Origin of the sequence: Paraburkholderia sp. MM5482-R2 (assembly GCF_050436125.1) — a bacterium.
In the GTDB taxonomy this organism is placed as follows: domain Bacteria; phylum Pseudomonadota; class Gammaproteobacteria; order Burkholderiales; family Burkholderiaceae; genus Paraburkholderia; species Paraburkholderia tuberum.
In genome coordinates this window covers 344,785-806,157 of the sequence record NZ_JBNDLP010000002.1, presented here as the reverse complement: position 1 = coordinate 806,157, position 461,373 = coordinate 344,785, and the positions used below count along the sequence as shown (strand labels likewise).

Here is a 461,373-nt window from a genome sequence, read left to right as displayed (position 1 = left end):
AAGCCGTGCATCTGCCGGTAGTTCTTCGGAATGCCGCGATCGCTCATCAGAATCGTCACCTGATGCAGCGACTCCGGATGACTCGACCAGAAATCCCACGCGGCGACGTTGCTGCGCAGATTCGTGTACGGATCACGCTTCTGCGTATGAATGAAGTCCGGAAACTTGAGCGGATCGCGAATGAAGAACACTGGCGTGTTGTTGCCGACCACGTCCCAGTTGCCTTCCTCGGTGTAGAACTTGATCGAGAAGCCGCGCACGTCGCGCTCGGCGTCGGCCGCGCCACGCTCGCCGGCCACCGTCGAAAAGCGCATGAAAAGCGGCGTTTCCTGGCCGACCTGCGCGAATACCTTCGCCTTCGTGTAGCGCGAAATGTCGTGCGTCACCGTCAGCGTGCCAAACGCGCCCGAACCCTTCGCGTGAACGCGCCGCTCGGGAATCACTTCGCGATCGAAGTGCGCGAGCTTTTCGAGCAGCCAGACGTCCTGCAGCACCACGGGGCCACGCGGGCCGGCGGTCATCGAGTTCTGGTTATCGGCGACGGGCGCGCCGGCGGCATTGGTGAGCTTACGTTCGGACATGGGCACTCCTGCGTGGTTTCTATCGAATCGGGGGAAAAGCATGCGGCATCCGTGCGCGACGGACGCCGTCACGGGTAGGCACGTCAGGCGGCCAGCACCCGGTCGGCCAGCAACGACACGGCGACCGTACGGATACTCGGCGCGGCGGCCGTCGTGGCCGGTTGCGCGGGAAAAGCGTGGATGGACTGTGAAAGCGCGTGCATGGTGTTTTCCTCCTGGCTTGTCTCGCGCCCCGACTCGGAGTCCGGGCGCTGAGCCTTATCGAATAAAGGGATCGGGCGATCCGTGGAGGAAACTATAGCAACATCTATCGAATAGTCGTATTTGATTAATTTAATCTATTCGATAGGGCTTGCGCCCTTTTTGCGGCTGGCCACACCGGTGTCCGGCGCGGCTGCGGATGATGGCGAGTCAGTTGACGGCGGCGGGCAGATCGAGCTTTTTGACGCCCGGCAGGTCGCACGCGGCGATTGCGTCGCAGATCGCGTCGATCGCGGGCATGCGCGTGAAGCTCTTGCGCCATGCCAGCACGACGCGGCGATCGGGCACCGGCTCGTCGAACGCGACATAGCTGAGCAGGCCCGCGTCGATACCGCCCGCATGTGGCTTGACCTCGTGCACCGACATGCGCGGCAGCACGGTAATGCCGACGCCGCTTGCGACCATATGACGAATCGTTTCGAGCGACGAGCCCTCGAAGGTCTTCTGGATGCCGTCGGCGTTCTGCGAAAAGCGCATCAGCTCGGGACACACGCCGAGCACGTGATCGCGGAAGCAGTGCCCGCTGCCGAGCAGCAGCATGGTTTCCTGCTTCAGGTCGTCGGGGTCGATCTTCGGGCGGCTTTCCCATGCGTGGCCGGACGGCAGCGCGACGACGAACGGCTCGTCGTACAGCGGACGCAGCATCAGCCCGGTTTCGGGAAACGGCAGCGCCATGATCGCCACGTCGATTTCGCCCTGCTTGAGCAGCTCGATCAGCTTCAGCGTGTAGTTTTCCTGCAGCATCAGCGGCATTTGCGGCACGCGCCGGATCATCTGCTTGACGAGCGTCGGCAGCAGGTACGGCCCGATCGTATAGATCACGCCGAGGCGCAGCGGACCCAGCAGCGGGTCCTTGCCCTGCTTGGCGATTTCCTTGATCGCGAGCGTCTGCTCGAGCACGCGTTGCGCCTGCGTAACGATCTGTTCGCCGATCGGCGTCACGCTGACCTCGCTGGTTCCGCGCTCGAAAATCTGCACGTTCAGCTCGTCTTCGAGCTTCTTGATGGCGACGGACAGCGTGGGCTGGCTGACGAAACACGCTTCGGCGGCACGGCCGAAGTGCCGCTCGCGGGCCACCGCCACGATGTATTTCAATTCGGTGAGCGTCATTCGGGGATCAATCAGTCCGATGGATTCGATAGGTTCTAGTTATACACCTATAGGGTCGGTTCGCCAACCTTTTAGCCGTTGTGCTTGCGGCGGGGACGGCGCTCAGGCCTTCAGATACTGCTCGCGCGCGCCGAGCCAGCGCGCCAGATGCTGAATGACCACGTCCGGATATTGGTCGAGCAGCGTCGCGGCGGCTTCGCGCGCCGGCTCGATGAGGTGCTGATCGTTCTGCAGGTCGGCGAAACGCAGCATCGCGGCGCCTGACTGCCGCGCGCCGAGGAACTCGCCTGGCCCGCGGATTTCGAGGTCGCGGCGGGCGATCTCGAAGCCGTCGGTGGTTTCGCGCATCGTTTGCAGGCGCGCGCGGGCGGTCATCGACAGCGGTCCGGTGTAGAGCAGCACGCAGACCGACGCGGCGCTGCCGCGCCCCACGCGTCCGCGCAACTGATGCAGCTGCGCGAGACCGAAGCGCTCCGCATGCTCGATCACCATCAACGATGCGTTCGGCACGTCGACGCCGACTTCGATCACCGTGGTCGCGACCAGCAGCTGGATCTCGTTGCGCGAGAACGCGTCCATCACCGTGGCCTTTTCGGCGGGCGCGAGGCGCCCGTGCACCAGCCCGACCTTCAGCTCGGGCAGCGCGGCCACCAGCGTCTCGTAGGTCTCGACCGCGGTTTGCAACTGCAGGGTCTCGCTTTCCTCGATCAGCGGACACACCCAGTACACCTGGCGCCCCGTCAACGCCGCCTCGCGCACGCGGCCGATCACCTCTTCGCGGCGCGCGTCGGACACGAGCTTCGTGAGGATCGGGGTGCGGCCGGGCGGCAGTTCGTCGATCGTGGAGACGTCGAGGTCCGCGTAGTAGGTCATGGCGAGCGTGCGCGGAATCGGCGTCGCCGACATCATGAGTTGATGCGGCTGGAAGTCGGCCGCGCCGTCGGCGGCGCCCTGCGCCTTCGCGCGCAACGCGAGCCGTTGCGCGACGCCGAAGCGATGCTGCTCGTCGACGATCACGAGTCCGAGGCGCGCGAACTCGACCGCGTCCTGAATGATCGCGTGCGTGCCGATCACGAGCTGCGCGGTGCCGAGCGCGGCCGCTTCGATCGCGGCGCGCTTCTCCTTCGTCTTCAGACTGCCCGCGAGCCACGCGACATTCACGCCGAGCGGCTCGAGCCAGCCGCGCAATTTGCGCGCGTGCTGCTCGGTGAGAATTTCGGTCGGCGCCATCAGCGCGGCCTGGTAGCCGGCGTCGATCGCCTGCGCGGCGGCGAGCGCCGCGACGATCGTCTTGCCGCTGCCGACGTCGCCCTGCAACAGCCGCTGCATCGGATGCGGCTGCGTCAGATCGAGCGCGATCTCGCCGCCGACGCGCTGCTGCGCGGCCGTCAGCGAAAACGGCAGCGCCTTCAGCAGCCGCGCGACCAGCGCCGATTCGTCGCCGAGCTTGCGGCGCGGCATGGCCGGCGCGGCGCGCGTGCGCCGCTCGTCGTGCGCGCGCTTCAGCGACATCTGCTGCGCGAGCAGCTCCTCGAACTTGATGCGCACCCAGGCCGGATGCGTGCCGTCGATCAGCGCCGTTTCGTCCGACTGCGGGCCCGGATGATGCAGCGTGCGCACCGCGTCCATCAGCGCCGGCACGCCGAGCGGTTCGAGAAACGCGCGCGCAACCGGCGCGGGCAGCAACTCCGGCAGCGACGTGCGCGCGAGCGCGTTGTCGATCGCCTTGCGCAGATACGCCTGCGATACGCCCGCGGTGCTCGGATAGACCGGCGTCAGCGCCTGCGGCAGCGGCGTGTCTTCATCGACGACGCGCACGGTCGGATGCACCATCTCCATGCCGAAGAAGCCGCCCCGGACGTCGCCGCGCACGCGCAGGCGCGCGCCGGGCGCCATCTGCTTGACCTGCGAGCCGTAGAAATTCAGAAAGCGCAGCACGAGTTCGTCGCCGTCGGCGTCGCGCAGCTTCACGAGCAGCTGCCGGCGCGGGCGATAGGCGATCTCATTGTCGAACACGACGCCTTCGGTTTGCGCGATGCCGCCGGGCAGCAAGTGACCGATCGGCGTCAGCGTGGTTTCGTCTTCGTAGCGCATCGGCAGATGCAGCACGAGGTCGATGTCGCGTGTGAGGCCGAGTTTGGCGAGCTTGTCGGCGGTTTTGACCGGGGCTTTGGCGGCGGCTTTTGCCGCGCCTTTGGTTTTGGCGGCGGGTTTGTCGTCGCTCGCGTGGTCGGCGGCGAATTGATCCGGCGGGTCGCCCGCGTGGCCGCCGGGCTTGTCGCCGTCGCGCCCGAGATCGTGGCCAGCGGCCATCATGCCGCCTTGTGCGCCCGCTTGCGCCACATCCCGCTCCCCCGCCTCCGCCCGCGCACCGCGGCGCCGCGGTTCGGCGCCCGCTTCGAGGGTGGCAACGGACGATCGGCGGTCGGACAAAGGCATAGGCTGCTTCGCAAGTACAATATCGGGTGCTGTCGAAAAGAAGTCGTGCCGCCCTTCGCGCGTCCAGCGTAGGCAGGATGCGGCACAAAGCGCGCGGGCCGCTTCGGCGTCCCGCCATCATAGCCGCCCGGCTCCGGCTTCGGCTCAATTCAGTCCCAAATCAGTCCCAACCCGCTTCCAGTCGTTCGCATGTTTACGCTTTCCGATTTCGATTTCGATCTGCCGCCCGAGCTGATCGCGCAAGTCGCGCTGCCCGAGCGCAGCGCAAGCCGTCTGCTCGACGTGGACGCCGCAGGCGCCGCCGACGGCGCCGCGCGCCTGATCGACCGCCGCTTCACCGAACTGCCCGAGTGCCTCGCGCCGGGCGATCTGCTCGTCTTCAACGATACCAAAGTGCTGAAGGCGCGCTTCTTCGGCCAGAAGTCGAGCGGCGGCAAGATCGAAGTGCTGGTCGAGCGCCTGACTGGCGAGCGCGGCGCGCTCGCGCAGATCCGGGCGAGCAAGAGCCCGCAGGCGGGCACGACGATCCGTCTCGCGGATGCGTTCGACGTCACCGTCGGCGAGCGCGTCGATCAGTTCTACACGCTGCATTTCCCCGACGACTGCCTGACGCTGATCGAGCAGTACGGCCGTCTGCCGCTGCCGCCGTACATCGAGCACGACCCCGACGCGACCGACGAAACCCGCTATCAGACCGTCTTCGCGCAGAACCCGGGCGCGGTCGCCGCGCCGACCGCCGGCCTGCACTTCGACGACACGCTGCTCGCCCGCCTCGACGCCCTCGGCATCGACCGCGCGACGCTGACGCTGCACGTCGGCGCGGGCACGTTTCAGCCGGTGCGCGTCGAAAACATCGCCGAGCACAAGATGCACAGCGAGTGGTATCACCTGCCGCAAGCGCTCGCGGACAAGATCGCCGCGACCAAAGCGCGCGGCAACCGCGTGATCGCGGTCGGCACGACCTCGCTGCGCGCGCTCGAAGCCGCCGCGCGCGACGCCGAAGCCGCCGGCCATCCGCTCGGCGCGGCGAGCGCGGAAACCGACATCTTCATCACGCCGGGCTACCGGTTCCGCGTGGTCGACCGGCTGGTCACGAACTTCCATTTGCCGAAATCTACGCTGCTGATGCTGGTGTCGGCGTTCGCGGGCGTCGAGACGATTCGCGCCGTGTACCGTCATGCGATCGACGAGCGCTATCGTTTTTTCAGCTACGGTGACGCGATGCTGCTCACGCGGCGCGATGCATGAGCCGGTTCGAGCACTGCTTCAGCGTATTGGCAGTCTTCCTAGCCGCCGCGATCCCTCGTGGCGGTTTTCATTGATTGCGCCGGACTGTTTTCCGGTAGCCCAGGAGTGATCCCCATGACCCTTGGTCATCTCTCGCAACATCCTGCCCACGAGCGCCCGGAGAATGGCCTCAAATTCGAACTGCTCGGCACCGACGGCCTTGCGCGCCGCGGCCGCGTCACGCTCAATCACGGCGTGGTGGAGACACCGATCTTCATGCCGGTCGGCACCTACGGCACCGTGAAGGCGGTCCAGCCGCGCGAGCTCGACGAAATGCACGCGCAGATCATCCTCGGCAATACGTTTCACCTGTGGCTGCGACCCGGCCTCGAAACCATCGAGGCGCACGGCGGCCTGCACGGCTTCATGGGCTGGAAGAAGCCGATCCTGACCGACTCGGGCGGCTTCCAGGTGTTTTCGCTCGGCGATCTGCGCAAGATCACCGAGGACGGCGTCACGTTCGCGTCGCCGATCAACGGCGACCGGCTGTTCCTGTCGCCGGAAGTGTCGATGCAGATCCAGAAGGTGCTGAACTCGGACATCGTGATGCAGTTCGACGAATGCACGCCGTACGCCACCAACAACATCCCGACCTCGCACAAGGAAGCCGCCGAATCGATGCGCATGTCGATGCGCTGGGCGCAACGCTCGATCGACGAATTCGAGCGCCTCGGCAATCCGAATGCGCTGTTCGGCATCGTGCAGGGCGGCATGTTCGAGGATCTGCGCGACGAGTCGCTCGCCGGCCTCGCGCAGAAGAACTTCCACGGCCTCGCGATCGGCGGTCTGTCGGTCGGCGAGCCGAAGGAAGACATGATGCGGATCCTGAACCACATCGGCCCCAAGCTGCCGGCCGACAAGCCGCACTACCTGATGGGCGTCGGCACGCCGGAAGACCTGGTGGCCGGCGTCGCGGCCGGCGTCGACATGTTCGACTGCGTGATGCCCACGCGCAACGCGCGCAACGGCTGGCTCTTCACGCGTTTCGGCGACATCAAGATCCGCAACGCGACGCACAGGAACTCGCTGCGCCCGCTCGACGAGCAATGCGGCTGCTACACCTGCCGCAACTTCACGCGCGGCTATCTGCACCACCTGCATCGCGTCGGCGAAATTCTCGGCGCGCAGCTGAACACGATCCACAACCTGCATTACTACCTGGAACTGATGCAGGAAATGCGCGATGCGATCGAGGCGAAACTGTTCGACACTTTCCGCAAGCGTTTCCACGAAGACCGCGCGCGCGGCGTCGAACCGTCGTCCTGACGGCCCGCCACATGGATTGCGCATGCCGCACGCGGACAACTTACAATTTACTTTCGCCGGCCGCCGAATTTGCCCCGAATCGGACCTTTAAACGGTTGATCGCAAAGCCGATTCGCCGCGCCGGCGCGCGTGTGGCCGGTGGTAGAATAATCGGCTGATTTTTTTGATCGTTTGACTGATAACGGAGAGACCAACGTGTCGTTCATTTCCAATGCCTTCGCGCAAGGCGCAGCAGCAGGTGGTATCGAATCGAACCTGATGAGCTTCCTGCCGCTGATCCTGATGTTCGGCGTACTGTACTTCATCATGATTCGCCCGCAAATGAAGCGTCAGAAGGAACATCGCAACATGCTCGCAGCGATGGCCAGGGGCGATGAAGTCGTGACGAACGGCGGCATCGTCGGCAAGGTGACGAAGGTGGGCGAAGCCTACGTCGGCATCGAAATCTCGGAAGGCACGGAAGTCACCGTGCAAAAGGCGTCGGTCACGACAATTCTCCCGAAGGGCACGATCAAGTCGCTGTAAGGCCTGCACTCCCCGCGTCCGGTGCGGCCTCGCCGGCGGTTCAGGCAGTTCGCTGAACGGCCCGCGCTCATCGCCGGACGCATCGCATCCAAGCCAACCTTCCCGTTGGACCACTCATGAATCGCTACCCCCTCTGGAAATACGCCGTGATGCTGGTGGCTCTGGTCATCGGCCTCGTGTACACGCTGCCCAATCTGTACGGCGAAGCGCCGGCGGTGCAGGTGTCGAGCGGCAAGGCCACGGTCAGACTCGACGCCGCCACGCTAGCGTCGATCGAAGCCGCGCTCGCGGCCAATCACATCAAGCCGACCGCAATCACGTTCGACAACTCGCAGAACAACGCGAACATCCGCGTGCGCCTGACGAACACGGACACGCAGTTGCGCGTGAAAGACCTGCTGCAGAAGTCGCTCAATAGCGACCCGAACGATCCGCAGTACGTCGTCGCACTGAACCTGCAAAGCGCGTCGCCGACCTGGATGACCGCGCTGCGCGCGCTGCCGATGTACCTCGGTCTCGACCTGCGCGGCGGTGTGCACTTCCTGCTGCAGGTCGACATGGCCGGCGCGCTGAACAAGAAGCTCGACTCGGACGCCTCGGACGTGCGCACGCTGCTGCGCGACAACAACGTGCGCGACGGCGGCGTGAATCGCGTGAACCAGTCGGTGGTGGTGAATCTGGCCGACCAGGCCACGGCGGACGCGGCACTCAAGCTGCTCGGCCGCAGCGTCAGCGAACTGCAGTGGGCGTCGCAGCCGAACACCGGCCCGGACGGCGGCGTGCAGCTCGTCGGCACCTTTACGCCGGCCGTGCAGCGCGAGGTGCAGGACGCCGCGCTCAAGCAGAACATCACGACGCTGCATAACCGCGTGAACGAACTCGGCGTGGCCGAGCCGGTGATCCAGCAACAGGGCACGGACCGCATCGTCGTCGAGCTGCCGGGCGTGCAGGACACCGCGAAGGCGAAGGACATCATCGGCCGTACGGCGACGCTCGAAGCGCGCCTCGCCGATCCGGTCAACACGCATCCGAACCCGAACGACCCGGTGCCGCCGGGCGATGAACTCTTCACGCAAGGCAACCAGACGCCGGTGCTGCTGCGCAAGCAGGTGATCTTCACCGGCGACCGCATCATCGACGCGTCGGCGGGCTTCGACGAGCATCAGCGTCCGTCGGTCAATATCCGTCTCGACTCGGCCGGCGGCCGCGCGGTGCGCGCGGTATCGCGTGACAACATCGGCAAGCCAATGGCGATGGTGCTGTTCGAGCACGGCAAGGGCGAAGTGCTGACCGTCGCGACGATTCAGTCGGAACTGGGCGACCGCTTCCAGATCACCGGCCAGCCGACCCCGCAAGCGGCCGCCGACCTCGCGCTGCTGCTGCGCGCCGGTTCGCTCGCCGCGCCGATGGAAATCATCGAGGAACGCACGATCGGCCCGAGCCTCGGCGCCGACAATATCAAGAAGGGCTTCCACTCGGTCGTGTGGGGCTTCGCGGCGATCGCCGTGTTCATGAGCGCGTACTACATGCTGTTCGGCGTGATCTCGATGGTCGGCCTGTCCGTGAACCTGCTGCTGCTGGTCGCGGTGCTGTCGATGCTGCAGGCCACGCTCACGCTGCCGGGTATCGCCGCTATCGCGCTCGCGCTCGGTATGGCGATCGACGCGAACGTGCTGATCAACGAGCGCGTGCGCGAGGAACTGCGCCACGGCGCGCCGCCGCAACTGGCCATCCAGAACGGCTACGCGCATGCATGGGCGACGATTCTCGACTCGAACGTGACCACGCTGATCGCCGGCCTCGCGCTGCTCGCGTTCGGCTCCGGTCCGGTGCGCGGCTTCGCGATCGTCCACTGTATCGGCATTCTGACGTCGATGTTCTCGGCGGTGTTCTTCTCGCGCGGCCTGGTCAACTTCTGGTACGGCGGCAAGAAGAAGCTGAAGTCGCTGTCGATCGGCCAGGTGTGGCGTCCGCAAGCGGCGGCGGCAGGCTCGGCCGCGTATGCCGGCAACACCCTCGGCGGCAGCGACGCCGCGACCGACACCGCGCAGGCCATCGCCACGGCGAAGGCGAAAGCGAAGGCAAGCTCGAAGGCACCGGCCGCGGCCGGCGCGCAGGGTCGCTCGAAGCCGACCGTGCGTCGCCGCAATGCGTCGGGCACGCCGACGTCGAATGACTCGACGCGGCAAAAAACCGGGTTCGTCCCGCTGAGTCCCGGAGAACAAGACCATGGAATTTTTCCGTTTCCGTAAAGACATTCCGTTCATGCAGCGCGCGTTGATCTTCAACGCGATCTCGCTGATCACCTTCCTCGCCGCCGTGTTCTTCCTCGTGCATCGCGGGCTGCATCTGTCGGTGGAATTCACCGGCGGTACCGTGATCGAGGTGCAGTATCCGGGCGCGGTGCCGCTCGACCCGGTGCGTAACACGCTCGGCAAGCTCGGCTATGCCGACGCGCAGGTGCAGAACTTCGGCACCTCGCGCGACGTACTGATCCGTCTGCCGCTGAAGACGGGCTACACGTCCGCGCAGCAGAGCGACCAGGTGATGGGCGCGCTGAAGGCCGACACGCCGGAAGTGCAGTTGCAGCGCGTCGAGTTCGTCGGTCCGCAGGTCGGCAAGGAGCTCGCCACCGACGGTCTGCTCGCGCTCGCCTGCGTGGTGGCCGGCATCGTGATCTACCTGTCGTTCCGCTTCGAATGGAAGTACGCGATCGCCGGCGTGATCGCCAACCTGCACGACGTCGTCATCATTCTCGGCTTCTTCGCGTTCTTCCAGTGGGAGTTCTCGCTGTCGGTGCTGGCCGCGGTGCTCGCGGTGCTCGGCTATTCGGTCAACGAGTCGGTCGTTATCTTCGACCGGATTCGCGAAACCTTCCGCCGCGAACGCAAGATGACCGTGATCGAAGTGATCAACCACGCAATCACCAGCACGATGTCGCGAACCGTCATCACGCACGGCTGTACGCAGATGATGGTGCTGTCGATGTTCCTGTTCGGCGGCCCGACGCTGCACTACTTCGCGCTCGCGCTGACGGTCGGTATTCTGTTCGGTATCTACTCGTCGGTGTTCGTCGCCGCGGCTCTTGCCATGTGGTTCGGCGTCAAGCGCGAAGACCTGATCAAGGACAAGAAGGAACGCGTCGATCCGGACGATCCGAACGCGGGCGCCCAGGTGTGATGCGCGCGTAACCGCTGAGGATGCGCACAATAAAAAAGGCCGGTTCTGTCGAACCGGCCTTTTGCGTTTACGTACGCCGTCGTTACCGCCTCGTTCCTAGCGGAACCCCAGCTTGCGCCGTGCGCCGATCAGCGCCGCGATGCTCAGCAGCGCGGCAAACATCACGTAGTAGCTCGGCGCTGCCTTCGAACCGGTCGCGCTGATCAGCCACGCGATGATGAACGGCCCGAAGCCGCCGAAGATCGTCACCGCGATGTTATACGCGAGCGACATGCCGGTCGTGCGCGTCTGCACCGGGAATATCTCCGACAGCAGTCCCGGCGTCGCGCCGAAGTAGCCGCTGACGAGAAAACCGAACACGATCTGCCACACGATCAGCGTGCCGAAGCTCGGATGCGCGATCAGGAACGCGAACGCCGGATAGACGAGCACGAACAGCAGCACGGCCGCGCCCAGCATGATGCGTGTGCGTCCATGCAGGTCCGACCAATGCCCGGCCACCGGCGAGAACACCATCTGGATCAGACCCGTCACCGCGATCGCCGAGAACGCGACCGACGGCGCGAGCCCCAGTTGCCGCACGCCATAGGTCGGCATGAACAGCATCAGATACGCGGACACGGTCCCGAGGATCACCACGCCCATCGCGATTACGAGCCGCAGCTTCTGCGTCGCGAACGTATCGCGCAGCGGCGTCTGCGTCGTTTCGGCGGCGAGGAATTCGGGCGTCTCGTCGAGCCTGGTGCGGATGTAGAACGCGACGGGCCCGATCAGCAGACCGAAGAAGAACGGCACGCGCCAGCCCCACGATGCCATCTGTTCCGGCGACAACTGGCCGGTCAGCAACGCGCCGAAACCGGCCGCGAGCAGCGTCGTCAGACCCTGGCTCGCCATCTGCCAGCTCGCGTAGAAGCCGCGCCGGCCCGGCACGTGCTCGGCGAGAAACGCAGTCGCGCTGCCGAATTCGCCGCCGGCCGAGAAGCCTTGCATCAGCCGCGCGAGCACGAGGATCAGCGGCGCGGCGAGACCGATGCTCTGGTAGGTCGGCAAAATCGCGATGATCAGCGTGCCGCTCATCATCAGCAGGATGGAAAGCGTGAGCGCCCCCTTGCGCCCGGCGCGGTCCGAGTACGCGCCGATCACGATGGCGCCGAGCGGCCGCATGAAGAACGACACGCCGAACGTGCCGAGCGTGAGCAGCAGCGATACGGTCTCGTTGCCGGCCGGAAAAAACAGCTTGGAGATGGTCACGGCGAAAAAGCCGTACACCACGAGGTCGAACCATTCGAGCGCGTTGCCGATCGAGGCGGCCACCACCGCGCGCCACGAATTCCGCCGGCTTCCCGCGACGCTTGCTGCTGTCGTTGCATTCATCCAGATCTCCTGTACTGCGCGAAATATTTATCGACACGAACGCATGACGTCCGCCCAGGCCATCCCGGCAACGCGCAGCACCGGCATGACTGCTTGCGCTCTATTTAACTGAAAAAATAAAAGCGATGCGAGCGACAAATGGCCGAGGCGCGCCACCCTGGCCGAGGCGTTCGCAACGGGCGACAAAAAACCGCTTCGTCGGTGAACGACCGAAGCGGTTTTCGTATTGCGGCGCAGCGCGGATCGAATCGCAACAGCCCGCGCGCGGCGCCGGCCGCGAAGCTGCCGGCGCGCCTACTGCTGCTTGATACCTTCCGACTGGATATGCAGTCGCGTCTGCATGCTGAAGCCGTACTTCGCGCCGAACTCCATGCCGTAATCGGCGCGATTGAATTCGGTGCTCGCCTCGACGCCGCAGACTTCGCGCTTGAGGACCGGGTGCTGCATGCACTTGAACGAATCGATCTTCAGATTCACCGGCTTCGTGATGCCGCGAATCGTCAGCGTGCCGATCACCTCGACGGGCTTGTCGCCGTCGAACTTGATCTCGGTGCCCTTGTAGGTCACGGTCGGATACTTCTCGACGTCGAAGAACTCGGCGGCCCTCAGGTGATCGTCGAGCTTCGGGTTGCCGGTCTGCACCGAAGCGGGATCGACGGTGACGTCGACGGTGCCGGTTTTGGCCGCGCGATCGAGCGTCACCGTTCCCGTGGTCTTCGTGAATTTGCCGCGCCAGATCGACAGACCGCCAAAGTGGTCGGCCTCGAAGCTAGGAAACGTATGCATCGGATCAAGCAGATAGGTATCGGCGGCGAAGGCGCCGAGCGACAGCGACGAAGCCAGCGCGCCAACAGCGATCAAGATGGACGTTTTCAATTCGTGCTCCTGTTTTGCGTTGAAAATCGCGGTGCAACCTGCGGTGGGAAAGCGGCCGCGCCCCACGTGGCGCGGCGGACCTCGCGAGCGCCGTGCGCGTTACTTGCGCGCGGCGACGATATGAAACTTGATCACGACCTCGTCGGCGACGACCGATGTGTCCTTCCATTCGCCGGTGCCGATGTCGAACTGCGAGCGCTTGATCGGCAGCGCGCCGTCGAAGGTCTGCATCGCGCCCTGCTGGCCGACCGTGACCGGCACCACGACCGTCTCCGACTTGCCCTTGATGGTCAGCTTACCGGTCACCTTGAACTGGTTGCCGCCGGCCGGCGCGATCGCGCTCGACACGAACGTCGCGCTCGGAAAGGTCTTCGCGTCGAACCATTCCTTGCCGCGCACCTGCTCGTTGTAGCTCTCGTCGCCGAGATCGTAGCTGGCGACGTCGATGTTGAGCTGCGCGCTGCCGGCCGTCGGTTTGGCCGGATCGAAGCTGACCTGCGCCGTGAACTTGTTGAACTTGCCTTCGACCGGCACGTTCATCTGCTTCGAGGTAGCCGTCACCGAACTCTTCGCGACGTCGACCTGCGCGAGCGCCGCGCCCGCGGCGCTCAGCGACGCCGCTGCGAACGCGGCCAGCATGTAGCGATAAAACGAACCCTTCATGGTTGTCCTTATTTGAGGAAGGGGATCATGCGCGACAGCAGGCCGTCGCGATCGAGCCATTGATGCTTGAGCGCCGCCGCGGTGTGTAGAGCGACCAGCACGAGCAACGTGTAATTCAACGCGATGTGCAGGTTCTTCAGCACTTCCTTCAGGTGCGGATCGGGCGCGATGATTCGTGGCAGCGGAATCAGCCCGAGGTAGACGACCGGCACGTTCGCCGCCGAGCTATACAGATAGCCGGACACGGGAATCACGATCATCAGCACGTACAGCAACAGATGTGTGAGATGCGCGGCGCCACGCTGCCAGGTGGGCATGCGGCGCGGCATCGGCGGCGAGGCGTGGGTCGCGCGCCACAGGATGCGCACGATCGCGAGCGCGAACACGGTCACGCCGATCCATTTGTGCCACGAGAAATAGCGCAGCTTGGTGGGCGTGAAGCCCGGGATGTCGGTCATCACCCAGCCGAGCGCAAAGCCGCAGACGATCAGCAGTGCGATCAGCCAGTGAAACGCGATGGCGGTCCGCGTGTACGACTCCCGGGTACCGAACGATGGATTGAGTGTCATGACAGATCAACGCAGACAGTTAGAAGTTAACGGCGCGCCGCGGCCAGCTATTCCGCGATCGCCGCCGCCGCATCGGCGCGGCGTGCGCGGCCGATGCGGCGGACATCATCGCCACAAAAGGCCGCCGGGCATGCCACGGGCGCCATGCTACCCCAAGCGCGAAAAGCTGGCTGGAGCGCGTCGGCGGAACGGGCCCGAATTTTGCGCTGCAATGGCCCCAGGGCGCCGCATCACCGCCCTTGCGTTGAACGATTCGGGGACCGAAAGCCCCGAAGCGACGCCATCTCAGGCCCGGACCAGCGCGCGGCGGGGACGGCGCCATGCCCCGCGCCGCGCGCGGCTCGCCTCGGTCGCGAGGCCGCGTTTGGTACTATTGCTGCTCACCGCCGCCCGACCCCTCGTAACGAGCAGGCCTTGCACGCCGCTACTACGTCGTTAGCCCATCTGCCGCATGGAACATGACAACCTGATCGCGTGCCATGAATGCGATACGCTGTTCCGCAAGCCACGGCTTGTCGGGCGCGTCGCCGCGCGTTGTCCGCGCTGCGGCGCGACGCTCTATCGCGGCGTCTCGCGCAAGCTCGACGCGATCTGCGCACTGACGCTCGCCGCGCTGATCACGTTCGTGATCGCGCAGGGCTTTCCGATCGTCGAACTCGAAACCAACGGCATCACGTCACAGACTACGCTGTTCGGCGCGCTCGTCGCGCTGTGGGGCGAGAACATGCAGATCGTCGCCGTGATGGTGTTCTGCTCGACGATCCTCTTTCCGTTCACCGAACTCGTCGCGCTGCTGTACGTGCTGGTGCCGCTACGCGCCGGCTACGTGCCCGCGCACTTCAATCGCGTGCTGCGCGCGATCCAGTTCGTGCGACCGTGGGGCATGATCGAAGTGTTCATGCTCGGCGTGCTGATCACGATCGTGAAGATGGTGAGCCTCGCGCGCGTGATTCCCGAGGCGGCGCTGTTCGCGTTCGGCGCGCTGACGCTGATGTTCGCGGTCGTCGTCACATTCGATCCGCGCGTGCTGTGGGATGTCGCCGACGAGATCGACGCGAGCGGCGATCGGCCGTTGCCGCGCACGTCGGCCGACAGCGCGGCGGTCGCGGTCGGCTCGCTCGCCGGTCCGCCGGCGCCGTCCGCGCGCGTCGCGGGCTCGGCCAGCGGCAGCGCTGGTGGCACAACCAACAGCACGGCGGATGGCACCCCGCCCGGCTTGCCGCCCACGCCGCGCGAAGGATGAGCCCGCGATGAAATACGTCACCGCGAAACGCGCGGGCCTGCTGTCCTGCCATTCGTGCGGGCGTGTCGAACCGCGCATCCGCTCGGTCACGCCGCAGCACTGCGGCCGCTGCGGCGCGCATCTGCACTCGCGCAACCCCGACAGCCTGATGCGCACATGGGCACTGCTGATCGCCGCGGCGCTGCTGTATATCCCGGCGAACCTGCTGCCGGTGATGCACACGTCGTCGCTGCTCGGCTCCGAGGACGACACCATCATGAGCGGCGTCGTCTATTTCTGGACTTCCGGCGACTGGCCGCTCGCGATGATCGTGTTCATCGCCAGCATCCTGGTGCCGATGCTGAAGCTCTCGGTGCTCGTGCTGCTCACCGTCACCGCGCAGCGCCGCTCGCGCTGGCGTCCGCAACAGCGCACGACGCTGTACCGGATGGTCGAGCGGATCGGCCGCTGGTCGATGCTCGACGTGTTCGTCGTCACGCTCACTGTGGCGCTCGTGCGTTTCAAATCGTTGGCCGAGATCACGGCCGGGCCGGGCGCGATCGCGTTCGGCTCGGTCGTGATCCTGACGATGCTGGCCTCCATGCAATTCGATCCACGCCTCATCTGGGACCCCGTGGAAAGCCGTACCCCAACACCTCAGGATCTCGACCATGACTAGCCCGCAAGGACCGACGCCCGCCTCCGATGATGCGCCGCGCAACGATTCGAACGGACCCAGACTGCCGCCCCAACTGCCCGACCCCGAGATCGAGCCACGCAGCCGCTGGCTGCCGTCGCTCGTCTGGGTGATTCCGCTGATTGCCGCGCTGATCGGCATCGCGCTCGTGATCAGGTCGGTGACCGAGCGCGGGCCCGTGATCACGATCAGCTTCGTCAGCGCGGAAGGGCTCGAGCCGGGCAAGACCAAGGTCAAGTACAAGGACGTCGACGTGGGCGCGGTGAAGACGATCACGCTGTCGCCGGATCTGTCGCACGTGCTCGTGCAGGTGCAGCTCACCAAGGAAGGCGGAAAGTTCGCGGTCAAGGACTCGCGCTTCTGGGTGGTGCGTCCGCGCGTCGGCGCGAGCGGCGTATCGGGTCTGACCACGCTGCTATCGGGCTCGTACATCGGCGCCGACGCGGGCCGCTCGACCGAAAGCGAGAGCAACTTCGTCGGCCTCGAAACGCCGCCGCCCATCACCGGCGACCAGAAAGGCCACCAGTACACGCTGCACGGCGATTCGCTCGGCTCGATCGACATCGGCTCGCCGATCTTCTACCGGCGCGTGCAGGTCGGTCAGGTGGTCGGCTTCTCGCTCGACAGGGACGGCACCGGCGTGACGATGCGGGTGTTCGTGTCGGCGCCGTTCGACCAGTACGTCGGCACCAACACGCGCTGGTGGCATGCGAGCGGCGTCGATCTGCGACTCGATTCGAGCGGCTTCAAGCTGAATACGCAGTCGCTCGCGACGGTGATAGTCGGCGGTCTGTCGTTCCAGTCGCCGCCCGGTCAGAACATGGGCCCGCAGGCGCCGAACAACCAGACCTTCCGCCTCGGCTCGGACGAAGCGGACGCGATGCGCGAACCGGACGGCGTGCCCTTGCGCGTCGTGATGAACTTCAACCAGTCGCTGCGCGGGCTGTCGATCGGCGCGCCGGTCGATTTCCGCGGCATCGTGCTCGGTCAGGTGACCAATATCGGCATCGACTACGATCCGAAGACGCAGAGCTTCACGATGCCGGTCACGATGAACGTGTACCCGGACCGCCTCGGCAAGCGCTTCCGCGAGAGCTCGCCGCAGCCGGGCACGCTCGCCGGCGAGAACCTGATGCAGGAACTCGTCAGGCACGGCCTGCGCGGCCAGTTGCGCACCGGGAACCTGATCACGAGCCAGCTGTACGTGGCGCTCGATATCTTCCCGAAAGCGCCGCCGGCCAAGGTCGACGTGACGACCGATCCGCTCGAGCTGCCGACCATTCCGAACACGCTCGACGAATTGCAGCTGCAGGTCGCCGACATCGCGAAGAAGCTCGACAAGGTGCCGTTCGACCAGATCGGCGCGAATCTGAACACCGCGCTGAAGAACGCCGACCAGCTGTTCTCGCGTCTCGACAACGAAGTCGTGCCGCAGGCGCGCGACACGCTGACGGCCGCGAAGCAGACCTTCAGTTCGGCCCAGGCAACCTTGCAGCAGGATTCGCCGATGCAGTCCGACGTTCATCAGGCGTTGCAGGAACTGACGCGCACGTTGCAGTCGCTGAACGCGCTGTCGGACTACCTCGAGCGTCATCCCGAATCGCTGTTGCGCGGTAAATCAGGAGATAAACCATGATGTTTGCCCGGCTCCCCCGTCCGCCGCGCGCGCTCGTGCGCGGTGCCGTACGCGGCGTCGCGTACGGCACCGCACTGGCTGCGGCTCTCGCCATCGCGGCGTGCTCGTCGCCGTCGAGCCGTTTCTATACGCTGGGTGGCGCGGATAGCGCAAGCACCGCCGCGAATGCCACCGCGCCGGCCGTCGCGCGCACGAGCGCCGCGCCTGCCTGGCTGATCGAAGTCGCGCCGGTCAACGTGCCGCCGCAGGTGGCGAGAAATCAGCTGGTCGTGCAGACCGGGCCGACTCAGGTGCAGTTGCTCGAACAGGAGCGTTGGGCGTCGCTGCCCGGCGATGAAATCCGCCGCGCGCTGTCGACGAATCTGACGCAGCAGCTCGGCACCATCGATACGTTCGGCACCGCGCACCCCGACGACGCGGCCGTCTACCGGATCGCCATGAACGTGCAGCGCTTCGAGTCGTGGCCCGGCTCGCATGCGTTGATCGATGCGGTGTGGAGCGTGCGGGCCGTGCGCAGCAATGCGGTGATGACGTGTCGCAGCGTGGTCAGCGAGACGGTTGGCGGCGGGTACGACGCGCTCGTCGATGGACATCGGCGCGCGCTGGCCGAAGTGTCGACGCAGATCGCGGCGGGGGTGCGGGCGATGGCCGCGACGGCCGTCGCTACTACGGCCACGACGGGCAAGACGTCGTCTTCGGCCCGATCGGCTGCCGCGGCAGTCGTGCCGCCCTGTCCTTCCGCGGAAACGGCCGCGGGAGCCGGCGCCTGACAGGCCCGGCTGGCGCGAGCCCGGTGCGCACGCGCGTGTCTATCCGGGCCGCGCCGACTTCAACGCACAGCTTCAGCAGACGCGCTTCCGCAATGCCTAGCAGTCCATTCGACGCCACGCGCCTCTGCAGGACAAACCCATGTTCGACTCCATCAGACGGTTGATAAAAAAATGGCGCGCGTCGCGCGACGGCGGCCATCAACTCGATGCGCTGCTCGCGATCGCGGATAAGACCGCGCCTTATGCGGAGCGCAGCGAGTGGCTGATCGAAGTCGCGCACTGGATTCGCCGCGGCCGCATCGTGCGACCCGGTGCAACTGACGCCGACGACACCGTCGCCCGCCAGTCCAACCCCGCCCACACGCGCATCCGCTACCTGCTGCACGTGCTCGATCGCAACCCCGCGTGGAAGGCGAACGTCGCCGGCATCCTGCGCGCGCTGCTGCGCGAAAGCGATGGCCTCTCGCTGCTGTGCGACGCCGGCATGCCGGTGCATTCGGGCTTCTTCGGCGCGGTGTTCGAACGCCTCGAGGCGTCGCTGATTCCGCCCGCGCCGAACCGCCGCGACCTCACCGCGATCGTCACGCTGATGTTCGGCTCCGAGCGCGACGCCGAATGGATCGACACGCTGCCCACCGATCTGCTGGTGCGTATCCACGCGCTATTCGACTACGCGCCCGACGACGAAGAAGACGGACGCGACAGCACGCCCTTCTCGCTCGACCTGCTGGCCGCGCTGCACAACCTGACCTGCCAGATCAGCTCGACCGGACTGTCGCAAACGGTGCGCAGCCGGCTGGGCGGTGTGGCGCCACCTGGCGATCGCATCGACGACCGCGTCGACCGCGTAATCGACGCACGAACCACCGACGTCAACGGCGTGCGCGTCGCAATGGAAAGCCAACCGTTCTACCGCCTCACCCGCGCGATGCTCGCGGTCGAAGCCGCTCACGACGCGTACGCGGCGGGCGGCCCGCAGGAGCCGCTGCTACGCGAGGTCAACTATCTGCGGCTGCTGCTCGACGAATGCCGCGGCGCAACCGACAACGTGTTCGCGCATCTGTACCGCAACGGCGTGAGTGTCGACATCGTGTTCCAGGTCGAGCGGATGCGCATGCGCATCGAGCGCGCCGAGCATCTGCTCGATGCCTGGATGGCGCAGGACGATCTGCACGCGGCCGCGCGCCTGACCGCCGAACTCGTGCGCGCCAATCACGCGAGCCAGAGCGTCGCGCATCTCGCGCGCAGCAATTCATCGCTGCTCGCGCGCAAGATCGTCGAGTACAGCGCGGATACCGGCGAACACTACATCGCGCGCGATCGCGCCGAGTATCTGAAGATGATGCGCATGGCGGCCGGCGGCGGACTCGTGACCGTCGTCACCGTGTGCGTGAAGTTCGCGATCACCGGCGCGCATCTGCACGCGATGCTCGAAGGCGTGCTCGCCGGCATCAACTACGCGGCGAGCTTTCTGCTGATGCACTTCCTGCACTTCTCGCTCGCGACCAAACAGCCCGCGATGACCGCGCCGACGCTCGCGCGCGAACTCGACGGCGTCGGCACGCCGGCCGGCGTCGACAGTTTCGTGAGTTCGGTGACCGCGCTGATGCGCACGCAGGCCGCGGCGGTGCTCGGCAACGTGCTGCTGGTGTTTCCCGTCAGTCTGTGCGTGGATCTGCTGTACCACGCGCTGTTCAACACCGACCTCATTTCGGCCGACAAGGCGATCGCGACGCTGCAGTCGTTCTCGCTGATCGGGCCGACGCCGTTCTATGCGGCGTTGACGGGCGTGCTGCTGTGGTCGTCCAGCCTGCTCGCGGGCTGGGCGGACAACTGGTTCATCCTGCATCGCGTCGCCGACGCGCTCGCCTACAACCGGCGCCTGCGCATGACGCTCGGCGTGGCCGGCGCCGACCGTCTCGCGCGCTTGTGCCGCGCGAACGTCGCGGGCGTGGTCGGCAATATCACGCTCGGCCTGATGCTCGGGCTCGTGCCGGCGATCCTCACCGCCTTCGCGTTCAAGTTCGACGTGCGTCACGTGACGCTGTCTGCCGGCTCGATCGGCGTGGCGCTCGGCGCGCTCGGCGAAAGCGCGCTGAAGCTGCCGGCTCTGTGGTGGGCGGTGGCGGGCGTCGGCAGCATGGCGATTCTCAATGTCGCGGTGAGTTTTGCGCTGGCGTTCTACATGGCGGTGAAATCGCGCGATTTGCGGCGCAATGCGGTGCGCTCGCTGCGCGGGGCGATCTGGCAGCGGGTCAGGCGGCATCCGCTGGAACTCGTGTGGCCGGCCCAAGCGGGACGCGAGGCGAGATGACGCAACGACAGACGGCGGGCCGGCGCGCCGATCGCGCCGGCCCGCCGATCTCGACCGCGTACAATAGCGCCTTATCCAACGCCTTGCGGCAACCTCAATGTCCTTCGATTTCTTCCTTCCTTGCCCGCGCGGGCTCGAAGCTCCGCTCGCGGCCGAACTCGCCGAAATTGCCGCCAAACATCTGAACGGCACCGCCTTCACGGCCGGCGCCCAGGTACCGGGCGGCGTGCATTTTCGCGGCGGCTGGGCCGCCGGCATGGCCGCCAATCTGCACTCGCGTCTCGCGAGCCGCGTGCTGCTGAAAATCGCGGAGCGGCCCTACCGCGGCGAGCAGGACATCTACGCGCTCGCGCTCGAGCAGCGCTGGGAGCAGTGGTTCTCCGCGCACGAGACGCTGCGCGTCGACGTCACCGCGATCAAGTCGCCGCTGCGCAGTCTCGAGTTCACGACGCTGCGCGTGAAGGACGCGATCTGCGATCGTCTGCGCGAAAAAAGCGGCGCGCGGCCGAGCGTCGACACCGCGATGCCCGACGTGCGCGTGTTCGCGTTCCTGAGCGCGACCGACTGCACGCTGTACCTCGACACTTCCGGCGATCCGCTATTCAAGCGCGGCTGGCGTCTCGACAAGGGCGCGGCGCCGCTGCGCGAAAACCTCGCGGCTGGCATTTTGCGTCTGACTGGCTGGCAGGCCGGCACGCCGCTCTACGATCCGATGTGTGGCAGCGGCACGTTCCTCGCGGAAGCGGCGCAGGTCGCGTTGAACATCGCGCCGGGCGTCGAGCGGCGCTTCGGCTTCGAGAAGCTCAAACAGTTCGACGCGCGGAGCTGGCAAGCGCTGAAGGGCGCCGCGCTCGAGGCGAAAAATGCGGCGCGCTGCTCGCGCGGCGCGGATCTGGAGATTTTCGGCAGCGACATCTCCGGCGACATGCTCGAAAAAGCGCGCGCGAACTTCGAGCGCGCCGGCTTGCCGCCCATTTCGCTCAAGCAGCTCGATGCGCGCGACATGACGCCGCCTGGCTCGGCGCCGGGCATCCTCGTCGCGAATCCGCCGTATGGCGAGCGGATCGAAGTGCGCGGCCGCAATGCGCGCGGCGAGCTTCGCGAAGGCCGCGGCAATCGCGACGACGACGGCTTCCGCCGCATTCAGGAAGAAGCGCCGGACAGCGAGTTTTTCCAGTTGCTCGGCAATGCGTTGAAGCAGCGCTTTGCCGGATGGCATGCGTTCATCCTGACGTCGGATCGCAAGCTTCCGGGGCAACTGCGGCTGCGCGAATCGACGAAGACGCCGCTGTTCAACGGTGCGCTCGAATGCCGGCTGTTCCGCTTCGATCTGATCGCGGGCAGCGTGCGGCAGCGTCCGCAGGGCGATCCGCCGGCGGCTTGAGGCTGTTTCTAGCGGGGCGGCGCGCTGTCGTCGCCCTGTCGTCATCGCATCGCTCGAAAAGCAGGCCGCGCGCATGAGCGATGTGGTCGGCGTGTTTCAGTTGCTGGTGGGGTGAAGCGGTCGCGTCTTCGCACCCTACTGCCACCACGCTGTCAGCAGCACCCCCGCACACTCCTTCTCACGCCATCCGGCGCTTGAACGGCCTACTGCCAACCGAAGGAGAGTGTCATGTCCGCATTGCCCAAACTCGTTGCCTGGTTCGAAATCCCGTCGGTCGATTTCGATCGCGCGGTGCGCTTTTACGAAGCCGCGCTCGACGCCCCGTTGAATCGACAGGAGATCGGCGGCCAGCCGATCGCCGTGTTCAGCTACGAGGAGCCCGCGACTGGCGGCGCGATCGTCCACAATCCGTCGATGACACCCGGCGTCGACGGCATCACCGTCTACCTGAACGCGCTGCCCACCGTCGACGCGGCGCTTGCGCGCATCGAACGGGCGGGCGGCAAGACCGACGGCCCGGTGATCAAGCTGCCGCAGGACATCGGCTATATCGCGTTCTTCACCGATACCGAAGGCAACCGCCTCGGCCTGCATTCGCGCACCAACGGCTAAGCGCGCACCGGAAGCCGCCGCGCCCCGACCGAAGGCCGCCATGCGGCGCTATCATCGCGGGACCGTCCCCTTCCTCCTCTACCCGACGCCCACGATGACGCGCCGCGCCGACCGCCTGTTCCAGATCGCCGAGCTGCTGCGCGGCCGGCGCCTGACCACCGCGCAGCAACTAGCCGACTGGCTGAACATCTCGCCGCGCACGGTCTATCGCGACGTGCGCGATCTGCAATTGTCAGGGGTGCCGATCGAAGGCGAAGCGGGCATCGGTTATCGGCTGTCGCGCTCGGCAAGTCTGCCGCCGCTGACCTTCACCGCCGACGAACTCGCCGCGCTCGCCGCCGGCGCGCGCATGCTCGAATCATGGGGTGGCGCGGGCTTCGCGAGCGGCGCGCGGGGCGCGCTGGCCAAAATCGCATCGGCGATGCCCGCCGACAAGCGCGCGACGCTCGAACGGCTCGCGATCTTCGCGCCGTCGTTTCACATCAAGGGGGATTTTTCGACGCAGCTCGACTCGCTGCATCGCGCGATCGATGCGCGCCAGGTGGTGCGCTTCGCGTACACCGACGCCAACGGCGCGGACACCGAGCGCCGCGTCTGGCCGCTCGCGCTCGCGTACTGGGGCGCGCGCTGGACGCTCGGCGCATGGTGCGAGCTGCGTGCTGATTTCCGCAATTTCGGACTGGAGAAAATACGCGATCTCGAAGTGCTCGAGACGTATCCGGATCAGGAAGGCAGGCGGCTCGCGGATCTGCTGCGGCACGTAAACGCGAGGCCGAAAATATGAAAAGGATCGCGGCGCGACGCACCGCGATCTCAGGGTCTGTTTACCGCTAACGATCTAGTCGACCGCCTTCACCATATCCTCGATCACCTTCTTCGCGTCGCCGAACACCATCATCGTCTTGTCCATGTAGATGCGTTGATGGTCATTGGGTCAAGCTCCTTATGAAAGCATAAGGCTTACGGCCGGGGTGCCTGGCGATCCAGGCGGTTATCGCAGGTGAAACGCATGCCGGTAAGTCCAGTTACCGGCATTGACCCGACGCGAAATTTTTCGCGTCCGCGAAAAATCACGCGGCCTGCCAAGGGTTCACAAGGCAGACGCCCGTTGCTACGAAATCAGCGACATTTCGCGTCACCACGGTCATACCATGAACGATCGCCGTAGTGGCGATAAGCGCATCACGCTCCGAGCGCCGATCCGGTACATGCAAGCGCGCGCAGCGTAAGGCAACGCCCGTATCGACAGGCAGCACGCGATCCGCAAATTCAGTTAAGACGTGCTCCTCGAGCCATGCGCGCAGCAACGCGCCTTGGCTCGGGTCGCTGCGCTCCTTCAGCAAAACGCCCGTTGCCAGCTCCATGATCGTGATTGCAGAAACAAAGAGCGCCGAAGCATCGACGCTCTTTGCCCAGGCGACGAGGTTGGCATCCGCCCTGCGCCCCTTACGGAGTTCGGAAACGACATTCGTATCGATAACAAACATCAGAGTTCAGCCGGCCGGATAGATATATCCACGCGCGGCGGATCGAATTCAATGTCAGCAACCTCGGGCATGGCCAGGGCGTCCACGATGTTGCGACGCTGTCTGGCGAGAAGCCAGTATTCCTCGATGCTCAGCAAAACATGGGCGGGCCTGCCGCGATCGGTGATGAATACAGGGCCGTCCTTGGTCGCCTTTTTCGCCCGGGTCACGTCCTGATTGAGTTCCCTGCTGGATAAGGTCGTAATCGTCATATTCCCTCCCGCCACCTAATGTAGTAACGTTACTACATATCAGGAATGTCGGCAAGTCACTACGTTGTGAGTTCCGAAAGAGAAATTTTCGCATCCGCGAAAAATCCGCCGACGGGCGGCTCACTTATGCTCGCTCTCCTTATCGAGAGCGAGCAACGCAAGGTGGTCCTCCAGCTCGCGTCGCAAGAGCTGGAGCGTATCCAATTTCTTCACTTGCTCAGTGAAAAGCGTGTAAAGCGTCGTTCACCGCTAGCGATCTAGTCGACCGCCTTCACCATATCCTCGATCACCTTCTTCGCGTCGCCGAACACCATCATCGTCTTGTCCATGTAGAACAGGTCGTTGTCGAGCCCGGCGTAGCCCGCCGCCATCGAGCGCTTGTTGACGATCACGGTGCGCGCCTTGTACGCCTCGATGATCGGCATGCCCGCGATCGGCGACTTCGGATCGTTCTTCGCGGCCGGATTCACCACGTCGTTCGCGCCGAGCACGAGCACCACGTCGACCTGGCCGAACTCGCCGTTGATGTCCTCCATCTCGTACACCATGTCGTACGGCACTTCGGCCTCGGCGAGCAGCACGTTCATGTGACCCGGCATACGGCCGGCCACCGGGTGAATGGCGTACTTCACCTCGATGCCCTTCTCGACCAGCTTGTCGGTCAGCTCCTTCAACGCATGCTGCGCGCGCGCGACGGCCAGCCCGTAGCCCGGCACGATCACGACCGTTTCCGCGTTGCCCATCATGAACGACGCGTCATCGGCCGAACCCGATTTCACCGGACGCTGCTCCGCTGAGCCGCCCGCGGCCGCCGCGCCCGGCTCGTTGCCGAAACCGCCGAGGATCACGTTGAAGAACGAGCGGTTCATCGCGCGGCACATGATGTACGACAGGATCGCACCCGACGACCCCACCAGCGAGCCGGCGATGATCAGCATCGGATTGTTCAGCGAAAAGCCGATGCCCGCCGCCGCCCAGCCCGAGTACGAGTTCAGCATCGACACGACGACCGGCATGTCCGCGCCGCCGATCGGAATGATGATCAGCACGCCGAGCACGAACGCGATGATCGTCATGATGATGAACGGCAGCCACGACTGCGTGAGGAAGAAGAGGACGCCGAAGCCGAGCATCGCGAGCGCGAGCATCAGGTTGATCAGATGCTGGCCGCCGTAGACGACCGGCGCACCCTGAAACAAGCGGAACTTGTACTTGCCCGACAGCTTGCCGAACGCGATCACCGAGCCGCTAAAAGTAATCGCGCCGACGAACGTGCCGATGAACAGTTCGATGCGGTTGCCGTAAGGCAGGAAGCCCTCGATCGGCACGTCGGGATCGACGAGGCCGAACGCGGCCGGCTCCGACACCACCCCATACGCGATGCACACGGCCGCGAGACCGATCAGCGAGTGCATCGCCGCGACCAGTTCAGGCATCTTGGTCATTTCGACGCGCGCGGCGACGAACGCGCCGATCGCGCCGCCGATCACGAGCCCGAACAGCAGCAGGCCGAGACCGAGACCGAGATTGGAGCCAAGTACTTCGGCCTGCCGCGAGATCAGCGCGATGGTCGTCAGAATCGCGATCGCCATGCCGACCATGCCGAAGGTATTGCCGACGCGCGCGGTCTTCGGATTCGACAGCCCCTTGAGCGCCTGGATGAAGCAGACCGACGCGACCAGATACAGCAGCGTGACGACGTTCAGGCTCATTTACGTACCCTCCTTGCCGCCAGCCGGTAGTTTTCTGGGTTCTTTCTTCTTGAACATCTCGAGCATTCGCCGCGTGACGAGGAATCCGCCGAACACGTTGACGGCCGCGAGCGCCACCGCGATCGTGCCGAAGAACTTCCCGGCGCTGCCGACGGTGAGACCCGCCGCGAGCATCGCGCCGACGATCACGATCGCCGAGATCGCATTGGTCACCGCCATCAGCGGTGTATGCAGCGCGGGCGTGACGTTCCAGACCACGTGATAGCCGACGTAGATCGCCAGCACGAAGATGATCAGGTTGATCACCGTGTGATTGATGACTTCCATCTTCGGCTTCCCCCTATGCGTTGCGCGTGACCTGGCCGTCGCGAGCCAGCAGCGTGGCCGCGACGATGTCGTCCGCGAGATCGATGTTCAGCGTGCCTTCCTTGGCGATAATCAGCTTCAGGAAGTCGAGCACGTTGCGCGCGTACAGCGACGACGCGTCGGCGGGCACCATCGCGGCGAGATTCGTATAGCCGACGATCTGCACGCCATAGCGCACCACCACCTGGTCCGCCTCGGTCAGCGGACAATTGCCGCCGCGCCGGCCGTCGACTTCGGGGCCGCGGCCGGCCGCGAGGTCGACGAGCACGGAGCCTGGTTTCATCGCCTGCACAGTATCGACCGACAGCAGCGTCGGCGCCGGGCGGCCCGGAATCAGCGCGGTCGAGATGACGATGTCGGCCTGCTTTGCGCGCTCGTGCACGAGCGCCGACTGGCGCGCGAGCCACGACGGCGGCATCGGCCGTGCATAGCCGCCCACACCTTGCGCGGCCTCGCGCTCCTCGTCGGTCTCGTAGGGCACGTCGAGAAACTTCGCGCCGAGCGATTCGATCTGCTCCTTGACGGCCGGGCGCACGTCGGACGCCTCCAGCACGGCGCCGAGGCGCTTCGCGGTGGCGATCGCCTGCAGGCCAGCCACGCCCGCGCCGAGAATCAGCACGCGCGCGGCCTTCACGGTGCCGGCCGCGGTCATCAGCATCGGCATGAAGCGCGGATAGAGCGTCGCCGCGAGCAGCACCGCCTTGTAGCCGGCGATGTTCGCCTGCGACGACAGCACGTCGAGGCTTTGCGCGCGCGTGGTGCGAGGCGCGGCTTCGAGCGCGAACGCGGTGACGCCGGCCGCGGCGAGCTTGCCCGCGTTGTCGGCGTTGAACGGATCGAGCATGCCGACCAGCGTCGCGCCGCGCTTGAGCAGCGGCAGTTCGGAATCGGTGGGGGATTGGACTTTGAGGACGAGATCTGCGCCGAATGCAGTGGCGGCATCGACGATTTCCGCGCCCACGGCCGTATAGGCGTCATCGGGAAAGCTCGCGCCGGCGCCGGCGCCGCTCTGGAGCGTGACCCGGTGGCCTTGCGCCACGTACTTCTTGACCGTCTCGGGCGTCGCGGCAACGCGGGTTTCATGCGCGCGCGTCTCGGCTGGCACTCCGATGTGCATCGTTGTTCCTCCTCGACTTCCTGTTTGACGACAGACCTGCCGACGAGGCTCGCCGGCTTGCACATGCAACGGCTAACGCAGGCCCCACTTTAACCGGAAACCGCCACATCACAAATATCGGGGTCGATGCGAATGCGCGGCAGACCGCCAAACTGTTACGAATCGGTCGCGATCCCACCTCGAACACGCTGCGAACCGGCTGCCAGCGGTCACCAGGCAGCCGGCGCGCATAACCGGTAAAATGCGCACCCATGAAACCGGAAACCTGGCGGCCGCACGTGACCGTCGCGGCGATCGTCGAGCGTGACGGGCGCTTCCTGCTTGTCGAGGAACACACTGCCGCCGGCCTGCGCCTGAACCAGCCCGCCGGCCACCTCGAGGCGGGCGAAACGCTGCTGGAAGCGGTGATCCGCGAAACGTTCGAGGAAACCGCGCATCCGTTCGCGCCCGAGGCGCTCGTCGGCATGTACATGACCCACTTCGAGCGGCCGGACCGCGCGGGCACCACGTACCTGCGCTTCACCTATTGCGGCGCGGGCGGCGAACCGGACCCGGCGAGTTCGCTCGATCCCGACATCGTCCGCACGCTGTGGATGAGCGCCGATGAGTTGCGCGCGTGCCCCGAGCGGCATCGCACGCCGCTCGTGATGCAGTGCATCGACGATTACCTGGCCGGCCGGCGTTTCCCGCTCGACGTCGTCCATACGCATTCGGTTGCGCCGAAGCAATAGGGCCGTCACGAGCGGCCCCATAGATCCATGCAGTCATGCAGCACCCAGTGAGTACCTTATGAGCAAGCGCAAAGTCGTAGTGGGCATGTCGGGCGGCGTCGATTCGTCGGTCACCGCGTGGCTGCTAAAGGAACAGGGCTACGACGTGGTCGGCCTGTTCATGAAGAACTGGGAAGACGACGACGACAGCGAATACTGCTCGACGCGCCAGGACTGGATCGACGTGGTGTCGGTGGCGGACCTGATCGGCATCGACGTCGAGGCGGTCAACTTCGCGGCCGAGTACAAGGACCGCGTGTTCGCCGAATTCCTGCGCGAATATTCGGCCGGCCGCACGCCGAACCCGGACGTGCTGTGCAACGCCGAGATCAAGTTCAAGGCCTTCCTCGATCACGCGATGTCGCTCGGCGCGGAAACGATCGCGACCGGCCACTACGCGCGCGTGCGCGAGAACGATGGCCGCTTCGAGCTGCTGAAGGCGCTCGACCATACCAAGGACCAGTCGTACTTCCTGCATCGGCTGAACCAGGCGCAGCTGTCGAAAACACTGTTCCCGCTCGGCGAAATTCCCAAGACGAAGGTCCGCGAGATCGCCGCGCAGATCGGCCTGCCGAACGCGAAGAAGAAGGATTCGACCGGCATCTGCTTCATCGGCGAGCGGCCTTTCCGCGACTTCCTGAACCGCTATCTGCCGACCAGGCCGGGCCCGATGAAGACCACCGACGGCAAGATCGTCGGCGAGCACATCGGCCTCGCGTTCTACACGTTCGGCCAGCGCAAGGGCATCGGTCTCGGCGGCAGCAAGGACGGCAGCGGCGAGCCCTGGTTCGCCGCCGGCAAGGATATTCCGACGAATACGCTGTACGTCGCGCAGGGACACGACCATCCGTGGCTGCTGTGCCATACGCTGTCGGCGGGCAACACGAGCTGGGTCGCGGGCGAGCCGCCGACCGACGGCTTCGCGTGCGGCGCGAAGACGCGCTACCGGCAGGCCGACGCGGCGTGCACGTTCAACGCCCCGGCGGGAGGCGGTTCGGGCGAAGGCCTCTTCGAACTGACCTTCGACGCCGCGCAATGGGCCGTCACGCCGGGCCAATCGGCGGTGCTGTATGACGGCGACGTGTGCCTCGGCGGCGGCATCATCGAACGCGCGATGACCGGGCAACCGGCCGAGCTGCCGCAGGATCAGGCGCCGAAGCAAACCCGCGCGCAGCGTCGCAAGCAGGCGCACAAGCCAAAGCAGCCGCAAGGCCAGGCGCAGGACGAGCCGCAAACCCCGAGGCAAAAAGCGGCTCTGCTCGGCGCGCGTTGAGCGATGCATAACGGCGGGCGCGGCGGGTCGTACCATTCCGGCAGGTTCGCGCCGTTCACCATGTTTCGCCCGCCTGGCGCATTCACACACACTTCACCTTCGCGTGCGACGCTTGGCTTCCATTCGCAGGCCTTATCTTCGGACTTCGCCGGTCCGCGTCGCACCGTGACCCGCAACCGCCGGTTTTCCTTCGCGACCGATACCGCCCGCGCTCACGTGCGGACGATGCCGCCGCAATGATCTTCACTGCACTGGAGTCCCCATGTTTTCTCGACGCTATCTGGCCATGTGGTGCGCAATCGCCCTCACCGCGGTATGTGCCGCGCTCGCCGCGACGCATCACCTGTCATGGTTCTGGATCCTCGTGCCGGCCGCGCTCGTCGCGCTCGGCGTGTTCGACCTGAGCCAACAGCGCCATGCGATCCTGCGCAATTACCCGCTGTGGGGCCACCTGCGTTTCATTTTCGAATCCATCCGCCCGGAGATCCGTCAGTATTTCGTCGAAGACGATACCGACGAGAAGCCGTTCTCGCGCGCGCAACGCAGCATCGTCTATCAGCGCTCGAAGAACGATGTCGACAGCCGCCCATACGGCACGCGGATCGACGTGAAGGCGGTCGCGCACGAATGGATCAGCCACTCGCTCGCGCCGACCACGCTCGACGGTCACGACTTTCGCATCGTCGTCGGCCCCGATCGCGGGCAGCCGTATTCGATGTCGATCTTCAACGTGTCGGCGATGAGCTTCGGCTCGCTATCGGCCAATGCGATCATGGCGCTGAACCTCGGCGCGAAGAAAGGTAACTTCGCGCACGACACCGGCGAAGGTTCGATGTCGAAATATCATCGCGAACATGGCGGCGACATCATCTGGGAAATCGCGTCCGGCTATTTTGGATGCCGTAACGACGACGGCACCTTCAACGCCGGGAAGTTCGCGAAGCAGGCCGCCGAACCGCAGGTGAAGATGATCGAGGTGAAGCTGTCGCAAGGCGCGAAGCCCGGTCACGGCGGCGTGCTGCCGGGCGCGAAGATCACGCCCGAAATCGCCGAGACGCGCGGCGTGCCGATGGGCCGCGACTGCATCTCGCCGGCGACGCACTCCGAGTTCTCGACGCCGCGCGAGCTGCTCGAATTCGTCGAGCGGCTGCGCACGCTGTCGGGCGGCAAGCCGACCGGCTTCAAGCTGTGCATCGGGCATCCGTGGGAATTCTTCGGTATCGCGAAGGCGATGCTGGAAACGGGCATTCTGCCGGACTTCATCGTCGTGGACGGCGCGGAAGGCGGCACCGGCGCGGCACCGCTCGAATTCACCGATCACGTCGGCGTGCCGTTGCAGGAGGGGCTGCTGCTCGTGCACAACACGCTGGTCGGCATCGGTCTGCGGCAACGCATCCGCATCGGCGCGAGCGGCAAGATGATCACCGCGTTCGATATCGCGAAGACGCTCGCGATCGGCGCGGACTGGGTCAACGCGGCGCGCGGCTTCATGTTCGCGGTCGGCTGCATCCAGGCGCAGACCTGCCATACCGGCCGCTGCCCGACCGGCGTCGCGACCCAGGATCCGGTGCGCCAGCGCGCGCTGGTGGTGCCGGACAAGGCCGATCGCGTGTTCAACTTCCACCACAACACGCTGCACGCGTTGCAGGAAATCATCCAGGCCGCCGGGCTCCGGCATCCGGCTGAGTTGCGCGCGCATCACATCGTGCGGCGCGTGTCCTCGCATGAGGTGCGGCTGATGTCGGATCTGCTCAAATATCTCGAACCGAACGACCTGCTCAACGGCAACTATCGCTATACCCTGTTCGAGACGTACTGGCCGATCGCGCAAAGCGATTCGTTCTCGCCGAAGGCGGAGCTGGCGGCGAGCTGAACGTGCGCGCGGCCCTTGCCGCGTCGCCTGTCGCCCAAAAACCGCATCGCGGCCCGTCCGACCCCGCAAAACGGGCCGCCCCCCTTCCTTTCCGTTAAAATCTCGGGTTTAGCACTTCGCTCCACGACCCCCTCGCGCGCTTCGGCGCGCGCGGCATGGCCCCATGCCCGAAAGGCACTTCATGCTCACGTTTCAGCAAATCATCCTGACCTTGCAGTCCTACTGGGACAAGCAGGGCTGCGCGTTGCTCCAGCCGATCGACATGGAAGTCGGCGCGGGCACGTCCCACGTCCATACGTTCCTGCGCGCGATCGGCCCCGAGCCGTGGCGCGCCGCCTACGTGCAGCCGTCGCGCCGCCCGAAAGATGGCCGCTACGGCGAGAACCCGAACCGTCTGCAGCACTACTACCAGTATCAGGTGGTGCTCAAGCCCGCGCCGGAAAACATTCTCGACCTGTACCTCGGCTCGCTCGAAGCGCTCGGCTTCGACCTGAAGCAGAACGACGTGCGTTTCGTCGAGGACGACTGGGAAAACCCGACGCTCGGCGCATGGGGGCTGGGCTGGGAAGTGTGGCTGAACGGCATGGAAGTGACGCAGTTCACGTACTTCCAGCAGGTCGGCGGTCTCGACTGCAAGCCGGTGCTCGGCGAAATCACCTACGGACTCGAGCGCCTCGCGATGTATCTGCAGAAGGTCGAGAACGTCTACGACCTCGTCTGGACCGAGTGGGAAGAACAAGGCCCGAACGGCCCCGAACTGCGCCGCCTGACCTACGGCGACGTGTATCACCAGAACGAGGTCGAGCAGTCCACCTACAACTTCGAGCACGCGAACGTCGATCTGCTGTTCACTTTCTTCAACAGCTACGAAGCGGAAGCGAAGCGCATGATCGATGCACAGATCGCGCTGCCCGCCTATGAGCTCGTGCTGAAGGCCGGCCACACGTTCAACCTGCTCGACGCGCGCGGCGCAATTTCGGTCACGGAACGCGCGGCGTACATCGGCCGGATTCGCGCGCTGTCGCGTCTGGTCGCGCAGGCCTACTACGACTCGCGCGAAAAGCTCGGCTTCCCGATGCTCGGCAATCCGGTGCACGGCGTGCCCGGCCTCACCACCGACGAGCAGGAAGCCGCGATGCCCGCGTGGGCGCCGCCGCTGAAAGTCGAACGCAAGATCGACCAGGACTGACGAGAACTTCAACCAATGACTCAATCTCAACACGCTACCCTGCTCGTCGAGCTGCTGACCGAAGAACTGCCGCCGAAGGCGCTCGCCCGTCTCGGCGACGCCTTCGCCGAAGGCATTGCGCAGCGCCTCGCGGCGCGCGACCTGATCGAAGGCGAGCCGTCGTTCGAACGCTTTGCTACGCCGCGTCGTCTCGCGGTGACGATTCACAACGTGCGCGCGCTCGCGCCGGAAAAACACGTGCGCGAAAAAGTGCTGCCGGTTTCCGTCGCGCTCGATAAAGACGGCCAGCCCACCGCGCCGCTCGCGAAGAAACTCGCCGCGCTCGGCTTCCCCGACTTCACGGTGAACGACCTCGAACGCGCCCAGGACGGTAAAGCCGAAGCGTTCTTCCTGCGCTACGCGGCGCCGGGCGCGACGCTCGCCGACGGCCTGCAAGGCGCGCTCGACGAAACGCTCGCGAAGCTGCCGATTCCGAATCCGATGACGTATCAGCGCCCCGACGGTTCGAGCGTGAAGTTCGTGCGCCCCGTGCATCGTCTGACCGCGCTGCACGGCGAGGAAATCGTGCCGGTCAGCGTGCTCGGCATCGACGCCGACGACACCACGCTCGGCCACCGCTTCCTGTCCGAAGGCTTCGTGCAGATCCAGCATGCGCAGTCGTATGCCGAAACGCTCGAACACAGAGGCCGCGTGATCGCGAGCTTCGCGAAGCGCAAGGAAGCGATCCGCTCGCAACTGCTCGCGCAAGCCGGTGACGACAAGGTCGTGATGCCCGAAGCGCTGCTCGACGAAGTGACGTCGCTGGTCGAATGGCCGGTTGTCTATGAGTGCCGCTTCGAGGACGAATTCCTGCAAGTGCCGCAGGAATGCCTGATCCTGACGATGCAGACGAACCAGAAGTACTTCGCGCTGACCGATGCGAACGGCAAGCTGCGCTCGCGCTTCCTGATCGTGTCGAACATCGAGACGGCGACGCCGGTCGAGATCGTCGAAGGCAATGAGCGCGTGGTGCGTCCGCGTCTCGCCGATGCGAAGTTCTTCTTCACGCAAGACAAGAAGAAGCCGCTCGCGGATCGCGTGCCACTGCTCGCGAACGTCGTTTATCACAACAAGCTCGGCTCGGCGCTGCAACGCGTGGAGCGGCTCGAAGGGCTGGCCGGCGCGATCGCCGCACTGACCGGCGCCAACGTCGCGCTCGCGACGCGCGCCGCGCGCCTCGCGAAAGCCGACCTGATCACCGACATGGTCGGCGAATTCCCCGAGCTGCAAGGCACGATGGGCACGTACTACGCGCGCCACGACGGCGAGCCGGAAGAAGTCGCGCTCGCATGCTCGGAACACTACCAGCCGCGCTTCTCGGGCGACGCCTTGCCCACCACTGCGACCGGCACCGTCGTCGCGCTCGCCGACAAGCTCGAAACGCTGGTCGGCATCTGGGGCATCGGCCTGCAGCCCACCGGCGAGAAAGACCCGTTCGCGCTGCGCCGTCATGCGCTCGGCGTGTTGCGCATTCTGGTCGAGAAGCAGCTGAACGTCGACTTCGTCGAGCTGCTGCGCATCGCTTATGCGCAATTCGCCGGTGTGCCGAGCGTTGCCGATTCGACCGACGCGATCTACGAATTCAGCATGGACCGCCTGCGCGGCCTGCTGCGCGAACGCGGCTACGCGGCCAGCGAAATCGACGCGGTGCTCGCGCTGAACCCGACGCGGCTCGACGACCTCGTCGCGCGCCTCGACGCGGTGCGCGAGTTCGCGTCGCTCGCCGAAGCGGCGTCGCTCGCGGCGGCCAACAAGCGTATCTCGAACATCCTGAAGAAGTCGGAAGGCGTGACGAACGGCAGCGTGCAGCCCGGCTTGCTCACCGAGGCAGCGGAGAAGGCGCTCAACGCGCAGCTCGAACAGGTCACGCCGCGCGTGCAATCGCAACTGGCCGTGCGCGACTACACCGGCGCGCTGACGGCGCTGGCCGCGCTGCGCGAACCGGTGGACACGTTCTTCAACGACGTGATGGTCAACGCCGAAGACCCCGCGTTGCGCGCGAACCGTCTGGCTCTGCTCGGCGCGCTGCATCAGCAGATGAACTGCGTCGCCGATATTTCCCGACTCGCCGCCTGAGCACCGCGCCATGCCGATCAAGAAAGTGGTGATCCTCGACCGCGACGGTGTGATCAACGTCGACTCCGACGCATTCATCAAGTCGCCGGACGAATGGGTCGCGCTGCCCGGCTCGCTGGAAGCGATCGCACGCCTGAACCACGCCGGCTATCGCGTCGCAGTCGCGACGAACCAGTCGGGCATCGGCCGCGGTCTGTTCGACATGGATGCGTTGAACGCGATGCATCTGAAGATGCACCGGATGGCGGCAGCGGTCGGCGCGCGCATCGAAGCGGTGTTCTTCTGCCCACACACGGCGGAAGATCACTGCGAATGCCGCAAGCCGAAGCCCGGCATGCTGAAGATGATCACCGAGCGATTCGAGGTCGATCCGGCGCATACGCCGACGGTCGGCGATTCTCTGCGCGATCTGCAGGCGGGCGCTGCGCTCGGTCACCCGGTGCATCTGGTGCTGACCGGCAAGGGCCGCAAGACCCTCGCCGCCGGCGGCTTGCCCGAAGGCACGATCGTGCACGACGACCTGCGCGCGTTCGCGCTCGACTTTCTCGCCGACGCTCAGGAATAAACGCGCGCACCGCGCTCCCACCCCCCACCGACCACGCCGATGCGCTTTATCCGTTCCCTGCTGCTGCTGATTTATTTCGTTGTGTTCACGGTGCCGTACGCGACCGCGTGCTTCATCGCGTTTCCGTTCCTGCGCGCGGAAAACCGCTACTGGATGGCGGCCGGCTGGTGTCGTCTGACGCTGTGGACGGTGCGCTACCTGAACGGCATCCGCTACCGCATCGAAGGTTTCGAGAATCTGCCCAACGGCCCGGCCGTGCTGCTGTCGAAGCATCAGTCGGCGTGGGAAACGCTCGCGTTTCCGGCGATCATGCCGCGCCCGCTGTGCTACGTGTTCAAGCGCGAGCTCTTGTATGTGCCGTTCTTCGGCTGGGCGCTCGGCATGCTGAAGATGGTTCACATCAACCGCAAGGAAGGCAAATACGCGTTCGTATCGGTCACGAACCAGGGCAAGGCCCGCATGGCCGAAGGCGCATGGGTCATCATGTTTCCGGAAGGCACGCGCACGCCGACCGGCAAGCAGGGCAAGTACAAGACCGGCGGCGCGCGCTTCGCGATCGCGAGCGGTGCCCCCGTCGTGCCGATCGCGCACAACGCGGGCCGCGTGTGGCCGCGCAACTCGTTTCTTAAATATCCGGGTATAGTCACGGTGTCGATTGGCAAGCCGATCGACACGACGGGGCTCACGCCCGACGAAGTGAACACGCGCGTCGAGCAGTGGATCGAAGCAGAGATGCGCCGCATCGATCCGACTGCCTACAGCGCGGCGGCTAACGATTCCGCCGCCGCGCCCATCTGACGCGCCACGCCCTCGAACTCCGAAGGCGTATTGCGCGAAGCGAAGCCGATGCAGAAGTCTCCTACGCCGCAGCCCGCCGCGGCGCTCGAAAACCGGCAGCTCGATCTCCCGCTCTTCGCCGAGCCGGGGTCGACGTCGTCGTCTCCCTCACCTTCCGCGCCGGGTTCATTGGGCTCAGCACCGGCCCGGCCGCCCGTCGCGCCGCTCGCGCCGGACGGCAGCAAGCTGCGCAGTCTCGCCATCGGTTCACGCACGCTGCATTACGCGCTCAAGCGTTCGGCGCGCCGCTCGATCGGCTTTGCGATCGACAGCACCGGCCTCACGATCACCGCGCCGCGCTGGGTCACGCTCGCCGATATCGAAACCGCGATCACCGAAAAACAGCGTTGGATTTTTACGAAGCTGATCGAATGGCAAACGCGCGTCGAGCAGCGTGCATTGCCGAAGATCGACTGGCAAGACGGCGCCGAAGTGCCCTACCTCGGTCAGCCGGTGCGCGTGACGCTCGGCGCGCCGCAAGGCATGCTCGCGTTCAGCGCCGAGCACGGCGCGCTGCAATTGCCGCTGCCGTTGCAAGCCGACCCGCAGCAGATCAAGGATCGCGTGCAGGGCTGGCTGCAAGGAGAAGCGAAGCGGCTGTTCGGCGAGCGTCTGGCGATCTACGCGCAGAAGCTGGGCGTCAACTATCGCGCGTATGCCTTGTCTTCGGCGGCGACGCGCTGGGGCAGTTGTTCGAGCGACGGCAAAATCCGCCTGAACTGGCGGCTCATCCACTTTCCGCTGTCGATCATCGACTACGTCGTCGCGCACGAGCTGTCGCATCTGCGCGAGATGAATCACAGTCCGCGCTTCTGGCAGACGGTCGAATCGATTTTTCCGGAGTTCCGCGAGGCGCGGCAGACACTGAAGTCGCATCCGCCGGAGCTGTTGCCGACGCTTTGAGGCCGGGCGCTATCTATGCGAGAGCGCTTTCGCGGACTGCAACAGATCGTCGAGCATCACGCCGCGCCTGTCCGGGCTCGTGTCGCGGCCGGTCATGAAACACAGCGCCGCAATCGGCAGTCCCGCACGGTCGCGAATCGGCGCTGCCATACAAAGCCTGAACGCATTCGAGAGTCCTTCGGTGCAGCAGTAGCCTCGTTCTTTTGCGGCCTGCACGTCGTTCAGGAATTCGTCGAATTCGATATTCACCCCGTTGTCGAGGATGAAATCTTCGGCCGGAATGAGCGCGCGAATCTCGTCGGCATTCAGGTGACCTAGCAGCAGACGTCCCGTGGCGGTCCACGGAATCGGCACTCTCACGCCGATGTCCGAACTGATGTTGAATGGCCGGGCACTGTTCTCGGATAACACGACCGTGTACTTGTTGCCTTCCAGCATGCACAGCTGCGTGGTCTCGTCGTACTTCCGTACCAATGCCAGAATGGATTGATGCGCGCGGCTAATCAGATCGTTGTGCGTTGCATAGTCGGACCCGTAGTAGTGCATCTCGCGCCCGAAGAACACGCTCCCATCCGCGGCCGTCTCGAGCCAGCCCACTTCCGCGAGAATCGCGACCAGCTCGTAAATGCTCGAACGCGGCGCGCCGGTCGCCTCGATTAATTCGCGCATGGTCAGCGGGCGTTGGGCGACGTGCAATTGCCGGAACATCGCGATGACGCGATCCACGCCTCTCGCCCGAGACGATTCGGTTACAGCCATGCGTTCACTCCGTAAAGCGTTCATCCGACCGGTTGTCTTTCAAGCGACGTGAGTTTATCGCGCGGCAGACCCGCGAAAGCGACTTACAGGCCGTGACAAATCAATGGTCGAGAACTCTGTGCAGAAATTGCCGCGTGCGTTCGTTCGCGGGATTGACGAAGATCTGTTCCGGATCGCCCTGCTCGGCGATGACGCCCTTGTCCATGAAGACCACGCGGTCGGCGGTCTTGCGGGCAAAGCCCATTTCATGCGTGACGACGACCATCGTCATGCCGTCGCGCGCGAGCCCACGCATCACCTCGGTGACCTCGCCGACCAGCTCCGGATCCAGCGCGGACGTCGCCTCGTCGAAGAACATGATGCCGGGCTCGACCGCGAGCGCTCGCGCAATCGCCACGCGTTGCTGCTGACCGCCCGACAACTGGCTTGGATAGTGTGCCGCGCGGTCCGCGAGCCCGACACGGTCGAGTGTGTCCATGGCGCGCTTGCGCGCGTCGTCCGGACTCATGCGGCGTGCCTTGATAAGCGCGAGCGTGACATTGCCGAGCGCGGTCTTGTGAGGAAACAGATTGAACTGCTGGAAGACCATGCCGACATGGCCACGAATCTCTCGCGCTCGGCGCGGATCATGCATGGGCACATCGTTGACCCAGACCTCGCCGGAATCGGTGGTCTCCAATCCCGCCATGATTCGCAAGACCGTGCTCTTACCCGAGCCGGACGCGCCAATGAGCACCAGCACTTCGCCCGAGCGAACCTCGAGATTGATTTCGTTCAACACCCGAGTCGAACCGAATGCTTTGCTGACGCCCGTCAGTGAAATGATGGGTCTGGTTTGGCTTTGGTTACTCACGACAATCTCCTGCTGTCATGGTGGCGCACCCATTGCGAGAGCGGGAAGCACACGGCGAAGTAAATGAGGGCGACGAGTCCGTAGATTTCCACGGGCTTTCCGACCCGGTCGACGATGGCCTGGCCACCATGCATCAACTCGGACATTCCGATCATGCTGACGATCGACGTGTCCTTGATGAGCGACAGATACTGACCGACGAGAGGCGGCAACACGATCTTTCCCGTCTGAGGCAGCACGACGAACGAGAACGACTGAGCCCGCGTGAGGCCGAGGATCTGAGATACCTCCCATTGACCTTTGGGTACCGCCTCGATCCCTGAGCGGAAGATTTCGGCGATGTAGGCGCCCTGATAGATGCTCAAGCCGATGACGCCCGCTGCGAAGACGTCGATCGCGTAACCGAAGTACGACACGCCGAAATAGATGAACATCAGCGTGATGAGTACCGGCGTGCCGCGAAACAGCTCCGTATAGAGTCTGGCAAGGCGGGCTGTGCCCCACGGTCCGAACGACCGCAAGACCGCGGCGAAAAGGCCGATCAGCGTGCTGCCCACGATGGACGCAATGGAAAGCAACAGCGTCGTCACCAGACCCTGCAGCAGGATGGAGAAACTGGTTTTCAGCAATTCGACTGACATGATCCAACTCCAATCCGGGAATCAGGCCCGTTTCGTCCGGCGCATAAAGCCGGTCCCGAAACCGGTGCGCGCCGGCATGACGAGGGGAGGATGAAAGATCCGCGCTCCGAGCTGGCCCGCAAGCCAGGACAGTACGTTACTGAGCACGAGATACGCGACGAGCGTCACGCTGAACGTCTGAAGATAGAGAAGCGTCCGCGAGTTGATCACGGTCGCAGTGCCGGTCAACTCCGGCAACGCAATGGCGGACAGCAGCGACGTACCGAGCAGCAACTGGATCAGGTAGTTGACGATGGCCGGATAGACCGCGCGCGTCGCCTGCGGTAGCACGACCTCGACGAAGATCTGCGCGCGTTCGAGACCGAGAATGCCGGCGGCCTCGAGTTGGCCGCGCGGCACCGACTGTATGCCGGCGCGGAACACTTCCGATAGATAAGCACCGACGTTGACGCCAAGCGCAATGACGCCCGCCCAGTATGCGTCGAGCGAAATACCCGCCGACGGCAGACCGAAGAAAACGATGAAAATCTGCAGGAGAACAGGCGTGTTGCGGATGATTTCAACGTAGCCGCGAGCAATCAACCGAAACGGCGCGAGCGCAGAAACGCTCGCAAGCGCGTTCAACAAGCCGAGGACTAGCGCCAGTACGAATGCCAGCACGGTCACTTGCAACGTCAGCCAGCTCGCGCTCAAAAACTCGGGCACGTAGCCCCACAGAGTGAGCCACTCGTAACTCATCTCACCCTCCGCATCGTTCGGGTTTCATTAGATATCGGCATCTCCCGCTCCTCAAAACTGCGGATTGAGCGGGTAGCGCGGATCGGTGCCGAACCACTTGTTGTAGAGCTGCGCGTTGAGCTTCGACGCATTGACGTTGAAGAGGAACAGATTCAGGTAGTTGAGCCATTCCTGATCGCCGGCCTTGACACCGAACGCGTTGTATTCGAGAGGGACCAGCGCTTCGTTCGTGACGGCAAGTTCAGGATCGAGCTTGGCCTGATACGCGAGAAAGTTGTTGTCCTCGATCATCGCGTCGGCCTGCCCCTGCTTGACGGCAAGAATCGCGGCCTGCGAGCTGTCGTATTCCTGGATCTTGATCGGGATATTCAGCGAGCGCACTTCGTCGCCATTGGTCGAGCCCTTGACCGTCGCAATCGTGCGACCGCCCATGTCCTTGATCGACTGAACGCCACTATTTTTTCTGACCAGCAGTGCTTCGCTGGCAACCACGTAGGGGGTCGTGAATTCGATTACCTTCGCGCGCTCCAGATTACGCGTGAAGTTGCAGAACACGACATCCACTTTGCTGGTCTGCAGATTCGGAATCCGGTTCGCGCTCGTCGTATTCACGACCTCGAGCTTCACGCCCATCTGCTTCGCGAGTTCCTTCGCGAGGTCCACGTCATAGCCGTCTGGTTGGCCGTCCTTGTTATAGAACCCGAACGGCGCGAACGTCAGGCAGTCGCCGACGCGCAGCGTGCCTCGCTGCAGCACGGCCTGAAGCGTCGAGGGGGATGCCGCTGCGCTCTGCCCTGGCGTGGCAACCTTGGTGCAGCCGGTGATGGCGAGCAATCCAGCAACAGCGAACAGAAAGGCGGCTTGGGCGCCTCGTTTGGCAAGCTTCATGGCAGGGTCCTAAGCGGAGAAGAGTGGTCCGGAGCGGACGAATCGGCTTCAGCGCCTGTCTGCACGCTCAACAAATCGCCGGGTCACGCATCGATTGTCCGATATATCAGACTACTATCTGACGAACCGGATTGATGCTGAGTGTTGGACACTAATATCAAACCGGCAACCGCACACAAACCCTTATTGCCCATACTTTTTTGTTCAAATAGATCCGATCGAATTCCACGATGCGCATCGAGTCCGCAGTGCGCCGGGCGGGCGGCGCGGCTTCGGGCTCAAGCTATACGGCAATCATTTACAATTGCCGCAGGTCGACGCATTTATCCACAAACTATCAAAGGAGTCCTCATGCGAATCTTGCATACCATGCTTCGAGTCGGTGATCTGGACGCATCGATCCGGTTCTACACCGAAGTTCTAGGAATGCGCCTGCTTCGAAAGCACGACTACCCGGACGGGAAGTTCACCCTCGCATTCGTCGGTTACGAGGACGAATCCGAAGGCGCGGCGATCGAACTGACGTACAACTGGGACACGAGCAAGTACGACCTCGGAACCGGCTACGGTCACATCGCCCTCGAAGTCGACGACGCCTATGCGGCATGCGAAGAAGTGAAGAAACGCGGCGGTGTCGTTACACGCGAAGCTGGGCCCATGAAACACGGCACGACTGTCATCGCCTTCGTCGCCGATCCGGACGGGTACAAGATCGAGCTGATACAGAAGAAGGGGCGAGTCGACTGAACGTCCGGTGGCGAGCACGAGTCGCGCTGTCAGCCAGAACGATGAAAACACAGCCCGGCTTCACGTTGCACCCGGCGAATTGACGCCGGGCGAATTCGCCCGGCAATCTTGCCTCGTGCCGACACCATCGAAAAACGCCGACTACTGACGCTCGGCGTTTTCGCCGCGCACCGGACCGACCGGCTCGCCGTGCACTCCCCACCTCTTCACCACACCGCCATGAGCACGACCACCGCCTTGCCCGCGCGTCGCACCCCGGATAGCTTCGCGATCCTGTTGATGATCGGCCTGTGCGCAATCTGGGGGCTGCAGCAAGTCGCGATCAAGACCACCAATGCGGCGGTGCCGCCGATCTTTCAGGCGGGGCTGCGCTCGACGATCGCGGCGCTGCTCGTGTGGGCATGGGCACGCTCGCGCGGCACGCCGCTCTTTCGCGATGACGGCACGCTCGGCGCGGGCCTGCTCGCGGGCGTGCTGTTCGCGGCCGAGTTCGTCTGCATCTTTCTCGGCCTGACGCTGACGAGCGCCTCGCGCATGGCGGTCTTTCTGTACACGGCGCCGTGTTTCACGGCACTCGGCCTGCACTGGTTCGTCGATGGCGAACGCATGCGGCGCATCCAGTGGCTCGGCATTGTCGTCGCGTTCGCGGGGATGGCGCTCGCGTTCGCGGACGGCTTCCTGCACACAGACGCGGGCACGGCTGCAAGCGCGGTCCACGGCTCGACGCTCGCGGGCGCGGCCGGCGATGCGCTCGGCGTGCTCGGCGGCATCGCGTGGGCCGCGACCACGGTGATCGTGCGCGGCTCGCGGCTCGCGCGGACGAGCGCGAGCAAGACGCTGTTCTATCAGCTGACTGTGTCGGCGGTGGTGCTGCTCGCGCTGGCGCTGGGGCTCGGCGAGGTGCGCGTGGAAAGCGTGACGCCGCTCGCGCTCGCGAGCCTCGCGTATCAAGCCGTGATCGTCGCGTTCGTCAGCTATCTGTTGTGGTTCTGGCTGTTGACGCGTTACATCGCGTCGAGGCTGTCGGTGTTTTCGTTTCTGACGCCGCTGTTCGGCGTCACCTTCGGCGTGCTGCTGCTCGGCGAGTCGTTCAGCGCGCGCTTTCTGATCGCCGCGCTGCTGGTGCTGACCGGCATCGCGCTCGTCAACGCGCCGGCGAAACGGTAAGCGGGCTCGACGGCGGCGCCCTGCCGCCGTCGAGCGTCGAGTCTATTCCGGCGCAGCGGCCGAGCGCGCCGCCACCGCCTGCGCCACACTCACGTATTCGGCGACCGGCACGTCCTCCGCGCGGCGTTGCAGATCGAAGCCGAGCGCGTCGAAATCGACGGTGTCGCGCAGCGCGGCAAGCGTGTTGCGCAACATCTTGCGACGCTGCGAGAACGCCGCCGTCACCACCCCGCCGAGCACGCTTTCGTCGACCACCGGCAGTTCGTGCCGCTCGTACGGAATCATCCGCACGATCGCCGAATCGACCTTCGGCGGCGGCTGGAACGACTCGGGCGGCACATCGAGTTGCTTGTCGATCACGTAGCGGTACTGCAGCATCACCGACAGGCGACTGAACGCCTTCGTGCCCGGCTCCGCCACCATCCGCTCGACCACCTCGTTCTGCAGCATGAAGTGCTGATCGATCACGCGCTCCGCGAACGTCGCCAGATGAAACAGCAGCGGGCTCGAAATGTTGTACGGCAGATTGCCGACGATGCGCAGCGACGCCTTGTCGCCCGGTGCCGCGAGCGAGCCGAAGTCGAATTCGAGCGCGTCGCCCGCGTGCAGTTCGAGCAGGTTGCCGAACTTCGTCTTCAGACGGCCGATCAGATCGCGGTCGAGTTCGACCGCGTGCAGCGGCGTCTCGGGCGTCGCGAGCCGCTCGATCAGCGGCTCGGTCAGGGCGCCGAGGCCCGGCCCGATCTCGACCATGCGCTCGCCGCGCTGCGGCCGGATCACGTCGACGATCGAATCGATCACGCCCATGTCGACCAGGAAGTTCTGACCGAAACGCTTGCGCGCGAGATGGCCTTGGTGCCGGCCTTGCTGTCTGCTGGTGGACATCGGAGAAACGCTAGAAAGAAAACTGCTTGAGAATGAAAGACGTCACGGTGGAAACACGACGCCACGCGGCGCGTCACGAGCACCGCGACCGCCCACGCTACCCGCGCCTCAGCCCGCGCGACGATGCTGCGCCATCGACACCGCCGTGTCGACGGCGGCCATCAGGCTACCCGCGTCGGCGCGGCCGGTGCCGGCCAGATCGAGCGCGGTGCCGTGATCGACCGACGTGCGGATGATCGGCAGGCCGAGCGTCACGTTGATCCCTTCGCCGAACGTCGCGAATTTCAGCACCGGCAGGCCCTGGTCGTGGAACATCGCGAGCACGCAGTCGGCTTCGTCGAGATAACGCGGCTGGAACAGCGTGTCGGCCGGATACGGACCGCGCGCGTCGACGCCCTCGCCGTTCACCTGCCGCAACGCCGGCGTGATCACGTCGATTTCCTCGCGGCCCAGATAGCCGTTTTCGCCCGCGTGCGGATTGAGCCCCGTCACGAGGATACGCGGCGCGGGCAAGCCGAAGTGGTGACGCAGGTCGTGATCGATGATGCGCAGCGTTGCAACGAGGCTTTCGATCGTCAAAGCCGCCGACACGTCCTTCAACGGCAGATGCGTGGTCGCAAGCGCGACGCGCAGCGGCCGCTTGCCGGTGCCCGCGAGCATCATCACGACGCGCGGCGTATGGGTGCGCTCGGCCAGATATTCGGTGTGGCCGGTAAACGGCACACCGGCGTCGTTGATCGTGCTTTTTTGCAGCGGCGCGGTGACGATCGCGTCGAACCTGCCGGCCACCGCGCCGTCGATCGCCGCATCGAGCAGATCGAGCACATAGCGGCCGTTCGCGGCGTCGAGCTTGCCTGCCTGCGCTGGTGCGCCAAGCGAGTGATGTTCGAGCCGCACGCGCGGGCCTGGCGCGAGCAGCGCCGCCCAATCGACGCCGACCGCGCGCGCGCGCTCAGCGAGCAATTGCGCGTCACCGAGCACGGTGAACTGCGCCTGAGGCCAGTGCGCCGCCGCGCCGGCCAGCGCCTGCGCGGTCAGCTCGGGACCGACGCCGGCGGGCTCGCCGGTCGTGATCGCGATCTGCAGCGGGCGGTGGGTGGGCTGGGCAGCGCTCGTCATCGCATTGGCTCTGTTATTGCACGTTCGCCGTGGCCGGCTTCACTTCGACGTACGCGGTATCGCGCAGCTCGCGCAGCCAGTCGGCATACGCCTGTTCCGCCTTGCGCTGGCCGATGGCCTGACGCGCGAGATCCATCTGCTGCGCAATCGAGCCTTGCGCATCGCGGCGGCCGAGCACCTGAATCAGGTGGTAGCCGTATTCGCTGCGCACCGGTTCGCTGATCTGACCGTCCTGCAGCGAGTTCATTGCGCGCTCGAACTCGGGCACCGTCTCGCCCGGGCTGACCCAGCCGAGGTCACCGCCTTGCGACGCCGAGCCGTCCTGCGAGTAGGTGCGCGCGAACTTCGCGAAGTCGCCGCCGGCGGCGATCTGGTTGCGGATGTCGAGCAGTTTCTGGCGTGCCTGCGGTTCGGACTGACCGTCGCCGACGCGCAGCAGAATATGGCGCACGTGCGTCTGCACGAGCTTCGGCGCGTCCGCGCTGGTGCCCTGGCCGGCACGGCGCTCGACCAGACGCACGATCTCGAAGCCGTCGTTGGTGCGGATCAGATCCGGATTGATCTCACCCGGACGCAGTGCCGACGCGGCCTTCACGAACTCGGGCGGCAGCTTCGACGGCGCGAGGAAGCCGAGATCGCCGCCGTTCTTCGACGCGTCCGGCGCCTGCGAATTGGCTTTCGCAAGCTTTTCGAAATCCGCGCCGCCCTTCGCTTCGGCGAGCAGAGCCGCGGCCTTCTTCTGCGCCGCCTCGATGTCGGTCTCCGAGGCGTTGAGCGGCGCCTTCACGAAAATGTGCTGGACGTGCAGGTCGTTCGTCTGGCCGGCGCCCGGGCCGCGCTGGCTGGCGATATAGTTCGCGACCTCGGCGTCCGTCACCGTGATCTTGCTATCCACTTCCTTCTCGCGCAGACGCGACAGCGTCAGCTCCGTGCGCGCGTCGCTCGTGAAAGTGGTCCAGGGCACGCCTTGCGCCTCGATGCGCGCGCGGTACATGGCGAGCGACATGTTGTTCGCCTGCGCGAGACGCTCGAGCGTGCGCTGCACGGCCGCGTCGTCGATGGTGATGCCGTCTTCCTTGGCCTTCTGCAGCTGGATGCGCTCGAGCACCATCTGCGTGAGCACCTGCTGGCGCAACTGGTCCGTCGGCGGCACCGGAGCGTTCTGCTGGTTCAGCCGGTGCGCGATCAGACCGACCCGCTCGTCGAGCTCGCGCTGCGTGATGACACCGTTGTTGACCACTGCGGCGATGGTGTCCACCGTCTGGCCGCTATTGCCGGCCAATGCCTGCGCCTGTACCGACGCGACTGGAAGGAAGGACGCCGCGGCGACGAGACCCGCCGCGAGTATTGCCAAGCGAAGCTGTTTCATGATTGCCACAGATACTCCAATGATGTCGGGCGCTTCGCCCGTCTTTTCGCAAGTCGTGAATGACCGGGCGACCGTCATTCGTAGTTGGTGAACCGCGACTCCGGCGGTGGCGGTGGCGGCAACGGCATGTAGCCGGCCACACTGCTGCGGAACGCGGTCATCAGCCCGTTGTCGACGCTCGACAAGCCCTTGAACGTCAACTGCGCCAGAAACCGAGTGCTCGACTGATTCTGTCCCGACGAGTTCAGGCCGTTCGCGTAGCGCTGGATGCCGGCGCCGAGCGTCCAGCAGTCCGCGTCGTATTGCAGGCCGACCAGGCCGTCGACGATACGGTGGCCACCCAGGTCGTAGTTGAACCGGCCGACACCGTACATCCGGTGCGTCAGCGGCCATTGGCCCGAAATCAACACCTGATTGATCGGCTGGTTGTCGAGCGTGGTGTTGGCGCGCGTGTAGCGGTACGCGACGTTGATGACCTTGCCGCTCGCCGGACTGAACCCGAAGCCGACACTCGTCTTCGTGAGCTGGTTATTGTCCGCATTATATTGGAACGCCGTTTCCGAAGCGAAACCGGCGCCCAGCTTGATCGACGCGCCCGCGATCAGGTCCGAGTGCGTGGCCTGGGTACTGGTCTGGGTCGGCGTCAGCGTAACGCGCTGATCCCGGAAGTAATACTGCTGCGCGATCACGAAGCGCGCGCGCTCGTCGCCGGTGGACGGGTTGATGAAGCGCGTGGTGAGACCGGCGGTCAGGCGGTTCGCGTCGGCGATCCGGTCGTTACCGACGAACGTATTCGGCGTGAAGATTTCCGCGAGACCGAAGTCGGATTCGGCGGTATCGAACAGCGGCGCGTTGTTCTGGTTGCGGTACGGCGTGTACACGTAGTACAGGCGCGGCTCCAGCGTCTGGATATAGTCCGCGCCGAAAATGCGCACCGAGCGCTCGAACGTCAGTCCCGTGTCGAACGTGAAGGTCGGAATCGACTCGGTGAAATTCTTCTGCGCCCCCGGCACGTTCGCCAGATCGGTGCCGATGTTGTTCAGGTTGTACGACGCAAAGTGCCACTGCACCTTCGGCGTGACGAAGTAGCCCGGCCCCACCACCGAATACGACAGGTACGGGTTGAACAGCACCCGCTGGCCTTCGCTCAGATCCGCGGTGGTGATGCGGAAGTTCGAGTAGTCGGCTTCAGCGCCGAAATCGAAGCCGCCGATGTTGTACTTCGCGTACTTGACGTTCAACTGCGGCTGGCGGCCGTACGGCGCGACCGACGGCTCCAGCGTCTGCCAGTGCTGCTCGCGCGCGAGCACGGACCACGGTCCGTTGTTGTAGGTCAACCCGGCTTCCTGCTGATACAGGAGCTGGGTGCCGTTCATGAACTGGTTGACCGACGACGACAGGTCTTCCGGATAGGTGTTGTCCGAAACCTTGTTGTAATAGATGTAGCCGCCGAAGCCGTTACCGAAATTCTGGTTGTGCTGGATGTACAGCGCGTAGCGGTTGGTCTTCGTCAGGCGATCGTCGGGCAGAAATTCACCGGTGATCGACCCGGAATACGTCGGCGACAGATAGCGGAACGTGCTCTGCAACTGCACACCGCGCTTCGAGATCAGACGCGGCGTGACCGTCAGATCGCGATTCGGCGCGATGTTGAAGTAATACGGCACCGACAGCTCGAAACCGTTCGTCGAGCTCAGCGAGAACGTGGGCGGCAACAGGCCGCTGCGCCGATCGCCCGACAGCGGGAACGACAGCCACGGCGACGCGAACACCGGCACGCCCTGGAAGAACAGCACGCTGTTGTAGGCGACGCCTTCGTCGGCGCCGGTGTCGAAATCGAATTCGCTGCCCTTGATGTACCAGGCCGGATTGTCCGTGCACGCGCATGCCGTGTAGGTGCCCTGCGTGAACACGGAGCGCTCGGCGTCGAGCAGGTCGACGCGCTGCGCGCTACCCGAGCCGCCCGTCAGCGTGAAGTGGTACTTCGGCGCGGTCATGAAGCCTTCGGTCGAATCGACGCGCAGATGCGCTTCGGGTCCGATGAAGGTATTGCCGGTATTGATCACGTGGACATTGCCGTACGCATCGGCCATGTCCGTGTCCTGATCGTAGTGCAGAGCGTCGGCCTTGATCACGGACGTGTTGTGCCGCACTTCCGCCGAGCCCTTGGCGGCCAGATCCTGGTCGATCGTGCCGCTCGCGTGGTCGCCGAGCACGAAGGTGGCCGGCCGCTGGCCCGTTTGCAACGGATGATCCTCGAGCTGCGGCGCAAGCTGCATGCCCCACGGCGGGTAGACCGCCTGCGGTTGCGCAGCTTCCCCCACCAGTTGGGCGTGCGCAAGCGCGGGCATCAGGCCCGGAACGGCGATCAGCGCCGCGACGAGCCGCCTTTTGCGCGGCACTACTGCACAGGAAGGAGTGGTATCGGAAAGCTGTCTGGGCGGCATGTATCGTTTGGCGAGTCGACCCGTGCGCAAGCTTTCGTCGTCACGATCCACCGCCTGCACACCGCGACCGTTAGAGTCGGCTGCACGTCTGGATTCCCAATTTGCCGAGTGATAAGGCGGGCGGTGAAACGGAGCACGCGAAAGCTGGCGTGTGAGTCGCGTCAAAAAAGTCGTGGGGTATTATATGGCAAGACGTTGTCCCCAAGAATTTGCCGCCGCTTTTCATGACGCTGCCTTCCACCCAAGATTTCACCGACACCCGTCTCTCCCTGCTCAAGGCCTGGCTGCAAGGCCACGCGGCGCGCCATGCGCTCGAGCCCGACACCCTCGTTCCGGCCTCGTCCGACGCCAGTTTCCGCCGTTATTTCCGGCTCGCCGGTAAGGCGGCGCAAGGCAACGGCGCGGCCACGCTGATCGCCGTCGACGCGCCGCCGCCCGAAAAATGCCGCGAATTCGCACAGATCGCGCAATTGCTCGCCGCCGCCGGCGTGCACGTGCCGCGCGTGCTCGAGGTCGACTTTGACGCGGGCTTCATGCTCGTCACCGATCTCGGCACCGCGTCGTATCTGGGCGCGCTGACCGACGCGCAGGCCGCGGGCGACACGCGCGCGGCTCGCGCGCTGATGCGCGACGCGCTCGACGCCCTGATCCGCTGGCAGCTCAGCTCGCGCGAAGACGTGCTGCCGCCGTTCGACGAAGCGTTCCTGCACCGCGAGATGGAGCTGATGCCCGAGTGGTTCATCGGCCGGCACCTTGGCCGCGAGGTCGATGCCGCTACGCGCGCGCTGCTCGATCGCACGTTCGCGCTGCTGATCGCGAGCGCGCGCGCGCAGCCGCAAAGCTTCATGCTGCGCGATTTCATGGCGCGCAATCTGATGATCGCCGAGCCGAACCCAGGCGTGCTCGACTTCCAGGACGCGGTGTACGGGCCGATCACGTACGACGTCGTGTCGCTGCTGCGCGACGCGTTCCTCAGTTGGGACGAGGAGTTCGAGCTCGACTGCTTCGCGTACTACTGGGAGCGCGCCAAAAAAGCCGGCCTGCCGGTCGATGCCGATTTCGGCGAGTTCTACCGCCAGCTCGAATGGATGGGGCTGCAGCGGCACATCAAGGTGCTCGGCCTGTTCTGCCGCATCAACTACCGCGACGGCAAGGCGCATTACATGAACGACCTGCCGCGCTTCATCGGCTATGCACGCAAGGTGGCGGAGCGTTACGCGCCGCTGCGCGGGTTCGCGAAACTGCTCGACGACCTCGACGGCCGCGCGCAGGAAATCGGCTACACCTTCTGACCGATGACGATGTCCGTAAAGAAAGCGATGATTTTCGCCGCGGGCCGCGGCGAGCGCATGCGTCCGTTGACCGACGCGTGCCCGAAGCCCCTGCTCGAAGTGGGCGGCAAGCCGCTGATCGTATGGCAGATCGAACGGCTCGCGCGGGCCGGCATCCGTAGCATCGTGATCAATCATGCGTGGCTCGGCGCGCAGCTCGAAGCCGCGCTCGGCGACGGTTCGCGCTGGCAGGTCGAGCTGCGTTATTCGCCCGAGCACGAGGCGCTGGAGACCGCGGGCGGCATCGCGCAGGCGCTGTCGCTACTGACCGACGAGGGCGCGGATCAGGTGTTCGTCGCGGTGGCCGGAGACGTGTACAGCGATTACGACTACGCCGCGCTGCACGCGCACGCCGGCCGGCTGAAGGCGCTGCCCGAGCCCGGCATGCATCTGGTGATGGTGCCGAACCCGGCGTTTCACCCGAACGGCGACTTTGGTCTCGTCGACGGCGTGCTGTCGCTCGACGCGCAGCCGCGCCTCACGTTCGGCAGTTTCGGTCTGTACGACACGCGCATGTTCAGCGATCTGCCGCGCGGCACGCGGCGCGCGCTGAGCCCGTATTACCGCGCGACCATCGCGCGTGGGCTCGCGAGCGGCGAGCTGTACGAAGGCTTGTGGGAGAACATCGGCACCCAGGCGCAGCTGGAAGCGCTCGATCGGCTGCTGCGCGCGCGCTGAGCTTTACTTCGCCGGGCTCTCACCTGCCCCGACTGCTTCCGCTCTTTCCACCGCATCCGTGGTGTGCGCGGCGCGCTGCTGCAGCGCCCACATCTGCGCGAACAAACCGTTCGCGCGCAACAGCTCCGCGTGCGTGCCGCGCTCGACGATGCGCCCTTTGTCCATCACGATGATCTGCTGCGCGTGCACGACCGTCGACAGCCGGTGCGCGATGATCAGCGTCGTGCGTTCGCGCGCGATCAGGTCGAGCTCATGCTGGATCGCGCGCTCGGAGCGTGAATCGAGCGCGGACGTCGCTTCGTCGAACAACAGGATCGGCGGATTCTTGAGTATGGTCCGCGCGATCGCGACGCGCTGCTTTTCGCCGCCGGACAGCTTGAGCCCGCGCTCGCCGACCGGCGTGTCGTAGCCCTTCGGCAGACTCTCGATGAACTCGTGGATATGCGCGGCGCGCGCCGCCGCGATCACTTCGTCGCGCGTCGCCGACGGCCGACCGTACGCGATGTTGTAGTAGATCGAGTCGTTGAACAGCACCGTGTCCTGCGGCACGATGCCGATCGACGCGCGCAGCGAATCCTGCGTGACGTCGCGAATATCCTGCCCGTCGATGCGGATCGCGCCGCCCGTCGCGCGGTCGAGATCGTAGAAGCGGAACAGCAGCCGCGCGAGCGTCGACTTGCCCGAGCCGCTGTGGCCGACCACCGCCGTCGTCGTGCCGGCCGCGATCGTGAAGCTCACGCCGTGCAGAATCTGCCGCGAAGGCTCGTACGCGAAGCTCACGTCGTCGAAGCGCACCTGCGCGCCGCTCACTTGCAAAGCCACCGCATTGGGCGCGTCGGGTACTTCCCGCGGTGCGCCGAGCAGCGAGAACATGCGGTCCATGTCGGTCAGGCTCTGCTTCAGCTCGCGATAGACCACGCCGAGAAAATTCAACGGAATATACAGCTGCAGCATGAACGTGTTGATCAGCACCAGGTCGCCGAGCGTCAGACGCCCGGCCATCACGCCCTGGGTCGCGCGCCACAGGATGAACACGAGCCCCGTGCCGATGATCGCCTGCTGCCCGAAGTTCAGCGCCGACAGCGAACGCTGCGACTTGATCGCCGCCGTGCGATAGCGCTTCAGGTTCTCGTCGTAGCGGCTCGCTTCCCACTCCTCGTTGCCGAAGTACTTGACGGTCTCGTAGTTGAGCAGCGAGTCGATCGCGCGCGAATTCGCCTTCGAATCGAGCTCGTTCATGGTGCGGCGAAAGTGCGTGCGCCACTCGGTGACCTTCACCGTGAACGCGATGTACACCGCGAGCGCGACGAACGTGACGATCGCGTAATAGGCCTCGTATTTGACGACGAAAAAGCCGAGCACGAGACCGACTTCGACGAGCGTCGGCAGGATGCTGTACAACGAATAGGAAATCAGCTGCGTGATGCCGCGCGTGCCGCGTTCGATATCGCGCGACATGCCGCCCGTCTGCCGCTCCAGATGAAAGCGCAGCGACAGTCCGTGCAGGTGGCGGAATACTTTCAGCGCGAGTTGGCGCACCGCGCTTTCGGTCACTTTCGAAAACAGCATTTCGCGCAACTCGGTGAAGAGCGACGTCGATAGCCGCACCACCGCATACGCGACCACCAGCAAGCCGACGCCGCCGAGCAGCACGATGCCGGGCGCGTCCTGCGCGCGGCCGAGCGCGGTCAGATGCCGGACCGACGCGAGACTGTCGACGATGCGCTTCATCACGATCGGCACGCCGAGGTTCGCGACCTTCGCGCCGATCAGGCAGCTGAGCGCGAAGCCGACTCGCCATTTGTAGGTGGCAAGGTATGGCAGCAGCGACAGGATCGTTTGCCAGTCGTTGCGGGGTGCGGTGGAAATCGGCGAGGGTTCGGACGAAGGAGCGCGGCGCATAAATCGTGGGGAGAGTGTGGAGCTGCCGGAGTTCGCAGCGGCGCGCGGCTCGCGCGCTTCGCTGGGTGCTTTCCCGTACAATTCCTGATCTTTCTATTGTCGCAGAAGCCGACTGGCGGCGCTTTGCATGGCCTACTGTCGAACTGGCCCAGCCATTGCGTCAATGCGCGTCAATACACTCGAACACGTTTCCCAAGGATGTCCCGATGACCGATCTTCTTCAACTTCCGTCCAAGCCGTGCGCGCTGCGCGTCATGCCGCAGCCATCGGACGCGAACATTCATGGCGACGTGTTCGGCGGCTGGATCATGGCGCAGGTCGACATCGCCGGCTCGATTCCGGCAAGCCGTCGCGCGAATGGGCGGGTCGCGACGATCGCGGTTAATTCTTTCCTGTTCAAGCAACCGGTGTTCGTCGGCGATCTGCTGAGCTTTTACGCGGATATCGTGAAGACCGGCAATACGTCGGTGACAGTGTCGGTCGAGGTCTACGCGCAGCGGTTGAGGCTCTCGCAGGAAGTCGTCAAGGTCACGGAAGCGATCCTCACCTACGTCGCCACCGACAGCGACCGCCGTCCGCGCGCGCTGCCCGCGCTGGACTGAGCCGGCGAGGATGCTTAAGCTAGCGATTCCACGCGTCACGCGCCGCGCCACCCGCTAGCCGTTCCAGCCGATCAGCGCACGAGGCCCGGGACGCCCCATAGTCGCTCTTCTCATGGAAACGAGATGAAACTGATCGGTATGCTCGACTCGCCCTACGTGCGGCGCGTCGCCATCTGCATGAAGCTGCTCGCGCTCGACTTCGAACACGAGTCGATTTCGGTTTTCCGCACCTACGACCAGTTCGCGAAGATCAACCCGGTCGTCAAGGCGCCGACGCTCGTCGCCGACAACGGCGCGATCCTGATGGACTCGACGGTGATCCTGCAGTATCTGGCAACGCTCGCCGGCCCCACCCCGCTGTTCCCGACGCAAGCCGACGCGGCGTTGCGCGCCGCGCGTCTGACGGGTCTCGCGCTCGCCGCGTGCGAAAAGAGCGTGCAGATCGTCTACGAGCGCAATCTGCGGCCTCAGGAGAAGCAGCATGAACCGTGGGTCGAGCGCGTGCGCGCGCAACTGCTCGCCGCCTATGCCGAACTCGAACGCGAGTTGGGCGAAGGGCCGCTGCCCGACACGCAGCAGCAGTTCAGCGCGGCGGAGGTGGCCGTCGCCGTAGCCTGGCAGTTCACGCACATGATGCTGCCGGAGGCGGTCAGCAAGGCCGATCATCCGCGGCTCGAGAAGTTTTCCGCGTTCGCGGAAAGCCTGCCGGTATTCAAGGACACGCCGGCTCAGTGACCGGCGTTGGACGCGGCACGCGGCGACCCGCGGCGACACCCGTCGCCGCGTCACGCTCCCCTCACGCCGGCTCCAGCTCCGGCACCAGCCCGCCGTGCAGCAGTTCGGCAATCGCTTCCGTCGATAACGGCTTCGCGAAATAGAAGCCCTGCATTTCGTCGCACGCGCGTTCCTTCAGGAAGTCGAGTTGCGCCGACGTTTCCACGCCCTCGGCGATCACCTGCAACTTCAGCGAATGGGCGAGCGCGATGATCGCCGACGTGATCGTCTCATCGTCGCCCGATACGCCGATATCCGACACGAACGAGCGGTCGATCTTCAAGCGGTCCACCGGGAAGCGCTTCAGATAGCTGAGGCTCGAATAGCCGGTGCCGAAGTCGTCGATCGCGAGACCGATGCCGAGCGCGTGCAGTTCGTTGAGCATCGACACCGCTTCTTCCGCGTTGCGCATGATCGTGCTTTCGGTCAGCTCGAGTTCGAGGTACTTCGGTTCGAGTCCGGTCTCGTCGAGCACCTGCATCACGAGCTTCGCGATGTCACGCTGCTGGAACACCCGCGCCGACAGATTCACCGACACGCGCGCCGGCGGCAAGCCCTGATCCTGCCACGCCTTATTCTGCCGACACGCCTCGCGCAGCACCCACTCCGACAGCGGCCCGATCAGCCCGCTTTCCTCGGCGAGCGGAATGAACGACGACGGCGGCACGAGCCCGACCTCGGGATCGTGCCAGCGCACCAGCGCCTCGATGCCGACGATCTGTCCGCTGCCGATATCGACCTGCGGCTGATAGTGCAGCAGGAACTCGTTGTCGCGCAGCGCGCGGCGCAGGCGTCGTTCGAGATTCAGGCGCGCGCCCGCGCTCGCGTTCATCTCCGGCTGATAGAACTGGAACGTGTTGCGCCCCATGTCCTTCGCCCGATACATCGCGACGTCGGCCTTCTTCATCAGCGTTTCGGCATCCTCGCCGTCCTGCGGGAACAGGCTCGCGCCCATGCTGCAGCCGACGTACAGCTCGGTGCCGTCGAGCCACACCGGCTCGGCGATCGACGCGCGCACGCGCTCCATCCACGTGATCAGCGATTGCTCGTCGACGGTGTCGGTCATCACGATCACGAACTCGTCGCCGCCGTGACGCGCAACCGTGTCGCTGGTGCGCGAGCAGCGCGCGAGTCGTTCGGCGACCACCCCGAGCAGCCGGTCGCCGACGCTATGGCCGAGGCTGTCGTTGACGTTCTTGAAGCCGTCGAGATCGAGGAACACGACCGCGACGCCCGAATGATGCCGCTGCGCGACGACGAGCGCATGTTCGAGCCGGTCGCGCAGCAGGTTGCGGTTCGGCAGCCGCGTAAGGCCGTCGTAGTTGGCCTGATATTCGAGCTGCTCCTGATAGCGGATCAGCTCGGTCACGTCGTTGATGACGCCGATATGATGGGTGATCACGCCTTCCGCGTTCGGCACCGGCGCAATGAACAGCTGATTCCAGAACAGCGCGCCGTCCTTGCGATAGTTGCGCACCACCGCGCTGACCTCGCGATTCGCCGCGAGCGCCTCGCGGATCAACGCGACGCCTTCCTGGTCACGGTCGTCGCGTTGCAGCACGCGGCAGTCGTGGCCGATCACCTCGGCGGGATCGTAGCCGGTGATGCGCATGAACGCCGGATTCACGTATTCGATCAGATTGCCCGACGGCGACGGCGCGGTGATCAGGATCGCGTTGACGCTCGCGTCGAGCGCCCGGCTTTGCAGACGCAGCGCGAGATCGGCGCGCTTGCGCTCGGTGATGTCGGTGTACGAGCCGAGCACGCCGATCACCTGACCGCCGCCGTCGGTGAACGGCAGCTTGCTCGTGACTGTCGTGCGGTGCAAGCCGTCGATCACGAAGTCGACCTCGAAGTTCATCTTGGGCACGCCGGTGCTCACGACTTCGCGATCGTGCTCGGTCAACAGGTCGGCGAACGCGCGCCACGCCAGGTCGGCGTCGCTCTTGCCGACCACCTGTTCGGGATACGCGAGCCCCGCGTCGCGCGCGAATGCCATGTTGCAGCCGAGATAGCGTGAGTTCAGGTCCTTCCAGAAGATGCGCTGCGGAATGTTGTCGATCACCGCTTCGAGCATCTGATTCGAGCGCTGCGCTTCGGCTTCGGCGTTGATCTGGTCGGTCACGTCGTCCGCCAGCACGAACAAGGCGTCGCGGCCCATGAAGTTCAGTGCGTGATAGGACACGTTGACGCTGAGGATCGAGCCGTCCTTACGCCGATGCCGCCAGATGCCCGCCATCGTGTGGCTCTGGCGGAGGTCGGCGCTACGCTGCAGGTGCGTCTCCAGTCGGCCGATTTCCGAGTTCGGGCGGATCGCGCGGATCGTCATGCCGAGAAACTCGTCTTCCGTGTAGCCGTATTGCTGGATCGCGGCCTTGTTGACGGCGAGAAAGCACAGCGTGTCGCGATCGAAGATGTACATCGGCACGGTGTGATCGTCGAACAGGCTGCGAAAACGCTCGTCGTTGCGCACCAGCGCGCGGGCGCTGCGCAGTTTTTCGCGCGCGCTGTTCTCGCGCACGCCGAACGTGAGGAACAGCAGCACGCTGCCGGTGAGCATCGTCACGAGCAGCACGAACATCGCGCGCTCGCTGTCGCTCGCCGATGCCGCGAGCGAGATCTGCAACGAGCGGTTTTCCTCGCTGCGCAACGTGGCGAGCGCGGCTTCGACACGCTCTAGCGCGGGGGCAAGATGCGAGTTCGACGGCGCAGGGTCGAGGGATGCCTCGAATGGCGCGTCGAGGGGGGCCGCCCCTGGTGCTTCGGTCGATGCCGCGTGCGCCACGCCCGACGCCGCGCTTGCCGCTCCGGGCAGGTCACTCGCATGGTTGCGCAGCGTGTCCTCCAGATCGTGCTGCAACGCGTGCCGCGCCGCGCTCAGGTTGGCGAGCGCCCCCGACATGTACGGCTCGCTCGCGAGTTCGTCGCGCAGTGATTGCTCGCGGCTCGCGAGTGTGTTCGTCATCGAAGCGGCCGCGTCGGGCGGCACCGGCTTGCCCGATTCTTTCAGGCGGTGCAGAGCGGCGAGCGCGTTATCGAGCGCGGCGTGATACGCATCGAGGTTCTGGCGCACGCTGGTCGAGCGCGCGAGGCGCGCATCGGCGTCGCGCTGCCCGCGAATCTGCGTGTACGCGACGAACGCGTTTGCACCGACCGCGACGACAACGACCACAATATTGATCAGCAGTCGCTTCGATAGAAAAGGATTCATGGATTCCGAACGTCAATCGTTCCGAGGGCGGGAGAGCGCGCTCGCTGCCGGTGCGTCGGGCCGCATCGATGCAAGTCTTTTACGCGCCATCCTTTGGATAACGGCCGCGATCGGAAGCGGGTTGAGGGTCGGCGTGAAAAAAATCTGATGATTTGGGGGAAGGCTGCGAGTTGGTGGGGGCGCCTGGCTGGGAGCGGCTGGCCGGCCGCACCTAGCCGGCCGCACCTAGCCGGCGGCTCCAAATTCCTTCATCGCCGGGACGAAATCGTGGCTCGCCTCGGGCTTGCGCGACAGCTTCGCGAGCACATAGCGCTTGAAAGGATCGAGCTCGGCCCAGCGCGCGACGCTCGGCGCGGCGAGACCGGCCAGCCCCGCCTGATGCGCGACACCGTCGGGCACGCTGTCGGTTTGACGCCAGGCCGGCGACTCCTCCGGCGTAAACCACTCCGGTTCGACGTTCGCGTGCGTGCGCAGCATCTCGAACAGCGCGTGATCGAAATTCGGTTCGATCTGCGTGTCGTCTTCGACCGGGAAACGCGCGAGCAGCTTACGATCTTCGAGCGGCAGTTGCTGCCACTGCGCGAGCGTGATGCGCAGCCCGAAACGGTCGAGATTGAAGCGCACCGACATCGGGATATAAGTGAAATTCTCCGAAGACGCGACCTCGAAGTCGAACAGAAGCGGTGCTTCGTTGAGTCCCATGTCAGTGCTCCTTGTCGGTGGCGGACAGCGTGCGGGCGTCGCTTGAGGTATTTTAGAACCTTATTCGCGCGACGGCGCCCCGCGCGGCGGCCGCCGCGAAGCACACGGCGAGGCCGGCGCACCCTTTGACGCGCGGCATGGTACAGGAGTGAAGCAGCTTGAACGGACAGGAAAACGGGCGCGCAACCGAGCGGGCGGACGGCCAGCCCCACGCCCTCGACAGCGACGAACAACCCGGCGCGGTGCAACTCGAAGTGCGCCGCCATCGCGGCGCGGCGGTTGAAACCGCCACCGATCACGTCGGCCAGGAGTGGCCGGTCGCGCTCGTGTTCAACGGCATCTCGCACGCGGTGATGATGTGCACGCCGCGCGATCTCGAAGCGTTCGCGGTCGGCTTCGCGATTTCGGAGGGGATCGTCGAGCGCGGCAGCGACATTCAGGACATCGAGGTCGAATTGCACGGGCACGGCGAGCTGCCGCATGCCGAGGTGCAATTGCAGGTCGTGCAGCAGGCGTTCGCCGGTTTGAAGGAAAAGCGCCGCGCGCTCGCCGGGCGCACCGGCTGCGGCGTGTGCGGCATCGAAAGCATCGATCTGCTGGATCTGAAACCGCAGCGTGTACCCGACACTGGCTTCTTGCAGCGGCTCGCGCCCGATGCGATCGCACGCGCCGCGCGCGCGCTGCCCGAGCACCAGGCGCTCACTCGTTTGACGGGCGGCCTCCACGCGGCCGCGTGGTGTGATGCGCAAGGCGCGATCCACTCTGCGTTCGAGGACGTCGGCCGCCACAACGCGCTCGACAAGCTGATCGGCCAGCTCGTGCTCGACCGCGCCGATACGCGCGACGGTTTCGTGTTTCTGTCGAGCCGCGCGAGCTACGAGCTGGTGCGCAAGGCCGCGCGCGTCGACGTGCCGATGGTCGCGACGATCTCGGCGCCGTCGTCGCTCGCGATTGCGATCGCGCGTGAGGCGGGCGTGCGGCTCGTGAGCTTCTGCCGCGAAGGCAGCTACGTCGATTACGACACGTGGCAGCAGCAAGCTTGAGCGATTGAAGCGGCGCAGCGACGATTCACGGCTAACCCACCCGAAGCCCGCCTGCGTCGCCCCCCTCAGTCGAACCGCCGGAAATCCGGCTTGCGCTTCTCGAAGAACGCCTTGAACGCCTCGCGCGCTTCGGGCGCAAGCAGCATCTTGCCGAAATGCACGGCTTCCTCGGTCATCTGCGTCTGCAGTTCCTGCTGGCTCGCGCGCTTCATCAGGCTCTTCGTCACGCGCAACGACGACGCCGGCAGCGCCGCCAGCTTCGCGGCCTGCGACGCCGCGAACGCGTCGACTTCGCCCGCCGGCAGCACGCGATTCACAAAGCCCATGCGGTGCGCTTCGGCCGCGTCGAACGCCTCGCCGAGCAGCAGTTTTTCCGCCGCCGCCTGGTAACCGGCCACGCGCTGCAGCAACAGGCTCGACGCTGCTTCCGGGCACAGCCCGAGCTGCGTGAACGGCAGCGAAAAGCTCGCGGTGTCGGCCGCGTAGACCAGATCGCAATGCAGCAGCAGCGTCGTGCCGACGCCGACGGCCGGCCCCGCGACCGCCGCCACCACCGGTTTTTCCGCCGAACCTAGCGCGCGCAGGAACTGGAACACCGGCGGGGTTTCGCCAACCGGCGGCGACTTCATGAAGTCCTCGAGATCGTTGCCCGCGCTGAATATGCCCGCGCTGCCGCGAATCAGGATCGCGCGCACCGACGCGTCGCCCTGCGCTTCCACGAGCGCGTCGGCCATCGTCTGATACATCGCGGCCGTGAACGCGTTTTTCCTGCCGGGCCGGTTGAAGCTGATGGTCAGCACCGCGTCGGCGCGCTCGACCAGAATATCCGTCGTCATCCCGTTCATCTCCTTGTGCTCCTGCTGAATGTAGAAACGGTTCGCAAGCCGCGCGGCCTGCGAACCGTTGCGCGGTCCCTGGTGGATCACAGAAGGATCCCCCGTTCGATCAGCGGCTCACAGACGCTCGATGATGCCCGCCGCGCCCATGCCGGTACCGACGCACATCGTCACCATGCCGTACTTGTAGTTGCGGCGGCGCAGGCCGTGCACCACGGTCGCCGCACGAATCGCGCCGGTCGCGCCGAGCGGATGGCCCAGTGCGATCGCGCCGCCGAGCGGGTTGATCTTCGACGTATCGAGGCCGAGGTCCTGGATCACCGCGAGCGACTGCGCGGCAAACGCCTCGTTCAGCTCGATCCAGTCGAGGTCGTCCTGCTTCAGGCCCGCGGCTTTCAGCGCGGCCGGAATCGCTTCCTTCGGGCCGATGCCCATGATTTCCGGCGGCACGCCGCGCACCGCGAAGCTGACGAAGCGCGCGAGCGGCGTCAGGTTGAACTGCTTGAGGATTTTTTCCGACACGACGATCAACGCGCCCGCGCCGTCCGACGTCTGCGAGCTGTTGCCGGCCGTGACCGAGCCTTTGTTCGCGAACACCGCGCGCAGCTTCGCGAGGCCTTCCATCGACGTTTCCGCGCGCGGACCTTCGTCGAGCGACACCTCGCGCGTTTTCACGTTGATCTCGCCGGTCGCGAGATCGGGCACGCGATCGACGATCGTGTACGCGGCGATTTCGTCGTTGAATTCGCCGGCTTGCTGCGCGGCCATCGCGCGGCGGTGCGATTCGACCGAGAACGCGTCCTGCGCTTCGCGGCTGATCTTCCAGCGCTCGGCGACTTTCTCCGCGGTCAGGCCCATGCCGTACGCGATGCCGACGTCTTCGTTGCGATCGAATATATGCGGCGACAGCGACGGCTTATTGCCCATCATCGGCACCATGCTCATCGATTCGCAGCCGCCCGCGATCATCGCATCCGCCTCGCCGACGCGGATGCGGTCCGCGGCCATCGCGAGCGCGGTCAGACCCGACGCGCAGAAGCGGTTCACCGTGACGCCGCCGACCGTGTTCGGCAGACCTGCCAGCAGCGCGCCGATCCGTGCGACGTTCAGGCCCTGCTCCGCTTCCGGAATCGCGCAACCGACGATCGCGTCTTCGATCACGCCGGTGTCGAAGCCCGGCACCTGAGCGACGGCCGACCTGATCGCGTGAACCAGCAGCTCATCCGGACGTGTGTTCCTGAACATGCCGCGCGGCGCCTTGCCGATCGGCGTACGGCTCGCGGCGACGATGTATGCGTCTTGCAATTGCTTTGCCATTTGGGAATCTCCTTTGTCGACCAGAGTTGGCCAAAGCTCTTACTCTGGTCCCATGCACGTTGTGCGGTCGCCGCTTAGTTGCGCACCGGCTTGCCGGTCTGCAGCATGCCCATGATCCGTTCCTGCGTCTTCTGCGTGCCGAGCAGCTCGATGAACGCGCGACGCTCGAGTTGCAGCAGCCATTCTTCGTCGACGAGGCTGCCCGCTTCGACGTCGCCGCCGCACACCGCTTCCGCGATGCGGCTCGCGATCAGGAAATCATGCTCGCTGATGAAGCGGCCGTCGCGCATGTTGACGAGCGACGCCTTGATCGTCGAGATCGCCGAGCGGCCCGCGACCGGCACCTGGGTCGCGCGCAGCGGCGCACGGTAGCCCGCCGCGGCGAGCGCGCGCGCTTCCTTCTTCGCGACGTCGAGCAGTTCGAACACATTGAAGACGATCGTGTCGGAAGGCTTCAGGTAGCCCATCGCGCGGGCGTCGAGCGCGGAAGCCGACACCTTCGCCATCGCCGCGTTCTCGAACGACTTCTGCAGGAATTTCAGCAGATCGCTCGTCGCGCCGACCTGGCTTGCCGCTTCGGCCGCGCGCAGCGCCGCTTCCTTCAGGCCGCCGCCGGCCGGCACGAGACCCACGCCGACTTCGACGAGACCCAGATAGCTCTCGATGTGCGCGACGCGCTTCGCGCTGTGCAGTGCGAGCTCGCAGCCGCCGCCGAGCGCGATGCCCGAGATCGCCGAAATCACCGGCACGTTCGCGTACTTGACGCGCAGCATGCCCTGCTGGAAATTCCTCACGAACGGCTCGATGCCCTTCGCGCCGCCCATCATGAACGCGGGCATCGCTTCTTCGAGGTTCGCGCCCGCCGAGAACGGACCGCCCGGCGTGCCGAGCTTCAGCGATGTGGGCTGCCACACGACGAGGCCCTTGTAGTCCTCCTCGGCCAGTTCGATCGCCTGCGTGAGCCCTTCGATCACCGCCGGTCCGATCGTGTTCATCTTGCTCTTGAACGACACGATCAGCACGTCGTCCTCGCCCGCGCGATCGTCGACCCATGCGCGCACCGCATCGGTCTCGAACAGCGTCTTGCCGTAGGTCTTCGGATCGGCGCCGGTTTCGCCGACGAGCGGCGCGCGGAACACCTGCTTGCCGTACACGTCGAGCGACGAGCGCGGCACGAAGGTCTGCGTGGCCGGCGACCACGAGCCTTCGGCCGTGTGCACGCCGCCCTTCTCGTCAACCGCGCCTTCGAGCACCCACGACGGCAGCGGCACGTTGGCGAGCGCCTTGCCCGCCGCGATGTCTTCCTGCACCCATTCGGCGACCTGCTTCCAGCCGGCCGTCTGCCAGCCTTCGAACGGACCTTCGTTCCAGCCGAAGCCCCAGCGGATCGCGAGATCGACGTCGCGCGCATTGTCGGCGATCGATTCCAGATGCACGGCGATGTAGTGATAGACGTCGCGGAAGATCGACCACAGGAACTGCGCCTGCGGGTGCTGCGTTTCGCGCAGCAGCTTCAGACGCTCGGCAGCCGGACGCTTCAGAATGCGGCCGACGAGTTCGTCTGCCTTCCCGCCGCCGTCGATATATGCACCCGTGTTCGGATCGAGCACCTTGATCGCCTTGCCTTCCTTCCTGTAGAAGCCGGCGCCGGTCTTCTGGCCGAGCGCGCCCTTCTGCACCAGTTCGGCGAGCACGGCCGGCGTTTCGTAGACCGGCAGAAACGGATCGTCCGGCAGCGTGTCCTGCATCGTCTTGATCACGTGCGCCATCGTGTCGAGACCGACCACGTCGGCGGTGCGGAACGTCGCCGACTTCGCGCGGCCGAGGCGCGCGCCGGTCAGGTCGTCCACTTCATCGAAACGCAGGCCGAACTTCGCGGCTTCGGCAATGACCGCAAGGATCGAGAACACGCCGACGCGGTTCGCAATGAAGTTCGGCGTATCTTTCGCGCGCACGACGCCCTTGCCGACCACGCTGGTCAGGAAGGTCTCGAGCTGATCGAGAATTTCCGGACGCGTCGTCGCGGTCGGGATCAGTTCGACCAGATGCATGTAGCGCGGCGGATTGAAGAAGTGCACGCCGCAAAAGCGCGCCTTCAGCTCGTCCGCGAAACCTTCTGACAGTGCGGTGATCGACAGCCCCGACGTGTTGGTCGCGAAAATCGCGTTCGGGCCGATGTGCGGCGCGACCTTTTTGTACAGGTCGTGCTTCCAGTCCATACGTTCGGCGATCGCTTCGATCACGACGTCGCACTCGGCGAGCTTGTCGATGTCGTCGTCGTAGTTCGCGGGCTGGATGTATTGCGCGTCGTCCTTCACGCCGAACGGCGCCGGCGACAGCTTCTTCAGATTTTCGATCGCCTTCAGCGCGATCCCGTTCTTCGGGCCTTCCCTGGCTGGCAGGTCGAACAGCAGCACGGGCACCTTGGCGTTGATCAGGTGCGCGGCGATCTGCGCGCCCATCACGCCGGCGCCGAGCACGGCTACCTTGCGAATGATCAGATTGCTCACGTCGTTTCTCCGGAGAGTTGTGCGATGGCGCGAAGCGTCAGCCATGCTTCGCGCGATGTGTGTGGCCTCGCTCGATGTGCGAGCGTCAGAACAACGCTTCTTCGACGTCCATCATCGGCTTCGAACCGGCGCGCGCCTGGCGGATCGTCATCGCCGTTTCGGGCAGCAGCTTCGCGAAGTAGAAGCGCGCGGTCGCGAGCTTCGCCTTGTAGAACGGATCGCCCGACGCCTGTTTGTCGAGCGCGATACGAGCCATGCGCGCCCAGAAGTACGAGAACACCAGATGGCCGACCGTGCGCAGATACGGCACGGCCGCGGCGCCGACTTCGTCCGGGTTCTGCATCGCCTTCATGCCGATTTCCATCGTCAGTTTCTGCACCTTTTCGCCGATCTCGGCGAGCGGGTTCACGAACTCCTGCATCTCCGGCTTGATGCCTTCGGCTTCGACGAATTCGGCGACGAGCTTGCCGAACTTCTTCATCTTCGCGCCCATGTCGCCGAGCACCTTGCGGCCGAGCAGGTCGAGCGACTGGATGCCGTTGGTGCCTTCGTAGATCATGTTGATGCGCGCGTCGCGCACGTACTGCTCCATGCCCCATTCGGCGATGAAGCCGTGGCCGCCGTAGATCTGCATCGCGTGATTGGTGCCTTCGAACGCGTTGTCCGACAGGAACGCCTTCAGGATCGGCGTGAGCAGCGCGACGAGGTCGGCGGCTTCCTTGCGCTCGGCTTCGTCGGCGTGCGACAGCTCCTTGTCGATCTGCAGCGCCGACCAGTACGAGAACGCGCGGCCGGCTTCGGCGTAGGCCTTCTGCGTGAGCAGCATGCGGCGCACGTCCGGATGCACGATGATCGGATCGGCGGCCTTTTCCGGCGCCTTCGGGCCGGTCAGCGAACGCATCTGCAGCCGCTCTTTCGCGTACGTGAGCGAGTTCTGATATGCGACTTCCGTGAGACCGAGGCTCTGCATGCCGACGCCGAGACGCGCGGCGTTCATCATCACGAACATCGCGTTCAGACCTTTGTTCGGCTCGCCGACCATCCAGCCCTTCGCGTTGTCGAGATTGATCACACAGGTCGCGTTGCCGTGGATGCCCATCTTGTGCTCGATCGAACCGCACTTCACGCCGTTGCGCTCACCGGGCTCACCCGCTTCGTTCGGCACGAACTTCGGCACGATGAACAGCGAAATCCCCTTGGTGCCCTTCGGCGCATCCGGCAGACGCGCGAGCACGAGGTGAACGATGTTCTCCGCCATGTCATGCTCGCCGCTCGAAATAAAAATCTTCGTGCCGCTGATCGAGTACGAGCCGTCGCCGTTCGGCTCGGCCTTCGTGCGCAGAATGCCGAGGTCGGTGCCGCAATGCGGCTCGGTCAGACACATCGTGCCGGTCCAGACGCCTGCGACGAGCTTCGGCAGATAGCGCTGCTGCAGTTCCGGCGTGCCGTGCGCGTGCAGGCATTCGTACGCGCCGTGCGACAGGCCCGGATACATCGTCCACGCCTGATTCGCCGAGTTCAGCATTTCATAGAGCGCGTTGTTGACGAACGCGGGCAGTCCCTGGCCGCCGAATTCCGGGTCGCAACCGAGCGCCGGCCAGCCGGCTTCGACGTATTGCCGATAGGCTTCCTTGAAGCCCTTCGGCGTGGTCACGACGCCGTCGCCGGCATACGTGCAGCCTTCCTGGTCGCCGCTGTGGTTGAGCGGGAACAGCACTTCGGAGCAGAACTTGCCGGCTTCCTCGAGCACCGCGTTGATCGTGTCGGCGTCGAGTTCGGCGTGCTTCGGCATTTGCCGAAGTTCGACCTCGACGTTGAGCAGTTCGTGTAACACGAATTGCATGTCGCGCAGCGGCGCGGCGTACTGTCCCATTACTCTCTCTCCCTGGTTTGACAAAAAGCCAGGCCGTTGGCCGGGCCCGTGGTCGGACCTTCTGGGCCGCGCGTTTCCGGTAGATTCCGGCGACGCCGCTAACGGCTTTCGCTTTGATACGAATTAATCAGTTTTTCCAGCGCGGCCCACGTGAGACGCACCGCATCCGGCAGATGCAGAAAGCGCGCGTCGTGATGCAGGCCGAGCGTGACGCTATACAGTTCGAACAGCATCAGCTGCGGGTCGGTATCGGCGCGCAGATGCCCTTCTTCCATCGCTTGTGAGATCGCGCGCGTGAGCGCCGCACGCCACGTCGTCACGCTTGACACCAACTGCTCCCGCACCTGGCTGTCCGCGCGGTCGTCGTATTCGACGGCGCCGCTGATGTAGATGCAGCCGGTCGTGACTTCCTGAATGCGTTTCTCGATCCAGCGGGAAATCATCGCGCGCAAGCGCGGCAGACCACGCGGCTCGCGCAGGCTCGGGAAAAACACCTCGTCTTCGAAACGGCGGTGGTATTCGCGCACGACCTCGATCTGCAGATCCTCGCGCGACCCGAAATGCGCGAACACACCGCTCTTGCTCATCTGCATGCGCTCGGCCAGCAGACCAATCGTCAGACCTTCCAGTCCGTCTCGGCCTGCCAGATCGAGTGCTGCGTCGAGAATCGCGGCTCGGGTTTGTTCGCCTTTTCGCATAGCTGTTTTACCGTTCTAATGTGATCGAATTGAAAATCGAACGGCCGTACTATTATTGAGTGCTTGCCGTCCGCGAAACAAGGACTTTATTAGAAACCGGTTTCTAATCGGCTTCTAATTTTGCGGCTTTCGACCATCAGATCAATCAGATTTTTAGAGGCGTTTGCCTTGACTCGATGGTTGCCGATCGGCGCGCGCGTGTTCTCGCGCGTGTTCTATTTCTTTGCCCCGGCTCGCTGGCGCCGATTGATGGCCGACATGATGCGGCAAGCGCGGGCTCTCGTGCGAGCGGTATTAGTCGTAGCCGCCGACCGTCAGCAGCTTCATCGCGACGCGGTAGCTCGTGTACGCGATCCAGCTCAGCGCGCGCACGCGCGCCGGTCGCGATTCGTAGTGCGCTTCATCGATTGGGCGCGCGTCCGTGAACGCGTCGAGAATCGCGTCGCGCAGTTTGGGGATCGACGGATCGTTCACGAGCACGACGTTCGCTTCGTTGTTCAGCATCAGGCTGAGCGCATCGAGATTCGACGAACCGACCGTGCCCCAGTTCGAATCGACCACCGCGACCTTGCCGTGCAGCAGCGTCTTCTCGTATTCGGCGATCTGCACGCCTGCGCGCAACAGCGCGTGGTACAGGAACGGCACGGCGTAATCGAGCGCCTTGAACTCCTTGCGCCCGATGATCAGCTTCACGACCACGCCGCGCCGCGCCGCGAACACCAGCGCGCGACGCAGCTTGCGTCCCGGCATGAAGTACGGATTCGCGAGCAGGATTTCATGGCGCGCCTGGCCGATCGCGGCCAGATAAGCTTTTTCGATCGCGCGGCGGTTGATCAGGTTATCGCGCGCGACGAATGCGACGCACGGCTCGCCGCCGGCCCACAGTGCCTCGTTGCGGCGTCGCCGGCGTCTGCGCAGACTGCCAAGCGAGTTGGCGTCCTGCGACGACAGGTCGGGCTTCATCGAATCGAGCGGCCGATGGCCGACGCGAATCCGCCGCCACTGCACGTCGATCGCATCGCGCACGTCGGCGACCACCGGCCCGCGCAGCTCGACCGCGACGTCCCAGCGCCGGTACGGCAGCTTCTCGCCGTTGTTCTCGTAATCGTCGACGATATTGATGCCGCCGCAATACGCGATCTGATCGTCGATCACCGCGAGCTTGCGGTGCGTGCGCGAAAAGCCGAAGCGGCCGAACAGATGCGGGTTGTAGATGCAATGCTCGATGCCGCCGGCCGGCCATTGCTCGAACATCTTCAGGCGCGCGGTGCCGACGCCATCGGTGATCACGCGCACTCTGACGCCGCGCGCGGCAGCGCGAAGCAGCGCCTCGCTGACCGCGTGGCCGGCTTCGTCGTCGCAGAAGATATAGGTTTCGAGCGCGACGTTGTGCTCGGCCGCGTCGATGCGCTCGATCAGCGCGTCGAAGAAATCGTCGCCGGAGCGCAGCAGCTCGACCTCGTTGTTACTGGTGAAGCGGTAGCGCTGCCAGTAACGACGGCCGAGCAACGTGTGCCGCAGACGCGCCAAACGGCCCGAGCCGCCTGCGCTCACTGGCCACGCTCCCCGGCCAGCGGGCCGGATTGCGGGTCGACCGGGCGTGCGGCGAGCCGGCGCGGCAACTGCAGGATCGCATCGGCATTCGACGACGAAAAGCAGCGCGATGCGGCCTCTTCATATGGCAGCCACATATACGCGGTGTGTTCGCGCGGCGCGAGCGTCACGTCGATGCACTCGGGGACCTGCAGGCTGAACCAGTGCTCGGTGTTGTAGAGCACGCCCGCTTCGTAGCGGTAACGAAATTCCGGGTAGATCTCGTAGTCGATCGAGTAGTGCCAGTCGAACAACCCGCTGCGCGGCACCAGTGCGCCGCCGATCATGATGCCGGTTTCCTCGCCGACTTCGCGCACCGCCGTGTCGGCGAGCGGTTCGTCGAGCCGGTCTTTCGAACCCGTCACCGACTGCCAGAACGCCGCATGATCGGCGCGCTCGAGCAGCAGCACGTCGAGCGCAGGCGTATGAATGATGACGAGGACGGACTGCGGAATTTTCGGCGGTTTCGGCATGGCTCAAACTGGGCGCGACGATACGCGCGATACATGTCGGATGACGGTCGAAAGGGTCTGGAAAGCGGTGGCTTCACTGTAACGCAAAAATTGAAAAAGGCGCTGAGGTGGAGATCACCTCAGCGCCTTTTCGTTTCGCTCGTGTGGTTTTTTTGCGGCCGCCGGCCCGCTGGCCGGCACACGCAAGACCGCTTGCCGGCCGCGTGCAGCGGCCGCGGTTTTATGCCTTCGGTTCCGGCGTGCGCAGACGGATGTGCAGCTCGCGCAGCTGACGCTCGTCGACTTCGCTGGGCGCCTGCGTGAGCAGATCCTGCGCGCGTTGCGTCTTCGGGAACGCGATCACGTCGCGGATCGAGTCGGCGCCGGCCATCATCGTGACGATGCGGTCCAGACCGAACGCGATACCGCCGTGCGGCGGCGCGCCGTATTGCAGCGCGTCGAGCAGGAAGCCGAACTTCGCCTGCGCTTCTTCCGCGTTGATCTTCAGCGCGCGGAACACCTTGCTCTGCACTTCCTCACGGTAGATACGCACCGAGCCACCGCCGATTTCCCAGCCGTTCAGCACCATGTCGTAGGCCTTCGCGAGGCAGCGCGCGGGGTCCGTTTCGAGGTACTCGAGGTGCTCGTCCTTCGGGCTCGTGAACGGGTGATGCGCGGCGACGTAGCGGTTGTCTTCCTCGTCGTATTCGAACATCGGAAAGTCGACGACCCACAGCGGCTTCCAGCCGGACTCGACGAGACCGTTGGCCTTGCCGAATTCCGAATGACCGATCTTCAGACGCAGCGCGCCGAGGCTGTCGTTGACGACCTTCGCGCGATCCGACGCGAAGAAGATGATGTCGCCGTCTTGTGCGCCGGTGCGCTCGATGATCGCCTTCAGCGCTTCGTCGTGCAGGTTCTTCACGATCGGGCTTTGCAGACCGTCGCGGCCCTTCGCCGCTTCATTGACCTTGATCCACGCGAGACCCTTCGCCCCGTAGATGCGCACGAATTCCGTGTAGCTGTCGATGTCGCCACGCGACAGCTCGCCGCCCTTCGGCACGCGCAGCGCCGCGACACGGCCGTCCTTCGTGTTGGCCGGGGTGCTGAACACCTTGAAGTCGACGTCGCGCATCGCATCGGTTAACTCGGTGAACTCGAGCTTCACGCGCAGGTCGGGCTTGTCCGAACCGAAGCGGCGCATCGCTTCCGCGTATTCCATGACCGGGAATTTCTGGTCGAGCTCGACGCCGATCGTCGTCCTGAACACGTGACGGATCATCGCCTCGAACAGATCGCGGATTTCCTGTTCCGACAGAAACGAGGTTTCGCAGTCGATCTGCGTGAATTCCGGCTGACGGTCGGCGCGCAGGTCTTCGTCGCGGAAGCACTTGGTGATCTGGTAGTAACGGTCGAAGTTCGCGACCATCAGCAGCTGCTTGAACAGCTGCGGCGACTGCGGCAGCGCGAAGAACTGGCCCGGGTTCGTGCGCGACGGCACGAGGTAGTCGCGCGCGCCTTCCGGCGTGCTCTTCGTGAGCATCGGCGTTTCGATGTCGATGAAGCCCTGCTCGTCGAGGTACTTGCGCACTTCGATCGCGACGCGGTAGCGCAGACGCAGGTTGTGCTGCATCTGCGGACGGCGCAGGTCGAGGACGCGATGCGTGAGGCGCGTGGTTTCCGACAGGTTGTCATCGTCGAGCTGGAACGGCGGCGTGACCGACGCGTTCAGCACGATCAGCTCGTGGCACAGCACTTCGATCTTGCCGCTCTTCAGCGATGCATTGGTCGTGCCTTCCGGACGGCCGCGCACGATGCCCTTGACCTGCACGCAGAACTCGTTGCGCACGCCTTCGGCGACCTTGAACATGTCAGCGCGATCCGGATCGCAGACGACCTGAACGAGCCCTTCGCGATCGCGCAGGTCGATGAAGATGACGCCGCCATGGTCGCGGCGGCGGCTTACCCAGCCGCACAGCGAGACGGATTGGCCCAGCAGTTCCTCGGTCACCAGACCGCAGTATTCAGATCTCATCGACATGATGTTTGTCTTTCGTTTTGCATTGGTTGAACGGCGCGCCGCAGACGATCCTGCATGAAGCGTTGCGCGCCGGCATTAGAGCGGGGGCTCGACGGTGGCGCGGCGCACCGGCGCCGGCGGTGGCGCGGACGGCGCCACGACGCCCATCGAGACAATGTACTTGAGCGCAGCGTCGACCGTCATGTCGAGCTCGATCACTTCGCTTTTCGGCACCATCAGGAAGAAGCCGGACGTCGGGTTCGGCGTGGTCGGCACGTATACGCTGACGTAATCTTCCTTCAGATGGTTGGCCACGTCGCCGCCCGGGATGCCGGTCAGAAACGCGATCGTATAGGACCCGCGGCGCGGGTACTCGATCAGCAGCGCCTTACGGAATGCATTGCCACTGCTCGACAGCAGCGTGTCGGACACTTGCTTCACGCTGGTGTAGAGCGGGCCGACCACCGGAATGTGCGCGACCAGCAGTTCCCACCACTTCACGAGCTTCTGCCCAATGAAGTTCTGCGTCAACAGCCCGACGACGAAGATGAACGCGAGTGTGAGCACCGCGCCGAGGCCCGGCAAGCGATAGCCGATCGTGCGTTCCGGCTGCCACGAGGTAGGCAGCAGCAACAGCGTCTGGTCCATCGTGCCGATGATCAGACCGAGCACCCACAGTGTGATGGCCAGAGGCACCAGCACCAGCAGGCCGGTCAGAAACACCGATTTGAGCGTGAATTTCTTCGTCGTCATGTGTACCGCCAGAAAGCTGCGCGGGCCGAAGCCCATGCGCGGTAGATACGCCGCCCGCGCGGGGCGGCAGTCCCACTAGGCGCTGCTGGAACCGCTCGGGCTCGTGGCGGCGGGCGCCGCGGGCACGGCAGCCGATGCAGCCGGGGCAGCGGCTGCGGCCGGCTCGGACTTCGCTTCCGACGCGGCCGGCGCGCTCGTGCCGCTGCGGAAATCGGTCACGTACCAGCCGGAGCCCTTCAACTGGAAGCCGGCGGCGGTGAGTTGTTTGCTAAAGGTGTCTTTTCCGCACTCGGGACACTGCGTCAACTGGGGGTCGCTCATCTTCTGGAGCACGTCCTTCCCGAAACCGCATGACCCGCAACGATAAGCGTAGATCGGCATGATCCTCTCTTACTCCAAATGCCTACTGAAATCTTGTAAACGCTTGCAAAGCCTTGAATTATAGCCGCAAACGATGTCCGTTCCCCGGATTTCGGGAAGCGGACGCACGACGCGCCCGCCACCGCGCCAGATGGGGACGACCCCCGGACCTCTCAAGAGCGGCGCGCGTGGCGTTAGCCGCGACGCCGCCAGGTGAGCCAGCGCTCGCGTCCGGCGAATACGGCGATCGAGTCGTCGACCGCTTCGTCTTCGACCAGCTCGAAGTGTGGCGTGAGCAGCGCATCGAGCTCGCCGCGTTCGACGCCGAACGGCGGCCCTTTCGGCGTCGCGCCGATGAAAAAGATGCCCGCCAGCAACCCGCCGGCCGGCAGCAGTTCGGCCATGCGCTGCGCGTAGTCGGCGCGGCGCGCCGGCGGCAGCGCGCAGAAGAATGCGCGCTCATAGATCCATGCCGGTGCGAACGGTGGCGCATAGGTGAAGAAATCCGCCTGTTCGACCAGCGATGCATGCGCGCCGAGCTGCTCGCGTGCCGCCGCCACGGCGGCCGGCGAGAAGTCGATCGCGCGTACCGGGTTGCCCTGGCGCGCGAGCCATACCGCTTCGTGCGCGCTGCCGCAGCCTGGAATCAGCACGGCCACGTCGCGGTGCCGTTCGGCGAACGCGCGAAACGCGGACGGCACGCCCGCCTGATCCCACGGCGTGAAATGGCGCTCGAAGCGTTCGTCCCAGAACTCGGGCGAGTCGGGATCGCGGGTTGCGAAATCGGGCGCGGCGGGTTGGGTCGGATCGCTCATCGGAATCTAACCTCCATAAGCCAGTACCAGGAACGCACGCGCCAGCATCGCGCCGACGCCGACCGCCACGCCGAACAGCAGCAGGCCTTGCAGCAGACGGTTGGTGCGCTTTTGCTCGAGCAGGATCTGGCGGATCACGTCGTCGTTCGCGCCGCCCACCGGATGATGGCGCTCGGCCAGCATGTTATGGACGAGGCGCGGCAACTGCGGCAGCGTCTTGCTCCACTGCGGCGCCTCGATCTTCAGACGCTCGTACCAGCCGCGCAAGCCGATCTGCTCGTTCATCCAGCGCTCGAGATAGGGCTTCGCGGTCTTCCACAGATCCAGTTCGGGATCGAGCGAACGGCCTAAGCCTTCCACGTTCAGCATCGTCTTTTGCAGCAACACGAGCTGCGGCTGGATCTCGACGTTGAAGCGCCGCGACGTCGAGAACAGACGCATCAGCACCTGGCCGAGAGAAATGTCCTTCAGCGCGCGATCGAAATACGGTTCGCAGACCGCGCGGATCGCGCTTTCGAGCTCCTCGACGCGCGTGCTCGGCGGCACCCAGCCCGACTCCAGATGCAGCGTCGCGACGCGATGGTAGTCGCGCTTGAAGAACGCGAGGAAGTTCTGCGCGAGGTAGTTTTTGTCGAAGTCCGACAGCGCGCCGATGATGCCGAAGTCGAGCGCGATATAGCGGCCGAAGTGCGCGGGATCGAGGCTCACCTGGATGTTGCCGGGGTGCATGTCGGCGTGGAAAAAGCCGTCGCGGAACACCTGCGTGAAGAAAATTTCGACGCCCTCGCGCGCGAGCTTCGGGATGTCGACACCCGCCGCGCGCAACGTATCGACCTGGCTGATCGGCACGCCGACCATGCGCTCCATCACGAGCACCGTGGGCGTGCAGAACTCCCAGTACATCTCGGGCACGAGCAGCAGGTCGAGCCCCAGGAAGTTGCGCCGCAACTGGCTGCCGTTGGCGGCCTCGCGCATCAGGTCGAGTTCGTCGTGCAGGTATTTGTCGAATTCGGCGACCACCTCGCGCGGCTTCAGGCGCTTGCCGTCGGCCCACAGACGCTCGGCCCACACGGCGATGTCGCGCAACAGCGCGAGGTCGGAATCGATCACCGGCAGCATCTTGGGGCGCAGCACCTTCACCGCGACCGCCTTGCCCGCATGCTGGCCGGCCTTCACCTTCGCGAAGTGGACCTGTGCGATCGACGCGCTCGCGACCGGCACCCGCTCGAAATCGTCGAACAGCACGTCGACCGGCGCGCCGAGCGACTTCTCGACGAGCGCGATCGCGACCGCCGAATCGAACGGCGGCACCTGGTCCTGCAGCTTGGCAAGTTCGTTGGCGATATCGACCGGCAGCAGATCGCGACGGGTCGACAGCACCTGGCCGAACTTGACGAAGATCGGCCCGAGGCTTTCGAGAGCGAGCCGCAGACGCACGCCCGGCGGCGCATCGAACTTGCGACCGAGCGTCGTGATGCGCAGCAGCAGACGCACGCGCCGGTCGTTGATGCGGCTCAACATCATTTCGTCGAGGCCGAAGCGGATGACCGTGAAAAATATCTTGAGAAAACGCAGAAAACGCATGGCTGGGCCCGGTGACTAGCGCGTGCCGCGCGACGTGGCGGCGCCGCCCGGCGTTTGCGCGCCGCGGGCTTCGACCTTCTGTTCGATGCGCTCGATGCGCTTTTCGACGCGCGCGAGCGAATCGCGCGCGCGCGCCAGCTCGACGTTGAAGTCAGCGAGCGCGGTGCGGCGCACCAGTTGCGGATTTTCGTCGAGCAGGTACTCGGCGGCGGTGTCGAGCAGATTGCGACCGGTGCGCTGCACATGCTCGCCGACTGAGCGGACTAGCGACGCGATGCGCCACGCGGGTCCATCACCGATCAGCTTCGCGAGATCTTCCTCCGGCTCCCAGCGCAGATGCTCGGCGAGCTTCGCGATCACGGTCGCGAACTCGGCGTCGCCCTCGATCTTCACGTGCTTCATCACCGCCGCCTGGCCACCTTGCAGGAAGGCCGGCAGTGCGTCGGACGGCACCGAGATCGTCACGTCGAACTGATGCGCATCGGCTTCGTCGAGCGTAGCGAGATAGCCGTCGGGCTGCACGAGCAGCGCGAGCACAACCGGCGGACATGACAGGCGAGCGGTCTTGCCCGCGTACGGGGCGAGGCGCTCGCGGGCCCACGATTCGCGGGCGAGCAGATGATTGACAGCAGCAGCGAAGGGCTTGGCGGCGAGGGTCATCGAAGGTGGCAAGAAAAAACCCGCGCGAGCGAGGTGCTTGCGCGGGCTCCCATTGTAACGTCCGTTCGCTTCGCGGCCTGCTATGCCGAACGGCCTAAGCCATGCGCGAGGTGAGGCATCGCTATGCCCTGGCCGGCTCTTTTCGAGGCAAACGCGACTCGATGCGTCGGCATGTCAGTGTTGCTCGACCTGCTGGATGCCGGCAAGCAGCCAGCCTTCGCCAGTGCGGTTCGCCTTCGTCAGATTCCAGACTTCGACGAACGGCTCGGCCGCCGCGCCAGGCTCCTCGCGGATCAAACCGGAGAAGCGCACGCTCGCGAAGGATTCGTTCGCGCGCTCCTCGACGCCGAGCAGCTCGGCGTTCAACTGCACGACGTCGGTCTGGCTCGGCTGCGTGCCGCGCGACGCGAGATCGACGCGCACTTCGGCGAACATTTCCGGCGTCGTGAATTCGCGGATGTCCTCGACGTTGCCGACGTCCCACGCGGCCTGCAGGCGCACGAAGTACACCTTCGCGTTACGCAGAAACGCTTCCGAATCGAAACCGGCCGGCACCGACGGCGTCGCGCCGAGCGATGGCGTGGTCAACGGGTTGCCCTGCGGTTCGAGATACGAGCCGGTGGGCGGCGCCGTGTAACGCGGCTCCTGAATATAGTCGGTGCCTTTCGTGTTCAGCGACGGCGCCGTGCCCGCGTAAGCAGGCTGCGCCGCATCGCGCTTACGGCCGGTGAAGCGGCGGATGAGCCAGATCACCACAATCGCGATCAACGCGATCACGATCACGTTCGCGAACATGCCGGCGAACGCCTCGCCGAGCCCGAAATGCGACAGCAATGCGGCGATGCCGAGACCGGCCGCGAGACCGGCGATCGGCCCGAGCCAGCGATTGCGGTTCGGCGCGGCGGGCGGCGTGGGCTTAGTCGCAGGCGCCGCCTGCGCGCTCTGCTGCGGGGCCTGATTGTTCTGCGCCGGCTGGGACGGCGGCGTCGTCTGGCGCTGCTGCAGACTATTCGATTGACGGCCGAAGCTGCGGCCTCCGCCCATGCGGCGCGCTTCGGCTTCGAGAGAGGCAAGCGTGCCGGCCATCAGCAGACCGACCATCGCGATCAGTCCGATTCTTCTCGCCAGCGACCCCTTAACCTTACGAGTAGATAACAAATTCGAATCGGACATTTCGCACTTTCCTTTAAAAATCGATGGGTTAGGGACTCTAGTATTTGATCCCCACATGCAAAGCTACCACGCCAGCTGACAAATTGTAATATTTGACGCCATCGAGACCAGCTTGTTCCATCATAGTTTTCAAAGTTTCCTGGTCCGGATGCATGCGGATCGATTCCGCCAGGTACTGGTAGCTTTCCGCGTCCTTGGCGAAGCGCTCGCCGAGCCATGGCAACACCTTGAACGAATACAGATCGTAGACCTTCTTCAGCGGATCCCATACTTTCGAGAACTCGAGCACGAGCAGCCGCCCGGCCGGTTTCAGCACACGACGCATCTCGGCAAGCGCGATGTCCTTATGTGTCATGTTGCGCAAGCCGAACGCGACCGTCACGACGTCGAAGTAGTTGTCCGGAAACGGGATTTTCTCGGCATCGCACAGCAGCGCCGGCGTGATGATGCCCTTGTCGAGCAGCCGGTCGCGGCCCACGCGTAGCATCGATTCATTGATGTCGGTATGCCAGACCTCGCCCGTTTCGCCCGCCTGTTTCGCGAATGCTTTCGACAGGTCGCCCGTGCCGCCCGCAATGTCGAGCACCTTGTAGCCCGGCCGCACGTTCGCCTGGGCGATCGTGAACACCTTCCACGCCCGGTGCAATCCGCCCGACATCAGGTCGTTCATCAGGTCGTAGTTGGCGGCCACCGAGTGGAACACCCCCGCCACCTTCTGCGCCTTGTCCTGTTCGTCGACCGATTGAAAGCCGAAGTGGGTTTTGCTCATCGCGCTCGTCCTTTCGCGTGTTCTTGAATGTTGCGCCGCTCGAGCGGCGTTCGGGGGCGAATCGTATCAGTGACAGTGCCCGTGCGCAGCCGCGGCGGGCACCATCGGCGTGTCGCGGTCGATGCCGGCCGCTGCCAGTTTGGCGAGATACGCGCGCCAGAGTTCATCCTGACGCACGGCCATGTCGTACAGCAGGTCCCACGAGTAGATACCGGTGGCGTGTCCATCGGAGAAGGTCGGTTGCAGCGCGTAGTTGCCGACGCCTTCGATCATCGTGATCGTCACGTCGCGCTTGCCGGTCTGCAGGGTTTCCTGACCGGGCCCGTGGCCCATCACTTCCGCCGACGGCGAATACACGCGCAGCAGTTCGAACGGTAGCCGATACGCTTCGCCGTTCGCGTACTGCAGTTCGAGCACGCGCGACTTCGAATGCAAGATCACGCCTGTCGGCACCGGCGTCTCGGGAGTCAATCCGCTCATGTTGGCCTCATCAGATAACGGCGGGTGATAACGTCGGATCGGCCGCCTCGCACGCCGACGGCAGTCCGGCGATGCGCGGCGACGGGTTCAGCGACGCTCAGCCCAGCGCCTGTTCAATTTCCTGCCGCACGGCTTCGCGCAGCAGCGTGGCGTGCGCGCGGCGCGACGACAACATCGCTTCGGACACCGTGCGCTGGCGCGGCGCCCAGATCGGCAGGGGGAAATGCGCGTCGTTCGAGAAACGCGGAATCACGTGCCAGTGCACGTGCGGCACCTGGTTGCCGAGGCTCGCGAGATTGACCTTCGCGGGCTGCATCACGCGCCGCTGCGCACGCTCGACCGCGTACACGGCCTTCATCACGTGATCGCGCTCGTCGGCAGAAAGATCCGAAAACTCGGCGACGTGAGCGTTCCAGATGACCCGGCAAAAACCCGGGTAGTCTTGTTCGTCGGCGAGGACGACTCGCAGCGAGTCGTCCTGCCACAGCACATGGCCGCCGTCTTCACGGCAAAAAACGCAGTCCATCGTCGTCCTCGGCAAAAATCGTTGGTCGTGCCATTAAACCAGCACGCGCTCGATTCCGCCATTGTTCGCCCGTTGAACGTAGTCCGCCATCCAGTTTTCGCCGAGCACGTGACGTGCCATCTCGACCACGATGTAGTCCGCCTCGGTACCCGCGTCTTCGTTGTAGCGCGACAGCCCTTGCAGGCACGACGGGCAACTCGTGAGGATCTTGACGTCGGTCGAACCCGCGTTTCCGTGATTGGGCTGCGGACCGTCGCCGGCCTTCAGCACCGAACCGTTCGGCGCGCCCGCGGCGCCGGCCGATGCATTGGCCGGATTGATCGCGTTCGCGCCCGCTTCGGCGACGAGAGGGATGCCGCGCAGCTTCGCCGCGCCCTTGCGGATTTCTTCTTCCTTGCGGAAGCGCACCTGGGTCGAGATGTCGGGACGCGTGACCGCGAGCGTGCCCGATTCGCCGCAGCAGCGGTCGTTCTTCTCGATCTTGTAGCCGTCCTGCTCCGAACCCATCAGCTGATTGACGAGCTTGACCGGGTCCATCGTCTTGATCGGCGAATGGCACGGGTCGTGGTACATGTAGCGCACGCCGTTCACGCCATCGAGCTTGATGCCTTTTTCCAGCAGATACTCGTGGATGTCGATGATCCGGCAGCCCGGGAAGATCTTTTCGAATTCGTAACCGGCGAGCTGGTCGTAGCACGTGCCGCACGACACCACCACCGTCTTGATGTCGAGGTAGTTCAGCGTATTGGCGACGCGGTGGAACAGCACGCGGTTGTCGGTGACGATCTGCTCGGCTTTGTCGTACTGGCCCGAACCGCGCTGCGGATAGCCACAGCACAGGTAGCCCGGCGGCAGCACGGTCTGCACGCCCGCCTCCCACAGCATTGCCTGGGTCGCGAGACCAACCTGCGAGAACAGCCGCTCGGAGCCGCAGCCCGGGAAGTAGAACACCGCTTCGGTGTCGGCGGTGGTCGTCTTCGGATTGCGGATGATCGGGACGATCTTGTTGTCCTCGATATCGAGCAAGGCGCGCGCGGTCTTCTTCGGCAGGTTGCCCGGCATCTTCTTGTTCATGAAGTGGATCACCTGCTGCGTGATCACCGGCTTGCCGACCGTGGCGGGCGGATGCGCGGTCTGCTTCTTCGCGAACTTCTTCAGCACTTCATTGCCGAGGCGCTGCGCCTTGTAGCCGATGCCCATCATCGCGGTGCGCGCGAGGTTGATGGTCTGCGGGTTGGTCGCGTTCAGGAAAAACATGCCCGCGGCGTTGCCCGGGTTGAACTTCTTCTTGCCCATCTTGCGCAACAGGTTGCGCATGTTCATCGTCACGTCGCCGAAGTCGATCTTCACCGGGCACGGCGTCACGCACTTGTGGCAGACAGTGCAGTGATCGGCGACGTCGTTGAACTCGTCCCAGTGCTTGATCGACACGCCGCGGCGCGTCTGCTCTTCGTACAGGAATGCCTCGACCAGCAAGGACGTGGCGAGAATCTTGTTGCGCGGGCTGTACAGCAGGTTCGCGCGCGGCACGTGGGTCGCGCAGACGGGCTTGCACTTGCCGCAGCGCAGGCAGTCCTTGATCGACTCGGAAATCGCGCCGATATCGGACTGCTGCATGATCAGCGATTCGTAGCCCATCAGGCCGAAGCTCGGCGTGTACGCGTTGCGCAGGTCCGCGCCTTCGAGCAGCTTGCCCGCGTTGAAGCGGCCATGCGGATCGACGCGCTGCTTGTACTTGCGGAATTCGCCGATCTCGTCGTCGGTCAGGAATTCGAGCTTCGTGATGCCGATGCCGTGCTCGCCGGAGATCACACCGTCGAGCGAACGCGCGAGCTTCATGATGCGCGCGACCGCCGTGTGCGCGTCCTGCAGCATCTCGTAGTTATCGGAGTTGACCGGCAGGTTCGTGTGGACGTTGCCGTCGCCCGCGTGCATGTGCAGCGCGACGAACACGCGCCCGCGCAGCACCTGCTTGTGGATCGCCTGGGCTTCGTCGAGGATCGGCTTGAACTCGCCGCCGTTGAAAATCTGCCGCAATTCGGCGCGGATTTCCTGCTTCCACGACACGCGAATCGTGCGGTCCTGCGCGAGGTGGAATACGTTTGCGTCGGGTTGCGCGTCGACGCGGTCGGCGAACTTTTCGGCGAGCGACTCGTAGCCGAGGCCGACCAGGTAGTGCTGCGCCTCGCGCAGCGACAGGTCGAGCTTGCCGCGCACGAATTCCCAGCGCGTGCGCACACGCGCGAGTAGATCGAGCGCCTGCTGCACGCGGTCTTCGAGCAGCTCGGCGCTGGGGATTTCGTTCGCGTCGTCGCTCTTGCCGAGCGGCAGCTTGCCGCCCTTGAAGAACGCTTCGAGCGCGTCGACCAGTTGCAGCTTGTTCTTCAGCGACAGCTCGATGTTGATGCGCTCGATGCCGTCCGTGTATTCGCCCATGCGGTCGAGCGGAATCACGACGTCTTCGTTGATCTTGAACGCGTTGGTGTGCTTTGCGATCGCGGCCGTACGGCTGCGGTCGAGCCAGAAGCGCTTGCGGGCCTCGGCGCTGACGGCGACGAAGCCTTCGCCGCTCTTGCCGTTGGCCATGCGCACGACTTCCGAGGTGGCCTGCGCGACCGCGTCCGCGTCGTTACCGACGATATCGCCGATCAGCACCATCTTCGGAAACGCGTTGCGTTTGCTCTTGGTCGCATAGCCGACCGCGCGCAGATAGCGCTCGTCAAGATGCTCGAGACCCGCGAGAATCGCGCCGCCCTGGCGCGACGTCTCGAACAGGTAGTCCTTGATTTCGACGATGCTCGGAATCGCCTCGCGCGCCTGGCCGAAGAACTCGAGACAGACGGTGCGCGTATGCGCAGGCATCTTGTGCAGCACCCAGCGCGCGGACGTGATGAGGCCGTCGCAGCCTTCCTTCTGCACGCCCGGCAGACCGGCGAGGAATTTGTCGGTGACGTCCTTGCCGAGGCCTTCCTTGCGGAACACGCGGCCCTTGATGTCCAGCGCTTCGGTGCGCAGCAGCTTCTCGCCCGGCGCGCAGTCGCCGTCGAACCATTTGAGCTCGAAACGCGCGACTTCGATGTCGTGGATCTTGCCCATGTTGTGCTCGAGACGCGTGACTTCGAGCCAGTTCCCTTCCGGGTCGACCATGCGCCACCACGCGAGGTTGTCGAGCGCCGTGCCCCACAGCACCGCCTTCTTGCCGCCCGCGTTCATCGCGACGTTGCCGCCGACGCAGGACGCGTCGAGCGAGGTCGGGTCGACCGCGAACACGAAGCCGGCCTGCTCGGCCGCTTCGGTCACGCGGCGCGTGACGACGCCCGCGCCCGAGAAAATCGTCGCGACCTTGCGATCGACGCCCGGCAGCTGGGTCATTTCGACCGGGCCGAGCTGTTCGAGCTTTTCGGTGTTGATGACGGCCGAGAACGGCGTGAGCGGCACCGCGCCGCCCGTGTAGCCGGTGCCGCCGCCGCGCGGAATCACCGTCAGGCCGAGTTCGAAGCAGGCCTTGATCATGCCGGCGATTTCGGCCTCGGAGTCCGGCGTCAGCACGACGAACGGGTATTCGACGCGCCAGTCGGTCGCGTCGGTCACGTGCGAGACGCGCGACAGGCCATCGAACTTGATGTTGTCTTTCTGCGTGACCTTGCCGAGCACGCGCGTAGAACGGCGGCGCAGGTCGTAGGTCTGCTGGAATTCGCTGGCGAACTCGTCGATCGCGCGGCGCGCGGCCTGCACCAGCTTTTCGACGCGTGCGGCGCGCTCGACGCCGGCTTCGTCGCCGTGTTCGCGCAGATCGGCGCGGCGGCGCTTTTCGATTTCGGCGAGACGGTGATTGAGCGCCTCGATCAACAGCGCGCGGCGCTTCGGATTGTCGAGCAGGTCGTCCTGCAGATACGGATTGCGGCGCACGACCCAGATATCGCCGAGCACTTCGTACAGCATGCGCGCCGAGCGGCCGGTGCGGCGTTCGGCGCGCAGTTCGGCGAGCGCGTCCCAGGCGTCGTTGCCGAGCAGGCGGATGACGATTTCGCGGTCGGAGAACGACGTGTAGTTGTAGGGAATTTCGCGCAGACGCGCTTCGGGATCGGCGGCCACCGCGCCGGCGGCGCCGTGCGGATCGAAAACTTGAGGTGCGTTCATGGTTGGACGACTCGGTAGGTCAGCCTGGCGCACTCGTCACGAGGCGTCGGCGGACAATGCGCGTGGGGCGCAATGCTTGAAATCTTCTAGGGCTTCAAGGGGAGCGAGCACGACCGGCGGCCAACTCACGGCGGTCGCTTCGCGGCACTCAGAGACAGCTACACGATCGCGCGTGGCGGACATGCCGTTCCGCCGCGGGGCAGGATTCGCGCGGGACGGGCATTAAATGGGCGATCCGAGGCTGCCAGTGCATCTTCCGATCCTTATTCCAAAACGAAATTCTACCGCATCATTCCGCCACGCGTTGACGGTGGGAATCGGGCGGCGGCGGGGGTTCGGAGGTTTTGGCGATGAATCCGGCGGCGTTTTCGCATACCGTCCATTGACCGGCCGGACGGTTGGGTGAGCTTCGATCGCGCGATTCCGATACGGCCCGGTTCAGTGCACGGCACCCGTCCGCGGAGCACCCGGAACGGCCAGAGCGGGCACCGTTGGCGCTATCATTGACGTTTTCCCGTCTTACACAGCGCACCGCGCCACCCGCATGGCTTCCCACGACTACCTGAAAAAGACCCTGACCGCGCGCGTCTACGACGTGGCGCGCGAGACCGAACTCGAACGCGCGCCGAACCTGTCGGCGCGGCTGTGCAACCCGGTCTATCTGAAGCGCGAGGACAACCAGCCGGTGTTCTCGTTCAAGCTGCGCGGCGCATACAACAAGATGGCGCATATTCCGGCCGAGGCGCTCAGTCGCGGCGTGATCACCGCGTCGGCGGGCAATCATGCGCAGGGCGTGGCGTTATCGGCGGCACGCATGGGCGTGAAGGCGATCATCGTCGTGCCGGTGACGACGCCGCAACTCAAGGTCGACGCGATCCGCACGCATGGCGGGCCGACCGTCGAGATCGTGCAGTTCGGTGAGTCGTATAGCGACGCCTACGGTCACGCGGTCAAGCTGCAGGAAGAGCGCGGCCTGACCTTCGTGCATCCGTTCGACGATCCGTACGTGATCGCCGGCCAGGGCACCGTCGCGATGGAAATCCTCAGCCAGCACCAGGGGCCGATTCACGCGATCTTCGTGCCGATCGGCGGCGGCGGTCTCGCGGCCGGTGTCGCCGCATACGTGAAATCGGTACGCCCCGAGATCAAGGTGATCGGCGTGCAGACCGACGATTCGTGCGCGATGGCCGCGTCGTTGCAGGCGGGCGAGCGTGTGACGCTGAACGAAGTGGGCCTGTTCTCCGACGGCACCGCGGTGAAGCTCGTCGGCGAAGAAACCTTCCGTCTGTGCCGCGAATATCTCGACGAAGTGCTGCTCGTGAACACCGATGCGCTGTGCGCCGCGATCAAGGACGTGTTCCAGGACACGCGCAGCGTGCTCGAACCGGCGGGCTCGCTCGCGGTGGCCGGCGCCAAGCAGTATGCCGAACGGGAAGGCATCGAGAACCAGACGCTGATCGCGATCACGTCGGGCGCGAACATGAACTTCGACCGCATGCGCTTCGTCGCCGAACGCGCGGAAGTGGGTGAAGCGCGCGAAGCGGTCTTCGCGGTGACGATCCCCGAAGAGCGCGGCAGCTTCAGGCGCTTCTGCGAGCTGCTCGGCACGCGCAGCGTCACCGAGTTCAACTACCGGATCGCCGACGCGAACTCGGCGCATATTTTCGTTGGCGTGCAGATCCGCAATCGCAGCGAATCGGCGCAGATCGCCGGCGCCTTCGAAGCGCACGGCTTCGCCACCGTCGACCTGACCTTCGACGAACTGTCGAAGCAGCACATCCGCTACATGGTCGGCGGCCGCTCGCCGCTCGCGCGCGACGAACGACTGTTTCGCTTCGAGTTTCCCGAACGCCCGGGCGCGCTGATGAAATTCCTGTCGTCGATGGCGCCGAACTGGAACATCAGCCTGTTCCACTACCGCAACCAGGGCGCGGACTACAGCTCGATTCTGGTCGGCATTCAGGTGCCCGGGAGCGACCACGCGGCGTTCGAGCGCTTCATCGAAACGCTCGGCTATCCGTGCTGGGAAGAGACGAAGAATCCGGTCTATCGTCTCTTCCTCGCCTGATCTCTTCGAACCGGAACGCAACGATGGCGCTTTCGCTCGTCGACAAACTGGTGGTCGCAATCTCGTCGCGCGCACTGTTCGACTTCGAGGAAGAGAACCGTGTCTACGAGGCCGGCGACCTGAAGGCTTACGAAGCATTGCAGCGCGAGCGTCTGAACGTGCCCGCGAAACCGGGCGTGGCGTTTCCGCTGATCCGCAAGCTGCTTGCGCTGAACGCCGGCGGTCATCGCGTCGAAGTGGTGATCCTGTCGCGCAGCGATCCGATCAGCGGTCTGCGCGCGTTTCATTCCTGCCGCGAACACGGGCTCGCGATCGAGCGCGGCGTGTTCACGCGCGGCCGCGCGCCGTTCGGTTATCTGAAGCCGCTGAACGCTTCGCTGTTTTTGTCGGCGAATCAGCACGACGTGCGCGATGCGCTCGCCGCTGGCTTCCCAGCCGCACGCGTGTTGCCGGAATCGGCGAAAATGGCGAGCAAATACCCCGACGAAATCCGTATTGCGTTCGACGGCGACGCGGTCTTGTTTTCCGACGAAGCGGAACGCATCTTCCAGCAAGACGGCCTGCGCGCGTTCGTCGGTCACGAGATCGACAACAAGCATCTGCCACTCGCGGACGGTCCGCTCAAGCCGCTGCTCGAAGCACTCCACCGACTGCAAAAACTCGCGGACGCGGCCGCGCCGATGCGCATTCGCACGGCGCTGGTGACGGCGCGCTCGGCTCCCGCGCATGAGCGCGCGATCCGCACCCTGATGGCATGGAACATCGAAATCGACGAAGCGATGTTCCTCGGCGGCCTCGACAAAAGCGCATTTCTGCGCGAGTTCGAGCCCGACTTTTTCTTCGACGACCAGATCGGCCACTGCGAATCGGCCCGCGTCGTAACGGCGACCGGGCACGTGCTGAGTGGCATCGTGAACGCATCATGACACCCGAACAATCCCCGCTCGGCAAGTCCTCGACTTACACCGAACAATACGATCCGACGCTGCTATTTCCGATTGCGCGCAGCCATGCGCGCGAGGCGATCGGCATTACCGCGCGACTGCCGTTTTTCGGCACCGACATCTGGAACGCCTACGAGCTGTCGTGGCTGAACGCGCGCGGCAAGCCGCAGATCGCCGTCGCGACGTTCTTCGTGCCGGCCGACTCGCCGAACATCGTCGAGTCGAAATCGTTCAAGCTGTATCTCGGCTCGTTCGCGCAGACCGCGTTCGACTCGGCCGAGAGCGTGCGCGACACGATCAGGCGCGACGTGTCCGCGTCGTGCGGCGCGACCGTGTCGGTACATCTGAGCACACCGCACGAATTCGGCAAGCTGAAAATGGAAGAATTCGCCGGTCTGTCGCTCGACCGGCTCGAACTCGAGGCGAGCGTCTATCAGCCGGACGCGTCACTTTTGAGCGCGGCGCGCGACGAAGCGCCGGTCGAGGAAACGCTGTTCTCGAACCTGCTGAAGTCGAACTGCCCGGTGACCGGTCAACCGGACTGGGGCAGCGTGCAGATCCACTACACGGGCCCGCAGATCGATCACGCGGGCCTGTTGCGATACATCATCTCGTACCGCAATCACACCGGGTTTCATGAGCAATGCGTCGAGCGAATCTTCGTCGACATCATGAAGATGTGCAAACCGCTGAAGCTCGCCGTGTATGCGCGCTACACGCGCCGCGGCGGGCTCGACATCAACCCGTTCCGCACCAACTACAACCTGCCGATGCCGGACAACATGCGGCTCGCGCGGCAGTAACTCCAACACAAAAAAACAGCGGTAAACGCGACGAGGGCGCCGCAGGCCATCACGACCTGCGGCGCCCTCGTCACATGAAAGCCATCAAAGCGATCAGGCCGCCGGCTTCTTATAAGCGACGCAATCCACCTCGACCTTGCAGTCGATCACCATCGACGACACCACGCACGCGCGCGCAGGCGGATTCTCGCCAAAATACTCGCGAAACACCTTGTTGAACGACGCGAAGTCGCGCGGATCGTCGAGCCACACGCCGCAACGCACGACGTGCTCGGCGCCATAGCCCGCTTCCTTCAGGATTGCGAACACGTTCTGGATCGCCTTGTGCGATTGCTCGACGATGCCGCCGTTGATCACTTCGCCGTTTTCCATCGGCGTCTGGCCCGACACGAACAGCCAGCCGTCCGCCTCGACCGCGCGCGCGAACGGCATCACCTGACCGCCCGTTCCCTTTCCGCCTTCCACGCCATATCGCTTCATCGTCACACTCCTTAAAAAGTCGGGCACGCGCGGCGCCCTCGCCGCGCGTGCCGCCATCAATCGATAAAAAATCAGAACGCGCCCTGCGCATCGCCCTTCGACGGCGCGCCGCGCGTGACGAACCGGCCAGCCCGCTCGCCCGTCACCGCGCCATCGCGATACGACAGCACGCCGTTGACCCACACCGCATCGATGCCGGCAGCGGGCTGCTGGGGCTTGTCGAACGTCGCCACGTCATGCACTTTCGCCGGATCGAACAGCACGAGGTCGGCGTGATAGCCGATATGCACTTCGCCGCGTTGCGCGAGTCCGAAGCGGCGCGCGGACAGGCTCGTCATCTTGCGCACCGCTTCCTCGAGCGGCAGCAAAGCGGCATCGCGCGCATAGTGACCGAGCACGCGCGGAAACGCGCCCCACAGCCGCGGATGCGGCAGCGGATCGTTCGGCAGGCCGTCGGAACCGACCATCGTCGCCGGATGCGACAGGATGCGCCGCACGTCGTCTTCGGACATGTTGTGATAGACCGCGCCGGCCGGCTGCAGGCGCTTGCCCGCCTCCTGCTGCGAGACGCCCCATTCGGCCGCGACTTCCTTGATCAGCTTGCCCGCCATTTCCGGATGCGGCTCGGACCACGTGATCGTGATGTCGATGTCGCCTGTCACCTGCTTCAGATCGAGCGTCGACGAGCTGCGGTTGTACGGATAGCAGTCGCAACCGACCGGCTGCCCGCCGCGCGCGCCTTCGAGCGACTTCAGCACCTCGACGCTGCGCCCCCAGTTCGACGGCCCCGCGCACTTCAGATGCGAGATCACGACCGGCACACGCGCATGACGACCGACGCGGTAGGCCTCGTCCATCGCGTCGAGAATCGCGTCGAACTCGGTGCGCATATGGGTCGTGTACAGCGCGCCCGCGGCCGCGAGCGGCTCGGCGAGCGCCATCACTTCCTCGGTCGGCGCGGCGAACGCCGAACCGTATGCGAGCCCCGAGCTGAGACCGAGCGCGCCGTGCGCGAGCGCTTCCTCGAGCTGCGCGCACATGCGCTCGATTTCCTCGGCAGTCGCCGCGCGATCGAGCCGGTCCATCTGGTTGTTGCGCAACGCCGTGTGGCCGATCAGCGCGCCGACGTTCACCGCCGGCCGCGCGGCGTTGACCGCGTTCACATAGTCGGCGAAGGTCGGGTACTGGAACGCGTCGCGCTCGCCGAGCAGGTTCATCGGATCGGGCGGATCGCCCTTCAGCGATACCGGCGACGCGCTGATCCCGCAATTGCCGACGATCACCGTCGTCACGCCCTGGGTGATCTTCGGCAGCATCTGCGGCGAGCGGATCACATGCGTGTCGTCGTGCGTGTGCACGTCGATAAAGCCCGGCGCGAGCGCGCGCCCCTCGGCCTCGATCACCTCTTCGGCGAGCCAGTTCGACAGATTGCCGATCGCGACGATGCGCCCGTCGCGGATCGCCACGTCGCGCTCGACGGGCGGCGCGCCCGTGCCGTCGTACAGTTGCGCGCCGACGATCAGCGTGTCGGCGGCTTCGGGATGCGAATGCATGGATCAGTCTCCTAACGGTTGTCGATCGCCGCCGCCGCGGTGCGCGTCGAGCGCGTGCTTCATGCGGCGCAGCAATTCGCGGCTTTCGTCGCCCTGACTGACGGCAAGTTCGGTGACGAGCACATCGAGCGCCATCATCATCGCGTAACGGGACGACGACGGCTTGTAAATGAAATCGGTTTCGAACGCGACGATCGGGATCAGCCAGTTGGCGAGCTTCGCCAGCGGCGACGCGGGCGCCGTCAGCGCGACCACCGTCGCACCGTAGCTGCGCGCGATCTTGCAGTTCTCGACCATCTCGGGCACGCGCCCCGTGGTGGACAGCGCGATCACGACGCACTCGCGCGACACCGTGCTCGCCACCATGCGCTGCAACAGCCCGTCCTGATAGGTCGCGACCGGGCGGCCGAGGCGCACGAGCCTGAAACGCATTTCGTCAGCGAGCGCGGTCGAGCCGCCGCCCATGCCGAACACGTAGATCATGCGCGCATCGCGCAGCGCGGCCGCCGCTTCGGCGAGCGGCGCCTGGCGCAGCAGTTGATGATTGTGCGCGAGCGCCGTTTGCAACTCGTCGAAGACGCGCGTGGCGATCGGCTCGGGTGCGTCGCTTGCGGTCTCGCGCTCGAGAAACCGCTGACCGACCGCCGCCGCCTGCGCGAGCCGCAGCTTGAGTTCGCGCACGTCGCGGCAGCCGACCGCCTTAGCGAAGCGCGTGACGGTCGCGATGCTGACCTCGGCCTGCTGTGCCAGCGCGCCGATGCTCGCGCGCGACGCGCCGGTCAGATCGTCGAGGATCAGCGCGGCGACCTTGCGTTCGGCCGAGCGCAACTCCGGCGCGCACTCGGCAATGCGCGCGACGATGTCGAAAGCGAGCGGTTCGGCGCTACGGTTCATGGCAGGCGGTGGGGTTCGCGGCACGGCTTTCGCGGCCCTTTCCGGCGGCCTTCGAAACCCATGGTACTAAATAACATTCGTTCAGACATCGTACTTTCGATAACATGGTAAAGTCAAATCTGACTCAATTTACCCGGACGATGGAGCACGGAGACATGAAAGTTACAAACTATCAGGGCGCGACGATTGATCCTTATAGCAAGGGCTTGGGCATGGTTCCGGGCACGAGCGTCCAGCTGAAGGACGCCGCGCGCCTCGAGTGGAACCTGCTCGCCGAGGACGTCAGCCTGCCGGCTGCCGTACTGTACGAGGATCGCGTCGAGCACAACCTGAAGTGGATGCAGGCGTTCGTTGCCGAATACGGCGTCAAGCTCGCGCCTCACGGTAAGACCACGATGGCGCCACAACTGTTTCGCCGTCAGCTCGAAGCCGGTGCGTGGGGCATCACGCTCGCCACTGCTCATCAGGTGCGCGCGGCGTACCACGGCGGCGTCTCGCGCATCCTGATGGCGAATCAGCTGGTCGGCCGTCACAACATGATGATGATCGCCGAATTGCTCAGCGATCCGGATTTCGAATTCTTCTGCCTCGTCGATTCGGCTGAAGGCGTCGAGCAACTCGGCGAATTCTTCACCTCGGTGAAGAAGCCGCTGCAGGTGCTGCTCGAACTCGGCGTGCCGGGTGGACGCACCGGCGTGCGCGACGAAGCGCAGCGCAACGCGGTGCTCGACGCGATCGCGCGCTATCCGGACGTGCTGAAGCTCGCGGGGGTCGAACTGTACGAAGGCGTGCTGAAGGAAGAACCCGAAGTGCGCGCGTTCCTGCAAGGCGCGGTTGCGGTCACTCGCGAACTTGTCGAGCAGGGGCGTTTCGCGCGCTCGCCGGCGGTGCTATCGGGCGCGGGATCGGCGTGGTACGACGTGGTCGCCGAAGAGTTCGCGCAGGCGACGCAATCCGGCAAGGTCGAGGTCGTGCTGCGTCCCGGCTGCTACCTGACGCATGACGTCGGCATCTATCGCAAGGCGCAGACCGACATCTTCAAGCGCAATCCGGTCGCGAAGAAAATGGGCGAAGGGTTGCTGCCGGCGCTGCAATTGTGGGCGTACGTGCAGTCCATTCCCGAGCCGGATCGCGCGATCATCGGCCTCGGCAAACGCGACTCCGCGTTCGACGCAGGCATGCCGGAGCCGGCGCGCCACTATCGCCCGGGCCGGCAAGCGCCGCGCGACATCGCCGCGAGCGAGGGCTGGGAAATCTTCGGCCTGATGGATCAGCACGCGTATCTGCGGATTCCCGCCGGCGCCGATCTGAAAGTGGGCGACATGATCGCGTTCGACATCTCGCATCCGTGCCTGACGTTCGACAAGTGGAAGCAGGTGCTGGTCGTCGATCCGCAGTATCGCGTGAAGGAAGTGATCGAGACGTTCTTCTGATCGGACCACGCCGCGCTGACTCAAGCGCGATCTGTTCCGCTAAAGAAAAAGGCTGTGCGCCCCTGGGCTCACAGCCTTTTTTATCGCCACGCGCGGACTAAAAATCACATGCGCTGCGCCGCCTCGTCGCCGGCGCTCTCCTGCGGCGCGGCGGCCACGGTCGCGGCGCTGGCGTTGGCCGTCACCTCGCCGATGCGCGTCTCCAACATTTTCAGCGCGCTCGACAACGCCGCGAGCGCCTCATCCGGCAACCCGGCCATCGTGTCGTGCAAGAACGCGTTGCGACGCGGCAGGCTCGCTTCGGTCGCGGCGTGGCCCGCTTCGGTCAGGCGCACGTTGGTCACGCGGTTATCGCGCGTATCCATGCTGCGCGCGATCCAGCCCAACCCTTCGAGCGCCTTCAGCTGTCGCGTGAGCGCGCCAGGATCGACGCGCAACCGCTCGACGAGCCGCTTCTGCGACGACTCGCCGGCCTGCTCGCGCAGCGCGAGCAGAATGCGCCAGCGTGGCAACGGATGCCCCACCTGGGCCTCGAATGCCGACATGAACGCCCGATACGTGCGACCAAATTGCTGCATGACGGCGACGCGGTCCTGTTCTTCCATAATCTGCCTGTCCAACACCAAGTTCAAAAATCAGTCTGCGTGAATCACCGGCTCGAGCTTGCGCTGCAGCTTGATCGGCGGCACGCGGCGGGTTTGCCACACCGACACGACGGCGATCACCGCGGCCATCGCGAGACCCAGATGAATCGCCCCGACCAGCGCCTCGCGCGCACTTTCGAGCAACATCGCGCCGTTGTGGCCAGCGTGGGTCAACTGGTCGACGAGCGTGGTCTGCGCATCGCGGTTGATCAGGATCTGCGGATCGCCGAGATCGGCGAACCAGTGCGACGCGCCCGCGCCTTCGAGCGCATTGCGCACGCCGCTCTTGTACATGTGGGTCACGAGCGTGCCGGTCAGCGCCGTGCCGATCATGCCACCGATCATCCGCAGCGACTGCAGCAGCGCGGTCGCGATGCCGAGGTGTTCGCGGCCCGCGGTCTGCTGCGCGAAGATCGTCAGGTTCGGCATCACGAAGCCGAGCCCGAGGCCGCCGACGACCATGAACGACATCAGCACCCATTGCTGCATCGAACGGGTCGCGACGACGATGCCAAGGCATGACAGCGCGACCATCGCAAAGCCGATGTACAGCATCAGGTTCGGATTCTTCACCCGCGACACGACGCGCCCGTTCGCGATACTGCCGATCGTGATGAACACGACGAGCGGCGTGATCACGAGGCCCGCCTCTTTCGGCGACATGCCGAAGCCGCCCTGGAATAGCAGCGGTGCGTAGAACAGCAGCGAGAACATCGTGAAGCCGCCGAGCACGGCCAGCGTGAACAGCGCCGCCAGACTGCGGTTGCGGAACATGTCGACGGGCAGGATCGCGGTCGGGCAGCGCTTTTCCCATTTCCACAGCGTGACGGCCGACGCGACGGCGAGCCCGAGCAGCGCGAACGCACTCAGCGTGATGCCGTGCTTCGGCAGCAATTCGACGGACAGCTGCAGTGAGCCGAGCGCGATCGCGATCAGCAGCGCGCCGGGCCAGTCGAGCCGCATTTTACCGGTATGTTCGACGTGCCGCAGATGCGGCAGGAAACGCCAGACGAAAAACAGCGACAGCAGCCCGACCGGCAAATTCACATAGAACACCGAGCGCCAGCCGTAGTACTGCGTGAGAAAACCGCCGAGCGACGGGCCGACCGCATTGGCGATGCCGAACGCCGAACTCATCAGCACCTGCCAGCGCAGCCGCACGACGGAATCGGGGAACAGATCGGGAATGCATGCGAACGCGGTGCCGACGAGCATGCCGCCGCCAATGCCCTGCAACCCGCGCGCGAGCACGAGAAACAGCATGCTGTTGGCCGCGCCGCACAGCACCGAGGCGCCGGTAAACACGACGATCGATGCAATCACGAACGGCTTGCGCCCGTAATAATCACCAAGCCGCCCGAAAATCGGCACGGTGATCACCGAGGTCAGCAGATACGAGGTTGCGACCCATGCGTACAACTCGAAGCCTCGGAGTTCGGACACGATGGTGGGCAGCGCGGTGCCGACCACGGTCTGGTCGAGCGCGACCAGCATCGTGACGAACGAGATGCCGAGCATGGCCAGCAGGGATTCGCGGAACGGTAAGACTTGCCCACTCGAATGGTGAGCGGCGGTATGGACAGCCATTTTTGATGGAGCAAAAGTTGACGTGTCAAAAGATTGGGGATCATACCACGATGCGACGCTCCAACCGGGACCGGAACGCGTCTTGCAACGCGGTAGACTGACCTTGAAGTATCCAGGACACGACATGCCAGGGAGGCCCATGCAGCCGAGTTCGCTCGCAGCACCATCCTTATCGGAGCAGGATCTCGCCGCGCTGCGGCGCGCGAAACACCAGCTCGAAAGCCCCGCGCTCACGATGAAGCTCGCGAGCGTAGTCGGCGCGCCGATCGAGAAGCTGCTATCGCGCATCCCGGCGTTCGCCAACCAAAAAGTGTCCGATGCGACGCAGGCCGCGTTGCGCAAATGTCTGTCGATCGCGCTACGCACGCTCGGCCGGCGCGACGACGCCAGGCTTCTCGCGCCCGACAAGCCGAACAACCTGCTGCACAAGTTCGCGGTCGCGACCACCGGCGCGGCCGGCGGCGCGTTTGGATTGATCGCGCTGCCAGTCGAGCTGCCGGTCACGACTACGCTGATGTTCCGCTCGATCTGCGACATCGCGCGCAGCGAGGGCGAGGACCTGACCTCGGTCGACACGCAGCTGCAATGCCTGACCGTGCTCGGCATGGGTGGTACATCGAGCGAGGACGACGACGCCGACCTCGGCTACTTCTTCATGCGCGGCGCGCTAGCGCAGGCGGTGTCGAAGGCGTCGTCCGAGGTGGCCAGCAAGGGCTTCACGACCCACGGCTCGGCGGCGCTGCTGCGGCTGCTCAACGCGATCGCCGCGCGCTTTTCGGTGCAGGTCAGCGAACAGATCGCTGCCAAATCGATTCCCGCGATCGGCGCGGTGCTCGGCGCGATGGTCAACACCGTGTTTATCGATCACTTCCAGCAGGTCGCGCACGGGCACTTCACCGTGCGGCGGCTCGAGCGGCAATACGGCCAGCAAACGATCGAAGCCGTCTATCGGACGCTCGACGTCACGCTCGACGCCTGAGCCCTGTTCGCGGCGCGGCTCGTCGCGCGTCGCACGAACGCGGCCGCGCGATCGAGCGCGCGGTTCGCCTCCGGCATGAACGGCGCGAACATCGGCCACACGTGCGGCAGGTTTTTCCACACCTCGCATTCGCAATCGACTCCTGCCGCGTGCGCGTTGTCGGCGACGCGGCGCGCGTCGTCGAGCAGCACCTCGGTGCTGCCCGCCTGCAAGAACAACGGCGGCAGACCGCGCAGGTCCGCGTAGACCGGCGACGCGTACGGATGCGTGGCCGGCGCGTCGCCGAGATAGACCTTGGCCGCGCGCTCGATCGAGGCGCCACAGAACATCGGATCGACGCTGTCGTTGGTGCGCAGGCTCGCGCCGGTCGTCGCCAGATCGGTCCACGGCGAGAACAGCAGGCCGCCAGCGGGCATCGGTGCGCCGGCGTCGCGCAGCGCGACCAGCGTGGCGAGCGCGAGGCCCCCGCCGGCCGAGTCGCCGGCGACCACGATCGAGCTCGGTGCGATGCCCATCGCGAGCAGCTGTCGATAGGCGGCGGTGGCGTCCTCAAGCGCGGCCGGAAAGCGATGCTCGGGCGCGAGGCGGTAGTCGAGGGAGAAGAGCCGCGCGTCTGCGCGGGTAGCGAGAGCGAACGTTAGCGACCGATGCGTGCGCGGCGAGCAGAAGTAGTAGCCTCCGCCGTGGCAATACAGCACCGTCGGCTCCGCGCCGCCGGCCGTGCCACCGTCCACGCGTTCCAGCCATTCGCCGACGAGCGGCGCCTCGCCCGCGCCATACGTTTCGCGAAGATGCCAGCCGCGCGGCACGCGTGGCGACCACACCCGCTTCGAGGTCAGCGCGCGCGCCCGCTCGACGTTGATCGACGGTTTGAGGGTTTCGGGCCGGAACTGCCTGCGCAAATACCAGCAAGCGAGTGCGCTTTGCCAGCTCATCGGGACATGCTCCTTCGTTGAAGTCCCGTCATGGTACGGGCGGTGGCGGGGACGCCGTTGGTCGGCGGGTTCTAACGGTGTGAAGCTGCTTTTGGCCGCGGCACGCGCGCTCGGCCCACGCGAGGCCCACGCCTAGTTCGCCGGCAACACCTGCCCGCGAATTTCGCCCGTCGGATTCTGCGCGGTATGAACATTGAAGTACCACTGCCCCGCCATCAGATCCGTGACCTGCTGCTCGGTCAGCTTCGCCGTGCCTTTGATCGGACTCGCGAGGCCATTCTTCTCGATCGGCACCTGGACCTTCGCGTTCTGGCCAACCGGCGCGGGACCGTGGAAATTCGCGGCGGTGACCGGACTGCTCAAGCCTTCGTAAGTAGCAGTCCACTGCAGCGATTGGGTGGACGTGTCGAAGGTCGCATTCAGCATGCCGTGCCCGTGACTCACGCGCGGCGGCACTTCGCTCGACGGCTGGAGATTCGCCTTCAGCGCAACCGTATCCGCGAACGCAGCGCCCGACGCAAGCGCCCATATCACCACGGCCAGATTCAATTTTCGCAGCGAAATCATGGTCTTCTCCGGACATTGACGCGCCGCCGCGGCACCCGTGTCGGCCGTGCGGAGCTTCCACATACTAGTGCAAATCATTTGGAGCCGGTGAGGTTGGGATGGTGGCTTGCGCGGGCCGCTTTGATTCGAACCGGACTGTGATTAAAACCGAAGGCCTGATCGGCAAGGTGCGCAATGCGCACAGGCATTCGTCACGATATGCCTAAAATACCGGCAAAAACGTAGTGCGAAATCGTTTTAATCGATTTAATCGAAAAGTCAATTGCGCGATTTGTAATGAATAAATGACGCTGTTCCTGGTATGCTTCGATTTGCGAGAAGTGACTCCTTCATCGAAGGATGTCTCCAAATCTTTAACGCGGCTTCGGCCGCGTTTTTTTTCGTCCCGATTTTGGTCGCGGCCGTTTGAATCGGCCGCGTATTCGCGCGAGGTCAGCGCCCGCCGCCCGCTAGGCGAGCAATGCGGCCTGCTGTTCGATGCCATCGAGCATCGCCTCGCATTGGCGGATTAGCGCATGCCCCTCGTTACGCAACTGCTCGGGCGACTTCGCGACAATGTCGCGACGATAGGCTTCGAGCGCGTGTACGAGTGGCTGATACTGCAGCACGCTGGCCGCCCCCATCACCCGATGCAGCCACTCGGGCACCCGCCCCGTGTCCGCGCGTTCGAGTAACGTCGCAAGCACGTTGAAGTCTTCGCGCATCGACGAGATGAATGAACCGAGCAACGCCTTGACCGTCGACTCGCTTCCCCATAACTGCGTCATGTGTGCTAGTTCGATGGGCACGTACGGTTCGACACCGACGCGCTGCGTGATCTGCCGCTCGCCGGCCGGCGCAGACGATTCGCGACCGCATGTTTCTGCCGGCGCGGGGTGCCGAACGGTGTCGGTACCAAACCAGCGGCTCAGGTAGTCGCGCAACGTGGCGAGCCGAGTCGGCTTGATCAGACTGTCGTCCATGCCGGCTTCGCGGCACAGCCTCAGGTCGTCAGGCGCGGTGTTGGCCGTGATGCCGAGTATCGGCAGACGCTGCGCGCCGCCGCGCAGTGCCTCCGCTTCGCGGATACGGCGAGTCAGTTCGTAACCGGACAGGTTCGGCATGTGACAGTCCGTGATCAGGCAGCCATAGCTCGTGCGCTCGAGCGCGAGAAGCGCTTCGGCGCCGTCGTTCGCGACGTCGCACGCGAACCCCAGCAGGGCGAGTTGATGGCGGATCAACTCCTGATTGACTGGGTGATCTTCCGCGACAAGAATCAGTCGCCCGCTCGCGATCGCGCGTTCACGATCCGGCGGCGGCGCGACGCCATCGGTCGAGAACGGCACGCCTGGCGCTCGCGGTACCATCGGCGACATCGACGACAGGCCCGTCATCGCGGCCGCGCATGCGGCGCCGAGGCCGCGCCACGAAATCGGATTGATGCTCACGCGCACCTTGTCGGCGAGGATGCGGTAACCCGTCGGCATCGGCTTTTCGGTCAGCGTGACGACACGCGCATTTGCGCCGATCTGTACGGGCAACGTGACGTCCTCGCCGACGAACAGCAGATCCGCGCGGCTCAGCAGGTCGCTTTTGCCCTGCGTCGCCGCAGCGGCCGGGAGGCTGCGCAGTTCGAGCCCGAGCGCCTCGCCGAAGTGTGCGAGAGCGCGGCCGATGCGCGGATCTCGCGTGATCATGACGGCGCGTTTGCCGCGCAGACCGTTGATCGAATAACGCTGCTCGACGATCGGCATCGTCAGCCGCACGGTCATCCTCGTGCCGTGGCCCGGTTCGCTGCGCAGCGCGAGCGTCCCGTTCATCAGGTCGATCAGCTTGCGGCAGATCGTCAGTCCAAGGCCCGTGCCGCCGAAGCGCCGCGTGGTGGACGACTCAGCCTGCACGAACGGCTCGAACAGGCCCGCCTGCACATCCGGCGCGATGCCGATGCCGGTGTCCTCAACGGTCAGCTCCAACGTCTGCGAGTCCGCGCGATCCTGGACGACCGCCACGCTAACACCCACCTCGCCCTTCGGCGTGAACTTGATCGCATTGCCGAGCAGATTGAACAGAATCTGGCGCAGACGCACGCTGTCGCCGCGGAGCGTCGCGGCGGCGTCGGTCGCGATGTCGATGCGCACTTTCAGCCCTTTTTCGTGGGCGCGCCCCGCGAGCAGGCCGACCGCGTTATCGACGAGTTCGCGCAGATCGATCGGCTCGGCTTCGAGCGTGAGCCGCCCCGCCTCGATCTTCGAATAATCGAGCAGATCATCGAGAATCTGCAGCAGCGCGCCCGCCGACTCATGGATCATGCCGAGCATTTCGCTCTGATCGGTACTGAGCGGCGTGCGCTCGAGCACTTCGACGAGACCGAGCACACCGTTCATCGGGGTGCGGATTTCGTGGCTCATCATCGCGAAGAAGTCGTCCTTCGCGCGCGAGGCCGCCTCGGCCACATCGCGTGCCCGCGCGAGTTCCTCCGAACGCGCGCGCTCGACGCTCGCATCGACCCAATAGCCGCTCCAAACGACGCTGCCATCGGCTTCTCGCCGCGGCACCAGCTCGGCCCGCACCCACTTTAGTTGACCGGCGTTTTCGAGGCGAAACTCCATATGCACTGGGGAGGCGCAGCTCGCGGAACGCTCGAGCTCGGCGAGAACGCGCGGCCGATCCAGCTCCGACACTCGTTGGAAATCGACTCGTGCCCCCCCATGCCAATCACCCTCGCCGAGCAGATGCCGCGTGTCGCCGCCGATGTACGGGAAGGAATACGCGCCGGACGGCGAGCGCCGCAACTGGAACACGACGGCGGGCAACGAGCGCGTGACGTCGAACAGGCGCCGTTCGGTTTCGCTCGCGCGCATTTCAGCGCGCCGGATGTCGGTGATGTCGACCATCGTGCCAAGCACGTACGCCGGCTGCCCATCGCTGGCCTCGCAGACGCTCGTCCAGAAAATCCCATGCCGCGTCTCGCCAGCGCCGTCCTCGAACTGGAGTTCGACTTTCGCGATGCCGCCGCCGCGCAGGATCTCGCCCGTGATGTCGTCGAGCACGCGGCTGTTTGCGTCGCCCCATGTGCCGACCTCGGTCGTCGTGCGCCCGAGCACGTCCTTCCGCTCCAGCCCGCACGCTTTCTCATAGGCCTCGTTGATCGCGATGTACCGTCCGTCCAGGCCTTTCGCGATGAGCGGATACGGCACCGTCTTCATCATCGTTTCCTGGAAGTTCAATTGCAGTGCGAGTTCGCGCTCGGTCTGCTTGCGTAGCCGGACTTCGCGTTGCAGCAGCACGTACGCGCGCAACGTGACCAGCAGCACGACGCCGATGCCGATCAGCACCGGCAGCAGCCGCACCGCAGTCACGCTCCATACGGCGTTGTCCGGCGCGGCGGGACTCACCCACTTGCGCCGGATGCGCTGCTTTTCGGCTGCCGGCATCGCCTGCAACGCGCGATCGATCAGCTTGACGAGCGGGCTCAGATCCTCGCGCACAGCAAAATACAACGAGTCGGATTCGCCGAGCGAGTCGAGCACCCTGAGCGCGCCGACGTAGTGCTGTCGCAGTTGCACGTTGATCGCGGCAGCGTTGCCGACCAGCACGTCGGCCTCGCCGCTCGCGACCATGCGCAGCGCCTCGCCCAGGCTCGCCGCGACGACGATGTGATCGACCGGCACCGCTTCCAACGCGAGCGGCACCGAGCCGGCCACGTGCGGCGACATCACGACGCGGCACGACGTGATGTCGTCGAACGAGCACGGGGGCGGCGCGCCGCTGCGCCCGACGATCACCAGCGGATCGCTCTCGTACACACGGCTATGGTCGGCGCCTACCAGAAGCGCGGCGCGACTCGACGTGGAGGACAGCATCGCGAGGTCGCCACGCTGGAACGCTTCGACGGCGGCGGCCCAGTCGGCCATGCGCGCGCGGTTGAACACGACACCGAGCGTGCCGCTCAGGTACGCGAGGTAATCGGCGGTCAGACCGACGGGGCGGCCTGCGGAATCAACATAGCTGAACGGCGCCCAGTCGTTGTCGAAGCCGACCTGCAACGGCGGCAGCGAACGCAGCCAGTTCTTCTCTTCCGGCGTCAACATGAAGCGTGGTGCATGCGGCGCGGGCGCCGCGTTGAAGTTGCCGGACAGCCAGCGCGCGCGTATCGCGGCGGCCTCGGCGGGATTCATCGACACGAGCGCGCGGTTCAGCTGATCGCGCAAAGCAGGCTGGCGAGGCGATACGGCAAAGCGCAGGTCGAACGCTTTGCCGCCTTGCTCGAACGCTACGCGCAGATTGCGATACGCGTCGGTCGCCAGTTCGTATTGCACGACCGGCGTGAAGCCGAAGTAGACGTCTGCATCGCCATGCAGTAGCGCGTTCAGCGCTTCGTGCGTGCTCGCGAACGAGACGATACTCGCGCGAGGAAAACCTGCGCGCAACAAACGTTCACGCGCAAAACCGCGCTCGATCGCGATACGCGCGCCAGCGAGGTCGGCGGGGTTCACATGCCGGGCGTCGTCGCGACGCACGACGGCCGAGGCGAACGAGTGGAAGTAAGGAGCCGTAAAGCTGAGGCAGCGCTCGCGCTCCGGCGTGCGCGCTATGCTCGTCAGCAGGTCGACCTCGCCGGCGCAAGCCGCGGCGACCAGCCTGGCCATGTCGGGAAAGCTCTTCGTCTCGATGACGACGTTCGGCCCCACGAGCGCGCGCAACAGGTCGCCGCTGACGCCGGCGAGCCGGCCGCCCAGCGGAATGTCGAACGGCGCCCAGCCTCCTTCGAGAATGCCGACCGTCAATCTGGCAGGAAATGCAATGGATGACGACGCGGAAGAACCCGCTCCCACTGCGGAAATTACGGGTGGCTGTGACGCAGCGCCGGCAGGTCCGGCCATGCAGACCGCATCCGTAACCGCCAGCAGGAAAAACGCGAGCCAATGCGTCATTGAGTGGCGCGGCGAGCGCGGCCAAAGACACCGCAACAAACGCCGCAGCCCCAATGTCAGCACCGCATCGACCGGAAGTGGTGAGTACCGCCCCTCGCTCACGAAACGTCACCCTGCCCATCCACCAACGACACCGAAGACGAATCGGCTCCGCCGTCCAGAAACGAAAACAGCACGCCAGCCGCGATTGCTCCGGCCAACGGCGCGGCCCAGAACAGCCACAACTGATCCAGCGCCCAGTTGCCGACGAACAGCGCCTGCGCGGTCGAGCGTGCGGGATTGACCGCTCCATTGGTGATCGGAATGGACACCAGGTAGACGAGCATCAGACATGCGCCGGTGATGAATGGCGCAATCGTTGCCACCTCTTTTCGAACGACGACCAGCAGGCACGCTCCGACAAACACGAACGACAGCACGCATTCCACGACGAGCGCCGCATGCAATGGATAGTCGGCGGGCGAATGAGCGCCGAAGCCGTTCGCCGCGAATTCACTCGCGGAGAGTTCGAAACCTGGCCGGCCGCTGGCGAGGTAGGCGAGAAGCGCCGCGGCGACTATTGCGCCCCAGATTTGCGCAGCGATATAGGGCAAGACATCACGCACGGGAAAGCGCTGCGCGATCGTCAGGCCGATGGTGACGGCAGGATTGAAATGCGCGCCGGAAATCTTGCCGAAGGCATAGCTGCCGGTAGCAAGCGCAAGACCGAACGCCAACGACATTTGCAACGCGCCAGTGCCCTGCAGCACGCCTGTGGTGTCCAGCACCGTACTGCCGCAGCCGACGAACACGAGCCAAGCCGTACCCACACCCTCGCTGCACAATCGCTTGCCTAGCGCAAACATCTCTATCCCGTCCATCAAGTATGAGGCACAGACGCCAAACGATCGCGCGAAGAGGTCTGCACCGGATTCCCCTGATCCATTGGTAATCGGATCACGAACCAGCCGCTTGGCAGTTGCGGCGCAAGGCGCGCAATGACAGGCGGCCAAGATTATTGGGTGCCCCCCACGTCACGGCAATCAGATAAGTCTGATAAGGGCTACCTCAAATCCATCGAGAACAAGAATTTGTGGCCGTTGCTGCGCCTCATATCAGCCCAATCTGAGTGGCGTAGTTGATCAGGTCGGCTTCTGTTTCCAGTCCGAGCTTGCGCATCGCGCTGCGTTTTTGCGTGCTGATGGTTTTGTCGCTACGTCGCAGACGTGTGGCGATCTCGTGCACCGCGAGGCCTCGCACATAGAGTTGAAACACCTCCCACTCGCGTGCGCTCATCACACCGCCGCGCCGGGGCGGCGCAGGCTCCGCGGTCCCGAGTGCGGCCCGAACCTGTTCCGATAGATGGGTGCCCCCGGCGGCAACGGCTTCGATTGCGTCGATCAATGCGTCCACGGCGTCGCGCTTGTCGACGATTCCAGTCACGCCGATATTGCGCAAGCCGGCCAACACATGCGCGCGCCCAATCATGGTCAGCACGACCACGTGGGGATGCGGCGTGCGCCGTAGCAGCCGGCGCAATAGCGGCACCGCGCTGGTGTCTCCGTCGAGTCCCGGCATGCCGATGTCCGACACGACGACGTCGCATGCGCAGGCATCGAGCAGCTTCGCGAGACCACGGGTGTCGGCAGCTTCGCCGACAATTTCGATATTTGGCTTGTCGCGCAGCAGAGATCGGACGCCCGCGCGAATGGAGTCGTGATCGTCCGCCACGACGACGTGAATCTTGTTTGGCATTCTTTTTTTCCGTGACTTTTTTATGGTGTCGATCGGGCATACCGCACGAAATGTGTCCCCCGGTTATGCCGATATATTCGCCGCGCGCCTGCGCAGTATGTTGCCGCCCGCTTAACGGCTTTGACCAAGCCCTTCTGGCACTACGCCATACTCGACTGCGAAGCGAAACAGTTCGGCGTCGCTATTCAGCGACAGCTTGCGCATGGCCATGCACTTCTGCGCGCTGATCGTCTTCACACTACGTCCCAGCCGCGTGGCGATTTCCGTGACGCCGAGTCCTGACGCGTATTGCGTAAAAACCTCGAACTCTCGGCGAGACAGGGTGGCGCGCACGAAGTCGAGACGTTTCGTCAGCGTGACATCGGCCAGCATGGCGCGCACCGCCGGACCGACAAAACATTCGCGCGCCAGCGCCATGACCACCGCCACATGGATCAGATCGATACGATCACGTTTGCTCAGCAGCCCATCCACGCCGAGCGACATCACTTTGCGCAGCGTCGCCGCCTCCGTTTCCATTGTCAGAATGACGAGCGCCACGTTGGGATAGCGCGCCTTCAACTGCCTGACGACGTCGAACCGGTTGTCGTTGTGCCCTCCTGGCATGTAAAGGTCCATCAGCACGATATCGCAAGGACTGCGATCGACTTCGATGAACAGTTCGGCGACATCCGCCGCACGGCCAACCACCTTCAGGTCCGGATAGTTGCCAATCAGATTTTCTATAGCCAGCAGAACCAGCGGATGATCATCCGCAATGATCGTTCGAACAGGCGAGCCTGATGCAGCCATGAGGTTCATCGTCTGGCGCTCCTCGATACTTTCATTTCTCGACCTTGTTATGTGTGACCGGCGCTCACGCAATGGTCGAGCATTTCTATTGCGACAAACATCAGAGCGCTCTGAAATGGTACGAACAACCGTATGCCTGATGCTTAGTCTTCCGATTCGAGGAGGACCGTGCCGCAGGCGCGCACACAGGAAAAAAGCGCGGGGTCGTCGTTGACGCCAAGCCGCGCCATCGCTTCGCGCTTGTGCCGGCTCACCGTGCGGCGATGGCAGCCGAGCGCCGCCGCGATCTGCACGATGGACTCGCCGCTCACGAGCCTGCGCAGGATGTCGGTCTGCCGCTTCGACAGCAGCAGGGCCGACACGAACCGACCGTTGTCCGGCTGCAAACGCGCGAGCGTTTCGACTACCGAGCGGCCCAGGTAGCGCGCGCCGCGCGCACTGTCGCAGACCGCTTGCGGCAGTTCCTCGAGCGAATCGGCTTTGCCGATCACACTGACCGCGGCATCGGCGACGACGACACGCAACATCGCGGCATTCGTCTGCCCGGTCACGACGACGACGCGCAATGACGGCCACTCGCCACGAATGCGCCGGATCAGGCCGAGTCCGTCGCCAATCTCGCCGGCGGGCTCCGGCATGGAAAGATCGACGACGAGCACGTCGCACGGTGTGTGTTGCAGCAATGCGATCAACGCAGTGGGCATCTGCGCCTGACCGACGACGGACAGACCCTCGTGCGCCTCCAGTGTCGATTTCAGGCCAAGCAGGACGAACGGGTGATCGTCCGCCAGAATGATTCGAAGATTTGTCACGATTAGTCTCGCTCGTTATAAGAATGGTCGAAATGCGCGCGGCAGTGGCTGTGCGGGCGGCAGGCGTCGACCTGCGTCGCGGCACTCAAGCGACGTGCCGGAAAAGCCATCTGATCACCCTCGCAAATTCACGACAATCGGAGCGTTCCTAATCCAGATCAATAATCGGGATAATTTATAGTTCGACCAGGCAATATGCGCACCGTGATTCGAATCGAATCAAAATCAATTCGGCAACGCAAAGCGCGCGCTGTTCGCCCCATGTCTCACGCCGCATCGCAAGCACGCGTCGCGCGCATCGCACGCGTCGACGCGGCGCGCGGAAACACCGGCAATGCGAGCAACGCGCAAGCGCTCGCCACCGTCCACACCAGCGGCCATGCTCCGATAGACAGCAGCGCCGGAATCGCAAGCGGCGTCACGAACAGCGTGAGGAACACGCAGGTGTTGCCCATCGCGAGCGCGGTGCCCGCGCGGCGAGTACCGGCGAGCGTCGCGAGTTCGGTGAACGCGACGCCGTGCCACGCCGACGCGCTAACTCCGCCGAGTACGATCATCAGCGCGAACGGCGCGACCGCCCCGGCGCGACGCAGCCCGATGAGCCCGGTCGCGAGCGCGAGCAGCACGAACAGCACGGCGGTCACCAGACTGCATGCCCGCATATACGCGCGGCGGTTGCCGCGCCGGTCGGTCCACGCGCCGCTCCAGACCCGCGCGATCGCGGCGCCAGTCTGCACCGCGGCCATCGTCGCGCTGATCGCGAACACGCCGGCACGCCCGAAGTCGTGCAGGAACACCGTGCCGAATGTGATCACGGCAATCTGCGGCATGCACAGCGCGCCCGCGCCGAGCGCGACGCGCCAGATCGCGATGTCGCGCAATGGGGAGATCATCGGCGGCGGTGCGCTGACGTTCGAGGAGTCCAACCTCCGACCGTTGGCCGCCGCAGCACGGGCCGTCGCAGCCGCGCGCACTCCTTTGGGCGCCGGCGTATCGTCCGTGTGTGCGGGCTCGTGCAGCCAGCGCCACGCGAACCATGCGGTGATCGCGCACGCCAACGCCAGTACCGCATAGGCGCTCGCAAAACCAAAGTGCGAGGCGAGCACCGGCAGGACCACTGCGCCGAGTCCACCGCCCGCCGGCACGGCGGTTTGGCGGATGCTCATCGCGAGGCCGCGCTCGCCTTCGCGAAACCACGCCATCACCGCCCGGCCGCTCGATCCGTTGACGCTGCCGCCCAGCAGTCCGACCAACAGCAGCCCGAGCGCGAGCGGGACGATGCCGGGCACATGCGCGCCGCCCGGCGACACGAACAGCGCGAGACCGGCGAGCGCGACCGCGGTCGACAGCAAGCCGAGCAGCAGCACCCGGCGATCGCCCCAGCGGTCGGTTAGCAGCCCCCACGGCAACTCGCTGACCGCAATGCCCAGGCCGAGCATGCCGAGCACGAGGCCGAGCCCGTGGTTGCCCAGGTGGTAGTCCGAGCGCAGGAACACCGCTGTCGTCGGAATCCCCGAAAATGCCGCCGAAAAGCTCGCATTCGCGGCAAAACCAACGCCCAGCACCTTCCAGCGATGCCGCGCGCCGCGCTCGCCGGTGCCGCCCGACGCTGTCATCGATCCGTTTTCCATCACACCCTCCGTGTCTCATTCGAGGGTATGCTACGGCTGGGCATTCCATCGGCAAAGCCGGAAATTTAGATCGCCACCATCGGAAAAACCGAATCATGAGCCAGCGTGGTTTCGACCTTGCGCAGTTGCGGACCTTCGTCGCCGTCGCCGAATCGGGCGGGGTGTCGGCAGGCGCGCAGCGCGTGTTCCTGTCGCAGTCGTCGGTAAGCGAGCAACTGAAGAAGCTCGAGGAGCGCGCCGGCCAGCCGCTCCTCGTGCGCAGCCGGCAGGGTGTGAGTCCGACGTCCGCGGGCGAGCGCCTGCTCGAGCATGCGCGCCGCATCATCGCGATGAGCGAAGCGGCCTTCGACGACCTGCAAGGCCGCTCGCTCGACGGCGAGCTGCGCATCGCGATCACCGATTACTACCGGCCGCACGACATCGCGCGCATCCTCAAGACGTTTTCGGAACAGCATCCGCGGCTGAAGCTGCACGTGACGGTGTTGCCGAGCGCGGTGATCGACAGCGGCGCGGACGATCACGCGTCGTTCGACATCGGTTTGTCGGCGCGGCTCGTCACAGGCCAGCTGCGTGCGCGCGGCGCGGGTGCCGGTGCCGCGAGCATCGTCGTGCGGCGCGAAAGGCTGCTATGGGCCAGTTGCGCCGATGCCGCCACCCGCCCCATCGCGCCGTATCAACTGGTGCTGCTGCCGTCGACGTGTCAGTTGCAGCGCTTCGTCGTCAAGCTGCTCGACCAACACAAGGTACCGTACGTGGTGTCGCATTCGGCGTCGGGCGTCGCGGGCCTGCAGCTCGCATTGAAGGCGGGGCTCGGGATTTCCTGTCTGAACGAGTCGTCGCTCGGCGGCGGCGTGGTGGCGTGTGCCGCGAACTTCGGCTTGCCACCGCTGCCCGCCATCGAGTTTCATCTGCTGCCGCGGCGTCCGGGCGAAAGCGAGTTGGTCAGCAATGCACGTGATGCGCTCGTGCGGCTCTTCGCATGAGGCGCGACGATCGCGACGCAGCACTGCTCGATGTGCCACGGCGTACTCGGCACCGTGCAGGTCACCGCGCCGGCGCTCGCCGGACAGTTCGCCGACGTGACCTACAAGGAATTGCGCGACTTCCAGAGCGGCCAGCGGCAAAGCGCGGTCATGCAGGCAATCATCGCGGGATGCAGCGACCAGGATCTGCACGATCTGGCGGTGTACTACGCGTCGCTCCCGCTCCCCGCGGCGGCCGAGAAGACCCGCGCCGGCGAAGGACCCGATGCGACCGCAACCAGGCTCGTGATGCAGGGCGACCCGCAACGCAATATCGCACCGTGCGCGGCGTGTCATGGCCAACTCGATCGCAAGGGCGCGGCGCCGTGGCTCGGCGGACAGTCGGCGGCCTATCTGGCCGCGCAGTTGCAGGCGTTCGCTTCGGGCGCGCGGCGCAACGACATCAACGAGCAGATGCGCAATGTCGCGCGGCAGATGACGCCCGAGGAAATCGATGCGGTGGCGAGGTATTACGCGGCCATGCAGTAGTGGGACGGTGAGAGGTCGCGGGTTGACGCAGCGCAACGGCTCGCGTTACGCCGCGACAAACTCGCTGTCCAGTCTCCGCTCGCCGGCAACACCGGCCAGCGTCGCGCCGGGCGCCGGAGCACGGCTGCGCGATTCGCTGCCGGTCCGGAACACCGCCACCGCCGTCGACAGGCGCCGCGCCTGATCTTCCAGCGAACTCGCCGCCGCGGCCGCCTGCTCGACGAGCGCCGCGTTCTGCTGCGTGACCTCGTCCATCTGACCGACCGCGCGATTGACCTGATCGATGCCGGTGCTCTGTTCGAGCGCCGCCGCCGCGATCTCGTTCATGATGGAACTGACGCGCGCGATCGCGCCGACGATGTCGTTCATCGTCGTGCCCGAGCGCTCGACGAGCTGCGAGCCCTGCTCCACGCGGGTGGTCGACGCGTCGATCAAGCCCTTGATCTCCTTGGCCGCCGCCGCGCTGCGCTGCGCGAGCGAGCGCACTTCGCTCGCGACGACCGCGAAGCCGCGTCCCTGCTCGCCCGCTCGCGCCGCCTCGACCGCGGCGTTCAGCGCGAGGATGTTGGTCTGGAACGCGATGCCCTCGATCACACCAACGATATCGGCAATCCGCCGCGAATCGTCGACGATGCCGTGCATCGTGCCGACCACCTGCTCGGTCAGCTCGCCGCCCTGCGCGGCCAGCGTCGAGGCGCCCTGCGCGAGCGAGCTCGCCTCTTTCGCGTTGTCGGCCGTCTGCTTGACCGTCGTGGTCAGCTCTTCGATGCTCGCGGCCGTTTCCTCGAGCGCCGCCGCCTGCTCCTCGGTGCGTTGCGACAGATCGGCGTTGCCGGCCGCGATCTCGCTGACGCCGGTATCGATCGAATCGGTACCTTGACGAACCGCGTTGACGGTCGCGATCAGCGACTCCTGCATTTTGCGCAGCGCGGCCGCGAGACGGCCCATCTCGTTGTCGCTGAGCACCTCGATGCGCCCGCTCAGGTCGCCGTTGGCGATGCGCTGGAACTGCGCGATCGTCGCATCGACCGGCGTGACGATCGCGCGCACGAGCACGAAGCGGGCGAGCAAGCCGCCGACCAGCGACAGCGCAATGCCGATCGCCACCGCCGTGCTGATCGCGTAGAACAGGTCCTGCGCATCCTTGTAGCGCTGTGCGCCGTGATCGAGCTGCAACTGCTCGAGCGCGAGCATGGCCTTCTCGTACGCGCTGTACAGCGACGGCAGTTTATGCGCCTGCAATTGCTGGAAGGCGTTGATGTCGCTCGACTTCAGCGCGGCGAGCGTCGGGTCGACGCCGTCGTGCAGGAACGCGTCGCGCTTCTGCTGCATGTCGGCGATCAGACGCTGCTCATCGGCATCCGTGCCCGCATGGCTCAAATAGTGGGCAAGCCGCTCGTCGGAGGCTTTGCGGTACTGATCGAAGCGCTTGAGCACGGCGTTCGCGCCGTCCTGATCGTTCAGCGCGACGAGCGACGCGTACGTCGCGAGCGCGAGCCGCAGGCGCAGCAGTTGGCCGGCGCTGCCTTCGAGGTCGGCGACGGCGGGCGTGTCGACCGTGTACATCTGTTGCAGCGACGCGTTCGACGAGCGCAGCGACAACAATCCCGCGGCCGCGCCGAGCAGCAGCACGATGCCGAAGAACACGATCATCAGGGTAAGGCTGGTGCGAATCGACAGCTTTTTCAACATCGGACTGGTCTCCTTGGGCTGCCCGGCCGATGATTCCGTATCGTTGACGATAGCTGCATGGCCACGCAGGCTGCGCCCACGCCGTTCGGCCCGGTCCGCAACTTATCTGAAAATTAAGCAAACAGCACATTCGGGACAACGGCGTATCGGCCGAAAACTTTATGGTTGATCGCTCGCCCGGCTTGCGTTACATCAATAAAGTCTCGAAGCCCGTTTGCTGAAGCCCTTCTGTCGAAGCCCCTTCCTGCCCGGAGCGCGCCCATGTCGGAAATCGGTTCGGCCGTACTCGTGTTCGCGCTGCTGCTGATCGCCACCGGCCTCGGCGTCGGGGTGCGGCCGCTGCTGCCGGAAGAGCACAAGGCACACGAGACCGTACAGCTCGTGCAGCTCGTGATCGGCATGCTGGTCACGTTCGCCGCGCTGGTGCTGGGTTTGATGACGGCATCGGCGAAAGCGAGCTTCGACACCGCGTCGAACGATATGCGCAGCTATGCGGCCGAACTGATCGAATTCGACTCGACGCTGCGCGAGCTCGGCAGCGCGGCCGACGAATCGCGGCGCCTGTTGCGCCAGTACACGGCGGCGGCGATCGCTTCGACATGGCCGCGCGAGCCCGCGCCGAGCGGCGACTATCCGCGCGATCTCGGGCCGCCGGGCAATCCGCAGCAACTCGAAAACGTGCATCTGGGCGACATGCTGACCACGGTGGGGCGGCAATTGCGACAGCTGCGCACGCAGGATGCGTTGCAGCAACGTGCACTCGATGACGCGTTGACGCAGTACCGGCGCGTCATCGATGCGCGCTGGAAAATCATCGAGGAAGCGCACAGCTCGATTTCGCAGCCGTTCTTCAAGACGCTGACGTTCTGGCTAGGCGTGATCTTTCTGAGCTTCGGGTTGATCGCGCCGCGTAATGCGTTGGCGCTGGTGACGATATCGCTGGGAGCGGTGTCGATTGCTTCGGCGGTTTATGTGATCGTCGATCTCGACACGCCGTTCACCGGGCCGATCGTGATTTCGAGTCTGCCGTTGCGGGATACGTTGGAGCATTTGAGTCGGTGAGTTTCTGACGGAATGCCCCGTCCGCGCGCGTGACGGAAAAAATGCCGGCAAACAGAAGGCAGAAAGGCCCGCTTTCCTGGCAGAAAGCGGGCCTCTGTTTTTGTGTCGATCAGCGGGACGCCTGGTCGGCTCGGCATCGAGCCGCAACGATCAGAACGGAATATCGTCGTCCATCTCGTCGAAGCCGCCGCCAGCCGGCGCGCTCGGACGGCTCGCACCGCCACCGCCGCTACCGCCACGCGAACCGCCGCCCGACGACATCGCGCGACCACCGCCGCCGCCGCTGCGCTCCGACGGCTCGCCACGGCTATAACCGCCTTCATCGCCGCCACCCATCGACGCGCCGCCGCGGCCGCCGAGCATCTGCATCTGCTCCGCGACGATCTCGGTCGAATAGCGATCGGTGCCGTCCTGCGCCTGCCACTTGCGCGTGCGGATGCGCCCTTCGAGGTACACCGACGAGCCCTTCTTCAGATATTCCGCCACGATTTCCGCGAGGCGGCCGAAGAACGCGACGCGGTGCCACTCGGTGGCTTCCTTCATCTCGCCCGACGCCTTGTCCTTGTAGCGGTCCGTCGTCGCAAGGCGGATGTTCGCCACTGCGTCGCCGCTCGGAAGATAGCGGACTTCCGGATCGGCGCCGAGGTTGCCGACCAGAATGACCTTGTTCACGGATGCCATGAATTTCTCCTGTTGATTCCTGTTGCAGGCGGCGCGGCACTACGCGGTTCGCGTCTCACGGCCGGCAGGCCCGAGACCAGAAGAGCGCCTCTGCCCGCCGCCGGGTGAGTTCTGGATGATTCGGGAGGTGCCCCGAGTACGCTGTGTTATGCCTTGCGCGGCGGCTGTTTCATCTTTGCGGCGATTATAAGCCAGCAAAATACCAGCCCGGAGCAGGCGAAGAAAACCGCGCTCTGGCCGTTCACCTTCAGCAGCCAGCCGCCGACCATTCCGCCCAGCGCAAGACCGATCGACTGCGTGGTGTTGTACACGCCGGCCGCGGCTCCCTTGCGGGTACCGGGCGCGAGCTTCGACACCAGCGAAGGCTGCGAGGCCTCGAGAATATTGAAGCCGAGAAAGTACACGAACAGGATCGCCGCCACACTCAGAATCGTATGCGGAGCAACGCCCAATAACAACTGGCCGATCAGGATAAGTGCGATCGCCGACAGCAGCACAATCTTCATCTTGCCGCGCTTCTCGGCGGCGATGATCGCCGGCACCATCATCACGAACGACAGCCCCATCACCGGCAGATACACCTTCCAGTGTGAAGCGACCGGCAGCCCGCCCGCTTCGAGAATGCGCGGCACGACGAGGAACAGCGCGGTTTGCGTGGCGTGCAGCACGAGCACGCCGAAATTCAAACGCAGCAACTCGACGTTGTGCAGCACTTCGGCGAACGGCGCGCGCACATGCACCGGCTTCGGCGCATCGGGCACGACCCATATCACGACGCCGATCGCGAGAATCGAGAACACGCCGACCAGCGTGAAGAGCCCGCTCATGCCGAGCCAGTGGAACACGATCGGCGCGCCGACGATCGCGACCGCGAACGACACGCCGATGCTGCCGCCGACCATCGCCATCGCCTTCGTGCGATGTTCCTCCGAGGTCAGATCGGCGATGAACGCGATCACCGCCGACGACACCGCACCCATCCCCTGAATCACCCGGCCGACGATGATCCACGTCATGTCGTGCGCGGCCGCCGCGACGAAGCTGCCGATCGCGAAGATCAGCAGGCCCGTTGCGATCACCGGCTTGCGGCCGACCTTGTCGGAGATCCAGCCATAGAAGATGTAGAGCATCGACTGCGTGACGCCGTACGCGCCGAGCGCGATGCCGACGAGCAGCACGTTTTCGCCGCCGGGAATGGTCTTCGCGTAGATCGAGAACACCGGCATGATCATGAAGAGACCCAGCATGCGCAGCGCGAAGATGGCGGCAAGCGACACGGTCGCGCGCAATTCGGGCGCGCTCATGCGTGTGGAGATGGCGGACGGATTGGACATCGAAGCGTTGTTTGAATGAACCGGGCGGCGAGCCCGTGGGGACAGCCTTGGCCGCCGGCACAGTGGAGCAGAACGAACAGGCAGGCGGCTAGCCCCGGCATATCGGCGGGACCGCGCCGACGAGACGCGCAAAGCCCGTGCCCCATCGCCCCCGCTCGCCCCTCGCGGCATCTTGTACTCACGGAAAACGGCCCCAGTTACGGCTTTTTCCCGCTGTCAGCACACCGTAACGGCGGTCTGGAAAAGTCGTTATAGTAGCAGGTTTGGCCTCTTTCCCTTTCCGCAGTTCATGGAATAAATCCGTGGAACAAATCCGTATTCGTGGGGCTCGCACCCACAACCTGAAGAACGTCAATCTCGACCTACCGCGTCACAAGCTCGTCGTTATCACGGGGCTTTCGGGCTCCGGCAAATCGTCGCTGGCGTTCGATACGCTGTATGCGGAAGGACAGCGGCGCTACGTCGAAAGTCTGTCCGCCTACGCGCGGCAGTTCCTGCAGCTGATGGAAAAGCCAGACGTCGACCTGATCGAAGGCTTGTCGCCGGCTATCTCGATCGAACAGAAGGCGACCTCGCACAATCCGCGCTCGACGGTCGGCACCGTCACCGAAATCCACGACTATCTGCGTCTGCTGTTCGCGCGCGTCGGCACGCCCTACTGCCCCGATCACGAGATTCCGCTCGAAGCGCAAAGCGTGTCGCAGATGGTCGACGCGGCGCTCGCGCTGCCCGAGGAAACGCGCGTGATGATCCTCGCGCCCGTCGTCAGCGATCGCAAGGGCGAGCACACGGATCTGTTCGAGGACATGCAGGCGCAAGGCTTCGTGCGCTTTCGCGTGCGCTCGGGCGGCGGCACCGCCAACGAAGGCACCGCGAAAATCTACGAAGTCGACTCTCTGCCGAAGCTGAAGAAAAACGACAAGCACACGATCGACGTCGTGATCGATCGTCTGCGCGTGCGCCCCGACGTGAAGCAGCGCCTTGCCGAATCGTTCGAAACGGCGCTGCGTCTCGCCGACGGCCGCGCGATCGCGCTCGAAATGGATACGGACAAGGAGCACCTGTTCAGCTCGAAGTTCGCCTGCCCGATCTGCTCCTATTCGCTGCAGGAACTCGAGCCGCGCCTGTTCTCGTTCAACAACCCGATGGGCGCGTGCCCCGAATGCGACGGCCTCGGCCAGATTACGTTCTTCGATCCGAAGCGGGTGGTCGCGCATCCGTCGCTGTCGCTCGCGGCGGGCGCGGTGAAGGGCTGGGACCGGCGCAACCAGTTCTACTTCCAGATGCTGCAGAGCCTCGCGGCGTTCTACGACTTCGACATCGACACCGCGCTCGAGGACCTGCCGGAGAAAGTCCGCAAGATCCTGCTGTACGGTTCGGGCAAGCAGGAAATTCCGTTCTCGTACATCAACGAGCGCGGCCGCACGTCGGTGCGCGAGCACGTGTTCGAAGGGATCATCCCGAATCTGGAGCGGCGCTACCGCGAAACGGATTCGTCCGCGGTGCGCGAAGAACTCGCCAAATACCAGAATAACCAGCCATGCCCGGCGTGCGCGGGCACGCGGCTGCGTCGCGAGGCGCGCTTCGTGCGCATCGGCGCGGACAGCGACGCGCGCGGCATCTTCGAGATCAGCGGCTGGCCGTTGCGCGACGCGCTCGGCTACTTCCAGACCCTGCGTCTCGAAGGCTCGAAGCGCGAGATCGCCGACAAGGTCGTCAAGGAAATCGTCGCGCGTCTGATGTTCCTCAACAACGTCGGGCTCGATTACCTGTCGCTCGAACGCAGCGCCGAAACGCTGTCGGGCGGCGAAGCGCAGCGCATTCGCCTCGCTTCCCAGATCGGCTCGGGGCTGACCGGCGTGATGTACGTGCTCGACGAACCGTCGATCGGCCTGCATCAGCGCGACAACGACCGGCTGATCTCGACGCTCAAGCATCTGCGCGATCTCGGCAACTCGGTGATCGTCGTCGAGCACGACGAGGACATGATCCGCATGGCCGACTACGTGGTCGACATGGGCCCGGGCGCCGGCGAGCACGGCGGCATGGTGATCGCCGAGGGCACGCCGAAAGAGGTGCAGAAGAACGCGGCGTCGCTGACGGGCCAATACATGTCCGGCGCGCGCACGATCGAATACCCCGACGAGCGCAAGGATCCCGACGAGCGGCGCCTGCGCATCGTCGAAGCGTACGGCAACAATCTGCACAACGTGACGCTCGATCTGCCGGTGGGTCTTTTGACCTGCGTGACCGGCGTGTCCGGCTCGGGCAAGTCGACGCTGATCAACGACACGCTGTATCACGCGGTCGCGCATCATCTGTACGGCTCGGCCACGGAGCCTGCGCCGTACGAGTCGATCGAGGGCCTCGAGCACTTCGACAAGGTGATCAACGTCGACCAGTCGCCGATCGGCCGCACGCCGCGCTCGAATCCGGCCACCTACACGGGCCTTTTCACGCCGATCCGCGAGCTGTTCGCGGGCGTGCCGGCCGCCAAGGAGCGCGGCTACGATCCGGGGCGCTTCTCGTTCAACGTGAAGGGCGGGCGCTGCGAATCGTGCCAGGGCGACGGCGTGCTGAAGGTCGAAATGCACTTCCTGCCCGACGTGTACGTGCCGTGCGACGTGTGCCACGGCAAGCGCTACAACCGCGAAACGCTCGATATCCAGTACAAAGGCAGCAACATCAGCGAAGTGCTCGACATGACGGTCGAACACGCGTACGAGTTCTTCAAGGCCGTGCCGGTCGTCGCGCGCAAGCTGAAAACCCTGCTGGACGTGGGTCTCGGCTATATTCGCCTGGGTCAGTCGGCCACCACGCTGTCGGGCGGCGAGGCGCAGCGTGTGAAACTGTCGCTGGAACTGAGCAAGCGTGATACCGGTCGCACGCTATACATCCTTGACGAACCGACTACCGGCCTGCACTTTCACGATATCGCGCAGTTGCTGGAAGTCATACACCGGTTGCGTGACCAGGGTAATACCGTCGTGATCATCGAACATAATCTCGATGTAATCAAAACTGCGGACTGGGTCATCGATCTCGGCCCCGAAGGCGGCGCCGGCGGCGGGCAGATCATCGCCCAGGGCACGCCCGAGCAGGTCTCGAAGTCGAAGGCCAGTTTTACCGGCAAATATCTGGCGCCGCTGCTCAAGCGCGCCGCCACCACAAAGTAACGCTGCACTACCGAGGTTGGAGACGGGATAAGCCATGACCAAGCGTAATCAGGCGCGCGAAGAAGATCGGGTGCAGGACCTGCGCCCGCGCCCGGTCAGGCTGACCAGCGACATGAGTCTGCCGAAGCTGTCGGCGGTCGAGATCGGCAGCTACGTGGTGATGCTGTTCGGCATGTGGGCGGTGATCGAACTGAAGCTGCTCGGCGCGCTGCTCGCCGGGCTGCTGGTGTTTCAGCTCGTGCATACGATCGCGCCGCGCATCGAGCGTCACATGTCGAGCAAGCGGGCGCGCTGGCTCGCGGTGGTGATTCTGTCGACGCTGATCGTCGGCGCGCTGACGGGACTCACGCTCGGCATCATCTCGCATTTCGAGAACGACGTGCCGAGCGTGCAGGCTCTGCTCGATCAGGCCATGCAACTGATCGACCAGGCGCGCGGCAGGATTCCCCAATTCGTCGCGAACTATCTGCCGGTCGACACCGAGCAGATGAAGACGAAGGCCGCCGAACTGATGCACACGCACGCGAACATGCTGCAGCAAAGCGGCACGACCGTGGCGCGCGCGTTCACGCACGTGCTGCTCGGCATGATCATCGGCGCGATCATCGCGGTCGGCGCGCAGAAGCATATCCAGCGGCTGCCGCTGTCCACCGCGTTCGTCACGCGCGTCACGCGTTTTGCCGACGCGTTTCGCCGCATCGTATTCGCGCAGGTGAAGATCTCCGCGCTGAACACGGTGTTCACCGCGATCTTCCTGCTCGTGATCCTGCCGGTTTTCCACGACCAGCTGCCGCTGTCGAAGACGCTGGTGCTCGTCACGTTTATCGTGGGTCTGCTTCCGGTGATCGGCAATCTGATCTCGAACACGATCATCGTCGCGGTCGCGCTGTCGGTGAGTTTTCCGGCGGCGATCATGTCACTTGTGTTCCTGATCCTGATTCACAAGCTCGAGTACTTCCTGAACGCGCGCATCGTCGGCGGGCAGATCGAGGCGCGCGCATGGGAGCTGCTGATCGCGATGCTGGTGATGGAAGCGGCGTTCGGTATCGCCGGGGTCATCGCGGCGCCGATTTTTTATGCGTACATCAAGCGGGAGCTCATTTATTTGCGGTTGGTGTGAGTTGGGCTGAGTCGAGTAGCAAAAGTCAGCACTCACTAGCGCTCTGCAGCACACGCGGCAGTCCATGCAGCCGACGAAAGCGCAAGCGGCACTTCGGTGCCGCTTTTTTTTGCTTCCCGTGACCCTGCATCGTCGCCTCTTGCTGACAGAAAACTTGCAGCCGACCGCGTCAACCCCTAAGATGCGAACAATTCCTATTTACACCCAGTCCGCATCGTGACGTTTCGCCTGATCTCCCACCCGCGTCTCCGTCTGGGTCCCTGTTGCGCGTTGCCGGCTCGCGCATGAGACGCCAGCTTGTCCGCCTGCACCGCTGGTTCGGCGTCGCGACCGCACTGTTTCTGTTGGTCGCGGGCCTTACGGGCGCGATCATCGCGTGGGACCACGAGTTCGATGCCGCGCTGAACCCGTCGTTTTACCAGGCTCGCGCGGTCGGGCCGACGCTGTCCGGCCTCGAACTGGCGAATCGCGTCGAAGCCGCCGATCCGCGTCTTCGGGTGACCTATCTGCCGCTCACGGTCGAACCGGGCCACACGCTGCAGATGATGGTGCTGCCGCGCACCGATCCGGCGACGAAGCAGCCCTATCCGCTCGATTTCAATCAGATCGCCGTCGATCCCGTCACCGGCGAGATCCAGGGACGCCGCGAGTGGGGCGCCGTGTCGCTCGCGCGACTCAACCTGATTCCGTTCATCTACAAGCTGCACTACACGCTGCAGTTGCCGTTTACCGGCGGTGTCGACCTTGGCACCTGGCTGATGGGGATCGTCGGCATCGTGTGGCTCTTTGACTGCGTGATTGCGCTGTGCCTGTCGTTTCCGAGCCTGAAGGCCTGGCGCAAGTCGTTCACGTTCCGCCTGAAACGCGGCGGCTATGCGTTGACGTTCGATCTGCACCGCTCCGGCGGCGTATGGATCTGGGGCCTGCTGGCGATCGTCGCGCTGACGTCGATTTCGATGAATCTGTCGTCCCAGGTGGTGCGGCCGATCGTGTCACGACTGTCGACGCTGACACCCGATCCGTTCAGCAACCCCGAAATCCTGCGCGTGCCGCAACCCGGCGATCAGGTGCTGAGCCGCGAGCGCATCGTCGAACTCGCCGGGCAGGCCGGCAAGGAAATGCATGTCGCCGCGCCGCCGGGCGGGCTCTACTACGCCGAATTCATGCACGCGTATGGCGTCGGCTTCTACACGTCCGGCAACGACCACGGCGACACCGGCCTCGGCAACCCGTGGATGTATTGGGACGCCGCCACCGGCAAGCGGCTCGCCGCGCGGATTCCCGGCCGAGGCACGGCCGGCGACATCTTCCTGCAGGTGCAGTTTCCGCTGCACTCGGGGCGCATCCTCGGTCTCGGGGGGCGGATTCTGATCAGCGCGGTGGGGGTGGCGGTGGCCGTGCTGAGCGTCACGGGCCCGCTGATCTGGCTGAAGAAGCTGAACGCGCGCCGTCGTTCCGCGCAAAACGCGAATCTCGCGAGAAGCACGGGCGGCGCGGCAGCGCGTTCGTAACGCGAGCAGGTAAAGGGACGCGCCGGCCTCGACCGGCGCAGTGTGACTGGCGCGGCTCCTAGCGGAACACCACCGTCTTGCTGCCGTTCAGCACGACGCGATGCTCCACGTGCCACCTCACCGCGCGCGCGAGCGTCACACACTCGACGTCGCGGCCGATCGCCGTCAGTTGTTCCGGCGTCATGCTGTGGTCCACGCGCTCGACTTCCTGCTCGATGATCGGACCTTCGTCGAGATCGGTCGTCACATAGTGGGCGGTTGCGCCGATCAGCTTCACGCCGCGGTCGAACGCCTGGTAGTACGGCTTCGCGCCCTTGAAGCTCGGCAGGAACGAGTGGTGGATGTTGATCGCGCGGCCGGCGAGCGCCTCGCACAGGTTCGGCGACAGGATCTGCATGTAGCGCGCGAGCACCACGAGGTCGGCCTGATGCTCGTTGATCACTTCGAGCACGCGCGCTTCCTGCGCGGTTTTCGCTTCGGGCGTGCCGCCGAGCAGCGGGAAATGATGGAACGGGATGTCGTAGCTCGCGGCGAGCTGGTAGAACTCCTTGTGGTTCGAGATGATCGCCGGGATGTCGATGTTCAACTGACCGGTGCGGTAGCGGAACAACAGATCGTTCAGGCAGTGGCCGATCTTCGACACCATGATCACGACGCGCGGCTTCACGTTCGCGTCGTGCAATTCCCAGCTCATGCCGAACTGCTCGGCGAGTGTCACGAACGACGCGCGCAGCGCGTCAAGCCCCGGATCGCCGCCCACCTGCTGAAAATGCACGCGCATGAAGAACTCGCCGGTGCGGCTGTCGCCGAACTGCGCGGAGTCGAGAATATTGCTGCCCCGCTCGAACAGAAAGCCCGACACGGCGTGAACGATGCCGGGCCGGTCGGCGCACGACAGTTTGAGGATAAAGCTGTGATCGGTCGACATGACCTCGGTGACTCCCTTGTTCAATGCGTGGTTTGTTTCAGTGGGTACTGGCTGCACGGGTTGAGCTCGACTGATGAGCCTGAGCTAGGCGAGCGCCGGCGGCGCGAACAGCGCGTCGATGCCCTCGCACGCGTCCTCGTCGATCCAGCGGCGGCGCAGCAGGCAATCGAGCGTCGCGAGGCTGGCATCGACGGTCAGCGCGCCTTCCTCGATCCAGCGCGCGACTTCGTCGATGCGCGCGAGCCGGTGTTCGCCCACTTCGCCGTCCTGGTTGCGCGGCGCGAAGTCGGCGGGCAGCGCGAGGTCGTAGATGAAAATCTGCTCGGCCTGCGTGCCTTCCGGCAGCGATTGCAGCACATGCGCGGTGCGGCCCGCGACCGCGCTCGCCGCGATCTGCGCCGGAATGCCCGCTTCTTCCCAGCACTCCTTGACGATCGTCTCGGCGATGCCGAAGCCCCAGCCGATCCCGCCTGCGACGACGTTGTCGAGCATGCCGGGGTCGGTCGCCTTGGTATCGCTGCGGCGCGCGATCCACAATTGCGGTGCGCCACGCGGCGCCCCGCCAAAGGGCGCTCCGCCAAAGGGCGCCCCGCCATCCGCATATTCTACGACGCCGTTCAGATGCACCGCGTAGGTCATCGTGCCGAAGAAGCGCGACGCCGCGCGCTCGATATACGCGAGCGGCGGCGCGTCGAACGCATTGCGGATCGCGTACGTCTCGTTGCGCCAGCCGGGGATGCGGCCATCGGCGGCGAGCGCGCCGATCACGGAAGCGAGCGCCGCGCTGCGCAGATCGACGGTATCGAACGTGGCGCAGAGCGTCACGCCGTCGTTCGCCATCTCGAACACGTCGGGCCAGCGCGCGAGCAGCGGCACGTCGCGCTCGCGAATCCACCCGACCGGTTCGGCGCCGATCAGAAACGGCCGATGCGCGTTCGCGTCGAAGCGGCGCGCGGCGGTGATGCAGGGCAAAGTCATCGGAAAACTCCAAACTGTCCGTCGTCGTGGCGAACCGGGGCAAAGCAGAAGCGGGCGGATTGCGTGACGACTGTCAGTCGCGCAAGGCGACGCGAATGCCGATCGCGATGAACGTCGCGCCGGCCACGCGATCGAGCCACAGGCCCACGCGCGGCCGCCGTCTGAGCCAGCCGCCGATGATCCCCGCGCACACGCCGAATAGCGAAAACACCACGACGGTCTGCAGCATGAACAGCGCGCCGAGCTCCAGCATCTGCACGGTGACGCTCTGCGCGCCGTCCGGCTGCACGAACTGCGGCAGAAACACGACGAAGAACAGCGTGACCTTCGGATTCATCAGATTGCCGAGCACGCTCTGGCGAAACACCGTCGAAAGCGGCTGCGGCGCACGCTCGTGCGCGGTCGCGAGGCCCTGGCTGCGCAGCGCCTTGATGCCGATCCACACCAGATACGCGGCGCCGGCGAGCTTGATCGCTTCGAACGCGAGCGGCGACGAGCGCAGCAGCGCGGCGACGCCGAGCGCCGCGAGTGTCGTATGAAACGTGATGCCGGCGGCAAAGCCGAGCGCGGCGACCAGGCCGGCCGCGCGGCCCTGCGAGATGCCGCGCGCGAGCACCTGCAGATTGTCCGGGCCGGGCGCCACGGTGATCGCGATCGAGGTGGCAAGAAACAGCAGGAAGTTGGGCATCGTGGTGGTCTTCTGGTTGGGCGACTGGTGAACCATGATGGGTGAGCCATATCGTTGAGCCCGGTTGGTTTTGCTCGGCCAACGGGGCTTGTGCGGCTCATGCGACTTTAGCCGCTGGTACGGCGGGAAACGCTACCGCGCGTCACGGCACGCGCCGTGACTACCTCCCCGGTTCAATGACCGTTGAAACTCGTCACGGTATAGAGCGCAAGACCGCCGTCGCCCAGCAGCTTCGAGCCGCCCAGCTCCGGCAGATCGACGATCGCCGCGCCTTCCACGACGACCGCGCCGAGCCGCTCGAGCAGCAGTTTGCCGGCCATCATCGTGCCGCCGGTCGCGATCAGATCGTCGATGATCACGACGCGGTCGCCCGGCTCGCACGCATCCTCGTGAATCTCGACGGTCGCGGTACCGTATTCCAGTTCATACGATTGCGAGATCCGCTTGTACGGCAGTTTGCCCGCCTTGCGAATCGGGATGAAGCCAACGCTCAACTCATGGGCGACGATCGGCCCGATGATGAAGCCGCGCGCATCGAGCCCGGCAATGTAGTCGAGCTTCGCGTCGATATAGCGCTGCACGAACAGGTCGATCAGCACACGCAGCGACTTCGGCTCGCGCAGCAGCGGCGTGATGTCGCGGAACTGCACGCCCGGCTGCGGCCAGTCGGGCACCGTGCGAATGTGACTTCTGATGTAGTCGGCCGCATCGAGCGGCGCGCTCGCGAGCGCCTTGGACATGATGTCTCCGGATGGACCTCGACAGGTCCGGTGAAAGGCTTGAATCAGGGTCGCCCGCCAGAACGGGCCAGGCTCACGGGTTCAGGCCGCAGCGGCGCGGCGATGCTTCGACAGCCGCTCCTCGGCTTGCGCCAGTTGTTCGGGCAGACCGCGCAGCACCACGATGTCGCTCGCGCGCAGTTTCGTCGACGGGTCCGGTTCGACGCCGCGGATGCCGTGCCGGCGGATCGCGGTCACTTCGACACCGAGTTCGTACAGGCCCACCTCGGCGAGCGTACGGCCCACCGCGTCGGCGCTCTCGTCGACCGGCACCGATTGTAGCCGCACCTGCTCGTGGCCGTCGTCGTCGTCGATGTCGTCGGCGCCGTGGAAATAGCCGCGCAGCAGCGAATAACGTTCGTCGCGCATCTCCTCGACGCGCCGCACCACGCGCCGCATCGGCACACCCATCACGACGAGCGTATGCGACGCGAGCATCAGGCTGCCCTCGACGATCTCCGGAATCACCTCCGTCGCGCCGGCGGCGAGCAGTTTCTCCAGATCGGCATCGTCGACGGTGCGCACGATGACCGGCAGCGTCGGCTCCATCTCGTGAATGTTGTGCAGCACGCGCAGTGCCGACGGCGTGTTCGCGTAGGTGATCGCGATCGCGGCCGCGCGATGCAGGCCGGCGGCCAGCAGCGACTCGCGCCGCCCCGCGTCGCCGAACACGACCGATTCGCCGGCTGCCGCGGCCGCCGCGACACGGTCGGGATCGAGATCGAGCGCGACATACGAGAGCCCTTCATGCTCGAGCATGCGTGCGAGGTTCTGCCCGGCGCGGCCGTAGCCGCAGATGATTACGTGGCCGCTCTGCTTCAGGCTTTGCGTGGCGATGCGCGTCATCTGCAACGACTGCATCATCCATTCGGTCGACGACAGCCGCAGCACGACACGGTCCGCGTTCTGGATCATGAACGGCGCGGCGAGCATCGACAGCAGCATCGCGGCGAGAATCGCCTGCAACAGCGTCGCGTCGACGAGATGTCGGTCGAGGATCAGGTTCAGCAGCACGAAGCCGAACTCGCCCGCCTGCGCGAGACCGATACCGGTACGCATCGCGACGCCCGGCGTCGCGCCGAAGAGCCGCGCAAGGCCGGTGATCATGACCAATTTCAGCAGCACCGGGCCGAGGAAAAAGGCCAGCACGACGAGCGGATGCTCCCAGATCACGCGCGGATTGAGCAGCATGCCGGTGGTCACGAAGAAGAGCCCGAGCAGCACGTCGCGAAACGGCTTGATGTCCTCTTCGACCTGATGCCGATACGGCGTCTCGGCGATCAGCATGCCGGCGATGAACGCGCCGAGCGCGAGCGACAGCCCGAATTTGTCGGTGATGAACGCGGCGCCGAGCGTCACCAGCAGCAGATTGAGGACGAACAGCTCCTGCGAGCGGCGCCGCGCGACCACGTTGAACCAGCGCGTCATGAAGCGCTGCCCGACGATCAGCAGCAGCGCGAGGGCCACGACGATCTTGATCGCCGCGACGCCGAGCGCGCTGACCAGATTCTCCGAGCGGCCGCCGAGCGCCGAAATGATGATCAACAGCGGCACCACCGCGAGATCCTGAAACAGCAGCACGCCGAAGATATTGCGGCCGTGCTCGGTTTCGATTTCGAGCCGCTCCGCGAGCATCTTGCTGACGATCGCCGTCGACGACATCGCCAGCGCGCCGCCCAGCGCGACGCTCGCCTGCCACGTGATATGCACCCAACGCTCGAGCACGAAGCCGAGCGACACGGCCACCGCGACCGTGCCGATCACCTGCAGCAAGCCGAGTCCGAACACGAGCCGGCGCATCGTGCGCAGCTTGGCGAGCGAAAACTCGAGCCCGATCGAGAACATCAGGAACACGACGCCGAATTCCGCGAGATTCTGCGCCCCCGCCGAATCGGGAATCAGCCCGAACGCATGCGGCCCGACGACGATGCCGACCGTCAGGTAGCCGAGCATCGGCGGCAGATTCAGGAAGCGAAAGATCACCACGCCCGCCACCGATGCCAGCAGCAGAAACAGCGTCATTTCGAGCGGGGAAATCATCGGCAAAAACGCATGGGTGAAGCGTCCTCGTTCGTCAGCGGAACCGCGCACGAGAACGCCGTGCGAGATGATTGATTGGGCCGGCAAAAAAGCTGCAAAAAGGCGGCAAAGCAGCTGAAAAAGGGATTGTCGACAGGCCGATGCAGACAGCGGCTCGGCACAGCAGGCCCGGCGCGGCGAACAGGCGCCTTTGCTATACTCCGCGAATGATAGCGAAAATCAATGGCGACAGGGCACTCACGCTTGCTCGCGACGTACTCGACATCGAAGCGGACGCCGTGCGCGCGCTTCGCGACCAGCTCGACGGCAGTTTCGTCGGCGCTGTCGATTTCATCCTGGGTTGCCGTGGACGCGTGGTCGTCTCCGGCATCGGTAAATCCGGCCACGTGGCCCGCAAACTCGCGGCCACGCTGGCAAGCACCGGCACACCCGCGTTCTTCGTGCATCCGGCGGAAGCAAGCCACGGCGACCTCGGCATGGTCACCGCCGACGACGTATTTCTCGCGCTGTCCAATTCGGGCGAAACCGAGGAGCTGATGGCGATCCTGCCGCTCATCAAGCGGATCGGCGCGAAGCTGATCGCGATGACGGGCCGTCCTGGCTCAAGCCTCGCGCAACTCGCGGATGTACATCTGAATTCCGGCGTCGCGAAGGAAGCCTGTCCGATGAATCTCGCGCCCACCGCCAGCACCACCGCCGCGCTCGCGCTCGGCGATGCGCTCGCGGTCGCGGTGCTCGACGCGCGCGGCTTCGGCCGCGACGACTTCGCGCGCTCGCATCCGGGCGGCGCGCTCGGCCGACGCCTGCTCACCTACGTGCGCGACGTCATGCGCACCGGCGACCAGTTGCCGCAGGTCACCCCCGAGGCAACCGTCAGCGATGCCCTCTTCCAACTGACCGCGAAGCGCATGGGCATGACCTCGGTCGTCGACCGCGAGGGCCGTGTGACGGGCATCTTCACCGACGGCGACCTGCGCCGCGTGCTCGAACGCGACGGCGATTTCCGCCACCTGCCGATCGCCTCGGTGATGACCGCGGGCCCGCGCACGATCGGGCCGGATCATCTCGCGGTCGAAGCCGTGGAACTGATGGAGCGCTATCGTATCAATCAGATGCTGGTCGTCGACGAAACGGGCAAGCTGATCGGCGCGCTCAACATGCACGACCTGTTTTCGAAGAAGGTGATCTGATGGCCGTTGCTCCCCCTACCGCTACCGAACGCGCAAGCCGCGTGAAGCTGATGATTTTCGACGTCGACGGCGTACTGACCGACGGCGGCCTGCTGTTCACGGCGGAAGGCGACACGATGAAAGGCTTCAACTCGATGGACGGCCACGGCATGAAGCTGCTGCGCCAGGCCGGCATCGAAACGGCGCTCATCACCGGGCGCAAGTCCGGCATCGTGGCCGCGCGGGCGAAAGAAATGAACATCGCGCATGTCTACCAGGGCGTGCAGGACAAGCCACAGGCGTTCGCCGACCTGCTGCGGCAAACCGGCCTCACCGCCGAGGACTGTGGCTACATGGGCGACGACTGGGTCGATCTCGCGGTGATGCTGCGCGTCGGCTTCGCGGCCGCGCCGGCCAATTCGCATCCCGAAGTGATCGCGCGCGCCCACTGGGTCAGCGAGGCGCGCGGCGGTTACGGCGCGGCGCGCGAAGTGTGCGACACGCTGCTGCGTGCCCAGCACAAATATGAAGCACTGCTCGCGGCGGCGTGCAGCGGCGAGCAACGGGGCCTCGTGGGATGAACCAGTTTCGCCTGACTTCGCTGATCCCGCTCATCGCGATGGCGGCGCTCGCCGGCATCACGTGGTGGCTGCTACAAGCCACGTTGCCGCGCAAGACCGACGACGAGGTGCGCCCGAAGGAACACACGCCGGACTACTTCGCCGACAACTTTTCGGTGTCCGAGCTCGACCAGTCAGGCGCGACGCAGTACCGGCTGACCGCGCAGTCGCTGGTCCATTACGAGGACGACGAAATGAGCGACCTCGTCAAGCCGGCGATGCGTGCGTTCCAGCCCGGCAAGCCGATCGTCACCGCGACCGGCGACACGGGCACGGTCAACGCGGATGCGTCGATCGTCAATCTGTACCAGAACGCGCGCATCCTGCGCGCGCCCGGCGGCGGCGATCCCCAGATGCAGGCCGATTCCGAGCATTTCAGGGTCCTCGTCAACGACGATGTGATCGAGACTGAAAAGCCAGTTAAACTTCAGCGCGGCATGTCCGTGATGACTGCCAGCGGCATGAAATACAACAATGTCACCCGGTTTATGCAACTGTTCGGCAATGTAAGAGGCGCAATCGCCGCGTCCGATTCCGGCCACTAAGCCAACGCATACCGGGTAATCCATTCCAGGCGTGACTGCATGAACGAATCGCACCCCCGTTTTGATACCGGCCGTTCGCGCGCGCTGTCCGCGTGCCGCGCCGCACTTGCTGCGCTCGTCGTCGCGCTGCCGCTCGTCGGCTTCGCGCCGCTTGCGCACGCGGACCGCGCCGACAAAGACAAGCCGCTGAACATCGAAGCGGACAACATGACTTACGACGACCTGCGGCAGGTCAGCATCTTCACCGGCCACGTGGTGGCCACCAAAGGGACGATCCTGATCAAGGCCGATCGCGTCGAAGTGTCGCAAGACCCGCAGGGCTACCAATTCGCGACCGGCACCTCGAGCGGCGGCAATCTGTCGTATTTCCGCCAGAAGCGCGAAGGGCTCGACGAATACATCGAGGGTACGGCGATCCGTATCGACTACGACGGCAAGCAGGATCTGACCACGCTGACCACCAACGCGACGGTGCGCCGCCTGCAGAGCATGACGACGCTGCTCGACCAGGTGCACGGTAGCGTGATCACCTACGACGGCCAGAACGACTTCTACACCGCGAAGTCAGGCAAGGACGTCGCAGGTCCGGGCAACCCGACCGGCCGCGTGCGCGCGATGCTGTCGCCGCGCAACGCCGGCGCCGCGCCGCTGACCGGCGCGTCGGCCACGCTCACGCCGTCCAACTCGATCCAGGGAGCGCCGAACCAGTGAGCACCATGAGCAGCACCATCGCGCCCCTCCCCCATCGGAAGCCGGCCGGCACCAGCAGTTCGCTGGTCGTGCGCAATCTGAAGAAGCGCTATGGCTCGCGCACGGTCGTCAAGGACGTGTCGCTCGACGTGAAGAGCGGCGAAGTGGTCGGCCTGCTCGGCCCGAACGGCGCCGGCAAGACCACGTCGTTCTACATGATCGTCGGCCTCGTGCCGCTCGATGCCGGCGAAATCGATCTGGACGGCAAGTCGATCAGCCTGCTGCCCATTCACAAACGCGCATCGCTCGGCCTGTCATATCTGCCGCAGGAAGCGTCGGTGTTCCGTAAGTTGAGCGTCGAGCAGAATATTCGCGCGGTGCTGGAATTGCAGCACGACGAAAACGGCAAGCGCCTCGGCAAAGACGTGATCACGTCACGCACCGAAGCGCTGCTCGACGAGCTTCAGATCGCGCATCTGCGTGAAAATCCGGCGCTGTCGCTGTCGGGCGGCGAGCGTCGTCGGGTTGAAATTGCGCGCGCGCTGGCAACCAATCCGAGCTTCATTCTGCTCGACGAACCGTTCGCCGGCGTCGACCCGATCGCGGTGCTGGAAATCCAGAAAATCGTCAAGTTCTTGAAGCAGCGCAATATCGGCGTCCTGATCACCGACCACAACGTGCGCGAAACGCTAGGTATCTGCGATCACGCGTACATCATCAGCGACGGCAGCGTGCTGGCCGCCGGCGCGCCTAGCGACATCATCGAAAACGAAAGCGTGCGGCGCGTCTATCTGGGCGAGCACTTCCGCATGTAAGCACGTACGGCGTCCCCGGCCAAGCGAGCGCGCGCGGCCGGCCCGCGGCGCCATTTTTTGCGGCACCCGCACATTCGTTGTCTGGCGGCGCAGGGTGGCGCCGCGCGGCGCGCCAAATCGGGCGTACCCAAAAATTGCGAGTGCCGCAAGGTATCGCGGTCGTGGCAAACTCTCTACAATGAATCTCAACTTGCCATGAAAGCCAGCCTCCAACTCCGCCTATCGCAGCATCTTGCGCTCACGCCGCAACTGCAACAGTCCATCCGGCTGCTTCAGTTGTCGACGCTCGAACTGCAGCAGGAAGTCGCCATGGCGATCTCGCAGAATCCTCTCCTCGAAAACGAAGACGAGTGGATCGCGAGCCCGTTGCGGGTGGCATCCGACGGTTCCGTGATCGCCCAGACACCGGGCTCCTCGACGCCGGCCGATCCGATGGCCGGCAACGGTTCGGCATCGTCCGAGGGCAACGGCGAGCGAGCCGAAAGCGGCGAGCCGCAGGGTGTCGACGAATACAATGGCCTTTCGGGCGACGGCGGCGGCGATACTTCGCAGTGGAACCTGGACGACTACGGCCGCTCCGGCAACGCGTCGGACGACGACGACCTGCCCCCGCTGCAAATCCACGAATCGAGCACGTCGCTGCGCGACCACCTGATGACGCAACTGCGCGTCACCCAGGCGAGCCAGCGCGACCGCGCGCTCATCACGTTCCTGATCGAATCGCTGGACGACGACGGCTATCTCGCCGCCACGCTCGAAGAAGTGCTGGCTGACCTGCCCGAAGAACTCGAAGTCGACGTCGACGAACTGAACGCCGCGCTTGCGCTGCTGCATAGCTTCGACCCATCGGGTGTCGGCGCGCGCTCCGCGTCCGAATGTCTGAAGCTGCAGTTGCTGCGGCTCGAGCCATCGCCCACGCGCACGCTTGCGCTAAACATTGTCAGCCATTACCTGGAACTGCTCGCCGCGCGCGATTTCACGCGGCTACGCAAGCACCTTAAGGCCAGCGACGACGATCTGCGCGACGCGCATGTGCTGATCCGCTCGCTCGAACCATTTCCGGGCGCGGCCTACGGCAAGGCCGAAGCGGACTACGTGGTGCCCGACATCATGGTGCGCAAAACGGCACAGGGCTGGCTGGCGGAGCTGAATCCCGAGGTAGTGCCGAAGCTGCGGATTAACCATCTATACGCGAATATTCTGCGCAATAACCGCGGCGATCCGGGCAGTGGTTCGTTGCGCCAGCAACTGCAGGAAGCACGCTGGCTGATCAAAAATATCCAGCAGCGTTTCGAGACGATCCTGCGGGTTGCGCAGGCAATTGTCGAGCGTCAAAAGAGCTTTTTTGTGCACGGCGAAATTGCCATGCGCCCCTTGGTTTTGCGGGAAATAGCTGATACGCTGGGCCTACACGAGTCGACTGTCTCGCGTGTGACAACCGGCAAATACATGCTGACCCCATTCGGGACGCTGGAATTCAAGTACTTTTTCGGCTCACACGTTTCGACGGACACCGGCGGCGCGGCCTCCTCCACGGCCATTCGCGCGCTGATCAAACAACTGATAGGAGCGGAAAACCCGAAATCGCCACTTTCAGACAGTCGCATAGCCGAACTGCTGGCGGAACAGGGCTTCGTGGTCGCACGGCGTACCGTTGCGAAATACCGTGAGGCGCTCAAAATCCCGGCAGTCAACCTGCGCAAGTCTCTGTAGCCCGCCGCGTTTTGCAGCGGGCATTTACCGGCCGCTCCGCACCTGGCGGACAGGCCGGCCGCTGCGACCTGCCAGATGTCCGTCACCGGGGGGCGACACAGGCAAGCCGTCAGATCGACCGGACCTTTGTCATTGTGCGGACCAAGCGGCCATTAGCTTGGAGAAGCACTATGAATCTCAAGATCAGTGGACACCACCTCGAAGTAACGCCTGCGTTGCGCGAATACGTGATCACCAAACTGGACAGGGTGCTAAGACATTTCGATCAGGTCATCGACGGCAGTGTGGTCCTCTCGGTCGACAACCATAAGGAAAAGGACAAGCGTCAAAAGGTGGAAATCAACCTCCATCTGAAGGGTAAGGATATCTTCGTCGAGAGTTGTGACAGCGATTTGTACGCTGCAATCGATTTGATGATCGACAAGCTCGACAGGCAGGTGATACGCCACAAGGATCGTCTGCAAGGCCATCAGCACGAAGCGATCAAGTATCAGCCGGCGCCGCAACTGGACGTGCCGCCGCAATAGGAGAAATTAGAGGAAATTCCTCAATTCCCTTGAACTCGTCGAGCCGCCCGCGACCGGGCGGTTTTTCGTTTCAGCGCCCCGGTTCCCGCTCACCGCCGGTGCGTCTCGCCGAGGCCGACCCGAACCATTCCCGCAGAGGTTTGCGCAGCGCGACACGTGCCGCGGCGCAAGCGCTGAAAAACCTGATATGCATAGATGGCGCGCCGCACCATCGGCCGTCACCCTGTTCTATAATGTTCCAGTTACCATCGGGGTCAAGCCAGCTCTGATGAAGTACGGCCGATCGAAATCTAACGCTTTCGCGATCGACTCTGAGCGTCCGTCTTCGCCAGCATCGAACGAATGGAACGTCACTCAACCGCCCCGGTGGGGAGAACTCAGGCCACGTTTTCGCCTGTCAAAATGAATCGTTTAGCCAAATTTCTTCCTCTCGAGAACGTCGTCATCGGACTATCGGTCACCAGCAAGAAACGCGTGTTCGAGCAAGCGGGCCTGATCTTCGAGAACCAGAACGGCATCGCCCGCAGTACCGTCACAGACAATCTTTTTGCGCGAGAACGACTCGGCTCGACCGGGCTCGGCGAAGGCGTCGCGATCCCGCATGGGCGGATCAAGGGCCTCAAGCAGCCGCTCGCCGCATTCGTCAGACTCGCCGAACCGATCCCCTTTGAAGCGCCGGACGGCCAGCCGGTCTCGCTGCTGATCTTCCTGCTCGTCCCCGAACAGGCCACTCAACAGCACCTCGAAATTCTCTCCGAGATCGCGCAATTGCTGTCCGATCGCGACGCCCGCGAGCGGCTGCACACTGAAGAAGAACGCGAATCGTTGCATCGCCTGCTTACTCAGTGGCAACCTTGATGCAACGGCGGCGGTAGTTCATACGCGCCCGCACACGCAGCAAAGACCCGGCAAGCGGCTCACACTGGAGTCACTGACTCATGGATACGTCCAGCATCAACGCCCAAAGCATTTTCGACGACAACGCCGCCATGCTGAAGCTCAGCTGGCTCACGGGGCATGAAGGCTGGGAGCGCGGCTTTTCTTCGGAATCGGTCGCCAATGCCACGTCGAGCGCCGACCTCGTCGGCCACCTGAACCTGATCCACCCCAACCGGATCCAGGTGCTCGGCGACGCTGAAATCGACTACTACAAACGTCAGACCGACGAAGACCGCTCGCGCCACATGGCCGAGTTGATCGCGCTGGAGCCGCCGTTTCTCGTCGTCGCGGGCGGAGTCGCGGCGCCGCCGGAGCTGGTGCTGCGCTGCACGCGCTCGTCGACGCCGCTGTTCACGACGCCGACCTCGGCGGCCGCGGTGATCGATAGTCTGCGTCTTTACATGTCGCGCATTCTCGCGCCGCGCGCGACGCTGCACGGCGTGTTTCTCGACATCCTCGGCATGGGCGTGTTGCTGACCGGCGACTCGGGCCTCGGCAAGAGCGAGCTCGGCCTCGAACTGATCAGCCGAGGCCACGGTCTCGTCGCCGACGACGCTGTCGATTTCGTGCGCCTCGGCCCGGACTTCGTCGAAGGACGCTGTCCGCCGCTGCTGCAGAACCTGCTCGAAGTTCGCGGCCTCGGTCTGCTCGACATCAAGACGATCTTCGGCGAAACGGCGGTGCGCCGCAAAATGAAACTGAAGCTGATCGTGCAACTGGTGCGCCGCCCCGACGGCGAATTCCAGCGGCTGCCGCTGGAAAGCCAGACCGTCGACGTGCTCGGCCTACCGATCAGCAAGGTGACGATCCAGGTGGCCGCCGGCCGCAACCTCGCGGTGCTGGTCGAAGCGGCCGTGCGCAACACGATTCTGCAACTGCGCGGTATCGACACGCTGCGCGATTTCATGGATCGGCAACGTCTCGCCATGCAGGATCCCGATAGCCAGTTTCCCGGAAAGCTGATCTGAAGCGCGCCACAGCGCCATGAAGCGCCCGCAGAAGGCAGGCCGCGGGCACGCGCATGGAGGGCAGATGCTATGATGAAATCTACGCTTTCGACGACTCCATGCGCATAATCCTGATCACCGGTATCTCCGGCTCCGGCAAATCGGTTGCCCTGAACGCGCTCGAAGACGCGGGTTATTACTGCGTCGATAATCTGCCGCCGCGTTTCCTGCAGCAACTCGCCACCTACCTCGCCGCGGACGGCCAGGATCGTCTCGCGGTCGCGATCGACGCGCGCTCCGGTTCGTCGCTCGACGAAATGCCCGCGATGATCCGCGACCTCAAGCGCTCGCACGACGTGCGCGTGCTGTTCCTGAGTGCGAGCACGCAGTCGCTGATTCAACGTTTTTCCGAAACGCGTCGCCGTCATCCGCTGTCCGGCTCGCCCGCGCACGACGCGGACGTTGGCCTGCTCACGTCGCTCGCCGAAGCGATCGAACGCGAGCGCGAACTGGTCGCGGGACTTGCCGAATTCGGCCATCAGATCGACACGAGCAATCTGCGCGCGAACGTGCTGCGCGCATGGGTCAAGCGCTTCATCGAACAGGAGGACGCGGGGCTCGTGCTGATGTTCGAGTCGTTCGGCTTCAAGCGCGGCGTACCGCTCGACGCGGATTTCGTATTCGACGTACGCACGCTGCCGAACCCATACTACGATCATGAATTGAGGCCGCTCACCGGCCTCGACAAACCGGTCATGGATTTTCTCGATGCGCAGCCGGTCGTCCACGAGATGATCGACGACATCGAGAAGTATCTGTCCAAGTGGCTGCCGCATTTCCGCGACGACAATCGCAGCTACCTGACCGTCGCAATCGGTTGCACGGGCGGCCAGCACCGCTCGGTATTTATCGCGGAGACGCTTGCCGCGCGTCTCGCAACATCGGCGAATGTGATTGTGCGGCACCGCGATGCGCCGGTCGACGTCGGCGAATCATCGAAGCTGGTGGCTTAACCGGCCGCATCGCGCGGCCTTAACCCGAAGCGTTGCGCCATGTCCTCTACGCCTACTGTGTACGCCGATTTGCCGCTGTTTCCGCTGCATACGGTGCTATTTCCCGATGGCTTGCTGCCGCTCAAAATCTTCGAAGCGCGCTACCTCGACATGGCGCGCGACTGTCTGCGCGAAAAAACACCGTTCGGCGTTTGCATGCTGAAAAGCGGCGCGGAAGTCGCGCGCGAGGAAGAACCTTCGGTACCCGAAACGATCGGCTGTCTCGCCGAAATCGACGAGTGCGACGTCGATGCATTCGGCATGCTGCTGATTCGCGCGCGCGGCACGACGCGCTTTCGTCTGTTATCGCATCGCGTCGAAGCGAGCGGTCTGCTGGTCGGCATGGCCGAGCCGCTCGCCGACGATCTCCCGCTCGAGGGCAATGAGCTATTGGCCAAATTCGGCGCGTGCGCGGAAGTGCTCGAGCGGATCATCGCAACGATCCGCGAACGCGATCCGGACAGCCTACCGTTCGCCGAGCCGTTCCGGCTCGACGATCCGTCGTGGGTGTCGAACCGTCTCGCCGAGGTGCTGCCAATCGCGTTACGCGCACGGCAAAAGCTGATGGAATTAACCGATGCCGGCGCGCGCATCGACGTCGTGCATCACTACATGCAACAGCATCAGTTGCTGTGAAATCCTGAAGTCGTGAAGGCTGCCGCGCCGGACCCAAGTCGCCCGCTCAGCACCTCCGATCCATTCCGCTAGAGCAACGAACCATGCAGACTGGCGAGCAGCTTGCGCACCGGCGCCGGCACGCCGAACGAATCCAGATCGCTGAGCGCAACCCATGCGGTGTCCGCATCGTTGAGCGCGGCCAGGGCGCCGACACCGCGATCGAACTCCGCAAGCCGCGGTTCGATATCGAGCTTGAAATGCGTGAATACGTGTGAGAACGACGCGAGCGCGGACACTTCGCCGTCGCCGCCGAACGCGCGCGCCCGCTCGGCCAGCGATGCTTCGTCGGCAGCTTCGGGCAGACTCCACAGACCACCCCAGATGCCCGACGGCGGACGCCGCTCGAGCATCACCGCATTGCCGTCGCGCAGCAGCAGCATCCACGTACGGCGTGTCGGCACCGCTTTCTTCGGGCGCGCGGTCGGCAATTCACGTTGACGTCCGGTGACGTTGGCAACGCAGTCCGGCGCGAACGGACAGCGCGAGCAATGGGGTTTGCCGCGCACGCACAATGTCGCGCCGAGATCCATCAAGCCCTGCGTGTACCCGCTGACCTCCGCGTTCGACGCATTCGACGGCAGCAGTGATTCCGCGAGCGTCCACATTGCGTTCTCGACTTTCTTCTCGCCCGGAAAGCCTTCGACGCCGAATACGCGCGCGAGCACGCGCTTCACGTTGCCGTCGAGAATCGTCGCGCGCGCGCCGAACGCGAACGACGCGATCGCCGCGGCCGTCGAGCGGCCAATGCCGGGCAACTCGGCGAGCTCATCGACCAACGCGGGAAACGCGCCGCCATGCTGCTCGACGACGACCTGCGCGCAGCGATGCAGATTGCGCGCGCGCGTGTAGTAGCCGAGGCCGGCCCACAGCGCCATCACGTCATCGGACGGCGCGGCGGCGAGCGCGGCGACATCCGGGAAACGCGCGAGAAATTTCGCGTAGTACGGAATCACCGTCGACACCTGGGTCTGCTGCAGCATGATCTCGGACAGCCAGATGCGATACGGATCGCGCGTGTTCTGCCACGGCAGATCGTGGCGGCCGTGCTGGCGCTGCCACGCGATCAGCCGCGCGGAAAACTCGGGCATCGGCGCAAACGCGGGCGTGGTGTCGGACGCGCTGGAGCGCGCGCCGGTCGTTGGGGTCAGGCGGGAAGGCATCGAGAATCTAGCGCTGGCAAGTGGGACAGAAGTACGTGGAGCGTTGCCCCTGCACGATCTGTTTGATTGGCGTTCCACACACGCGGCATGGCAGGCCCGCGCGATCATAGACGAAGTAGTCGAGCTGAAAATAGCCGCTTTCGCCGTCGCTGCCAACGAAATCGCGCAGCGTGCTGCCGCCCTTGTCGATCGCGGCGGCGAGCGTCACGCGCACGGCATCGGCCAGCAGTTCATAACGCACGAGCGACACGCGGCCCGCCGCGGTGGTCGGCCGGATGCCCGCGCGAAACAGACTCTCCGACGCGTAGATATTGCCCACGCCGACCACGATGTCCCCCGCCAGCAGCGCCCGCTTCACCGACACCTTGCGCCCGCGCGTCAACCGATGCATCAGCGCGCCCGAAAAAGCCGGCGAGAAAGGCTCGACGCCAAGGCTCGCGAGCAGCGGATGTTCGAGGATGTCGCCTGCTTCGCGCGGATGCCATAGCACCGCGCCGAAGCGGCGGGGATCACGATAGCGCAGGATAAAGTCGTCGAAGATCCAGTCGACATGATCGTGCTTCGCCGCGGCAGGCGGATGCGGCACATGCCGCAGAACGCGCAACGTGCCCGTCATGCCGAGGTGGACGATGAACCACCCAGCGTCGATTTCGAACAGCAAATACTTGCCGCGTCGCTCGACTTTGCGCACCACGTGGCCGCGCAAGGTTTTCGCAAGGTCGGCCGGAATTGGCCAGCGCAGCGCGGCCGTCCGCACGTCGACGCGCTCAACCTTGCGCCCGGACACATACGGTTCGATCCCCCGTCGGGTAACCTCGACTTCTGGCAACTCTGGCATGGCTGATTGGTCTGCTACTTGCGTGAGTGGTTGTGCGCGTATTGTAGCGAGCGCGTTACAATCGACTGAAACATTGAACGGATTTCCATGAACGTGTCCTTCGTGAAGCTGCTATCAAAGCGCCGCGCGCGCGTGTCCAAGGTGCCGCTCGCCGTGTCCGCTCGCCGGATGCTCGGTGCGGCCGCGCTCGGATTGTGGGCGCTGGCCGCCGTGCCCGCGCATGCGCAGGACCCGTCGCCGGATTCCGACGACACGTCGGTCACGATGCCGGACCCGCTGGGTCCGGCAACACCTGAAGACGAAAAGTCGCTTCCCGGCGTACCCCTGTCGAGCCAGATCGTCTTCCAGGTGCTGGCCGCCGAGATCGCGCTGCAGCGCGACCAGCCGGCACCGGCCTATCAGACCTACCTCGCGCTCGCGCGCGACACTCACGACCCGCGCATGGCGCAACGCGCCACCGAAATAGCGCTGGCGGCGCAGAGCCCGTCGGACGCGCTCGCCGCCGCGCAACTGTGGCAACAGTACGCGCCGAGTTCGGAACGCGCCGCCCAGCTCGACGCGTCGCTGCTCGTGCTGTCTGGCAAGCCCGACGATGCGTCGCAAATCCTGTCGCAAGAACTGGCGAAGGTACCCGAGGAAAATCGCGGCAGCGCGATCCTCGCGCTGCAACTGCTGTTGTCGCGCGGCCCGAACCGCGTCGGTGGCCTGCACGTGTTGCAGGACCTGCTGAAGAACGACATGAACCGGCCGGAGGCGCAATTGGCCCTCGCGCGTCAGCAGCTGCTGGCCGACGACGCGCCGGGCGCGCACAAGTCGCTCGAGCAGGCGCTCACGATCAAGCCCGACTATCTGCCGGCGGCGTTGATGCTGTCGCAAATGGGTCCGGAGGAGCGCAAGGAAGGCATCGCGTCGCTCGAAAAGTACGTGCAGCAGAATCCGAAATCGCATGACGCACGGCTCGCGCTGGCGCAGATGTATCTTGCCAGCGACCGTCTCGACGACGCGCAGAAGCAGTTCGAGCTCATGCGCAAGGCAAACCCCAACGACTTGACACCGTTGATGGCGCTCGCGCTGATCAAGATCCAGCAGAAGAATCTCCCCGAAGCGCAGACGTATCTGGTGCAGTATGCGCAGCAGGCCGAGAAGACGCCGGGTGCCGATGCGGGCCAGGCCTACATCTATCTCGCGCAGCTGGCACTCGAACAGAAGAATGAGGCGGCCGCGAGCGACTGGCTGAACAAGATCTCGCCAGCGAGTCAACAATACCTGGCCGCGCAGATTACCGGCGCGCAACTGCTCGCGAAACAGGGCAAGACCGAGGAGGCGCGCCAGTTGCTCTCCAACTTGCAGACCTCCGATCCGCGTGATGTGGCGCTGATCGCGCGCACCGATGCGGCGATCCTGTTCGACGCGAAGCGCTACCCGGAGGCCGAAGCGCGTCTGCAGCAAGCCACGGCGAACTTTCCCGACGACCCCGACCTCACCTACGACTACGCGATGGCCGCCGAGAAAACCGGCCATTACGACATCATGGAAGCGCAGCTGCGCAAGCTGATCCAGACGCAGCCGGACAATCCGCAGGCGTATAACGCGCTCGGCTATTCGCTCGCAGATCGCAACCAGCGCCTGCCAGAGGCGGACAAGCTGGTCGAGAAGGCCTCGGCGCTCGCACCGAACGATGCGTTCATCATGGACAGCGTCGGCTGGGTCAAGTACCGGATGGGTGACACGGCCGATGCGATCAAGCTGCTGCGCAAGGCATACAGCCTCCAGCCGAACGCGGAAATCGGCGCGCACCTCGGCGAAGTGCTGTGGAAGGCCGGCGAGCAGGAACAGGCGCGCGCCGCGTTTCGCGAGGCTCGCAAGCTCGAACCCGACAACGAGACTCTCGTCAAAACGTTGCAACGTCTTCAGGTAAACAATCTTTGATGCGTCTTTCCCGTTTGATTTCTTTTTCCAGGGCGCCGCGCGGCATGGCGGTTGGTTTCGCGGCGGCGGCGGTTGTCGCGCTGGCCGGCTGCGCGTCGGTGAAGCCGCAGGGGCCGTCCACGTCGAACGCCGCCACCGAAGTCACCGCGCAGACGAGCCGCTCGTATCAGGGCCGCTTCGCGATCCAATACAACGATCAGAACGGCCAGCAGCGCAACGCTTACGGCAATTTCTCATGGCAGGAAACGGGCGACACCGTCACGCTGCAGTTGCGCAATCCGCTTGGCCAGACGCTGGCCATCGTGACTTCGTCGCCGGCTTCGGCCACGCTCGAATTGCCGAACCGCCAGCCGCTCACCGCCGATAACGTGTCGACGCTGATGGAGAACGCGCTCGGCTTCACGCTGCCGGTCGAAGGGTTGCGCTACTGGCTGCAACCGTCGCCGGCGCCGACTTCGCGCGCGAAGACCGAGAAGGATCCGGAGCAACCGTCGCGCCTGAAGCAGATCACCCAGGACGGCTGGACGATCGACTATGTGGCCTATGCCGATCCGCCAGCCACCGGCGTGAAGCGCCTCGATCTGAGCCGCTCGGAGCCGCCACTCGACATCAAGCTCGTGCTGGATCAGTGAGTCGTTCTTGCTGGGCCTTTTGTCCCAGCATCCGCTCACGTAACCTTGCTACCCGTTTGGCGCCACCGTGGCGCATGTAGCCCTACTCATGATCGAAACAACCAATTCGCTGCGCGACTGTCTCGCGCCAGCGAAACTCAATCTCTTCCTGCACGTCACCGGCCGTCGGCCGGATGGTTATCACACGCTGCAGACGGTCTTCCAGTTGCTTGACTGGGGCGACACGCTGCACTTCACGCGACGCGACGACGGTCTCATCACGCGCCGCACCGAAATCGCCGACGTGCCACCCGAGCATGACCTGACCGTACGCGCCGCGACGTTGCTGAAGGTACATACGGGCTCCCGCGAAGGCGTCGATATCGAAATCGACAAGCGCCTGCCGATGGGCGCGGGCCTCGGCGGCGGCAGTTCCGATGCGGCGACGACGCTGCTCGCGCTCAATCGCCTGTGGAAGCTCGATCTGCCACGTCAGGAGTTGCAGGGTCTTGCGTTGAAACTCGGCGCGGACGTGCCTTTCTTCGTATTTGGAAAAAATGCGTTTGCAGAGGGTGTCGGAGAATCATTAGACGTTGTACAATTGCCGCCGCGTCACTTCCTGGTAGTGACGCCGAGGATGCAGGTTCCGACTGCGGCGATTTTTTCCGAAAAAGCGTTGACAAGAGATACAAAGCCCCTCAAAATTACGGACTTTCCTGCAGAACACAGCTGCAACACTGAATGGCCAGAAAGCTTCGGCCGGAATGACATGCAGCAAGTTGTCGTAGGAAAGTACGCGGAAGTAGCGCAAGTGTTGCGGTGGTTTGAAAGCATCGCGCCAGCGCGGATGTCCGGATCGGGTGCCAGCGTTTTTGCAGCGTTCCGTAGCAAAGCTGAAGCAGAAGCGGCGCAAGCCAAACTGCCCGGCGAGTGGAACAGTGCAGTAGCAGCGGGCTTGGATCAGCATCCACTCTTTGCTTTCGCGTCATAAATTTTGCATCGTCGAACGAAACTCCACGTTCGGCGGAGCTCAAAGTTAGTGTAGGGGAGTCGCCAAGCTGGTTAAGGCACCGGATTTTGATTCCGGCATGCAAAGGTTCGAATCCTTTCTCCCCTGCCAAAAATTCTCGTAGTTCGCTGTAGTTCGCATTTCTCCCGCCCCCAGCCTGAAGTAGGTGCACGATGAGCAGCCATGACGGCCTGATGGTTTTTACTGGCAACGCAAATCCCGCGCTTGCACAGGAAGTCGTCAAAAACCTCGGTATTCCCCTCGGCAAAGCAATGGTTAGCCGTTTCTCGGACGGTGAAATCCAAGTCGAGATTCAGGAAAACGTGCGCGGCAAGGATGTCTTTGTCCTGCAATCCACGTGCGCACCGACTAACGACAATCTGATGGAACTGATGATCATGGTCGATGCGCTCAAGCGCGCATCCGCAGGCCGGATCACCGCAGCCATCCCCTACTTCGGTTATGCCCGTCAGGATCGTCGCCCGCGTTCGGCGCGCGTCGCCATCTCGGCTAAGGTCGTGGCGAACATGCTGGAAATCGCCGGCGTCGAGCGGATCATCACGATGGATCTGCACGCCGACCAGATTCAAGGCTTCTTCGACATCCCGGTCGACAACATCTACGCAACGCCCGTGCTGCTCGGGGATCTGCGCAAGCAGAACTACGACAACCTGATGGTAGTTTCGCCGGACGTTGGCGGTGTGGTCCGCGCCCGTGCATTGGCGAAGCAACTCAATTGCGATCTCGCGATCATCGACAAGCGTCGCCCGAAGGCGAACGTCGCCGAAGTGATGAACATCATCGGTGAAGTCGAAGGCCGCACCTGCGTGATCATGGACGACATGGTCGACACGGCTGGCACGCTGTGCAAGGCCGCGCAGGTTCTGAAGGAACGCGGCGCGAAGCAGGTATTCGCGTACGCCACCCACCCGGTTCTGTCGGGCGGCGCGGGTGAGCGTATCGCCGCTTCCGCACTCGACGAACTCGTTGTCACGGACACGATTCCGCTCGGCGAAGAAGCCCGTTCGTGCGCGAAGATCCGTTCGCTGACGAGCGCCGGTTTGCTCGCCGAAACGTTCTCGCGCATCCGCCGCGGCGATTCGGTGATGTCGCTGTTCGCTGAGAGTTAAGCATTTGCGAAGACACCGGGTACCGCTTCATGCGACACGCGGCGTTTTTGCACAATCGGCTTGAACGAACGAAGGTTCTTGCCGCTATCCTGGGCCTCAGCCATTACGGCTTCGAGGCCCTGTTTTTACTGCCTGGTCGCGGGCAGTGCATTGGAGATTCAACATGAAAGTAGTCGCTTTCGAGCGTTCCCTGCAAGGTACGGGTGCGAGCCGCCGCCTGCGTAACTCGGGCAAGACCCCGGGTATCGTTTATGGCGCCGGCGCTGACACGCAACTGATCGAACTCGATCACAACGCCCTGTGGCACGCGCTGAAGAAAGAAGTTTTCCACTCGTCGATCCTCGATCTGGAAGTGGCAGGCAAGTCGCAACAGGTTCTGCTGCGCGACGTGCAATACCACCCGTTCCGTCAGCTCGTGCTGCACGTGGACTTCCAGCGCGTCGACGCGACGAAGAAACTGCACACCAAGGTGCCGCTGCACTTCTTGAACCAGGAAACCAACCCGGCAGTGAAGCTGTCGAGCGCGGTGATTTCGCACATCCTCAACGAAATCGAAATCGAGTGCTTGCCGTCGGCACTGCCGGAGTTCATCGAAGTCGACCTCGCGAAGATCGAAGCAGGTCAATCGGTTCACGCGAAGGACATCCCGTTGCCGGCAGGTGTGGCGCTCGTGGCCCACGTCGACGCGGAAAACCCGGTGGTCGCTGCTGCAACGATCCCGGCTGGCGCAATCGCTGAAGACGCTGCTGCTGCTGAAGGTGGCGAAACGCCGGCTGCTTAAGAGCCTTCCGGTTCGAAGCAAGCAATCCTCTCGATCCGTTTCCTATGAAACGGTCGATGTGACCCGCCGAGGTTCGCCCTGGCGGGTTTTTTTTCGGCTTTTCTAGTCCGGTACGTTTCACTTCCGGACTTGGTGGACTCACGCAATCATGATCAAGCTGATCGTCGGGCTCGGCAATCCGGGCGCCGAATACACCGCGACGCGTCACAACGCCGGCTGCTGGCTGGTCGATCAACTCGCGCGCGAGGCGGGCACCGCGCTGCGCGACGAGCGGCGCTTTCACGGCTTTTACGCGAAAGCGCGGTTGCATGGCGAGGAAGTGCATCTGCTCGAGCCGCAAACCTACATGAACCGCTCTGGTCAATCGGTCGTCGCGCTCGCGCAATTCTTCAAGATTCTTCCCGACGAGATCCTCGTCGCGCACGACGAGCTCGACATGCCACCCGGCAGCGTCAAGCTGAAGCTTGGCGGCGGCAGCGGCGGGCATAATGGGCTGAAGGACATCAGCGCGCATCTGTCGTCGCAGCAATACTGGCGGCTGCGGATCGGCATCGGCCATCCGCGCGATCTGATTCCCGAAAGCGCGCGCGCCGGCGCGAAGCCGGACGTCGCGAACTATGTGCTGAAGCCGCCGCGGCGAGAAGAGCAGGAGGTCATCGACGCGTCGATCGAACGCGCGCTCGCGGTGATGCCGCAGATCATCAAGGGCGAACTCGAACGCGCAATGATGCAACTGCATCGCAACAACAGCTGACGCGCGCCACACTCATCGACACCCGCAATCGGCCCCGCAAGGAGAATCGCTTGAGCCGCTACTGGAGCGACATCGTTCACCGTCTTACGCCGTACGTGCCGGGCGAGCAGCCCGCGCTCACGCATCCGGTGAAGCTGAATACCAACGAGAATCCGTATCCGCCGTCGCCGCGCGTGCTAGACGCGATCCGCCGCGAGCTCGGCGACACGGCCGACGCACTGCGCCGCTATCCCGATCCGAGCGCACGCAAGCTGCGCGAAACGGTCGCCGCGTATCACGGCATCCGCGCCGAGCAGGTGTTCGCGGGCAACGGCTCGGACGAGGTACTCGCGCTAACGTTCCAGGCCTTGCTCAAGCACGACAAGCCGCTGCTGTTTCCCGACATCACTTACAGCTTCTATCCGACCTACGCGAAGCTGTTCGAGGTCGACTACCGGACCATCCCCCTCGACGACAGCTTCGCGATCAACGTCGACGACTACACGGTGCCCAACAGCGGCATCCTGTTTCCGAATCCGAACGCGCCGACCGGCCGGCCGCTGCCGCTCGCGGAAATCGAAGGCCTCGTCGCGAGCCATCCTGATTCGGTCGTGGTGATTGACGAAGCGTATGTCGACTTCGGCGCCGAGTCGGCGATTGCGCTGATCGCGCGCTATCCGAATCTGCTCGTCGTGCAGACCGTGTCGAAGTCGCGTTCGCTCGCCGGCATGCGCGTCGGCTTTGCGTTCGGCGATCCTGCGTTGATCGATGCGCTCAATCGCGTGAAGGACAGCTTCAATTCGTACCCGCTCGACCGCCTCGCGCAAGTCGCGGCCACCGCCGCCTACGAAGACGACGCGTGGTTTCGCGAATGCTGCGCGAAGGTGATCGCGAGCCGCGAACGGCTTGCGGCGGAATTGACCGCGCTCGGCTTCGAGGTGGTGCCATCGGCGGCGAATCTGCTGTTCGCGCGGCATGAGGGGTACGACGCGGCGACGCTCGCGTCGCGGCTGCGGCAAAAGGAAATTTTCGTGCGGCATTTCAACGCGCCGCGCATCGACCAGCATTTGCGGATCTCGGTCGGCACCGACGCCGAATGCGACATACTGCTCGACGCTTTGCGCGGCATTTTCAGCGCTTACGTCGGATAGCGGAAACGCCGCCCCCAAAAGAAAACGGCGAAGGCCCGCAGGCCTTCGCCGTTTTCTTTTGCGCGTCTCCCGCGAACGTCAGGTGCCCTTGGCGGCCTGCAACGCGTGATATTTCGCCATCAAACCTTCGGGCGTTTCCAGGTGGTTCGGGTCACGCGGAATGCACTCGACCGGACACACCTGAATGCATTGCGGCTCGTCGAAATGACCGACGCACTCGGTGCACTTCTTCGGGTCGATCACATAGATTTCCGGGCCCATCGAAATCGCGTCGTTCGGGCACTCGGGCTCGCAGACGTCGCAATTGATGCACTCGTTGGTAATCATCAGGGCCATACTGCCACCAACTTTGCTAGAAAAAACAATACATTATAGCTTTTTCAGCCTATCGACGGTCGCGCATGACTGCTCAAAATCACGTTTGCGTGTTGCGGCTGAGTTGCATAGGTGTTGCAAATTGTGCAGCGCGCAAAGTCCAGATAGCATGCGCCGCCATGACCAGCAAGACGTTTCTACACAATTGCGACGTGTGCGAGCCCCGAGTGCCCGAACGACGCGATTCGATGGGCCCGAAAATCAGCGTGATCGACCTTGGAATGATCCAGCCTCACGCAACGAGCAGCGAACCTCGTTTCAGCGGAGGTTGTCGGTTGGCCGGCATATCCGACGTTGCACGCCGTACACTTTGGACGTCTGCTTACCACAGTATTGCGGCCCTCGCTTACCTAGTTGCCCGACAGGTGCTCGGCCTTCGCAGCCAATCGAAACACTCGCTGGATTAGTGACGGCTTACGCGCACCACGTGCGCGTATCCGCAAGCATCTTGGCACGCCCCCACGCCGTGATGGTTTGAATGGGTTTTTCCGCGGATTTGTCATATATTAGCGACAGACGAATGGGCCGCGAGAACGAACAGCGTTGCCGCTTCACCTATGTTAGCGACGAGCTTGTGCCCTCCCACAAATATTAAGTGCACATGACTGCAACCGGCCTACCAGAAGACTTGTATTTCCGAATACAGGCGATCTTTAGGGGAACTCCTCTACTGCTACTGGGCTCCGGTTTTTCGTGCGCCTACGACTTGCCAAATATGGGAGCGTTGGGCGAGCACCTGGCCAACGTTGTGGGCGCTCGATTAACCACCGAACATGCGAAAAGCGTTTGGGCTGCGTCACTTAGTGCAGTCCGCGCAAATCTCGAGGCCGGTCTGAATACGATTCCCAATGGGGCCCAAGGTCGCGATGAAATCGTTGCCGTTCTCAGAGAGGAGACGGCAAACCTAATTATTGAAAGGACGTTAGCAGCGGAAAAGTCGATCCTCGCTCATACGAGGCCAGAACAACTTGCCCCAGCGAGATTGTTACGCAGGCTCTACGATGGCGCGCCCCAAAACGCAGACAGCATCTCCGTGGTCACCACAAACTACGACACTCTGGTAGAGCTTTTTTGCGACTTGGCGTGTATTCCAATAGACACCGGATTTTCAGGCTTCCGTCGGCGTAAGCCACGCTCTTCTCCGCTGTTTCAAACGCAATATTACAGATCTGTTACTGTGGGGAAGAAGGGTGCCGAACTGGAACATCGACCGTTGCTGACACTTCGCTTATACAAGCCACACGGCTCTATAACATGGAATACGACCGAATCCGGTCCGATAGAGGTCACTAACGACTACTCCATGGCGACGAGGGCGATAGTCGTTCCAGGGCCATCCAAGTATCAGGATGCTTTGGTTAATACACTCTTCGACGCGATGCGTACAGAGATGAACGGCGTTTTGAATAGGTCGAGTGCACTACTTTGCATGGGCTTTGGCTTCAATGACGACCATTTGCAGGGCGTAATTAAAGCGCGACTCGATGCCCATATGCCAACGCTAATCCTCACGCGGGGCCTGACCGACAATCTTCGTGAGGTCATCCGGCGGTACCCTCATGTCATCGTCTTCTGCAAGCAAGGGACAGGCTCTGAGTGCCATTACGATGGCCAAGTGCTGACGTCCCCGGTCCCAGTCTGGCAGCTTGAGGACTTCTTAGAAGCTTTTATAGAATGAGGAAAAAATGAGCATCTTCGAGTTTAATGATGATCAGTCGCTTGGAGAAGTCCGTAGCGTTGAGACTTCGCGTATCACAATTAGAGTGACCGACGGGCAGCGTTTGCAAAAGGCGCGTGTCGGGCGATTGGTAGCCATTCAATCAATGGGAGATGAATGGCTCGTTGGAATAATCGAGCGAGTCTGGCGCCGACCGGTCGAAATCGTCAGCCTCGACGAAGGTGAACCGGCAGATGATTTGGATGCTATTCCAACTGAGGAAAATGGCGTTGCCGTAAGTCTTGTCGGCACATACAGGGAGCGTGATGGTGAACGAAAAAACACGTTCTCACGAGCCGTCTTTTCGCTGCCAGAGATCAACCGATCCGTGTATCCAATTGAGGAGAAGTCGTTAGAAGATTTCATGGGGATACTTAGCGCGTCGTCCAAAGCGGAATCGGTGTCTCCACTTAAAGTTGGAACTTACACGTTGGACGGCAAGGCGAGCGCATACATCGACGGCGATAAACTATTTCAACGCCACGCGGCGCTTCTAGGTAGCACAGGATCGGGGAAGTCCTTCACGGTCGCGTCGATCCTTGAGCAAGCGGCACAACTACCGCACGCCAACATCATTGTCTTCGATCTCCACGGCGAATACGCAAGCATGGACTTTGCGACCAAGTATCGAATCGCTGGAACAGGGGATCTTAAGACAAAGAAGGACGACGCAATCTTTTTACCCTTCTGGTTGCTGACTTACGACGAGATGCAGTCTGTTTTCGTCGACCGGTCGGGAGACAATGCGCCGAATCAGGCGCTTGCGTTGATGGACTCGGTGGTCGAAACGAAACGCTCTGTTATTACAGCGCTGGGAAAGCATGACCTGTTGGAAGGGTTTACCGTTGATACGCCGGTGCCGTATAGCATCGATGCTCTGGTCGACTCATTAAACAAAAAAAATGAAGACGAGACAGACACTGGCGAGACATACGCGAGTGGCCCGAGGAAAGGGCAGCCGAAGATGGAAAGAGGACCGCTTTATGGGAAACTTTCGCGATTCCTCATCAGGCTAAAAACGAAGATCGGCGATCGCCGCTACGCATTCATGTATCAGGCACCCGCCGATTACGACACATACGAGTCCCTGCATATTCTTGCTGCCAAACTCTTGGGTTCCGGCATTAAGATTATTGATTTTTCCGAGGTACCTTCCGACATCCTGCCGGTAGTCGTAGGGCTTGTTGCACGACTTGTTTATCAGGTGCAATTTTGGAGCGATCCCGGAAAGGACGGCGATTCGCGACACCCGGTTGTGATGGTCTGCGATGAAGCCCATCTTTATCTGCCAAGTCATTCGGCGTCAACAGGTCCTATGGAGCGCCGCGCGCTAGAAAATTTTGAGCGGATTGCAAAAGAAGGACGGAAATATGGCGTAGGCCTCATGGTGGTTAGTCAGAGGCCCTCAGATGTCAGCACCACAATCCTGAGCCAGTGCAGCAACATAATAAGCTTGCGTTTGGCAAATAAAATTGACCAGGCGGTGGTTAAACAGCTTCTCCCGGATAGCCTTGAAAGTCTAATGGACGTTCTTCCAACCTTGGACGTAGGCGAGGCGGTTGTTGTCGGCGATGCAACCTTACTTCCGACCCGGATCAAGATGAATAAGCCTAAGTTCGAACCCCGCAGTGCCACGATTCCGTTCTGGCAACGCTGGGCGGCACCGAAAGTTAAAGTTGACTTAACAGCCGCCGTTGAGAGCATGCGTAGACAATCTCGGGACTAACGCTATCGTAGCTTCACGGCGAGCGCTCCATTCGCCGATGAAGCGACCGACAGTCACAGTTGCCAGTGGCGCCGCACACATCCGTCGAAACGATCAAATCCCGTACGCCAACTCGCAAGTCCGATTATCGGACTTGTGCACACAGCCAAGGGTTCGACTTCTGCCTTGCCAGAAACGTCACGAAGCGTTTGGCAGCGCGGCTTCAACGCGGAGCATGTGTAAAGCTACAGAGCGCGCCAAATCGCCATTGCCAAGCGCCCTGCGCTTCGACGGAGACCGTATGCGCCAGTTGCAGCAAGACCCAGCCCTTACATCACCGTTGCGCGCAAATGTGCGTGTGACCGAGATTTGCCCTAAGGCTTGGCAGAAGAGCCGCCGAGCGTTTGGGCCGCTCGCGCCGAATCCCTGCCGGGAATGCATCCTTCGGCCCTAACGGAAATTTGGCCGGCAGAGGCCGGCTACACGCTCTCCTGCCCCAGCGGTCATTTCTTCTTTCACGTTGTAACGCGCCGCAATTGAATCGTTATGGACGCGACCAAACCTTCATCGCCTTTCCGAAAAGATGTTGACTTCGCTTGCGAATCTCCTCGTCATCCCACTTTGCAACAGTTTTGTGCTGGAAGTAGGCGTTGAGTAGCAGCAGGCTTTCGAGGAACTTCGTGCGTTTCCCAACGACAGTCTTCTCCCCCTCGATCTGATCCTCGAATGGGCCATTGCTAACAGAGCTATTCAACGGCTGAGTTAGCAGCGTAAGATTCCCGAACGTCTGAACGGCCACCTTTCGTGCTGCGATCATCGCTTGATCGTCGTCTGGCAACGTGTAGTAAGTGGTCTTTTGCCAAGACTGCGGCATAACATGCTCAACGGTCAACGATTCAATCTGCGGAGCCCACGTCGTCTCCTGTTTGGAGGTGCGCGACGCGAGTTCAACTGCCCGCAAGACTGCACTCACCTTCCCCGGGCGAAGTAACTCATAGACCGGGCGACTCAACCATGCCTCGCTAAACTCGGCGTCAGTCGGCCAGCATTGGCTATGACCCGATAGTCTGAGCAAGTAGCTGCGAAGGGATTCGGCAGGAGAGTCCGACGCCACAACCTCAGTGAGCAAACGCAGGAAGATTCTGTTGTAGCCCTTCGTAGTGAATCCACAGACGGCTCGGCGTGTAATGTACGATGCCAGGTCACCCAGTGCCTGTTGCAGTTCCACACTCGTCTTCGAGTAACGTTCGCGGAGAGCTAAGTACACCGGTGTCAGCGTGCTGACGTCCAGTACTCTTACTAGTCGCGCAAACTCAGCCAGATAATCATCTCCATCCGGCGAGATCAGCTCGCGGAAATGTTGGCTACTCTGCACCACTCGCGCCAGTTCCCAATCGATATCGCGCGACTCACCTTGCCACCAGTCCTTGAAGCCTTGGAACACATGGCTGACCTTGGTCTCCTGTCCGCGACGGAGAACCGTGTGTTTACGCCGACCGAAAATTCAGCCACATGTAGGGATCGCGCCGACTGAAAATTGAGCCGGGCAATCAACCTATCCTGCTAGTTTTTCTGGCAGGGTGTTTGGGGATGATCCCGATGACGATGATTGGCAAGGTGCGGCGGATGTTCCACCGCCAGAACAAGTCGGTACGCGAGATAGCACGTCTCACAAGCCTGTCGCGCAACACGATTAGTAAATATCTGAACATGGATGTTCAGGAGGAGCCGAAGTATCAGCGGCGCTCCCAGCCGACCCGGTTGACGCCGTTTCATGAGGTGCTGGTGCAGGCGCTCAGTGTCGACGCGCGGCGACTGAAGAAGGAGCGGCGCACCGCCTGGATGCTGTTCCAGGAGATCAAGGCGGGCGGCTACGACGGCTGTTACTCGCGGGTGACCGATTTCATCCGGGCCTGGCGGCAAGGCGAAGGCAAGGCGGTTTCGAAATCGGCGTTTGTGCCGTTGCGATTCGAGCTGGGCGAGGCATTCCAGTTTGACTGGTCCGAGGAAGGACTGGTTGTCGGCGGCATTTACCGCAAGCTGCAGGTGTCGCACATGAAGCTATGTGCGTCGCGGGCGTTCTGGCTGGTTGCCTATCCGAGCCAGGGGCACGAGATGCTGTTCGATGCCCATACGCGCTCGTTCGCGGCCTTCGGCGGGGTGGCCCGCCGGGGCATCTACGACAATATGAAAACGGCCGTAGACAAGGTTCACAAAGGCAAGGGTCGCACGGTCAATCCGCGTTTCGCAGTGATGTGTTCGCACTACCTGTTCGATCCGGACTTCTGCAACGTCGCCAGTGGCTGGGAGAAAGGCGTCGTCGAGAAGAACGTGCAGGACAGCCGTCTGCGCATCTGGATTGAGGCGCGTGCGCAACGCTTCGGCAGTTTCGCTGATCTGAATGCATGGCTGGCGACCCGGTGCCGGTCGTTGTGGGATCAGGTGAAGCATCCAGACTATCGTGACCTGAGCGTCGCCGACGTGTTCGAGCAGGAGCGCGCCCATCTGATGCCGATGCCGACACCGTTTGACGGTTATGTTGAGCGTGCGGCACGAGTCTCGTCGACCTGCCTGGTGGTGATTGGCCGCAATCGCTACTCGGTGCCATGCGAATTCGCAGGCCAGATGCTCAGCACGCGGCTCTATCCTGGCCGTGTTGTGGTGGTGAGCGACGACGCGGTGGTAGCCGAACACGATCGACTGGCCGACGAAGGACTGGTGCGATACGAGTGGCAGCACTATATCCCGCTGATCCAGCGCAAGCCTGGCGCCCTGCGCAACGGTGCGCCGTTCCAGGATATGCCCGAGCCGCTGCAACGCCTGCGTCGGGCGTTACTACGCGAGCCAGGTGGTGACCGGGTAATGGCGAAGGTTCTGGCGTTGGTCCCGGAAAGCGGTCTGGATGCCATAGTGGTTGCAGTCGAACTCGCATTGGAGCAGGCGCCGCCCTCCGGGCGCGTGAGCGTCGAGCATGTGGTGAACGTGCTGTCGCGCATGCGCAGCGTGCAGATGCCGCCGAAGATCGATACTGCGCTACAACTGACGACACCACCGCTGGCCGACACATCGCGCTACGACGGGCTGCGCCCGGCGCTGCAACAGCCGGAGGCCGGTCATGCGTGATCTGATCGTCGAACTCAAACACTTGCGGCTGCACGGCATGGCTGCCGGCTGGGCCGAACTGCTTGAACAGGTGAATGTCGAGGCGGCGTCTTCGCAATGGCTGCTCGAACGGCTGCTGCAGGCCGAGGTCGCGGATCGGGCCGTGCGTTCGGTCAGCCACCAGATGAACGCGGCGAAGTTCCCGGTGCATCGCGACATCGCCGGCTTCGACTTCGATGGCTCGCCGGTCGACCGCCAGCTCGTCACGCAACTGGCCGGCATGACGTTCACGGAGGGCGCGCACAACCTGGTTCTGGTCGGCGGCCCGGGCTCGGGCAAGACGCATCTGGCGACCGCCATCGGCGTGTCCGGCATCATGCACCACGGCAAGCGGGTGCGCTTCTACTCGACCGTGGATCTGGCCAACGCACTGGAGCAGGAGAAGGCGCAGGGACGCGCCGGGAGGATCGCGGCGAGCCTGCTGCGCCTCGACCTGGTCATTCTGGACGAACTCGGATATCTGCCCTTCAGCCAGGCCGGCGGGGCGTTGCTATTCCACCTGCTGAGTCGCCTGTACGAGCATACAAGCGTTGCGGTGACAACGAATCTGGACTTCGCCGAATGGTCCAGTGTGTTCGGCGACGCGAAGATGACCACAGCATTGCTGGACCGGCTGACGCACCACTGCCACATCGTGGAAACCGGCAACGAAAGCTACCGTTTCCGCCATAGCAGCGCCAGTGCAAAGAAGCGTATCCGCTCGCGTGAAGCAGCGCGCAGAGCCGACGGTGCGAGCGCGAACGAATCGGCCTGATCGTCGCTTGCCGCGCAGTGGAAGCCGCAACGGGCTACGCCCTTCGCAGCTTCCACTGCGCAATGAGGCCTCACACGAAGGAGGACAAGCACTCCCGAAACACATACACTTATCCACAACCGGTCCTTCTTCAGACCGGTCTCCACCCCGGCTCAAAACTCGATCGGCGCGGCGGCTCAAAATTCATTCGGCGCGGACAGGCAACACGCCCAAATGTGCCTGTAACAGGAGTTAAGACCACCGAACCGAGAAAATGCTTCTGAAGCGGTTTGAGTGCATACACTGGCACCTTAGTGCTTTCCTCACCCCGTTCGATCAATTTGAGAGCGCGGTCTTCGAGGTCCGCCCAGAGCGGGGCCACCTGCTTCTCGAGGGCCCATACATACCCCCGCTGAAAAACCGGAATCAAATATTGAGCTGGAGCGTTGAACAATTGCGTTATTGAGGTCTTGCCGGGCTGCACAAATATGTCCTTGGTTGTTATTCATCCTACGCCGGGTGGTGCGTACTAGCCACCAGACGAATGTTTCTTCTCCAGCCCTTTGGGTCTGCTCGGAAAAAGCTAAATGATAAGCGCAGGAAGCGTCGTGCGACCGCGACAACACCACAAGTCGATTAAATCGACAACTACCTGTCACGTAAAATCCGCGGTGGCTTGCCAGAAGAGCCACCAGGCGTCTGGCTGCACCGTTGAATAGCGGAGCGTGTCCAAGCCGGCAAACATGCCAAAACGCCATTTCCACAAGCTGCGCTTCGAGCGACCGCACGTAGATGCAGACGTGCGCCAGTCGCAGCAAAACCAGCCCGGCGTTCTCGACGTAGGCTTCGGTCCGCGGGGTATTCTGCAGTCGATACGCCCAGGCGATGCTGCCTTTGCCCACGCAAACCTCCTTCAGCAGAAAAGTTGAGAGCATTTCAAAGTGACGCGACGCTATACGGAAGATGAGTGGATCAGTCTGGCGAATGAGCGCCATGGCGATCGATATCTGTACGACGACTGTGGCTATGTTGGAATGGCGGAAAAGGTGAATATAGTTTGCCGTCGCCACGGTCCGTTCAGTCAGCGGGCTCAATCTCACATCTTGGGGCGAGGATGCAAGATGTGCGGACGCGAAGACAGCCAGGAGTCGAATGCTCGGAGCGCTGCAAAAAGGCGCTTAAGTACCGCAGAACTGATCGATCGATTTGCAAGCGTTCATGGTGCGGTATACGACTACAGCCAAGTCGAAGCACTCGGAACGAAACGGCCAGTGACGATTCGTTGCCGTGAGCACGGCCCATTCCGGCAGTCACCAAATAGCCATTTAAGCGGTTCGGGTTGCCCCGAGTGCGGTGCTCTCGTAACCGCTAGCAAGCACCGATTACACCCGGATGACTTCGAGCGCCGGGCCCGCGCCGCGCACGGCGATCGATATGACCTATCGGCCGCCGCGTACAAAACACAGTATGACAAGGTTGTCATCGGGTGCGCCGAGCATGGAAACTTCTGGATTCTCCCGTATAACCTGTGGAGCGGTAGCGGATGTCCTGCCTGCGCGCGAAGGGAAAAAGGCATTGCACACAGGGTGACGCCGGACACTTACATGAGACGGATTGCGGAAGTGCATGGCGAAAGATACGACCACAGTCTTGTTCTGTATCAGCGAATGCGAGCTCCCGTTACAGTCGTATGCCGCAATCATGGCCCCTTCACTCCGTCCGCAGCAAACTATCTGGCGGGCAGAGGTTGTCCAAAATGTGGTGGGGAAAGCGCGGCCAACGTTCGAACGCCGAAGCTCGTGCTATCGGACGAAGAAGTACTGTCAAGATTTCGTGAGACTCACGGTGATAGATACGATTATTCAACAATGAAGTACGAACATTCAAATCGCCGTGTGAAAATAGTGTGCAAAAAACACGGGGCTTTCCTACAGTCGCCACGCAATCATTGGTGTGGAAAAGGTTGTTCCGACTGCGGCCGCGAAGCCCAACTCGCGTCGGCCGCTCAACGGGTTCTTACGACGGCCGAGATCGTAAGGCGCTTCCAATTGCTTCACGGATGTCGCTACGATTACTCTCGGACAGACTATCAGCGGTACACGCAGCCTGTCGAAATCAAATGTCGGAAGCACGGCGTGTTCCGGCAGACGCCACAGGCACATCTTGAAGCAAAAGGGTGCCCCCAATGTAGTCAGTCAAGCGGAGAGGTGCGCGTAGCAGCATGGCTGAGAAGCAGGAACATTGACTTCGAAGTTGAGTTTCCCGTGCGGATCCCTGCGGCGGACGGCCAGACTCGGTGGGGCAGGTTCGATTTCTATCTGCCGGGATTGGGCATGTTCGTTGAAATCGACGGTCCCCATCACTTCGCACCTGTGCGGTATGCCGGGATGTCTGAAGAAGACGCGCGTCGGGTGCATGAGGCAACTTTGCGGCGGGACGAAATCAAAGACGGGTGGGCGGCTCGTTGCGGCTTCGCCGTAATCCGGATTCGCTGGGATAGTGACATTGAAGAAAGCCTGCAACAGTTGTCGCGATGACCTATGTCGGGTCGTTTCTCCGCCATATAGATGGACGAGGCGCGCCCGGTGTGTGCGTGAGCCAGCGACCAGCAGGGGGGCGTACCGATCCCCGGCTGTGACGGGTGTGAGTGCTGTGACGGCCGTCACGCTGCAAAGTTGTCGAGGGCAGATATACTGCGTCCCTGTCATAAGGCCGACAGGAAATAGAACAATGAAAAATCTTGGTTTCTTCGGGGCGCTTGCGCTTCTCCTTGGAGGGTGTGCCTTGGTTCCAGTCCAGGACCGGACCTTGAAGAACGCTAGCGGCGGTGCAATCACATGCAAGCAGGTCGGCGCGGGTGTGTTTTCCGCTTCGATTGGGAAGTCTAGATTTGACGACTGCGTAGCGAAGGCCCGCGCTGAGGGGTACCGGTAAGAAACATCGCTCACAGTGTCGGGGCACTAGCGTTTAATCACCGCCCCCCCCCAAACCAGCGCAGCGACGAAATTGGAAAGTCCGATTGTCGGACCAGCGCGCAACAGGGAACTCAACCTCCGGCTCGCCAGAAACGTCACCAAGCGTCTGGCTGTGTGACTTCCCAGCAGAGCATGTACAAGCCAGCGAACACGCCAAAACGCCAGTCCCCTAACCTGAGACGGATCGCGTATGCCGAACGCTTTTCGGATGACGCCGCTTATTCGATAGAATTGGCTTCCGCGATGATCCGCTTCATCGCTTCTGCATCACGTTTAATCGTCGCCTCAATGTCGTCGGTTTCTCTTTGCACTATCACCTTTGCGTCTTGATAAGCGGCTTCGGCCTCTTGTTCGCGTGAGCAATTGCTCAACGCGTCGTGACTGATATGGCACGGGCTTTTCGCAATCGCCGCGTCGAATTCCTGCAGATGCATCCGACCAAGATCCACATTCTGGCCATAAGAGATATCGAACTGGGTCAGTTGCACGCCGAGCTGATTGATTCGCGTATCGACCTGCGCCGCCGGAACGCTCCCGCGTGAATATCCGCGCTCGATCTCAAGATCATGCTGCGCCGCCGCGAGAATCTTCAAGTGCGCCGTGTGAAACGGGCTGAGGTCGTGGTGTTCTTGAACCTTGGCGGCATATCGGTTCAGAGCGTCGGCCAACGTCGCAACATATTGATCTTCATTAGTGACGCGATGTTGCAGAGCTTCCTCGCGAGCTGTCTCTTGCGCTGCCACTTGCTGCTGACGCAGGCGGTCCGCATTGCGTTGTCTGATCGCAACCGCTTGAGTCCCCAACGACTGGATGTCGTTTTGGTAAGCGCTAACATTGCCCTTGGTAAAACGCTCGATACCATCGGGCTGCATTATCGAAATGTTTTCGCCGTCGATTGTTCCAGACATGTTAGTTGGAATCGAAAACGGTTCATTGGCCTTGCCAATCAGGGTTATAGCGTGACCGTCGGTCGTGCCGTTGATGTTGAGCGTAAAACGTTCTAGGCTGCCATCCGATTTAACCGCAGTGTGGTTAAGTGTTCCAAGCAGTTGGCCGTCTGGGGACTGGGTAATCTGGAGCAGCTCGACAAATTGCTGGCCGCGCGCCACGTATGCGCCGGATATCGAGTGCGAACACCCGGCAACAAGCGCGAGCGCACCAAGCGCGCCCCATCGAATGACTGCCATGCCCCTTCCCCCGTATTGATGCTACCGTCATGCTCGATTACCAATCGGACAGTCTGCAGATTATCGGCAAATCGGATGTTTGTCTAAAGAGCATGTTATCCATAAATTCACGAATCGGCGAGCGGAGGTCAAGCCCCAGCGTCGCCGGTTGCGCCCAAACGTCGGTTGCGCCGACAATTTGCCCTACGGCGTGGCATAAGAGCCGCCATGCGTTTGGCCGCATGGCTTCGCAGCGGGGCAAGCGCAAAGCTGGAGAACGCGCCAAAACGCCATTGCCAAGCGCCCTGCGCTTCGACCGAGACTGTATGCGCCTTTACAACACATCGAAAATTGCTGTGAAGGTGGCAAGTCGATTTAAATCGACTTGCCAAGCTATTGCTTATGCAGCGCTTTGCCAGATCGCGGCAATCCCCTTCTCTGTAAGACGCCATCGCATAGCATTCGCACGCTTGTTGTAGAACAACTCGACGTTTCCAGCGGCGAGCAAAAGGGCACCATAGATCCCACTCCAATCTTTCAACTGCTCAAGGTCATTGCAGTCAAGACGGAGCGAACCATTATTAGCAAGGTTGAGATCAGCGACCAGCTTCTTCAGCAACACATGTACGCTGTACATAACGGCAGCCTCTCCCTTTTGCTCGCTGCCGTCCATTACCACAGAAATTACGTTGCCGGATTTCCAAAGCTCGGTCAGACCGCTATGAGCCATTTCTGCCATTGCAACAGCAGCGACCGCATTTGGTGTCGGCGTAGTCACGAGCACTTCCTGAATTTCCTTTTCGTCGGTGAGCTTACGCATTCTTGCCTCCCAGCGACTTGCTAACCGAATCCACTGCCTTGGCGTGAGCAACGCAAGCGACGTCAATGGCGTGCTGGTTATCGGTAAATCCCATAACGATGAAGTTGCCCTCTGCGTCACGCTCGATAATGGCAAGCGCGATTTCACGATCTGACATCATGGGCGGCAGCCCAGTTACTTTCACGTTCTCGACCTTGCCAAGATTAAACGCAGACGCTTTGATTCGTGCGCTGTTCATTTTGGCTTCGCAATCAGCTTGCTTCTGTTCGGTAGTTTTGGCGTTGGGATTCTTCAGCGCATTAACGATGCCGCCCTTGCCGCCCAACCAGACGATAAACTCATCGGGTTTAATAATGCCTTCGCTTTCCGAGATTGCAAGGCGCATAAGGCGAGCACGCTGCGATTTAGTAGCCATCGGCAATTCACCAAAGGTAAGCTGCACGATAATGTGTTCGGGCTTCGTCTTGTCGTGGACTTCAAACTCGTTTTTCGCAAGCTCCTTCAAGACGTCGAACATCTCTTTACGCGTTTCAGACCACGGCGCTTTACGGTAAAGGTAGAACGACTTGTAAGCACACGCCAAAGCTTCGTTCAAAGCGTCACGATACCCGGTACCTTTCTGTTGACCTGCAATAACAGTTTCGCGGAACTGAGCGACTTCCTTAGCTTCTTTCTTTGCTGGTGGATTAACAGTCTGCAAAAATGCAGGGCGTTGAGTTTCGCAAAGCTTCTCGATATCAGCAGCACCGGTAACCGTAACCGGAATAGCATTTTTAACGGTATTAACTTCTTGCATCTGGTAAATCTCCTTATCGGTAAAGTTGTTTTGTCGTCGGCGCCGAGACAAAACGAATTCTGCCGTTATGGAGATTCAGAAAACACCACCTACTAAGCAGGTGGTGTGTTATTTCGAGGTCTGTGTTGTGGAGCGACCCAGCCTCAACCCTTTCAACATTCTTTCCACTGAGCGTGCCGGGTCTTCCGCATCAAAGGGGATCCCTAGCTCTTTGGCCTTCGCAACAACCGGATTCACGATCCGCATGGCTGCGTGCTTCTGCGAGGTGTAGCCTCCGTCAACTGCCAGCTTGCGGGCGTACTCTATCAATGGGGTGCGTTTGTCGGCTTTCCCCTTCCCTCCCGATCCTGCTGCTGCTGTTCGTTGACGTTTGATTACGCGTTTAACACCAATCGTCAACATCGCCTTCTCTTGCGTTCGTCCAAGGTAGTAGTTCGCCCGGCACAGGAACGTCAGCGACTTCGATCCCTTATTGCTATCAAGCGCACGAACGGCTGCTATCTGGTAGGCGCAAGCTAATCGAAGAAAATCTCTGTAATCTGGCAAACGTTGGAGCTTCTTGAACTCGGACTGCATCGCTACAGGGTCGAGGCTGAAGTCCGTTAGCATCGGGTTGTAGACGGTCTCCAGAAACTCGTCGGCTGTGCCCGATGGTCGCGTACAGATTTCGTACGTTCCAACTGCCATCTGAAGGAACGAACTGCACTGCTTGTCGAATGCCTTGCGATACCCGCTCTTCTTTTCTTCCACTGTTGCCTCGTACACGAAGATATGGCCCCAAACGGGGCCATTTCGATTGATACTACAGCAAGCAACTCGATTTAATCGAGGTCAGTACATACCTGGGATGATAGTGCTCGGGTTCATCATGCCCCAGAGCCCAGCATGTAAGCTGACCTGAACCCACGACCAGCAGCACGGCAGCGCCAGCACCAACCGCAGCAGTAGTACCCGCAGTTGATGCAGCACTGGCCCACCTTCAGCAGCAAGCGCGCCTCGAAGTCGAATGCGGAAGCCAACGATCTACCTGGTGAGTACTCGCGAGTAACGAAAATGCCTTCGTCTATGGTATTTTTGTTACTCGCTATCACCCTCAATACATTGTCGTACCACCGGAAGCCCCACCAAGGGTAGGCACGGAAACCAACAACTCTCGCTGTGGCCGGAACAGGTCGGCGCGATGCGTCACATGGACTGGCGCGTCCTCTGCGTCAGTCTTTTCTTGACGATGTGCCAACTACCCCTGACTTCAATTCCCCTCAAACCGGCCAGCAGAGGCACCCAGCGCCTCGCAGAGCGACTATGAAGTTGGGCATGTCCCGGGCGGCCAACGCGCCAAAACGTCGTCTATTAAGCTGCGCGTACTTAAGCGCAGGCGCTTGCCCACACGTTAGCCGGTCGCCGTCGACAAATTGTCTTGGAAGACTACCCGGACGGACTCACGTCAGTCTTTTCTTGATGATCCAGCAACCCCTCGCTACCCTCGTTATATCAACAGCCGTAGCTCGGGATTAAATGTTCGCGATCACACGCTTTCACAATTTCATGTCGCTGTACCAAGGCCGGTACGCAACCGCTCTCGCAAAAACGCTCAATACATCCGTGTTCTCGGCGAAGGCGCTGGACATCGGGCTGTCAACCGGCGAAATCTCGCTCGACAAACTGCACCTGCTGCTCGGTTGCAGTCGTGGTCAGGCAATCGGCGCTGCGTTCGACTTGCACGAGCAAGGGCTTGCGGAAGACATCGAGTCCACCAAAACCAAGAACGGCGAATATTTCCTCGTTCCCATCGACAAGCGGTGCGAAGCTGCTCGGTTGTATCGGGCAAAACTGGAACAGCGCAGCCGAGATACGGGACTTTACGATGTCCTGGAAAGGACGCTGCCATCCTTGCAGGCGATTTTCATGGAAGCGCTGTCTGCAATGGAAGCAAGGCAGATTAAGCGTTGAAGTGCCCGCCCTTGCTTTGACGCGCAATCGACTCCGCGCGACTCGACCGCTACCGACAATTGTCGACGAACAGAATTCTCTCCGCGGCGCAGGCGCACCAGTGCTCAGAGGGATGCCAACGATTCTGAGACGCCCTCCTTTCTGTGGGTGGAGTTGCACATAGCACCGCACCGCCTCGCGTCTGCGCCTCGCTTCACGACCGCAGCTCGGGACCGAAAAAAACTTACGCCGCACCCTAAAGTTCGTCCTGCCGTAACCGCTAACCTAGTTGTAGCTGTCACCTTGCGCGACAGCACTTGCCAACCTGCAATCTTATAATTATAGTTTTTATAACAATGAACCTGAGAGAACTGCAGCAACAGAAACGCACCGCCACGGTCGATGGACTATTCGAAGAATTTCGACCGGTCGGTTGCGTTTCCCCCTCGTGGCTGGCGTGCTATCCGGCGTTTCAAGACGCGCTGCGAGGCGGTGAAACATGTTTTCGAGCGCTGCCTCATTTCGCCAAGCTTCCCGTATTAAAACGAACAGCCGCGAACACAGAGGCACAAGCAGTTGTCTCATCGGTGACTCACAACGAAGTTCGCGCTGCTTATGTTGAACTCAGCACGACTTGTGTGGCGGAAGCAGTAGAGCGCTACCTCTCGGTCGGCATGCACAGCGAAAATTTGGAGAACGTCCGGTCGACAATGCTTGACACTGTCGCTGCACAATTTCCGCCGACGAGCATGCCCTTGGTCGCAAGGCAACCTTGCTTGCTCAGTCCCGGCAAAGGCATTTTCCTTGAAGGCTGGACACGTTTCTTCGCGTATTGGTCACGCAACGATAAAACGATACCTCTGCTCGCAGTCGATTGGCCCGTTCTGTATGAGCGCCTATCCAAGTGACGGGCCGGGTTTCGTCACGCCATGGAAGAGATGTCTATCCGTGGCCGAACAACCATCGGTCATTTTGAAGATTGCACCGTAATCAATAGCATTAGATGATCAGGATAATCACCATGAAGAAAGTATTTCTGGCACTCGCATTCGCAATGCCTCTGACAGCGCACGCGCAAGTAACACCTTATGCTGTCGAGGGCGACTTTGCAGGGAGAGGCGATGGCAGCGACATGTCTTTGCGGACCATCACCGCCGATAGTGACAAAGGACTGGTCGTCGCTCATGCAGAGGTAGGTGCTCAAGGTTGCGCCGGCGATTTCGTGGGCATTGGGCAGTTGAAAGGCAACGGCCTGCGACTCAGCCCATTTGTGAAGGACTCCGACACTGCTTCCTGCGTTGTCACAGTGAGTTTTGACAAAACAGGGAAGAAGGCAAAAGTGTCAGAGGACGGCTGCATGTCTTTCCACGGTGCAGCTTGTGGCTTCGACGGTCAGGTAACCAAGAAGCGCTGATCGCACACCAGAAAATGTTGGCCTTGATTTTTGGTCGCTACGGACAAGGCCAGCCTTTCGCCCCCTTGTGTGCCTCACACCGCCCTTCTGAACATGTAAGCGATGAAACGCCCTGCCGATACATATATTCGCTTTCTGGAGTTGAGCGAAGGATCGCTCGGATTGCCCGCACTTGACGCACTCGAAGCGCGCATACTGGAATTCGTCGCACGTGCTAGCCTTGGCAAAGAGAGACTATCAGTTCGTGACCTAATGTCGCGATCCGAGTTTGGTTCGCCAGCTACCGTTCACGCCCGTATATCGTCTATGCGAAAAAAGGGATTCGTTATGCTCAGCATGACGGAGGACGCGCGCCGCAAGCAGATCGAACTTACGCCAGCTGCGCTGCATCACTTCGATAAGCTTGGCGAGGCTTTCGCCATAGCTACAAGGGAGCCCGACCATTGCTCAGTTGCCGGTCTAACTGACAATTCATAGGGCTGCCGCAAGTCCGATTAGCGGACTCGGCGCGGTCGACCACCCTCCGTGGGGGCTTAGCCGCCAGCACAGACCGCCCAAAATTTTTTGTCGTTGATCCTAAAGTAGAACGGCGGCCAGCCGATAACCCCCAGTAGGGGCCTTTCGACCATATCGATATGTTTTTTATATCGATATGCAACGTTAAGGGCGGCCCCGCACATATCGAACAACGTGAGAACACTATGAACGCAACTCTGAAGTCGTCCACTTTTGCGCTTGCATGCGCTGCGACACTTGCACTGCTCGCCGGTTGCCAAGCGACAGGGGAACAATATTCCGCGAGCACCTATACGACGGCGCAATTGAACTCCCGGCAAGAGGTCAAGACGGTCGAGATCATCGCGATTCTGCCGGCGAAGGTTCAGGTCGATAACGCGCAAGGCAAGCAGGCAGCGCAAATCGTCGGTGGCCTTCTTGGTGCCATTGCCGGTGGCGCCGCAGCCACCGCTGCTACCCACGGCGGCCACGCGATCAAGCAACAGAATGCGATCCTCGGTGTGGCCGGCGGAGCGGCAGCAGGCGCTGCCGCCGGCTCCCTTGTTTCTGACAAGGTTCTTGTGGATGGGGTGCAACTGACCTATAAGGACGCGGGGAAGGTCTTCAGCTCGACGCAGGTCGGTAAAGCCTGCGAATTCACGCAAGGCATTGCCGAAGTGGTTTCCACCGGTCCCAACGAAACGCGCGTCCAGCCTAACGCAGCGTGCCCAACCACGACGGCGGCAAAATGAAAAGAGTGACGGCAATGACGGTTCTCGCGGGAAGCGTCGCCTTCGCGCTTGTATTGCCCGCTCGCTCTCAACCGACCTTGACCTCGCAGTTAGGCGCCGTGAATGCGGCGGTCACCGAGCAGAATGCTCGTGAGGCCGCGCAGCAAGCTGCCGCACAAGCAGAACTGCAACGCGAGCAAGAGGCCCAAGCGCGCGAGCGTGACCGCGAAGAACGCGCGGCCGAGGCCGAACAACGGCGACGCGATGCAATCGCGGCAGCCGACCATTCAGCGGCGCAGGCGCGTCTGAAGGCAGCCGCTACCGCACGAGCCGCGCGGCAATCGAAAGATGAGGCGTACGCAGACCAGATGCGCGACATCGACTTGCAGCAGCGCAGTCTCCAGTTGCAGGCCCAGCAAACGCGCGTGAACCGCGAGAACGATGTCATCAACGCCGAATTGGCACGCGACAAGGCGCGGACGGACGTGATCCAGTCGAAGGCCGATTCAAACCGCAACGTTTCGGAGGGCGCCAAGTCCCTGATGCAGGATACCGGGACGGCGAAGGTGAAAGATGCGTCTCGCTGGTTCAAATAAAAAATGCTCAAGAAGCACCGCGACGCTTAACAGTTTTGCGAGCGGACGGGAGCTCGAACAGCGAGTCATTTCACTAATTCTGCCCCCTTTACGCCGGATAAAAAAATAGACCTAAAATGTTCAAAAATCTACGCAATTCTCTACTCTCGGCCTGGATGATCGCTTGTTGCGGTTCGGCTGTCGCAGCCGCTTCGATCCCGAGGCAGTTTCAAGGCGTCTGGACGCCATCAGCCGCAGAATGTAAAACCTATAAGCAGGATGGAGTCACAGACCAGGGCTTTAACGTCAGCGCAACCGGATATCAACAATACGAAACCGGTTGCGACCTTAAAAAAGTCATTCGCGCTGACCGTGTTTCTTTCATCGGAGACTTCACATGCAACGTGGAAGGCAACACATCTACCGGGACGGATACATTCGTCCTGTCAAATGGCGCGCTTCACGTCAATGATTCTGAAACGCTTCGGCGCTGCAAGTGACCAACCAAAGAAAAAATATCGGGTATTTGCTGCGCTTTGCGGATGCGCAGCATCGGCTCGTCCTACCAAAAAGCAGGCCAGGTCTCGCATTTTTAAAAATCGTGAATCAACTCAAAAAACTCGCACTTGTGACGGCCTTCTCGTCTGCAGCGCTATCTACCGCATTGTCCGTTCATGCTGAAGGCTCTCAGGTGGTTGATATCAAGAAAGCTCGCCAAGCCGTTACTCGTGAAACACGCTCAAATCGGGTTGCCGTCAACTGGAAGGGAAGCAAGGTGGCGACAGGGGAAATGGCAGGTATCGGACAAGTCACGGTAATGTCATTTGGCGTTGAACCGACCGATGGAGGCAACTGGTGGGCAGACTCCTTCGAAGTATTCTGGGCGACCGGCCACTCGAATCAAATCGGTACGAAGGGCATCCAGCAGATGTCCTTCAAGGACGGACTGCTTTACGTTAAAAGTCTCGAACTGGGCGACGACGACGCCCAATGTTGCCCGGCTACGATTGAATTGACTGCGTATCGCGCCGATAACGGCAAACTCGTTGCCGTAAGCAGCAAGGTCGTGAGACAACAACATTCCTGACGGACAGCGCAACCTGTAATGCGATCGGCTGACCATAGTCAGCCGGTATATCGTGCCCCGCCAGGCGCGCCGCTGCGAATAGTTACTTGAAATCTCGGAGTACAAGTTGCAATTTCTAGCTGGAATGTTTGGATTTTTGATTGGCCTGTACATTCTCTACTACCTGTTCAGCACCGCATTGAGCGCAGCAGGCTCACTCTGCGTCATTGCTGCCATCGCGCTTTTCATTCTAAAAAAGCGCGGTCGCATGAACTTCGCTTCCAAAGCACCAATTGTTCTGCTTATTTTCGGTGCGGTGCTGGTCCCCCTCGGTATAAAACATCGTCTCACGCTCGACGATGCAGAGGCACAGCAAGCTGCCAAGGCAGCAAAGCTCAGCCGTGAAAAGTCTGCCGCACTGGATGCGTTAATTCAGTCACGCTGCGGAGCCTATCCCTATGTTCCGAAGGAAATCCTAAATGTAGCGCACGCCACTCAGGACTATAACAACTCCGTGGGAGCCTACACAAATTCAGCGGATCACCTTGACGAGGCAATAGCCGAGCGAAAGCAGAAATATAGCGAGTGCGAAGATCGCGTGCGAAAGGAAAATGATTAAATTTCCATAAATGGCGCGATCGCTTGTTAGCTCTTAGCCAGCCAATAAAACATGCAATGTCTTACGATTGAGGAAAGATCCGGCATATCCAATAAAAAATAAGAGCAACAGATTCATTGAGTGGCCTCAGTGTCGGCAGCAACCACCGATATCGCCCCCCCAGATTCGAACCGTGGTCCGTCTGAGACATGGTGGGCAAAGCGAACATGGGACTTGTGCGCGCTTCGTGCTCACATCACGTCGATGTGTGCGGAAGGGCGGGCTGCAGCTTACCGACGTCGCGATGCATCCAGTTGATTCCGTATTCGAAACCAAAGCCCATGCATTGAGGGAAGTATGTCGTCATTTCCGGCAAGAGACCCTACCTTAAGACTACCTGGACTCGATGGCCTTCGCGCCATAGCTTTAATTGCAGTCATGCTATTTCATGCTGATATTACCTGGGCGCAAGGTGGATACCTTGGCGTCGATGTCTTCTTTGTTATTTCCGGGTTTATCATCACAAGCCTGTTAGTCAAGGATACTCAGGACGGAATTCACAGCACGTTATTTCAGTTTTACTGGCGTCGTGCAAAGCGACTGCTTCCGGCGTCGTACTTCATGGTTGCAGCAGTTGTGCTTGTAGCGGCGCTCGGTGCCGTTGATGCGCTTCCTCAACTGCGTGGCGATGCGACAGCTTCTCTCTTTTATGCGACGAACTGGGAGCTGATTTGGCACAAGACCTCCTACTTTGAGGCGATGGGGCGGCCACCGTTGCTGCAGCATTTGTGGTCGCTGGCAATCGAAGAACAATTCTATGTCTTCTGGGCACCGATCGTCCTGATCAGTGCGCGTCGCCTCAGTCGCCGTGGAATAGCTGCGCTTGCCGCCTTGATGGCAGTTGCTTCTGTCACATGCATGGCGGTGAGCGCGATGAAAATCGGCTCCCTCGGAGAGACGGTTTCGTCGCGACTTTACTTTGGTACTGACACGCACGGCTTCCCGCTTCTCATTGGCGCAACGCTTGGCCTTTTGTGGAACCCCAGGCCCTCTCCCGATTCACCGAAGCAGTTGCGAGGCCGCATCGCTTGTGTGCTCGGGCTTGGCGCACTCGTGACAATGCTCTTTCTGTTCGGCCTGCTGGGCGAGCAGACTGCATGGCTTTATCCGTGGGGCTTCCTCCTGTCTGCATTGACTAGCGCACTACTGGTCCTCGGGGCGACTTGTCCAGGCTCACCTTTCGGGCGCTGGCTCGACACCCCTGCAATGCGCTGGACAGGAGAGCGTTCCTATGGAATGTATCTCTGGCATTGGCCAATTTTCATGCTGACCCGCCCTGGGATCGACGTGCAGAATCTTGGTACAACCGTCAATTTTTTGCTACGGATCGCGCTCACCGTCAGCATATCGGCGCTATCGTACGAGTATTTGGAAAAGCCTATTCGCCACGGCGCTATTGAGCGGCTCTGGCGTGATTTCTGTGCGCATGAAGTGCGCCTTCGGACGCAATTGCGTTTCGCGTCAATTGTCGTCACTTTATCGTTGATGGCCGGCGGAACCGGCACGATTCTGTATCTTGCACCAAGCAAGGCAATGCCGGCGCAGGACGTCCGCGACGCACTTGATGTCGATGCCAGCGCCCCGAGGATTCAGCTGGTGGCACTGTCCACACCAAGTAGAGCCCCTGAAAATCCAGTGACACCAGCGCAGCCGGCGATTCAATCTTTCAGCGGAAATGATTTGACGGCTGTTGGCGACTCCGTGCTTCTGGGATCAAGCAGGCTACTCAACGTAATGCTTCCGGGAACGGATGTTCACGCAACGGTAGGCTGGCAGGCGGCGAACGTTATCGCACAGATTAAGGAGCTTATCCATAGCAACCAGCTTCGCCCCGCGGTACTAATACACTTGGGCACGAACGGCTACGTAACCGAAGATCAATTGCGGAAGATTCTTTTTCTACTTTCTGACAGGAAGAGAGTTGTCCTGGTAAATACTCACGTGCCACGGCAATGGATGAACGCGAACAACGCCCTGTTTGACCGGGTCGCGCCGGAGTTCCCAAACCTCCGGCTGGCCAATTGGCGCGATGTATCTGAGGGCCAGCCTGGCTACTTCGTCTCGGACGGCGTTCATTTGACCGTTAAAGGTCAGCGAGCCTACATTGCTGAAATCATGCGAGCGGGACATTTCGTTCCCCAAGCAGTGACAGCTTCCAGTTCTTCACCCTTGGAGACCAAGGAAGCCCAATCAACAGCGGCAAGAGATCAATCGATCGCATTGGAACCTCTGCCCCATCCGATGGCACCCGACGCGTTTTGGGAGAAAATTGCGCGCTGCGAAACCGGGTTGAACTGGCAGCATAGCGGACGCTTTGCCGGTGGACTTGGCATCTATCTTGGAACCTGGGCCCAGTGGGGTGGCCGGGAGTTCGCGCCAACTCCCGCACAGGCAACCGCGCAAGATCAGATCGAAGTTGCCAATCGCATTTCGACTCAAGGTTGGAAGAGGCCGGATGGGAAAGTGGTGAAGCCCGTCGGGTTCCAAGGTTGGGGATGTCTTTCTGTTGTCGGTCGGCCACCTGCCGAGTCATTATTCACATACACGCCACAGAGTGTGATCTCGAAGCATTTTTATATCGGTGAGCGCGATGATGCCGTCCGGAACCTCGAAATACTGTTGGGCCTTTCACCAAACGGCCTGTACGACGCCTATGTCCGCTCGAAGCATCGAGCATATCTGAAGCAAAAGGGCTTACCGGAAATCCGGGCCGGTGCAGGCTCGCAATAACAGGAGAGATTCACAAAGTGCCATCATCCTTGCAATTCCACATAAGCAACATACTGAAATCCTGCCTTTTTGCACTAATGCTAACGGGGACGTCCTACGCACAAAACACCGTGAACTTCGTCTCAGGACAAGATACAGATAACTTCGCCTGTCCTGCCGCGTTGCCTCGGCCTATAAAGACAGTGCTCAAACAGTCTCCCCGGCTAGATCGTAGTTCACGGATACCAAGCAATTCCGAATTAGGCCTGTTGAGGAACACTGTCATTCGTAGTCAGCCGCTGATTGACCCACAGCTAATTCCTGGTTTCGCCATTCATGATGCGGAGAAAACTCGTCGTATCGCCTTTTGGGGTGACAGCCACATTGCTGCAGGTCCCTTCGCATCGACCATGATGGATTCACTACGCGCGCGGGGCCTGACCGTTGGCACACGTTATTTGCCGCCGACTATGGGCCGTGCAAACACGCGTCTGTCAGCGCTTCGTGACTATTGTATCGGCGACGGGTGGTCAACGCAGCTGTCGTACACTGCGACGGCACCGTTGCAAACCGGCCCGGGTCTGGCAGATCGTGTTGCAGAAGGTGGAATTGACAGCTACCTTTGGCTCGACCTCCGAAATGCCAACCTGCAGCCGACAATTCGCCAACTGCAGATCGTCTACCGCGCGCCTGGTGGCAGCACGCTTGATCTCTCCGTCAACAATGGCCCGAAACAACAGGCAATCCTAAGCGCGACGAACGAGAGCCAGACACTGACGATCAGCGCCGACGAGCCGATCTCGACCGTCAGGCTTCGCGTGGCGCAGGGCATATTTGTGTTGCACGGATTCATCTTGGACTATGAAGAACTGCCAAAAGTGACCTTTGATGTATTTGGCATACCGTCGTCGACGGCGCGCGGCTGGAGCAATTTAGATCCCGACTATCTCGCCCAAGCGCTTAATGGGGTGAATTACGATGCCGTGATACTCGAGTACGGTACCAACGAGGGGAATGCTCCACGATTTGATCGCAACCAGTACGCGTCAGCTTTGAAAATAGCCCTGACCAATCTGCGCCGAGTTTTCCCATCAGCATCTTGCGTTTTGGTCGGCCCTCCAGATCGGGGAGTACTGACAGGGCGTAATGGCAAGGTTCCAGACCTGCTTTTGTTCAGCAGGATCCATCAGCAGATTGAGGAAGTCCAGCAGCAGGTAGGCCGGCAATTCAATTGCGGTGCGTGGAACTGGCAGGATCTGATGGGCGGACCGGGGGGAAGCTATGGATGGGCACTCGCGGCGCCTTCACTCATGGGGACCGACCTGACTCATCTAAGTCCGGATGGTTACAGAAAGACAGGGCATGCACTTGCCTCGAGTCTGGGCTGGGACGAAAGGTGACTCCAAGACGCTGGACTCATTCACCACGATCAATAAATTTGACATGATCACACTTCTATACAAATAGAACGGCCAAGGGAACACGCGAAGGGCTATCCGTCGATAACCCCTTCGCACTGCTTCATGGCATCCAGCGACCAGCGGTCTGAGCGCCTGTATAGGCCACGGACGGCAAGTCGACCGCCTTACCGACCCTTAGCACGCCGACTGATTGTTATATGCGCTGTTCAACGCGAGCTGAATGCTGAACATGCGATGGGACATGCGGGAATCGCCTGGCTGTTTCGGCAACAAGGCCAGAATGCCCTTCATCACATACAGCATGATCAACGCGCCGGTCAAATCGCCCACGAACATCATGACGAAACTTTCACCAATGTTCCGCGTATTGCCTTGCAACGCGAACCACATGTGATGCAGCAGCGGATTCGCCACCGAGTACGCAACCGCCAGTACGAGCAATCGCTTCGGCGTGAGATTTGTCAACGACGCCTTGAGATCGTAGCGCTCCAGCGCAAGCCTATAAACCAGATAGGGCGCTAGTGAACCCAGAATGGCTCCCGCGATTGCGCGAACAGGGTCGTGCGGGAACCAATAGAAAAAGTCCATCAGTAGACCGCCAACCAAGAGGCCGGCGAACCCATCGACGCCAACCAGTAACGTACTGAGAAGCCGAACACCGGACGGCAGGAAAATCCAGTTTATGCCTCGAACGAAAGACGTGTGAGTGAACACCTCCTGGTTGATCCACAGCGACACCAAAAAGGCGATCACTGTGGCCGTGATCGACCAGAAATGCAAACGTAAGCTAGACATTGCGGTAAACTACCTTTCCATGTTTATGACCGAGCGAATCATAACGCGCCCGCATGTCCTACCGCGAGCGCCTGTCTTCAACAGCCCATCCTCAACAGTTCGTAAGCAATGACACGTCCTGCTGATATCTACCTGCGATTCCTGCAACTGACAGAGGCGTTGCGTGGTTTGCCTACGCTTGCCGCGCTCGATCCGCTCGAAGAGCGGATACTTGAGTTTGTTGCTCGCGCAACACAGACCAAGAACCGGCTGTCAGTACGGGACATGATGGCGCAAGGCGAGCTGGGGTCGCCTGCCACATTACACGCCCGAATCACATCGATGCGAGAAAAGGGCTGGTTGCAGCTCACCGATACGGAAGACGCTCGTCGCAAGCAAATCGAACTCACGCCTGCCGCGCTCAAACATTTTGACAAGCTTGCCGACGCATTCGCAAAGGCTGCAAAAGGAGCCTGACTTTCCCACAACTGTTGTTGTAACCGGCCAGGTCCGACAATCGGACTTGTCTTCGTATGCATCAGCGGTCAGAAGAAATTTCGCAGGCCAATTGCGACACCTGTCTGGTTGCTGCGACCCGGCAACTCCACCGCCGCCGCTCCGCTGACCTTGTTGAAATCGACCGTGCCATACACCTCGGTGCGTTTCGACAGCAAATATTCAGCTAAAGCGACGACTGTGTAGCGATTACCACTCGCTAGCGTACCGCCGGCCGTCGTCGCATTTCGCATGTGATCGTAGTAAACCGCGCCGGTAAGCAAGATCCGAGCGCTCACCTGCCACGATACGCCAGCAAACGGACCGTCATCGATGCGATCCGTATTCTTCAACTGCCCGATGTCTGGAATCGGCTGCTCCGCCAGCAGCGTATCGACAAGGCCGGTATTGTCCTGCGAATGCATATACCCGAGATAGAGCTTCGCCTGGGCGATGACGTACCTGATATCTGCGTGATAAAGCGTCTGCTTGTTGTTCGAGTTGTCGCTGACCTGCTGTAGACCGGCACCGATGCTGAGCGGACCATGTGCATACGACGCGAGGAACCCGAACATATTGCCGGCTCCCATATGACCCGGAGCCTGCCCGGAGAAACCGTCTGCACCGCTCGACTCATAGTTATTGCCGAACGAGTAGATCGCGCCGATGTACAGGCCACCGAACTGGCCGACGTACTTGATCGAGTTATCAACGGTAAGCCCCGCACCAAGTGCGTAAGGCAACCACGAATTTTCTGGATAGTTGGCGTAAGTCAGCGGGTCGTACGTGAAGACCAGTTGATTAAACAGCGGTGTTGTCTGACGGCCCAACGTCAACGTACCGAAGTCGCCGGATAAGCCAACATCCGCCGTACTGTCGAAAAGTCGCCCGATATCGCCAAGGCTACCGTTCTGCGGATTGATATTGCTTTCCAACTGGAAGACGGCTTTCAGCCCACCTCCAAGGTCTTCCGCCCCTTGCAGCCCAACGTGACTATTGATGACAGCGCCGTTAGCCATGAACAGCCGACTGTCGTTCTGTGCATCAGCATTCGTCAGATAACGGATGCTCAAATCCGTCATGCCGTACAGCGTCACCGAACTCTGTGCCGAAACATGCTGGCAAGCCAGAGCCAATGTAAGGCCGCTAACGGCGGCAGCGATTCCCGTGCTTCTCAAGCGAATTCCCGATATTTTCGACGACAAGTCTACTGACGAACCATGTATATCGGCAATCTCGTAGCGAACTTGAGCATGTCGGCCAAACGGATAAGTCCGACTATCGAACTTGCCGTAGGCAAGCTCATATCAACCCGTGCTGCACATCTCGATTAAATCGAGATGCTTCAAACCAGATCCACCGCTGCACGCTGCATCTCGTCGTTCACGTCAATGTATCGCTGCGTCGTCGAGATGTCCCGATGCCCCGCAAGCGCCATCAGCACTCGAACACCCACGCCCTTGCTTGCCAGAGTCGTGATAAACGAGCGTCGGCCAGAGTGGCTGCTCGCCCCGTCGATGCCAACTTCTTTGTACAGCCAGTGGAAGTGCTGACACAAGGTATTAGCTGAAAAGCCGTCGCGCTTCTGCGTAGCGAACAGCGGTTTGTCGGTTGACCGACATTTCAGTGTCGCAACATACGCCATCAGTTCCTTGCGAAGCCTCTGACCGACAAACACCGTTCGCGCATGCCGACCTTTCGTCTGTTCTGCAAGCAAGCGGATTTCGGATTTAATCGAGTTGTCGGCGTTCAGTACGTCGCCGATTCGCAAGGCAGCGACCTCGCCTACACGCATACCGGCCCAATGAGTCAGCAGCAGCATTGCCCGATTGCGCGCCGCGTGCCGGTTCAATGAAATGTAGGTCAGTACCTGCTTCAGTTCCTTTTCGGTCAAAGTTTTGGCCTGCTTCATGTGCTGATCTCCGAAATCAATGAATTCCACACGCCATAGGGTGTATTCTTTGGTTACGGTAATCAACAAATAATCGACAAGGCTTGATCTTCATAAGAAACAAGAGCTTATGTAAAAACTAAAGCTTTTAGCAAAAAGCTTTGCTTTCTCAACGCGGCCCGATCTGGACGTCTTGCGTCGAGACCAGCATCTCGCAACCCAACAACTGACGCATCCCAATTCAGCGAAGCAACTCCAGGTCTACGGATCACGTGGACGAACCATCGAATATCCATCACAAGAATATTGATCCATCTGACGGTGTGCACTAGACTCGACACAGGAACATAAATACTCTTGAATTAAAAGACTAGGTTAATTCGAGTCACAGATTTCAAGCTTGGCAAACATCGGTTTGGCAATCATGGGAAGCGCAGCAACGCTCGCTAGTCTCGACGCTGTTAGCGCTCTCCCTCCTACTACATACAACTACAAACGCAGTAATACACAGCAGTTCTCGCAAGCGAACACGGTTCCCCGAAACTGCTAGGTAGGTCATAGCAAGAGATGAGACCGGAAGGACATATGGTCGGTAATAGTATTGCTTTAGTCGGAAACGACTTGAAGACTGCCGGATTCTATAGCTATCTGGAAACAACGGTCAGGACGAGGATGGGGTTAGCGACGTGAAGGTTGTTGCTAACTTGCTGGTAAAGCTATAGCGGTACAGATTAGGGTTGCGTAGTCCCTATGAGAACGAAAGAAGGGGGGTCCAGGATCAAACACTCATATTTCCGAGTGAACTCCGAAGGGGTTTTAGAAAAACTTTATCTAAATTTTCTTAACCAATGATTTCCGTTACACCGCAAACTAATGCAGCCTTGCTGCTTCACAAGTTCAGCAGCAATGCGGCATTTAGTTCTCGCACCTGGCTTGCAAGCAAGACCAGCTGCTTACGAACTAAATGTCTTTCACTAGTAAAGCACGTAGTTACACAGAAGATGGCGTAGCGCAAGCAAGCCAGATGGTGTAACGAAGTACGTCGATCGGGATGAGCGCTAGCGAAGACGTAGCGACGTACTACATTACTCAAAGAAGTTACCCGAAATAGCTTTCCTGAAGGACCGTTCGCAACTGCGGGATGAGCGGTTGGAAGGTTTTTTCAAGCCTCCGCACATGGTCCACCAGCCACTCGATGATTGCCGGCCAGTTTTCCTTTACGTGTGCGTCGAATTGCTTCGCACATCCTATGATTGAGATTTTGTTGTCATCCATTCTCCGCCAATAGAGGGGCTCACCAAATTCCGCCTCTAACACATCCTTTTTCGAGTGCAGGAAGTCGAAGGCAGCCTTGTTTTCTTCCTTCACGCGGCCGAGGATGAACTCCGCCCGCGCCTCGCCCCTGTTGAAAATCATCGTGTACGCGACGTTCCCGAGTCCCGAGCCGGCATTGAGCCAATGATCGCGGCTTGGACTGGCGGAAGAATAGAGTGAGATGTTCGCTTCGCGAAGTGCCTCCAGCGTCATATGCCAGAATTCGTTGCGCAACTCGTAGCGGTATGCCTTGCCACGTTCGGAGCTTTGTTCCTCGACTTCTTTATCAGCGATTCCGATCATCAACTCTTCGGCCTCGGGAAGTGGAATTACCTGCTCTACATTCACGAACAGCTGATCTTGATGAGTGAACAGCGTCGCCTTGAAACACTTCAGCAGAATCCGGTGCTTTAGAAGCCATAACGCAGTCGATGTGACTTCTTTCCGAAACTGCGCTGCGACCATAAAGATCCGCTGATCGTTTCCGGGGTTTAACACCACATCAGCAAAATCTTCTTCTTTGAGAAACTCGCAGATCGTCCTCCTTGCGTCCCGGGTTTCGCCGCGACCGTTAAGGTATTCTTGGAAAATATCCGCAATCTGAGTTTTTGACAGCGTAGAGCAGTAAGACGCATATTTCAGCGATTGCCATACGACATCCCGTCCCGAGTCGTCACGCTTGTTTTCAATCACGACAAGCCCACCGTTGCGGTCAATCGCAAGCAGATCCAGACGTTCACGAGTATCGTCGAATCCGTCAAACTCCTTCTGGATGATCAATAAGTCTTCGCCGAGCGCGTCCGGTTTGTTCGCGAGCCACTCCTGCAGGTGATTACGCTCCCTCAACCCCCGTTCAGAAAACTTCACTTCCTCAAGCTTCACTATGCGATTGTTTGTCTGATCCACACGGTACATCTGTTCTCCGTAATCTATTGTCAGGTGTCTACTTCCGATCCCACGTTTTGGTTAGAGTAATTGACACATCGGTCCATGGGACATCAAGTTTTAGATATATTTTTGTTCCGCGCGTGATCATACCAATGATCTTGATGGAAGCCTCCCGCTTACGCGCATCAAAATGCAGCGTGTCGCGGCACCTGAAATCTTCCTGCTGCCTAACGGCCGCTTTCGGATGATTTGAAGGTCCGCCGAGGGTCGATCACGGTCTCCGGCCGCATAAATACCGGCATACAACGATGGAGACGATACTCATGAGATACCAAGAAATTCTGGCCCAGCCTAACCTGTACGAAATCGCAGACCTTGAGAAGCAGCGAATCGACGCGCAAAAGAAAGCGGCCAAGCGCCAGACGGTCGCTGCCAAGCGCGCCGACATCCAACATAAGATGCAGAAGCTGCAACAGCAACTGGCAAAGCTCAACGCTAAGCCAATTTAAATCCGATGGTCTCGCTGTCGCCCTTTGTTTTTTAATGGAAGGTCGGGGAGCGAGGCTTACACAGACAACAACTTCTCGCTTCATTTCCGTTGTTTACGCTGTACACGAACTCGTTCCGCGAACAACAAGCAGGTCCGGTTTCATTCTCAGCCGAGCTTTTGAGCAAGCTCCCTTGCTGATACGTGATAGTAGCGCTTCAACATCTGCACATTGGAATGTCCCGTCACCGACGCGAGTTCGATCACGTTCGGCAGTTTCTTTGCAAGATTGCTCGTTGCCATGTGCCGCAGATCGTGAAAGTGAAAGTCTTCGATTCCGGCACGTTTACATGCTCGCGGCCATGCACACAAAACCACGTTCTGACTTATCGGGATGACACGCTCGTCCACGCGGTCCAAACTTTCCAGAATTGCAATCGCTGCGCTACTCAACGGAACATAGCGGTCCTTGCCGTTTTTCGTCATCGGCAGATAGGCCGTGCGCTCTTCGAAATCAACGTGCTTCCATTGCAGTGACAGCAATTCGCCCTGTCGCATCGCCGTCTCAAGCGCAAGCTTTGCGAGCGGCACAAGCCATTTGCTCCGCAACTCGTGTCGCTCTGCATTCAGTTCATGCAACAGTCGCTCAAGCTCCGCTGGTTTTAACAAACGGTTTCGACCAGGCGGCAATCGCGGCTTTTTCACAAGCTTTGCCGGATTGTTGATGTTGAGCCCCCACTCGCGCTGCGCATGCGTGATCACGGCACTGATTGTCGCCAGCTCGCGACAGACGCTTGAGTTCGACGCTTCTTTGAGCCGTTGATCGCGATACTCGGCAAGTATGCTGGTCGTGAGATTGCGCATGCTGTACTCGGCAATCCTGTGCCGCATAATTTTGCCGATGCGGTATTCCTCACTTCGCCTACTGGACTTTGTCGGTGTGACCGACATTTTGTAACGCGCCAATACATTACAAAATGTAATGTCGGTTGTGCCGGCAGGATCGACCCACGTTCCGTCGTCCATTGATGCTTCGACTGAGCGAGCCCAAACTTGGCCCTCTGCTTTTGTCGAAAACGACTTGTATTGCGCTGGAAATCCCTTTCGGCTAATTTTTACTTGCCAACGGCCATTGCGTTGGCTGAAAGTTGCCATTTTTCCCTCTGAGTTGCAGTTGAGTTGCAAGAGGGTAATTTCTGGCAATTGGCAAAGCTAGAAGCCTTTAAGTACGGTTGGCACGAAAATTGCTTAGGATGGCCAATTGATGCACTCGTCGGTAATCATCAGGGCCATGCCGCCACCAACTTTGCTAGAGAAAACAATACATTATAGCTTTTTCGCCCCCGCACGGCCGTGCAATCCCACGCCAGGATCATGGACGGCTGCGCTTCTCGGCCAGGTAGCCTTCGTCGCAAACTGGTTGGCATATGCGCTGTTCAACGCCAACTGGATGCTGAACATGCCATTCGACACGCGGGAATTGCCGGGCTGTTTCGGCAACAAGGCCAGCAGTGCCTTCATCACGTACAGAATGATTAGCGCGCCGGCCAGATCACCCACAAACATCGTGAAGAAGCTTTCGAACCAGTTCTTCGTCGTACCGGCCAGCGCGAACCACAGGTGGTGAAACAGCGTATTTGCTCCCGAATAGGCGACAGCCAGAACAAGCAGCCGCTTCGGCGTCAGGTTCGTCAGCGATGCGCGCAGATCGAAATACTCGAGCGCAAACCTGTAGACCAGATACGGTGCCAGTGACCCAAGCAAAGCGCCTGCTATTGCACGCACCGGGTCATGCGGAAACCAGTACAGAAAGTCTGTAATCAGTCCGGCAAGCAGCAGGCCGAGTGCACCATCGAACCCAACCAGCAACGTGCTGAGAAGCCGAACACCAGACGGCAGGAAAATCCAGTTGACGCCTCGCACGAAAGACGTGTGCGTAAACACCTCCTGATTGATCCACAGCGACGCCAGGAACGCGATCAGGGTCCCAGCGATCGACCAAAAATGCAAACGTAAGCTAGACATTGCGGTGAGCCATCCTCGGTTGCTTTTGCCGAATGCATCATAGCGTGCCCGTATGGCGTTCCGCGAGCACAAGCAGCAGGCTTTCGGTCACAGATATCGTGACGCTCACGGAAAAAATTTCTCGAGGCCCTCAAGTTCTGCGCGACGCGACCGAAAACCCATGTATAGCTTTATGCCCGGCTCGACAAGCATGCAGAGCCGCGTCCATATTGATATGCTTTTTATAGCGATGAATCTGAGAGAACAGGCTGGAACGGAACGCGCTATCCGGACGAACCGGTGGCTATCGGCACGCCGACCAGTAGGCCGCCCGCCTGCTGCATGGCTCGCGTGCTATCCCGTCTTTCAAGATGCGTTGCTCGGCTGCGAAACAAGGTTGGGGGCGCTTCCTGACTTCGTCAGGCGCGCTGCTTTGGAAAGGCTGGGTGGCTCCAATTATTCGTGTGTGCCCACTTCAGTACTTGATGAAGTCCGCGCCTCTTACCTGGAACTTCGCAGCACATGCGTCGCAGAAGAAGTACGTCGATACCTGTCTGATACCGAGGACAGTCTGCTGGCGTCACACGAATCGTCGGACGCCCTTGAAACCCTGGCGGCGGGAATGCCGCGGATGCTGGTTCCGCCTGTCGCTCGCCCTCCGTGTCTGCTGAGTTCTGGCAACGGAATGTTTCTCGGGGGCTGGGCGCGGTTTGTTGCGTACTGGTGTCGGAAAGACCCAACGATTCCGCTACTCGCGGTAGATTGGCCGATCCTCTACGAGCACGTAGCGCCCTACAGCCTTCGCCACTTGATCGACGATCCTGGTTTTGCATCGACCGGTTGAATCCGCCTTCGGAAAGCAGCCAATCGTCCTCCAGCGACGGCTCGAGTTGATCACCCGCACGAACCTTGGCAACGCGCGACTGTATCGTTATAGTTTTTGTAACGGCCAAACCTGAGAGAAATGGTTCGCGTGGAACTCGATGTGCGTGAAGACCTCCTGGTTGATCCCGAGCGACAGCGCGAACGCGATGGCCGTGCCCGCGACCGGGAGCACACCCAAACGTAAGCTGGACATGGAGATAAAATAGAGAAGCCCGGTTGTCGCAGGGCATCAAGGTTCGCTTTCCGCGCTCGGGTGAGCGGCGTTTTCGTTGGAGCGATGGTCATGAGCCGCCCTGCTGATATCTATCTTCGATTTCTTCAATTGACCGAAGCACTGCGAGGTCTTCCCGCACTTCCCGCGCTCGATCCGCTCGAAGAAAAGATCCTGGAGTTCGTTGCTCGCATGAGGCAAAAGAACGAACGCCTGTCGGTTCGAGACATGATGGCCCAAAGTGCGCTGGGGTCGCCGGCTACCTTGCATGCCCGTATCACGTCAATGCGCGAAAAGGGCTGGCTCCTGCTCAACGACACCGAAGACGCTCGCCGCAAACAGGTCGAGCTGACGCCCGCGGCCCTCCGGCACTTCGACAAACTTGCCGAGGCGTTCACGAAAGCTGCGAAGGGAAGCTGACATTGTTCTGCTTCGGTTAAGCCGGCACTATCCGGTTAGGAAAAACTCCTCATTCCTCTTGCAATGCCCGTCTAGTTGCTCCGCTCCAGCAATTCCACGTATGCGGCACCTGTCACCCTGTTGAAATCCATCGTACCGTACTGGTGCGCTTCGTCAGTTCATACTCGGCGAATTGGACAAAGGTATATCGATTGCCCACGCCCGTGACGTTTTCCGGATAGGGTTCCGTAGGAACCTGACAAGCCGGCGTGACTATTGATGAACGCCCCGTTTGCGATGAAGAGACAATTCTTGTTCTTCGCATCATCATTGACATCGCAGCTTGCGCGAACCATCGAATACACCGATGCCCGTGCATAACGACAGGATTGACGTTCGCCGCCAATACGGCTCGCCAACATTACTTGGAACAGCCGACCGATGCACCTGGCGCCGATCACCGAGGCCTGGCCGGTCTTGATCCGTCAAAACCGGCATTCGCGCGACTCAGGCTCAGGTCCCCTGAGCGCCGTCCTGCGGATCCAGCGAAGCGACCTTCTCCTTCAGCCATTTTTCGACGGACGGGAACACGAACTTGCTGACGTCGCCGCCCAATTGCGCGATCTCGCGCACGATCGTGCCCGAGATGAACTGATACTGATCGGACGGCGTCATGAACATCGTCTCGACGTCGGGTAGCAGATAACGGTTCATGCCCGCCATCTGGAACTCGTACTCGAAGTCCGACACCGCGCGCAGCCCCCTGACGATCACCCGCGCGTTGTTGGTCCGCACGAAGTCCTTCAGCAGTCCCTTGAAGCTCATCACCTGGACGTTCGGATAGTGGCCAAGCACCTCATGCGCAATCGCGAGGCGCTCCTGGAGAGTGAAAAACGGCTTCTTGGCACGGCTGTCGGCCACACCCACCACCAGCGTGTCGAAAATGCTCGACGCGCGCCGAACGAGGTCTTCGTGACCGCGCGTCAGCGGGTCGAACGTGCCCGGGTACACGGCGACTACCATGAGACTTCTCCTCTCTTCAGACAAAAGGGCACGTCCGGGCGACGCATTTCGCACCGGCGCGGATGACGATAAACCGCCCGGCCCTTTTTTGGAACGCGCATTATTCCTTATTTTCGCGCTGCAGCAAATGAAAGTGCACAGCGCCCGCTTTGCCCTGCCGAACGAGTTCCCAGCCTGACAGCGGCTCGTGAGCGGCCGGTTCGAGCGCTTCGCCGGCCTCGACATAAAGATAGCCGCCGGCGCGCACGAGCGGCACGGCCACCGCGAGCGCCTTGCCGAGCAGGTCGGCATCGAACGGCGGATCGAGGAACACTACGTCGAATGAGCCTGGCGCGAGACTCGCCGCAAGACGCAGGCCGTCCGCCTCGGCGATTTCGATCATGCGTGCATCGAGCCGCTGCTGGTTTGCGCGCAACTGGCCGGCAGCGCGCGCATGACGCTCCACCATCAGCACGCGAGCGGCGCCGCGCGACGCGGCCTCGAAGCCGAGCGCCCCACTACCAGCAAACAGATCGAGGCAGTGCTGGCCGTCCAGACGCTGGCCGAGCCAGTTGAACAGCGTTTCGCGGACGCGGTCGGGCGTCGGGCGCAAGCCGTCCAGATCGAGCACGGGCAGCGGCGTGCGTTTCCAGTCGCCGCCGATGATGCGAATGGCATGCGGTTTGCCACTTTTGGACGAAGCGCCAGCGGCGCGTGAAGGTGCTAAACGAGGCATGCAGTATCGTGCAGTTTCAGCTAGGTGATGAACACGCCCGCGGCGTCGATGCGCGCGGGCCGGAGCGCTCACGTTACCACAGGGGTGGCGCGCGTCCAGCCTGGCCGAGCGGCCAATACGACGCGCCGCAGCACGCCTGATAAAATGTGCGGCTGCCAGCGCCCCGCCTTTTCGCATCCCGGCGCTGCCCACCGCTTCGCCGGTCCCGTGCCGGCTGCGCGCATCGGCGCACTCTCCCATACGTCAGATCATGTTCAGCTTTTTCAAACGATTCAAGGGCTCGAAAGAGTCCGATACCGCCGCAGACGAATCGCTAGCGGCGCAAGACGGCGCGGCACCCGAGGCCGAGGCCGCACCCGTTGCGCCCGCCGAACCCATCGAGCCTAACGCGCCCCCCGTTCCGCCTGCGGCCACGACCATCATCGAGCCGCAGCCCGAGCCGCCAGACGCTATGCTCGATACCGTTGAAATCGTCCCACCGCCCGTGCAGGACGCCGGCGCGAAGCGCTCGTGGCTCACGCGCCTGAAGAGCGGCCTCGCGAAAACCAGTTCGAACCTGACCGGCATTTTCGTCGGCACGAAGATCGACGAGGACTTGTACGAGGACCTCGAAACCGCGCTGCTGATGTCGGACGCCGGCGTCGAGGCGACCGAATTCCTGCTCGAAGCGCTGCGTGAGAAAGTGCGCAGCGAACGCCTGACGGCCCCCCAGCAGGTCAAAACCGCCTTGCGCACACTGCTCGTCGAATTGCTCAAGCCGCTCGAAAAATCGCTGATGCTCGGCCGCGCGCATCCGCTCGTGATGATGATTGCCGGCGTCAACGGCGCGGGCAAAACCACGAGCATCGGCAAGCTCGCGAAGCATCTGCAGAGCTTTGACCAATCGGTGCTGCTCGCCGCCGGCGACACGTTCCGCGCCGCCGCGCGCGAGCAACTCGCCGTGTGGGGCCAGCGCAACAACGTGACCGTGGTCGCGCAGGAAAGCGGCGACCCGGCCGCGGTGATCTTCGACGCGGTCGGCGCCGCGCGCGCGCGCAAGATCGACGTGATGATGGCCGACACGGCCGGCCGCCTGCCCACGCAACTGCATCTGATGGAAGAACTGCGCAAGGTGAAGCGCGTGATTGGCAAGGCGCAGGACGGCGCGCCGCACGAAGTGCTGCTCGTGATCGACGCGAACACCGGCCAGAACGCGCTCACACAGGTCAAGGCGTTCGACGACGCGCTCGGGCTCACCGGCCTGATCGTCACCAAGCTCGACGGCACCGCGAAGGGCGGCATCCTCGCGGCGATCGCGCGGCAGCGGCCGATTCCGGTGTATTTCATCGGCGTCGGCGAAAAGGTCGAGGACCTGCAGCCGTTCAGCGCGGAGGAGTTCTCGGACGCGCTACTGGGCGGCTGATCGCGTGATCGTTGCGGCGCTCGCGGCGAACCAAAGGAAAAGGGCACTCCGCGGAGCGCCCTTTTTTCGTTTCAAGCTACCGTCGACGTGTCAGCGATCCCGGGCTCACTCCGCGTCCGGCTGCACGCCCGGCGCCGCGCGCGCGAACGCATCGAGTTGCATCGCGTGATCGTAGATGCGCTGGATCGTCGGAAACTTTGCGGTGTCGACCTTGAAGCGCTGCGCGTTGAATACCTGCGGAATCAGGCACGCGTCGGCGAGTGTCGGTGCGTCGCCGAAACACAGTTTGCCGGTGCGCGCGTCGCCGGCAAGATGCGTCTCCAGCGTCGCGAAGCCCGCGTCGATCCAGTGCCGGTACCACGCGTCCTTCGCGTCGTCGTCGACTCGCAGCGTGTGCTTCAGATAGCGCAGCACGCGCAGATTGTTCAGGGGATGAATCTCGCACGCGACCTGCAGCGCCACCGAGCGCACATACGCGCGATCGAGCGGTGCCTTCGGTAGCAGCGGCGGCTCGGGATGCGTCTCCTCGAGATACTCGATGATCGCGAGCGACTGCGGCAGCAAATGACTGCCGTCGGCGAGCGTCGGCACGATGCAGTCGGGGTTGATCTTGCGATACGCGGGCTTCAGCTGCTCGCCGCCTTCGCGCACGAGGTGCACGGGTACGTAGTCGTACGACAGGTTCTTCACGTTCAGCGCGATGCGCACGCGATACGACGCCGAGCTACGGAAATAGCTGTAGAGCTTCATGTTGTCTGCCTCCTCCACCTGCACGCAAGCCGTCTCAGACGACGCGCACGCTGAACTCGCCGAGCCCGTCCACGCCGCCCTTCATCAGGTCACCCTTGACGACCGCGCCGACGCCTTCCGGCGTGCCGGTGAAAATCAGGTCGCCAGGCCGCAGTTCGAACAGCGTCGACAGATACGCGATCGTCTCGGCCACCGACCAGATCAGCTGCGACACATCCGCGCGCTGCTTGTCCTCGCCATTCACCGACAGCCAGATCTCGCCTTTGCCGATGTGACCGACCGTCGAAGCCGGATGGATCGGGCCGAGCGGCGCCGAGTGATCGAAGCCCTTGGCGGTATCCCACGGACGACCCATTTTCTTCGCTTCGCCTTGCAGGTCGCGGCGCGTCATGTCGAGACCGAGCGCGTAGCCGTAGACGTGATCGAGCGCGCGGTCGACGGGGATGTCTTTGCCGCCCTCGCCGATCGCCGCGACCATTTCCATTTCGAAATGGACGTTCCTGGTCTGCGACGGATACGGGAATTCGCCGGTCGTGCCCGGCGCGACGTACACGATCGCATCGGCCGGCTTCGTGAAGAAGAACGGCGGCTCGCGGTCCGGGTCGTGGCCCATTTCACGCGCGTGCGCCTCGTAATTGCGCCCCACGCAGTAGATGCGGCGCACCGCGAACTGCTCGCCCGACCCCACGACCGGCACCGCGACCTGCGGTGCCGGTGCAAATACGTAACTCATCCCGTTCTCCGTTTTCCGATGTGCGCCGCCGAGGCGGCGAGAAACATCGAGTGTAACCCGCGGCACGGCGCGGAGGCGTGTCAGGCGGCCCGTCGCGCGCCACTGCGTGCCCGCTTCGTTGCTGTTCGCCCGCTCGCCATAGATGCGATACTCACACCGAACTGTTCCCCGAATGGCGTAGCGAACCGCCAGGCGCGGCACGCCACCCGCCTCTTGCGCACGATGACCGACTCCACCGATACCACTTCTTCCTTCCCCTGGGCCCGATTCATCAAGGAAATCGGCCGCGGCCCGAATGGCGCCCGCGCGCTGACCGCCGACGACACGCGCTCGCTCTACACCGCGATGCTCGACGGCCGCGTCGACGATCTCGAACTCGGCGCGGTGCTGCTCGCGTATCGCGTGAAAGGCGAAACCGCCGACGAACTCGCCGCGATGCTGGCCGCCGCGCATACGTCGTTCGAGCCGGTGCGGCTGCCGCACGGCGCGTTTCGGCCGGTGTCGATTCCGTCGTACAACGGCGCGCGCAAGCAGCCGAACCTCGTGCCGCTGCTCGCGCTGCTGCTCGCCCGCGAAGGCGTGCCGGTGCTGGTACACGGCGTCACCGAGGATCTGGGTCGGGTGACGAGCGCGGAAATCTTCACACATCTGCGCATCGCCCATGCGCAGTCGCACGCGCAGATCGAAGCTGGACTTGCGGAGCGCCGCGTCGCGTTCGCCTCGATCGACGTCCTGGCGCCCAAGCTCGCGCGCCTGCTCGCGCTGCGCCGGCGCATGGGCGTGCGCAATTCGACGCATACGCTCGTGAAGCTGCTGCAGCCGTTCGCGCCCGCGGGATTGCGGCTCGTGAACTACACGCATCCGCCGTATCGCGACAGTCTCACTCAGCTGTTCGTCACGCATCCCGATGCGGCCGTCGGCGGTGCGCTGCTCGCGCGCGGCACCGAAGGCGAGGCGGTCGCCGATACGCGCCGCCAGGTGCAGGTCGACTGGCTGCATGACGGCATCTGCGAGACGCGGCTGCCGCACGAGCGCTCGTCGCCCGATGCGCCCGAAGTCGAGCTGCCCGAAGCGCGCGACGCGGCGACCACGGCCGCCTGGATCGACGCCGTGCTGCGCGGCGAAGCGCCGGTGCCTGGCGCGCTCGAGCGGCAGGTCGAGCTGATCGTCGATATCGCGAAGACGGCGGCCTGACGGCCGCGGGTTGACAGGCCAACGCACGCCGTCATACATTTGGCCTCATGCGTTCCCTTCCGAACACCCTCCGAATTATCTCCGGCCGCCTGGCGCGGCCCCTATCGCTACACCTGGCGTAAGTCTCGCGTAGCGCCGCGCGCTGGCAGCTCCGGTTGCCGTCGGCGGTCCTGCCCGTAGTTCCCGCAGTTTCGCTTCACCCCCGTCGTAGTTCTCCACAACCTGTCGTCGTTTGCATTCGTCCGTTTACCGCGCGGACGATGCGAGAGGATCACGTGTACGTTGCATGGGCAGCATCCGCAGCGAGCATGCGTGAACAGTCGGCCAACCGCTCGACGTCCCCACCCTCCGCCGACGACACCACGAATGAGGCACCTCTCCATGTTGCGCAATCCCGCTGAAAAGTACCGCCCTTTTCCCGCCGTCCGGCTGACCGGCCGCAAATGGCCGAGTCGCACGGTCGACGCCGCACCCGTCTGGATGAGCACGGACCTGCGCGACGGCAATCAGGCGCTGATCGAACCGATGAACGCTGCGCAGAAACTCGAATACTTCGAGATGCTGGTCGCGATCGGTTTCAAGGAAATCGAAGTGGGCTTTCCGTCGGCGTCGCAGGCCGATTTCGACTTCGTGCGCAAGCTGATCGACGAGCGACGCATTCCCGACGACGTCACGATCGACGTCTTCGTGCCGTCGCGCGCGGAGCTGATCGCACGCACGTTCGACGCGCTCGAAGGCGCGCCGCGCGCGATCGTGCATCTGTACAACGCGATCTGCCCGTCGTTCCGGCGCATCGTGTTCCAGCAGTCGAAGGATGAGATCAAGGCGCTCGCCGTCGAAGGCACGGGGCCTCATCAAGGAACACGCGCAGGCGCGGCCGGGCACGCGCTGGACCTTCCAGTACTCGCCCGAGACCTTCAACACGACCGAGCTGCCATTCGCGCGCGAGGTGTGCGACGCGCTCGCGCAAACGTGGCGGCCTACGCGCGATCACAAGATGATCGTCAACCTGCCGGCAAGCGTCGAAGCGGCCACGCCGAACGTGTTCGCCGACCAGATCGAATGGATGCATCGCAACCTCGGTTACCGCGACAGCATCGTGCTGTCGGTGCATCCGCACAACGATCGCGGCACCGCCGTGGCCGCGGCGCAGCTCGCGCTGCTGGCGGGCGCGGATCGCATCGAAGGCTGTCTGTTCGGCAATGGCGAGCGCACCGGCAACGTCGATCTCGTCACAGTCGCGATGAATCTCGACGCGATGGGTATCGACAGCGGTCTGGATTTCTCGGATCTCGCGACGATCAGGCGCGTGGCGGAACGCTGCACGCGGCTTCCGGTGGCGGCGCGGCATCCGTATGCGGGACAGGTAGCGATGCGCGGCACGCGCGAGGCGCGCGACGCGGATGCCGATATGGACGAGCACGGCGCAAACAGCCGCGACAAAGCTGGCGAATGCGCGACCGCGTGAATTCGCGTTGGGCCTCGAGCCTGCTGCAGCGGAGTGCACACCCACATTCCGCTGCCGCTGGAGACGCGCTCACGAGGCGCGCCCGCCCGATGAGAATCTCACTCGAGCGCGCAACGGGTCGCCTGCCACGCGATCAGTCGCCACTGCCCGTCTTCGTGCGTGTGAATCGCGGTATAGGCAATCGGAAACAGGAGCGCGCCGTTATTCGCCTCCATCTCGATCAGCGCGCGGCCCGTGACGACGTAGGTCTCGCGCCCGGCCGGCAAGACATCCTGCGACTGCACCTCGATTTGCCGATAACGACGGCGCCCCGCGGTGATCCCGTCGATGAACTGCCGCTTCGTCTCGCGCTTGCCATTCGTATGGACGTAGCTCACGTTGTCCGCGAGCAGCGTGTCGAGCGACTGCCCATCGCCATCGACCATCGCGCGAAAACGCTCTCGCTCGAGCCCGCGAATCGCTTCGATCATCTTTGCCGCCATTGCAGAGCCCCTCGAACACCGCGAGCCGCAGGCGGCCACGGTCAGAAGTGATATTGCAAATATAGCTGGCTGAAATTTATACCAGGATTCGGCTCTTTGATACCGCCATTGGAGACATGCTGGAAGCGGTAGCCGGCGACATACTGCTCACGAGCGCCGAACTGCAACCCGACGCCCGCCATCTCGGCGAACTGGAACGAGGTGCCCAACGTGAAGTCGGAAGAAATGCGCGGGCTGGTCAGCAGCCGGACGCCGGCACCCACCTCGATGAATGGCCGCACCGAACCCGACGACCTGATGAAGCGGATTACCGGCGTCACGCCGATCTCGCCGATGTTGTCGTGAACGTTTCCTTCATTGGTGTGCCACCACGCGACATGCGCCTCGCCGAGCAGCGCGAAATGCCAGTCGCCGATCTCCCACCAGGTCAGGTTTGGATCCCAGACCACGCCGAGATCGAGCGTCCTGACGTGATGGTCGCCGACGCCGGCGGCCACCTGCACGCCGAACTGCTCAGCTTGGGATGCGCCCGCCGCACCCAGCAGAACGGCAAACGTGCTTTTTAGAGTAAGCCCACGCACCACAAGATTCTGCCTGTTCATCCGCCCCCCATACTGCCGGGTATTAAGCGAGCGCCCCCTTTATTCCAAGCACGAATTCAAGAGCAAGTATTTCCCAGATAATGCCCCACGAACAGCAATTATTCTCTTAAAACGGGACGATATCAGTCAAACATGAGCCTGCAAGCGCTCCTGGCGGTACTTTGTACAGGTCCAACGCGCAAGGCAAATAGAGCGTATGATGGCTATCAGAAGTCAAAACTCAATAGGATTTTCGGGAACTCGGATGCCCCTGCGACCTCTAAGTATTAGCACTCGGTAGATCCGAGTGCTAACATCCATCGCTGGAGTCGTTTACTGAGTACGCTATTGTCTGATTCCAAAGGAGCTTCACACGTGAGCCATGCAATGACCCTTCCGAGTACTTTGAGCCCGTCGTCGGCTAAGGCCGCTCCGGCAGGTGCACTGGCGCTCTCGCATTCCTCGCTGCTGTCTGGTCACCTCGGCAACATCGACGCCTACATCCAGGCGGTCAACCGGATTCCGATGCTGACGCCGGCGGAGGAACGCCAGTTCGCCACCGAATTGCGCGAACACGACAATCTGGAGGCTGCGCGCCGCCTGGTGCTGTCGCACCTGCGACTCGTCGTGTCCATCGCGCGTAACTATCTCGGTTACGGGTTGCCGCACGCCGATCTGATCCAGGAAGGCAACATCGGCCTGATGAAAGCAGTCAAGCGCTTCGATCCCGAGCAAAACGTGCGCCTCGTGTCGTACGCGATGCACTGGATCAAGGCCGAGATCCACGAGTACATCCTGCGCAACTGGCGCATGGTGAAGGTCGCCACCACCAAGGCGCAGCGTAAGCTGTTCTTCAACCTGCGCAGCCACAAGCAGGGGCTTGGCGCGTTCACGCCGGACGAGATCGAAGGTCTCGCGAAGGAGCTGAACGTGAAGCGCGAAGAGGTCGCGGAGATGGAGACGCGTCTGTCGGGCGGCGATATCGCGCTCGAAGGTCAGGTCGAAGACGGCGAGGAGTCGTACGCGCCAATCGCCTATCTGGCCGACTCGCATAGTGAGCCGACTGCCGTGCTGGCTTCGCGTCAGCGCGACCGGCTGCAAAGCGACGGCATCGCAAGCGCGCTCGACGCGCTCGATCCGCGCAGCCGCCGCATCATCGAAGCGCGCTGGCTGAAGGTGGCCGACGATGGCTCGGGCGGCTCCACGTTGCACGAGCTGGCCGACGAGTTCGGTGTGTCGGCCGAACGTATCCGCCAGATCGAAGCCAGCGCGATGAAGAAGATGCGCGGCGCGCTGACCGAATACGCGTAAAGCGTCGAAGCCATGCGCGCGTCAATTGTGTCCCGCCCATGACATAGGTAAAAACGACACGCGTTAATCGGTCGCGCCATTTAGCGACCATCGCGCTCAAGCCCCGCCCTCGCAAGACGGCGGGGCTTTTTTCATTCCTTTCGTCCATTCTTTCGTCCACACGGCCGCGCATTCGCGTCGGCCTATCCGCAAGCCGGCCTGTCGAGGCCGGTAAGCGTTTCTTGACGTATCGCAAGTCCGGTAGCAATACTGCACAGACGCGGCAAGTTTCGCGACGTGTTGCCGCATGGCTAAACCTGAGCGCGCGGGGTTCACCTCCTACAATCGGCATGCATTCGCCAGACTGCCTGACGGCCAGGGCGGTCTGGATCCAGCCGGACTCACCGGCGTGAAGTCGTCTTCGACCGATCATGACCATAGCCCTGAATCGCAGCAGCACTGTCCGGTCGCGCTTGCGCGGCCGGTTCACCAGGTGGGCGCGCGGTCCAACGCTGGCGCGCGATATCGCCATCATCCTCGCCATCAAGTTCGTCCTACTGATGGCGCTCAAGTACACATTCTTCAATCATCCACAGGCGCAGCACATGATGCTGCCGCCTGAGCAGGTCGCGCAGGCGCTGCTGTCGGTGCCCGCCCCGCATCCGTCTCGAGGTGATCAACATGCCCGTTAGCGAAGTCGTAGAACTGTCGCGGTTCCAGTTCGCCATCACGGCGCTTTATCACTTTCTGTTCGTGCCGCTCACGCTCGGTCTCGCCTGGCTGCTCGTCATCATGGAATCGGTCTACGTGATGACCGGCAAGCAGATCTACAAGGACATGACGCAGTTCTGGGGCAAGCTGTTTGGCATCAACTTTGCAATGGGCGTCGCGACCGGCCTCACGCTCGAGTTTCAGTTCGGCACCAACTGGGCTTATTACTCGCATTACGTCGGCGACATTTTCGGCGTCCCGCTCGCCGTCGAAGGGCTGATGGCGTTCTTCCTCGAATCGACGTTCGTCGGTCTGTTCTTTTTCGGCTGGAACAGATTGTCAAAAATCCAGCATCTGATCGTCACGTTCTGTGTCGCGCTCGGTTCGAACCTGTCGGCGCTGTGGATTCTGATTGCCAACGGCTGGATGAACAATCCGGTCGGCGCGAAGTTCAACTATCAGACGATGCGCATGGAGCTCGACAGCATCGGCTCGGTGATCTTCAACCCGGTTGCACAGGTCAAGTTCGTGCACACGGTATCAGCTGGATACGTGACCGCGGCGATGTTCGTACTCGGCGTGTCGTCGTGGTATCTGTTGAAGCGCCGCGACACCGAGTTCGCGCTGCGCTCGTTCGCGATCGCCGCCGGCTTCGGCCTCGCGTCGGCGCTGTGCGTGATCGTGCTGGGCGACGAATCCGGCTATCGCACCGGTGAAGTCCAGCAGATCAAGCTCGCCGCGATCGAATCCGAATGGGAGACCGCGCCCGCGCCGGCACCGTTCACGATATTTGGCATCCCCAATCAGAAAGAGCAACGCACCGACTATGCGATCCGTGTGCCGTACGCGCTCGGCATTATCGCGACCCGCTCGCTCGACGAACCCGTGGTCGGCCTGCGCGACCTGATCGCCCAAAACGAAGGTCGCATCAAGGACGGCATGCTCGCCTATTCGGCGTTGCAGCGGTTAAAGGGCGGCGACTCCAGCGACGAGGCGCATGCGGAGTTCGACAAGTACAAGGACGATCTCGGCTACGCCCTGCTGCTCAAGCGGTTCACGCCGAACGTCATCGACGCGACGCCAGACCAGATCGCCGCGGCGGCAAGAAGCACGGTTCCGCCGGTGTTGCCACTGTTCTTCTCGTTCCGCACGATGGTCGGCCTTGGCCTGCTGTTCCTCGCGACCTTCGTGCTCGCCTTCTGGTTCTGCGCGCAGCGCACGTTGCTGCTCGAAAAGCGTCGCTGGTTTCTGCGCTGGGCGGTCATCGCGATTCCGCTGCCGTGGCTCGCCGCCGAGCTCGGCTGGATCGTCGCGGAAATGGGCCGCCAGCCGTGGAGCATCGCGGGCATTCTGCCGACCAACCTGGCCGCGTCGACGCTGACGCCGCGCGATCTGTATCTGAGCATCGGCGGCTTCGTTCTGTTCTACACGGGGCTGTTCGTCATCGAGATCATGCTGATGTTCAAGTACGCACGGCTCGGCCCTTCGTCGCTGCATACGGGCCGCTATCACCACGAGATCGGACAGCCGGTGACGCAGCCACTGTCGAACACGGCCGCATGACGCACCGCTGCACCGCCCCGGAGGAGAAACCCATATGGACTACGCAGTTCTCAGACTGATCTGGTGGGTGTTGATAGGTGTACTGCTGATCGTCTTCGCGCTCACCGACGGCTTCGACATGGGCGCAGCGATCCTGCTGCCGTTCATCGCCAACACTGACTCCGAGCGACGCATCGTCGTGAACACGGTCGGCGCGACGTGGGAAGGCAACCAGGTCTGGCTCGTGACCGCGGCCGCCGCGATGTTCGCCGCGTGGCCGCTCGCCTACGCGGCATCCTTCTCGGGATTCTACTTCGCGATGCTGCTCGTGCTGTTCGCGCTGTTCTTCCGTCCGGTCGGCTTCGACTATCGCGGCAAGCGCGAGGATCCGCGCTGGCGCAACGCGTGGGACTGGGGCCTCTTTATCGGCGGCTTCGTGCCGGCGCTGGTGTTCGGTGTCGCGTTCGGCAATCTGCTGCAAGGCGTGCCGTTCTCGTTCGATACCGATCTGCGCGTCACCTATCACGGCAGCTTCTTCGGCCTGCTCAATCCGTTCGCGCTGCTGACGGGACTCGTCAGCGTGTCGATGCTGGCCGCGCACGGCGCCGCGTTCGTCAAGTGGAAGACCGATGGGGTGGTTCACGAGCGCGCGTCGAAGGCGCTGCGGCTCGCGGCGCTGTGCACGGTGGTGCTGTTTCTCGTCGCGGGCGCGCTCGTCGCGACGATGATCGGCGGCTATCAGATCGTCGACGCGCCGCCGCTCGACGCCGTCTCCAATCCGTTGATGAAGACCGTGATCGGCGCGCCGGGTTTGTGGCTGAACAACTACGCGCTCTACCCGTGGATGGCGATTGCGCCGCTCGCGGGTCTCCTCGGCGGGGTGCTCGCGGTGCTGCTCGCGCGTTCGCGCTTCGAGGCGACGGCGTTTCTGTCGACGTCGTTGATGATCGTCGGCTTGATCTTGACCGCGGGCTTCTCGATGTTCCCGTTCATCATGCCATCGTCACTCGACGGCCGCAGCAGCCTGACCATGTGGGATTCCACGTCGAGCCGCCTGACGCTCGAGATCATGCTGTTCGCCGTCATCGTGTTCCTGCCGATCATCCTGCTCTATACGGGCTGGGTGTATCGCGTGATGCGCGGCAAGGTGACCGCCGCGGCGATCAAGGAAAACCACCATTCGATGTATTGACCGGCACGACGCTTCAACAGCAAACAGGAGTTGGCGATGTGGTATTTCAGCTGGATTCTCGGCGTTGGCGTCGCTCTGGCGTTCGGTGTCGTCAATGTGATGTGGCTCGAATCGCGCGAGGTGGCGCGCTCGGCAAAGCGAGGGACTCGCTAGGCGCCACGCTCTGGTCGTAAACGCGAAAGCGGCACCTTGGGACCAGGTGCCGCTTTTTTATTGGCGTGCTGCGATCGCCGTGCAACTCAACAGCGCTCGACAGCCATCAACCGATCACGCCGGCACCGGCGCCGCGCCCGCGCCGCCGCCTTGCGACGACAGGCGCTCGGCCAGCTTCTGCGCATAGCGCTGCGCGGCCTCGCCGACGACGATATGGAACGTGTCGGTCGACACCCACGCGGTATCGAGCGTCGCGAGGCGCTGACGATCGACCGCCGACGGATCGCGCACGACTACCCGCAGACGCGTCGCCGCGACCGCATCGAGCGACACCACGTTGCCCGCGCCGCCGAGCACGGCGAGCCAGCGCAGCGGATCGGGATCGAGCGGACCGCCTTGCGCGTCATCGGCGTGCCCAGCGTTTCGCGCGACCGGCGCGGCAGCGGTAGCCGCCGCGGCAGCAGCCGGCGCCGATACAGCAGCACCCGCCGCCTTCACCGCGTCGCCCTGACCCTGCGCGATCGCCGTACGCATCTCATCGGCGATGATGTCCGCCTCCGGTCCGATGATCACCTGCACGTTGTTCGTGCCGCGCTTGAGCACACCGCGCGCACCGATCGACTTCAGTTCGCTTTCCGAGACCTTCCCCGTATCGACCACAGACAGACGCAGACGCGTCGTGCACGCATCCACGACCGACAGATTCGCCGCGCCACCGAGCGCCGCGATATAGCGCTGCGCACGCGGCACGGCCGCACCAGCCGCCGGCGCGACGAAACCGCCCGCCGCGAACGACTCGACCTGCTCGTCGGCAGCGGCGGGCTCACGGCCCGGCGTCGCCATGTTGAACTTACGGATGAAGAAGCGGAACAGACCGTAGTACACGACCGAGTACACGATGCCGAGCGGAATCGCCCACCAGCCCTTCGTCGACAGACCGAAGTTCAGCACGTAGTCGATGAAGCCCGCCGAGAACGTGAAGCCGAGGTGAATCCCGAGTGCCGAGCAGATCGCGAGCGACAGACCCGTCAGAAGCGCGTGGATCGCATACAGCACCGGCGCGAGGAACATGAAGCTGAACTCGATCGGCTCGGTCACACCGGTCAGGAACGACGTGAGCGCCATCGAGAACAGCAGGCCGAACACCATCGCGCGACGCTCTTTCGGCGCCTCGTGATACATCGCGAGACATGCGGCCGGCAGGCCGAACATCATCACCGGGAAGAAGCCGGTCATGAAGGTGCCCGCGGTCGGATCGCCAGCGAAGAAGCGGTGCAGGTCGCCCGTGACGGGCGCACCGCCCGCCGGCGTGAAGGTGCCGAACACGAACCACGTCAGCGAGTTGAGGATGTGATGCAAGCCCGTGACGAGCAGTAGCCGGTTCAGCACGCCGAACACGAAGGCGCCGAGCGCGCCGGCCGTCGTGAGCCAGTGGCCGGCCACGTCGATCGCGTTCTGCACCGGCTCCCACACATGCCCGAATACGATGCCTAGCACCACGCAGACCACCCCTGTCACGATCGGCACGAAGCGTTTGCCGCCGAAGAACGCCAGGTAGTCGGGCAGCTTGATGTCCTTGTAGCGGTTGTACAGCAGCCCCGCGACGATGCCCGCGATGATCCCCGACAGCACGCCCATGTTGAGCTTGTCGTTGATGTCCTTCATCACCGCGATCTGCACCAGATAGCCGATCGCGCCAGCCAGACCCGCGACGCCGTTGTTGTCTTTCGCGAAGCCGACCGCCACGCCGATCGCGAACAGGAGCGGCAGGTTGTCGAAGATCGCGCCGCCCGCATCGGCGATCATCTTGATGTTGAACACGTCGGGCTGGCCGAGCCGCAGCAACAGGCCGGCCACCGGTAGCACCGCGATCGGCAGCATCAGCGCGCGTCCCAGGCGCTGAATCTTCAGAAACGGATTTCCATCCATCGGTATCTCCAATTTTGTCTCGTAGGGGTAGGTCTTGGTTGAGTGGTGCAGCTATACGGAGAATCGCGCCGCGCGTGAAGGCAGACGTGCTGCCGGGCGCACGGCGTGCGGGTTCTCAAATTCGTTAGTGTTTCAATCGAGGGGCCACGTGGCGCGGCTTGCGGCTCTGACCGCCTGCGCCGAGTCGAGCGCTAGCGCATCGCGGGCGCGCTGGCGACACAGCTGATAGTCGAGCGTGCGCACGCGTGCCTTGATGCCTGGCACGGAGACCGGATCGACCGACAGCTCGGTCACACCGAGGCCCACCAGCAGCGGCATCGCGAGCGGGTCGCCGGCGAGCGCGCCGCACACGCCGACCCATTTGCCGTGCTTCGCGGCACCTTCGACGGTCGCCGCGATCAGGCGCAGCACCGCCGGATGCAGGCCGTCCGCCTGCGCCGCGAGATCGGGCTGGCAGCGGTCCATCGCGAGCGTGTATTGGGTCAGGTCGTTGGTGCCGATCGACAGGAAATCGGCGTGCTGCGCGAGCTGATCGGCGAGCAATGCAGCCGACGGCACTTCGATCATCACGCCAACTTCGACCGGCTCCGATCTACCCGCTTCGCGTGCAAGTTCGTCGATACGCTTGCGGATGCGGATCAGTTCGCCCGCATCGGTGACCATCGGCAGCAGGATGCGCACGGCGCCGACCGGACGCACCGCGAGCAGGCCACGCAGCTGGTCGTCGAGCAGATCGGGGCGCACCTGCGCGAGGCGCACGCCGCGCAGGCCGAGCGCGGGGTTCGGCTCGGGCGGCAGCGTCAGATAATCGACTTCCTTGTCCGCGCCGACGTCGAGCGTGCGGATGATCGCGGTGCGGCCGCGCAACGCATCGACGATCGCCTGATAGCTGTGGCGATGCTCGTCCGCGCTCGGCGCGGCCGGGCGGTGGATGAACAGCAGCTCGGTGCGCAGCAGGCCGACCGCGTCCGCGCCGTTGTCGACCGCGGCGTTCGCGTCGTCGAGTGTGGCGATGTTGGCGGCCACTTCGATCGCGCGGCCGTCGGAGGTCGCCGCTGCCTGCTGCGACGTGCGGCGATCCGCTTCGCGCACGTCGGCGAGGCGGGCGCGTTCGCGTCGCGCGCGTTCGACGTCGAGTTCGGTCGGCGCGAATTCGAGCCGGCCGGTGCTCGCGTTCACCACCACCTGAGTGCCCTCGGGTATCGCATGCAACGCGTCGCCGAGCGCGACCAGCGCCGGAATGCCCGCCTGACGCGCGAGAATCGCCGCGTGCGAGGTCGCGCCGCCGCGTGCCATCACGAGCGCGGTCACGCGCGTGCGATCGAGCGACGACAGATCCGACGGCGTGAATTCGTCGGCCGCGAGCACCGCCTCGTCCGGCAGGGTGCGAGCCGCGCTGCTCGTGTAGCCGAGCGCGCGCTGCACGCGCTTTTCGATGTCGCGCAGATCGGCGGCCCGCTCGGCGAGCAGTGCGTCCTCCACATTACTCAGGATGCCTACTTGCGCGCGGATCGCTTCGCGCCACGCAAAACCGGCGCTCTTGCCGAGGCTGATCAGATCGCGCGCGGCGTCGAGCAGTGTCGGATCTTCGAGCAGCACGCGATGCACCGCGAAAATCCCCGCCTCGCCCACCGAGCCGCGTTGCGACGCATCGCGCACGATCGTGTCGAGATCGGCGTCGACGGTCGCGATCGCCTTGTCGAGCAGACGGCTTTCCGCCGCCGACGTGCCGCTCGCCTGCTCCGGCGGCTCGAGATCCGCGTCGTCCCAGCGCACCAGCTTGCCGAGCGCGATGCCCGGCGCGGCGCACACGCCCGCGAGCGTGTTCGGCGCGAGCGGCTCGCCCGCGGCGTGCGCCGCAACGACTGCCGCCGGTGCGGCCGCTGGCCGCGCCGCTTTCTGTTCGCGCTTCGGTTCGACCTCGCCGTGCGCTTCGCGCGTCAGTTCGTCAGCGATTGCATCGACCGCCGCCTGCGCGTGCGGACCGACGCCGAGCAACTCGACGCTAGCGCCTTCGCCAGCACCGAGTCCAAGCAAACCCACCACGCTTTCGATCGGCGCCTTGCGCCCGTCGTAGCGCACCTCGACCCGTGCGTCGAAGCCGCGCGCCGCTTCGCGCGCCCGCGCCGCGGGCCGCGCATGCAGGCCGCCCGCATGCGTCAGCGTGATCTGCCGGCGCGCTTCGTCCATCACGTGCGCGGCGCTCGCCTCGCGCACCGCGTCGTGGCTGACGCCCTCGCGCGCGCGCAGCACCAGCAGCGTCGTTTCGCCGGCCTTGACATGCCCGTTCGGCGCCCGCTCGATCACCTCGAACGCATCCGAATTCGCAATCGCGATCACCGAGACGAGGCTCGGCGCATTCAGCGCGATCTGGTCCAGATCGAACTCGATCAGCACGTCACCGGCGCGCACCTGCGCGCCCTGCTCGACCATCGGCGCAAAACCCTTGCCGTTCAGTCCGACGGTGTCGATACCGATATGCAGCAGAATCTGCGCGCCCTCGGCGCTCTCGAGCGTTACCGCGTGGCCGGTGCGCGCGAGATGCGTGACGACGCCGTCGCATGGCGCGACGAGCCGACCCTCGAGCGGATCGACGCCGATGCCGTCGCCGAACATGCCGCCCGAAAACACCGGGTCCGGCACCTTCGCGAGCGGCACGACCGGGCCGGTCAGCGGTGCAAGCAAAACAATGTGATTCTCGGAATGGCTCATCAGGTTGGACTTCTCGACACGTCGCATCGTCATTCTCGTCAGTGAGTTTCGGTGACTTTGTTGAGATGGCGAGGCGCGTCGGGATTGCGCCCGCGCGCGGCGGCAAGATCCGCGGCCATCACGTAAAAGGACAGGATGGCGGCGATCGGATCGAGCGCTGCGTGTGCGGTGGCGACGAGCGGCAGCGAGGCTTGCGTGACGTCATCGGGCGCCGCGAGCAGCACGCGCGCGCCGCGCGCGCTCATGTCGTGCGCGAGTTGCAGCAGACCCGCCTGCTCCGGGCCACGCGGCGCGAACACGAGCAGCGGATAGTCGCGGTCGATCAGCTCCATCGGACCATGACGCACTTCCGCGCTCGAAAACGCTTCGGCCTGGATGCCGGAAGTTTCCTTCAGCTTCAGCGCGGCTTCCTGCGCGATTGCGAGGCCAAGACCGCGGCCAATCACGATCATCCGTTCGATACCGCGCAACTCGTTCACGGCCATCGACCAGTCGAGCCGGCCCGCGCGTTCCAGCGCGTCGGGCAGCGTATTCAGTCCATCGAGCAACTCGGCGTCGTTCTGCCAATGCGCAACCAGCTGCGCGGAGATCGACAGCATGGCGATATAGCTCTTGGTCGCCGCGACGCTCAGCTCGGGACCGGCTACGAGCGGCAGATGCCATTCGCACGCGTCGGCGAGCGGCGAGCTCGGTGCGTTCACGGCGGCGACCGTCAATGCGCCGGCCGCGCGCAACGCGTTCATCGTGCCGACGAGGTCGGGGCTCTTGCCCGATTGCGAAAACGCGAGCGCAAGCTGGTCGCGCACCTGCAGCGGCGCCTGCTGCAGCGTCGCGACCGACATCGGCAGCGACGCGACCGGCACGCCGAGGCGGCTCATCGTCAGGGATGCAAAGTAGCTGGCGGCATGGTCCGAGCTGCCGCGCGCGACGGTCAGCGCGACATGGCGCGGCTGTTGCGCGAGCTTCGCGGCGAGCGCCGCGACGCGCGAGGTGTCCTTGAGCTGCTCGGCTACTGTTGCGGCGGACGCGAGCGCTTCCTTAAGCATATTCGACAATGGCTTCTCCTTCGACGTAGGTCGCGCTCAGCGCCAGCTCGCGGTCGAATACGACCACGTCGGCCCACGCACCGCGCGCGATGCGGCCGCGGTCCTCGATGCCGAGATAGTCGGCGGCGTAGCGTGACAAACGGTGGGATACATCGGCGATCGGCAGGCCGATCGAGACGAGATTGCGCAGCGCCTGATCCATCGTCAGCGTGCTGCCCGCGAGCGTGCCGTCGGCCAGACGTACGCCGCCGAGGCACTTGGTTACGTGCTGGCTGCCGAGGCGGTATTCGCCGTCGGGCATGCCGGTGGCCGACGTGCTGTCCGTCACCACATAGAGGCGCGGAATCGCGCGCAGCGCGGTGCGGATCGCCCCCGGATGCACGTGCAGCAGGTCGGGAATGATTTCGGCGTATTCGGCGTGCGCAAGCGCAGCGCCCACGAGGCCAGGGTTGCGGTGATGCAGCGGCGACATCGCGTTGAACAGATGCGTGAAGCCGCACGCGCCGTGCTTGAGCGCGGCGACCGCGTCGTCGTAGGTGCCGAGCGAATGGCCGAGCTGCACGCGTACGCCGCGCGCCGCCATCTCCGAGATGATCTCCATGTGGCCGGCGATCTCGGGCGCCAGCGTGACGACGCGGATCGGCGCGATCGACAGATACCTGAGCACCTCGTCCAACACCGCCGATACCGCCGCGTCGGGCTGCGCGCCGAGCTTGCCGGGGTTGATGTACGGCCCTTCCAGATGCACGCCGAGCACGCGCGCGCAGCCCGGCGTGCGCACCCGCGTGACATTGCCGAGCCCGGCGACGACGTTCATCAGCTCGTCGCGCGGCGCGGTCATGGTCGTTGCGAGCAGGCTCGTGGTGCCGTAGCGCGCATGCGTGCGGGTGATCGTTTCGATCGCGTCGCCAGCTTCCATCACGTCGGCGCCGCCACCGCCATGCACGTGCAGATCGATGAAGCCGGGCAGGATGTACGGTGCGTCGTTCGTCGTCGGATCGACGCGCTCGCCGGACAGCGTCGTGATGCGGCCGTTTTCGTATTCGAGCGTGCCGTGGATCCACCCTTCGGTGGTAAGTATGTTTCCGGTCAGCATGAGTCTCTCTGGTGCGTGATACGTATGCGGCAAATGGCGTCCGCCGGACTTGCGGCCTGCGAGGGCCGCGCAGCTCAGGTGCGCAATTCAGCGACGAAGTCGTAGTAGTCGTCGCGGCAATAGGTGTCGGTCAGCTCGATTGCGCGTTGATCCGCGCAGTAGCCGATCCGGGTGATGACCAGCAGCGCGGTGCGCGGTTCGATGTCCATCAGCGCGGCGATTTCGCTCGACGCGTTGACTGCGCGGAAGTGCTGCAACGCACGCACGACCGCCGCGCCGCGCTGCTCGAGATAGCTGTACAGCGAGTCGCCGATCACGAGCGGATCAGGCACGATCGCGACCGGCAGCGCCGAATGTTCGACCGCCATCACGATGCCGTCCGCGCGCCGCAGCCGCCGCAGGCTCGCGACGGCCGCGCCGGGTGACAAGCCGAGGCGCAGCAGCTCGTCGCGATTGGCGGCGCGCACGTCGCGTTCGAGCCAGACCGAATCGGGCCGGAAACCGCGCTGCTGCATCTTCTTCGTGAAGCCGGTGAGACGCGACAGCGGATCTTCGACGCGCGGCGTGATGAAGCTGCCCGCGCCGCGCGAGCGCCGGATCAGCCCCTGCTCGACCAGCAGTTCGATCGCCTTGCGCGCGGTGACGCGCGATACGCCGATCGCGTCGGACAGCGTACGCTCGGAAGGCAGCGCCTCGCCGGCCGACCAGACGCCGCAATGGATCGCCGTCGCCAGGTTGCGCGCGAGCTGCAGGTAGAGCGGCGTGACGTTGCGCACGTCAGGCATCAATGCGGACCAGCGAGTTTCCATGGGGCTCCAAGGACGCCGCGAGCAGTACAGCCCGGAAAATTGAGAGCCCATTATATAACCAACATAATACCAGTCAACGGACTGGTTCCATGCCGGTCCGGATCGCCGGAAAGCCTTGCTGAGTGCGGATCACAGCGGGATTCAACGGCTCCGTCGGAGGGATTTGCAGACCAGGGACTTTCCCGCATCGCACGCATTTGACGATACCAGCGAGTCGTTATCGGCTCCTGGTGGTATCAACAGCCCAAATAATCAATACCTATTTAATACCAGTTGGTGTCTCGCGGCGGTGGAGTGGCTTTGTAAATAAGGGTCGTGCCGATATAGTGCGCTGTACCGACCATAAAAAGTCCCGGGGAGCCGCCCTTGACAGATTCCGAGGCGCTGCGGCGCGCTCAGGCCGTCCGCCATTTCAATCGCTTCTATACCCAATGCATCGGTGCCCTGCACGAGCATCTGGCTCGAAGCGAGTTCTCGCTGACGGAAGTGCGCGTGCTGCACGAGCTATCGCGCGCCCGCGCGCAGACCGCGTCGGTGCTCGGGCGCGCACTCGGGCTCGATAGCGGCTATCTGAGCCGCCTGCTGAGCAGTTTCGAGCGACGCAAGCTGATCACCCGCCGTCCGTCCGACACCGACGCACGCCAGTCGCTGATCGCGCTCACCGAGCACGGCCACGCGATCTACGCGCCGCTCGACGCCGCCGCCATCCACGAAGCACTCGGCCTGCTCGACAGACTCAGCGCGCTATCGCAGGAGCAGTTGATCGCCGCGATGAAGCTGATCGAGCGCCTGCTCGGCGACAAGCCGAAGCACGAGCTCGTGGTGCTGCGTCAGCCGCGCGCCGGCGAATGTGGCTGGCTCGTGCATCGTCAGGCGCAGTGGTTCGCCGCGCAGTACGGCTGGGATCACACGTTCGAGGGCTTGCTCGCGCGCGTCGTCGCCGAGTACGCGCAGCGCAACGATCCGCTGCGCGAGAAGTGCTGGATCGCCGAACAGGAGGGTCTGGTGGTCGGCTCGGTTTGCCTCGTCGGGGTCTCGACGACGGTCGCGGGCGTGCGCCTGCTGTGGGTCGAACCGGACGTGCGGAAGCTCGGCATCGGCACGCAGTTGCTCAGCGAATGCGTGCGCTTCGCGCGGCGCGCGGGCTACACGAAGCTCACGCTGACCACCGCGAGCGCATTGGCGGAGCCACGGCGGCTTTGCGAGCGCGCTGGGTTCGAGTTGGCCGGCAGCGCCGCGCAGCGCCGCTTCGGCCAGGATCTGACGATCGAAAGATGGGAGCTGGAACTATAAAAAAAGCACGCGCCTGTACGGCGCGTGCCTTTCCTGATGCCATGCGGCTGCGCTTGCGATCGCGCTGAACGCGTCGCTTAGAACGACGGCACCGTCGAACCCTTGAACTGCGTCTTGATGAACTGGCGCACGTCTTCCGACTGATACGCCGCGACCAGCTTCTTCACCCATGGCTGATCCTTGTCCTTCGCGCGCACGGCGATCAGGTTCGCGTACGGGCTGTGGATGTCTTCGAGCGCGATCGCGTCCTTGGTCGGCTGCAGGCCGGCGGCCAGCGCGAAGTTCGTATTGATGACGGCTGCGTCGACGTCGGCGAGCGAACGCGGCAGTTGCGCGGCGTCGAGCTCGACGAACCTGATCTTCTTCGGATTGTCGACGACATCGAGCGGCGTCGCGTTGTTGCCGCCCGTGGCCGCGCCGTCCTTCAGCTTGATCAGCCCTTGCGCCTGCAGCAACAGCAGCGCGCGATTTTCGTTCGACGGATCGTTCGGCACCGCGACCTTCGCGCCCTGCGGCAGGTCCTTCAACGACTTCAGCTTCTTCGAGTACGCGCCGAGCGGCGAGATGTACGTGAGGCCCGCGTTGACGAGCTTGTAGCCGCGCTGCTTGATCTGGCTATCGAGGTACGGCTGGTGCTGGAAGCTGTTGGCGTCGAGGTCGCCCGCGTCGAGCGCGGCGTTCGGCTGGATGTAGTCGTTGAACTCGACGACCTTCACGTTCAGGCCTTCGCGCTTCGCGACCTTGGTGACGACTTCCCAGATCTGCGCGTCCGGGCCGCCGATCGTGCCGACCTTGATGACCTTGTCGTCGGCGTGCGCGCCGAAGCTGGTCAGGATCGCCGCACCGGCGACGACTGCGGTGAGGGCTTTGAGGATATTTCTGCGCTGCATGTGATTCTCGCTGTTGCGGTTCGACGTTTGAGTCGATGGCTCCGATCGATGTCGGAGTCGGATGAAATGGGCGGCGCTCCGGTTCGTGCTGGCGCGCCGTCGGCCAAGTCCAAAATTGTTTCATATGGGCGGCAAGTTGGGAAATACCCTTACCGCATATGGTTATGCGGAGCGCAAGCGCAATGGCTAGCGCAACGCAAAACCCGCGGCTGACCGATAATCCAGAGCCGTAGCCGCGCACGGCCCACTCACCCGCCCCTGAGAACGAACATGTACGTGATCAACCTGATCTACACCGCCCCGCTCGATCGTATCGACGACGCGCTCGACGCGCATCGCGCGTTTCTCGCGGAGCAGTTCGACGCGGGCATCTTCGTCGCGGCCGGGCCGAAAGTGCCGCGCGACGGCGGCATCATCCTCGCGGTTCGTATCGAGCGCGACAGGCTGGATCGCATTCTCGCGAGCGATCCGTTCGCCCTGCAACAGCTCGCGCGCTACGAGGTGACGGAGTTCAAGACGACGCGTCTCGCGCCGGGGCTGAATTTGCCGATTCCGGTCTGAGCGCGAGTTGCGAAGAGGGGAGGGATGCGGGGAGGCGTGAGCGGCGCCGCTTTAAAAAGCCGCCTGCGATGCGATGCGCGTCAATCAAGCAGCAGCTTGAGGTCATGCACCCATGGTGTCGCGCCTTGGCCATCGCGCGCGAACAGACGCAGCTTGCCGTCCGTGTCGAACACATAGCTCGCGGCCGTGTGGTCCATCGTGTAGCTGTCGGGCGTCTTGCCCGGGACCTTCGCGTAGTACACGCGGAAGTCTTTCGCGACCTTCGCGAGCTGTTCTTCGCTGGCGGGACGCAAGCCCACGAAGCTCGGATTGAACGCCGGCACGTATTGCGCGAGCAATTGCGGTGTATCGCGCTCGGGGTCGACGGTGACGAACAGCACCTGCACGCGCTTCGCGTCCTCCGGACCGAGTTGCTGCAACGCCTGTGACAGCTCGGCCATCGTCGTCGGGCAGACGTCCGGGCAATGCGTATAGCCGAAGAACAGCACGACGACCTTGCCTTTGTAGTCGGCAAGCGTGCGGATCTTGCCGGACGTGTCGGGCAACGAGAAATCGCTGGCGAATTGCGTATTGCCGGTGATGTCGAGATTCGTAAAAGCCGGCGGCTGCTTGCCGCAACCCGTCATCAGCAGTGTGCCGCCCAGCGTCGCGCCGAGCACGCAAGCCATCACAGCGGCGCGCGCAATGCGCGCAAAGCGATTGTTGAGCATGGTGTTACGCGCCTATCACGACGCGCGCGTAGTGGTCGATCAGCAGCGCGGCGAACAGCAGCGACAGATAGACGATCGAATAACGGAAGGTTTTGCGCGCGAGCTCGTCCGAATACTCCCGGTAGATCTTCCACGCATAAGCGAGAAACACGGCGCCGAGCAGCACCGCCGACGCGAGATACACGACGCCGCTCATGCCGGAGACGAACGGCATCAGCGTGACCGCGAACAGGATGACCGTGTAGAGAAGGATATGCAGGCGCGTGTACTTTTCGCCGTGCGTGTTCGGCAGCATCGGCAGGCCGGCGTTTTCGTAGTCCTTGCGGCGATACAGCGCGAGCGCCCAGAAATGCGGCGGGGTCCACACGAAGATGATCAGCACGAGGATCCACGCGTCGGCGGGCACGTGGCCCGTTACCGCGGCCCAGCCGAGCGCGGGCGGCATCGCGCCCGACGCGCCGCCGATCACGATATTCTGCGGCGTGGCTGGCTTCAGCAGCAGCGTATAGATAACCGCATAACCGACGAACGTGGCGAGCGTGAGCCACATGGTCAGCGCATTGGCGAACGTGTACAGCGTCCACATGCCGAGGCCGCCGAGCACGGCCGAGAACAGCAGGATCTGCGGGGTGGTGATTTCGCCGCGCGCGGACGGACGCCACGACGTGCGGCGCATTTTGGCGTCGATCTGCTGCTCGACGAGGCAGTTGATCGCGAACGCGGCGCCGGCCAGCAGCCAGATGCCGACCGTGCCGCCGATCAGTACGGTCCATGGCACCATGCCCGGCGTGGACAGGAACATGCCGATGACCGCGCAGAACACCGCAAGCTGCGTAACACGCGGCTTGGTCAGTGCGAGATATTGGGAGACCCGGCTGCCGGGCGTTTGGGAGAGTGTTGTGCTGTCCATGTGAGTCACGCTGGCGCGGCTTCGCGCGCAGGGAGCGCGGCGCGGCCGGGACGGCTATAAGCGACCCGAAAGTTTAACATAACGAGCAGCAGCAGCAGGATCGCGGCCCCGCCGTTATGGGCGACCGCAATCGGTAACGGCCATTGCAGCACGATGTTCGACAAGCCGGTGACGAACTGGATCAGCACCACCAGCAGTACGCCGTTGGCGGGTCGCCGCAGTGACTCGAAGCGGCGCATCTTCAACGCGAACCACACCAGATAGGCGATCACAGCGAACGCGAACGTGCGATGCGTCCAGTGAATCGCGACCAGCGCATCCTGCGTGATCATGTCTCCGTCGCCGGTCATGCCGAGCGCGCGCCACAGGTGGAAGCCGTGCGCGAAGTCCATCGGCGGAATCCATTGGCCGTTGCAGGTCGGGAAGTCGGTGCACGCGAGCACCGCGTAGTTCGTGCTGACCCAGCCACCGAGCGCGATTTGCAGTACCAGCAGCGCGAGACCCGCGAGCGCGGCCACGCGCCAGCGCGCGGCCGCGGGCTCGTAGGCCGGCAGCGGCGTCAAGCGCGCCGCGATCCAGCCGAGCGTGCCGAGCAGCGCCAGGCCGAGCAGCAGATGCGTGGTCACGATGATCGGCTGCAGCCTCATGGTCACGGTCCACGCGCCGAACACGCCCTGCACGACGATCAGCAGCAGCAGCGAAGTCGGCCACCACGGCGACACATGCAGCGGACGACGCTTGATACGCGCCGTCCAGGCAATGATCGTCTGCGCGATGATCAGCACGCCGATCGCCATCGCGAAGTAGCGATGGATCATTTCGATCCACGCCTTCGTCATGCTGACGGGGCCGCTCGGCATCGCCTGATAGGCCGCGGAGATCGCCGCGTGCGCGATGAACGGCGACGACGTGCCGTAGCAGCCGGGCCAATCCGGGCAGCCGAGGCCCGAATCGGTGAGGCGCGTGAAGCCGCCGAACATCACGAGATCGAGCGTCAGGAAGGTGGTGAGCCAGACCAGCTTGCGGAATTTGTTGTCGTCGGCCTTGACCCACACGTAGGACAACGGCAGCAACGCGATACACAAGCCGATCAGGCCCAGTTGCAATACGAACATCTCATTTACCCAGGTTGCGGCGTCAGCCGATGGTCGACCATTTGAGCAGCTTGGTCAGGTCGCCTTTGATCTTGCTCGGGTTCGCGTCTTTCGGAAAACGCATCATCAGATTGCCGTTCGGATCGACCAGGTAGATGTGGTCGGTGATCCGCGTGCCGGTGTCGGCGGGCAGCCACGCGGCGAGCTGCGCCGGATCGGCGATCAGCATGTCGGTGTTGGGGTAGGCGGTTTGTATCACGTCCGCGACCTTGTCTGCATCGGTGCGCAGCCACACTTCCATGACGCGCTCGCGTTCCGGGCCCTGAGCTGCGCGGATTTGTCGCATGAAGTAGAGCTTCGTCACGCAGGCTTGGTCGCACGCGCTGTTGTCCACCGAGATCATGAGCCAGCGGCCATGCAGCGAGGCGAGCTTCAGCGGCTTGCCGTCCGCGCCGGTGACCATGAGCGAGTCCGGGATCGGCCGTTGCGGCTCGATCAGCGCGCCGTAGTTCGTGCTGCCGCCGGTCGGCTTCACGACGAAGTACATGAAGTACGAGATCGCGATCGGCGCCGCGCAGATCACCGCGAGCAGCAGCAGCACCCAGCGGCCGCGCCGCCACGAGCCCGGGCCGTTCGGTTGGCCGGGCATCGCTTTGGCCGCGGCGGGTTTGCCGCTGGATTTGCCAGCTTCCGGCGAACGGGGAGTTTGAGTCGACACTACAGAACCTCTTTCAATGTTTGGACGGCGGCGAGCCGTGCCTTGCGTTCCTCACGCGCCCGGCGCGTGCTCTTTTTTGCCCGCGCGGCGCGCCGCATACAGACCGAAGGCGAGCGCGGCGGCGGCCATGCCCCACCACTGCAGCATGTAGCCGTAGTTGCGCTCGACGCCGGTGGTCGGTGCGGGCCAGTCGCGCACCAGGCCGTCGCCGGCATCGCCGGTCTGCTGGATCACGAACGATTGCAGCGGCAGCCCGGTCTCCGCGGCGTACGAGCCGACATCGAGATTCTGCCGGATCAGGCGATGCGCGGCCGATCCGCCCTCGCCGAGCTCGAACGCGCGCGACGCGTCGGCACGCGCAATCCCTTCGATCTCGACCTCGCCCGGCGGCGTCGTGTACGGCGCGATGGTCTCGCGATTGCTCAGGTTGCGCGGCAGCCAGCCGCGATTGACGAGCACGTAACCGCCGTCGGCGAGTTTAAAAGGCATCACGACGTAAAAGCCCGGCTGATCGTTATACGGACGATTATCGAGGTACACGACCTTGTTCGTGACGAAAGTGCCGCGCGCTTTCACGCGATGAAACTCGACGTCCTTCAGCGCGAGCGGCGCCGCGCTGACCGGCAACGCGGGCGCGTTCTCGAACTGCGTGATGCGCGCCTCGAGCGCTTCCTTCTGATGCGCGCGATCGCGCTGCCAGAAACCGAGCCGCATCGTCACGACGACGACCAGCAGGATCAGCAGCGCGGGAATCAGGCGAAACTTCATTGCTGGCGCTCCGGCATCGCGCTCAGGGCCGCCGGGAACCTGCGGCAGACGCCCGCTCGCGGTGCGATAATGAATGTCTTGCCACTGCGCTTTCCGGTTTCAGTTGGTTCCATGCACATTATCGTTCCCATCGCCTTTGCTCTCATCATCGCCAGCATGGTGTCGGCGCTGTATTTCATGATGCACGACAAAGGCAAGACCAAGCGGATGGTCTGGTCACTCGCCACGCGGGTGGGCCTGTCGATCTCGCTGTTCCTGTTCATCCTGTTCGCACACTGGATGGGCTGGATTCAGTCGACTGGGATTCCGTACGGGCGCTGACGCTCGCGGATAGGTCGCCGCCGCATCCCTTCAGCGGCAAATTTTTCTCGCCGCCAAACAAAACGCCGCCCTGAGAGGTCGAGGGCGGCGCTGCATTCAGCCTTGCATACTGCTCGTGCGCGCCGCCTGAACGGCGTTGCGCGCACGGATCTGGCCGCATTACAGCCAGTACACGACGACGTACAGCCCGAGCCACACGACGTCGACGAAGTGCCAGTACCAGGCCGCGCCTTCGAACGCGAAGTGATGTTCCGGCGTGAAGTGGCCGCGAATCAGGCGCACCAGCACAACGGAGAGCATCGTGCCGCCGAGGAACACGTGAAAGCCGTGGAAGCCGGTCAGCAGGAAGAACGTCGAACCGTAGATGCCCGAAGCCAGCGTCAGGTTCAGCTCGTTGTACGCGTGGAAGTATTCGAAGCCCTGCAGGAACAGGAAGCTCACGCCCAGCACGATTGTCGCCGCGAGCCACGCAATCGCCTTCTTGCGATGGTTGTCGCGCAGCGCGTGGTGCGACACCGTCAGCGTCGCACCCGACGACAGCAGCAGCGCCGTGTTGATGGTCGGCACCGGCCACGGCTGCATCGACTTGTAGGTGCCCACGAGTTCGGCCGGGCCGTTGTTCGGCCACACCGCCGTGAAATCCGGCCAGATCAGTTTGTAGTCGAGGCTGCCGAGTTGATGCAGCGCGATTTCGCGGGCATAGAACAGCGCGCCGAAGAATGCGCCGAAGAACATCACTTCGGAGAATATGAACCAGCTCATGCTCCAGCGGTACGACCGGTCGACGTTCTTGCCGTACATGCCGCCTTCCGACTCGGCGATCGCGTCGCCGAACCAATGCCACAGCGTAAAGAGCAGCCACAGCAGACCGATGAGCACGCCAAGCGGCGCCCAGGTATGGTCGTTGATCCAGGCCGCAAGCGATCCGAGCATGACCAGCAACCCCGTAGCGGCGCTGATCGGATGCCGCGACGGATGCGGTACGAAATAGTACGGGCTCTCGTTTTGACCGCTCATTCTTGATTCTCCACTTCAGTCCAGTTGTTCCGGAATCTCCGGCTGTATCTTCGGCGGCGCGTCGATACCGCACCGCTTCTCTCTAATTCGTGGGCTCTTCTCTGCTGTGCTGTGCCCTGCTACTGCCTCAACCGACCACGAGGTGCACGACCAGAATCAGCACCCCGATCAGAACCGCCGCGCCGATCAGCGCCGCCACGATCACATGCAGCGGGTTCAGTTGCGTCGCGTCCGCCTCGAGATCGCGGCGCTTGCGCACGCCGAAAAACGACCAGAACACCGCGCGCATCGATTGACCGAAACTGCTCTTGCGCGGACTGCCGCCGTTATCGTTCATCTCGCTTCGTTTTCCTTCGTTCGTCCGCGGCTCGCGCCGTCAAATCTGCTTCAGGCCGGCTTCGCGGGAGTGGCTGCCGCGCTGGTCACTGCATCGTTCACTGCATTCGCCTTCGGCGCCGCATCATCCGCGCTAGCCGCCGCCGGCGTGTTCAACTCGAAAAACGTGTACGACAGCGTGATCGTCTTCACGTCCTTCGGCAACTTCGGGTCGACGACGAACACCACCGGCATCCGCTTCGTCTCGTTCGCGTTCAACGTCTGCTGCGTGAAGCAGAAACACTCGATCTTCCTGAAGTACTCGGTCGCCTGCTTCGGCGCGTAGCTCGGAATGGCCTGCGCACGGATCGTGCGCGACTGCTCGTTGCTGACGTCGTACATGACCGTCGTTATTTCGCCCGGATGCACGTCGAGACTGCGCTGCTCCGGCTTGAAACCCAACAGGCCCCGCGCGTTCGCATCGAATTCGATCGAAATCGTGCGGCTCATGTCGACCTGCGTATTCTTCGCCTCGCGCGCTGAAACGTCGCGCTGCACGAGGTTGTTCACGCCGGTGATCTGGCAGATCGCGCGATACATCGGCACCAGCGCGAAACCGAAACCGAACATCATCAACGCGACGACGAACAGCTTGATCAGCATCGAACGGTTGAAAGAGCGGTCGGCCTCGGCCGGCGGTTGCGTCGACATCTGAATCCTCAACAAACCTGCATACGGACTGCGAATGCGGCGTTAGCTGAACCAGCACTGCTTCAGAATCGCGCTCGCGAAAAACACCGCGGCGATCGCGAACATCACCAACCCTATCCGCCTGTTGCCCGCGCGAATCTGCTCGGGCGTACGTCTTTCCTGTGGATTGCGCGTCATGCTCGACTTTCCGAGTACGGTTCTTGACTGGCGAGGCCGCCGCGCGAAGCGCCGGAGTCCGGTGGCGGCATGTCGCGCCGCCGGAACCCGGCACCTCGCCGGGATAGGCTTACTCGACGGTCGGCGGATGCTCGAACGTGTGGAACGGAGCCGGGCTCGGCACGGTCCACTCGAGGCCCGTTGCGCCGTCCCACGGCTTGTCGCCCGCCTCGACGAGCTCACCACCGCCACGGTAGGCCGGCAGCGCCACCGCGAACAGGAAGTACACCTGTGACAGACCAAAGCCGAACGCGCCGATCGAGATCACCTGGTTCCAGTCGGTGAACTGCGCCGGGTAGTCGGCATAACGACGCGGCATGCCAGCGAGACCGACGAAGTGCATCGGCAGGAACGCGAGGTTGAAGAAGAACATCGACGCCCAGAAGTGGATCTTGCCGCGCGTTTCGTTGTACATCCAGCCGGTCCACTTCGGCGACCAGTAGTACCAGCCGGCGAACAGCGCGAACAGCGACCCCGCCACCAGCACGTAGTGGAAGTGCGCGACCACGAAATAAGTGCCGTGATACTGGATGTCGAGCGGCGCCATGGCGAGCATCAGACCCGACAGGCCACCGAACGTGAACACGATCAGGAAGCCGACCGCGAACAGCATCGGCGTTTCGAACGACAGCGAACCGCGCCACATCGTCGCGACCCAGTTGAACACCTTCACGCCGGTCGGCACCGCGATCAGCATCGTCGCGTACATGAAGAACAGCTGCCCCGTGACCGGCATGCCGGTCACGAACATGTGGTGCGCCCAGACCATGAACGACAGGATCGCGATCGATGCCGTTGCGTACACCATCGAGCTATAGCCGAACAGCGGCTTGCGCGAGAACGCCGGGATCACCTGCGAGACGATCCCGAACGCCGGCAAGATCATGATGTACACCTCGGGGTGCCCGAAGAACCAGAAGATGTGCTGGTACATGACCGGGTCGCCGCCGCCTGCCGCATTGAAGAACGACGTGCCGAAGTGACGGTCGAACAGCACCATCGTGATCGCGCCCGCCAGAACTGGCATCACGGCGATCAGCAGGTACGCGGTGATCAGCCAGGTCCAGACGAACATCGGCATCTTCATCAGCGTGAGGCCGGGTGCGCGCAAGTTCAGGATCGTCACGACGATGTTGATACCGCCCATGATCGACGACGCACCCATCAGGTGGAGCGCGAAAATCGCGAAGTCCATGCCTGGGCCCATCTGCGTGGAGAGCGGCGTGTACAGCGTCCAGCCCGCGGCGGTCGCGCCGCCCGGTGCGAAGAACGAGCCGACCAGCAGGACGGCCGCGACCGGCAGCAGCCAGAAGCTGAAGTTGTTCATCCGCGCGAAAGCCATGTCCGATGCGCCGATCTGCAGCGGCACCATCCAGTTCGCGAAGCCGACGAACGCCGGCATGATCGCGCCGAACACCATGATCAGCCCGTGCATGGTGGTCAACTGGTTGAAGAACTCGGGACGCATGATCTGCAGACCCGGCTCGAACAGCTCGGCACGGATCATCAGCGCCATCACGCCCCCGGACAGGAACATGGTGAACGAGAAGATCAGATACAGCGTACCGATGTCCTTGTGGTTGGTTGCGAACAGCCAACGACGCCAGCCGTGCGGCGTTTCGTGGGCATGGTCGCCGTGCACGTGCTCGTGGCCCGCGACTACATCGTGTCCGATGCTAGACATGACAATCTCCTAAAGCGAATTCTGCGGTGCTGACCATGAACACGTCAGGCTGCCGGGCTGATCTGAACGCGCCGGGCTTCCTTCGCGTCGGTGCCGCCGGTGATCGTTTCCGGCTTCTTCAAAAGAATATGATCGTCGGCAATGCCGGCGGCTTTCAGCGCGTCGCGAACGGCTTCGGCACGACTCTTCGCGAGCTTCGCGTTGACGTCGGCGGAGCCGGTTGCGTCGGTGAAGCCCGACAGCGTGAATTTCGCGTCCGGATGCGCCTTCGCGTAGGCCGCGGCCGCGTCGACCGCCGCTTTCGCGTCGGCCGGCAGCGTGCTCTTGCCGGTCTCGAAGTAGATGCTCGCCGGCAGCGCGGCCTCTGCGCTGTTCGAAGCAGCCGCGCCAGCCTCGTTGCCCGATGCGGCCGGTGCGGACGCCGCTTCTGCGCCCGACGCTGCTTGCGCGCCCGATGCCGCAACGGCGCCGCTCGCGGCAGCACCGGCGTTGGCCAGATGATCGCCGCCTTCCGGCAGCTTGCCGTTGCGCGCGTCGGCGACCTGCTTCGGCTGCAGGATGTCGCCCGTGTGGTTGCCCCACGAGTTACGTTCGTACGTGATCACCGCGGCGATTTCGACGTCGTCCAGCGTCGGCGCCCACGAAGGCATCGCGTTCTTGCCCTTCAACACGAGGCTCACGTGCTGCCCGATCGGACCGTTGGCGATCTTGCTGCCGTCGAGCGCCGGGAATGCGCCCGCGCCCTTGCCGGTCGGCTGGTGGCAGACCGCGCAGTTCGCCGCGTAGACCTTGCCGCCGCGTTCCATCAGCTCGGCCATCGTGTAGGTCTTGTTCGGATCGTCCTGGCCGGCGGCCATTTTCTTCTTCTCCTCGTCGACCCACTTCGCGTAGTCGTCGGCAGACAGCACCTCGACGACGACCGGCATGAACGCGTGTTCCTTGCCGCACAGTTCGGTACAGAAGCCGCGGAACGTACCGGTGCGGTTGGCCTTGAACCACGTGTCGCGCACGAAGCCGGGAATCGCGTCCTGCTTGACGCCGAAGGCCGGCACGTACCAGGAGTGGACCACGTCGTTCGCGGTGGTGATGATGCGGATTTTCTTGTCGACCGGCACCACGAGCGGGTTGTCGACTTCCTGCAGATACAGCGTGGAGATCGGCTCACGGCCCTCGGTTTGCGCGCGCGGCGTGGCGAGCGTGGACAGGAAGCCGATGCCCTCGCCCGGACCCTTCACGTAGTCGTAGCCCCACTTCCACTGGTAGCCGGTGACCTTGATCGTGAGGTCGGCGTTCGAGGTGTCCTTCATCGCGACGACGGCCTTGGTGGCGGGCAGCGCCATCAGCACCACGATGACGAACGGCACGATTGTCCAGATGATTTCGACGGTGGTGCTTTCGTGGAAATTGGCTGCGTTGTGGCCTTTCGATTTGCGGTGCGCGAAGATCGAATAGAACATCACGCCGAACACACCGATGAAGATCACGGTGCACAGTCCCAGCATGAACATGTGGAGGCTGAACAGCTCCTCAGCGATTCTCGTTGCAGGCGGCTGGAGATTGATCGCGTTGACGGCAGGGCCGCCCGGAGCATCGCCCACTGCCAGGGCGGCACCGGCGAAAAGCAGTCCGCTCGTCGCCAGCACGCTCATGAGCGCTCGCTTGATTGTTTTCATAGCTTCCTTACCCAAATTTTCCATTCAAACCCCTCGACCCCGCTGGCAGCGTGTCGCGCCCCCTTGAACGCCGCGCGTCCGGCACCATCTAACAACGTGCCAGCCACATACGTAGTTCGCCTGCGAACTGCGCGCGCCGATTCTGCGCGAGGTGTTGCCCGATCATGATCGTCTGCCCGCGCGAGACCAGCTTGATCTGATCGCGCGGCGTTGCGCCCGGCTCTATCCGCACCCAGCGCGGATTGAATTCGAATTGCGTAATCTGCTCGGCGCTGACCTGCTCGATCACGAGCCGGTTCGGAAACAACCGGATGCGCTCGTAATCGACAGCATGACGCGCATATATTGCAAACGCGATACCTACGGCCAGCAATTCGATTCCGGTGAACGGCAACACCAGCCAGGCGCCGACCAGAACCAGCATGAATGCAATTGCCAACGAAAACAACGCAAGCGACACGTACAGACAGACGAACTGCCGCGGCGATATCGAACAGTTGCGCTTCATGGTCCAGTCCCTGAGGACCGGTTCTGAATCCGCCAGCAGATGATCTGATGCGCCCATCGCTGCCTCCTGCGAATCGTCGAGTCCGGCCTGCCTTCTTTTACTTCCGGATGCATCTCGCGGCCGCCGTTCGAGTCACTGTTTCCAGCATCACTCGCGAGCGCGCCAACCCCTACCGCATCACTTCATTTTGCAGCCCCGCGCCTCGGGCTTGCCACCCCAAATGTGGGAACCTCGGGTGACAAACTGACGCATTATAGGCGTGATCCATAGCATCGACAAGCAAGCCCCAATCGGCCCACAAGCCAGGCGCGACAAGCCTTCGCGCCATTTTGCCCAGCATTTTGCGGCTCTTTTGAAGGGCAAATCCCAGGCATAACGGATGTCCTCTTTACCGCTTTTGCAACACGTCAACCGCACCGTCGGCAAGCAGTTGATGACAGCACCGCAATCTGCTATCCACGCTTGCCCGGACCTCGTCCGATGTCCTCGAGCCGCACGATGCCATGTCCTTCCGCGGTGGTGCGCGGCACGGCTTTCCATGCGTGGCCGTAGATCACCTCGAAGGTCAGCGCGATCGTGCCGTCGGCGCGCCGGCGCGCTTCGAGCGCGGCGAGCAGGGCTTTGTGCAACCGACGCGTGAGCACGCCGTCATGCGCATCGCGCTCGAACGGGTACGCGCCCCAGCGACGCACGTCCGCGAGCAGCGACTCGGGCGACTTATAGGTGATCGTCAGTGTCTCCTGGTCCATCACCGGAATCTCGAAGCCGGCCTCGACGAGCATGTCGCCGAGGTCGTGCATGTCGACGAAGTCGATCACATGCTTGCGAGACCCGACGCCGTGCGCGGCCTCGATCTCGGCGTAGGCACCGCGCAACTCCTTCAGCGTATCGGGGCCGAGCGTGCTGAACATTAGCAGGCCGTTGACCTTCAGCACGCGCTGCCATTCGGGAAAGACCAGATCGGGCCGCGAGTGCCAGTGCAGCGCGAGGTTGGACCAGATGAATTCGAATGCGCCGGACGTGAACGGCAGCGCGGAGAAATCGGTTTGCGCGAAGCGCGGGCCACGCGCGCCGAGCGCCTTGCCGAGCGAGGCGGGAAGAAAGCGCCGCCAACTGGTGTCGCCGGCATCGTGACGCAGCGCGCGGCGGAGCATGCCGTGCGACAGATCAGCGCCGAACACCGGCGCCTCGGGAAAGCGTTCGCGCAATGCGGGGAGGTCTTCGCCCGCGCCGCAACCGGCGTCGAGCACGCTCGAGGGCGCCACCTTGATGTAATCGAGACGCTCGCGCATGCGCTGCGCAATCTCTCGCGGCAGGAACGCAACCTCGTCGAAGGTGGCAGCGCGACGGTCGAAAATACGCCTGAGGCGCCGTGAATCGTAGGCCGGACGGCCAGATTGAGCGGATGTTGGGGACATGTGTGTCGTGCTGGCGTGAGCTCGAAGTATACTCGGTCGTTCCCCTCCATTCAGCGAGAACGGCTTTCACCGGCGCTCACTCGTGCGATTCCAGTCATTTTCTTCGTCGTGTCGAAATCAGGTGGCGCGTTTTGCGCGCGGTCTGCATTCGGCATGGCCGCGGGCCTTGAACGCCGCGCTGCCGAACCTGTGCGCGTTGTGCGGCAATTTGTCGCATAAGACGTTGTGCGACGGTTGCGACGCGGCCTACTGGAACGAGAGCCGGCTGCGCTGCACCGTTTGCGCGGTGCCGTTGCCGGCGTCACGCTGGGTCGCTCAGGCACGGTATCGCTGCGCGGATTGCGTGGCCGAGCCGCCGCCGTTCGACGCGAGCTTCGCGCTCGCCGACTATCGCGCGCCGCTCGATACGCTCGCGGTCGGCCTGAAGTTCCGCGCCCGGCTGATGCTCGCGCGAGACTTCGCGCAACGCCTCGCGCGGCTCGCTGAAGCCAATTGGCACGACGCGGCCGAGCGGCCCGACGTGATCGCGCCAGTGCCGCTCGCCGGTCGCCGTCTGGTCGAGCGCGGCTACAACCAGGCCTGGCAGATCGCGCGGCCGCTCGCCCGGGCGCTCGGCGTGCGCGGCGACCCCACGCTGCTCGAACGAACGCTCGACACCGCGCCGCAATCGCGCCTCGATCTCGATGCGCGCCGGCAGAACGTCGGCCGCGCGTTTCGCGTCGCGCGCCCAGTGCGCGGCCTGCACGTCGGCATCGTCGACGATGTCATGACGAGCGGCGCGACGCTCGAAGCGCTCGCCCATACGCTGAAGGCCGCCGGCGCGCGGCGGGTTACGAACTTCGTCGCGCTGCGCACTCCGAAAAACTAGCTTTTACGTGGTCTTCTTATGTTCAACGTCGTTCTCGTAGAACCCGAAATTCCGCCCAACACCGGCAACGTGATTCGCCTGTGCGCGAACACCGGCGCCCGGCTGCACCTGATCGAGCCGCTCGGCTTCCCTCTCGACGACACCAAGATGCGGCGCGCCGGCCTCGACTATCACGAGTACGCGGAAATGAACGTGCATGCCGATTGGGACGCGTTCATCGCGAAAGAAACGCCCGACGCGTCGCGCATGTTCGCATTTACGACGCGCGGCTCGGGGCGCTTTCACGACCACGCGTTTCAACCGGGCGACTGGTTCGTGTTCGGCGCCGAAACGCGCGGCCTGCCCGGCACGGTGCTCGAGCGCTTTGCGAACGAACAGCGCGTGCGTCTGCCGATGCGTCCCGGCAATCGCAGTCTGAATCTGTCGAATACGGTGGCGATCGTGGTGTTCGAAGCGTGGCGTCAGGCCGGCTTCGAAGGCGGCGCCTGACGGCGTTCGAGCTCGGCCTCGTAGCGTGCGAACATCGCGTCGTCGAAGCACGCGAACGTCACGTGCTTCATGTGTGGTGTGCGCGGCAACGTGTCGAGTACGGTCGCGACCGCGATGCTGACCGCATCGTCGGCGGGGAAACGGTAGATACCGCAGCTGATCGCTGGAAACGCGATGCTCGTGCACTGAGTTTCGCGCGCGACTTCGAGTGAGCGCTGATAGCACGATGCGAGCAGGTCGGCTTCGCCATGCGCGCCGCCACGCCACACTGGACCGACCGCGTGAATAACATGCTTCGCGGGCAGACGATAGCCGGCGGTGATTTTGGCGTCGCCGGTCGCGCAGCCGCCGAGCGTTTCGCATTCGCGCAGCAACTCCTTGCCGGCCGCGCGATGAATCGCGCCATCCACACCGCCGCCACCGAGCAGCGAAGTATTCGCGGCATTGACGATCGCATCGACGGCGAGCGTCGTGATATCGACCACGCGCGCTTCGAGCGTGCACGTGCCAAGACTGAGATTGAAGGTGGGCATGGGAACCTCGCTGACCCGAGTCTCGCTCACGAAGTGGACAACCCGAAGTGGATAACCAGGCGAGGCAGCCGTTCAACGCGAATTTCCGCTAAACGGCTGATAAAAAAGGCTTTATTCCGCCTTCGAATCGCGCCGCAGCAGCGCGCTAACCGCATCGCGCGGCGCCACGCCGTCGAACAGCACCGCGCAGACCGCCTGCGTGATCGGCATTTCGATTGCATGAGCACGTGCGATCGAGAGTACCGCCTGCGCGCAGCGCACGCCTTCGGCCACGTGACCGAGACCGCCGAGGATGTCGTCGAGCGTGCGGCCCGTGGCGAGTTGCAGGCCCACGGTGCGGTTGCGCGACAGATCGCCGGTAGCAGTCAGAATCAGATCACCGAGGCCGGTCAACCCGGTAAAGGTTTCCGCGCGCCCACCGAGCGTCACGCCAAGGCGCGACATTTCGGCGAGGCCGCGGGTGATCAGCGCCGCGCGTGCATTGAGGCCGAGGCCGAGGCCATCGGCGATGCCCGTGGCGATGGCGAGCACGTTTTTCACCGCGCCGCCCACTTCGACGCCGACGACGTCGTCGCCGGTATAGATGCGCATCGCGCCGTGATGGAACGCCGCGACCGTGCGTTCGCGGCACGCCGCCGACGGGCTCGCGATCGTCAACGCAACCGGCAGCCCCTGCCCGACTTCGCGCGCGAAGCTCGGTCCGGACAACACGCCGTTGCTCGCATGCTCGGGCAATTCCGCCGCGACCGCCTGATGCGGCAACAACTGCGAATCCGCTTCGAACCCCTTGCACAGCCACACGATATGCGCGGGCACCTTGCCCGCATCGCGCATCGCGCGCAACAGGCCGCGCAGGCCAGCCACGGGCGTCGCGACCACGCACAGCGCATCGTCGTCGAGCGCGTGATCGAGCGCCACTCCGAGATCCGCTTCAAAGCGAAGCGCGGGCGGCAACGCGACGCCCGCCAGATAGCGGGCGTTTTCATGCGAAGTGGAAAGCTCGGCGATGAGCGCGGACTCGCGCGCCCACAATACCGTGTCGTGCCTTAAGGCCAGATGGCCGGCGAGGGCGGTGCCCCAGGCGCCAGCGCCGAGAACGGCGACTTTCATAGCCGGCACTGCGCGCGGCGCCTTAATGCGTGACGCCTTTTTGCGCCGCGCCGTCCTGCTGGGCCGCGCTCATCTGAGCGAGACGCTGCTCGTACAGCGCCTGGAAGTTGATCTCGGCGAGGTGGATCGGCGGGAAGCCGGCGCGGGTGATCGCATCGGCGATGTTCGAGCGCAGGTACGGGAACAGGATGGTCGGGCAGGCAATGCCGACGAGCGGATCGATCTGCTCGGCAGGAATGTTGCGAATGTCAAAAATGCCGGCCTGTTTCGCTTCGATCAGGAACGCGACCTTGTCCGACACCTTGGCCGTGACCGTGCCCGTCACGAGAATTTCAAACACGGATTCGGCGAGGCGCTCGGCCTTCACGTCGACTTCGACTTCGACCGACGGCATTTCCTGCTCGAGGAAGATACCCGGCGAATTCGGCTGCTCGAGCGACATGTCCTTCAGATAGATGCGCTGGATGTTGAAGAACGGCTGGTTATTCTCGTCGGACATGATGGTGATTCCTGATAGGTGTGCGTGGCGGCGGCCGATGCACGCATGGGCCGCCAGATTATTGCGCCGGCTCGCCGGCTCCACGAGGAGCGCGTGCGGCGGCTTATCGAGTGGTCCGCCCGCTCGCGCGGCGCGAAACGCGCGAACTCAGGCTGCTTCGAGCAGCGGCGTCAGACCGCCCGCGCGATCGAGCGCGGAAAGGTCATCATAGCCGCCCACATGCGTCTCGCCGATGAACACCTGCGGCACCGTGCGACGACCGGTCCGGGTCATCATCTCCTCACGACGGCCCGGGTCCTTGTCGATCAGTACTTTCTCAACGTGCTCGACGCCGCGCGACTTTAAAAGACGTTCGGCCATCTGGCAATATGGGCACACCTGGGTGCTGTACATGATCACTCTGTTCACTTGGCTGCTCCTTGTTTCACAACCGGCATACCGGCTTTCTGCCAGGCGTCGACGCCGCCCTCGAGAACATGGACTTCCGCGTATCCCGCTTCCTGCACGATACGCGCGGCCTTGTTCGACTGCTGGCCGGTCTGGCACACCAGCAGCACCGGGTTGCTCTTGTTCTTCGCGAGTTGCGTGACTTTCGCCTGCAACTCTGCGAATTCGAAATGCCGTGCCGAGGGCAGGTGCCCCTTGGCGTAATCGGCGGACGGCCGCAGATCGATGACCGCCGCGTTGCGCCGGTTGATCAGTTGGGTGGCTTCAGCGGCCGACAGGCCGCCACGTCCACGCCGACTGATGGTCGGCCACAGCAGCAACCCACCAGAGATAAGGACGATTGCGATCAGGACAAGGTTTGTGTATTCGGTGAAAAACTTCACGGAAGATCCGCCGGAAAGAGAGAAATCGAAAAGGTCAACGCGAGCATTATAAAATAACCGTTCGACGCGATGGCGATGCGCCGCCCGAGGCGCCGCACAGCGCGAGACCGCTTCCTCACTACCGACCGGCAACTCTCATGTACAAACTCGTTCTCATCCGCCACGGCGAATCGACTTGGAACAAGGAAAACCGCTTCACCGGCTGGGTCGACGTCGACCTCACCGAGCAGGGCAACCTCGAGGCGCAGCAGGCGGGCGGGCTGCTCAAGGAATCGGGCTATACGTTCGACATCGCCTACACGTCGGTGCTCAAGCGCGCGATCCGCACGCTGTGGCATGTGCAGGACCAGATGGATCTGATGTACCTGCCCGTCGTGCATTCGTGGCGTCTGAACGAACGCCACTACGGCGCGCTGTCGGGTCTGAACAAGGCCGAAACCGCCGCGAAGTTCGGCGACGAGCAGGTGCTGGTCTGGCGCCGCAGCTACGACACGCCGCCGCCCGCGCTCGAGCCCACCGACGAGCGCGCGCCGTACACCGATCCGCGCTACGCCAGGGTGCCGCGCGAGCAACTGCCGCTGACCGAGTGCCTGAAAGACACGGTCGCGCGCGTGTTGCCGCTGTGGAACGAGTCGATTGCGCCGGCCATCAAGTCGGGGCGCAGCATCCTGATCGCCGCGCACGGCAACTCGATCCGCGCGCTGGTCAAGTATCTCGACAACATCTCGGACAGCGACATCGTCGGCCTCAACATCCCGAACGGCGTGCCGCTCGTTTATGAACTCGACGACAACCTGAAGCCGATCAAGCACTTCTATCTCGGCGACCAGGACGCGATCGCCAAGGCGCAAGCCGCGGTCGCGAGCCAGGGCAAGGCGGGCTGATCCGGCATTTCCGGGCGCGGCCCACGCCACGAAAACGCGCGGGGCCGCACGCAGACAACCGGGCCGACAAGAAATTCTGTATTGCGCCCGGCGGTCAGATTCAGAGGCCCGCTGCAGGGTTCACCGTAGCGGCGAGCGCATCCGCTGGCCTTGCGCGGCAACTCTCAGTTCCGACCCGCCGAGTGCCATGTCGTACGGCTCGCCATCCGCGGCTCGGGTCGCAAGAACCAGGACCTTCCCGTACTGTCGAAGCACGATTGCCTGCACCGCGCCCTGAGCAGGCGGGTGTGCAGTTATACTTGTCCGTCCAATCTTTATCGACGCTGCCACGCGCTTCCGACCGCAACAGACTCTATGCGAAAGAACCTGAAAAATTTCGGCCTGATTGCCGCGGGCCTTGCTACCGGTGTCTTTGCCACCCTGCAATACTCCGCCTCGGCCCAGCAACCCGCTAGCGCCGCGGTCGCCCCGCTGCCGCTAGACCAGCTCAGGCTTTTCGCCGAAGTGTTCGGGCAGATCAAGCACGAATACGTCGAACCGGTCGACGACAAGAAGCTGCTCACCGCCGCGATCAAGGGCATGGTGTCCAGCCTCGACCCGCACTCGTCGTACCTCGACAAGACCGACTATGAAGAGCTGCAGGAGCAGACCAAGGGCCGCTTCGCGGGGCTCGGCATCGAAATTTCGTCGGAAGACGGCCTGATCAAGGTAATTTCGCCAATCGAAGACACGCCCGCGTTCCGCGCCGGCATCCGTCCGGGCGACCTGATCACGCGCATCAACGACAAGCCCGTGCGCGGCATGACGCTCGACAAGGCGGTCAAGCAGATGCGCGGCGATCCGGGCACCAAGGTCACGCTGACCATCTTCCGCAAGACCGACGACCGCACGTTCCCGCTCACCGTCACGCGCGCGATCATCAAGGTGCAGTCGGTGAAGGGCAAGATCGTCGCGCCGGGCTTCGCGTACGTGCGCATCACGAGCTTCCAGGAACGCACCACGCCCGACCTCGCGGCCAAGCTGCAGGATCTCGCGCGCCAGGAGCCGAACCTGAAGGGCCTCATCCTCGACCTGCGCAACAACGGCGGCGGTCTGCTGCAAAGCGCGGTCGGCGTCGCGGGCGCGTTCCTGCCGCCGAATTCGGTGGTGGTGTCGACCAACGGCCAGATTCCGGATTCGAAGCAGATCTATCGCGACACCTACGATAACTACCGTCTGCAATCGTTCGACAGCGATCCGCTCAAGGACGTCCCGGCCATCTTCAAGACCGTGCCCATGATCGTGCTGACCAACGCGTATTCGGCGTCGGCGTCGGAAATCGTCGCGGGCGCGCTGCAGGATCAGCACCGCGCGCTGATTCTCGGCAAGACCACGTTCGGCAAGGGTTCGGTGCAAACCGTGCGCCCCCTGACGGCCGACACCGCACTGCGCCTCACCACCGCGTATTACTACACGCCGAGCGGCCGTTCGATCCAGAACAAGGGCATCCGCCCCGACATTCCTGTCGACCAATACGCGGAGGGCGATCCGGACGACGCGCTCGTGACCCGCGAAGTCGACTACTCGAATCACCTCGCGAACACGCAGGACCCGAACGAGAAGAAGGAAGCGGAGCAGCGCGAGCAGGAGCGCATGGACCAGTTGCGTCAGCTCGAAGAGCAGAACGACAAGAAGACGCCGGAACAGCGCCAGAAGGAGCGCGAACGCAAGCCGGTCGAGTTCGGTTCAGCTGACGACTTCATGCTGCAACAGGCGGTCGACAAACTCGAAGGCAAGCCGGTTCAGGAATCGAAGTCGTTGATGGAACGCCGTCTCGCGCAGAACAAGCCGGGCACGTCGGCCTCCGCGCCGGTCGCGGTGAAGCCGACGCAACCGGTGCCGGGCGCATCGGGATCGGCGCCGGCTTCGGCACCGGCTCCCGCTGGCAAGTAAGCTGGCCGACAGGCAGCGAACCCCGCGCGTGTCTTCGCAGCACGATAGTCTGCGAAGACACGCCGCAACAGTTTCAGCAACAGCCGCCGCCTAACCGGTGGCGCATCACGGCAAGCCGCAACCGCCACCCTCCCCGCGCGATTAAAATAACAGCCACGAATGCGCGCCAAGGCCCCTCGGCCTGCCTCTCCTTGCGCGACATAGCGACACACCCCACGCGCCCCGCCATGAATGACGATCAACTCCTTCGCTACTCCCGCCACATCCTCGTCGATGAAATCGGCATCGAGGCGCAGCAGCGTTTTATCGACGCCCACGCGATCATCGTCGGCGCGGGCGGGCTCGGTTCGCCAGCCGCGCTGTATCTCGCGGCGGCGGGCGTCGGCCGTCTGACGCTCGTCGATGCCGATACCGTCGACCTGACTAATCTACAACGACAGATCCTGCACGTGAGCGCGTCGGTTGGACGTAGGAAGGTCGAGTCCGGGCGCGACATGCTCGCGCGGATCAATCCCGAGGTCGTCGTCAACGCGGTGGCCGAGCGCGTCGACGATGCGTGGCTCGACCGCGAGGTGCCGCACGCGAGTGTCGTGCTCGATTGCACCGACAACTTCGCGACGCGTCACGCGATCAACCGCGCGTGCGTCAAGCATCGCGTGCCGCTCGTGTCGGGCGCGGCGCTGCGCTTCGACGGCCAGATCAGCACTTTCGATTTCCGCGATGAAGCGTCGCCGTGCTACGCGTGCGTGTTTCCCGAAGACCAGCCGTTCGAAGAAGTCGCATGCTCGACGTTGGGCGTGTTCGCGCCGACGGTCGGCATCATCGGTTCGATGCAGGCTGCCGAAGCGCTGAAGGTGATCGGCGCAATCGGCACGCCGCTCGTGGGCCGCCTGACGATGCTCGATTCGCTGCGGATGGAATGGAACACGATGCGCATCGGACGTCAGCCGGATTGTCCCGTGTGCGGCCACGCGCACGGGTCTTGAGGCGGTTCTGCACTACCCATTCGCGTGACGCCGAAATAGCAGAACGCCGCACATGTGCGGCGTTTTTTCGTTCAACGAGGCACGACGATGCGCGTCAGATTCAAACCAGCGCGACCCGCTTGAGCGCCGCTTGCACCTCCTCCGGCTCGAACGAAGCCAGCACGTCGGCAACGGGCTTTTCGAGCGTCTTCAGGTGCGAGCGCAGCACCTCCTGCTTGACCTCGAGGAGTTGGCTCGGATGCATCGAAAACTCGGTCAGACCCATGCCGAGCAGCAGACGCGTCAACGCCGGATCGCCCGCCATCTCACCGCACACCGACACGGGCACGCCCGCGCGTTTCGCCTCGCGCAGCGTGAACGCGATCAGATGCAGCACGGCCGGATGCAGCGGGTCGTACAGATGCGCGACCGCGTTGTCCGCGCGATCGATCGCGAGCGTGTACTGAATCAGATCGTTGGTGCCGATCGACAGGAAATCGAGCCGCTTCAGAAACAGCGGCAACGCGATCGCGGCGGCCGGGATCTCGATCATCGCGCCCACCTGCACGTTCGGATCGTAAGCGATACCCGCGTCGTCGAGTTGACGCTTCGCTTCGCGGATCAGATCGAGCGTCTGGTCGATTTCCTGCGCGTGCGCGAGCATCGGGATCAGGATCTTCACCCTGCCGAACGCCGACGCGCGCAGGATCGCGCGCAACTGCGTGAGGAACATCTGCGGCTCGGACAGGCTCCAGCGAATCGCGCGCAAACCGAGCGCCGGATTCGCGGCGGTCTCGTAGCCGTCGCCGCCCATCGAATCGAGCGGCTTGTCGGCGCCGACGTCGATCGTGCGGATCGTGACCGGCAAGCCGTTCATCAGTTCGACCGCGCGACGATACGCGCTGAACTGCGCCTCCTCTTCGGGCATCCGGTGCTTGTGATTCATGAACAGAAACTCGGTGCGGAACAGACCCACGCCGGTCGCGCCCGCTTCGACCGCCGCGCGCGCGTCGTCCGGCAACTCGATGTTCGCGCACAGTTCAATGCGCGCGCCGCACAGCGTTTGCGTCGGCGAGAACTTGAGCCGTTGCAGCTTGCGCTGCTCGAGCTCCTTCTCGCTTTGCCGGTACGAGTATTCCTCGAGCACGATCGGCGCGGGATCGACGATCACGATGCCGTGGTCGCCATCGACGATGATCAGATCGTCCTGGCGGATCAGCGCGCTCGCATGCTGCACGCCGACCGCGGCCGGAATGCCGAGGCTGCGCGCGACGATCGCGGTATGCGACGTGCGTCCGCCCAGATCGGTGACGAAGCCCTGGAACGTCTGCGTCTTGAACTGCATCATGTCGGCCGGCGCGATGTCGTGCGCGACCACGATCATCTCGTCGCAAGCGCCATGCACGTTGCCGACGATGCCCGGCGCGCCCGCGAGCGCTTTCAGCACGCGCTCGACGACCTGCTCGATATCGGCCTTGCGCTCGCGCAGGTATTCGTCTTCGATAGTGTCGAAATGGCGCGACAGTCTTTCGAGCTGTTCGGTCAGCGCCCATTCCACGTTGTAGCGGCGCGTGCGGATCAGGTCGATGGTTTCCTGAACGAGCATGACGTCGTTCAGGATCATCGTGTGAACGTCGATGAACGCGCCCATTTCGCTCGGGGCATCCGCGGCAAGATCGGCGCGCAATACGTTGAGTTCTTCATGCACGCGTTGCTGAGCCGCGCGAAAACGCCCGACCTCCCCTTCGATCTGGGGCGGTTCGATCAGATAGTGGTCTACGTCGAGTGCTGCCGGGGCGATCAGATAGGCCCGCCCGATGGCGATACCGCGTGACACGGGAATTCCATGCAGCGTGAATGACACGCGCACCTCCTCTAGTTGTGTAATGCCGCGGCAAACCGCTGCAATGCTCTCAGACTGTACTGGGCATTATAAATTCCGCGCCTTTTTGAAGTGTGTCGGCGGTGTGTGCAGCGCAGCACGGATTATCGCAATGAGGTGCCCTCGTACCGACGAAGCTTCGCTTTATACACGTCGCGCAAAACATATGGTTTAAACATTGAAAACGCATGTCGTCTTACGCATTCTTCCCGATGGCTTTCGCGCCGCTTCTAGATCCCTTTAATCTCGATTAACGGCGCGCCTCTTCTGATATTCAGATGCCGGCGGCGAAAAAAAACCGCGGACTGAGCCGCGGCATTTTCGGGTTTGTCGAACGCAAAGCGCGCGGCTTTATTGACCTTCGCCAAATTTATCGGCGATCAGTTTCAAGAGCGCGTCCATCGCGTCCTGTTCGTCGGTGCCTTCCGTTTCGATCAGCACGGTACTGCCGATGCCCGCGGCCAGCATCATCACGCCCATGATGCTCTTCGCGTTGATACGACGGCCATTGCGGCTCATCCAGATTTCCGCCTGGTAGTTGCCCGCGAGTTGCGTCAACTTGGCCGACGCGCGCGCGTGCAGCCCCAGCTTGTTCACAATTGTCGTTTCCTGTTGCAGCATGTGATGGTCCGAAGCGCGGGTGAATGAAATGGTGAAAAGTGTTACTGCAAAGCGGCTTCAATGCGATCGGCACCGTTGTGAAACCGCTTGAATCCGTCGAAGCTTGCCTGCGAACCAGCCCGGCTTACAGGCCGGTCGCGTCCGTCTTTTGCGTCAGATCGGCATCGGCCGGCAAAGCGGGAACACAGTCGGCGGCCGCCGCGTCAGGCGGCAGCGCCGGCAGGCACTCGGCAGCGCACGCTGGCGGCGTGACCGGTGTCGGCATCGCCGGTCCGATCGCGTGCACGCCCTTGGTCGCGCCGGCGAGCGCCTTGTCGACGAGCGTGTCGAGCGGCGTCGCGCGATAGCAGACCGCGCGCACCAGCATCGGCAGATTGACGCCGCACAGCACACGCACGTCCGGCACGGTGGCGAGCCGGCCCGCGATGTTGGCCGGCGTCGCACCGAACATGTCGGTCAGCACGAGCGCGCCGTTCTCTTCCTTCAGCCGCACGACTTCCGAATTCGCGAACGCGACGACCTGCGCAGGATCGCAATCCGGCGACACGTCGATCACGCCGATACGCGCCGGCAAACCGCCATAGATGTGGGAAATGCAATCGCGCAACGCGGTGGCGAATGGAGCGTGCGCAATGATCAGAATGCCTGCCATGTCAGCCTTACTGCAAAAGAACGGCCCCAAACCGTGGACCGGGACTCGAGCCCGGTTCGCCATCGCCGCGGACCGGCCGTGGGTCGCGAGGGCGGGAATGCATCGTCGGGCGAGCGGGCATTGTAGCAGCCTCATTTTCGCGCCAATCCCGACGCCACGCCTGATGCGGATTTACTACACAGATTGGGGGTGCAGCCGGGCAATCAAGGCCACTGCGTCGGCGCGCCACGCGAGCGCCACGCGTCAGCCGACCGCGCGCTCCAGCGCGTCGACGAACATCGCGGCGACGTCGAAACCGGTCTGGTCCATGATCTCGCGGAAACACGTCGGGCTCGTGACGTTGACTTCGGTGAGCCAGTCGCCGATCGCATCGAGTCCGACCAGCAGCAGGCCGCGCGCCGCCAGCACCGGCGCGAGCGTATCGGCGATCTTGCGATCCTGCTCGCTGAGCGGCCGCGCGACGCCCAGTCCGCCGGCCGCCAGATTGCCGCGCACCTCATTACCCTGAGGAATGCGCGCGAGCGAGTACGGCACCGCTTCGCCGCCGATCAGCAGGATGCGCTTGTCACCTTCCTTGATCTCGGGGATGAATTTCTGCGCCATCACCGAGCGCGCGCCGTCGTGGCTCAGCATTTCGACGATCGAGCCGAGGTTCATGCCGTCCGCTTTCACGCGGAATACGCCCATGCCGCCCATGCCGTCGAGCGGCTTCAGGATCACGTCGCCGTGCTGTTCGTGGAACGCGCGCAGACGCGCCGGGTCGCGAGTGACCAGCGTCGGCGCGACGAACTGCGCGAACTCGCCGATTGCGAGCTTCTCCGAATGATCGCGGATCGCCTGCGGTTTGTTGAAGATGCGTGCGCCGCCACGCTCGGCCAGTTCGAGCAGCCAGGTCGACGTCACGTATTCCATGTCGAACGGCGGGTCCTTGCGCATCACGACCGCGCCGAAGCTCGCGAGCGCGCGCGGCGTGGCGGCATCGGCGGCAAACCAGACATCACGATGCAGATCCGTGGTATCGCCGACGATCGCAATGCGCTGCACGTTCGCCTCGACATCGCCGCCCGTCCACGCCAGATGCTTCGGCTCGCAGGTGTACACCGTGTGACCGCGCCGCGCCGCTTCGGCCATCATCGCGTAGGTCGTGTCTTTGTAGATCTTGAAATGGCTGAGCGGATCGGCGATGAAAAGAATGTCCATGAAAGTCCCGGTGCGCCCTGAGGGGCGTGACATTGTTCGTCAATATAGTCTTTGAAGACGGCGATGGCGGCACGCATGCCGCCATCCTGCCGCGCGAGGCGGCTTAGACCTGGATCGCTTCAGGATCGGTCTTTTCGAGTTCGACCGATGCGGCCAGCAAGCCGAGCCGCGCCACGACGCCATACATATAGAAGCGGTTCGGCGGCGCCGCGCCGGGCTTCGCGTGCGCATCGGGCAGCGCCGTGTGTTCGAAGCCGAGCGGCACGAAGTGCATGCCCGGCGCGTTCAGGTTCTGGTCGCGCTCGCGGCTGCCGTGCACGCGATAGAAGCCGCCCACCACATAGCGGTCGATCATGTAGACGACCGGCTCGGCGACTTCCTCGCCGATGCGCTCGAACGTGTAGACGCCTTCCTGCACGATCACGTCGTGCACTTCGAGCCCGTCTTTGGTCGCGGCCATGCGCGTGCGTTCGCGCTTCGTCAGCGCGGCGACTTCCGACGCGTCGTGCACGGTCATCACGCCCATGCCGTAGGTGCCCGCATCGGACTTGATCACGACATACGGTTTTTCGGAGATGCCGTACTCGCGATACTTGCGCGCGATCTTCTTCAGCACGCCGTCGATCGCATCGGCAAGGGCTTCCTCGCCGGTGCGCTGCTGGAAGTCGACGCCCTCGACGTGCGCGAAATACGGATTGATCATCCACGGATCGATCTCGACCATCTTCGCGAACTTCTTCGCGACGTCGTCATAGCACGAGAAATGCGTCGACTTGCGACGCACCGCCCAGCCCGCATGCAGCGGCGGCAGCAGGTACTGCTCGTGCAGGTTTTCGAGCACGGGCGGAATACCGCCGGACAGATCGTTGTTCAGCAGGATCGAGCACGGGTCGAAGTTCTTCAGACCAAGGCGCCGCTGCGAGCGCTCGAGCGGTTCGAGCACCAGCTTCTGGCCGTCCGACAGCGCGATCGTGACCGGGCCGTTGATGGTTTCGTCGAGCGTGCCGAAGCGTACGTTCAGACCCGCCTGGCGCATGATCGACGCAAGCCGGGCGACGTTTTCGAGGTAGAACGCGTTGCGGGTGTGACGCTCGGGAATGACGAGCAGATTCTTCGCGTCCGGGCAGATCTTTTCGATCGAGGCCATCGCGGCCTGCACCGCGAGCGGCAGCACTTCCTGCGGCAGATTGTTGAACGCGCCGGGAAACAGATTGGTGTCGACCGGCGCGAGCTTGAAGCCCGCGTTACGCAGATCGACGGAACAGTAGAACGGTGGCGTGTGCTCCTGCCATTCGAGCCGGAACCAGCGTTCGATAGCGGGCGTGGCGTCGAGGATCTTCCGCTCGAGGTCGAGCAGCGGGCCGTTTAACGCCGTAACTAGGTGCGGAACCATTGATCACTCGCAGACTGGAGAAAAAAGATTGTAGAGCAAATGCTTTGTCCATTTGGGGACGGTTTCTCCATTCGCAAGCAGACTCGAATGCATTCTCCCTATCTCGATGATAGGCGCGGAAAATCACCGTTCGCAACCCGATCAGCAAGAAAAAAGCCCGCCATGAAGGCGGGCGAAATTGCTGCGCTTGCTTAACCATTTTTTCTTACTGACGGGCCCGGGAGCGCGGGCCGAACCGGGACAGGTTCCCCGTTATTCGACTTTCTCGCCGTGCAGGCTCACGTCGAGGCCTTCGCGCTCCTGCTCTTCGGTCACGCGGATGCCCATCACCAGGTCGATGATCTTCAGCAGCACGAAGCTCACCACGCCGCTGTAGATCAGCGTCGTCAGCACGCCCTTCGCCTGCAGGATCACGCTGCCGTCCGAGCCGCCGATGTCCTTGACCGCGAACACGCCGGTCAGCAGCGCACCGATGATCCCGCCGATGCAGTGCACGCCGAACGCGTCGAGCGAATCGTCGTACCCGAACTTGTGCTTGAGCCACGTGGCCGCCCAGAAGCAGACCACACCCGCGACGATACCGATCACGAGCGCGCCGAGCGTGCCGACGAAGCCCGACGCCGGCGTAATCGCCACCAGACCCGCGACCGCGCCCGACACGATACCGAGCACCGACGGCTTGCCCTTGGCCGCCCATTCGGCGAACATCCACGCGAGCGCCGCCGCGGCGGTCGCCACCTGCGTCGCGAACATCGCGAAGCCGGCACGGCCATCCGCTGCCACGGCCGAACCCGCGTTGAAGCCGAACCAGCCGACCCACAGCATCGCGCCACCGATCAGCGTGAGCGTCAGGTTGTGCGGCGCCATCGCTTCCTTGCCATAGCCGACGCGCTTGCCGAGCACCAGACAGCAGACCAGGCCCGCGATACCGGCGTTGATGTGCACCACCGTGCCGCCCGCGAAGTCGAGGATGCCCGCGCTAGCCAGCCAGCCGCTCGGCTCCCACACCATGTGCGCGATCGGCGAGTAGACGATGATCGACCACAGCGTCATGAACACCAGCATCGCCGAGAACTTCATGCGGTCCGCGAACGCACCGGTGATCAGCGCCGGCGTGATGATCGCGAAGGTCATCTGGTAGACGAAGTAGACCGTCTCGGGGATCGTCGGCGCGAGGTGGCTGACGGTCAGCGTCGTGGCCTTGTCGCCCTTGATGTAGTTCATGCCCGTCATGAACACGCGCGAGAAGCCGCCGATGAACGAGCTGCCAGGCGTGAACGCGAGGCTGTAGCCGACCACGGTCCAGACGATCGTCACGACACAGGTGATCGCGAAGCTTTGCATCAGCGTCGCCAGCACGTTCTTCTTGCGGACCATGCCGCCGTAGAACAGCGCGAGACCCGGGATAGTCATGAACAGCACCAGCGCGGTGGAGGTCAGCATCCACGCGGTGTCGCCGGAGTTGATCTTCGATGAATCGACCGAGAACGGTGCGGTTGGGGCGGCCGGCGCGGCCGCGGCGGCGGCCGATGCATCGGCGGCGGCCGGTGCGCTTGCGGCCGGCGCGGCGGACGCATCGGCGGCGGGAGCCGAGGCCGCCGGGGCAGCGGCTGCGGCGGAGGCGTCCGGTGCGGGCGCGCTCGCCGTCGTATCGGGAGCGGAGGCGGCTGCGGGAGCGGACGCATCGTCCGCGAGGGCGGTGCCGACACCGCCCGCGAGCAGCGAGCCGGCCATCAGCAGGGACATCATTAGTTTGCGCATCTTGGTTTTCCTCTTGTCGCTATCCGTGTCGCTATGTTCTGGTCTTTTACAGTGCGTCCGCGCCGGTCTCGCCGGTGCGGATCCGAACCACCTGCTCGATCGGCGTGACGAAGATCTTGCCGTCGCCGATCTTGCCGGTACGCGCGGCGCGCTCGAGCGCCTCGATCGCCTGATCGACGATGTCGTCGGATACCGCCGCTTCGATCTTCACCTTCGGCAGAAAGTCGACGACGTATTCGGCGCCCCGATACAGCTCGGTGTGGCCCTTCTGCCGTCCGAAGCCTTTGACTTCGGTCACCGTGATGCCCGACACGCCGATCGCCGACAGGGCTTCGCGCGCTTCATCCAGCTTGAACGGCTTGATGATTGCGGTAATGAGTTTCATGAAATCCTCGCTAGTTGTTGCTGATCCGTTATGCCCCGTGGCGTATCCGTGACGGCGGTCTCCTGCGCTACCGGGAAAAGCGCCCTGGCAGTGCGCGCGCGGGGCAGTAACAGCAACTCCTATGCCATGTTGTGTCGGAGCGCGCCTCGCGCGCGTGGCGCAGCGCGCCCGAGCGGCCTTGTCCGAACGGCTAGCGGCGCGGCGGGCGGTGGCGCGGCGGGGGGATCGTTGCTAGAGTGTTCGAACGTTCTGAACGCGAGGGCGCGCACCAAACACGCTCACGCGGCCGCGGCAACCAATACGTCGCGCGCACCAGGATCGCCCGTTCGCCGTAACGGGGCACGGGCGCAATGAAACATGCACTTTTTTTGTGCACCAAGGGGAACACGATGAAACAACCGAACGACGTTTTTAACGACTTCCAGGCTCGCGTCAGCGATCTGTTCAAGAATTCGCCGGCCAAGGATGTCGAACGCAACGTCAAGGCAATGCTGTCGCAGGGCTTCTCGAAGCTCGATCTGGTCACGCGCGAGGAATTCGATACGCAGACCCAGGTGCTCGTGCGTACGCGCGCGCGCCTCGAAGAACTCGAGCGCCGCGTCGCCGAGCTCGAGCAGAAATTGCCGCTCACGCAGACGCCGTAAGCGCTGCTCGCAGCCTTCGCGCTGCGCAGTGCCGCCCATCACAGGCAAGCGGGCCGTGACGTCATCAGCGTTTTAGGGGATTTGCGCGCGATGTGAGCGCGCCGTCCGACGGGAGAGAATATGTCGCTTGCCGTGGTGCGCAGCCGCGCGCCGGCCGCTGGCCGTGCGCCCGAAGTGACCGTCGAGGTTCACCTCGCCAATGGACTGCCGTCCTTTTCGATCGTCGGCCTGCCCGACCTGGAAGTGCGCGAGAGCCGTGAACGCGTGCGCGCGGCGCTGCAGAACTGCGGTTTCGATTTTCCGGTCCGCCGCATCACCGTCAACCTCGCGCCGGCCGATCTACCGAAAGAATCCGGTCGTTTCGATCTGCCGATCGCGCTCGGCATCCTCGCCGCCAGCGGGCAGATTCCCGCCGCATCGCTGCTCCATCGCGAGTTTGCCGGCGAGCTGTCGCTGACCGGCGCGCTGCGGCCGATGCGCGGCGCGTTCGCGATGGCCTGCGGCACCGCGCGCGGCGCTCTGGCGAACGCCGGCGACGCCGACGCTTCATCTGAAGCGCGTTCTGCGTTGCCCGCCCTCCTCGATCAACTAGCCGCACCGGCCTTCCATACCCCACAGCTTTACCTGCCGGCCGCGAGCGCGGCGGAAGCGGCGCTCGTGCCCGGCGTCGACGTGTTCGGCGCCGCCGATCTGCCGTCGCTATGCGCGCATCTCGCAGGCTCGCCGGACGCGCGTCTTAGTCCTGTCGCCGCGCCCGAGCACAACGAGCACGCCGCCACCCCGGCGCCGGACATGGCCGACGTGATTGGCCAGCGCGCCGCTCGGCGCGCCCTCGAAGTCGCGGCGGCCGGCGGCCATCACGTGCTGCTGATCGGACCGCCCGGCGCCGGCAAGTCGATGCTCGCGGCACGCCTGCCCAGCTTGCTGCCGCCCATGACCGACGACGAAGCGCTCGCCTCCGCCGCGCTACTGTCCGCGAGCCGCATCGGCTTCAAGCCGTCGCAGTGGCGCCAGCGGCCGTTTCGCGCGCCGCACCATTCGTCGAGCGCGGCGGCGCTGGTCGGCGGACGCAATCCGCCGCAGCCTGGCGAGATCACGCTCGCGCATCTGGGCGTGCTCTTTCTGGACGAACTTCCCGAATTCGATCGCGTGGTGCTCGAAACGCTGCGCGAGCCGCTCGAAGCTGGCCGCATCACGATCTCGCGCGCCGCCTGGCAAGCGGATTTCCCCGCCGCCTGCCAACTGATCGCCGCAATGAACCCGTGCCCGTGCGGCTGGCGCGGCGATCCGGGCGGGCGCTGCCGCTGTACGCCTGAAGTTGCGGCGCGCTATTTGCGTAAATTGTCGGGACCGCTGCTCGACCGCATCGACATCCAGCTCGAAATTCCAGCACTGACCGCCACCGAACTCGCGGCACGCGCCGCCACCACCGGCGAAGCAAGCGTGGCGATCGCACAGCGCGTGAGCGCTGCGCGCGAGCGGCAACTGGCCCGGCAAGGCAAGACCAACCGCGAGCTGGACGGACGCGAAGTCGACGATGTATGCCGCCCGGACGCAGCGGGCGAGGCGCTGCTGCGCGAAGCCGGCGAGCGCTTTGGCTGGTCGGCGCGGGCGTACTACCGGGTGTTGAAGGTCGCGCGCACCGTCGCGGACCTGGCTGGCGCGGCGATGCCGAGCGCCGCGCAGGTCGCCGAGGCAATCCAATACCGCCGCGCTTTTGGCTCGTTATGAGGAGAAAAAACGACTGTCAAGACTTGACTTATTCACACATGCGCGATCCTGTTAGATTTGGATACAACTCAAAAGCGCGCAGACGAGCATCTCGCCAAGCCATTGATTTTATTGTATTTTTTTAAATTCCCTACGCCTGTGGATTTTGCCGGAAGGCCCGCCTGATGGGCTTTTGCGGCCATTGAGGCCGACTTCTCAACAGAGTTATCCACAGGCTGTGCGCGTAACTCAAAAATCTCAACGTAAACCGGCAATTAGCGTACAAACCTGCGAAGGAACTTTCACTGCGTTCGGCACTCAGAGGTGCGCCCGACCGGCCAAAAATACCGCATTCAGTACAGCTGGAACGACGAAAAAAACTGGTCGACCTGGTCTTGCGGCAGCGGTTGATCGGCGATGATCGCCGCCTGGTACACGTGCCGGCCGCGCGCGACGAGCCGCGCATACACCGTGCGCGTCTCGTGTTTGGCGCCCGCCGCGCCGCTCACCATCATTTCCAGCCCCGGTATCTTGCCGCCCGCCGCCAGCGGGATTTGCGCTGGGTGAGCATCGGGCGTCGCGCCGACATTGCGCGCCAGTCCCGCGCGCAGGAAATCGAGTGCGGCACGCTGGGTCGCGTCGCTGTCGTCGGGCAGCATCACGGTGCCGACCGCAAAGACTGCATCGCCCGCTTCGGCGGTCTGCATTGCCATCTGCATCGGTGTGCCGCCGATCTGCACCGCGCGCTGATCGTTGTCCGGCTTGGCTGGGAAGTCGACCGTGTAGCCCTTGTCGTTGTTCATCACGGTGCGCCAGTCGAAGGTCGGTGAGCAGGCGCTGAGCGCGACGCCGAGCGCCAACGCGGCCGTCGCCGCGCCGATCACGGTTCGAGCGTGACCGGATCGCGTGAATGCGCGGAGAAATAGGCCCGCCGGTTGGAAGACGCCCGCACGGCGGGCGGACAATCGGCTGAGCAACGGAAAACGGCAAGAAACGCGGGCAACTAAAGAGCAGACGCGAAGAACGGTTCGGAGCATGGGACGGAAGATCGGGCTTCTCGGAGCGTAAAGCGCCATTATCCGCTGATCGACTGCCGGGCCGACGCGCGGAGCGCAGTCGTCCCGCCATTTCGGCGCAGCCGAACCCATTGGAGCTAGAATAGAAGAGTTGTTCAGTACCGGCCCGCGGGCCACCACACCGCCCCATTGTTCCGCGCCGCGCGCGACTCACGAGGTTCCGTCCATGAGTTCCAATTCACCGACCGCCGTCCGGCGCACGAACCCGCTTCGCTATCTGATTGCGGTGGCCATGGCCATTGCGCTCGCCGTCGCCGGTTACTTCGCGTTTGCCGGCCAGCAGCGCGTACCCGATGCGACCTTCACGCTGCTATCGGGACAGAAGCTCACGACCGCGGACCTCAAAGGCAAGGTTTATCTGGTCAACTTCTGGGCAACGAGTTGCGACACCTGCGTGAAGGAAATGCCGCAGATGGTCGAGACCTATAACCGCTTCAAGGGCCAGGGCCTCGAATTCGTCGCGGTGGCAATGAACTACGACGCGCCGATGTACGTGACCAATTACACGCAAACGCGTCAGCTGCCGTTCAAGGTCGCGATGGACGACGGCTCGGCCGCCAAGCAGTTCGGCAACGTGCAGCTCACGCCGACCACCTTCGTCGTCGATAAAGACGGCAAGATCCTGAAGCGCTATGTCGGCGAGCCGCAGTTCGCGGAACTCGACCAGTTGCTCGCGAAAGCGCTGAAGGCTGGCGCGGCTTAAGCCGGCGCAAGCAGATCCCCACGCGCCGGCGCAACCTCCCGCCGCTGGCGTCCGCCTCCTCACCGCTCCCCTTCCCCTTTGGCCGCAAGGCCATATCGCTTGATCTTCTCGTAGAGCGTCGCCTTGCCGAGCTGCAGCCGGTCCGCCGCGACCGCGACCACGCCGCCCGCCTGCTCCAACGCCTCGGCGATCATCGCGCGCTCGAACTGCTCGACACGCTCCTTCAGCGGATGGGTGGCCCCGCCGTCTTCGCCGAACGACAGCACCGGTTCGTCGGCGATGCCGAGCACGAAGCGGTCGGCGGCATTACGCAGCTCGCGCACGTTGCCCGGCCAGTCTCGCTGCATCAGACTCGCACGTTGGCGATCGGTGAGCATCGGCGCCGGCCGCTGATAACGGACGGCAGCATCGAGCAGGAAATGCTCGAACAGCGGCACGATGTCCTCGCGACGCTCGCTCAAAGGCGGCAGCGCGATCGTCACCACGTTGAGCCGGTACAACAGATCGCGCCGGAACGAGCCATCCGCGACGTGCTCGGCCATGTCGCCTTTTGCAGCCGCGACCACGCGACAATTGACGCGAATCGGCTGATTCGAGCCGAGCCGTTCCAGCACGCCGTCCTGCAGCACGCGCAGCAGCTTGACCTGCAGCGCGAGCGGCATGCTCTCGATCTCGTCGAGAAACAGCGTGCCGCCCGACGCATGTTCGAGCTTGCCGATCCGCCGTTTGGCCGCGCCGGTGAACGCGCCCGGCTCGTAGCCGAACATCTCCGATTCGAACATCGGCTCGGGCAGCGCGCCGCAGTTCACCGCGATGAACGGCTTGTCACGCCGCGGCGACAACTCATGCAGGCTGCGCGCGATCAGCTCCTTGCCCGCGCCGGTATCACCGTTGATCAGGACGGACGCATCGGTCGGCGCGACGTTGGCGATCAGCCGCCGCACCTGCTCGATCGCCGGACTGCGGCCGATGATGCGCGGCGCGACCGCGTTCTGCCCGGCCAGCTCACGGCGCAGCGCGAGGTTTTCGAGCACGAGCTTGCGGCGCTCCAGCGCGCGCCGCACGGTTTCGATCAGCCGCTCGGACGCGAACGGCTTTTCGATGAAGTCGTAGGCGCCGTCGCGCATCGCCTGCACGGCCATCGAGATCTCGCCGTGGCCGGTGACCAGAATCACCGGCACGTCGGGCGCGCGCTCGTGGCACTGCGCGAGCAGGTCGAGACCGCTCGCGCCGGGCAGCCGGATATCGCTGACGATCACGCCGGAGAAGTCCGCGCTGATCAGCTTCGCCGCGGCCTCGACCGACGCATGGCCGACCACGTCGAAGCCCGCCAGTTGCAGGCTCTGCACGCTCGCGCGGCGCACCAGTTCGTCGTCTTCGATATACAGCACTTGCAGGCCGTCGTCCATTGCGTGTTCCGGGTGATGCTTCGGGTGAAATCAGGAGCCCGCGGTCAGCGGATCGTGCGAGGGGCTGGTCTGCACACGCGCACGACGCAGCGTCAACACGAATGATGCGCCACCGTGCGGCGCGTTGCGCGCGACGAGCGAGCCGCCGCAATCGCGCGCGATCGACGATGAAATCGCGAGGCCAAGGCCGAGCCCCTGGCCCATTTCCTTCGTCGTGAAAAACGGTTCGAACAGGTGCGGCAACACGTCGTCGGGAATGCCGGGGCCGTTGTCGCCGACCGCGATCGACAGGTTCGCGACGCCGGCCTCCACCTCGACCGTGATATGCGGCGGGTTCATGCCGGCGGTTGCGTCGAGCGCGTTGCCGAGCAGGTTGATCAGCACCTGTTCGAGCCGCAGATCGTCGCAATTCGCGACCAGCTCCGGATGATCGTCGGCGAGATTCAGCGGCGTGCGCGCGCCGCCTGCCGCAGCGGCGGCGTCGGTGTCGGTGTCGGCCGCGGTATCGATCAGCACGAACTCGAGTTCGACGCCCTGCAGACGCTTTTGCAGCAACGCGACGACGTTGCGCAGAGCCCGCACGATCGACGCGCGCGCGCTGCGCGGCCGCGCGCGGCCGACGAACAGCTTCAGCTGGTTCGTGATGTTGCCCATGCGCTCGGTGAGCGCCGCGATCGCTTCGAGATTCTCGCGCGCCGATGCCTGATCGCCGCGTTCGAGCAGCACGCGCGTGTTATCGGAAAAACTGCGCAGCGCGGCGAGCGGCTGGTTCAGCTCGTGCGTGATGCCGGCCGCCATCTGACCGAGCGCGGCCAACTTGCTCGCCTGGATCAGTTCGTCTTGCGCGGCGCGCAGTTCCTGCTCGGCGCGTGTACGCTCGGCGACTTCCTTGTGCAACTGCTCGTTCGCCTCGGACAGATCGGCGGTGCGCTCGGCGACGCGCTGGTTCAGCTCGGCATAGGCCTTCTGCAGCAGCGCGCGGCTGCGCATCATTTCGCGCACGCGCGCGCGCCGCATGCGCCAGTAGAACGCGAGCAGCACCAGCGACACATAGCCGAAGCCGGTGACGATGGTCGCCTTGCGCGCGTCGGCATCGACCGGATCGACCGGCGACATCGTGATCAGATGCCAGTCCGGCTCGCCCATGGCGTGACGTGACGCGAGGAAGCGCGGCGCGGAGCGCCCGCCGCCGATGCGCAGGATCTGCGCATTGCCTTCGAGTATGCGCTCGACCGTCACCGGTAGCGGCTCGATCGGCTGCTGCGCGTACTGGCGAGCCTGGTAGATCGAATCGGCGATCAGGCCGGGCAGCGGCCGAATCGTGTGGTACTTCCATGCCGGCACCGACGACAGGAAGATCACGCCATGATCGTCGGTGACGACGAGCGGCTCGGACGCGTCCACGCCCTGAAACCATTCGAGATCGAGCTTGACGACCGCCACACCGACGATCTTGCCGTCGCGCCGCACCGGCTGCGAGATGTAGTAGCCGGGCGCCTGCGAAATCGTGCCGATGCCGAAGAAGCGGCCGACGCCGCCTTTCATTGCATCGACGAAATACGGCCGGAACAGATAGCCCGCGCCGACGAAGCTGCCCGGCCCGCGCCAGTTGCTGGCGGCGATGCAGTAGCCGTCGAGCGAAATGATGTAGGTGACCGTCGCGCGCGCGTGGCGGTTCAGGTCGTCGAGATAGAGATTCGCGCGCTTGACGTTGGCGAGATTCGGATCGATCAGCACGTCCTGCACGATCGGATGCTCGGCGAGCAGATACGGCAGCGATTCGTAGCGTTCGAGCGTGCTCTTGAGCGCGCTCGCGGTGCGCTCGGCGCGCACGGCGGCGTTGCGCCGCAGCGTGTCGACACCGCTTTTCCACGCAAGGCTGTAGGTGAGCCAGCATGCCGCCGCGAGCCCGGCTGCGAGCGCGAAGAGTATCAGCAGGCGGCGGGTCACGTTGGCAAAGTCCGATCGATGTGCATCGGACATTGTGGCATAGGGCGGCAAGGCGTCGCCGGCAGAAGCCTCGAAAGGCCGCGCGGACGCCGGTTTCATGCTTAAGCGTCCGCGCTGGTCACGACAGGGTTGGCGAGGCGCGACTCAAACGCCGGCCGGCTCTTTGACCGCCACCTCGCCGCGCAGCACCTTGTTCAGCTTGTTGCGATCGAGCTCCTTTTCCCAGGCCGACACGACGACCGTCGCGACACCGTTGCCGACGATGTTCGTCAGCGCGCGGCACTCGCTCATGAACCGGTCGATGCCAAGAATCAGCACCATGCCCGACAGCGGAATCGTCGGCACCACGGCCAGCGTCGCCGCGAGCGTGATGAAGCCCGCGCCGGTCACGCCGCTCGCACCCTTCGAGGTCAGCATCGTCACCGCGAGCAGCGTCAGCTGCTGGCCCCACGTGAGGTCGGTGTTGGTCGCCTGAGCGATGAACAGCACCGCCATCGTCATGTAGATGTTGGTGCCGTCGAGGTTGAATGAGTAGCCGGTCGGCACCACGAGGCCCACCACCGAGCGCGAGCAGCCGAGTTTTTCGAGTTTCAGCATCAGCTGCGGCAGCGCGGCTTCGGACGAGCTCGTGCCGAGCACGATCAGCATCTCTTCCTTGATGTATGCGACGAAACGCAGGATGTTGAAGCCCACCGCCCGCGCGATCGCGCCGAGCACGACCACCACGAACACGATCGAGGTCAGATAGAACGTGCCGACCAGCTTGAGCATCGGCAGCAGCGAGCCGATGCCGTACTTGCCGATCGTAAAGGCCATCGCGCCGAACGCGCCGATCGGCGCGAGCTTCGTGATGATGCGCACCATGCCGAACAGGATGTGCGAGAGCCCTTCGATGAAGTTGGTCACCGGCTTGCCCTTCTCACCGGCCGTCGCGAGCACGGCGCCGAACAGCAGCGCGATCAGCAGGATCTGCAGGATCTCACCCTGCGCGAACGCCGACAACAGCGTGTCCGGAATGATGTGCATGAAGAAGTCGACCGTCGACTGGCCGTGCGCCTTCGCGGCATACGACGCAACCGCGCGGCCGTCGAGCGAGGCCGGATCGACGTTGAAGCCGGCGCCGGGTCGCAGCAGGTGCGTGGCGGCGAGGCCGAGCACCAGCGCGAAGGTCGAGACGATTTCGAAGTACAACAGCGCCTTGCCGCCGACGCGTCCAACCTTCTTCATGTCCTCCATGCCGGCGATGCCCGTCACGACCGTGCAGAAGATGATCGGCCCGATCACCATCTTGATCAGCTTGATGAAGCCATCGCCAAGCGGCTTCATGTCAACGGCGAGGTTCGGGTAGAAATGCCCGAGTACGATGCCGACGATGATCGCCACGATCACCTGGACGTACAGCACTTTATGGATAGGTTTCTTCACGATGGTTCCTGCGAGGGATATGAGCTGATGACCCGCCGCGAGGCGCGACACGCGAACGAAACGTCGTCGCGCGGGCGCACGTTGGCGGACCGCTGCAAAGACGACGAATTCAGAAATACCGGGAAGGGAAATCGGACATTTTGTCTCCTTGCTTTTTTGTCGGGCCGTGGCGGCCACGCGCTTTCTTTCGCAAGGTCGATGCCAGTTTGATTTCAGACTGGAAGCCTTGATTTTTATGGGTTTTCCGGCACAGCTCGGCGCGCGCCGTCCGGGTTTCCGGAAATCCGGACGAGCGCTGTCGGGGAATCCGGAATTCGGTGCGCGCGCGTTTGCGGGGAAACCCGCAGGGGTTTGTGCGGAGCTTGCGAGCGCAACGTCACGTCAACAGATCGATCCGGTCCGTGCAGATCATGTCGACGCCCCATTCTTCGAGCAACTGCGCGCGCGCCGGATCGTTCACCGTGTAGGCGAGCACGCGCAGCCCGGCCGCGCGGATCCGCGCGACCAGCGGTTCGCTCAGATAGCGGTGACTCGCGTGCAGCGAGACGCAGTCGAGTTCGCGCACGATGCGCAGCCAGTCCGCCGGTACCTGCTCGAACAGCATGCCGCGCGGCAGCGACGGTGCGGCATCGCGCGCGGCGGCGAGCGCGTCGAACGAAAACGACGACACCAGCGGCGGCGTCTGCCCTTGCCAAAGCTCGAGCGCGCCCTGGGCGACCAGTGCGCCGGTGATGACTTCGCGGCCCGGACACGGCTTGATCTCGATGTTCGCCGCGATGCCGTCGCGCGCGCAACGCTCGGCCGCGTCGGCCAGCGTCGGCAGCCGCGTGCCGGCGAACTGCGCGCCGCGCCACGCGCCGGCATCCAGAGCGGCGAGTTGCTGCCATGTGTGCGTGGCCGCCGGCCCGTGGCCGTTGGTCGTGCGATCGAGCGTGTCGTCGTGCAGCAGGAACAGCGCGTTGTCGGCGGACAGCTTCGCGTCGAATTCGACCATGCGATAGCCGTAGCGCACGCAGGCGTCGAAACCGGCCAAGGTGTTTTCCGGCGCAAGCGTACCGCCACAGCGGTGCGCGATCAGCCGCGAATAAGGCCATTGTGCGGAGGTCCCGCGATCCATCGGGGTTGCCACGTGTCGTTTCCTTGCTGATAGAAGAGCGGTCTATGAAAAAAGCCCGCACATCGGCGGGCTTTTCGTTTCTGCGGGCGTGAAGCGAGGCAACAGCGGCGAGGCGCGAGCGCGTCAGAGCACGCCGGCTCCATGCGCCTGCACGTCGGCGTGATAGCTCGAACGAACCATCGCGCCCACCGCGGCGTGCGTGAAGCCCATCTTGTACGCCTCTTCCTCGTACATCTTGAAGGTGTCCGGATGCACGTAAGCGCGGACCGGCAGATGGTGCTCCGACGGCTGCAGGTACTGGCCGATCGTCAGCATGTCGACGTCGTGCTCGCGCAGATCGCGCATCACTTGCAGGATTTCCTCTTCGGTTTCGCCGAGGCCGACCATCAGGCCGGACTTGGTCGCGACGCGCGGATGCAGCGCCTTGAAGTCCTTCAGTAGCTTCAGCGAATGCGCGTAATCCGACCCCGGGCGCGCTTCCTTGTACAGACGCGGCACCGTTTCGAGGTTGTGGTTCATCACGTCGGGCGGCGCCGCATTCAGGATGCCGAGCGCGCGGTCGAGGCGGCCACGGAAGTCCGGCGTCAGGATTTCGATACGCGTTTGCGGCGACAGCTCGCGCGTCTGACGGATACATTCGACGAAGTGCGCCGCGCCACCGTCGCGCAGATCATCACGGTCGACGCTGGTGATCACCACGTACTTCAACTTCAGCGCAGCGATGGTGCGCGCGAGGTTGGCCGGTTCGTCGGCGTCGAGCGGATCGGGACGGCCGTGGCCGACGTCGCAGAACGGGCAGCGACGCGTGCACTTGTCGCCCATGATCATGAAGGTCGCGGTGCCCTTGCCGAAACATTCGCCGATGTTCGGGCAGCTCGCCTCTTCACACACCGTGTGAAGATTGTGCTCGCGCAGGATCTGCTTGATCTCGTAGAAGCGCGAATTGCCGGTGGCCGCCTTCACGCGGATCCAGTCCGGCTTCTTCAGCTTTTCGATCGGAACGACCTTGATCGGGATGCGCGCGGTCTTGGCTTGCGCTTTCTGCTTCGCGGTGGCGTCGTAGGCGGCGGGGGCCGGCACGCCTTCGGGCGCGGGGGTGGCTGCTGCGGAATTCGCGGTTACGTCAGTCATTCGTTCGATCCAGTCAGGCGGTGAGCGCACCGGCCTGCGGTTGGGCGACGGCCGCGGGATTGCCGTCGAGGTTTGCGGTGAGACTTGCTGCGAGGGTACGGGCCACGTCGTCCCAGCCGGCGGCGATGCCGAGCGTCGCCATGTCGACTGTTTCGAGCCCCGCGTAGCCGCATGGATTGATCGCGAGAAACGGCCGCAGGTCCATGTTCACGTTCAGACTCACGCCGTGATAGCTGCAGCCGTTGCGGATTTTCAGGCCAAGCGCCGCGATCTTGGCGCCGGCATGGAGCCCGGCGTCGGGCCCAGGCGCCACGTAGATGCCGGGGGCGCCCGCCTTGCGTTCTCCGGCGAGATTATACGCCGCGAGGGTGTCGATCACGGCCTGCTCGATCCGGGTGACCAGCTCGCGCACCATCAGCTTGCGCCGACGCAGGTCGAGCAGCAGATAGGCGACCACCTGGCCGGGCCCGTGATACGTGATCTGCCCGCCGCGGTCGACCTTGACGAGCGGAATGTTGCTGTCTGCCGTGAGCAGGTGCGCCGGATCGCCGGCCTGGCCGAGCGTGAAGACGGGTGGATGCTCGACGAGCCAGATTTCGTCGGCGGTGTCGGCGGTGCGGGCGTCGGTGAAGGCGCGCATCGCGTCGAAACTGGCTTCGTAGGGTTCGCGGCCGAGCCAGCGCAGCATGAGCGGCTCGATGGCAGGTAGCGGAGACGGAGAGACCGGGGTGGCGCACATGATTCCGGGAGTTTACCGAAATCTCGGAAACCGCGCCCGCGGCCACCGGGAACCTGCACAGCCGGGGCCGGTACGCTGCCGGCCCCGGCGTCATGCACGGCTTTTGCGCCGCGCCACCGTCAAACGGTGTGCCAGCCGCCGCGCACACGCATCATCCAGCGCTCGCCGATGCGAGCGAGCCAGTTCAGCGCGCGCTCGTCGCAGCGCGTCGGCACCGAGAACGTAACCTTCGCGAACGTGGCACCCTCGGCGCTGAGCCAGAGCCGCTCGCCGCGCCGCAGATGCAGCGTCTGCCCAGGCTGCAGCCAGTAGTCCTTCGTGTCGTCGCTGCGCGTGACCCACACTGCGCCGCCATGCACGCGCAACTTCGTGCTGCGCGCGACCTTCAGCGGCAGCGTGTCGCCAGTGCGGATTTCATATGCAATACTAGAGGAAATTTCTCGCATGAGGCCCTCGCCAAAAATCGTTTCATGACTAGAATCCTATGTGCAGCAAGGACTTGGGCAAAACGATCAATTTTCACGTCTATGTGAGAAATATTGCGATGGACCTCCGTCAACTCCCCGCCCTGAACGCGATCAAGGCGTTCGAAGCCGCCGCCCGCCACGAAAGCTTTTCGCGCGCCGCCGACGAGTTGTTCGTCACGCACGGCGCGGTCAGCCACCAGATCCGCGCGCTCGAGGCCGAGCTGGGCGTGTCGCTGTTCGCGCGCGACGGCAAGCGCGTGCGCCTCACCGAAACCGGCCGTCGCTACGCCACCCAGGTGCGCGCCGCGTTGATGGAGCTCGCCGACGCGACTCGCGCGATCCGTGCCGGCGACCGCGAGCGGCGCCTCGTGATATCGATGCTGTCGTCGTTCGCGGCCCGCTGGGTGACGCCGCGCATCGGCAGCTTTATCGAGGCAAATCCGCAGTGGGATCTCGAGTTGCTGACCACCAATGCGCTGACGGACTTCGCGCGCGACGACGTCGACGTCGCGATCCGTTTCGGCTTCGGCAAATATCCGGGGCTGCACGCCGAGCTGCTGCTCGACGAGATTTTCTTCCCCGCCTGCTCGCCCAACTTCAACGGCGGCAAGCTGCCGCAAACCCCGGCCGATCTCGCCAAAGTCCCGCTGCTGCGCTCCGACGACGAGCTATGGCGCCCATGGTTCGACGCCGCCGGCCTCACCGACTGGCCGGAGCCGAAGCGCGGCGTGCTGTATCAGGATTCGTCGAATCTGTTGCAGGCGGCCGTCGACGGCCAGGGGGTCGCGCTGACGCGCCGCTCGCTCGCGATGCACGAAATCGCGGCGGGCCGGCTCGTGCGGCTCTTTGATGTGGATGGGCCGAGCCCGTGGCAATACTATTTGGTCTGCCTGCCGCAGACGCTGGGGACCGCGCGGGTCAAGGCGTTTCGCGACTGGTTGTTCGACGAGGTGGCGCGCTTCAGGCTGCTGTTCGATCTCGCCTGCGAGGCGGGTCCCGCGGCGAGCGCGCGCCTGGCGGCGCAGGGAGTGACGGCGGACGCGTTGCGCGTCGCGCCGTAAGGTGAAAAACCGCGCGGTGTTACAGCACGACCTTGACCATCGGATGGCCGGTCAGCGCGCGATAGATGTCGTCGAGATGCGCGCGGCTCGTCGCCCGCACGTGGACGGTCAGCCCCGTGTAGGTGCCGCTGCTCGACGGCCGCGTCTCGACGCGCGACGCATCGACCTCGCTATCGAACACGCGCACCACTTCGACGATCGTCGCGGCAAACTCGGGGTGCGATTTGCCCATGATCTTGATCGGGAAATCGCAGGGGAATTCAAACAGTGAGTCGTTCTCGGGATTCATTCTCTACTCCTTCTTCCGCCGCGGCGGCTTCAGCCGCGGCGGCTTCAGCCGCCTTGGCTCGCTGATACGCCGCATACAGCTGCGCAAACACCGCGCCCGGGCGGCCCGCGCCGACCGGCGCGCCATCGAGCCGCGTGACCGGCAGCACTTCCTTGGTCGCCGAGCTGACGATGATTTCATCGGCCGCGCGCACTTCAGCTTCGGTGATGTCGCGCGCTTCGAAGCGGATACCGCATTCGGCCGTCAGCTCCTCGATGAGCCCATAGCGGATCCCTTCGAGAATCCTGTTGCTGCGCGGCGGCGCGGCCAGCACGCCATCCTTCACGATCCACACGTTCGACGACGACCCTTCGGTCAGCAAACCATCGCGGAACTGCAGCGTCTCGAAGGCGTCGTTTTCGGCCGCGTATTGCGCCATCAGCACGTTGCCGAGCAGCGACACCGACTTGATGTCGCAATTGAGCCAGCGACGATCCTCGGCGCTCACGCACGGGACACCGCTTGCGCGCTGCGCGGCGGCGGGCAGGTTCAGCGCGGTGACCATCACGAACACGGTCGGCTTCACGCCGGCCGGAAATGCGTGAGCGCGCTTCGCGACGCCACGCGTGACCTGGATGTACGCGATCGCGTCCTGATCGGCACGCAAGCCGCCGTCCGTTTCGTTGGCCTCGGCCACGCGTCCGATCAGCTCGCGCCAGCCAGCGTCGTCGAGCGGATTGGCGATGCCGATCTTGCCGATGGAGCGCGCGAGACGCGCCAGATGCTGCTTCAGACGAAACGCGGTGCGCCGTCCGCTCGCGTGCGCGTACAACGGCGCCACTTCGTAAATGCCGTCGCCGAAAATGAAGCCGCGGTCGAGCACCGGCACGCGCGCTTCGGACAACGGCACCAGTTCGCCGTTCAGATGAACGATCGGGTCCGGCGAAACCTCGGAGACAACGGTCATTGCGACGTAGCCCTTACTTTTTCTTGTTGAACATCAGCATCAGCGAATCCCACACGCGGCCCACCACACCGGCTTGCTGCACCGGCTGCAACGCGACCACCGGGAATTGCGCGAGCACCTTGCCGTCGGCGACGAGCTTGGCGGTGCCGATCTGCTGGCCGTTTGCGATCGGCGCGACGAGCGGATCGTTGAGTTCGATCTGCGGCTTCGCCTTGTCGGCGGCGCCCTTCGGCAGCGTGATGTACTGGTCGCTCTTCACGCCAACCTGCACGCTGTCCTGCGAACCCTTGTAGACGCGCGGCGTGGCCACGACCTGGTTCGCCTTGTACAGACGCGTCGTGTCGTAGGCGGTGTAGCCGTAGTTGAGCATCTTCAGGCTGTCCTGCACGCGGTCGTGCTCCTTGGTCTCGCCCATCATCACCGAGACGAGACGGCGCGACGCGTCGGTCGTGCCCGGCAGCGGACGCTTCGCGCTCGCGATCAGGCAGTAGCCGGCCGCTTGCGTGTGACCGGTCTTCAGACCGTCGACGGTCGGATCGATCCACAGCAGACGGTTGCGGTTCGGCTGCTTGATCTTGTTGTACGTGAATTCCTTGACCGAGAAGATGTTGTAGTACTCGGGATAGTCGCGAATCAGGCGGGCCGACAGGATCGCGAGATCGCCCGCGGTCGTGTAGTGCTGCGGGTCGGGCATGCCGTTCACGTCGGCGAAATGCGTGTGCGTCATGCCGAGCTTTTGCGCCTCCTTGTTCATCATGTCGACGAACTGCGCCTCGCTGCCGCCCACCAGTTCGGCGAGCGCAATTGCCGCGTCGTTGCCCGACTGCACGATCATGCCGTACACGAGGTCGTGCACGGTCACCGGCTTGAGCGCCTCGATGAACATGCGCGATTCGTCGTTGCGCACGCGCCGCACGGCTTCGCTCGGCTCGATGCTCTGATCCATCGTGATCTTCTTCGTGTCGAGCGCCTCGAACACGAGATACGCGGTCATCAGCTTGGTCAACGACGCCGGCTCGACGCGCTCGTCGGCATTGGCGGACGCGAGCACCTGGTTGCTGGTCGCGTCGACGAGCACCCACGAGCGCGCGTTGACGCCCGGCGGCGGCACCTGCGCGAACGCGGTGCTGGCGACGAGCGTGGCCGGCAGCACGAGGCCGACGGCGATGGCGCGATTGAGCGAAGCGGGAACGAAAGAAGCGAGTGACGGGAATGCCGTGCGGCCAGAAGAGGAGAAACGCATAGGGTCGATTCGTGCAGAAAAATTCGTTGCGCGACAGCGCGCGGAGTTGGGGGAGCCGGTCGGCGGGGCATCTGGCCGTAAAACGGCGGGCGCCCGTTGGACTGACGGCGACGCAATCGGTTCGCGAGCGCAGCGCTGCGCACCCGGCCGCGCCCTCCCGCGAAATGATTCCGCGGCGCGCGATTCTGCCGGCTGGGCGGCGCTGTGCCCAAAAAAAGAGCGCCCATTATACGCGCGCTACCTGGTCAGCTTCGCGCGCGTGTCGTCGATTTGCACACGTTTGCGCGCACCTGTCCCCCGCAAAATGCGCGTCGCGCGTTTTCAGCGCCAGGCGTCGACGATGATCCGCTTCAGGATGTGAAGCTTGCGATGCAGAAAGTGCTCGGCGCCCGGAATCACGACGACCGGCAGTTCCTGCGGCCGCGCCCAGTCGAACACGGACTGGACGGGAACGGTCTCGTCGACTTCGCCGTGGATCACGAGTGTGCTTTCGGGCACGGGTGCGACGTCCCAGCGGCTCGCCGCGGTACCGACGAACACGATGCGCTCGATTTCCCGGCCTTCATCGCGCAGCTTCGCCGCGACGTGCGACAGCACCACGGTGCCGAACGAAAAGCCCGCCAATACGAGCGGCAGATCGCCGTAGTCCGGATCGGAGCGCATGTGCTCGAGCACCGCGCGCAGATCGTCGCGCTCGCCGACGCCCGCGTCGTGCTCGCCCTGGGTCTGGCCGACGCCGCGGAAATTCGACCGGTAAGTGACGTAGTTCAGCTGCACGAGCGTGCGCGCGAGGGTCTGCGCGACCTTGTTGTCCATCGTGCCGCCAAACAGCGGATGCGGATGCGCGACGAGCGCGATGCCGCGTGGCGCGGCGCCTTTTTCGCGCACGCCGTCGGGCAGGTCCAGCGCGACCTCGATCTTGCCGACCGGGCCGTCGATCAGATACTTCTTCGTGTTGACGTTCATCGGGATGGATCGTTTTGTGGTTCGCGCTATTGATCGATCTTCAGACGCTCGACGATCTTGCCGTTCGCAAGATGCGATTCGACGATCTCGTCGATGTCGCTCTCGTCGACATAGGTGTACCAGACCGCCTCGGGATACACGACGAGCGTCGGGCCCAGTTCGCAGCGATCGAGGCAGCCGGCCTTGTTGATGCGCACCTGGCCGGGCCCGGCGAGGCCGAGTTGCTTCACGCGTTGTTTCGCGTATTCCTGCATCGCCTGTGCGTTGCAGTTCGCGCAGCTCGGACGCTCGGCGCCGGGGTCGCGTTGATTCAGACAGAAGAAAACGTGGTGCTTGTAGAAGGAATCCATGATGTTCGGGAGGCGAGCCTGAAAGGAAGTGCAATGGCGGTGCGGACGATTATAGCGACCGGGCTGTGCGAGCGTCGGGACCTGGCGGCCGGCGCGCAAGCACGTCACGCCCGCCTCGCGCGCCGCTTGAGCCACGCCCGCTCGACCGCGAACGCGAGCCACACCAGCGCCGCATAGGGCCATATCCATGCGAGCCAGCGCGCGAGCCCGTTGAAATGCAGATAGCGTCCCTGCCGCCAGTCGGCGAGCACGGCGTCGAAATACGGGTTCACCGGCAGCAGATTGACGAACACGAGTGCGACGACCAGCGCGACCCCGGCGAGCGTCGCACGCAACCGCCGCCGCAGCGGCAGCGCGACGAGCGCCGCGACGGTGCCGCACACGAGTCCGATTAGCGCGCCGGGCGTCGCCCAGTCGAACGCGAGGCCCGATTGCGATTGCAGGAACGTCGCGCCGGCCTTCACGCACAAGGTCGCGACGATGAACACGAACAGCAGGCGCACGCGTGGCGCATGACGGCGCGCCGGCAGCGATGCAAGCGCGAGCGCCGCGAACAGGTTTAGCGCCGTGATCAGCGCTTCCCATGTGTCGTCGTCCAGCCACGCGGCGGCCGCCGCCGGCCATGCGCCGACATGCCACGCGGACGGCGTCCACGCGAGCAGCGCGTCCTGGGTGGCCGGATCGACGCTCAGCCACAGCGCGCGCGGCCAGTTGCCGAGGCCGAACAGACGCGGCGACGGATACATCGTCGCAAACGGCCACGCGGCGACGAGGCACGCGAGCGTCGCATGGCCGCGCTCGAACCACAGCAACCGCAAACGCCTGAGCAGGCCGCGGTCGAGCAGCGCGCCGGTCAACGGCGACATCACCGCCGCGCCGACGAGCGCGCCCAGCGTGTTGGCGGCGAGATCGAGATTGGAGGCGACGCGTGTCGGCAGATAGGTCTGCACGGCTTCCATCGTGCCTGACAGCAGACCGCCCAACACGAACGCGAGCGCGACGGCCAGCGTGCCGCGCCAACGCGGGTACACCGCGAGCACCACCAGCGCGCCGAACGGCATATAGCCGAGCACGTTGGTGACGACGTCGAACGCCGTCAGGTACTGCGGCATCGGATCGAACAGATAGGCGAACGGCGTGATGCCGAGCGAGCGCCAGCCCGAGAACGGATACCACGACCCATAGACGATCAGCGCCGTGTAAAGCAGCAGCGCCTGACGGGCCAGCGTCGACGGGCGGCGCAGCCAGGGGCGTTCGCTCATGCAGCGCTCCGTTGCGTGCGCTGCCCGCCCGTCATTGCGCGGCGACCAGCGCCTGCGAGCCGAGCCACGTGGTGATCTGCGCGACGAGGTCGTCGCTGGCCGCGGCGAGCGCCCGCGCGCCGCCGGCCGCATCCGCCGAATGCGCGGGCGCGTGCGCGACGAAGGTCTGCTGGCCGATCACCTTGCCGCCCTGCATCAGCGTCGCGCGCGCGGTGATCGCGCCGTGGCTGTCCGTCTGGCTGTCGAACACCTGCTCGAACTCGGTCAGATCGACCCGCAGCACCGGCGCGCTCACGCCGTCCGCGCCCGTCAGCACGGTGCCGCGCTCGCTCAGCGCGTTGCGCAGGCGCTGCGTCAGCAGTTGCGACGGCATCATCGTCCAGTGGCTGTTGGCGTAGGCGGCCGTCTGCTGCGCGTCGGCGTAGCTCAGCCGATAAGTCATCCGGTCGGATTCGAGCACGGACGGCGCGCTGACCTCCAGCACCTTGACGGCCGGCAGCCGGCTCGCCGCGGCGGCCTGCGGCGGTGGTCCGAAGTCGTAGCGGACATCCGACACCACCGCGGACGTGCCCGCGCAGCCCGCCGCCAGCACGCCGAACGCAAGCAGCGCCGCGAGCGCGGCGAGCGCGGCGCGCGCGGACAACAGTCGGTGAATCGAGCGTGACATGGGCATTTTCCTCTGTTCTAGCCTGCGGATTTAGTGAGCTGCGGGCGCGGTAGCGGCGGGCCACGCGAAGCCGGCCTCGCCCGGACCCGGCGCCGGGCGCGGCGCGCCAAACAGCACGCTGCGCGGATTGGTGTTGAAGGTGTCGGCGGCGCGGTCGATCGATTGCGCCGCCGCGCGCACGTCCTCGGTCAGCGAATTGACGCGCGGCAGCGTCTCGTAGCCGACCCGCGCGGACAGGTCCTGCAGCGACATGTTCATCTGCCCGAGCGCATCGCCCGCCTGCTGCGCGGCCGTGCCGACCTTGTCCAGATTGCGCTCGAGGGGCCCGTCCGGACGGTTCAGGCCGGTGATCATCTGGTTGGTCGACGCGAGCGTGCGGTTCAGCTGGTCGATCGTGCCGGGCAGCTTGCTGGCGACGGGCCCCATCTGACGGGTCAGCGTCGCGACGCCCGAAGCGGCCTGCGCGATGCTCGCCGCCGTGTCGTGCAACTGCGCGACCATTTCCGGCGACAGCATGTCGTTCACGTTGTCGGTGACTTTTTCGAGCTTGCGCAGCAGCACCTCGCCGCGTCGCTGCAACTGGTCGAACAGACCCGGGCGCATCGGCAATTGCGCGACCTTTTGGGCCGACGACGGCAGCGGCGTCAGATCGCGCCCGGTATCGTCGAGCTGGATGAACGCGATGCCGGTCACGCCCTGCAAGCCGAGGCTGCCGAACGTCGAATGCGTGATCGGCGCGTGCTCGTCGACCATGATGCGGATCAGGATCTGCCCCGGATGTGTCGGATCGAACTTGATCGACTGCACACGGCCGACGTCGAGCCCGCGAAAGCGCACCGCCGCGTCCGCAAAGAGGCCGTTCACGCTGGTGCGCGCGATCAGGTCGTACGGCACCCGCACGGTGCGGTCGACGTTGAACAGATACGCCGCCAGCGCGATCGCCGCCGTCAGCACGACCGTGAAGAGCCCGGCCCAGAACGCATGCGCTTTGTTTTCCATTGTCAGTTTCCCTGGTTCATAGCGGCCTGGTTTATGGCGGCCGGCCTCACAGCGGCAACTCGGACGACGCCGGCTCGAGCGCCGCCTGCGGCAGCTTCGCGCGGCGCTCGGGCGGCAGCGCCTGCAGCGCGCGGCGCCCGCGCAGGCCGAGGAAATATTCGTGGATGAACGGATGGTCGACGCCCGCGGCCTCCTCGACCGGCGCGTTGACGAGCACTTTGCGATCGGCCAGCACGGCCACGCGTGTCGACAGTGCGACCATCGTATCGAGATCGTGCGTGATCATCACGACCGTCAGACCGAGCGCGCGATGCAGCCCCGAGATCAGCTCGACGAATTCGTCGGACGCCTCCGGGTCGAGGCCGGCGGTCGGTTCGTCGAGGAACAGCAGTTCGGGTTCGAGCGCGATCGCGCGCGCGATGCCAACCCGCTTGATCATGCCGCCCGACAGCGCCGATGGCATCTTCGACGCGTGCTTGCACGGCAGCCCGACCATTTCGAGCTTCAGCATCACGATGTCGCGCAGCAGGTCTTCGGGCACCTTGCCGAGCTCGCGCACCGGTTGCGCGACGTTGTCGAACACCGACAGCGACGAGAACAGCGCGCCGCGCTGGAACAGCATGCCGGAGCGGCTGCGCATCAGCAGCGCGGTGTCGGGCGAGATCGTTGCGAGGTCTTCGCCGAACAGCTTGATCGTGCCCCTCGACGGGCGCTCGAGGCCGAGAATCTGCCGCACCAGCGTGGTTTTGCCCGAGCCCGAGCCGCCGACGATCGACACGATCTCGCCGCGCCGCACGTCGAGGCTCAGATGCTGATGCACGATGTTGCGGCCGTAGCGCTTGGTGATGTCGATCACCTCGATCACCGGCTCGGCGATCGACGGTACGGGTTGGCCGCGTACGGCTTCGGTGAGTGGCGCGATCATCCTAGCCCCACGTTTTGAAAGAGGATCGCGAACACCGCGTCCGCGAGAATCACGATGGTGATCGACGTGACCACCGAGGTCGTCGTGCCTTCGCCGAGACTCTGCGAATTGGCTTTGATACGGAAGCCGAAATGACAGCCGGCGATCGCGATCAGCATGCCGAATACCGCGCCCTTGCCAAGCCCGATCCACAGGTTCGCGATCGGCACGACGTTCGGCAGCTGGCGCGCGAAGAAGCTCATGTCGATGCCGAGCACGAGCTTCGCGGCGAGCGCGCCGCCCGTCAACGAGATCACGTTGGTCCACATCACGAGCAGCGGCATCGCGACGGCCAGTGCGATCACGCGCGGCAGGATCAGCCGCAGGCCGTGCGGGATGCCCATTACGCGCATCGCGTCGAGCTCCTCGGTCACGCGCATCACGCCGATCTGCGCGGTGATCGCCGAGCCCGAGCGGCCCGCCACCAGAATCGCCGACAGCACCGGGCCGAGTTCGCGAATCACCGCGAGGCCGAGAATATTGACGATGAACTGGTTCGCGCCAAACATGCGCAATTGCTGTGCCGACAGATAGCTCAACACGATGCCGATCAGGAACGCGACCAGCGCGGTGATCGGCAGCGCGCGAGCGCCGGCGTTGTAGATATTCGCGGAGATTTCGGTCCACGGCGTGAGTTTCGGCTTGCGCGCGATCGCGAGCAGATCGAGCACGAAGCGCCCGAGCATCGCGACGCCGCCCTGCAGGTGCTCGACGAACGAGAAGAGCCCGAGGCCGAGACGCGTAAAGGGATCGAGGCGCGTGACCGGCTCGGCGCTCTCGCGCACCGTGTCGAGCAGCGCGATGCGCTCGAAGATGTCGCGCTGGGTGTCCGTGAGCGCGGTGCCCGGCGGCATCTTGCGGCCCCACACGCGCCACAGCGCCTGGCCGCCGACGTGGTCCATCCTGTCGACGCGCGACAGGTCCCACTCGCCGATGCCCTGCGCGCCGGTCAGCGAACGCAGTTGCGGAATCACGTGCCCGGTGTCGCGATCGCGCGCGAGCGCGAGCGCCGTCCACTGGCCCGAGAGACGGACGATCTTGCCTTGGCTGCCGGCCGCGACTTCAAGGCCGGGCGGAGTGTCATTGTTCAAGGATCGCGTGAATCTGGTTATCGGATTAGCGGCCATTGTAACGAAGGCTCGGCCGCCGGTCCGCACTGATGCACATCGATCGGCGTCGCCGTTCGCCGCTGCGCATTCGAGTCCCGGGCGGGTTCGCTGTGGCTACAATATGGGACATGAATGCCTCCAAGACTCCCGCCTCCCCGTCCGCAGCGACAAGCGCGGCACCAGCCTCGTCGTCGGCTTCGACCGACTGGCGCATCGATCGCGAACGCGCGGTCAAGCTGTTCGGCGCGCATGCGCATGACTGGCCGATCGAAATCGTCGAAGAAACCGGCTCGACCAACGCCGACTTGATGACCCACGTGAAAGCCCTGCCGCGCCGCGCGAACGCGCTGCCGCGGCCGATCGTGCGCGTCGCGTATCTGCAGACCGCCGGGCGCGGCCGCCGTGGGCGGCCGTGGTACGCGGAGCCCGGCAACGCGCTGCTGTTTTCGGTCGCGTGCGTCTTGCCGCGACCGCTCGAAGGGCTCGGGGGCTTGAGTCTCGCGGTGGGCGTCGCGCTCGTCGACGGGCTGCGCTCGCTACCGGTCGCGGGTCCCGGACAGATCGCGCTGAAGTGGCCGAACGACGTGCTGCTCGAAGGCGACAAGCTCGCCGGCATCCTGATCGAAACCGCGTGGAGCACCGACGACGCGTGCGCGGTCGTGATCGGCATCGGCACCAACGTGAAAGGCGCCGACGAACTCGCGGCGAAGGTGGGCGCGCTGAACGCCGAGGTACCGCCGCAGGCGCTCGGCACCGTGCCGACCGCGTTGCAACGCGCGCTGCCGAACGCGAATCTGACCGATACGCTGGCAGCCGAATTGAACGCGCTCGAGCCGATGCTGCAGCGCTTCGGCGCCGAAGGCTTCGCGCCGTTCCAGCCGCGCTGGAACGCGGTGCATGCTTACGCGGGCCGCGACGTCGTGCTGCTCGAACAAGGCCAGGAGCTCGCGCGCGGCGTGGCGGCGGGCGTTGACGAGCGTGGCCAGTTGCTGCTCGATACGGCTGAGGGCCGCCAGAGCATCGCGACCGGCGACGTGTCGCTGCGCCTCGCCCACGGTGTCGCATGAGGCAGCGCGCGCCATATCTGCTGATCGACGCGGGCAATAGCCGGATCAAGTGGGCGCTGGTGCAGCCCGATGGGACGCAGTTGGCGAGCGGCGCGCTCGCGCATGACGACCTTGCCGGGCCACGCGCGCGGTCAGGTGCGCAACCCGCTTGGACTGACTGGCCGGCGCCATGCGGCGCGTGGCTCTCCAACGTCGCGGGCGCGGAGGTCGCGACGCACATCGCGGCGCTCGTCGACGCGCACTGGCCGCGACTGCCGCTCGCGACGATCCGCGCAAGTGCTCGTCGATGCGGCGTGACCAATTGCTACACGACACCGGACTCGCTCGGCAGCGACCGCTGGGCCGGCATGATCGGCGCGCACGCGACCTTTCCCGGCGAGCATCTGCTGCTCGCGACCTTCGGCACCGCGACGACGCTCGAGGCCTTGCGCGCCGATGGCGCGTTTATCGGCGGATTGATTGCGCCGGGCTGGACGCTGATGATGCGCTCGCTCGGTGAGCACACCGCGCAACTGCCGACGCTCGACGCCGCGCGCGCGCGCGGTCTGCTCGACGCCGCCGATACCACCGGCGCGGTCCGTCGCGGGCCGTTCTTCGCAACGGATACGCCGCGCTCGCTGTCGGCGGGCTGCACGCTGGCGCAGGCCGGACTGATCGAGCGGATGTGGCGGGACCTGCAGGATGAGTGGCAGGTGCCGGTGCGTCTCGTGGTCAGCGGCGGCGCCGCCGACGAAGTGGCGAGCGCCCTGAAAGTGCCGCATACTCGCCACGATTCGCTGGTGCTGTCAGGGCTTGCGCTGATCGCAGCCGAGGATATGGCGCGGCAAAGCGGCTGATTGCCTGCCGTGGCTAGCGTTCGATTCACGACCGGGTGGCGCGTGATGTACGTGTAGAACGTGCGCCTCAGTTGCGCGCAATTCGCCGCCCATTTTCCGAACCCGAGTCTTTCCCGCACGCCCCAGGCTCAACTTCTTTCTGAATTGGAAACACCCACAATGCTTCGCTGGCCGATCGCCATTCTGATTGTTGTCAACGTGCTGGCTTTCGTCGCGCTGCTTGGCGCCTTCGGCCCCACACCCACCGCCAGCGGACGCGAGCCGAATCATCTGAATCGCCAGATTCATCCGGACTGGCTGAAGGTGCGGCCGGTCAGCGCCGCCGATGCGGCCGACCAGGCGGTGGTCGGCGGACCCGCGCCGCAGGCGCCGATTTCGACATCGGAGTTGCCGCAGTAATCAGGTGAGCGACGCGATCGGTTAGAAGTTCAGCAGTGCGCCGCGCGTTTTGCGGTAACTGGCGGCATCAACCCTGCGTCCGCACCTTCTTCAACAGCGCGCTCGTCGAGCGATCGTGCTCGAACGCAATCGCGAGCGCCTTGCCGCCCCAACCGCGCACGAGCGCCGATTCGGGCAGCGCGTCCATGTCATAGTCGCCGCCCTTCACGAGCACGTCCGGGCGCAGCGCGGAAATCAGCTCGACCGGCGTCTTCTCGCCGAAGCCCACCACGTAATCGACGCTTTCCAGCGCCGCTAGCAAGGCCACGCGGTCGGCCTCGTTGTTGATCGGCCGGTCGTCGCCTTTGCCGAGCATCCGCACCGACGCGTCGCTATTGACACCAACGATCAGGCACGCGCCCAGCGCCTTTGCGTCGGCCAGATAGGTAACGTGACCACGATGCAGGATATCGAACACGCCGTTCGTAAACACGACGGGCGCGCGCAGCGAAGGACGAAGCTTCACCAGGGCATCGCGCGTCAGAATCTTGCGTTCAAAGATGGCGGTCATCGCACGGTCACAGAGTTGGGGAATTAGGGAGTTGGGGCGTGACGGGAACAGGAATGCCAGGTGCCGTCACGATACACGGTGGACGGCCCGAAGCAAAACGGTCCGGCAAGCTCGCGCTTGCCGGACCGCCGTTTGATACGGTGCTGAAACGCCTGAGTCGTTACGCCGGCTGCTGCTGCGCCGGGTTTTGTTCAGCGGCTTGCAGACGCGCGACCACTTCCTTGCGATAACGGTTCAGTTCCTGCGCGGTGTTGAACGTGCGTTCGAACAGCAGCGACAGGTTGTGCAGAATGCGCTCGATGACCTTCTTTTCCCAGCCGTCGTCGAAACGGATCTGCTCGTCGAGCCAGCGCTCGAGCCATTCCGGATCCGGCAGACGCGACTGGATCGTGTCGCGCGGGAACAGCGCCTGGTTCACGTGCAGGTTGGTGGGGTGCAGCGGCTTTTCGGTGCGACGCGCCGACGCCATCAGCACGCCGATCTTCGCGAACGCGGCACGCGCGATGTCGCCGGTTTGCGCCATCGCCTTCTTCATGTAGCGCAGATACGCACCGCCGTGGCGCGCTTCGTCGCGCGAGATAGTTTCGTAGATGTGCTTGATGACTGGCTCGGTATGCCATTCGGCGGCGCGGCGATACCAGTGATTCAGGCGGATTTCGCCGCAGAAGTGCAACATCAGCGTTTCGAGCGGCGGTGCGGGATCGAACTCGAAGCGCACTGCGTGCAGTTCCTCTTCGGTCGGGACCAGTTCCGGCTTGAAGCGGCGCAGGTATTCCATCAGCACCAGCGAGTGCTTCTGCTCCTCGAAGAACCACACGCTCATGAATGCGGAGAAATCGCTGTCGTGATGGTTGTCGCGCAGAAACATTTCCGTGGCGGGCAACGCCGACCATTCCGTGATCGCGTTCATCTTGATCGTCGCGGCTTGCTCGTCGGTCAACAGCGATGCATCGAATTTGTCCCAGGGAATGTCCTTCTCCATGTCCCATCGAACGGATTCGAGCGATTTATAAAGTTCCGGATAAAGCATGGTGTTCATAGTCCCACCCCTGTTCTGCACATACTGTGTGTGTCTGTTGCTGCTACGTGTAGCCGTTTTTACCTACGACGAACGGACGCGCCGTTTATCGGCCAAGCATTCAATTTTACGCGTTAATCAGCCGCCCAGAAGCATCGGGCAGCAAAGAAGTCCGGGCTTTTGTATTGGCGCCTGAAGCGTGAATCAGGCGCCGTGGCCAACCGTGGGGAGGGATACCCTTTGCCTGAGGTCGAGCCAGTCTGGGTCTGGCAACCGCACCGTCCCGCCCCGTACCGGTAGCGCCGGCGGCGACTGACGCGAGGGCGGCGGGATTGGTTGTTTTCGGCGCACGCCCCAAAGCCAGATCAAGCTTACACAATGATAGCACGCGCCTCCCACGAAACCCGTGACAGAAGCGGCGCGAGCGCACGGTGGCATTGACTTCTCTCAATAAAGTCGGCGATTCGCGCGGGCGGAAACCGCCGGCGCTGGAATAGGGAAAAACGCAGCCGATCAGTGGCCTTCATCAACGGCCACTGATTCCCGGCGCGCCGTCCGGCTCACGTCGACTTTTTCGGCGTTGCCGCGCTCGTTCCGGCCGCGCGTTTGGCCGACGGCGCGGCGCGCTTCGCCGCCGGCCGTTTGACGGCGGGCTTCGCGTTTTGCGCGGCGGCGCCCGATGCATCGGCGCCCGACGCATCGGCGCCCGACGCATCGGCGCCCGACGCATCGGCGCCCGACGCATCCGCGGCCTTCGACGGTTCCGGCTTGCCCTGCGTGCCCCCGCCCGCCGCGGCGACCGCGACGGACGGCTGCGTCATCGCGAACTGCGCGATCTGGTTGAACTGCGATTGCAGCAGATTCCACCACGCGGACGCATCGAAGCCGGGCGCCGCGGGCGCTTCCTCTTCGTCGCTGTCGGCCTGCGTGGCGCTTTCGGGCGTGGGCTCGGCCGGCTTCGTCCAGCTCGGCGCACGGGCGGGGCTCGGGGCGGTGTTCGGCGCGTCACTCGCGGCGGCACCCGACGCAGCAGCCGCCGCCTGCGACATCGACGATTGCGCGAACGCGCCGAACGCCCGCAGCGTCGCGAGCGTCGCACGTTGCACTTCGAGCGCCTGGATCGCCGACTGCAGCATGCTCAGGTTCAGCTTCAGCCATTGCTCGACCGCGCGCATGTCGGTGATGCGCTTGTCGAGTTCCTCGACGCTCGTGAGCGGCGCCATCATGTCGGACATCATCGACAGCGACGGACTCGTGCCCCCACCCGGCTGCGCGCCCGTCATGGCGGCGCCGAACGGCGACAGCCGAATCATGCTCCACATGCGATCGAGCATTTCAGCGGGCGGAAAACCGGGGAAGCCGGGAAAGGGCGGCGCGGAGCCAGTGGTGTCGGTCATGGTTGTCGCCTCGGTGCTGGATGATAGGTGGAGCGCGCGATGCCGCGCGCGTCGATTCGATCATACCGTGTGGGGTATGACATCACGATCGTTGGTCGTTACGTGGACCGCCCGCGCCAAAATCGGGCGCGCGCCGCTCGCGCAACGAGCTCAGGCCCTCGCGCACGTCGGGTCCGGCGAAGCCCATGAATTCCAGCGCGAGCGACGTATCGAACGCCGGCCCCGCCGTGCGCAGCCAGTTGTTCAACGCGTACTTGGTCCAGCGGATGGCGGTCTGCGAACCGTCGGCCAGCTTGCGCGCGACTTCGAACGCCTTCGGCCGCAGATCGCTTTCGTCGACGGCCAGCGACACGAGCCCGATGCGCTCCGCCTCCTCGCCGCTCACCGGCTCGCACAGCAGCAGGTAGTACTTCGCCTTCGCCATGCCGCACAGGAGCGGCCAGACGATCGCCGCATGATCGCCCGCGGCGACGCCGAGGCGCGTGTGTCCGTCGATGATGCGGGCCGTCTTCGCCGCGATCGAGATATCGGCGAGCAGCCCCGCGACGAGCCCCGCGCCGACCGCCGGCCCGTGCATCGCCGACACGATCGGCTTGCCGCAGTTGATCACGTTGTAGACGAGATCGCGCGCTTCGCGCCACACACGCGTGCGCACCTCGAAATCGTTCGCCATGTCCTCGACGAGCTGCAGATCGCCGCCGGCCGAAAAGCCTTTACCCTCGCCGCGAATGATCGCGACGCGCGTATCGGGATCGCGATCGATATCGCGCCAGATTTCCGCGAGCTCGTAATGCATGCGTGCGTTCGCGGTCGCGAGGCCGCTTTTATTCGCGCCCTCGCCGCTCATCACGACTTCGAGCACGCCATGCGGATGACGCTGCAAACGCAGCGACTGGTAGTGCGCGTAGTACGCGTCGTTCGGTTGCGATGGCTGAGGCATGGTGAGCAGTCCGGAGGAGATTCGTTCAGTCGCGCGCGGAACGCCGCGCCCCGTTCAATGCGGCTGATAAAGCCACTTGCCATTGGTGATTTCGACCATCACGCGGGCGCGCTGATCGAGCCCGAGATGATCGGCCGCGCTCATGTTGACGACGCCATTGGTGTCCGCGAGACCGCGTGTTCCTTCGAGCGCGTCGCGCAGCGCGCGGCGAAACGGCGGCGTGCCGGGCGCGCCGGCTTTCAGCGCGAGCGGAATCGCATGCTCGAGCAACGCGCCCGCGTCCGACGTGTACGAACCGAATGCCGACACGCTGCCCGCCCCGTGCTGCGCCTCGAAGCGCGCGATGTAATCGAGGGCGAGACCCTTCGCCGGATGATCGGCCGGCAATTCCGTGGCGACCAGCACCGGGCTCGCGGGCAGGAAGGTGCCGTTGCAATCGGCGCCGCACACGCGCAGGAAGTCGTTATTGCCGACGCCGTGGTTGTGATAGATGACGCCTTTGTAGCCGCGCTCGCGCAGCGTTTTCGGCGGCAGCGCGGCAGGCGTGCCGGCCGCGCCGACCACCACCGCGTCGGGATGGGTCGCGAGAATTTTCAGCACCTGCCCGGTCACGCTCGGATCGGTGCGATTGAAACGCTCGCTCGCGACCACGTCGATGTGATGCAACTGCGCGAACTTCGCGACCTCGGCGTAGAACGTCTCGCCGAGCGCGTCGGCCTGGCCGATGAACGCGATCGTCTTCACGCCGTGTCCGCTCGCATGCTCGGCGATCGCCGAGGCCATCATCGCGTCCGTCTGCGGCGTCTTGAAGACCCAGCGACGTTTCGCGTCGACCGGTTCGATGATTTTCGCGGACGACGCGAGCGAGATCATCGGCGTTTCGCCCTCGGCGACCACGTCGATCATCGCGAGCGAATTCGGCGTGATCGACGAGCCGATGATCGCGTCGACGTGATTCTCGCTGATGAGCTTCCTGGTGTCCTGCACGGCGTGGGTCGTGTCCGATGCATCGTCGAGCACGATGTATTCGACGTTCTGCCCGCCGATCTGTTTGGGTAGCAGCGCGACCGTGTCGCGCGCGGGAATGCCGAGCGACGCGGCCGGCCCGGTCAGCGACAGCACGAGACCGATCTTCACCTGCGCGAACGATGTCAGCGACAACGCGCAGGCAAGCGCGGCCCACAGCGTCGCGGCGCGCCGCGCGAAGCGCCGACCACGTTGAGGCAAGCCACGCGCGCTCGTGCGCGCTTCAACGGGCGACGCGCAAGCGCGCCGACGTTCAGCTGCGGAGAAGTCCAATCGCGGCATGCTGTCTCCTCACGTCGGGGTTTTCGTTGTGATGTTTGCCGCAGTGTAGCCGCGCGCGCAAGTGGCGGCATCGGGCGAAACCCTTTCGCGCGTGCCGCCCGCGTCACAGCATTGCCGCGTGAGCGCCGCGCTTCATTCGAGCGGCGCGATGCTCTGCTCGATCGCGCCGAAAATCGACTTGCCCGCATCGTCGAACATTTCGATCCTCACGGTGTCGCCGTATTTCATGAACTCCGTTTGCGGCGCGCCGTGCTCGATCGTTTCGAGGCAGCGCTTCTCGGCGATACAGCAGTAGCCGCGTTTCGCGTCCTTGTTCGACACCGTGCCCGAACCGACGATGGCACCAGCACGCAGATTGCGCGTTTTCGCGGCATGCGCGATCAGCTGACCGAAGTGAAACACCATATCGGTGCCCGCGTCGGGCTGGCCGACCTTCCTGCCGTTCCAGTGGACGATCATCGGCCGATGCACGCGGCCTTCGCGCCAGTGTTCGCCGAGCTCGTCGGGCGTCACGGCGACCGGCGCGAATGAGGTGGCCGGCTTGCTCTGAAAAAAGCCGAAGCCCTTCGCGAGTTCGGCGGGGATCAGGTTGCGTAGCGACACGTCGTTGACGAGCATGACCAGCCGCACGCCGCGCAGGGCCTGCTCGGGCGTCGCGCCCATCCGCACATCGCCGGTGACGACCGCGACTTCGGCCTCGAAGTCGATGCCGTACTCTTCCGATGCGCACGCCACGTCGTCGCGCGGGCCGATGAAATCGTCGCTACCGCCCTGGTACATCAGCGGGTCGGTCCAGAATTCTGGCGGCATTTGCGCGCCGCGCGCGCGCCGCACGAGCTCGACGTGGTTCACGTACGACGAGCCGTCGGCCCACTGGAACGCGCGCGGCAGCGGCGCCATGCACTCTTTGGCGTCGAATGAAAAGCTGTTGCGCGCACGGCCCTGGTTCAGCGCATCGTAAAGGTCATGCAGTTGCGGCGCGTAGAAGGCCCAGTCGTCGAGCACGCGCTGCAGCGTGGGCGCGATCGCGTCGGCGATGGCCGCAGTGTGCAGGTCGCGGGACACGACGATCAGTTGACCGTCGCGCGTGCCGTCCTTCAGCGAGGCAAGTTTCATAGAGCTGTGAACCGTGTATTAGTGACGATGGAAGGAATGTATTCTACGATGGTGAATCGGCGCGGCCCAATATCTGCGTGTTCGTCGTCGTGTCACCGTAGCCGTCTCCATTACGATCACCGAACGCGCTGCCCGCGCCTTTTGCACATGTCCGCCAACGCCCGCTCCGGCACGATCCGCACCCGCACCGACCCCGCGTCCGCCGACGATCTGCTCGATCCCGCCCATGCAACCGACGCCACCGGCGCCGATGACGAACCCGGCGAACCCGGCGAAGAAAAACTGCGCTCGGGCATCCAGTCGATCGAGGTCGGTTTCAGGCTGCTCGACGTGCTGACCCACGAGCCGGGCGCGATGATGCTGCGCGATCTCGCGCAGCGCGCGGGCATGAGTCCGGCGAAGGCGCATCGCTATCTGGTCAGCTTTCTGCGTCTCGGCGTGGTCGCGCAGGACCCGCTGTCGGGCCGCTACGAACTCGGCGGCTTCGCTTTGCAGCTGGGGCTCGCGCGGCTTGCTCGCGTCGACGGTGTGAAGCTCGCGCGCATCGCGCTCGCCGAACTGCGCGACCGGCTCGACCTGACCGTCGGCATCGCGGTGTGGGGCAATCAGGGACCGACGATGGTGCACTGGATGGAGTCGAGCTATCCGGCCAAGGCGTCGCTGAAGCTCGGCGACGTGATGCCCTTGCTCAGTTCGGCGACCGGTCTGCTGTTCGCCGCCTACCTGCCGTCCGGCAAGACCGCCGCGATGCTCGAGCGCGAGCTGGCCGACTCGCGGCGCTCGTCGTATAGCGGCGCGCCACGCACCCGCGAAGAGGTCGACAAGGTGCTCGCCGAGGTGCGCGAGCACGAGGCTGCGCGCGTCGAAGGCATGCTGCTGCCGACGATCCACGCGTTTTCGTTGCCGGTGTTCGATTCGACCGGCGAACTCGCGCTCGGTCTCGTCGCGCTCGGCCATGAAGGCGCGTTCGATATCCGCTGGGGCGGCGAGATCGATACCGCGCTGCGCGAATGCGCGCGCAAGCTGTCGTACGAACTCGGCTATAGCGCGACCCCGCGTGGTGACAACGGTTGATACGCACCGTATCCTTTCACGCTCTCACCGATTCAAACGCCGATGGATTTTGCTTCCGCCAACCGCCGTCATGATCGCCTGCCCGCTTTTGGTAGCGGGCCGGGACGCGGCGCGCGCGCGTGGCGCTGGATCGCCGTCCTCGCGGCCGTCGCGGTTGTGCACTGGATCGCGGCGCAATGGTTCGAGCGCAATCGCGTGGATCTGAATCCGGCGAATCGCGAGCATGTGCCGGTGCAGGTCGTGCTGCTGAGGCCCGAAAGGGTCGAGCGTCAACCCGCGCCACAGCCCGCCGTGCCGGCACCGCATCCGCCCGCGCCAGCACGCAAGCCCGTGGCGAGGCCGCCGCGCGAGCAGCATGTGATGACCGCGTTGCAACCGGCCAAACCGAACGAGCCCGCGGCCACGCCGGCATCGGAGGTGGCGGCTAGCGCGCCACCCGCCACCGCGAACGCGAATGCATCGGCCCATGCGAATGCCAGTGGCGCCGTCGCGAGCGTCCCTGCCGCGGCCAGCGCGCCGCAAGCGTCGCAGGGCGTGAAGTTTTCGGTACCGCCGTCGGCCGAACTCGACTACGACACGTTCTACAACGGCGTGCGCAACGCGCCCGGCACGATCCATTGGGCGAGCGACGGGCAGGGCTACGAAATGGTCGTATCAGTGCCGCTGCCGTTCGTCGGTCCGTTCGTGTTTTCGAGCCACGGCGGCATCGATGCCTTTGGCCTCGCGCCGGCGCAGTACAGCGAAAAGCGTGGCCGTCGCGCCGAAGACATCGCGATCTTCAATCGCAACGACAAGAAGGTTGGCTTTACGCGCACGCCCGCCTCGTTGCCGTTGCCCGACGGCGCGCAGGATCGCTTCAGTGTCGTGATGCAGCTCGCGAGCCTCGTGCGCGGCGATCCTGACGCCTATAAGCCTGGCGTGACGCGACAGTTTTTCGTCGTCGATACCGATAGCGGGGAGAATTGGCCGATCGAGACGATCGGCGACGAAACGATCCGCGCCGCGCAAGGCTATCTGGAGACGCGTCACTTCAAACGTCTGCCGCGGCACGATGGCGACCAGCGCCGCGTCGATGTGTGGCTCGCCCCGTCCCTTGGCTGGCTGCCGGCGCGCATCCTGCAGACGGAGCCGAACGGTACCCAGTTCGAACTGGTGTGGCGCGGCAAGCTGAATGTCGATGGCACGTCGCCGGATGACCGCGGCAATGGTGGCGCGCCGGCCACGCCTGCTGCACCCGCAGCCCCCGCTGCCACGGGCCCTGCAACGCCGGCGCCGGCTCCGGCCGACGCATCGGCAGTAACACCCGAGGCCGCCCCAGCTGCACCGGTCGATTCGACCGCTCCGACCATCATCAAACCGTGACAGGTTTCGTGACAGAGTGTCACGAGCAAATCCGCACGAGATCGGCGAAACTTCCTTTGCAACGCTGACTCGCACGTCAATGGAGCCCCGTTCGCGCGAACGAGGCGACCCACCGCGCTTTTTCACTGCGTTTCCTTCAAAGGAGTCCGCATGCAAGTGAACATCAACGGTATCGACACACGCTACGTGCTGAGCAACGAAGGCGGCGGCCCGTGGCTCACGTTCATCCATCAGTTGGGCGGCGATCTCTCCATCTGGGATCAGATGGCAGGCTATTTCCGCGACGATTACACGGTGCTGCGCTACGACGTGCGCGGCCACGGCCACAGCGCGGTTGCGCGCGAGCCGTTCGCCATGCGCGATCTGGCCGACGATCTCGCCAAACTGCTCGATGCCCTCGGCGCGCGGACGACGCACCTGGTCGGCCTGTCGCTCGGCGCCATGATTGCGCAGCAGTTCGCGCTCGACCATCCATCGCGCATCGACACGCTGACGATTGCCGACAGCACCGGCGGCACTCCGCCCGAGAACCGCGAGTTGTGGAATCAGCGCACCCACACCGCGCGCAGCGACGGCATGGAGGCGCTGTTACCGTCGACGATCGCGCGTTGGCTCACGCCCGACTTTCAGGCCGGCCATCCCGAAGCGGTCGAGCCGATCCGTGAGACATTTGCGCGCACCTCGCCGGAAGGTTTTGCGATGGCCTGCGAGGCACTGCGCGATTTCGACCTTCGCGGCCAGCACGGCGCAATCCGCTCGCCGACGCTGACGGTGGCCGGACGTCACGACACTGGCACGCCCCCTGCTGCTACGCAGGCAATAGCGGAGGCGATCGAGGGCGCCCGCTTCGAGTTGCTGGACGCCGCGCATCTCGCGCCAATCGAGCAATCACAGCGTTTCGCCGCCTTGCTTGAATCGTTTCTGGAGCGGCGAGTCTAACCGTCAGGTCCGGAGTTTTTACTTGCGTCGTCCGGACCCACCCCTTGAATTCCATCCCACATGCTCCACCTACGGTGCAGAAAAGGGCAGGAGCCCAACGGAAATAAGGAGTGTCGCCATGCAAATGATCTATAACAGCCCTAACTACTGTGTCGTCGAGTTTCCTCCGCAGGAAGGTCTGCTTGCCATGAAGTCGGGCGGCTACGAGATTGTCGACAAGAACATGCAGCGCGAAATCTACATCGATGGGGCAATGGCGGCGCGTTTTCGCGAGCATGTGCAAAAGCTGATCGAAGGCGAGCCGACGCTCGACGAGGTTGATGAATTCCTCGGTCAATTCGACAGTCTGATGCATCAACCGGTGGTCCTGCATTGACCGGAGGTGTTCAGCTGGCGCTCTGGCGACATCGATCGACCGCACCGCGCGGCTTTGGCGGCGGGTTCCATCAAGCGGTCGGCGGCAGCGAAACGGCCCGGCAGGCTTCGGCTTGCCGGGCCGTTTTTTATTGCATCGTTTGTTAGCGCGTTTCTGAATTCCCGGCGCGGCGCGTTCGTATCGGTCGATTTTGCCGGCCGCGCCTCGCACTCTCCTCCGCGGCGGGCGCATCCGCCCGGCTGCGGCTACAATGACAGGCTTTCCGCCAACGCCGGCGCAAGCCCTCGTCCGCCATGACCCAGCCTGCTCAATCCATCACGCCAGTCCGTTCGGAGCCCGCCTACACCCGCGGCGCAGCGCTGCCCGCGCTGCTGAACTCGCGCATCCTGATTCTGGACGGCGCGATGGGCACGATGATCCAGCGCTACAAGCTCGACGAAGCCAGCTATCGCGGCGAGCGCTTCAAGGACTACGCGCGCGACATCAAGGGCAACAACGAACTGCTGTCGATCACCCAGCCGCAGATCATCGCCGAGATTCACGAGCAGTATCTCGCGGCGGGCGCGGACATCATCGAGACCAACACGTTCGGCGCGACCACGGTCGCGCAGGCCGACTACGGCATGGAATCGCTCGCCGTCGAGATGAACATCGAATCGGCGAAGCTCGCGCGCGCCGCGTGCGACAAATACGCAACGCCGGACAAGCCGCGCTTCGTCGCCGGCGCGATCGGCCCGACGCCGAAAACCGCCAGCATTTCGCCGGACGTCAACGATCCGGGCGCGCGCAACGTGACCTTCGACGAACTGCGCGCCGCGTACTACGAGCAGGCGAAAGCGCTGCTCGACGGCGGCGCGGACCTGTTCCTCGTCGAAACGATCTTCGACACGCTGAATGCGAAGGCCGCACTGTTCGCGCTCGACGAGCTGTTCGAAAACACCGGCGAGCGTCTGCCTATCATGATCTCGGGCACCGTCACCGATGCGTCGGGCCGCATTCTGTCGGGCCAGACCGTCGAGGCCTTCTGGAACTCGCTGCGTCACGCGAAGCCGCTCACGTTCGGCCTGAACTGCGCGCTCGGCGCGGCGCTGATGCGTCCGTACATCGCCGAGCTCGCGAAGCTGTGCGACACCTACGTGTCGTGCTATCCGAACGCCGGCCTGCCGAACCCGATGAGCGACACCGGCTTCGACGAATTGCCCGCGGATACCTCTGGCCTGCTGAAGGAATTCGCCGAAGCGGGGCTCGTGAACATCGCCGGCGGCTGCTGCGGCACGACGCCCGAGCACATCGCGGCGATCGCGAAGGCGCTCGCCGAGCTGAAGCCGCGCAAGTGGCCGAGCCAGTATCGCGACGCGGCCTGAGCCCGCCTGAAACACTTCGCCCTGACGCCCTGCACGTCCCTTAACGCACGCACCCGACTCGCACACACGCCATGACCGATCACACCATGCGCCTTGCCGGCCTCGAGCCGTTCAACGTCACGTCCGGGACGCTCTTCATCAACGTTGGCGAACGCACCAATGTGACCGGCTCGAAAGCGTTCGCGCGAATGATCCTGAACAATCAGTTCGACGAAGCATTGGCCGTCGCGCGCCACCAGGTCGAGAACGGCGCGCAGGTAATCGACATCAACATGGACGAGGCGATGCTCGATTCGAAAGCGGCAATGGTCCGCTTCATGAATCTGATCGCGTCGGAGCCGGACATCGCGCGCGTGCCGATCATGATCGACTCGTCGAAGTGGGACGTGATCGAGGCGGGTCTCAAGTGCGTGCAGGGCAAGGCGATCGTCAACTCGATCTCGCTGAAGGAAGGCAAGGAAGCGTTCGTTCATCATGCGAAGCTGATTCGCCGCTATGGCGCGGCTGCGGTCGTGATGGCGTTCGACGAACAGGGCCAGGCCGATACGTTCCAGCGCAAGACCGGGATTTGCAAGCGCTCGTACGACGTGCTCGTCAACGAAGTCGGCTTTCCGCCCGAGGACATCATCTTCGATCCGAACATCTTTGCGATCGCGACCGGCATCGAGGAACACAACAACTATGCGGTCGACTTCATCGAGGCGACCCGCTGGATCAAGCAGAACCTGCCGTACGCGAAGGTGAGCGGCGGCGTGTCGAACGTGTCGTTCTCGTTCCGCGGCAACGATCCGGTGCGCGAGGCGATTCACACCGTGTTCCTCTATCACGCGATCCAGGCGGGGATGGACATGGGCATCGTCAACGCGGGCCAGCTCGGCGTGTATGCCGAACTCGATCCCGAACTGCGCGAGCTCGTCGAAGACGTCGTGCTGAATCGCCGTCAAGACGGCACCGACCGCCTGCTTGAAATCGCCGACAAGTTCAAAAGCGGCGCCGCGAAGAAGGAAGAGAACCTCGAGTGGCGCAAGCAGCCAGTCGAGAAGCGTCTCGCGCATGCGCTCGTGAGCGGCATCACCACGTTCATCGTCGAAGACACCGAGGAAGTGCGCGCGAAGATCGCCGCTGCAGGCGGCCGTCCGATCAACGTGATCGAAGGTCCGCTGATGGACGGCATGAACATCGTCGGCGACCTGTTCGGCCAGGGCAAGATGTTCCTGCCGCAGGTCGTGAAGTCGGCGCGCGTAATGAAGCAGGCGGTCGCGCATCTGATCCCGTTCATCGAGGAAGAAAAGCGCCAGCTCGCGGCGGCCGGCGACGACGTGCGCGCCAAGGGCAAGATCGTCATCGCGACCGTGAAGGGCGACGTGCACGACATCGGCAAGAACATCGTGTCGGTCGTGCTCCAGTGCAACAACTTCGAAGTGGTCAACATGGGCGTGATGGTCCCGTGCAGCGAGATCCTCGCGAAGGCGAAGGTCGAGGGCGCGGACATCATCGGGCTGTCGGGCCTGATTACGCCGAGTCTCGAAGAAATGGCCTACGTCGCATCGGAAATGCAGCGCGACGACTACTTCCGCGTCAAGAAGATTCCGCTCCTGATCGGCGGCGCGACGACCTCGCGTGTGCACACGGCGGTGAAGATCTCTCCGCACTACGACGGGCCGGTGGTCTACGTCCCGGACGCGTCGCGCTCGGTATCGGTCGCCTCGAGCCTGCTGTCCGACGAGGGCGCCGCGAAGTACATCGACGAACTGAACGCCGACTACAACCGCATCCGCGATCAGCATGCGAACAAAAAAGCACAGCCGATGGTCACGCTCGCGCAAGCGCGCGCCAATAAGACGAAGATCGACTGGGCAGGCTATCGGCCGGTCAAGCCGAAGTTCATCGGCCGGCGCGTGTTCAAGAACTTCGATCTGAACGAGCTCGCGAACTATATCGACTGGGGTCCGTTCTTCCAGACGTGGGATCTCGCCGGCCCATATCCGGCGATTCTCAATGACGAGATCGTCGGCGAATCGGCGCGGCGCGTGTTCTCCGACGGCAAGTCGATGCTCGCGCGCCTGATTCAGGGCCGCTGGCTGCAGGCCAACGGCGTGATCACGCTGTTGCCGGCCAATACGGTGAACGACGACGACATCGAAATCTACACGGACGAATCGCGCACCGAAGTCGCGCTGACGTGGCGCAATCTGCGTCAACAGAGCGTGCGGCCGGTGGTCGACGGGGTGATGCGACCGAACCGCTCGCTGGCCGACTTCATCGCGCCGAAGGACTCGGGCGTCGCCGACTACATCGGCATGTTCGCGGTGACGGCGGGTCTTGGCGTCGACGTGAAGGAGAGGCAGTTCGAGAAGGATCTCGACGACTACAGCGCGATCATGCTGAAGGCGCTCGCGGACCGGCTCGCCGAAGCATTCGCCGAAGCGTTGCACGCGCGCGTGCGGCGCGACCTGTGGGGCTACGCGAACAGCGAAAACCTCTCCAGCGACGAGCTGATCGCCGAAAAATACCGAGGCATCCGCCCGGCGCCAGGCTATCCGGCCTGCCCCGACCACCTCGTCAAGCGCGACATGTTCGACGTGCTGCGGGCGAACGAAATCAACATGAGCGTGACCGAATCGCTGGCGATGCTGCCGGCGGCGAGCGTGTCGGGCTTCTACCTCGCGCATCCGGACAGCACCTATTTCTCGGTCGGCAAGATCGGCGCGGATCAGCTCGACGACTACGCGCAGCGGATGTCGCTCACGAAAGCGGACGCCGAGCGCGCGTTGGCGCCGTTGCTTTGAGCGTGAAGCGATACGTGGCGCGGGCCGTGCGGCCCGAGCCGCGCGTGCGCGACTATATTGAGTCCGAAAGACAGAATATTTGGCGCCACCGCAATTTCGGCTTTGTAGACTGAGTCGGCTTTCATCGCGTCAGGCGCGAGCACAACGCGCCGGCTCACCGAGATTGCAACCGTCAACGGAGAAAAATCGTATGAAGAAGCTGACACTGTTATTGACCGCTGTTTCGCTGGCCGCGGGCGCTTCCGTGGCGCTCGCACAACCCGCCGCGCCGGGCGGATCGAGCGCGGTCAGTTCCTACTCGCCCCCCACCGAGGCGCATGTCAAAAAGGCGAAGAAGCAAAAGATGAAGAAAGGCGCGGCAGCCTCGGCGGCCCCCGCGAGCCAGTGAGCGGCGAGGCCGACAAGCCCTCTGAATGACAAAGAGCCCGCGTCAAGCGGGCTCCTTTCTTTGAGTGCGCCCCAAAAGCGCTTATGAAGGCCTTCTGAGACCGGGCCGCGGCGCTCGGGACCCAGCAGAAATCAAAGCCCCCAGACGATATCCGCGTTTTCCTTCTGCGCCGCGCGCAGCATGTCGAGGAACGGATACGCGCGCTGCGCGAGTCCGGGCGGAATCTCGTGACGATCGCGGCCGTCTTCGCCCTCGTGAAAATGGCCCTCGTGCTCGGCGCGCTCCTGCTTGTCGGAGGTGATCGCCGCTTCGAGCTTCTCGATGGCCGGGCCCAGTTCGTCGTGAGTAATGACGCCCCGCTGCCCAAGGCGTTTGCCGACAATGCCAACCAGATACTGCGCCAGATTCTCCAGCATCATCACGTCCGGGCAGGCGTGGCACTTGAAAGTAATCAGCATGACTGTTCCCTTTTTCGTTATGTCGGGTTAATGCATGAGCGTCCCAAGGGCGGCAACAGCGCGCGCCTGACGTGGCGCCGGCAAGGCGCGGCGGCCCCAGCCCCTCGTGGGCAACTCATTGAACATATTAGCACCTGCTAAAATCCGTCTGAACGGAAAAGCGCGCCGCCCGGCGCCACGTATGGCAAGGCTCGACGAGCATCGCGCACGTGGGCCAAGCGGGGGCGTCGAACCATCGGCCGCGATCCGCATGCCGCGCGAGCCTGCGTGCCGGCGGGCCGCCGAGCGGAGTCCACCGGGTTGCGCTGCTTGCGTCTCGTCGCATCGCCTGGGGGACACTCTGCCGGCGGCGCAGCCATCGGCGCCGCAAAGCGCTGCCGCGTTCAACGCTTGCGACACCGGCCTCGGCCGGCGCCTCTTCCGCCTTACCGGATTGCCTCACTGGACTCGCAACAAGCATGCTGCCCGCACACAAACACACACTCGAAACACTGCTCGCCGAGACGGTGAAGCAGGTCGCGACTGCCACCCAAGGCGCGACGGAAGCCGCCTTCGTCTCGCCCGCCATCGCGCTGGAGCGCCCGAAAGTCGCCGCGCACGGCGACGTCGCGTGCAACGTCGCGATGCAACTCGCCAAGCCGCTGCGCGCCAATCCGCGCCAGCTCGCGCAACAGATCGTCGATGCGCTGCTCGTCAATCCGCAGGCCAAAGGCCTGATCGACACCGCCGAAGTGGCGGGCCCTGGCTTCATCAACCTGCGGCTCACGGCCGCCGCCAAGCAAGGCGTGATCGCCGCCGTGTTCGCCGAGAAGGACGCGTACGGCCGCTCACGGCGCGACGCCGGCAAGCACGTGCTGATCGAGTTCGTGTCGGCCAACCCCACCGGCCCGCTGCACGTCGGCCACGGCCGCCAGGCCGCGCTCGGCGACGCGCTCGCGAACGTGCTCGCGTCGCAGGGCTGGGACGTGCACCGCGAGTTCTACTACAACGACGCCGGCGTGCAGATCCACACGCTTGCCCTGTCGACCCAGGCACGCGCACGCGGCCTCGCCCCCGGCGACGAAGGCTGGCCCGCGTCGGCCTATAACGGCGAGTACATCGCCGATATCGCGAAAGACTATCTGAACGGCATCACGGTCGAGGCGAGCGACGGCGAGCCCGTCACCGGCGCGCGCGACGTCGAGGACCTCGAGGCGATCCGCCGCTTCGCCGTCACGTATCTGCGTCGCGAGCAGGACATGGACCTGCAGGCGTTTGGCGTGAAGTTCGACCAGTACTACCTGGAGTCGTCGCTGTACACGGAAGGCCGCGTCGAGAAAACGGTCGACGCGCTGATCGCCGCGGGCAAGACCTACGAGCAGGAAGGTGCGCTGTGGCTGCGCACCACCGACGACGGCGACGACAAAGACCGCGTGATGCGCAAGACCGACGGCACCTACACGTACTTCGTGCCGGACGTTGCCTATCACGTCGCGAAGTGGGAGCGCGGCTTCACCAAGGTCATCAACGTGCAGGGCTCGGATCACCACGGCACGATCGCGCGTGTGCGCGCAGGTCTGCAGGGTCTCGGCATCGGCATTCCGAAGGGCTACCCCGACTACATCCTGCACAAGATGGTCACGGTCATGCGCAACGGCGAAGAGGTGAAGATCTCGAAGCGCGCGGGCAGCTACGTGACGGTGCGCGACCTGATCGAATGGTCGGGCGGCGCGACGCCGGGCTCGGAAGCGGCCGTCGATCTGATCGACGAGGAAACCATTCGCCGCGGCCGCGACGCGGTGCGCTTTTTCCTGATCTCGCGCAAGGCGGACACCGAGTTCGTGTTCGACATCGACCTCGCGCTGAAGCAGAACGACGAGAATCCGGTGCACTATGTGCAGTATGCGCACGCGCGCATCTGCTCGGTGATCGCCGAGTGCAACGCGCGCTACGGCCTCGACGAGAACGCGCTCGCGAGCGTGGATCTCGCGCCGCTCACGAGCGAGCGCTCGATGGCGCTGCTCAACAAGCTCGCCGAATTCCCGGACATGCTGCAGCACGCCGCCGACGAACTCGCGCCGCACGCGGTCGCCTTCTACCTGCGCGAACTCGCCGGCGAATTTCACTCGTTCTACAATGACCGTGCCGAGCGCGTGCTGGTCGACGATGCGGCCGAACGCAACGCTCGCGTCGCGCTGCTCGCGGCCACGCGCCAGGTGCTGGCCAACGGTCTCGCGACGATCGGCGTCTCCGCTCCCGTCAAGATGTAACTCCTCCAGCGTAATATGCGCGCGGCCGTCGTTATAATCGGCGGCCGTTCCTGGATTCTTTTTGCAGGTGATTCGTACGATGGCAAAACCACGCCGCACAACAAAGCAATCGAAGCAAACCGGGGGCACTTTTCTCGGCATCGTGCTGGGCCTGATCGTCGGCCTGGCGATCGCGGTAGTGGTGGCGCTGTATATCACCCGTGCACCTACGCCGTTCGTGTCGAAGGTCGCGCCGCCAGCGGCGACCGACAACGGTGCGAGCCAGCCGCAATACGATCCGAACCGTCCGCTGCAAGGCAAGACGCCGGGCCAACCGGTGCCGCAGGCCGCGCAACCGGCTCCGCCGAACACCGCGCCGGGCCAGACCAACGCCCAGACCCAGTCGGGCATGCTCGAAGAACCGCAGATCGTCGAAGTGCCGCCGTCGGGCGGCAACGCGAATAACAACGGCACGGCGGTCGCGCCGAATCCCGCGCAAGAGAACGGCACCGGCGGCATCGTCGCGCCGGCGCCGGCGAAGAAGCCGCAGACCTCGAGCGCGCCGGCCGCCACGGCGGCAGGCTCCGCGCCTAAGAGCGCGACCACGGTCGCCAACGCCAAGCCGGGCTCGGCTGCCGCTCCGGCACCGGGCGAGGCGAACACCGGCTATTTCCTGCAGGTCGGCGCGTACAAGACCGCCGCCGATGCCGAACAGCAACGCGCGCGCCTCGCGTTCCAGGGCTTCGAATCGAAGGTCACGCAGCGCGATGCCGGCGGCGTCACGTACTACCGCGTGCGCATCGGGCCGTTCTCGAAGTTCGAGGACATGAATTCGAGCCGTCAGCGTCTGTCGGACGCGGGTGTCGATACCGCGGTGATCCGCTTCACCAAACAATAAATAAACGGTAATGCCGGCTCGCACGGTGCGTCGAACTATCCGCGCGGCGCGCGGGTCACAAGCACGATGGCCGCTTCGACCTGTATTGTGGCGGGCGGCCACACCGAATCCGACCAGCGGCGACGGGCCTTTCGCATGGCGTCGCCGCGCTACCGCCTTATCTGGGTCTACACAACATGAAAAAGCTGCTGAGCATCCTGTTTCTCTCACTGGGCCTGATCGGGGCCAGCGCGCATGCGTCGCCGACCGCGCCGGTTGCCGGCAAGGACTACACCGTGCTGGCCTCGCCGCAACCGACCGACGTGCCGGCCGGCAAGATCGAAGTCATCGAATTCTTCTGGTACGGCTGCCCGCATTGCAATGAATTCGACCCGTTCCTCGAAGCCTGGGTCAAGAAGCAGGGCCCGGACGTCGTATTCCGCCGCGTGCCGGTCGCCTTCCGCGACGACTTCATCCCGCACTCGAAGATGTACCACGCGCTCGACGCGCTCGGCGTCGCGAACGAACTGACGCCGAAGGTGTTCAACGAAATCCATGTCAACAAGAACTATCTGCTGACGCCGGAAGACCAGAGCAAATACCTCGCGACGCTCGGCGTCGATCCGAAGAAGTACATGGAAGCGTACAACTCGTTCTCGACGCAAAGCGCGTTGCAGAAGGACAAGAAGCTGCTCGACGACTACAAGATCGACGGCGTGCCGACGCTCGCGGTGCAGGGCAAGTATGAAACCGGCCCGGCCGCGACCGGCACCCTGCCGGGCACGATCCAGGTGCTCGACTACCTCGTCTCGCAAGTCCGCGCCAAGAAGATGTAATCACGAGGCGCCGGTATGAGCTCTCCGCTGAAGGTTTTCATTACCGGCGCTTCGAGCGGCATCGGCCTTGCGCTCGCCGGCGAATACGCACGGCGCGGCGCGATTCTCGGCCTCGTCGCCCGCCGCGGCGACGCGCTCGCCGCGTTCCAGCGGTCCCATCCCCAGAACACCGTCTCGATCTATGCAGTCGACGTGCGCGACGCGGAAGCGCTCGCCGATGCGGCCGCGCGCTTCATCGCCGCGCACGGCCTGCCGGACGTCGTGATCGCCAACGCCGGCATCAGCCGCGGCGCGCTGACGGGTCACGGCGATCTGCGCACGTTCCGCGAGGTGATGGACATCAATTACTTCGGCATGGTGGCGACGTTCGAGCCATTTGCCGCCGCGATGGCCGCATCGAAGCGCGGCACGCTGGTCGGCATTGCGAGCGTCGCGGGCGTGCGCGGCTTGCCCGGTTCGGGCGCGTACAGCGCGTCGAAATCGGCGGCCCTGAAGTACCTCGAGGCGTTGCGCGTCGAGATGCGGCCGTTCGGCGTCGGGGTCGTCACGATCGCGCCCGGCTATATCCGCACGCCGATGACCGAGCACAATCCGTACAACATGCCGTTCCTGATGGACCCGGACCGTTTCGCGGCGAAGGTCGCGCGGGCGGTCGAACGGCAGACGTCGTTCGGGGTGTTTCCGTGGCAGATGCGCGTGGCCGCGATGCTGCTGCATGTGCTGCCGCGCTGGCTCTACGACCGCGTGTTCGAACGCGCGCCGCGCAAGCCGCGCGCCGCCACCGAGTAAGCCATGCAGTCACGTGCGGTCGATGCAGCCGGCGTCGCGCACGAATCCGCGGGCACCGACGCGCGCATCGTGTCGCTGGTGCCGAGCCTCACCGAAACGCTTTTCGCGCTCGGCCTCGAACGGCAGATCGTCGGGCGCACCGGCTTTTGCGTTCATCCGCGCGACAAGGTCCGGGCGGTGCCGAAGGTCGGCGGCACGAAGGCCGTCAAACTGGACGCGATCCGCGCGCTGCGCCCCACCCATCTGATCGTCAATGTCGACGAGAACGAACGCGACACCGTCGAGCAACTGCGCGCGTTCGTGCCGCACATCGTCGTCACCCATCCACAGACGCCGCACGACAACCTCGCGCTGTTCGCGCTGCTCGGCGCGATCTTCGGGCGTGAAGAAGAAGCGCGGCGCTTGAGCGACTCGCTCGAAGCGCGTCTGCGCGAAGCCGGCGCTCACGCCTTCGCCGCGCAGAGCGTGCTGTACCTGATCTGGCGCGAACCGTGGATGAGCGTCGCACGCGACACCTACATCGCCGCGATGCTGCGCCTCGTGAACTGGCATACGCTGCCCGACGTCCGCGGCGGCAGCGCGGGCGCCGCGCGTTACCCCACGCTCGACTTCGACGACGCGCCGTGGCTCGCGCAGGTCGAGCGCGTGCTGCTGTCGAGCGAGCCGTACCGCTTCACGGCCGCGCATCGCGATGCGCTCGCGCGCGATCCGCGTCTCACCGGCAAGCGCATCGATCTGATCGATGGGGAAATGACGTCGTGGTACGGCGTGCGCGCAATAAGTGGCATCGGCTACCTGCTGCGTCAGGCCGCCGCAGCCTGAGGCGGCGGCATGGTCGCGCCGCCCCCATATGGATATGTCGATTAAATTGTTGTCGCCAAAATGGCGCTTCGATAAGCTTTCGCGAAGGCGCGCCGCCGGCCAGGCCTCGAAGGCCGGCCCCCAGGCCTCGGGCCGGGATCGCCCGACCTGTACGACGGCGCCGGGAACGTATCACAATCGTGGCGACGCGCGCGCCGGGACCGCTGACCTGCCCGCTCACGCATCGCCGCCATAAACACAACCAGACGCACTGCCTGACTGCGCTCGTTACCGGAGATCCTATGCGCTTCAAACTGCTCGCAGCCGCCATCCTGCTCACTGCGCCCGCGCTCGTGCTCGCCAAACCGTTGACCGTCTGTACCGAATCGAGCCCCGACGGCTTCGACGTCGTGCAGTTCAATTCGCTCGTCACGACGAATGCATCGGCCGACGTGATCTTCAACTCGCTGGTGTCGTTCGACGAAGCCGCGAAGAAGGTCGTGCCCGCGCTCGCCGACAAGTGGGAAGTGAGCCCCGACGGCCTGACGTACACGTTCCACCTGCGCCCCAACGTGCAGTTCCAAACCACCGACTACTTCAAGCCCACCCGCGCGCTCAATGCCGACGACGTGATCTTCACGTTCGACCGTATGCTCAACGACAGCAATCCGTGGCACAAGGTGGCGGGCGCGAGCGGCTTCCCGCATGCGCAATCGATGGGGCTGCCGAAGCTGATCAAGTCGATTACCAAGGTCGACGACAACACGGTCAAGTTCGAGCTGAACGAGCCGAACGCGACGTTCCTGTCGATCCTGACGATGGGCTTCGCGTCGATCTATTCGGCCGAGTACGCGGACCAGTTGCTGAAGGCCGGCAAGCAGGTCGATCTGAATGCGAAGCCGATCGGCACCGGCCCGTTCGTGCTGAAAAGCTATACGAAAGACGCGGTGATCCGTTATGACGCGAACCCGACCTACTGGGGACCGAAGCCGAAGATCGAGCGCCTGATCTACGCGATCACGCCGGACGCGACCGTGCGCGCGCAGAAGGTGAAGGCTGGCGAATGCCAGATCGCGCTGTCGCCGAAGCCGCAGGATCTCGCCGACGCGAAGAACGACAAGTCGCTCGCGATCGTGCAGACGCCCGCGTTCATGACGGCCTTCGTCGCGCTGAACACGCAGCAGAAGGCACTTGAAAACCAGAAGGTGCGCGCCGCGCTGAACATGGCGTTCGACCGCACGACATATCTGAAGACCGTGTTCGACAACACCGCGACGCCGGCCGTCAACCCGTTTCCGCCGAATACGTGGAGCTACAACCACTCGATCAAGGGCTGGCCGTACGACCCGGCGAAGGCGAAGAAGCTGCTCGCCGACGCGGGCTATCCGAACGGTTTTGAAACGACGATCTGGGTGCGTCCGAATGGCAGCGTGCTCAATCCCAATCCGAAGGCCGGTGCCGAACTGCTGCAGGCCGACTTCGCGAAGATCGGCGTGAAGGCGGACGTAAAGGTGATCGAATGGGGCGAGCTGATCAAGGAGGCGAAGCAGGGTCAGCATGACACGCTGTTCATGGGCTGGGCCGGCGACAACGGCGATCCGGACAATTATCTGTCGCCGCTCTTCAGTTGCAACGCGGTGAAGTCGGGCATCAACTTCGCGCGCTTCTGCGATCAGGACCTCGACAAGCTGATCGCCGAGGGCAGAGCGACGTCCGATATCGCCAAGCGCACGAAAGCGTATGAAGCCGCGCAGCAGATCATCCACGACGAAGCGCTGTGGATTCCGCTCGGCTATCCGACCGCTGCCGCGATCACGCGCACGAACGTGAGCGGGTATCACGTGAGTCCGTTTGGACGGCAGAATTTCGGGGCGGTGGTGGTGCAGTGATTTTGCGCTGCGGTTAGCGCAGGCGGCCCTGCAAGAAAGCCCGGTTTTTGAACCGGGCTTTTTTTATTCAACGCGCGAATTGGCTGGTTGCATCTGACACTGCGTAACCTTTTTTCGACGTGATCTCGGGCCTTCGCTCGCCAGACCGATTCCTAATGCAATTTTCCTCAGGCAAGAAGCTGATAATTGCTTGCAAAGTAGCCGCCCACACTTTGACAGAAGGAATGGTTATGGCAATGCAAGCTCCAACGAGGATAGGTTTTGAACGGTGGCAGGATGGCGTTAGCAAGGCTGTAAGCGATGCCAAATGGAATTCCTGGGACTGCGAGATCCAGATGGCAGTCCTTGAGTACAACCGCCATCTTCACGGCACTTCCGGGTACGTGCCCTTGGACTGGCAGCTTATCAAGGCGATGTTGTGGGTCGAAACAGGTGCCCACGATCCTCAGTGGAACTCCAAGCCGATGCGAATTGGGGTTGCAGGCGATCCTGGATTAGCATCGCTGCTTTCAGGTAATGAAGGCGGCGATTTGATTGTGCCGCCAGCCTGGATAGGACGGCTGACAATGGCCTCAGTCAGAACGATACCGGCGTATAACATCCGCGCTGGTATTGGTTATTTGCTGATGCGCATGGCACATTTTAAGTACCGAAGCGTACTTCGTGCTGACCCTAAGGTTTACGAAATCGCCGTCAGGCTAGGAGACAGCCTCGACAAGATGGCGAAGGCTCAGGGCACGACGATCGACACGTTAAAAGAGCTGAATCCCACCGCCACCGTTCTGCGACCCGGACAAGTGTTGAAGTACCGGAAGGCTTCAGCTCAAAAGGCTATTACGAGCTGGCGCCCCTTCTCCGCGGCATTGATAGCGGAGCGTTATAACGGAGGCGGTGACCTCAACTACGCCAGAAAGCTTGATTACACTTTGTCAATGGTGCGTAAAGGAAAGGTGGCCCTATGCGCGCGATAAAGCTGATCTGTTTAGGCATGGCCGTCTGCCTGCCAACGTTGGTCCTTGCGGCCTCAACTGCTCTCGTTGCAAGCGAGCGGGCTTTACGCGAAGAATGCAGTGCATTCTCGCAAGCGGGAATGCGGGACTGTCTGGCAGAAAAAGCAGAGGCCAGTCAGAAGGCCCTCAGACGAGCCGAGGAGAAGATGGCTGGCACCCTCTCCAAATGGGATGAAGACAACAAGTACGTGAACCAGGCCAAGGCAAGACTCGTCGCATCAAACAGCAAATTCGCTAAGTACCGCGAGACTCAATGCCAGTTCGCAGCTTCGCTAAGCGGTGGCGGAGCCGGCAGTGCACGCGAAGTGCGCAGTTTGGCTTGCGTTGCGGAACTCAACAACCGGCGTGCCCAGCAACTTCGCGACGCTGCATCTGACTTGCCGTTGAAATAGTTCGAATGAACACACCCAGCACCGTTGCGCCGCTGAGTGCGCTCATATAGCGCATCGAATCGAAAAGATCACGCCGCCGCAAACCGAATCACCCCATCCGCATCCTGCGTCCGCTTCAAATCCCCCGCCCGCCACAGCAGATGCAAATGCGCGAGCGCCTCACCCATCGCGAATGTCATCTGATGGATATCGAGCTGGCGCTTGAACATCAACGGCACGATATCGGCGGCGCTGCGCGGCTTTTCCGCACATGCTTCGCGCACTTCGGCGAGCCGCGCGTCGTGATGCTCGCGCAGTTGCTGAATGCGCGTGCGCACGCCGCGAAACGGCTTGCCATGCGACGGCAGCACGAGCGTGTCTTCAGGCATCGTCTCGTAGCGGCCGAGCGACTCCAGATACAGTTCGAGCGGCGAACCCTCAGGCTCGATATCGAACACCGACACGTTGGTCGAAATGCGCGGCAGCACCATATCGCCGGAAATCAGCGTGCCGGTTTGCGCGCAGTGCAGCGCACAGTGTTCCGGCGAATGGCCGAAGCCCGTCACCACGCGCCACGTCCTACCGCCAATCCTCACGTCCTCGGCTTCGCGCAAACGACGGTATTGCCCCGGAATCGCCGGCACGAGGCTCGCGTAGTAGCTATTGCGATTGCGCAGTTTCTCGAGCGATTCGGCGTCGGTCAGACCGTGCCGCGCGAAGTGCCGCGCCGCGGCCTCGCCACCCGCGTTCGAGCCGTCGCCGGTCGCCATCACGCGCGCCTGCATGTATTCGCCAAGCGTCATCCACAGTCGCGCGTCCCAACGCTTTTTATCGCCACCGCCGCACACCCAATGCGCGAGGCCGATGTGATCCGGATGGCAATGCGTGACGATCACGCGCAGCACCGGCAGGCCGTCGAGCACCGATTCGAACACGCTCTCCCAATTCGCCTTGATCGTGTCCGACGTGATGCCGCAATCGACCACGGTCCAGCCTTGCTGGCCATCGATCTCATCGCGCAACAGCCACAGGTTGATATGGTCGAGCGCGAATGGCAGCGGCATGCGCAGCCAAAGCACGCCGGGCGCGACTTCCATCGTGCGGCCCGCGTCGGGCATCGTGTCGTTGAAGGGGTATTCGAGCTGGTGTTCGAGTGCATTCATGGGGACTGTCTTCCTCCGACGACCCTCCGGCATGGCGAGGTGTGCGATGCCGGTCGGCCGGGTTGTGGTTGCTTTCCGCTCAGGTTGACGATAACGTAAACGTCGATTCTATCGTCCAATCCGGTTTTGTGCCGACCAAGCGGCCACGAGATGTCCCGATGAATATGCAATACACGATCACCGAGCTCGCGCGCGAATTCGACGTCACGCCGCGCGCGATCCGTTTCTACGAAGACCAGGGTTTACTCTCACCGAGCCGCGAGGGTTCGAGCGGCTTGCGGCGCGTCTATTCGGGCCGCGACCGCACGCGTCTGAAGCTCACCTTGCGCGGCAAGCGGCTCGGCTTCACGCTGTCGGAGATCCGTGACCTGCTCGACGTCTACGAATCGCCGACCGATACCGTACCGCAGTTGCACGCGTTCCTCGCGACGGTCGCGCGTCATCGCGAAGTGCTCGAACGTCAGCGAGAAGATCTCGACGCGACGCTCGAAGATCTCGCGCAGTATGAAGCGCAGGCGCGCGCGCTGCTCGATGGCGCGAGGCAAGACGCGAAGCCTGCCTGAAGCGGCCTGACTCTGACCGGCGTTTGCGGAGCGCGCGTGATGAACCACTTCCCCAAGCTGTTATCGTCGCAAATCGGTTTCGACGTCGCGCAGACGATGCTCGATGGGTTCGACCGTCACTACCGGATCTTTCGCGACGCGGCGATCCACGCGAAGACGCTGTTCGAAGCCGGCGACTGGCACGGCCTGCAAAAGCTCGCGCGCGACCGCATCACGTCGTACGACGATCGCGTGCAGGAATGCGTTCAGTTGCTCGAAGACGAGTACGACGCGGAGAACATCGACAGCGAAGTGTGGCAGCAGATCAAGCTGCACTACATCGGCCTCCTGACCACGCACCGTCAGCCGGAATGCGCGGAAACCTTCTTTAATTCGGTTTCCTGCAAGATCCTGCATCGCTCGTACTTCAACAACGATTTCATTTTCGTGCGCCCGGCGATCTCGACTGAATACATCGAGAACGACGAACCGGCCGCGAAGCCGACTTATCGCGCGTATTACCCCGGTACTGATGGACTTGCCGAAACGCTCGAACGGGTCGTCACGAACTTCCAGCTCGATCCGCCGTTCGAGGATCTGACGCGCGACGTCGCCTGCGTGATGCAGTCGATTCGCGAAGCGTTCGGCACGTTCGACGAAGCGCCGAACTTCCAGATTCACGTGTTGTCGTCGCTGTTTTATCGCAACAAGGCTGCATATATCGTCGGGCGCATCATCAACGGCGAGGCGCTGCTGCCGTTCGCGGTGCCGCTGCGTCACGTGAAACCGGGCGTGCTCGCGCTCGACACCGTGCTGCTCAAGCGCGAGCAGTTGCTGATCATCTTCAGCTTCTCGCACTCGTATTTTCTGGTCGACATGGAAGTGCCGTCCGCGTATGTCGAGTTTCTGCGCACGATCATGCCGGGCAAGCCGAAGGCGGAAATCTATACATCGGTGGGTCTGCAGAAGCAGGGCAAGAATCTGTTCTATCGCGATCTGCTGCATCACCTGAAGCATTCGAGCGACCGCTTCATCGTCGCGCCCGGCATCAAGGGGCTCGTGATGCTGGTGTTCACGTTGCCGTCGTTCCCCTACGTGTTCAAGCTGATCAAGGACAACTTTCCGCCGCCGAAGGAAACCACGCGCGCGCAGATCCAGCAGAAGTATCTGCTCGTCAAACGTCATGACCGGCTCGGCCGGATGGCCGACACGCTCGAATATTCGAGCGTCGCGCTGCCGCTCGCGCGGCTCGACGAAACGCTGTTGCGCGAACTCGAAAAGGACGTGCCGTCGCTGATCGAGTACGACGGCGACAACCTCGTGATTCGCCATCTGTACCTCGAGCGACGCATGGTGCCGCTCAATCTGTTCCTGGAGAACGGTAACGACGACGACGTCGAGCACGGCGTCAAGGAATACGGCGACGCGGTGAAGGAGCTGATCCAGGCGAACATCTTCCCCGGCGACTTGCTGTACAAGAACTTCGGTGTCACGCGACACGGCCGCGTCGTGTTCTACGACTACGACGAGATCGAATACCTGACCGACTGCAACGTGCGTGCGGTGCCGGCGCCGCGCAACGAGGAAGACGAAATGTCGGACGAGCCATGGTACGCGGTAGGCCCGCACGATATTTTCCCGGAGACGTACGGCACGTTCCTGCTCGGCGATCCACGCGTGCGGCGCTCGTTCATGCGGCATCACGCGGATTTCTTCGAGCCCGAGCTGTGGCAGCGATACAAGGATTTTCTGTTGAAGGGCGAGCTGCCCGATTTTTTCCCGTACGACCGGAGCGTGCGCTTCTGCGTGCGTTATCCGGAGCGGTTCGCCGAAGCAGCCGATGCGCAGGCGAACGAGCCAAATGTGCGCGTGGCTTGATGAATCCCACAAGGGTTCGCAGCGGGCAACGCGCGGCGGTAGCCATCCAAGCTATGACCAAGGAGCTCGAACATGAGTGACGCAAACCACAGTGGTATCAACGCCGATCCAATCGTAATCGTCAGCGCGGCGCGCACGCCGATGGCCGGCTTTCAGGGCGACTTCGCGTCGCTGAGCGCGCCGCAACTCGGCGCGGTCGCGATCAAGGCGGCCGTAGAACGAGCGGGTCTGAAGCCCGAGCAGATCGACGAAGCGGTGATCGGTTGCGTGCTGCCCGCCGGCCTCGGCCAGGCGCCCGCGCGCCAGGCCGCGCTCGGTGCGGGTCTGCCGCTCGCCACCGGCTGCACGACGGTCAACAAGATGTGCGGCTCCGGCATGCGCGCGGCGATGTTCGCGCACGACATGCTGGCCGCCGGCTCGCTCGACGTGATCGTCGCGGGCGGCATGGAGAGCATGACGAACGCGCCGTATCTGTTGCCGAAAGCGCGCGGCGGCATGCGCATGGGCCACGGCCAGGTGCTCGACCACATGTTCTACGACGGCCTTGAAGACGCCTACGACAAAGGCCGTCTGATGGGCGCGTTCGCCGAGGAATGCGCGGCGTCGTTCGACTTCACGCGCGAGGCGCAGGATGCGTTCGCGGTCGAGTCGTTGAACCGCGCAAAGCGCGCGAACGAGGACGGCTCGTTCGACTGGGAAATCGCGCCAGTCACCGTAGCGGGCCGAAAGGGTGACGTCACGATCGCGCGCGACGAGCAGCCGTTCAAGGCCAACCTCGACAAGATCCCCACGCTGAAGCCCGCGTTCAGCAAGACCGGCACCGTGACGGCGGCGAACTCGTCGTCGATCTCGGACGGCGCGGCCGCGCTCGTGATGATGCGCGAGTCGACCGCGAAACGGCTCGGCGTGGCGCCGCTCGCGCGCGTCGTCGGTCATTCGACGTTCGCGCAGGCGCCCGCGAAGTTCACCACCGCGCCGGTCGGCGCGATCCGCAAGCTGCTCGGAAAGAACGGCTGGCGCGCCGGCGACGTCGATCTGTACGAGATCAACGAAGCGTTCGCCGTCGTCACGATGGCCGCGATGAAAGAGCACGATTTACCGCACAACAAGGTCAACGTGAACGGCGGCGCGTGCGCGTTAGGCCATCCGATCGGCGCCTCGGGCGCGCGCATTCTCGTCACGCTGATCGGCGCGCTGAAGAATCGCGGTCTGAAGCGCGGTGTCGCGACGCTGTGTATCGGCGGCGGCGAGGCGACCGCGATGGGTATCGAACTGATCTGATGCATCCACAAAATCTTCGAGGAATACGATGAAAACAGTGTTGATCGTCGGTGCATCGCGTGGCATCGGCCAGGAATTCGTCCGGCAGTACAGAAAGAGCGGCTGGCGCGTGCTCGCGACCGCGCGCGACGGCGCCGCGCTCGACGCGCTCAACGAACTCGGCGCCGAAACCTTCGCGCTCGACGTCACCGCGCCCGAAGACATCGCGGCGCTCGGCTGGAAGCTCGACGGCGAACGGCTCGATGCCGCGATCCTGGTGTCGGGCGTCTACGGTCCGCGCACCGAAGGCATCGAAACGATCACCGCCGAGGACTTCGATCACGTAATGCACACGAACGTGCGCGGCCCGATGCAGTTGCTGCCAATCCTGCTGCCGCTCGTCGAGGAAACGGACGGCGTGCTCGCGGTGATTTCGAGTCGCATGGGCAGCATCGCCGATGCAAGCGGCACGACCGGCTGGCTGTATCGCGCGAGCAAGGCGGCGCTGAACGCCGTGCTGAAGCTCGCGTCGCTCGACGCGCAGCGCGCGACCTGCGTGTCGCTGCATCCCGGCTGGGTGCGCACCGACATGGGCGGCGCGCAGGCCGCGCTCGATCCCGAGCGCAGCGTCGCCGGCATGCGCGAGGTGCTGGCGCAGGCGGCGGCATCGCGCGACGCGTTCCACGGCCGCTTCTTTCAGCACGACGGCACGCAGCTCGACTGGTAGACAACTACGTTGCATGGGACCGGAGACACGCTCATGGTGCTTGATCAGGATCACCTGATGGTGCGCGACGCGCTGCGCACCTTCGTGCGCGAAGAGATCACGCCGTACGCGGCGCAATGGGACCGCGAGCGCACCTTTCCGCGCGACGTGCACCGGCAGCTCGCCGAGCTCGGTGCTTATGGCGTGCTGGTGCCCGAAGCGTATGGCGGCGCGGGCATGGACGCGCTCGCGCTCGCGTTGATCCTCGAAGAAATCGCGGCCGGCGACGGCGGCACGTCGACCGCGATCTCGGTGAACAACTGTCCCGTGTGCAGCATCCTGCTCACCTATGGCAACGACGCGCAGAAGCGCGACTGGCTCACGCCGCTCGCGCGCGGCGAGATGCTCGGCGCGTTCTGCCTGACCGAGCCGCAAGCGGGCTCGGATGCGTCGGCGCTGCGCACCACCGCGACACGCGACGGCGACGCGTACGTGCTGAATGGCGTCAAACAGTTCATCACGAGCGGCAAGAACGGCGACGTCGCGATCGTGATGGCCGTCACCGACAAGGCCGCTGGCAAGCGCGGCATCAGCGCGTTCATCGTGCCCACCGGCACACCGGGCTACGTGGTCGCGCGGGTCGAAGACAAGCTCGGCCAGCATTCGTCGGATACGGCGCAAATCGTATTCGAGGCGTGCCGCGTGCCGGCCGCGAACCTGATCGGCGCGGAAGGCGAAGGCTACCGGATCGCGTTGTCGGGTCTCGAAGGCGGGCGCATCGGTATCGCCGCGCAAAGCGTCGGCATGGCACGCGCCGCGTTCGAGGCGGCGCTGACTTACGCAAAAGAACGCGAGAGCTTCGGCGCGCCGCTGTTCTCGCACCAGGCGGTGCAGTTTCGCCTTGCCGACATGGCGACCCAACTCGAAGCCGCGCGTCAATTGATCTGGCACGCGGCATCGCTGAAGGACGCGGGCCAGCCGTGTCTGACCGAAGCCGCGATGGCAAAACTGTTCGCCTCCGAAGCGGCCGAGCGCATCTGCTCGGCCGCCTTGCAGATTCACGGCGGCTACGGTTATCTGAGCGACTTCCCGGTCGAGCGGATTTACCGCGACGTGCGCGTGTGCCAGATCTACGAAGGCACGAGCGACATCCAGAAGATCCTGATCGCTCGCGGGCTCAACTGAAATTTCAATGAACAAGCCATTGTTGTCACTGCAAAGACCTGTCGACTGTCCGTGCGGCGGCGCCGCGCCCGACGCACGCGGGGACACCGCGACCAAAGCCCCGCGTTTCGTGCAATGCTGCGGCCGCTATATCGACGGCGGCGAAGCGGCGCCGCGCGCGCTCGAACTGATGCGCTCGCGCTATAGCGCGTACGTGCTCGGTGCAACCGACTACCTGCGCGCGACGTGGGACCCCCGCACCTGCCCCGCCGATCTCGACGTCGATCCCACCGTGCCCGACGCGCCCCGTTGGCTCGGACTGCAGATCAAAGGCTTCGCCGAAAGCGATGCCGATCACGCGACCGTCGAATTCATCGCCCGCTACAAAGTGGGGGGACGTGCTTATCGGTTGCATGAATCGAGTCGATTCGTGCGCGGCGATGATGGCCGCTGGCGTTATGTCGATGGCGACGTCAATGAGTAAATGAAGAGCACGCGCCGATTAAGCAATCGCTGCATTACGCGCCGAAGCTTTCTCGTGCCTTTCACCCGCTCTCGACAAACTTTATAAGGGCCTTTGCATAGGCCTTTTTTCGTTCCTTTCTCGCGGGCTTCTTCGTTGGCCTCGCACCACAGCACTGACACGACCTTTACTCGCCGCTTCCCGCCACATGTCCCCGGCCCTTGCCCGGCAAGGCTTTGAAGCCTCGTTCGCACATGCAGCAATTTTTTCGTCACGGGTTCTCCTTGATTGCACAAAACAAAATTGTCGTGCCAGGATGAGTCCGTAGTTTCATGACGTCACATTGCGAGAGCGGGTCATACCGGCTCCGCAACATGCAAAGGAAGGCTGACCGGCCGCTGATCGAACGCGAGCCGCGCGGACTCCGACAGCATCAAGTGACGTTCATCCTCGACGCGTGGGGTCGCGTCGGCCGTTGGGTTCATCCCGTGCGATCTCGATTTGCGTGCGTGCGCTTCCCGCAACGTTCGCGAGTGAGTCTGTTTGTGTCGAAATCGCGAACGAAAGCTGAATGTCAGCCGCGTTTTGCGCAACCGGACAGCACGGAGTTCAGGACACGTCTTTAAAGCAGGTGCGTCAATGGTGTTGAGCAAGGTTCTGACGAAGTGTGCGGCGATCTGCGCCGCGGCCACGTGTGCTGTCACGATCGCGCATGCCGATCCGCTCGCCTACTCGTCCCTTTCCGCACACGACGCGACGCCGTCGAGCGACATCCAGGGACCGCTGTCGCGCGCCCGCGTGCCGCGCCTCGCGCTGGACGACGACGTCTACCTGCCCACCGCTCACCTGAACGAAAAGATCATCCGCGTGCCGGTCGACGCCGCCGGCACGGTCACGCTTGAAACCACGATCTACAAGCCGGACGGCCCCGGCCCGTTCCCGATGATCGTCTTCAACCACGGCAAGATTCCGGGCGACCCGCGCACGCAGGAACGCAGCGATCCGCTGCCGTTCGCGCGCGAATTCGTGCGCCGCGGTTACGTCGTCGTCGCGCCGAACCGTCAGGGCTTCGGTCACTCGGACGGCGTGTACGAGCAGGACGGCTGCGACGTCGAGCGCAACGGCCTTGGCCAGGCCGGCGACGTCGCAGCGACGATCGATTACATGTCGAAGCAACCTTATGTCGACGCGACGCACATCGCGGTGGCCGGCACCTCGCATGGCGGTCTTGCGACGATCGCATACGGGACCGAAGCGGCGCCCGGCGTGCGCGCGCTGATCAATTTCTCGGGCGGCCTGCGCCAGGACGCCTGCGAAGACTGGCAAGGCAATCTGACGCGCGCATTCGGCGCGTACGGCGAGAAGACTGCGGTGCCGTCGCTGTGGCTCTATGGCGATAACGATTCGGTGTGGAACGCGCCGCTCGTCGCGGGCATGTACGCCGCGTACGGCGCACACGGCGCCAGCGCGAAGATGGTCGACTTCGGCCACTACAAGAACGACGCGCATCGGCTGGTCGGCGACCGCGACGGCGTGCACGTATGGTGGCCGGCCGTCGAAGCGTTCCTCGCGCGCGCCGGTATGCCGACTGCCGTGCAGTATCACGTCGCCGATCCGGCCGCGCCGAAGGCAACCGGATTCGCCGCGCTCGACGCGGTCGACTCGGTGCCGTACCTCGACAACGAGGGCCGCAATGGCTATCGCAACTTCCTGCATCAGTATCCGAGCCGCGCGTTCGCGGTGTCGGATTCGGGCGCGTGGTCGTGGGCCGAGGGCGGCGACGATCCGATGTCGGTGGCGGTGACGAATTGCCAGAAGCAGAGCTCCGATCCGTGCCGGTTGTATGCGGTCGATAACGCGGTCGTGTGGGGCAATCAGAACTCGCAGACGGCGGATGCAAGCGATGCCGATGCCAATGGGCGCAAAGCGATTGCGAGCCGGGAGTGAAGTACGAATAGAGCCGTGAATCGAGGCGTGAATCGCGCCTGATTCTGATGTGCCGCAAGCCCGCCGTATTGGCGGGCTTTTTCTTGTGCGCTCAGTTCCCCCGCAAAAAACACCTCGTCACCCCAAATTCTGGCCAGTAACAGCCCATTACTTTGACGTCGCTATCTCCGTCGATTGGCGAGCTTCCCTCACGAAATCGAACGAGCTGCATCGAACGATGCTAAACCTCGACGCCACCGCGAAAAACGAGCATTTCGCGGTTGATGCGCGCGACCAAATAAACCGCTAATCTCGACCCCGCGCACTCGCCGAGGCTTGCGTGCGTGGCAAAAAAGCACCCTGGAGTACCTCTTTGGAAAAGTCAGCAGTCCCCCCGGTCGCCCCTGAAGATTGGGTCGCCCGCAGCCTGCGCGCGGTGTGGCATCCGTGCACGCAGATGAAGCACCACGAACGTCTGCCGCTGATCCCCGTCGCGCGCGGTCAAGGCGCGTGGCTGTACGATCGCGCCGGTCATCGCTATCTCGACGCGATCAGTTCGTGGTGGGTCAATCTGTTCGGTCATGCGAACCCGCGCATCAACGCGGCGCTGAAAGATCAGCTCGATACGCTCGAACACGCGATGCTCGCCGGCTGCACGCACGAGCCCGCCGTCGAACTCGCGGAACGTCTGCACGCGTTGACCGGCAACACGCTCGGCCACGCGTTCTTCGCGTCGGATGGCGCGTCGGCGGTCGAGATCGCGCTGAAGATGAGCTTTCACAGCTGGCGCAACCGGGGCTACGCCGACAAGCAGGAATTCGTCTGCATCGCCAACAGCTATCACGGCGAGACGATCGGCGCGCTCGGCGTGACCGACGTCGCGCTGTTCAAGGATGCGTACGATCCGCTGATTCGTCACGCCCACGTCGTCGCCTCGCCCGATGTGCGGCTCGCGCAAGCGGGCGAAACCGCCGCCGACGTCGCGCGCCGCGCGCTCGACCATGTGCGTGCGCTGTTCGAGGCGCGCGCGAACCGCATCGCCGCACTGATCGTCGAGCCGCTCGTGCAATGCGCGGCCGGCATGGCGATGCACGACGCGTCGTACGTCGCCGGATTGCGCGCGTTGTGCGACCGGTACGGCGTGCATCTGATCGCCGACGAAATCGCAGTCGGCTGCGGCCGCACCGGCACGTTCTTCGCGTGCGAACAGGCGGGCGTGTGGCCGGACTTCCTGTGTCTGTCGAAAGGCATCAGCGGCGGCTATCTGCCGCTGTCGATCGTGCTGTCGCGCGACGAGATCTTCGCGGCCTTCTATCACGACGACACCGCGCGCGGCTTCCTGCACTCGCACTCGTACACCGGCAATCCGCTCGCGTGCCGCGCCGCGCTCGCGACGCTCGATCTGTTCACGAGCGACGACGTGCTCGCCGCCAACGCACGCAAATCGGCGACCCTCGCGGCCGCGCTCGCGCCGCTCGTCGAGCACGCGCAGGTGCGCAATCTGCGTCAGCGCGGCACGATCTTCGCGTTCGACGCAATGATCGACGATCCTCAGCAAGCCAAAACGTTCTCGCGCCGCTTCTTCGAAAACGCGCTGCAACGCGAGCTGTTGTTGCGCCCGATCGGCACCACCGTGTACCTGATGCCGCCGTACATCCTCGACGACGAAGAACTCGCGCTGCTCGCCACGCGCACGCGCGACACCTTCGACGCCACGCTCGCGGAGGCCCGCTGATGCATCTGCTCGACACACTCGCCGAAGGCCTGAAGGAAATCGACGCGCGCGGCCTGCGCCGACGCCGGCGCACCGCCGACACACCATGCGCTGCGCACATGACGGTCGACGGCCGTGAAATCATCGGCTTCGCGAGCAACGACTATCTGGGCCTTGCCGCGCATCCGCAATTGATCGACGCGATCGCCGAAGGCGCGCGCCTGTATGGCGCGGGCAGCGGCGGCTCGCATCTGCTCGGCGGTCATTCGCGTGCGCATGCGCAACTCGAAGACGATCTCGCCGAATTTGCCGGGGGCTTTCTCGACGACGCCCGCGCGTTGTATTTCAGCACCGGCTATATGGCGAATCTCGCGACGCTGACCGCGCTCGCGGGCCGCGGCACGACGCTGTTCTCCGATGCGCTCAATCACGCTTCGCTGATCGACGGCGCGCGGCTGTCGCGCGCGGATGTGCAGATCTATCCGCACTGCGACGTGGATGCATTGAGCGCGATGCTCGAAGCTTCGGAGGCGGACGTCAAGGTGATCGTGTCCGACACGGTGTTCAGCATGGACGGCGACATCGCGCCGCTGCCGCGTTTGCTCGAACTCGCCGAGCGGCACGGCGCATGGCTGATCGTCGACGATGCGCACGGCTTCGGCGTACTGGGTCCGCAAGGCCGTGGCGCGATCGCGCAGGCCGCGCTGCGCTCGCCGCATCTGATCTCGATCGGCACGCTCGGCAAGGCGGCGGGTGTCTCCGGCGCGTTCGTCGTCGCGCATGCGACCGTGATCGAATGGCTCGTGCAGCGCGCGCGTCCGTATATCTTCACGACCGCGTCGGTGCCGGCGGCCGCGCATGCGGTGTCGGCGAGTCTGCGCATCATCGGCGGCGTGGAAGGCGATGCGCGCCGCGCGCATCTGCAGCAACTGATCGAACGCACGCGCGCGATGCTGAAGGCGACGCCGTGGCTGCCCGTCGATTCACATACGGCCGTGCAACCGCTGATCATCGGCGCGAACGATGCGACGCTCGACATCGCCGCGTCGCTCGATCGCGCGGGGCTGTGGGTGCCCGCGATCCGTCCGCCGACCGTGCCGACCGGCACGTCGCGCCTGCGCATCTCGCTGTCGGCCGCGCACTCCCATGCGGATCTCGACCGGCTCGAGGCCGGCCTGCAACAAGTCGGAGCGCGCGCGGCATGAGCAACATGATTAACGATGACGGCGCGCTGTCGCTGTTCGTCACCGGCACCGATACGGAAATCGGCAAGACCTTCGTGTCGTCGGCGCTATTGCGCGGCTTCGTGCGCGAAGGCCTGCAGGCAGCCGCGATGAAGCCGATCGCGGCGGGCGCGCTCGAAGTGAACGGCGTACTGCACAACGATGACGCGGATCAGCTCGATGCCGCGTCGAGCGTGCTGCTGCCGCCCGCCATGCGCACGCCGTATCTGCTGAGGGAACCGGCCGCGCCGCACATCGCGGCGGCGCTGGAAAACGTCTCGTTCGATCTCGAGCACATCGTCGCGTGCCACAGCCAAGCGTTGAAGCTCGCCGAGGTGGTCGTTGTCGAAGGTGTCGGCGGCTTTCGCGTGCCGTTGACCGCGACGCAGGACACCGCCGATCTCGCCGTCGCGCTGAAGCTGCCGGTGGTGCTGGTGGTCGGCATGCGGCTCGGCTGCATCAGCCACGCGCTGCTGACTGCCGAAGCGATCGCCGCGCGCGGTCTAACGCTCGCGGGCTGGGTCGCGAATCGCATCGACCCGGACATGACCTTTCCCGACGAAAACATCGCGTCGATTCGCGTGCATTTCGCGCAAGCGTACGACGCGCCGTTGCTCGGCGTCGTGCCGCATATCAGCCCGCCGTCGCCGGAGCTTGCAGCGCAACAGCTCGACATTCGACGGCTTCTGCAAACGCTGCGCCAATTGCGCGCGGCATAGCGCTGCCCCGCAGCGCCGAACCCAAATTCATCCGTTTAGGAGGATCGATCACATGACACAACTGAATATCGCAGCGGGCACCGCCGAAGCGAGCGCCGCCAACAGCAATCCGACTGCCGCCGCTACTGAAGCGAAACCGCTCGCGCGCTGGCGCGTCGCCGATATCGTCGCGTTGTACGAACTGCCGTTCAATGACCTGCTGTTTCGCGCGCAGCAAACGCATCGCGAGCATTTCGACGCCAATGCGGTGCAACTGTCGACGCTGCTGTCGATCAAGACCGGCGGCTGCGAAGAGGATTGCGCATACTGTCCGCAATCGGTGCATCACGACACGGGTCTCGCCGCCGACAAGCTGATGCCGGTCGACGAAGTGCTGGCCGCCGCGCAGGTCGCAAAGCAAAACGGCGCAACGCGCTTCTGCATGGGCGCCGCGTGGCGCAATCCGAAGGACCGCCATCTGGAGCCGATCAAGGACATGATCCGCGGCGTGAAGGCGATGGGCCTCGAAACCTGCGTGACGCTCGGCATGCTCGAAACGCACCAGGCGCAAGCGCTGCGCGATGCGGGCCTCGACTACTACAACCACAATCTCGATACGTCGCCGGAGTTCTACGGCCAGATCATTTCGACGCGCACGTACCAGGATCGCCTCGACACGCTCGAACGCGTGCGCGACGCGGGCATCAACGTGTGCTGCGGCGGCATCGTCGGTATGGGCGAATCGCGCCGCGAACGCGCGGGGCTGATCGCGCAGCTCGCGAACATGGAGCCGTATCCGGAATCGGTGCCGATCAACAATCTGGTGCAGGTGCAAGGCACGCCGCTGACCGGGACCGAAGCGATCGATCCGTTCGAATTCGTGCGCACGATCGCGATTGCGCGCATCACGATGCCGCGCGCGATGGTGCGTCTGTCAGCCGGCCGCGAGCAGATGGATGAGTCGTTGCAGGCAATGTGCTTCCTCGCAGGCGCGAATTCGATTTTCTACGGCGATCAGTTGCTGACCACGAGCAACCCGCAGGCGGAAGCGGATCGCAAGCTGCTCGCGCGCCTGGGGATTCGCGCTGAGGCTGCGCAGCAGATGCCGGTCGAGCAGAGTGGGGGCGAGCATGGGTGTGCGCATGGGCATGGGGATCACGGCGTGGCGAATTGAGTCGCGGAACCGCTGAGCCGCATGCGCTGCGTGCACGAACTAATGGTCTGCGTCGCCGCATAGTGGCGAAATTCACCCCGAAAGTTGGACGTTGATCCAATCTTCGGGGTGTTTTTCATGGCGAAGCTTTGATCAGCAATTCAAGAAACCTAATCAATATACAAATTGCGTCAAATTAGGAATTGTCGCAATCGATCGGGTGCATGAAAGCATGTGCGTGCCTCGCTGCGCAAGGAATCCAGGCAATCATTGTCCCGCCCGGTCGCGCATCGATGAACCAGGTTTTTGTGCTTTCGTTATCGGGCAAACGAAGAAATGCGCGGGTACGCGCGAACTCGACGCCCACCACGGCATGCATCTCGAAGCGCACGTGCGTGCGCAAACGCGCGCGATTTGCGTCGAAAAAGTAGAATGAAGCCTGTTCATACCGGGAGGAGACCCGATCCCGCACGCGTCGTCCGATTGCCGTCGCGCGCTCCGGGTCCGTCCCGCTCACGCCCACATCGACGCCGACGCATTCCGCACCGCATGAAAATACTCTTCTACGCACCGCACACCGAAGCCGCCGCGTGGCTGCACGACTTTGCGCGCGCTCTGCCCGCCGCCGAGCTGCGCGAATGGAAGCCCGGCGACACCGGCCCAGCCGATTTCGCGGTGGTCTGGCGTCCGCCGCGCGAGATGCTGGCCGGACGCAATACGCTGCGCGCGATCTTCAATCTCGGCGCTGGCGTCGATGCGATTCTCGCGCTCGAACGCGCGCATCCGGGCACGTTGCCGCCCGAGGTGCCGTTGATTCGCCTCGAAGATACCGGCATGGGCTCGCAGATGGCCGAGTACGTGACGCATGCGGTGCTGCGCTATCTGCGCCGCTTCGACGAATATCAGGTGCTGCAAGGCGAGCGCCGCTGGAAAGTGCTCGAGCCGCATCCGCGCGCAACGTTCACGGTGGCTGTGCTCGGGCTCGGCGTGCTCGGCACGCAGGTCGCGCAAACGCTCGCTTCGTTCGGCCTGCCGGTGCGCGGCTTTACTCGCGGCGAGAAGCAGATCGATGGCATCGCGACGTTCGCCGGCGACGCGCAATTCGATAGCTTCCTCGACGGCGCGAAGGTGCTCGTCAATCTGCTGCCGCATACACCCGACACGGAAAGCGTGCTGAATGCGCGAGTCTTCGCGAAGCTCGCGCGCGGCGCATATCTGATCAACGTCGCGCGCGGCGCGCATCTCGTCGAAGCGGATCTGCTCGCTGCGCTCGCGAGCGGCCAGCTCGCCGCCGCGACGCTCGACGTGTTCCGCGAGGAACCGCTGCCCGCCGATCATCCTTTCTGGCGCGAGCCGCGCGTCACGATCACGCCGCACACGTCGGCGCTGACGTTGCGCGAGGACAGCGTCGCGCAGGTCGCGGACAAGATCGGCGCGATGATGCGCGGCGAGCAGGTGAGCGGCGCAGTGCAACTGGAACGCGGCTACTGAGTGAAACCCGCGCCCGCACGCGTCGCAGGCGTGCGGGCTGAATTGAATTGCAGCAACGCGGCAGCACCCATCCCGGATGGGACAGCGATCAAACCGCATCGGATCGGAGACACATCATGGCCTTACCGAAGCAAGTGAAAATCGTCGAAGTGGGTCCGCGCGACGGGCTGCAGAACGAGAAGGAATTCGTGCCGACCGCGACCAAGATCGAGCTGATCAACCGTCTGTCGGCGGCGGGCTTCCCCAACGTCGAAGCGGCGTCGTTCGTGTCGCCGAAATGGGTGCCGCAGATGGCCGACGGCGCCGACGTGATGGCCGGCATCGAGCGCCGCGATGGCACGATTTACTCGGTGCTGACGCCGAACCTGCGCGGTTTCGAAGGCGCGCTCGCCGCGCGCGCCGACGAGATCGTCATCTTCGGCGCGGCGAGCGAGGCGTTCTCGCGGAAGAACATCAACTGCAGCATCGCGGAGAGCATCGAGCGATTCGCGCCAGTCGCCGCGGTGGCGAAACAACATAAGCTGCGGATTCGCGGCAGCGTGTCATGCGCGCTCGGCTGTCCGTACCAGGGCGAAGTGCCGGTCGCGTCGGTCGTCGACGTCGTCAAGCGCTTCGCGGCGCTCGGCTGCGACGAGATCGATATCGCCGACACGATCGGCGTCGGCACGCCGAAGCGCACCCGCGAAGTGTTCGAGGCCGTGACCGACGTGTTTCCGCGCGAGCATCTGTCGGGACACTTCCACGACACCTATGGCCAGGCGCTCGCGAACATCTACGCGGCGCTGCTCGAAGGCGTCGAGATTTTTCATGCGTCGGTCGCGGGGCTCGGCGGCTGTCCGTATGCGAAGGGCGCGACCGGCAACGTCGCGACCGAAGACGTGCTGTATCTGATGAACGGCCTCGGCATCGAGACCGGTATCGACCTCGCGCAAGTGGTCGAAATCGGCGACTTCATTTCGAACGCGATCGGCCGGTCCAACGTGTCGCGCGCCGGTAAAGCGCTGCTCGCGAAGGCGCGCAGCGAAGCAAACACCTGCGTATAACCGCAGCATCCATTTTCATTCAGGGTCCCAAACAATGAACGACCTCGCGTCCTTCGACTCCGACGATTTCGCCGCGCTGCCCGACTCGGCACGCCGCGTCGCGCTGCTGCTGCGCGAACGCGGTCACGCGGGGCGAATCGTGATGCTGCCGGAAACCGGCAAGACTTCCGCCGAAGCGGCCGCCGGACTCGGCTGCTCGGTCGCGCAGATCGCGAAGTCGATCCTGTTCCGGCGCCGCGAAGACGACGCGCCGGTGCTCGTGATCGCGAGCGGCGCGAATCGTGTCGACGAAAAGAAAGTGGCCGCGCAGGTCGGCGAGATCGGCCGCGCGGACGCGAAGTTCGTGCGCGAAAAAACCGGCTATGCGATCGGTGGCGTGTGCCCGGTCGGTCACGCGACCGAGCCGGTCACGTTGATCGATGCGGATCTGCTCGAGCTGGAGAGCCTGTGGGCGGCCGCCGGTCATCCGCACGCGGTGTTCAATCTGACGGCGCAGGAGCTGATCTCGCTCACAGGCGCGCCGGTCGTCGATGTCGCGTTGCGCGAGCCGGCCTGAACACGATGGCGAGCGGCAACGATTACGACGACACGGACGACGGCGGTTGCGTGCCGTCGCCGTGCATCAGCGTGTGCAGGATGGATGCATCGACCGGCTGGTGCGAAGGATGCCTGCGCACGATCGACGAAATCGCCAGCTGGTCGACGCTCGACAACGACGCGAAGCGCGCGGTGTGGGACGCGATCGAAGTGCGCCACGCGACGTTAATGGCGCTGCGCACGACATCGACGACGAAGGAGAAGCAATGAACGCCGCGCCGCGCATCGTGACGCCCGGTGAGACGTTCAGTTCGACGCTCGAGTTGTCGGTGGATTCGATCAAATCGTTCGCGACGCTCGTCGTCGATCTGAACCCGTTGCATCACGATGAAGCGTATGCCGCGCAAAGCCGCTTTGGAGGCTTGATCGCGTCGGGCACGCAACCCACCGCGTATTTCATGGCGCTGCTCGCCACGCATTTCTCTACTTACGCGCAACCGCTCGGCCTCGAATTCGATATCAAGCTGAAGAAGGCAGTGCAGGCGCACGACACGCTGACGATCACGTGGCGTGTGCGCGACGCTCACTGGAAGCCGAGCCTGAACGGCGATCTGACCTATCTCGAAGGTTCGGTGGTCAATCAGCGCGGCGAGCTGATGTTGACGGGAACCTCGACGATCCTCGTGATGCCGAAGCCCGACGCAGTCGCAAACGCGCACGCGAGCACGGCCACGCCATGATCGCGCTGCCCGCATCGATCCGGGTTTTCGAACGCGGCTGGCTGTCGTCGAACAACGTGCTGCTCGTCGACGACACATGCGCCGCGCTGGTCGATACCGGCTATGCGACGCACGCATCGCAGACGGTCGCGCTGGTACGCAATGCGTTGCGCACGCGGCCGCTCGATCTGATCGTCAACACGCATCTGCATTCGGATCACTGCGGCGGCAACGCACTGTTGCAGGCAACGTGGCCGTGCCGCACGCTGATTCCGTCATCCGAAGCCGATGCCGTGCGCGGCTGGGACGAAACTCGCCTCAGCTTTCGCGCGACTGGTCAAACCTGCGAGCGCTTCGGCTTCACCGGCACGCTGGCACCCGGCGCACGTTTGCGGCTGGGCGCACTCGACTGGCAGGTGCTCGGCGCGCCCGGCCACGATCCGCATTCGCTGATGCTCTATTGCGCGGACGAACGCTTGCTGATCAGCGCGGATGCGCTGTGGGAAAACGGCTTCGGTGTGATCTTTCCAGAACTCGAAGGCGAAAGCGGCTTCGCCGAGCAGCAAGCCGTGCTCGACCTGATCGCAACGCTCGACGTGCGCGTCGTCATCCCAGGCCACGGCGCGCCGTTCACGCAGGTCGAAGCGGCGCTCGAACGCGCGATGTCGCGCGTCGCCTGGTTGCGCGCCGATCCCGCGCGCAACGCAAGGAACGCGCTGAAGGTGCTGATCGTATTCAAGCTGCTCGAAGTCCGCGAGATGAGCGTGGACACGCTTTTGCGCATGCTCGACGACGCGGCCGTGATGCGCGCGGCCGCCTCGATGCTGAAGCCGCGCGGCGAATGGCCCGCGTTGCTGAAGGGAATGATCGGGGAGCTCGCGGCGAACGATGGACCGCTCGAAGTGGACGGCACGCGCATTCTCGCGCGGCATTGAACTGTGATGTGACCGCTTCGACCGGCGCGCTGGAAAAGCGCACCGGAACGCAAAACCGTGCTGCCAAAAAGAAAACCGCTCGACGAAGCGAGCGGCGGAACATCTGTTGGACGTGATCAGCGTCGCTGTCGATGATACGCGTGTGGGTTTTTGCATCGCATCGGTGATTTCCCTACAGAAATTAGACGCCACGTTTTACGAATGCATACATGATCTGTCATCAAACGGCGTTAGGCGCTTGAACGCTTGCGCGTTGTTCCGGGATCCGTAGCAATATCCGATTGAATGTCGAATCGGCATCACGTGGACGATAAGCGCTTTCTCTGCGGCACGATCCGCCACCCGAGATTGACGCCCGCCGCCGCCAGCAGAATCAGCGCGGCGCCGAGCACCTGAATCCATGCGAGCGTCTGTCCGAACGCGAGCCGGTCGACGATGATCGCGACCACCGGATAGATGAACGACAACGCGCCCGTCATCGACGTCGGCAGCTTCTGGATCGCGCCATACAGCAGCACGTACATGAGACCGGTATGGACGACGCCGAGCACGATCAGTTCGAGCCACTGCGCGCCGTTTGCCGGCAACGCGTCGAAGCGTACGAACGGCGCGAGCAACAGCACGCCGAGCGATACCTGAATCAGCGCGAGCAGATGCGGCGGCGTGCCCTTCAGCCGCTTCGTGATGATCGACGACACCGCGTACATCGCCGCCGCGCCGACCGCATAGGCGACGCCGACCAGATACTGCCCCGGCACCGCGAGCACGGCCGGCTCGACCTTCACGACGAACACGAGCCCGACGAACGCGACCACGAGCCACGCGATCGTCGATGCGCTGATGCGCTCGCGAAACACCAGCGCGCCGAGGCCGACCAACATGAACGGCTGCGTGTTGTAGACGGCCGTCGCCATTGAGATCGACGCGCGTGAATACGCGGCGAACAGCAATACCCAGTTCACGACGATCGCCGCGCCGCCGAGCAACGCGAGGCCGAGCATCTTCCACGAAAACAGCTCGCGGCGGAACAGGCCGAGTACGGCGCACACGAGCGCGAGCGTCGCGCCGCCGAAAATGCAGCGGAAAAACACCACGTTGAAGGGGCTTTGCTGCGAAGACACGACGAGCCAGCCGATCGTGCCCGACATCAGCATCGCGACGCTCATCTCCGCCGCGCCACGGCGGATGTCGCTGGGCGAACTGCTCGAGGTCGTGACGGAAGCCTTGTTTGAAGCCATGATTCGATCCCGGATTGTGACTGCATAACTGGCAGTGTAATTAATCCACCCGCGCGAATACATGGCTAAACTTAAGCGTTACCGCATTTGCACCTCATAAACGAAGGCCATCATGAGCAAACGCCTTGCATCGATCACGCCGGTCGCACTCGACGACACCGACCGCGCACTGCTCGCCGCGCTCGCGCAGGACGCGCGCCAGCCGGTCAGCGAACTCGCGCGCGTCGTCGGCTTATCGGCGCCCAGCACGGCCGAACGCGTGCGGCGGCTCGAAGCGCAGGGCGTGATCGAGCGCTTCACCGTGCAGATCGATCCGCGCGCGCTCGGCTTCACGCTGCAGGCGGTAGTGCGCGTGAAGCCGCTGCCCGGGCAGCTGCATCTGGTGGAGGAAGTGATCCGGCGCATTCCGGAGTTCGTCGAATGCGACAAGGTGACCGGCGACGACTGTTTCATCTGCCGCCTGTACTTGCATTCGATCGAGCAGCTCGACGAGATCCTGTCGAAAGTGACCGAGCGCGCGGAGACCAGCACGGCGATCGTCAAGTCGACGCCGGTCGCGCGACGGCTGCCGCCGCTCGGCTAACGAAGGTCCATCGCTGGTCAAACGAAGGTCGCGCGAAGCAGCCCGGCGCTTATGGTTCGAGCGCCTCGAAAAACGACAGCATCTCGGCGACCAGTTCGTCCGGCGCTTCCTCGGGCAGATAGTGCCCGCACGATAGCGCGCGGCCGCTCACGTCGCGCGCGACATGCCGCCATTCGTCGAGCGCATCGAAGCATTTTTCGATCACACCCTTGTCGCCCCACAGCACCCGCAGCGGACAGCCGATCTTGTTGCCGCGCTCGATATCGGCGCGATCATGTTCGAGGTCGATGCTCGCCGACGCGCGATAGTCCTCGCACATCGCGTGCACCGCACCCGGTTGCGCGAGCGCCGCCCGATACGCGTCGAGCGCAGTGGGATCGAACGGAGCGAGACCCGCGTGACGTCCGCCCATCACCGCGTCGACATAGGCGGCCGGATTTGCGCCGATCAACGTTTCGGGCAGCGGCTCGGGCTGGATCAGGAAGAACCAGTGGAAGTAGTGCGTTGCGAACGCGCGGTCGGTGGCTTCGTACATCGCGAGTGTCGGCGCGATATCGAGCAGCATCAAACGCTCGACCGCGTCGGCGTGATCGAGCGCCATCCGGTGCGCGACGCGCGCGCCGCGATCGTGCGCACAGACGAGGAAGCGCTCGAAGCCGAAGTGGCGCATCACCGCGACCTGGTCGGCGGCCATCACGCGTTTCGAATACGGTGCGTGCGCGGCATCGCTCGGCGGTTTGCCCGACGCGCCATAGCCGCGCAGATCGGTTGCGATCACCGTGAAGTGCTGCGCGAGCGGCGCGGCGCAGCGTTCCCAGATCAGATGCGATTGCGGATGGCCGTGCAGCAGAAGCAGAGGCGGCCCGGCGCCGCCCTTCACTCCGAAAATGTCGACATCGCCCACGGCGACGCGAAAAGACGTGAAATTTTCGAAGGCCATGACGTCTCGTTGATCGTTTGAGGTCCGTGCATTGTAGAAGGCCAACAGGTCCGTGCGAGGTGGGATATCCCACGCAGACATGGAACCTGAATACTCCTTCGAACCGTTCCAAACGGGCCTACCGCGCGCGGGTCACCCGCTTCGCCTATAATCGAACGACCGTTCTTAAATGTTTGGCGCGACTTCGGCATGCCGGTTTCGTTCGATTGCCACACGCATTCGCCGGTCAACACGGCGCAAGCCGTGTGCCGCTAAACTCATTCATCTATTCGCCGGGCGCACGTCGCACCGGTTGGCCCAACCTGGAGACTCGCACCATGGCATTGCCCGCCGTTCTGCAAAACCTCGCGCTGCCCGTCGTCGCTTCGCCGATGTTCATCGTCAGCTATCCCGAACTCGTGCTGGCGCAGTGCAAGGCCGGTATCGTCGGCTCGTTCCCTGCCCTCAACGCGCGCCCGGCCGAACTGCTCGACGAATGGCTGACGCAGATCCAGGCGCAACTCGCCGGGCACAAGGCCGCGAACCCGGATGCGGTGATCGGCCCGATCGCGGTCAATCAGATCGTTCATCAGTCGAATACGCGGCTCGAGCACGACGTGCGCGTCTGCGTCGAACACAAGGTGCCGATCTTCATCACCAGCCTGCGCGCGCCGGCACGCGAGATCGTCGATGCGGTGCATAGCTACGGCGGCATCGTGCTGCACGACGTGATCAATCTGCGTCATGCGCAGAAAGCGCTGGAAGCCGGCGTCGACGGGCTGATTCTGGTCGCATCCGGCGCGGGCGGCCACGCGGGCACCACCTCGCCGTTCGCGCTGGTCGGCGAGGTGCGGCGCATTTTCGACGGCCCGATCGTGCTGTCGGGCTCGATCGCCAACGGCGGCTCGATTCTCGCCGCGCAGGCGATGGGCGCGGACCTCGCGTACATGGGCACACGCTTCATCGCCACCAAAGAAGCGCACGCGGTCGACAGCTACAAGCAGGCGATCATCAACGCGAAGGCGTCGGACATCATCTACACGAACCTGTTCACCGGCGTGCACGGCAACTACATCCGCGAGAGCATTGCGAACGCGGGGCTCGATCCCGACGCGCTGCCCGAATCGGACAAGACCAGGATGAACTTCGGCGGCGACAAGACGAAGGCGTGGAAGGACATCTGGGGCGCGGGCCAGGGCGTCGGCCTGATGGACGACGTGCCGGACGTCGCCGAGCTCGTGCGGCGTCTGAAGAAGGAATACAACGACGCGAAGGCGCGGCTCGGCATCGCGCGCTGAGGTGAAGAACGGAGCGGGCCGGGCCGCCCGCTCGCTCGCGGCCTACATATTCCGCCGATACTGCCCGCCCACCTCGAACAGCGCGTGGGTGATCTGCCCGAGCGAACACACGCGCACCACGTCCATCAGCACCGCGAACACGTTGCCGTCGTCGATCACCGCGCGCTTGAGGCGTTCGAGCGCCTCAGGCGCGGCGTCGCGGTGGCGCGCCTGGAAGTCGCGCAACCGCCGCAGCTGACTCTGCTTCTCCGCGTCGGTGGAACGCGCGAGCACCAGCGGCCGCGGCGCTTCATGCGGATGCGCGCTCAGGAACGTATTGACGCCGACGATCGGATACGAACCGTCATGCTTGCGATGCTCGTACAGCATCGACTCGTCCTGAATCCGTCCGCGCTGATAGCCGGTTTCCATCGCGCCGAGCACGCCGCCGCGCTCTGTCAGCCGCTCGAATTCGGCGAGCACAGCCTCCTCGACCAGATCGGTCAATTCATCGATCACGAAACTGCCCTGATTCGGATTCTGGTTCTTCGCGAGCCCCCATTCGCGATTGATGATCAGCTGGATCGCAACTGCGCGGCGCACCGATTCCTCGGTCGGCGTCGTGATCGCTTCGTCGAACGCATTGGTGTGCAGCGAGTTGCAGTTGTCGTAGATCGCGATCAGCGCCTGCAGCGTCGTGCGGATGTCGTTGAAATCGATCTCCTGCGCGTGCAGGCTGCGGCCCGACGTCTGCACGTGATACTTGAGCTTCTGACTACGCTCGTTCGCGCCATAGCGCTCGCGCATCGCGACCGCCCAGATGCGTCGCGCGACGCGGCCGAGCACCGTGTACTCCGGGTCCATGCCGTTCGAGAAGAAGAACGACAGATTCGGCGCGAAGTCGTCGATCGACATGCCGCGCGCGAGATACGCCTCGACGTAGGTGAAGCCGTTCGCGAGCGTGTACGCGAGCTGCGAGATGGGGTTCGCGCCGGCCTCGGCGATGTGATAGCCGGAAATCGACACCGAATAGAAATTGCGCACGCCGTGTTCGACGAAATACGCCTGAATGTCACCCATCACCTTCAGGCTGAATTCGGTCGAGAAGATGCAGGTGTTCTGCCCCTGGTCTTCTTTCAGGATGTCGGCCTGCACGGTGCCGCGCACGTTTTCGAGGGCGGCGCGGCGCGTTGCGGCGAGTTCGGCTTCGGTCAACGGGCGGCCTTGCTGTTGCTCGCCCAGCGCGATCTGCTGCTCGATCGCGACGTTGAAGAACATCGCGAGGATCGTCGGCGCGGGGCCGTTGATCGTCATCGAGACCGACGTATCCGGCGAGCACAGATCGAAGCCGTCATACAGCGTCTTCATGTCGTCGAGCGTGGCGACCGACACACCCGAATTGCCGACCTTGCCGTAGATGTCCGGGCGCTCGTGCGGCTCCTCACCGTACAGCGTCACCGAGTCGAACGCGGTGGATAGCCGTTTGGCCGGCATGCCTTCCGACAGCAGCCTGAAGCGACGATTCGTGCGCTGCGGATCGCCCTCGCCCGCGAACATGCGCGTCGGGTCCTCGTTCTCGCGACGAAACGGAAACACGCCAGCGGTGAATGGGAAATAGCCGGGCAGATTGTCGAGCATCAGCCAGCGCAGGATCTCGCCGTGATCGACGAATTTTGGCAGCGACACTTTGCGGATTTCGGAGCCGGACAGCGTCGTGACCGTCAGCGCGGTGCGGATTTCGCGCTTGCGGATGCGCACCACATGTTCGTCGCCCGCATAGGCGGCCACCGTTTGCGGCCACGCGTCGAGCAGCTTGCGTTCGCGCTCGCCGAGCGCGGCGCCGCGTTGGTCGATCAGCGCATCGAGCGACGAGGCGTCGCTGCCCGCCTCGCCGAGCATGCGGCGCGTCTCGACGATCTGCCAGCGTTCCCGCGCGATTTGCGCCTGCGCGTCGGCGCGCGCTCGATAGCCGCGTACCGTCTGCGCGATGTCGGCCAGATAGCGCACGCGCGCGGGCGGCACGATTGCATGCAGGTTGCTCGAAAAGCGCAGGCCTTCGGTCGCGCCGAGCCGTGCGCCGCCCTCGCGCAGGCCGTGCGTGCGCAGCGCATTAGCGATGCGCCGGTACAGCGCGCTCACGCCGTCGTCGTTGAAGCGCGACGCGATCGTGCCGAACACCGGCATCGCGTCGGGCGATGTCGCGAAGTCCCCGCGATTGCGCTGCACCTGCTTCGCGACGTCGCGCAGCGCATCCTGCGCACCCTTGCGATCGAATTTGTTGATCGCGACGAAGCTCGCGAAGTCGAGCATATCGATCTTCTCGAGCTGGCTCGCGGCGCCGAACTCCGGCGTCATCACGTACAGCGATTCGTCGACGAACGGCACGATCGCCGCATCGCCCTGACCGATCCCCGACGTCTCGACGACGATCAGATCGAAGCCCGCCACCTTGCACAGCATCAGCGCGGCGGGTAGCGAATCGGAGAGTTCGGTCGACGCCTCGCGCGTCGCCATCGAGCGCATATAAATGCGGGCGCCGTCGCCCCAATCGCCGATCGCATTCATGCGGATGCGGTCGCCGAGCAGCGCGCCGCCGGATTTTCGCCGCGACGGATCGATCGCGAGCACGGCGATGTTCAGCGAGTCGCCGTGGTCGAGCCGGAAGCGGCGGATCAGCTCGTCGGTCAGCGACGACTTGCCCGCGCCGCCGGTGCCGGTGATGCCGAGCACCGGGATGCGTGGCGCTTGCGCGAGCGTCGCTAGCTGGTCGCGCGCGGCGGCGTCGACGCTGTTCGTTTCGAACGCGCTGATCAGTTGCGCGAGGCGGCGGAAGATCGGCGCGGCGGGATCGGCGGGGTGCGAGCCAGCAGCAGTGCCAGCGTGCGGAGCATGGGCCTCACCGCAACGCGGCAACGGCCGCGCGGCCAGCTCGGCGAGCCATTCGCGCACCGGCGTCGGCCGCGCCGCGTCGGCCGCGCGCGCCCCTTCGACGCAGCGCGCGATCATGTCGTCGATCATGCCTTGCAGACCGAGCCGCTGACCGTCGTGCGGCGAGTAGATTTTTTCGACGCCGTCGCGTTCGAGTGCGGCAATTTCCTCGGGGACGATCACGCCCCCGCCGCCGCCGAACACCTTGATGCGCTCGCCGCCGCTTGCACGCAGCAAATCCACCAGGTAGCGGAAGTATTCGTTGTGGCCGCCCTGATAGCTCGACACGGCGACGCCGTCGGCGTCCTCGTTGAGCGCGGCGGTCGCGACTTCGGCGACTGAGCGGTTGTGGCCGAGGTGGATCACCTCGACGCCGCTTGCCTGCAGGATGCGCCGCATGATGTTGATCGACGCGTCGTGGCCGTCGAACAACGCGGCGGCGGTGACGAAGCGCAGGCGCCGGCCCGCGGGCAGCTCGTGGCTGCCGGCACGCTGCGGCGTGGACAGATCGGTCATGTCTCCCCCAGATCATTTAACTGATGGGTGTTCACAATCAGTATATAGAAACGGGGTAACACGGCGCCGGGGCGCGGGGCGGGCGATTGGCGACGTATGCTCGGTGCTTCGCGAAACGCTACCGCACCGCCAACGCCTTGATTTGGTCGAGCGACGGCCACAGCGATTCGTTTGCGAACCGCGCCGCCAGAAAATCGACGAATGAGCGCACCTTGGCCGATAGATGCCGTCGGCTCGTGTAGACGACGTGGATCGGCAGCTCCCGCGGCGGCACCTGGTCGACGAGCAGCGGCACGAGCCGCCCTTCGGCGAGATCGCTGCCGATCACCTCGGTGCCCAGCATCGCGATGCCCGCGCCATGCAGCACGACCACGCGCTGCGCCTCGAGCTGATTGACGATCAGGTTGCCCGACAGGCGCACACGCGAGCCCGCGTCGCCGGTCGCGACTTCGAGCGCCGATACGCCCGCGTACTGCAGATAGTTGTGGCGCGCGAGATCGGCGACGCTCTTCGGCGTGCCATGCTTGCGCAGATAGGCGGGCGATGCGCACAGCACCAGATGCGCGGTCGCGATCTGCCGCGCGATCAGCGACGACGACTTGAGCCCGCCCGGCGACGCGCGGATCGCGACGTCGAAGCCCTCGTCGATCAGTTCGACGACGCGGTCGGACAGTGTCATATCGACGGTGACCTGCGGATACTGCGCGGCGTAGTCCGCGACCGCGGCCATCACGTGATTCAGGCCGAACGCCGACAGCGACGACACCCGCAGCCGCCCGTGCGGCACGACGCTTGCCGCGCCGACCGCCTGGCCGGCTTCGTCGAGCTCGGTGAGCGCCTGACTCAGCCGCTCGTAGTACTCGCGGCCTGCCTCGGTCGGCGCGACGCGACGCGTGGTGCGGTTCAGGAGCCGCGCGCCGAGCTGCTGCTCCAGATGCATCACATGCTTGCTCGCCATCGCCGCCGACATCTCCATCTTCTCCGCCGCGCCGACGAAACTGCCGGCTTCGACCACGTGGCGAAACACTTTCATGCTGACGAGGGTGTCCATCTCAGTCGCTCGCTTCAGGAATCAATCGACGTCATTTTGCCGGGTTTATCAAAAGAACGGCAGCAAACGCTCGTATCCGGCGGCGCCCGAAATCGACAAAGCCCGCGTTCCGGGCGGAACGCGGGCTTTGCGGTGACACCGTGGGCCGAGCTCAGAACTTCGCGCGCAACCCCGCGCCATATGTATTGCCGCTCGACTGACCGGTGATGTGGTCATACAGGTACGCGGCATAGACATCGGTGCGCTTGGACAGCGGATAGTCGTAGCCGACCGCCGCCGTCTGGCGCGTCTGGTTCGAACCGCCGCCGTTACGCGAATACGCATACGAAGCCATCACCGAGCCAGGCCCGAACGGCACCGTGACGCCGCCCTGGCCCGTGTTGACGTGCCAGCTCGTGACCTGCTGGTCGTTGTACGTGTACATGTACTGGCCGTACAGCTTGACGAACTTCAGGTCGTACGACACGCCCGCCTGCGCGACGCTCTGGCTGCGCAGACCCGGCACGCCCGACGTTTCGAAGCTGCCGAGGTCGCCCGGCACGTTGTTGAAGTTCACGTACTGGTACACCGCGGTCGCCGCGAACGGCCCGTGGAAGTACAGCACCTGGCCGCTCCACTTCTTCGCGCCGTTCTGGGTCGTGTTGCCGAGCGCGTACATCGCGGTCGCCGAAAGGCCGTTGAAGTTCGGCGACGTATACGACACCGCATTGTTCCAGCCCGAGTCGCCGGTCACGCCCTGGTCGGTCGTGTAGGTCGGGAAGGTGCCGAGGCCGAGGTACACGTGATAGACCATCGGCGAGAACCAGTACGAATCGACGAACGGGTTGAACAGGATCGTCGACACGAACAGCGGCGTCGTCAGGCGGCCGGCGGTCACCGTGCCGTACGGCGATTCGATGCCGACGTACGCGTTGCGCGAAAACGTCGTGTCGCCGGTGAAGCGACCGTACTCGCCGGTTTGCGCGCGGAAGAAGCCTTCGATAGTGAAGATCGCCTTGTAGCCGTTGCCCAGATCCTCGGTCCCCTTGAAGCCCCAGTACGACGTCGACATGCCGCCGCCCGACACGACCACCGCGGTCTTGCCGCCCGGAAACTTCTGCGAGCCGACCCATTCGTCGACCTGGCCGTAGAGCTGCACGCTCGATTGCGCGAACGCCGACGACGCGCTCGCCAGCGCGACGACGCATGCGGTGGCCTTGAGAGTAGTCTTCAGCGCGCTGCTGAGGCTTGTGTTCATGGGTTCTCCAATCTTTGTCAAAAGGGTGTGGCTGTGCGAAAGGGGGCGCTCGCGCGAAACGTCGTTGTTATCCGTTCGATCGTCGAGTCAATCTGGGCGGGTCCCATCTTTGCGGACCATTTTTATAAACAAAAATATCGCTGCTTATTGCGGGTATATCGGTCTGATTAGTTTGGTCGGTTATCGGCTTGATATGACGCTTCAGAGCGGACTGGCGCCGCCCCTTGGACGCAATGCGGCATGCGGCGAACGGCGCGCCACAGCGTGCTTGAACGCCTTAAATGACGGGCCGATGGCGCGACGCGGCAGAATGCCAAGATTTGACGCTGACCGGCAATTCGATGCCGGGTGTTTTCAAAAAAGTGTGGCGTCGAAACGTCAGATTCGGGGCTACGGCGCAGAGGAAGGCGCGCGAAGCCGCACGAGGGATCGCGGGAAGGATCTGGAAGACGGGTTTCGGGACTGCGGTTGGGGCGGTGCGGTGGTTTGCGAAATCGCGCTCAGCTAATTCCGGTACGGTGAACCGCCCGGCTGACGCGGATCGTCGGCTGGGCGTTGCATCGGGCGCGCTGCGCCCCGCTCTTCGTTGTAGCGGGCGACGTCGGCGCGGATCGAGCCGTTGCGCATCGGCATGTTGGACGGGGGATGCGGCACCGGACGCGACTCCGCGCTGACCGGCGTGATCGCGCCCGCATAACCGGACGGATCGCCGACACGGCGCATGCCGGACTCGTAGCTGCCGAAGCCATAACCGAAATTGGCGTCGGCGATATTCGGGTTGCCGCGCTGCGCGCGTGCGTCACGAGAAGCCATCGCATTGCGCGAGCCGCGCGGAGCAGGTGCGCCGCGCGCACCGGCATAACGGCCGTCGCCACGCATCTCCATGCGCGGCGCGCGCCCGGCAGTGTCGCGCGAATAAGCGCCGCCCGCGGCGGCACCGCCGCCATGCGGCCCACCCGGCTCCTTCGCATAGGCGAACGAGCACAGCACGGCGATGACCGCGCCCCACGCCCAGTGCCTCGTTCTCGACAACCCGTCCACCTGTGACTCTCACGCCCGAAGACTTGCCTGAAATCCACCGTTCGAGCTGCGATGGACCTGTTGCGGGAGGAGAAAAGCGCCGCGTTCCTGTCGCGGCGCAGGGCATCCCTGCGGCCTTTGAACGAGTAATTTATGGTCGGGGGCAGAGGGTGTCGAGCCAAAAAGTGTTAGGTCTCGTCGGTGGATGTAACACGCTGTTACTGCGGCGTTTTTTCGCGCCGGAGCCCTCGTGCGGACGCGCCTCGCGGCTTGCTGGCCGGCGTTTTCGCCTGGCCCGCGCGGGTGCCGTTTGTTGCAAATAAACGCCGCTTGCAACGTCAATGGTTAAACGGTTTGTCGCGAGAAAGCACCTCGCCAATACTGAGACCTGGCACGTCGCACGAATGGGCTCGGCCTGATTGGGGAGTCAATGCGCAAACTTCATTAATCGATTCGGCAAATGAATTTGCGTTTTCAATCGGCTTTCGACAACAATAGCCGCTTTCCATTGGCATGGACCACGCCTGACAGACCCGTCCCATGCTTACACCGCGTCATTGAATCGAGATTGCGACATGGCCCGCCCGAAATTCCTGCCCGATAACTTCACCCTGTGCCTCGTCGGCACCGTGATCCTCGCCAGCTTCCTGCCCGTTCATGGGCAGGCCGCCGTGGGGTTCAACTGGGTGACGAACATCGCGGTCGGCCTGCTGTTCTTCCTGCACGGCGCCAAGCTGTCACGCGAGGCGATCATTGCGGGCGCGACGCACTGGCGCCTTCACCTCGTGGTGCTGCTGAGCACGTTCGCGCTGTTTCCGCTGCTCGGCCTCGCGCTTAAACCGGTCCTTTCGCCGCTGGTCACGCCGTCGCTCTACGCCGGCGTCCTCTTCCTCTGCACGCTGCCGTCGACGGTCCAGTCGTCGATCGCGTTCACGTCCATTGCCAAGGGCAACGTGCCGGCCGCGGTATGCAGCGCGTCCGCCTCGAGCCTGCTCGGCATCTTCGTCACTCCAGCACTCGTCAGCGTCATCGTGACGAATCAGGCCGCGAGCGGCGGTGCGTCGCCGTGGCATACGATCGGCAACATCGTGCTGCAACTGCTCGTGCCGTTCGTTGCCGGCCAACTGCTGCGCCCGCTGATCGGCAAGTGGATCGAGAAGAATCGCGGCGTGCTGAAGTTCGTCGACCAGGGCTCGATCCTGCTCGTCGTCTACGGCGCGTTCAGCGAGGCCGTCACCGAAGGCCTGTGGCACACGATTCCGCTGTCGGCGCTCGGCGGCCTCGTCGTGGTGAGCGCCGTGCTGCTCGCGCTCGCGCTGGCCGTGACGATCTTCGCGAGCAAGCGGCTCGGCTTCAGCCGCGCGGACCAGATCACCATCATCTTCTGCGGCTCGAAGAAGAGCCTCGCCGCCGGCGTGCCGATGGCCAAGGTGATCTTCGCGTCGCATGCGGTCGGCGCCGTGGTGCTGCCGCTGATGCTGTTCCACCAGATCCAGCTGATGGTCTGCGCCGCGCTCGCGCAACGCTGGGGCGCCCGCGACCTCAGCGGCGAGAGCAATGCCGCGGCGCGGCGACCCGCCGCCGCCGTCGCGCGCCGTTGAAAACACACGCAATGCAAACAGGACATTCATAAGCGCCCTCCCTGAGCGTCGTTTTGATCGTGTGAAGCAAGCCGCCTTCGGGCGGCTTTTCTTTTGGCTCTTCACTGGCCTTTGTCGTTATTTCACGCGCAAACGCTCTCGCTGTCGCCTCGGCCGGATGGCATAGGACGATTCTCGGACCGTCTCGAAAACAGCGGCCCGCCTACTGTTTAGTCTGTTTTACTAAACATCTTAATTTCCAACAAGTCCATAAAATACGGGTATTTACTGGTGTCATGCTGGCGTTTTGCGGGCGGCTTTAGCTGCGTTTTACTATACAATCGCCCGACCTGAACCCGTGCTGCCTCGCCTCGCGCGGCGGCTTCATTCGATGGCTACAACCATCCGCGACGTCGCCCGCGCGGCCAGCGTTTCGATCGGCACCGTGTCGCGCGCGCTCAAGAATCAGCCGGGCCTTTCCGAGGCCACGCGCGAACGCGTCGTCGAAGCGGCGCGCCAGCTCGGCTACGACTCGGCGCAGCTGCGTCCGCGCATCCGCCGGCTAACTTTCCTGCTGCATCGTCAGCACAACAACTTCGCCGCGAGCCCGTTCTTCTCGCACGTGCTGCACGGTGTCGAAGACGCGTGCCGCGAGCGCGGCATCGTGCCGTCGGTGCTGACTGCCGGGCCGACCGAGGACGTGATTCACCAGATGCGCCTGCACGCGCCCGACGCCGTCGCGATCGCCGGCTTCGTCGAGCCCGAAACGCTCGCCACGCTGGTCGCGATGCAACGCCCGCTGGTGCTGATCGATCTATGGTCGCCGGGCTTGCGCTCGGTCAATCTCGACAACGCCGGCGGCGCCACGCTCGCAATGCGCCATCTGTTCGCGCAGCAGCGCAAGCGCGTCGCGTTCATCGGCGGCTCGCTCGCGCACTTCAGCATCGCCGAGCGCGCGCTCGGCTACCGGCGCGCATTCTTCGAAGCGGGGCTGCTGTTCGATCCGTCGCTCGAAGTGAACATTGACGCCGGGCTCGATCCCGACACCGGCGCCGCGCGCGCGATGCAGCGCCTGCTCGACGCGCCGGGCCCGCGCCCCGACGCCGTATTCGCGTTCAACGACGCCGCCGCGCTTGCCGCGCTGCGCGTGTGTCTCGCGCGCGGCTTCAGCGTGCCCGACGACATCGCGATCATCGGTTTCGACGACATCCCCGCCGCCGCCCACGCTACCCCGCCGCTATCGACGATCGCGGTCGACAAGGAAGCGCTCGGCCGACGCGGCGTCGAACTGCTGCTCGAAGACTCGCCCGCCGAACTCGAAGTCCGCTTGCCCGTTCAACTCGTTGCCCGTGCCAGTACTTTGGTGAAAACGCCATGACGCTAACCGATCCGCTTCAACTTTCCAGCGACGCCGCGAAGGCGCCGCCGTTCGCCAGCTTCCGCAAGCGCGAGTTTCTGATCGCGCACATCGAGGACACGCTGCGCTTCTACGCGCCGAACGTGCTCGACCCGAGCGGCGGCTTCTACCACTTCTTGCGCGACGACGGTTCGATCTACAACCGCACCACGCGCCACCTGGTCAGCAGTTGCCGCTACGTGTTCAACTACGCGATGGCGTACCGGCAGTTCGGCGACCCGAAGCACCTCGAATACACGCGCCACGGCCTGCGCTTTCTGCGCGACGCGCACTGGGACTCGCAGCACGAGGGCTACGACTGGGAAATCGAATGGCGCGACGGCAAACAGCGCACCCTCGACGCGACGCGCCACTGCTACGGCCTCGCGTTCGTGCTGCTCGCGTACTCGCACGCGGCGATGGCCGGCATCGAGGAAGCGAAGCCGATGATCGGCGCGACCTTCGAGCTGATGGAGCACCGCTTCTGGGACGCCGCCGCCGGCCTCTATGCCGACGACGCGTCGGCCGACTGGCATGTCAGCACGTATCGCGGGCAGAACGCGAACATGCATACCACCGAGGCGCTGCTCGCCGCGCACGAAGCGACCGGTCATCTGGTGTATCTCGATCGCGCGGAGCGCGTGGCGTCGAATATCACGCTGCGCCAGGCGAAGCTGTCGCAAGGACTCGTGTGGGAGCACTTTCACGCGGACTGGTCGGTCGACTGGCATTACAACGAGGAAGACAGCTCGAACATCTTCCGTCCGTGGGGCTTTCAGCCCGGTCATCAGACCGAATGGGCGAAGCTGCTGCTGATTCTCGAACGCTTCCGTCCGCTGCCGTGGCTGCTGCCGCGCGCGATCGAACTGTTCGACGCCGCGATGACGCACGCGTGGGACGAAGACCACGGCGGCCTCTATTACGGCTTCGGCCCCGACGGCACCGTGTGCGATCACGACAAGTACTTCTGGGTGCAGGCCGAAACGTTCGCGACCGCCGCGCTGCTCGGCAAGCGCACCGGCAACGAGCGCTTCTGGGACTGGTACGACGAGATCTGGCGCTATAGCTGGACGCACTTCGTGGACCACAAGTACGGCGCCTGGTATCGCATCCTCACCTGCGACAACCGCAAGTACAGCGACGAAAAGAGCCCGGCCGGCAAGACCGACTATCACACGATGGGCGCGTGCTACGAAGTGCTCGCCCATGCGCTCGGCGAAAACGCTGCGGCTGAATCAGCCGCTCCCGCCGCAGCGGCTTCCGCGGAGAAAGCACAATGAGCGCGACGACCAACCTCCCCGTTTTCGTATCCGCCGGCGACATCCTGACCGATCTCGTGCGCACCGGCGCATCGCACTGGCTGTCGCGTCCGGGCGGCGCGGGCTGGAACGCCGCGCGCTGCGTCGCGCGGCTCGGCCTGCCGACCGCGTGCGCGGGCTCGCTCGGCGTCGATAACTTTTCCGACGAGCTGTGGGACGCGAGCGTCGCGGCCGGCCTCGACATGCGCTTCCTGCAGCGCGTCGAGCGTCCGCCGCTGCTCGCGATCGTGCATCAGACGCATCCGCCCGCGTACTTCTTCATGGGCGAGAACGGCGCCGACCTCGCGTTCGAGCCGGCGAAGCTGCCCGCCGGTTGGATGAACGCGGTGAAGTGGGCGCACTTCGGCTGCATCAGCCTCGTGCGTCAGCCGCTCGGCGACACACTGGCGCAACTCGCCGCCCAGTTGCGTTCGCACGGCGTGAAGATCAGCTTCGATCCGAACTATCGCAACCTGATGGAGCACGGCTACGAGCCGACGCTGCGCAAGATGGCGGCGCTCGCGGATCTGATCAAGGTATCGGACGAAGACCTGCGCATGATCTTCAAGACCAGCGACGAAGCCGCCGCGCTCGCGCAATTGCGCGCGATGAATCCCGCCGCCACCGTGCTCGTCACGCGCGGCCCCGAAGCGGCGATGCTGCTCGACGGCGCCGCGGTGATCGAGGCGAAGCCGCCGCGCGTCGAAGTGGTCGATACGGTCGGCGCGGGCGATGCGTCGATCGGCGGTCTGCTGTTCAGCCTGATGAGCGCGCCGCAACGCGGGTGGCCCGAGCATCTCGCATTCGCGCTCGCGGCCGGCGCGGCGGCTTGCGGGCACGCCGGCGCGCACGCGCCGACGCTCGACGAGGTGGTCGCGCTGCTATAAAACGCGACGCTGTAATTCTGCTGCCCTGGGGCGCGCGTAGCGTAACGGAAGTCGAGCACGTCGCGCGGCGCGAAGCTGCCCCGGGCGGGAACCGATCCCGCCACGCCGTGCTAGGATGAAAACATCGAAACCTTTGCGAAAAGGAGCGAGGCCATGGAGGACGTCACCTACACCAAAGGGCTCTACACGGCCACCGCGTCGATAAGAGAAGTCGCACATGACGCCTGGCAAGGTGTCGTCACCCTCGCGCGCGACGAAGGCGAACCCAGCGCCGATCAGGAAACCACGCTCTACGAAGTCGACTCGACGTCGTCGACGCCGGGAGAAGCGCTCGAAGAAGCCAAAGCGCTCGCACATCGTATCCTCGGGGAAATCGAACTGTAGGCCGAACCAGGGGGCAGCGCGTCGCGCGTCCTCGCGCATCGGCGCGCCGCTGCCGGATCGGCCGGCTGGAGGCGATCATGGCTGAACAGCTGTTCCAATACGGCGTGTATTCGATTCACGTTCGTCCGCTCGAACTCAGTGGCGCGCGCTGGGACGCGGAATACGAAATCCGTCATCGCGAGAAGGCCGTCAAGGCGTGGACCACGGTCGGCGGCGACGCCGGTTATGCCGAGCAGGCCGAAGCGGTGGAAAGTGCGCATCGGCAGGCCGTCGACGATATCGAGCATGGCGCGGGAATTCCGAAGCCGCACGTGTTTCCGTGACGGCGAGTGGGTGGGTGTGGCGCGCGGCTGCGCCCGACCCGCACGCCGCGCGCGATGCGACCTGACCCAGCCTGAATTCCGGGACGCGCCCGGAAGCATTTCAACGACGGCATCGCGCAACCTCGCACCCTGGCGATACATCGCGCCGCGCCGCCTTCGCACCGCGCGGAAACTCGCGCAGCGCGCCATGCTACGCTGTCCACGTCTTCATTCCCACGAGCGCGTGATGGCAAGCGAACCGTCAGACCGTTTTTCCACGCTCGGCGACACCGACGCGAGGCGCCGCGCGCGCGGCAGTCGCGAAATGCGTCTCGACGATCGCGTGGTGATCGCGCACGGCATGCCGACGCCGCTGTGGCAAGACCTGTATCACCGCGCGCTCGGCGTGCGCTGGCCGGGGTTCTTCGTGTCGCTCGCGCTGCTGTTCCTGCTGCTCAACATCGTGTTCGCCATGCTCTACATGCTCGGCGACGCTCCGATCGCGAATCAGTTTCCGAAGGGCTTCGCCGGCGCGTTCTTCTTTAGCGTCGAAACCCTCGCGACGGTCGGCTACGGCGACATGCATCCGCAAACCGTCTACGCGCACTGGATCGCTACGCTCGAAATCTTCATCGGCATGTCGAGCATCGCGTTGGCGACCGGACTGATCTTCGCGCGCTTTTCGCGGCCGCACGCGAAGATCATGTTCGCGCGCTACGCGGTGATCCGGCCGATCGACGGCCGCATGACGTTGATGGTGCGCTCGGCCAACGCGCGTCAGAACGTGATCGCCGAGGCACGCGCGCGGCTGCGCATCATGCGTCTGGAGACCTCGATCGAAGGCTTTACGCTGCGCAAGCTCTACGACCTCGCGCTGGTGCGCGACCAGCACCCGGTCTTCAAGCTCGGCTGGACGCTGATGCACATCATCGACGAAGCGAGCCCGCTGTTCGGCGAAAACGCCGAATCGTTGAAAGGCCGCGACGTTTCGCTGCTGCTCACGCTCGAAGGCATCGACGAATCGACGTCGCAAACCATGCAAGCGCGCCACATGTGGACCTGCGACCAGATCGTCTGGCAGCACCGGTTCGTCGACATCATGAGTGAGCGCGACGGCGTGAGCCACATCGACTACGCGCACTTCGACGAAATCGTGCCGCTCGATGCGGCACCGCTCCAACCGGACATCGCGGCGAACACGGCGCAATAGCAATAGCCATCGTCCCATTCGCCGCCTCACGACACCCCAGGGCATACCCGAAGCGCGCCGCCGCGTGGCAAATCCGGCTCAAAAGCGGGCCGAAACGCGCGACTCGTCGCGCCCATTCGCGCACGCCCGATTAAAGAAGAAATAATTCACTCTCGCGAGCGCTAAAAAATAGAGTCTCTTTCGCTGCGCGGCATCCGTGACCCCACCGCCCGCGCGCGAAGCCAGAACATTGGAGACTCCCCCATGACCGCTCGCCTGCCCATCGACGGCACGCCCGCACTCGCCGACTACAAGCTTTCCGACAATCTCACCGCGACGCGCGGCCGGATCTTTCTGACCGGCACGCAGGCGCTCGTGCGCCTCGCGCTGATGCAGCGCGCGCTCGACAAGACCCGCAACCTGAACACGGCCGGTTTCATCAGCGGCTATCGCGGCTCGCCGCTCGGCATGGTCGATCAGCAGTTGTGGAAGGCAAAAAAACTGCTCGCCGCCAGCGACATCCGCTTTCTGCCCGCGATCAACGAAGAACTCGGCGGCACCGCCGTGCTCGGCACGCAGCGCGTCGAAGCCGATCCCGAGCGCACCGTCGATGGCGTATTCGCGATGTGGTACGGCAAAGGCCCGGGCGTCGACCGCGCGGGCGATGCCTTGAAGCACGGCAACGCGTACGGCTCGTCGCCGCACGGCGGCGTGCTGGTGGTCGCGGGCGACGATCACGGCTGCGTGTCGTCGTCGATGCCGCATCAGAGCGACTTCGCGTTGATCGGCTGGCACATGCCGGTCGTGAATCCGTCGAACATCGCGGACATGCTCGAATTCGGCCTGTATGGCTGGGCATTGTCGCGCTTCTCCGGTGCGTGGGTCGGCTACAAGGCCATTTCGGAGACCGTCGAATCGGGCTCGACCGTCGATCTCGACGCGCTGCAAACCGAATGGACACCGCCACCGGAATTCGAAGCACCAGCCGGCGGTCTGCACAACCGCTGGCCCGATCTGCCGAGCCTGACGATCGAAGCGCGTCTGCACGCGAAGCTCGACGCGGTGCGCCAGTTTGCGCGCATGAACAGCATCGACAAATGGATCGCGCCGAGCCCGCACGCCAATGTCGGCATCGTCACCTGTGGCAAGGCGCATCTCGATCTGATGGAAGCGCTGCGCCGGCTCGATCTGACGGTCGCCGATCTCGACACGGCCGGCGTGCGCATCTACAAGGTCGGGCTGTCGTTTCCGCTGGAGATGACGCGCATCGACGCGTTCGTGTCGGGTCTGTCCGAAGTGCTCGTGATCGAAGAGAAAGGCCCGGTCATCGAGCAACAGATCAAGGACTATCTGTACAACCGCACACAAGGCACACGGCCGGTCGTGGTCGGCAAGCACGCCGAAGATGGCACGTTGCTGCTGTCGTCGCTCGGCGAATTGCGGCCGTCGCGCATTCTCCCGGTGTTCGCGAACTGGCTCGCGAAGCACAAGCCGGCGCTCGATCGCCGTGAACGCGTCGTCGATCTGGTCGCGCCGCAGATCCTGTCGAACGCGGCGGACAGCGTGAAGCGCACGCCGTACTTCTGTTCCGGCTGCCCGCACAACACGTCGACGAAAGTGCCGGACGGCTCGATCGCGCAGGCGGGCATCGGCTGTCATTTCATGGCGTCGTGGATGGAGCGCGACACGACCGGGCTGATTCAGATGGGCGGCGAAGGCGTCGACTGGGCCGCGCATTCGATGTTCACGAAAACCCGCCACGTATTCCAGAATCTCGGCGACGGCACCTACTTTCACTCCGGCATTCTCGCGATCCGCCAGGCGGTCGCCGCGAACGCGACGATCACCTACAAGATCCTCTATAACGACGCGGTCGCGATGACGGGCGGCCAGCCGGTCGACGGCAGCATCTCGGTGCCGCAGATCGCGCGGCAGGTCGAAGCCGAGGGCGTGTCGCGCTTCGTCGTGGTCAGCGACGAGCCGGAGAAATACGACGGCCATCACGGCCAGTTTCCGCAGGGCACGACGTTTCACCATCGCAGCGAGATGGACGCGGTGCAGCGCCAGTTGCGCGACACCGACGGCGTGACCGTGCTGATCTACGACCAGACCTGTGCGGCCGAAAAACGCCGGCGCCGCAAGAAGGGCGAATTCCCCGACCCGAACAAACGGCTCTTCATCAACGAGGAAGTCTGCGAAGGCTGCGGCGATTGCGGCGTGCAGTCGAACTGTTTGTCGGTGGAACCGGTGGAAACCGCGCTCGGTCGCAAGCGCCGCATCGATCAGTCGTCGTGCAACAAGGACTACTCGTGCGTGAACGGCTTTTGCCCGAGCTTCGTCACCATCGAAGGCGGTACGCTGAAAAAAGCCGCGGGCGACGCGTTCGATCCGCAGGCGCTCGCCACGCACGTCGACGCGTTGCCGATTCCCGCGACGCAACTCGATGCCGCGCCGTACGACATCCTCATCACGGGTGTCGGCGGTACCGGCGTCGTGACGGTCGGCGCCTTGATCAGCATGGCCGCGCACCTCGAAGGCAAGAGCGCGTCGGTGCTCGATTTCATGGGCTTCGCGCAGAAGGGCGGCGCGGTGCTGTCGTTCGTGCGCTTTGCCGCCCGCGACGAATGGCTGAACCAGGTCCGCATCGACACGCAGCAGGCCGACGTGCTGCTCGCCTGTGACATGGTGGTCGGCGCGAGTGCCGATGCACTGCAGACGGTGCGACATGGCCGCACGCGCATCGTCGTCAACACGCATGCGATTCCGAACGCGAGCTTCGTGCAGAACCCGGATGCGACGCTGCATGCCGACGCGCTGATCGACAAGATGCGTCACGCGGCCGGGGAAGAGCGTATGTCGACGTGCGACGCGCAAGCACTCGCAACGCGTTTTCTCGGCGATACGATCGGCGCGAACATTCTGATGCTCGGTTTCGCGTGGCAGCTCGGTCTCGTGCCGGTGTCGTTCGCCGCGATGATGCGCGCGATCGAACTGAACAACGTCGCCGTGCAGATGAACCAGCTCGCGTTCTCGATCGGGCGCATGGCCGCGGCTGATCCCGCCGCGCTCGAATCGCTGTGGCAGTCGCGTCATGCACCGAAGCCGAGCGTGCAGGTCGATACGCTCGACGAGCTGATCGCCCATCGCGAAGCACGGCTGCTCGCGTATGGCGGCGCGGCTTATGTGAAGCGCTATCGCGCGCTCGTCGGTGCGGCACGGCGCGCGGAGACCACCGTCGACGCGACGAGCGAGCGCGTGACGCGCGCGGTCGCGACGACGTTCTATCGCCTGCTCGCGGTGAAGGACGAGTACGAAGTCGCGCGCCTGCATACGGATGCCGCGTTCCGCGAAGCGCTCGAAGCGCAGTTCGAGGGCGTCGCCGGCAAGGACTTCACGATCCGCTTCAACCTCGCGCCGCCGACGCTCACGCGCGCGCAGCCCGGCGCCGTGCCAACGAAGAAAACCTATGGTCAGTGGATGTGGCCCGTGCTCGGCCTGCTCGCGAAATGGCGCGGTCTGCGTGGCTCTGCGCTCGATCCGTTCGGCCGCACGCTCGAGCGCAAGATGGAGCGCGAGCTCGCGAGCGATTACGAAGCCACGCTGCACCGTGCGCTAGCGAAACTCGACGCGGGCCATCTCGACGACGTCGCGAAACTCGCTGAACTGCACGCGCGCGTGCGCGGGTATGGGCACGTGAAGCTGGCGAATCTGGCGGGGGTCAAGCGTGGTGAGCGTGACCTCGCCGCGCGCCTCGGCATCGATGCGGCGACGGGTGTCGCGGTCAAGAAGTCGCTCGAGGAGATGAAGGGCGCCGGACAGTTGCGCGGCATTCCGGTGGTGGTCGCGAAGTAAGTGGTTCGTTGCGCTGCTCACCGTTGCATTGCGTCGAGCAGCGCCCTCACCTGCATCACCTTCGCCGGATCGACTGGCGCGAGTCCGTTGCCGTTCACGCGCACGCCGGAGCCGAAATGCACGGCCTCGACGTGCGTTTTGCTCACGAACTCCGCGACCGCATCGACCGTCAAGCCGGCACCGGCGAGCACCGTGCAATGCGAGCCGGCAGCCTGCCGCAGCAGTTCGCCGATCGTCGCTTGCGCCCGCAGCACCGACGGCTGTCCGCCCGACGTCAGCACATTCGTCACCGCCTCGAAACCGAGCAATACGTCGAGCGCTTCGCGCAGATCGCGCGCCTCGTCGAACGCGCGATGGAACGTGATCGCGAGTCCATCGGCAGCTTCGCACGCGCGCGCGAGACCTTCGCGGTCGATCGCCCGCTCCGCATCGAGCATGCCGATCACGATGCCGTTCGCGCCGGCCGCCTTGACGGCCCGGATGTCGCGCAGCATCACCGCGTAGTCGTCGGCGTCGTAGACGAACGCGCGGCTATGCGGCCGCACGATCACGTTCACGGGTACGCCGGCTGCCCGGACGCCGAGCGCTGAAACCACCGCCTCGATCAACCCCACACTCGGCGTCAATCCGCCCTCGCCCATCGCGGTCACGAGTTCGAGACGGTCGGCACCGGCCTGCGCGGCAGCGCGCGCATCGGCGACGGTCGTGGCAATCACTTCGAGCAGCACGGACATGAGCGCAACCTGGTGTCGTTGAAAACGACATCATGTCAGATGCGCGCGTCGCGTTCGTCTTCGACCCAGTCGATATCGCCGCACAGCACGCAAGTCTCGCTGCCGACGCGCGTCGCCACCGACAGCGTCACGCACGGCAACGCCTCGTTGATCGACAGATACGGCCGCGTCACGTGCACCCGCTCCGGCGCATTGATCGCGACGCTGAAGTACGGCCGACGCAGCCAGTTCGCGCCCTGCGCGTCGGCGAGCGGCAGAAAGCGCGTTTCGTGCGCTGCGCGATCGGCGCGCAGCACGACGTTGCGGCCGGCCTGGCGCCCCTTCGCGTCGAGCAGAAAACAGCGCGCCACGTGATCGAGCGCGAGGAAATTCCAGCACACCTCGTCGAGCGGCTCACCGGCGGCGAGACGCTCCGCGGCGCGCTCGAACGCGCGCAGATACGGCGCGAGCCGACTCGCGCTGCGCCGCTCGCGTGCCTCGGCCTGCTCACGATAACGCTCGGTGACTTCGCCGATGCAAACCGCCGCGTGGATCGGATCGGCAACACCCGGATTCGGCCGGCCAAAGAAAAAGCCCTGCACGAAGTCGGCATTGCAGGCGAGCGCCATCTGCGCTTCGTGCTCGGTTTCGATGCCCTCGATCAGCACGAGCTTGCCCGCTTCATGCAGCATCGCCACGAGCCCCGGCAGGATCGTCGCCATGTCGGCGCGATGCGCGGCATGCGACAGCATGACGCGGTCGAGCTTCACGATGTCGGGATTCAGTTGCCAGATCCGCTCGATGTTCGAATGGCCGGCGCCGAAATCATCGAGCGCGATCAGGAAGCCGCGCTCGCGAAACTCGCGCACCGCGTCGGCAAGTCGATCGAGATCTTCGGCGCTCTGCTCGAGCACTTCGAGCACGACGCGCCGTGGCGACAGATCGAGCCGCCGCAGATTGGCGAGCAAAGCGGCCGCGAGATACGGGTCGGTCAGCACGCCCGGGTGCACGTTCAGAAACAACCATTCGCGCTCGGCGCCGAGCACCTTGAAGTTCTCCAGATGCAGCGTCTGCGCCAGCCGGTCGATCTGCAGCGCGTCGCCGAGGCGCGCGGCCTCGCCGAACACATCGAGCGGCGACACCGCGCGATCGAGCGCGTCGTGCGCGCGCAGCAAGCCCTCATAGCCGACCGCGCGCAGGTGCGACAGACTGAAAATCGGCTGGAACACGCTGGTAAGCGTCAGTTCGCCGTGCTGCACCGAATAGCGTTGAAGGCCCGAGCTCACCTCGACCTCGAAGCCGTGCGGCACGCTCGCCGCCCTGTCCTGTTGCGCAATCGTCATGCAATCCTCTCACGCGAGAGCCGGCCGGTCCGAACGCGACCGGCAACGAACTCTCAAAATGTGCGTCATCGTTACCGGTTAAGCAAGGTCCATGCGCACGCTGGCGCACACTGCGCTATAACTCGCTCGAAAGATTGCACCGGCGACAGCGCCCGTGCGCCGCCCGTGGGCGTCGCGCGCACCGTTGCGGTGCACGGATTCGCAGGCCGCGTCGCGGCGAAGCTCGCGGCAACCGCGCGCGCCGCCGGGCTACACTCGACCCTGCGCATCGCGCCCCCTCCCGGGACACCCCTCATCCCCGAAACACACGATGGAAATTGTCTTTACCGTCCTGATCCTGCTACTCGCCGTCGCCGCGTCCGGCATGCTGACCCGCGCGCTGCCGTTCAAGCTGCCGCTGCCGCTCGTGCAGATCGCGATCGGCGCGATGCTCGCGTGGCCGCGCCTCGAATTGCACGTCGCGTTCGATCCGGAAATCTTCATGCTGCTGTTCATTCCGCCGCTGCTGTTCGCGGACGGCTGGCGCATCCCGAAGCGCGAGTTCTTCATGGCGCGCCGCGCGATCCTGATGCTCGCGCTAGGCCTCGTGTTCATGACGGTGCTGGTGGTCGGTCACTTCGTGCACGCGCTGGTGCCGCAGATCTCGCTGCCGGTCGCATTCGCGCTCGCCGCCGTGTTGTCGCCGACCGACGCGGTCGCGCTGTCCGGCATCGCCGGCAAGGGCAAGATTCCGGTGCAACTGATGCATATCCTCGAAGGCGAGGCGCTGATGAACGACGCGTCAGGCCTCGTCGCGCTGAAGTTCGCGATCGCCGCCGCGCTGACCGGCGCGTTCTCGCTGCGTGAAGCGTCGGTGAGCTTCGTGATCATCGCGGTGGGCGGCCTCGCGGTCGGCGCGGCGGTGAGCGCGGTGTTCAGCTTCGTGTCCGCGCGCTTCCTGAATCTCACCGAAGAAGGCGATCCCGCGCCGGGCGTCGTGATGACGCTGCTGATCCCGTTCGCCGCCTATCTGACCGCCGAGCGCTTCGAGCTGTCGGGCGTTCTCGCCGCGGTCTCCGCCGGCATGATGATGAACTACGCGAGTATCACGGAAAAATGGCAGGTCGCCTCGCGCGTGCGGGCCTCGAGCACGTGGACGATGATCGAGTTCGTGTTCAACGGCATGGTGTTCATCATGCTCGGCCTGCAGTTTCCGCACATCCTCGGCCGCGCGCTGCTCGACGCGCACGAAACCAACGACGCGCAGGTCGCGCTGCTGATCGGCTATATCGTTGCGGTGGCGCTCGCGCTGTACGCGATGCGCTTCGCGTGGGTGTGGCTGCTGCGCTGGTTCGCGAGCCGCGGCGCGACGAAGCACGGCGTCGCGAACGCAGTGCCCGGGTTGCGCATGGTGTCGGTGACGACGGTGGCCGGCGTGCGCGGCGCGGTGACGCTCGCGGGCGTGCTGTCGCTGCCGGAGGTGCTGCCGAACGGCACGCCGCTGCCGGGACGCGATCTCGCGATCTTCATCGCGTCGGGGGTGATCCTGGTGTCGCTGCTGGTGGCGGTGGTCGCGTTGCCGCTGCTGCTGCGCGGCTGGCGGCGCGGCAAGGACCCGCATGCCGCAGAGGAAGCACTCGCGCGTACGCTCGCCGCGCAGTCGGCGATTCGCGCGGTCGATCATCTGCACGACACGGAATGCGCGGACCTCGAGGAATCGGCTCAGGCGTATGCGACCGATGTAACCGCACGGGTGATGGACCTGTACCGCCGCCGCCTCGCGACGCTCGACGACGAACAGGCGCCACGCGAACTCGCGCGCCGTGCCGATGCGCTCGAATTCCGCATGAAGCTCGCGGCGATGCGCGCCGAGCGCAAGACGCTGCTCGACCTGCGCGACACCCAGCGCATCAACGACGAGACGCTGTACAAGCTGATGCGCGAGGTGGATCTGTCGGAGACGGCGCTGACCGCGCGCAAAAGGTAGGAGTTGGCTGCCGCATTGGCATCGGCACCGGCGCTTGACATGCCAGTGCCGATAAAAGACGCTCAGGCCACCGGCCCTTGCGTCGGCTTTCTTCTCAGCAGCGCGTACAGGATGATCGCGCCGAACGTCGCGGTGCCGATGCCGCCGAGCCCGAAGCTGCCGAGCTTCAGCGAGAAGTCGCCGGCGCCGAGCACGAGCGTGACGGCCGCGACGATCAGATTGCGGTTGTCGGAGAAGTCGACCTTGTTGACGACCCAGATGCGCGCGCCCGTCACCGCGATCAGCCCGAATACGACGATCGACACACCGCCCAGCACCGGTCCCGGAATCGTCTGGATCACCGCGCCGAACTTCGGCGAAAAGCCGAGCACGAGGGCGATCAACGCGGCGATCACGAACACCAGCGTCGAATAGATCTTCGTGACCGCCATCACGCCGATGTTCTCCGCGTACGTGGTCACGCCGGTACCGCCCGCGAAGCCGGACACGACCGTCGCGAGCGCATCGCCGAGAAACGCGCGGCCGATATAGCGGTCGAGATTCTGGCCCGTCATCGCGCTGACGGCCTTGATGTGGCCGAGGTTTTCGGCGACGAGGATCACCGCGATCGGCGCGAGCAGCGTCATCGCGTGCGGGTCGAACACCGGCGACATGAAGTGCGGCATGCCGAACCACGCGGCGTTCGCGACGATCGAGAAATCGATCGGCTTGCCCATGCCGAGGCCGTTCGTGACGATCGCATAAATGACGTAGGCGAGCAGCAGGCCGACCAGGATCAGCAGACGCTGGAGCATGCCGCGCGTGAACACCGCGACTGCGCCGACGCACAGCACCGTGACGAGCGCCATCCACGACTCGAAATTGCTGCCGCTCACGCCATGCACGGCGATCGGCGCGAGGTTCAGACCGATCACGCAGACGATCGCGCCGGTCACGACCGGCGGCATCAGTGTTTCGATCCAGCCCGTGCCGACCGCCGCCACGATCAGGCCTATCACCCCGTACGCGACGCCGCACGCGATGATGCCGCCCAACGCGACCGCAATATTCGGGTTCGCGCCGTGTCCGCCGTAGCCGGTCACCGCGATCACGAGGCCGATGAACGCAAAGCTCGAACCGAGATAGCTCGGCACGCGCCCGCCGACGAGCACGAAGAACAGCAGCGTGCCGATCCCCGACATGAAGATGGCCAGGTTCGGATCGAAGCCCATCAGCAGCGGCGCAAGCACGGTCGAGCCGAACATCGCGACGACGTGCTGGACGCCCATCGCGAACATCTGCGGCCACCCGAGCCGTTCGTCGATACCGACGATGCCGCCTTCGGCGCCGGCAGGCTGGCGGCGCCAGCGGGGGAAATAGGATGCGGCCATCGCGGGGATTCTCCTCAGGGTCGGCGTGGTGTGTGCCGATCACGCGCTGCGGCGTGGGTCCGGCAAAAGTTACGCGCGAGTTTACGGAGAGCAATAAGGGCTGGCAAGCGGGCCGACGAGTGGCTCGGGAAACGAGCCCTGGAAACGCGTCAATTCGCGCGGCGCGGGTCGGGGTCCGGCGTCACCGCGGCGCCGTCCCGCGAGGAGTGGTCCGTCGGCGCGCCGTACAGCATCACCCGGTTGCGGCCGGCATCCTTCGCGCGATACAGCGCTTCGTCGGCGGCGTCGACGAGCGCGCGGCTCGTCGCGAGCGCCGCGCCCTGCGCGATCGCAGCGCCTGCGCTCACCGTCAGCACGTGATGCGTGCTGGCCACATGGCGGCATTGCAGCGCCTGCACCGCCGCGCGGATCTGCTCGGCGATCCGCTGCGCGCCCGTCGCGTCGGTGTCCGGCAGCAGCACCGCGAACTCCTCGCCGCCGAAGCGCGCGGCCGTATCGCCCGGACGTCGCACGTTCTGCGCGATACAGCGCGCGACGCCGATCAGCGCTTCGTCGCCGGCCGAATGGCCGTACAGGTCGTTGAAGCCCTTGAAGTTGTCGACATCGATCAGTAGCAGCGACAGCGGCCGGCCGGTGCGCTGCGCGCGTCGCCATTCGTCGTTCACGTGCTCCTCGAAGGCGCGGCGGTTGTTCAGGCCGGTCAGCCCGTCCGTGCGCGCCAGTTCGCGCAACTCTTCCTCGGCCGCGCGGCGCAGACGCAACTGGCGTGAGAACAGGATCGCGAGCGCGATGATCGTCACGTCGAGCGCGCCGATCAGCGTGCCGATGATCCATGCGCGCCGCCGCCACTCGACGTAGATGTCGCGCGTCGAGAGCGCGACGTCGAGGATCAGCGGAAAGCCGTCGATATGGCGGAACGCATACCAGCGCTCGACGCGATCGATCGCCGCCGTGCCGAAGAAGTCGCCGCTCGGCCGCTTGATGAAGCGCGAGAAGTTGGCCGTGCCGGTCAGGTTGATGCCGATCGTTTTCGAATCGTAAGGACGGCGCATCAACATCGTGCCGTCGCTGAGCATCAATGCCATCGAGCCGCTCGGCCCGAGCTTCATGCCGTCGAACAGCCGATGGAAATACGTGAGGCGCAGCGTGCCGACCACCACGCCGCCGAAGCTGCCGTCCGGCCTCGAGATGCGCCGGCTCAGCGCGATGCGCAGGTCGTCGTCGGTGCCGCTCGGGCTGAACGGATGGCTGATGTACAGGCCGACGTCGGGTGAAGCGCGCTGCGTCTTGAAGTAGTCGCGGTCCGCATGGTTACTTGCGCGCGGCGGCCACGCGCGCGAATCGAAGCGCACGTTGCCGTTCTCGTCGAGCACGAATACCGAGCCCATGTCCTTTGCGCTGATCGAGCCGTCGAACAGCACCATCTGGCGGATCTCCGGCGGCAGATCGAGCACGCCCGGCTGCTTCAGTCCGTCGATCACCGCGCGCAGCGACAGGTCGTAGATCTCGAGATTGCGCGAAACATCGCGCTGGACCAGCAGGGATATGTTGGCGATGGAGTCCTGCGCGCGCCGCAACGCATCGTCGCGCATCTGTGCGAGCAGCGACACGGCGATCGCGAGGATCGCGCCAGCCAGTAAGACACTGATCGCAATCACGTTGTTCGGTCGGCGCGTCACCATGCGTTTTTGGTTCTGACATGCGCTGAACGTCGCGCGTGAGGAAGCGGCCGCGTCTCGGCAATCACCGTCAAAAACGCGACCTACGAAAACGTGAGCGTAGCAGACATGGCGCGCAGGCAAACGTTTGCGTAGCCGGGTGTTTGCCCGCATGCACCGGAACGGCACGCCAGAAGTCCCGTCCGGCGGGGGTTGCGCCCGATCGCCAGATTATCCAGGCGCCGTCCAATTATTCGGATAGCAAATGCGAATTGGCTGGATAGTTGGCCTCGCCACTTGGGTATTCAATCGAGCCTGTCACGTTCAAACGATTGGACACAAGGAGAGAGACACATCATGAGCGAGAAGCGCAGCGCCTCGGAATGGCGCGAATTCGTCAGCGGCTGTCTGGACTTCCGCCCCGCGGAAGGCGTGTACCGGATTGCCCGCGAAATTTTCACGGAGCCCGAGCTGTTCTCGCTCGAGATGGAGCACATCTTCGAGAAGGCCTGGATCTATGCGTGCCACGAAAGCGAGATCCCCAACAAGAACGATTTCCTGACGATGCGCGCGGGCCGCCAGCCGCTGATCATCTCGCGCGACGGCGCCGGCAACCTGAACGCGATGATCAACGCGTGCCAGCACCGCGGTGCGACGCTCACGCGTATGACCAAGGGCAACCAGTCGACCTTCACGTGCCCGTTCCATGCATGGTGCTACAAGAACGACGGCCGGCTCGTGAAGGTGAAGGCGCCGGGCGAATACCGCGACGACTTCGACAAGTCGGTGCGCGGCCTGAAGAAAGCGCGCATCGCGAGCTACAAGGGCTTCGTGTTCGTGAGCCTCGACGTCGACGGCATCGACACGCTCGAAGACTATCTCGGCGACGCGCGCATCTTCTTCGACATGATGGTCGCGCAGTCGCCGACCGGCGAGCTCGAAGTGCTGCCCGGCAAGTCGACCTACACGTTCGACGGCAACTGGAAGCTGCAGAACGAGAACGGTCTCGACGGCTATCACGTGAGCACCGTGCACTACAACTACGTGGCGACCGTGCAGCACCGCATCGAGGCGAATGCGAAGAAAGGGGATAACCCCGGCGGCACGCTCGACTACAGCAAGCTCGGCGCCGGCGACAGCGAAACCGACGACGGCTGGTTCGCGTTCAGGAATGGCCACAGCGTGCTGTTCAGCGACATGCCGAATCCGCAAGTGCGTCCCGGCTACGAGAGCGTGATGCCGCGGCTCGTCGAAGCCTATGGCGAGGACAAGGCCGAATGGATGATGCACCGGCTGCGCAATCTGAATGTTTACCCGAGCCTGTTCTTCATGGACCAGATCAGCTCGCAACTGCGCATCGTGCGGCCGCTCGCGTGGAACAAGACCGAGGTCATCAGCCAGTGCATCGGCGTGAAGGGCGAATCGGCGAAGGATCGCGAGAACCGCATCCGTCAGTTCGAAGACTTCTTCAACGTGTCCGGCATGGGCACGCCCGACGATCTCGTCGAGTTCCGCGAGCAGCAGCGCGGCTTCCAGGCGCGCCTCGAACGCTGGAGCGACATCTCGCGCGGGCATCACAAGTGGGCCAGCGGCGCGACCGCGAACACCACGCTGCTCGGCATCGAGCCGAATCTGACCGGCACCGAGCTGACCCACGAAGGGATTTACGTGAACCAGCACGGCACCTGGCGCGACACGATCCTCAAGGGTCTCGACAAACCCATCGAATCGCAGGGAGAGCAGGCATGAGCCAACTCCAACACTCCGTCGAGCAGTTTCTGTATCTGAAGGCCGATCTGTGCGACAAGCAGCAATGGGACGAATATGTCGACCTGTTCGATCCGCAGAGCGTGTTCCATGTGCCGCAGTGGGATTCCGAGCACGTGTACACGACCGATCCGAAACAGGGCATGTCGCTGATTTACTACTCGGATCGCGCCGGTCTCGAAGACCGCGTGTTCCGGCTGCGCACCGGCAAGTCGGCCGCGTCGACGCCGCTGCCGCGCACGATGCATCAGATCAGCAACGTGCGTCTGAGCGAGCGCGAAGATTCGAGCGTCGAAGCGAACGTGAACTGGTCGACGCTGTACACGCGTCACGGCTCGACCGACTACTTCTACGGCCGCGCGGTGTACGACCTGCAAGCGTCGGGCGATAGCTGGAAGATCAAGCGCAAGCACGTGCTGCTGCTGAACGACCACATCAACGCGGTGCTGGATTTCTACCATCTGTAAGCCGGGAGCACGACGATGAAACATAAGGTCGCGTTGAGCTTCGCCGATGGCAAAACCGCGTTCTTCGATGTGAGCCCGAACGAGCTGCTGCTCGACGCGGCGCTGAAGAACGGCGTGAACATTCCGCTCGACTGCCGCGAAGGCGTGTGCGGCACCTGCCAGGGGCGCTGCGAATCGGGCGACTACACGCTCGATTACGTCGACGAGGAAACGCTCAGCGAAGAAGACCTCGCGCAGCGCAAGATCCTCTCGTGCCAGACGCGCGTGAAGTCGGATGCGTCGTTCTATTTCGACTTCGACTCGACGCTGTGCGAAGGCGCCGGCACGAGCACCGTGTCCGCGAGCGTGGTCGGCGTCGAGCTGGTGTCGGCGACGACCGCGATTCTGCGTGTCGATGCGAGCGCGCTTGAGCGTCAGCTCGATTTTCTGCCGGGCCAGTATGCGCGCGTGAAGGTGCCCGGCACCGAAGAATGGCGTTCGTACTCGTTCGCGAATCATCCGAACGCGCGCAACGAGTTGCAATTCCTGATCCGTCTGCTGCCCGACGGCATGATGAGCAACTATCTGCGCGAACGTTGCAAGGCCGGTGATACGGTCGAGTTCGAGGCGCCGCTCGGCGCGTTCTATCTGCGCCAGGTCGAGCGTCCGCTCGTGATGGTGGCGGGCGGCACGGGACTCTCTGCCTTCCTCGGCATGCTCGACGACATCTCGGCGAAACGCAATGTCGCGCATCCGGTGCATCTGTACTACGGCGTCACGAATGCAGCCGATCTGTGCGAGACCGGGCGCATCAACGGCTACAAGGCGAGCATCGAAGGATTCGCGGTCGAGACCGTCGTGATGAATCCGGCGCCGGAATGGTCGGGCAAGACCGGGCTGATTCCCGAGCATTTCGACCACTCGTTTCTCGAATCGAATGGCTTCGACATGTACGTGTGCGGACCGCCGCCGATGGTCGAAGCGATCAAGACCTGGCTCACCGAACAGGGTATTCAGGATTACCGGCTGTTTTACGAGAAGTTCGGCGAAAGCAACGCGCGATAGGACGTTCTAACGCCGCGCCGCGCGCTTCAGCGTCTCGGATGGCGACTCGCCGAACAATGCCTTGTACTCGGTCGAGAAACGGCCGAGATGGGACATCCCCCAGCCCAGCGCCACCGACGAGATATTGCGCACCGAGCGGTCGTCGAGGATATCGCGCCGCGCCGATTCGAGCCGGTAGCGTTTCAGATACGCGATCGGCGTGCCGCCGAAATATTGACGGAAGCCGTCGAACAGCTTGAAGCGCGACACACCCGACGTGCGCTCGATGTCTTCGAGCGTGATCGGCTCGCGCGCGTTGTCGTGAATGAACTGGCGCGCGCGGGTCAGATAATGCGGTGGCGTCGGCGCGGACGCGTTGGCCAGCTGTTCCGAATAGTTATGCGGCTGCGACAGCAGCAGCCCCTTCAGCAACGTCAGTTCGAACTCGCTGGACATGTAAAGCTGCCCCAGCGACGGTCCCGAGCGCTCCATCTCGCCGGCCAGGAACTTGACCATGCGCCACCACGATGCCTGGTCGCCGGCGGCTGCGTCCATGTCGGGCTGGAACACGAGCGGCGCTTCGACGGGGCGTTGCAGCATCGTCTGCAGCACCTGTTGGAGCGCGGAGCGCGGAATCGCGACGTGCAGCTTGCGGCAATTGCCGGTGATCGCGAGATCCTGCGATTCCTGCGGACTGACGATCAGACCGCAATCCTGATCCGACAACCACCTCTTGCCGTGTGCTGCGAGCTCCTGTTGACCGACCATCGGCAGGCTCACGCTGTAGCAGTTCAGCGGACTGCTCTCGCTCACCGCGACCGTCACGTCGGTGCCGTATTCGACGTAGCCGATAGTCGTCGCCATCGAACGCAGTACGGTACCGGACTGGTGGAAGCGCAAGCGCTCCGGGTGACTGACCTGCAGGCCGTGGGGGCCGCAGATGGATGCCATCCAGTTGCGGGCGCCGTCTAGGTCGCTTAAGGCGGCGCGGAGATCGCGGTTGTTGGGGTCCGGTGTTGACATACGTGGAGACGAGCTATTGAGGTGCGTGCCCCCGAGGGCAGACAGTCCATCAAGGCGCAAACGTGGACATGATGGGTTTGGCTAAGCCTACCTCAACCGTGACCGCTCCGGGTGGATGGAATAAAACATTGTCCTCCGGTAAAGCACCGCTGTGCTGGCATGGAGAATCGCTGCCAAATGGAAAAGAGACCGAAATTCAAACGAAAAGCGATGCATTCATCACGCATTTTAAATACGCGCAAAACCGTGCAAGCTTCTAATTTTTCGGTCATTGCGTTGTCTGTTGCGCAGAAGGGAAAGCGAGGTGGCCGGCCCGAGGTCGTCAACACGACGCAGCACATCATCGACAGCGCGACGAAGATCGCGGACATCACGGCGATCATCGAGGCGTTGCGTTTCAGACCAACATTCTCGCGCTGAATGCGGCCGTCGAAACGGCGCGCGCCCGCGAGCAGGGACGCAGCTTCGCGGTGGTCGCGAGCGAGGTGCGCAGCCTTGCGAAACGCTCGTCGAGCGCGGCCAAGGAGATCAAGGACCTGATCGCGACGTCGGTCGAGCGGATCCCCGACGGCTGGGCGCTCACTGGCGAAGCGGGGAGGACGATGAACGAGGTCATCCACGCCGTCGCACGCGCGACCGACTTGATCGCAGAGGGGTGGGATAAGTTCTGACCGGTGCTTTTTCGCCTGCGCGTCGCGCCTGCTGTTCCCGAAGGCACGGCATGCGGTCAACTCGTTCATCGAGGGTAATGACGATGTGCGTTTGTCGATGTAGAAAGACAAAAACCGGCGGGAGGCCGGATTTCGTTTTGAGGAGGACTATCGAACAACGAGCGCATTGCCCCGTTGTACAATGTTCTATCGCGGATCGCACACGACGTTGCCCCCAAAGTTGCCCCAAATGAGCTGTGCCCAGAGCCGTGGGAAAAGTGAATCCTAGCGAAGCTGCCGGCACGTTTGCGACACTGCTTCTGTCAGGCATAGCGTATCGGGATAAGTTCAAGACGCTTCGACCTCGATTCGGCAACAACAGATATTCCGGCGACTATGGATAGACTGACCACCGAGCAGCGCAGCCGACTAATGGCGAGAATTCGCGGGAAAGACACAAAGCCTGAGTGGATCGTTCGCCGGCTCGTTCATGGCATGGGATATCGCTATGTCCTTCACGACCGTCGACTGCCTGGCACGCCCGATCTAGTCTTCCCTTCGCGGCAAAAAATTATATTCATTCATGGATGTTTCTGGCATGGGCACGACTGCGCGCGAGGATTTAAGCCCAAGACCAACACAGCTTTCTGGACCACAAAGATTGCCACAAACAAAGCCAGGGACGTCAGGCAATGTCGAGAACTCCGAGAGCGTGGCTGGAAGGTGCTGACCGTATGGGAGTGCACTACCCATCCTACGAGTTTGGCATCACTCAAACGCAGATTGTCGCGCTTCCTCGAGTCGTAAGCTGAAAGTCAGCAAACTGCACCCGCCATACTGGCCTCAAACGTGACAGTCTTGGATAATCATGCCTGTTTGGGAGGCGCCCAGATTCAAATGATGTATAAATATACAGTACATTGGAGCTCCCCATTTTCGAGGATCAGATGCCATACGAACTAACAGAAGAACAACGCGATAAATATCGCGCCACATCAATTCGCTCTCAACAGAGAAAGCAAACCCTCCTTCAACGGCCTCAAAAAGAGGTCCTCGAATCCCCTTTCCAAGGCCAGCGATTGGATCCGCTGGATCTTATGCCACAGTTGGAGGCCAACGGGCTCACCTGCCTCTCACTCTTTTCCGGCGGGGGTGGCCTCGACCTCGGTTTTGAGCGGGCAGGCTTTGATCACATAGCCAGCTTCGAGCTTCTCGATGTGTGCGGCGAAACACTGCGCGCAAACCGGCCCGACTGGGACGTAAGATCGGGCGAAAACGATGGCGATGTGCGCCGCGCCCGCTTCACGCAGTTCCGTGGCGTTGACGTTGTACATGGGGGGCCGCCATGTCAGCCCTTTTCAATCGCAGGGAAGCAAGCGGGCGCTGAGGATCCTCGGAACATGTGGGGAGAATTTGTGCGATGCGTGCTACAGACACGCCCGCGAGCATTTATCGCCGAGAACGTGCCGGGGCTGTTGGACAAGAAGTTTGAGTCGTTCGTCCAAGAAGTGATTATTGATCCGCTTGCATCAAACTACACGATCTTCAAGTTTAGACTTGCGGCGCACGACTTCGGGGTACCCCAGGCGCGCCGCCGGGTGTTTTTTGTCGGCTTCCGAGCGGCGCGTGACGCATCGCGCTTCCGAGAGCCTGCGCCAACCCATGCAGATGATGCGGGTGTTTTCGGCCCGTTGCTACCCCGAAACACTGCAAGGAAGAGTCTCGGATTGCCGGAGATCGGATACGACGTTGTCTCCCCCACCCTTCGATCTGGTTTCACGGGCCCACGAAACACAACGGGCGTTATAAATAGCAAGGCCGCGTTGAAGGTCTGGAACGAACTGCAAATCTGGCCCAACGGCGTGCAGCCAACTCATGCCATGGCACTAGCGTACCCGCCCGAGAACGGGCACTTCCGACTCTCCGTGGCAGATTGCGCCCTCTTGCAAGGCTTCCCACAACAATGGAAGTTTTCCGGCGCGGTCTATCAGGCGTTGGGACAAATCGGCAACAGCGTATGTCCGCCAGTCGGTTTTGCCGTTGCAAGAGAGGTAGCTGCAGCGCTGGGGGCATATCAATGACGGTGCAAGACGACGAACGGGAACGCGAACTTTCTGCTCTTTTCGGTCTTGATTGGGACCCGGCACATGAGCGCCACGGCGTTGACGGGGTTTTGACTGATATCGCGGTTAACGGTGCGATTTACAACTTTGAAGTCGAGGTCAAGTCTTCCACCGATTTTGACATTGGTACCGCTCGCGATTTCGGGATGGCACATATCGAGCGTTGGAGAAAGATGCTATTCGTCTTTGGTTTCTACTCGAAGGAGAGGGGGCGTCCGGAGCTGCAGCGCTGCCTCTGCCTAACTCCAGTTGATATGGAGCCTTGGCTTTCCGGTAAAGAAGCGCAGATGCTGATCGACTTTAAGCTCGCCGCTCGCGTACCCCGAAGTCTGGATTTGGAAGATCTCTTTGCTGTATGCGGGGAACAAGACGCCTACTCGGTAGAGGACGCAAAGAAACTTCACAAAAAACAATACAGTGCAGCCCAGTACCTAGACGTACCTGACATTGTTCAGGATGGGAAACCGCGCATTTCGCAAACGAAGATGCTCGGAATTCTCAAGGAGCGCGCTCTCTACATTTCCGAACGTGGCGCCACCCTAAACAACCCCCACATCACCGCAACGTTCCTGCGCCAGTTCTTGGGAACCAACAGAGAAATCATCGGCAGAACACATTGCGCGCCACGTATCCGGGAACTTGCGGCAAATTTTGTGCGTGATTACCCCGGGCATCCTGCAGCCGCCGTTGTTGCTTAGGCCAATACGGACGCTCACCGGACTGGTCGGTGCCATCGTACGCTGGCACCGCTATCTGCTGAGTCCGCAAATCGAAACCCGATGCCATTCTATGGCTACAACAATAGCCGCAACCCATATCATCTGTTTCCACGCGAACGGCGAGGCAGTAGACCAAAACGAGATGCGCATCACGAATCAACTTTCGATGAAGCTTTCGAACCAGAGCGCCAAAACCAAAATATGCGCATAAGGACTACGAATGGACGACCGCCTGAAGCGAACCATCCAAAGAGTGCACTCATGGGATGACCTTCGGGAACTTGAGCTAAACATCAAGCGAAAGGACAAGTTCTCCGAGGCCGTCACCGCTGCAATCCAAGATCGCGCGAGCGAGCTGGGGCTCGAACTGATCGCCGAGAAAACCGGAATTGATTTGACTGCGCTGACGCCAGCCGAGCGCAAAATCGTTCATGCCATTAGCGAATACGTTGGTGTGGTTCGCAAACAGGGAAAATATCCGAGCCGAACCCTCAATCAAGTTCGAAATCGCGGACTCATCGACGCGGCGGAAACCGCTGTTTCCCGAGCGAAGCCAACTCAAGGTTTTGAAGCGCTCGCGGACGCAGACTTAGAAAACTTATCGTACGAGCGGATTGTTCTCGATCATCCGGAGGAGTTTTCAGAGCGGGCGCGGTGGTTCGCGCGCCGCACGCTTGGCCTCCCAAATACGACCGAAAAACCGCCCGCTACGACGCACAGCGATACTCAATCCCGGACGGCGGCGCTACTGGCATGGTTAAAGAAGAACGCGTCCGAAAACGACGGTTACCTTCCCGCGTTCACTAACTCTGATGCCGCACATGTGATGGGCATGAGCGACATGCAGCGCTTTGGACAGGTGCATGGGAACATTCAGTCGCGAATCGATTTCGCGTGCTTCTTGTCCGATCTTCCCCCGCTGGGCTGTGCTGCTGACGTTCCATTCAACAAGGCATGGGCTCAGCGGGGTCGAGACTGGGCATTTCCTGTGGCTGACATGCAGGTCGCCGCGCAACATCGCCAGTGGTCGCCAACCGACTTCGACCGCGTCTTGCGTGAAACCGAGCGCTTACCAGGACAGGCCCACTTGTCGTGGAAAGACGCGCTCAAGGCTGAGCAACAGGTGAAGGCGTGGGCGTTACAGTTCGTTGGGGCGTCAAGCCGACGCACTGCCGGTGGGCGAGACTCGCGAAGCTCAGCGAGGCTGCCCGTCGAGATACTCGCTCGCGCCACTCCTGAATTCGTGTGGAGAGCGGTTCAACAATTTTTGGAAGGAACTGCCCAACACGCCTTTGGGCCGTCGACCGACTTCGATGTCATCGCCGACGAGGGTCGTCGCTTTCCGCCCAAAGCAGTATTCGGAGTGGGTCTTTCTTTAGCCCTCGGCGGGAAAGTAATCGAACCGAAGCATTTCTCGGGAGGAGAGGGGTCCATATGTTTCCGCCTACTGCGAGCAGCAGGTTATCAGGTCGTGCCAAAAGGCGAATCGGAGGAGACTGGGGGCGCGGCGCCCGATTCGGATGATGAATGGAGCGAGGGTAACGCTAAGCTTGTGTCTCACTTCAGGCGGGAGCGAGCCAAGGGACTCTCACGCGCGAAAAAGGACCAATATCGCCGCCTCCACGGAAAACTTGTATGCGAACGTTGCGGCCTCGATCCGGTAGCGCTGCATAGGACCGAGCAGGCTGAGGCGTGTATCGAAGTTCACCACGTCAAGACTCACGTCAGCCAAATGACGGAGGGTCACAAGAGTCGGCTCGACGACCTTCAGTGCCTTTGCGCCAACTGCCATCGACTGATACATAGAATGATAAGGGATGGGTCGGCAAACCTTTGAGCCCCTCTGCTCCGTCAAGATTGAAGCCATTGACCAATGAGGAAGCGTTAGCGCGATCATGAAGCTGTTCGTCGCGCATACGCAGCCGAGCATAGCGCCCCGCGACGAGCAATCCGTCTTCACTGCGAGCGCATCTTGCAACCGGTTTCAAAGTCTGCTCAGCATTAGCTCAGATCGACGCGATGGACTGCCGGTGTGCGAGCTGTTCGTGCGTCAACGCTTTCTGCTTGCCGTCGAGAGTGCGGGTCCGCCCTAGCGGCGTCCCGCATGCGGGAGAAGGCTGCACTTTTTACTTCGCCAGCCATCGACCGCAAAGAGTTGACGACCGAGTGAAAAGTGAGCCGGTCAGCCAGAGACCGGTCTTCACCGATGTTCTGGCGGAAAGACGGGGACAGCTCCCCCGACATGGCATCCTTTATAAATCAATGACTTGCTGATTCCCGCACACAGCGAGTGTACCAAGGTGTGTGTACCAGTCAAGCTTTGCAACCGGTTGCAAATTTCCGGCTGCTCGGCCTCGGTACGGACCTGCGCAGTTTGAACGAAGCTCACGCGGTGCTCCCGGCCGGGACCACGCGCAGGCAAAATGCTCTAAAGAAATCAAACCGCACGTCGATAAATTAGGTTTTCGGGAGATTTGTCGATGGACATGATTCGCATCGAAAATTCAGTAGGGCTCGTGTCTCTTATTGCCACTGTCAGTATGTTGATTGCGCTGAAAGGCTCCAAACCTCATCAATTCATCACGGTCTTGGTAGGCACGTTTCTTATTGCGTTTGCGGCTATGACTGCAGCCACGTTTTCGAACTTCGAGGCGATCGCGAAAATACTTAATTTGAAACACAAGCTGAGTGACAACGCACTGGAAGAAAGTCTCCGCATCAATAGTTTGTGGGTCCTTATTTACCCGGCACTCGTGGGAGCCTTAGGAGTGAACCTGTTGACTTCGTGGTTTCAGTCGAGCAAACCGAAGACGGAAGAAGACCCGATCGAAATGACCGTACCACGACAGATTGCGGAACAAAGCGCTGCCGACGTCGGCGGCAATATTCAAAACGAGCAAAGATCGCCCGCTTCCACCCAGCGCTCACGAAAAAATGTACGGTCTACGCTGATACGGAAGCGCTAAGCCGGGCGCATTACCAACAGGTAACGCCCCCGAGTAGTTTAGGAGTATTGCAGTCGGTCCAGGCGGTGGGGCCAGTGCCGACCCGCTGCCGGCACGCCCATTCCGTCTTATAGGAGAACAATTTCGCCGTCGCCACTCTCGATGATTTCCTCAAACCTTTTGAATTTTCCTTGAAGTATCTCGCCAGTCTTTAAGCGAACTGTAACGAGATCGTTCCGGCCGAATTTTGGCGCGGTCCGTTTTATCGGAGTCAGTGGCGTCTTAGCAATATATGCTCGAACTTCTCGAATCCAACCAGCAAGTTCGCTCTGCTTGAAGAAGTCTTTCGGCCGCAAATCATCGAGCTTGCTTGCCCGCTCCATCAAAGCCTTCGCATAAAACAACGAATCTTTCTGATTACCGGTCGAGACTGACAAATTGAACCGAAGCATATCGGCCATGATCGGCCAGACCCCGTTGGTCTGGACCAACTCAGAGTACTCGACCGCTCCGCCAGTAACACGCCGCTCAAGCGCCTCGAGCAGTTGTGCAGCACTTTCCGACGAACCATGAGTCGCTATTGCTCTTACCGATTCGAATGAAATCCTCACGTCGGCGGCTGTCAGCGGCGTAGTTGCATCCGTCGTGAGTTCGACCAGATCGTTAGCAAGCCTTCGATCAAAATTGCCCGGCTCGATCGCAGCTAGAATTTGCAAAAACGTGCGCCGCATTTCTGTGGCCGCCTCATGCTGAAATCGGTCCGCTACCGCCCTGAGGAAACTAGGTGCTGTCCCCTGCTTGAAACCGCGTGTGTCTCGAAAGCCCGCGAGGTAGATGATCCTCCGGGCCTGGACGAAATCAACAGAGCTCGAATCGAGATAATCCAGTAGCCGTTCGGTTAGTTCGATCTCTCCCAACTCAATCACGGAAAATAAGAGGGTTTCGAAACGCTCTTCTGTCATCGCGAACTGCTCGGTAGGAGTAGCCTCTTTTATCTGAGGTTTAATTTCTCCAATGAGAGCAATGCATTGATCGAGAGTCGATTTCTTTTTGGCTACGTCACGAGTCAAATTTGCGAGCGTGGACAACAAAGTGATCTTGTCGCCACCTTCTGCGATGTCTGCCGCCTTCTGAAGACCTATTTCTGCAAGATCAAGTTCTTGGTTGTTTAAATGGGCCTTATAGATTAAATAATATGCCGCGAGCCTGAGCCGGACTATCTGAGGACTGGTGGACTCGTCGTTAACACCGAGCTCAATTTGAGCCAGCACGGAGTTGCAACGACTTAACACCGATGCGGTATTGGCTACTGATTCTGACTCGATTGCCGCACAATTCAAAATCGCCTCTAACAGAAACTCTTTCGAGGGCGCTTTAGCGCTAAGCTCAGCAACTTCTTCAAAGGCGACCTTTGCATCGTCAGCCTTTCCCAGATACATAAGAACCACACCAGTATTAAAACGTTTATAAAGATAGCCCATCAGCGCATCGTCACGCGTTATCGGGTCTAGTTCAAGATACTGCAATGCCTCTTCGTACCGTCGCATGCGCAAATAACATACGCCCAGGTGCGAATAGACCAAGAGCTGATGAGTGCGCTCCGGCTTCGTCTCGAGAAATTCGAGGTAGTATTTCACCGCCTGTTCGTAGTCTTCTCGGGAAAATGCCGCATCGGCTCGTTCGTTTGCCGAGAGCTTACGGTGCTCTACGTCGCGCAGCCAGTCTTCTGACAGCGCCGCCTCAATAATTTTATTCCGCAGCTGTACAGGTCCAGCGACCTGCTGGCTCGCCACTATGCCATTCAGATAAAGACGAGAGCGCACAACGCTCGTCAGAGACTCAGATCGATCATAATGGATCGCCATAATCGCATCGCGAATCTCTCTGTCGTCCTCGACCAAACGTCGGATATTATCAACGGGCGGAAGATCAAAGCTCGTGAGATATGCCTCCCGCACAACGACATCAACGGCGTCAGGCGTAAGGAGAAACCCTTTCAGGCCGACATCTTCTATCCGCGAAAGGAGGTCCCAAGAGATGCGAGGATGGCCACTCGACCATGCAAAAACGCGATCAACGACGTCGGAAGGCATCGCGACGTCGGTCCTCGATGCAAGGCTCCTCAGCTCATCGACGGAGAAGTCCTCCAAGTATATTTTGGCGCCTATGTTAAACGGCGATATATTTTTGTTCTTGATTAATTCTGTCGGCTCTGCAACGCCGGACAGCAAATACGTCAAACGTGAAAATTGATCCACGTTTGTTCGGCCAGAAAAGTAAACGCTTCTGATAAAGGAAAAAACATTATCAGAATAAATTGTCTTTGTAAGTGCGTCTATTTCATCCAGACACACTACTAGCTTCCCGTCAATCTGGTCGATCAAAAAGGCCAACTCAGCCTCGTGCTCTTTATGCTCTGGAAATCGACCGGTGATCGTTCGTCTTTCATCCAGCAGTTTCCACACGTCGCTGGGAAAATTTCCCACGCTCAGGGCCGTATCAACGATATTTCTAAAAAATTCGCGTAACGACGGAAAGATATTGGACACGTCAACGAAGACAAAGCGATCTCCGTTTGTAGCCAACTCACGCCTAGCGTTTAGCAGGAGATTGGTTTTCCCCATTTGACGGGCCACCAGGACGTAGCCGGGGCGTCCCATGTCATCGATGATTTGCTTAACCTGCCGGTCAGCGTCCCGCCGCACATAAAGAGATTCGGGAATAATTGTCAGGCTCTTGAGTTTTTTATTCATGTGACGCCCTCGGATCTACAATTTCTTCAAGCAGATTACGAGAAAAAGTTTGGCCGCTTGAGCGGATGTTGAAGACCTGCTCTCTTAGATACGACTTCAGCGCCCGGGGAAGGCCAGCAGCGTTCACAATCACATCCTTGTCGGATTCAATTTCGAAACCGTGGACGAGGGCCGAAAGCTCCGCCTTCAAAACGTGCAGCAGGCCGTCTAGTTCACGGTTTTCCCATTTGTCCAAGTAAACCAATCGCAATCGTTCCAACACCTTCTCGCTGCCGGCCAAGGGCAACGGCGGCGGCGATATTGAAGACAGCATTATTCTCAGTTCAGCATTGTGTGATTCGTCCTTGATCGCATTCAAAAGCCTTGCGATGAACCTAAAAAACGCTAACGCACCGTCCGCATCAGCTTCGCTCAAGGGAACCTCGTCAAAATACAAAACAATTGAAGATCGAGCCGCGATTTTTGCCAGCTCGAAAGTGATCGACCGCTCGGTTCGTGGGATCGTCCCGAGAAGTGCACCTGTTCGCTGTTCGACGGTCGCGGCTATCTCATCAATGCAATGCTCGGGAGACAACTTCCCGGCATACGCTGACAAGCAAATTTCGATGGGCGCAAGATCATTTCGGATGAAATATGCGCGAGCGGCGGATGTCTTCCCTACGCCTGACGGCCCGACTAGCCATACGCTATACATGGACAGCGCAGTCTCGAGCTTCTCGTCGTCGGCTCGAGCGTAATAGAAGTCGATGCTACCTTTGTCCAATGAGTCAAAGAGTATGTTTGATAGGCGCTTACTGCGGGCTGAAGTAACGGCGCTGCCATCGTCGACAGTGGATGAGCGGATCGGTCTATATTTGTACTTCGTCAACAAAAAGTCGATCAGGAACTTATGGCTAACATGTTCCGCGCCGTCGGGTTTCACTATTGAGCCGTGATTTGTCCGGGGTAAGATTCTCGGCTCACCAAAATATCGGCTAGCGGAATTGGTCACGACTACATTTCCGACAAAGCGCGACAAGTTAGGCAGTCTCGAGAGAAGATGGTGCTCAACGGCCTCTGCGCCGAACAAGTCGGGAATGCGACGCTCGTCTAAGAGACGGCGGAAACGTCGATCTACGTCCGCTAAGGTGGTGCTGCCAGCCTTAAGAAGGTCGAGCTGTCGGTTGCGAAGCGGCCGCGCGAATGGACCAATCCAATTGGCAAACCGTGACCCCATGCTGGGGGATGCCATCAAGACAAAGCCGACCCTTTTTCGTGCGAATTCATGCGAGTAAGCCTCAAGCATTTCGCGGGCGACGATTCCTCCCATGCTGTGACAAACAAAGACGATTTCTCCGCTGTCCATTACGGCGGGGTTGCCTCGGGCGTCCGGAACGAGCAAGGAGTGATACACCTCTTGAGCGCATTGCGACAAGTCATAGTCACCCGCAGAAGCGGCTGTATGGTACGTCGCAAGGAAAATGTTCGGAGAATTTAGCCTACGGTCGGCGCTGATGAGGTCTGGCCAAAACACGACTCCCTGCCAGCAATCGACGTCGGAAAGGAAGCCGTGAAGAAAGACCAGTGTCAGGGAAGACGACGCGGTGAACCGATACCAACCCTGTTTTCGCTTATTTTCTGCTGGTATCGCCATTTTCTCTCAAGATCGAACGCCCGGTATTGGCCCGATTGTAACTGAGAGGAAAGCGAGGTTGACTGGCACATGGCGTCGTGGTGGATGAAAGTAGCTGCCATGCACGACTGCTTTACGTCGCCGATCGGCTACCGTCGACTCAGGCCTGTGATCTCTGCTTTAAATGCACGGACTGGCCGTTCCGCTGTATCCCCTAGATCGCGACGGCTCGAGCGGCAGCAACGGTTCGGATGCAGCGTGTCAAACTGGGCAGCGATAGCCGATATCAGTTACTCGACACCGACAACGCAAGCCTTGCAACCAGTTGCAAAATCGGGGCGACGTCGCCGCTTAGCCTGTCAGTTCCTTATCCGATCGGCTGCGCAGGCGCATGATGGTCTGTCGACTCGTATTAAGTTCGCGCGAGATAGCGGCAATCGCATGACCTTGCGCAAGCCGCTGGCGCGCTCTTTCTTCTTGCGCCGCGCTGAGGGCACGCGGACGGCCCAGCACCTTGCCTTCGTCGCGCGCTCGCGCGAGGCCAGCGGCAGTACGCTCCAGAAGCAGATCGCGCTCAAATTCGGCAACCGCCGACAGCACCGACATAGTCATCTTCCCGGCCGCGCTCGTGAGGTCTGCCCCACCCAGCGCGAGGCAATGAACGCGGACGCCCACCGACGCCAGCTCCTCGACGGTCGCACGGACATCCATGGCGTTGCGGCTTAGCCGGTCGAGTTTGGTGACGATCAGAACGTCACCGTCTTCCAGCCGATCGAGCGCTACCACGAAGGGGCACACAGAGCGGGTCACAAATTTAGTAAATTTACATTGACATTCACTGAATTTTCTCTATCCTTGTATTTCGTAAATACGAACTTGAATTTACTAAATTAATCCGACGGAGATCAACATGGACAGTGAAGCCTGGGTGCAGCTTGCGTTGGATGCTTTGTCATGCAGTCAGAAGGAACTTGCGACTCGCCTCGATGTGTCGCCTACTCAGATCAGCAAATGGAAGAAGGGCGAACACATGTCCTTCGACATGGACAAGAAATTTCGCGAATTGGTGGACATCGGTGACCGAGAGCCTTCATTCGTGGTATGGACCGGTTCTCTCGAAGCAACCACCAAGTGGGAAAAACTGATCGACTATCTGGCGAGGATCGCTAACGACAACGAGGAAACTGGATACGACACCGACCCATTGACGGACAATTTGCGCCTGTTGTGCTGGAAGACTTTTGACGTCTTGAGACAGATGGGCGTCGACATGCCTAAGACGTTTCCACGCGAATTGGATATGGACTATGAAGAGGAAGACCCCGATAGCTTCTTCGCCGCGGTCAATGCGAACCCCTATTCTTCGCTCATCAGCAAGGTCTACGATTCGTTCACGAACGTCTATGGGTTCTACATGGCGTACGTTTTCAATTTCATCTACGGCGACGACAACCTGGACTTGGACGAAGTAGGTTCCGACATCGACGCGTGCTTGCTGGATCTTGCCGCCGCCAAAATTGACATTGGGGAACTCGCGGACTTCGCCCCTAAGTTCGAAGCATTCAAATCCGACGTCACCGACGACTACAAAAAATGGCTTAACGTCGTCAAAGAAAAAGCGTTCCGCGCGGGCGCCCCACTACGTGCCGAGCTTTTGGACATGGTCTACGGGTCCTATGACGAGATAGGTCACGAGGCTGAGAGGGAGAGCCTAGGAATTAATTCGTCGCGTTTGCATCCCGACATTTACATGGATGAACTCCTGCGCGGGATGAGGGTAATTCATCAGGTCTTACCCGCCATTTTGGAAAAACTTGGCATAGGTAACTTCGAGTTGGACGAATCAGATCTTCGTGCCAAATAAGGAGACCATCTTGACTACGGCAAAGGGCAGCATCGAACTATACAAAACGGACGAGGATTTTTGGATGGATTTGGAAAGGCTAAACGCCCTCGAAAATCCATACACACCTTGGCGTTCGCTTGTGGGGCGCAAGAGTCATATTGACGAGTTCGGTGACGTAATTGCTGAAGGAGAACTCCACTACGTGAAGGAAGTTGGTGGTTCAGTCTCTCCTCCATTGCGTCTTTCTCGTAGCTCGATAGAAAGGGTTCTATACGTCGCTGTGTGCCTAAATCCACGCGTTCAGAGGCTGGCGGACAAGCTGCTGAAAGAAGCAAGAGATGAACTGCTCCGCAAGCTGGACGGTCCGGAGTCGGAGACTGAGTTGGATGCTGACCTTAACGATAGCTAGTCTCCTGTTTTATCTTTCGACAATGCTGCGAAGCCGGTTCGATGCAGTACAGCGCCGTCGGAGCGCAGGGCGCGTATGACGGCTCCTTGATCGAGAACAATGACAATGCAGGGGATCTGACCCACGTGTTCTGCAATGCCTCATTCTCAAGAAATTCAGCCCATGCCCTTCAGGAACCAAGCGCGAGCGTGAATCAAGGTGTGTGTGCGTTTTGAGACAGGAAAGGCGTCCCAAAGATTAGCGTAGTCCTCGCTGTGCCGTTGGATATCGCTCGTAATCCCGGTCACAGAGCAGACGTCTTCGTTGATGAGTCAACCGTTCGATTGACAGAAGCAAATCAGCTGCCGACCTCGAACGCGTGCAGCCCCGCTGAACCTGTTATATGGGCGCGTGAGCGCCTAGCGCCACTGCGGCAACCGGGACATCGTCTGTGGCCTGTCAAAGGCGAGCGTAACGAACTGGAGCGATGCACGACTGGTTCGATGTCCCTACGAACATTGCGGAGACACCTGCTATCGCTGGTGTTCTTCGTACGTTCGTTGTCGGCGGTCTGGCCTTCGAGTTCACAGGCAAACGGTTCCGGGTGCGTTTCCGTATTGTCGCGATCGTGCAACCGGTTTCAAAAATACAGGCAAAAACAAAGTACCTACAGTGTTTGGTATGTCAGGCATTGCCACGCGGTACACGCCGGCAAATTCGACCATGTTGGGTGCGCATGCGGGGCAAACACGGGATACCATTACGCCAATCGAAAACAGAAGACTGCCGCAGCACGGCAGCCAAGGAGAGACCATGGATACCGGCACAAAGCACGTCGATACGGAGGCGGACCTTCGCCCGGTGGAGTATCTAGAAACTCAAGTTCGTGCCATCCTCGAGCACGCGGTCGATGCCCATGGCAAAAACATCAAGGTTTATGAGAGCCTCAAAAACCTGAATGAGGTGATAGGCACGGAATATGGCAATCGCGTCCTATACGAACTTTTGCAGAACGCTCACGACGCACATCGAAGTGGTGAATCAGGTCGGATCGCCATCAAACTGGTCATCAACGGCGACGACGATGGGACGTTATACGTCGCAAACGATGGTACCGGCTTTCGCACGAAGGACGTGGAGTCAGTCCGAAACATGGCCACGAGCGCCAAAGACGTCGGGGAAGGTATCGGCAACAAAGGGCTGGGCTTCCGAAGCCTCGAAGCCATCACTGATGACGTGAGAATCTATTCGCGTCACGGCAGCCAATCCACCAAACGGTTCGACGGGTACTGCTTTCGTTTTGCCACTGTCGCCGAGATCGAAGAAATCCTCCGCTCCCTCGGCGTAGACCAAGAAACGAGCAGTCTCGTGTCGAGGAACATCCCGCGATACCTCGCTCCAGTACCGCTGGACGCTCATCCTGAAGACATCCAAGCCTATGCGAAGGATGATTACGCTACTGTCATCGCCGCTCCGCTCAAAACCGAAGTCGCGGTGACGCTGGCGAAGCAACAGGTCGAAGCGCTCACACATCCCGACGTGCCACTGATGCTGTTCCTTGACCGGATCAACGAAATCAGCATCGAGATTTCGGGCCGGCATCTTCAACCAATGCGGCGACAACTGAAGCGGCGCCAGCGTGAACTCGGCACCATTGCCTCGCTTCCTGGCGCATCGCTCCATGAGGTAGAGCTGGATGCTCAGCAACGCTATGCCGTCGTGCGATACGAAGTCGGCAAAGATATTGTTCTCGACGCAGTCAGACGGAGCATTCCGAGGGCACACCAGCTCAAGCGCTGGCTGGACTGGAAAGGTATCCCCGTCGTCTCTGTAGCAGTCGGCCTTTCTTCGGGCACAGTGGAAGCTGGCAGGCTGTACAATTTTCTTCCCATGGGAGTCAAGGCGTCCGCTCCCGTCCGGGGTTACCTTGACGGCCCCTTCTTTACCGACATTGACCGCCAGAATGCCGACGCAAGTCTACCTCTGAACGAGACACTGATCATGGCATCCGCCAGGGCGTGCGCTGCGGCTGTCCTGGCCGGTGTTGAAGGCCTTGGGTCACTCCCCGAACATTCGATATTTGACATGTTTGCATGGAGCGGGGATAGCGCGCCGATGTTCGATCGTGCTCTGGAAGAGGCTGGCACATCACTTGCAAAAGCACGTGTCGTCCCGATCTTCGCGCCGTCGAAGGAGAAGCACTGGTCGAGCCTCTCGGAGGTATGCATCTGGCCGACCGGCTCCTTCTCTGTATTAAAAGACAGGGACGTTGCCACTCGCGTAGGCGCAAGCTTGGCTTCCAGCAAGCTGGACAAGCTCCGCACCGATCGCCTGAAACTGATCGCGAGACGAGCGCGTCGGTTCGACGACCTCGTCCCCTCGAGCAGCGCATTGACAAAGTGGACTGTCGCGTTCGCGCAATCATTGCTCAACAGGAAAGCGGCGCCGCGTGTGTGGTCTGCCTTCTACGAAGATCTGCTCGAGCTGTTCAAGGGCGCAAACACGGGCTTGAAACTCCTCAGCGGGAGTGCAATCTTCCTTGATCGTGCGGGCAAACTGAGATCCGATGGAAGCACCGACGAAGAACGAAGAGGTGGCGTTTACGTTAGAAGCGATGTGCCCAAAGGCAAACGCAAGAAGGCTGGCATGCCCTTACCCCCTGCTACACTCGCTCGACGTTACCGCTTCCTGGATGACCGCATCATTCTGCGGCGCGAGACGCTGGATGCCTTTGTCAATGCCAAGCTGCTCCATGAATACGATCCCGTCGAGGCTCTCTCCGGCCTGAAGGCAGCGCTCGGTAGCAATGCAGATCCGTCTAGGCGCAGTGAAGCGCTGAAGTGGGCCTTCGATGTGTGGCGCGCCGTCGGATCACCGCTGGACGATGTCGTGCGAAAGGCCGGGCTATTCGTGCCAACGTTGTCCGGCTGGCACCCTGCGAATGAAGCAATGTTCTCGACCTCTTGGTCGTCGCAGGGGAAGGTATTGGAGAACTATCTTGTAACGTGCGCCGCAGTTTCTCCCGACTGTAATCTGACTCTCGGGCTTTTACTCGCGAGCCAGCAGGATTGGCCAGCGCCGATACAGGATTCGAAGCGGGACTGGATAAGATTCCTTGAACTGCTCGGCGTGACAGATGGACTGAAGCCCTATGCTGCAAGGATGCAGTACTCCGCCGATGGATACATGTGGCAGCGTCGCGTCGACCACGGTGATACGTCCGCAGGTCTTGATGCTGACTGGTGTGCCGAGGTAAAGGGCATAAATTTCGGCCATCCCTACACCAGGTACGAAATGCAGGGAGCAGTATGGCGCCTTCCGGGACAACTGGAACACGACAAGTTGCCCGAAACTGCCAAGGAAGCATTCTGCGTCCTTGCCTTCAAACACTTGAAGATGCGCGGGACAAGATTCCTGCAGTTCAGAGTGGGACGATTCGAGAGAGCCGAGCGTGACTGGGACAGTCGAATTCTGCCTACCCCATTGGGCGCCTTCCTGCGGTCGAAGCCCTGGATCGCTACGACCAGCCATGAGGGCTTAACGTTTCGACCGCCCCGGCAATGTTGGGCCTCTCAACAGAGGCGAGGCGGCCCGCCTCGATTCCTTGACCGCATTGCCGAAGCAGTGGCAGACCTGCCCGACGAAGAGGAACTGGCGAAGCTCGCTTTCAGCAAGGCATTGGGTCTGAGAGACTGGCTAAATCCGGCTACGGCGATTGAGCGACTGCGTGATCTTGCAGCGGCCACTGCAGGATTGGCATCAAACGACCGGCCAACGTTCCGAAAGGAATACCAGCGGGCTTGGGAAGAAACAATCTCTTCAAGCTTGTCCTTGCCTGTGGATCTGAAGCTCGTCGTGATGCGAAGAAGCCAGTTCGAACTTCTTGCTGGAAACGTCGACGACCCTCCGGCAGTAGTCATCGTAGCGGACGCGCAACGGTTTGAAGCGAGAGTGCTCTCGTCGGCAGGACAGGCCGTCCTTGAAGTTGGCCATGCATCCAGCGAGTCTGTCGCTACGAAAATAAGCGCCACAAGATCATTCAATCCGCGTCGTCTGAATGCCGTCGACGTAAGGCTTCTTGTAGACGGAACTCCATTCCTTCCGCGCCCCGGTGACCCGCCATTGACGTCCTTCGGTCTCGACTGGCTGCCCGAGGTCGTCGTCATCGGTCACGAGCTTCGGGCGGAGGCACTCGAACGCGGGATCCTCAGCACTACAGTCAACCGGCGCGTACGCGCCATAAGGGTTCGACGATGCAGCGAGATCTCTCTGATCCTCGACGACGAGACATTAAAAACTTCAGACCAACTTCCATGGTATGCGTACGAGCATGATGAACTGCCAACGCTGATATTGAACGACGAGTTGCCCTTGAGCCTGGCAACTCTCGCGGAAACGCTGTCTGGTGGTATTGCGCGACTCATCGACCCAAGGCTCCGTTCTCTCGAAAACACCATGCTTCGTCTGGCCCTGGGATCTGCTTCGACTCAGCTGGAATCGCCGAGCGATGAAGTATTGGCCCATGTATTCGACTGCGACCTCCAGACCATTCGCGACCACAGGGCTGCGCTTCGAACTGATCTTGACCATATCCTCAGTCTTCTGGTTCCTCTCGTTGCGTATCTTCGTGGAGTCCCTCTCTCTCGCCAGCTAAAGATGGAAGTCGAGCGCGAGGGCGTCAGGTTCGACTTGCGAAAGTGGCTAAGGGATAATCTGGGTGTGCAGTCACTCACGCCAGACGAAATCGTCGTCGCATGTGAAAAGGCAGAGAGCCCCGCGGCCTTGCGGAGGACCTTGGACCTGGACTTCGCACGCTTCAACGAAGTGCTGACGGCGCTGGGCGAAGAGCCTATCTCCAACGCCGCTGAACTCCAGAGAGTGTACGAGGCCTATCTCAGCTCGATGCGCACCGAGATCGTGGACAGGCTGCGGCGGCGATACACGCGCGACTTCCGCGAAGAGAGTGACCTGTCGACCTATACCAAACAAAAGGAACTCGGGTTCCTCCCATTTAATCAAGAGTGGTGTCAGTCCTACGACACACTTGATACCGAGATGGTGCAGACATACGTGGGTCAGCTACTCGACGGTGCTCTTGGACCGGATGCAGCTGAAAATCTCGAGCCGTTGAAGCGCGTGCTCGAAGCAAACCGCAAGATAGTGCGCTCGTTCGCGACTGAGGCTGCGCCCGTGGTCCGCGCGTGGTGTCGCCAGCACGATGTCGCAGCACCGGCGGCATGGCTACACGACGAAGCGCAGGCGATCGTGAGGCAACTCGAAGACCATGGTCTTCTCGACTTCGAAGTCCTCAATATGCCTTCAATTCCAGGCTTTTGTGTGCGTTGCCAGTGCTGGCCAGGAGCAATGCCCCCAACCATCGACGAAGCAAAACTTCAACTGGACAAGGAGGAGATAGGCGCGGAGGAAAAACGTCGAGAACAGGAACGTGCGCGAATTGAACTTGAACGCCGAAGCATCCACTTCGGCGGCGGCTCGTTCGACACGCGTGACCCGAACTTCGCGGGCAACTTCCAGGAAGAAGCCGAAAAATGGCTGCAACGCGATGAGAACTGGTATCAGCGTAGTCAACAGCGACCCAGGATGACCACATTTTCAGATCCAGACGCCTCACCGTCTGGTGGCTCCGGCGGCACCGGGACGAATGGGGGCGCCCGATCGCATGAGCAGAAGCTAAGCGACGCTCAGCGTACCGCGATGGGTGTGGCCAGCGAATGGCTTGCTTTCCAGTACCTGAGCCGCCGACATCAGGGACATGTCGACGAAAACTGCTGGGTGTCGGAAAATCGCATTCGATTCTTCGGCGGAGGAAAAGGCAAAGATTCGGCCGGGTACGATTTCCTCGTAAAGACACCGACCTGCGACTGGATGTACGAGGTCAAGTCGTCCTTGGACAACGGTGGCGAATTCGAGCTGACAGCGAATGAGATGCGGGTGGCAAGCACTGCTTCGAAGGACGGCCGACGACGCTACCGCATTCTGTACGTACCGTTTGTTTTCTCGCCAGAGAAATGGCGAATTCTTGAACTGCCAAACCCCATGGGCGAAGCCACGCGCAACCGATTCAAAATAGTCGGCCGCGGCTCCGTACGTATGCGCTTCGAGATTGGTTGACGATCGCTAGGCCGTCACCCCACTACGCAGCCTACCGACGGCTTCCGGTCGCCCGCGTTCGCGAAGGACATTCCAGCCTCGTCAGCGTCGCTACCTTCCGCATTCGTTCCGTCATGACCTGCTCCCCGCGTTTGGGACGGCGACGATGTAGAGTCCGTAGTAAGCGTCGCGCGAGGGCCACGAACGCGTTCGCCTTCGCTGAACCCGTTATATGCCGGCGCGAGCGGCCAGCGTCACTGGTGCAACCGGAACTCCGTCTGTGGTCTGTCAATGGCAAGGGTGACGAACTCGAATCGATGCACGACGGGTTCTATGGCATTGTCACTTCCCCACTGACAACCCATGTCATGCGCTGTCTCGTGAGGCCCGCTATTGGGCTTGCTCGGCTCGGGCACTCGGGCAAACGAAGCCAAGGCGGCGTCCATCTTATTGGGTGCGTGCAACCAGTTTCAAAATCCGGGGCAAGAATGCGTTGCGGAGACTTTCTCGATGCCAACTGATCTCACCAAAGATATGTCGGTCCGCGGCACTCTTCGCTCATCAAGGAGGCTTCACAACAGGTATGCGCTGCCCTCTTCGAAGTGGCGCTCAAATAGGGCGGCCGGATCTCGCCCAGCGCGCTCGCAATTTACCGCTTCGCTTTCAAAGCTTCGACGCCGTTTCGTTTTCCTTCGCCCGCCTTACTACCTGGATGACCCTCATGAGAGCCTCGTCATGGACGAAGACGCTCGATCGGTCAATTTTCTCGAAGCGCTGACAAAGTCAAATATTGACCTTGACGCCGCCCCAATCGCTCTCCCCAGACGGAGCATTGGTGCCTTCCATGTTTTCCGCGGTTGTGGCTACAGTCTGGGTCGGCGGCCCGTACCGCGCAATTCTCAGGGGCTTGAGTGCGTCGTAGCTATCAGCCCGGGGATCTAGCGCCACGGAGACAACCTTTCCGTCTTGCAGCAAGATGTAATCACTGTAGGGGATGCCGAGGTTAGCCCCTCCCCTACCGGGTCTCGTCGTATCACCGGCCTCAAGGCATGTCATTCGCAAATTCGCGCGATCTTCGACGCTCGCAAGGCACGTCGGAATATCGCTAAGAACTGGTGCTTTCCAAGCTCGAATCCAAGAAATGAAGTCCGTTCCTGGCGGCACACTGCTGCCGGCGGCGCGGATCTTTTCACCGGCGCCGTAGCTTCCGCCCCATGGGCGACGCACGCCAGAGTAGCTCCGAAGACCACCGCGCATCATTGTGTTTTTTGCGATCAACGCTACGTCTTCTTTCGTTGTTGCGTAGTTCGTCTCGCCAATCCCCCGAAGTGCCCGCGCCCCGTGCAACCGGTTTCAAAGGTGGCGAGGTGACGGCGAGCAGTGACTACTCATTAAACGGCACTCCTAATGGTGCGTGGAGCGCAACACTTTAGGCGGCGACACTCTCGGCATGAGAGAGCCGCCCACAGCGATGATCCCAGCGCAAACCTTGCGCTGAGTTTGCAAGCACTTCGCCGCGCATAAGAAGCACCACCGGAGGAGCTTGCCGACGCTGCAGAGCTGAATTGGATCTACGTCCGTTCGGACAAGCGCGGCGTAGCGTGGCGCTACGCCACTGAACTCTGCATCAAATGTTCGTACATGAACCGGCTGATCGATTCGCAGGGCGCGCTCTGTGCGGGAAAACAGTCCGGTTCCGTTTCATCCAACGCGGAACACAGTCATTACGCTCGTCGTGCGGCGGGGCGGACTATACTGCCCGTAAGACTGAGGGAGGCCTGCGATGACGGACGAGACTACCAGCCTTACATCAGAAGAAACAGACCTTGTTTTGCGTGCGATCGACGCCGTACTTGAAGAGCTGGCGGATTGCAGGAGCGAGCTGATGAATGATGTCCGCGAGGTGAAGGCTTGTCTGAATCGCCTGGAGATCAGCGTGGCGCTCCTGCACATGGAGATTGCGCGGCGCTGGGCCGTGCTTGACGCGCGACAGCCCCTCTAGCATCGGCCTCTCATGGCCTGTGATATCACGATGTCTGTGCCCGCATTCGACCCTGAAGGCGATGGAACGACCAAGGTGACTACCCAATGCCATTACCCCACGGTCATCCCCGGTGCCAGTGACACCACTGCACCACGCTGACACCCGCAGGGCCGACCGATAGCGACAAACAATGGCCCAGCCATTAGTCAGCGGTGTTGCCCGCAGTGTCTCGATGACCCGCAGCGGGCAATTGGAATTCCAAATACAGTGAAGGAATGTGATGTCAGGTCTGCGTCAAAGTTGACGCGTGCAGGTTTTCTATCAATACTTCATCGAACAAGCTATCGACCGTAACATAAGCGCAGAGGTAGACAATGGAAATCGCAGATATTTGCTCGTCTCTTGGAAAGCTTGCTGATTCGGGAGTACTCAACCAAGAGGCAAACGAGGCGTGCAAGCAGGCGGCTAGGCTACTCCGCGAGGTGCGCGAATTAGTGTTCGCCTGTGCCTCCGGCGATGACCTGAAAGGCAAATTAGACGAGTTAATGGCAGCGCAGGGAGAAGGTTAAGAGACGTGTAACCTTGTCGTGTTAGTAATGCAGACGATTCTGCCACGGGATGACCAGACATGAGATATCTCTGGAGCCGCTACGTTGACAACCCCGTAGCGAAGAAGATCGCGGCGTCTTTACGAGAACGGCCGGCCCAATGGCAGATCGACAGCGAGCAACGGTACACTCTCGACCATGAACCATCGGGCCTCAAGTTGTGGATCGCCAATGGGTGGGCTTACTGCGCAATTTATGCGCCAGAGAAGTTAAAACTTGGTCTAATCGGCCGAACAAGGGTATGGCTTGCCGCATGGACATGGTTGAGGAAATACGCACCGCGCGAGCCTCGGCAAACCGCATTCTGGCGGAGTTCTGGCACTATTTCAAAACTAATCGACAAGGGAGATGCGTAGCTCCCGGCTCCAGGGATTGCGGACGCGCGATGGCCTTTGCGACTGTCCAAGTTCATTAACCGGATTGGACGGCGAGATGGTTCGCCTGCGCCGTGTTGCCGAACCGCCGGCGCTCGACGGTCACGATGAAACCTCCTGACCAGTCTTTTAAGTCGATCACTTGATGAACCCTCGCTGCCTTCTCTCTGCGTCGATCCGCTCCGCTTCACCCTGCCAGTGCTTTTCTTGGTCGGCGTCATTGGCGTTCATCGCGCGAAGCACATTGTTCACCGCTTCTATCTTGGCTCGCCGTAGGTTCGCCTTGGCGCGAAGCGTCTCATAATCGCCATAATCCACGGGTTCATAAGCTCCACCCAGTACCGAGTGTGCATAGATTCTGTACATCTCAGTGGCGATGATGGCTGCCTGCTCGCGATCCATGCCTTCGCTTTCTAACGCGAGTACAAATGCATGCGTGTCCATTGAATATCCTTATCGCAATTACCTCAAACGGAGGCCGGCTGCACCACGCGTGACCTCGCACGCACCGTGCGAGGCCGACAACCTTAAACGAAGTCGCCCGTTGTCGACAGAGTAAGACCCGAATGGCGTCCACCGACGATTTCAATACAAGCAACCGCGTCATAGAGTGGGTACATCGGGCTTACTGACAGTGGATTTTGAATCGCTCACTTGATGAACCCTCGCTGCCTTCTCTCTGCGTCGATCCGCTCCACTTCACCCTGCCAGTGCTTTTCTTGGCCGGCGTCATTGGCTTTCATCGCGCGAAGCACGTTGTTCATCGCTTCTGTCTTGGCTCGCCGCAGGTTCGCCTTCGCGCGAAGCGTCTCATAATCACCATAGTCCACGGGTTTATAGAATCCACCCAGTACTGAGTGCGCATAGATTCTGTACATCTGGTGAGCGATGATGGCTGCCTGCTCGGGATCCATGCCCTCGCCTTCCAACGCGAGTGCAAATTTCAGTGTGTCCATTGAACATCCTTATCGCAATAGGCCTTGCCACTCGTGCGTGGCCTTGATGACAGCGTTGACAATTCTCGGCGCGACCGTGTAGATCAGCACGAAAAACATCAAGCCCGCGGCCTTGATCCGCTATCGCGAATCATTCACTTCGACAGGTGACACCGACATAGCCTACACCCATGTCGCGGAACTTAGGAGGCCATTTTGACGTGCGTGTCTTCCCCCAAAGGAGGACTACTTAACCGGACACGTAGTTGACGCCATAACCGCCTCCAGCATCCGCGCTGCCCGACTTGTACGCTTGAAAGGGTATCAACCCTGACATCCTCAAATGAAGTCGCCCGTGCCCTGGGCGTATGCTCCCCAGCGCTTCCCGTGTGAACTCGGTGAAGAAACCCCTTGAACGAAGTCGCCCGTGCCCGGGCGAATGCTCGAGATCATCGAAGCCTCCAAGCAGGTGCCCGGTGCCCTTAAACGAAGTCGCCCGCTGCCAGGCGAGTGCACCATGGCGTCAACTACCCTGGCCACGGCCATGGCGTCCTTAAACGAAGTCGCCTCTTCCCAAGCGAGTGCTCCCTCGCGCATCGCGCTCGAACAGCTACTGCATCTGCCTTAAACGAGGTCGCCCGTTGCCGGACGAATGCTCCCCTGCCACTTCTCGCGCCCCTGCTCGTACGCCTTTCTTAAACGAAGTCGCCCGTTGCCGGGCGAGTGCTCCACCAGACGATCGAGACGATCCGCTTCAACGTCCTCCTTAAACGAAGTCGCCCGTGCCCGGGTGAGTGCTCCTTGTTCTCGATGATCGCACTGCACGCCGCATTCTCCCTTATACGAAGTCGCCCGTCGCCGAGCGAGTGCTCCCGTATTTGAACAGCAATTCCTCGCGCTGGATCGCCCGTAAACGAAGTCGCACGTTGCCCGGCGAGTGCACCTCTTGGCGAGCGACTTCGCCTCACGCGTCTTCACCCTCAAACGAAGTCGCCCGTTGCCGGACGAATGCTCCGATTCAGCCCCGGATGCCGGCCGTCGAGGGGCAAGTCCTTAAACGAAGTCGCCCGTTGCCAGGCGAGTGCTCCGCTGATGCGAGGTATTCTGGACCACACGGTCACCACCCTTAAACGAAGATGCCCGTTGTCAGGCGAGTGCTCCCGCCTAGGGCTACAACAAGCGCATCATCATCAACCTTAAAGGAAGTCGCCCGTGCCCGGGCGAATTTTCCCAGCAGGTCCACGCCGTTCGCCTGCGTGCCGTTCTGCCTTAAACGAAGTCGCCCGCGCCCGGCCGAATGCTCCAGGGCGACTACTACGCCGTGACGGGCCTCCTTAAACGAAGTCGCCTGTTGCTAAGCGAGTGCGCTGAAGTGATGGCTCTTGGTGAGACGGTGGGCTGGGTCCTCAAACGAAGTCGCCCGTCCCCGTGCGAGTACTCCCACGTAGCCCGTGCCGTCGCTGGGCGGGTCGACGTACCTTAAACGAAGTCGCCCGTTGCCAGGCGAGTGCACCAGGTGATGGGCCACATTAACCGGCCCGGACAGACGCGCCTTAAACGAAGTCGCCCGTTCCCAGGCGAGTGCTCCTCTCCCACGCTAAACCAATGTCCACAAGCCATTTCCGGCTCGAACGCGCGAACGTCGATACGTCCCGCGAAAAAAGAGCCCGGAGAAGGTCTCCGCTCCGCGGTTGGTAACCACCTGTTGATTCGATGCTGCATGCCATTTGCGCGAACCTGCGCCGTTTTCAGTTTCAATTGAGGTTCGCGCATAACAGCCCCAACCCGAAGTGCCGCCCACGGCCCAATACAATCGGGCCTCGGATCGGTGTTCGAAAACGAAGCCGGACATGGTAAAGGATGAGGTTCTTGGCCCTCCAGTCCTTGAGTTTCACCTCCCACGCAGGAACGGCCTGGCGAAGAAATCCCTGCGTCGAGAACTCGACACTTTCCACGAGCCCAAAATCGATCCCGGATTCGCGCACAGCCTTGTGAATGAGCCTGGTCATGACCCGCAGATCGCCGGCGCCATAGTCCCCGGGCAGTACAACCGGGGTGACGCTCACCCATTCCCTCGCCCGGCCGAGGTAGTGATGCAGCACGGGCTCTTCGTCGGCAGCGACCGGCACGGCCAACGCTGCGCACTGGTTTGTATATTCGTCGAAGAGGTCGATCCCGTCGGGAGGCAGGGCTGATGCGAGCTCGCCCACTTGTTGAGCGTCACAAGCCCGCCCAAGCCACAGCCCGCGTCGAATCAGTCCATCGGCATGAAGATCACCAACGGATGGCAACCCAACCCACGACATGCGACGATCCAGATCCGATTTTGGACCGTAGCCGGTAGCAAAGTCGAGAAGCTCAGGAACCCAGCGTTGGGCCACCCGCTTGGCTGCGTGGCGCAGCATCCCCGCGACGGCCACCGCGCCCTCCGGCCGGAACCTGCAGAAAACTTGAGGGTTAGCCGGGGCTACCAGCCGGAGTGTCACCAGGGCGGTTCTCGATTGTTCGTCGCTCTTCTGATAGGCGACGACACGATGTTCCGCAGGTGCCTGAACAGGCCGGCCATAACCTGCTTCGCCCGTATCGAGGCGACGCTGAAACTGCGTAAACCGCTGCTCAAGAGCACGAAGTGAGCCTGGTCGCGGCGCACGCAACATGACTGCTGCGTTTGGGCGCATTGCATACACAGCCTCTCCCACAGGGCACCATAGCTTCGTAGCCGAGCTGCTCTCCGGCGCGTTATCGGACACCACCATGCCGCGCACGGTACACATGTCGTGGCCCGTTCCCAGCGTATGCACCTGTGAAGCCGCAACGATCACCTGCTTGGCGGCCTCGCGGTCACGTCCCGTGCGCAAGGAATAGCAATAGCGCACTGGCTCGCGAACGGTACGATGGACGATTTCGCGCCGTGACGTGGCCTCCTTGGGCTTGCGCGGATCGGCATTGTTGGGTATGAACCGGACAAACCTCACCAGTTCGGGCTGGTCGGTAGCCAGAATGAGCGGTGGCGACTGTTGTTCCAGCCAGTCTAGGCCGGCGACAGCGACGCTACGGCAGCCCGCTACGATTGCTTGCAGCAGCTTGAACGGCGATGGTGGCCACTCGATTCCGCCGTAGGTGCCGGCGAGAAATGTCGCCTCCAGCACCAGATAGTCAGGTTTGGTTGACATCATTTGCCCCGCGCAGTTTTATCCTTGCCGCCGGGAAGTTGTTTGCCCTTGTCGGTCGGGCTCGGCTCAAGCCGGTCGGTCTGGAAGACCGCTTCGATGGGTTCCAGGGTTGAAACGCCGAAGTCCCTGGCAGCATCACGCGCGATGCCCAGTATGTTCTGGTGGTCAAGCGTGAGATTCTCGTCCTTCCCGCTTCGCGCGACGACGCGGATCTCGATGTCGCCGTCTCCCACCAGCAGACAGCCCTGTCTCAGGTACGATTCTGAGGGCACGGTGATCGCTACGAGCGCGAGGGCGAACATATACCACGCCGCTGGACTGACAGGCACTGCGGTCGTTATCTTGCAGTTCTGGCGCAGCGCCACCAGGTTCAGGGTTGCGGAACGCAGAATTTCGCCTTCCGCCATGATCCCACCTAGCGCCTCACCGGTGGGCACGGGGTCCAGTCCTTCAGAGGAGCGTTTGCCTTCCAAGCCTAGGTCCTTCGACCAGAACGAACCCGCGAACGTCGCCATGCGTCGCAACACCCGGACGTTCCGCGCAGTGATCGTGGAGCTGAGTGCGCGTGGAATCCTGGTTTGACGCTTTTCGCCACGGCTTTCCCACATGCCAAAGAGCAGGCTCATCGGCGATAGCCGTGCGATCTCGTCGGGGCCGTCGCCGAAGGAGTGCATTGCAGCCTTAGCCTGTTCAGCGAGTGTCGAAAAAGTCACAGCAGCATCCGCGAGGCGGTGCCCAAGCTGAAGCATGTCAAGTGTGCGCGTCTCTGCGTTCGGCAGTTGCGCCGTAACCTGGACTCGTCGAACGAGTGAGCGGTAAGGCTCGTCCATGAAGGCTGCCTCGATTCGGTTGGCCTGTGACTGAACGGAGTCCACGACGCAGACATTTCCGCCGTCATCAAGCAGACTGATGCAGTAGGTCGGACGATCGTCCGAACCGAGATAGGTCGGCGGGAAAATTGGAGTGCCAGGACCATCGGCTGCCCTTAGTCGCTGCTTCGCGACGATTGCGACGATATTCCCATCGGTGAGGATATCCCTCAGATTAGGGTGAAATGTCCTGGCCATGGCGGCTTCCTTTGCATGATGACGGGTTGAGAGGCAAAAACATCTTTCGTCGCCTTGCCGGTCCGCTCAATGGCGAGCTTGTAGCGGGCATCACACTCCGGCAGCAATCCCCGAACAGCGGCCAATGTCAGCACCGGTGGGAGCAGCTCACCTTGCCACGTGGAGTACCCGGTTATTGAATCGGATGGAGGAAGGAAGAAGTACTGCAGCCCGAGCGCCGAGAGCAGTTCGACCCACGGGCGGGTACTCTTGAACCGTTCGTTCTCGTTTAACGAGAAGCCTGCATTGCGAGCGGACCAGTTCGTGGCCGCGTCGAAGCGGAATTTGCTGGCGTCGGCGCCAACCCGCGCACCGCCGATCGCGAAGATCCGGACCGGATCAAAGTCAGGCAGATCCAGCGAATCCGCGCAGGCTTTTGCCACGCTGAGCAGCGTCCCCGCGGCTGTGGTTTGGCCCGCACCGAGTTTCCACTCCGAACTGCCCCTCAAACGCGCGTCGAGCCAGTGGTTCAGCGCAAAATCATGATTTTTGAGCCCGAGCCTCAAGGGCGGATACTTCGCGCCACGCTGTGTCTTGACGGAAGCTCTCTCGTCCGGCTGGACAACCGCGCCACGCAGACCATCCAGCAGGGAGAGGAGGCCGTCGCGGCCTATGCCGCTGAGGACCATGCAACCGTCAGCCCACCCAAGCCTGATATTGACACCGCCAGTTATCGCAAGCGATGCGAGGCCAAGTGCGGCAAGGTACTCCCCGAAGTTGGTGGGGTCGACCGGGAGAAGGAACGCCTCTGCTGACGGCGTCGAGATGGTCGGCCAGGCCGCAGCAGCTGGTAGGACAATGGCCGGATCCGCGACGAGTGAAGCGTCGAGGGTCTCCGCGAGCACGTCAGCCGACTTGAGCACAGCTTCCAGATAACAAAGCGCCCACGGTCCGAGCGCCTGATGGACGACAGCAAAGTCGGGCGCCGCCGCCAACGCAGCCGCGGCGCATCCCGGCTTCGCCAACGCCCGGTCGGGAAACATTGGTCGGGACCAGCCATGATGAGCGGCGATCAGGTGGCGTTCGAGCTGCGTCATGGTTTCGCCGCACGCGACGAGCGACCCGAGCTCGTGCCGGTAGCCGTCATTGATCTTGAAGTCAAATGCTGCTTTCGCAGACTTGCCCAGCACGCGGTTCGGATCGACGTTCCCGATGGCGCGTTGCCAGCGCCCCCACGCCTTTCCCCTATCGTGCTCGGCTGCCGCGCGGATCTCCGCGGCAGCAAGCGGCGGCGGCAAGTCCAGCCAGATGCAAAGCCGGCGAGCCGCACGCGCCGTAAGGTCGTGATGTTCGACGAGCAGCCGGTCGCGCGGCCCAAGGGAAGCGAAGTCTCCTGCGTCGGCCGTGCGCGCGACTTTATCGCTGAGCCATATCGTCACTTTGCCCGACCAATCCGCCGCCTCAATCACCCGCGGGCCATCATGGAAAACGATCTCATGTTCACCGACAGCTGCCTGCAGGAGCGTTTCGAGGGAGGGCGCAGTCAGATCTTCGTGACGCCATACCGTACCTTCCTCATCAAGGTGGGCAGTAACGTGCAACTGCCTTATCGCCTGCCGAAACATGCCATTAACGTCAGTGAACCCTGTCGAGACGTCCAGAACCGGATCGACGCTCGTGGCAGAGGGGATGCCTTGGCCGGTCAATCCACGAACGACTTTCGACAGCAGCACGACCGAACCTGGCCGAAGTCGCGCTATCCAACGGTTGGCGCGCGCTCCCCGAGTCAATCGAGGGTCTTCGGGAACCGGAAGGCCCTGGGCGTCGAGAGCGACAGCCACGGTCTCGCCGGCCTCCGTCCCGGTTACGACCAGGCGCTCGTTAAGCAGCCGGCGGGCGACATCAATGGGTACCCGCGCGACCTCCCGTGGAGAGATCGGCCACACGTCGAGCCACTCCGTGAAGTCGGCGCGGGCATCGGGGAGATCCCGCCAGACGAGCGCAAGGTCAGCGTCCTCGTCGACCAACCCGTGAATAAAGATGTCAGGCGCCGGGCAGCCGAGTTGGTGGAGCCGCAGGCTCGTCATGCTCATCATGTCGACAATGGCTGGTTCGAGGTCGCGCATTGCTGGGGCCGGCTCAATGGCATCGGCGTAATCCGGAAGGTCACACAGGCGATTCAGAGCAAGCGGGCTCGCGTCCCCGATCCAGTCGCTTCCCGTCGCGCGCTCAAGCAGCCTAAGCGCCTTAAGTCCACGTTCCCGGATTGCTTCAGGCAGTTCCAGTCCATGGGCATGAACGAGAATGATGTATCCGTGGCCATAGCCGCGGCGGTTGACGCGTCCCGCGCGCTGGATGAAACGCTCTAGCGTCGTCATGTCAAACAGACCGACGTCGGCATCGATATCCAGTCCGATCTCGCCGGCCGATGTGGCGATGAAATAGGCTGTGCCGTCCAACGTCCGGTTGGGGCCCGGATCGCACCTCCTAAATGCCGGTGTATCGACCAGCTTGGCGCGCTCATGGCCACGGATCGTACCGGTCAGCGTAGTGATACGGTCCGGCGCTATGCCGGAGCGTCGCAAGCGGTCGGCGATCTTGTCGGCTGAAGCCGGACTGGAAACAAAGATCGCAACCGCTCTGTTCTCGTCACGCATCGCAGTCGCAACTATGGCGATGCCCTCAACGACAGCATCACCTGGCTTTCCCGAGTAGCCACCGACAAGACTGGCATCGGCAATCCTGAACAGCTTTGATGCCGACATCCGGGTAGCCAGTGCAGGATCAGAAGCGACATCACAAACCAGCGGAAGGCCAAAGGCGCCGGAGGGTGTGGCCGTCATCTCGATCACGCGGAGCGCCGGTCGACCGATTTGCGCAGCTCCATGCCCGGCCAATGCCTCAATCTGTCGAAGCAAAAAGGTGAACGCGGGTGCTAGGTGCGCTTCATCGTGCACGATAAAGGTGTCGCAGCCCAGAAGGCCGGCGTGCGTTGCGCCGCGTGACCGCCCAACCCCATATCCGCGGAACAGGAGCCGGCTTCCCAGCATGTCGGGGGTTGCCAGAATAATTGCGGGTGTCGACGGGTCGCGGCTCCACTCGCCGTTGTCTTCCAGTTGCCCGCGAAGTGTGGAGACAGCGAGCGCCTTCCCGCTTGCCGACAGGCCCGCCAGGGCATCGCGGAGGGGGCGCAAATCCTCTTCAGTGTTGATGGCGTGCAGGATGCGTTCGGCAAGGGCGCTCGCTTCGTCAACCAGGACCCTGCGATTGATCACATATACGAGGCGCCGTGCCAGCGTCACGCGGCCGTTCGCCGCTTGAGTCGCGAGCGAAGCCACGAATATCGCGATCATCATGGTCTTTCCCGAAGCCGTCGGCGCCTTGATCTGTGAGGGAGCCTCGCCGGCACACAGGCGACAATATGCCTCGCGCTGCCAAATATATGGTTCGCCAATTCCCATGTGCTTGAGAAGAAGCGACAGGAAGGTCCTTGCCGGGCTCATGTCGAGTGTCCACCTCGTACGCGGTCCGAGCCCAAACGTTAAGCTATACCAACCAACTTGTTTGGGCCACAAAAACTGGGGATTGCGCTTACGATTAAGGTACTCTGTAGTTGCGCCTCTGCTCCCAATTCGCGCTTGATATGTGCGCTGGACCACATAAAGCCAATCAACCGGTGTTTGGCGTACCCCGCAAGCCTATCTGGCCGGCAGGCTATCCGCGGAGAGATTGTTGGAAGTCCAACCGGAAACACCGTGAAGGCGACCACGCGTTCGCCTTCACGGCACGGTCGCTCGATATGAATAGAGTGGCGATTGGCATGCGAGTCACAAGCTTCGCAGTGGGATCAGTGACGGAATGCTCGCGGCTACGTACCGCAGCAAACGAGCGATGCCATCTTTTCTCTCGTTGTTGTATGGTCGCGTGGGCTAACGCGACGCGCCGTGCAACCAGTTTCAAACTTGCGCGTGAGCGTTAAGGCGTCACCGAAAACTTCCAAATGGCACAAACGCTTGGCGAATCTTTGCCTCGAACTTACGAGCACTGCGGCGCGCACGAGAGGGAGAAGAGTGGGCTAACTCTGCGGAACTGAGTTGGACTTATGTCAGTTCTGTCAAACGTGGACGGAACGTCTCGATCGACAACACTGGAAAGCATTACAAATGTACTTGGAATCAGCCCAATAAAGCTGTTGGACCCGGAACCTGTGCAACAGGCTCCGCGGTGAATGGCCGTTGCCACGATCGCGACAATACCGCGCGATCAACCAGCCATAATGTTCCAAATCGGACCTGAGTCGGCGCCCAGCTGCTCGATGAGCAAACATGCTTGAAGCAGCAATTCGACTCGGTCATGCGTAGGTTTGCTTCCCCAAAATCCCCTGACATAGCGAGATGCCTCGGAAAGCTCAGGATCGCCATACTCGATGGCCTGCTCAACGCGAGATCGTACGTTGTCGATGAAGCGAGTGCGCAGGCTAGCCGGAAGTCGAACACTTGTGAAAAGACTGAGTGGCGCGCCTGTTGTTCGGCTCTGCATAATCCGTTTGAACTCCATGCCAAGGAACTCAAACCCTTCCTGTAATTTGCCCTCACCCTCAAGAGTGATTTGCAAAGGCCCCGCTGGATGCCTTTCAAAAAGCGATCGAAAACGGCACACTTGTGCTCTCACCTCCTCTTGTGATTCTCCTAGAACAAGCAGGTCGTCGCCATAAAGCATCACGCGGTCAGGCGAGAATGGCGGCAACCCCGATTCGATCAAGGAATATGCAACGAGTGCTGATGAGGCTGCGCCTTGCGGCAGAGCCAGCGAAGGTCCGGATGCAAATAACCCTGTACATCTCCGTAGATAGTGTTCATACCGTCGATGATCAGATTCTCTTTGGTCGATTGCCTCCTTAACGTTGATTGCTACGGTTTGTTGAATGACCTTTGGCGCGAGCGGTAGAAACTCGTGCGCCGAAGTTAGCCTGATGTTGTCAAAGCAATTTTGAATATCCAGCTTTGCCCAATGAGTAAGCTCAGGGTGGTCGGTGAATATTCGCGTGACCTCGTCCGCGACCGCTGACATCCCTCCGTTGTACATGGACTGTGCGCGATACTGGTTGCACGTGGCAGCAGCCAGTGCCACATGTACTAGGCGCTGGCGTGTGGTTCGTGCAATGCCGAAGGAGTAGAAGTTTCGCCAACGGCCATCGTGTTTGGGCTTGCCACGTCGATAGAATGGCTCCGAGCAAGCAATCGAGGGATTGAGGGGCGAGGGCAACAACTCAAAGTCGTCGATTCGATCCTTCCAAAGTGTATAAAAAGTCGCTTGACGCTCGGCCAACGTCAGGTGCCGAAACGGACCACCTTGATCGAGCCAAGTATCGTGCAAGATGTCACACTGAACCAACGGCGACCGGAGGAACCGATCGACCTTTTCTTTTAGCGCGCGCCCCGGCCGCTCGTGAATTAAACGAAGTGACAGGCGCCGTATCTCTTCTATCAATTCGCCGTGGCGACGAGCAATCTGCCGACGCCACTGTATGAAAAGTGGATCAAATCGGTATCCGTACACAAGCCGGTTTAGCTCGCGACCATTGACAAGCCGCGGGAGAATCGAAGGCAACTGCCAATTGGCCTCGGGCCGTTGACTCGTCTGATGGCCGCGCTCCTCACTCTGTGACCCACTTGATCGCTCAGACCGGAGCCCTGCAACCACTACTTGATTGATGGAGGTGTTCACTTGCGGCCTCCGGTAGCGTTGCCCTTGGATGCAACGGTGCTGAGTCGAGTTTCAATCCAACGCCCGATGTCGTCGTCTCGCCATGCGACGGCGCGTGGACCGATACGCACGGGAGCGGGAAAGCTCCCGACATTGATCATGGCGTATATCGAGCTCTTACGCAGGCCTGTTAGCCGGCATACATCAGGAAGCCGACGGAGGCAAAGTCCAAACGTTTTGTTTTCCATGGGAGTTCATCCGTGTACGAATGACTCCATTGTGGTTTGGCTCCCGACGGAAAAATGCGTCAGATCAAAATCCTTTCGCCCGAATCTGTAGCATGCCAGCGTCGTCAGCCGCACTATAAACGCGCCCACCCGGCCAGCCATTTGCCCACCTCTGCTTGCACAGCAGGATGCCCGCCCCCACGGCGTTGCGACCCGGCAGCTCTGCATCATTCATTTTCAACAAATTCTGACAAGCAAATTTGAGCATCTTGTGGAATCGGCCCTCGCCTCTCGACGAAGGCCACGTTTGAAACCACTGACGCCATGCGAACGCCGCTTCGCAAGCCAACTCTGTCGCGTAGTCAGTCGGTCTACCCGTTTTTGAGTCGAACGAGAAACGAATGAGCGTACCGTCAAGGGAAAACGTTGCCTCGCCCTCGACCGCGCGCCGCTTGTCAGATAACAGCAGCGAACGTAATTCCCGCTCCACTCGATCGACACGGGAAGCTAGGTAGCGATGGTGAGTATCATGCGTTCCAACGGAATAGATCGCGTTTTGAAGGTGGTGAGCAGCTTTCTGCAGCTCGACATACGCTGCAACAAGGTTTCTCGATGCTGGCTTTTCCACCCGCCGCAAATACGCGGGCAGGTTTTCGACGAACTCAGCGCGGCCGTATTCCGGCAGTCGCAGTTCTTTCGCCTTTTTCGAAAGGAGATTTGAACGCTGAGCGCGTTGCGTTTTAGCGACCGCGTCGAGCGTTGTCCGTGATCGTTCCCGAGCACGAATGTAAGGTGTTTTTTGTGACATGATCGCTTGCTTCAAACTTCTTGAGGCATAACCGGTTTGCGGTGAAACCGGTTGCAAAATGCGGTGCTTAACACGGAATCGGCCCCTCGACAGCGCATGGCGTTCAGTCGGCCGCTACTTGCCGACCTGATCGAAGGGCCGCCCGCCGGCCTTCAGCTCGTCGAGGTAATTCGCCCACTGCTGCATCATGGCTCGCCGGTCTTTTAAGAATCTGGTCCGGTTGTATGCGGTGCCTAAGGCATCTGGCACCTTGTGCGCAAGTTGATGCTCGATGACCTCGGGTTTGACATGTAGCTCTTCGTGCAAGATTGTGCGAGCCATCGCCCGGAATCCATGCCCCGTGATTTCTGTCTTCGTGTCGTACCCCATGCGTCGCAGAGCAGCATTGATTGCTGCCTCGCTCATCGGCTTACGTGGGTCGCGTCCCGGAAACACATAGCTTCTGTTCCCGGTCAGTGCATGCAAGTCTCGCAAGATTGTCACTGCCTGCGCGGATAGCGGAACGAGGTGGTTGGTTTTAGTTTTCGTCACCAGATATCGCCACTCCGCGTTATCGAGATCGAAGCCCGACCACTCAGCCTTGCGCAATTCGCCGGGGCGGACGAAAAGAAGAGGGGCTAACTGGAGCGCGCTTTTCACGACAAACGTGCCTCGGAATGCATCGATTGCTCGCAGCAACTCAGCAACCTTCGTGGGTTCGGTGATGGATGCGAAATTCTCGTGTTTTAAAGGTGGGAGGGCACCCCTCAAGTCACCCGAGGGATCCCGTTCCGCCCGACCCGTAGCCACTGCATAGCGGAAGACCTGTCCGCAGTTTTGCAAGGCTCTATGGGCCGTATCAGTCGCGCCCCGCTCTTCAATCCGCCGAATGACCCCCAACAGCTCAGGTGCAGCAATTTCTCCGATAGGTCGCTTGCCGAGCCAGGGAAGTATGTCCTTTTCCAAGCGCTGGATGACTTTATCAGCGTGGCTCGGTGCCCAGCCGGACGACTGCCGAGCGAACCACTCACGGGCGACAACTTCAAACGAATTGGCGGACCGCTCAAGCGTCGCGGCCTTCGTGGCCTTTCTATGCTCCCCCGGGTCAATTCCTTGCGCGACAAGCTTCCGCGCCTCGTCTCTGCGCTCGCGCGCATCCTTGAGACCAACATCCGGGTAGACGCCAAGTGATAGGCGCTTCTCTTTGCCCGCGAATCGGTATTTGAAGCGCCACCACTTACCTCCAGTAGCCGAAACCTCTAGGTACATGCCCCTTTCATCGAATATACGGTATAGCTTGCCTGTTGGCTTTGCAGTGCGAATCGCGACGTCAGTCAGTGCCATTGCTTAACAATCCCTAGGGCCACGTTGCGCGTTGCATCGAGTAAGGCGGGAGGCTAGATCGTCTTCGACTGATTTGAGTACGTTCAGCGCTCGCCAAACGGATAATGCATCGCCGTTGTTTACAGAAGCCCATCCATACCCTCACCCGGCCGGCTTCGTTCTGATGGGTGGCGCTTTGCCCGTTTAGAGCCTCGCTAAGATCAACGCCAGCCGCGACGGACGTGCGAACCTCATCTGTCACACGCCGCGCGGCCGCCAGCGTCACCGGCGGGGAAGCGTTCAAAGGCAACCTTTTTTCCTTGCGGCCAGATCGGCATTTGAGCCTGCCTTGGTCGGGAGCGACGAGCAGATAAAAGGCCACCTCCGCATAACAGCTTTGTCGGCTCTTCGGGAAGCTTGGCGTGCTTGATCGCAGTGTCGGTGAGCGCCATTTGGGGAATACTGCCTTTGAGGGACGGACGGTAGCCCCCAGAGTTTTCCCATTTCAGCACTAGATGTCAATGGACGATCATGGACCTTAGTGGCAACAAAAAACCCCGTAAGCCTTACGGCTACGGGGTTTTCTGGACTTTCTCGGATTTCTTCATACGTATTCTTGGTGGAGAGGAGGAGGATCGAACTCCCGACCTTCGCATTGCGAACGCGACGCTCTCCCAGCTGAGCTACCCCCCCAACACAAAAATAATTCTAGCACAGCCATTTTCCCTTTTGCCAAGCCTCCAGCCCCGGGAAAACCTCATCTGGACGGCGCGCCCGCGAGCACCCAGTCGACCACCGTGCGGATATCCGCATCGCTCATCGATTGATGGGCCGGCATTGGAATCATGCCCCATACGCCGGAGCCGCCGTCCTTCACCTTGCGCGCGAGTTTGGTCGGCGCCTGCGCGTCGCCCTTGTACTTCGCGGCGATTTGCTGGAACGACGGACCGACCAGTTTGCGATCGACGGCGTGACAGCCCATGCATGCATTCGCGGCGGCGACCTGCTGGCCGCGCGGCGCCTCGGCCGCGCGAGCACCCGACGCCATCGTGCCCGCCAGCGCGCCTACCACCAACGCGAACACGACACCCGCACGCGTCATACCGCGCATCAAGGCACCGCCTTCGGATTACCCGGCCGCACCGACGTCGACGAGTTGACCGGCGCAGGCGCCTGCTGATCGAGCGGCCGCGCGCTCACCGACGAATCGGGAATCGCCCCGACCGTCGGCTCGCTGACCTCGGGCTGCGAGGCGGCCACCGGCGCCGTCGCACCGGCGGCAGCAGCAGCTTCGGCTTCCTGCGGCTGGATGTACTGGAACACCTTGACCACCTCCACGACGCCCGGCACGCGGCTCGTGACGTCGGCGCCGATATTGCCCTCATTCATCGTGACGAGGCCCATCAGATAGACGTTGCCGCGCTCGGCCACGACCTTGAAATTGTTCGCCGAAATGTTCTTCTCGGCGATCAGAGCGGTCTTCACGCGCGTTTCGAGGTAGGTGTCGTTGGTGCGCGACGAGAACGAGCTCGCCGGCGCGATCGCCAGTTCATTGACGATCGTATTCACGTTGTTCATGTTCCGCACGATGCTCTCGGCACGCTGCTTCGACGCCTCGCCCGCGACCTCGCCGGTCAGCAGCACGCGGCGGTTGAACACCGTGACGTTGACGTGCGCGGAGTCCGGCAGATTCTGGCTGATCTGCGACAGCGCCTTCACCTGAATCTCGCGATCCTCGGTCTGCGCGCCGAGCGTGCGGCGGTCGGTCGCCATCAGCGCGCCGCCGCCCGCCGCGGCCCCGACAGCGAGAAAGCAGCCTTGCAGCGTGGCCGACAGGCCCGCCGCGACCCCGACCACGAGCACGGTTCTCACCAGTGTCTTCTTGATGCGGAAAACGCTCATCAACTAGCTCTCCTTCGAAATCAGTCTCAGTCTTCGCCGAGCAACATGGCATCGATGCCGTCGCACAGGCAATGGATGGTCAGCAAGTGCACTTCCTGGATGCGCGCCGTGCGGTCGGACGGCACGCACACGTGGATGTCGGTGTCGCTCAGCACTTGCTGCGCGCGTCCGCCGCCCTTGCCGGTCAGCGCAACGACGATCATTTCGCGCTCATGCGCGGCTTCGATCGCGGCCAGCACGTTCGCGGAATTGCCGGATGTGGTGATCGCGAGCAACACGTCGCCGGGCTGACCGAGCGCCCAGACCTGTTTCGCGTAGATCTGTTCGAACGAATAGTCGTTGGCGATCGCGGTGAGCACGGAGGTGTCGGTGCTGAGCGCAATGGCCGGCAGACCTGGCCGCTCGCGCTCGAAGCGGCCGATCAGCTCGGCCGCGAAATGCTGCGCGTCGGCGGCCGAACCGCCGTTGCCGCACGCGAGGATGCGATTGCCGTTGGCGAGCGCGGCGAACATCGTGTCGATCGCGACGGCGATCGGCATCGACAGGGTTTCGAGGGCTTCGAGTTTGACTGCCGCGCTGTCGCGGAAGTGTTGTTGGATGCGTTCGACTGACATCGAGTCTCTATCTTCTACCGCGAATGGACCGCACTGCGCGGCCGTGTTGTGAAGTCATACTGCCAGGCTGTGGCCGCCGATGAGTTCGCGCGGCACGCGAGCGCAAGTTTATCGCACTCACGCGCGTTGTCTGCGCTGTCGGTCAGACTTCGTCGGCGCGAAACGCATCGCGCAACCACACGAGCCTGCCGCTCTCGAACGCGACGACGTCGAAGCGGCACGCGGGTTCGTCGCGCGGGCCGCGGTTCGTCGTGGCGCGCGTCGCGAGATAGTGCCGCGCCGCTCGCACGATGCGCTGTCTCTTCTGCCAACCGATGCTCGCAGCCGCACCGCCATAATGCCGCTGCGCACGCGCGCGAACTTCGACGAACACCAGCGCGCCGTCACGATCACTCATCACGAGGTCGATCTCGCCGCCCCGACAGGTGACGTTGCGCGCCACGAAGCGCAGACGCTGGCGCTGCAAATATTCTCGCGCGCGTGCTTCGAAAGCCGCGCCGACGGATTTGGACTGGTGAGCGCAGGAAAAGTTGTGGGCGGTTTTTGGACCGGCGTTTATGGGCATCTTTTGCGCAGTGTTCGGCGCGGCCTGCTCGCGCAAGCCCACATGGCACAATGTCGGCCTCGTTCCGTCTGTTTGTGTCTTCCGTGTCATGACTCCTCTCTCCGAACTCGCGCAAGGGCAGCAGTACCCCGCCGCCGCGCTGTATGTGGTGGCCACGCCGATCGGCAACATTGCCGACATCACGCTGCGCGCGCTGCACGTGCTCGGACTCGCGGATCGCATCGCCGCCGAGGACACCCGCAACACCGGTCAGCTGCTCGCGCGCTATGGCATCTCGAAGCCGCTCGTCGCCGTGCATCAGCACAACGAGCGCACCGCCGCGCAGCGCGTGATCGAGTATCTGCAGGCCGGCGAGCGCGTGGCCTACGTGTCCGACGCGGGCACGCCGGGCATCTCGGACCCCGGCGCCAAGCTCGTCGATGCCGTGCGCGAGGCCGGCTTCGTGGTGGTCCCGCTGCCCGGCGCGAGTGCGCTCGCCACCGCGCTCAGCGCGAGCGGCGACTGGGTCGCGACGTTCTCGTTCCTCGGCTTCCTCCCGCCGAAGCCGAAGGCGCGCGCCGCCGCCTTGCAGGCGCTCGCGCAACATCCTCACGCGATGGTGTTCTACGAAGCGCCGCACCGGATCGTCGAGACGGTGCAGGCGCTCGCCGATGTGTTCGGCGGCACACGCCGTCTGCTGATCGCGCGGGAACTGACGAAGTTACACGAAGCCCTGCACCAGGGCACCCTGGCCGAAGGGCCAACGTGGCTCGCTGCCGACGCGAACCGGCAGCGTGGCGAATTCGTGCTGGTGGTCGAAGGCGCGGCGCCCGAAGCGGCCGGCGAGCACGATCACGACGCGCTGCTCGGCATCCTGCTGGAAGAATTGACGGTGAGCAGCGCGGCGAAGGTCGCGGCGGCGCTCACGGGCGCATCGCGCAACGTGTTGTACGCGCGCGCGCTGGCGCTGAAGGAAGACAAGCCCGAAACGTGAGGGTCGAGCCCGGCGGGTAAAAGGCTGACGGCAACAGAAAAGGGCCGCATGTCGCGGCCCTTCGATTTTCTGCAGACGGTTGGTTCAGCCGACGCGGCATCATCGCCACGTAACGTCACGTCACTTGTTCGAATCCGAGTTCGACGCGAGCGTCTCGTTCAGTTCGGCGCGCGCTTCCTGCTGCGTGAGCCCTTCGATCTTGACCCGCGCGGTGCCGGTGTGGCGCATGTCGAGCATGGCGGCGGCCGCCATCGACAGGTCGATCACGCGGCCGCGGGCGTATGGGCCGCGGTCGTTGATCCGTACGATCACCGAGCGCGAATTGGCCGGATTGGTCACGCGCACGTACGAGCCGAGCGGCAGCGTGCGATGCGCGGCCGTCATGGCATGCATGTCGTAACGCTCGCCATTGGCGGTGCGGCGGCCGTGGAAGAAGCGTCCGTACCACGACGCGCGTCCGATCTGATGGAAGTCCGCGACGTCGACGCCGTCGTCGGTGAGCGGCTGCGCGTCAGCCAGCGGCGACGCGGGCGCGTTCGACGCGCTCGGGCTCGAGGCCGGCGCGCTACCGAACGATTGCGGTCCGAAAGAGCTCAGGTGCATGTTCTTTGTACTTTGCGGCGTGTCGTTCGCGGACGTATCGGGTGCGCCCGGAGGCGTGGCACAGCCGGCCAGTACAAAAAAGGCAAAAAGAGTCCCTACACCACGGGTTAGCCGAGTTTTCATAAGACGTGCAATCACATTGTCGAGCCGCGTCACCCGCAAACTGCTGGGTATGTTGCTTGCGGCTCCGGCGGTAGGGACGACAACGCGCCGCGCGAAAATGCGCAGTACGTCAAAGCCCGGATACGGCTCACTCAGCCGCTACCGCACGGTTAATTTTCACGTCTGGCGCAACCTGTCCCCGGCAGCCTGACCAGACCCCACATGCCGCCAACTGAACGTGGCAATGACACGTTCTTGCGCGCGCAACTCAGCGCGCAGGAACGGCGGCGTAGGCCCCACCCAGCGTCACGGAGATTAATTCCGTAGCAGGCGCGCGGCGCCTGGCTGGGCAAGACGTGTGCATCGAACGCATCGATACTGATGGCCGTCGGTATTCCGACAGCCCTTACTTGAACGGCGAGCGGCATTCCCTTTTTGTGGGAACGCATCGCCTTGTGGCAGCACAATTCCTAGTGCATGGAGTCCATTATACCCAAAACTTTTTTTTGGGATGGTGAGCTGCTCAAAAACTTGATCAATCTTCACATTTATCGCAAAAATGGACATACGAAAGTCCGAGACGGGCCGTGAGCCGGCCCCGTCGCATGGGCGGCGGAGGCTGTCGCGAGGCCCGGTACAATCAACGTTTTCCCAGCGCGTCGTCCAGCCATGAAAGTCACCCTGATCCCCGTCACGCCGTTCCAGCAGAACTGCTCGCTGCTCGTTTGCGAGGCCAACGGGCACGCTGCCGTCGTCGATCCGGGCGGCGACCTCGACATGATCCAGCGCGAGATCGTGCGGCAGAACGTGACCGTCGAAAAGGTCTTGCTGACCCATGGCCACATCGATCACTGCGCCGGCGCGAAGACACTCGCCAGCCACTACGGCGTGCCGATCGAAGGTCCGCATCCCGACGAACGCTTCTGGCTCGACAAGTTGCCGGACCAGAGCACGCGCTTCGGCTTCCCGGCCGCCGACGCCTTCGAGCCGGACCGCTGGCTACAAGACGGCGACACCGTGCATTTCGGCGACGAAACCCTCGAGGTCTACCACTGCCCCGGCCACACGCCGGGCCACGTGGTCTTCTTCAGCCGCGCGCACCGGCTTGCACTAGTTGGCGACGTGCTGTTCGCCGGCTCGATCGGCCGCACGGATTTCCCGCGTGGCAATCATGCGGACCTGATCCGCTCGATCCGCGACAAACTCTGGCCGCTCGGCGACGACGTCACGTTCGTGCCCGGCCACGGCCCGACCTCGACGTTCGGCGCCGAGCGCCGCACGAATCCCTACGTCGCCGACGGAGTGGGCGCATGAGCAGCGAAATCTATGTGAGTACCGACGTCGAAGCGGACGGCCCGATCCCCGGCCCGCATTCGATGCTGAGCTTCGCATCCGCCGCATACACCGAAGACAAGCAGCTGATCGCGACGTTCTCGGCGAATCTCGAACTGCTCGAAGGCGCAGCGCCGCATCCGGTTCAGGAAGCGTGGTGGAAGACCCAGCCGGAAGCATGGGCGGCCTGCCGCCAGGACTTGCAGAAACCCGAGGCCGCCCTGACCGCCTATGTCGAATGGGTCGAGGCGCTGTCGGGCAAGCCGGTGTTCGTCGCGATGCCCGCCGGCTTCGACTTCACCTATATGTTCTGGTACATGATGCGCTTCGTCGGCCGCTGCCCGTTTTCGTGGTCGGCGCTCGACATCAAGACGCTCGCGTTCGCGATGACCGGCCTGCCGTACCGCAAGAACATCAAGCCGCGCTTTCCGAAGCACTGGTTCGACGAGCATCCGCACACGCACGTCGCGCTCGACGACGCGATCGAGCAGGGTGCCCTCTTTTGCAACATGCTGAAGGACTTGCGCGCGCGTCAGCCCGAGCTGCCGGGGGATGGCAAGGATGATGGGGACGGCTCAGGGCAAAACGCCGCTCCCGACCCGGTAAATTAGGCAATCTCGCTCGCGAGAGCCGTTTTACATTGCGTTTCGTTTTCGCGCCCTCTACCATGCGTTGATACGGCGACGCTAACGGAGGCGCAGTTGACACTCGATACGTTCTCACAGAAGATCCTGCGCCTACTGCAGCTCGACGCACGTCGTTCCGTGCAGGAAATCTCCGACCAGGTCGGGCTGTCGAGCACGCCGTGCTGGCGGCGCATCAAGGACATGGAACAGTCGGGCGTGATCCAGCGCTACACGGCGCTGCTCGATCGCGAAAAACTCGGCTTGCATGTGTGCGCGCTCGCGCATATCCATCTGACACGCCACACCGAAGGCGGCGTCGAGCAGTTCGAGCGGGAAATCGCCACCTGCCCCGAAGTGACCGAGTGCTACAGCACGACCGGTGAATCCGATTACATCCTCAAGATCGTCGCGCCGGACATCAAGGCGTACGACAGCTTCCTGCACGAACGCATTTTCAAGATTCCAGCCGTCGCGCAGGTGCGGACGAGCGTCGTGCTGCGCGAAATCAAGTTCGATACGCAGTTGCCGTTGTGACGGATGCCGCCGCCGCGGGCGGCATGAAGGTTCGCGGCATCGGGTGTCCGAAACTCATCGGACTCAGGCGGCGTTGTGAGGCTCCGCGGCGATTGACCGACCGCCGAGGGCGACGCCAGTCTTGAGTTCCGCCACCGGACCGCCTTGCGCGGCCGAGATATCCCGTTGCAGCAGCACGTCTAGCTTGCGCGCGCCGAGACGACGCTTGAGCGCCTCCAGATCGACGCGCCCAAGCGACTGCGCCTCGCTTTCCAGCAGACGCGCGGCCTCTGGGCCGTCCGCAGCGCGCCCTTCAACGGACGCCGCCGCCGGTAACACCACCTCCACGTCGAGCCCGGTGCTCAGGTAGTGCAGATTTATCCCAGCGGCCTGCAAGCCCGAGGCCGCCAGCGCCGCGTCGACCTCGGCGGTCACGCGCTCCCGCGGCGGCAGATCGACCGGTGGATGCGCGAGCGCATCGTTTTCCGGATCGACGTGGATCAGCGCGTCGAGCACGCGCTTGTCGGTCAGCACACGCAGCCGCGCCGACTCCGCGATGTAATGCCCTTCCGATACCGAAATCATCGGATCGACCAGAATGTGCGCGTCGACGAGCGCGAAATCGCCCATCTTGCGCGTACGCATTTCGTGCACGTCACGCACGCCGGGGGTGGACATCAGCAATGCGCGCATGTCGGCCGCGGCGGTTTCGTCGAGCGCGCGGTCCGACAGATCCTGCAGCGCGTCCCAACCGAAGGTCCAGCCCATGCGCGCGACCATGAAACCGACGATGGCCGCCGCGATCGGGTCGAGCAACCGCAAGCCGGCGAGACTGCCGATCACGCCGATTCCCACCACCAGCGACGACGCCGCGTCCGAGCGCGCGTGCCATGCGTTCGCGATCAGCATCGCGGAACGCACGCGCTTCGCCTCGCGCAGCATGTAGCGAAACAGCGCTTCCTTGCAGACCAGCACGAGCGCCGCGACCGCGAGCGCGCTCATGTGCACGGCGGGAATATTTTGCAGGTCGGCGAGCCGCGTACCGGCGCGCCACAACATGCCGACGCCGACCGAGATCAGCAGCGCGCCGAGAAATAACGACGCCACCGTCTCATAACGGCTATGCCCGTAATTGTGATCCGCGTCGGGCTTGGCCCCGCTGTGCCGATTGGCAATCAGCACGACAAAATCGGAAATAAGATCGGCAAGGGAATGGATACCGTCGGCAACTAGCGCCTGCGAGTGCGCGATCGTGCCGATGGCGATTTGCAGCGTCATCAACACGCTATTGAGCGCAATACTCGCAAAAGTACTTTTGCGCGCAACGCGTTGTTTCTCGGTGGTTTGGGCGATCGCGGCGGACTGCATGCTGAAGTGGCGGAAATGTCAATTATCGTTATTGTAGCCGCCGCGAATCGCGCGCGCAGGGAAAAGCGAAAAAAAACCTTTTTAAATCAATCGCTTATCTAAACGAAAAGCATTCGCGTTCCAGTTGCCTGAAGCGCATGCGACAAAAACTCGGCGCCGCAAATGACGAAAACCGCGCCCTGAACGGTGCGCGGCTTTTTCAGATTCTGCAGCAGGCTATAAACGCGGTGGATCGCCGCTATTCGTACTACGTGCGGCCAACCCTCACTGCTCGCCTGATCGTGATTACTTCTGGATCAGAAACTTTTCGCGATCAAGACCCGCAATCCAGCGCGGCGGCTTGCCGCGACCGGACCACGTGCTGCCGCTTTCCGGATCGCGATATTTAGGCGCGACGCCTGCGCGCGGCCGGCTCGCTTTAGCGCCTTTCGGTGCGCGGCCGCCGCCGAGTTCGCTCAGCGAAATGCCGTAATCCGCCATCTTCTGCTTGATTTCATTCAAGACTTCCGCGTATTCGCGCGACTTCGCTTCTTCAATCTGCTTTTCGAGCTTCTCGCGCTGTGCGAGCAGTTCCTTGTAAGAAGACATAGGTTTCCCTTGTGGTATGGATAAATGACCGCCGGTCTTTTGCCGACTCGCCTTTGAAGGTTTCATGCCTCGGAATTTGACGGCGAGATTAACACAAAATAGAAAGGCTGGATAAGCAACCGGAAAAAATTAATTTAAATTCGTTTCAAAAAGTTTCCTGCGCTGCTTTTGGGTCGGACTACGGCCTTTCTAATCGCTGATTTCGCATGTCGCTAAAAAAGTCCACTCATCTGCATATTTACACGATTTAACTATCAAGAAATGAGACTTGAGCGGTCCATTGCACATCGAACATTTCACGGCATGAAAGCTTTGGCTTGGATAAGCCGCGCACTATTGAGACAAAGACCCCGTTCGTCGACACTGGCGCACGCGTGTTTTCTCGATAAACGATAAATGCTTAATCCGCATGCCGCTCGATGCAGACTTCGAGCGCGGCGTGCAATGTCCCGGTATCGGACCGGGCGCCATCGAATGCGAAACGGTGGCGCACGCCGTTGCGTTTCAGATCGGCGCCATAACGGTCGACACCCAGCAATTCGACGCCGCCCGTGCCACTCAGCCGGTGACCGAATTCCGCGATCAGCGCGTCCTCCTCGCTGACTGCAAGCGGCGGCAGCGGATCGAGTTCGGCGCCATCGAGCCAGCCCATCGCGCCAAAGCCGCCGATGTAGCGCAGCCGCTCGACCTCCATGATCCAGAACGTGAAATCGCCCAGCATCAGGTAGCGCTCCGCGTCCGGGTGATAGCGCAGGTAGCGCCGCGCCAGTTCCGGGCTCGAGCCGACCGGCTCGAAGCGGCCAAGCAGCGTGACGCGCTGGCCGCCCAGCACGTCGCCGTCGGGTGCGTCGACGGCCAGAAAACCGGCGCGCGGATCGGCGTGCAGGTTGTGCGTGTGCTCCGCGAGCCGGCTCACGAGGATCGTCGGACGATGCCGCGCGTCCGGCGCGAACGGCAGCACCGACGGATACGGAAAGCCCTCGGGCTGGCGAGCGTGCGTGGCGAGCGTGCCGACCGTGGCCGTGTGCAGCAGATGCAGCGGAGCGTGAGCCGGAATGTTCAACTGAGCGTTCCTCGGTGAATTAGGAATGAATGGAAAGCGGCGAGCGGCAGAAAAGCCGCCGCGCACGGCAATGCAAAAACCAACTGCGGCGTGCCATGGCATGACAGCCGGCAATACCGCCAGGTTGCATCCCCTAGCCTATCAATCGTATGCGCCCGATCCCACGGCTCCAAGCATTCGCCACCACGCTTCGATAGAATCGAAGATCCGCTTTCAATGCGCTTTCTCGCGCACTTCGCCTCGAGACCTCCGTGCCCGATCACCAAGCCTCCGAATTCGCCGTCCTGCCCGCCGCGCATCGCAATCTGTCCGTCACCGCACGGCAACGCGCACGCGTTGCCACGATGGCGGTATTTTTCATCGCCGGCATGATGTACGCCTCGTGGGGCGTGCACGTGCCGACGGTGCGCGACCGCTTCCATCTGAATCCGGCGATGCTGTCGTTCGCGTTGTTCGCGGTGGCGGGCGGATCGATCGGCGCGATGGTGACCAATGCGTCGTGGATCGCGCGGGTCGGCACGCGCCGCGCCTGCCTGACCGGCGGCCTCGCGATGGCCGCCTGCGCCGCGCTGATCCTCGTCGTGCCGGCGTACTGGATCGTGCTGATCGTGCTGGCCGTCTTCGGCGCGGGCATGGCCACGCTCGACGTCGCGATGAACGCCGAAGCGAGCGCCGTCGAAAAGGCGCTCGGCAAGCCGATCATGTCGTCGCTGCACGGGATGTTCAGCCTTGGCGGCATGTTCGGCGCGGCGGTGGGCGGGGCGCTGCTGTCGCGCGGCATGGCGCCGGCTGTGCATCTCGCGCTCGCCGCGGCGGCCAGCGCGCTCGTGCTGGTGCTCGCGTGCCCGTCGGTGCTGCCGCACGTGCCGCACGCCGAGCATCCCGATGCCGCGACGCCGCGCGCGAGCCGCTGGCGCTCGCCGGCGTTGTGGGCGCTCGGCACGATGGCGCTGGTCGCGCTGATCGCCGAAGGCGCGATGTACGACTGGGCCACGGTCTATATGCGCGATGTCGTGCTCTCGACGCCCGCGCTCGCCAGCGCCGCCTACGCGGCGTTTTCCGGCGGCATGGCGGCAGCGCGTTTTGCCGGCGACGCGGTGCGCGCCCGCTTCGGCGCGCCGCAACTCGTGATGATCAGTGCGGCGCTCGCCTGCGCCGGGATGGTCGACGCGCTGCTGCTGCCGAATCCGGTGGCCGCGCTCGCCGGCTTTGCGCTGATCGGCCTGGGCCTCGCGAACATGATGCCGGTGCTGTTCGCGGCGGCCGCGAGCGTGAAGGGCATCCACGCGGCCGAGGGGCTCGCGCACGTCGCGGGGCTGGCCTATTTCGGGTTGCTGCTCGGACCGGTGATCATCGGTGCGGTCGCGCAGGTGACCAACCTGACGATCGGGCTGTCGGTCGTCGCCGTGTGCGCCGCGATGATCGCGCTCGTCGGGCCGAAGGTGCTGCGGCGTTTGAAGATCTGACGCAAACGCAACGCCAAAAAGAAGAGGCACGCAAGCCTGACGGCCCACGTGCCTCTTTAGCGGCAAATCGAAGTGCGGCCCGACGCCGCCTTCGACCACACCGAATTTACATCTTCACGACGTCGAGCAGCGTCTTCTTGCCTTGCTTGTAGTTGTACAGCGAGATCACGCCGTGCTGCAGGTCGCCCTTCGAGTCGAACGTCGTTTCGCCGATCACGCCCTTGTAGTCGGTCGTCGGCATCGCTGCCAGGATCTTCGCCGGATCGGTCGAGTTAGCGCGCTTCATCGCGTCGACGATGATGTACACCGCGTCATACGTGAACGGCGCGTAAATCTGGATCGGCTGGCCGAAGCGCTTCTCGTACTTCGTTTCGAACGCCTTGCCGCCCGCCATCTTTTCGAGCGCCATGCCGGCTTCCGAGCAGACGATGTTGTCGGTTGCGTCGCCGGCCAGGTCCGACAGCTTGTCGGTACACACGCCGTCACCTGCCAGCACCTTCGCGCGCAGGCCGAGCTGCTTCGCCTGCTTGGCGAACGGGCCGCCGGTCGCGTCCATGCCGCCGTACATGATCGCGTCGGGATTTTCACCCTTGATCTTCGTCAGAATCGCGCGGAAGTCGACGGCCTTGTCGTTCGTCGCGTCGTGCGACACGACGTTCATACCGAGCGACTTCGCCGTCTTCTCGAATTCGTTCGCGAGACCCTGGCCGTAAGCGGTCGAGTCGTCGACGATCGCGACGCTCTTCACCTTCATGCCCTTCGCCGCGTAGTTCGCGAGAGCCGGGCCTTGCTGCGCGTCGGTCGCGACGACACGGTAGGTCGTCTTGAAGCCTTGCTGCGTGTAGGCCGGGTTCGTTGCCGACGGCGAGATCTGCACGATGCCCGCATCGCTATAGATCTTCGATGCCGGGATCGAGGTGCCCGAGTTCAGGTGGCCGACCACGGCGACGACCTTGTCGTCGACGAGCTTCTGCGCAACCTGCGTGGCCGTGCGGGGGTCGGCCGCGTCGTCCTGCGCGTCGAGTTGCAGCGTGATCTTCTGGCCGCCGATCGTCAGACCCTTCGCGTTGATTTCCTCAATGGCGAGGCGCGCGCCGTTTTCGTTGTCTTTACCCAGGTGAGCGATACCGCCAGTCAACGGCGCGACGTGACCGATCTTCACGACCGTGTCGGCCGCGGCCGATGTTGCCAACGTCGCGAACAGCACCGCCGCAGCGCTGATCGGCAACAGCTTTTGAATCTTGATGTTCATGTAAGTCTCCAGTTTCGGTCAAAACAACGTAATCGCCCTGTGCCCCGCTTCCCCTACTCGTGTCGCTCAGTCCCGTGGACGACCACGCCGGTTGCATCGTTCATGCACTTGGCCAGTACGTTTACCGGACTGTTTGTGACAGTTGGCAAACCGTACTTGCGCGCAAGTGTAGGCCATCAAATTAATTTGCGGGAATTTTTTGAGAAAGTGGGAACAACACTAATAGCGCAGTTCCCGGGCGAACCGCTCGTGGCTTGGGCGAGCGGACCGGAAAGCCCCAGCCCATGCGGGTTTCCGCTAATTAGGAAGTTTCTCCGCGGGCGCGGATTTAGCCATTTTCCGGCTTCTGTCACATATGATTCGAAGGGTTTTTCAACTCAAAAATGTGGCGTGCCGCACAGGATTGTGAGTGCGGTAAAAAACTTGAATCAGCCTTAAATCGGCCATGCAATCAACGCAAGAACGCGGCGATTCGCACGGAGGCCGCCTGCCATTCCTGCTCGAGCTGCGCCATCAGTTCGATCGCGCCGATTGCTTCGGCGCGCGTGTGGCCAAGCGGCGCACCCTGCCCCGCCCACAACGACAGGTAATCGCCGTTCTGCGCACGCGCCGCGTTTTGCCGCAGCTCCTGCGTCAACGCGTTTTGCACCGGATACGGCGCGATGCTGTCCGCCGATTCGCGCAAACGTTGTATCAACGGATTGCGGATGCCGCGCGCGTGGCGACCCGTGATCGCGCGCGTCACCGTGGTCGAGGTATCTGACATGCCGCGCACGCGGGTTTTCCATACCTCGGGGATCGCGCTCTCGCGGGTGGTCAGAAACGCGGTGCCCATCACCGCGGCTTGCGCGCCGAGCGCGAGTGCCGCGACGATGCCGCGACCGTCCATGATGCCGCCGGCCGCGAGCACCGGCAGCCCGGTCGCGTCGACCAGTTGCGGCACGAGCGCCATCGTGCCGACCAGCGCATCTTCGAATGCGCCGATGAACGTGCCGCGATGCGCGCCCGCCTCCGCGCCTTGCGCGGCGACGGCATCGGCGCCCGCATCGCGCCACGCGATGCCTTCTTCAACATGCGTCGCAGTCCCAACTACATAGCTGCCGCTCGCGTGCAAACGCTCGACGTCGTCCGCTGCTAGCAGTCCGAACGTAAAGCCGGCGACCGGCACCCGCAATTCGATCAGCGTTTCCAGTTGCGCGCGAAAGTCAGGCGCATAGCGTGCGAGCGGCTGTCCCGGCGGCAAGCCGAGATCGGCGCGCAGCGGATCGATTGCGTCGAGCGCGCGGCACACGGTGGCTTCATCGGGCGAGACCGGATCGAGCACGAACAGATTCACGCCGAACGGGCGATCGGTCAGCGCGCGAATCGCCGCGACCTCGCTCGCGATCTTCTCGGGTGCGAGCGCCGCCCCCGCGAGAAAACCAAGTCCGCCCGCATTGGATACCGCCGCGACGAGCGCCGGCGTCGTCGCGCCGCCGGCCATCGGCGCCTGCACGACGGGTACCCGCATCTGCAAGTGCTCGGCGAGCGGCGTCACGAAACTGCCTTCATTCATGTTCGTTTCCTTCCGGCGCAAAGCCGTCGATGTGCTGATTCATGCGCTCGCCAACATGTTCGCGAGATGCGCTGACACGCGCGAGCCATCACGCGCTGACTTTACCGACACGCGCCATCGCGGAGAAATGAATTATCGAGATCGTTTCAATCGCCTGACGAGAATCGAAGCACTTCGCATCACCCGCGAGGCCCCGTCCCGCCTCCCTGCAAGGCGATTCTTTTGATGGCAAACTAACCGCCCGTTGCAGGGCCTCGTGGCCTTGAGCGTTTCGTACACACCGACCTCGCGCGGCGGTCGCGCGAGTCAATGGAGAACAGCATGAGCACGACTTCCCGATGGATCGACATCCCCGCCGGCAACGACAGTTTCGGCGGCTACCTCGCGCTGCCGAAGGGCGGCAAGGGACCGGCCGTCATCATCATTCAGGAAATCTTCGGCGTGAACGGCCATATCCGCTCGGTCGCGGATCAGTACGCGCAGGACGGCTATGTCGCGCTCGCCCCGGACGTGTTCTGGCGCGTGCAGCCGCGCGTCGAATTGACGTATGACGGCAAGGATCGCGAAAAGGGCATCGAGCTGATGCAGAAAACCAAGGTCGACGACGCGGTCGCCGACCTCGGCGCCGCTGCGGCCGCCTTGCGCGCGCTGCCGGAAGTGACCGGCAAGATCGCGGCGATCGGCTACTGCTTCGGCGGCCGTCTCGCCTATCTGGCCGCGGCCGCCGGTTCGGTCGACGCCGCTGTCGCCTACTACGGCGGCGGCATCCATAACCATCTCGACAAAGCCGCGAACATCAAGGTGCCGATGCAGTTCCACTACGGCGAGCTCGACGCGCATATTCTGCCGTCGGACATCGGCCAGATTCAGGAGCGCTTCGCGGGTCGCGCCGACGTGCAATTCAACATCTACCCGAACGCCGATCACGGTTTCAACTGCTCGGAGCGTGCGTCGTACAACCAGCACGCGTCGGCATTGGCGCATGGCCGCACGCTGACGTTCCTCGGCGAGCGGATGTAATCCGCGGTTCCGGCATTCAGTCGGACCGCCGCGTTGCGCATGTGATCGCACGCTCGCGCATTTGAAGTGCGCACTCGAATTCACATGAGTCACGTCGGCGCTCAACTCGGGTACTCTGTGAAAAGACGGCGTGTCGGCCGACACGCCGTCTTTTCACATGTGCGACGCCCGGGCGGGGCAACGCGATGCCGAGCGAAACGCCTCAGTCGCGCGTGCATGGCCGGCCACGAATTCGACGCAGCATGCCAACCGACCGCGAGGGCTCAATCGACGTGCAATCAGACTATCTCGCTCATGACGCCATCGGCCTCGCCGAACTCGTGCGCACGCGCCAGGTCAGCGCGCGCGAATTGATCGACGTCGCGATCTCGCGCACCGAGGCCGTCAATCCCGCGATCAACGCGGTCGTTCTGAAGGACTACGATGCGGCCCGCCAACGTGCGTCGCGCGAAGACGCGAATCGCGCGAATACCGTCGACGGCGCGAACGGAACGGACAACTCCGCCGCCCACGCCGCGCTCGCCGGCGTGCCGTTCCTGATCAAGGATCTCGGCGCGCCCGTTGCGGGACTGCCCATGGCAATGGGCAGCCGACACTACCGGCACTTCATTCCGACTCAGGATGCGCCGGTCGTCGCGCTCGCGAAAGCGGCGGGTTTGAATATCTTCGCGAAGACCAGCACGTCCGAGCTCGGCCAGATGCCTTATACGGAGCCCGAACTATTTGGCGCGTGCCGTAATCCGTGGAATATCGATCACACGCCGGGCGGTTCGAGCGGCGGCGCGGCGGCGGCGGTCGCTGCCGGCATCGTACCGCTCGCGCATGCGTCGGACGGCGGCGGCTCGATCCGGATTCCGGCGTCGTGCTGCGGACTGTTCGGCCTGAAACCCTCGCGCGGTCGCGTGCCGCGCGCGGCGCAGGCCAGCGCCGGCGAACTCGGCATCGATCACGCCGTGTCGCGCAGCGTGCGCGACAGCGCGTTGCTGCTCGATCTGCTGGCCGGCAACGCCGAGCGGCCGAGCGGCGCGCCCGGCACCTTTCTCGGCGCGACGCGCGAGCCGTGCAAACCGCTGACGATCGCCTACGTGACCGAGCCGATGCTCGCGCCGTCGTTATCGGCCGATGCGCGCGCCGCGCTCGACGACGCCGCGCAACTCGCGAGCTCACTCGGCCATCGTCTGGAGCCGGTGTCGCTCGGCGTCGATTTCGCGGCGGTCCGTCATGCGTTCCTGACACTGTGGTCGGTGACCGCCGAGGACCTCGTGCTGAACGCGGAGCGCATCACCGGCCACAAGCCAACGCGCGGCGAGTTCGAAATTTCGACATGGGCGATGGCGCACGTCGGCCGCAAGCTCGGCGAGCAGGGCTTGCCGGCCGCGCTCGACGAACAGCGCCGCATCACTGCGCGTCTGACCGACCTGCTGAACCGCTACGACGTGCTGTTGTGCGCGACGCTCGCGTCCGCGCCGATCAAGATCGGCGAGATGCGACCAAGCTCGGTCGAGCGCATGCAGATGCGCGCGGTCACCACGATACCGCTAGAACGATTGATGAAGAAACTGCTGTTCGAAGCGTCGAACAAGGCGTTCGCGTGGGCCGGATGCACGGAGCTGTTCAACCTGAGCGGCCAGCCGGCGATGTCGGTGCCTTTGTACTGGAATGCACGCGGGCTGCCGATCGGCGTGCAGTTCGCGGCGCGTACCGGCGGCGAGGCGACTCTGTTCAGACTCGCCGCGCAACTCGAGGCGGCACGGCCGTGGTTCGACAGGCGGCCACCATTGATGAATGCGCGCCGCTAATAGTCCAGCGGCCCGCTGCAATGAAGCTTTGAAAAACCGGCCCGGCTTGCGCCGCGCAAGCTTGATCAGGCCTTCTTGTTATAGGCGCTGCACCATCCCGTGGCCGCGACCTGCTTGCCCGCGAACATCGGGCAGAGGCCGTAGGCATCGCCCGCCTTGCCCTGGAAGAAGCTGCAGTTGCTGCATTGCTCGCCAGGCGTGTATTTGGCGAATTTCGCCTTGTCGACCTTGCTCGCGTCCGCCTTGTAGCCAAGCGCCTGCGCGGTCGGATCGGTTTCGGAGACTTTCGGCGCGTCGGCGAACGCCTGGCGCGACAGCGCGAACGTCGATGCCACACCGATGCTGGCGATCAAAAACGTACGACGGGAAGAACTCATGGGGACTCACTCCATTTATATGGGAATCAACGCCGTTCTGATGACAGCGTTCGCCAAGCATAGCAACGTAGCCGTCGCCCGTGATATTCCAAATGCTAAAGATAAGCGGAGCGGTACGGTCCAAACGCAGCCTCAAGGCCGCCCGCTCAGCTCGCAGACCCGCTGCGCAATCGCAAGCGATGCCGTCAACCCCGGCGACTCGATGCCGAACAGATTGACGAGCCCGCGCACGCCATGCGCGGCCGGCCCCTGGATCATGAAGTCCGCGGCGGGCTCGCCCGGGCCGGACAACTTCGGACGAATACCGGCGTACGCCGGCTGCAACGCGCCATCGGGCAAGGCCGGCCAGTACGCGCGAATCGCCGCATAAAACGACTCCGCGCGACGCGGATCGACGTCGTAATTGATCGCATCGACCCATTCGACGTCGGGGCCGAAGCGCACCTGGCCGCCCAGGTCGAGCGTCAGATGCACGCCGAGGCCGGCTTCGTTCGGCATCGGATAGATCAGGCGGCTGAACGGCGCGCGCCCCGAAATGCTGAAGTAATTGCCGCGCGCCAGGTAGAGCGGCGGCACGTGGCGCGAGTCGAGTCCGCGAATCTTGCGCGCGAGTGCGTTCGCATGCAGACCCGCGCTGTTGATCACGCAGGCAGCGCTGATCGTGGTGGGCGCCGCACCGCCGACCGCGATGGTGAAACGGCCGTTGTGAGCCTCGATCGCCTCGACCGGCGCATGGAACGCGTACACGGCGCCGTCGCGCTCGGCATCGCCTTGCAGCGCGAGCATGTACTGATGACTATCGACGATCCCCGTCTGCGGCGAAAACACTGCCTCCACGCATTCGAGCGCCGGTTCGAGCGCCTGCGCCTGATCGCCGGTGACGCGCATCAGGTCGAGCACGCCGTTGTCGCGCCCTTTGGCCATGATGCTTTCGAGCTGCGGAATCTGGTTGCGCGACGTGGCGACGAGCAGCTTGCCGCAGCGCGAATGCTGCACGTTGCGCTCGGCGCAATAGTCATACAGCATTTCGCGGCCGCGCACGCACAGCGTGGCCTTCAGCGATCCGCGCGGATAGTAGATGCCCGCGTGAATCACTTCGCTGTTGCGTGAACTCGTGCCCACGCCGATGGCGTCGGCGGCCTCCAGCACGATCACCTCGCGCCCGCGCGCCGCCAGCGCGCGCGCCGTCGCGAGGCCGATCACGCCGGCGCCGATCACTACACATTCGATCTGATCCATATCCGTTGACGCGGCGCATTGGGCCGCGCGCTGCCTCGTTCAGCCGATGGAAGGAAGACAAGTACGGCACCTCGCCGCCGCGTTCCGTTTGTTGTCGAACGCATCTGTCCGCTGGTCTGCTTATGTCTTTTTATCACTGCCACGGAAAATTGTACGACTCGGTACAGACAGAAGTGACAAACGTTCGTGCGCGCCGACCACGCGATGGCGGCGCAAGCTGCGCTCGATTCTGCGCTCCACATCGAAAATAGCAATAATTGCCGCAGCATTCACAACGCAGGCTGTATGAATTTGCCGACACAGCTCCCCAAATTCCAGAGAAGCGGGGTTTGGGTGCAAAAAACCGACCGAAAACCTCAAAAACCGATCGGTTTTCGCCGGTTTCCGTAATCGAGGCGGATATCGGCGGGCTCGATCTGGTCGCGTCCCGCGATGCGCGCCGCGCCGAAGCCGTTCAGGATCGCGCGGCGCATCTCGCGCGGCGACGCCCGCTTCAGCGCATCGAGCGTCGCTTCGCCAAGCGTCCCCGGAAAGCGCAGGCCCCAGTTGTGCGCGCCGCGGATCTCGTCGTAGATCGACTGCGCGATGCGTCGCGCGCCGGCGTGGTCCGGCGGCGAGATCTCGTAGACGTTCATGCGGTTCAGGATCGGCTCGGGGATCGCGCGTTCGTCGTTGGCGGTCGCGATCCAGATCACGTTGCCCGCGTTGATCGGTATCTCGGCGAACTCGTCGATGAAGCTCTGGGCGGTGTCGTGTTCGAGTAGCGCATACAGCGCGCCGAGCGGATCGTATTGCGAATCGCCGCTCGCCTTGTCGATTTCGTCGACGGCGATCACCGGGTTCGCATAGCTGCCGTTCACGAGTGCATCGAACACCTTGCCCGGCTTCGCGTTCTTCCATTGCGACGAGGCGCCCGACAGAATCCAGCCCGCCGTCAGCGAACTCATCGCGACGTATTGGTACGCGGTGCCGAGCAGGCGCGCGAGCTGCTTCGCGAAATGCGTCTTGCCGATGCCGGGCTCGCCGAGCAACAGGATCGGCATCAGTTCGAGCCGGTCCTCGGTTTCGAGGCACAGCGCGACCTGCTTGCGGATGTCGTCGAGCGGGGCGGAAAAATTGGGCAGCGCGCCGATCAGATCGTCGATCGACGGCATCCGGTTCGGCTTCACGCAGAATCGCAGATTGCCGGTTTTCAGCATCTTTTCGTAGGTCGCGCGCAGCGCCTCATTCGCGCCCTCGCCGAGACCGTTCAGCGCGCTTTCGACCTCGTCGAGGTCATACACCCGGCTGAACGAGGCCACGGCGATTTCCTGTTTGACCATTGCTGTCGTCATCGCTCACCCCGTTTGGCTGATTCTGCGGCGGCGGCGCCTTGTGAGCGCCGGTTCGAGTCCAGTGTAGCGAGGACACAAACGCGTGCAAGCCAGCAGTCATGTGGCTCTGCTGCTAACGATCGCTGGCATCCCATCCTCATCTGGAATGGAGTGTTGCTGAACCGGCCCTCGTCGACCGTGTCAGAAATCGTTGCGGCCATCGGGGGTAAGATGGCTCTCTAATTGCGACGAGGCACCCACGCAAGCGACGCGTAAGCGGAGATCCTTTTTATGTGGAAAACCAGTATCGTGGCCATGCTGCTTGGCGCTTCGTTGCTCGCCCACGCGCAACAACAGCCAGCGCAGCAGGTCGTGCAATGGCAGCTGCAGGTGGTGAAAGATGGCCAGCAGATCGATTCGTTCGACGGCACCACGACCGTCGGCCAGGCGCGCACGGATACGCATCACCAGGTCGTGCAACACGAGGTCGGCTGCAAGGACCAGCCGGCCGGCAGCATCGATCTGTCACGCACGATCACGGTGTCGCCGCTGCGCGTCGATCCCGAGGGCGTGATGTTTTCGATCGACACGCAGGAAACGCTCGAGGACGACAATGCGCGGCGCACCGACATCGGCTGCAAGCTGCCGCCGCAGCCGCGCCAGGTGAGCGCGAGCCACCCGGGTCTCGTGGTGCCGCCGGATCAATGGGCGAGCTGGACGATCGTCGATCACAATCCGAACCTCGTGTACCGCGTGCATGCGAACGTCGTGAGCAACGGTGCGAACGGCAACGGCACGAACGGCGGCATGAGCGGCAATGGCGCCGCGACCGGCAGCAGCAATCCGAACTGACAGGAACCGCGCGCCTTACCGACGCGCTCAAACAGAACACGTGGATAACGCGGCATGCGAAACCCAGAAGAACTGATCCGCGAGAGCCTCGCTCCGAACGATTTCGTCGCGGTGAGCTGGAACCTACACAAGGGCCGCACACCGCTCGGTTTTCAGGCCTGGCAGGCGATGCAGCGCTGGGTTCAATCGACCCACGCGGACGCGTACTTCCTGCAGGAGGCGATGGCGCGGCGTATGCCTTCGCCGGTATTGGCGAGCAGTTTCGGCACGCCGATGGGCGATCCACTTACCGACGTATGGCACTGTCAGGCAACCGAAATCGCGCGCGCGCTCGAACTCGAAGTCGCGCTCGGCCCGAACGTGTTCAAGCCGTCATGGCGGCACGGCAATGCGATCCTGTCGCCGCATCCGCTCGATCTCGGCGGCCGCTGGGACATCTCCGCGCACCGCTTCGAAAAGCGCGGCCTGCTGGTCGCGCGTGCGACCTTCGGCGGACGACTCGTCACGTTGCTCTGTGCGCATCTCGCGCTGACGCGTCCGGCGCGGTTGCGGCAGATGGACTGGATCGCGCACTGGATCGCGAAGGAAGCCCCCGACGGTCCGCTCGTGCTGGCCGGCGATTTCAACGATTGGCGCAACGACTCGGTGCCGCTCTTTCGCGAGCATGGCTTGCAGGAAGTCGCGACGCTGCTCGGCGAACCGGCGCGCACGTTCCCGGCGTTCTCGCCGGCGCTGTCGCTCGACAAGATGTTCGTGCGCGACATGCAGCCGGTCGAATGGATCCAGCCGACGCAGGAGACCGCGTGGCTGTCCGATCATTTGCCGTATATGGCGAAGTTGCGGCTGGAGTGAGCGCTTCTGTTGGTTGAGCTTTCGCCAACGGAAAGCGCGTCCCCCCTCACTCGCGATGCGGCGTCCAGCTGAACGCCGCTTCGATCTCCTCCCCCGGCTGCAATACGCAGCCACCGACGTGTTCTTGTGTACCAACCGCGTTGAAGCAATCGGTCGTATTCGTGACCGGTTCCACGCATAGCTGCGCATCGTTGACCGGCGCGAACACGACCAGGTGATCGAACGGCGCGTCGGCACGCATCGTCAGATTGCGGCGCTCGTCGGGCCACGCGATCGTCGCCACGCGCGACCAGTTCGAAAAGTTGTTGTCGAGATCGAACGCATCGGGCGACATGCCCGCGCGCAATGCGTCGACGGCCGGATGCGGGCCGAGATGCGTCGGCAGCACGTCGGTGTCCGCGTGCCACATCGCCTGCACGTCGGCATGGATGCGCGTCGACGCGGTGCGCGGATAGTACGGATGATGGCCCATGCCGAACGGCATCGGCCGGCCGGCGAGATTCCGCGCGGACATCGTGATGTGGAGCGCGCCACCGCGCAACTCGATACGCTGCCGCGCGCGATAGCGAAACGGCCAGTCGCCGGTCGCGCTCGCATCCGGTTCGTGCTCGAAGTGCAAGTCCACCGCGCTTTCGCTGCGCGCGCCGACGCGCCACGGATGCCGCCACGCGTTGCCATGCAGCGCGTGGGCGAAACGCGGGTCGTTGCCGGCGAGATCGATCGTCGCGCCGTCGAACGCGAAGCGCGCATCGCGAATCCGGTTGCAGTATGGGAACAGCGGAAAGCTCGCCATGCGCAGCGGATCGCGCGCTTCGAACGCTTCCGGCAGCGCCGGCCGCAGCCAGTGCAACGGACCTTCCGGCGTGACTTCGTAGAACGCCGCGAGCGCGCCGCCAACGTCCGGCGCGAGCACCGCTCGCAACGCACCGGCCGACAACGTGACGAGGCGCGCGGCGATCACGGGATCGTCGAGCCATGAGCGTCGAGTCGCCGATCGAGTCACGGCATGTGCCTCGCGCGGCCGGGCAGGATTCAGGGAAACGTCGCGCATGGTCAGACGAGGCGAAACCGCGAGCGGAAAGCGGCATCAACGTGCATTCATATCTCCTTTGACGTGCCGCGCACCCCCGCGGCCGGCGGACCACCTCAGTCCGCCCCGAGCGAGAATCGCACGACACCGCACCATTGGTCAATATTATTAGTAATAGATTCGTTCAAAAAGGGCCGGTAACGGACCGTACGCTCCGTTCCCAAATGGCGGGTTAGCGCGCGTTGCCGCGCGCATATTATTAGTGGTACCGTCAGCAGCATGATGCCGCTGGCATTCCCCCGCTTCAGCGCCGCCTCCGCGCGGCCCGCACGATGAAAAAATCGACTCAACGCCGTCCCACCATGACCGACATCGCCAAGCTCACCGGCGTGTCGCAATCCACCGTTTCGCTCGTGCTCAACAACGCGGCCGGCGCGAAATTCTCCGATGCGACCCGCAACAAGGTGCTGAAGGCCGCGCACGACCTCGGCTACCGGCTGTCGCTGCGCGCGCCCGTAGCGGCATCGAGCGACGAGCGCAACCTGATCGTCTATCTGGCCGACGAAATCTCGACGAGCCCGCACCCGGTCGTCAACATCGACGGCGCGCGCGACGCCGCGTACGTGAGCGGCAAGATGCTCGCGGTCTACTCGACGCACGGCAACGCCGACATCGAAAAACAGGTACTCGACACGGTCCTCACCAATCCGCACGTGTTCGGTGTGATCTACGCGACCGTCTACACGCGCAAGGTCGCGCCGCCGAGCGCGCTGTCGCAGGTGCCGACCGTGCTGCTGAACTGCTACACCGGCGACAGCACGTTCTCGTCCGTGGTGCCAGCCGAGGTCGCGGGCGGCCATCTGGCGACCGAGTACCTGCTGCAGGCCGGCCACCGGCGCATCGGCTACATCAACGGCGAGCCGTGGCAGGACGCCGCGAAAGACCGCCTGAAGGGCTACCGCACCGCGCTCGCGACCGCCGATCTGCCTTTCGCGGCCGAACTCGTGCGCGACGGCGACTGGAGCCCCGGCCTCGGCTTCGAGCTGACGCTGTCGCTGATGCGCGAGGCCAATCCGCCCACCGCGATCTTCTGCGCCAACGACCTGACCGCGATCGGCGCGATCGAGGCGCTCAAGCAGCTCGGCCTGCGCGTGCCCGAGGACGTGTCGGTGCTCGGCTACGACGACCAGGAAATCGCGCGCCACACGCATCCGCCGCTGTCGACGGTGGTGCTACCCAACTACGAACTCGGCCGCTGGGCCGTCGAAACGCTGCTGCAGGAAGAGCACAACCGCGCAGCCGGCGCGCCGGTGCGCCATCGCACGGTCAAGCTCGACGGACCGCTGGTGGAACGCACCTCGGTCCGGGTAATTACCGAGGCAAGAGCTGCGACAATTAATATTATTAGTGGTTAACCGATAATAATTTTGAGTGGAATAATCGGCACGTCAGGTCGGGAAGACAGCGCACCGGTGGGTCATAGCCAATCGCGCGCTCGCCGGCGAACCAACGTCGGCCCCCCGGCTGGACAGAGGCAATCCCGAGCAGCACGAAAAGCAAATAAACCGTCACCGGTTACTGGAGGAAGACATGGCGGCAAATGGTGGCGCTTGCGCGCGCGGTGTCGTCGGACGCGAAGATGGTGATCATGGACGAATCGACGTCGTCGCGCGACGAGCGCGAAGTCGAACTGCTGTTCACCGTCGTGCGCAAGCTGCGCGACGACGGCCGCGCGGTGATTTTCGTCTCGCACCGGCTCGACGAGCTGTACGCGCTGTGCGATCGCGTGACCGTGATGCGCGACGGCCAGACGGTCGTGCAAAGCACGATGGCCGAGATGGACAAGCTGCAGCTCGTCACGACGATGCTCGATTTCCGCACGCCCAAGCAGGCGCGCGAAGCGGGCATCAGCACGATCTACCGGGAGATCAACCTGGTGCCGTTCCGCGAATCTGAGCGTCGCCGCGGGCGCGAGGGTTCAGTCGCGATGACGATTGCCGGCGTGCTGCTGCTCGGGCTCGTGTTCAATCTGCTGAACGTCGAGAACGGGCTCGGGTTCATCAGTCTGTCCGCGTACTGGCAATCGGTGATTCGCGGCGTGTTCCTGCTACTCGTGATCGTGCTGCAGGCGCGCGTGTTGAAACAGCGCGGAACAAAGCGGGTGCCGGCGGTGTGAGCAAGCGGCACCTGCGAATTGGCGTCATCAATTCCATCGGACAGAATTTCCTTACTTGGCCGAGGCTTGCCGCCACAATCGCCGCCCCCGACCCATCTCTGTGTACCGATAGACTCGCCGCGAAACCGTGTGACCGTGACGCGTCCCCGACGCGTCACGACGTCCCCGATCGTCGTCCCGGTTTCCTTATTGACTGTCGGTGCGCAACGTCCAGACGGTCGCCGTATTCGTGGCGTCGTCTACCGCGGTGAACTGCAAGTGGCGCTTGCTATCGAGGCCGAGTGCGAGGCCGAGTGCGAGGCCGAACGCGAGGCCAAACGCGGAGCCCGGCGCAGGGTCGACCGACATTTGAGCGACGAATTGTCCGTCGACGGTGAACTCGACGATTTCGCTAGGACGTTTCGGGTCGGGCGCGCGACGCACGCGGCGCGATGCGCGTGCCCGTATCACCAATCCGTCGAAGCCAGTGTATGAACCGAATGCAGATATCGCACGAGAAGCCTCCATTTGACACCTCCTACTCGCATGGGCGGCCGCAGCCGCCAGGACGAGTCGCGCACCCACCGCGCTGCCTGGCTTAGCGCGACTCGCCTCCTGCGTAAACGAGGCAACGTCGGGCGTATTCCCCAAAAAATCGCGGCGCGCAAACGATAGTCGAAAGCGAGGCGATCTCGATGGCGCCGGCAGGGTTCCGCCCCATTTGCCAGTTTTATCAGCAGGGTCAATGCTGCAGCGCACGCCGCCTTTCGGTATCATCTTGAAAATGTCGCCCTTGCGGCGCGTCGCTTTCGCGCCTGGCGGGTAACCAATGGCAGCCGCCCTTCGCGGCGTTCGCCGAATCGCCGTACCCCGCTGAAGCACGGCCGCACTCACGCCAACGTACTTCGCGGCGCCAGCAAGCCGGCGCCGCCGCTTCCCGGTTTAGCAACCCGCTTTACCACGCTCGACCGCCGCGCCGCGGCCCCGCCCCGGCGGGCACGGTAAAATGACGGATTGCGCGGGAGTCCCGACCACGGGTCAGCGCAGCATCGCCCCTTGCCGTGCCGGCCGGCTCAGACGACTGGCCGCCTTTGTTTTCGCACTATCCAAGAAGCCATGAGCAACCTGAATTCACAAACCGTCCTGAGCGTCCATCACTGGACCGATACGCTTTTCAGCTTCACCTGCACGCGCGATCCGTCGTTCCGTTTCGAAAACGGCCAGTTCACGATGGTGGGCCTGCAGGTCGAGGGCAAGCCGCTGCTGCGCGCATACAGCCTCGCCAGTGCGAACTACGAAGAACATCTCGAATTCCTCAGCATCAAGGTGCAGGACGGCCCGCTCACATCGCGTCTGCAGCACCTGAAGGTCGGCGACGAAGTGCTGATCGGCAAGAAGCCGGTCGGCACGCTGGTGGCCGACAACCTGCTGCCGGGCAAGACGCTGTGGCTGTTGTCCACCGGCACGGGCCTCGCGCCGTTCATGTCGATCATCAAGGATCCGGACATTTACGACCGCTACGAGCGCGTGGTCCTCACGCATACCTGCCGTTTCGTCGACGAACTCGCGTACAAGGAATACATCACTGAGCACCTGCCGGCGCATGAACACCTCGGCGAGTTCGTACAGGAAAAGCTGCTGTACTACCCGACCGTCACGCGCGAAGCGTTCCAGAACCGCGGCCGCATCACCGAGCTGATCGAGACCGAAAAGCTGTTCGCCGACCTCGGCGTGCCGGGTTTCTCGCTCGAGGACGACCGCGTCATGCTGTGCGGAAGCCCGCACATGCTGCGCGACACGCGCAAGCTGCTCGAAGACGCGGGCTTCAAGGAAGGCAGCAACAACGAGCCGGGCCATTACGTGGTCGAAAAGGCCTTCGTCGGCTAAGCCGGCCGGCATTCTTCTTCGCGGCCCGCGCGCCGCGAATTCCAAAAAAGGAGCCTCCGGGCTCCTTTTTTTGTTGCTCCGTTACAAATCGGAGCGCGTTGCGTCACCTTCGCTGTCAGAATTCCTCTGACAGCACGAGTCCGCGGTAAACATCATGTAATCTCTGAAGACTCTGCGCTAAGCCTTGGTACGACTGCTTTTTTAATCTTTTTGAGATATCATCGCGCCGCGAGATCAGACGAATTCATGCACCGATCGTCGTCAATCCGAGTTGTTACTGAATGTAAATTTCGTTACGTTGGGCCATCGTGTTTCGTCCGACGCGAAACCTCGTCATTCGCGGGCTTTGATTCCGTCTGCGCGTGCCCGCTTCGCCGTCCACTCCGCCTCCTGAGAGGGAAATTCATGGATACGTCGACTGCCGTCCCGTTCAACGCTGCGCTGGCTTCGTCCGCGCAGCGTGATGGCTTCGACATGCCATCGCTCGCCGCGCGCGAGATCGAGCGGCTGCGCGCGCGGGTACGCGAGCTGTCGGCCGAATTGGTCGACGCGCAGGAAAGCGTGCGCCGTCACGTCGCGCGCGAGCTGCACGACGGCGTCGGCGCCGAGCTGACTGCGACGCGCTTCGCGCTCGCCAGCATCGAAACCTGGCTGCCCGCCGACGCGCCGCCGCAATGCGCGGCCGCGCTCGCGGTCGCCAATCGTTCGCTCGACGCCGTGCAGGCGGCAAATCGCGACGCCATCGCGCAACTGCACGCGCCGTCGTTCGAGACAGGCCTCGCCGGCGCGCTGCAGTGCTGGGCCCGCGACTTCTCCATGCGCACCGGCTTGCGCACCACCTTCACCTGCAGCGGTGACGCGCGGCTCGCGCGCCTGCCCGCCGATGCCGCGCTCGCCGTGTTCCGCGTCGCGCAGGAAGCGCTGAACAACATCGCGAAGCACGCGCGCGCGACCTGCGCCGACCTGCGCGTCGAAACCGGTGCGCGTCATCTGAGGCTCCTCGTTAGCGACGATGGCATCGGCCTGCCGCGCGGCGCGCGCGAACGCGGTGGCCAGAAAAAAACCGGCGATCATTTCGGCCTCGCCGGCATGCAGGCGCGCTGCGCCGCATTCGACGGCACGCTGCGAATCAGCGCGAGGCGCACGAGCGTCGGTCGTGGCGAGGACAGCGGCGCTGGCAACAACGGCGCCATCACCCCGCGCGGCACCCTGATCCAGGCCCGCTTCGCGTGGCACGCGCTGCTCGCGGCCGCCCCAACGCCGCGCGCCGCCCGGCGCGCGCTGCAATCGTGAGCCCGCGACCATGAGCCTGCGCATCCTGATCGTCGAAGATCACGCGGTGGTCCGCCAGGGCGTTCGCCATCTGCTGCTCGATCGCGGCGTCGCGCGCGAGGTCGCCGAGGCGCAAAGCGGCTCCGAAGCGCTCGACCTGGTCGTCCACCAGAGCTTCGACGTCGTGCTGCTCGACATTTCGCTGCCCGACATGAATGGCGTCGAGGTGCTCAAGCGTCTGAAGCGCAAGGCGCCGCGCGTCGCGGTGCTGATGTTCTCGATGTACCGCGAAGACCAGTACGCGGTGCGCGCGCTCAAAGCCGGCGCGTCCGGCTATCTGTCGAAGACGGTCGATGCCGCGCAGATGATCGGCGCGATCCAGCAGGTCGCGGCGGGCCGCAAGTACGTGAGCCCCGAGATGGCCGAGGCGCTCGCCGACTACGTGTCGTTCGACGGCGAGCAGTTGCCGCACGAAAAGCTGTCCGATCGGGAGTACCAGACGCTGTGCATGCTCGCGTCCGGCAAACGTCTCACCGATATCGCGGCCGCGCTGTCGCTGTCGGTGAAGACCGTCAGCGTGTACCGCACGCGGCTGCTCGACAAGATGAAGCTGCGCAACAACGCCGAGCTGACCTTCTATGTAATGAGCAACCGCCTCGTCGATCTGAATCCCGCGATGGCGGGCTAGCCCAGCAGGCGCCGCCAGCCGTGGCTGCGGCGTGGCGCCGCAGTCGTCCGATCGTGGCGCCGGCGCAATCGGAGCGATTCCATCCTCATCAATTGACTTTTCAGTAAATAGCTTCACCGCCGCCCCGCTTCCGGCACCGCAAGACCTCCTCGAAATCACCTCCTGGCGGGAGTTTCCGCCCATCGCCTTGGCCCAGAAAGCGCCGCGCGCGAACCAGCCCGGCGACACGCATCCGCTAGAATCGCGGGTTTTCCCGACATTCGGCGCGCAACACGCGTGCACCACTGGAGACCCACGCCAATGTCCCTGTTTCGCAAAAAGAGCGTCGAGCACATGCTTGCGGCGAGCGCTCAGACCGCCGGCCTGAAAAAGGCGCTGGGCGCGCTCGACCTGACTTTCCTCGGCGTCGGCGCCATCATCGGCACCGGCATCTTCGTGCTGACCGGCACGGGCGCCTTACAGGCCGGTCCCGCGCTGATGATCTCGTTCCTGATCGCGGCGGTCGCCTGCGGCTTCGCCGCGCTCGCCTACGCTGAATTCGCATCGACGATTCCGGTCGCCGGTTCGATCTACACGTACTCGTATGCGACGCTCGGCGAGCTGGCCGCGTGGATCATCGGCTGGGACCTGATGCTCGAGTACGGGCTCGCGACCTCGGCGGTGTCGGTCGGCTGGTCCGGCTATCTGCAGTCGTTGCTGTCGGGCTTCGGCGTATCGCTGCCGATGGCGCTGAGCGCGGCCCCCGGCGCCGTGCCCGGACACGAAACGCTGTTCAACCTGCCCGCCTTCCTCGTGATGATGGCGATCACCACGCTGCTGTCGCTCGGCGTGCGCGAATCCGCGCGAATCAACAACATCATGGTTGCGATCAAGGTCGTCGTCGTGCTGCTCGTGATCGGCGTCGGCGTGTTTCACGTCACGCCGGCCAACTGGCACCCGTTCATGCCTCACGGCTGGAGCGGCGTGTTCGGCGCGGCCGCGGTGATGTTCTTCGCGTTCATCGGCTTCGACTCGGTGTCGTCGGCGGCCGAAGAAGTGAAGAATCCGAAGCGCGACCTCCCGATCGGCATCATCGCGTCGCTCGGCGTGTGCGCGGTGCTGTATGTGGCCGTGGCCGCGGTCGTCACCGGCATCGTGCCGTCCGGGAAGTTCATGGGCATTTCGCACCCGGTGTCGTACGCGCTGCAACTCGCGGGGCAGAACTGGGTCGCGGGCTTCATCGACCTCGGCGCCGTGCTGGGCATGCTGACCGTGATTCTCGTGATGGCCTACGGTCAGACGCGGGTGATCTTCGCGATGTCGCGCGACGGCCTGCTGCCCGCGAAGCTGTCGAAAGTGCATCCGCGTTTCGCGACGCCGTTCTTCACGACGTGGCTCGTCGGCATCTTCTTCGGCCTGATCGGTGCGTTGGTGCCGCTCAATGTGTTGGCTGAGCTGATCAATATCGGCACGCTCGCGGCGTTCTCGATGGTATCGATCGCAGTGCTCGTGCTGCGCAAGACGCACCCAGAGCTGCCGCGCGCGTTCCGTTGCCCTGGCGTGCCGGTCGTGCCGGTGCTCGCGGTCGCATCGTGCCTGTTCCTGATGCTGAACCTGCAAGGCATCACGTGGGGCGCGTTCGTGATCTGGCTGCTGATCGGCATGTTCATCTATTTCGGCTACTCGCGCCGTCATTCGAAACTGGCAAAGTAATGCGCCGTTTCGATGAAGCCACGCCAATGAGCTGAATGCTCGCGAGCGTGGCCTCGCTTTCCGCTGATCTATCGATGCGCCCCGTCATGCTCCGCAGACGGGGCGCTTGTCTTTGCGGCGTCCCATTCCGTGGCCGCCGTGTTCTCTTCGTGCGCTCGCGCGCGCCGAACACACTTCCCCTCATAGCGCGCCCGCGCGATTTGTGCTTTACTTTTCGGCAGATTTGTAAAACCCGTAGCACCCTCATCGGACTTGGCGAATCGAAGTCAGCACGCAGTCGAAGCAAAGCAGGGGCAATAACAATCACAGGTCCGGTCTCACCCACAGCAACTATCTTGCATGGGATCGTGGTCTGCGCCGAGGCAGGGATCGATACGCCAACGCGCTCGCTCCGATCGACCGCGATAAACGCATGGGACCGCAGTAAGCGCTGAAGCGCTAACTGCGGTCGACAAAGGAGACAGCTTCATGGCGATCAGCATCAGTCTGACGGTCAATGGCGCGCCCGTGAGCGCCTCAGTCGACCCTGGCACCCTGCTTGTCCAGTTCCTGCGCGATCAACTCCGTCTGACCGGCACCCATGTCGGCTGCGATACGGCGCAATGCGGCGCCTGCACCGTGCATCTGAACGGCCGCGCGATCAAGTCCTGCAACATCCTCGCCGTGCAAGCCGATGGCGCCGAGGTCACGACCATCGAAGGACTCGCGCACAACGGCGCGCTGCATCCGATGCAGGCCGCGTTCAAACACTGCCACGGTCTGCAATGCGGCTTCTGCACGCCGGGCATGGTGATGAACGCGGTGTCGCTGGTGCAGCGTCAACCCGATCTGACCGGCGACGAGGTGCGCGAGCAGCTCGACGGCAACCTGTGCCGCTGTACGGGCTATCACAACATCGTCAAGGCCGTGCTCGAGGGCGCCGCGGGTATGAAGTCCGCCGCATCGAGCGCATCTGCCGGCGCGAATGCCGCCGGCGCCACCGCCGCTTGAGGAGCCGACGATGAACGCACCCGATACACAGAGCCTGATTGGCGCCGCCGTCGAACGCAAGGAAGACTATCGCTTCCTGACCGGCAAAGGCCAGTACACCGACGACATCGTGCTGCCGCAGCAAACCTACGCGGTGTTCCTGCGCTCACCGCACGCGCACGCGAAGATCAGAAGCATCGACACGAGCGCGGCCAAACAGTCGCCGGGCGTGATCGCGATCTTCACCGGCGCGGATCTCGCCGCCGACAACGTCGGCGGACTGCCGTGCGGCTGGCTGATCCATAGCACCGACGGCAAGCCGATGAACGAGCCGCCGCATCCGGTGATCGCGCATACGAAAGCACGGCACGTGGGCGATCAGGTCGCGCTCGTGATCGCTGAATCGATCAAGGCGGCGAAAGATGCGGCCGAACTGATCGAAGTCGATTACGAAGAACTGCCGGCCGTCGTCGATACCGCGCATGCGGCCGACCCTGGTCAAGCGGCCGTGCACGACGAAGTGCCCGACAACGTCTGCTACAACTGGGGCCACGGCGACAAGGCCGCGACCGACGCCGCATTCGCGAAAGCCGCACACGTGACCACGCTCGACATCGTCAACAACCGCCTCGTGCCGAACGCGATCGAACCGCGCGCGGTCAACGCGAACTATTCGGCGCAGGACGAGAGCTACACGCTGTACGTCGCGAATCAGAACCCGCACGTCGAGCGGCTGCTGATGGCCGCGTTCGTGCTGTCGCTGCCGGAATCGAAGCTGCGCGTGATCGCGCCGGACGTCGGCGGCGGCTTCGGCTCGAAGATCTTCCTGTACGCCGAAGACGTCGCGCTCACCTGGGCGTCGAAGAAGATCGGCCGGCCGGTCAAATGGACCGCCGAGCGCTCCGAGGCGTTCCTTTCCGATGCGCACGGCCGCGATCACGTGACCAAAGCCGAGCTTGCGCTGGACGCCGACGGCAAGTTCCTCGCCATGCGCGTGCATACGATCGCCAACATGGGCGCGTATCTGTCGACGTTCGCGTCGAGCGTGCCGACGATCCTGTACGCGACGCTGCTCGCCGGGCAATACGCAACGCCCGCGATCTACGCCGAAGTGAAGGCCGTCTTCACCAACACCGTTCCGGTCGATGCGTATCGCGGCGCGGGCCGGCCGGAAGCGACGTTCGTCGTCGAGCGCCTGGTGGAAGCCGCGGCGCGCGAGATGAAACTCGACCCCGCGGAAATCCGCCGCCGCAATTTCATCACGCAATTCCCGTACGCGACGCCGGTCGGCCTCACCTACGACACCGGCGACTACAACGCGATCCTGTCGCGCGCGCTCACACTCGCGGACGTCGAGGGCTTCGCCGCACGCCGGCAGGAATCCGAAAAGAACGGCAAGCGCCGCGGCCTCGGCTACTCGTGCTACATCGAGGCATGCGGTCTCGCGCCGTCGAACATCGCGGGCGCGCTCGGCGCGCGCGCGGGCCTGTTCGAAGTCGGCCAGATTCGCGTGCACCCGACCGGTTCGGTGACCGTGTTCACGGGCTCGCATAGCCACGGCCAGGGCCATGAGACGACCTTCGCGCAGGTGGTCGCGGATCGCCTCGGCATTCCGCTCGAAAGCGTCGAGATCGTGCACGGCGACACCGGCCGCATCGCGTTCGGCATGGGCACGTATGGTTCGCGTTCGATCGCGGTCGGCGGCTCGGCCATCTCGAAGGCGCTAGACAAGATCGAAGCAAAGGCGAAGAAGATCGCCGCGCATCTGCTCGAAGCGTCGGCTGAGGACATCGAGTTCAGGAACGGTGTGTTCCGCGTCGCGGGCACCGACCGCACCAAGGCGTTCGCGGAGATCTCGCTCGCCGCGTACGTGCCGCACAACTATCCGCTCGACGTGCTCGAACCGGGGCTCGAAGAAAGCGCGTTCTACGATCCGACCAACTTCACGTATCCGTCGGGTGCGTATATCTGCGAGATCGAAGTCGATCCGGACACCGGCGTCTCCCGCATCCAGCAGTTCACCGCGGTCGACGATTTTGGCAACGTGATCAATCCGATGATCGTCGAAGGTCAGGTGCATGGCGGGCTCGGGCAAGGCATCGGTCAGGCGATGCTCGAGCGCTGCGTGTACGACAACGACAGCGGCCAGTTGCTGTCCGGCTCTTACATGGACTACGCGATGCCGCATGCGTCCGACCTGCCCGACTTCACGGTCGAAACGTCGAAGGGCACGCCGTGCACGCACAATCCGCTCGGCGTCAAAGGCTGCGGCGAAGCGGGCGCGATCGGCTCACCGCCGGCCGTGATCAACGCGATCATCGACGCGCTCGCGCCGCTTGGCGTGACCAATCTGCAGATGCCGGCCACGCCGCATCGCGTCTGGTCCGCGATTCAAGCGGCGAAGCAAGCCTGACCCAACGATCCTGAGCGGAGCATTCGACATGTATTCATTCGAGTATCAACGCGCGACGGATCCGCAAGCGGCCGCCGCAGCCCTCACCGCCGACAGCGACGCGAAGTTCCTCGCCGGCGGCCAGAGCCTTCTGCCGACGATGCGCCTGCGTCTCGCGCAGCCGTCGCAACTGATCGACGTGACGCGCATTCCCGCGCTCAGGACGATCACCGTCGACGCCAGCATGGTGACGATCGGCGCGGCCGTCTGTCACGCGGACGTCGCCGAACACGCGGACGTGCGGCGCGTGTTGCCCGCGCTCGCGGAGCTGGCCGCGAATATCGGCGATCGCCAGGTACGCGCGCTCGGCACGATCGGCGGCTCGCTCGCGAACAACGACCCGGCCGCGTGCTACCCGGCGGCGGCGATGGGCCTCGATGCGACGATCGTCACGGACCGGCGGCGCATCGCTTCGGCCGATTTCTTCGTCGGCATGTACGAGACCGCGCTCGCGCCCGACGAGCTGATCGTCGCCGTCGAGTTTCCGGTGCCCGAGCGTGCCGCATACGAGAAATTCCGCAATCCGGCCTCGCATTTCGCGCTGGTCGGCGTGTTCGTCGCGAAGTCCGCGAGCGGCGTGCGCGTCGCGGTAACGGGGGCGGCGTCATCGGTGTTTCGCGTGGCCGAGCTCGAAAGCGCGCTGTCGACGAACTTCACGCCCGAGGCGGCACGTGCAGTGAGCGTGTCGCCCGACGAGCTGAACGACGACATGCACGCGAGCGCCGCGTATCGCGCGCATCTGATTCCGGTGCTCGCCGCGCGCGCGGTCACGAAGGCAAATGCCTAGCGATCCTCGCTAGGCGCCCCGGCTTGCCGCGCCTTCACCACGGTGCGCGCAAGCCGGCTTCGTTCACTTCGCGAGCCGGCGCGACAGTTCGACGCCGGGCTCGCGGCCATTGCGTTCTTCACTCGCGCCACGCTTTGCCATGGCCTGTCGCGCAGATTCAGGACCAACATGCAGCCGGCTTCGATCGACGACACCCTCGCCCAACTCGCCGCCCAACGCTATTTCGCGAGCCGCGAGCTCGCGACCGCACTGTATCTCGCGCTGCGCATGGAGCGGCCGTTGTTCGTCGAAGGCGAGCCGGGTGTCGGCAAAACCGAGCTCGCGAAAGCGGCGGCGGGCATGCTCGGCACCACGCTGCTGCGCCTGCAATGCTATGAAGGCCTCGACACCGCGAGCGCGCTTTACGAATGGGACTACCCGCGCCAGATCATGGCGCTGCGGCTTGCCGAAGCGAGCGGCGAGCGCCCCGACAACGACACGCTATATCGTGGCGAATTCCTGCTGAAGCGTCCGCTTCTGCAGGCGTTGATGCCCGACGAAAACCATCCCGGCGCGCGGCGCGTGCTGCTGATCGACGAAATCGACCGCGCCGACGAACCGTTCGAGGCATTCCTGCTCGAACTCCTGTCCGACTTCCAGGTATCGATTCCCGAATACGGCACCGTGCGCGCGACGCAGCCGCCGCTCGTCATCATGACGTCGAACCGCACGCGCGAAGTTCACGACGCGTTGAAGCGCCGCTGTCTGTATCAATGGATCGGCTATCCGGACCGCGATCGCGAACTGGAGATCGTCGCCGCGCGCGCGCCGCAAACGTCGGCGCAGTTGCAGCGGCGCGCGGTCGACTTCGTGCATCGGCTGCGCGGCATGGATCTGTTCAAGGCGCCCGGCATTGCCGAGACGATCGACTGGTGCCGCGCGCTCGAAGCGCTGTCGGTCACGGAGCTCGATCCGCAATCGGTGCAGAACACGCTCGGCGTGCTGCTCAAGTATCAGGACGATCTCGCGCGTGTGGATGCCGCGCAGGTCGCGCAGTGTCTGTCCGGGTGAGGGCCGTTGGCATGACGAACGGAACCGGCTCGGGCAGGCTCGACGACACGAACCAGCACACTGCGCCCACGCTCGCGCGCAACGTCGTCCATTTCGTGCGCGTGCTGCGCGGTGCCGGCTTGCCGATGTCGCCCGCACAAGCAGTCGACGCACTCGCCGCGTTGCAGTGGATCGACCTCGGCCGCCGCGACGACGTGCACGCCGCGCTTGCGGCGCTGCTCGTCACCGCGCCCGACGAACGAGAACTCTTCGATGCCGCGTTCGAACTGTTCTGGCGCGACCCCGATTGGGAAGGCAAGCTGCGCGCGCTGCTGCTGCCGAAAGTGCGCGACGGGCTGCCACCGCCCAAGCGCAACAACCGTCTCGCCGATGCGCTCGCGGTGCGCATGCCACCGTCGCCGCATCTGAATGCGCCGCAGGAAACCGAGCAGCACGAGTTGCATGCGCAGTTGACGTTCAGCGCAGAAGAGCGGCTGCGTCATCGCGATTTCGACACGCTGAACGCCGACGAATGGCGCACGCTGCGGCATCTGATTCGCGGCCAGCGGCTGCCGCTCGCAACCGAATCGACGCGGCGCCTGAAGGCGGCATCGCACGGCACGCATGCGGACTTGCGCGCGAGCGCGCGGCATGCGGTGCGCGCCGGTGGCGACTGGACCGTGTGGAAGTATCGCGCGAGGGTCGAGCGCAAGCCGCCGCTCGTGCTGCTGCTCGACATTTCCGGCTCGATGAGCAACTACTCGCGCGCGGTGCTCTACTTTTGCCACGCGTTGTTGCAGTCGCGCGAACGTCTGCAGGTGTTTCTGTTCGGCACGCGGCTCACGAACGCGACGCGCGCATTGCGCGAACGCGATCCGGACGTCGCGATCGCGACGCTCAGCGATCAGGTGGTCGACTGGTCGGGCGGCACGCGCATCGGCGCGGCGCTCGCCGAGTTCAACCGACGCTGGGCGCGCCGCGTGCTCACAGGTCGTGCAACGGTGCTGCTCGTCACCGACGGTCTCGATCACGAAGCGATCGACGTGCTCGATACCGAAATGGCGCGGCTCGCACGCTTCGCGCATCGCATCGTGTGGCTCAATCCGCTGCTGCGGTTCAGCGGCTTTACTCCGAAGGCGCGCGGCGTGCAGGCGATCCTGCCGTATGTCGACGCGCATCGTCCGGTTCATAATCTAGACAGTCTCGCAGCATTCGGCCACGATCTCGCGCAACTGACGCGCGCGCCTCGCCACGCCGTCGCCGCGACGACATTCGCAGGAGCAACGTCATGGAATTGAGCGAAATTCATACGCTGCCGGTCACGCAGCAGCAAACGTGGGACGCGTTGAACGACACCGAGATTCTGCGCGCTTGCATCCCCGGCTGCGAAAGCATCGACCCGGACGGCGAAAACGCGTACCTGGTCACGCTGAGCGCGGCGGTCGGCCCGGTCAAGGCGCGCTTCAAGGGGCGCATGCAATTGACCGATATCGACGCGCCGAACACCTACACCATTGTGTTCGAAGGCCAGGGCGGCGCCGCGGGTTTTGCCAAGGGCAACACGCATGTCACGCTCGAAGCCGACGGCGATGCCGCGACGAAGCTCTCCTACACCGCCAATGCGCAGGTCGGCGGCAAGCTCGCGCAGATCGGCTCGCGGCTCGTCGACGGTGCGGCGCGCAAGATTGCGGGGGAGTTTTTCAAGCGCTTGAGCGCCCAGCTCTCGGGAGACAATAGCGCTCATGAAACAGCGGAAGGCGACGCCCCGGTGGATACCGGAGCCGAAGCCGCATCCGCCTCCGAGCAAACGGAATCGAACGAGGCCGCGGACGGCGAGTCCGGCGGCGAAGCAAAGAAAGGGAAGAAATCATGGACAGCGTGGATCTCGAAGTTCTGAAAACCAGCGCCCGCTGGCTGGCGGACGGACATCGCGCGCTCCTCGTGACGGTCGTGAAGACGTGGGGCTCGTCGCCGCGTCCCGAGGGCGCGATGCTCGCGGTGCGCGACGACGGCCTCGTGGTGGGCTCGGTGTCGGGCGGCTGCATCGAAGACGATCTGATCGATCGCGTGCGGCAACGGGGCATCGAGCAGACACATCCGGAGGCGGTGAAGTACGGCATCACGGCCGAGGAAGCGCATCGCTTCGGCCTGCCGTGCGGCGGCACGATCCAGCTCGTGCTCGAACCGTTGACGCGGCAAAGCGGCATCGCCGATCTGTGTCACGCGGTCGAAAATGGCCGGCTCGTCGCGCGCGAACTCGACATGACGACGGGCGCGGTGCGGCTCGACGACGCGCAGGCGACCGACGGCGTGCATTTCGACGGTGAGCGTCTGTTGACGATCCACGGCCCGCGCTACCGGATGCTAGTGATCGGCGCCGGGCAGTTGTCTCGCTACCTGTGCCATATCGCGGTGGGGCTCGATTATCAGGTGACGGTCTGCGATCCGCGCGAGGAATACACCGAGGAATGGGACGTGCCGGGCGCGAAGATCGTACGCACGATGCCGGACGATACCGTGATCGACATGAAGCTCGACGAGCGCTGCGCAGTGATCGCGCTCACGCACGATCCGAAGCTCGACGATCTCGCGCTGATGGAAGCATTGAAGACGCCGGCGTTTTATGTCGGCGCGCTCGGCTCGCGCAGGAACAATCACGCGCGACGCGAGCGCCTGAAGGAGTTCGATCTGAACGAAGCCGAACTGGCCCGCTTGCACGGACCTGTCGGCATTTATATCGGCAGCAGGACGCCGCCCGAGATCGCGGTGTCGATTCTGGCGGAGGTGACGGCGGCGAAAAATGGCGTGTCGCTGCCGACGCTATTGCAGGTCGAAGGCGCGAAGGCCGCGCGGGAGATTGCGGCGTCGGGTGGCGCCGCTTACAGCGTGTAGCCCGTCGACATCGCGCAATTAAGTGCTTTGCTCAATGTCGACAGGCGGCAGGCTCGCCGTGCATACCCGGCGAGCCCTCTTTCGATCGCTTCCAAATGCGCGCCAGCCGCTTGACATCCGCGCGGCGCGAAACGACGCTAGCTGGCGATCCCGTCAACGTCGTCGTCCGGATACCCGCCGTCATGCGACTCTGCCTCGTGGTCCTTGCCTCCGCCGGCTGGCTGGCCGGCGTTCACGCCGCGAGCGCGAGCGCGCCGCTCAACCTGGACGATCCCTACACCAACGAAGGCGAGACGCAGACCTTCACCGTCAACGCTGACGGCTCGTATGCGAAGCTCGATTCGATGACGCTGCGCGTGAACAACGAAGCCGGCGTCGAGCGGGTCGCTCAGCAATACGTCTGGTTCAACCGCAACATGGCCGACGTGCAGATCCTCGAGGCCTACACGGTCACCGCCGACGGCAAGCGTCACGACGTTGCGCCCGAGCAGATCCGCGACGTCCAGGAAGTCCGCTCGTTCGACGCGCCGATGTTCCAGGACATCCAGGAAAAGGTGATCGTGTTCCCCGCGGTCGAACCCGGCGCGCGCGTGCATCTGACGTACCGCAAGACGCAGCGTCAGCCGATAGTGCCGGGCGAATTCAGCGACTTCACGCCGCCCGATCTCGCGCCGACCCGCAACTTCCGCCTGATCTACGACCTGCCCGCCGACAAGCCGCTGTATGCGGACGCGCGCGGCTTCAGCGCAGTGACGCCGGTCACGCGCGACGGCCGCACGCGCTACGAATTCCGCTATGACAAGGCACACTTCGACCGGCTCGAACGCGGCTCGGTCGCGTACGTGTCGTACGGTGATCGGCTGATGGTGTCGACCTTCCCGAGCTATGCCGCGTTCGCCGCCTCCTATCGCAGCTCCGCGGCCGACCCGGGCGCGCACGACGTCGCGATCACCCAGTTCGCGCAGCAGCTGAGCGCGCACGATCACACCCCACACGACAAAGCCAAAACGCTGTACGACTGGGTTCGCCGCAATATCCGCTATGTCGCGATCTACGTCGGACGTGGCGCCGTCGTGCCGCACAGCGCGAGCGCGATTCTCGCGAACCGCTATGGCGACTGCAAGGACCACGTCGCGCTCTACGGCGCGCTGCTCGACGCGCTCGGCGTGCGCAACGAGCCGGCGTTGATCAGCAGCGGCACGATCTACACGCTGCCGAGCGTCCCGGGCTACGGCGTCATCAATCATGCGATCACGTGGCTACCCGATTTGCAGATGTACGCGGATTCGACCGCGTCGAACGTCGAATTCGGTTTTCTGCCTTCGTCCGACATGGACCGTCCTACCGTGCTGATCGGCGACGGCGTGCTCGCGCAAACGCCGGCCACCGCGCAGATGTCGCGCAGCACCGATCTCGCGATCAAGATCGAACCGGATGGCTCGGCGAGCTTCACGTATCGGCTGCAGGATGCCGGGCCGTACGCCGAGCAGGCCCGCGCGCGGCTGCGCACGCAAACGCCCGCGCAACGCGAGGAATCGATTCAGGCCGAGTTACGCAACGCGAATCTGCGCGGCACCGCGACGCTGACGACGAGCGACCTCAGCGCGGCCGACGGCCCGCTCACGCTGACGATGAAAGGCACGCTCGAGAGTCTCGTGGTGACCGGCATGACGGCCTCGATTCCGGCCTTGACGAGCCTCGGCGGCGGCGTCGAAGCCGACACGCGCTACTGGCTCGGCGAACGCAAGCGCACGCAGCCGTTCGTGTGCCACAACCTCGCGATCCACGAACGCGCGCGCATCGAACTGCCGGCCAATTTCCGCGTGCTCGACATGCCGGAGGCGCAACGCACGCAGGACCGCTTCGTCGATTTCACGTCGCAGTACGCGTTCGACCCGCACAGCAACGTGGTCACGATGACGCGCGACGGCGCCACCCATTTCGACAGCGACGTCTGCACGCCCGACGATTTCACGCGCATGCGTCCCGCGATCGAAGCGATTGGGCGGGACGTGCGCGCGGAGGTAATCGTCAGATCGACGTTGGTGGAGTCGTCGAATGTGGCGTCGCAGGCGCCTTGACCGTCAAGACGTCAAACCGGCCACAACGGCCCTTCCTGCATCGCGCCGATCTGCTCGCGCATCTCGAGGATGCGATCTTCCCAGTAGCGCTGCGTGTTGAACCACGGAAACGCGGCCGGAAACGCCGGATCGTTCCAGCGGCGCGCGAGCCATGCCTGATAGTGAATCAGCCGCAACGTGCGCAGCGCTTCGATCAGATACAGCTCGCGCGGATCGAATTCGCAGAAATCCTCGTAACCGGCGAGCAGATCGGCCAGCGCGCGCGACGCCTCCGCACGCTCGCCCGGCAGCAGCAGCCACAGATCCTGAATCGCGGGCCCCATGCGGCTGTCGTCGAAATCGACGAAATGCGGGCCCGCGTCGGTCCACAGCACGTTGCTCGGATGACAGTCGCCGTGCAGACGCAGCCTGCGAATCTCGCCAGCCCGCTCGAACGCACCCGCGACGCCTTCGAGCGCGAGATTCACGACGGTTTCCCACGCGGTGCGCAGATCGTCGGGCACGAAACGGTGCGCGAGCAGGAAGTCGCGCGGCTCGTAGCCGAACGTGTCGATGTTTAGCGTGGGACGTTCTACGTAGTCCTCGGTCTGCCCGATCGCATGAATGCGTCCGATGAAACGCCCCAGCCATTCCAGCGTGTCGCGCCGGTCGAGATCCGGCGCGCGACCGCCGCGTCGCTCGAAGACCGAGAAGCGGAAGCCGTCGAAGCTGTGCAGCGTGCGGCCATCGAGCACGCGCGCGGGCACGGCTGGGATCTCGCGCGCGACGAGTTCGGCGACGAACGCGTGCTCTTCGAGAATCCCCGCGTCGCTCCAGCGCTCGGGACGATAGAACTTCGCGACCACGGGCGGACCGTCTTCGACGCCGACCTGATACACGCGATTTTCATAGCTGTTGAGCGGCAGCAGACGGCCGTCGGTACGCACGCCGGTCGTTGCGAGCACGCCGTCGATCGCGTCGAGCACGGTTTCCGGCGTGAGCCGCGCGAATGGCACGGCACCATCGGCGCCGGCCTCGGGATAGGAATTGTCGGGAATGGTGTCGTTCATGCCCCGCATTGTGCGCCGCGCCGCGGGTAAAGACGAGGGCGACGACTCACAATGCGTGCGTGGCATCGCTAGAAATACGGGCTGATTTGGGACGCGCCGTGAATCGACGCGCGCATCGGCCCACGGCGATGCTGGCGAGCCGATCTCACCTTACAGCATCACTACAGCCCGCACCTGCGGGTCACACAACGGCAATGAGCAACCGGTCAGCCTCTCGTTCAATGCGTCTGCGCGCCGGCCGGACGTATCAGGTCGCCGGTATCGATCAGATCTTCCAGGAAAAAGGGTTCGGTATTGAGTTGCTGCGAGGCGCCGGGCTCGCCGGCGTACCACGCCACCATCGCCATGTCGCCAAGAATGCGCATGACGATTCCGCGCGCGCCTTGCGGAACGGCGATATGTACCGATCGGACAATGGAACCGACTTCCATGATAATTCCCCGCTTCCCTTAGCCGGCTTTATGATTTCACGCCGGTCGAGGTGATGATAAAAACGCCGCTTCGCATTTGAAGTTGCGTGCGCACTTAATCTGTCGCGCGCATGGCGCGTGAGAGCTTCGAGTCATTGTTCCCGCTTTGCGGGGCTTTGGGAAGGCGAATAGAAGGCTTTCACCAGTCGTTTCGCCCTATTCCCATTACGCTGCGCACGACCGATTATCTCGGCGTCAGACGTCGTAATGCAGACCATCATAAACCCTGCGGGGGGAGACATCAAAAACGTGCACGGCCAGAACGATCTGGCAGATGCGGGCGCCGCGCGGCTTCGCACCTGCCTTCGCGCCGAGGTGCGCGCCTGCGTTTCCGATCCGCGCGGCGCGCTCGCCGCTCGTTTCATTCGTCTGCGCTAGTCATGTGGATCGTTCGTCTCGCGCTACGGCGCCCCTATACGTTCGTCGTGCTGGCGCTGCTGTTGCTGATCGTCGGACCGTTGACCATTCTGCGCACGCCCACCGACATCGTTCCGAACATCGATATTCCGGTGCTCTCGGTCATCTGGTCGTATAACGGCCTGCCCGCCGACGAAATGGAGCGGCGCATCGCGCTGAACTACGAGCGCGGCTTGTCGGTGGCGGTCAACGATATCGAACACACGGAATGTCCACGCTCGATATCGTCGACCGCATCAAGACGATGACGCCGACGCTGCGCAATCTGGTGCCGCCGTCGCTGAATATCGATCCCGTCGCCGACCAATCGCTGTTCGTGCGTGCATCCGTGCAGGGCGTATTGCGTGAAGCGCTGATCGCCGCGTGCCTGACGGGCCTGATGATTCTGCTGTTCCTCGGCAACTGGCGCGCGACGCTGATCATCGCGGTATCGATTCCGTTGTCGATGATCACGTCGATCATCGCGTTGTCCTCTCTCGGTCAGACGATCAACATCGTGACGCTCGGCGGCCTCGCGCTCGCGGTCGGGATTCTCGTCGACGATGCGACCGTCGCGATCGAAAACATCAGCCATCGGCTCGAACAGGGCAAGACGCTAGAACAGGCGAATCTCGACGGCGCGCATCAGATCGCGATTCCGACGCTGGTGTCGACGCTGTCGATCTGTATCGTGTTCGTGCCGATGTTTCTGCTCACCGGTGTCGCGCACTATCTGTTCATTCCGCTTGCCGAAGCGGTGGTGTTCGCGATGCTCGCGTCGTACTTCTTCTCGCGTACGCTCGTGCCGACGCTCGCGAAGTATCTGCTGCGCTATCACCACAAGCCCGCGGATTTACATCACACACCGGTGCAAACGCGCAATCCGTTGATGCGCATGCACTACGCGTTCGAGCGCGGTTTCTCGCGTTTGCGCGAGCGCTACCGCGTGTTTCTCGAAGCGCGTGTCGCGCGACCGGGACTGTTCGTCACGCTGTTTCTCGCGTGCCGACTCGGACATCCTGATCACGCTGAACCCTGATCATCATCCGAGTGCCGGGCGACGACGCGCTCGCGCATCCGTCGACGGCGACTGTGGGGGCGACGCGGGTGCCGGCGCCGGGCAGTGAAGCCGGGGCGCACGGATAGCGCCGGGAGACAGGCGCGCGACATGTTGCGGATGGAGCGCTGCGGGTCACCATGGGCACACCGCGTTGCCCGCGACGCCGGCTTGAAACGCGTTTTCAGCGTATCCTTAACACTTTTGCGCGTTTCCGTGTGACCCAAGGAGTTTTGTTGTGACCCTGCCGCCGCCATCCCAGCGGACCGCATCTGCCGTTCCCTCCCGCGGCGCAGCTTCAGCTGCTTGCGCAAGCACCACCACCGTGTCGGACATCCCTTATCTCGAACGCGGCTCGCGCGCGTACTGGCGTGCCAGCCTCGCGCTGCTGTTCGCCGGCTACGCGACGTTCTCACTGCTCTACTGCGTGCAGCCGCTGCTGCCGTCGTTTTCCGAAGCGTTCAACGTGACGCCGGCGGAAAGCAGTCTGTCGTTGTCACTATCCACTGCTGCGCTGGCGCTCGCGATCTTCGTCGCCGGTTTCGTCTCCGAGGGTTGGAGCCGGCACAAGCTGATGACGCTGTCACTGACGGTGTCGTCGGTGCTGACGATTGGCGTATCGGTCGCGCCGCACTGGCACCAGCTGCTCGTGCTGCGTACGCTCGAAGGGCTCGCGCTCGGCGGCGTGCCGGCGGTCGCGATGGCTTATCTCGCCGAGGAAGTGCATCCCGACGGCCTCGGCCTCGCAATGGGCCTGTACGTCGGCGGCACGGCGATCGGCGGCATGGCCGGGCGGGTCATCACCGGCGTGGTCGCGGATCTGTTTTCGTGGCGCGTCGCGATCGGCACGATCGGCGTGCTCGGCCTGCTGTCGATGCTCGCGTTCCGCGCGCTGCTGCCACCGTCGCGCCATTTCGTGCCGCGCCGCGGGCTCGGCTTCGCGCATCACCGCACGCTGCTGTTGCGCCAGTTCACGCGACCGGGTCTGCCGCTGCTGTTCCTGCTCGGCTTCGTGCTGATGGGCAGCTTCGTCACGCTGTACAACTACATCGGCTACCGGCTGCTCGCGCCGCCGTATCGGTTGAATCAGACGGAGATCGGCGCGATTTTCATTGTCTATCTGGTTGGCGTGGTCGCGTCGCCATGGTCCGGGCGCATGGCCGACACGTTCGGCCGTGCACGCGTGCTGATCGGGAGCCTGCTGCTGATGGTGTTCGGCCTCGCGCTGACGATGCTGCATCCGCTCGCGGCGATCGCGACCGGTATCGCCTGCGTGACGTTCGGGTTCTTTGCCGGGCATTCGGTCGCGAGCGGCTGGGTCGGGCGTCTGGCGAAAGACGCGAAAGGCCAGGCCGCTGCGCTGTATCTGCTCGCGTACTACATCGGCTCGAGCCTGGTCGGTTCGTATGGCGGCCATGTGTGGGCCGGTCATGGCTGGAACGGCGTCGTCGGGCTAGTCGGTGCGCTGCTCGTGATCGGCTTGATCGCGGCGAGCCGCCTGCGCGGGCGCGAATAGCCCGGCGTATCGGTCGCGTTGCGCGGTGCAGGCACCGCGAGCCGGCCGCAATCAGCCAACCCGCATGGATCGGCGGCAAAACGAAAGGCTTGCGTAAGCGAACGTTTGCTATTTTCCGCCGCGTTTTGTTGCGCCGCGCCAATCGCCGCGGGCCGCGCCGCGCCTGGGTTCAGCAGCTTACGAATAAGCGCCGACGCGCCAGCTTGCGCCGTCGCGCCGCTCCATCGGTCTCCTATACTCGATTCGTGCAATGGCGCGGCATGATTTCGAAGCCGCGGCCTCTGCCGGAACGACATAGCAACCAACCATCCCGCATGGGAGGAGACGAAGATGACCTACTTTACGATCGGCGATTTCATCCTGGTCATTCCGATGGCATTGGCGGGCGCGCTATTCGTCGGCGCGCTGCCCTGCAAGACCGAGTTGCGACACAACGGGCTGCGTGTGCTGGGCGCGCTGATCGGTGTGATGTGCGCGGTGGCGCTGGTCGAGGGTCTGCCGGCGCTCGTGTAGCGGCGCGGCGAAATACCTGCAGAAAAGCCGCACGCTGAGCGTGCGGCTTCGTTTTGCCCTTGCGTCCGTCCGCCTGTTGTGCGGACGGCTCCTCACGCGATCAGATCGCCTGATCGGTCGACGGCTTTTCCCACAGATTGATCCCGCCTTCGGTCGCATAGCGATCGATTTCAGCGAGTTCGTCGGCCGAGAAGGCGAGCTTCTTCAGCGCGCCGACGTTCTCGCGCACCTGCTCCGCGCGGCTCGCGCCGATCAGCACCGAGCTCACGCGTGGATCGCGCAACGCCCACGCGAGCGCCATCTGCGCGAGGCTCTGACCACGGCGCTGCGCGATGTCGTTGAGCTTCCGCACGTGCTCGATGTTCCGCGGGCTCAGATGCTCGTCTTTGAGCGAACCGCCGCCCGGCTTGTTGACGCGCGCATCTTCCGGCACGCCGTTCAGGTACTTGCCGGTCAACAATCCCTGCGCGAGCGGCGTGAACGCGATCGTGCCCGCGCCGACTTCATCGAGCGTATCGAGCAGGTCGTGTTCGATCCAGCGGTTCAGCATGTTGTACGACGGCTGATGGATCAGCAGCGGCACCTTGTATTCGGCGAGCAGCTTCGCCATTTCGCGCGTCTTCGCCGACGAGTACGACGAGATGCCGATATACAGCGCCTTGCCCTGCTGCACCGCGCTCGCGAGCGCGCCCGCGGTTTCCTCGAGCGGCGTGTGCGCGTCGAAGCGATGCGAATAGAAGATGTCGACGTAATCGAGGCCCATGCGCTTCAGGCTCTGATCGAGACTCGCGAGCACATATTTGCGCGAGCCGCCGCCCTGGCCGTACGGACCGGGCCACATATCCCAACCGGCCTTCGACGAAATCAGCAACTCGTCGCGATACGGTTTGAAATCGTCCTTGAACAGACGGCCGAAGTTGGTTTCCGCGCTGCCGTACGGCGGCCCGTAGTTGTTCGCCAGATCGAAGTGCGTGATGCCGAGGTCGAAGGCCGTGCGCAGGATGTCACGCTGCGTCGAGATCGGCGTGGTGTCGCCGAAGTTGTGCCACAGGCCGAGCGACAGCGCCGGCAGTTTGAGACCCGACTTGCCGCAGACGCGGTATTGCATGTCCGAATAGCGTTCTGAAGCTGCTTCGTAAGCCATTGCTAGTGTCCTTGTCGATGAGATCGCCCGAGGATGGCGGGCGTGAGGATTCGCGCGTTGCGGGAGGCGTGCTGCTGGGGAGATTTGTTGTTGTGGTGTCGCCGCGGTGCGGCCAGACCGCTATGTTAGCCAATCGACGCGGCGCTTGCAGCGCAACCAGTATGCGGGATGGACGAGCACGCACGGCTCACCTACACTCTGGCCGGTTCAGGTTGATGGGAGGTGCAGATGACGAAAGCGATTTCGATCGCGCTGATTGTCGGCGGTATCGTGCTGCTGTATTTCGGCGGGCAGGCATTCAATTCGGTGAGCAGCGACGTGTCGCGCTTCTTTACCGGCTCGCCGAGCAACAAGGCGATCGTGCTGATCGTCGCGGGCGTGGTGGCGACACTCGCCGGGCTGACGGGAATCGCGATGTCGGGGCGCAAGCGCTGAGCGTCGGCGCGAGGCCCGCGACCAAAATAATCTAGAACGCGATCTCGGGCTTCGCGGCCGAGCGCGTGCCGGGCAGGGGCACATTGCTTGCGCCGTGATAGGTGAACACCAGCGAGAACTTCACCTGGTCGCTCAGATTCTTGCCGGCCGAGTGCAGCGTGTTGCAGTGAAAGAACGCCACGTCGCCAGTCTTCAGCTCGGGCGACACCGCCGTGCGGATCGCGGCCTCGTTCTCGGCGAGATCCGCGCGGAAAAACTTCGCTTCGTCGAAGCGGTCCGATGTGAACGCGGCGCCGTGCGATTGCGGCACGAACCACAGCGCGCCGTTATCGACGGTTTCCGGGCCGACCGCGAGCCACACCGACACCAGATCGTCGCGCTCGAACGACCAGTAGCGCACGTCGCGATGCCAGCCGGTCAGGCTGCCGTACGCGGGGTGCTTGGTCATCATGCAGTTGTGATGCGCGCGCGACAGACGCGGCTCCTCGCCAAAATACAGCTCCATCCAGCCACGGATTTCGGACGCGGTCGCCCATTGCGCGAACGCGGAGTGACGACCGTACGCGTCGAGCAGGCGCCGCACCGTATGTCCGCCCGGAGCATCCTTCGATGACGGCGCGCCCGGATACTGCAAATCCGCTTCGAATTCGATCGGCGCCGCCGCTTCCTGCAGCTGCCGCTGCGCGATCCGCTTCAGCTCGTCGCAACGCTCGGGCGACACGAGTCCTGGCACGACGACAAAACCCTGCTCCCGCAACGTTTGAATCTGCTCTTTCTTCGAATGGAGTGACATGGCGTTCCGTTACCGTCGACTGACTGATGTTCGATTGTAAAACGGGCGCGATCGGGATGCGTTGGTTCACCGCGAGAGGCTCCTGCGTCCTGCTGATCTTTTGCGCCGGTCGCCTTCGCTTTTCGCGGCGCGCCAATGCACCGGTTTCAGGCGCGCGGCGCGCCCGCACCGCACATTCGCTGGGCAAACGCGCACGCAAATCGCCCGTAAGGGTGACAGCAGACTGGCATCCGCGACGATTCGATCCACGGAGAAATCTGGTTCGCGCAGGGTATTAACCGACTTTCTAACGTCACGATTCCCATGTAGCCTGCTCGCATGTCGATCGTCGCTTACGCAGTTTTCTGTTGTGCGCAGGCCGTCAGGGCCCGTGCCGTCGGTTTCTCCGCGTTGTACCTTCGCTGCGCTGTGCGCCGTGTTTCGCGTCGCAATCTCCCGCGCCACGACCCGCACCGAATTTCCCGCTTTCAGGCCGTTCATCGCAACCCCGTCATTGGCACATATGGTGCTGTTTGTCCGTGCACATCCGGTGCACGCGCCGACGTGCGGTTCATTGCCTAAATGTGAAGCCATGCATACTCTTTTGAGCACCCGTCTTACCCGCGCCGCGCTGAAAGCGGCGCGTCCCGCGCGCCGCCATATGATGCGGGCGCTGCGCCATCATGCCGCGCGCACCCGCGCGCTCGGCGAGCAGTGGCGCGACGCGAAGGCCGTCGACGGCTTTCGCACCTGGTTCCATACGTTCTTCTCGGCGCTACGCCAGCAGAGCGGCACGCGCCGTCTGTCGCTGCGCACGCTGCTGCGCAAACCGACACCGTTGCGCCTCGCGGTCGCGAAACGCGCGCCGGCGGTGCGCACGCCTGCGAGCCGCCGACCGCGTCGCCTGTCGACGAGCAGCGGCGGGTGGTTCGCGTTTGCGTTTGCGTTTGCGTTTGCGAGCCGGTGAGATTGCTGGGCCGGGGAGTTGCAGTTGCGCGTTGAGTGGCTAGACCGCTGATCTGCCGACCGGCTGGCCGTTCACCGCTGGGCCGACTTCGAGCACCGCAAGACTTCGAGCACCGCAAGACTTCGAGCACCGCAAGACTTCGAGCGCGCCGCCTCGACGACGTGCTTCGCGCGGCGGCATCGCTACGCCATCAATGGACAAAGAAAAACCCCGCCGGCTCACGTCGGCGGGGTTTGTTTGCTTTCAAGCGGCGATCGGCTCGCCCTTATTCGGCAAGCGCCGCGACCGGCTCAGTGCCTGCCGCTTCGGCGAGTGCGAGCGCCTTGTCGGTGGCTTCCCACGTGAATTCCGGCTCTTCGCGGCCGAAATGACCATACGCCGCGCTCTTCTCGTAGACCGGGCGCAGCAGGTCGAGCATCTGGATGATGCCCTTCGGACGCAGGTCGAAATGCTGACGCACGAGTTCCGTGATCGTCGCATCCGACACGCGGCCGCTGCCGAACGTGTTGACCATCACCGAGGTCGGCTGGGCGACGCCGATCGCGTACGACACCTGAATCAGGCAGCGCGATGCGAGGCCCGCGGCCACGATGTTCTTGGCGACGTAACGGCCGGCGTACGCTGCCGAGCGGTCCACCTTCGACGGATCCTTGCCCGAGAATGCGCCGCCGCCGTGCGGCGCCGCGCCGCCGTACGTATCGACGATGATCTTGCGGCCCGTCAGACCGCAATCGCCCTGCGGACCGCCGATCACGAAACGACCGGTCGGGTTCACGAGGAACTTGATGTCACCCTTGATCAGTTCGGCCGGCAGCGTCGGCTTGATCACTTCCTCGATCACCGCTTCGCGTAGCGTGTCGAGCGCGATGTCCGGCGAATGCTGGGTGGACAGTACGACGGTGTCGATCGAATGCGGCTTGCCGTCGACGTAGCGCACGGTGACCTGCGACTTGGCATCCGGACGCAGCCAGGGCAGACGGCCGTCGCGGCGCAGATTCGCCTGACGCTCGACGAGGCGGTGCGACAGGTGGATCGGCAGCGGCATCAGTTCCGGCGTTTCCTCGCACGCGTAACCGAACATCAGGCCCTGGTCGCCCGCGCCTTGATCGAGGTTGTTGTCGTGCGCGCGGTCCACGCCCTGGGCGATGTCCGGCGACTGCTTGTCGTAGGCGACGAGCACCGCGCAGCCGCGGTAGTCGATGCCGTAGTCGGTGTTGTCGTAGCCGATGCGCTTGATCGTGTTGCGCGCGATCTGGATGTAGTCGACGTTCGCGGTGGTGGTGATTTCACCGGCCAGCACGACGAGACCCGTGTTGCACAGCGTTTCGGCCGCGACACGCGAGTACTTGTCTTGAGCGAGGATGGCGTCGAGGATCGCGTCCGAGATCTGGTCCGCGACTTTGTCGGGATGGCCTTCGGAAACGGATTCGGAAGTGAAGAGATAGTCGTTTGCCACGTTGCAGACTCCTGTTAGTGGTTACGGTTGCGTTCCACGTAGCCGACTTCGGGAGTCTGAAGCGGCGACGCTTTAGCGGATTACCTGACCGATGGACGCATAACCCATGAAAACCCATGGACCGCACCCGCCGGCTTCGCCCCGCAAGTTGTCTATTAACTCGGCGAAGCCCTTATTATAGCGACTTCCTTTGAATGTCACAGAGTCGAAACGAGTGCGGTATCACGTCAATTTTTCCGCTTTCCACAATTTCGCCCCCTGCGGCGCCGCGCGCCTGGAGGCTGCATGCTGAGCCGCTACGGCGCGAAGCTCGCGATCGGGCTGCTCAAACTCTTTGCGCTGTTGCCTTACGGATTGGTCGCCCGTCTCGGTGACGGGCTCGGCTGGCTGCTCTACCAGATCCCGAGCCGTCGCAAGCGCATCGTTCATACGAATCTGAAGCTGTGCTTCCCCGACTGGAGCGACGAGCGCCGCGAGGACGTCGCGCAAAAGCACTTCCGTCATGCGATCCGCAGCTATCTCGAGCGCAGCGTGCAGTGGTTCGGCCCGGCGAAGAAGCTCGACAAGCTGATCCAGCTCGACAGCGCGATCGACCTGACGGATCCGAACCTGCCGCCCACATTGTTTCTCGGCTTTCATTTTGTCGGCATCGAGGCCGGTTCGATCTTTCTGAACTACTCGCTGAAGCGCCAGTGCGGCTCGCTCTATCAGCCGATGTCGAATCAGGAGTTCGAGGAAGCCGCGAAAGCAGCGCGCGCGCGTTTCGGCGCGGACATGGCGAGCCGCGCAGACAGCGCGCGCGTCGTGCTGCGCTGGCTGCGCGAACGCAAACCGGTGATGCTCGGCGCGGACATGGACTACGGCGCGCGCAATTCGACGTTCGTGCCGTTCTTCGGCGTCCCGACCTGCACGCTGACCGCAGTCGGCCGTCTCGCCAAGGTCGGGCACGCACAGGTCGTACCGTTCATCGGCGAGGTGCTGCCGAACTACAAGGGTTACCGGCTCAAGGTCTTCAAACCTTGGGACGACTATCCGACCGGCGACGATGACGCTGATGCGCGACGCATGAACGAGTTTCTCGAAGAGCAGATTCCGCTGATGCCCGAGCAGTATTACTGGGTGCACAAGCGGTTCAAGACACGCCCGCCGGGGGTGCCGGGGGTGTATTGAAGGTGGGGCTGGGCTCCTTGCCAGCCGTACCGTTTCCGATGTGCCAACGTGTATCATCTGCTATTGGCCGGGCACGGCTCCAATGGGCGATTCGCCCAACGACCGGTGAGGCCGGGATTTTCGGCTCCGCCCGCACGCGCGAAGCCCTACGCAGCAACGGATACACGGAAAACGTGAAGCTCAAATTCACCAAAATGCACGGCGCGGGCAACGACTTCGTCGTACTCGACGGCTATACCCAACCGGTTGATCTAACCACGGCGCAGGTGCGCGCGTTGGCGAACCGCCATTTCGGCGTCGGCGCCGACCAGTTGCTGCTGGTCGAAAAGCCGACCGTCGAAGGCGTCGATTTCAGATATCGCATCTTCAATTGCGACGGCGGCGAGGTCGAACACTGCGGCAACGGCGCGCGCTGCTTCGTCAAGTTCGTGCGCGAGCGCGGTCTCACCGACCAACGCAGCGTGCGCGTGCAGGTCCAGAAAGGCACGATCACGCTGACGATGCAGGACAACGGCGAAGTGATCGTCGACATGGGCACGCCCGTGTTCGATCCCGAACTCGTGCCGTTCGCGACCAAGGGTCTGCAAGGCCGCCGCGAAGGCGAGGATACGCTCTGGCCGCTCGACGTGAACGGCACGACGCGCTGGATGTCGGTGGTGTCGATGGGCAATCCGCACGCCGTGCAGGTCGTCGACGATGCCGAGGTGTTCCCGGTGCTCGCCGAAGGTCCGGCCATCGAGCGGCACACGCGCTTCCCGCAGCGGGTCAACGCGGCCTTCATGCAGATCGTCAACCGCAACGAGATCAGGCTGCGCGTCTACGAACGCGGCGCGGGCGAAACGCTCGCGTGCGGCACCGGCGCGTGCGCGGCGGTCGCGGCCGGCATCCGGCGCGGGCTGCTGGATTCGCCGGTGCTCGTACATACGCACGGCGGCGATCTGACCATCACTTGGGACAGCGCGCACCCAGGCGCGCCGCTGCTGATGGCCGGCCCCGCAGCCACCGTCTTCGAAGGGGAGATCGAGTTGGCCGAAGAGGCGTCGAGCGCCTCGTCGGACTCGACGCAGCACAATCCGTCCAGCCCGGCCGACATGGCGCCCTCCGTCTAACTCATTGACCGACGCGCCGCCGTGAGGCGGCCGTCCCGTAGTCCTCTAGCCGAAACCATGAACGATCGCGAAGTCGCCGAATACCTGCTCGCCAATCCCGAATTCTTCGTCGAACACGCGGAAACGCTCGCGACGATCCGGCTCGCGAACCCGCACGGCAAAGCCGCGGTGTCGCTGCAGGAGCGGCAGATGGAGATGCTGCGCGACAAGAACAAGCATCTGGAGCGGCGTCTTGCCGAACTGCTGCGCTACGGTCACGAGAACGACAGCATCGCGTCGAAATTCAACCGCTGGACCATCCGTGTGATGGCCGAGCGCGATCCCTACGCGCTGCCGCGCACGATCGCCGGCGGTCTGCGCGACATCTTCGACGTGCCGCAAGCGGCTCTGCGCGTGTGGGACGTCGCCGAGCCGTATGCGCAAGCGGACTTCGCGCGCCACGTCAGCGAGGAAGTGCGGATTTTCGCGGGCAGCCTGAGCACGCCGTACTGCGGCGCAAACACCGGCTTCGAGGCCGCGCAATGGCTCGCGCAAGCTGCGGTCGCGTCCCACGGGACGACCAACCCGGCGGCAAGCGCGACAACGAGCGCGACCGACGACCTCGGCGTCGCGTCGAACGGGACGGCGCAGAGCACCGAATCGATCGCGCTGCTCGCGCTGCGCGACCCCGAAGGTGTCGAAGACGCGCCGACGTTCGGCCTGCTCGTGATGGGCTCATCCGACCCGCGGCGCTTCCACGAAGGCATGGCCACCGATTTCCTCACGCAGATCGGCGCGCTCGCGAGCGCCGCGCTGAGCCGGCTGCTGCCGCGCTGAGCCGCGCCACGCAACGTCACCGCGTACCGTGACCGCCGCCGACCCGATCGCCGCCTACCTGTCGCATCTCGAGCACGAGCGGCGGCTGTCGGCGCACACCCTGCGCGGCTACACGCATGAGCTCGCGGAACTGAAGCAGCTCGCCAAAGGCCGAGCGCTCGAAAGCCTCACCGCCGTCGACATCCGCGGCGCCGTCGCGCGCGCGCATGCGGGCGGTCTCACCGCGCGGTCGATCGGCCATCGGCTGTCGGCATGGCGGGCGTTTTATCGCTGGCTCGCGGGCCACGTCGAGTTGCCGGCCAATCCGGTCGCCGCGGTGCGCGCGCCGAAGCAGGCGAAAATGCTGCCGAAGGCGCTTTCCGTCGACGACACCGCGCGCCTGATGGACAGCCCGCCCGCCGACTCGCCCGAAGGCCTGCGCGATCACGCGATGCTCGAGCTGTTCTACTCGTCGGGCCTGCGCCTCGCCGAACTGGTCGGCCTCGACGTGCGTTTCGCCGACGTCGACGGCTATCGCTCGGCCGGCTGGCTGAAACTCGATTCCGGCGAAGTCGAAGTGCTCGGCAAAGGCAACCGGCGTCGCGTCGTGCCGGTGGGCAGCAAGGCGGTCGCGGCGCTGAACGCATGGCTCGCGGTGCGCGAACCGATGGTCCGCCACGATCCGCATCCGCTGTTCCTGTCGGCGCGCGGCAACCGGCTGTCGCCGAACGTCGTGCGGGAGCGCGTGAAGCGCGCGGCGCTCGCCGCCGGCATTCCGGCCAACGTGCATCCGCACGTGCTGCGCCATTCGTTCGCGACGCACGTGCTGCAGTCGAGCGGCGACCTGCGCGCCGTGCAGGAGCTGCTAGGCCACGCGAGCATCACCGCGACGCAGGTTTATACGGGCCTCGATTTCCAGCACCTCGCCCACGTCTACGACAGCGCGCATCCTCGCGCAAAGAAACGCAACTGATCACGCGACTGACGCCGCGCGCCACGACGCGCCGCTTTCGCTTGCACTTTACCTACACCTGATGAATACCGTTACGCTCAAACCGTCGAAAGAAAAATCGCTGCTGCGCCGCCATCCGTGGGTTTATGCCAATGCGATCGAGCACGTCGACGGCCGCCCCGCGCCCGGCGCGACCGTGCTCGTGCGCGCGCGCGATGGCCGCTTTCTCGCCCGCGCCGCCTACAGCCCGCACTCGCAGATCCGCGCGCGCGTCTGGAGCTTCGACGAAGCCGAGCCGATCGATCACGCGTTCTTCAAGCGCCGCGTGCAGCGCGCGTTCGCGCATCGTCAGGCGATGGTGCGCGACACCGGCGCCGTGCGGCTGATCTTCGGCGAGGCGGACGGTCTGCCGGGCCTGATCGTCGATTACTACGTCGCCGAGGACGCGGATCAGCGCAGCCAGATCGTCTGTCAGTTCATGGCGGCCGGCGTCGAAGCGTGGAAGGACGCGATCGTCGCGGCGCTGGTCGGCGCGACCGGCTGCCCGAACGTCTACGAGCGCTCGGACGTGTCGATCCGTCAGAAGGAAGGGCTCGAGCAGATCACCGGCGTGCTCGCGGGCGAGCCGCCTTCCGAGAAGCTGATCGCGAGCGAAAACGGCGTGCGCTATCACGTCGACGTGCGCAACGGCCACAAGACCGGCTTCTATGTCGACCAGCGCGATAACCGCCTGCTCGTGCAGCAGTTCGCGAAAGATCGCGACGTGCTGAACTGCTTCTGCTACACCGGCGGCTTTTCGCTCGCGGCGCTCAGGGGTGGCGCAAAGCGCGTGGTGTCGGTCGATTCGTCGGGTGAAGCGCTCGCGCTCGCGCAGCAGAACGTCGCGGCCAACGGCTTCGACGCCGACCGCGCGACCTGGCTCGACGCCGACGCGTTCAAGACATTGCGGCGCCTCTACGACGAAGGCGAACGCTTCGATCTGATCGTGCTCGATCCGCCGAAATTCGCGCCATCGCGCGAGCACGTGGACCGCGCCTCGCGCGCGTACAAGGACATCAATCTGACGGGCCTGAAGCTGCTGCGCCCGGGCGGTTTGCTGTTCACGTACTCGTGCTCGGGCGCGATCGATCCCGAGCTGTTCCAGAAGATCGTGTCGGGCGCGGCCGCCGACGCACGCGTCGACGCACGCATCCTGAAGCGCCTTGGCGCGGGCGTCGATCATCCGCTGCTCACTGCGTTCCCCGAAGGCGAGTATCTGAAGGGGCTGCTGTTGCAAATCGCCTGATCGCCCTTATTTTCCCGGTGATTGCGCGTGGCGGCGGCGGCAGCGGCAGCGGCCCGCCTCCGCGCAGGCGGCCATCAGCCGGCCGCAGCGCGGCCGCCCCTGCGCCCGCCTGGCAAATATGTTTCAATGACCGGCTGGACGGGGCTCGCGCCATCTGGCTGCGGCGGCCCGCCTAACGCATCTGGCTAGCCTTGCGCGCTAGCGTCCGATCACGCACCGTTTCACGACTTACAGGCGACCCACATGATTCCAGTCACCATCCTGACCGGCTTTCTCGGCAGCGGCAAGACCACCCTGCTCAAGCGCATCCTGAACGAAAAGCACGGCATGAAGATCGCCGTCATCGAGAACGAGTTCGGCGAAGAGAACATCGACAACGAGATCCTCGTGCAGGACACGAGCGAGCAGATCATCCAGATGAGCAACGGCTGCATCTGCTGCACGATTCGCGGCGACCTGTCGCGCGTGCTCAACGATCTGGCCGCGAAGAAGCAGGCGGGCGAAGTGGACTTCGACCGCGTCGTGATCGAAACCACCGGCCTCGCGAATCCGGGCCCGGTCGCGCAAACCTTCTTCATGGACGACCAGATCGCGAGCGAATTCCTGCTCGACGCGATCATCACGCTGGTCGACGCGAAGCATGCGAACCATCAGCTCGACGAGCACGAAGTGGTGCAGCGCCAGGTCGGTTTCGCGGACCGGCTGTTCATCACGAAGGCCGATCTGGTCGACGAGCGGCACGTGGGCGATCTGCGCCACCGTCTGCTGCACATGAACCCGAAGGCGGCGATCAAGGTCGTCAATTTCGGCGAGGCGGACATCAAGGAAATTTTCGATCTGCGCGGCTTCAACCTGAACTCGAAGCTCGAAATCGATCCGGACTTCCTGAGTGAAGACGAACACGCGCATAGCCACGCGCACGCGCACGACGAGCACGGCCACACGCAAGGCGACCATGACCACGATCACGATCACGCCAATTGCGATCACGACCATGGCCATTGCGATCACGAAGGCCATGATCACGGACATCACCACCATGCGCATCACGACGACAAGATCAAGTCGTTCGTGTACCGCAGCGATCGTCCGTTCGATCCGAACAAGCTCGAAGACTTCCTCGGCGGCATCCTGCAGATCTATGGCGAGCACCTGCTGCGCTACAAGGGCGTGCTGTACATGAAGGGCGTCGATCGCAAGGTCGTGTTCCAGGGCGTGCATCAAATGATGGGCAGCGACCTCGCCGCGAAATGGCAACCGGCCGAGAAGAAGACCAACAAGATGGTGTTCATCGGCATCGAACTGCCGCGCGATCTGATCACCGACGGTCTCGACGCCTGCCTCGCCTGAGCGGGCGCAGCGCCGTCGCGCAAGCAAGCCTCGGAGCAAGCCCACGACACGCCGCGCGCAGCGCGGCATGCGCCGTGCTACTTCTAGTGCGGTGAGACGGCCGCCGCCGACTGCGCGGGCGTGAATCCTCTGCTGAAACTGCGACGCCGCGGCGCCGAGGCCTTTCGAATCCAGGCCATATGAAAAACGCGTGAAAACCCTGCTGTATTAAAGCGCGCACGACCATCGCTTTTTGGCTTTCTGCGCGTTATATTTTCGGGATATCGCAGCGCCGCAGGCCGGCTTTCAGCAGTTGCGGTGCCGTATTGTGATTCAGTTACAATACGTGCCCACTGGAGAATGACAACGAATTGCCCGGTCGCGCGTATCCCGCGACGGGCCTGAAACGGCGCCGGAAAATCTTGTCCGGAGACACGCCGAAAACGCCGGCGGGCATGGCCTGAAAGGGCACGCGCTCGTCGGCGAGCGATGCCTCAGGAGCATGTGTGAATCGGTTTCCAGAGGAGTTCGGCCCCGCAGCGGCGTAGCTAGCAACGCCCGGTGTGTGGGCGCCAGGCGCTTCGGCGTCACGACAGTCCAACGTTCGTGGCCACCCTGCGCTGCGCGTCCGCGCGACGCGTTTGCGGGCAATACGAAAGTGCGGGCCCTATGAGTTTTGCCTCACATTGAAGAAGTAAGCCAGATGACGACGAAACGACTCTTGACCGAAGCCGAAATCCTGAAGATGAGCGACAAGGATTACATGAATGCGGATCAGCTCGCCTTCTTCAAGAACAGGCTCGAACAGTTGCAGGCGGACATTCTCCGCAATGCCGGCCAGACGACCGAGAACCTGCGCGAAACGGTCATCGTGCCGGACCCGGCCGATCGCGCCACGATCGAGGAAGAGCATGCGCTCGAACTGCGCACGCGCGACCGCGAACGCAAGCTGCTGAAGAAGGTGCAGCAATCGATCGCGCGAATCGAGGCGGGCGACTATGGCTGGTGCGAGGAAACCGGCGAGCCGATCGGCATTCCGCGTCTGCTCGCGCGGCCCACGGCTACGCTGTCGCTCGAAGCCCAGGAGCGCCGCGAACTGCGCCAGAAGCTGTTCGGCGACTGATTATCTGCGGCGCGGCTTCGGCTTAGCGCCCTGAAAACGCTGCTTCGTCGAGAGGCGCACGGTGAACCGTGCGCCTTTTCTTTTTGCGCGACATCCGCGCATGCTCCGCCATCCGTCCCGCCCCGCCGTCCCTTCCCGCCTCGTTTCTCAGGCTCCCTGAGCGGATTTTCAGTTTTTCGTCCTATGCCTTCCGGCGGATCTTGATATGACCGCGCGCGCCCTAAAATAGATCGGACATGCGCTCACGAGCGCGCCAGCCGGCGCGCCGTCCGCTGACTGGATTCATGCGGTAGCGCACAGCGCTGCCGCGTTCTGCCCGTTTTGCAAAGAGGAACGCATATGGAGCAATTTCACGGCACGACGATCGTTTCCGTGCGCCGCGGCAACAAGGTGGCGCTCGGCGGCGACGGCCAGGTCACGCTCGGCAACATCGTCATGAAAGGCGGCGCGAAGAAGGTCCGGCGCATCTACAACGGCAAGGTGCTGGTCGGCTTCGCCGGCGGCACGGCGGATGCCTTCTCGCTGCTCGACCGCTTCGAGGCGAAGCTGGAAAAACATCAGGGCAATCTGACGCGCGCGGCCGTGGAGCTCGCGAAAGACTGGCGCACCGACCGCATGCTGCGTCGTCTCGAGGCGATGCTGATCGCCGCGGACGCGACCACCACGCTCGTCATCACCGGCAACGGCGACGTGCTCGATCCCGAAGGCGGCATCTGTGCGATCGGCTCGGGCGGTGCGTACGCGCAGGCGGCCGCGAAGGCGCTTGCCGACAACACCGAGCTGTCGCCGCGCGACATCGTGGAGAAGTCGCTGGAAATCGCCGGCGACATGTGCATTTACACGAACCATAACCGCGTCATTGAGACGATCGAGTAAGGACCCATCGATGAGCACCATGACCCCCGCCGAGATCGTCTCCGAACTCGACAAACACATCATCGGCCAAGGCCGCGCGAAGAAGGCCGTGGCGGTCGCGCTGCGCAACCGCTGGCGCCGTCAGCAGGTCGACGAACCGCTGCGCCAGGAAATCACGCCGAAGAACATCCTGATGATCGGACCGACCGGCGTCGGCAAGACCGAAATCGCGCGGCGTCTCGCGAAGCTCGCGGACGCGCCGTTCATCAAGATCGAAGCGACCAAATTCACCGAAGTCGGCTACGTGGGCCGCGACGTCGACAGTATCGTGCGCGACCTGATCGAAATTTCGGTCAAGCAGACCCGCGAAACCGAAATGCGCAAAGTGCGGACCAAGGCCGGCGATCTGGCCGAAGACCGCATCCTCGACATCCTGCTGCCAACCGCACGGCCGGTCGGCTTCGGTTCGAGCTCGAGCTCGACCGATACCGCCGATGAAGGCAGCACGACGCGTCAAACGTTCCGCAAGCGCCTGCGCGAAGGCCAGCTCGACGACAAGGAAATCGAGCTCGACGTCGAGCAGCCGCAGGTCGGCATGGACATCATGGGGCCGCCGGGCATGGAAGACATGACCGAGCAGATCCGCTCGATGTTCGCCAACATCGGCGGCGGCAAGAAGATGCGCCGCAAGATGAAGGTCAAGGAAGCGCTGAAGGTGCTCACCGACGAAGAAGCCGGCAAGATGCTGAACGACGAAGAGGTGAAGAGCAAGGCGGTGCAGAACGTCGAGCAGAACGGCATCGTGTTCCTCGACGAAATCGACAAGATCGCGTCGCGCAACGAAGCGGGCGGCGGTGAAGTGTCCCGTCAGGGTGTCCAGCGGGATCTGCTGCCGCTCGTCGAAGGCACGACGATCAACACCAAGTACGGCATGGTGAAGACCGATCACATCCTGTTCATCGCCAGCGGCGCGTTTCATCTCGCGAAGCCGAGCGATCTGATTCCCGAGCTGCAGGGACGCTTCCCGATTCGCGTCGAGCTCGATTCGCTGTCGGTCAACGACTTCGAATCGATCCTCGTGTCGACGGACGCGAGCCTCGTCAAGCAATACCAGGCCCTGCTCGCGACCGAAGACGTGCACCTCGAATTCGCCGACGACGGCATCCGCCGTCTCGCCGAGATCGCATACTCGGTCAACGAGAAGACCGAGAACATCGGCGCGCGGCGTCTTTATACGGTGATTGAAAAACTGCTCGAAGAAGTGTCGTTCTCGGCCGGCAATCATTCGGGCCATGCAGTGCAGATCGACGCGGCGTATGTCGATAGCGCGTTGAACGAAATCGCCGAAGACGAGGATCTGTCGCGCTACGTGCTTTGACATGCGCGGTGACAGCGCGAAGCGCTGATGCATGAAAAACGGGCTGCCTTCGCATAGGCAGCCCGTTTTGTTTTGTGCCGCCCTTCCCGCGGCGGCGCCTCGAACAGCCAACGCCGCGCCAGAAGATCGCCGCCTACTGCTTCACCGGCCGCTTCGCCAACTTGCGCTGCAACGTGCGCCGATGCATGTTCAACGCGCGCGCGGTCGCCGAGATATTGCCGTTGTGTTCTGCGAGCACACGCTGGATATGCTCCCATTCGAGCCGCGCCACCGACAGCGGCTGCGGATGCTCGATCGCCTCCTCGGCCTGCAACGCGCTCGCCTCGCTTTGCAGCGCCGACAGGATCGTCTCGACGTTGGCGGGCTTTGCGAGATAGTTGTCGGCGCCGTCCTTGACCGCCTGCACCGCGGTGGCGATGCTCGCGTAGCCGGTCAGCACGAGCATGCGCGCATCGGGCTGCAGATCGCGTAACGGCGCGACGAGCGTCAGGCCGGAGTCGTTGCCGAGATGCAGGTCCACGGTGATCTCGCTGAACTTCTGCTGATTCGCGAGCCGGATCGCCTCGTCCGCGTTGTGTGCTTCGGTCACCGTGTAGCCGCGCCGCGTCAAGCCGCGCGCAAGGATGCCGGAGAACACTTCGTCGTCGTCGATCACCAGAAAATTCTTCTCGCTCATGCCTGTTTCTCCGTGTTGGATGGCGCGGCGCCATGTGGGCTCGCTCCGGAAATCTTGCGCGCGGCGAGCGGTAGTCGCAGCACCGCACGCGTGCCGCGCGGCCGTCCGCCGTTGGCGTCGGTCAGCTCGATCGATCCCTTCAGACGCGCCGCCGCCGAAAACGCCAGATACAGGCCGACGCCGTGACCGCCCTGCGTGCTCTCCACCGGCATCGCGCCGAGCGAGCCGCGCAGCGCGGCCGGAATGCCCGGACCGTGGTCGCACACTTCGAACACGATCTGGTCGCCGCGTGGCGCGAGCACGCAGGACAGCGTCACGTGATCGCGGCTCGCGCGCGCGGCGTTGTCGAGCAGGATCGTCAGTATCTGGCTGACGGCCACCGTGTCGTTGAGACTGACATCGGCGGGCGGTGTGCCAAGCCGCTCGAACTTCACGTGAGGATGGCGCAGGCGCCATTGCCCGGCAAATGATTCGAGCCATTCGTCGACCGGCTGGCGGTTCGTCGTGGTCGTTGCGCGGCTGCGCAACCGCGCGAGCGCCGACGTGCACAACATCATCTGCTGCTCGAGCAGCTCGAGATCGGCGCGGTAGGGGGCGAGTCCCGCGTCGGTCCGCGCCGCGTCGCGCAATTCTTCGGACAACATCGCGATTGTAGACAGAGGGGTGCCGATTTCGTGGGCCACGGTGGCCGCCTGCACGCCGAGCGCGACCGCCCGTTCGTCGTGGAGCAAGCGCTGCTGCGCTTCTCCAAGCGCTGCGTCACGTAGCCGCAGCGCTCGGGACATGCGCGCGACGAACCACGCAATCAGCCCCACGCTGACCATGAAGTTGACCCACATGCCCGAGCGGTAGTAGTCGAACAGGTTGGCGGGATTCTCGAGATTGAGCGGCACGGAATCGAAACTGAGCATCGCGTAGCAGGCGACCGCGAACGCCGCGAGCCAGGCCATCAGATACCACGGCAGCACGGCCGCCGCGATCGCAAGCGATGGCAGGTACAGCGACACGAACGGGTTGGTGGTGCCGCCGGACAGGAACAGCAGCGCCGACAACGCCCCGAGATCGACCCAGATCTGCCCGAACAGCTCGAGGTTGGACTCGGGACGCTGCTGCGACACGCGCCACCACGTGAGCGCGTTGAACAGCACTTCGAGCCCGATCACGAGCAGCATCGCCGGCAACGGCAAATTGGCGCCGATGAAGATCTGCACGAACGCGATCGTCAGCAGCTGACCGATGATCGCGAGGCTGCGCAGCCAGAACAGATGACCGAGATTGACGCGGCCGGTGTTGGTTATACGGTGCATGACCCTAGTCTACCCGTTACGCCGCCGCTGCCCGAGCCAGTGGCGCTGCGGCAGATGAAGCCCGTTGCTTCGCCGCCGCGGCCAAACTGCACCCGCTCGACGACGCCCGCCATTATTGCCCCACTCGACCCGGGAAACGCCGTCGCACAATTCCGCGCCGGCTACACGCTGCGGATGGCCAGCCGGCACGCCGACGCGATCGCCGCGGATCGGCAGCCGCGGTTCGGCGAATGGGAGCCGGCGCTGGAAGCGATTGTGCGCGATCTGCGGGCGCGGGTGGCGCAGCATCGCCGCGCGTCGGCGGTTTCTGATCGGCCCCGGGGCAAATCCGACCATCACGGCCGCTCATGCTCACTCGCCTCGTGTGTCGCCTGTGCAATCTCCGCGGCCAGACACTCCGGGCATAGACATCGGCCGCCTGGCTTTAACCGCTCGACCGGTAGCGGCGGCAGCGCGCGGCACCAGCAGTTGGACGGCTCAGTCTGCATGCCGCAGTCGAAAGCATTGCCGCAGCGCGGACAGCGTGCGCTGCGTTCGGAGCGGGGGGAAGACGATTTCATCGCAGATCGGCGCTCAGGGCCGGGGACATTGATCAAGCCATGATGCCATGACTGACACGCTCAGGTGCAGTCGTCCGTTCGGCCAATGCACAGCCGTCACGCAAGTGCGTTACGCTTGCTGTTCGCCACCCCCGCGGCGCGTCATGGTGCGGTACGCCAAGCCTGCACCGCCCGTCGCTCGCGCCGCGGCCGAAAACCCTGTTGCAGCGCGCCAGTCCTGTACAATTCGCGCTGTTTCAACTGTTCCGTGCCCGAGCCTGCCGCCATGTCCGAGCTTCCCGACCTCTCGCAGATTGCGCCCACCCTGAAAGCCGAAATTCTGGCCGAGGCGCTGCCTTACATCCGTCAGTATCACGGTAAGACCGTGGTCATCAAATACGGCGGCAACGCCATGACCGAAGAGCGTCTGAAGCAGGGCTTCGCGCGCGACGTGATTCTGCTGAAGCTGGTCGGCATCAACCCGGTCATCGTGCACGGCGGCGGTCCGCAAATCGACCAGGCGCTTAAGAAAATCGGCAAACAGGGCACGTTCATCCAGGGCATGCGCGTCACCGACGAAGAGACGATGGAAGTCGTCGAATGGGTGCTCGGGGGCGAGGTGCAGCAGGACATCGTGATGCTGATCAACCACTTCGGCGGCCACGCGGTCGGCCTGACCGGCAAGGATGGCGGCCTGATCCACGCGCGCAAGATGCTGATGCCGGATCGCGAAACTCCGGGCCAGTACGTCGACATCGGCCAGGTCGGCGAAGTCGAGTCGATCAACCCGGCGGTCGTGAAGGCGTTGCAGGACGACGCGTTCATTCCGGTCATCTCGCCGATCGGCTTCGGCGAAGACGGCCTGTCGTACAACATCAACGCGGATCTCGTCGCGGGCAAGCTGGCGGTCGTGCTGAACGCCGAAAAGCTCGTCATGATGACCAACATCCCCGGCGTGATGGACAAGGAAGGCAATCTGCTGACCGACCTGTCGGCGCGCGAAATCGACGGTCTGTTCGAAGACGGCACGATCTCCGGCGGCATGCTGCCGAAGATCTCGTCCGCGCTCGATGCGGCGAAGAGCGGCGTGCGCTCGGTGCACATCATCGACGGCCGCATCGAGCACTCGGTGCTGCTCGAAATTCTGACCGAACAGCCGTTCGGCACAATGATTCGCTCGCATTGATCGTTGCGGCATCCCCGGCACAGGGGTTGCGTCCGAGCGGCGCGACGCCTGTGCCCCACCTCGCGGCCGGCAGTCCATGCGCGCCCCCGAGCGTTGATGCGGCAATCTCTGCGCATCCGCAGCATGAAACGCCCGTCAGCGGCTGAAGAAGTTCACCATGTGCACCCACACTTCGCGGCGCCACCGTCCTGACCTCGCAGGCGGCAAGCCCGTCTGGCTGTTCGATCTCGACAACACGCTGCACCGCGCGTCACATGCCATTTTCCCCGCGATCAATCGCGGCATGACCCAGTACATCATCGACGCGCTGCAAGTCGACATCGACGAAGCCAACCGTCTGCGCACCGGCTACACGCTGCGCTACGGCGCAGCACTGCTCGGTCTCACGCGCCACCATCCGCTCGATGCGCACGACTTCCTGAAGGTCGTGCACACGTTCCCCGACCTCTGCTCGATGATCCGTCACGAGCGCGGCGTCGCGCGTCTGATCGCGGCGCTGCCGGGCCGCAAGATCGTGCTGACCAACGCGCCCGAAACCTACGCGCGCGCGGTGCTCGCCGAGTTGCGCATCGAGCGGCTATTCGAGCGCGTGATCGCGATCGAGCACATGCGCGATCGCCGCCAATGGCGCGCGAAGCCCGATCACGCGATGCTGCGCCGCGCGATGCGCGACGCGCACGTGTCGCTGAAAGACGCGATCCTCGTCGAGGACACCCGTTCGCACCTGAAAAACTATCGACGGCTCGGCATCCGCACCGTGTGGATCACCGGGCACCTGCCGCGCAAGCCGCACGCGGACGGTGTACCGACGCGCCTGCCGGGCACCGGCCGGCCGCATTATGTCGACCGCAGCATTCGTTCGCTAAAATCGCTACGACTGGGCACGCGCTCGGTTCGATGGAAGGGACGCAAGCCGGGACAGTAGGGACGAAAGCCGCCAACGACATCAGCCGGGGGACCACAGCCATGCAGCCGATCGACAAGCCTGACGAAACCTCAGCCGCAGCCTCCCCCGCGGCGCCGGCCGCCACACGCTCGCCGCGTCCGAAGCCGGGCGAGCGTCGCGTGCACATCCTGCAGACGCTTGCCAGCATGCTCGAGGCGCCGAAGCGCGAGAAGGTCACCACGGCCGCGCTCGCCGCCCGGCTCGGTGTGTCGGAAGCCGCGCTATATCGCCATTTCGCCAGCAAGGCGCAGATGTTCGAAGGGCTGATCGAGTTCATCGAGCAGACGCTGTTCGGCCTCATCAACCAGATCACCAATCACGAAAACAACGGCGTGCTGCAGGCGCGCGCGATCGCGCTGATGCTGCTCAACTTTCCCGCGAAAAATCCCGGCATGACGCGCGTGCTGACCTGCGAGGCGCTGATCGGCGAGCACGAGCGACTCACCGAGCGCGTGAACCAGATGCTCGAACGGGTCGAGGCATCGCTGAAGCAGTGCTTGCGGCTCGCGCGGACCGAAGCGCTTGCCCGTGCGAATAACGACGTCACAGGCAACGCCGGCCCGCAGACCGCACCGCAATCCGCTGCGTTGCCTGCCGACTACGATCCCGCCATTCGCGCGAGCCTGGTAGTGAGCTATGTGATCGGCCGCTGGCATCGCTATGTGCGCAGCGGTTTCGCGCGGCCGCCCGCCGAACACGCGGACGAGCAACTGCTGCTGATTCTTCAGTAGTCCGCGAGGACTCGCCCCCTTCGCGCGGCATCGCCCGTGCCGCTGCCGCGCGGAATTTTCCGCTATACTTTGCGCCTGATGTTGCCGCGGCCTTCCGATGCATAAGGGGCCGCGCCAAGGCATCCCGATACACGTTGCACCCGGTTTCACACCCTTTCACGCGCCGATTTGCTGACTCGATTGCGGGCGCGCGAACCCTTGGCCCCAGGCCCGCGGTTCACTATAAATGCGGCTAAAGAGGTCGTCAGCTGCGCACACCGTCCTTCTCTTCGTGCTTCGCCGACGCCGTTTAGCCGCCCTGTTGACTCAATGGCGGAATGAATGGAATCCATCGGCATCGTCGCTCCCCAAAAAATGCATTTCACCGAGCCGCTGCCATTGCGCAACGGCAGCTCGCTCGCAGGCTACGACCTGATGGTCGAGACCTACGGCACGCTCAATGCCGCGCGCAGCAATGCGGTGCTCGTGTGCCACGCGCTGAACGCATCGCATCACGTGGCGGGCGTGTACGCCGACGATCCGAAGGACATCGGCTGGTGGGACAACATGGTCGGCCCGGGCAAGCCGCTCGATACCGACAGGTTTTTCGTGATCGGCGTGAACAACCTCGGCTCGTGCTTCGGCTCGACCGGGCCGATGAGCATCGACCCCGCGACCGGCAAGCCGTATGGCGCGACCTTTCCGGTCGTCACCGTCGAAGACTGGGTCAACGCTCAGGCGCGCGTCGCCGACGCCTTGGCCATCACGCGCTTCGCCGCCGTGATGGGCGGCAGTCTCGGCGGCATGCAGGCGCTCGCGTGGAGCATGATGTATCCGGAGCGGGTCGCGCATTGCATCGTGGTCGCATCGACGCCGAAACTGTCCGCGCAGAACATCGCGTTCAACGAGGTCGCACGCTCGGCGATCCTGTCAGACCCCGACTTCCACGGCGGCAACTACTACGCGCACGGCGTGAAACCGAAGCGCGGCCTGCGCGTCGCGCGAATGATCGGCCACATCACGTATCTGTCGGACGACGACATGGCCGAAAAATTCGGCCGCTCGCTGCGTCGCGCGGAAGGCGCGCTCGATGACTACAACTTCAGCTTCGACGTCGAATTCGAAGTGGAATCGTATCTGCGCTATCAGGGCGACAAGTTCGCCGACTACTTCGACGCGAACACCTACCTGCTGATCACGCGCGCGCTCGACTACTTCGATCCGGCCAAGGCCTTCGACGGCGATCTGACCGCCGCGCTAGCGCACACCACCGCGAAGTATCTGATCGCGAGCTTCTCGACCGACTGGCGTTTCGCGCCGGCACGCTCGCGCGAACTGGTGAAGGCGCTGCTCGACCACAAGCGCACGGTCACCTATGCGGAGATCGACGCGCCGCACGGCCACGATGCCTTCCTGCTCGACGATGCGCGCTATCACAACCTGCTGCGCGCCTACTACGAACGCATTGCAAACGAGGTCAACGCATGAACCAGCGAGCACTTGATTACCTGGCATTGCGCCCGGACTTCCGCGCGATCGCCCGCTGGGTCGAACCGCGCGCGACCGTGCTCGATCTCGGCTGCGCGGACGGCTCGTTGCTTTCGCTGCTGAACGAAGAACTGGACGTGCAGGGCTACGGCATCGAGATCAACGACGCCGGCGTGCTCGCCGCGACGCAGAAGGGCGTCAACGTGATCCAGCAGAATCTCGAAGACGGCCTGCGCCTGTTCGAAGACGGCAGCTTCGATTTCGCGGTGCTGTCGCAGACGCTGCAGACGATTCATCAGACCGCGGCGATCCTGCGCGAGACGGTGCGCGTCGGCAAGCAATGCATCGTGTCGTTTCCGAATTTCGGCTATTGGGCGCATCGGCTGTCGGTGTTGCAGGGGCGTATGCCGGTGTCGAAGTCGCTGCCTTATCAATGGCACAACACGCCGAACGTGCGTGTGCTGACGATCAAGGACTTCGAAGCCCTCGCGCCCGAAGTCGGCATCGAGATTCTCGATCGCGTCGTGCTGCATGACGGACAGGTGGTGCGTTGGGGCGTGAACTGGCGTGGTAGTCTTGCGGTCTATCGCGTCAAGAAAAGCTAACGTCACTTATCCACATGTCGAACCCGCCGCACGAGGCGCCCGCACTTACCGCTCACGAAGAACATCCCGGCTGGCGCGCGTTTTTGAATACGCGCATGCTGATTTGCGTCTTTCTCGGCTTCACGTCGGGATTGCCGCTGTTTACGCTCGTCTACCTCGTGCAGGCGTGGCTGCGCTCGGAAGGCGTCAATCTGAAGGAAATCGGCCTCTTCGCGCTGATCCAGTTTCCGTACACCTGGAAATTCGTCTGGGCACCGCTGATGGACCGCTACGTACCGCGCGTGCCCGCCTGGCGGCCCGGCAGACGGCGCGGCTGGATGCTCGTCACGCAATTGCTCGTGGCCGGCGCGATGGCGACGCTCGGTTTCGTGTCGCCACGCGAATCGATCTGGACCGTCGCCGCGCTGACCGCTCTGGTCGCGTTCTTCGGCGCGAGCTCCGACATCGTGATCGACGCGTACCGGCGTGAATTGCTCAGCGACACGCAGCAGGGCCTCGGCAACGCGGTGCACGTGAACGCGTACAAGATCGCGGCGCTCGTGCCCGGTTCGCTCGCGCTGATTTTGTCCGATCATCTGCCGTGGAGCACCGTCTTCATCGTGACGGCCGCGTTCATGCTGCCGGGCGTTCTGATGACGCTGGTCGTGCGCGAGCCCGAGGTGCACGGCGAGCCGCCGAAGAATCTGCGCGAGGCGATCGTCGAGCCGTTCAGGGAATTCATTCAGCGCGACGGCTGGCGCACTGCCCTTTTCGTGCTCGGCTTCATCTTCCTGTACAAGCTCGGCGATACGATGGCGACCACGCTGTCCACGTCGTTCTTCCTCGACATCGGCTTTTCGCGCACGCAGATCGGCGTGATCGCCAAGACCACGGCGTTCGGCGCGAGTCTCGCGGGCGGCATCGTCGGCGGGATCTGGCTGATGAAGATCGGCATCGGCCGCGGCTTGTGGATCTTCGGTTTGCTGCAGATGGTGTCGACGCTCGGCTTCGCGTGGCTCGCGCATCTCGGCCCGGACTCGCCCGGACTTGCCGCGATTTACAACATTGCCGTCGCACTGAGCCAGGGGACGACGAAGCTGCTGTCGTTCGTCGGCATCGACTGGAGCGTGCAGCTCGATCCACGCTCGGTCGCGCTCGCGCTCGTGTACGGCTTCGAGACCTTCGCCACCGGTCTCACGATGGCCGCGTTCACCGCGTATATCGCGAGCACCACCGATCCGCGCTACACCGCGACGCAGTTCGCGCTGTTCACGAGCCTCGCGTCGGTGCCGCGCACGCTCGCGTCGGCGGCGAGCGGCTATGTGGTCGCGCGGATGGGCTGGTTTGACTACTTCATCCTCTGCACCGCGCTCGCGGTGCCCGGCATGCTGCTGCTGGTGCGCATCGCGCCGTGGAGGGACCGGTCGTGAAGGTACCGATTCCGACCCGCGCGCGCCGCACCACACTCAGCGCCGTAAGCGTCCTCGGTTGCGCGAGCGTCGCGCTGGCGATGCCGGCTGGCGCCTATGCGGCCGGCACGCCGGCGATTGGCGCCAGCCCGGTGAGCGGCGCGCAAGCGCCCGCGCCGGCCGCCGCCGCCGCCGCGACCACCAGCGGTGCGACGCCCAACCCAGCTCCGATGCCTGCGGCCAGGTCCGCGACCAGCGGCACCAGCGCCGCGGACAACGCGACTTCGGCTGCAGGCGGCAACAGCGGCAACAGCGGCAACAACAGCGCCGGCGGTGCCAATCCTGGCGCGAATAACAGCACCGGTGCCAACGCCGGTGCCCCGGGCACGCCCAGCGCTAGCGGTAGCGCTCCGGGCGCCGCTACTTCCGGCTCCGCGCCGCAGCTCGCGCACGCCCCCGCCACCGCCAAAGCGCCCGCCGCGGCATCGGCCCCCGCGGCCGTCCCGCCGCCCTACTACGTGAGCCCGCAACTGCGCTACGGTGGCTACATGGTGTTCCGCAACCTGATCCCGTCGTCGATGCTCGAGGCGCAGGCCGCCGAGGAGTTCAACCAGATCGTCTACGGCGCCAGCCACGCGAACCGCCTGTACGGCGAGACGGACGCGCGCGTGACGCGCGTGCGCTCGATCATCGACCGGATGATTCCGTACTCGTTGAAATGGAACGAGCGAGCCAAGCTCTGGAAGTGGGAAGTCGCGGTGGTGCGCTCGACCGACATCCGCATGTACTGCCTGCCGGGCGGCAAGATCGTCGTCTATAGCGGGATTCTCGATCGCGTCCGCCTGAACGACGACGAGGTCGGCATGCTGATCGGCCATGAGATCGCGCATGCGTTGCGCGAGCACGCGCGCATGCGGCTCGGTCAGTTGCAGGCGAGCCAGCTCGATTCGTCCGGCACGATTCCGCAACTGTTCGGCCTCGCCGATCTGGGCATGGCGCCGCTCGGCATCGGTTCGCGTCTGCTGGAAATGAAGTACGAGAGCACCGACGAAACCGAAGCCGACGTGATTGGCAGCGATATCGCGTCGCGCGCCGGCTTCGATCCGCGCGCGGCGGTCACGCTGTGGGATAAGCTCGCGCAGGCGACGCGCGGCAGTCGCAAGCAGGGCTTCATCTACGTGCATCCGTACACGCCGGCGCGCCGCGACGACATCATCAAGCGGCTGCCGGACATGCTGCCGCTGTACGCGAAGGCAATCGGCAAGAGCGTCGACGAGTTGCCCGATTATGCAGGCATCGGTCGGCCGACCCGCAAGCCTGCGCGCGACTGATACCCCGGTTCTACGACTGCCGGCGGGCCACGGCGCTGCACGCGTCGCGGCCGGTGGGCTTACTTTTTGACCTTATGGTCGTAGTCGACGGTCAGCGGCGCATGGTCGCTGAACTTGATGTCGCGGAACACGTCGGTGCGCTTCGCCTTGCTTGCGACGCCCGGCGTCGCGATCTGGTAATCGATCCGCCACCCGACGTTCTTCGCATACGCCTGACCGCGATTGCTCCACCACGTGTACTGCTCGGGCCGCTGATCGAGCGTGCGGAACACATCCACATAACCGACTTCGTCGAACAGTTTGTCGAGCCATGCGCGCTCTTCGGGCAGGCAGCCCGAATTCTTCTGGTTGCTCTTCCAGTTCTTGATGTCGATTTCCTTGTGCACGATGTTCACGTCGCCGCACACGATGACCTCGCGCTCCTTCGCCAGTTCGGCGAGATGCGGCATGAACTCGTCCATGAAACGGAACTTGGCCTGCTGGCGCTCGTCGCCGCTCGACCCCGACGGCACATACACCGAGACCACCGACAGCTTGCCGAAACGCAGCTCGACATAGCGCCCTTCCGGGTCGAACTCCTCGCTGCCGAAGCCGATGACCACTTCGTCCGGCTCATGACGCGTATAGACGCCCGCGCCGCTATAACCCTTTTTTACCGCATGCTGGAAATAGCCGGTGAAATCATGCGGCGCCATGAACTCCGGCGTCATGTCATCCTGCGAGCATTTGATTTCCTGCACGCAAAGCACGTCGGCGCCCTGTTCGCCGAACCAGTCGAAAAAGCCCTTCTTCGCCGCCGAGCGGATGCCGTTGAGGTTGGCGGTAATCACACGCAACATGTCTTTCCTCTTTTGTTCGATTCGTTTCTGAAGCCAAGGGGCAAGGCCGCGTTCACTCGACCTTGACGCCCTTCAGCGATTCCTTGGCCGGCGGATATTCGAGCTTCAGCGCGTCGAGCGTGCGCAGCAGCAGTTCGGCGACCATCACGTTGCGATGCGTCTTCGACTCGGCCGGAATCACGTACCACGGCGCGTATTCCGTCGACGTCGCGGCCAGTGTGTCGCGATACGCGGACTGATACGCGTCCCACTGCTTGCGCGCTTCGAGATCCGACACGTCGAATTTCCAGTGCTTCAGCGGATCGTCGATGCGCTCCTGCAAACGCACACGCTGCTCGTCCCTTGAAATGTGCAGCATGCACTTGAGAATCGTCGCGCCGCTGTCGGCGAGCATCTCCTCGAACTGACGGATGTGGCGGCACCGCTGCTGGAACGCCGCGGCGTCGAGCGCGCCCAGCACGGTCGGCACGAGCAGGTCTTCGTAGTGACTGCGGTTGAAGATCGTCAGCTCGCCGGCCGCGGGTGCCTGCGAATGCACGCGCCACAGGAAGTCGTGCGCGAGTTCGACGGGCGTCGGCGCCTTGAACGGCACGATGCGCAAGCCGAGCGGGTCGACTTCGTGAAATACCGCGCGGATCGTGCCGTCCTTGCCGCTCGTGTCCATGCCTTGCAGCACTAGCAGAACGCGGCGCTTGCGCTGCGCGTGCAGCCGCTCCTGCAGGTTGTCGAGCAGCAGGCCTACTTCCGACAGACGCGCGCGGTCCGCGTCTTTCGAGCCGCTCGAAAACGGCTTCGCCTTCGGGTCGAAATGCTCGAGCGAGAAGTGGTTTTTTTTCTTGCCGTCGTCGAAATACGGCACGCGGAAATCGTCGAGATCGGGTTGCTTTGTCATGCATACACTCCAAGGTCTACGCTTACCTACGCTTAACCGGCTGAAGCGGGTCCGCAAAATAAAACGGGCCGTTGCCCTGCTTCGATCCGGCAACGGCCCGTGGTGACACGGGCGCGATCACGCCCGGCCCGCGGCACTTCAACTCAGGACAACTTCTTCTTGAGCAATTCATTGACCTGAGCAGGGTTGGCCTTACCCTTGGTTGCTTTCATCGCCTGGCCGATCAGCGCGTTGAACGCCTTTTCCTTGCCGGCGCGATATTCGTCGACCGACTTCTGGTTCGCGGCGAGCACTTCGTCGATGATCGCTTCGAGCGCGCCGGTGTCCGAAATCTGCTTCAGGCCTTTCGCCTCGATGATGCGATCGGCGGCGGCTTCGTCGGTGGCCTTCTCTTCCCAGATCGCGAGGAAGATTTCCTTCGCGATCTTGTTCGAGATCGTACCGTCGGCAATACGTTGCAGAACCAGCGCCAGCTGCGCGGCCGAGACCGGGCACGCGGCAATGTCGAGGCCTTCGCGGTTGAGTTGCGACGACACTTCACCCATCACCCAGTTCGCCGCGACCTTCGCGTTGGCCGCACCGAACTTGGCGACCACCGCTTCGTAGTAAGCGGCCGTCGCCTTGCTCGAGGTCAGCACGTTCGCGTCGTACGGCGTGAGTCCGTACTGCGACACGAAGCGCCGCTGGATCGCTTCCGGCAGTTCCGGCATCTCGCTCTTCACGCGCTCGACCCACGCGGCGTCGATCACGAGCGGCATCAGGTCGGGGTCGGGGAAATAGCGGTAGTCGTGCGCGTCTTCCTTGCTGCGCATCGAACGCGTCTCGCGCTTGTCCGGATCGTACAGACGCGTTTCCTGCACCACCGTGCCGCCGTCTTCGATCAGCTCGATCTGGCGACGCACTTCGTACTGGATCGCTTCTTCGAGGAAGCGGAACGAGTTCAGGTTCTTGGTCTCGGTGCGCGTGCCGAATTCCTTCTGGCCGACCGGACGCACCGACACGTTCGCGTCGCAGCGGAACGAGCCTTCCTGCATGTTGCCGTCGCAGATGCCGAGCCACACGACGAGCGTGTGCAGCGACTTCGCATAGGCAACGGCCTCGGCCGCGCTGCGCATTTCCGGCTCGGTGACGATTTCGAGCAGCGGCGTGCCGGCGCGATTCAGGTCGATGCCGGTCATGCCCGCGAAGTCTTCGTGCAGCGATTTGCCCGCGTCTTCCTCGAGGTGGGCGCGCGTCAGGTTGATGGTTTTCTCGTACGCTTCCTTGCCCGCCTTTTCATTGGCCGGTACCTGGATCGTCACCTGACCGCCCTGCACGACGGGGATTTCGTACTGGCTGATCTGGTAGCCCTTCGGCAGGTCGGGGTAGAAATAATTCTTGCGCGCGAAGATGCTGCGCGGCGCCACCGTTGCGCCGATCGCGAGGCCGAACTGAATGGCGCGTTCGACCGCGCCGCGGTTCATCACCGGCAGCGTGCCCGGCAGGGCCAGATCGACGGGGTTGGCCTGCGTGTTCGGCGCGGCGCCGAATTGGGTCGCGGTGCCCGAGAAGATTTTCGAATGCGTCGACAACTGCGTGTGGGTCTCCAGACCGATCACGACTTCCCATTGTTTGGTCATGATGCTCACACTCCTGCCGGTGCCTGACGGTGCCAGTCGGTCGCGCGCTGGAACGCGTCGGCCACCTGCAGCATCCGGGCTTCGTTGAAATAGTTGCCGATGATCTGCAGACCGACCGGACGCTGCGCGTTCGCGCCCGCGCCGAAGCCGCACGGCACGCTCATGCCCGGCAGGCCGGCGAGGCTCACCGACAGCGTGTAGATGTCGGCCAGATACATCTGCACCGGATCGTCGCCCTTCGCGCCGATGTCCCACGCCACCGACGGCGCGACCGGTCCCATGATCACGTCGCACTGCTTGAACGCTTGCTGGAAGTCCTGCGCGATGATGCGGCGGATCTTCTGCGCCTGCAGGTAGTACGCGTCGTAGTAGCCGTGCGACAGCACGTAGGTGCCGACCAGAATGCGGCGCTTCACTTCCGGGCCGAAGCCTTCGGCGCGCGACTTCTTGTACATGTCGAGCAGATCGCGGTACCCGGCCGCGCGATGGCCAAACCGCACGCCATCGAAACGAGACAGGTTCGACGATGCTTCGGCCGGCGCGATCACGTAGTAGACCGGGATCGACAGTTCGGTCTTCGGCAGCGATACCTCGACGAGCGTCGCGCCGAGCGCTTCGTACTGCTTCAAGGCGGCGTCGATCGACGCGCGCACGTCGTCGGCGAGACCGGGGCCGAAATACTCCTTCGGCAGGCCGATGCGCAGACCGGCGAGCGGCTTGTCCGTGCCGTCGTCCTGCCACGACTTGCCGAGATAGCGCGTGTAGTCCTCGCGCTCGTGCGAGAGGCTCGTCGAGTCGCGCTCGTCGAAGCCGGCCATCGCGTTGAGCAGCGTCGCGCAGTCCGCGGCGCTTTGCGCCATCGGGCCGCCCTGGTCGAGCGACGACGCGAACGCGATCATGCCGTAGCGCGACACCCGGCCGTACGTCGGCTTGATGCCGGTGATGCCCGAGAACGACGCCGGCTGGCGGATCGAGCCGCCGGTGTCGGTGCCGGTCGCGGCGGGCGCGAGACGCGCGGCCACGGCGGCAGCCGAGCCGCCCGACGAACCGCCCGGCACGGCCTTGCGGTCCCACGGATTCTGCACGGCGCCGAAATACGAATTCTCGTTGGACGAACCCATCGCAAACTCGTCCATGTTGGTCTTGCCCACGCACACCATGCCGGCGTTCTGCAGACGCGCGACCACGGTCGCGTCGAACGGGCTTTCGTAGTTCGCGAGCATCTTCGAGCCGGCCGTGGAGCGCCAGCCCTTCGTGACGAACACATCCTTGTGCGCGATCGGCAGGCCGACCAGCGGGCCTGCATGGCCGGTGTGCAGCAGCGCGTCGGCGGCTTTCGCCTGCGCGAGCGTCAGCTCCGGATCGACCTGAATGAACGCGTTCAGGCTATTGGCCGCGTCGATCCGCTTCAGGTACAGCTGCGCCAGTTCGACTGCGGAGCATTCCCTGGCCGCGAGCGCAGCGCGCAGTTCGCTCAAACTTTTTTCATGCATTGCGTTTTATCCTGGAAAGCGCGGCAGCGTGGTCACGCCGCCGTGGAGGCCTTCGGTTGCCCGTCGGCAGACCGGTCCGGCAAGCTTCGCGGCGAGGACGCGCGTCTGGACCACGGAGGCTCGCGCCGACGCCAGACCCGGGGTCTGCCCGGCGGGTCTTATTCGATCACCTTCGGCACGAGGTACAGGCCGTCCTGAACGGCCGGCGCGGGGCGCTGGAAAGCCTCGCGCTCGACCGTCTCCGTGACGGCGTCGTCACGCAGACGCAGCGCGACGTCTTCGATCTGCTCGATCGGGTGGGCAAGCGGCGCGATGCCGGTGGTATCGACCGCCTGCATCTGCTCGACGAGGCCGAAAAAATCATTGAGCTGGGCACGCGTGTGCTCGGCGTCGGCATCGGCCAGTTCGAGTCGCGCGAGATGCGCGATGCGTTTTACATCGGTCAGGGTCAGAGCCATGCAGTCACCGGAAAGGGTGGAATGTCACAACAGTTAAAAAGTCGCGTTGTAACAGCGGGTTACGACAAGATAGGACAATCCGGAAAAAGGAGCCGCAATGACAAAATGTGCGCTCCGTTTCCTTCAAAACATCCAAAATTATAAGGTATCATTACGCGTTCGACCCAAACCCGGACCGACTTACCAAGGCCTTACGGACAATTCCAAGAACGTCCGGCGCTTTCCGCCCTGGCTTTGCAACGGCCTCCGGTAGACTCCCCCGCGGCTTCAAGTTCATGTGGCGTCGCTACCGCCCGGTTGAAGCTGTTATTTTTCCGCTGCCGCCCTACGCATACGGTGCGAGGCCCGGCCCCCAGCGAGACAGGATTTTGAATGTTCGGTTTTTTGCGCAGCTACTTCTCCAACGATCTGGCGATTGACCTCGGCACCGCCAACACCCTTATCTACATGCGCGGCAAGGGCATCGTTCTCGACGAACCGTCGGTCGTGTCGATCCGCCAGGAAGGCGGCCCCAACGGCAAGAAGACCATTCAGGCAGTCGGCAAGGAAGCCAAGCAGATGCTCGGCAAGGTGCCGGGCAACATCGAGGCGATCCGCCCGATGAAAGACGGCGTGATCGCCGACTTCACCGTCACCGAGCAGATGATCAAGCAGTTCATCAAGACTGCTCACGAATCGCGCATGTTCTCGCCGTCGCCTCGCATCATCATCTGCGTGCCGTGCGGTTCGACCCAGGTCGAGCGTCGCGCGATCAAGGAAGCCGCGCACGGCGCGGGCGCCTCGCAGGTGTATCTGATCGAAGAGCCGATGGCTGCCGCGATCGGCGCGGGCCTGCCGGTGTCGGAAGCAACGGGTTCGATGGTCGTCGACATCGGCGGCGGCACGACAGAAGTCGGCGTGATCTCGCTCGGCGGCATCGTGTACAAGGGCTCGGTGCGCGTCGGCGGCGACAAGTTCGACGAAGCGATCGTCAACTACATCCGCCGCAACTACGGCATGCTGATCGGCGAACAGACCGCCGAAGCCATCAAGAAGGAAATCGGCTCCGCGTTCCCGGGCTCCGAAGTCAAGGAAATGGAAGTGAAGGGCCGCAATCTGTCGGAAGGCATTCCGCGCAGCTTCACGATCTCCAGCAACGAAATCCTCGAAGCGCTGACCGATCCGCTGAACCAGATCGTGTCGTCGGTGAAGATCGCACTGGAACAGACGCCGCCGGAACTCGGCGCGGACATCGCCGAGCGCGGCATGATGCTGACCGGCGGTGGCGCGCTGCTGCGCGACCTCGATCGCCTGCTCGCCGAAGAAACCGGCCTGCCGGTGCTCGTCGCCGAAGACCCGCTGACCTGCGTCGTGCGCGGCTCGGGCATGGCGCTCGAACGCATGGACAAGCTCGGCAGCATCTTCTCGTACGAGTAAGCGAGCCTTCCTCCCATGTCAGTAGCGCGGATCTGGCACACGGCCCCTTGCGGGCCGCTTTGTCGTTGGCTGGGCCGACCAGCCTCCGCTCGCTGACCGCGCGCGCCTTGCGCGTCGCCGTCTCACCCAACCGCTCACGCCCCGGCGCCGACCATGGAATACAGTCCGCCGCCCCTGTTCAAGCAAGGCCCCTCCGCTCTGGCCCGACTGGTGTTCTTCGTCGTGCTGGCGCTCGCCCTGCTGATCTCCGATGCCCGCTTCCAGACGCTCGAAATCGTCCGCGGCGTGCTCGGCGCGGGTCTTTATCCTTTGCAGCGCGCAGCGCTCGTGCCGCGCGACATCTTCATGGGCGCCGCCGACCTCGCCGTGACGAGCGCCACGCTGCGCGACGAGAACGCGAAGCTGCGCGCGAAGGATCTGCGGCTGTCGCAGCAGGCCAATCTGGCCGCGTCGCTCGCCGCCGAAAATGGCCATCTGCGCGCGCTGATGCAACTGTCGCAGAGCCTCACCACGCAATCGCTGCCCGCCGAAATCCAGTACGACACGCGCGATCCGTTCACGCAGAAGGTCGTGATCGGACGCGGCGCGCAGCAAGGCATCCAGAACGGCTCGCCGGTCGTCGACGAAGATGGCGTGATCGGCCAGGTCACACGGGTGTTCCCGCTGCAGGCCGAAGTCACGCTGCTGACGGACAAGGACCAGGCGGTGCCGGTCGAAATTCTGCGCACCGGCTTACGCAGCGTGATCTACGGTACGCCGAAGGGCGACACGCTCGATCTGCGCTTCGTGCCGATCAGCGCCGACGTCCAGACCGGCGACGAGCTCGTCACGAGCGGCCTCGACGGCGTGTATCCGCCGGGGCTGCCGGTCGCGAAGGTCGTGCGCGTCGACAAGCAGGCCGACACCGCGTTTGCGCACGTAGTCAGTCTGCCGGTCGCCGCAGTGCGCGGTGCGCGTCAGGTGCTCGTGCTGCACGTCCAGAACAACGCGCCGCCGCGCCCGGCGGACGAACCCGACGCGGCAACCGTCGCGAAGGAAGCGAAAGCGAAGAAGGGCGCCAAAGCAGCGGACGGCAAGGGCGCGGCGGACAAATCCGCCGCCAGGCCAGCCGACAGGAACGCCGCCGACAAAGCGCCGACCGAAAAGCCCGCAGCCAAATCCGTGGAAAAGGCGCCGGGCAAAGCTGCGGCCGACAAGAAGTCCGACAAGCCCGCAGCCGACAGGAAAGCCGAAAAGCCGGCCGCCGCGAAGAACGTGAAGCCGCAAGCCGAGCCGGGGGCTCAGCCATGAATCGCCCGCAATACATCCTGCAGCCGGTCAACCCGTACTTCATCGCGTTCAGCCTCGCTTCCGCGTTCCTGCTGAACCTGATGCCGTGGGGGCGTCTCGCCGGCGTGCCCGATTTCGTCGCACTCGTGCTGCTGTTCTGGAATGTCCATCAGCCGCGCAAGGTGGGCATGGGCATCGCGTTTCTGCTCGGTCTGCTGATGGACGTGCACAACGCGAGCCTGCTCGGCGAGCACGCGCTCGCCTACACGCTGCTCTCGTACGGCGCGATCACGATTCACCGCCGCGTGTTGTGGATGTCGCTCGGCGTGCAGACGTTCGCGGTGATGCCGCTGCTCGTCGTCGCGCAACTGGTGCCGTTCGTGATCCGGTTGTTGACCGGCGCGGCGTTTCCGGGCTGGAGTTATCTGATCGACGGTTTCGTCGAAGCTGCGCTGTGGCCGGTCGCCAGCATCTTGCTGCTGATGCCGCAGCGCCGCCCCGCCGACCCGGACGATACGCGCCCCATTTGATCCCGCATCGGGCCCACCGGCCGCGGCCAGTTTGGGCGCACACTCTTGATGGCCGCATGCCGGCCTTTTGCAGAATCGCATGACCGAATTCAAGGACACTCAACAGCAGCTCACGAAATTCCGCCTGCGCGTCGCGGCGGCGGGCCTGTTCGTGTTTGTCTGCTTCGGGCTGATCGGCTTCCGCTTCCTGTTCCTGCAGGTCTGGCACTACAGCAAGTACTCGCTGCAAGCCGATGAAAACCGCATCTCCGTCGCGCCGATCGTGCCGAACCGCGGCATCATCACCGACCGGAACGGCGTCGTGCTCGCGAAGAACTACTCGGCCTATACGCTCGAAATCACTCCATCGAAGCTGAACGACACGCTCGATAACGTGATCGACAACCTCGCCACCGTCGTGTCGATCGATGCGCGCGACCGTCGCCGCTTCAAGAAGCTGCAGGAAGACTCGAAGAACTTCGAAAGTCTGCCGATCCGCACGCGCCTGACCGACGACGAAGTCGCGCGCTTCACCGCGCAGCGCTTCCGCTTCCCTGGCGTCGAAGTGCGCGCGCGGCTGTTCCGCCAGTACCCGCTCGGGCCGACGGCCGCGCACGTGATCGGCTACATCGGACGGATTTCGCAACGCGACCAGGACCGCATCGACGACGCCAGCGATCAGAACGACAGCGATCCGGATCACTACGATCCGCGTCTTGACGCGAACAACTACAAGGGCACCGATTACATCGGCAAGATCGGCGTCGAGCAGAGCTACGAGACCGAGCTGCACGGCCAGACCGGTTTCGAGGAAGTCGAGGTGACGGCGGGCGGCCGCCCGGTGCGTACGCTGTCGCGCACCCAGGCGACGCCGGGCAACAACCTCGTGCTGTCGCTCGACATCGGCCTTCAGCAGGTCGCCGAGCAGGCGTTCGCCGGACACCGCGGCGCGCTCGTCGCGATCGAGCCGTCCACCGGCGACGTGCTCGCATTCGTGTCGGCGCCGAGCTTCGATCCGAATTCCTTCGTCGACGGCATCGACCAGCAGACCTGGGACGAGCTGAACAACTCGCCCGACCATCCGCTCCTGAACCGGCCGCTGCACGGCACCTATCCGCCGGGCTCGACCTACAAGCCGTTCATGGCGCTCGCCGCGCTGACGCTGCACAAGCGCACGCCGAGCTGGGGCTTCCAGGACCCCGGTTACTACACGTTCGGCGGCCACACGTTCCGCAACGACGTGCGCTCGGGCCAAGGCTGGATCGACATGAACCGCGCGATCGTCGTGTCGAACGACACGTACTTCTACATGCTCGCGCACGATCTCGGCGTCAACAACATCGCGAACTTCATGAAGCCGTGGGGCTTCGGGCAGATCACCGGCATCGACATCGCCGGCGAAGCGAAGGGCATCCTGCCGTCGACCGACTGGAAGCGCCACGCGTACCGCCGCCCCGAGCAGCAGAAGTGGTACGAAGGCGAAACGGTCAGCCTCGGCATCGGCCAGGGCTACAACTCGTTCACGATCCTGCAGCTCGCCCATGCCACCGCAACGCTCGCGAACAACGGCGTCGTGATGAAGCCGCACCTCGTGCGCGACATCGAGAATCCGATCACGAAGGACACGCGGCCGGTGGTGCGCGATCCGAGCGACAAGATCGCGGTCAAGCAGCAGGACATCGACTTCATCAAGCGCGCGATGGAAGGCGTGGTCACGAACGGCACGGCGGCCAAAGTGTTCGCGGGCGCGCCATATCAGGCGGCCGGCAAGACCGGTACCGCGCAGGTGTACTCGCTGCAAGGCGCGAACTACAAAGGTCACGCGGTTGCGGAGAATTTGCGCGATCACGCGCTGTTCATCGCCTTCGCGCCGGCCGATCAACCGAAGATCGCACTCGCGCTGGTCGTCGAAAACGGCGGCTGGGGCGCGGAGGCGGCCGGTCCGATCGCGCGCAGGGTGCTCGACTATTACCTGGTCGGGAAGAACAAGCCCGGCGCGGAAGAAGCGGCCGTCGCGGTAGCGGCATCGACCACGCTCGAAGCATCCGCGCCGCAGGTCGGCGATACGCCTGTATCGCATGATGGCGCTCAGCCGCTCAAGATTGCGGCGGGCTTCAAGGCACTGCCGATGCCAGGGGCGGCGGCTGCCGCTGTGGCCTCCGGTGCGTCGGCGGCCGTTGCGGCTTCGGGCGCGAATGGCGCGTCTGCGCCGGTGGCGGCGTCGGCTGGCGCGGCGGCAACGGTGCCGGCCAGCGCGCCGGCAGCGGCATCGGCTTCGTCCGTGGCAAAGAAATCCGCGTCGCGTACGTCCGGCGCCCCGCACCAACCCCGTCCGGCAAGCGAGCCGGCGCCGACCGCAGCGGCACCATCGCGCGAGGACAGCTTCCAGGGCGCGTCGCCGCGCCAGCCGGCCGCCGGCGGCATCGACGAATAAGGAGAAAGGCATGCAATTCGACAAGCGCGCCTGGCTCGAGCGCATCAAACGGATGTTCGTAGGCTTCGACCGTCCGCTCGCACTGATCGTGTTTCTGCTGCTGTGCGTCGGCATCGTCACGCTGTACAGCGCGACGCTCGACATGCCGGGCCGCGTCGAAGACCAGTTGCGCAACATCCTGCTCACCTTCGTGCTGATGTGGGGGCTCGCCAATGTGCCGCCCAATACGCTGATGCGCTTCGCGGTCCCGCTCTACGCGTTCGGGATCGCGCTACTGGTCGCAGTCGCGATGTTCGGCCTTACGCGCAAGGGCGCGAAGCGCTGGATCAACGTCGGCGTGGTGATCCAGCCATCGGAAATCATGAAGATCGCCACACCGCTGATGCTCGCCTGGTACTACCAGCGCCGCGAAGGCGTGATGCGCTGGTACGACTACCTGGTCGGCTTCGTGATCCTCATCGTGCCGGTCGGCCTGATCGCGAAGCAGCCCGACCTCGGCACGGCCGTGCTCGTGTTCGCGGCCGGCCTGTTCGTGATTTACTTCGCGGGGCTGAGCTTCAAGCTGATCATGCCGGTGCTGATCGCGGCCGTGATTGCGGTTGCGTCGATCGCGGCGTTCCAGGACAAGATCTGTCAGCCCGAAGTGCAGTGGCCGCTGATGCACGACTACCAGAAGCACCGCATCTGCACGCTGCTCGATCCGACCTCTGACCCGCTCGGCAAAGGCTTCCACACGATTCAAGCGGTGATCGCGATCGGCTCGGGCGGCCCGCTCGGCAAGGGTTGGCTGAAGGGTACGCAGGCGCATCTGGAGTTCATCCCCGAGAAGCACACCGACTTCATCTTCGCGGTGTTTTCGGAAGAGTTCGGTTTGGCAGGCGGAATCGTGCTGCTCACGCTGTACATGCTATTGATCGCGCGCGGGCTCTACATCGCGGCCAACGGCGCGACATTGTTCGGGCGATTATTGGCCGGCTCGTTGACGATGGCGTTCTTCACGTACGCGTTCGTCAATATCGGCATGGTGAGCGGGATTCTGCCGGTGGTCGGCGTGCCGTTGCCGTTCATGAGTTACGGTGGCACCGCGCTGACTACATTGGGCGTCGCGATCGGGCTGATCATGAGCGTCGCGCGACAGAAGCGGTTGATGCAGAGCTAACCCGTAGCTAGCGGCACGCTAGCAAACGACAATGCAAAAAACGGCGCTCGTTGCGAGCGCCCTTTTTGCTTTTTTGCTGCTTTATTACTGCGGCTTCACTTCCTTCTGATCGCGCAGCTGCGCGCTCAACTGCTGATACTTCAGGCGCGCGGCCGGATCGCCCTGCGCCGCCGCGGCCGCGTAATATGCGCGCGCCACATTCAGATTCCGGTCGACGCCATCGCCGCCGCGCTCGTAGAACGAGCCGGTCACGTACTGCGCGGTCATGTCGCCGCCCTGCGCCGCTTTCTTGTACCAGACGAACGCCTGCTTGTTGTCACGCTCGGTACCGCGTCCGTCGAGGAACTGATTCGCGAGCGCGAGCTCCGCCTGCACATGGCCCTGCGCGGCCGCCTTCATGAACCAGCGATGCGCCTCCACCGGATCGCGCCCGACGAACTCGCCATCGTCGTACATCTTGCCGTACACATATTGCGCGTGCGACATGTTCGCGTCGGCGGCCTTGCGCAGCCACTTCTTGCCTTCGTCGACGTTGACCGGCGTGCCTTCGCCGTTGAGCAGCATCATCGCGTAATTGAACTGGGCGAGGCGGCTGCCGCGCTCGGCGGCCTGGCGGAATTCGCTCAGCGCGGCGCCAAGATTGCCGGCGTTGTAGTCGGCCACCGCGGATTGCGTCTGCGGATCGTTCGCCTTGGCGACGTGATCCTGTGCATACGCGGCGTTCCACGCCCCAGTCGCGAGCAGCGCCACCGCCATGGTCACTTGCGCGGTCACTCGCGTGATCATCCGCCCGGCGCCCCCCTGCACTCTGCCGTTCATGACCTCACCTCCTGTAATGCCTGGCGCGTCGCGCGCAACATCCAGATCACGTCGGCGGCTAGCGCGACGAAGCGAAAACCGGCGTCGCGATGCTGCCGCGCGCTCGCCACGTCCATCGCGAAGATGCCGGCGGCAATGCCGGCCTTGTCCGCCGCGCTGACGATACGCGCCATCGCCGCCTGCACGTCCGCGTGTTTCGGGTCGCCGAGATGACCAAGGCTCGCGGCCAGATCGGCCGGCCCGACGAACAGGCAATCGACGCCCGGCGTCGCCGCGATCTGCTCGACCTCCCGCAAGCCGCGCGCCGATTCGATCTGCACAATCGTCGCGATCTGTGCGTTGGCCGTCTGCACGTAATCACGCCGCATGCCGTAACCGGCCGCGCGCACGACGCCCGCGACGCCGCGCAGGCCGTCGAGCGCCTCGGCGGTCGGATATTGGGTGAGCCGCACGGCGCGTGCCGCGTCTTCAGCGGATTCGATGTTCGGGAACATCAGCGTGCGCGCGCCGGCGTCGAGCACGCGCTTGACGAGCCACGGCTCGCTCGCGGGCACCCGCACCACCGGCTCGCTCGGCAGATGGGCGGCGGCAATCGCGCGCAATTGCGACTCGACGCCGCCGCTATCGTTGGGCGCGTGCTCCATGTCGATCAGCAGCCAGTCGAAGCCGGCGTGCGCGAGTGCTTCGGCGGCGGCCTCGCTGCCGAGCGACAACCACAGCCCGATCAGCGGCGCGTTGTCCTTCAGACGTTGTTTGAGGGAGTTGGTGAAGGTGCTCATCGGCTGGCCTCGCGCAGGTTTGCAATGCGAAGCGGGGCCAGATAGTGGATCAGGCAGGCACCGGGGCGCTGACGGCCTCGTTGCCTGCTGCGACGCGATGCGGTGACCGGCATGTCTCGCTCCGTGTGTTGGTCGGAACGATCATACCGTGACAATAACGCGAGAAGTTCGTTCGCGCGGCGGGGCGTGGGTTCAGGTGGGAAGCGAGTCGCGGACCACCTCGGCCCAGCAATTCGGCGTCTCGTACAGACGCACTTTGTGCAGGCGCAGGTTCACGCCGTAGTGCGCGTCGTAGACGTTCGCGAGAATGTCGAACGCAATCGCGGCGAGGTTTTCGACGGTCGGAATGCGATCGATCACGACCGTCTTGTGATCCGCCATGCTGTCGAGGAAGCCACGCACCTGCGTGTCGCCTTCGTAGACGAGAAACGCGTGGTCCCACTTGTCGACCAGGTGCTCGTTGGCGAGCGACTTCACGTCGGCGAAGTCCATCACCATGCCGCGATCGGGCGCGCCTTCGGTGTCGACCAGATCGCCTAGCAGCGTGATTTCGAGCACGTAGCGATGGCCATGCAGATTACGGCACTGGCTGCGGTGATCGGGAATGCGGTGGCCCGCGTCGAATTCGAGTTTTCGGGTAATCGTCAGCACGGCAAATCAGGGAATGTTCAGATACTTGTGAGTCTGCATCGACAGGCGCCACTGCGGATGACGTTTGCACCAGTCGATCGCGAGCTTCGTGTTGATGTCGCGCGACGGGCCGTCCATCGGCTGGACGAGGAAATACTCGAAGTCGAGCTTGGCGTAGTCGTCGAGGCGCTGGTTGTCCTGCGGGATCACGACTTTCAGTTCGTTGCCCTTCGTCACGACGAGCGGCGCGTCGGCCTTCGGGCTCACGCAGATCCAGTCGATCGTGTCGAGCACCGGCAGCGAGCCGTTGGTCTCGATCGCGATCTCGAAGCCGGCCGCGTGCAGCGCGTCGACGAGCGGCTGATCGAGCTGCAGCATCGGCTCGCCGCCAGTGCACACGACGAAGCGTTCGCCCTCGCCTTGCGGCCATTGCGACGCGATCATCGCGACCAGTTCGTCAGGTGTGCGGTACTTGCCGCCGTTCTCGCCGTCGGTGCCGACGAAATCGGTGTCGCAGAAACGGCAGACGGCGTCCGCGCGATCCTCTTCGCGGCCGGACCACAGATTGCAGCCCGCGAAACGGCAGAACACGGCCGGCCGCCCGGCATTCGCACCCTCGCCCTGCAACGTGTAGAAAATTTCCTTGACCGCGTACGTCATGCTGCTTTCTGTCCTGTGTTCCTGAATCAATGATGCTCAATGATGGGCGCTCTCGCGCGAGCCGTCAGACCGGCTCGGTGACTTTTTCGCCGGCGAGATAGGCCTCATAGCCGCGTTTGCGCAACCGGCATGCCGGGCATTCGCCGCAGCCGAAGCCCCATGCGTGCAACTCGGCCCGTTCGCCGACGTAGCAGGTATGCGTCTCGACACGCACCAGTTCCACCAATGCGTCGCCGCCGAGCGCGCGCGCGAGGCGCCACGTGTCGGCCTTGTCGAGCCACATCAGCGGCGTCTCCAGCGCGAAGCGCGTGTCCATGCCGAGATTCAGCGCGACCTGCAGCGCCTTCATCGTGTCGTCGCGGCAATCGGGGTAGCCCGAGAAGTCCGTCTCGCACATCCCGCCGACCAGCACCTGCAAACCGCGCCGATACGCGATGGCCGCGGCGATCGTCATGAACATCAGATTGCGGCCCGGCACGAACGTGTTCGGCAACCCATTGGCCGTGGCTTCGATTTCGATCTCGCGCGTCATCGCGGTGTCGCTGATCGCGCCGAGCAGCGACAGGTCGATCGTGTGATCGTCGCCGAGACGATCGGCCCACGCCGGAAACGCACGCGCGACGGCCTGACGGAATCCTTCGCGGCATTCGAGTTCGACACGATGACGCTGACCATAATCGAAGCCGACCGTTTCGACCGTGTCGTAACGGTCGAGCGCCCACGCGAGACACGTGGCAGAATCCTGGCCGCCGGAAAACAGCACGAGCGCGCTACGCTTAGCGTCTTTGCGGATCACCGTGATACTCCGTGAATGAGAGTGCCACGTCGCGCTGCGCGAGGTGCGCCATGCAAGCAACGCGGCGCGACGTGTGCCGGCACTGTGCCGGCCCAAAGCAGTATAGGTCGCGCGTTGCGCGGGAACGTGGCTGGGCGCTTATACCGCCGATCGTCGGGCGAAGGATTGGGTGCTTCGGTGCGACATGCTCGGCACTGCATTCGCGCGGTGCACGACCGCGTCCGACGCCTGCATGCAAGTCCTTGAACTGGCGCGATTTTATCACGCGACACCGAATGTCGCCGACGCCAGCTGTCTCACGCGCGCGGCTTCAACTGCATGGCAAGCCGAAGTGACGACTTGTCCGCCAAACGGAAAAGCCCCAGGGAATCTTGCGATTTCCTGGGGCCGAATCCTGGTGGCCTGGGGCGGAATCGAACCACCGACACGCGGATTTTCAATCCGCTGCTCTACCAACTGAGCTACCGGGCCAACGAAGAACGAAACTATATCAAGCGATCCGCAGTTCAGCAAGCCCTTTCATAAATAATCTGCCGGGCCGCGTTCGCATGCAACACGTGGCGCTCACTCCCCTTTGTTCTTGCCGAGATCGACGCCGAGTTGCTTCAGCTTGCGATAAAGATGCGTGCGCTCGAGACCGGTCTTCTCCGCGACACGCGTCATGCTGCCGTTCTCGCGCGCGAGGTGATATTCGAAGTACGCGCGCTCGAACGCATCGCGCGCATCGCGCAGCGGAATGTCGAACGAGATCGACGCGGTTTGCGCGACGAGCGTGCCGCCGCCGACGCCATCGGACGACAGTATCGGCAACGCGGCCGCCGACGCGACTGACGATGCGCTGACCGGCAACGCCGGCTTCGCAGCCACGCCGCCAGGCACGGCCGCCGCGTTACCACGCGCGAGTCCCTGCTCGACCGCCTTTAATAGCTTCTGCAACGCGATCGGCTTTTCGAGGAAGTTGAGCGCGCCGATCTTGGTGGCCTCGACCGCGGTGTCGATCGTCGCGTGACCGGACATCATGATCACGGGCATCGTCAATTGACCTTGCGCGGCCCATTCCTTGAGCAGCGTCACGCCGTCGGTGTCCGGCATCCAGATGTCGAGCAGCACGAGGTCCGGCGCCTGACGCAGACGGAACTCGCGCGCCTCCTGCGCGTTTTCAGCGGCCTCCACGACGTGTCCCTCGTCGCTGAGGATCTCCGAGAGCAGTTCCCGGATGCCCATTTCATCATCTACCACCAGGATGGTTGCCATTTACGCTGCCCTTGTCTGCACTGTTGCTTTTGTCGTTCCCTGCGACGCGCCGCCGTGCGCCGGATGGGCACCCGAACCAGGTGCACCCGGCTGCGCGGGGTCGTCCGCCAGTTGAAGGAAGAGAATCGAAATCTGCGCGCCTTCGATCACGTCGCCGGCCTTCATGCGATTGCGAATGTCGATGCGCGCGCCATGTTCGTCGACGATCTTCTTGACCATCGCAAGTCCCAGACCCGTACCCTTGGCCTTGGTCGTCACGTACGGCTCGAACGCGCGCGTGAGGATACGCGCGGGGAAGCCTGGTCCGTTGTCCGACACTGTCAGACGGACCGCGACGCGCGCCTTGCCTTGCGCGTCGGGGTCTCCGTATTCTACTGTCCTCGTCTCGAGCAAAACACGCGGATGCGCGACTTCGGCGACCGCGTCCTGCGCGTTCTGCAGCAGGTTGTGGATCACCTGTCGCAACTGCGTCGCGTCGCCGCGTATCGCGGGCAAGGTCGCCAGCTCGACCTGGATCGCGCCCTTGCCTTCTTCGATACCGTACAGCGTGAGCACCTCGCTGACCAGACCATTCAATTGCAGATGCGCGAGTACCGCGGGCGGTGTGCGCGCGTAGTCGCGGAAATCGTCGACCATCTGCTTCATCGCGGCGACCTGATTGACGATCGTCGTCGCGCCGCGCTTCAGCACGTCCGCATCCGACGGCGCGAGCTTGTCGGCGAGCTTCATCTGCAATCGTTCGGCCGACAGTTGAATCGGCGTGAGCGGATTCTTGATCTCGTGCGCGAGGCGCCGCGCGACTTCGCCCCATGCGATCGAACGCTGCGCGGAGATCACGTCGGAGATGTCGTCGAACACGATCACGTAGCCCGCGGTCTGCATGCCTTCAGCGTCGCGCTCGTTCGCCGCGACGAGGCGCGCGCCGCGCACGAGCAGCGTGAGCGGCTCGGTTTCGCCGGGCACCGGCACCGAGAACTGCTGCTGCCAATGGCCGTTGTCGTCATGGCCGTCTTCACTCGCCGCTTCGCGATCGGCGAATGCCTTGCGCACCATCGCGCCGAATTCGCCGAGCACGCCGATCTGATCGAGCGACGAGCCGAGCACCGTCTGGAACGGCTGACGGAAAATCCGCTCGGCGCCTCGATTCGCGGTGGTCAGCCGGAATTGCCGGTCGAACACGAACACACCCGCGGTCAGGTTCGCGAGGATGCTCTCGAGATACGCCTTCGAATGCTCGAGCGCGATACGATTTTTCTCGACCGCCCCGCGCGCTTCCGACAACTGCCGCGTCATCGCATTGAACGACTGCGTGAGGAAACCGAGTTCGTCGCGCGACTTGATCTCGCGCTTTGGCGTGTAGTCGCCCTCGGTGATTTCCTTCGTGCCCTGCGCGAGCAGGAATAGCGGCCGCGCGAGCTGATTGCCGAGCGCCAGCGCGAGCATCATCGCGATGAAAGTCGCGAGAAACAGCGACAGGGTCAGCGTGCCGATGTACATCTTGCGCAAGCCGGTGCGGCCGAGCGCCTTCTCCTGATACTCGCGATACGCGCGCTGCACCGAGTCGGCATTGCGCGCGAGTGTCGTCGAGACCGGCTGCGTCAGTTGCAGGAAGCGCTCGGCGGGCTGCAACAGCGACGCGTTCGCATCGGGAATACGCTGCACCACGCGCAGACGCAGCGCTCCCTTGCCGCCGTGCGCATTCGGATCGCCGTCCACTTCGCCTTCGATCGCCGCATAGCCATGGCCACGCGCCTGCTCGATCATCAGCGGTGTCGGCAGATCGTTCGGCAGCAGCATCGCGTAGTTGCCGGACGCCTGCGCGACCACGTGCATGTCCGGCGTCGCGCCAGACATGCTGCGGGTCGGCTCGACGATCGTCGCGTCCTGCACACCGAACTGGTCGCGCAAACGCAGCAGCGTCAACGTGGTGCCGGCCGCATCCGCGCTCGCGAGCTGCTCGGACATCAGACGCGCCTTCGTCTGCAGATCGGACAGCGACGCGTCGAGCATGCCGCGCCCGAGGTTGAGGCCGGACGCGAGCGCGGTTTCGACGTTCACGTCGAACCACGACTCGATGCTGCGCGACACGAACTGATACGACACGATGTAGATGATGCCGCCCGGCACCACACCGACCAGCGCCATGAAGAACGCGAGCTTCGCGAGCAGCCGTGTGCCGAATTTGCCCGTGCGTAATCGCACGATGATGATGACGACGAGCGTCGCCACCACCAGCAGAAAGATCAACGCGACCGCGACGTTGGCCGCATACAGCCACTGGTAATAGCGGTCGAAGAATTCGGTGTTCGCGCTGGCGGCGGCCAGCAACACGAGCAGCAACACGGCCGTCACCGCGACCGTCGACACGAGCACGCGCACGACGATGCTGCTGACACTGGTGGAAGATGAGCGCACTTTATTTAGCACGATCGGCGGCCGTGAAAGTGAAGCGCTTCCAATCGGAGGCGAGGTTCCAGTCGCGGTTGTTCACCGCGTCGATCTGGAACGGCTTGGGCATCAGCCCGATGTCGAGTTGCATGCGCACGGACGCGTTATAGGTTTCGCCGACCCGCACCTGATTGCGGTCGATCACGTGCCACGACGTCACGTGCTTGATCACCGCGAGCGCATCGTTGAGCGTGGAAAAGCCGAGCTGCAAGCCGCCCGACTGCACGCTCGACACGCGATATTCGCGCGTGAGTGGCTGGAACGACAGCCGCAAACTTTGCGACACGCTGACCGGCTGCTCGTCGAACCAGTACCAGCGCGGCCGGCTCAGTTCGAAATCGGTCGTGAAATAAAGCGGAATGCCTTTGTTGACCGCGTCTTCGAGATTGCTGTTCAGCTGGAATTCGAAATGCGCGTCGAGACTCCAGCCGCCGTTGTCGGCCTGCAGCGACGCCCGCTGCACCGCGATCGAGTCAGCGTGCGCCGCGCCCGGCGCTGCAAGCCAGACGGCCAGCGCGATCCAGAGCACGGCAGCGAGCCGAAGCGGGAAGAAGCGTTTTATGGTCACCGTTTCTGAAAGCGCGCGTAGAAAAATCCGTCGTGGTCTGAGTTCGTGCCGGCGCTGAATTCAGCGGGTCGTCCAGCATGAGAACCGGCCGATGGGTCGGCGGGCGCGCGGGCAACTGAGGGTAAAAGCTGCCCCGGCGCGTCCAATCGTACCGCATCCTGGTGCTGGTTTCCAAACCACTGTGCCTGCAACTCGCCCTCTTCGGGGAAGATCGAACAGGTGACGTAAAGCAACTCGCCGCCCGGTTTCACGAGCGGCCACAGCGCGTCGAGAATGCGGCGCTGTTCGGCGACGAGCGCGGCGATATCGGACTGACGACGCAGCCAGCGAATATCCGGATGACGCCGCACGATGCCCGACGCCGAGCACGGCACGTCGGCGAGGATGCGGTCGAACGGCTGGTCGAGGTCGTCGTGCCATTGCGCGGGGTTGCCCGCGTCGCCGATGCGCACTTCCGCTTCGAGCTTCAGACGCCGCAGGTTTTCGCCGATGCGGCGCGCGCGAGACGCATCGCTTTCGAGCGCAACCACTTGAATGTTGGCGAGCTCGAGCAGATGCCCGGTCTTGCCGCCAGGGGCCGCGCATGCGTCGAGCACGCGCATGCCGTCGCGCACGCCGAGCAATTGCGCGGCGAGTTGCGCCCCTGCGTCCTGCACGGACACGACACCTTCGCTGAAGCCCGCAATGCGCTCGACCGGCATTGGCGTCGCGAGCGTGACCGCGTACTCGCCAGCCTTGCTTGCGGCGATCTGCTGGCGTTGCAGCACTTGCAGATAGGCGTCGACCGTCGAATGGCGCGCGTTCACGCGCAACGTCAGCGGACCTTGCGTGTTGCCGGCGGCCAGCACCGATTGCCACGCCTCGGGCCATGCGCGCTTCACCGCGTCGATCCACCAGGCCGGATAGTTCCAGCGCGCTACTTCATCGGCTTGCACCGAGGCGAGCAACGTGTCGCGCTCGCGCAAGAAGTTGCGCAGCACCGCGTTGACGAGCCCCTTCGCGAACGCGAACTCGCGACGCGCGCCAATCACCCTGACCGCCTGGTCGACGACCGTGAACGGCGTGTAGGCGGCGCTCGCTTCGTCGTCGACGAGCAGCGCGAGCGCGCACGCGAGCACATGCGCGACGTGCGGCGGAGGCGCCTTCTTCACCAGCTTCGCGATCAGCCACTCGGCGGTTGCGAGACGGCGCATCGTGCGATAGGCGATATCCTGCACCGCGCCGCGCGCCGCTGCGGCGTTGTCCTCGGGCACCGCCACGAAAACGCTTTGCAGCGCCGCGGGCAAGGCCGCGCCGAGACGCACGGCGCCGACGGCCTGGGCCGCGCAATCGAGTGCGAACCCGAGCGATTCGGGCGACAGTTGCAGCGTCGACAAACGGGATTCGCGCGAATGCGCCGACGAGGAAGCAGAACGCGAAGAAGGCTTTGGAGTCATGAAGGGAGCAAGGGCAAGCCGCACGGTGCGCGCGGCGCAATCAGCGCACATTGTAGCGTGGCGCCGGTGGGGCGCTGCCATGCGTGGGTGGTGGCCGCAGACGCTGTCGCGCAGTGGCGACGAACGGTGCGAAAAAAAGCGGGCCTCGCGGGCCCGCTCTTCAGTACTTCAGGCTCGACGCGCCGAGCGACGCGGCGCCTCAGTCGAAGCGCCCGGTGCGCGCCATTTCCATCAAACGCGCGATGCGTTCCTCGGTCGCCGGGTGCGTCGAGAACAGACTCGCGATACCGCCGCCCGACAGCGGATTCATGATCATCATCTGCGCGGTGGCCGGATGCGCCTCGGCCGTCGGGAACGGAATGCCGCTCGCATAGCGATGGATCTTGTCGAGCGCCGACGCCAGTGCCTGCGGGTCGCCCGAAATCTGCGCGCCGCCCCGGTCGGCTTCGAATTCGCGCGCACGCGAAATCGCCATCTGGATCAACGCACCCGCAATCGGCGCGAGCAGCGCAACCGCGATGCTCGCAATCGGGTTCGCGGGACGGCCGTTTTCGTCGCGGCCGCCGAAGAACATCGCGAAGTTCGCCAACGCGGAAATCGCGCCGGCCATGGTCGCCGAAATCGTCGAGATCAGAATGTCGCGATGCTTCACGTGCGCGAGTTCGTGCGCCATTACGCCGCGCATTTCGCGCTCGGACAGTACGCGCAGAATGCCGGTGGTCGCCGCGACTGCCGCGTGCTCCGGGTTGCGGCCGGTGGCGAACGCGTTCGGCGCGTCTTCGTTGATCAGGTAGACGCGCGGCATCGGCAGGTTCGCGCGCGTGGCGAGATCGCGCACCATCCGATAGAACTGCGGCGCGCTGTTTTCGTCGACTTCCTGCGCGTTGTACATGCGCAGGACCATCTTGTCGGAGAACCAGTACGAGAAGAAATTCATCCCAAGGGCGATCACGAGCGCGACCATCATGCCGCGCGACCCGCCGATCATCCCGCCGATCACGATGAAAAGGGCCGTAATCGCGGCCATCAACATCGCGGTTTTCACCCAGTTAAACATGTCTGCAACTCCTTGCCCCGAGCGTGGCCTTCATCTCCGTGCCGCGCGATTGCGGCGCCAGACTGTAAGCGAAATGTTAGATATGGGCGATGCGGGAAAATTCAATCATCGCGCGGCGCTCGCGAGTTTGATGCCCAGGCCGACGAACGCGCTGCCGACGCCGCGATCGAGCCAGCGCTTGACCGCCGGTTTGCCCGAGAAACGCTGCGTGACGCTTCCCGCGATCCACGCGACGAAGCTGTTCCAGACCATGCTCATCAGCACGAAGACCGCGCCGAGCGTGAGAAACGCGAAGGTCTTGTGTTCGCTGCCCGTCGTGACGAATTGCGGGAAGAACGACACGAAGAACAGCACGACTTTCGGGTTCAGAACGTTGGTCCAGAAGCCTTGCAGGAACAACTGCCGCAGCGACTTCGGCGTGGACGACGCGCGCGCATCGCCGGCGGGCGCATCCGCGGCCGGTTTCGTGAAGATCAGGCGCACCCCCAGATAGATCAGATAAATCGCGCCGACGAATTTGACGATGGTGAACGCCGTAGCCGACGCGGCCAACAGCGCGGTCAGTCCAAACGCGCAGGCAAGCGAGTGAATGCAGCAGCCCGCCGAAATGCCGAGCGCCGACATCAGCCCCGCGCCGCGGCCCTGGGCGACGCTGCGCCCGACGATATAAGCGGTATCCGGCCCCGGCGTGATGTTCAGGAGAAAAACCGCGACGATGAAAAACTCGAAATGGACGATGCCGAACATGTGATGCACCCTCGAAAACCTGGTCTGCTGCATGGAGGATTCTAACGCGCGTCGCGCTCGCGGCGGGCGCGGAGAACACCGGCCGAATGGACGATGCTCCGGCGTGCGAGACGCGCTTATTGCGCCTCGGGAAGCTGGAAGCGCTGGCCTGCGGCGAGCGGCGAGCCAGCAATGAATTCGCGCACCGGCAGGCGCTTGCCGCCGGGCTTCTGCAATTGCGTCAGACGCAGTGCACCTTCGCCGCAAGCGACCAGCACACCGTCGGGCGCAACCTCGACGATGGTGCCTGGCGCCTTGTTGCTGCCCGACGCCGGCGAGGCTACGGCGGTGGCGGCCCAGATCTTGACGGTGCTGCCGTCGTCGAGCGTGCCGGCGCCGCCGGGGAACGGGTCGAACGCGCGCACCTGACGCGCAAGCGCCTCGGCCGGCCGGCGCCAGTCGAGCGCCGCTTCGTGCTTGGCGATTTTCTCGGCGTAGGTCACGCCGTCGGCCGGTTGCGGGATCGACGTCAGCTTGCCGCTGCGCTCGAGCTCGATCAGTGCGTCGACGATCAGTTGCGCGCCGTCCGCGGCGAGGCGGTCGTGCAGCGTGGCGGTGGTGTCGTCGGCGGAGATGGGGGTGCGTACTTCCGAAATCATCGCGCCGGTGTCGAGTCCAGCGTCCATCTGCATCAGCGTGATGCCGGTTTGCGCGTCGCCCGCCTCGATCGCGCGATGAATCGGCGCCGCGCCGCGCCAGCGTGGCAGCAGCGACGCGTGGATGTTGATGCAGCCGAAGCGCGGAATGTCGAGCACTTCCTGCGGCAGGATCAGTCCGTAGGCGGCGACAACCATCACGTCGTGCGGCGTCGCGCGCAGTTGCTCGATGCCGGCGGCGGCTTCCTGTGGATATTTGCCAGCGCGGCGCAGCGACGCGGGCTGCGCAACCGCGAGGCCGTGCTCCTGCGCGTAGCGCTTGACCGGACTCGCCTGCAGCTTCATGCCGCGACCCGCCGGCCGGTCCGGCTGCGTCAAGACGAGCGGCACGGCAAACCCGGCGCCATGAATCGCGGCTAGCGCGGCCGCGGCGAATTCCGGTGTGCCGGCAAAGATGACGCGCAACGAATGACTCATGAATGGGGCGATAGGCAAGTTGAAAGCGCGTTACATCGCGTGGGCGAGCTTCTTCATCTTGCTCTTGATGCGCGTTTGCTTCAGCGGCGACAGATACTCGACGAACACGTGGCCCATCAGGTGATCCATTTCGTGCTGAATGCACACGGCGAGCAGCCCCTCGCAATCGAGCTCGAACGTTTCGCCCTTCTCGTTGAGCGCACGCACGCGCACTTTCTCGGCACGCTCGACGTTGTCGTAGATCCCGGGCACCGACAGGCAGCCCTCTTCCGACAACTTCCTCTCATCGCTCGACCAGACGATTTCCGGATTGATGAACGCGAGCAGTTCGTCGTGCGTTTCCGACACGTCGATCACGATCACGCGTTCGTGCACGTCCACCTGGGTGGCGGCGAGGCCGACGCCGGGCGCCGCGTACATCGTTTCGGCCATGTCCGCGACGAGACGGCGGATACGGTCGTTGACCTCCGGGACTGGCTTCGCCACCTTGTGCAGCCGTTTGTCCGGGTAATTGAGGATGCTCAGTAAAGCCATGATTTCGAGTGTGATTTGAGACGCCGCCAACCGTTGGCGGCTCGCGTTGGCCATTTGGCCAGGTTGTGAGCCCGTCGTAATACGCAGAGGATAGATGATGTCGAACCGGTTCGATTCAACGCGCCTCGTGCGCCCGACGACGAACCCGCGCCGGTAAGCACGGCGCCGCGATTATTCGCGGCTCATTGCCGTTTTATTTCCGCGTTTTTATTTCGGATGATGAAAATTTTAGCATGGCGCCCGCCTGCCCGCAGGCCCCGCCAGAGGAGCGACCCGCATGCAGACCTTGCCCGCGACCCGTATCGAACTTGCCGCCTGGCTGCGGTTGTCACTTGCGCCGGGCCTAAAACCCGCGGCGTTGCGCCTGTTGCTGGGCGCATTCGGGCTGCCGCAGGCGCTGTTGGCGCAGTCGCCGGAGACGCTCGCGGAGGTCGCCGGAGACGCCGCGGCGCGCGCGGTGCTGGCGCCGCCGGGTCCAGCGTTCGACGGCCAGCTCGATGCAGTGCTCGCATGGCGCGAGCAGCCGGGCAACCAGATCGTCACGCTCGACGATCCCGCCTATCCGCCCGCGCTGCTGACGTTGCCCGATCCGCCACCCCTCCTATATATAAAGGGCCGGCTTGAGCTGCTGCATACGCGCGCGGTCGCGCTCGTAGGCAGCCGCAGCGCGACGCCGCAGGGCATCGAGGATGCGCGGCGGTTCGCGCGAGAACTGTCGGCGGCGGGCGTGACGGTCGTATCGGGGCTCGCACTCGGCATCGACGGCGCCGCGCATCGGGGCGGGTTGGAAGGTGTCGGCGGAACGGTCGCGGTGGTCGGCACCGGCGCGGACCTCGTCTATCCCGCCGCGCATCAAGCACTCGCGCGGCAGATCGCCGCGCAGGGTGCGATTCTCTCGGAGTGGCCGCTCGGCACGCCGGCACGCGCCGCCAACTTCCCACAGCGCAACCGGCTGATCGCTGGGCTGGTCAGCGGAGTCGTGATCGTCGAGGCGGCTATGCGTTCCGGTTCGCTTATTACCGCGCGGCTTGCCAATGAGATGGGGCGCGACGTGTTCGCGTTGCCCGGATCGATTTACGCGCCGTTGTCGCGCGGCTGTCATCGGATGATCAAGCAGGGAGCGCGGCTCGTGGAAACGCCTGACGAGGTGCTGGAGGAGCTCGGTTTTGCCCGGCGGCCGGCGGGCGATGCGAGACGCTCGGCGAAGCGGGCCGTGCCGCTGGAGCATGCGGGTTTGCACGTTTCGTCGGGTGGGACCGCTTTGCCCGCTACGACCGCAGCCTTCGCCGACTCACCGGCGTCCGGGCCGGCCCCGCAGCCGGCGCTCGCCCCTGACGCACAGCGTCTGCTCGCCGCGCTCGGCCATTCGCCGACCACGCTTGAAATTCTCGCCGCCCGTACCGAGATGGAGAACGCCGCCCTGCACGCCGCCTTGCTCCGGCTCGAACTCGCCGGCGAGGTCACGCTGCTGCCCGGCGGCCGGTTCATGCGAGCCCATCATGACTGAGCCGAGACTGACCGGCGTCAATGCAGATTGGCAACTTTTCGCGACCGGCCATGCTACATTCGCGCCAAAGCACCCGACAAAATACACAAGGAAATCACTTCATGCCCGCGCTGAACCTCGACACCGACCAGGACCGGATCGCCGAGCGCGTCAACGAACCCGACACGCTGTTCGTTGCGTGCCTGTGCGCGGAGTGGTGCGGGACGTGTCGCGAGTACCGGGACTCCTTCAACCAACTGGCCGAGCGGCACCCGGAAGTCTGTTTCGCATGGATCGACATCGAAACTCATGCGGATCGGTTCGACGATCTGGACGTCGAGAATTTCCCGACCGTCCTGATCGAAGACTCGGTGACGACACGGTTTTTCGGTACGGTTTTGCCACAGGTGTCGATCGTCGAGCGGATGCTGTCGGATCTGACCGCGCTGCCCGGCGTAACCGGTGCGCCGAAGCTGCGGCCGGCGCTGGCGGTCGCCTGAAGGCGGCCTCGCGCGCCGCCCGGTCAAACGGAAAGCCTCGCGACGCGCCGCTTGCGGCACAGGCCCCCGCCGATCATTTGGGACAGCATCGCGGCTGGCATCGCTGTCCGCACGCGGCGTTTGCCGCAGTTGATCAACCGCTGGACGCGCAATTATGATGACGCGCTTTTATGGCACTTGACCCGTTGGGTTCGCACCTTGTGCTATAAAGCGGTCGTTATTGGGTCGAAAGAGGTCTCAAGCGAGCGTCGCGCGCCATGTTGGCCCTCAAGGCCACCAACCCGGATCTACCAACCTCACATCGAGTCATGTCCAAAGCACTGATCATCGCCGAAAAGCCTTCTGTCGCGAACGACATCGCGCGCGCTTTGGGCGGCTTTACCAAGCATGACGAGTACTACGAAAGCGACGACTACGTCCTTTCGTCGGCAGTGGGCCACCTGCTGGAAATCGCCGCGCCCGACGACTACGAAGTCAAGCGCGGCAAGTGGAGCTTTGCCAATCTGCCCGTCATTCCTCCGCATTTCGATCTGAATCCGATCGCGAAGAGCGAGTCGCGCCTGAAGGTGCTGACCAGGCTGATGAAGCGCAAGGACATCGACCGTCTGATCAACGCATGCGACGCGGGGCGCGAGGGCGAACTGATTTTCCGCCTGATCGCGCAGCACGCGAAAGCCAAACAGCCGGTGCAACGGCTGTGGCTGCAGTCGATGACGGCCGGCTCGATCCGCGACGGTTTCGCGCGTCTGCGCAGCGACGAAGAGATGCAGCCGCTCGCCGACGCGGCGCGCTGCCGCTCGGAGGCGGACTGGCTCGTCGGCATCAACGGCACGCGCGCGATGACCGCGTTCAACAGCAAGGGCGGCGGCTTTTTCCTGACCACGGTCGGGCGCGTGCAGACGCCGACGCTTTCGATCGTCGTCGAGCGCGAAGAGAAGATTCGACGCTTCGTGCCGCGCGACTACTGGGAAGTGAAGGCGGAGTTCGTCTGCGCGGGCGGCTTCTACGAAGGCCGCTGGTTCGATCCGAAATTCAAGCGCGACGAGTTCGATCCGGAGAAGCGCGATTCGCGCCTCTGGGCGTTGCCAGCGGCAGAGACGATTGTCGCGGCTTGCCGCGGCCAGCTCGGCACGGTGACCGAGGAGTCGAAACCGTCGACGCAGCTGTCGCCCGCGCTCTTCGACCTGACCAGTCTGCAGCGAGAAGCCAACGGCCGCTTCGGCTTTTCGGCGAAGAACACGCTGGGTCTCGCTCAGGCGCTGTACGAAAAGCACAAGGTACTGACCTATCCGCGAACCGACGCGCGCGCGTTGCCCGAAGACTATCTGGACACGGTCAAGCAGACGCTCGGCATGCTCAAGGAGAGCAACAACTACCTGCCGTTCGCGAAGCAGGTGCTCGACAAGGGCTGGGTGAAACCGAACAAGCGCATCTTCGACAACTCGAAGATCAGCGACCACTTCGCAATCATCCCGACGCTGCAGGCGCCGAAGAATCTGTCCGAGCCGGAGCAGAAGCTCTACGACCTCGTCGTGAAGCGCTTCCTCGCCGTGTTCTTCCCTGCCGCCGAATCCCGAGTGACGACGCGTATCACCGAGGTGGTCGGCCATCACTTCAAGACCGAGGGCAAGGTGCTCGTCGAGCCGGGTTGGCTGCAGATCTACGGCCGTGAAACCAGCGGCGATGACGCGAACCTCGTGCCGGTGCAGAAGGACGAAAAGGTCAAGACCGACAAGATCGCCGCGCAGCAACTGATCACGAAGCCGCCCGCACGCTACAACGAAGCGACGCTGCTGTCGGCGATGGAAGGTGCGGGAAAACTGGTCGAAGACGACGAATTGCGCGAAGCGATGGCGGCCAAGGGGCTCGGCACGCCGGCAACGCGCGCGGCGATCATCGAAGGT

The 461,373-nt window shown here is 63.5% G+C and carries 409 protein-coding genes, 3 tRNA genes and 11 pseudogenes (2 of these 423 cut by a window edge); 215 read left to right on the top strand and 208 right to left on the bottom strand.

What is annotated here, in order from left to right; translation table 11 throughout:
* From OKW37_RS06760 to recG, 3 genes are all read right to left on the bottom strand, one after another.
* Positions 1-581, bottom strand: partial view of a catalase gene (locus OKW37_RS06760; protein ID WP_429407395.1) — the start only. 874 nt of this gene lie to the left of the window's left edge; only the first 581 of its 1,455 coding nucleotides appear in the window; the start codon lies at positions 579-581; its stop codon lies off the left edge, out of view.
* 411 nt (positions 582-992) lie between these two features.
* A complete protein-coding gene (locus OKW37_RS06755; protein ID WP_184055574.1) occupies positions 993-1,952 on the bottom strand; it encodes a LysR substrate-binding domain-containing protein in 960 nt (319 codons plus the stop codon).
* Positions 1,953-2,054: 102 nt separating this feature from the next.
* The gene (gene recG / locus OKW37_RS06750) at positions 2,055-4,391 is read right to left on the bottom strand and encodes an ATP-dependent DNA helicase RecG (RefSeq protein WP_429407398.1); all 2,337 of its coding nucleotides are present in this window, start codon (positions 4,389-4,391) and stop codon (positions 2,055-2,057) included.
* A gap of 189 nt (positions 4,392-4,580) precedes the next feature.
* Between recG and queA the strand changes: the two genes are divergently transcribed.
* From queA to secF, 5 genes and pseudogenes are all read left to right on the top strand, one after another.
* Positions 4,581-5,639 carry a tRNA preQ1(34) S-adenosylmethionine ribosyltransferase-isomerase QueA gene (gene queA, locus OKW37_RS06745; protein ID WP_429407400.1) on the top strand — a complete coding sequence of 353 codons (1,059 nt, stop codon included), beginning with the start codon at positions 4,581-4,583 and terminating at the stop codon, positions 5,637-5,639.
* Between the two features lie 114 nt (positions 5,640-5,753).
* Positions 5,754-6,944, top strand: a complete 1,191-nt coding sequence (gene tgt, locus OKW37_RS06740) for a tRNA guanosine(34) transglycosylase Tgt (RefSeq protein WP_429407402.1) — start codon at positions 5,754-5,756, stop codon at positions 6,942-6,944.
* A 195-nt stretch (positions 6,945-7,139) separates the two neighbouring features.
* Entirely contained in the window at positions 7,140-7,469 is a 330-nt protein-coding gene (yajC, locus tag OKW37_RS06735; protein WP_184034524.1) for a preprotein translocase subunit YajC, read from the top strand.
* A 116-nt stretch (positions 7,470-7,585) separates the two neighbouring features.
* Positions 7,586-9,680: pseudogene (gene secD / locus OKW37_RS06730) on the top strand (protein translocase subunit SecD).
* 18 nt (positions 9,681-9,698) lie between these two features.
* The gene (gene secF / locus OKW37_RS06725) at positions 9,699-10,649 is read left to right on the top strand and encodes a protein translocase subunit SecF (RefSeq protein WP_090803074.1); all 951 of its coding nucleotides are present in this window, start codon (positions 9,699-9,701) and stop codon (positions 10,647-10,649) included.
* A gap of 96 nt (positions 10,650-10,745) precedes the next feature.
* On the opposite strand, the gene OKW37_RS06720 is transcribed toward secF, so the two are convergent.
* From OKW37_RS06720 to OKW37_RS06705, 4 genes are all read right to left on the bottom strand, one after another.
* On the bottom strand, positions 10,746-12,023 hold the full coding sequence (locus OKW37_RS06720; protein ID WP_184062324.1) for an MFS transporter: 1,278 nt from the start codon (positions 12,021-12,023) through the stop codon (positions 10,746-10,748).
* Between the two features lie 294 nt (positions 12,024-12,317).
* Entirely contained in the window at positions 12,318-12,887 is a 570-nt protein-coding gene (locus tag OKW37_RS06715) for a YceI family protein (RefSeq protein ID WP_184034536.1), read from the bottom strand.
* Between the two features lie 111 nt (positions 12,888-12,998).
* Entirely contained in the window at positions 12,999-13,562 is a 564-nt protein-coding gene (locus OKW37_RS06710) for a YceI family protein (RefSeq protein WP_429356607.1), read from the bottom strand.
* A gap of 8 nt (positions 13,563-13,570) precedes the next feature.
* Positions 13,571-14,131: a cytochrome b gene (locus OKW37_RS06705; RefSeq protein WP_090803069.1), complete on the bottom strand. Its 561-nt coding sequence runs from the start codon at positions 14,129-14,131 to the stop codon at positions 13,571-13,573.
* A gap of 451 nt (positions 14,132-14,582) precedes the next feature.
* On the opposite strand from OKW37_RS06705, the gene OKW37_RS06700 reads away from it, so the two are divergent.
* From OKW37_RS06700 to OKW37_RS06665, 8 genes are all read left to right on the top strand, one after another.
* Positions 14,583-15,374, top strand: a complete 792-nt coding sequence (locus OKW37_RS06700; protein WP_429407407.1) for a paraquat-inducible protein A — start codon at positions 14,583-14,585, stop codon at positions 15,372-15,374.
* 7 nt (positions 15,375-15,381) lie between these two features.
* A complete protein-coding gene (locus OKW37_RS06695; protein ID WP_184062331.1) occupies positions 15,382-16,032 on the top strand; it encodes a paraquat-inducible protein A in 651 nt (216 codons plus the stop codon).
* The gene (locus tag OKW37_RS06690) at positions 16,025-17,686 is read left to right on the top strand and encodes an intermembrane transport protein PqiB (protein ID WP_184062333.1); all 1,662 of its coding nucleotides are present in this window, start codon (positions 16,025-16,027) and stop codon (positions 17,684-17,686) included. Before OKW37_RS06695 ends, OKW37_RS06690 begins: the two co-directional genes overlap by 8 nt.
* Entirely contained in the window at positions 17,683-18,456 is a 774-nt protein-coding gene (locus OKW37_RS06685; RefSeq protein WP_429407410.1) for a PqiC family protein, read from the top strand. The genes OKW37_RS06690 and OKW37_RS06685 overlap by 4 nt, the downstream gene beginning before the upstream one ends.
* Positions 18,457-18,595: 139 nt before the next feature.
* Positions 18,596-20,770, top strand: coding sequence for a site-specific recombinase (locus tag OKW37_RS06680; protein WP_429407412.1), 2,175 nt, complete (start codon positions 18,596-18,598; stop codon positions 20,768-20,770).
* Positions 20,771-20,867: 97 nt separating this feature from the next.
* Positions 20,868-22,154 carry a THUMP domain-containing class I SAM-dependent RNA methyltransferase gene (locus tag OKW37_RS06675; protein ID WP_429407414.1) on the top strand — a complete coding sequence of 429 codons (1,287 nt, stop codon included), beginning with the start codon at positions 20,868-20,870 and terminating at the stop codon, positions 22,152-22,154.
* A 228-nt stretch (positions 22,155-22,382) separates the two neighbouring features.
* Complete coding sequence (locus tag OKW37_RS06670; RefSeq protein ID WP_184062340.1) at positions 22,383-22,766, top strand: VOC family protein; 384 nt, start codon at positions 22,383-22,385, stop codon at positions 22,764-22,766.
* A 40-nt stretch (positions 22,767-22,806) separates the two neighbouring features.
* Positions 22,807-23,550, top strand: coding sequence for a helix-turn-helix transcriptional regulator (locus tag OKW37_RS06665; protein ID WP_187611139.1), 744 nt, complete (start codon positions 22,807-22,809; stop codon positions 23,548-23,550).
* A 286-nt stretch (positions 23,551-23,836) separates the two neighbouring features.
* Here the strand turns inward: OKW37_RS06665 and OKW37_RS06660 are convergent, their stop codons facing one another.
* The 5 genes from OKW37_RS06660 to OKW37_RS06640 all read right to left on the bottom strand — a co-directional run bounded on the left by OKW37_RS06660 (position 23,837) and on the right by OKW37_RS06640 (position 27,699).
* The gene (locus OKW37_RS06660; RefSeq protein ID WP_184062430.1) at positions 23,837-24,256 is read right to left on the bottom strand and encodes a type II toxin-antitoxin system VapC family toxin; all 420 of its coding nucleotides are present in this window, start codon (positions 24,254-24,256) and stop codon (positions 23,837-23,839) included.
* Positions 24,253-24,504: a type II toxin-antitoxin system prevent-host-death family antitoxin gene (locus tag OKW37_RS06655; RefSeq protein WP_184002374.1), complete on the bottom strand. Its 252-nt coding sequence runs from the start codon at positions 24,502-24,504 to the stop codon at positions 24,253-24,255. Before OKW37_RS06655 ends, OKW37_RS06660 begins: the two co-directional genes overlap by 4 nt.
* Positions 24,505-24,761: 257 nt before the next feature.
* A complete protein-coding gene (locus OKW37_RS06650; RefSeq protein ID WP_429407417.1) occupies positions 24,762-26,216 on the bottom strand; it encodes an NAD(P)(+) transhydrogenase (Re/Si-specific) subunit beta in 1,455 nt (484 codons plus the stop codon).
* Positions 26,217-26,543 (bottom strand): NAD(P) transhydrogenase subunit alpha, encoded by a 327-nt coding sequence (locus OKW37_RS06645; RefSeq protein WP_018419437.1) that lies wholly within the window; start codon positions 26,541-26,543, stop codon positions 26,217-26,219.
* A gap of 13 nt (positions 26,544-26,556) precedes the next feature.
* Positions 26,557-27,699, bottom strand: a complete 1,143-nt coding sequence (locus OKW37_RS06640) for a Re/Si-specific NAD(P)(+) transhydrogenase subunit alpha (protein ID WP_429407419.1) — start codon at positions 27,697-27,699, stop codon at positions 26,557-26,559.
* Positions 27,700-27,950: 251 nt separating this feature from the next.
* Between OKW37_RS06640 and OKW37_RS06635 the strand changes: the two genes are divergently transcribed.
* From OKW37_RS06635 to OKW37_RS06600, 8 genes are all read left to right on the top strand, one after another.
* Complete coding sequence (locus OKW37_RS06635; protein WP_429407421.1) at positions 27,951-28,430, top strand: NUDIX hydrolase; 480 nt, start codon at positions 27,951-27,953, stop codon at positions 28,428-28,430.
* 58 nt (positions 28,431-28,488) lie between these two features.
* Positions 28,489-29,742, top strand: a complete 1,254-nt coding sequence (gene mnmA / locus OKW37_RS06630) for a tRNA 2-thiouridine(34) synthase MnmA (protein ID WP_429407423.1) — start codon at positions 28,489-28,491, stop codon at positions 29,740-29,742.
* Positions 29,743-30,004: 262 nt separating this feature from the next.
* Positions 30,005-31,615, top strand: a complete 1,611-nt coding sequence (locus tag OKW37_RS06625; RefSeq protein WP_429407425.1) for an FMN-binding glutamate synthase family protein — start codon at positions 30,005-30,007, stop codon at positions 31,613-31,615.
* 181 nt (positions 31,616-31,796) lie between these two features.
* Positions 31,797-32,804 carry a glycine--tRNA ligase subunit alpha gene (glyQ, locus tag OKW37_RS06620; protein ID WP_008921090.1) on the top strand — a complete coding sequence of 336 codons (1,008 nt, stop codon included), beginning with the start codon at positions 31,797-31,799 and terminating at the stop codon, positions 32,802-32,804.
* Positions 32,805-32,819: 15 nt separating this feature from the next.
* Positions 32,820-34,919, top strand: a complete 2,100-nt coding sequence (gene glyS, locus OKW37_RS06615) for a glycine--tRNA ligase subunit beta (RefSeq protein WP_429407427.1) — start codon at positions 32,820-32,822, stop codon at positions 34,917-34,919.
* Positions 34,920-34,929: 10 nt separating this feature from the next.
* Positions 34,930-35,484 carry a D-glycero-beta-D-manno-heptose 1,7-bisphosphate 7-phosphatase gene (gene gmhB / locus OKW37_RS06610; protein ID WP_090803046.1) on the top strand — a complete coding sequence of 185 codons (555 nt, stop codon included), beginning with the start codon at positions 34,930-34,932 and terminating at the stop codon, positions 35,482-35,484.
* A 39-nt stretch (positions 35,485-35,523) separates the two neighbouring features.
* Positions 35,524-36,282 carry a lysophospholipid acyltransferase family protein gene (locus OKW37_RS06605; protein ID WP_090803045.1) on the top strand — a complete coding sequence of 253 codons (759 nt, stop codon included), beginning with the start codon at positions 35,524-35,526 and terminating at the stop codon, positions 36,280-36,282.
* Between the two features lie 48 nt (positions 36,283-36,330).
* Positions 36,331-37,224 carry a M48 family metallopeptidase gene (locus OKW37_RS06600; protein ID WP_090805591.1) on the top strand — a complete coding sequence of 298 codons (894 nt, stop codon included), beginning with the start codon at positions 36,331-36,333 and terminating at the stop codon, positions 37,222-37,224.
* Positions 37,225-37,233: 9 nt separating this feature from the next.
* Here OKW37_RS06600 and OKW37_RS06595 read toward each other — a convergent pair whose 3' ends face one another.
* The 5 genes from OKW37_RS06595 to OKW37_RS06575 all read right to left on the bottom strand — a co-directional run bounded on the left by OKW37_RS06595 (position 37,234) and on the right by OKW37_RS06575 (position 41,103).
* The gene (locus OKW37_RS06595; protein ID WP_184067183.1) at positions 37,234-37,983 is read right to left on the bottom strand and encodes an IclR family transcriptional regulator; all 750 of its coding nucleotides are present in this window, start codon (positions 37,981-37,983) and stop codon (positions 37,234-37,236) included.
* Positions 37,984-38,083: 100 nt separating this feature from the next.
* Positions 38,084-38,836, bottom strand: a complete 753-nt coding sequence (locus OKW37_RS06590; RefSeq protein ID WP_311548379.1) for an amino acid ABC transporter ATP-binding protein — start codon at positions 38,834-38,836, stop codon at positions 38,084-38,086.
* The gene (locus OKW37_RS06585) at positions 38,833-39,477 is read right to left on the bottom strand and encodes an amino acid ABC transporter permease (protein ID WP_184062363.1); all 645 of its coding nucleotides are present in this window, start codon (positions 39,475-39,477) and stop codon (positions 38,833-38,835) included. The genes OKW37_RS06590 and OKW37_RS06585 overlap by 4 nt, the downstream gene beginning before the upstream one ends.
* 21 nt (positions 39,478-39,498) lie before the next feature.
* Positions 39,499-40,215 carry an amino acid ABC transporter permease gene (locus OKW37_RS06580; protein ID WP_429407430.1) on the bottom strand — a complete coding sequence of 239 codons (717 nt, stop codon included), beginning with the start codon at positions 40,213-40,215 and terminating at the stop codon, positions 39,499-39,501.
* A gap of 51 nt (positions 40,216-40,266) precedes the next feature.
* Positions 40,267-41,103, bottom strand: coding sequence for a transporter substrate-binding domain-containing protein (locus tag OKW37_RS06575; RefSeq protein ID WP_184034601.1), 837 nt, complete (start codon positions 41,101-41,103; stop codon positions 40,267-40,269).
* A 351-nt stretch (positions 41,104-41,454) separates the two neighbouring features.
* Between OKW37_RS06575 and gloA the strand changes: the two genes are divergently transcribed.
* Positions 41,455-41,850, top strand: coding sequence for a lactoylglutathione lyase (gene gloA, locus OKW37_RS06570; protein WP_184034604.1), 396 nt, complete (start codon positions 41,455-41,457; stop codon positions 41,848-41,850).
* 219 nt (positions 41,851-42,069) lie between these two features.
* Positions 42,070-43,017, top strand: a complete 948-nt coding sequence (locus OKW37_RS06565) for a DMT family transporter (RefSeq protein WP_184062370.1) — start codon at positions 42,070-42,072, stop codon at positions 43,015-43,017.
* A gap of 42 nt (positions 43,018-43,059) precedes the next feature.
* On the opposite strand, the gene rsmA is transcribed toward OKW37_RS06565, so the two are convergent.
* The 4 genes from rsmA to OKW37_RS06545 form a co-directional block, all read right to left on the bottom strand.
* Positions 43,060-43,902: a 16S rRNA (adenine(1518)-N(6)/adenine(1519)-N(6))-dimethyltransferase RsmA gene (rsmA, locus tag OKW37_RS06560; protein ID WP_184034614.1), complete on the bottom strand. Its 843-nt coding sequence runs from the start codon at positions 43,900-43,902 to the stop codon at positions 43,060-43,062.
* A gap of 108 nt (positions 43,903-44,010) precedes the next feature.
* Positions 44,011-45,021, bottom strand: coding sequence for a 4-hydroxythreonine-4-phosphate dehydrogenase PdxA (pdxA, locus tag OKW37_RS06555; protein WP_184062372.1), 1,011 nt, complete (start codon positions 45,019-45,021; stop codon positions 44,011-44,013).
* A gap of 13 nt (positions 45,022-45,034) precedes the next feature.
* Positions 45,035-46,399 (bottom strand): peptidylprolyl isomerase, encoded by a 1,365-nt coding sequence (locus OKW37_RS06550; protein ID WP_429407433.1) that lies wholly within the window; start codon positions 46,397-46,399, stop codon positions 45,035-45,037.
* Between the two features lie 65 nt (positions 46,400-46,464).
* Entirely contained in the window at positions 46,465-48,837 is a 2,373-nt protein-coding gene (locus OKW37_RS06545; RefSeq protein WP_184062376.1) for an LPS-assembly protein LptD, read from the bottom strand.
* A gap of 224 nt (positions 48,838-49,061) precedes the next feature.
* On the opposite strand from OKW37_RS06545, the gene OKW37_RS06540 reads away from it, so the two are divergent.
* Together OKW37_RS06540 and murU are read left to right on the top strand one after the other, a co-directional pair.
* A complete protein-coding gene (locus OKW37_RS06540) occupies positions 49,062-50,129 on the top strand; it encodes an aminoglycoside phosphotransferase family protein (RefSeq protein WP_429407435.1) in 1,068 nt (355 codons plus the stop codon).
* Positions 50,130-50,132: 3 nt separating this feature from the next.
* Positions 50,133-50,846, top strand: a complete 714-nt coding sequence (gene murU / locus OKW37_RS06535) for an N-acetylmuramate alpha-1-phosphate uridylyltransferase MurU (protein WP_429407437.1) — start codon at positions 50,133-50,135, stop codon at positions 50,844-50,846.
* 3 nt (positions 50,847-50,849) lie between these two features.
* On the opposite strand, the gene OKW37_RS06530 is transcribed toward murU, so the two are convergent.
* On the bottom strand, positions 50,850-52,748 hold the full coding sequence (locus OKW37_RS06530; RefSeq protein ID WP_429407439.1) for an ABCB family ABC transporter ATP-binding protein/permease: 1,899 nt from the start codon (positions 52,746-52,748) through the stop codon (positions 50,850-50,852).
* 206 nt (positions 52,749-52,954) lie between these two features.
* Here OKW37_RS06530 and OKW37_RS06525 point away from each other — a divergent pair, with 206 nt between their 5' ends.
* Together OKW37_RS06525 and OKW37_RS06520 are read left to right on the top strand one after the other, a co-directional pair.
* Entirely contained in the window at positions 52,955-53,350 is a 396-nt protein-coding gene (locus OKW37_RS06525; protein ID WP_090803024.1) for an acyl-CoA thioesterase, read from the top strand.
* 123 nt (positions 53,351-53,473) lie between these two features.
* A complete protein-coding gene (locus OKW37_RS06520) occupies positions 53,474-54,085 on the top strand; it encodes a glutathione S-transferase family protein (RefSeq protein WP_184062383.1) in 612 nt (203 codons plus the stop codon).
* Positions 54,086-54,146: 61 nt separating this feature from the next.
* Here the strand turns inward: OKW37_RS06520 and OKW37_RS06515 are convergent, their stop codons facing one another.
* Positions 54,147-57,335, bottom strand: coding sequence for a sensor domain-containing protein (locus tag OKW37_RS06515; RefSeq protein ID WP_429407442.1), 3,189 nt, complete (start codon positions 57,333-57,335; stop codon positions 54,147-54,149).
* Here OKW37_RS06515 and OKW37_RS06510 point away from each other — a divergent pair.
* The gene (locus tag OKW37_RS06510; protein WP_184062387.1) at positions 57,334-57,483 is read left to right on the top strand and encodes a hypothetical protein; all 150 of its coding nucleotides are present in this window, start codon (positions 57,334-57,336) and stop codon (positions 57,481-57,483) included. The two genes, OKW37_RS06515 and OKW37_RS06510, sit on opposite strands and share 2 nt — an antisense overlap.
* 77 nt (positions 57,484-57,560) lie before the next feature.
* On the opposite strand, the gene OKW37_RS06505 is transcribed toward OKW37_RS06510, so the two are convergent.
* Complete coding sequence (locus tag OKW37_RS06505; RefSeq protein ID WP_184062390.1) at positions 57,561-58,037, bottom strand: nitrate reductase associated protein; 477 nt, start codon at positions 58,035-58,037, stop codon at positions 57,561-57,563.
* A gap of 158 nt (positions 58,038-58,195) precedes the next feature.
* Between OKW37_RS06505 and fdhD the strand changes: the two genes are divergently transcribed.
* On the top strand, positions 58,196-59,080 hold the full coding sequence (gene fdhD, locus OKW37_RS06500) for a formate dehydrogenase accessory sulfurtransferase FdhD (RefSeq protein WP_429356587.1): 885 nt from the start codon (positions 58,196-58,198) through the stop codon (positions 59,078-59,080).
* Positions 59,081-59,145: 65 nt separating this feature from the next.
* Here the strand turns inward: fdhD and OKW37_RS06495 are convergent, their stop codons facing one another.
* From OKW37_RS06495 to OKW37_RS06410, 18 genes are all read right to left on the bottom strand, one after another.
* A complete protein-coding gene (locus OKW37_RS06495; protein ID WP_429408477.1) occupies positions 59,146-59,916 on the bottom strand; it encodes an enoyl-CoA hydratase in 771 nt (256 codons plus the stop codon).
* Positions 59,917-60,033: 117 nt separating this feature from the next.
* Positions 60,034-61,233, bottom strand: coding sequence for an acetyl-CoA C-acyltransferase (locus tag OKW37_RS06490; RefSeq protein WP_429407445.1), 1,200 nt, complete (start codon positions 61,231-61,233; stop codon positions 60,034-60,036).
* 74 nt (positions 61,234-61,307) lie between these two features.
* Positions 61,308-63,743: a 3-hydroxyacyl-CoA dehydrogenase/enoyl-CoA hydratase family protein gene (locus tag OKW37_RS06485; protein WP_429407447.1), complete on the bottom strand. Its 2,436-nt coding sequence runs from the start codon at positions 63,741-63,743 to the stop codon at positions 61,308-61,310.
* Positions 63,744-63,828: 85 nt separating this feature from the next.
* Complete coding sequence (locus OKW37_RS06480) at positions 63,829-65,616, bottom strand: acyl-CoA dehydrogenase C-terminal domain-containing protein (protein ID WP_429407449.1); 1,788 nt, start codon at positions 65,614-65,616, stop codon at positions 63,829-63,831.
* Between the two features lie 98 nt (positions 65,617-65,714).
* Positions 65,715-66,314, bottom strand: coding sequence for a TetR/AcrR family transcriptional regulator (locus OKW37_RS06475; RefSeq protein WP_184027146.1), 600 nt, complete (start codon positions 66,312-66,314; stop codon positions 65,715-65,717).
* 294 nt (positions 66,315-66,608) lie between these two features.
* Entirely contained in the window at positions 66,609-67,868 is a 1,260-nt protein-coding gene (clsB, locus tag OKW37_RS06470) for a cardiolipin synthase ClsB (RefSeq protein ID WP_429407451.1), read from the bottom strand.
* A complete protein-coding gene (nudB, locus tag OKW37_RS06465) occupies positions 67,865-68,380 on the bottom strand; it encodes a dihydroneopterin triphosphate diphosphatase (RefSeq protein WP_090803007.1) in 516 nt (171 codons plus the stop codon). Before nudB ends, clsB begins: the two co-directional genes overlap by 4 nt.
* Positions 68,381-68,600: 220 nt before the next feature.
* Positions 68,601-70,400, bottom strand: coding sequence for an aspartate--tRNA ligase (gene aspS / locus OKW37_RS06460; RefSeq protein ID WP_184062404.1), 1,800 nt, complete (start codon positions 70,398-70,400; stop codon positions 68,601-68,603).
* Between the two features lie 75 nt (positions 70,401-70,475).
* On the bottom strand, positions 70,476-71,132 hold the full coding sequence (locus OKW37_RS06455) for a DUF502 domain-containing protein (RefSeq protein ID WP_026225597.1): 657 nt from the start codon (positions 71,130-71,132) through the stop codon (positions 70,476-70,478).
* 75 nt (positions 71,133-71,207) lie between these two features.
* Entirely contained in the window at positions 71,208-71,513 is a 306-nt protein-coding gene (locus tag OKW37_RS06450; protein WP_184062406.1) for an FmdB family zinc ribbon protein, read from the bottom strand.
* Between the two features lie 173 nt (positions 71,514-71,686).
* Positions 71,687-72,307: a methyltransferase domain-containing protein gene (locus OKW37_RS06445; RefSeq protein ID WP_184062408.1), complete on the bottom strand. Its 621-nt coding sequence runs from the start codon at positions 72,305-72,307 to the stop codon at positions 71,687-71,689.
* Between the two features lie 6 nt (positions 72,308-72,313).
* The gene (ubiB, locus tag OKW37_RS06440) at positions 72,314-73,891 is read right to left on the bottom strand and encodes a ubiquinone biosynthesis regulatory protein kinase UbiB (RefSeq protein ID WP_187611162.1); all 1,578 of its coding nucleotides are present in this window, start codon (positions 73,889-73,891) and stop codon (positions 72,314-72,316) included.
* A 15-nt stretch (positions 73,892-73,906) separates the two neighbouring features.
* Complete coding sequence (locus tag OKW37_RS06435) at positions 73,907-74,551, bottom strand: ubiquinone biosynthesis accessory factor UbiJ (RefSeq protein ID WP_429407454.1); 645 nt, start codon at positions 74,549-74,551, stop codon at positions 73,907-73,909.
* Between the two features lie 174 nt (positions 74,552-74,725).
* Entirely contained in the window at positions 74,726-75,724 is a 999-nt protein-coding gene (locus tag OKW37_RS06430; RefSeq protein WP_429407456.1) for a TIM44-like domain-containing protein, read from the bottom strand.
* Between the two features lie 37 nt (positions 75,725-75,761).
* A complete protein-coding gene (gene ubiE / locus OKW37_RS06425; RefSeq protein ID WP_184062414.1) occupies positions 75,762-76,493 on the bottom strand; it encodes a bifunctional demethylmenaquinone methyltransferase/2-methoxy-6-polyprenyl-1,4-benzoquinol methylase UbiE in 732 nt (243 codons plus the stop codon).
* 66 nt (positions 76,494-76,559) lie between these two features.
* Positions 76,560-76,973, bottom strand: coding sequence for a gamma-butyrobetaine hydroxylase-like domain-containing protein (locus OKW37_RS06420; RefSeq protein ID WP_018419393.1), 414 nt, complete (start codon positions 76,971-76,973; stop codon positions 76,560-76,562).
* A 97-nt stretch (positions 76,974-77,070) separates the two neighbouring features.
* Positions 77,071-77,499 carry an HIT family protein gene (locus OKW37_RS06415; protein ID WP_429407458.1) on the bottom strand — a complete coding sequence of 143 codons (429 nt, stop codon included), beginning with the start codon at positions 77,497-77,499 and terminating at the stop codon, positions 77,071-77,073.
* 33 nt (positions 77,500-77,532) lie between these two features.
* Complete coding sequence (locus OKW37_RS06410) at positions 77,533-81,639, bottom strand: DUF3683 domain-containing protein (protein ID WP_429407460.1); 4,107 nt, start codon at positions 81,637-81,639, stop codon at positions 77,533-77,535.
* A gap of 502 nt (positions 81,640-82,141) precedes the next feature.
* On the opposite strand from OKW37_RS06410, the gene ilvA reads away from it, so the two are divergent.
* The 3 genes from ilvA to queF are packed head-to-tail and all read left to right on the top strand — an operon-like array spanning position 82,142 to position 85,454.
* Positions 82,142-83,707, top strand: coding sequence for a threonine ammonia-lyase, biosynthetic (gene ilvA, locus OKW37_RS06405; protein ID WP_429357159.1), 1,566 nt, complete (start codon positions 82,142-82,144; stop codon positions 83,705-83,707).
* Between the two features lie 23 nt (positions 83,708-83,730).
* The gene (locus tag OKW37_RS06400) at positions 83,731-84,633 is read left to right on the top strand and encodes a 5'-nucleotidase (protein ID WP_184062437.1); all 903 of its coding nucleotides are present in this window, start codon (positions 83,731-83,733) and stop codon (positions 84,631-84,633) included.
* Entirely contained in the window at positions 84,630-85,454 is an 825-nt protein-coding gene (gene queF / locus OKW37_RS06395; protein ID WP_429407462.1) for an NADPH-dependent 7-cyano-7-deazaguanine reductase QueF, read from the top strand. The genes OKW37_RS06400 and queF overlap by 4 nt, the downstream gene beginning before the upstream one ends.
* Positions 85,455-85,547: 93 nt before the next feature.
* On the opposite strand, the gene OKW37_RS06390 is transcribed toward queF, so the two are convergent.
* From OKW37_RS06390 to OKW37_RS06380, 3 genes are all read right to left on the bottom strand, one after another.
* On the bottom strand, positions 85,548-85,934 hold the full coding sequence (locus OKW37_RS06390) for a RidA family protein (protein ID WP_008923846.1): 387 nt from the start codon (positions 85,932-85,934) through the stop codon (positions 85,548-85,550).
* A 71-nt stretch (positions 85,935-86,005) separates the two neighbouring features.
* A complete protein-coding gene (locus tag OKW37_RS06385) occupies positions 86,006-87,487 on the bottom strand; it encodes an N-acyl-D-amino-acid deacylase family protein (RefSeq protein ID WP_184053838.1) in 1,482 nt (493 codons plus the stop codon).
* A gap of 3 nt (positions 87,488-87,490) precedes the next feature.
* A complete protein-coding gene (locus tag OKW37_RS06380) occupies positions 87,491-88,381 on the bottom strand; it encodes a MurR/RpiR family transcriptional regulator (RefSeq protein WP_429407464.1) in 891 nt (296 codons plus the stop codon).
* A 155-nt stretch (positions 88,382-88,536) separates the two neighbouring features.
* Here OKW37_RS06380 and OKW37_RS06375 point away from each other — a divergent pair, with 155 nt between their 5' ends.
* Positions 88,537-89,814, top strand: a complete 1,278-nt coding sequence (locus OKW37_RS06375) for an amino acid deaminase (protein ID WP_429407466.1) — start codon at positions 88,537-88,539, stop codon at positions 89,812-89,814.
* 104 nt (positions 89,815-89,918) lie between these two features.
* Here the strand turns inward: OKW37_RS06375 and OKW37_RS06370 are convergent, their stop codons facing one another.
* Together OKW37_RS06370 and OKW37_RS06365 are read right to left on the bottom strand one after the other, a co-directional pair.
* Positions 89,919-90,419 carry a MarR family winged helix-turn-helix transcriptional regulator gene (locus OKW37_RS06370; protein WP_429408479.1) on the bottom strand — a complete coding sequence of 167 codons (501 nt, stop codon included), beginning with the start codon at positions 90,417-90,419 and terminating at the stop codon, positions 89,919-89,921.
* Positions 90,420-90,449: 30 nt separating this feature from the next.
* Positions 90,450-92,045: an MDR family MFS transporter gene (locus OKW37_RS06365; RefSeq protein ID WP_429407468.1), complete on the bottom strand. Its 1,596-nt coding sequence runs from the start codon at positions 92,043-92,045 to the stop codon at positions 90,450-90,452.
* 139 nt (positions 92,046-92,184) lie between these two features.
* Here OKW37_RS06365 and OKW37_RS06360 point away from each other — a divergent pair, with 139 nt between their 5' ends.
* Positions 92,185-93,024 (top strand): EcsC family protein, encoded by an 840-nt coding sequence (locus OKW37_RS06360; protein ID WP_184062449.1) that lies wholly within the window; start codon positions 92,185-92,187, stop codon positions 93,022-93,024.
* On the opposite strand, the gene OKW37_RS06355 is transcribed toward OKW37_RS06360, so the two are convergent.
* The 8 genes from OKW37_RS06355 to OKW37_RS06320 form a co-directional block, all read right to left on the bottom strand.
* Complete coding sequence (locus OKW37_RS06355) at positions 92,991-93,959, bottom strand: alpha/beta hydrolase (RefSeq protein WP_429407470.1); 969 nt, start codon at positions 93,957-93,959, stop codon at positions 92,991-92,993. The genes OKW37_RS06360 and OKW37_RS06355 overlap by 34 nt on opposite strands.
* 132 nt (positions 93,960-94,091) lie before the next feature.
* Entirely contained in the window at positions 94,092-94,526 is a 435-nt protein-coding gene (locus tag OKW37_RS06350; RefSeq protein WP_429407472.1) for a CHRD domain-containing protein, read from the bottom strand.
* A gap of 449 nt (positions 94,527-94,975) precedes the next feature.
* Complete coding sequence (locus OKW37_RS06345; protein ID WP_429407474.1) at positions 94,976-99,439, bottom strand: ATP-binding protein; 4,464 nt, start codon at positions 99,437-99,439, stop codon at positions 94,976-94,978.
* 98 nt (positions 99,440-99,537) lie between these two features.
* Positions 99,538-100,284 (bottom strand): aquaporin Z, encoded by a 747-nt coding sequence (aqpZ, locus tag OKW37_RS06340; RefSeq protein WP_184062454.1) that lies wholly within the window; start codon positions 100,282-100,284, stop codon positions 99,538-99,540.
* Positions 100,285-100,528: 244 nt separating this feature from the next.
* Positions 100,529-101,173 (bottom strand): response regulator, encoded by a 645-nt coding sequence (locus OKW37_RS06335; protein ID WP_429356571.1) that lies wholly within the window; start codon positions 101,171-101,173, stop codon positions 100,529-100,531.
* Positions 101,174-101,284: 111 nt separating this feature from the next.
* The gene (locus OKW37_RS06330) at positions 101,285-101,974 is read right to left on the bottom strand and encodes a response regulator transcription factor (RefSeq protein ID WP_090802973.1); all 690 of its coding nucleotides are present in this window, start codon (positions 101,972-101,974) and stop codon (positions 101,285-101,287) included.
* A gap of 134 nt (positions 101,975-102,108) precedes the next feature.
* Entirely contained in the window at positions 102,109-102,777 is a 669-nt protein-coding gene (locus OKW37_RS06325) for a response regulator transcription factor (RefSeq protein ID WP_184053870.1), read from the bottom strand.
* A 266-nt stretch (positions 102,778-103,043) separates the two neighbouring features.
* Complete coding sequence (locus OKW37_RS06320; RefSeq protein ID WP_429407477.1) at positions 103,044-104,408, bottom strand: MFS transporter; 1,365 nt, start codon at positions 104,406-104,408, stop codon at positions 103,044-103,046.
* Between the two features lie 95 nt (positions 104,409-104,503).
* Between OKW37_RS06320 and OKW37_RS06315 the strand changes: the two genes are divergently transcribed.
* Positions 104,504-105,391, top strand: coding sequence for a LysR family transcriptional regulator (locus OKW37_RS06315; protein ID WP_187619162.1), 888 nt, complete (start codon positions 104,504-104,506; stop codon positions 105,389-105,391).
* Positions 105,392-105,919 (top strand): annotated as a pseudogene (locus OKW37_RS06310) (c-type cytochrome); the annotation flags it as partial.
* 45 nt (positions 105,920-105,964) lie between these two features.
* Here the strand turns inward: OKW37_RS06310 and OKW37_RS06305 are convergent.
* Complete coding sequence (locus tag OKW37_RS06305; RefSeq protein WP_429407479.1) at positions 105,965-107,611, bottom strand: methyl-accepting chemotaxis protein; 1,647 nt, start codon at positions 107,609-107,611, stop codon at positions 105,965-105,967.
* Between the two features lie 261 nt (positions 107,612-107,872).
* On the opposite strand from OKW37_RS06305, the gene OKW37_RS06300 reads away from it, so the two are divergent.
* Positions 107,873-108,673: a DUF4239 domain-containing protein gene (locus tag OKW37_RS06300; protein WP_090802965.1), complete on the top strand. Its 801-nt coding sequence runs from the start codon at positions 107,873-107,875 to the stop codon at positions 108,671-108,673.
* Positions 108,674-108,823: 150 nt separating this feature from the next.
* Here the strand turns inward: OKW37_RS06300 and OKW37_RS06295 are convergent, their stop codons facing one another.
* Entirely contained in the window at positions 108,824-109,354 is a 531-nt protein-coding gene (locus OKW37_RS06295; protein WP_090802962.1) for a single-stranded DNA-binding protein, read from the bottom strand.
* A 146-nt stretch (positions 109,355-109,500) separates the two neighbouring features.
* Complete coding sequence (locus OKW37_RS06290; protein ID WP_184027022.1) at positions 109,501-110,688, bottom strand: MFS transporter; 1,188 nt, start codon at positions 110,686-110,688, stop codon at positions 109,501-109,503.
* Positions 110,689-110,990: 302 nt separating this feature from the next.
* Here OKW37_RS06290 and uvrA point away from each other — a divergent pair, with 302 nt between their 5' ends.
* The 3 genes from uvrA (at position 110,991) to OKW37_RS06275 (ending at position 116,495) form a co-directional block, all read left to right on the top strand.
* The gene (gene uvrA / locus OKW37_RS06285; protein ID WP_184062465.1) at positions 110,991-113,864 is read left to right on the top strand and encodes an excinuclease ABC subunit UvrA; all 2,874 of its coding nucleotides are present in this window, start codon (positions 110,991-110,993) and stop codon (positions 113,862-113,864) included.
* Between the two features lie 34 nt (positions 113,865-113,898).
* Entirely contained in the window at positions 113,899-114,984 is a 1,086-nt protein-coding gene (locus OKW37_RS06280; RefSeq protein WP_184062467.1) for an AI-2E family transporter, read from the top strand.
* A gap of 284 nt (positions 114,985-115,268) precedes the next feature.
* Complete coding sequence (locus OKW37_RS06275) at positions 115,269-116,495, top strand: PepSY-associated TM helix domain-containing protein (RefSeq protein WP_429407482.1); 1,227 nt, start codon at positions 115,269-115,271, stop codon at positions 116,493-116,495.
* 58 nt (positions 116,496-116,553) lie between these two features.
* On the opposite strand, the gene purU is transcribed toward OKW37_RS06275, so the two are convergent.
* The 5 genes from purU to OKW37_RS06250 form a co-directional block, all read right to left on the bottom strand.
* Positions 116,554-117,423: a formyltetrahydrofolate deformylase gene (gene purU, locus OKW37_RS06270; protein ID WP_090802954.1), complete on the bottom strand. Its 870-nt coding sequence runs from the start codon at positions 117,421-117,423 to the stop codon at positions 116,554-116,556.
* A gap of 84 nt (positions 117,424-117,507) precedes the next feature.
* Entirely contained in the window at positions 117,508-118,401 is an 894-nt protein-coding gene (locus OKW37_RS06265; RefSeq protein WP_429407485.1) for an NUDIX hydrolase, read from the bottom strand.
* A 73-nt stretch (positions 118,402-118,474) separates the two neighbouring features.
* Entirely contained in the window at positions 118,475-119,089 is a 615-nt protein-coding gene (locus OKW37_RS06260; protein ID WP_184027294.1) for a LysE family translocator, read from the bottom strand.
* 173 nt (positions 119,090-119,262) lie between these two features.
* Positions 119,263-119,829, bottom strand: coding sequence for an adenine phosphoribosyltransferase (locus OKW37_RS06255; protein WP_429407487.1), 567 nt, complete (start codon positions 119,827-119,829; stop codon positions 119,263-119,265).
* Between the two features lie 81 nt (positions 119,830-119,910).
* On the bottom strand, positions 119,911-121,908 hold the full coding sequence (locus OKW37_RS06250; protein ID WP_090802948.1) for a cation:proton antiporter: 1,998 nt from the start codon (positions 121,906-121,908) through the stop codon (positions 119,911-119,913).
* 206 nt (positions 121,909-122,114) lie between these two features.
* On the opposite strand from OKW37_RS06250, the gene kdsD reads away from it, so the two are divergent.
* The 11 genes from kdsD (at position 122,115) to OKW37_RS06195 (ending at position 131,561) form a co-directional block, all read left to right on the top strand.
* Positions 122,115-123,098, top strand: coding sequence for an arabinose 5-phosphate isomerase KdsD (gene kdsD / locus OKW37_RS06245; RefSeq protein ID WP_184062475.1), 984 nt, complete (start codon positions 122,115-122,117; stop codon positions 123,096-123,098).
* On the top strand, positions 123,098-123,658 hold the full coding sequence (locus OKW37_RS06240; RefSeq protein WP_184026959.1) for a KdsC family phosphatase: 561 nt from the start codon (positions 123,098-123,100) through the stop codon (positions 123,656-123,658). Before kdsD ends, OKW37_RS06240 begins: the two co-directional genes overlap by 1 nt.
* Positions 123,655-124,242, top strand: coding sequence for an LPS export ABC transporter periplasmic protein LptC (gene lptC, locus OKW37_RS06235; protein ID WP_018419357.1), 588 nt, complete (start codon positions 123,655-123,657; stop codon positions 124,240-124,242). The genes OKW37_RS06240 and lptC overlap by 4 nt, the downstream gene beginning before the upstream one ends.
* A gap of 39 nt (positions 124,243-124,281) precedes the next feature.
* Positions 124,282-124,953 (top strand): lipopolysaccharide transport periplasmic protein LptA, encoded by a 672-nt coding sequence (gene lptA / locus OKW37_RS06230; RefSeq protein ID WP_184062477.1) that lies wholly within the window; start codon positions 124,282-124,284, stop codon positions 124,951-124,953.
* 17 nt (positions 124,954-124,970) lie between these two features.
* Positions 124,971-125,747 (top strand): LPS export ABC transporter ATP-binding protein, encoded by a 777-nt coding sequence (gene lptB, locus OKW37_RS06225; protein ID WP_090805577.1) that lies wholly within the window; start codon positions 124,971-124,973, stop codon positions 125,745-125,747.
* A gap of 195 nt (positions 125,748-125,942) precedes the next feature.
* Positions 125,943-127,460: an RNA polymerase factor sigma-54 gene (locus OKW37_RS06220; protein WP_429407489.1), complete on the top strand. Its 1,518-nt coding sequence runs from the start codon at positions 125,943-125,945 to the stop codon at positions 127,458-127,460.
* Positions 127,461-127,630: 170 nt separating this feature from the next.
* The gene (gene hpf / locus OKW37_RS06215; protein WP_027199628.1) at positions 127,631-127,987 is read left to right on the top strand and encodes a ribosome hibernation-promoting factor, HPF/YfiA family; all 357 of its coding nucleotides are present in this window, start codon (positions 127,631-127,633) and stop codon (positions 127,985-127,987) included.
* A gap of 342 nt (positions 127,988-128,329) precedes the next feature.
* Positions 128,330-128,845, top strand: coding sequence for a PTS sugar transporter subunit IIA (locus OKW37_RS06210; RefSeq protein ID WP_184026940.1), 516 nt, complete (start codon positions 128,330-128,332; stop codon positions 128,843-128,845).
* Positions 128,846-128,925: 80 nt separating this feature from the next.
* Positions 128,926-129,894, top strand: coding sequence for an HPr(Ser) kinase/phosphatase (gene hprK / locus OKW37_RS06205; protein ID WP_008921706.1), 969 nt, complete (start codon positions 128,926-128,928; stop codon positions 129,892-129,894).
* Between the two features lie 98 nt (positions 129,895-129,992).
* On the top strand, positions 129,993-130,886 hold the full coding sequence (rapZ, locus tag OKW37_RS06200; protein ID WP_041734268.1) for an RNase adapter RapZ: 894 nt from the start codon (positions 129,993-129,995) through the stop codon (positions 130,884-130,886).
* Positions 130,887-130,925: 39 nt separating this feature from the next.
* Positions 130,926-131,561, top strand: a complete 636-nt coding sequence (locus OKW37_RS06195) for an LON peptidase substrate-binding domain-containing protein (protein ID WP_090802941.1) — start codon at positions 130,926-130,928, stop codon at positions 131,559-131,561.
* A gap of 68 nt (positions 131,562-131,629) precedes the next feature.
* Here the strand turns inward: OKW37_RS06195 and mutY are convergent, their stop codons facing one another.
* Positions 131,630-132,763, bottom strand: a complete 1,134-nt coding sequence (mutY, locus tag OKW37_RS06190) for an A/G-specific adenine glycosylase (protein WP_429407492.1) — start codon at positions 132,761-132,763, stop codon at positions 131,630-131,632.
* Positions 132,764-132,770: 7 nt separating this feature from the next.
* A complete protein-coding gene (gene mutM / locus OKW37_RS06185; RefSeq protein WP_429407494.1) occupies positions 132,771-133,601 on the bottom strand; it encodes a bifunctional DNA-formamidopyrimidine glycosylase/DNA-(apurinic or apyrimidinic site) lyase in 831 nt (276 codons plus the stop codon).
* An 87-nt stretch (positions 133,602-133,688) separates the two neighbouring features.
* Here mutM and OKW37_RS06180 point away from each other — a divergent pair, with 87 nt between their 5' ends.
* The 8 genes from OKW37_RS06180 to hisC all read left to right on the top strand — a co-directional run bounded on the left by OKW37_RS06180 (position 133,689) and on the right by hisC (position 140,945).
* Positions 133,689-135,530 (top strand): tetratricopeptide repeat protein, encoded by a 1,842-nt coding sequence (locus OKW37_RS06180; protein ID WP_429407496.1) that lies wholly within the window; start codon positions 133,689-133,691, stop codon positions 135,528-135,530.
* Positions 135,530-136,162, top strand: coding sequence for a lipoprotein insertase outer membrane protein LolB (gene lolB, locus OKW37_RS06175; protein WP_184053939.1), 633 nt, complete (start codon positions 135,530-135,532; stop codon positions 136,160-136,162). Before OKW37_RS06180 ends, lolB begins: the two co-directional genes overlap by 1 nt.
* An 88-nt stretch (positions 136,163-136,250) precedes the next feature.
* Complete coding sequence (ispE, locus tag OKW37_RS06170; RefSeq protein ID WP_429407498.1) at positions 136,251-137,132, top strand: 4-(cytidine 5'-diphospho)-2-C-methyl-D-erythritol kinase; 882 nt, start codon at positions 136,251-136,253, stop codon at positions 137,130-137,132.
* A gap of 52 nt (positions 137,133-137,184) precedes the next feature.
* Positions 137,185-137,261 (top strand) — tRNA-Gln (locus OKW37_RS06165).
* A gap of 62 nt (positions 137,262-137,323) precedes the next feature.
* The gene (locus OKW37_RS06160) at positions 137,324-138,280 is read left to right on the top strand and encodes a ribose-phosphate pyrophosphokinase (RefSeq protein WP_008921698.1); all 957 of its coding nucleotides are present in this window, start codon (positions 137,324-137,326) and stop codon (positions 138,278-138,280) included.
* 163 nt (positions 138,281-138,443) lie between these two features.
* Complete coding sequence (locus OKW37_RS06155) at positions 138,444-139,061, top strand: 50S ribosomal protein L25/general stress protein Ctc (protein ID WP_090802936.1); 618 nt, start codon at positions 138,444-138,446, stop codon at positions 139,059-139,061.
* Between the two features lie 148 nt (positions 139,062-139,209).
* Positions 139,210-139,815 carry an aminoacyl-tRNA hydrolase gene (pth, locus tag OKW37_RS06150; protein ID WP_090802935.1) on the top strand — a complete coding sequence of 202 codons (606 nt, stop codon included), beginning with the start codon at positions 139,210-139,212 and terminating at the stop codon, positions 139,813-139,815.
* Between the two features lie 50 nt (positions 139,816-139,865).
* Positions 139,866-140,945, top strand: coding sequence for a histidinol-phosphate transaminase (hisC, locus tag OKW37_RS06145; RefSeq protein ID WP_429407501.1), 1,080 nt, complete (start codon positions 139,866-139,868; stop codon positions 140,943-140,945).
* A 78-nt stretch (positions 140,946-141,023) separates the two neighbouring features.
* Here hisC and OKW37_RS06140 read toward each other — a convergent pair whose 3' ends face one another.
* Positions 141,024-141,281, bottom strand: a complete 258-nt coding sequence (locus tag OKW37_RS06140) for a YfhL family 4Fe-4S dicluster ferredoxin (RefSeq protein ID WP_429407503.1) — start codon at positions 141,279-141,281, stop codon at positions 141,024-141,026.
* Between the two features lie 640 nt (positions 141,282-141,921).
* Here OKW37_RS06140 and OKW37_RS06135 point away from each other — a divergent pair.
* On the top strand, positions 141,922-142,998 hold the full coding sequence (locus tag OKW37_RS06135; protein WP_429407505.1) for an SIR2 family protein: 1,077 nt from the start codon (positions 141,922-141,924) through the stop codon (positions 142,996-142,998).
* 7 nt (positions 142,999-143,005) lie between these two features.
* Positions 143,006-144,763 carry an ATP-binding protein gene (locus OKW37_RS06130; protein WP_429407507.1) on the top strand — a complete coding sequence of 586 codons (1,758 nt, stop codon included), beginning with the start codon at positions 143,006-143,008 and terminating at the stop codon, positions 144,761-144,763.
* Between the two features lie 523 nt (positions 144,764-145,286).
* On the opposite strand, the gene OKW37_RS06125 is transcribed toward OKW37_RS06130, so the two are convergent.
* Positions 145,287-146,186, bottom strand: coding sequence for an HNH endonuclease family protein (locus OKW37_RS06125; protein ID WP_429407509.1), 900 nt, complete (start codon positions 146,184-146,186; stop codon positions 145,287-145,289).
* 155 nt (positions 146,187-146,341) lie between these two features.
* On the opposite strand from OKW37_RS06125, the gene istA reads away from it, so the two are divergent.
* Both istA and istB read left to right on the top strand, forming a co-directional pair.
* The gene (gene istA / locus OKW37_RS06120; protein ID WP_429401352.1) at positions 146,342-147,865 is read left to right on the top strand and encodes an IS21 family transposase; all 1,524 of its coding nucleotides are present in this window, start codon (positions 146,342-146,344) and stop codon (positions 147,863-147,865) included.
* Complete coding sequence (gene istB / locus OKW37_RS06115) at positions 147,858-148,658, top strand: IS21-like element helper ATPase IstB (protein WP_266262193.1); 801 nt, start codon at positions 147,858-147,860, stop codon at positions 148,656-148,658. Before istA ends, istB begins: the two co-directional genes overlap by 8 nt.
* Positions 148,659-148,788: 130 nt before the next feature.
* Here istB and OKW37_RS06110 read toward each other — a convergent pair whose 3' ends face one another.
* Both OKW37_RS06110 and OKW37_RS06105 read right to left on the bottom strand, forming a co-directional pair.
* Positions 148,789-149,067, bottom strand: a complete 279-nt coding sequence (locus OKW37_RS06110) for a GmrSD restriction endonuclease domain-containing protein (protein ID WP_429408482.1) — start codon at positions 149,065-149,067, stop codon at positions 148,789-148,791.
* Positions 148,961-149,731, bottom strand: a complete 771-nt coding sequence (locus OKW37_RS06105) for a hypothetical protein (protein ID WP_429408513.1) — start codon at positions 149,729-149,731, stop codon at positions 148,961-148,963. The genes OKW37_RS06110 and OKW37_RS06105 overlap by 107 nt, the downstream gene beginning before the upstream one ends.
* On the opposite strand from OKW37_RS06105, the pseudogene OKW37_RS06100 reads away from it, so the two are divergent.
* Both OKW37_RS06100 and OKW37_RS06095 read left to right on the top strand, forming a co-directional pair.
* Positions 149,672-149,980: pseudogene (locus tag OKW37_RS06100) on the top strand (hypothetical protein); the annotation flags it as partial. The gene OKW37_RS06105 and the pseudogene OKW37_RS06100 overlap by 60 nt on opposite strands.
* 990 nt (positions 149,981-150,970) lie before the next feature.
* On the top strand, positions 150,971-151,174 hold the full coding sequence (locus tag OKW37_RS06095; RefSeq protein WP_429408515.1) for a hypothetical protein: 204 nt from the start codon (positions 150,971-150,973) through the stop codon (positions 151,172-151,174).
* 656 nt (positions 151,175-151,830) lie between these two features.
* Here OKW37_RS06095 and OKW37_RS06090 read toward each other — a convergent pair.
* From OKW37_RS06090 to OKW37_RS06075, 4 genes are all read right to left on the bottom strand, one after another.
* A complete protein-coding gene (locus OKW37_RS06090; protein ID WP_429407511.1) occupies positions 151,831-152,799 on the bottom strand; it encodes a hypothetical protein in 969 nt (322 codons plus the stop codon).
* 379 nt (positions 152,800-153,178) lie between these two features.
* The gene (locus OKW37_RS06085; RefSeq protein ID WP_429407513.1) at positions 153,179-153,598 is read right to left on the bottom strand and encodes a hypothetical protein; all 420 of its coding nucleotides are present in this window, start codon (positions 153,596-153,598) and stop codon (positions 153,179-153,181) included.
* Positions 153,591-154,394, bottom strand: coding sequence for a hypothetical protein (locus OKW37_RS06080; RefSeq protein WP_429407515.1), 804 nt, complete (start codon positions 154,392-154,394; stop codon positions 153,591-153,593). The genes OKW37_RS06085 and OKW37_RS06080 overlap by 8 nt, the downstream gene beginning before the upstream one ends.
* A gap of 108 nt (positions 154,395-154,502) precedes the next feature.
* Positions 154,503-155,144 (bottom strand): hypothetical protein, encoded by a 642-nt coding sequence (locus OKW37_RS06075; protein WP_429407516.1) that lies wholly within the window; start codon positions 155,142-155,144, stop codon positions 154,503-154,505.
* A 765-nt stretch (positions 155,145-155,909) separates the two neighbouring features.
* Here OKW37_RS06075 and OKW37_RS06070 point away from each other — a divergent pair.
* The 11 genes from OKW37_RS06070 (at position 155,910) to OKW37_RS06020 (ending at position 165,371) form a co-directional block, all read left to right on the top strand.
* Entirely contained in the window at positions 155,910-156,344 is a 435-nt protein-coding gene (locus OKW37_RS06070) for a hypothetical protein (RefSeq protein ID WP_429407518.1), read from the top strand.
* Positions 156,345-156,679: 335 nt separating this feature from the next.
* Positions 156,680-157,231: a hypothetical protein gene (locus OKW37_RS06065; RefSeq protein WP_429407520.1), complete on the top strand. Its 552-nt coding sequence runs from the start codon at positions 156,680-156,682 to the stop codon at positions 157,229-157,231.
* A 113-nt stretch (positions 157,232-157,344) separates the two neighbouring features.
* A complete protein-coding gene (locus tag OKW37_RS06060; RefSeq protein WP_429407522.1) occupies positions 157,345-157,737 on the top strand; it encodes a hypothetical protein in 393 nt (130 codons plus the stop codon).
* A gap of 102 nt (positions 157,738-157,839) precedes the next feature.
* Positions 157,840-158,214, top strand: a complete 375-nt coding sequence (locus OKW37_RS06055) for a winged helix-turn-helix domain-containing protein (RefSeq protein WP_429407524.1) — start codon at positions 157,840-157,842, stop codon at positions 158,212-158,214.
* A 224-nt stretch (positions 158,215-158,438) separates the two neighbouring features.
* On the top strand, positions 158,439-158,984 hold the full coding sequence (locus tag OKW37_RS06050) for a glycine zipper 2TM domain-containing protein (protein ID WP_429407526.1): 546 nt from the start codon (positions 158,439-158,441) through the stop codon (positions 158,982-158,984).
* 14 nt (positions 158,985-158,998) lie between these two features.
* On the top strand, positions 158,999-159,559 hold the full coding sequence (locus OKW37_RS06045; RefSeq protein ID WP_429407528.1) for a DUF5384 family protein: 561 nt from the start codon (positions 158,999-159,001) through the stop codon (positions 159,557-159,559).
* 116 nt (positions 159,560-159,675) lie between these two features.
* Positions 159,676-160,038 carry a hypothetical protein gene (locus OKW37_RS06040; protein ID WP_429407530.1) on the top strand — a complete coding sequence of 121 codons (363 nt, stop codon included), beginning with the start codon at positions 159,676-159,678 and terminating at the stop codon, positions 160,036-160,038.
* Entirely contained in the window at positions 160,035-160,625 is a 591-nt protein-coding gene (locus OKW37_RS06035) for a hypothetical protein (protein WP_429407532.1), read from the top strand. The genes OKW37_RS06040 and OKW37_RS06035 overlap by 4 nt, the downstream gene beginning before the upstream one ends.
* A 106-nt stretch (positions 160,626-160,731) precedes the next feature.
* The gene (locus OKW37_RS06030; protein ID WP_429407534.1) at positions 160,732-161,223 is read left to right on the top strand and encodes a hypothetical protein; all 492 of its coding nucleotides are present in this window, start codon (positions 160,732-160,734) and stop codon (positions 161,221-161,223) included.
* A 336-nt stretch (positions 161,224-161,559) separates the two neighbouring features.
* The gene (locus OKW37_RS06025) at positions 161,560-163,992 is read left to right on the top strand and encodes an acyltransferase family protein (protein WP_429407536.1); all 2,433 of its coding nucleotides are present in this window, start codon (positions 161,560-161,562) and stop codon (positions 163,990-163,992) included.
* Positions 163,993-164,240: 248 nt separating this feature from the next.
* Positions 164,241-165,371, top strand: a complete 1,131-nt coding sequence (locus tag OKW37_RS06020) for a GDSL-type esterase/lipase family protein (protein WP_429407538.1) — start codon at positions 164,241-164,243, stop codon at positions 165,369-165,371.
* A gap of 195 nt (positions 165,372-165,566) precedes the next feature.
* Here OKW37_RS06020 and OKW37_RS06015 read toward each other — a convergent pair whose 3' ends face one another.
* The gene (locus tag OKW37_RS06015) at positions 165,567-166,187 is read right to left on the bottom strand and encodes a hypothetical protein (RefSeq protein ID WP_429407540.1); all 621 of its coding nucleotides are present in this window, start codon (positions 166,185-166,187) and stop codon (positions 165,567-165,569) included.
* Between the two features lie 108 nt (positions 166,188-166,295).
* On the opposite strand from OKW37_RS06015, the gene OKW37_RS06010 reads away from it, so the two are divergent.
* Positions 166,296-166,643 carry a winged helix-turn-helix domain-containing protein gene (locus tag OKW37_RS06010; protein WP_429407542.1) on the top strand — a complete coding sequence of 116 codons (348 nt, stop codon included), beginning with the start codon at positions 166,296-166,298 and terminating at the stop codon, positions 166,641-166,643.
* A 68-nt stretch (positions 166,644-166,711) separates the two neighbouring features.
* On the opposite strand, the gene OKW37_RS06005 is transcribed toward OKW37_RS06010, so the two are convergent.
* The 3 genes from OKW37_RS06005 to OKW37_RS05995 form a co-directional block, all read right to left on the bottom strand.
* Positions 166,712-167,839 carry a porin gene (locus OKW37_RS06005; RefSeq protein ID WP_429407544.1) on the bottom strand — a complete coding sequence of 376 codons (1,128 nt, stop codon included), beginning with the start codon at positions 167,837-167,839 and terminating at the stop codon, positions 166,712-166,714.
* A 167-nt stretch (positions 167,840-168,006) separates the two neighbouring features.
* Positions 168,007-168,573, bottom strand: a complete 567-nt coding sequence (locus OKW37_RS06000) for a tyrosine-type recombinase/integrase (protein WP_429407546.1) — start codon at positions 168,571-168,573, stop codon at positions 168,007-168,009.
* A gap of 1,077 nt (positions 168,574-169,650) precedes the next feature.
* Positions 169,651-170,781, bottom strand: a complete 1,131-nt coding sequence (locus OKW37_RS05995; RefSeq protein WP_429407548.1) for a DUF4268 domain-containing protein — start codon at positions 170,779-170,781, stop codon at positions 169,651-169,653.
* Positions 170,782-171,077: 296 nt separating this feature from the next.
* Between OKW37_RS05995 and OKW37_RS05990 the strand changes: the two genes are divergently transcribed.
* A complete protein-coding gene (locus tag OKW37_RS05990) occupies positions 171,078-171,263 on the top strand; it encodes a hypothetical protein (RefSeq protein WP_429407550.1) in 186 nt (61 codons plus the stop codon).
* 146 nt (positions 171,264-171,409) lie between these two features.
* Here OKW37_RS05990 and OKW37_RS05985 read toward each other — a convergent pair whose 3' ends face one another.
* Together OKW37_RS05985 and OKW37_RS05980 are read right to left on the bottom strand one after the other, a co-directional pair.
* Positions 171,410-172,396: a tyrosine-type recombinase/integrase gene (locus tag OKW37_RS05985; protein WP_429407551.1), complete on the bottom strand. Its 987-nt coding sequence runs from the start codon at positions 172,394-172,396 to the stop codon at positions 171,410-171,412.
* Between the two features lie 171 nt (positions 172,397-172,567).
* Entirely contained in the window at positions 172,568-173,338 is a 771-nt protein-coding gene (locus OKW37_RS05980) for a hypothetical protein (RefSeq protein ID WP_260321299.1), read from the bottom strand.
* Positions 173,339-174,413: 1,075 nt separating this feature from the next.
* On the opposite strand from OKW37_RS05980, the gene OKW37_RS05975 reads away from it, so the two are divergent.
* Positions 174,414-174,761 (top strand): winged helix-turn-helix domain-containing protein, encoded by a 348-nt coding sequence (locus OKW37_RS05975; protein ID WP_184062495.1) that lies wholly within the window; start codon positions 174,414-174,416, stop codon positions 174,759-174,761.
* A 492-nt stretch (positions 174,762-175,253) separates the two neighbouring features.
* Here OKW37_RS05975 and coaD read toward each other — a convergent pair whose 3' ends face one another.
* Positions 175,254-175,763 (bottom strand): pantetheine-phosphate adenylyltransferase, encoded by a 510-nt coding sequence (gene coaD, locus OKW37_RS05970; RefSeq protein ID WP_062125937.1) that lies wholly within the window; start codon positions 175,761-175,763, stop codon positions 175,254-175,256.
* A gap of 100 nt (positions 175,764-175,863) precedes the next feature.
* On the bottom strand, positions 175,864-176,478 hold the full coding sequence (gene rsmD, locus OKW37_RS05965) for a 16S rRNA (guanine(966)-N(2))-methyltransferase RsmD (RefSeq protein WP_429407553.1): 615 nt from the start codon (positions 176,476-176,478) through the stop codon (positions 175,864-175,866).
* A gap of 250 nt (positions 176,479-176,728) precedes the next feature.
* Between rsmD and ftsY the strand changes: the two genes are divergently transcribed.
* Positions 176,729-177,880, top strand: coding sequence for a signal recognition particle-docking protein FtsY (ftsY, locus tag OKW37_RS05960; protein WP_429407555.1), 1,152 nt, complete (start codon positions 176,729-176,731; stop codon positions 177,878-177,880).
* Between the two features lie 105 nt (positions 177,881-177,985).
* On the opposite strand, the gene maiA is transcribed toward ftsY, so the two are convergent.
* Together maiA and OKW37_RS05950 are read right to left on the bottom strand one after the other, a co-directional pair.
* Positions 177,986-178,630, bottom strand: a complete 645-nt coding sequence (maiA, locus tag OKW37_RS05955) for a maleylacetoacetate isomerase (RefSeq protein WP_184062501.1) — start codon at positions 178,628-178,630, stop codon at positions 177,986-177,988.
* A 34-nt stretch (positions 178,631-178,664) separates the two neighbouring features.
* Entirely contained in the window at positions 178,665-179,363 is a 699-nt protein-coding gene (locus OKW37_RS05950) for a fumarylacetoacetate hydrolase family protein (RefSeq protein ID WP_090802924.1), read from the bottom strand.
* 222 nt (positions 179,364-179,585) lie between these two features.
* Between OKW37_RS05950 and ybiB the strand changes: the two genes are divergently transcribed.
* Positions 179,586-180,557, top strand: a complete 972-nt coding sequence (gene ybiB / locus OKW37_RS05945) for a DNA-binding protein YbiB (protein WP_429407558.1) — start codon at positions 179,586-179,588, stop codon at positions 180,555-180,557.
* A 381-nt stretch (positions 180,558-180,938) separates the two neighbouring features.
* Positions 180,939-181,926, top strand: a pseudogene (locus tag OKW37_RS05940) (2-isopropylmalate synthase); the annotation flags it as partial.
* Between the two features lie 197 nt (positions 181,927-182,123).
* Here OKW37_RS05940 and OKW37_RS05935 read toward each other — a convergent pair.
* Positions 182,124-182,507: a nuclear transport factor 2 family protein gene (locus OKW37_RS05935; RefSeq protein WP_008921685.1), complete on the bottom strand. Its 384-nt coding sequence runs from the start codon at positions 182,505-182,507 to the stop codon at positions 182,124-182,126.
* 41 nt (positions 182,508-182,548) lie between these two features.
* Complete coding sequence (locus tag OKW37_RS05930; protein WP_429407560.1) at positions 182,549-183,109, bottom strand: acyloxyacyl hydrolase; 561 nt, start codon at positions 183,107-183,109, stop codon at positions 182,549-182,551.
* Positions 183,110-183,463: 354 nt separating this feature from the next.
* On the opposite strand from OKW37_RS05930, the gene rpoH reads away from it, so the two are divergent.
* From rpoH to cydX, 5 genes are all read left to right on the top strand, one after another.
* A complete protein-coding gene (gene rpoH, locus OKW37_RS05925) occupies positions 183,464-184,399 on the top strand; it encodes an RNA polymerase sigma factor RpoH (protein ID WP_184026837.1) in 936 nt (311 codons plus the stop codon).
* A gap of 410 nt (positions 184,400-184,809) precedes the next feature.
* Positions 184,810-185,070 (top strand): cytochrome oxidase putative small subunit CydP, encoded by a 261-nt coding sequence (gene cydP / locus OKW37_RS05920; protein WP_429407562.1) that lies wholly within the window; start codon positions 184,810-184,812, stop codon positions 185,068-185,070.
* Positions 185,060-186,652 carry a cytochrome ubiquinol oxidase subunit I gene (locus tag OKW37_RS05915; RefSeq protein WP_429356555.1) on the top strand — a complete coding sequence of 531 codons (1,593 nt, stop codon included), beginning with the start codon at positions 185,060-185,062 and terminating at the stop codon, positions 186,650-186,652. The genes cydP and OKW37_RS05915 overlap by 11 nt, the downstream gene beginning before the upstream one ends.
* 34 nt (positions 186,653-186,686) lie before the next feature.
* The gene (gene cydB / locus OKW37_RS05910) at positions 186,687-187,823 is read left to right on the top strand and encodes a cytochrome d ubiquinol oxidase subunit II (RefSeq protein ID WP_429356554.1); all 1,137 of its coding nucleotides are present in this window, start codon (positions 186,687-186,689) and stop codon (positions 187,821-187,823) included.
* Between the two features lie 36 nt (positions 187,824-187,859).
* Entirely contained in the window at positions 187,860-187,976 is a 117-nt protein-coding gene (cydX, locus tag OKW37_RS05905; protein WP_184062516.1) for a cytochrome bd-I oxidase subunit CydX, read from the top strand.
* Positions 187,977-188,090: 114 nt separating this feature from the next.
* On the opposite strand, the gene nagE is transcribed toward cydX, so the two are convergent.
* The 5 genes from nagE to OKW37_RS05880 all read right to left on the bottom strand — a co-directional run bounded on the left by nagE (position 188,091) and on the right by OKW37_RS05880 (position 195,568).
* A complete protein-coding gene (nagE, locus tag OKW37_RS05900) occupies positions 188,091-189,905 on the bottom strand; it encodes an N-acetylglucosamine-specific PTS transporter subunit IIBC (RefSeq protein ID WP_429407565.1) in 1,815 nt (604 codons plus the stop codon).
* Between the two features lie 132 nt (positions 189,906-190,037).
* Positions 190,038-192,644 (bottom strand): phosphoenolpyruvate--protein phosphotransferase, encoded by a 2,607-nt coding sequence (gene ptsP, locus OKW37_RS05895; RefSeq protein ID WP_429407567.1) that lies wholly within the window; start codon positions 192,642-192,644, stop codon positions 190,038-190,040.
* A gap of 11 nt (positions 192,645-192,655) precedes the next feature.
* A complete protein-coding gene (locus OKW37_RS05890) occupies positions 192,656-193,672 on the bottom strand; it encodes an SIS domain-containing protein (RefSeq protein ID WP_187612619.1) in 1,017 nt (338 codons plus the stop codon).
* The gene (gene nagA / locus OKW37_RS05885; protein ID WP_090802908.1) at positions 193,656-194,759 is read right to left on the bottom strand and encodes an N-acetylglucosamine-6-phosphate deacetylase; all 1,104 of its coding nucleotides are present in this window, start codon (positions 194,757-194,759) and stop codon (positions 193,656-193,658) included. The genes OKW37_RS05890 and nagA overlap by 17 nt, the downstream gene beginning before the upstream one ends.
* Before the next feature lie 74 nt (positions 194,760-194,833).
* On the bottom strand, positions 194,834-195,568 hold the full coding sequence (locus OKW37_RS05880; protein WP_429407570.1) for a GntR family transcriptional regulator: 735 nt from the start codon (positions 195,566-195,568) through the stop codon (positions 194,834-194,836).
* Between the two features lie 366 nt (positions 195,569-195,934).
* On the opposite strand from OKW37_RS05880, the gene OKW37_RS05875 reads away from it, so the two are divergent.
* Positions 195,935-196,861: a bifunctional helix-turn-helix transcriptional regulator/GNAT family N-acetyltransferase gene (locus tag OKW37_RS05875; RefSeq protein ID WP_429407572.1), complete on the top strand. Its 927-nt coding sequence runs from the start codon at positions 195,935-195,937 to the stop codon at positions 196,859-196,861.
* A 77-nt stretch (positions 196,862-196,938) separates the two neighbouring features.
* Here OKW37_RS05875 and OKW37_RS05870 read toward each other — a convergent pair whose 3' ends face one another.
* On the bottom strand, positions 196,939-197,751 hold the full coding sequence (locus tag OKW37_RS05870; RefSeq protein WP_429356550.1) for a MetQ/NlpA family ABC transporter substrate-binding protein: 813 nt from the start codon (positions 197,749-197,751) through the stop codon (positions 196,939-196,941).
* A gap of 270 nt (positions 197,752-198,021) precedes the next feature.
* On the opposite strand from OKW37_RS05870, the gene OKW37_RS05865 reads away from it, so the two are divergent.
* Positions 198,022-198,312 carry a YciI family protein gene (locus OKW37_RS05865; protein ID WP_018419317.1) on the top strand — a complete coding sequence of 97 codons (291 nt, stop codon included), beginning with the start codon at positions 198,022-198,024 and terminating at the stop codon, positions 198,310-198,312.
* A gap of 80 nt (positions 198,313-198,392) precedes the next feature.
* Here OKW37_RS05865 and OKW37_RS05860 read toward each other — a convergent pair whose 3' ends face one another.
* Genes OKW37_RS05860 through OKW37_RS05840 form a run of 5 tightly spaced genes read right to left on the bottom strand, consistent with a single transcriptional unit; the run spans position 198,393 to position 202,512 of the window.
* Positions 198,393-199,022 carry an SCO family protein gene (locus tag OKW37_RS05860; protein WP_429407575.1) on the bottom strand — a complete coding sequence of 210 codons (630 nt, stop codon included), beginning with the start codon at positions 199,020-199,022 and terminating at the stop codon, positions 198,393-198,395.
* A gap of 4 nt (positions 199,023-199,026) precedes the next feature.
* The gene (gene cyoE, locus OKW37_RS05855) at positions 199,027-199,932 is read right to left on the bottom strand and encodes a heme o synthase (RefSeq protein WP_429509778.1); all 906 of its coding nucleotides are present in this window, start codon (positions 199,930-199,932) and stop codon (positions 199,027-199,029) included.
* 5 nt (positions 199,933-199,937) lie between these two features.
* Positions 199,938-201,047 carry a COX15/CtaA family protein gene (locus OKW37_RS05850; RefSeq protein ID WP_429407577.1) on the bottom strand — a complete coding sequence of 370 codons (1,110 nt, stop codon included), beginning with the start codon at positions 201,045-201,047 and terminating at the stop codon, positions 199,938-199,940.
* 22 nt (positions 201,048-201,069) lie between these two features.
* Positions 201,070-201,744, bottom strand: coding sequence for an SCO family protein (locus tag OKW37_RS05845; RefSeq protein ID WP_429407579.1), 675 nt, complete (start codon positions 201,742-201,744; stop codon positions 201,070-201,072).
* Positions 201,745-201,795: 51 nt separating this feature from the next.
* Complete coding sequence (locus OKW37_RS05840; RefSeq protein ID WP_184062534.1) at positions 201,796-202,512, bottom strand: SURF1 family protein; 717 nt, start codon at positions 202,510-202,512, stop codon at positions 201,796-201,798.
* A 111-nt stretch (positions 202,513-202,623) separates the two neighbouring features.
* On the opposite strand from OKW37_RS05840, the gene OKW37_RS05835 reads away from it, so the two are divergent.
* A complete protein-coding gene (locus tag OKW37_RS05835; protein ID WP_008921867.1) occupies positions 202,624-202,833 on the top strand; it encodes a twin transmembrane helix small protein in 210 nt (69 codons plus the stop codon).
* A 159-nt stretch (positions 202,834-202,992) separates the two neighbouring features.
* Here the strand turns inward: OKW37_RS05835 and OKW37_RS05830 are convergent, their stop codons facing one another.
* The 8 genes from OKW37_RS05830 to OKW37_RS05795 all read right to left on the bottom strand — a co-directional run bounded on the left by OKW37_RS05830 (position 202,993) and on the right by OKW37_RS05795 (position 210,375).
* The gene (locus tag OKW37_RS05830; protein ID WP_184054018.1) at positions 202,993-203,850 is read right to left on the bottom strand and encodes a cytochrome c oxidase subunit 3; all 858 of its coding nucleotides are present in this window, start codon (positions 203,848-203,850) and stop codon (positions 202,993-202,995) included.
* Between the two features lie 127 nt (positions 203,851-203,977).
* The gene (locus tag OKW37_RS05825) at positions 203,978-204,187 is read right to left on the bottom strand and encodes a DUF2970 domain-containing protein (RefSeq protein ID WP_184062536.1); all 210 of its coding nucleotides are present in this window, start codon (positions 204,185-204,187) and stop codon (positions 203,978-203,980) included.
* Positions 204,188-204,237: 50 nt separating this feature from the next.
* On the bottom strand, positions 204,238-204,876 hold the full coding sequence (locus tag OKW37_RS05820) for a cytochrome c oxidase assembly protein (RefSeq protein WP_184062538.1): 639 nt from the start codon (positions 204,874-204,876) through the stop codon (positions 204,238-204,240).
* 42 nt (positions 204,877-204,918) lie between these two features.
* Positions 204,919-205,053: a cytochrome oxidase small assembly protein gene (locus tag OKW37_RS05815; RefSeq protein WP_018419308.1), complete on the bottom strand. Its 135-nt coding sequence runs from the start codon at positions 205,051-205,053 to the stop codon at positions 204,919-204,921.
* A 109-nt stretch (positions 205,054-205,162) separates the two neighbouring features.
* Positions 205,163-206,776 (bottom strand): cytochrome c oxidase subunit I, encoded by a 1,614-nt coding sequence (ctaD, locus tag OKW37_RS05810; protein WP_429407582.1) that lies wholly within the window; start codon positions 206,774-206,776, stop codon positions 205,163-205,165.
* A gap of 44 nt (positions 206,777-206,820) precedes the next feature.
* Positions 206,821-208,473: a cytochrome c oxidase subunit II gene (coxB, locus tag OKW37_RS05805; protein WP_429407584.1), complete on the bottom strand. Its 1,653-nt coding sequence runs from the start codon at positions 208,471-208,473 to the stop codon at positions 206,821-206,823.
* Between the two features lie 64 nt (positions 208,474-208,537).
* Positions 208,538-209,014, bottom strand: coding sequence for a DUF2244 domain-containing protein (locus OKW37_RS05800; protein ID WP_184026596.1), 477 nt, complete (start codon positions 209,012-209,014; stop codon positions 208,538-208,540).
* 395 nt (positions 209,015-209,409) lie between these two features.
* On the bottom strand, positions 209,410-210,375 hold the full coding sequence (locus tag OKW37_RS05795) for a methyltransferase domain-containing protein (protein WP_184062544.1): 966 nt from the start codon (positions 210,373-210,375) through the stop codon (positions 209,410-209,412).
* A 121-nt stretch (positions 210,376-210,496) separates the two neighbouring features.
* On the opposite strand from OKW37_RS05795, the gene OKW37_RS05790 reads away from it, so the two are divergent.
* On the top strand, positions 210,497-211,243 hold the full coding sequence (locus OKW37_RS05790) for a phosphoribosyltransferase family protein (RefSeq protein WP_409340024.1): 747 nt from the start codon (positions 210,497-210,499) through the stop codon (positions 211,241-211,243).
* A gap of 18 nt (positions 211,244-211,261) precedes the next feature.
* The gene (trmL, locus tag OKW37_RS05785; RefSeq protein WP_090802877.1) at positions 211,262-211,732 is read left to right on the top strand and encodes a tRNA (uridine(34)/cytosine(34)/5-carboxymethylaminomethyluridine(34)-2'-O)-methyltransferase TrmL; all 471 of its coding nucleotides are present in this window, start codon (positions 211,262-211,264) and stop codon (positions 211,730-211,732) included.
* Here the strand turns inward: trmL and OKW37_RS05780 are convergent.
* The 5 genes from OKW37_RS05780 to OKW37_RS05760 form a co-directional block, all read right to left on the bottom strand.
* The gene (locus tag OKW37_RS05780) at positions 211,705-212,265 is read right to left on the bottom strand and encodes an O-acetyl-ADP-ribose deacetylase (protein ID WP_429356545.1); all 561 of its coding nucleotides are present in this window, start codon (positions 212,263-212,265) and stop codon (positions 211,705-211,707) included. The genes trmL and OKW37_RS05780 overlap by 28 nt on opposite strands.
* Positions 212,266-212,376: 111 nt before the next feature.
* Positions 212,377-213,375 carry an NAD(P)H-dependent glycerol-3-phosphate dehydrogenase gene (locus tag OKW37_RS05775; RefSeq protein ID WP_184062550.1) on the bottom strand — a complete coding sequence of 333 codons (999 nt, stop codon included), beginning with the start codon at positions 213,373-213,375 and terminating at the stop codon, positions 212,377-212,379.
* 22 nt (positions 213,376-213,397) lie between these two features.
* Positions 213,398-213,874 carry a protein-export chaperone SecB gene (gene secB / locus OKW37_RS05770; protein WP_018419299.1) on the bottom strand — a complete coding sequence of 159 codons (477 nt, stop codon included), beginning with the start codon at positions 213,872-213,874 and terminating at the stop codon, positions 213,398-213,400.
* A 147-nt stretch (positions 213,875-214,021) separates the two neighbouring features.
* Positions 214,022-214,282 carry a glutaredoxin 3 gene (gene grxC / locus OKW37_RS05765; RefSeq protein WP_429407587.1) on the bottom strand — a complete coding sequence of 87 codons (261 nt, stop codon included), beginning with the start codon at positions 214,280-214,282 and terminating at the stop codon, positions 214,022-214,024.
* Complete coding sequence (locus OKW37_RS05760; RefSeq protein WP_013088271.1) at positions 214,279-214,704, bottom strand: rhodanese-like domain-containing protein; 426 nt, start codon at positions 214,702-214,704, stop codon at positions 214,279-214,281. Before OKW37_RS05760 ends, grxC begins: the two co-directional genes overlap by 4 nt.
* A 137-nt stretch (positions 214,705-214,841) precedes the next feature.
* Between OKW37_RS05760 and gpmA the strand changes: the two genes are divergently transcribed.
* The 3 genes from gpmA to OKW37_RS05745 all read left to right on the top strand — a co-directional run bounded on the left by gpmA (position 214,842) and on the right by OKW37_RS05745 (position 218,506).
* Complete coding sequence (gene gpmA, locus OKW37_RS05755; protein ID WP_184054032.1) at positions 214,842-215,588, top strand: 2,3-diphosphoglycerate-dependent phosphoglycerate mutase; 747 nt, start codon at positions 214,842-214,844, stop codon at positions 215,586-215,588.
* A 354-nt stretch (positions 215,589-215,942) separates the two neighbouring features.
* Positions 215,943-217,520, top strand: a complete 1,578-nt coding sequence (locus OKW37_RS05750) for a S41 family peptidase (protein ID WP_184054034.1) — start codon at positions 215,943-215,945, stop codon at positions 217,518-217,520.
* A gap of 227 nt (positions 217,521-217,747) precedes the next feature.
* Positions 217,748-218,506: a HesA/MoeB/ThiF family protein gene (locus OKW37_RS05745; protein ID WP_429407590.1), complete on the top strand. Its 759-nt coding sequence runs from the start codon at positions 217,748-217,750 to the stop codon at positions 218,504-218,506.
* Between the two features lie 100 nt (positions 218,507-218,606).
* Here OKW37_RS05745 and ptsP (OKW37_RS05740) read toward each other — a convergent pair whose 3' ends face one another.
* The 7 genes from ptsP (OKW37_RS05740) to OKW37_RS05710 form a co-directional block, all read right to left on the bottom strand.
* Positions 218,607-220,349, bottom strand: a complete 1,743-nt coding sequence (ptsP, locus tag OKW37_RS05740; RefSeq protein ID WP_429407592.1) for a phosphoenolpyruvate--protein phosphotransferase — start codon at positions 220,347-220,349, stop codon at positions 218,607-218,609.
* A 369-nt stretch (positions 220,350-220,718) separates the two neighbouring features.
* Positions 220,719-220,988, bottom strand: coding sequence for an HPr family phosphocarrier protein (locus tag OKW37_RS05735; protein WP_018419292.1), 270 nt, complete (start codon positions 220,986-220,988; stop codon positions 220,719-220,721).
* A 124-nt stretch (positions 220,989-221,112) separates the two neighbouring features.
* Positions 221,113-221,640: a PTS sugar transporter subunit IIA gene (locus OKW37_RS05730; protein ID WP_429356540.1), complete on the bottom strand. Its 528-nt coding sequence runs from the start codon at positions 221,638-221,640 to the stop codon at positions 221,113-221,115.
* A 243-nt stretch (positions 221,641-221,883) separates the two neighbouring features.
* Positions 221,884-222,840 (bottom strand): glutathione synthase, encoded by a 957-nt coding sequence (gene gshB / locus OKW37_RS05725; protein ID WP_187619174.1) that lies wholly within the window; start codon positions 222,838-222,840, stop codon positions 221,884-221,886.
* Positions 222,841-222,943: 103 nt separating this feature from the next.
* Entirely contained in the window at positions 222,944-224,233 is a 1,290-nt protein-coding gene (gene gshA, locus OKW37_RS05720; protein ID WP_018434736.1) for a glutamate--cysteine ligase, read from the bottom strand.
* A 252-nt stretch (positions 224,234-224,485) separates the two neighbouring features.
* Positions 224,486-225,994, bottom strand: coding sequence for an ammonium transporter (locus tag OKW37_RS05715; protein WP_429407595.1), 1,509 nt, complete (start codon positions 225,992-225,994; stop codon positions 224,486-224,488).
* Positions 225,995-226,040: 46 nt separating this feature from the next.
* Positions 226,041-226,379: a P-II family nitrogen regulator gene (locus tag OKW37_RS05710; protein ID WP_013088261.1), complete on the bottom strand. Its 339-nt coding sequence runs from the start codon at positions 226,377-226,379 to the stop codon at positions 226,041-226,043.
* A 389-nt stretch (positions 226,380-226,768) separates the two neighbouring features.
* Here OKW37_RS05710 and OKW37_RS05705 point away from each other — a divergent pair, with 389 nt between their 5' ends.
* Positions 226,769-227,023 (top strand): accessory factor UbiK family protein, encoded by a 255-nt coding sequence (locus OKW37_RS05705; RefSeq protein ID WP_026228952.1) that lies wholly within the window; start codon positions 226,769-226,771, stop codon positions 227,021-227,023.
* Positions 227,024-227,143: 120 nt separating this feature from the next.
* Positions 227,144-228,754: a YifB family Mg chelatase-like AAA ATPase gene (locus OKW37_RS05700; RefSeq protein ID WP_429407597.1), complete on the top strand. Its 1,611-nt coding sequence runs from the start codon at positions 227,144-227,146 to the stop codon at positions 228,752-228,754.
* Positions 228,755-229,086: 332 nt separating this feature from the next.
* Here OKW37_RS05700 and OKW37_RS05695 read toward each other — a convergent pair whose 3' ends face one another.
* The gene (locus OKW37_RS05695) at positions 229,087-229,770 is read right to left on the bottom strand and encodes a hypothetical protein (RefSeq protein ID WP_184062767.1); all 684 of its coding nucleotides are present in this window, start codon (positions 229,768-229,770) and stop codon (positions 229,087-229,089) included.
* Between the two features lie 205 nt (positions 229,771-229,975).
* Here OKW37_RS05695 and OKW37_RS05690 point away from each other — a divergent pair, with 205 nt between their 5' ends.
* Positions 229,976-230,512, top strand: coding sequence for a TlpA disulfide reductase family protein (locus OKW37_RS05690; RefSeq protein ID WP_429407599.1), 537 nt, complete (start codon positions 229,976-229,978; stop codon positions 230,510-230,512).
* 59 nt (positions 230,513-230,571) lie between these two features.
* Here the strand turns inward: OKW37_RS05690 and OKW37_RS05685 are convergent, their stop codons facing one another.
* The 7 genes from OKW37_RS05685 to OKW37_RS05655 all read right to left on the bottom strand — a co-directional run bounded on the left by OKW37_RS05685 (position 230,572) and on the right by OKW37_RS05655 (position 238,729).
* Positions 230,572-231,921: a sigma-54-dependent transcriptional regulator gene (locus tag OKW37_RS05685; RefSeq protein WP_429407601.1), complete on the bottom strand. Its 1,350-nt coding sequence runs from the start codon at positions 231,919-231,921 to the stop codon at positions 230,572-230,574.
* Between the two features lie 30 nt (positions 231,922-231,951).
* The gene (locus OKW37_RS05680; RefSeq protein WP_429407603.1) at positions 231,952-233,970 is read right to left on the bottom strand and encodes a sensor histidine kinase; all 2,019 of its coding nucleotides are present in this window, start codon (positions 233,968-233,970) and stop codon (positions 231,952-231,954) included.
* Between the two features lie 45 nt (positions 233,971-234,015).
* Positions 234,016-235,296 (bottom strand): dicarboxylate/amino acid:cation symporter, encoded by a 1,281-nt coding sequence (locus tag OKW37_RS05675; protein WP_187612519.1) that lies wholly within the window; start codon positions 235,294-235,296, stop codon positions 234,016-234,018.
* Positions 235,297-235,672: 376 nt separating this feature from the next.
* Positions 235,673-236,425 carry a glycerophosphodiester phosphodiesterase gene (gene ugpQ / locus OKW37_RS05670; protein ID WP_429407605.1) on the bottom strand — a complete coding sequence of 251 codons (753 nt, stop codon included), beginning with the start codon at positions 236,423-236,425 and terminating at the stop codon, positions 235,673-235,675.
* A 111-nt stretch (positions 236,426-236,536) separates the two neighbouring features.
* Positions 236,537-237,544 carry a lipoyl synthase gene (lipA, locus tag OKW37_RS05665; RefSeq protein ID WP_429407607.1) on the bottom strand — a complete coding sequence of 336 codons (1,008 nt, stop codon included), beginning with the start codon at positions 237,542-237,544 and terminating at the stop codon, positions 236,537-236,539.
* 13 nt (positions 237,545-237,557) lie between these two features.
* Positions 237,558-238,283 (bottom strand): lipoyl(octanoyl) transferase LipB, encoded by a 726-nt coding sequence (gene lipB, locus OKW37_RS05660; RefSeq protein ID WP_184062582.1) that lies wholly within the window; start codon positions 238,281-238,283, stop codon positions 237,558-237,560.
* A gap of 119 nt (positions 238,284-238,402) precedes the next feature.
* Complete coding sequence (locus tag OKW37_RS05655) at positions 238,403-238,729, bottom strand: DUF2917 domain-containing protein (RefSeq protein ID WP_090802839.1); 327 nt, start codon at positions 238,727-238,729, stop codon at positions 238,403-238,405.
* A gap of 98 nt (positions 238,730-238,827) precedes the next feature.
* Here OKW37_RS05655 and OKW37_RS05650 point away from each other — a divergent pair, with 98 nt between their 5' ends.
* Positions 238,828-239,811 (top strand): transcriptional regulator GcvA, encoded by a 984-nt coding sequence (locus tag OKW37_RS05650; protein ID WP_184062584.1) that lies wholly within the window; start codon positions 238,828-238,830, stop codon positions 239,809-239,811.
* 19 nt (positions 239,812-239,830) lie between these two features.
* On the opposite strand, the gene OKW37_RS05645 is transcribed toward OKW37_RS05650, so the two are convergent.
* From OKW37_RS05645 to OKW37_RS05600, 10 genes are all read right to left on the bottom strand, one after another.
* A complete protein-coding gene (locus OKW37_RS05645) occupies positions 239,831-240,100 on the bottom strand; it encodes a DUF493 family protein (RefSeq protein WP_129960330.1) in 270 nt (89 codons plus the stop codon).
* On the bottom strand, positions 240,072-241,046 hold the full coding sequence (locus tag OKW37_RS05640) for a D-amino acid aminotransferase (protein ID WP_429407610.1): 975 nt from the start codon (positions 241,044-241,046) through the stop codon (positions 240,072-240,074). Before OKW37_RS05640 ends, OKW37_RS05645 begins: the two co-directional genes overlap by 29 nt.
* Positions 241,047-241,059: 13 nt before the next feature.
* Positions 241,060-242,289 carry a D-alanyl-D-alanine carboxypeptidase family protein gene (locus tag OKW37_RS05635; RefSeq protein ID WP_429356531.1) on the bottom strand — a complete coding sequence of 410 codons (1,230 nt, stop codon included), beginning with the start codon at positions 242,287-242,289 and terminating at the stop codon, positions 241,060-241,062.
* A 321-nt stretch (positions 242,290-242,610) separates the two neighbouring features.
* On the bottom strand, positions 242,611-243,255 hold the full coding sequence (locus OKW37_RS05630) for an alpha/beta hydrolase (protein WP_429407612.1): 645 nt from the start codon (positions 243,253-243,255) through the stop codon (positions 242,611-242,613).
* Positions 243,256-243,281: 26 nt separating this feature from the next.
* Complete coding sequence (locus OKW37_RS05625) at positions 243,282-243,605, bottom strand: (2Fe-2S) ferredoxin domain-containing protein (RefSeq protein WP_090802831.1); 324 nt, start codon at positions 243,603-243,605, stop codon at positions 243,282-243,284.
* A 104-nt stretch (positions 243,606-243,709) separates the two neighbouring features.
* Positions 243,710-244,867: a VanZ family protein gene (locus OKW37_RS05620; RefSeq protein ID WP_090802829.1), complete on the bottom strand. Its 1,158-nt coding sequence runs from the start codon at positions 244,865-244,867 to the stop codon at positions 243,710-243,712.
* Between the two features lie 31 nt (positions 244,868-244,898).
* Positions 244,899-245,534: an ABC-type transport auxiliary lipoprotein family protein gene (locus tag OKW37_RS05615; RefSeq protein ID WP_429407615.1), complete on the bottom strand. Its 636-nt coding sequence runs from the start codon at positions 245,532-245,534 to the stop codon at positions 244,899-244,901.
* 30 nt (positions 245,535-245,564) lie between these two features.
* Entirely contained in the window at positions 245,565-246,533 is a 969-nt protein-coding gene (locus OKW37_RS05610; protein ID WP_184062592.1) for an MlaD family protein, read from the bottom strand.
* Positions 246,534-246,579: 46 nt separating this feature from the next.
* Positions 246,580-247,458: an ABC transporter ATP-binding protein gene (locus OKW37_RS05605; RefSeq protein ID WP_018419267.1), complete on the bottom strand. Its 879-nt coding sequence runs from the start codon at positions 247,456-247,458 to the stop codon at positions 246,580-246,582.
* A complete protein-coding gene (locus tag OKW37_RS05600) occupies positions 247,455-248,588 on the bottom strand; it encodes an MlaE family ABC transporter permease (protein ID WP_184062594.1) in 1,134 nt (377 codons plus the stop codon). The genes OKW37_RS05605 and OKW37_RS05600 overlap by 4 nt, the downstream gene beginning before the upstream one ends.
* A gap of 146 nt (positions 248,589-248,734) precedes the next feature.
* On the opposite strand from OKW37_RS05600, the gene OKW37_RS05595 reads away from it, so the two are divergent.
* The 3 genes from OKW37_RS05595 to OKW37_RS05585 all read left to right on the top strand — a co-directional run bounded on the left by OKW37_RS05595 (position 248,735) and on the right by OKW37_RS05585 (position 250,908).
* Positions 248,735-249,673, top strand: a complete 939-nt coding sequence (locus tag OKW37_RS05595; RefSeq protein ID WP_429407618.1) for a biotin--[acetyl-CoA-carboxylase] ligase — start codon at positions 248,735-248,737, stop codon at positions 249,671-249,673.
* Positions 249,670-250,509, top strand: a complete 840-nt coding sequence (locus tag OKW37_RS05590) for a type III pantothenate kinase (protein WP_429407620.1) — start codon at positions 249,670-249,672, stop codon at positions 250,507-250,509. The genes OKW37_RS05595 and OKW37_RS05590 overlap by 4 nt, the downstream gene beginning before the upstream one ends.
* A 159-nt stretch (positions 250,510-250,668) precedes the next feature.
* Complete coding sequence (locus tag OKW37_RS05585) at positions 250,669-250,908, top strand: hypothetical protein (RefSeq protein WP_090802818.1); 240 nt, start codon at positions 250,669-250,671, stop codon at positions 250,906-250,908.
* Between the two features lie 67 nt (positions 250,909-250,975).
* Here the strand turns inward: OKW37_RS05585 and rfaE2 are convergent, their stop codons facing one another.
* The 6 genes from rfaE2 to OKW37_RS05555 form a co-directional block, all read right to left on the bottom strand.
* Positions 250,976-251,458 (bottom strand): D-glycero-beta-D-manno-heptose 1-phosphate adenylyltransferase, encoded by a 483-nt coding sequence (rfaE2, locus tag OKW37_RS05580; protein ID WP_429356523.1) that lies wholly within the window; start codon positions 251,456-251,458, stop codon positions 250,976-250,978.
* A 160-nt stretch (positions 251,459-251,618) separates the two neighbouring features.
* Positions 251,619-252,497 carry a ferritin-like domain-containing protein gene (locus OKW37_RS05575; protein WP_184026492.1) on the bottom strand — a complete coding sequence of 293 codons (879 nt, stop codon included), beginning with the start codon at positions 252,495-252,497 and terminating at the stop codon, positions 251,619-251,621.
* 539 nt (positions 252,498-253,036) lie between these two features.
* The gene (locus OKW37_RS05570; protein ID WP_429407622.1) at positions 253,037-253,873 is read right to left on the bottom strand and encodes a PhaM family polyhydroxyalkanoate granule multifunctional regulatory protein; all 837 of its coding nucleotides are present in this window, start codon (positions 253,871-253,873) and stop codon (positions 253,037-253,039) included.
* Positions 253,874-253,955: 82 nt separating this feature from the next.
* Positions 253,956-254,813, bottom strand: a complete 858-nt coding sequence (locus OKW37_RS05565; protein WP_429407624.1) for an enoyl-CoA hydratase/isomerase family protein — start codon at positions 254,811-254,813, stop codon at positions 253,956-253,958.
* 54 nt (positions 254,814-254,867) lie between these two features.
* Complete coding sequence (locus tag OKW37_RS05560; RefSeq protein ID WP_429407626.1) at positions 254,868-256,121, bottom strand: ABC transporter substrate-binding protein; 1,254 nt, start codon at positions 256,119-256,121, stop codon at positions 254,868-254,870.
* Positions 256,122-256,253: 132 nt separating this feature from the next.
* Complete coding sequence (locus OKW37_RS05555) at positions 256,254-257,237, bottom strand: fumarylacetoacetate hydrolase family protein (RefSeq protein ID WP_184051339.1); 984 nt, start codon at positions 257,235-257,237, stop codon at positions 256,254-256,256.
* Between the two features lie 147 nt (positions 257,238-257,384).
* Between OKW37_RS05555 and OKW37_RS05550 the strand changes: the two genes are divergently transcribed.
* The 7 genes and pseudogenes from OKW37_RS05550 (at position 257,385) to OKW37_RS05520 (ending at position 265,529) form a co-directional block, all read left to right on the top strand.
* Positions 257,385-258,311, top strand: coding sequence for an IclR family transcriptional regulator (locus OKW37_RS05550; RefSeq protein WP_429407628.1), 927 nt, complete (start codon positions 257,385-257,387; stop codon positions 258,309-258,311).
* A gap of 42 nt (positions 258,312-258,353) precedes the next feature.
* Positions 258,354-259,673: a DUF3108 domain-containing protein gene (locus OKW37_RS05545; RefSeq protein WP_429407630.1), complete on the top strand. Its 1,320-nt coding sequence runs from the start codon at positions 258,354-258,356 to the stop codon at positions 259,671-259,673.
* A gap of 150 nt (positions 259,674-259,823) precedes the next feature.
* On the top strand, positions 259,824-260,612 hold the full coding sequence (locus OKW37_RS05540; RefSeq protein ID WP_429407632.1) for an alpha/beta fold hydrolase: 789 nt from the start codon (positions 259,824-259,826) through the stop codon (positions 260,610-260,612).
* Positions 260,613-260,730: 118 nt separating this feature from the next.
* Positions 260,731-260,988, top strand: coding sequence for a BTH_I0359 family protein (locus OKW37_RS05535; RefSeq protein ID WP_062125693.1), 258 nt, complete (start codon positions 260,731-260,733; stop codon positions 260,986-260,988).
* A gap of 293 nt (positions 260,989-261,281) precedes the next feature.
* On the top strand, positions 261,282-262,352 hold the full coding sequence (locus OKW37_RS05530) for a homocysteine S-methyltransferase family protein (RefSeq protein ID WP_090802800.1): 1,071 nt from the start codon (positions 261,282-261,284) through the stop codon (positions 262,350-262,352).
* A gap of 59 nt (positions 262,353-262,411) precedes the next feature.
* Positions 262,412-265,141: pseudogene (gene metH, locus OKW37_RS05525) on the top strand (methionine synthase); the annotation flags it as partial.
* A 190-nt stretch (positions 265,142-265,331) separates the two neighbouring features.
* A complete protein-coding gene (locus tag OKW37_RS05520) occupies positions 265,332-265,529 on the top strand; it encodes a hypothetical protein (RefSeq protein ID WP_018419250.1) in 198 nt (65 codons plus the stop codon).
* A gap of 131 nt (positions 265,530-265,660) precedes the next feature.
* On the opposite strand, the gene OKW37_RS05515 is transcribed toward OKW37_RS05520, so the two are convergent.
* Entirely contained in the window at positions 265,661-265,987 is a 327-nt protein-coding gene (locus OKW37_RS05515) for a DUF1840 domain-containing protein (RefSeq protein WP_018419249.1), read from the bottom strand.
* A 458-nt stretch (positions 265,988-266,445) separates the two neighbouring features.
* On the opposite strand from OKW37_RS05515, the gene argS reads away from it, so the two are divergent.
* The 8 genes from argS (at position 266,446) to OKW37_RS05475 (ending at position 274,809) form a co-directional block, all read left to right on the top strand.
* Positions 266,446-268,236: an arginine--tRNA ligase gene (argS, locus tag OKW37_RS05510; protein WP_429407635.1), complete on the top strand. Its 1,791-nt coding sequence runs from the start codon at positions 266,446-266,448 to the stop codon at positions 268,234-268,236.
* Between the two features lie 79 nt (positions 268,237-268,315).
* Positions 268,316-269,113: an SPOR domain-containing protein gene (locus tag OKW37_RS05505; RefSeq protein ID WP_260321301.1), complete on the top strand. Its 798-nt coding sequence runs from the start codon at positions 268,316-268,318 to the stop codon at positions 269,111-269,113.
* 176 nt (positions 269,114-269,289) lie between these two features.
* The gene (locus OKW37_RS05500) at positions 269,290-269,928 is read left to right on the top strand and encodes a thiol:disulfide interchange protein DsbA/DsbL (protein WP_184062632.1); all 639 of its coding nucleotides are present in this window, start codon (positions 269,290-269,292) and stop codon (positions 269,926-269,928) included.
* A 15-nt stretch (positions 269,929-269,943) separates the two neighbouring features.
* Positions 269,944-270,717: an SDR family oxidoreductase gene (locus OKW37_RS05495; RefSeq protein WP_184062634.1), complete on the top strand. Its 774-nt coding sequence runs from the start codon at positions 269,944-269,946 to the stop codon at positions 270,715-270,717.
* Positions 270,718-270,720: 3 nt separating this feature from the next.
* Complete coding sequence (locus OKW37_RS05490; RefSeq protein ID WP_429407638.1) at positions 270,721-271,539, top strand: helical backbone metal receptor; 819 nt, start codon at positions 270,721-270,723, stop codon at positions 271,537-271,539.
* A 281-nt stretch (positions 271,540-271,820) separates the two neighbouring features.
* Positions 271,821-273,407 carry an ABC transporter substrate-binding protein gene (locus OKW37_RS05485; RefSeq protein ID WP_429407640.1) on the top strand — a complete coding sequence of 529 codons (1,587 nt, stop codon included), beginning with the start codon at positions 271,821-271,823 and terminating at the stop codon, positions 273,405-273,407.
* Positions 273,408-273,637: 230 nt separating this feature from the next.
* Positions 273,638-274,378 carry a LysM peptidoglycan-binding domain-containing protein gene (locus OKW37_RS05480; protein ID WP_429408486.1) on the top strand — a complete coding sequence of 247 codons (741 nt, stop codon included), beginning with the start codon at positions 273,638-273,640 and terminating at the stop codon, positions 274,376-274,378.
* Positions 274,366-274,809 (top strand): lysozyme inhibitor LprI family protein, encoded by a 444-nt coding sequence (locus OKW37_RS05475; protein ID WP_184062640.1) that lies wholly within the window; start codon positions 274,366-274,368, stop codon positions 274,807-274,809. Before OKW37_RS05480 ends, OKW37_RS05475 begins: the two co-directional genes overlap by 13 nt.
* A 68-nt stretch (positions 274,810-274,877) precedes the next feature.
* On the opposite strand, the gene OKW37_RS05470 is transcribed toward OKW37_RS05475, so the two are convergent.
* Positions 274,878-275,951, bottom strand: a complete 1,074-nt coding sequence (locus tag OKW37_RS05470; protein WP_429407642.1) for an MBL fold metallo-hydrolase — start codon at positions 275,949-275,951, stop codon at positions 274,878-274,880.
* Between the two features lie 158 nt (positions 275,952-276,109).
* Between OKW37_RS05470 and OKW37_RS05465 the strand changes: the two genes are divergently transcribed.
* From OKW37_RS05465 to OKW37_RS05385, 17 genes are all read left to right on the top strand, one after another.
* On the top strand, positions 276,110-276,514 hold the full coding sequence (locus OKW37_RS05465) for a MerR family transcriptional regulator (protein ID WP_429407644.1): 405 nt from the start codon (positions 276,110-276,112) through the stop codon (positions 276,512-276,514).
* A gap of 39 nt (positions 276,515-276,553) precedes the next feature.
* Positions 276,554-278,371: a bifunctional isocitrate dehydrogenase kinase/phosphatase gene (aceK, locus tag OKW37_RS05460; protein WP_429407646.1), complete on the top strand. Its 1,818-nt coding sequence runs from the start codon at positions 276,554-276,556 to the stop codon at positions 278,369-278,371.
* A 72-nt stretch (positions 278,372-278,443) separates the two neighbouring features.
* Entirely contained in the window at positions 278,444-279,652 is a 1,209-nt protein-coding gene (locus OKW37_RS05455) for an acetyl-CoA C-acetyltransferase (protein ID WP_429407648.1), read from the top strand.
* Positions 279,653-279,680: 28 nt separating this feature from the next.
* Positions 279,681-280,358, top strand: a complete 678-nt coding sequence (locus tag OKW37_RS05450; RefSeq protein ID WP_429294398.1) for an SDR family oxidoreductase — start codon at positions 279,681-279,683, stop codon at positions 280,356-280,358.
* A 33-nt stretch (positions 280,359-280,391) separates the two neighbouring features.
* On the top strand, positions 280,392-281,522 hold the full coding sequence (locus tag OKW37_RS05445) for an acyl-CoA dehydrogenase family protein (RefSeq protein WP_429407650.1): 1,131 nt from the start codon (positions 280,392-280,394) through the stop codon (positions 281,520-281,522).
* A 7-nt stretch (positions 281,523-281,529) separates the two neighbouring features.
* Positions 281,530-281,985 (top strand): YchJ family protein, encoded by a 456-nt coding sequence (locus tag OKW37_RS05440; protein ID WP_429407652.1) that lies wholly within the window; start codon positions 281,530-281,532, stop codon positions 281,983-281,985.
* Between the two features lie 618 nt (positions 281,986-282,603).
* Positions 282,604-283,911 carry a dienelactone hydrolase family protein gene (locus tag OKW37_RS05435; RefSeq protein ID WP_429407654.1) on the top strand — a complete coding sequence of 436 codons (1,308 nt, stop codon included), beginning with the start codon at positions 282,604-282,606 and terminating at the stop codon, positions 283,909-283,911.
* Positions 283,912-284,263: 352 nt separating this feature from the next.
* Complete coding sequence (bioA, locus tag OKW37_RS05430; protein WP_429407656.1) at positions 284,264-285,625, top strand: adenosylmethionine--8-amino-7-oxononanoate transaminase; 1,362 nt, start codon at positions 284,264-284,266, stop codon at positions 285,623-285,625.
* The gene (bioF, locus tag OKW37_RS05425) at positions 285,625-286,809 is read left to right on the top strand and encodes an 8-amino-7-oxononanoate synthase (protein WP_429347150.1); all 1,185 of its coding nucleotides are present in this window, start codon (positions 285,625-285,627) and stop codon (positions 286,807-286,809) included. Before bioA ends, bioF begins: the two co-directional genes overlap by 1 nt.
* Positions 286,806-287,546: a dethiobiotin synthase gene (bioD, locus tag OKW37_RS05420; protein ID WP_429407658.1), complete on the top strand. Its 741-nt coding sequence runs from the start codon at positions 286,806-286,808 to the stop codon at positions 287,544-287,546. Before bioF ends, bioD begins: the two co-directional genes overlap by 4 nt.
* A 52-nt stretch (positions 287,547-287,598) precedes the next feature.
* Positions 287,599-288,699, top strand: a complete 1,101-nt coding sequence (bioB, locus tag OKW37_RS05415; RefSeq protein WP_429407660.1) for a biotin synthase BioB — start codon at positions 287,599-287,601, stop codon at positions 288,697-288,699.
* Positions 288,700-289,227: 528 nt separating this feature from the next.
* A complete protein-coding gene (locus OKW37_RS05410; RefSeq protein ID WP_429407662.1) occupies positions 289,228-290,169 on the top strand; it encodes a 2-hydroxyacid dehydrogenase in 942 nt (313 codons plus the stop codon).
* 116 nt (positions 290,170-290,285) lie between these two features.
* Positions 290,286-291,212 (top strand): hydroxymethylglutaryl-CoA lyase, encoded by a 927-nt coding sequence (locus OKW37_RS05405; RefSeq protein WP_429407664.1) that lies wholly within the window; start codon positions 290,286-290,288, stop codon positions 291,210-291,212.
* Positions 291,213-291,246: 34 nt separating this feature from the next.
* The gene (locus OKW37_RS05400; protein ID WP_429407666.1) at positions 291,247-291,768 is read left to right on the top strand and encodes a YbaK/EbsC family protein; all 522 of its coding nucleotides are present in this window, start codon (positions 291,247-291,249) and stop codon (positions 291,766-291,768) included.
* Positions 291,769-291,773: 5 nt separating this feature from the next.
* Positions 291,774-292,019 carry a DUF1289 domain-containing protein gene (locus OKW37_RS05395; protein ID WP_429407668.1) on the top strand — a complete coding sequence of 82 codons (246 nt, stop codon included), beginning with the start codon at positions 291,774-291,776 and terminating at the stop codon, positions 292,017-292,019.
* A complete protein-coding gene (locus tag OKW37_RS05390; protein WP_187612558.1) occupies positions 292,016-292,489 on the top strand; it encodes a MaoC family dehydratase in 474 nt (157 codons plus the stop codon). Before OKW37_RS05395 ends, OKW37_RS05390 begins: the two co-directional genes overlap by 4 nt.
* Positions 292,486-293,403 (top strand): MBL fold metallo-hydrolase, encoded by a 918-nt coding sequence (locus OKW37_RS05385; protein ID WP_184062674.1) that lies wholly within the window; start codon positions 292,486-292,488, stop codon positions 293,401-293,403. Before OKW37_RS05390 ends, OKW37_RS05385 begins: the two co-directional genes overlap by 4 nt.
* A 299-nt stretch (positions 293,404-293,702) precedes the next feature.
* Here the strand turns inward: OKW37_RS05385 and OKW37_RS05380 are convergent, their stop codons facing one another.
* Positions 293,703-294,641, bottom strand: coding sequence for a DMT family transporter (locus OKW37_RS05380; RefSeq protein ID WP_187618022.1), 939 nt, complete (start codon positions 294,639-294,641; stop codon positions 293,703-293,705).
* Positions 294,642-294,753: 112 nt separating this feature from the next.
* On the opposite strand from OKW37_RS05380, the gene OKW37_RS05375 reads away from it, so the two are divergent.
* Positions 294,754-295,224, top strand: a complete 471-nt coding sequence (locus OKW37_RS05375; RefSeq protein WP_184026307.1) for an Lrp/AsnC family transcriptional regulator — start codon at positions 294,754-294,756, stop codon at positions 295,222-295,224.
* Between the two features lie 49 nt (positions 295,225-295,273).
* Here OKW37_RS05375 and OKW37_RS05370 read toward each other — a convergent pair whose 3' ends face one another.
* Entirely contained in the window at positions 295,274-296,164 is an 891-nt protein-coding gene (locus tag OKW37_RS05370; RefSeq protein WP_429407671.1) for an alpha/beta fold hydrolase, read from the bottom strand.
* A gap of 317 nt (positions 296,165-296,481) precedes the next feature.
* On the opposite strand from OKW37_RS05370, the gene OKW37_RS05365 reads away from it, so the two are divergent.
* Entirely contained in the window at positions 296,482-297,441 is a 960-nt protein-coding gene (locus tag OKW37_RS05365; RefSeq protein WP_429407673.1) for an NAD(P)H-dependent flavin oxidoreductase, read from the top strand.
* Positions 297,442-297,483: 42 nt separating this feature from the next.
* Here OKW37_RS05365 and icmF read toward each other — a convergent pair whose 3' ends face one another.
* From icmF to OKW37_RS05345, 4 genes are all read right to left on the bottom strand, one after another.
* Positions 297,484-300,864, bottom strand: coding sequence for a fused isobutyryl-CoA mutase/GTPase IcmF (icmF, locus tag OKW37_RS05360; protein WP_429407675.1), 3,381 nt, complete (start codon positions 300,862-300,864; stop codon positions 297,484-297,486).
* A gap of 118 nt (positions 300,865-300,982) precedes the next feature.
* Positions 300,983-301,915 (bottom strand): LysR family transcriptional regulator, encoded by a 933-nt coding sequence (locus OKW37_RS05355; protein ID WP_184051262.1) that lies wholly within the window; start codon positions 301,913-301,915, stop codon positions 300,983-300,985.
* A gap of 151 nt (positions 301,916-302,066) precedes the next feature.
* Entirely contained in the window at positions 302,067-303,152 is a 1,086-nt protein-coding gene (locus tag OKW37_RS05350) for a porin (protein WP_184062688.1), read from the bottom strand.
* A 504-nt stretch (positions 303,153-303,656) separates the two neighbouring features.
* Positions 303,657-304,193, bottom strand: coding sequence for a hypothetical protein (locus tag OKW37_RS05345; RefSeq protein ID WP_316251988.1), 537 nt, complete (start codon positions 304,191-304,193; stop codon positions 303,657-303,659).
* 554 nt (positions 304,194-304,747) lie between these two features.
* Here OKW37_RS05345 and OKW37_RS05340 point away from each other — a divergent pair.
* From OKW37_RS05340 to OKW37_RS05305, 8 genes are all read left to right on the top strand, one after another.
* On the top strand, positions 304,748-305,773 hold the full coding sequence (locus tag OKW37_RS05340; RefSeq protein WP_187618016.1) for a bile acid:sodium symporter family protein: 1,026 nt from the start codon (positions 304,748-304,750) through the stop codon (positions 305,771-305,773).
* 370 nt (positions 305,774-306,143) lie between these two features.
* The gene (locus OKW37_RS05335; protein ID WP_090805561.1) at positions 306,144-307,130 is read left to right on the top strand and encodes a LacI family DNA-binding transcriptional regulator; all 987 of its coding nucleotides are present in this window, start codon (positions 306,144-306,146) and stop codon (positions 307,128-307,130) included.
* Positions 307,127-308,428 (top strand): AGE family epimerase/isomerase, encoded by a 1,302-nt coding sequence (locus tag OKW37_RS05330; RefSeq protein WP_429407678.1) that lies wholly within the window; start codon positions 307,127-307,129, stop codon positions 308,426-308,428. Before OKW37_RS05335 ends, OKW37_RS05330 begins: the two co-directional genes overlap by 4 nt.
* On the top strand, positions 308,425-309,333 hold the full coding sequence (locus OKW37_RS05325; protein ID WP_429407680.1) for a carbohydrate kinase family protein: 909 nt from the start codon (positions 308,425-308,427) through the stop codon (positions 309,331-309,333). The genes OKW37_RS05330 and OKW37_RS05325 overlap by 4 nt, the downstream gene beginning before the upstream one ends.
* 153 nt (positions 309,334-309,486) lie before the next feature.
* Positions 309,487-309,717, top strand: coding sequence for a hypothetical protein (locus tag OKW37_RS05320; RefSeq protein WP_018419210.1), 231 nt, complete (start codon positions 309,487-309,489; stop codon positions 309,715-309,717).
* A 77-nt stretch (positions 309,718-309,794) separates the two neighbouring features.
* Entirely contained in the window at positions 309,795-310,040 is a 246-nt protein-coding gene (locus tag OKW37_RS05315) for a hypothetical protein (RefSeq protein WP_184051250.1), read from the top strand.
* 226 nt (positions 310,041-310,266) lie between these two features.
* On the top strand, positions 310,267-311,229 hold the full coding sequence (locus OKW37_RS05310) for an ion channel (protein ID WP_090802736.1): 963 nt from the start codon (positions 310,267-310,269) through the stop codon (positions 311,227-311,229).
* Positions 311,230-311,472: 243 nt separating this feature from the next.
* Positions 311,473-315,060, top strand: coding sequence for an indolepyruvate ferredoxin oxidoreductase family protein (locus OKW37_RS05305; RefSeq protein WP_429407682.1), 3,588 nt, complete (start codon positions 311,473-311,475; stop codon positions 315,058-315,060).
* Between the two features lie 17 nt (positions 315,061-315,077).
* On the opposite strand, the gene OKW37_RS05300 is transcribed toward OKW37_RS05305, so the two are convergent.
* Complete coding sequence (locus OKW37_RS05300; protein ID WP_429362519.1) at positions 315,078-315,794, bottom strand: copper homeostasis protein CutC; 717 nt, start codon at positions 315,792-315,794, stop codon at positions 315,078-315,080.
* A gap of 35 nt (positions 315,795-315,829) precedes the next feature.
* A complete protein-coding gene (locus tag OKW37_RS05295) occupies positions 315,830-317,116 on the bottom strand; it encodes an EAL domain-containing protein (RefSeq protein WP_090802732.1) in 1,287 nt (428 codons plus the stop codon).
* Between the two features lie 310 nt (positions 317,117-317,426).
* On the opposite strand from OKW37_RS05295, the gene OKW37_RS05290 reads away from it, so the two are divergent.
* The gene (locus OKW37_RS05290) at positions 317,427-319,082 is read left to right on the top strand and encodes a Na+/H+ antiporter (RefSeq protein WP_184062702.1); all 1,656 of its coding nucleotides are present in this window, start codon (positions 317,427-317,429) and stop codon (positions 319,080-319,082) included.
* Positions 319,083-319,144: 62 nt separating this feature from the next.
* On the opposite strand, the gene OKW37_RS05285 is transcribed toward OKW37_RS05290, so the two are convergent.
* Entirely contained in the window at positions 319,145-320,452 is a 1,308-nt protein-coding gene (locus OKW37_RS05285) for a solute carrier family 23 protein (RefSeq protein ID WP_090802728.1), read from the bottom strand.
* A gap of 149 nt (positions 320,453-320,601) precedes the next feature.
* Positions 320,602-322,134 carry a sensor domain-containing diguanylate cyclase gene (locus OKW37_RS05280; protein WP_429407685.1) on the bottom strand — a complete coding sequence of 511 codons (1,533 nt, stop codon included), beginning with the start codon at positions 322,132-322,134 and terminating at the stop codon, positions 320,602-320,604.
* Positions 322,135-322,467: 333 nt separating this feature from the next.
* On the opposite strand from OKW37_RS05280, the gene antA reads away from it, so the two are divergent.
* Genes antA through antC form a run of 3 tightly spaced genes read left to right on the top strand, consistent with a single transcriptional unit; the run spans position 322,468 to position 325,388 of the window.
* Positions 322,468-323,859: an anthranilate 1,2-dioxygenase large subunit gene (antA, locus tag OKW37_RS05275; RefSeq protein WP_429407687.1), complete on the top strand. Its 1,392-nt coding sequence runs from the start codon at positions 322,468-322,470 to the stop codon at positions 323,857-323,859.
* Complete coding sequence (gene antB, locus OKW37_RS05270) at positions 323,856-324,344, top strand: anthranilate 1,2-dioxygenase small subunit (protein WP_090802720.1); 489 nt, start codon at positions 323,856-323,858, stop codon at positions 324,342-324,344. Before antA ends, antB begins: the two co-directional genes overlap by 4 nt.
* A gap of 15 nt (positions 324,345-324,359) precedes the next feature.
* Complete coding sequence (gene antC / locus OKW37_RS05265) at positions 324,360-325,388, top strand: anthranilate 1,2-dioxygenase electron transfer component AntC (protein WP_429407689.1); 1,029 nt, start codon at positions 324,360-324,362, stop codon at positions 325,386-325,388.
* Between the two features lie 6 nt (positions 325,389-325,394).
* Here the strand turns inward: antC and OKW37_RS05260 are convergent, their stop codons facing one another.
* Positions 325,395-326,318 (bottom strand): AraC family transcriptional regulator, encoded by a 924-nt coding sequence (locus OKW37_RS05260; RefSeq protein ID WP_429407691.1) that lies wholly within the window; start codon positions 326,316-326,318, stop codon positions 325,395-325,397.
* 303 nt (positions 326,319-326,621) lie between these two features.
* Here OKW37_RS05260 and OKW37_RS05255 point away from each other — a divergent pair.
* The 6 genes and pseudogenes from OKW37_RS05255 to OKW37_RS05230 form a co-directional block, all read left to right on the top strand.
* Positions 326,622-327,043, top strand: a pseudogene (locus OKW37_RS05255) (methyl-accepting chemotaxis protein); the annotation flags it as partial.
* Between the two features lie 393 nt (positions 327,044-327,436).
* Entirely contained in the window at positions 327,437-327,847 is a 411-nt protein-coding gene (locus tag OKW37_RS05250; protein ID WP_429407693.1) for a very short patch repair endonuclease, read from the top strand.
* Between the two features lie 140 nt (positions 327,848-327,987).
* A complete protein-coding gene (locus OKW37_RS05245; protein ID WP_429509775.1) occupies positions 327,988-329,121 on the top strand; it encodes a DNA cytosine methyltransferase in 1,134 nt (377 codons plus the stop codon).
* Positions 329,118-329,861, top strand: coding sequence for a hypothetical protein (locus OKW37_RS05240; protein ID WP_429407695.1), 744 nt, complete (start codon positions 329,118-329,120; stop codon positions 329,859-329,861). The genes OKW37_RS05245 and OKW37_RS05240 overlap by 4 nt, the downstream gene beginning before the upstream one ends.
* Positions 329,862-330,102: 241 nt before the next feature.
* Positions 330,103-331,719 (top strand): HNH endonuclease, encoded by a 1,617-nt coding sequence (locus OKW37_RS05235; RefSeq protein ID WP_429407697.1) that lies wholly within the window; start codon positions 330,103-330,105, stop codon positions 331,717-331,719.
* A 643-nt stretch (positions 331,720-332,362) separates the two neighbouring features.
* Positions 332,363-332,848 carry a hypothetical protein gene (locus tag OKW37_RS05230; protein ID WP_429407699.1) on the top strand — a complete coding sequence of 162 codons (486 nt, stop codon included), beginning with the start codon at positions 332,363-332,365 and terminating at the stop codon, positions 332,846-332,848.
* Between the two features lie 107 nt (positions 332,849-332,955).
* Here the strand turns inward: OKW37_RS05230 and OKW37_RS05225 are convergent, their stop codons facing one another.
* The 3 genes and pseudogenes from OKW37_RS05225 to OKW37_RS05215 form a co-directional block, all read right to left on the bottom strand.
* Positions 332,956-335,580 (bottom strand): AAA-like domain-containing protein, encoded by a 2,625-nt coding sequence (locus tag OKW37_RS05225; protein ID WP_429407701.1) that lies wholly within the window; start codon positions 335,578-335,580, stop codon positions 332,956-332,958.
* Positions 335,573-337,213, bottom strand: coding sequence for an alpha/beta fold hydrolase (locus tag OKW37_RS05220; RefSeq protein WP_429407703.1), 1,641 nt, complete (start codon positions 337,211-337,213; stop codon positions 335,573-335,575). Before OKW37_RS05220 ends, OKW37_RS05225 begins: the two co-directional genes overlap by 8 nt.
* A 330-nt stretch (positions 337,214-337,543) precedes the next feature.
* A pseudogene (locus OKW37_RS05215) lies at positions 337,544-337,981 on the bottom strand (recombinase family protein); the annotation flags it as partial.
* Positions 337,982-338,102: 121 nt separating this feature from the next.
* Between OKW37_RS05215 and OKW37_RS05210 the strand changes: the two are divergent.
* From OKW37_RS05210 to OKW37_RS05190, 5 genes are all read left to right on the top strand, one after another.
* Positions 338,103-339,056: a helix-turn-helix domain-containing protein gene (locus OKW37_RS05210; protein ID WP_429407705.1), complete on the top strand. Its 954-nt coding sequence runs from the start codon at positions 338,103-338,105 to the stop codon at positions 339,054-339,056.
* Positions 339,057-339,066: 10 nt separating this feature from the next.
* On the top strand, positions 339,067-339,447 hold the full coding sequence (locus OKW37_RS05205) for a hypothetical protein (protein WP_429407707.1): 381 nt from the start codon (positions 339,067-339,069) through the stop codon (positions 339,445-339,447).
* Between the two features lie 792 nt (positions 339,448-340,239).
* The gene (locus OKW37_RS05200; protein ID WP_429407709.1) at positions 340,240-345,558 is read left to right on the top strand and encodes a sacsin N-terminal ATP-binding-like domain-containing protein; all 5,319 of its coding nucleotides are present in this window, start codon (positions 340,240-340,242) and stop codon (positions 345,556-345,558) included.
* Positions 345,559-347,320: 1,762 nt separating this feature from the next.
* Positions 347,321-347,539 carry a hypothetical protein gene (locus OKW37_RS05195; protein WP_429407711.1) on the top strand — a complete coding sequence of 73 codons (219 nt, stop codon included), beginning with the start codon at positions 347,321-347,323 and terminating at the stop codon, positions 347,537-347,539.
* Between the two features lie 356 nt (positions 347,540-347,895).
* Positions 347,896-348,090: a hypothetical protein gene (locus OKW37_RS05190; RefSeq protein ID WP_429407713.1), complete on the top strand. Its 195-nt coding sequence runs from the start codon at positions 347,896-347,898 to the stop codon at positions 348,088-348,090.
* A gap of 551 nt (positions 348,091-348,641) precedes the next feature.
* Here the strand turns inward: OKW37_RS05190 and OKW37_RS05185 are convergent.
* The 14 genes from OKW37_RS05185 to OKW37_RS05120 form a co-directional block, all read right to left on the bottom strand.
* Positions 348,642-348,947 carry a hypothetical protein gene (locus OKW37_RS05185; protein WP_429407715.1) on the bottom strand — a complete coding sequence of 102 codons (306 nt, stop codon included), beginning with the start codon at positions 348,945-348,947 and terminating at the stop codon, positions 348,642-348,644.
* Positions 348,948-349,153: 206 nt separating this feature from the next.
* Positions 349,154-349,459 (bottom strand): hypothetical protein, encoded by a 306-nt coding sequence (locus tag OKW37_RS05180; protein WP_429407717.1) that lies wholly within the window; start codon positions 349,457-349,459, stop codon positions 349,154-349,156.
* A 1,733-nt stretch (positions 349,460-351,192) separates the two neighbouring features.
* The gene (gene csb2 / locus OKW37_RS05175) at positions 351,193-352,611 is read right to left on the bottom strand and encodes a type I-G CRISPR-associated protein Csb2 (RefSeq protein WP_429509773.1); all 1,419 of its coding nucleotides are present in this window, start codon (positions 352,609-352,611) and stop codon (positions 351,193-351,195) included.
* Positions 352,611-353,678, bottom strand: a complete 1,068-nt coding sequence (gene cas7g / locus OKW37_RS05170) for a type I-G CRISPR-associated RAMP protein Csb1/Cas7g (protein ID WP_429509771.1) — start codon at positions 353,676-353,678, stop codon at positions 352,611-352,613. Before cas7g ends, csb2 begins: the two co-directional genes overlap by 1 nt.
* The gene (gene cas3g / locus OKW37_RS05165; protein WP_429407723.1) at positions 353,651-357,160 is read right to left on the bottom strand and encodes a type I-G CRISPR-associated helicase/endonuclease Cas3g; all 3,510 of its coding nucleotides are present in this window, start codon (positions 357,158-357,160) and stop codon (positions 353,651-353,653) included. Before cas3g ends, cas7g begins: the two co-directional genes overlap by 28 nt.
* A 760-nt stretch (positions 357,161-357,920) precedes the next feature.
* Positions 357,921-359,384 carry a reverse transcriptase domain-containing protein gene (locus OKW37_RS05160; RefSeq protein ID WP_429407725.1) on the bottom strand — a complete coding sequence of 488 codons (1,464 nt, stop codon included), beginning with the start codon at positions 359,382-359,384 and terminating at the stop codon, positions 357,921-357,923.
* Positions 359,381-359,611 (bottom strand): helix-turn-helix transcriptional regulator, encoded by a 231-nt coding sequence (locus tag OKW37_RS05155; protein ID WP_429407727.1) that lies wholly within the window; start codon positions 359,609-359,611, stop codon positions 359,381-359,383. The genes OKW37_RS05160 and OKW37_RS05155 overlap by 4 nt, the downstream gene beginning before the upstream one ends.
* 64 nt (positions 359,612-359,675) lie before the next feature.
* Entirely contained in the window at positions 359,676-360,398 is a 723-nt protein-coding gene (locus OKW37_RS05150; protein ID WP_429407729.1) for a hypothetical protein, read from the bottom strand.
* Positions 360,399-360,512: 114 nt separating this feature from the next.
* The gene (locus OKW37_RS05145) at positions 360,513-361,721 is read right to left on the bottom strand and encodes a tyrosine-type recombinase/integrase (RefSeq protein ID WP_429407731.1); all 1,209 of its coding nucleotides are present in this window, start codon (positions 361,719-361,721) and stop codon (positions 360,513-360,515) included.
* A 596-nt stretch (positions 361,722-362,317) separates the two neighbouring features.
* Positions 362,318-362,393: transfer RNA gene (locus tag OKW37_RS05140), tRNA-Ala, on the bottom strand.
* A 64-nt stretch (positions 362,394-362,457) separates the two neighbouring features.
* Complete coding sequence (locus OKW37_RS05135; protein WP_429407733.1) at positions 362,458-362,811, bottom strand: c-type cytochrome; 354 nt, start codon at positions 362,809-362,811, stop codon at positions 362,458-362,460.
* The gene (locus OKW37_RS05130) at positions 362,811-363,602 is read right to left on the bottom strand and encodes a BON domain-containing protein (protein ID WP_090802672.1); all 792 of its coding nucleotides are present in this window, start codon (positions 363,600-363,602) and stop codon (positions 362,811-362,813) included. Before OKW37_RS05130 ends, OKW37_RS05135 begins: the two co-directional genes overlap by 1 nt.
* A gap of 26 nt (positions 363,603-363,628) precedes the next feature.
* A complete protein-coding gene (locus OKW37_RS05125; protein ID WP_429335607.1) occupies positions 363,629-364,216 on the bottom strand; it encodes a phosphoheptose isomerase in 588 nt (195 codons plus the stop codon).
* A 142-nt stretch (positions 364,217-364,358) separates the two neighbouring features.
* Positions 364,359-364,781 carry a YraN family protein gene (locus OKW37_RS05120; RefSeq protein ID WP_429407735.1) on the bottom strand — a complete coding sequence of 141 codons (423 nt, stop codon included), beginning with the start codon at positions 364,779-364,781 and terminating at the stop codon, positions 364,359-364,361.
* An 88-nt stretch (positions 364,782-364,869) separates the two neighbouring features.
* Between OKW37_RS05120 and rsmI the strand changes: the two genes are divergently transcribed.
* Entirely contained in the window at positions 364,870-365,754 is an 885-nt protein-coding gene (rsmI, locus tag OKW37_RS05115) for a 16S rRNA (cytidine(1402)-2'-O)-methyltransferase (RefSeq protein WP_429407737.1), read from the top strand.
* Between the two features lie 120 nt (positions 365,755-365,874).
* Here the strand turns inward: rsmI and OKW37_RS05110 are convergent, their stop codons facing one another.
* Positions 365,875-366,480, bottom strand: coding sequence for a septal ring lytic transglycosylase RlpA family protein (locus OKW37_RS05110; protein ID WP_184060825.1), 606 nt, complete (start codon positions 366,478-366,480; stop codon positions 365,875-365,877).
* Between the two features lie 648 nt (positions 366,481-367,128).
* Between OKW37_RS05110 and OKW37_RS05105 the strand changes: the two genes are divergently transcribed.
* The 3 genes from OKW37_RS05105 to OKW37_RS05095 all read left to right on the top strand — a co-directional run bounded on the left by OKW37_RS05105 (position 367,129) and on the right by OKW37_RS05095 (position 368,951).
* Positions 367,129-367,773 carry an MBL fold metallo-hydrolase gene (locus OKW37_RS05105; protein ID WP_429407739.1) on the top strand — a complete coding sequence of 215 codons (645 nt, stop codon included), beginning with the start codon at positions 367,129-367,131 and terminating at the stop codon, positions 367,771-367,773.
* The gene (locus tag OKW37_RS05100) at positions 367,770-368,402 is read left to right on the top strand and encodes an exonuclease (RefSeq protein ID WP_429407741.1); all 633 of its coding nucleotides are present in this window, start codon (positions 367,770-367,772) and stop codon (positions 368,400-368,402) included. Before OKW37_RS05105 ends, OKW37_RS05100 begins: the two co-directional genes overlap by 4 nt.
* Positions 368,403-368,492: 90 nt before the next feature.
* Positions 368,493-368,951, top strand: coding sequence for an Lrp/AsnC family transcriptional regulator (locus tag OKW37_RS05095; RefSeq protein WP_012431468.1), 459 nt, complete (start codon positions 368,493-368,495; stop codon positions 368,949-368,951).
* 63 nt (positions 368,952-369,014) lie between these two features.
* Here OKW37_RS05095 and OKW37_RS05090 read toward each other — a convergent pair whose 3' ends face one another.
* Complete coding sequence (locus OKW37_RS05090; protein ID WP_429356445.1) at positions 369,015-370,208, bottom strand: cation diffusion facilitator family transporter; 1,194 nt, start codon at positions 370,206-370,208, stop codon at positions 369,015-369,017.
* Here OKW37_RS05090 and OKW37_RS05085 point away from each other — a divergent pair.
* Positions 370,197-370,400, top strand: coding sequence for a hypothetical protein (locus tag OKW37_RS05085; protein WP_187612135.1), 204 nt, complete (start codon positions 370,197-370,199; stop codon positions 370,398-370,400). The genes OKW37_RS05090 and OKW37_RS05085 overlap by 12 nt on opposite strands.
* 183 nt (positions 370,401-370,583) lie before the next feature.
* Here OKW37_RS05085 and OKW37_RS05080 read toward each other — a convergent pair whose 3' ends face one another.
* Both OKW37_RS05080 and OKW37_RS05075 read right to left on the bottom strand, forming a co-directional pair.
* A complete protein-coding gene (locus OKW37_RS05080; RefSeq protein WP_008921239.1) occupies positions 370,584-370,886 on the bottom strand; it encodes an H-NS family nucleoid-associated regulatory protein in 303 nt (100 codons plus the stop codon).
* A 400-nt stretch (positions 370,887-371,286) separates the two neighbouring features.
* Entirely contained in the window at positions 371,287-371,949 is a 663-nt protein-coding gene (locus OKW37_RS05075; RefSeq protein WP_429407743.1) for a HugZ family protein, read from the bottom strand.
* 251 nt (positions 371,950-372,200) lie between these two features.
* On the opposite strand from OKW37_RS05075, the gene OKW37_RS05070 reads away from it, so the two are divergent.
* The gene (locus OKW37_RS05070; protein WP_429407744.1) at positions 372,201-373,415 is read left to right on the top strand and encodes an MFS transporter; all 1,215 of its coding nucleotides are present in this window, start codon (positions 372,201-372,203) and stop codon (positions 373,413-373,415) included.
* A 106-nt stretch (positions 373,416-373,521) separates the two neighbouring features.
* On the opposite strand, the gene OKW37_RS05065 is transcribed toward OKW37_RS05070, so the two are convergent.
* Both OKW37_RS05065 and OKW37_RS05060 read right to left on the bottom strand, forming a co-directional pair.
* On the bottom strand, positions 373,522-374,667 hold the full coding sequence (locus OKW37_RS05065) for a branched-chain amino acid ABC transporter substrate-binding protein (RefSeq protein WP_184026037.1): 1,146 nt from the start codon (positions 374,665-374,667) through the stop codon (positions 373,522-373,524).
* A 451-nt stretch (positions 374,668-375,118) separates the two neighbouring features.
* The gene (locus OKW37_RS05060) at positions 375,119-376,222 is read right to left on the bottom strand and encodes an NAD(P)H-dependent flavin oxidoreductase (RefSeq protein ID WP_429407747.1); all 1,104 of its coding nucleotides are present in this window, start codon (positions 376,220-376,222) and stop codon (positions 375,119-375,121) included.
* Between OKW37_RS05060 and OKW37_RS05055 the strand changes: the two genes are divergently transcribed.
* From OKW37_RS05055 to OKW37_RS05045, 3 genes are all read left to right on the top strand, one after another.
* Positions 376,221-376,448 (top strand): hypothetical protein, encoded by a 228-nt coding sequence (locus OKW37_RS05055; RefSeq protein ID WP_429356441.1) that lies wholly within the window; start codon positions 376,221-376,223, stop codon positions 376,446-376,448. The genes OKW37_RS05060 and OKW37_RS05055 overlap by 2 nt on opposite strands.
* 95 nt (positions 376,449-376,543) lie before the next feature.
* Complete coding sequence (locus OKW37_RS05050; RefSeq protein ID WP_018419150.1) at positions 376,544-377,242, top strand: dienelactone hydrolase family protein; 699 nt, start codon at positions 376,544-376,546, stop codon at positions 377,240-377,242.
* Positions 377,243-377,484: 242 nt separating this feature from the next.
* Positions 377,485-379,041 (top strand): amidase, encoded by a 1,557-nt coding sequence (locus OKW37_RS05045; protein ID WP_429407749.1) that lies wholly within the window; start codon positions 377,485-377,487, stop codon positions 379,039-379,041.
* Positions 379,042-379,106: 65 nt separating this feature from the next.
* Here OKW37_RS05045 and OKW37_RS05040 read toward each other — a convergent pair whose 3' ends face one another.
* The 3 genes from OKW37_RS05040 to OKW37_RS05030 form a co-directional block, all read right to left on the bottom strand.
* A complete protein-coding gene (locus tag OKW37_RS05040) occupies positions 379,107-379,418 on the bottom strand; it encodes a high-potential iron-sulfur protein (protein ID WP_184060839.1) in 312 nt (103 codons plus the stop codon).
* 132 nt (positions 379,419-379,550) lie between these two features.
* On the bottom strand, positions 379,551-380,657 hold the full coding sequence (locus tag OKW37_RS05035; protein ID WP_429407751.1) for an NAD(P)/FAD-dependent oxidoreductase: 1,107 nt from the start codon (positions 380,655-380,657) through the stop codon (positions 379,551-379,553).
* A 356-nt stretch (positions 380,658-381,013) separates the two neighbouring features.
* Positions 381,014-381,991, bottom strand: a complete 978-nt coding sequence (locus tag OKW37_RS05030) for an AAA family ATPase (RefSeq protein WP_184060843.1) — start codon at positions 381,989-381,991, stop codon at positions 381,014-381,016.
* 270 nt (positions 381,992-382,261) lie between these two features.
* On the opposite strand from OKW37_RS05030, the gene OKW37_RS05025 reads away from it, so the two are divergent.
* Both OKW37_RS05025 and OKW37_RS05020 read left to right on the top strand, forming a co-directional pair.
* Positions 382,262-382,822, top strand: coding sequence for a hypothetical protein (locus tag OKW37_RS05025; RefSeq protein ID WP_090802651.1), 561 nt, complete (start codon positions 382,262-382,264; stop codon positions 382,820-382,822).
* 54 nt (positions 382,823-382,876) lie between these two features.
* Entirely contained in the window at positions 382,877-383,674 is a 798-nt protein-coding gene (locus OKW37_RS05020) for an endonuclease/exonuclease/phosphatase family protein (protein WP_184060845.1), read from the top strand.
* Between the two features lie 46 nt (positions 383,675-383,720).
* On the opposite strand, the gene OKW37_RS05015 is transcribed toward OKW37_RS05020, so the two are convergent.
* Positions 383,721-384,725 carry an aldose 1-epimerase gene (locus OKW37_RS05015; RefSeq protein WP_429407753.1) on the bottom strand — a complete coding sequence of 335 codons (1,005 nt, stop codon included), beginning with the start codon at positions 384,723-384,725 and terminating at the stop codon, positions 383,721-383,723.
* A 341-nt stretch (positions 384,726-385,066) separates the two neighbouring features.
* On the opposite strand from OKW37_RS05015, the gene OKW37_RS05010 reads away from it, so the two are divergent.
* The 3 genes and pseudogenes from OKW37_RS05010 to OKW37_RS05000 form a co-directional block, all read left to right on the top strand.
* On the top strand, positions 385,067-386,119 hold the full coding sequence (locus tag OKW37_RS05010) for a LacI family DNA-binding transcriptional regulator (protein ID WP_429407755.1): 1,053 nt from the start codon (positions 385,067-385,069) through the stop codon (positions 386,117-386,119).
* Positions 386,120-386,298: 179 nt separating this feature from the next.
* Positions 386,299-386,574 (top strand): annotated as a pseudogene (locus OKW37_RS05005) (sugar ABC transporter ATP-binding protein); the annotation flags it as partial.
* Between the two features lie 96 nt (positions 386,575-386,670).
* Positions 386,671-386,880, top strand: a pseudogene (locus OKW37_RS05000) (ABC transporter permease); the annotation flags it as partial.
* Between the two features lie 186 nt (positions 386,881-387,066).
* Here OKW37_RS05000 and OKW37_RS04995 read toward each other — a convergent pair.
* Positions 387,067-387,291, bottom strand: a pseudogene (locus OKW37_RS04995) (hypothetical protein); the annotation flags it as partial.
* 684 nt (positions 387,292-387,975) lie between these two features.
* On the opposite strand from OKW37_RS04995, the gene OKW37_RS04990 reads away from it, so the two are divergent.
* The 12 genes from OKW37_RS04990 (at position 387,976) to OKW37_RS04935 (ending at position 402,608) form a co-directional block, all read left to right on the top strand.
* The gene (locus OKW37_RS04990) at positions 387,976-388,746 is read left to right on the top strand and encodes a ferredoxin--NADP reductase (RefSeq protein ID WP_018419136.1); all 771 of its coding nucleotides are present in this window, start codon (positions 387,976-387,978) and stop codon (positions 388,744-388,746) included.
* A gap of 405 nt (positions 388,747-389,151) precedes the next feature.
* Entirely contained in the window at positions 389,152-390,039 is an 888-nt protein-coding gene (locus OKW37_RS04985) for a sensor histidine kinase (RefSeq protein WP_429407758.1), read from the top strand.
* 10 nt (positions 390,040-390,049) lie between these two features.
* Entirely contained in the window at positions 390,050-390,706 is a 657-nt protein-coding gene (gene rqpR, locus OKW37_RS04980) for a response regulator transcription factor RqpR (RefSeq protein WP_090802643.1), read from the top strand.
* 300 nt (positions 390,707-391,006) lie between these two features.
* Positions 391,007-392,398 (top strand): amino acid permease, encoded by a 1,392-nt coding sequence (locus OKW37_RS04975; RefSeq protein WP_429407760.1) that lies wholly within the window; start codon positions 391,007-391,009, stop codon positions 392,396-392,398.
* Between the two features lie 468 nt (positions 392,399-392,866).
* Entirely contained in the window at positions 392,867-393,388 is a 522-nt protein-coding gene (locus OKW37_RS04970) for a (2Fe-2S)-binding protein (protein ID WP_184025999.1), read from the top strand.
* Between the two features lie 10 nt (positions 393,389-393,398).
* Positions 393,399-395,780, top strand: coding sequence for a xanthine dehydrogenase family protein molybdopterin-binding subunit (locus OKW37_RS04965; RefSeq protein ID WP_184060858.1), 2,382 nt, complete (start codon positions 393,399-393,401; stop codon positions 395,778-395,780).
* A 28-nt stretch (positions 395,781-395,808) separates the two neighbouring features.
* Entirely contained in the window at positions 395,809-396,606 is a 798-nt protein-coding gene (locus OKW37_RS04960) for an FAD binding domain-containing protein (RefSeq protein ID WP_429407763.1), read from the top strand.
* 168 nt (positions 396,607-396,774) lie between these two features.
* Positions 396,775-397,656 carry an AAA family ATPase gene (locus OKW37_RS04955; protein WP_429407765.1) on the top strand — a complete coding sequence of 294 codons (882 nt, stop codon included), beginning with the start codon at positions 396,775-396,777 and terminating at the stop codon, positions 397,654-397,656.
* Positions 397,657-397,667: 11 nt separating this feature from the next.
* On the top strand, positions 397,668-398,933 hold the full coding sequence (locus OKW37_RS04950; RefSeq protein WP_429407767.1) for a vWA domain-containing protein: 1,266 nt from the start codon (positions 397,668-397,670) through the stop codon (positions 398,931-398,933).
* On the top strand, positions 398,924-399,532 hold the full coding sequence (locus tag OKW37_RS04945; RefSeq protein WP_429407769.1) for a CoxG family protein: 609 nt from the start codon (positions 398,924-398,926) through the stop codon (positions 399,530-399,532). Before OKW37_RS04950 ends, OKW37_RS04945 begins: the two co-directional genes overlap by 10 nt.
* A complete protein-coding gene (locus OKW37_RS04940; protein WP_429407771.1) occupies positions 399,505-400,527 on the top strand; it encodes an XdhC family protein in 1,023 nt (340 codons plus the stop codon). Before OKW37_RS04945 ends, OKW37_RS04940 begins: the two co-directional genes overlap by 28 nt.
* A 182-nt stretch (positions 400,528-400,709) precedes the next feature.
* Positions 400,710-402,608 carry a DUF3857 domain-containing transglutaminase family protein gene (locus tag OKW37_RS04935; protein ID WP_429407773.1) on the top strand — a complete coding sequence of 633 codons (1,899 nt, stop codon included), beginning with the start codon at positions 400,710-400,712 and terminating at the stop codon, positions 402,606-402,608.
* Between the two features lie 11 nt (positions 402,609-402,619).
* On the opposite strand, the gene OKW37_RS04930 is transcribed toward OKW37_RS04935, so the two are convergent.
* Positions 402,620-403,657, bottom strand: coding sequence for a serine/threonine protein kinase (locus tag OKW37_RS04930; RefSeq protein ID WP_429407775.1), 1,038 nt, complete (start codon positions 403,655-403,657; stop codon positions 402,620-402,622).
* Between the two features lie 218 nt (positions 403,658-403,875).
* Positions 403,876-404,088: a hypothetical protein gene (locus OKW37_RS04925; protein WP_018419122.1), complete on the bottom strand. Its 213-nt coding sequence runs from the start codon at positions 404,086-404,088 to the stop codon at positions 403,876-403,878.
* 246 nt (positions 404,089-404,334) lie between these two features.
* Between OKW37_RS04925 and OKW37_RS04920 the strand changes: the two genes are divergently transcribed.
* From OKW37_RS04920 to OKW37_RS04905, 4 genes and pseudogenes are all read left to right on the top strand, one after another.
* Entirely contained in the window at positions 404,335-404,505 is a 171-nt protein-coding gene (locus tag OKW37_RS04920; protein WP_429407776.1) for a hypothetical protein, read from the top strand.
* Positions 404,506-404,507: 2 nt separating this feature from the next.
* Positions 404,508-405,529, top strand: a pseudogene (locus OKW37_RS04915) (efflux RND transporter permease subunit); the annotation flags it as partial.
* A 376-nt stretch (positions 405,530-405,905) separates the two neighbouring features.
* Complete coding sequence (locus tag OKW37_RS04910; protein WP_429407778.1) at positions 405,906-407,096, top strand: MFS transporter; 1,191 nt, start codon at positions 405,906-405,908, stop codon at positions 407,094-407,096.
* Between the two features lie 330 nt (positions 407,097-407,426).
* Positions 407,427-407,609, top strand: coding sequence for a hypothetical protein (locus OKW37_RS04905; RefSeq protein ID WP_090805541.1), 183 nt, complete (start codon positions 407,427-407,429; stop codon positions 407,607-407,609).
* A gap of 100 nt (positions 407,610-407,709) precedes the next feature.
* Here OKW37_RS04905 and mgrA read toward each other — a convergent pair whose 3' ends face one another.
* Positions 407,710-408,753: an L-glyceraldehyde 3-phosphate reductase gene (gene mgrA, locus OKW37_RS04900; RefSeq protein WP_090802624.1), complete on the bottom strand. Its 1,044-nt coding sequence runs from the start codon at positions 408,751-408,753 to the stop codon at positions 407,710-407,712.
* 228 nt (positions 408,754-408,981) lie between these two features.
* Between mgrA and OKW37_RS04895 the strand changes: the two genes are divergently transcribed.
* Positions 408,982-409,188: a DUF3185 family protein gene (locus OKW37_RS04895; RefSeq protein WP_018419114.1), complete on the top strand. Its 207-nt coding sequence runs from the start codon at positions 408,982-408,984 to the stop codon at positions 409,186-409,188.
* A gap of 31 nt (positions 409,189-409,219) precedes the next feature.
* Here OKW37_RS04895 and OKW37_RS04890 read toward each other — a convergent pair whose 3' ends face one another.
* Entirely contained in the window at positions 409,220-409,981 is a 762-nt protein-coding gene (locus OKW37_RS04890; RefSeq protein WP_184060879.1) for a phytanoyl-CoA dioxygenase family protein, read from the bottom strand.
* A 571-nt stretch (positions 409,982-410,552) separates the two neighbouring features.
* Here OKW37_RS04890 and OKW37_RS04885 point away from each other — a divergent pair.
* Positions 410,553-410,927, top strand: a complete 375-nt coding sequence (locus OKW37_RS04885) for a hypothetical protein (RefSeq protein WP_429407781.1) — start codon at positions 410,553-410,555, stop codon at positions 410,925-410,927.
* Between the two features lie 265 nt (positions 410,928-411,192).
* Here OKW37_RS04885 and metK read toward each other — a convergent pair whose 3' ends face one another.
* A complete protein-coding gene (gene metK, locus OKW37_RS04880; RefSeq protein ID WP_090802193.1) occupies positions 411,193-412,383 on the bottom strand; it encodes a methionine adenosyltransferase in 1,191 nt (396 codons plus the stop codon).
* Between the two features lie 285 nt (positions 412,384-412,668).
* Between metK and OKW37_RS04875 the strand changes: the two genes are divergently transcribed.
* The 9 genes from OKW37_RS04875 (at position 412,669) to hslU (ending at position 422,379) form a co-directional block, all read left to right on the top strand.
* On the top strand, positions 412,669-413,553 hold the full coding sequence (locus tag OKW37_RS04875) for a lipid A biosynthesis lauroyl acyltransferase (protein ID WP_429407783.1): 885 nt from the start codon (positions 412,669-412,671) through the stop codon (positions 413,551-413,553).
* A gap of 173 nt (positions 413,554-413,726) precedes the next feature.
* Positions 413,727-414,662, top strand: coding sequence for a diaminopimelate epimerase (gene dapF, locus OKW37_RS04870; RefSeq protein WP_429407785.1), 936 nt, complete (start codon positions 413,727-413,729; stop codon positions 414,660-414,662).
* 57 nt (positions 414,663-414,719) lie between these two features.
* Complete coding sequence (locus tag OKW37_RS04865) at positions 414,720-415,478, top strand: DUF484 family protein (protein ID WP_090802196.1); 759 nt, start codon at positions 414,720-414,722, stop codon at positions 415,476-415,478.
* A 28-nt stretch (positions 415,479-415,506) separates the two neighbouring features.
* A complete protein-coding gene (xerC, locus tag OKW37_RS04860; RefSeq protein ID WP_187615113.1) occupies positions 415,507-416,430 on the top strand; it encodes a tyrosine recombinase XerC in 924 nt (307 codons plus the stop codon).
* 61 nt (positions 416,431-416,491) lie between these two features.
* A complete protein-coding gene (locus OKW37_RS04855) occupies positions 416,492-417,694 on the top strand; it encodes a class I SAM-dependent rRNA methyltransferase (RefSeq protein WP_429407788.1) in 1,203 nt (400 codons plus the stop codon).
* Positions 417,695-417,937: 243 nt separating this feature from the next.
* Positions 417,938-419,044 carry a CobW family GTP-binding protein gene (locus tag OKW37_RS04850; protein ID WP_429407790.1) on the top strand — a complete coding sequence of 369 codons (1,107 nt, stop codon included), beginning with the start codon at positions 417,938-417,940 and terminating at the stop codon, positions 419,042-419,044.
* Positions 419,045-419,726: 682 nt separating this feature from the next.
* Positions 419,727-420,146 carry an RNA polymerase-binding protein DksA gene (dksA, locus tag OKW37_RS04845; RefSeq protein WP_090802202.1) on the top strand — a complete coding sequence of 140 codons (420 nt, stop codon included), beginning with the start codon at positions 419,727-419,729 and terminating at the stop codon, positions 420,144-420,146.
* Between the two features lie 339 nt (positions 420,147-420,485).
* Positions 420,486-421,022, top strand: coding sequence for an ATP-dependent protease subunit HslV (hslV, locus tag OKW37_RS04840; protein WP_184051150.1), 537 nt, complete (start codon positions 420,486-420,488; stop codon positions 421,020-421,022).
* Between the two features lie 10 nt (positions 421,023-421,032).
* Positions 421,033-422,379: an ATP-dependent protease ATPase subunit HslU gene (gene hslU / locus OKW37_RS04835; RefSeq protein ID WP_090802203.1), complete on the top strand. Its 1,347-nt coding sequence runs from the start codon at positions 421,033-421,035 to the stop codon at positions 422,377-422,379.
* A 133-nt stretch (positions 422,380-422,512) separates the two neighbouring features.
* Here hslU and OKW37_RS04830 read toward each other — a convergent pair whose 3' ends face one another.
* From OKW37_RS04830 to OKW37_RS04820, 3 genes are all read right to left on the bottom strand, one after another.
* Positions 422,513-423,055, bottom strand: coding sequence for a response regulator transcription factor (locus OKW37_RS04830; RefSeq protein ID WP_184025882.1), 543 nt, complete (start codon positions 423,053-423,055; stop codon positions 422,513-422,515).
* Complete coding sequence (locus OKW37_RS04825) at positions 423,052-424,362, bottom strand: ATP-binding protein (protein WP_184060891.1); 1,311 nt, start codon at positions 424,360-424,362, stop codon at positions 423,052-423,054. The genes OKW37_RS04830 and OKW37_RS04825 overlap by 4 nt, the downstream gene beginning before the upstream one ends.
* Positions 424,363-424,697: 335 nt before the next feature.
* Complete coding sequence (locus OKW37_RS04820) at positions 424,698-424,922, bottom strand: cysteine-rich CWC family protein (protein ID WP_090802208.1); 225 nt, start codon at positions 424,920-424,922, stop codon at positions 424,698-424,700.
* Positions 424,923-425,187: 265 nt separating this feature from the next.
* Here OKW37_RS04820 and argB point away from each other — a divergent pair, with 265 nt between their 5' ends.
* The 7 genes from argB (at position 425,188) to OKW37_RS04785 (ending at position 432,555) form a co-directional block, all read left to right on the top strand.
* A complete protein-coding gene (gene argB / locus OKW37_RS04815; protein WP_018419098.1) occupies positions 425,188-426,087 on the top strand; it encodes an acetylglutamate kinase in 900 nt (299 codons plus the stop codon).
* Positions 426,088-426,244: 157 nt separating this feature from the next.
* Positions 426,245-427,012: a pyrimidine 5'-nucleotidase gene (locus OKW37_RS04810; RefSeq protein ID WP_429407793.1), complete on the top strand. Its 768-nt coding sequence runs from the start codon at positions 426,245-426,247 to the stop codon at positions 427,010-427,012.
* A gap of 41 nt (positions 427,013-427,053) precedes the next feature.
* A complete protein-coding gene (gene slmA, locus OKW37_RS04805) occupies positions 427,054-427,764 on the top strand; it encodes a nucleoid occlusion factor SlmA (RefSeq protein WP_429407795.1) in 711 nt (236 codons plus the stop codon).
* Between the two features lie 321 nt (positions 427,765-428,085).
* Positions 428,086-429,231: a homoserine O-succinyltransferase MetX gene (gene metX / locus OKW37_RS04800; protein ID WP_184060895.1), complete on the top strand. Its 1,146-nt coding sequence runs from the start codon at positions 428,086-428,088 to the stop codon at positions 429,229-429,231.
* Positions 429,228-429,836, top strand: coding sequence for a methionine biosynthesis protein MetW (metW, locus tag OKW37_RS04795; RefSeq protein ID WP_090802214.1), 609 nt, complete (start codon positions 429,228-429,230; stop codon positions 429,834-429,836). Before metX ends, metW begins: the two co-directional genes overlap by 4 nt.
* A 14-nt stretch (positions 429,837-429,850) precedes the next feature.
* Positions 429,851-431,245, top strand: coding sequence for an AmpG family muropeptide MFS transporter (locus tag OKW37_RS04790; protein ID WP_184060896.1), 1,395 nt, complete (start codon positions 429,851-429,853; stop codon positions 431,243-431,245).
* The gene (locus OKW37_RS04785; protein WP_429407798.1) at positions 431,227-432,555 is read left to right on the top strand and encodes a M48 family metallopeptidase; all 1,329 of its coding nucleotides are present in this window, start codon (positions 431,227-431,229) and stop codon (positions 432,553-432,555) included. Before OKW37_RS04790 ends, OKW37_RS04785 begins: the two co-directional genes overlap by 19 nt.
* 59 nt (positions 432,556-432,614) lie before the next feature.
* Here OKW37_RS04785 and OKW37_RS04780 read toward each other — a convergent pair whose 3' ends face one another.
* The 5 genes from OKW37_RS04780 to gatC all read right to left on the bottom strand — a co-directional run bounded on the left by OKW37_RS04780 (position 432,615) and on the right by gatC (position 437,856).
* Positions 432,615-433,394 carry an exodeoxyribonuclease III gene (locus tag OKW37_RS04780; protein ID WP_429356417.1) on the bottom strand — a complete coding sequence of 260 codons (780 nt, stop codon included), beginning with the start codon at positions 433,392-433,394 and terminating at the stop codon, positions 432,615-432,617.
* A gap of 52 nt (positions 433,395-433,446) precedes the next feature.
* Positions 433,447-434,286, bottom strand: coding sequence for a PPK2 family polyphosphate kinase (locus OKW37_RS04775; RefSeq protein WP_429407800.1), 840 nt, complete (start codon positions 434,284-434,286; stop codon positions 433,447-433,449).
* 143 nt (positions 434,287-434,429) lie between these two features.
* A complete protein-coding gene (gene gatB / locus OKW37_RS04770; protein WP_429407802.1) occupies positions 434,430-435,905 on the bottom strand; it encodes an Asp-tRNA(Asn)/Glu-tRNA(Gln) amidotransferase subunit GatB in 1,476 nt (491 codons plus the stop codon).
* A 5-nt stretch (positions 435,906-435,910) separates the two neighbouring features.
* Positions 435,911-437,398, bottom strand: a complete 1,488-nt coding sequence (gene gatA / locus OKW37_RS04765) for an Asp-tRNA(Asn)/Glu-tRNA(Gln) amidotransferase subunit GatA (protein ID WP_429407804.1) — start codon at positions 437,396-437,398, stop codon at positions 435,911-435,913.
* Between the two features lie 158 nt (positions 437,399-437,556).
* A complete protein-coding gene (gatC, locus tag OKW37_RS04760; RefSeq protein ID WP_018419087.1) occupies positions 437,557-437,856 on the bottom strand; it encodes an Asp-tRNA(Asn)/Glu-tRNA(Gln) amidotransferase subunit GatC in 300 nt (99 codons plus the stop codon).
* Positions 437,857-438,228: 372 nt separating this feature from the next.
* On the opposite strand from gatC, the gene OKW37_RS04755 reads away from it, so the two are divergent.
* From OKW37_RS04755 to rodA, 5 genes are all read left to right on the top strand, one after another.
* A complete protein-coding gene (locus OKW37_RS04755) occupies positions 438,229-439,272 on the top strand; it encodes a rod shape-determining protein (RefSeq protein ID WP_004189550.1) in 1,044 nt (347 codons plus the stop codon).
* Positions 439,273-439,425: 153 nt separating this feature from the next.
* Positions 439,426-440,562, top strand: a complete 1,137-nt coding sequence (gene mreC / locus OKW37_RS04750; RefSeq protein WP_184060901.1) for a rod shape-determining protein MreC — start codon at positions 439,426-439,428, stop codon at positions 440,560-440,562.
* Complete coding sequence (mreD, locus tag OKW37_RS04745; RefSeq protein WP_018419085.1) at positions 440,559-441,071, top strand: rod shape-determining protein MreD; 513 nt, start codon at positions 440,559-440,561, stop codon at positions 441,069-441,071. Before mreC ends, mreD begins: the two co-directional genes overlap by 4 nt.
* Before the next feature lie 79 nt (positions 441,072-441,150).
* Complete coding sequence (gene mrdA, locus OKW37_RS04740; protein WP_429407808.1) at positions 441,151-443,484, top strand: penicillin-binding protein 2; 2,334 nt, start codon at positions 441,151-441,153, stop codon at positions 443,482-443,484.
* 10 nt (positions 443,485-443,494) lie between these two features.
* Entirely contained in the window at positions 443,495-444,643 is a 1,149-nt protein-coding gene (gene rodA / locus OKW37_RS04735; protein WP_187612101.1) for a rod shape-determining protein RodA, read from the top strand.
* A gap of 84 nt (positions 444,644-444,727) precedes the next feature.
* On the opposite strand, the gene OKW37_RS04730 is transcribed toward rodA, so the two are convergent.
* From OKW37_RS04730 to def, 14 genes are all read right to left on the bottom strand, one after another.
* A complete protein-coding gene (locus OKW37_RS04730) occupies positions 444,728-445,462 on the bottom strand; it encodes a tetratricopeptide repeat protein (RefSeq protein ID WP_184060904.1) in 735 nt (244 codons plus the stop codon).
* Entirely contained in the window at positions 445,459-446,241 is a 783-nt protein-coding gene (locus tag OKW37_RS04725) for an HpcH/HpaI aldolase family protein (protein ID WP_429407811.1), read from the bottom strand. Before OKW37_RS04725 ends, OKW37_RS04730 begins: the two co-directional genes overlap by 4 nt.
* Before the next feature lie 192 nt (positions 446,242-446,433).
* Positions 446,434-446,889, bottom strand: a complete 456-nt coding sequence (gene queD, locus OKW37_RS04720; protein WP_184061034.1) for a 6-carboxytetrahydropterin synthase QueD — start codon at positions 446,887-446,889, stop codon at positions 446,434-446,436.
* Between the two features lie 9 nt (positions 446,890-446,898).
* Positions 446,899-447,531: a 7-carboxy-7-deazaguanine synthase gene (gene queE / locus OKW37_RS04715; protein WP_184060905.1), complete on the bottom strand. Its 633-nt coding sequence runs from the start codon at positions 447,529-447,531 to the stop codon at positions 446,899-446,901.
* A gap of 64 nt (positions 447,532-447,595) precedes the next feature.
* On the bottom strand, positions 447,596-448,327 hold the full coding sequence (queC, locus tag OKW37_RS04710) for a 7-cyano-7-deazaguanine synthase QueC (RefSeq protein WP_429407813.1): 732 nt from the start codon (positions 448,325-448,327) through the stop codon (positions 447,596-447,598).
* Between the two features lie 395 nt (positions 448,328-448,722).
* Positions 448,723-448,798, bottom strand: a tRNA-Phe gene (locus OKW37_RS04705).
* Positions 448,799-448,891: 93 nt separating this feature from the next.
* On the bottom strand, positions 448,892-449,581 hold the full coding sequence (esaR, locus tag OKW37_RS04700) for a response regulator transcription factor EsaR (RefSeq protein ID WP_184051110.1): 690 nt from the start codon (positions 449,579-449,581) through the stop codon (positions 448,892-448,894).
* The gene (locus tag OKW37_RS04695; protein WP_184060907.1) at positions 449,582-452,008 is read right to left on the bottom strand and encodes a sensor histidine kinase; all 2,427 of its coding nucleotides are present in this window, start codon (positions 452,006-452,008) and stop codon (positions 449,582-449,584) included. It lies immediately after the preceding gene.
* Entirely contained in the window at positions 451,998-452,597 is a 600-nt protein-coding gene (locus OKW37_RS04690; RefSeq protein ID WP_184025788.1) for a DUF4390 domain-containing protein, read from the bottom strand. Before OKW37_RS04690 ends, OKW37_RS04695 begins: the two co-directional genes overlap by 11 nt.
* A complete protein-coding gene (gene rsmB, locus OKW37_RS04685; protein WP_429407815.1) occupies positions 452,594-454,033 on the bottom strand; it encodes a 16S rRNA (cytosine(967)-C(5))-methyltransferase RsmB in 1,440 nt (479 codons plus the stop codon). Before rsmB ends, OKW37_RS04690 begins: the two co-directional genes overlap by 4 nt.
* A 199-nt stretch (positions 454,034-454,232) precedes the next feature.
* Positions 454,233-455,090 (bottom strand): zinc metalloprotease HtpX, encoded by an 858-nt coding sequence (gene htpX / locus OKW37_RS04680; RefSeq protein WP_018418965.1) that lies wholly within the window; start codon positions 455,088-455,090, stop codon positions 454,233-454,235.
* Positions 455,091-455,195: 105 nt separating this feature from the next.
* Complete coding sequence (locus tag OKW37_RS04675) at positions 455,196-455,837, bottom strand: LysE family translocator (RefSeq protein ID WP_429407817.1); 642 nt, start codon at positions 455,835-455,837, stop codon at positions 455,196-455,198.
* Between the two features lie 116 nt (positions 455,838-455,953).
* The gene (fmt, locus tag OKW37_RS04670; protein ID WP_429407819.1) at positions 455,954-456,949 is read right to left on the bottom strand and encodes a methionyl-tRNA formyltransferase; all 996 of its coding nucleotides are present in this window, start codon (positions 456,947-456,949) and stop codon (positions 455,954-455,956) included.
* A 30-nt stretch (positions 456,950-456,979) separates the two neighbouring features.
* Positions 456,980-457,483 carry a peptide deformylase gene (def, locus tag OKW37_RS04665; RefSeq protein ID WP_090805503.1) on the bottom strand — a complete coding sequence of 168 codons (504 nt, stop codon included), beginning with the start codon at positions 457,481-457,483 and terminating at the stop codon, positions 456,980-456,982.
* A gap of 277 nt (positions 457,484-457,760) precedes the next feature.
* On the opposite strand from def, the gene dprA reads away from it, so the two are divergent.
* From dprA to OKW37_RS04650, 3 genes are all read left to right on the top strand, one after another.
* Positions 457,761-458,990 (top strand): DNA-processing protein DprA, encoded by a 1,230-nt coding sequence (gene dprA / locus OKW37_RS04660; protein WP_429356406.1) that lies wholly within the window; start codon positions 457,761-457,763, stop codon positions 458,988-458,990.
* A gap of 101 nt (positions 458,991-459,091) precedes the next feature.
* Complete coding sequence (locus OKW37_RS04655; RefSeq protein ID WP_018418960.1) at positions 459,092-459,469, top strand: thioredoxin family protein; 378 nt, start codon at positions 459,092-459,094, stop codon at positions 459,467-459,469.
* Between the two features lie 308 nt (positions 459,470-459,777).
* On the top strand, positions 459,778-461,373 hold the 5' portion of the coding sequence (locus OKW37_RS04650) for a DNA topoisomerase III (protein WP_429356405.1). Its footprint extends 1,071 nt past the window's final position; 1,596 of the gene's 2,667 nt are visible here — the first part of the coding sequence; it begins with the start codon at positions 459,778-459,780; its stop codon lies beyond the right edge, outside the window.

Coding starts and splice junctions, on each gene's coding strand:
- OKW37_RS06755 (WP_184055574.1), bottom strand. CDS start 1,952: ATGACGCTCACCGAATTGAAATACATCGTGGCGGTGGCCCGCGAGCGG.
- recG (WP_429407398.1), bottom strand. CDS start 4,391: ATGCCTTTGTCCGACCGCCGATCGTCCGTTGCCACCCTCGAAGCGGGC.
- queA (WP_429407400.1), top strand. CDS start 4,581: ATGTTTACGCTTTCCGATTTCGATTTCGATCTGCCGCCCGAGCTGATC.
- tgt (WP_429407402.1), top strand. CDS start 5,754: ATGACCCTTGGTCATCTCTCGCAACATCCTGCCCACGAGCGCCCGGAG.
- secF (WP_090803074.1), top strand. CDS start 9,699: ATGGAATTTTTCCGTTTCCGTAAAGACATTCCGTTCATGCAGCGCGCG.
- OKW37_RS06720 (WP_184062324.1), bottom strand. CDS start 12,023: ATGAATGCAACGACAGCAGCAAGCGTCGCGGGAAGCCGGCGGAATTCG.
- OKW37_RS06710 (WP_429356607.1), bottom strand. CDS start 13,562: ATGAAGGGTTCGTTTTATCGCTACATGCTGGCCGCGTTCGCAGCGGCG.
- OKW37_RS06705 (WP_090803069.1), bottom strand. CDS start 14,131: ATGACACTCAATCCATCGTTCGGTACCCGGGAGTCGTACACGCGGACC.
- OKW37_RS06700 (WP_429407407.1), top strand. CDS start 14,583: ATGGAACATGACAACCTGATCGCGTGCCATGAATGCGATACGCTGTTC.
- OKW37_RS06695 (WP_184062331.1), top strand. CDS start 15,382: ATGAAATACGTCACCGCGAAACGCGCGGGCCTGCTGTCCTGCCATTCG.
- OKW37_RS06690 (WP_184062333.1), top strand. CDS start 16,025: ATGACTAGCCCGCAAGGACCGACGCCCGCCTCCGATGATGCGCCGCGC.
- OKW37_RS06685 (WP_429407410.1), top strand. CDS start 17,683: ATGATGTTTGCCCGGCTCCCCCGTCCGCCGCGCGCGCTCGTGCGCGGT.
- OKW37_RS06680 (WP_429407412.1), top strand. CDS start 18,596: ATGTTCGACTCCATCAGACGGTTGATAAAAAAATGGCGCGCGTCGCGC.
- OKW37_RS06675 (WP_429407414.1), top strand. CDS start 20,868: ATGTCCTTCGATTTCTTCCTTCCTTGCCCGCGCGGGCTCGAAGCTCCG.
- OKW37_RS06670 (WP_184062340.1), top strand. CDS start 22,383: ATGTCCGCATTGCCCAAACTCGTTGCCTGGTTCGAAATCCCGTCGGTC.
- OKW37_RS06665 (WP_187611139.1), top strand. CDS start 22,807: ATGCGGCGCTATCATCGCGGGACCGTCCCCTTCCTCCTCTACCCGACG.
- OKW37_RS06655 (WP_184002374.1), bottom strand. CDS start 24,504: ATGACGATTACGACCTTATCCAGCAGGGAACTCAATCAGGACGTGACC.
- OKW37_RS06650 (WP_429407417.1), bottom strand. CDS start 26,216: ATGAGCCTGAACGTCGTCACGCTGCTGTATCTGGTCGCGTCGGTCTGC.
- OKW37_RS06645 (WP_018419437.1), bottom strand. CDS start 26,543: ATGGAAGTCATCAATCACACGGTGATCAACCTGATCATCTTCGTGCTG.
- OKW37_RS06640 (WP_429407419.1), bottom strand. CDS start 27,699: ATGCACATCGGAGTGCCAGCCGAGACGCGCGCGCATGAAACCCGCGTT.
- OKW37_RS06635 (WP_429407421.1), top strand. CDS start 27,951: ATGAAACCGGAAACCTGGCGGCCGCACGTGACCGTCGCGGCGATCGTC.
- mnmA (WP_429407423.1), top strand. CDS start 28,489: ATGAGCAAGCGCAAAGTCGTAGTGGGCATGTCGGGCGGCGTCGATTCG.
- OKW37_RS06625 (WP_429407425.1), top strand. CDS start 30,005: ATGTTTTCTCGACGCTATCTGGCCATGTGGTGCGCAATCGCCCTCACC.
- glyQ (WP_008921090.1), top strand. CDS start 31,797: ATGCTCACGTTTCAGCAAATCATCCTGACCTTGCAGTCCTACTGGGAC.
- glyS (WP_429407427.1), top strand. CDS start 32,820: ATGACTCAATCTCAACACGCTACCCTGCTCGTCGAGCTGCTGACCGAA.
- gmhB (WP_090803046.1), top strand. CDS start 34,930: ATGCCGATCAAGAAAGTGGTGATCCTCGACCGCGACGGTGTGATCAAC.
- OKW37_RS06605 (WP_090803045.1), top strand. CDS start 35,524: ATGCGCTTTATCCGTTCCCTGCTGCTGCTGATTTATTTCGTTGTGTTC.
- OKW37_RS06600 (WP_090805591.1), top strand. CDS start 36,331: ATGCAGAAGTCTCCTACGCCGCAGCCCGCCGCGGCGCTCGAAAACCGG.
- OKW37_RS06595 (WP_184067183.1), bottom strand. CDS start 37,983: ATGGCTGTAACCGAATCGTCTCGGGCGAGAGGCGTGGATCGCGTCATC.
- OKW37_RS06585 (WP_184062363.1), bottom strand. CDS start 39,477: ATGTCAGTCGAATTGCTGAAAACCAGTTTCTCCATCCTGCTGCAGGGT.
- OKW37_RS06580 (WP_429407430.1), bottom strand. CDS start 40,215: ATGAGTTACGAGTGGCTCACTCTGTGGGGCTACGTGCCCGAGTTTTTG.
- OKW37_RS06575 (WP_184034601.1), bottom strand. CDS start 41,103: ATGAAGCTTGCCAAACGAGGCGCCCAAGCCGCCTTTCTGTTCGCTGTT.
- gloA (WP_184034604.1), top strand. CDS start 41,455: ATGCGAATCTTGCATACCATGCTTCGAGTCGGTGATCTGGACGCATCG.
- OKW37_RS06565 (WP_184062370.1), top strand. CDS start 42,070: ATGAGCACGACCACCGCCTTGCCCGCGCGTCGCACCCCGGATAGCTTC.
- rsmA (WP_184034614.1), bottom strand. CDS start 43,902: ATGTCCACCAGCAGACAGCAAGGCCGGCACCAAGGCCATCTCGCGCGC.
- pdxA (WP_184062372.1), bottom strand. CDS start 45,021: ATGACGAGCGCTGCCCAGCCCACCCACCGCCCGCTGCAGATCGCGATC.
- OKW37_RS06545 (WP_184062376.1), bottom strand. CDS start 48,837: ATGCCGCCCAGACAGCTTTCCGATACCACTCCTTCCTGTGCAGTAGTG.
- OKW37_RS06540 (WP_429407435.1), top strand. CDS start 49,062: ATGACGCTGCCTTCCACCCAAGATTTCACCGACACCCGTCTCTCCCTG.
- murU (WP_429407437.1), top strand. CDS start 50,133: ATGACGATGTCCGTAAAGAAAGCGATGATTTTCGCCGCGGGCCGCGGC.
- OKW37_RS06530 (WP_429407439.1), bottom strand. CDS start 52,748: ATGCGCCGCGCTCCTTCGTCCGAACCCTCGCCGATTTCCACCGCACCC.
- OKW37_RS06525 (WP_090803024.1), top strand. CDS start 52,955: ATGACCGATCTTCTTCAACTTCCGTCCAAGCCGTGCGCGCTGCGCGTC.
- OKW37_RS06520 (WP_184062383.1), top strand. CDS start 53,474: ATGAAACTGATCGGTATGCTCGACTCGCCCTACGTGCGGCGCGTCGCC.
- OKW37_RS06510 (WP_184062387.1), top strand. CDS start 57,334: ATGGATTCCGAACGTCAATCGTTCCGAGGGCGGGAGAGCGCGCTCGCT.
- OKW37_RS06515 (WP_429407442.1), bottom strand. CDS start 57,335: ATGAATCCTTTTCTATCGAAGCGACTGCTGATCAATATTGTGGTCGTT.
- OKW37_RS06505 (WP_184062390.1), bottom strand. CDS start 58,037: ATGGGACTCAACGAAGCACCGCTTCTGTTCGACTTCGAGGTCGCGTCT.
- OKW37_RS06495 (WP_429408477.1), bottom strand. CDS start 59,916: ATGACGACGGATATTCTGGTCGAGCGCGCCGACGCGGTGCTGACCATC.
- OKW37_RS06490 (WP_429407445.1), bottom strand. CDS start 61,233: ATGGCAAAGCAATTGCAAGACGCATACATCGTCGCCGCGAGCCGTACG.
- OKW37_RS06480 (WP_429407449.1), bottom strand. CDS start 65,616: ATGGGACAGTACGCCGCGCCGCTGCGCGACATGCAATTCGTGTTACAC.
- OKW37_RS06475 (WP_184027146.1), bottom strand. CDS start 66,314: ATGCGAAAAGGCGAACAAACCCGAGCCGCGATTCTCGACGCAGCACTC.
- nudB (WP_090803007.1), bottom strand. CDS start 68,380: ATGCCGAAACCGCCGAAAATTCCGCAGTCCGTCCTCGTCATCATTCAT.
- aspS (WP_184062404.1), bottom strand. CDS start 70,400: ATGTCGATGAGATCTGAATACTGCGGTCTGGTGACCGAGGAACTGCTG.
- OKW37_RS06455 (WP_026225597.1), bottom strand. CDS start 71,132: ATGACGACGAAGAAATTCACGCTCAAATCGGTGTTTCTGACCGGCCTG.
- OKW37_RS06450 (WP_184062406.1), bottom strand. CDS start 71,513: ATGCCGATCTACGCTTATCGTTGCGGGTCATGCGGTTTCGGGAAGGAC.
- OKW37_RS06445 (WP_184062408.1), bottom strand. CDS start 72,307: ATGAGCGATCCGACCCAACCCGCCGCGCCCGATTTCGCAACCCGCGAT.
- ubiB (WP_187611162.1), bottom strand. CDS start 73,891: ATGCGTTTTCTGCGTTTTCTCAAGATATTTTTCACGGTCATCCGCTTC.
- OKW37_RS06435 (WP_429407454.1), bottom strand. CDS start 74,551: ATGACCCTCGCCGCCAAGCCCTTCGCTGCTGCTGTCAATCATCTGCTC.
- OKW37_RS06430 (WP_429407456.1), bottom strand. CDS start 75,724: ATGTCCGATTCGAATTTGTTATCTACTCGTAAGGTTAAGGGGTCGCTG.
- ubiE (WP_184062414.1), bottom strand. CDS start 76,493: ATGAGCAAAACCCACTTCGGCTTTCAATCGGTCGACGAACAGGACAAG.
- OKW37_RS06420 (WP_018419393.1), bottom strand. CDS start 76,973: ATGAGCGGATTGACTCCCGAGACGCCGGTGCCGACAGGCGTGATCTTG.
- OKW37_RS06415 (WP_429407458.1), bottom strand. CDS start 77,499: ATGGACTGCGTTTTTTGCCGTGAAGACGGCGGCCATGTGCTGTGGCAG.
- OKW37_RS06410 (WP_429407460.1), bottom strand. CDS start 81,639: ATGAACGCACCTCAAGTTTTCGATCCGCACGGCGCCGCCGGCGCGGTG.
- OKW37_RS06400 (WP_184062437.1), top strand. CDS start 83,731: ATGGCGCTTTCGCTCGTCGACAAACTGGTGGTCGCAATCTCGTCGCGC.
- queF (WP_429407462.1), top strand. CDS start 84,630: ATGACACCCGAACAATCCCCGCTCGGCAAGTCCTCGACTTACACCGAA.
- OKW37_RS06390 (WP_008923846.1), bottom strand. CDS start 85,934: ATGAAGCGATATGGCGTGGAAGGCGGAAAGGGAACGGGCGGTCAGGTG.
- OKW37_RS06385 (WP_184053838.1), bottom strand. CDS start 87,487: ATGCATTCGCATCCCGAAGCCGCCGACACGCTGATCGTCGGCGCGCAA.
- OKW37_RS06380 (WP_429407464.1), bottom strand. CDS start 88,381: ATGAACCGTAGCGCCGAACCGCTCGCTTTCGACATCGTCGCGCGCATT.
- OKW37_RS06375 (WP_429407466.1), top strand. CDS start 88,537: ATGAAAGTTACAAACTATCAGGGCGCGACGATTGATCCTTATAGCAAG.
- OKW37_RS06370 (WP_429408479.1), bottom strand. CDS start 90,419: ATGGAAGAACAGGACCGCGTCGCCGTCATGCAGCAATTTGGTCGCACG.
- OKW37_RS06365 (WP_429407468.1), bottom strand. CDS start 92,045: ATGGCTGTCCATACCGCCGCTCACCATTCGAGTGGGCAAGTCTTACCG.
- OKW37_RS06360 (WP_184062449.1), top strand. CDS start 92,185: ATGCAGCCGAGTTCGCTCGCAGCACCATCCTTATCGGAGCAGGATCTC.
- OKW37_RS06355 (WP_429407470.1), bottom strand. CDS start 93,959: ATGAGCTGGCAAAGCGCACTCGCTTGCTGGTATTTGCGCAGGCAGTTC.
- OKW37_RS06350 (WP_429407472.1), bottom strand. CDS start 94,526: ATGATTTCGCTGCGAAAATTGAATCTGGCCGTGGTGATATGGGCGCTT.
- OKW37_RS06345 (WP_429407474.1), bottom strand. CDS start 99,439: ATGACGCATTGGCTCGCGTTTTTCCTGCTGGCGGTTACGGATGCGGTC.
- aqpZ (WP_184062454.1), bottom strand. CDS start 100,284: ATGTTTGCGCTAGGCAAGCGATTGTGCAGCGAGGGTGTGGGTACGGCT.
- OKW37_RS06335 (WP_429356571.1), bottom strand. CDS start 101,173: ATGCCAAACAAGATTCACGTCGTCGTGGCGGACGATCACGACTCCATT.
- OKW37_RS06330 (WP_090802973.1), bottom strand. CDS start 101,974: ATGAACCTCATGGCTGCATCAGGCTCGCCTGTTCGAACGATCATTGCG.
- OKW37_RS06320 (WP_429407477.1), bottom strand. CDS start 104,408: ATGGAAAACGGATCGATGACAGCGTCGGGCGGCACCGGCGAGCGCGGC.
- OKW37_RS06315 (WP_187619162.1), top strand. CDS start 104,504: ATGAGCCAGCGTGGTTTCGACCTTGCGCAGTTGCGGACCTTCGTCGCC.
- OKW37_RS06305 (WP_429407479.1), bottom strand. CDS start 107,611: ATGTTGAAAAAGCTGTCGATTCGCACCAGCCTTACCCTGATGATCGTG.
- OKW37_RS06300 (WP_090802965.1), top strand. CDS start 107,873: ATGTCGGAAATCGGTTCGGCCGTACTCGTGTTCGCGCTGCTGCTGATC.
- OKW37_RS06295 (WP_090802962.1), bottom strand. CDS start 109,354: ATGGCATCCGTGAACAAGGTCATTCTGGTCGGCAACCTCGGCGCCGAT.
- OKW37_RS06290 (WP_184027022.1), bottom strand. CDS start 110,688: ATGTCCAATCCGTCCGCCATCTCCACACGCATGAGCGCGCCCGAATTG.
- OKW37_RS06280 (WP_184062467.1), top strand. CDS start 113,899: ATGACCAAGCGTAATCAGGCGCGCGAAGAAGATCGGGTGCAGGACCTG.
- OKW37_RS06275 (WP_429407482.1), top strand. CDS start 115,269: ATGAGACGCCAGCTTGTCCGCCTGCACCGCTGGTTCGGCGTCGCGACC.
- purU (WP_090802954.1), bottom strand. CDS start 117,423: ATGTCGACCGATCACAGCTTTATCCTCAAACTGTCGTGCGCCGACCGG.
- OKW37_RS06265 (WP_429407485.1), bottom strand. CDS start 118,401: ATGACTTTGCCCTGCATCACCGCCGCGCGCCGCTTCGACGCGAACGCG.
- OKW37_RS06260 (WP_184027294.1), bottom strand. CDS start 119,089: ATGCCCAACTTCCTGCTGTTTCTTGCCACCTCGATCGCGATCACCGTG.
- OKW37_RS06255 (WP_429407487.1), bottom strand. CDS start 119,829: ATGTCCAAGGCGCTCGCGAGCGCGCCGCTCGATGCGGCCGACTACATC.
- OKW37_RS06250 (WP_090802948.1), bottom strand. CDS start 121,908: ATGATTTCCCCGCTCGAAATGACGCTGTTTCTGCTGCTGGCATCGGTG.
- kdsD (WP_184062475.1), top strand. CDS start 122,115: ATGATAGCGAAAATCAATGGCGACAGGGCACTCACGCTTGCTCGCGAC.
- OKW37_RS06240 (WP_184026959.1), top strand. CDS start 123,098: ATGGCCGTTGCTCCCCCTACCGCTACCGAACGCGCAAGCCGCGTGAAG.
- lptC (WP_018419357.1), top strand. CDS start 123,655: ATGAACCAGTTTCGCCTGACTTCGCTGATCCCGCTCATCGCGATGGCG.
- lptA (WP_184062477.1), top strand. CDS start 124,282: ATGAACGAATCGCACCCCCGTTTTGATACCGGCCGTTCGCGCGCGCTG.
- OKW37_RS06220 (WP_429407489.1), top strand. CDS start 125,943: ATGAAAGCCAGCCTCCAACTCCGCCTATCGCAGCATCTTGCGCTCACG.
- hpf (WP_027199628.1), top strand. CDS start 127,631: ATGAATCTCAAGATCAGTGGACACCACCTCGAAGTAACGCCTGCGTTG.
- OKW37_RS06210 (WP_184026940.1), top strand. CDS start 128,330: ATGGAACGTCACTCAACCGCCCCGGTGGGGAGAACTCAGGCCACGTTT.
- hprK (WP_008921706.1), top strand. CDS start 128,926: ATGGATACGTCCAGCATCAACGCCCAAAGCATTTTCGACGACAACGCC.
- rapZ (WP_041734268.1), top strand. CDS start 129,993: ATGCGCATAATCCTGATCACCGGTATCTCCGGCTCCGGCAAATCGGTT.
- OKW37_RS06195 (WP_090802941.1), top strand. CDS start 130,926: ATGTCCTCTACGCCTACTGTGTACGCCGATTTGCCGCTGTTTCCGCTG.
- mutY (WP_429407492.1), bottom strand. CDS start 132,763: ATGCCTTCCCGCCTGACCCCAACGACCGGCGCGCGCTCCAGCGCGTCC.
- mutM (WP_429407494.1), bottom strand. CDS start 133,601: ATGCCAGAGTTGCCAGAAGTCGAGGTTACCCGACGGGGGATCGAACCG.
- OKW37_RS06180 (WP_429407496.1), top strand. CDS start 133,689: ATGAACGTGTCCTTCGTGAAGCTGCTATCAAAGCGCCGCGCGCGCGTG.
- lolB (WP_184053939.1), top strand. CDS start 135,530: ATGCGTCTTTCCCGTTTGATTTCTTTTTCCAGGGCGCCGCGCGGCATG.
- ispE (WP_429407498.1), top strand. CDS start 136,251: ATGATCGAAACAACCAATTCGCTGCGCGACTGTCTCGCGCCAGCGAAA.
- OKW37_RS06160 (WP_008921698.1), top strand. CDS start 137,324: ATGAGCAGCCATGACGGCCTGATGGTTTTTACTGGCAACGCAAATCCC.
- OKW37_RS06155 (WP_090802936.1), top strand. CDS start 138,444: ATGAAAGTAGTCGCTTTCGAGCGTTCCCTGCAAGGTACGGGTGCGAGC.
- pth (WP_090802935.1), top strand. CDS start 139,210: ATGATCAAGCTGATCGTCGGGCTCGGCAATCCGGGCGCCGAATACACC.
- OKW37_RS06140 (WP_429407503.1), bottom strand. CDS start 141,281: ATGGCCCTGATGATTACCAACGAGTGCATCAATTGCGACGTCTGCGAG.
- OKW37_RS06135 (WP_429407505.1), top strand. CDS start 141,922: ATGACTGCAACCGGCCTACCAGAAGACTTGTATTTCCGAATACAGGCG.
- OKW37_RS06130 (WP_429407507.1), top strand. CDS start 143,006: ATGAGCATCTTCGAGTTTAATGATGATCAGTCGCTTGGAGAAGTCCGT.
- istA (WP_429401352.1), top strand. CDS start 146,342: ATGACGATGATTGGCAAGGTGCGGCGGATGTTCCACCGCCAGAACAAG.
- istB (WP_266262193.1), top strand. CDS start 147,858: ATGCGTGATCTGATCGTCGAACTCAAACACTTGCGGCTGCACGGCATG.
- OKW37_RS06095 (WP_429408515.1), top strand. CDS start 150,971: ATGTTCGTTGAAATCGACGGTCCCCATCACTTCGCACCTGTGCGGTAT.
- OKW37_RS06090 (WP_429407511.1), bottom strand. CDS start 152,799: ATGGCAGTCATTCGATGGGGCGCGCTTGGTGCGCTCGCGCTTGTTGCC.
- OKW37_RS06085 (WP_429407513.1), bottom strand. CDS start 153,598: ATGCGTAAGCTCACCGACGAAAAGGAAATTCAGGAAGTGCTCGTGACT.
- OKW37_RS06080 (WP_429407515.1), bottom strand. CDS start 154,394: ATGCAAGAAGTTAATACCGTTAAAAATGCTATTCCGGTTACGGTTACC.
- OKW37_RS06070 (WP_429407518.1), top strand. CDS start 155,910: ATGTTCGCGATCACACGCTTTCACAATTTCATGTCGCTGTACCAAGGC.
- OKW37_RS06065 (WP_429407520.1), top strand. CDS start 156,680: ATGAACCTGAGAGAACTGCAGCAACAGAAACGCACCGCCACGGTCGAT.
- OKW37_RS06060 (WP_429407522.1), top strand. CDS start 157,345: ATGAAGAAAGTATTTCTGGCACTCGCATTCGCAATGCCTCTGACAGCG.
- OKW37_RS06055 (WP_429407524.1), top strand. CDS start 157,840: ATGAAACGCCCTGCCGATACATATATTCGCTTTCTGGAGTTGAGCGAA.
- OKW37_RS06050 (WP_429407526.1), top strand. CDS start 158,439: ATGAACGCAACTCTGAAGTCGTCCACTTTTGCGCTTGCATGCGCTGCG.
- OKW37_RS06045 (WP_429407528.1), top strand. CDS start 158,999: ATGACGGTTCTCGCGGGAAGCGTCGCCTTCGCGCTTGTATTGCCCGCT.
- OKW37_RS06040 (WP_429407530.1), top strand. CDS start 159,676: ATGTTCAAAAATCTACGCAATTCTCTACTCTCGGCCTGGATGATCGCT.
- OKW37_RS06025 (WP_429407536.1), top strand. CDS start 161,560: ATGTCGTCATTTCCGGCAAGAGACCCTACCTTAAGACTACCTGGACTC.
- OKW37_RS06015 (WP_429407540.1), bottom strand. CDS start 166,187: ATGTCTAGCTTACGTTTGCATTTCTGGTCGATCACGGCCACAGTGATC.
- OKW37_RS06010 (WP_429407542.1), top strand. CDS start 166,296: ATGACACGTCCTGCTGATATCTACCTGCGATTCCTGCAACTGACAGAG.
- OKW37_RS06000 (WP_429407546.1), bottom strand. CDS start 168,573: ATGAAGCAGGCCAAAACTTTGACCGAAAAGGAACTGAAGCAGGTACTG.
- OKW37_RS05995 (WP_429407548.1), bottom strand. CDS start 170,781: ATGTACCGTGTGGATCAGACAAACAATCGCATAGTGAAGCTTGAGGAA.
- OKW37_RS05990 (WP_429407550.1), top strand. CDS start 171,078: ATGAGATACCAAGAAATTCTGGCCCAGCCTAACCTGTACGAAATCGCA.
- OKW37_RS05985 (WP_429407551.1), bottom strand. CDS start 172,396: ATGGCAACTTTCAGCCAACGCAATGGCCGTTGGCAAGTAAAAATTAGC.
- OKW37_RS05975 (WP_184062495.1), top strand. CDS start 174,414: ATGAGCCGCCCTGCTGATATCTATCTTCGATTTCTTCAATTGACCGAA.
- coaD (WP_062125937.1), bottom strand. CDS start 175,763: ATGGTAGTCGCCGTGTACCCGGGCACGTTCGACCCGCTGACGCGCGGT.
- rsmD (WP_429407553.1), bottom strand. CDS start 176,478: ATGCCTCGTTTAGCACCTTCACGCGCCGCTGGCGCTTCGTCCAAAAGT.
- ftsY (WP_429407555.1), top strand. CDS start 176,729: ATGTTCAGCTTTTTCAAACGATTCAAGGGCTCGAAAGAGTCCGATACC.
- maiA (WP_184062501.1), bottom strand. CDS start 178,630: ATGAAGCTCTACAGCTATTTCCGTAGCTCGGCGTCGTATCGCGTGCGC.
- OKW37_RS05950 (WP_090802924.1), bottom strand. CDS start 179,363: ATGAGTTACGTATTTGCACCGGCACCGCAGGTCGCGGTGCCGGTCGTG.
- ybiB (WP_429407558.1), top strand. CDS start 179,586: ATGACCGACTCCACCGATACCACTTCTTCCTTCCCCTGGGCCCGATTC.
- OKW37_RS05935 (WP_008921685.1), bottom strand. CDS start 182,507: ATGGCGGCAAAGATGATCGAAGCGATTCGCGGGCTCGAGCGAGAGCGT.
- OKW37_RS05930 (WP_429407560.1), bottom strand. CDS start 183,109: ATGAACAGGCAGAATCTTGTGGTGCGTGGGCTTACTCTAAAAAGCACG.
- cydP (WP_429407562.1), top strand. CDS start 184,810: ATGACCATAGCCCTGAATCGCAGCAGCACTGTCCGGTCGCGCTTGCGC.
- OKW37_RS05915 (WP_429356555.1), top strand. CDS start 185,060: ATGCCCGTTAGCGAAGTCGTAGAACTGTCGCGGTTCCAGTTCGCCATC.
- cydB (WP_429356554.1), top strand. CDS start 186,687: ATGGACTACGCAGTTCTCAGACTGATCTGGTGGGTGTTGATAGGTGTA.
- cydX (WP_184062516.1), top strand. CDS start 187,860: ATGTGGTATTTCAGCTGGATTCTCGGCGTTGGCGTCGCTCTGGCGTTC.
- nagE (WP_429407565.1), bottom strand. CDS start 189,905: ATGGATGGAAATCCGTTTCTGAAGATTCAGCGCCTGGGACGCGCGCTG.
- ptsP (WP_429407567.1), bottom strand. CDS start 192,644: ATGCGACGTGTCGAGAAGTCCAACCTGATGAGCCATTCCGAGAATCAC.
- nagA (WP_090802908.1), bottom strand. CDS start 194,759: ATGCTGACCGGAAACATACTTACCACCGAAGGGTGGATCCACGGCACG.
- OKW37_RS05880 (WP_429407570.1), bottom strand. CDS start 195,568: ATGGAAACTCGCTGGTCCGCATTGATGCCTGACGTGCGCAACGTCACG.
- OKW37_RS05870 (WP_429356550.1), bottom strand. CDS start 197,751: ATGCAGCGCAGAAATATCCTCAAAGCCCTCACCGCAGTCGTCGCCGGT.
- OKW37_RS05865 (WP_018419317.1), top strand. CDS start 198,022: ATGTACGTGATCAACCTGATCTACACCGCCCCGCTCGATCGTATCGAC.
- OKW37_RS05860 (WP_429407575.1), bottom strand. CDS start 199,022: ATGCTCAACAATCGCTTTGCGCGCATTGCGCGCGCCGCTGTGATGGCT.
- cyoE (WP_429509778.1), bottom strand. CDS start 199,932: ATGGACAGCACAACACTCTCCCAAACGCCCGGCAGCCGGGTCTCCCAA.
- OKW37_RS05850 (WP_429407577.1), bottom strand. CDS start 201,047: ATGTTCGTATTGCAACTGGGCCTGATCGGCTTGTGTATCGCGTTGCTG.
- OKW37_RS05840 (WP_184062534.1), bottom strand. CDS start 202,512: ATGAAGTTTCGCCTGATTCCCGCGCTGCTGATCCTGCTGGTCGTCGTC.
- OKW37_RS05835 (WP_008921867.1), top strand. CDS start 202,624: ATGCACATTATCGTTCCCATCGCCTTTGCTCTCATCATCGCCAGCATG.
- OKW37_RS05830 (WP_184054018.1), bottom strand. CDS start 203,850: ATGAGCGGTCAAAACGAGAGCCCGTACTATTTCGTACCGCATCCGTCG.
- OKW37_RS05825 (WP_184062536.1), bottom strand. CDS start 204,187: ATGAACGATAACGGCGGCAGTCCGCGCAAGAGCAGTTTCGGTCAATCG.
- OKW37_RS05820 (WP_184062538.1), bottom strand. CDS start 204,876: ATGTCGACGCAACCGCCGGCCGAGGCCGACCGCTCTTTCAACCGTTCG.
- OKW37_RS05815 (WP_018419308.1), bottom strand. CDS start 205,053: ATGACGCGCAATCCACAGGAAAGACGTACGCCCGAGCAGATTCGCGCG.
- ctaD (WP_429407582.1), bottom strand. CDS start 206,776: ATGTCTAGCATCGGACACGATGTAGTCGCGGGCCACGAGCACGTGCAC.
- coxB (WP_429407584.1), bottom strand. CDS start 208,473: ATGGAAAATTTGGGTAAGGAAGCTATGAAAACAATCAAGCGAGCGCTC.
- OKW37_RS05800 (WP_184026596.1), bottom strand. CDS start 209,014: ATGGGCGCATCAGATCATCTGCTGGCGGATTCAGAACCGGTCCTCAGG.
- OKW37_RS05795 (WP_184062544.1), bottom strand. CDS start 210,375: ATGTCCCCAACATCCGCTCAATCTGGCCGTCCGGCCTACGATTCACGG.
- trmL (WP_090802877.1), top strand. CDS start 211,262: ATGTTCAACGTCGTTCTCGTAGAACCCGAAATTCCGCCCAACACCGGC.
- OKW37_RS05780 (WP_429356545.1), bottom strand. CDS start 212,265: ATGCCCACCTTCAATCTCAGTCTTGGCACGTGCACGCTCGAAGCGCGC.
- OKW37_RS05775 (WP_184062550.1), bottom strand. CDS start 213,375: ATGAAAGTCGCCGTTCTCGGCGCTGGCGCCTGGGGCACCGCCCTCGCC.
- secB (WP_018419299.1), bottom strand. CDS start 213,874: ATGTCCGACGAGAATAACCAGCCGTTCTTCAACATCCAGCGCATCTAT.
- gpmA (WP_184054032.1), top strand. CDS start 214,842: ATGTACAAACTCGTTCTCATCCGCCACGGCGAATCGACTTGGAACAAG.
- OKW37_RS05750 (WP_184054034.1), top strand. CDS start 215,943: ATGCGAAAGAACCTGAAAAATTTCGGCCTGATTGCCGCGGGCCTTGCT.
- OKW37_RS05745 (WP_429407590.1), top strand. CDS start 217,748: ATGAATGACGATCAACTCCTTCGCTACTCCCGCCACATCCTCGTCGAT.
- OKW37_RS05735 (WP_018419292.1), bottom strand. CDS start 220,988: ATGCTGCAACAGGAAACGACAATTGTGAACAAGCTGGGGCTGCACGCG.
- OKW37_RS05730 (WP_429356540.1), bottom strand. CDS start 221,640: ATGGCAGGCATTCTGATCATTGCGCACGCTCCATTCGCCACCGCGTTG.
- gshB (WP_187619174.1), bottom strand. CDS start 222,840: ATGGACATTCTTTTCATCGCCGATCCGCTCAGCCATTTCAAGATCTAC.
- gshA (WP_018434736.1), bottom strand. CDS start 224,233: ATGGTTCCGCACCTAGTTACGGCGTTAAACGGCCCGCTGCTCGACCTC.
- OKW37_RS05715 (WP_429407595.1), bottom strand. CDS start 225,994: ATGCGCAAACTAATGATGTCCCTGCTGATGGCCGGCTCGCTGCTCGCG.
- OKW37_RS05710 (WP_013088261.1), bottom strand. CDS start 226,379: ATGAAACTCATTACCGCAATCATCAAGCCGTTCAAGCTGGATGAAGCG.
- OKW37_RS05705 (WP_026228952.1), top strand. CDS start 226,769: ATGAAACAACCGAACGACGTTTTTAACGACTTCCAGGCTCGCGTCAGC.
- OKW37_RS05700 (WP_429407597.1), top strand. CDS start 227,144: ATGTCGCTTGCCGTGGTGCGCAGCCGCGCGCCGGCCGCTGGCCGTGCG.
- OKW37_RS05695 (WP_184062767.1), bottom strand. CDS start 229,770: ATGCTCCGAACCGTTCTTCGCGTCTGCTCTTTAGTTGCCCGCGTTTCT.
- OKW37_RS05690 (WP_429407599.1), top strand. CDS start 229,976: ATGAGTTCCAATTCACCGACCGCCGTCCGGCGCACGAACCCGCTTCGC.
- OKW37_RS05685 (WP_429407601.1), bottom strand. CDS start 231,921: ATGGACGACGGCCTGCAAGTGCTGTATATCGAAGACGACGAACTGGTG.
- OKW37_RS05680 (WP_429407603.1), bottom strand. CDS start 233,970: ATGAAACCGGCGTCCGCGCGGCCTTTCGAGGCTTCTGCCGGCGACGCC.
- lipA (WP_429407607.1), bottom strand. CDS start 237,544: ATGACTGACGTAACCGCGAATTCCGCAGCAGCCACCCCCGCGCCCGAA.
- lipB (WP_184062582.1), bottom strand. CDS start 238,283: ATGTGCGCCACCCCGGTCTCTCCGTCTCCGCTACCTGCCATCGAGCCG.
- OKW37_RS05655 (WP_090802839.1), bottom strand. CDS start 238,729: ATGCGAGAAATTTCCTCTAGTATTGCATATGAAATCCGCACTGGCGAC.
- OKW37_RS05650 (WP_184062584.1), top strand. CDS start 238,828: ATGGACCTCCGTCAACTCCCCGCCCTGAACGCGATCAAGGCGTTCGAA.
- OKW37_RS05645 (WP_129960330.1), bottom strand. CDS start 240,100: ATGAATCCCGAGAACGACTCACTGTTTGAATTCCCCTGCGATTTCCCG.
- OKW37_RS05640 (WP_429407610.1), bottom strand. CDS start 241,046: ATGACCGTTGTCTCCGAGGTTTCGCCGGACCCGATCGTTCATCTGAAC.
- OKW37_RS05635 (WP_429356531.1), bottom strand. CDS start 242,289: ATGCGTTTCTCCTCTTCTGGCCGCACGGCATTCCCGTCACTCGCTTCT.
- OKW37_RS05630 (WP_429407612.1), bottom strand. CDS start 243,255: ATGAACGTCAACACGAAGAAGTATCTGATCGACGGCCCGGTCGGCAAG.
- OKW37_RS05625 (WP_090802831.1), bottom strand. CDS start 243,605: ATGGATTCCTTCTACAAGCACCACGTTTTCTTCTGTCTGAATCAACGC.
- OKW37_RS05620 (WP_090802829.1), bottom strand. CDS start 244,867: ATGAGCGAACGCCCCTGGCTGCGCCGCCCGTCGACGCTGGCCCGTCAG.
- OKW37_RS05615 (WP_429407615.1), bottom strand. CDS start 245,534: ATGTCACGCTCGATTCACCGACTGTTGTCCGCGCGCGCCGCGCTCGCC.
- OKW37_RS05610 (WP_184062592.1), bottom strand. CDS start 246,533: ATGGAAAACAAAGCGCATGCGTTCTGGGCCGGGCTCTTCACGGTCGTG.
- OKW37_RS05605 (WP_018419267.1), bottom strand. CDS start 247,458: ATGATCGCGCCACTCACCGAAGCCGTACGCGGCCAACCCGTACCGTCG.
- OKW37_RS05595 (WP_429407618.1), top strand. CDS start 248,735: ATGAATGCCTCCAAGACTCCCGCCTCCCCGTCCGCAGCGACAAGCGCG.
- OKW37_RS05590 (WP_429407620.1), top strand. CDS start 249,670: ATGAGGCAGCGCGCGCCATATCTGCTGATCGACGCGGGCAATAGCCGG.
- OKW37_RS05585 (WP_090802818.1), top strand. CDS start 250,669: ATGCTTCGCTGGCCGATCGCCATTCTGATTGTTGTCAACGTGCTGGCT.
- rfaE2 (WP_429356523.1), bottom strand. CDS start 251,458: ATGACCGCCATCTTTGAACGCAAGATTCTGACGCGCGATGCCCTGGTG.
- OKW37_RS05575 (WP_184026492.1), bottom strand. CDS start 252,497: ATGAACACCATGCTTTATCCGGAACTTTATAAATCGCTCGAATCCGTT.
- OKW37_RS05570 (WP_429407622.1), bottom strand. CDS start 253,873: ATGACCGACACCACTGGCTCCGCGCCGCCCTTTCCCGGCTTCCCCGGT.
- OKW37_RS05565 (WP_429407624.1), bottom strand. CDS start 254,813: ATGCCTCAGCCATCGCAACCGAACGACGCGTACTACGCGCACTACCAG.
- OKW37_RS05560 (WP_429407626.1), bottom strand. CDS start 256,121: ATGCCGCGATTGGACTTCTCCGCAGCTGAACGTCGGCGCGCTTGCGCG.
- OKW37_RS05555 (WP_184051339.1), bottom strand. CDS start 257,237: ATGAAACTTGCCTCGCTGAAGGACGGCACGCGCGACGGTCAACTGATC.
- OKW37_RS05550 (WP_429407628.1), top strand. CDS start 257,385: ATGTCCGCCAACGCCCGCTCCGGCACGATCCGCACCCGCACCGACCCC.
- OKW37_RS05545 (WP_429407630.1), top strand. CDS start 258,354: ATGGATTTTGCTTCCGCCAACCGCCGTCATGATCGCCTGCCCGCTTTT.
- OKW37_RS05540 (WP_429407632.1), top strand. CDS start 259,824: ATGCAAGTGAACATCAACGGTATCGACACACGCTACGTGCTGAGCAAC.
- OKW37_RS05535 (WP_062125693.1), top strand. CDS start 260,731: ATGCAAATGATCTATAACAGCCCTAACTACTGTGTCGTCGAGTTTCCT.
- OKW37_RS05530 (WP_090802800.1), top strand. CDS start 261,282: ATGACCCAGCCTGCTCAATCCATCACGCCAGTCCGTTCGGAGCCCGCC.
- OKW37_RS05520 (WP_018419250.1), top strand. CDS start 265,332: ATGAAGAAGCTGACACTGTTATTGACCGCTGTTTCGCTGGCCGCGGGC.
- OKW37_RS05515 (WP_018419249.1), bottom strand. CDS start 265,987: ATGCTGATTACTTTCAAGTGCCACGCCTGCCCGGACGTGATGATGCTG.
- argS (WP_429407635.1), top strand. CDS start 266,446: ATGCTGCCCGCACACAAACACACACTCGAAACACTGCTCGCCGAGACG.
- OKW37_RS05505 (WP_260321301.1), top strand. CDS start 268,316: ATGGCAAAACCACGCCGCACAACAAAGCAATCGAAGCAAACCGGGGGC.
- OKW37_RS05500 (WP_184062632.1), top strand. CDS start 269,290: ATGAAAAAGCTGCTGAGCATCCTGTTTCTCTCACTGGGCCTGATCGGG.
- OKW37_RS05495 (WP_184062634.1), top strand. CDS start 269,944: ATGAGCTCTCCGCTGAAGGTTTTCATTACCGGCGCTTCGAGCGGCATC.
- OKW37_RS05490 (WP_429407638.1), top strand. CDS start 270,721: ATGCAGTCACGTGCGGTCGATGCAGCCGGCGTCGCGCACGAATCCGCG.
- OKW37_RS05485 (WP_429407640.1), top strand. CDS start 271,821: ATGCGCTTCAAACTGCTCGCAGCCGCCATCCTGCTCACTGCGCCCGCG.
- OKW37_RS05480 (WP_429408486.1), top strand. CDS start 273,638: ATGGCAATGCAAGCTCCAACGAGGATAGGTTTTGAACGGTGGCAGGAT.
- OKW37_RS05475 (WP_184062640.1), top strand. CDS start 274,366: ATGCGCGCGATAAAGCTGATCTGTTTAGGCATGGCCGTCTGCCTGCCA.
- OKW37_RS05470 (WP_429407642.1), bottom strand. CDS start 275,951: ATGAATGCACTCGAACACCAGCTCGAATACCCCTTCAACGACACGATG.
- OKW37_RS05465 (WP_429407644.1), top strand. CDS start 276,110: ATGAATATGCAATACACGATCACCGAGCTCGCGCGCGAATTCGACGTC.
- aceK (WP_429407646.1), top strand. CDS start 276,554: ATGAACCACTTCCCCAAGCTGTTATCGTCGCAAATCGGTTTCGACGTC.
- OKW37_RS05455 (WP_429407648.1), top strand. CDS start 278,444: ATGAGTGACGCAAACCACAGTGGTATCAACGCCGATCCAATCGTAATC.
- OKW37_RS05450 (WP_429294398.1), top strand. CDS start 279,681: ATGAAAACAGTGTTGATCGTCGGTGCATCGCGTGGCATCGGCCAGGAA.
- OKW37_RS05445 (WP_429407650.1), top strand. CDS start 280,392: ATGGTGCTTGATCAGGATCACCTGATGGTGCGCGACGCGCTGCGCACC.
- OKW37_RS05440 (WP_429407652.1), top strand. CDS start 281,530: ATGAACAAGCCATTGTTGTCACTGCAAAGACCTGTCGACTGTCCGTGC.
- OKW37_RS05435 (WP_429407654.1), top strand. CDS start 282,604: ATGGTGTTGAGCAAGGTTCTGACGAAGTGTGCGGCGATCTGCGCCGCG.
- bioF (WP_429347150.1), top strand. CDS start 285,625: ATGCATCTGCTCGACACACTCGCCGAAGGCCTGAAGGAAATCGACGCG.
- bioD (WP_429407658.1), top strand. CDS start 286,806: ATGAGCAACATGATTAACGATGACGGCGCGCTGTCGCTGTTCGTCACC.
- bioB (WP_429407660.1), top strand. CDS start 287,599: ATGACACAACTGAATATCGCAGCGGGCACCGCCGAAGCGAGCGCCGCC.
- OKW37_RS05410 (WP_429407662.1), top strand. CDS start 289,228: ATGAAAATACTCTTCTACGCACCGCACACCGAAGCCGCCGCGTGGCTG.
- OKW37_RS05405 (WP_429407664.1), top strand. CDS start 290,286: ATGGCCTTACCGAAGCAAGTGAAAATCGTCGAAGTGGGTCCGCGCGAC.
- OKW37_RS05400 (WP_429407666.1), top strand. CDS start 291,247: ATGAACGACCTCGCGTCCTTCGACTCCGACGATTTCGCCGCGCTGCCC.
- OKW37_RS05395 (WP_429407668.1), top strand. CDS start 291,774: ATGGCGAGCGGCAACGATTACGACGACACGGACGACGGCGGTTGCGTG.
- OKW37_RS05390 (WP_187612558.1), top strand. CDS start 292,016: ATGAACGCCGCGCCGCGCATCGTGACGCCCGGTGAGACGTTCAGTTCG.
- OKW37_RS05385 (WP_184062674.1), top strand. CDS start 292,486: ATGATCGCGCTGCCCGCATCGATCCGGGTTTTCGAACGCGGCTGGCTG.
- OKW37_RS05380 (WP_187618022.1), bottom strand. CDS start 294,641: ATGGCTTCAAACAAGGCTTCCGTCACGACCTCGAGCAGTTCGCCCAGC.
- OKW37_RS05375 (WP_184026307.1), top strand. CDS start 294,754: ATGAGCAAACGCCTTGCATCGATCACGCCGGTCGCACTCGACGACACC.
- OKW37_RS05370 (WP_429407671.1), bottom strand. CDS start 296,164: ATGGCCTTCGAAAATTTCACGTCTTTTCGCGTCGCCGTGGGCGATGTC.
- OKW37_RS05365 (WP_429407673.1), top strand. CDS start 296,482: ATGGCATTGCCCGCCGTTCTGCAAAACCTCGCGCTGCCCGTCGTCGCT.
- icmF (WP_429407675.1), bottom strand. CDS start 300,864: ATGACCGATCTGTCCACGCCGCAGCGTGCCGGCAGCCACGAGCTGCCC.
- OKW37_RS05355 (WP_184051262.1), bottom strand. CDS start 301,915: ATGGACACCCTCGTCAGCATGAAAGTGTTTCGCCACGTGGTCGAAGCC.
- OKW37_RS05350 (WP_184062688.1), bottom strand. CDS start 303,152: ATGAACACAAGCCTCAGCAGCGCGCTGAAGACTACTCTCAAGGCCACC.
- OKW37_RS05340 (WP_187618016.1), top strand. CDS start 304,748: ATGGCCCGCCCGAAATTCCTGCCCGATAACTTCACCCTGTGCCTCGTC.
- OKW37_RS05335 (WP_090805561.1), top strand. CDS start 306,144: ATGGCTACAACCATCCGCGACGTCGCCCGCGCGGCCAGCGTTTCGATC.
- OKW37_RS05330 (WP_429407678.1), top strand. CDS start 307,127: ATGACGCTAACCGATCCGCTTCAACTTTCCAGCGACGCCGCGAAGGCG.
- OKW37_RS05325 (WP_429407680.1), top strand. CDS start 308,425: ATGAGCGCGACGACCAACCTCCCCGTTTTCGTATCCGCCGGCGACATC.
- OKW37_RS05320 (WP_018419210.1), top strand. CDS start 309,487: ATGGAGGACGTCACCTACACCAAAGGGCTCTACACGGCCACCGCGTCG.
- OKW37_RS05315 (WP_184051250.1), top strand. CDS start 309,795: ATGGCTGAACAGCTGTTCCAATACGGCGTGTATTCGATTCACGTTCGT.
- OKW37_RS05310 (WP_090802736.1), top strand. CDS start 310,267: ATGGCAAGCGAACCGTCAGACCGTTTTTCCACGCTCGGCGACACCGAC.
- OKW37_RS05305 (WP_429407682.1), top strand. CDS start 311,473: ATGACCGCTCGCCTGCCCATCGACGGCACGCCCGCACTCGCCGACTAC.
- OKW37_RS05300 (WP_429362519.1), bottom strand. CDS start 315,794: ATGTCCGTGCTGCTCGAAGTGATTGCCACGACCGTCGCCGATGCGCGC.
- OKW37_RS05295 (WP_090802732.1), bottom strand. CDS start 317,116: ATGACGATTGCGCAACAGGACAGGGCGGCGAGCGTGCCGCACGGCTTC.
- OKW37_RS05290 (WP_184062702.1), top strand. CDS start 317,427: ATGGAAATTGTCTTTACCGTCCTGATCCTGCTACTCGCCGTCGCCGCG.
- OKW37_RS05285 (WP_090802728.1), bottom strand. CDS start 320,452: ATGGCCGCATCCTATTTCCCCCGCTGGCGCCGCCAGCCTGCCGGCGCC.
- OKW37_RS05280 (WP_429407685.1), bottom strand. CDS start 322,134: ATGGTGACGCGCCGACCGAACAACGTGATTGCGATCAGTGTCTTACTG.
- antA (WP_429407687.1), top strand. CDS start 322,468: ATGAGCGAGAAGCGCAGCGCCTCGGAATGGCGCGAATTCGTCAGCGGC.
- antB (WP_090802720.1), top strand. CDS start 323,856: ATGAGCCAACTCCAACACTCCGTCGAGCAGTTTCTGTATCTGAAGGCC.
- antC (WP_429407689.1), top strand. CDS start 324,360: ATGAAACATAAGGTCGCGTTGAGCTTCGCCGATGGCAAAACCGCGTTC.
- OKW37_RS05260 (WP_429407691.1), bottom strand. CDS start 326,318: ATGGCATCCATCTGCGGCCCCCACGGCCTGCAGGTCAGTCACCCGGAG.
- OKW37_RS05250 (WP_429407693.1), top strand. CDS start 327,437: ATGGATAGACTGACCACCGAGCAGCGCAGCCGACTAATGGCGAGAATT.
- OKW37_RS05245 (WP_429509775.1), top strand. CDS start 327,988: ATGCCATACGAACTAACAGAAGAACAACGCGATAAATATCGCGCCACA.
- OKW37_RS05240 (WP_429407695.1), top strand. CDS start 329,118: ATGACGGTGCAAGACGACGAACGGGAACGCGAACTTTCTGCTCTTTTC.
- OKW37_RS05235 (WP_429407697.1), top strand. CDS start 330,103: ATGGACGACCGCCTGAAGCGAACCATCCAAAGAGTGCACTCATGGGAT.
- OKW37_RS05230 (WP_429407699.1), top strand. CDS start 332,363: ATGGACATGATTCGCATCGAAAATTCAGTAGGGCTCGTGTCTCTTATT.
- OKW37_RS05225 (WP_429407701.1), bottom strand. CDS start 335,580: ATGAATAAAAAACTCAAGAGCCTGACAATTATTCCCGAATCTCTTTAT.
- OKW37_RS05220 (WP_429407703.1), bottom strand. CDS start 337,213: ATGGCGATACCAGCAGAAAATAAGCGAAAACAGGGTTGGTATCGGTTC.
- OKW37_RS05210 (WP_429407705.1), top strand. CDS start 338,103: ATGGACAGTGAAGCCTGGGTGCAGCTTGCGTTGGATGCTTTGTCATGC.
- OKW37_RS05200 (WP_429407709.1), top strand. CDS start 340,240: ATGGATACCGGCACAAAGCACGTCGATACGGAGGCGGACCTTCGCCCG.
- OKW37_RS05195 (WP_429407711.1), top strand. CDS start 347,321: ATGACGGACGAGACTACCAGCCTTACATCAGAAGAAACAGACCTTGTT.
- OKW37_RS05190 (WP_429407713.1), top strand. CDS start 347,896: ATGGAAATCGCAGATATTTGCTCGTCTCTTGGAAAGCTTGCTGATTCG.
- OKW37_RS05185 (WP_429407715.1), bottom strand. CDS start 348,947: ATGGACACGCATGCATTTGTACTCGCGTTAGAAAGCGAAGGCATGGAT.
- OKW37_RS05180 (WP_429407717.1), bottom strand. CDS start 349,459: ATGGACACACTGAAATTTGCACTCGCGTTGGAAGGCGAGGGCATGGAT.
- csb2 (WP_429509773.1), bottom strand. CDS start 352,611: ATGTCAACCAAACCTGACTATCTGGTGCTGGAGGCGACATTTCTCGCC.
- cas7g (WP_429509771.1), bottom strand. CDS start 353,678: ATGGCCAGGACATTTCACCCTAATCTGAGGGATATCCTCACCGATGGG.
- cas3g (WP_429407723.1), bottom strand. CDS start 357,160: ATGAGCCCGGCAAGGACCTTCCTGTCGCTTCTTCTCAAGCACATGGGA.
- OKW37_RS05155 (WP_429407727.1), bottom strand. CDS start 359,611: ATGGAAAACAAAACGTTTGGACTTTGCCTCCGTCGGCTTCCTGATGTA.
- OKW37_RS05150 (WP_429407729.1), bottom strand. CDS start 360,398: ATGTCACAAAAAACACCTTACATTCGTGCTCGGGAACGATCACGGACA.
- OKW37_RS05145 (WP_429407731.1), bottom strand. CDS start 361,721: ATGGCACTGACTGACGTCGCGATTCGCACTGCAAAGCCAACAGGCAAG.
- OKW37_RS05135 (WP_429407733.1), bottom strand. CDS start 362,811: ATGCGCGGTATGACGCGTGCGGGTGTCGTGTTCGCGTTGGTGGTAGGC.
- OKW37_RS05130 (WP_090802672.1), bottom strand. CDS start 363,602: ATGAGCGTTTTCCGCATCAAGAAGACACTGGTGAGAACCGTGCTCGTG.
- OKW37_RS05125 (WP_429335607.1), bottom strand. CDS start 364,216: ATGTCAGTCGAACGCATCCAACAACACTTCCGCGACAGCGCGGCAGTC.
- OKW37_RS05120 (WP_429407735.1), bottom strand. CDS start 364,781: ATGCCCATAAACGCCGGTCCAAAAACCGCCCACAACTTTTCCTGCGCT.
- rsmI (WP_429407737.1), top strand. CDS start 364,870: ATGACTCCTCTCTCCGAACTCGCGCAAGGGCAGCAGTACCCCGCCGCC.
- OKW37_RS05110 (WP_184060825.1), bottom strand. CDS start 366,480: ATGAAAACTCGGCTAACCCGTGGTGTAGGGACTCTTTTTGCCTTTTTT.
- OKW37_RS05105 (WP_429407739.1), top strand. CDS start 367,129: ATGAAAGTCACCCTGATCCCCGTCACGCCGTTCCAGCAGAACTGCTCG.
- OKW37_RS05100 (WP_429407741.1), top strand. CDS start 367,770: ATGAGCAGCGAAATCTATGTGAGTACCGACGTCGAAGCGGACGGCCCG.
- OKW37_RS05090 (WP_429356445.1), bottom strand. CDS start 370,208: ATGACGCTGCAAATCGCCATCGGCACGATCGCGCACTCGCAGGCGCTA.
- OKW37_RS05080 (WP_008921239.1), bottom strand. CDS start 370,886: ATGTCTTCTTACAAGGAACTGCTCGCACAGCGCGAGAAGCTCGAAAAG.
- OKW37_RS05065 (WP_184026037.1), bottom strand. CDS start 374,667: ATGAACATCAAGATTCAAAAGCTGTTGCCGATCAGCGCTGCGGCGGTG.
- OKW37_RS05055 (WP_429356441.1), top strand. CDS start 376,221: ATGTTCGTTTCCTTCCGGCGCAAAGCCGTCGATGTGCTGATTCATGCG.
- OKW37_RS05060 (WP_429407747.1), bottom strand. CDS start 376,222: ATGAATGAAGGCAGTTTCGTGACGCCGCTCGCCGAGCACTTGCAGATG.
- OKW37_RS05050 (WP_018419150.1), top strand. CDS start 376,544: ATGAGCACGACTTCCCGATGGATCGACATCCCCGCCGGCAACGACAGT.
- OKW37_RS05045 (WP_429407749.1), top strand. CDS start 377,485: ATGCCAACCGACCGCGAGGGCTCAATCGACGTGCAATCAGACTATCTC.
- OKW37_RS05040 (WP_184060839.1), bottom strand. CDS start 379,418: ATGAGTTCTTCCCGTCGTACGTTTTTGATCGCCAGCATCGGTGTGGCA.
- OKW37_RS05035 (WP_429407751.1), bottom strand. CDS start 380,657: ATGGATCAGATCGAATGTGTAGTGATCGGCGCCGGCGTGATCGGCCTC.
- OKW37_RS05030 (WP_184060843.1), bottom strand. CDS start 381,991: ATGACGACAGCAATGGTCAAACAGGAAATCGCCGTGGCCTCGTTCAGC.
- OKW37_RS05025 (WP_090802651.1), top strand. CDS start 382,262: ATGTGGAAAACCAGTATCGTGGCCATGCTGCTTGGCGCTTCGTTGCTC.
- OKW37_RS05020 (WP_184060845.1), top strand. CDS start 382,877: ATGCGAAACCCAGAAGAACTGATCCGCGAGAGCCTCGCTCCGAACGAT.
- OKW37_RS05015 (WP_429407753.1), bottom strand. CDS start 384,725: ATGCGCGACGTTTCCCTGAATCCTGCCCGGCCGCGCGAGGCACATGCC.
- OKW37_RS05010 (WP_429407755.1), top strand. CDS start 385,067: ATGACCGACATCGCCAAGCTCACCGGCGTGTCGCAATCCACCGTTTCG.
- OKW37_RS04990 (WP_018419136.1), top strand. CDS start 387,976: ATGAGCAACCTGAATTCACAAACCGTCCTGAGCGTCCATCACTGGACC.
- OKW37_RS04985 (WP_429407758.1), top strand. CDS start 389,152: ATGGATACGTCGACTGCCGTCCCGTTCAACGCTGCGCTGGCTTCGTCC.
- rqpR (WP_090802643.1), top strand. CDS start 390,050: ATGAGCCTGCGCATCCTGATCGTCGAAGATCACGCGGTGGTCCGCCAG.
- OKW37_RS04975 (WP_429407760.1), top strand. CDS start 391,007: ATGTCCCTGTTTCGCAAAAAGAGCGTCGAGCACATGCTTGCGGCGAGC.
- OKW37_RS04970 (WP_184025999.1), top strand. CDS start 392,867: ATGGCGATCAGCATCAGTCTGACGGTCAATGGCGCGCCCGTGAGCGCC.
- OKW37_RS04965 (WP_184060858.1), top strand. CDS start 393,399: ATGAACGCACCCGATACACAGAGCCTGATTGGCGCCGCCGTCGAACGC.
- OKW37_RS04960 (WP_429407763.1), top strand. CDS start 395,809: ATGTATTCATTCGAGTATCAACGCGCGACGGATCCGCAAGCGGCCGCC.
- OKW37_RS04955 (WP_429407765.1), top strand. CDS start 396,775: ATGCAGCCGGCTTCGATCGACGACACCCTCGCCCAACTCGCCGCCCAA.
- OKW37_RS04950 (WP_429407767.1), top strand. CDS start 397,668: ATGACGAACGGAACCGGCTCGGGCAGGCTCGACGACACGAACCAGCAC.
- OKW37_RS04945 (WP_429407769.1), top strand. CDS start 398,924: ATGGAATTGAGCGAAATTCATACGCTGCCGGTCACGCAGCAGCAAACG.
- OKW37_RS04940 (WP_429407771.1), top strand. CDS start 399,505: ATGGACAGCGTGGATCTCGAAGTTCTGAAAACCAGCGCCCGCTGGCTG.
- OKW37_RS04935 (WP_429407773.1), top strand. CDS start 400,710: ATGCGACTCTGCCTCGTGGTCCTTGCCTCCGCCGGCTGGCTGGCCGGC.
- OKW37_RS04930 (WP_429407775.1), bottom strand. CDS start 403,657: ATGAACGACACCATTCCCGACAATTCCTATCCCGAGGCCGGCGCCGAT.
- OKW37_RS04925 (WP_018419122.1), bottom strand. CDS start 404,088: ATGGAAGTCGGTTCCATTGTCCGATCGGTACATATCGCCGTTCCGCAA.
- OKW37_RS04920 (WP_429407776.1), top strand. CDS start 404,335: ATGCAGACCATCATAAACCCTGCGGGGGGAGACATCAAAAACGTGCAC.
- OKW37_RS04905 (WP_090805541.1), top strand. CDS start 407,427: ATGACCTACTTTACGATCGGCGATTTCATCCTGGTCATTCCGATGGCA.
- mgrA (WP_090802624.1), bottom strand. CDS start 408,753: ATGGCTTACGAAGCAGCTTCAGAACGCTATTCGGACATGCAATACCGC.
- OKW37_RS04895 (WP_018419114.1), top strand. CDS start 408,982: ATGACGAAAGCGATTTCGATCGCGCTGATTGTCGGCGGTATCGTGCTG.
- OKW37_RS04890 (WP_184060879.1), bottom strand. CDS start 409,981: ATGTCACTCCATTCGAAGAAAGAGCAGATTCAAACGTTGCGGGAGCAG.
- OKW37_RS04885 (WP_429407781.1), top strand. CDS start 410,553: ATGCATACTCTTTTGAGCACCCGTCTTACCCGCGCCGCGCTGAAAGCG.
- OKW37_RS04875 (WP_429407783.1), top strand. CDS start 412,669: ATGCTGAGCCGCTACGGCGCGAAGCTCGCGATCGGGCTGCTCAAACTC.
- OKW37_RS04865 (WP_090802196.1), top strand. CDS start 414,720: ATGAACGATCGCGAAGTCGCCGAATACCTGCTCGCCAATCCCGAATTC.
- OKW37_RS04855 (WP_429407788.1), top strand. CDS start 416,492: ATGAATACCGTTACGCTCAAACCGTCGAAAGAAAAATCGCTGCTGCGC.
- OKW37_RS04850 (WP_429407790.1), top strand. CDS start 417,938: ATGATTCCAGTCACCATCCTGACCGGCTTTCTCGGCAGCGGCAAGACC.
- dksA (WP_090802202.1), top strand. CDS start 419,727: ATGACGACGAAACGACTCTTGACCGAAGCCGAAATCCTGAAGATGAGC.
- hslV (WP_184051150.1), top strand. CDS start 420,486: ATGGAGCAATTTCACGGCACGACGATCGTTTCCGTGCGCCGCGGCAAC.
- hslU (WP_090802203.1), top strand. CDS start 421,033: ATGAGCACCATGACCCCCGCCGAGATCGTCTCCGAACTCGACAAACAC.
- OKW37_RS04830 (WP_184025882.1), bottom strand. CDS start 423,055: ATGAGCGAGAAGAATTTTCTGGTGATCGACGACGACGAAGTGTTCTCC.
- OKW37_RS04825 (WP_184060891.1), bottom strand. CDS start 424,362: ATGCACCGTATAACCAACACCGGCCGCGTCAATCTCGGTCATCTGTTC.
- OKW37_RS04820 (WP_090802208.1), bottom strand. CDS start 424,922: ATGAAATCGTCTTCCCCCCGCTCCGAACGCAGCGCACGCTGTCCGCGC.
- argB (WP_018419098.1), top strand. CDS start 425,188: ATGTCCGAGCTTCCCGACCTCTCGCAGATTGCGCCCACCCTGAAAGCC.
- OKW37_RS04810 (WP_429407793.1), top strand. CDS start 426,245: ATGTGCACCCACACTTCGCGGCGCCACCGTCCTGACCTCGCAGGCGGC.
- slmA (WP_429407795.1), top strand. CDS start 427,054: ATGCAGCCGATCGACAAGCCTGACGAAACCTCAGCCGCAGCCTCCCCC.
- metX (WP_184060895.1), top strand. CDS start 428,086: ATGGAATCCATCGGCATCGTCGCTCCCCAAAAAATGCATTTCACCGAG.
- metW (WP_090802214.1), top strand. CDS start 429,228: ATGAACCAGCGAGCACTTGATTACCTGGCATTGCGCCCGGACTTCCGC.
- OKW37_RS04790 (WP_184060896.1), top strand. CDS start 429,851: ATGTCGAACCCGCCGCACGAGGCGCCCGCACTTACCGCTCACGAAGAA.
- OKW37_RS04780 (WP_429356417.1), bottom strand. CDS start 433,394: ATGTTGCGTGTGATTACCGCCAACCTCAACGGCATCCGCTCGGCGGCG.
- OKW37_RS04775 (WP_429407800.1), bottom strand. CDS start 434,286: ATGACAAAGCAACCCGATCTCGACGATTTCCGCGTGCCGTATTTCGAC.
- gatB (WP_429407802.1), bottom strand. CDS start 435,905: ATGACCAAACAATGGGAAGTCGTGATCGGTCTGGAGACCCACACGCAG.
- gatA (WP_429407804.1), bottom strand. CDS start 437,398: ATGCATGAAAAAAGTTTGAGCGAACTGCGCGCTGCGCTCGCGGCCAGG.
- gatC (WP_018419087.1), bottom strand. CDS start 437,856: ATGGCTCTGACCCTGACCGATGTAAAACGCATCGCGCATCTCGCGCGA.
- OKW37_RS04755 (WP_004189550.1), top strand. CDS start 438,229: ATGTTCGGTTTTTTGCGCAGCTACTTCTCCAACGATCTGGCGATTGAC.
- mreC (WP_184060901.1), top strand. CDS start 439,426: ATGGAATACAGTCCGCCGCCCCTGTTCAAGCAAGGCCCCTCCGCTCTG.
- mreD (WP_018419085.1), top strand. CDS start 440,559: ATGAATCGCCCGCAATACATCCTGCAGCCGGTCAACCCGTACTTCATC.
- mrdA (WP_429407808.1), top strand. CDS start 441,151: ATGACCGAATTCAAGGACACTCAACAGCAGCTCACGAAATTCCGCCTG.
- rodA (WP_187612101.1), top strand. CDS start 443,495: ATGCAATTCGACAAGCGCGCCTGGCTCGAGCGCATCAAACGGATGTTC.
- OKW37_RS04730 (WP_184060904.1), bottom strand. CDS start 445,462: ATGAACGGCAGAGTGCAGGGGGGCGCCGGGCGGATGATCACGCGAGTG.
- OKW37_RS04725 (WP_429407811.1), bottom strand. CDS start 446,241: ATGAGCACCTTCACCAACTCCCTCAAACAACGTCTGAAGGACAACGCG.
- queE (WP_184060905.1), bottom strand. CDS start 447,531: ATGACGTACGCGGTCAAGGAAATTTTCTACACGTTGCAGGGCGAGGGT.
- esaR (WP_184051110.1), bottom strand. CDS start 449,581: ATGGCAACCATCCTGGTGGTAGATGATGAAATGGGCATCCGGGAACTG.
- rsmB (WP_429407815.1), bottom strand. CDS start 454,033: ATGACTCCAAAGCCTTCTTCGCGTTCTGCTTCCTCGTCGGCGCATTCG.
- htpX (WP_018418965.1), bottom strand. CDS start 455,090: ATGTTTAACTGGGTGAAAACCGCGATGTTGATGGCCGCGATTACGGCC.
- OKW37_RS04675 (WP_429407817.1), bottom strand. CDS start 455,837: ATGTTCGGCATCGTCCATTTCGAGTTTTTCATCGTCGCGGTTTTTCTC.
- fmt (WP_429407819.1), bottom strand. CDS start 456,949: ATGAGTCATTCGTTGCGCGTCATCTTTGCCGGCACACCGGAATTCGCC.
- def (WP_090805503.1), bottom strand. CDS start 457,483: ATGGCTTTACTGAGCATCCTCAATTACCCGGACAAACGGCTGCACAAG.
- dprA (WP_429356406.1), top strand. CDS start 457,761: ATGCAGACCTTGCCCGCGACCCGTATCGAACTTGCCGCCTGGCTGCGG.
- OKW37_RS04655 (WP_018418960.1), top strand. CDS start 459,092: ATGCCCGCGCTGAACCTCGACACCGACCAGGACCGGATCGCCGAGCGC.